Source organism: Clostridium mediterraneense (assembly GCF_900091705.1).
Taxonomy (GTDB): domain Bacteria; phylum Bacillota; class Clostridia; order Clostridiales; family Clostridiaceae; genus Sarcina; species Sarcina mediterraneense.
The window spans coordinates 1,097,286-1,558,658 of the sequence record NZ_LT594785.1 but is presented as its reverse complement, the minus strand read 5'-3'; the positions used below and the strand labels follow the sequence as shown (position 1 = coordinate 1,558,658).

451 protein-coding genes, 3 tRNA genes, 2 pseudogenes and 5 other annotated features (1 of these 461 cut by a window edge) are annotated in these 461,373 nt (G+C 27.6%); of the genes and pseudogenes, 108 read left to right on the top strand and 348 right to left on the bottom strand.

Annotated elements, in window-relative coordinates; translation table 11 throughout:
• The first annotated feature begins 186 nt into the window (after window positions 1-186).
• A complete protein-coding gene (locus BN8917_RS09550) occupies window positions 187-945 on the top strand; it encodes a ribonuclease H-like domain-containing protein (protein ID WP_066873833.1) in 759 nt (252 codons plus the stop codon).
• Window positions 946-959: 14 nt separating this feature from the next.
• Here the strand turns inward: BN8917_RS09550 and BN8917_RS09545 are convergent, their stop codons facing one another.
• Complete coding sequence (locus tag BN8917_RS09545; RefSeq protein WP_066873830.1) at window positions 960-1,799, bottom strand: ComEC/Rec2 family competence protein; 840 nt, start codon at window positions 1,797-1,799, stop codon at window positions 960-962.
• 115 nt (window positions 1,800-1,914) lie between these two features.
• Between BN8917_RS09545 and BN8917_RS09540 the strand changes: the two genes are divergently transcribed.
• Window positions 1,915-2,655, top strand: coding sequence for a lysophospholipid acyltransferase family protein (locus BN8917_RS09540; RefSeq protein ID WP_084748570.1), 741 nt, complete (start codon window positions 1,915-1,917; stop codon window positions 2,653-2,655).
• A gap of 346 nt (window positions 2,656-3,001) precedes the next feature.
• Window positions 3,002-4,744 (top strand): phosphoenolpyruvate carboxykinase, encoded by a 1,743-nt coding sequence (locus BN8917_RS09535; RefSeq protein WP_066873829.1) that lies wholly within the window; start codon window positions 3,002-3,004, stop codon window positions 4,742-4,744.
• Window positions 4,745-4,854: 110 nt separating this feature from the next.
• Here the strand turns inward: BN8917_RS09535 and BN8917_RS09530 are convergent, their stop codons facing one another.
• Complete coding sequence (locus BN8917_RS09530; protein WP_096030736.1) at window positions 4,855-5,304, bottom strand: Lrp/AsnC ligand binding domain-containing protein; 450 nt, start codon at window positions 5,302-5,304, stop codon at window positions 4,855-4,857.
• A gap of 251 nt (window positions 5,305-5,555) precedes the next feature.
• Between BN8917_RS09530 and BN8917_RS09525 the strand changes: the two genes are divergently transcribed.
• Entirely contained in the window at window positions 5,556-5,900 is a 345-nt protein-coding gene (locus BN8917_RS09525; RefSeq protein WP_235829995.1) for a hypothetical protein, read from the top strand.
• 116 nt (window positions 5,901-6,016) lie between these two features.
• Window positions 6,017-6,817, top strand: coding sequence for a RelA/SpoT domain-containing protein (locus BN8917_RS09520; RefSeq protein ID WP_066873823.1), 801 nt, complete (start codon window positions 6,017-6,019; stop codon window positions 6,815-6,817).
• Between the two features lie 26 nt (window positions 6,818-6,843).
• On the opposite strand, the gene BN8917_RS09515 is transcribed toward BN8917_RS09520, so the two are convergent.
• Window positions 6,844-7,860, bottom strand: coding sequence for a CehA/McbA family metallohydrolase (locus BN8917_RS09515; RefSeq protein ID WP_066873821.1), 1,017 nt, complete (start codon window positions 7,858-7,860; stop codon window positions 6,844-6,846).
• Between the two features lie 205 nt (window positions 7,861-8,065).
• Here BN8917_RS09515 and BN8917_RS09510 point away from each other — a divergent pair, with 205 nt between their 5' ends.
• The 14 genes from BN8917_RS09510 to BN8917_RS09445 all read left to right on the top strand — a co-directional run bounded on the left by BN8917_RS09510 (window position 8,066) and on the right by BN8917_RS09445 (window position 24,320).
• On the top strand, window positions 8,066-8,905 hold the full coding sequence (locus tag BN8917_RS09510) for a CvfB family protein (RefSeq protein WP_066873819.1): 840 nt from the start codon (window positions 8,066-8,068) through the stop codon (window positions 8,903-8,905).
• Between the two features lie 132 nt (window positions 8,906-9,037).
• Window positions 9,038-9,463 carry a YaaR family protein gene (locus BN8917_RS09505; RefSeq protein WP_066873817.1) on the top strand — a complete coding sequence of 142 codons (426 nt, stop codon included), beginning with the start codon at window positions 9,038-9,040 and terminating at the stop codon, window positions 9,461-9,463.
• A gap of 139 nt (window positions 9,464-9,602) precedes the next feature.
• On the top strand, window positions 9,603-10,016 hold the full coding sequence (locus BN8917_RS09500) for an NfeD family protein (protein ID WP_066873816.1): 414 nt from the start codon (window positions 9,603-9,605) through the stop codon (window positions 10,014-10,016).
• Window positions 10,017-10,034: 18 nt separating this feature from the next.
• The gene (locus BN8917_RS09495) at window positions 10,035-10,979 is read left to right on the top strand and encodes an SPFH domain-containing protein (RefSeq protein ID WP_066873814.1); all 945 of its coding nucleotides are present in this window, start codon (window positions 10,035-10,037) and stop codon (window positions 10,977-10,979) included.
• A gap of 162 nt (window positions 10,980-11,141) precedes the next feature.
• The gene (locus BN8917_RS09490) at window positions 11,142-12,188 is read left to right on the top strand and encodes an alanine racemase (protein WP_066873812.1); all 1,047 of its coding nucleotides are present in this window, start codon (window positions 11,142-11,144) and stop codon (window positions 12,186-12,188) included.
• A gap of 147 nt (window positions 12,189-12,335) precedes the next feature.
• Window positions 12,336-16,067, top strand: a complete 3,732-nt coding sequence (locus BN8917_RS09485) for a phosphoribosylformylglycinamidine synthase (RefSeq protein WP_066873810.1) — start codon at window positions 12,336-12,338, stop codon at window positions 16,065-16,067.
• Between the two features lie 46 nt (window positions 16,068-16,113).
• Window positions 16,114-16,593, top strand: a complete 480-nt coding sequence (gene purE, locus BN8917_RS09480) for a 5-(carboxyamino)imidazole ribonucleotide mutase (protein ID WP_066873808.1) — start codon at window positions 16,114-16,116, stop codon at window positions 16,591-16,593.
• Complete coding sequence (gene purC / locus BN8917_RS09475; protein WP_066873806.1) at window positions 16,593-17,300, top strand: phosphoribosylaminoimidazolesuccinocarboxamide synthase; 708 nt, start codon at window positions 16,593-16,595, stop codon at window positions 17,298-17,300. Before purE ends, purC begins: the two co-directional genes overlap by 1 nt.
• A gap of 33 nt (window positions 17,301-17,333) precedes the next feature.
• Window positions 17,334-18,746: an amidophosphoribosyltransferase gene (gene purF, locus BN8917_RS09470; RefSeq protein ID WP_066873804.1), complete on the top strand. Its 1,413-nt coding sequence runs from the start codon at window positions 17,334-17,336 to the stop codon at window positions 18,744-18,746.
• A gap of 22 nt (window positions 18,747-18,768) precedes the next feature.
• Complete coding sequence (gene purM / locus BN8917_RS09465; RefSeq protein ID WP_066873802.1) at window positions 18,769-19,770, top strand: phosphoribosylformylglycinamidine cyclo-ligase; 1,002 nt, start codon at window positions 18,769-18,771, stop codon at window positions 19,768-19,770.
• Window positions 19,758-20,378: a phosphoribosylglycinamide formyltransferase gene (purN, locus tag BN8917_RS09460; protein ID WP_066873801.1), complete on the top strand. Its 621-nt coding sequence runs from the start codon at window positions 19,758-19,760 to the stop codon at window positions 20,376-20,378. Before purM ends, purN begins: the two co-directional genes overlap by 13 nt.
• A complete protein-coding gene (gene purH / locus BN8917_RS09455) occupies window positions 20,375-21,874 on the top strand; it encodes a bifunctional phosphoribosylaminoimidazolecarboxamide formyltransferase/IMP cyclohydrolase (RefSeq protein ID WP_066873799.1) in 1,500 nt (499 codons plus the stop codon). The genes purN and purH overlap by 4 nt, the downstream gene beginning before the upstream one ends.
• Window positions 21,875-21,954: 80 nt before the next feature.
• Window positions 21,955-23,199, top strand: coding sequence for a phosphoribosylamine--glycine ligase (purD, locus tag BN8917_RS09450; protein WP_066873797.1), 1,245 nt, complete (start codon window positions 21,955-21,957; stop codon window positions 23,197-23,199).
• Between the two features lie 263 nt (window positions 23,200-23,462).
• Window positions 23,463-24,320 carry an MBL fold metallo-hydrolase gene (locus BN8917_RS09445; RefSeq protein WP_066873794.1) on the top strand — a complete coding sequence of 286 codons (858 nt, stop codon included), beginning with the start codon at window positions 23,463-23,465 and terminating at the stop codon, window positions 24,318-24,320.
• 60 nt (window positions 24,321-24,380) lie between these two features.
• Here BN8917_RS09445 and BN8917_RS14370 read toward each other — a convergent pair whose 3' ends face one another.
• Both BN8917_RS14370 and BN8917_RS09435 read right to left on the bottom strand, forming a co-directional pair.
• On the bottom strand, window positions 24,381-24,584 hold the full coding sequence (locus BN8917_RS14370; RefSeq protein WP_207644767.1) for a hypothetical protein: 204 nt from the start codon (window positions 24,582-24,584) through the stop codon (window positions 24,381-24,383).
• Between the two features lie 432 nt (window positions 24,585-25,016).
• The gene (locus tag BN8917_RS09435) at window positions 25,017-25,256 is read right to left on the bottom strand and encodes a hypothetical protein (RefSeq protein WP_066873790.1); all 240 of its coding nucleotides are present in this window, start codon (window positions 25,254-25,256) and stop codon (window positions 25,017-25,019) included.
• A gap of 143 nt (window positions 25,257-25,399) precedes the next feature.
• Here BN8917_RS09435 and BN8917_RS09430 point away from each other — a divergent pair, with 143 nt between their 5' ends.
• The 21 genes from BN8917_RS09430 (at window position 25,400) to scpB (ending at window position 42,575) form a co-directional block, all read left to right on the top strand.
• A complete protein-coding gene (locus BN8917_RS09430; protein ID WP_066873787.1) occupies window positions 25,400-26,041 on the top strand; it encodes a carbohydrate-binding family 9-like protein in 642 nt (213 codons plus the stop codon).
• Between the two features lie 232 nt (window positions 26,042-26,273).
• Complete coding sequence (locus BN8917_RS09425) at window positions 26,274-27,452, top strand: coenzyme F420-0:L-glutamate ligase (RefSeq protein ID WP_066873785.1); 1,179 nt, start codon at window positions 26,274-26,276, stop codon at window positions 27,450-27,452.
• Window positions 27,453-27,510: 58 nt separating this feature from the next.
• The gene (truA, locus tag BN8917_RS09420; protein ID WP_066873783.1) at window positions 27,511-28,242 is read left to right on the top strand and encodes a tRNA pseudouridine(38-40) synthase TruA; all 732 of its coding nucleotides are present in this window, start codon (window positions 27,511-27,513) and stop codon (window positions 28,240-28,242) included.
• A 104-nt stretch (window positions 28,243-28,346) separates the two neighbouring features.
• The gene (locus BN8917_RS09415) at window positions 28,347-29,318 is read left to right on the top strand and encodes an aromatic acid exporter family protein (RefSeq protein WP_084748567.1); all 972 of its coding nucleotides are present in this window, start codon (window positions 28,347-28,349) and stop codon (window positions 29,316-29,318) included.
• Window positions 29,319-29,377: 59 nt separating this feature from the next.
• Window positions 29,378-29,872, top strand: a complete 495-nt coding sequence (locus BN8917_RS09410) for a deoxycytidylate deaminase (protein WP_066873778.1) — start codon at window positions 29,378-29,380, stop codon at window positions 29,870-29,872.
• A 264-nt stretch (window positions 29,873-30,136) separates the two neighbouring features.
• Complete coding sequence (locus BN8917_RS09405) at window positions 30,137-30,583, top strand: MarR family winged helix-turn-helix transcriptional regulator (protein WP_066873776.1); 447 nt, start codon at window positions 30,137-30,139, stop codon at window positions 30,581-30,583.
• A gap of 17 nt (window positions 30,584-30,600) precedes the next feature.
• Window positions 30,601-31,596 (top strand): beta-ketoacyl-ACP synthase III, encoded by a 996-nt coding sequence (locus BN8917_RS09400; protein ID WP_066873773.1) that lies wholly within the window; start codon window positions 30,601-30,603, stop codon window positions 31,594-31,596.
• An 18-nt stretch (window positions 31,597-31,614) separates the two neighbouring features.
• Window positions 31,615-31,833 carry an acyl carrier protein gene (gene acpP / locus BN8917_RS09395; protein WP_066873771.1) on the top strand — a complete coding sequence of 73 codons (219 nt, stop codon included), beginning with the start codon at window positions 31,615-31,617 and terminating at the stop codon, window positions 31,831-31,833.
• A gap of 57 nt (window positions 31,834-31,890) precedes the next feature.
• The gene (gene fabD, locus BN8917_RS09390; protein ID WP_066873769.1) at window positions 31,891-32,838 is read left to right on the top strand and encodes an ACP S-malonyltransferase; all 948 of its coding nucleotides are present in this window, start codon (window positions 31,891-31,893) and stop codon (window positions 32,836-32,838) included.
• Complete coding sequence (gene fabG / locus BN8917_RS09385) at window positions 32,838-33,578, top strand: 3-oxoacyl-[acyl-carrier-protein] reductase (RefSeq protein WP_066873767.1); 741 nt, start codon at window positions 32,838-32,840, stop codon at window positions 33,576-33,578. Before fabD ends, fabG begins: the two co-directional genes overlap by 1 nt.
• Before the next feature lie 12 nt (window positions 33,579-33,590).
• Entirely contained in the window at window positions 33,591-34,835 is a 1,245-nt protein-coding gene (gene fabF, locus BN8917_RS09380; RefSeq protein WP_066873765.1) for a beta-ketoacyl-ACP synthase II, read from the top strand.
• Window positions 34,826-35,335: an acetyl-CoA carboxylase biotin carboxyl carrier protein gene (gene accB, locus BN8917_RS09375; RefSeq protein WP_235829994.1), complete on the top strand. Its 510-nt coding sequence runs from the start codon at window positions 34,826-34,828 to the stop codon at window positions 35,333-35,335. The genes fabF and accB overlap by 10 nt, the downstream gene beginning before the upstream one ends.
• A gap of 2 nt (window positions 35,336-35,337) precedes the next feature.
• Window positions 35,338-35,760: a 3-hydroxyacyl-ACP dehydratase FabZ gene (fabZ, locus tag BN8917_RS09370; protein ID WP_066873763.1), complete on the top strand. Its 423-nt coding sequence runs from the start codon at window positions 35,338-35,340 to the stop codon at window positions 35,758-35,760.
• A gap of 9 nt (window positions 35,761-35,769) precedes the next feature.
• Entirely contained in the window at window positions 35,770-37,119 is a 1,350-nt protein-coding gene (locus BN8917_RS09365; protein WP_066873761.1) for an acetyl-CoA carboxylase biotin carboxylase subunit, read from the top strand.
• On the top strand, window positions 37,116-38,000 hold the full coding sequence (gene accD / locus BN8917_RS09360) for an acetyl-CoA carboxylase, carboxyltransferase subunit beta (protein ID WP_066873759.1): 885 nt from the start codon (window positions 37,116-37,118) through the stop codon (window positions 37,998-38,000). Before BN8917_RS09365 ends, accD begins: the two co-directional genes overlap by 4 nt.
• The gene (locus BN8917_RS09355) at window positions 37,981-38,796 is read left to right on the top strand and encodes an acetyl-CoA carboxylase carboxyltransferase subunit alpha (protein WP_066873757.1); all 816 of its coding nucleotides are present in this window, start codon (window positions 37,981-37,983) and stop codon (window positions 38,794-38,796) included. The genes accD and BN8917_RS09355 overlap by 20 nt, the downstream gene beginning before the upstream one ends.
• A 48-nt stretch (window positions 38,797-38,844) precedes the next feature.
• A tRNA-Trp gene (locus BN8917_RS09350) sits at window positions 38,845-38,920 on the top strand.
• A gap of 67 nt (window positions 38,921-38,987) precedes the next feature.
• Complete coding sequence (locus BN8917_RS09345) at window positions 38,988-39,875, top strand: DUF368 domain-containing protein (RefSeq protein ID WP_066873755.1); 888 nt, start codon at window positions 38,988-38,990, stop codon at window positions 39,873-39,875.
• Window positions 39,876-39,997: 122 nt separating this feature from the next.
• Window positions 39,998-41,155 (top strand): D-alanyl-D-alanine carboxypeptidase family protein, encoded by a 1,158-nt coding sequence (locus tag BN8917_RS09340; protein WP_066873753.1) that lies wholly within the window; start codon window positions 39,998-40,000, stop codon window positions 41,153-41,155.
• A gap of 105 nt (window positions 41,156-41,260) precedes the next feature.
• Window positions 41,261-42,010 (top strand): segregation/condensation protein A, encoded by a 750-nt coding sequence (locus BN8917_RS09335; RefSeq protein WP_066873751.1) that lies wholly within the window; start codon window positions 41,261-41,263, stop codon window positions 42,008-42,010.
• Window positions 42,003-42,575, top strand: coding sequence for an SMC-Scp complex subunit ScpB (gene scpB, locus BN8917_RS09330; RefSeq protein WP_066873749.1), 573 nt, complete (start codon window positions 42,003-42,005; stop codon window positions 42,573-42,575). The genes BN8917_RS09335 and scpB overlap by 8 nt, the downstream gene beginning before the upstream one ends.
• A 207-nt stretch (window positions 42,576-42,782) precedes the next feature.
• Here the strand turns inward: scpB and ytfJ are convergent.
• Window positions 42,783-43,190, bottom strand: a pseudogene (gene ytfJ / locus BN8917_RS09325) (GerW family sporulation protein); the annotation flags it as partial.
• Window positions 43,168-43,752 (bottom strand): DUF2953 domain-containing protein, encoded by a 585-nt coding sequence (locus tag BN8917_RS09320; RefSeq protein ID WP_066873745.1) that lies wholly within the window; start codon window positions 43,750-43,752, stop codon window positions 43,168-43,170. The gene BN8917_RS09320 and the pseudogene ytfJ, both read right to left, overlap by 23 nt.
• 123 nt (window positions 43,753-43,875) lie before the next feature.
• Between BN8917_RS09320 and BN8917_RS09315 the strand changes: the two genes are divergently transcribed.
• The 3 genes from BN8917_RS09315 (at window position 43,876) to BN8917_RS09305 (ending at window position 47,051) form a co-directional block, all read left to right on the top strand.
• Window positions 43,876-44,673, top strand: a complete 798-nt coding sequence (locus BN8917_RS09315) for a D-alanyl-D-alanine carboxypeptidase family protein (protein WP_066873743.1) — start codon at window positions 43,876-43,878, stop codon at window positions 44,671-44,673.
• Window positions 44,674-44,784: 111 nt separating this feature from the next.
• On the top strand, window positions 44,785-45,777 hold the full coding sequence (locus BN8917_RS09310) for a sulfide/dihydroorotate dehydrogenase-like FAD/NAD-binding protein (protein ID WP_066873741.1): 993 nt from the start codon (window positions 44,785-44,787) through the stop codon (window positions 45,775-45,777).
• Window positions 45,774-47,051 carry an FAD-dependent oxidoreductase gene (locus tag BN8917_RS09305; RefSeq protein WP_066873738.1) on the top strand — a complete coding sequence of 426 codons (1,278 nt, stop codon included), beginning with the start codon at window positions 45,774-45,776 and terminating at the stop codon, window positions 47,049-47,051. Before BN8917_RS09310 ends, BN8917_RS09305 begins: the two co-directional genes overlap by 4 nt.
• A gap of 45 nt (window positions 47,052-47,096) precedes the next feature.
• On the opposite strand, the gene BN8917_RS09300 is transcribed toward BN8917_RS09305, so the two are convergent.
• Complete coding sequence (locus BN8917_RS09300; protein ID WP_066873736.1) at window positions 47,097-47,486, bottom strand: PadR family transcriptional regulator; 390 nt, start codon at window positions 47,484-47,486, stop codon at window positions 47,097-47,099.
• Window positions 47,487-47,612: 126 nt separating this feature from the next.
• Between BN8917_RS09300 and BN8917_RS09295 the strand changes: the two genes are divergently transcribed.
• The 15 genes from BN8917_RS09295 to BN8917_RS09225 all read left to right on the top strand — a co-directional run bounded on the left by BN8917_RS09295 (window position 47,613) and on the right by BN8917_RS09225 (window position 64,077).
• Window positions 47,613-47,804 carry a hypothetical protein gene (locus BN8917_RS09295; protein ID WP_066873734.1) on the top strand — a complete coding sequence of 64 codons (192 nt, stop codon included), beginning with the start codon at window positions 47,613-47,615 and terminating at the stop codon, window positions 47,802-47,804.
• A 109-nt stretch (window positions 47,805-47,913) separates the two neighbouring features.
• A complete protein-coding gene (locus tag BN8917_RS09290) occupies window positions 47,914-48,624 on the top strand; it encodes a pseudouridine synthase (RefSeq protein ID WP_066873732.1) in 711 nt (236 codons plus the stop codon).
• Window positions 48,625-48,638: 14 nt separating this feature from the next.
• Window positions 48,639-49,193: a tRNA 5-(aminomethyl)-2-thiouridylate-methyltransferase MnmM gene (locus BN8917_RS09285; RefSeq protein ID WP_066873730.1), complete on the top strand. Its 555-nt coding sequence runs from the start codon at window positions 48,639-48,641 to the stop codon at window positions 49,191-49,193.
• 67 nt (window positions 49,194-49,260) lie between these two features.
• A complete protein-coding gene (locus BN8917_RS09280) occupies window positions 49,261-50,139 on the top strand; it encodes a MurR/RpiR family transcriptional regulator (RefSeq protein WP_066873728.1) in 879 nt (292 codons plus the stop codon).
• A gap of 105 nt (window positions 50,140-50,244) precedes the next feature.
• Window positions 50,245-51,471 carry a BaiN/RdsA family NAD(P)/FAD-dependent oxidoreductase gene (locus BN8917_RS09275; RefSeq protein WP_066873726.1) on the top strand — a complete coding sequence of 409 codons (1,227 nt, stop codon included), beginning with the start codon at window positions 50,245-50,247 and terminating at the stop codon, window positions 51,469-51,471.
• Between the two features lie 18 nt (window positions 51,472-51,489).
• Window positions 51,490-52,140 carry a (d)CMP kinase gene (cmk, locus tag BN8917_RS09270; protein ID WP_066873724.1) on the top strand — a complete coding sequence of 217 codons (651 nt, stop codon included), beginning with the start codon at window positions 51,490-51,492 and terminating at the stop codon, window positions 52,138-52,140.
• A 22-nt stretch (window positions 52,141-52,162) separates the two neighbouring features.
• Window positions 52,163-53,008 (top strand): 4-hydroxy-3-methylbut-2-enyl diphosphate reductase, encoded by an 846-nt coding sequence (locus BN8917_RS09265; RefSeq protein ID WP_066873723.1) that lies wholly within the window; start codon window positions 52,163-52,165, stop codon window positions 53,006-53,008.
• A gap of 58 nt (window positions 53,009-53,066) precedes the next feature.
• Entirely contained in the window at window positions 53,067-53,888 is an 822-nt protein-coding gene (locus BN8917_RS09260; RefSeq protein ID WP_066873722.1) for a GNAT family N-acetyltransferase, read from the top strand.
• Between the two features lie 144 nt (window positions 53,889-54,032).
• On the top strand, window positions 54,033-55,406 hold the full coding sequence (gene miaB / locus BN8917_RS09255; RefSeq protein ID WP_066873720.1) for a tRNA (N6-isopentenyl adenosine(37)-C2)-methylthiotransferase MiaB: 1,374 nt from the start codon (window positions 54,033-54,035) through the stop codon (window positions 55,404-55,406).
• Window positions 55,407-55,526: 120 nt separating this feature from the next.
• The gene (gene mutS / locus BN8917_RS09250) at window positions 55,527-58,235 is read left to right on the top strand and encodes a DNA mismatch repair protein MutS (protein ID WP_066873718.1); all 2,709 of its coding nucleotides are present in this window, start codon (window positions 55,527-55,529) and stop codon (window positions 58,233-58,235) included.
• 17 nt (window positions 58,236-58,252) lie between these two features.
• On the top strand, window positions 58,253-60,163 hold the full coding sequence (gene mutL / locus BN8917_RS09245; RefSeq protein ID WP_066873716.1) for a DNA mismatch repair endonuclease MutL: 1,911 nt from the start codon (window positions 58,253-58,255) through the stop codon (window positions 60,161-60,163).
• Between the two features lie 14 nt (window positions 60,164-60,177).
• A complete protein-coding gene (miaA, locus tag BN8917_RS09240) occupies window positions 60,178-61,104 on the top strand; it encodes a tRNA (adenosine(37)-N6)-dimethylallyltransferase MiaA (RefSeq protein ID WP_066873714.1) in 927 nt (308 codons plus the stop codon).
• 101 nt (window positions 61,105-61,205) lie between these two features.
• On the top strand, window positions 61,206-62,489 hold the full coding sequence (locus tag BN8917_RS09235) for a methionine gamma-lyase family protein (RefSeq protein ID WP_066873712.1): 1,284 nt from the start codon (window positions 61,206-61,208) through the stop codon (window positions 62,487-62,489).
• Window positions 62,490-62,525: 36 nt separating this feature from the next.
• Window positions 62,526-62,894 (top strand): YccF domain-containing protein, encoded by a 369-nt coding sequence (locus BN8917_RS09230; protein WP_066873710.1) that lies wholly within the window; start codon window positions 62,526-62,528, stop codon window positions 62,892-62,894.
• A 142-nt stretch (window positions 62,895-63,036) separates the two neighbouring features.
• Window positions 63,037-64,077 (top strand): glycoside hydrolase family 113, encoded by a 1,041-nt coding sequence (locus BN8917_RS09225; RefSeq protein WP_066873708.1) that lies wholly within the window; start codon window positions 63,037-63,039, stop codon window positions 64,075-64,077.
• 79 nt (window positions 64,078-64,156) lie between these two features.
• Here BN8917_RS09225 and lexA read toward each other — a convergent pair whose 3' ends face one another.
• Window positions 64,157-64,765 carry a transcriptional repressor LexA gene (gene lexA, locus BN8917_RS09220; RefSeq protein ID WP_066873706.1) on the bottom strand — a complete coding sequence of 203 codons (609 nt, stop codon included), beginning with the start codon at window positions 64,763-64,765 and terminating at the stop codon, window positions 64,157-64,159.
• Between the two features lie 199 nt (window positions 64,766-64,964).
• Between lexA and BN8917_RS09215 the strand changes: the two genes are divergently transcribed.
• A complete protein-coding gene (locus BN8917_RS09215) occupies window positions 64,965-65,846 on the top strand; it encodes a V-type ATP synthase subunit I domain-containing protein (RefSeq protein ID WP_066873704.1) in 882 nt (293 codons plus the stop codon).
• 67 nt (window positions 65,847-65,913) lie between these two features.
• Window positions 65,914-66,255 carry a hypothetical protein gene (locus BN8917_RS09210; protein ID WP_066873702.1) on the top strand — a complete coding sequence of 114 codons (342 nt, stop codon included), beginning with the start codon at window positions 65,914-65,916 and terminating at the stop codon, window positions 66,253-66,255.
• Between the two features lie 21 nt (window positions 66,256-66,276).
• Here the strand turns inward: BN8917_RS09210 and BN8917_RS09205 are convergent, their stop codons facing one another.
• The 7 genes from BN8917_RS09205 to manA all read right to left on the bottom strand — a co-directional run bounded on the left by BN8917_RS09205 (window position 66,277) and on the right by manA (window position 76,416).
• Window positions 66,277-67,290 (bottom strand): tyrosine recombinase XerC, encoded by a 1,014-nt coding sequence (locus BN8917_RS09205; RefSeq protein WP_235830027.1) that lies wholly within the window; start codon window positions 67,288-67,290, stop codon window positions 66,277-66,279.
• 661 nt (window positions 67,291-67,951) lie between these two features.
• Window positions 67,952-68,866: an exonuclease domain-containing protein gene (locus tag BN8917_RS09200; protein ID WP_066873700.1), complete on the bottom strand. Its 915-nt coding sequence runs from the start codon at window positions 68,864-68,866 to the stop codon at window positions 67,952-67,954.
• Window positions 68,867-68,939: 73 nt separating this feature from the next.
• A complete protein-coding gene (gshAB, locus tag BN8917_RS09195) occupies window positions 68,940-71,204 on the bottom strand; it encodes a bifunctional glutamate--cysteine ligase GshA/glutathione synthetase GshB (protein ID WP_066873698.1) in 2,265 nt (754 codons plus the stop codon).
• A gap of 303 nt (window positions 71,205-71,507) precedes the next feature.
• On the bottom strand, window positions 71,508-72,938 hold the full coding sequence (purB, locus tag BN8917_RS09190) for an adenylosuccinate lyase (RefSeq protein ID WP_066873696.1): 1,431 nt from the start codon (window positions 72,936-72,938) through the stop codon (window positions 71,508-71,510).
• 168 nt (window positions 72,939-73,106) lie between these two features.
• A complete protein-coding gene (locus BN8917_RS09185) occupies window positions 73,107-74,204 on the bottom strand; it encodes a 6-phosphofructokinase (RefSeq protein WP_066873692.1) in 1,098 nt (365 codons plus the stop codon).
• Window positions 74,205-74,388: 184 nt separating this feature from the next.
• Window positions 74,389-75,276: an undecaprenyl-diphosphate phosphatase gene (locus BN8917_RS09180; protein WP_066873690.1), complete on the bottom strand. Its 888-nt coding sequence runs from the start codon at window positions 75,274-75,276 to the stop codon at window positions 74,389-74,391.
• A 162-nt stretch (window positions 75,277-75,438) separates the two neighbouring features.
• Window positions 75,439-76,416 (bottom strand): mannose-6-phosphate isomerase, class I, encoded by a 978-nt coding sequence (gene manA, locus BN8917_RS09175; RefSeq protein WP_066873688.1) that lies wholly within the window; start codon window positions 76,414-76,416, stop codon window positions 75,439-75,441.
• A gap of 187 nt (window positions 76,417-76,603) precedes the next feature.
• On the opposite strand from manA, the gene BN8917_RS09170 reads away from it, so the two are divergent.
• The 4 genes from BN8917_RS09170 (at window position 76,604) to BN8917_RS09150 (ending at window position 79,983) form a co-directional block, all read left to right on the top strand.
• Window positions 76,604-77,968: a Mur ligase family protein gene (locus tag BN8917_RS09170; RefSeq protein ID WP_066873686.1), complete on the top strand. Its 1,365-nt coding sequence runs from the start codon at window positions 76,604-76,606 to the stop codon at window positions 77,966-77,968.
• Between the two features lie 19 nt (window positions 77,969-77,987).
• On the top strand, window positions 77,988-78,719 hold the full coding sequence (locus BN8917_RS09165; protein WP_066873684.1) for a type 1 glutamine amidotransferase: 732 nt from the start codon (window positions 77,988-77,990) through the stop codon (window positions 78,717-78,719).
• Window positions 78,720-79,211: 492 nt separating this feature from the next.
• Window positions 79,212-79,295 (top strand) — tRNA-Leu (locus tag BN8917_RS09155).
• A gap of 133 nt (window positions 79,296-79,428) precedes the next feature.
• Window positions 79,429-79,983 carry a phosphatase PAP2 family protein gene (locus BN8917_RS09150; protein ID WP_066873680.1) on the top strand — a complete coding sequence of 185 codons (555 nt, stop codon included), beginning with the start codon at window positions 79,429-79,431 and terminating at the stop codon, window positions 79,981-79,983.
• Here BN8917_RS09150 and BN8917_RS09145 read toward each other — a convergent pair whose 3' ends face one another.
• The gene (locus BN8917_RS09145; RefSeq protein WP_066873678.1) at window positions 79,984-81,030 is read right to left on the bottom strand and encodes a pyruvate kinase; all 1,047 of its coding nucleotides are present in this window, start codon (window positions 81,028-81,030) and stop codon (window positions 79,984-79,986) included.
• Window positions 81,031-81,179: 149 nt separating this feature from the next.
• Between BN8917_RS09145 and BN8917_RS09140 the strand changes: the two genes are divergently transcribed.
• Both BN8917_RS09140 and BN8917_RS09135 read left to right on the top strand, forming a co-directional pair.
• Entirely contained in the window at window positions 81,180-81,641 is a 462-nt protein-coding gene (locus tag BN8917_RS09140; RefSeq protein ID WP_066873676.1) for a DUF4883 family protein, read from the top strand.
• Between the two features lie 22 nt (window positions 81,642-81,663).
• Entirely contained in the window at window positions 81,664-82,074 is a 411-nt protein-coding gene (locus tag BN8917_RS09135) for a GNAT family N-acetyltransferase (RefSeq protein ID WP_066873674.1), read from the top strand.
• Between the two features lie 78 nt (window positions 82,075-82,152).
• Here the strand turns inward: BN8917_RS09135 and cls are convergent, their stop codons facing one another.
• The 8 genes from cls to BN8917_RS09095 all read right to left on the bottom strand — a co-directional run bounded on the left by cls (window position 82,153) and on the right by BN8917_RS09095 (window position 90,299).
• Complete coding sequence (gene cls / locus BN8917_RS09130) at window positions 82,153-83,688, bottom strand: cardiolipin synthase (protein WP_066873672.1); 1,536 nt, start codon at window positions 83,686-83,688, stop codon at window positions 82,153-82,155.
• Between the two features lie 113 nt (window positions 83,689-83,801).
• Window positions 83,802-85,214, bottom strand: coding sequence for an amino acid permease (locus tag BN8917_RS09125; RefSeq protein ID WP_066873669.1), 1,413 nt, complete (start codon window positions 85,212-85,214; stop codon window positions 83,802-83,804).
• A 205-nt stretch (window positions 85,215-85,419) separates the two neighbouring features.
• A complete protein-coding gene (gene folK / locus BN8917_RS09120) occupies window positions 85,420-86,232 on the bottom strand; it encodes a 2-amino-4-hydroxy-6-hydroxymethyldihydropteridine diphosphokinase (RefSeq protein WP_066873667.1) in 813 nt (270 codons plus the stop codon).
• Between the two features lie 11 nt (window positions 86,233-86,243).
• On the bottom strand, window positions 86,244-87,053 hold the full coding sequence (folP, locus tag BN8917_RS09115; protein ID WP_066873665.1) for a dihydropteroate synthase: 810 nt from the start codon (window positions 87,051-87,053) through the stop codon (window positions 86,244-86,246).
• A gap of 9 nt (window positions 87,054-87,062) precedes the next feature.
• Window positions 87,063-87,617 carry a GTP cyclohydrolase I FolE gene (gene folE, locus BN8917_RS09110; protein WP_066873663.1) on the bottom strand — a complete coding sequence of 185 codons (555 nt, stop codon included), beginning with the start codon at window positions 87,615-87,617 and terminating at the stop codon, window positions 87,063-87,065.
• Window position 87,618: 1 nt separating this feature from the next.
• The gene (locus BN8917_RS09105) at window positions 87,619-88,371 is read right to left on the bottom strand and encodes an aminotransferase class IV (protein WP_066873661.1); all 753 of its coding nucleotides are present in this window, start codon (window positions 88,369-88,371) and stop codon (window positions 87,619-87,621) included.
• The gene (pabB, locus tag BN8917_RS09100; RefSeq protein WP_066873659.1) at window positions 88,371-89,723 is read right to left on the bottom strand and encodes an aminodeoxychorismate synthase component I; all 1,353 of its coding nucleotides are present in this window, start codon (window positions 89,721-89,723) and stop codon (window positions 88,371-88,373) included. The genes BN8917_RS09105 and pabB overlap by 1 nt, the downstream gene beginning before the upstream one ends.
• A complete protein-coding gene (locus BN8917_RS09095) occupies window positions 89,724-90,299 on the bottom strand; it encodes an anthranilate synthase component II (RefSeq protein ID WP_066873657.1) in 576 nt (191 codons plus the stop codon).
• An 80-nt stretch (window positions 90,300-90,379) separates the two neighbouring features.
• Between BN8917_RS09095 and BN8917_RS09090 the strand changes: the two genes are divergently transcribed.
• On the top strand, window positions 90,380-91,213 hold the full coding sequence (locus tag BN8917_RS09090; RefSeq protein ID WP_066873655.1) for a PHP domain-containing protein: 834 nt from the start codon (window positions 90,380-90,382) through the stop codon (window positions 91,211-91,213).
• Between the two features lie 49 nt (window positions 91,214-91,262).
• Here BN8917_RS09090 and BN8917_RS09085 read toward each other — a convergent pair whose 3' ends face one another.
• From BN8917_RS09085 to BN8917_RS14065, 4 genes are all read right to left on the bottom strand, one after another.
• The gene (locus tag BN8917_RS09085) at window positions 91,263-91,640 is read right to left on the bottom strand and encodes a RidA family protein (RefSeq protein ID WP_084748565.1); all 378 of its coding nucleotides are present in this window, start codon (window positions 91,638-91,640) and stop codon (window positions 91,263-91,265) included.
• Between the two features lie 97 nt (window positions 91,641-91,737).
• Window positions 91,738-91,968 carry a holin gene (locus tag BN8917_RS09080; protein ID WP_235829993.1) on the bottom strand — a complete coding sequence of 77 codons (231 nt, stop codon included), beginning with the start codon at window positions 91,966-91,968 and terminating at the stop codon, window positions 91,738-91,740.
• 55 nt (window positions 91,969-92,023) lie between these two features.
• Entirely contained in the window at window positions 92,024-92,932 is a 909-nt protein-coding gene (gene hprK / locus BN8917_RS09075; protein WP_066873650.1) for an HPr(Ser) kinase/phosphatase, read from the bottom strand.
• 28 nt (window positions 92,933-92,960) lie between these two features.
• Complete coding sequence (locus BN8917_RS14065; RefSeq protein WP_084748562.1) at window positions 92,961-93,137, bottom strand: DUF896 domain-containing protein; 177 nt, start codon at window positions 93,135-93,137, stop codon at window positions 92,961-92,963.
• A 270-nt stretch (window positions 93,138-93,407) separates the two neighbouring features.
• Between BN8917_RS14065 and BN8917_RS09070 the strand changes: the two genes are divergently transcribed.
• Complete coding sequence (locus BN8917_RS09070) at window positions 93,408-93,599, top strand: hypothetical protein (protein WP_066873649.1); 192 nt, start codon at window positions 93,408-93,410, stop codon at window positions 93,597-93,599.
• 304 nt (window positions 93,600-93,903) lie between these two features.
• On the opposite strand, the gene BN8917_RS09065 is transcribed toward BN8917_RS09070, so the two are convergent.
• From BN8917_RS09065 to helD, 4 genes are all read right to left on the bottom strand, one after another.
• Window positions 93,904-95,112 carry an NADP-dependent isocitrate dehydrogenase gene (locus BN8917_RS09065; RefSeq protein ID WP_066873647.1) on the bottom strand — a complete coding sequence of 403 codons (1,209 nt, stop codon included), beginning with the start codon at window positions 95,110-95,112 and terminating at the stop codon, window positions 93,904-93,906.
• A gap of 377 nt (window positions 95,113-95,489) precedes the next feature.
• Window positions 95,490-95,831 carry a hypothetical protein gene (locus BN8917_RS09060; protein WP_066873645.1) on the bottom strand — a complete coding sequence of 114 codons (342 nt, stop codon included), beginning with the start codon at window positions 95,829-95,831 and terminating at the stop codon, window positions 95,490-95,492.
• An 11-nt stretch (window positions 95,832-95,842) separates the two neighbouring features.
• Window positions 95,843-96,103 carry a DUF1292 domain-containing protein gene (locus BN8917_RS09055; protein ID WP_066873641.1) on the bottom strand — a complete coding sequence of 87 codons (261 nt, stop codon included), beginning with the start codon at window positions 96,101-96,103 and terminating at the stop codon, window positions 95,843-95,845.
• A 27-nt stretch (window positions 96,104-96,130) separates the two neighbouring features.
• Window positions 96,131-98,419 (bottom strand): RNA polymerase recycling motor HelD, encoded by a 2,289-nt coding sequence (gene helD / locus BN8917_RS09050; RefSeq protein WP_066873638.1) that lies wholly within the window; start codon window positions 98,417-98,419, stop codon window positions 96,131-96,133.
• Window positions 98,420-98,535: 116 nt separating this feature from the next.
• Here helD and BN8917_RS09045 point away from each other — a divergent pair, with 116 nt between their 5' ends.
• Window positions 98,536-99,363 carry a sugar nucleotide-binding protein gene (locus BN8917_RS09045; RefSeq protein ID WP_066873635.1) on the top strand — a complete coding sequence of 276 codons (828 nt, stop codon included), beginning with the start codon at window positions 98,536-98,538 and terminating at the stop codon, window positions 99,361-99,363.
• Window positions 99,364-99,398: 35 nt separating this feature from the next.
• Here the strand turns inward: BN8917_RS09045 and BN8917_RS09040 are convergent, their stop codons facing one another.
• From BN8917_RS09040 to BN8917_RS08950, 19 genes are all read right to left on the bottom strand, one after another.
• Window positions 99,399-100,451: a DNA polymerase IV gene (locus tag BN8917_RS09040; protein WP_066873632.1), complete on the bottom strand. Its 1,053-nt coding sequence runs from the start codon at window positions 100,449-100,451 to the stop codon at window positions 99,399-99,401.
• Between the two features lie 66 nt (window positions 100,452-100,517).
• Window positions 100,518-101,009, bottom strand: a complete 492-nt coding sequence (gene def, locus BN8917_RS09035; RefSeq protein WP_066873629.1) for a peptide deformylase — start codon at window positions 101,007-101,009, stop codon at window positions 100,518-100,520.
• 104 nt (window positions 101,010-101,113) lie between these two features.
• Window positions 101,114-102,283 carry an aspartate aminotransferase family protein gene (locus BN8917_RS09030; protein WP_066873626.1) on the bottom strand — a complete coding sequence of 390 codons (1,170 nt, stop codon included), beginning with the start codon at window positions 102,281-102,283 and terminating at the stop codon, window positions 101,114-101,116.
• Entirely contained in the window at window positions 102,273-103,154 is an 882-nt protein-coding gene (argB, locus tag BN8917_RS09025) for an acetylglutamate kinase (protein WP_066873623.1), read from the bottom strand. Before argB ends, BN8917_RS09030 begins: the two co-directional genes overlap by 11 nt.
• A 44-nt stretch (window positions 103,155-103,198) precedes the next feature.
• A complete protein-coding gene (gene argJ, locus BN8917_RS09020; protein ID WP_066873619.1) occupies window positions 103,199-104,416 on the bottom strand; it encodes a bifunctional ornithine acetyltransferase/N-acetylglutamate synthase in 1,218 nt (405 codons plus the stop codon).
• A gap of 15 nt (window positions 104,417-104,431) precedes the next feature.
• Window positions 104,432-105,469, bottom strand: a complete 1,038-nt coding sequence (gene argC, locus BN8917_RS09015; protein ID WP_066873616.1) for an N-acetyl-gamma-glutamyl-phosphate reductase — start codon at window positions 105,467-105,469, stop codon at window positions 104,432-104,434.
• A 2-nt stretch (window positions 105,470-105,471) separates the two neighbouring features.
• Window positions 105,472-106,866 (bottom strand): argininosuccinate lyase, encoded by a 1,395-nt coding sequence (gene argH, locus BN8917_RS09010; protein ID WP_066873613.1) that lies wholly within the window; start codon window positions 106,864-106,866, stop codon window positions 105,472-105,474.
• A 36-nt stretch (window positions 106,867-106,902) separates the two neighbouring features.
• Window positions 106,903-108,114, bottom strand: coding sequence for an argininosuccinate synthase (locus BN8917_RS09005; protein WP_066873610.1), 1,212 nt, complete (start codon window positions 108,112-108,114; stop codon window positions 106,903-106,905).
• A 229-nt stretch (window positions 108,115-108,343) separates the two neighbouring features.
• Window positions 108,344-108,937 (bottom strand): helix-turn-helix domain-containing protein, encoded by a 594-nt coding sequence (locus BN8917_RS09000; protein ID WP_066873607.1) that lies wholly within the window; start codon window positions 108,935-108,937, stop codon window positions 108,344-108,346.
• A gap of 190 nt (window positions 108,938-109,127) precedes the next feature.
• Window positions 109,128-109,775, bottom strand: coding sequence for a V-type ATP synthase subunit D (locus BN8917_RS08995; protein WP_066873604.1), 648 nt, complete (start codon window positions 109,773-109,775; stop codon window positions 109,128-109,130).
• 3 nt (window positions 109,776-109,778) lie between these two features.
• Window positions 109,779-111,161 (bottom strand): V-type ATP synthase subunit B, encoded by a 1,383-nt coding sequence (locus BN8917_RS08990; protein WP_066873601.1) that lies wholly within the window; start codon window positions 111,159-111,161, stop codon window positions 109,779-109,781.
• The gene (locus BN8917_RS08985; protein ID WP_066875439.1) at window positions 111,154-112,929 is read right to left on the bottom strand and encodes a V-type ATP synthase subunit A; all 1,776 of its coding nucleotides are present in this window, start codon (window positions 112,927-112,929) and stop codon (window positions 111,154-111,156) included. Before BN8917_RS08985 ends, BN8917_RS08990 begins: the two co-directional genes overlap by 8 nt.
• Before the next feature lie 18 nt (window positions 112,930-112,947).
• Complete coding sequence (locus BN8917_RS08980; protein WP_066873598.1) at window positions 112,948-113,265, bottom strand: V-type ATP synthase subunit F; 318 nt, start codon at window positions 113,263-113,265, stop codon at window positions 112,948-112,950.
• Complete coding sequence (locus BN8917_RS08975; protein ID WP_066873595.1) at window positions 113,252-114,253, bottom strand: V-type ATP synthase subunit C; 1,002 nt, start codon at window positions 114,251-114,253, stop codon at window positions 113,252-113,254. The genes BN8917_RS08980 and BN8917_RS08975 overlap by 14 nt, the downstream gene beginning before the upstream one ends.
• Window positions 114,254-114,265: 12 nt before the next feature.
• Window positions 114,266-114,865, bottom strand: a complete 600-nt coding sequence (locus BN8917_RS08970; RefSeq protein ID WP_066873592.1) for a V-type ATP synthase subunit E — start codon at window positions 114,863-114,865, stop codon at window positions 114,266-114,268.
• A 34-nt stretch (window positions 114,866-114,899) separates the two neighbouring features.
• The gene (locus tag BN8917_RS08965; RefSeq protein ID WP_066873589.1) at window positions 114,900-115,388 is read right to left on the bottom strand and encodes a V-type ATP synthase subunit K; all 489 of its coding nucleotides are present in this window, start codon (window positions 115,386-115,388) and stop codon (window positions 114,900-114,902) included.
• Between the two features lie 36 nt (window positions 115,389-115,424).
• Complete coding sequence (locus BN8917_RS08960; RefSeq protein ID WP_066873586.1) at window positions 115,425-117,374, bottom strand: V-type ATP synthase subunit I; 1,950 nt, start codon at window positions 117,372-117,374, stop codon at window positions 115,425-115,427.
• Entirely contained in the window at window positions 117,361-117,687 is a 327-nt protein-coding gene (locus tag BN8917_RS08955; protein ID WP_066873583.1) for a hypothetical protein, read from the bottom strand. Before BN8917_RS08955 ends, BN8917_RS08960 begins: the two co-directional genes overlap by 14 nt.
• 269 nt (window positions 117,688-117,956) lie before the next feature.
• Complete coding sequence (locus BN8917_RS08950; protein ID WP_066873580.1) at window positions 117,957-118,472, bottom strand: hypothetical protein; 516 nt, start codon at window positions 118,470-118,472, stop codon at window positions 117,957-117,959.
• Between the two features lie 232 nt (window positions 118,473-118,704).
• Between BN8917_RS08950 and spoVB the strand changes: the two genes are divergently transcribed.
• A complete protein-coding gene (gene spoVB / locus BN8917_RS08945; protein WP_066873577.1) occupies window positions 118,705-120,222 on the top strand; it encodes a stage V sporulation protein B in 1,518 nt (505 codons plus the stop codon).
• A gap of 25 nt (window positions 120,223-120,247) precedes the next feature.
• On the opposite strand, the gene BN8917_RS08940 is transcribed toward spoVB, so the two are convergent.
• The 3 genes from BN8917_RS08940 to BN8917_RS08930 form a co-directional block, all read right to left on the bottom strand.
• Entirely contained in the window at window positions 120,248-121,858 is a 1,611-nt protein-coding gene (locus tag BN8917_RS08940; RefSeq protein WP_066873574.1) for a putative polysaccharide biosynthesis protein, read from the bottom strand.
• A 49-nt stretch (window positions 121,859-121,907) separates the two neighbouring features.
• On the bottom strand, window positions 121,908-122,888 hold the full coding sequence (locus BN8917_RS08935) for an RluA family pseudouridine synthase (RefSeq protein ID WP_066873572.1): 981 nt from the start codon (window positions 122,886-122,888) through the stop codon (window positions 121,908-121,910).
• 63 nt (window positions 122,889-122,951) lie between these two features.
• Window positions 122,952-124,142 carry a M20 metallopeptidase family protein gene (locus BN8917_RS08930; protein WP_066873569.1) on the bottom strand — a complete coding sequence of 397 codons (1,191 nt, stop codon included), beginning with the start codon at window positions 124,140-124,142 and terminating at the stop codon, window positions 122,952-122,954.
• Window positions 124,143-124,436: 294 nt separating this feature from the next.
• Here BN8917_RS08930 and BN8917_RS08925 point away from each other — a divergent pair, with 294 nt between their 5' ends.
• Window positions 124,437-124,961: a flavodoxin domain-containing protein gene (locus BN8917_RS08925; protein ID WP_066873566.1), complete on the top strand. Its 525-nt coding sequence runs from the start codon at window positions 124,437-124,439 to the stop codon at window positions 124,959-124,961.
• Between the two features lie 55 nt (window positions 124,962-125,016).
• Here BN8917_RS08925 and BN8917_RS08920 read toward each other — a convergent pair whose 3' ends face one another.
• The 4 genes from BN8917_RS08920 to BN8917_RS08910 form a co-directional block, all read right to left on the bottom strand.
• A complete protein-coding gene (locus tag BN8917_RS08920) occupies window positions 125,017-127,002 on the bottom strand; it encodes an ATP-dependent helicase (RefSeq protein ID WP_066873563.1) in 1,986 nt (661 codons plus the stop codon).
• Window positions 127,003-127,116: 114 nt separating this feature from the next.
• Complete coding sequence (locus BN8917_RS14365; protein ID WP_159426734.1) at window positions 127,117-127,281, bottom strand: hypothetical protein; 165 nt, start codon at window positions 127,279-127,281, stop codon at window positions 127,117-127,119.
• Between the two features lie 148 nt (window positions 127,282-127,429).
• Window positions 127,430-128,038 carry an EAL and HDOD domain-containing protein gene (locus BN8917_RS08915; RefSeq protein WP_066873560.1) on the bottom strand — a complete coding sequence of 203 codons (609 nt, stop codon included), beginning with the start codon at window positions 128,036-128,038 and terminating at the stop codon, window positions 127,430-127,432.
• 88 nt (window positions 128,039-128,126) lie between these two features.
• On the bottom strand, window positions 128,127-128,447 hold the full coding sequence (locus BN8917_RS08910) for a hypothetical protein (protein WP_066873557.1): 321 nt from the start codon (window positions 128,445-128,447) through the stop codon (window positions 128,127-128,129).
• 317 nt (window positions 128,448-128,764) lie between these two features.
• On the opposite strand from BN8917_RS08910, the gene BN8917_RS08905 reads away from it, so the two are divergent.
• Window positions 128,765-129,187 carry a transcriptional regulator PerR gene (locus BN8917_RS08905; RefSeq protein ID WP_066873554.1) on the top strand — a complete coding sequence of 141 codons (423 nt, stop codon included), beginning with the start codon at window positions 128,765-128,767 and terminating at the stop codon, window positions 129,185-129,187.
• Window positions 129,188-129,345: 158 nt separating this feature from the next.
• On the opposite strand, the gene BN8917_RS08900 is transcribed toward BN8917_RS08905, so the two are convergent.
• From BN8917_RS08900 to tig, 7 genes are all read right to left on the bottom strand, one after another.
• A complete protein-coding gene (locus BN8917_RS08900) occupies window positions 129,346-129,882 on the bottom strand; it encodes a hypothetical protein (RefSeq protein ID WP_066873551.1) in 537 nt (178 codons plus the stop codon).
• Window positions 129,883-130,111: 229 nt separating this feature from the next.
• Complete coding sequence (locus tag BN8917_RS14060) at window positions 130,112-130,492, bottom strand: hypothetical protein (protein WP_084748557.1); 381 nt, start codon at window positions 130,490-130,492, stop codon at window positions 130,112-130,114.
• A 149-nt stretch (window positions 130,493-130,641) separates the two neighbouring features.
• Window positions 130,642-131,232: a ribosome biogenesis GTP-binding protein YihA/YsxC gene (gene yihA / locus BN8917_RS08895; protein WP_066873548.1), complete on the bottom strand. Its 591-nt coding sequence runs from the start codon at window positions 131,230-131,232 to the stop codon at window positions 130,642-130,644.
• A gap of 10 nt (window positions 131,233-131,242) precedes the next feature.
• The gene (lon, locus tag BN8917_RS08890) at window positions 131,243-133,552 is read right to left on the bottom strand and encodes an endopeptidase La (protein ID WP_066873545.1); all 2,310 of its coding nucleotides are present in this window, start codon (window positions 133,550-133,552) and stop codon (window positions 131,243-131,245) included.
• A gap of 143 nt (window positions 133,553-133,695) precedes the next feature.
• Window positions 133,696-134,985 (bottom strand): ATP-dependent Clp protease ATP-binding subunit ClpX, encoded by a 1,290-nt coding sequence (clpX, locus tag BN8917_RS08885; RefSeq protein WP_066873538.1) that lies wholly within the window; start codon window positions 134,983-134,985, stop codon window positions 133,696-133,698.
• A 30-nt stretch (window positions 134,986-135,015) separates the two neighbouring features.
• On the bottom strand, window positions 135,016-135,609 hold the full coding sequence (clpP, locus tag BN8917_RS08880; protein WP_066873535.1) for an ATP-dependent Clp endopeptidase proteolytic subunit ClpP: 594 nt from the start codon (window positions 135,607-135,609) through the stop codon (window positions 135,016-135,018).
• Between the two features lie 188 nt (window positions 135,610-135,797).
• Complete coding sequence (gene tig, locus BN8917_RS08875; protein ID WP_066873532.1) at window positions 135,798-137,087, bottom strand: trigger factor; 1,290 nt, start codon at window positions 137,085-137,087, stop codon at window positions 135,798-135,800.
• A 770-nt stretch (window positions 137,088-137,857) separates the two neighbouring features.
• Between tig and BN8917_RS08870 the strand changes: the two genes are divergently transcribed.
• Window positions 137,858-139,441 carry a DEAD/DEAH box helicase gene (locus BN8917_RS08870; protein WP_066873530.1) on the top strand — a complete coding sequence of 528 codons (1,584 nt, stop codon included), beginning with the start codon at window positions 137,858-137,860 and terminating at the stop codon, window positions 139,439-139,441.
• A gap of 34 nt (window positions 139,442-139,475) precedes the next feature.
• Here the strand turns inward: BN8917_RS08870 and BN8917_RS08865 are convergent, their stop codons facing one another.
• The 7 genes from BN8917_RS08865 to BN8917_RS08835 all read right to left on the bottom strand — a co-directional run bounded on the left by BN8917_RS08865 (window position 139,476) and on the right by BN8917_RS08835 (window position 144,455).
• Window positions 139,476-139,679: a hypothetical protein gene (locus BN8917_RS08865; protein ID WP_066873527.1), complete on the bottom strand. Its 204-nt coding sequence runs from the start codon at window positions 139,677-139,679 to the stop codon at window positions 139,476-139,478.
• A 69-nt stretch (window positions 139,680-139,748) separates the two neighbouring features.
• A complete protein-coding gene (locus tag BN8917_RS08860; protein ID WP_066873524.1) occupies window positions 139,749-139,937 on the bottom strand; it encodes a hypothetical protein in 189 nt (62 codons plus the stop codon).
• A gap of 183 nt (window positions 139,938-140,120) precedes the next feature.
• The gene (locus BN8917_RS08855) at window positions 140,121-141,461 is read right to left on the bottom strand and encodes a M23 family metallopeptidase (protein WP_066873522.1); all 1,341 of its coding nucleotides are present in this window, start codon (window positions 141,459-141,461) and stop codon (window positions 140,121-140,123) included.
• A gap of 136 nt (window positions 141,462-141,597) precedes the next feature.
• Entirely contained in the window at window positions 141,598-142,122 is a 525-nt protein-coding gene (locus tag BN8917_RS08850) for a hypothetical protein (RefSeq protein WP_066873519.1), read from the bottom strand.
• The gene (locus BN8917_RS08845; RefSeq protein WP_066873516.1) at window positions 142,106-142,633 is read right to left on the bottom strand and encodes a restriction endonuclease; all 528 of its coding nucleotides are present in this window, start codon (window positions 142,631-142,633) and stop codon (window positions 142,106-142,108) included. The genes BN8917_RS08850 and BN8917_RS08845 overlap by 17 nt, the downstream gene beginning before the upstream one ends.
• An 87-nt stretch (window positions 142,634-142,720) precedes the next feature.
• On the bottom strand, window positions 142,721-144,091 hold the full coding sequence (locus tag BN8917_RS08840) for a TcaA 3rd/4th domain-containing protein (protein WP_066873513.1): 1,371 nt from the start codon (window positions 144,089-144,091) through the stop codon (window positions 142,721-142,723).
• Window positions 144,092-144,113: 22 nt separating this feature from the next.
• On the bottom strand, window positions 144,114-144,455 hold the full coding sequence (locus tag BN8917_RS08835; RefSeq protein WP_066873510.1) for a hypothetical protein: 342 nt from the start codon (window positions 144,453-144,455) through the stop codon (window positions 144,114-144,116).
• A gap of 135 nt (window positions 144,456-144,590) precedes the next feature.
• Here BN8917_RS08835 and BN8917_RS08830 point away from each other — a divergent pair, with 135 nt between their 5' ends.
• Window positions 144,591-145,364 (top strand): histidinol-phosphatase HisJ family protein, encoded by a 774-nt coding sequence (locus BN8917_RS08830; RefSeq protein ID WP_066873508.1) that lies wholly within the window; start codon window positions 144,591-144,593, stop codon window positions 145,362-145,364.
• A 35-nt stretch (window positions 145,365-145,399) separates the two neighbouring features.
• Here BN8917_RS08830 and BN8917_RS08825 read toward each other — a convergent pair whose 3' ends face one another.
• The 7 genes from BN8917_RS08825 to BN8917_RS08795 form a co-directional block, all read right to left on the bottom strand.
• Complete coding sequence (locus BN8917_RS08825; protein ID WP_066875437.1) at window positions 145,400-148,321, bottom strand: insulinase family protein; 2,922 nt, start codon at window positions 148,319-148,321, stop codon at window positions 145,400-145,402.
• A gap of 183 nt (window positions 148,322-148,504) precedes the next feature.
• Window positions 148,505-148,702: a hypothetical protein gene (locus tag BN8917_RS08820; RefSeq protein WP_066873505.1), complete on the bottom strand. Its 198-nt coding sequence runs from the start codon at window positions 148,700-148,702 to the stop codon at window positions 148,505-148,507.
• A 94-nt stretch (window positions 148,703-148,796) separates the two neighbouring features.
• Window positions 148,797-149,366, bottom strand: a complete 570-nt coding sequence (locus BN8917_RS08815; protein ID WP_066873502.1) for a TetR/AcrR family transcriptional regulator — start codon at window positions 149,364-149,366, stop codon at window positions 148,797-148,799.
• Window positions 149,367-149,588: 222 nt separating this feature from the next.
• Window positions 149,589-149,864: a hypothetical protein gene (locus BN8917_RS08810; RefSeq protein WP_066873499.1), complete on the bottom strand. Its 276-nt coding sequence runs from the start codon at window positions 149,862-149,864 to the stop codon at window positions 149,589-149,591.
• Window positions 149,865-149,981: 117 nt separating this feature from the next.
• The gene (locus BN8917_RS08805) at window positions 149,982-150,242 is read right to left on the bottom strand and encodes a hypothetical protein (protein ID WP_066873496.1); all 261 of its coding nucleotides are present in this window, start codon (window positions 150,240-150,242) and stop codon (window positions 149,982-149,984) included.
• Window positions 150,243-150,357: 115 nt separating this feature from the next.
• Window positions 150,358-151,668 (bottom strand): DUF1266 domain-containing protein, encoded by a 1,311-nt coding sequence (locus tag BN8917_RS08800; protein WP_066873493.1) that lies wholly within the window; start codon window positions 151,666-151,668, stop codon window positions 150,358-150,360.
• A gap of 79 nt (window positions 151,669-151,747) precedes the next feature.
• A complete protein-coding gene (locus BN8917_RS08795; protein WP_066873490.1) occupies window positions 151,748-152,458 on the bottom strand; it encodes a M48 family metallopeptidase in 711 nt (236 codons plus the stop codon).
• Window positions 152,459-152,584: 126 nt separating this feature from the next.
• On the opposite strand from BN8917_RS08795, the gene BN8917_RS08790 reads away from it, so the two are divergent.
• Window positions 152,585-153,448: a 50S ribosomal protein L11 methyltransferase gene (locus BN8917_RS08790; RefSeq protein ID WP_066873487.1), complete on the top strand. Its 864-nt coding sequence runs from the start codon at window positions 152,585-152,587 to the stop codon at window positions 153,446-153,448.
• Between the two features lie 53 nt (window positions 153,449-153,501).
• On the opposite strand, the gene BN8917_RS08785 is transcribed toward BN8917_RS08790, so the two are convergent.
• Window positions 153,502-154,158 (bottom strand): hypothetical protein, encoded by a 657-nt coding sequence (locus BN8917_RS08785; protein ID WP_066873484.1) that lies wholly within the window; start codon window positions 154,156-154,158, stop codon window positions 153,502-153,504.
• Between the two features lie 642 nt (window positions 154,159-154,800).
• Here BN8917_RS08785 and BN8917_RS08780 point away from each other — a divergent pair.
• Window positions 154,801-157,413 (top strand): cation-translocating P-type ATPase, encoded by a 2,613-nt coding sequence (locus BN8917_RS08780; RefSeq protein ID WP_066873481.1) that lies wholly within the window; start codon window positions 154,801-154,803, stop codon window positions 157,411-157,413.
• A 42-nt stretch (window positions 157,414-157,455) separates the two neighbouring features.
• Here the strand turns inward: BN8917_RS08780 and BN8917_RS08775 are convergent, their stop codons facing one another.
• The 49 genes from BN8917_RS08775 to BN8917_RS08540 form a co-directional block, all read right to left on the bottom strand.
• The gene (locus BN8917_RS08775) at window positions 157,456-158,244 is read right to left on the bottom strand and encodes a TIGR00266 family protein (RefSeq protein ID WP_066873478.1); all 789 of its coding nucleotides are present in this window, start codon (window positions 158,242-158,244) and stop codon (window positions 157,456-157,458) included.
• Window positions 158,245-158,409: 165 nt separating this feature from the next.
• Window positions 158,410-159,678 carry an ArsB/NhaD family transporter gene (locus tag BN8917_RS08770; RefSeq protein ID WP_066873475.1) on the bottom strand — a complete coding sequence of 423 codons (1,269 nt, stop codon included), beginning with the start codon at window positions 159,676-159,678 and terminating at the stop codon, window positions 158,410-158,412.
• 248 nt (window positions 159,679-159,926) lie between these two features.
• A complete protein-coding gene (gene pflA, locus BN8917_RS08765; RefSeq protein ID WP_066873472.1) occupies window positions 159,927-160,634 on the bottom strand; it encodes a pyruvate formate-lyase-activating protein in 708 nt (235 codons plus the stop codon).
• Window positions 160,635-160,711: 77 nt separating this feature from the next.
• Window positions 160,712-162,940 carry a formate C-acetyltransferase gene (pflB, locus tag BN8917_RS08760; protein ID WP_066873469.1) on the bottom strand — a complete coding sequence of 743 codons (2,229 nt, stop codon included), beginning with the start codon at window positions 162,938-162,940 and terminating at the stop codon, window positions 160,712-160,714.
• A 569-nt stretch (window positions 162,941-163,509) separates the two neighbouring features.
• Window positions 163,510-164,685: a tryptophan synthase subunit beta gene (gene trpB / locus BN8917_RS08755; protein WP_066873466.1), complete on the bottom strand. Its 1,176-nt coding sequence runs from the start codon at window positions 164,683-164,685 to the stop codon at window positions 163,510-163,512.
• A 105-nt stretch (window positions 164,686-164,790) separates the two neighbouring features.
• Window positions 164,791-165,061: a binding site (T-box leader), on the bottom strand.
• Between the two features lie 161 nt (window positions 165,062-165,222).
• Window positions 165,223-166,041, bottom strand: a complete 819-nt coding sequence (locus BN8917_RS08750) for a hypothetical protein (protein WP_066873464.1) — start codon at window positions 166,039-166,041, stop codon at window positions 165,223-165,225.
• A 396-nt stretch (window positions 166,042-166,437) separates the two neighbouring features.
• Window positions 166,438-167,004: an orotate phosphoribosyltransferase gene (gene pyrE / locus BN8917_RS08745; protein ID WP_066873461.1), complete on the bottom strand. Its 567-nt coding sequence runs from the start codon at window positions 167,002-167,004 to the stop codon at window positions 166,438-166,440.
• Window positions 167,005-167,044: 40 nt separating this feature from the next.
• Entirely contained in the window at window positions 167,045-167,944 is a 900-nt protein-coding gene (locus BN8917_RS08740; RefSeq protein WP_066873458.1) for a dihydroorotate dehydrogenase, read from the bottom strand.
• A gap of 11 nt (window positions 167,945-167,955) precedes the next feature.
• A complete protein-coding gene (locus BN8917_RS08735) occupies window positions 167,956-168,702 on the bottom strand; it encodes a dihydroorotate dehydrogenase electron transfer subunit (RefSeq protein ID WP_066873455.1) in 747 nt (248 codons plus the stop codon).
• Between the two features lie 22 nt (window positions 168,703-168,724).
• Entirely contained in the window at window positions 168,725-169,594 is an 870-nt protein-coding gene (gene pyrF, locus BN8917_RS08730) for an orotidine-5'-phosphate decarboxylase (RefSeq protein WP_066873452.1), read from the bottom strand.
• Window positions 169,595-169,605: 11 nt separating this feature from the next.
• Complete coding sequence (locus tag BN8917_RS08725; protein WP_066873449.1) at window positions 169,606-170,805, bottom strand: dihydroorotase; 1,200 nt, start codon at window positions 170,803-170,805, stop codon at window positions 169,606-169,608.
• A gap of 26 nt (window positions 170,806-170,831) precedes the next feature.
• Window positions 170,832-170,987 carry a hypothetical protein gene (locus BN8917_RS14055; protein ID WP_084748551.1) on the bottom strand — a complete coding sequence of 52 codons (156 nt, stop codon included), beginning with the start codon at window positions 170,985-170,987 and terminating at the stop codon, window positions 170,832-170,834.
• Window positions 170,988-171,923: an aspartate carbamoyltransferase gene (gene pyrB, locus BN8917_RS08720; protein WP_066873447.1), complete on the bottom strand. Its 936-nt coding sequence runs from the start codon at window positions 171,921-171,923 to the stop codon at window positions 170,988-170,990.
• 257 nt (window positions 171,924-172,180) lie between these two features.
• Window positions 172,181-173,005, bottom strand: a complete 825-nt coding sequence (locus BN8917_RS08715; protein WP_066873444.1) for an MBL fold metallo-hydrolase — start codon at window positions 173,003-173,005, stop codon at window positions 172,181-172,183.
• Window positions 173,006-173,142: 137 nt separating this feature from the next.
• Window positions 173,143-173,922 (bottom strand): serine hydrolase, encoded by a 780-nt coding sequence (locus tag BN8917_RS08710; protein ID WP_066873441.1) that lies wholly within the window; start codon window positions 173,920-173,922, stop codon window positions 173,143-173,145.
• 163 nt (window positions 173,923-174,085) lie between these two features.
• Window positions 174,086-174,346, bottom strand: a complete 261-nt coding sequence (locus BN8917_RS08705; RefSeq protein WP_066873438.1) for an HPr family phosphocarrier protein — start codon at window positions 174,344-174,346, stop codon at window positions 174,086-174,088.
• A 103-nt stretch (window positions 174,347-174,449) separates the two neighbouring features.
• Window positions 174,450-175,634 carry a pyridoxal phosphate-dependent aminotransferase gene (locus BN8917_RS08700; protein WP_066873435.1) on the bottom strand — a complete coding sequence of 395 codons (1,185 nt, stop codon included), beginning with the start codon at window positions 175,632-175,634 and terminating at the stop codon, window positions 174,450-174,452.
• Between the two features lie 149 nt (window positions 175,635-175,783).
• Window positions 175,784-177,316, bottom strand: a complete 1,533-nt coding sequence (gene rny, locus BN8917_RS08695; protein WP_066873432.1) for a ribonuclease Y — start codon at window positions 177,314-177,316, stop codon at window positions 175,784-175,786.
• Window positions 177,317-177,622: 306 nt separating this feature from the next.
• Complete coding sequence (gene pgsA / locus BN8917_RS08690) at window positions 177,623-178,213, bottom strand: CDP-diacylglycerol--glycerol-3-phosphate 3-phosphatidyltransferase (protein WP_066873429.1); 591 nt, start codon at window positions 178,211-178,213, stop codon at window positions 177,623-177,625.
• Window positions 178,197-179,531 (bottom strand): 30S ribosomal protein S12 methylthiotransferase RimO, encoded by a 1,335-nt coding sequence (gene rimO, locus BN8917_RS08685; protein WP_066873427.1) that lies wholly within the window; start codon window positions 179,529-179,531, stop codon window positions 178,197-178,199. The genes pgsA and rimO overlap by 17 nt, the downstream gene beginning before the upstream one ends.
• A gap of 84 nt (window positions 179,532-179,615) precedes the next feature.
• The gene (locus BN8917_RS14755; protein WP_187117207.1) at window positions 179,616-181,925 is read right to left on the bottom strand and encodes a DNA translocase FtsK; all 2,310 of its coding nucleotides are present in this window, start codon (window positions 181,923-181,925) and stop codon (window positions 179,616-179,618) included.
• Between the two features lie 511 nt (window positions 181,926-182,436).
• Window positions 182,437-183,156, bottom strand: a complete 720-nt coding sequence (locus BN8917_RS08675; RefSeq protein WP_066873421.1) for a ClpP family protease — start codon at window positions 183,154-183,156, stop codon at window positions 182,437-182,439.
• Between the two features lie 73 nt (window positions 183,157-183,229).
• A complete protein-coding gene (gene dapG, locus BN8917_RS08670; protein ID WP_066873419.1) occupies window positions 183,230-184,426 on the bottom strand; it encodes an aspartate kinase in 1,197 nt (398 codons plus the stop codon).
• 12 nt (window positions 184,427-184,438) lie between these two features.
• On the bottom strand, window positions 184,439-184,714 hold the full coding sequence (locus BN8917_RS08665) for a YlmC/YmxH family sporulation protein (protein WP_066873416.1): 276 nt from the start codon (window positions 184,712-184,714) through the stop codon (window positions 184,439-184,441).
• Window positions 184,715-184,821: 107 nt separating this feature from the next.
• Window positions 184,822-186,948, bottom strand: coding sequence for a polyribonucleotide nucleotidyltransferase (locus BN8917_RS08660; protein ID WP_066873413.1), 2,127 nt, complete (start codon window positions 186,946-186,948; stop codon window positions 184,822-184,824).
• Window positions 186,949-187,058: 110 nt separating this feature from the next.
• Window positions 187,059-187,322 carry a 30S ribosomal protein S15 gene (gene rpsO / locus BN8917_RS08655; protein ID WP_066873410.1) on the bottom strand — a complete coding sequence of 88 codons (264 nt, stop codon included), beginning with the start codon at window positions 187,320-187,322 and terminating at the stop codon, window positions 187,059-187,061.
• 116 nt (window positions 187,323-187,438) lie between these two features.
• Entirely contained in the window at window positions 187,439-188,368 is a 930-nt protein-coding gene (locus BN8917_RS08650; protein ID WP_066873408.1) for a bifunctional riboflavin kinase/FAD synthetase, read from the bottom strand.
• 6 nt (window positions 188,369-188,374) lie between these two features.
• Entirely contained in the window at window positions 188,375-189,259 is an 885-nt protein-coding gene (truB, locus tag BN8917_RS08645) for a tRNA pseudouridine(55) synthase TruB (protein WP_066873405.1), read from the bottom strand.
• Entirely contained in the window at window positions 189,259-190,215 is a 957-nt protein-coding gene (locus BN8917_RS08640) for a DHH family phosphoesterase (RefSeq protein WP_066873402.1), read from the bottom strand. Before BN8917_RS08640 ends, truB begins: the two co-directional genes overlap by 1 nt.
• Window positions 190,216-190,218: 3 nt before the next feature.
• Entirely contained in the window at window positions 190,219-190,569 is a 351-nt protein-coding gene (rbfA, locus tag BN8917_RS08635; RefSeq protein ID WP_066873400.1) for a 30S ribosome-binding factor RbfA, read from the bottom strand.
• A gap of 16 nt (window positions 190,570-190,585) precedes the next feature.
• Complete coding sequence (gene infB / locus BN8917_RS08630) at window positions 190,586-192,616, bottom strand: translation initiation factor IF-2 (protein WP_066873397.1); 2,031 nt, start codon at window positions 192,614-192,616, stop codon at window positions 190,586-190,588.
• Between the two features lie 33 nt (window positions 192,617-192,649).
• Window positions 192,650-192,949, bottom strand: coding sequence for a ribosomal L7Ae/L30e/S12e/Gadd45 family protein (locus BN8917_RS08625; RefSeq protein ID WP_066873394.1), 300 nt, complete (start codon window positions 192,947-192,949; stop codon window positions 192,650-192,652).
• On the bottom strand, window positions 192,939-193,208 hold the full coding sequence (gene rnpM / locus BN8917_RS08620; protein WP_066873391.1) for an RNase P modulator RnpM: 270 nt from the start codon (window positions 193,206-193,208) through the stop codon (window positions 192,939-192,941). The genes BN8917_RS08625 and rnpM overlap by 11 nt, the downstream gene beginning before the upstream one ends.
• 24 nt (window positions 193,209-193,232) lie before the next feature.
• Complete coding sequence (gene nusA / locus BN8917_RS08615; protein ID WP_066873389.1) at window positions 193,233-194,279, bottom strand: transcription termination factor NusA; 1,047 nt, start codon at window positions 194,277-194,279, stop codon at window positions 193,233-193,235.
• 16 nt (window positions 194,280-194,295) lie between these two features.
• Window positions 194,296-194,763: a ribosome maturation factor RimP gene (gene rimP / locus BN8917_RS08610; RefSeq protein WP_066873388.1), complete on the bottom strand. Its 468-nt coding sequence runs from the start codon at window positions 194,761-194,763 to the stop codon at window positions 194,296-194,298.
• A 211-nt stretch (window positions 194,764-194,974) separates the two neighbouring features.
• The gene (locus BN8917_RS08605; RefSeq protein WP_066873387.1) at window positions 194,975-199,294 is read right to left on the bottom strand and encodes a PolC-type DNA polymerase III; all 4,320 of its coding nucleotides are present in this window, start codon (window positions 199,292-199,294) and stop codon (window positions 194,975-194,977) included.
• Between the two features lie 72 nt (window positions 199,295-199,366).
• On the bottom strand, window positions 199,367-200,413 hold the full coding sequence (gene ispG, locus BN8917_RS08600) for a flavodoxin-dependent (E)-4-hydroxy-3-methylbut-2-enyl-diphosphate synthase (protein WP_066873386.1): 1,047 nt from the start codon (window positions 200,411-200,413) through the stop codon (window positions 199,367-199,369).
• Window positions 200,414-200,424: 11 nt separating this feature from the next.
• A complete protein-coding gene (rseP, locus tag BN8917_RS08595) occupies window positions 200,425-201,447 on the bottom strand; it encodes an RIP metalloprotease RseP (RefSeq protein WP_066873385.1) in 1,023 nt (340 codons plus the stop codon).
• Window positions 201,448-201,465: 18 nt separating this feature from the next.
• Window positions 201,466-202,620 (bottom strand): 1-deoxy-D-xylulose-5-phosphate reductoisomerase, encoded by a 1,155-nt coding sequence (locus BN8917_RS08590; protein ID WP_066873382.1) that lies wholly within the window; start codon window positions 202,618-202,620, stop codon window positions 201,466-201,468.
• 277 nt (window positions 202,621-202,897) lie between these two features.
• Complete coding sequence (locus BN8917_RS08585) at window positions 202,898-203,692, bottom strand: phosphatidate cytidylyltransferase (protein ID WP_066873379.1); 795 nt, start codon at window positions 203,690-203,692, stop codon at window positions 202,898-202,900.
• A 21-nt stretch (window positions 203,693-203,713) separates the two neighbouring features.
• Complete coding sequence (locus BN8917_RS08580) at window positions 203,714-204,406, bottom strand: isoprenyl transferase (protein WP_066875435.1); 693 nt, start codon at window positions 204,404-204,406, stop codon at window positions 203,714-203,716.
• Window positions 204,407-204,550: 144 nt separating this feature from the next.
• Window positions 204,551-205,105, bottom strand: a complete 555-nt coding sequence (frr, locus tag BN8917_RS08575) for a ribosome recycling factor (protein ID WP_066873376.1) — start codon at window positions 205,103-205,105, stop codon at window positions 204,551-204,553.
• Window positions 205,106-205,120: 15 nt separating this feature from the next.
• Window positions 205,121-205,834: a UMP kinase gene (pyrH, locus tag BN8917_RS08570; RefSeq protein WP_066873374.1), complete on the bottom strand. Its 714-nt coding sequence runs from the start codon at window positions 205,832-205,834 to the stop codon at window positions 205,121-205,123.
• 86 nt (window positions 205,835-205,920) lie between these two features.
• Complete coding sequence (gene tsf / locus BN8917_RS08565; RefSeq protein ID WP_066873371.1) at window positions 205,921-206,832, bottom strand: translation elongation factor Ts; 912 nt, start codon at window positions 206,830-206,832, stop codon at window positions 205,921-205,923.
• A gap of 71 nt (window positions 206,833-206,903) precedes the next feature.
• Window positions 206,904-207,605 carry a 30S ribosomal protein S2 gene (gene rpsB / locus BN8917_RS08560; RefSeq protein WP_066873369.1) on the bottom strand — a complete coding sequence of 234 codons (702 nt, stop codon included), beginning with the start codon at window positions 207,603-207,605 and terminating at the stop codon, window positions 206,904-206,906.
• Between the two features lie 203 nt (window positions 207,606-207,808).
• Window positions 207,809-208,582: a GTP-sensing pleiotropic transcriptional regulator CodY gene (gene codY, locus BN8917_RS08555; protein WP_066873367.1), complete on the bottom strand. Its 774-nt coding sequence runs from the start codon at window positions 208,580-208,582 to the stop codon at window positions 207,809-207,811.
• Between the two features lie 144 nt (window positions 208,583-208,726).
• A complete protein-coding gene (gene topA / locus BN8917_RS08550) occupies window positions 208,727-210,820 on the bottom strand; it encodes a type I DNA topoisomerase (RefSeq protein WP_066873364.1) in 2,094 nt (697 codons plus the stop codon).
• 32 nt (window positions 210,821-210,852) lie between these two features.
• On the bottom strand, window positions 210,853-211,920 hold the full coding sequence (gene dprA / locus BN8917_RS08545) for a DNA-processing protein DprA (protein ID WP_066873362.1): 1,068 nt from the start codon (window positions 211,918-211,920) through the stop codon (window positions 210,853-210,855).
• Entirely contained in the window at window positions 211,920-213,440 is a 1,521-nt protein-coding gene (locus BN8917_RS08540) for a YifB family Mg chelatase-like AAA ATPase (protein ID WP_066873358.1), read from the bottom strand. The genes dprA and BN8917_RS08540 overlap by 1 nt, the downstream gene beginning before the upstream one ends.
• A 119-nt stretch (window positions 213,441-213,559) precedes the next feature.
• On the opposite strand from BN8917_RS08540, the gene BN8917_RS08535 reads away from it, so the two are divergent.
• Entirely contained in the window at window positions 213,560-213,931 is a 372-nt protein-coding gene (locus tag BN8917_RS08535) for a YraN family protein (protein WP_066873355.1), read from the top strand.
• Window positions 213,932-213,973: 42 nt separating this feature from the next.
• Here the strand turns inward: BN8917_RS08535 and BN8917_RS08530 are convergent, their stop codons facing one another.
• The 21 genes from BN8917_RS08530 to pta all read right to left on the bottom strand — a co-directional run bounded on the left by BN8917_RS08530 (window position 213,974) and on the right by pta (window position 233,311).
• Window positions 213,974-215,212, bottom strand: a complete 1,239-nt coding sequence (locus BN8917_RS08530; RefSeq protein WP_066875433.1) for a hypothetical protein — start codon at window positions 215,210-215,212, stop codon at window positions 213,974-213,976.
• Between the two features lie 226 nt (window positions 215,213-215,438).
• On the bottom strand, window positions 215,439-216,044 hold the full coding sequence (locus BN8917_RS08525) for a hypothetical protein (RefSeq protein ID WP_066873352.1): 606 nt from the start codon (window positions 216,042-216,044) through the stop codon (window positions 215,439-215,441).
• A 207-nt stretch (window positions 216,045-216,251) separates the two neighbouring features.
• Window positions 216,252-217,070 (bottom strand): ribonuclease HII, encoded by an 819-nt coding sequence (locus tag BN8917_RS08520; RefSeq protein ID WP_066873349.1) that lies wholly within the window; start codon window positions 217,068-217,070, stop codon window positions 216,252-216,254.
• Window positions 217,071-217,082: 12 nt separating this feature from the next.
• Complete coding sequence (gene ylqF / locus BN8917_RS08515; protein WP_066873347.1) at window positions 217,083-217,931, bottom strand: ribosome biogenesis GTPase YlqF; 849 nt, start codon at window positions 217,929-217,931, stop codon at window positions 217,083-217,085.
• A 112-nt stretch (window positions 217,932-218,043) separates the two neighbouring features.
• Window positions 218,044-218,394 carry a 50S ribosomal protein L19 gene (gene rplS / locus BN8917_RS08510; RefSeq protein WP_066873344.1) on the bottom strand — a complete coding sequence of 117 codons (351 nt, stop codon included), beginning with the start codon at window positions 218,392-218,394 and terminating at the stop codon, window positions 218,044-218,046.
• A 119-nt stretch (window positions 218,395-218,513) separates the two neighbouring features.
• Window positions 218,514-219,224, bottom strand: a complete 711-nt coding sequence (gene trmD / locus BN8917_RS08505; protein WP_066873341.1) for a tRNA (guanosine(37)-N1)-methyltransferase TrmD — start codon at window positions 219,222-219,224, stop codon at window positions 218,514-218,516.
• Entirely contained in the window at window positions 219,214-219,717 is a 504-nt protein-coding gene (gene rimM / locus BN8917_RS08500; protein ID WP_066873337.1) for a ribosome maturation factor RimM, read from the bottom strand. Before rimM ends, trmD begins: the two co-directional genes overlap by 11 nt.
• Window positions 219,718-219,775: 58 nt before the next feature.
• Window positions 219,776-220,003, bottom strand: coding sequence for a KH domain-containing protein (locus BN8917_RS08495; RefSeq protein WP_066875431.1), 228 nt, complete (start codon window positions 220,001-220,003; stop codon window positions 219,776-219,778).
• A gap of 43 nt (window positions 220,004-220,046) precedes the next feature.
• Window positions 220,047-220,295, bottom strand: a complete 249-nt coding sequence (gene rpsP / locus BN8917_RS08490) for a 30S ribosomal protein S16 (protein WP_066873335.1) — start codon at window positions 220,293-220,295, stop codon at window positions 220,047-220,049.
• A gap of 37 nt (window positions 220,296-220,332) precedes the next feature.
• Entirely contained in the window at window positions 220,333-221,691 is a 1,359-nt protein-coding gene (gene ffh / locus BN8917_RS08485; protein ID WP_066873332.1) for a signal recognition particle protein, read from the bottom strand.
• 12 nt (window positions 221,692-221,703) lie between these two features.
• On the bottom strand, window positions 221,704-222,042 hold the full coding sequence (locus tag BN8917_RS08480) for a putative DNA-binding protein (RefSeq protein ID WP_066873330.1): 339 nt from the start codon (window positions 222,040-222,042) through the stop codon (window positions 221,704-221,706).
• Window positions 222,043-222,214: 172 nt separating this feature from the next.
• A complete protein-coding gene (ftsY, locus tag BN8917_RS08475; protein WP_066873327.1) occupies window positions 222,215-223,129 on the bottom strand; it encodes a signal recognition particle-docking protein FtsY in 915 nt (304 codons plus the stop codon).
• 15 nt (window positions 223,130-223,144) lie between these two features.
• Window positions 223,145-226,705, bottom strand: a complete 3,561-nt coding sequence (smc, locus tag BN8917_RS08470; RefSeq protein ID WP_066873324.1) for a chromosome segregation protein SMC — start codon at window positions 226,703-226,705, stop codon at window positions 223,145-223,147.
• A gap of 295 nt (window positions 226,706-227,000) precedes the next feature.
• A complete protein-coding gene (locus tag BN8917_RS08465) occupies window positions 227,001-228,086 on the bottom strand; it encodes an elongator complex protein 3 (RefSeq protein ID WP_066873321.1) in 1,086 nt (361 codons plus the stop codon).
• Window positions 228,065-228,778, bottom strand: a complete 714-nt coding sequence (rnc, locus tag BN8917_RS08460) for a ribonuclease III (RefSeq protein WP_066873318.1) — start codon at window positions 228,776-228,778, stop codon at window positions 228,065-228,067. Before rnc ends, BN8917_RS08465 begins: the two co-directional genes overlap by 22 nt.
• A 119-nt stretch (window positions 228,779-228,897) precedes the next feature.
• Window positions 228,898-229,128, bottom strand: coding sequence for an acyl carrier protein (gene acpP, locus BN8917_RS08455; RefSeq protein ID WP_066875429.1), 231 nt, complete (start codon window positions 229,126-229,128; stop codon window positions 228,898-228,900).
• Between the two features lie 90 nt (window positions 229,129-229,218).
• The gene (gene plsX, locus BN8917_RS08450) at window positions 229,219-230,217 is read right to left on the bottom strand and encodes a phosphate acyltransferase PlsX (protein ID WP_066873315.1); all 999 of its coding nucleotides are present in this window, start codon (window positions 230,215-230,217) and stop codon (window positions 229,219-229,221) included.
• 60 nt (window positions 230,218-230,277) lie between these two features.
• On the bottom strand, window positions 230,278-230,463 hold the full coding sequence (gene rpmF, locus BN8917_RS08445) for a 50S ribosomal protein L32 (RefSeq protein ID WP_066873312.1): 186 nt from the start codon (window positions 230,461-230,463) through the stop codon (window positions 230,278-230,280).
• A gap of 15 nt (window positions 230,464-230,478) precedes the next feature.
• Window positions 230,479-230,970, bottom strand: coding sequence for a YceD family protein (locus BN8917_RS08440; RefSeq protein WP_066873309.1), 492 nt, complete (start codon window positions 230,968-230,970; stop codon window positions 230,479-230,481).
• Window positions 230,971-231,092: 122 nt separating this feature from the next.
• Window positions 231,093-232,283 carry an acetate kinase gene (locus BN8917_RS08435; protein WP_066873306.1) on the bottom strand — a complete coding sequence of 397 codons (1,191 nt, stop codon included), beginning with the start codon at window positions 232,281-232,283 and terminating at the stop codon, window positions 231,093-231,095.
• Between the two features lie 26 nt (window positions 232,284-232,309).
• Complete coding sequence (pta, locus tag BN8917_RS08430) at window positions 232,310-233,311, bottom strand: phosphate acetyltransferase (RefSeq protein WP_066873303.1); 1,002 nt, start codon at window positions 233,309-233,311, stop codon at window positions 232,310-232,312.
• A 223-nt stretch (window positions 233,312-233,534) separates the two neighbouring features.
• Between pta and BN8917_RS08425 the strand changes: the two genes are divergently transcribed.
• Entirely contained in the window at window positions 233,535-234,764 is a 1,230-nt protein-coding gene (locus tag BN8917_RS08425) for a nucleotidyltransferase (protein WP_066873300.1), read from the top strand.
• 46 nt (window positions 234,765-234,810) lie between these two features.
• A complete protein-coding gene (gene ylbJ / locus BN8917_RS08420; RefSeq protein WP_066873297.1) occupies window positions 234,811-235,995 on the top strand; it encodes a sporulation integral membrane protein YlbJ in 1,185 nt (394 codons plus the stop codon).
• On the opposite strand, the gene BN8917_RS08415 is transcribed toward ylbJ, so the two are convergent.
• The 6 genes from BN8917_RS08415 to BN8917_RS08390 form a co-directional block, all read right to left on the bottom strand.
• Window positions 235,988-236,536: a hypothetical protein gene (locus BN8917_RS08415; protein ID WP_066873294.1), complete on the bottom strand. Its 549-nt coding sequence runs from the start codon at window positions 236,534-236,536 to the stop codon at window positions 235,988-235,990. The genes ylbJ and BN8917_RS08415 overlap by 8 nt on opposite strands.
• A gap of 13 nt (window positions 236,537-236,549) precedes the next feature.
• The gene (coaD, locus tag BN8917_RS08410; RefSeq protein ID WP_066873291.1) at window positions 236,550-237,032 is read right to left on the bottom strand and encodes a pantetheine-phosphate adenylyltransferase; all 483 of its coding nucleotides are present in this window, start codon (window positions 237,030-237,032) and stop codon (window positions 236,550-236,552) included.
• A gap of 18 nt (window positions 237,033-237,050) precedes the next feature.
• The gene (gene rsmD / locus BN8917_RS08405) at window positions 237,051-237,602 is read right to left on the bottom strand and encodes a 16S rRNA (guanine(966)-N(2))-methyltransferase RsmD (RefSeq protein ID WP_066873288.1); all 552 of its coding nucleotides are present in this window, start codon (window positions 237,600-237,602) and stop codon (window positions 237,051-237,053) included.
• A gap of 67 nt (window positions 237,603-237,669) precedes the next feature.
• On the bottom strand, window positions 237,670-239,703 hold the full coding sequence (gene recG, locus BN8917_RS08400; protein WP_066873285.1) for an ATP-dependent DNA helicase RecG: 2,034 nt from the start codon (window positions 239,701-239,703) through the stop codon (window positions 237,670-237,672).
• Window positions 239,704-239,766: 63 nt separating this feature from the next.
• Entirely contained in the window at window positions 239,767-241,410 is a 1,644-nt protein-coding gene (locus BN8917_RS08395) for a DAK2 domain-containing protein (protein ID WP_066873282.1), read from the bottom strand.
• A 13-nt stretch (window positions 241,411-241,423) separates the two neighbouring features.
• A complete protein-coding gene (locus tag BN8917_RS08390) occupies window positions 241,424-241,771 on the bottom strand; it encodes an Asp23/Gls24 family envelope stress response protein (protein ID WP_066873278.1) in 348 nt (115 codons plus the stop codon).
• A 215-nt stretch (window positions 241,772-241,986) separates the two neighbouring features.
• Here BN8917_RS08390 and rpmB point away from each other — a divergent pair, with 215 nt between their 5' ends.
• Entirely contained in the window at window positions 241,987-242,178 is a 192-nt protein-coding gene (rpmB, locus tag BN8917_RS08385) for a 50S ribosomal protein L28 (RefSeq protein ID WP_066873275.1), read from the top strand.
• Window positions 242,179-242,421: 243 nt separating this feature from the next.
• On the opposite strand, the gene BN8917_RS08380 is transcribed toward rpmB, so the two are convergent.
• The 50 genes from BN8917_RS08380 to BN8917_RS08135 form a co-directional block, all read right to left on the bottom strand.
• The gene (locus tag BN8917_RS08380; protein WP_066873272.1) at window positions 242,422-243,051 is read right to left on the bottom strand and encodes a thiamine diphosphokinase; all 630 of its coding nucleotides are present in this window, start codon (window positions 243,049-243,051) and stop codon (window positions 242,422-242,424) included.
• A complete protein-coding gene (gene rpe, locus BN8917_RS08375; protein ID WP_066873269.1) occupies window positions 243,052-243,705 on the bottom strand; it encodes a ribulose-phosphate 3-epimerase in 654 nt (217 codons plus the stop codon).
• A gap of 1 nt (window position 243,706) precedes the next feature.
• Window positions 243,707-244,570, bottom strand: a complete 864-nt coding sequence (rsgA, locus tag BN8917_RS08370) for a ribosome small subunit-dependent GTPase A (RefSeq protein ID WP_066873266.1) — start codon at window positions 244,568-244,570, stop codon at window positions 243,707-243,709.
• Window positions 244,571-244,725: 155 nt separating this feature from the next.
• The gene (pknB, locus tag BN8917_RS08365) at window positions 244,726-246,843 is read right to left on the bottom strand and encodes a Stk1 family PASTA domain-containing Ser/Thr kinase (protein ID WP_066873263.1); all 2,118 of its coding nucleotides are present in this window, start codon (window positions 246,841-246,843) and stop codon (window positions 244,726-244,728) included.
• 1 nt (window position 246,844) lies between these two features.
• Window positions 246,845-247,564: a Stp1/IreP family PP2C-type Ser/Thr phosphatase gene (locus tag BN8917_RS08360; RefSeq protein ID WP_066873260.1), complete on the bottom strand. Its 720-nt coding sequence runs from the start codon at window positions 247,562-247,564 to the stop codon at window positions 246,845-246,847.
• Between the two features lie 25 nt (window positions 247,565-247,589).
• The gene (gene rlmN, locus BN8917_RS08355; protein ID WP_066873257.1) at window positions 247,590-248,624 is read right to left on the bottom strand and encodes a dual-specificity RNA methyltransferase RlmN; all 1,035 of its coding nucleotides are present in this window, start codon (window positions 248,622-248,624) and stop codon (window positions 247,590-247,592) included.
• A gap of 11 nt (window positions 248,625-248,635) precedes the next feature.
• Window positions 248,636-249,955 carry a 16S rRNA (cytosine(967)-C(5))-methyltransferase RsmB gene (gene rsmB, locus BN8917_RS08350; protein ID WP_066873254.1) on the bottom strand — a complete coding sequence of 440 codons (1,320 nt, stop codon included), beginning with the start codon at window positions 249,953-249,955 and terminating at the stop codon, window positions 248,636-248,638.
• Between the two features lie 14 nt (window positions 249,956-249,969).
• Window positions 249,970-250,656: a zinc metallopeptidase gene (locus BN8917_RS08345; protein WP_066873251.1), complete on the bottom strand. Its 687-nt coding sequence runs from the start codon at window positions 250,654-250,656 to the stop codon at window positions 249,970-249,972.
• Between the two features lie 41 nt (window positions 250,657-250,697).
• Window positions 250,698-251,627 carry a methionyl-tRNA formyltransferase gene (gene fmt / locus BN8917_RS08340; RefSeq protein ID WP_066873244.1) on the bottom strand — a complete coding sequence of 310 codons (930 nt, stop codon included), beginning with the start codon at window positions 251,625-251,627 and terminating at the stop codon, window positions 250,698-250,700.
• Window positions 251,628-251,638: 11 nt separating this feature from the next.
• Window positions 251,639-252,082, bottom strand: coding sequence for a peptide deformylase (gene def, locus BN8917_RS08335; protein WP_066873242.1), 444 nt, complete (start codon window positions 252,080-252,082; stop codon window positions 251,639-251,641).
• 12 nt (window positions 252,083-252,094) lie between these two features.
• Window positions 252,095-254,287, bottom strand: coding sequence for a primosomal protein N' (gene priA / locus BN8917_RS08330; protein WP_066873236.1), 2,193 nt, complete (start codon window positions 254,285-254,287; stop codon window positions 252,095-252,097).
• A gap of 42 nt (window positions 254,288-254,329) precedes the next feature.
• Window positions 254,330-255,511, bottom strand: a complete 1,182-nt coding sequence (gene coaBC, locus BN8917_RS08325; protein WP_066873233.1) for a bifunctional phosphopantothenoylcysteine decarboxylase/phosphopantothenate--cysteine ligase CoaBC — start codon at window positions 255,509-255,511, stop codon at window positions 254,330-254,332.
• A 5-nt stretch (window positions 255,512-255,516) separates the two neighbouring features.
• Entirely contained in the window at window positions 255,517-255,747 is a 231-nt protein-coding gene (gene rpoZ / locus BN8917_RS08320; protein ID WP_066873230.1) for a DNA-directed RNA polymerase subunit omega, read from the bottom strand.
• Entirely contained in the window at window positions 255,728-256,363 is a 636-nt protein-coding gene (gmk, locus tag BN8917_RS08315) for a guanylate kinase (RefSeq protein WP_187117190.1), read from the bottom strand. The genes rpoZ and gmk overlap by 20 nt, the downstream gene beginning before the upstream one ends.
• On the bottom strand, window positions 256,363-256,632 hold the full coding sequence (remA, locus tag BN8917_RS08310; RefSeq protein ID WP_055071020.1) for an extracellular matrix/biofilm regulator RemA: 270 nt from the start codon (window positions 256,630-256,632) through the stop codon (window positions 256,363-256,365). The genes gmk and remA overlap by 1 nt, the downstream gene beginning before the upstream one ends.
• Before the next feature lie 17 nt (window positions 256,633-256,649).
• Window positions 256,650-257,534 (bottom strand): YicC/YloC family endoribonuclease, encoded by an 885-nt coding sequence (locus tag BN8917_RS08305; RefSeq protein ID WP_066873225.1) that lies wholly within the window; start codon window positions 257,532-257,534, stop codon window positions 256,650-256,652.
• A gap of 162 nt (window positions 257,535-257,696) precedes the next feature.
• The gene (locus BN8917_RS08300) at window positions 257,697-259,061 is read right to left on the bottom strand and encodes an NCS2 family permease (protein WP_066873222.1); all 1,365 of its coding nucleotides are present in this window, start codon (window positions 259,059-259,061) and stop codon (window positions 257,697-257,699) included.
• A gap of 156 nt (window positions 259,062-259,217) precedes the next feature.
• Window positions 259,218-260,213: an asparaginase gene (locus tag BN8917_RS08295; protein WP_066873213.1), complete on the bottom strand. Its 996-nt coding sequence runs from the start codon at window positions 260,211-260,213 to the stop codon at window positions 259,218-259,220.
• A 159-nt stretch (window positions 260,214-260,372) separates the two neighbouring features.
• Complete coding sequence (locus BN8917_RS08290; RefSeq protein WP_066873211.1) at window positions 260,373-260,585, bottom strand: hypothetical protein; 213 nt, start codon at window positions 260,583-260,585, stop codon at window positions 260,373-260,375.
• Between the two features lie 93 nt (window positions 260,586-260,678).
• The gene (gene spoIVA, locus BN8917_RS08285; protein ID WP_066873202.1) at window positions 260,679-262,160 is read right to left on the bottom strand and encodes a stage IV sporulation protein A; all 1,482 of its coding nucleotides are present in this window, start codon (window positions 262,158-262,160) and stop codon (window positions 260,679-260,681) included.
• A 118-nt stretch (window positions 262,161-262,278) separates the two neighbouring features.
• Window positions 262,279-263,274, bottom strand: coding sequence for an NAD(P)H-dependent glycerol-3-phosphate dehydrogenase (locus BN8917_RS08280; protein WP_066873201.1), 996 nt, complete (start codon window positions 263,272-263,274; stop codon window positions 262,279-262,281).
• Window positions 263,275-263,281: 7 nt separating this feature from the next.
• Window positions 263,282-264,604 (bottom strand): ribosome biogenesis GTPase Der, encoded by a 1,323-nt coding sequence (gene der, locus BN8917_RS08275; RefSeq protein ID WP_066873198.1) that lies wholly within the window; start codon window positions 264,602-264,604, stop codon window positions 263,282-263,284.
• Window positions 264,605-264,836: 232 nt separating this feature from the next.
• The gene (pnpS, locus tag BN8917_RS08270; protein WP_066873195.1) at window positions 264,837-266,570 is read right to left on the bottom strand and encodes a two-component system histidine kinase PnpS; all 1,734 of its coding nucleotides are present in this window, start codon (window positions 266,568-266,570) and stop codon (window positions 264,837-264,839) included.
• A 26-nt stretch (window positions 266,571-266,596) separates the two neighbouring features.
• Window positions 266,597-267,301: a peptidoglycan editing factor PgeF gene (gene pgeF, locus BN8917_RS08265; protein ID WP_066873192.1), complete on the bottom strand. Its 705-nt coding sequence runs from the start codon at window positions 267,299-267,301 to the stop codon at window positions 266,597-266,599.
• Between the two features lie 53 nt (window positions 267,302-267,354).
• Window positions 267,355-267,807: a transcriptional regulator NrdR gene (gene nrdR / locus BN8917_RS08260; RefSeq protein WP_066873189.1), complete on the bottom strand. Its 453-nt coding sequence runs from the start codon at window positions 267,805-267,807 to the stop codon at window positions 267,355-267,357.
• A gap of 65 nt (window positions 267,808-267,872) precedes the next feature.
• Window positions 267,873-268,133, bottom strand: a complete 261-nt coding sequence (locus BN8917_RS08255; RefSeq protein ID WP_066875427.1) for a YlmC/YmxH family sporulation protein — start codon at window positions 268,131-268,133, stop codon at window positions 267,873-267,875.
• 99 nt (window positions 268,134-268,232) lie between these two features.
• The gene (sigG, locus tag BN8917_RS08250; protein WP_066873184.1) at window positions 268,233-269,006 is read right to left on the bottom strand and encodes an RNA polymerase sporulation sigma factor SigG; all 774 of its coding nucleotides are present in this window, start codon (window positions 269,004-269,006) and stop codon (window positions 268,233-268,235) included.
• Window positions 269,007-269,084: 78 nt separating this feature from the next.
• Entirely contained in the window at window positions 269,085-269,792 is a 708-nt protein-coding gene (gene sigE, locus BN8917_RS08245) for an RNA polymerase sporulation sigma factor SigE (protein WP_066873181.1), read from the bottom strand.
• 9 nt (window positions 269,793-269,801) lie between these two features.
• Window positions 269,802-270,608, bottom strand: coding sequence for a sigma-E processing peptidase SpoIIGA (gene spoIIGA / locus BN8917_RS08240; protein WP_066873179.1), 807 nt, complete (start codon window positions 270,606-270,608; stop codon window positions 269,802-269,804).
• Window positions 270,609-270,924: 316 nt separating this feature from the next.
• Window positions 270,925-272,031, bottom strand: coding sequence for a cell division protein FtsZ (gene ftsZ / locus BN8917_RS08235; protein WP_066873170.1), 1,107 nt, complete (start codon window positions 272,029-272,031; stop codon window positions 270,925-270,927).
• Window positions 272,032-272,044: 13 nt separating this feature from the next.
• Window positions 272,045-273,313 (bottom strand): cell division FtsA domain-containing protein, encoded by a 1,269-nt coding sequence (locus tag BN8917_RS08230; protein WP_066873167.1) that lies wholly within the window; start codon window positions 273,311-273,313, stop codon window positions 272,045-272,047.
• Between the two features lie 81 nt (window positions 273,314-273,394).
• Complete coding sequence (locus tag BN8917_RS08225) at window positions 273,395-274,447, bottom strand: type IV pilus twitching motility protein PilT (protein WP_066873164.1); 1,053 nt, start codon at window positions 274,445-274,447, stop codon at window positions 273,395-273,397.
• Window positions 274,448-274,643: 196 nt separating this feature from the next.
• Window positions 274,644-275,348, bottom strand: coding sequence for an RNA polymerase sporulation sigma factor SigK (gene sigK / locus BN8917_RS08220; RefSeq protein ID WP_066873160.1), 705 nt, complete (start codon window positions 275,346-275,348; stop codon window positions 274,644-274,646).
• Window positions 275,349-275,417: 69 nt separating this feature from the next.
• Entirely contained in the window at window positions 275,418-277,061 is a 1,644-nt protein-coding gene (locus tag BN8917_RS08215; RefSeq protein ID WP_066873157.1) for a penicillin-binding transpeptidase domain-containing protein, read from the bottom strand.
• Between the two features lie 51 nt (window positions 277,062-277,112).
• Window positions 277,113-277,736, bottom strand: coding sequence for a uridine kinase (gene udk / locus BN8917_RS08210; RefSeq protein WP_066873154.1), 624 nt, complete (start codon window positions 277,734-277,736; stop codon window positions 277,113-277,115).
• Window positions 277,729-278,964, bottom strand: a complete 1,236-nt coding sequence (locus tag BN8917_RS08205) for a peptidase U32 family protein (RefSeq protein ID WP_066873151.1) — start codon at window positions 278,962-278,964, stop codon at window positions 277,729-277,731. Before BN8917_RS08205 ends, udk begins: the two co-directional genes overlap by 8 nt.
• A gap of 6 nt (window positions 278,965-278,970) precedes the next feature.
• Complete coding sequence (locus BN8917_RS08200; protein WP_066873149.1) at window positions 278,971-279,615, bottom strand: O-methyltransferase; 645 nt, start codon at window positions 279,613-279,615, stop codon at window positions 278,971-278,973.
• 16 nt (window positions 279,616-279,631) lie between these two features.
• The gene (mltG, locus tag BN8917_RS08195; protein ID WP_066873140.1) at window positions 279,632-280,660 is read right to left on the bottom strand and encodes an endolytic transglycosylase MltG; all 1,029 of its coding nucleotides are present in this window, start codon (window positions 280,658-280,660) and stop codon (window positions 279,632-279,634) included.
• A gap of 85 nt (window positions 280,661-280,745) precedes the next feature.
• On the bottom strand, window positions 280,746-282,563 hold the full coding sequence (gene typA, locus BN8917_RS08190) for a translational GTPase TypA (protein ID WP_066873137.1): 1,818 nt from the start codon (window positions 282,561-282,563) through the stop codon (window positions 280,746-280,748).
• Between the two features lie 176 nt (window positions 282,564-282,739).
• Window positions 282,740-284,407, bottom strand: coding sequence for a ribonuclease J (locus BN8917_RS08185; RefSeq protein ID WP_066873134.1), 1,668 nt, complete (start codon window positions 284,405-284,407; stop codon window positions 282,740-282,742).
• A gap of 52 nt (window positions 284,408-284,459) precedes the next feature.
• Window positions 284,460-284,930 (bottom strand): Fur family transcriptional regulator, encoded by a 471-nt coding sequence (locus BN8917_RS08180; protein WP_066873132.1) that lies wholly within the window; start codon window positions 284,928-284,930, stop codon window positions 284,460-284,462.
• A gap of 21 nt (window positions 284,931-284,951) precedes the next feature.
• Window positions 284,952-285,206, bottom strand: a complete 255-nt coding sequence (locus tag BN8917_RS08175; protein ID WP_066873129.1) for a DUF1292 domain-containing protein — start codon at window positions 285,204-285,206, stop codon at window positions 284,952-284,954.
• Between the two features lie 26 nt (window positions 285,207-285,232).
• The gene (ruvX, locus tag BN8917_RS08170) at window positions 285,233-285,646 is read right to left on the bottom strand and encodes a Holliday junction resolvase RuvX (RefSeq protein ID WP_066873125.1); all 414 of its coding nucleotides are present in this window, start codon (window positions 285,644-285,646) and stop codon (window positions 285,233-285,235) included.
• Window positions 285,647-285,689: 43 nt separating this feature from the next.
• Window positions 285,690-285,947, bottom strand: a complete 258-nt coding sequence (locus tag BN8917_RS08165) for an IreB family regulatory phosphoprotein (protein ID WP_066873121.1) — start codon at window positions 285,945-285,947, stop codon at window positions 285,690-285,692.
• Window positions 285,948-286,093: 146 nt separating this feature from the next.
• Window positions 286,094-288,730 (bottom strand): alanine--tRNA ligase, encoded by a 2,637-nt coding sequence (gene alaS, locus BN8917_RS08160; protein WP_066873118.1) that lies wholly within the window; start codon window positions 288,728-288,730, stop codon window positions 286,094-286,096.
• 54 nt (window positions 288,731-288,784) lie between these two features.
• Window positions 288,785-288,960: a binding site (T-box leader), on the bottom strand.
• Between the two features lie 60 nt (window positions 288,961-289,020).
• The gene (locus BN8917_RS08155) at window positions 289,021-290,046 is read right to left on the bottom strand and encodes an AI-2E family transporter (protein WP_066873116.1); all 1,026 of its coding nucleotides are present in this window, start codon (window positions 290,044-290,046) and stop codon (window positions 289,021-289,023) included.
• A gap of 3 nt (window positions 290,047-290,049) precedes the next feature.
• Window positions 290,050-290,538 carry a PRC-barrel domain-containing protein gene (locus BN8917_RS08150; protein ID WP_235829992.1) on the bottom strand — a complete coding sequence of 163 codons (489 nt, stop codon included), beginning with the start codon at window positions 290,536-290,538 and terminating at the stop codon, window positions 290,050-290,052.
• Between the two features lie 118 nt (window positions 290,539-290,656).
• Window positions 290,657-291,088: a Fe-S cluster assembly scaffold protein NifU gene (gene nifU, locus BN8917_RS08145; RefSeq protein ID WP_066873108.1), complete on the bottom strand. Its 432-nt coding sequence runs from the start codon at window positions 291,086-291,088 to the stop codon at window positions 290,657-290,659.
• 22 nt (window positions 291,089-291,110) lie between these two features.
• Window positions 291,111-292,295 (bottom strand): cysteine desulfurase NifS, encoded by a 1,185-nt coding sequence (gene nifS / locus BN8917_RS08140; RefSeq protein WP_066873105.1) that lies wholly within the window; start codon window positions 292,293-292,295, stop codon window positions 291,111-291,113.
• Between the two features lie 26 nt (window positions 292,296-292,321).
• Complete coding sequence (locus BN8917_RS08135; RefSeq protein WP_066873102.1) at window positions 292,322-292,762, bottom strand: RrF2 family transcriptional regulator; 441 nt, start codon at window positions 292,760-292,762, stop codon at window positions 292,322-292,324.
• A gap of 250 nt (window positions 292,763-293,012) precedes the next feature.
• On the opposite strand from BN8917_RS08135, the gene BN8917_RS08130 reads away from it, so the two are divergent.
• The 4 genes from BN8917_RS08130 to BN8917_RS08115 all read left to right on the top strand — a co-directional run bounded on the left by BN8917_RS08130 (window position 293,013) and on the right by BN8917_RS08115 (window position 296,841).
• On the top strand, window positions 293,013-294,686 hold the full coding sequence (locus BN8917_RS08130) for a hypothetical protein (RefSeq protein ID WP_066873095.1): 1,674 nt from the start codon (window positions 293,013-293,015) through the stop codon (window positions 294,684-294,686).
• 12 nt (window positions 294,687-294,698) lie between these two features.
• On the top strand, window positions 294,699-295,259 hold the full coding sequence (locus BN8917_RS08125; RefSeq protein ID WP_066873093.1) for a hypothetical protein: 561 nt from the start codon (window positions 294,699-294,701) through the stop codon (window positions 295,257-295,259).
• 12 nt (window positions 295,260-295,271) lie between these two features.
• Entirely contained in the window at window positions 295,272-296,081 is an 810-nt protein-coding gene (locus BN8917_RS08120) for a hypothetical protein (RefSeq protein ID WP_066873091.1), read from the top strand.
• Window positions 296,082-296,160: 79 nt separating this feature from the next.
• Window positions 296,161-296,841: a hypothetical protein gene (locus tag BN8917_RS08115; protein WP_066873089.1), complete on the top strand. Its 681-nt coding sequence runs from the start codon at window positions 296,161-296,163 to the stop codon at window positions 296,839-296,841.
• A 76-nt stretch (window positions 296,842-296,917) separates the two neighbouring features.
• Here BN8917_RS08115 and BN8917_RS08110 read toward each other — a convergent pair whose 3' ends face one another.
• The 5 genes from BN8917_RS08110 to BN8917_RS08090 all read right to left on the bottom strand — a co-directional run bounded on the left by BN8917_RS08110 (window position 296,918) and on the right by BN8917_RS08090 (window position 302,055).
• Window positions 296,918-298,165 (bottom strand): replication-associated recombination protein A, encoded by a 1,248-nt coding sequence (locus tag BN8917_RS08110; protein WP_084748544.1) that lies wholly within the window; start codon window positions 298,163-298,165, stop codon window positions 296,918-296,920.
• Between the two features lie 155 nt (window positions 298,166-298,320).
• Window positions 298,321-299,628 carry a pyrimidine-nucleoside phosphorylase gene (locus BN8917_RS08105; RefSeq protein WP_066873085.1) on the bottom strand — a complete coding sequence of 436 codons (1,308 nt, stop codon included), beginning with the start codon at window positions 299,626-299,628 and terminating at the stop codon, window positions 298,321-298,323.
• Between the two features lie 162 nt (window positions 299,629-299,790).
• Entirely contained in the window at window positions 299,791-300,663 is an 873-nt protein-coding gene (locus tag BN8917_RS08100) for a site-specific tyrosine recombinase (RefSeq protein WP_066873082.1), read from the bottom strand.
• Window positions 300,664-300,713: 50 nt separating this feature from the next.
• On the bottom strand, window positions 300,714-301,325 hold the full coding sequence (gene spoIIM, locus BN8917_RS08095) for a stage II sporulation protein M (RefSeq protein ID WP_066875423.1): 612 nt from the start codon (window positions 301,323-301,325) through the stop codon (window positions 300,714-300,716).
• A gap of 226 nt (window positions 301,326-301,551) precedes the next feature.
• Window positions 301,552-302,055: an Rrf2 family transcriptional regulator gene (locus BN8917_RS08090; protein ID WP_066873079.1), complete on the bottom strand. Its 504-nt coding sequence runs from the start codon at window positions 302,053-302,055 to the stop codon at window positions 301,552-301,554.
• Window positions 302,056-302,242: 187 nt separating this feature from the next.
• Here BN8917_RS08090 and BN8917_RS08085 point away from each other — a divergent pair, with 187 nt between their 5' ends.
• Window positions 302,243-302,617: a pyridoxamine 5'-phosphate oxidase family protein gene (locus BN8917_RS08085; protein WP_066873076.1), complete on the top strand. Its 375-nt coding sequence runs from the start codon at window positions 302,243-302,245 to the stop codon at window positions 302,615-302,617.
• A 341-nt stretch (window positions 302,618-302,958) separates the two neighbouring features.
• Here the strand turns inward: BN8917_RS08085 and BN8917_RS08080 are convergent, their stop codons facing one another.
• From BN8917_RS08080 to spoIVB, 3 genes are all read right to left on the bottom strand, one after another.
• Entirely contained in the window at window positions 302,959-303,537 is a 579-nt protein-coding gene (locus BN8917_RS08080; RefSeq protein ID WP_066873074.1) for an Ltp family lipoprotein, read from the bottom strand.
• Window positions 303,538-303,953: 416 nt separating this feature from the next.
• Window positions 303,954-304,772 carry a sporulation transcription factor Spo0A gene (gene spo0A, locus BN8917_RS08075; RefSeq protein WP_066873072.1) on the bottom strand — a complete coding sequence of 273 codons (819 nt, stop codon included), beginning with the start codon at window positions 304,770-304,772 and terminating at the stop codon, window positions 303,954-303,956.
• A 174-nt stretch (window positions 304,773-304,946) separates the two neighbouring features.
• Window positions 304,947-306,065: a SpoIVB peptidase gene (gene spoIVB / locus BN8917_RS08070; protein ID WP_066873070.1), complete on the bottom strand. Its 1,119-nt coding sequence runs from the start codon at window positions 306,063-306,065 to the stop codon at window positions 304,947-304,949.
• 464 nt (window positions 306,066-306,529) lie between these two features.
• Here spoIVB and pnuC point away from each other — a divergent pair, with 464 nt between their 5' ends.
• Window positions 306,530-307,327, top strand: coding sequence for a nicotinamide riboside transporter PnuC (gene pnuC / locus BN8917_RS08065; protein WP_066873067.1), 798 nt, complete (start codon window positions 306,530-306,532; stop codon window positions 307,325-307,327).
• A gap of 86 nt (window positions 307,328-307,413) precedes the next feature.
• On the opposite strand, the gene recN is transcribed toward pnuC, so the two are convergent.
• The 29 genes from recN to dapF all read right to left on the bottom strand — a co-directional run bounded on the left by recN (window position 307,414) and on the right by dapF (window position 329,743).
• Window positions 307,414-309,123, bottom strand: coding sequence for a DNA repair protein RecN (gene recN / locus BN8917_RS08060; RefSeq protein ID WP_066873064.1), 1,710 nt, complete (start codon window positions 309,121-309,123; stop codon window positions 307,414-307,416).
• Window positions 309,124-309,142: 19 nt separating this feature from the next.
• A complete protein-coding gene (locus BN8917_RS08055) occupies window positions 309,143-309,592 on the bottom strand; it encodes an arginine repressor (RefSeq protein WP_066873061.1) in 450 nt (149 codons plus the stop codon).
• Between the two features lie 14 nt (window positions 309,593-309,606).
• Window positions 309,607-310,440 (bottom strand): NAD(+)/NADH kinase, encoded by an 834-nt coding sequence (locus BN8917_RS08050; protein WP_066873058.1) that lies wholly within the window; start codon window positions 310,438-310,440, stop codon window positions 309,607-309,609.
• A gap of 14 nt (window positions 310,441-310,454) precedes the next feature.
• Window positions 310,455-311,264, bottom strand: coding sequence for a TlyA family RNA methyltransferase (locus BN8917_RS08045; protein ID WP_066873056.1), 810 nt, complete (start codon window positions 311,262-311,264; stop codon window positions 310,455-310,457).
• An 82-nt stretch (window positions 311,265-311,346) separates the two neighbouring features.
• Entirely contained in the window at window positions 311,347-313,209 is a 1,863-nt protein-coding gene (gene dxs / locus BN8917_RS08040) for a 1-deoxy-D-xylulose-5-phosphate synthase (protein WP_066873053.1), read from the bottom strand.
• Window positions 313,210-313,230: 21 nt separating this feature from the next.
• Window positions 313,231-314,106: a polyprenyl synthetase family protein gene (locus BN8917_RS08035; protein ID WP_066873051.1), complete on the bottom strand. Its 876-nt coding sequence runs from the start codon at window positions 314,104-314,106 to the stop codon at window positions 313,231-313,233.
• Window positions 314,106-314,324, bottom strand: coding sequence for an exodeoxyribonuclease VII small subunit (locus BN8917_RS08030; RefSeq protein WP_066873048.1), 219 nt, complete (start codon window positions 314,322-314,324; stop codon window positions 314,106-314,108). Before BN8917_RS08030 ends, BN8917_RS08035 begins: the two co-directional genes overlap by 1 nt.
• 11 nt (window positions 314,325-314,335) lie before the next feature.
• Entirely contained in the window at window positions 314,336-315,535 is a 1,200-nt protein-coding gene (gene xseA / locus BN8917_RS08025; RefSeq protein WP_066873045.1) for an exodeoxyribonuclease VII large subunit, read from the bottom strand.
• A 1-nt stretch (window position 315,536) separates the two neighbouring features.
• Window positions 315,537-316,373 carry a tetrahydrofolate dehydrogenase/cyclohydrolase catalytic domain-containing protein gene (locus tag BN8917_RS08020; RefSeq protein WP_066873042.1) on the bottom strand — a complete coding sequence of 279 codons (837 nt, stop codon included), beginning with the start codon at window positions 316,371-316,373 and terminating at the stop codon, window positions 315,537-315,539.
• A 16-nt stretch (window positions 316,374-316,389) separates the two neighbouring features.
• Entirely contained in the window at window positions 316,390-316,800 is a 411-nt protein-coding gene (gene nusB / locus BN8917_RS08015) for a transcription antitermination factor NusB (protein WP_066873038.1), read from the bottom strand.
• Between the two features lie 131 nt (window positions 316,801-316,931).
• Window positions 316,932-317,309 carry an Asp23/Gls24 family envelope stress response protein gene (locus BN8917_RS08010; protein WP_066873035.1) on the bottom strand — a complete coding sequence of 126 codons (378 nt, stop codon included), beginning with the start codon at window positions 317,307-317,309 and terminating at the stop codon, window positions 316,932-316,934.
• A gap of 87 nt (window positions 317,310-317,396) precedes the next feature.
• Window positions 317,397-317,927: a SpoIIIAH-like family protein gene (locus BN8917_RS08005; protein WP_066873032.1), complete on the bottom strand. Its 531-nt coding sequence runs from the start codon at window positions 317,925-317,927 to the stop codon at window positions 317,397-317,399.
• A gap of 25 nt (window positions 317,928-317,952) precedes the next feature.
• The gene (gene spoIIIAG, locus BN8917_RS08000; protein ID WP_066873028.1) at window positions 317,953-318,564 is read right to left on the bottom strand and encodes a stage III sporulation protein AG; all 612 of its coding nucleotides are present in this window, start codon (window positions 318,562-318,564) and stop codon (window positions 317,953-317,955) included.
• Between the two features lie 7 nt (window positions 318,565-318,571).
• Complete coding sequence (gene spoIIIAF / locus BN8917_RS07995) at window positions 318,572-319,135, bottom strand: stage III sporulation protein AF (RefSeq protein ID WP_066873024.1); 564 nt, start codon at window positions 319,133-319,135, stop codon at window positions 318,572-318,574.
• Window positions 319,136-319,138: 3 nt separating this feature from the next.
• Window positions 319,139-320,326, bottom strand: coding sequence for a stage III sporulation protein AE (spoIIIAE, locus tag BN8917_RS07990; protein WP_066873021.1), 1,188 nt, complete (start codon window positions 320,324-320,326; stop codon window positions 319,139-319,141).
• Window positions 320,327-320,336: 10 nt separating this feature from the next.
• On the bottom strand, window positions 320,337-320,720 hold the full coding sequence (spoIIIAD, locus tag BN8917_RS07985) for a stage III sporulation protein AD (RefSeq protein ID WP_066873018.1): 384 nt from the start codon (window positions 320,718-320,720) through the stop codon (window positions 320,337-320,339).
• Between the two features lie 8 nt (window positions 320,721-320,728).
• On the bottom strand, window positions 320,729-320,926 hold the full coding sequence (gene spoIIIAC / locus BN8917_RS07980; RefSeq protein ID WP_066873015.1) for a stage III sporulation protein AC: 198 nt from the start codon (window positions 320,924-320,926) through the stop codon (window positions 320,729-320,731).
• A gap of 27 nt (window positions 320,927-320,953) precedes the next feature.
• Window positions 320,954-321,472, bottom strand: coding sequence for a stage III sporulation protein SpoIIIAB (gene spoIIIAB / locus BN8917_RS07975; RefSeq protein WP_066873012.1), 519 nt, complete (start codon window positions 321,470-321,472; stop codon window positions 320,954-320,956).
• A 12-nt stretch (window positions 321,473-321,484) separates the two neighbouring features.
• On the bottom strand, window positions 321,485-322,369 hold the full coding sequence (gene spoIIIAA, locus BN8917_RS07970; protein WP_066873009.1) for a stage III sporulation protein AA: 885 nt from the start codon (window positions 322,367-322,369) through the stop codon (window positions 321,485-321,487).
• 155 nt (window positions 322,370-322,524) lie between these two features.
• A complete protein-coding gene (locus BN8917_RS07965) occupies window positions 322,525-322,884 on the bottom strand; it encodes a hypothetical protein (RefSeq protein WP_066873006.1) in 360 nt (119 codons plus the stop codon).
• Window positions 322,885-322,951: 67 nt separating this feature from the next.
• On the bottom strand, window positions 322,952-323,509 hold the full coding sequence (gene efp, locus BN8917_RS07960) for an elongation factor P (RefSeq protein WP_066873003.1): 558 nt from the start codon (window positions 323,507-323,509) through the stop codon (window positions 322,952-322,954).
• Window positions 323,510-323,772: 263 nt separating this feature from the next.
• Window positions 323,773-324,186: a hypothetical protein gene (locus tag BN8917_RS07955; RefSeq protein WP_066873000.1), complete on the bottom strand. Its 414-nt coding sequence runs from the start codon at window positions 324,184-324,186 to the stop codon at window positions 323,773-323,775.
• Entirely contained in the window at window positions 324,176-324,649 is a 474-nt protein-coding gene (locus BN8917_RS07950; RefSeq protein ID WP_066872997.1) for a type II secretion system protein, read from the bottom strand. Before BN8917_RS07950 ends, BN8917_RS07955 begins: the two co-directional genes overlap by 11 nt.
• Complete coding sequence (locus BN8917_RS07945) at window positions 324,637-325,041, bottom strand: hypothetical protein (protein WP_066872994.1); 405 nt, start codon at window positions 325,039-325,041, stop codon at window positions 324,637-324,639. The genes BN8917_RS07950 and BN8917_RS07945 overlap by 13 nt, the downstream gene beginning before the upstream one ends.
• Window positions 325,031-325,444 (bottom strand): hypothetical protein, encoded by a 414-nt coding sequence (locus tag BN8917_RS07940; protein ID WP_066872991.1) that lies wholly within the window; start codon window positions 325,442-325,444, stop codon window positions 325,031-325,033. The genes BN8917_RS07945 and BN8917_RS07940 overlap by 11 nt, the downstream gene beginning before the upstream one ends.
• On the bottom strand, window positions 325,437-326,468 hold the full coding sequence (locus BN8917_RS07935) for a type II secretion system F family protein (RefSeq protein ID WP_066872987.1): 1,032 nt from the start codon (window positions 326,466-326,468) through the stop codon (window positions 325,437-325,439). The genes BN8917_RS07940 and BN8917_RS07935 overlap by 8 nt, the downstream gene beginning before the upstream one ends.
• The gene (locus BN8917_RS07930) at window positions 326,461-327,837 is read right to left on the bottom strand and encodes a GspE/PulE family protein (protein WP_084748540.1); all 1,377 of its coding nucleotides are present in this window, start codon (window positions 327,835-327,837) and stop codon (window positions 326,461-326,463) included. Before BN8917_RS07930 ends, BN8917_RS07935 begins: the two co-directional genes overlap by 8 nt.
• Before the next feature lie 72 nt (window positions 327,838-327,909).
• Window positions 327,910-328,923, bottom strand: coding sequence for a hypothetical protein (locus tag BN8917_RS07925; protein WP_066872983.1), 1,014 nt, complete (start codon window positions 328,921-328,923; stop codon window positions 327,910-327,912).
• A gap of 1 nt (window position 328,924) precedes the next feature.
• Entirely contained in the window at window positions 328,925-329,743 is an 819-nt protein-coding gene (dapF, locus tag BN8917_RS07920; RefSeq protein WP_066872981.1) for a diaminopimelate epimerase, read from the bottom strand.
• Between the two features lie 86 nt (window positions 329,744-329,829).
• Here dapF and BN8917_RS07915 point away from each other — a divergent pair, with 86 nt between their 5' ends.
• On the top strand, window positions 329,830-331,566 hold the full coding sequence (locus BN8917_RS07915; protein ID WP_066872978.1) for an Rqc2 family fibronectin-binding protein: 1,737 nt from the start codon (window positions 329,830-329,832) through the stop codon (window positions 331,564-331,566).
• Between the two features lie 20 nt (window positions 331,567-331,586).
• Here BN8917_RS07915 and BN8917_RS07910 read toward each other — a convergent pair whose 3' ends face one another.
• From BN8917_RS07910 to ychF, 20 genes are all read right to left on the bottom strand, one after another.
• Window positions 331,587-332,708 carry a THUMP domain-containing class I SAM-dependent RNA methyltransferase gene (locus BN8917_RS07910; RefSeq protein ID WP_066872975.1) on the bottom strand — a complete coding sequence of 374 codons (1,122 nt, stop codon included), beginning with the start codon at window positions 332,706-332,708 and terminating at the stop codon, window positions 331,587-331,589.
• A 14-nt stretch (window positions 332,709-332,722) separates the two neighbouring features.
• On the bottom strand, window positions 332,723-333,259 hold the full coding sequence (pyrR, locus tag BN8917_RS07905; RefSeq protein ID WP_066872973.1) for a bifunctional pyr operon transcriptional regulator/uracil phosphoribosyltransferase PyrR: 537 nt from the start codon (window positions 333,257-333,259) through the stop codon (window positions 332,723-332,725).
• Window positions 333,249-334,169 carry an RluA family pseudouridine synthase gene (locus BN8917_RS07900; protein WP_066872971.1) on the bottom strand — a complete coding sequence of 307 codons (921 nt, stop codon included), beginning with the start codon at window positions 334,167-334,169 and terminating at the stop codon, window positions 333,249-333,251. Before BN8917_RS07900 ends, pyrR begins: the two co-directional genes overlap by 11 nt.
• Before the next feature lie 81 nt (window positions 334,170-334,250).
• Entirely contained in the window at window positions 334,251-334,877 is a 627-nt protein-coding gene (locus BN8917_RS07895) for a DivIVA domain-containing protein (RefSeq protein ID WP_066872968.1), read from the bottom strand.
• A 14-nt stretch (window positions 334,878-334,891) separates the two neighbouring features.
• Window positions 334,892-335,659 carry a YlmH family RNA-binding protein gene (locus BN8917_RS07890; RefSeq protein WP_066872964.1) on the bottom strand — a complete coding sequence of 256 codons (768 nt, stop codon included), beginning with the start codon at window positions 335,657-335,659 and terminating at the stop codon, window positions 334,892-334,894.
• An 8-nt stretch (window positions 335,660-335,667) separates the two neighbouring features.
• Window positions 335,668-336,126, bottom strand: a complete 459-nt coding sequence (locus BN8917_RS07885; protein WP_066872961.1) for a cell division protein SepF — start codon at window positions 336,124-336,126, stop codon at window positions 335,668-335,670.
• A 12-nt stretch (window positions 336,127-336,138) separates the two neighbouring features.
• Window positions 336,139-336,801 carry a YggS family pyridoxal phosphate-dependent enzyme gene (locus BN8917_RS07880; protein WP_066872958.1) on the bottom strand — a complete coding sequence of 221 codons (663 nt, stop codon included), beginning with the start codon at window positions 336,799-336,801 and terminating at the stop codon, window positions 336,139-336,141.
• Between the two features lie 67 nt (window positions 336,802-336,868).
• A complete protein-coding gene (locus BN8917_RS07875; RefSeq protein WP_066872955.1) occupies window positions 336,869-337,603 on the bottom strand; it encodes a DUF881 domain-containing protein in 735 nt (244 codons plus the stop codon).
• Window positions 337,604-337,945: a small basic family protein gene (locus tag BN8917_RS07870; protein ID WP_066872952.1), complete on the bottom strand. Its 342-nt coding sequence runs from the start codon at window positions 337,943-337,945 to the stop codon at window positions 337,604-337,606.
• Between the two features lie 12 nt (window positions 337,946-337,957).
• Complete coding sequence (locus BN8917_RS07865; protein WP_066872949.1) at window positions 337,958-338,689, bottom strand: DUF881 domain-containing protein; 732 nt, start codon at window positions 338,687-338,689, stop codon at window positions 337,958-337,960.
• Entirely contained in the window at window positions 338,686-339,468 is a 783-nt protein-coding gene (locus BN8917_RS07860; RefSeq protein WP_066872946.1) for a cell division protein FtsQ/DivIB, read from the bottom strand. Before BN8917_RS07860 ends, BN8917_RS07865 begins: the two co-directional genes overlap by 4 nt.
• Before the next feature lie 185 nt (window positions 339,469-339,653).
• The gene (gene ftsW / locus BN8917_RS07855; RefSeq protein WP_066872943.1) at window positions 339,654-340,781 is read right to left on the bottom strand and encodes a putative lipid II flippase FtsW; all 1,128 of its coding nucleotides are present in this window, start codon (window positions 340,779-340,781) and stop codon (window positions 339,654-339,656) included.
• Window positions 340,782-340,804: 23 nt separating this feature from the next.
• The gene (mraY, locus tag BN8917_RS07850) at window positions 340,805-341,788 is read right to left on the bottom strand and encodes a phospho-N-acetylmuramoyl-pentapeptide-transferase (RefSeq protein ID WP_066872938.1); all 984 of its coding nucleotides are present in this window, start codon (window positions 341,786-341,788) and stop codon (window positions 340,805-340,807) included.
• A gap of 51 nt (window positions 341,789-341,839) precedes the next feature.
• A complete protein-coding gene (locus tag BN8917_RS07845) occupies window positions 341,840-343,195 on the bottom strand; it encodes a UDP-N-acetylmuramoyl-tripeptide--D-alanyl-D-alanine ligase (RefSeq protein ID WP_066872935.1) in 1,356 nt (451 codons plus the stop codon).
• 11 nt (window positions 343,196-343,206) lie between these two features.
• Window positions 343,207-344,655: a UDP-N-acetylmuramoyl-L-alanyl-D-glutamate--2,6-diaminopimelate ligase gene (locus BN8917_RS07840; RefSeq protein ID WP_066872932.1), complete on the bottom strand. Its 1,449-nt coding sequence runs from the start codon at window positions 344,653-344,655 to the stop codon at window positions 343,207-343,209.
• Window positions 344,656-344,749: 94 nt separating this feature from the next.
• On the bottom strand, window positions 344,750-346,924 hold the full coding sequence (locus tag BN8917_RS07835; RefSeq protein WP_066872927.1) for a stage V sporulation protein D: 2,175 nt from the start codon (window positions 346,922-346,924) through the stop codon (window positions 344,750-344,752).
• A 97-nt stretch (window positions 346,925-347,021) separates the two neighbouring features.
• Entirely contained in the window at window positions 347,022-349,274 is a 2,253-nt protein-coding gene (locus tag BN8917_RS07830; RefSeq protein ID WP_235829991.1) for a stage V sporulation protein D, read from the bottom strand.
• Between the two features lie 120 nt (window positions 349,275-349,394).
• Window positions 349,395-349,790 carry a septum formation initiator family protein gene (locus BN8917_RS07825; RefSeq protein ID WP_066872925.1) on the bottom strand — a complete coding sequence of 132 codons (396 nt, stop codon included), beginning with the start codon at window positions 349,788-349,790 and terminating at the stop codon, window positions 349,395-349,397.
• 38 nt (window positions 349,791-349,828) lie between these two features.
• Window positions 349,829-350,761 carry a 16S rRNA (cytosine(1402)-N(4))-methyltransferase RsmH gene (rsmH, locus tag BN8917_RS07820; RefSeq protein WP_066872922.1) on the bottom strand — a complete coding sequence of 311 codons (933 nt, stop codon included), beginning with the start codon at window positions 350,759-350,761 and terminating at the stop codon, window positions 349,829-349,831.
• Window positions 350,762-351,344: 583 nt separating this feature from the next.
• Window positions 351,345-352,442 (bottom strand): redox-regulated ATPase YchF, encoded by a 1,098-nt coding sequence (gene ychF / locus BN8917_RS07815; RefSeq protein WP_066872919.1) that lies wholly within the window; start codon window positions 352,440-352,442, stop codon window positions 351,345-351,347.
• A gap of 159 nt (window positions 352,443-352,601) precedes the next feature.
• On the opposite strand from ychF, the gene pdaA reads away from it, so the two are divergent.
• Window positions 352,602-353,402 (top strand): delta-lactam-biosynthetic de-N-acetylase, encoded by an 801-nt coding sequence (pdaA, locus tag BN8917_RS07810; RefSeq protein ID WP_066872916.1) that lies wholly within the window; start codon window positions 352,602-352,604, stop codon window positions 353,400-353,402.
• Window positions 353,403-353,416: 14 nt separating this feature from the next.
• Here the strand turns inward: pdaA and BN8917_RS07805 are convergent, their stop codons facing one another.
• The 19 genes from BN8917_RS07805 to ytxC form a co-directional block, all read right to left on the bottom strand.
• On the bottom strand, window positions 353,417-354,064 hold the full coding sequence (locus BN8917_RS07805) for a cyclodeaminase/cyclohydrolase family protein (protein WP_235829990.1): 648 nt from the start codon (window positions 354,062-354,064) through the stop codon (window positions 353,417-353,419).
• A gap of 17 nt (window positions 354,065-354,081) precedes the next feature.
• Complete coding sequence (locus BN8917_RS07800) at window positions 354,082-355,170, bottom strand: tetratricopeptide repeat protein (RefSeq protein ID WP_066872913.1); 1,089 nt, start codon at window positions 355,168-355,170, stop codon at window positions 354,082-354,084.
• A gap of 60 nt (window positions 355,171-355,230) precedes the next feature.
• The gene (locus BN8917_RS07795) at window positions 355,231-356,961 is read right to left on the bottom strand and encodes a phospho-sugar mutase (protein WP_066872910.1); all 1,731 of its coding nucleotides are present in this window, start codon (window positions 356,959-356,961) and stop codon (window positions 355,231-355,233) included.
• A 185-nt stretch (window positions 356,962-357,146) separates the two neighbouring features.
• The gene (locus BN8917_RS07790; RefSeq protein ID WP_066872907.1) at window positions 357,147-357,755 is read right to left on the bottom strand and encodes a 50S ribosomal protein L25; all 609 of its coding nucleotides are present in this window, start codon (window positions 357,753-357,755) and stop codon (window positions 357,147-357,149) included.
• Window positions 357,756-357,942: 187 nt separating this feature from the next.
• Window positions 357,943-358,674 carry an HAD-IB family hydrolase gene (locus BN8917_RS07785; protein ID WP_066872904.1) on the bottom strand — a complete coding sequence of 244 codons (732 nt, stop codon included), beginning with the start codon at window positions 358,672-358,674 and terminating at the stop codon, window positions 357,943-357,945.
• A 75-nt stretch (window positions 358,675-358,749) separates the two neighbouring features.
• Window positions 358,750-359,190, bottom strand: coding sequence for a 2-thiouracil desulfurase family protein (locus BN8917_RS07780; RefSeq protein ID WP_066872902.1), 441 nt, complete (start codon window positions 359,188-359,190; stop codon window positions 358,750-358,752).
• 87 nt (window positions 359,191-359,277) lie between these two features.
• A complete protein-coding gene (locus BN8917_RS14705) occupies window positions 359,278-359,409 on the bottom strand; it encodes a hypothetical protein (RefSeq protein WP_265327636.1) in 132 nt (43 codons plus the stop codon).
• A gap of 239 nt (window positions 359,410-359,648) precedes the next feature.
• Entirely contained in the window at window positions 359,649-362,009 is a 2,361-nt protein-coding gene (locus BN8917_RS07775; RefSeq protein ID WP_066872900.1) for an endonuclease MutS2, read from the bottom strand.
• A gap of 11 nt (window positions 362,010-362,020) precedes the next feature.
• Window positions 362,021-364,378 (bottom strand): U32 family peptidase, encoded by a 2,358-nt coding sequence (locus tag BN8917_RS07770; RefSeq protein WP_066872895.1) that lies wholly within the window; start codon window positions 364,376-364,378, stop codon window positions 362,021-362,023.
• Between the two features lie 114 nt (window positions 364,379-364,492).
• Window positions 364,493-365,272, bottom strand: coding sequence for a cell division protein ZapA (gene zapA, locus BN8917_RS07765; protein ID WP_066872892.1), 780 nt, complete (start codon window positions 365,270-365,272; stop codon window positions 364,493-364,495).
• A gap of 103 nt (window positions 365,273-365,375) precedes the next feature.
• Window positions 365,376-367,757, bottom strand: a complete 2,382-nt coding sequence (gene pheT, locus BN8917_RS07760; protein ID WP_066872889.1) for a phenylalanine--tRNA ligase subunit beta — start codon at window positions 367,755-367,757, stop codon at window positions 365,376-365,378.
• 12 nt (window positions 367,758-367,769) lie between these two features.
• Window positions 367,770-368,789, bottom strand: coding sequence for a phenylalanine--tRNA ligase subunit alpha (pheS, locus tag BN8917_RS07755; RefSeq protein WP_066872886.1), 1,020 nt, complete (start codon window positions 368,787-368,789; stop codon window positions 367,770-367,772).
• 66 nt (window positions 368,790-368,855) lie between these two features.
• Window positions 368,856-369,075 (bottom strand) — a binding site (T-box leader).
• A gap of 53 nt (window positions 369,076-369,128) precedes the next feature.
• Window positions 369,129-369,902 (bottom strand): TrmH family RNA methyltransferase, encoded by a 774-nt coding sequence (locus tag BN8917_RS07750; protein WP_066872883.1) that lies wholly within the window; start codon window positions 369,900-369,902, stop codon window positions 369,129-369,131.
• A 34-nt stretch (window positions 369,903-369,936) separates the two neighbouring features.
• Window positions 369,937-370,599 (bottom strand): potassium channel family protein, encoded by a 663-nt coding sequence (locus BN8917_RS07745; RefSeq protein WP_066872880.1) that lies wholly within the window; start codon window positions 370,597-370,599, stop codon window positions 369,937-369,939.
• A gap of 19 nt (window positions 370,600-370,618) precedes the next feature.
• Window positions 370,619-371,986, bottom strand: a complete 1,368-nt coding sequence (locus BN8917_RS07740; protein ID WP_066872877.1) for a TrkH family potassium uptake protein — start codon at window positions 371,984-371,986, stop codon at window positions 370,619-370,621.
• Window positions 371,987-372,131: 145 nt separating this feature from the next.
• The gene (gene rplT / locus BN8917_RS07735; RefSeq protein ID WP_066872874.1) at window positions 372,132-372,491 is read right to left on the bottom strand and encodes a 50S ribosomal protein L20; all 360 of its coding nucleotides are present in this window, start codon (window positions 372,489-372,491) and stop codon (window positions 372,132-372,134) included.
• A gap of 27 nt (window positions 372,492-372,518) precedes the next feature.
• A complete protein-coding gene (rpmI, locus tag BN8917_RS07730; protein ID WP_066872871.1) occupies window positions 372,519-372,716 on the bottom strand; it encodes a 50S ribosomal protein L35 in 198 nt (65 codons plus the stop codon).
• A gap of 20 nt (window positions 372,717-372,736) precedes the next feature.
• Entirely contained in the window at window positions 372,737-373,258 is a 522-nt protein-coding gene (gene infC / locus BN8917_RS07725; RefSeq protein ID WP_066872868.1) for a translation initiation factor IF-3, read from the bottom strand.
• A gap of 31 nt (window positions 373,259-373,289) precedes the next feature.
• Window positions 373,290-373,413, bottom strand: a sequence feature (ribosomal protein L20 leader region).
• A gap of 39 nt (window positions 373,414-373,452) precedes the next feature.
• Complete coding sequence (ytxC, locus tag BN8917_RS07720; RefSeq protein WP_066872865.1) at window positions 373,453-374,322, bottom strand: putative sporulation protein YtxC; 870 nt, start codon at window positions 374,320-374,322, stop codon at window positions 373,453-373,455.
• A gap of 141 nt (window positions 374,323-374,463) precedes the next feature.
• On the opposite strand from ytxC, the gene BN8917_RS07715 reads away from it, so the two are divergent.
• Window positions 374,464-375,162: a DUF6873 family GME fold protein gene (locus tag BN8917_RS07715; RefSeq protein ID WP_066872861.1), complete on the top strand. Its 699-nt coding sequence runs from the start codon at window positions 374,464-374,466 to the stop codon at window positions 375,160-375,162.
• A gap of 178 nt (window positions 375,163-375,340) precedes the next feature.
• Here BN8917_RS07715 and BN8917_RS07710 read toward each other — a convergent pair whose 3' ends face one another.
• From BN8917_RS07710 to BN8917_RS07680, 7 genes are all read right to left on the bottom strand, one after another.
• Window positions 375,341-377,320 carry a methyl-accepting chemotaxis protein gene (locus tag BN8917_RS07710; protein ID WP_066872859.1) on the bottom strand — a complete coding sequence of 660 codons (1,980 nt, stop codon included), beginning with the start codon at window positions 377,318-377,320 and terminating at the stop codon, window positions 375,341-375,343.
• Between the two features lie 93 nt (window positions 377,321-377,413).
• The gene (locus BN8917_RS07705; RefSeq protein ID WP_066872856.1) at window positions 377,414-377,968 is read right to left on the bottom strand and encodes an NUDIX hydrolase; all 555 of its coding nucleotides are present in this window, start codon (window positions 377,966-377,968) and stop codon (window positions 377,414-377,416) included.
• 120 nt (window positions 377,969-378,088) lie between these two features.
• Window positions 378,089-381,247, bottom strand: coding sequence for a hypothetical protein (locus BN8917_RS07700; protein ID WP_066872853.1), 3,159 nt, complete (start codon window positions 381,245-381,247; stop codon window positions 378,089-378,091).
• A gap of 149 nt (window positions 381,248-381,396) precedes the next feature.
• Window positions 381,397-381,470: transfer RNA gene (locus BN8917_RS07695), tRNA-Cys, on the bottom strand.
• A gap of 93 nt (window positions 381,471-381,563) precedes the next feature.
• Window positions 381,564-382,454, bottom strand: coding sequence for an Hsp33 family molecular chaperone HslO (gene hslO, locus BN8917_RS07690; protein ID WP_066872850.1), 891 nt, complete (start codon window positions 382,452-382,454; stop codon window positions 381,564-381,566).
• Between the two features lie 14 nt (window positions 382,455-382,468).
• Window positions 382,469-383,206: a class I SAM-dependent DNA methyltransferase gene (locus BN8917_RS07685; protein WP_066872847.1), complete on the bottom strand. Its 738-nt coding sequence runs from the start codon at window positions 383,204-383,206 to the stop codon at window positions 382,469-382,471.
• A gap of 60 nt (window positions 383,207-383,266) precedes the next feature.
• Window positions 383,267-383,536 (bottom strand): alpha/beta-type small acid-soluble spore protein, encoded by a 270-nt coding sequence (locus BN8917_RS07680; RefSeq protein ID WP_066872844.1) that lies wholly within the window; start codon window positions 383,534-383,536, stop codon window positions 383,267-383,269.
• A gap of 201 nt (window positions 383,537-383,737) precedes the next feature.
• Here BN8917_RS07680 and BN8917_RS07675 point away from each other — a divergent pair, with 201 nt between their 5' ends.
• Genes BN8917_RS07675 through dapB form a run of 3 tightly spaced genes read left to right on the top strand, consistent with a single transcriptional unit; the run spans window position 383,738 to window position 386,399 of the window.
• Window positions 383,738-384,721 carry an aspartate-semialdehyde dehydrogenase gene (locus BN8917_RS07675; RefSeq protein ID WP_066872841.1) on the top strand — a complete coding sequence of 328 codons (984 nt, stop codon included), beginning with the start codon at window positions 383,738-383,740 and terminating at the stop codon, window positions 384,719-384,721.
• Between the two features lie 28 nt (window positions 384,722-384,749).
• Window positions 384,750-385,622, top strand: a complete 873-nt coding sequence (dapA, locus tag BN8917_RS07670) for a 4-hydroxy-tetrahydrodipicolinate synthase (RefSeq protein WP_187117206.1) — start codon at window positions 384,750-384,752, stop codon at window positions 385,620-385,622.
• Between the two features lie 12 nt (window positions 385,623-385,634).
• A complete protein-coding gene (gene dapB / locus BN8917_RS07665; RefSeq protein ID WP_066872835.1) occupies window positions 385,635-386,399 on the top strand; it encodes a 4-hydroxy-tetrahydrodipicolinate reductase in 765 nt (254 codons plus the stop codon).
• A 54-nt stretch (window positions 386,400-386,453) separates the two neighbouring features.
• Here the strand turns inward: dapB and BN8917_RS07660 are convergent, their stop codons facing one another.
• Window positions 386,454-386,984 (bottom strand): cob(I)yrinic acid a,c-diamide adenosyltransferase, encoded by a 531-nt coding sequence (locus BN8917_RS07660; protein ID WP_066872832.1) that lies wholly within the window; start codon window positions 386,982-386,984, stop codon window positions 386,454-386,456.
• A 126-nt stretch (window positions 386,985-387,110) separates the two neighbouring features.
• Between BN8917_RS07660 and dapD the strand changes: the two genes are divergently transcribed.
• Window positions 387,111-387,821 carry a 2,3,4,5-tetrahydropyridine-2,6-dicarboxylate N-acetyltransferase gene (dapD, locus tag BN8917_RS07655; protein ID WP_066872830.1) on the top strand — a complete coding sequence of 237 codons (711 nt, stop codon included), beginning with the start codon at window positions 387,111-387,113 and terminating at the stop codon, window positions 387,819-387,821.
• 42 nt (window positions 387,822-387,863) lie between these two features.
• Here dapD and BN8917_RS07650 read toward each other — a convergent pair whose 3' ends face one another.
• Both BN8917_RS07650 and BN8917_RS07645 read right to left on the bottom strand, forming a co-directional pair.
• Window positions 387,864-388,523: a single-stranded DNA-binding protein gene (locus BN8917_RS07650; protein WP_066872827.1), complete on the bottom strand. Its 660-nt coding sequence runs from the start codon at window positions 388,521-388,523 to the stop codon at window positions 387,864-387,866.
• 127 nt (window positions 388,524-388,650) lie between these two features.
• On the bottom strand, window positions 388,651-389,415 hold the full coding sequence (locus tag BN8917_RS07645; RefSeq protein WP_066872824.1) for a polysaccharide deacetylase family protein: 765 nt from the start codon (window positions 389,413-389,415) through the stop codon (window positions 388,651-388,653).
• Window positions 389,416-389,524: 109 nt separating this feature from the next.
• Between BN8917_RS07645 and BN8917_RS07640 the strand changes: the two genes are divergently transcribed.
• Window positions 389,525-390,049 (top strand): DUF4364 family protein, encoded by a 525-nt coding sequence (locus BN8917_RS07640; protein WP_066872821.1) that lies wholly within the window; start codon window positions 389,525-389,527, stop codon window positions 390,047-390,049.
• Window positions 390,050-390,077: 28 nt separating this feature from the next.
• Window positions 390,078-391,187, top strand: a complete 1,110-nt coding sequence (locus tag BN8917_RS07635) for an AI-2E family transporter (RefSeq protein ID WP_066872819.1) — start codon at window positions 390,078-390,080, stop codon at window positions 391,185-391,187.
• Between the two features lie 19 nt (window positions 391,188-391,206).
• Here BN8917_RS07635 and trhA read toward each other — a convergent pair whose 3' ends face one another.
• From trhA to BN8917_RS07620, 3 genes are all read right to left on the bottom strand, one after another.
• Entirely contained in the window at window positions 391,207-391,845 is a 639-nt protein-coding gene (trhA, locus tag BN8917_RS07630) for a PAQR family membrane homeostasis protein TrhA (RefSeq protein ID WP_066872816.1), read from the bottom strand.
• A gap of 87 nt (window positions 391,846-391,932) precedes the next feature.
• Complete coding sequence (locus BN8917_RS07625) at window positions 391,933-393,222, bottom strand: bifunctional folylpolyglutamate synthase/dihydrofolate synthase (protein WP_066872813.1); 1,290 nt, start codon at window positions 393,220-393,222, stop codon at window positions 391,933-391,935.
• A gap of 27 nt (window positions 393,223-393,249) precedes the next feature.
• Window positions 393,250-395,892, bottom strand: coding sequence for a valine--tRNA ligase (locus tag BN8917_RS07620; protein ID WP_066875415.1), 2,643 nt, complete (start codon window positions 395,890-395,892; stop codon window positions 393,250-393,252).
• Between the two features lie 122 nt (window positions 395,893-396,014).
• Window positions 396,015-396,226: a binding site (T-box leader), on the bottom strand.
• A 193-nt stretch (window positions 396,227-396,419) separates the two neighbouring features.
• On the opposite strand from BN8917_RS07620, the gene BN8917_RS07615 reads away from it, so the two are divergent.
• A complete protein-coding gene (locus BN8917_RS07615; protein ID WP_066872809.1) occupies window positions 396,420-396,779 on the top strand; it encodes a tetratricopeptide repeat protein in 360 nt (119 codons plus the stop codon).
• A gap of 40 nt (window positions 396,780-396,819) precedes the next feature.
• On the opposite strand, the gene BN8917_RS07610 is transcribed toward BN8917_RS07615, so the two are convergent.
• From BN8917_RS07610 to BN8917_RS07590, 5 genes are all read right to left on the bottom strand, one after another.
• Window positions 396,820-397,956: a transglutaminase-like domain-containing protein gene (locus BN8917_RS07610; RefSeq protein WP_066872806.1), complete on the bottom strand. Its 1,137-nt coding sequence runs from the start codon at window positions 397,954-397,956 to the stop codon at window positions 396,820-396,822.
• Window positions 397,946-398,599 carry a recombination regulator RecX gene (gene recX, locus BN8917_RS07605; RefSeq protein ID WP_066872803.1) on the bottom strand — a complete coding sequence of 218 codons (654 nt, stop codon included), beginning with the start codon at window positions 398,597-398,599 and terminating at the stop codon, window positions 397,946-397,948. Before recX ends, BN8917_RS07610 begins: the two co-directional genes overlap by 11 nt.
• A gap of 3 nt (window positions 398,600-398,602) precedes the next feature.
• Window positions 398,603-399,799 (bottom strand): M16 family metallopeptidase, encoded by a 1,197-nt coding sequence (locus tag BN8917_RS07600; protein ID WP_066875412.1) that lies wholly within the window; start codon window positions 399,797-399,799, stop codon window positions 398,603-398,605.
• Entirely contained in the window at window positions 399,768-400,220 is a 453-nt protein-coding gene (locus tag BN8917_RS07595; protein WP_066872800.1) for a RecX family transcriptional regulator, read from the bottom strand. Before BN8917_RS07595 ends, BN8917_RS07600 begins: the two co-directional genes overlap by 32 nt.
• Window positions 400,221-400,223: 3 nt before the next feature.
• The gene (locus BN8917_RS07590) at window positions 400,224-401,468 is read right to left on the bottom strand and encodes a M16 family metallopeptidase (protein ID WP_066872797.1); all 1,245 of its coding nucleotides are present in this window, start codon (window positions 401,466-401,468) and stop codon (window positions 400,224-400,226) included.
• A gap of 96 nt (window positions 401,469-401,564) precedes the next feature.
• Here BN8917_RS07590 and BN8917_RS07585 point away from each other — a divergent pair, with 96 nt between their 5' ends.
• Entirely contained in the window at window positions 401,565-402,248 is a 684-nt protein-coding gene (locus tag BN8917_RS07585) for a response regulator transcription factor (RefSeq protein ID WP_066872794.1), read from the top strand.
• Window positions 402,226-403,725, top strand: coding sequence for a HAMP domain-containing sensor histidine kinase (locus BN8917_RS07580; protein WP_235829989.1), 1,500 nt, complete (start codon window positions 402,226-402,228; stop codon window positions 403,723-403,725). The genes BN8917_RS07585 and BN8917_RS07580 overlap by 23 nt, the downstream gene beginning before the upstream one ends.
• A gap of 76 nt (window positions 403,726-403,801) precedes the next feature.
• Here BN8917_RS07580 and BN8917_RS07575 read toward each other — a convergent pair whose 3' ends face one another.
• The 4 genes from BN8917_RS07575 to BN8917_RS07565 form a co-directional block, all read right to left on the bottom strand.
• On the bottom strand, window positions 403,802-405,838 hold the full coding sequence (locus BN8917_RS07575) for a sodium-translocating pyrophosphatase (protein ID WP_066872791.1): 2,037 nt from the start codon (window positions 405,836-405,838) through the stop codon (window positions 403,802-403,804).
• A 117-nt stretch (window positions 405,839-405,955) separates the two neighbouring features.
• Window positions 405,956-406,705: a DUF262 domain-containing protein gene (locus BN8917_RS07570; protein WP_066872788.1), complete on the bottom strand. Its 750-nt coding sequence runs from the start codon at window positions 406,703-406,705 to the stop codon at window positions 405,956-405,958.
• 178 nt (window positions 406,706-406,883) lie between these two features.
• Window positions 406,884-407,027, bottom strand: coding sequence for a hypothetical protein (locus BN8917_RS14360; RefSeq protein WP_159426733.1), 144 nt, complete (start codon window positions 407,025-407,027; stop codon window positions 406,884-406,886).
• 64 nt (window positions 407,028-407,091) lie between these two features.
• Window positions 407,092-407,910: a MerR family transcriptional regulator gene (locus BN8917_RS07565; protein ID WP_066872784.1), complete on the bottom strand. Its 819-nt coding sequence runs from the start codon at window positions 407,908-407,910 to the stop codon at window positions 407,092-407,094.
• Between the two features lie 82 nt (window positions 407,911-407,992).
• Here BN8917_RS07565 and BN8917_RS07560 point away from each other — a divergent pair, with 82 nt between their 5' ends.
• Window positions 407,993-409,330 (top strand): MATE family efflux transporter, encoded by a 1,338-nt coding sequence (locus tag BN8917_RS07560; protein WP_235829987.1) that lies wholly within the window; start codon window positions 407,993-407,995, stop codon window positions 409,328-409,330.
• A gap of 44 nt (window positions 409,331-409,374) precedes the next feature.
• Here BN8917_RS07560 and BN8917_RS07555 read toward each other — a convergent pair whose 3' ends face one another.
• On the bottom strand, window positions 409,375-410,943 hold the full coding sequence (locus tag BN8917_RS07555; protein WP_407641392.1) for a ClC family H(+)/Cl(-) exchange transporter: 1,569 nt from the start codon (window positions 410,941-410,943) through the stop codon (window positions 409,375-409,377).
• Window positions 410,944-411,298: 355 nt separating this feature from the next.
• Between BN8917_RS07555 and BN8917_RS07550 the strand changes: the two genes are divergently transcribed.
• Window positions 411,299-412,249: an L-lactate dehydrogenase gene (locus BN8917_RS07550; RefSeq protein ID WP_066872777.1), complete on the top strand. Its 951-nt coding sequence runs from the start codon at window positions 411,299-411,301 to the stop codon at window positions 412,247-412,249.
• A 98-nt stretch (window positions 412,250-412,347) separates the two neighbouring features.
• Here the strand turns inward: BN8917_RS07550 and BN8917_RS07545 are convergent, their stop codons facing one another.
• The 3 genes from BN8917_RS07545 to BN8917_RS07535 all read right to left on the bottom strand — a co-directional run bounded on the left by BN8917_RS07545 (window position 412,348) and on the right by BN8917_RS07535 (window position 414,189).
• Complete coding sequence (locus BN8917_RS07545) at window positions 412,348-413,106, bottom strand: exodeoxyribonuclease III (protein ID WP_066872774.1); 759 nt, start codon at window positions 413,104-413,106, stop codon at window positions 412,348-412,350.
• Between the two features lie 18 nt (window positions 413,107-413,124).
• Window positions 413,125-413,433: a hypothetical protein gene (locus BN8917_RS07540; protein ID WP_066872771.1), complete on the bottom strand. Its 309-nt coding sequence runs from the start codon at window positions 413,431-413,433 to the stop codon at window positions 413,125-413,127.
• A gap of 102 nt (window positions 413,434-413,535) precedes the next feature.
• Window positions 413,536-414,189, bottom strand: coding sequence for a peptidylprolyl isomerase (locus BN8917_RS07535; RefSeq protein ID WP_066872768.1), 654 nt, complete (start codon window positions 414,187-414,189; stop codon window positions 413,536-413,538).
• A gap of 163 nt (window positions 414,190-414,352) precedes the next feature.
• Here BN8917_RS07535 and BN8917_RS07530 point away from each other — a divergent pair, with 163 nt between their 5' ends.
• Together BN8917_RS07530 and BN8917_RS07525 are read left to right on the top strand one after the other, a co-directional pair.
• The gene (locus BN8917_RS07530; protein ID WP_235829985.1) at window positions 414,353-415,225 is read left to right on the top strand and encodes a S66 peptidase family protein; all 873 of its coding nucleotides are present in this window, start codon (window positions 414,353-414,355) and stop codon (window positions 415,223-415,225) included.
• Between the two features lie 222 nt (window positions 415,226-415,447).
• The gene (locus BN8917_RS07525) at window positions 415,448-418,246 is read left to right on the top strand and encodes an endo-beta-N-acetylglucosaminidase (protein WP_066872764.1); all 2,799 of its coding nucleotides are present in this window, start codon (window positions 415,448-415,450) and stop codon (window positions 418,244-418,246) included.
• A 37-nt stretch (window positions 418,247-418,283) separates the two neighbouring features.
• Here the strand turns inward: BN8917_RS07525 and BN8917_RS07520 are convergent, their stop codons facing one another.
• The 4 genes from BN8917_RS07520 to ybaK form a co-directional block, all read right to left on the bottom strand.
• Complete coding sequence (locus BN8917_RS07520; RefSeq protein WP_066872761.1) at window positions 418,284-418,691, bottom strand: hypothetical protein; 408 nt, start codon at window positions 418,689-418,691, stop codon at window positions 418,284-418,286.
• Window positions 418,692-418,905: 214 nt separating this feature from the next.
• Window positions 418,906-419,643: an elongation factor P 5-aminopentanone reductase gene (gene ymfI, locus BN8917_RS07515; protein ID WP_066872758.1), complete on the bottom strand. Its 738-nt coding sequence runs from the start codon at window positions 419,641-419,643 to the stop codon at window positions 418,906-418,908.
• A gap of 12 nt (window positions 419,644-419,655) precedes the next feature.
• The gene (locus tag BN8917_RS07510; RefSeq protein ID WP_066872756.1) at window positions 419,656-420,609 is read right to left on the bottom strand and encodes a dipeptidase; all 954 of its coding nucleotides are present in this window, start codon (window positions 420,607-420,609) and stop codon (window positions 419,656-419,658) included.
• Window positions 420,610-420,639: 30 nt separating this feature from the next.
• On the bottom strand, window positions 420,640-421,122 hold the full coding sequence (gene ybaK, locus BN8917_RS07505; protein ID WP_066872753.1) for a Cys-tRNA(Pro) deacylase: 483 nt from the start codon (window positions 421,120-421,122) through the stop codon (window positions 420,640-420,642).
• Window positions 421,123-421,401: 279 nt separating this feature from the next.
• Between ybaK and mprF the strand changes: the two genes are divergently transcribed.
• Entirely contained in the window at window positions 421,402-423,960 is a 2,559-nt protein-coding gene (mprF, locus tag BN8917_RS07500) for a bifunctional lysylphosphatidylglycerol flippase/synthetase MprF (RefSeq protein WP_066872750.1), read from the top strand.
• A gap of 24 nt (window positions 423,961-423,984) precedes the next feature.
• Here mprF and glyA read toward each other — a convergent pair whose 3' ends face one another.
• Complete coding sequence (gene glyA, locus BN8917_RS07495) at window positions 423,985-425,217, bottom strand: serine hydroxymethyltransferase (protein ID WP_066872747.1); 1,233 nt, start codon at window positions 425,215-425,217, stop codon at window positions 423,985-423,987.
• Between the two features lie 256 nt (window positions 425,218-425,473).
• Here glyA and BN8917_RS07490 point away from each other — a divergent pair, with 256 nt between their 5' ends.
• Window positions 425,474-426,244 (top strand): threonine/serine exporter family protein, encoded by a 771-nt coding sequence (locus BN8917_RS07490; RefSeq protein WP_066875404.1) that lies wholly within the window; start codon window positions 425,474-425,476, stop codon window positions 426,242-426,244.
• 1 nt (window position 426,245) lies between these two features.
• Window positions 426,246-426,755 carry a threonine/serine exporter family protein gene (locus BN8917_RS07485; RefSeq protein WP_066872743.1) on the top strand — a complete coding sequence of 170 codons (510 nt, stop codon included), beginning with the start codon at window positions 426,246-426,248 and terminating at the stop codon, window positions 426,753-426,755.
• Window positions 426,756-426,782: 27 nt separating this feature from the next.
• On the opposite strand, the gene BN8917_RS07480 is transcribed toward BN8917_RS07485, so the two are convergent.
• The 33 genes and pseudogenes from BN8917_RS07480 to hflX all read right to left on the bottom strand — a co-directional run bounded on the left by BN8917_RS07480 (window position 426,783) and on the right by hflX (window position 458,493).
• Window positions 426,783-427,088: a metal-sensitive transcriptional regulator gene (locus tag BN8917_RS07480; protein WP_235829983.1), complete on the bottom strand. Its 306-nt coding sequence runs from the start codon at window positions 427,086-427,088 to the stop codon at window positions 426,783-426,785.
• A 25-nt stretch (window positions 427,089-427,113) separates the two neighbouring features.
• Window positions 427,114-427,377 (bottom strand): hypothetical protein, encoded by a 264-nt coding sequence (locus BN8917_RS07475; RefSeq protein WP_066872740.1) that lies wholly within the window; start codon window positions 427,375-427,377, stop codon window positions 427,114-427,116.
• Between the two features lie 173 nt (window positions 427,378-427,550).
• Entirely contained in the window at window positions 427,551-429,347 is a 1,797-nt protein-coding gene (aspS, locus tag BN8917_RS07470; protein ID WP_066872737.1) for an aspartate--tRNA ligase, read from the bottom strand.
• Window positions 429,348-429,359: 12 nt separating this feature from the next.
• Entirely contained in the window at window positions 429,360-430,613 is a 1,254-nt protein-coding gene (gene hisS / locus BN8917_RS07465) for a histidine--tRNA ligase (RefSeq protein WP_066872734.1), read from the bottom strand.
• Between the two features lie 20 nt (window positions 430,614-430,633).
• Window positions 430,634-432,073: a coproporphyrinogen III oxidase gene (locus tag BN8917_RS07460; protein WP_066872731.1), complete on the bottom strand. Its 1,440-nt coding sequence runs from the start codon at window positions 432,071-432,073 to the stop codon at window positions 430,634-430,636.
• Entirely contained in the window at window positions 432,063-432,680 is a 618-nt protein-coding gene (locus BN8917_RS07455; protein WP_066872729.1) for an MBL fold metallo-hydrolase, read from the bottom strand. The genes BN8917_RS07460 and BN8917_RS07455 overlap by 11 nt, the downstream gene beginning before the upstream one ends.
• A gap of 13 nt (window positions 432,681-432,693) precedes the next feature.
• A complete protein-coding gene (dtd, locus tag BN8917_RS07450) occupies window positions 432,694-433,143 on the bottom strand; it encodes a D-aminoacyl-tRNA deacylase (protein WP_066872727.1) in 450 nt (149 codons plus the stop codon).
• 16 nt (window positions 433,144-433,159) lie between these two features.
• Window positions 433,160-435,334 (bottom strand): RelA/SpoT family protein, encoded by a 2,175-nt coding sequence (locus tag BN8917_RS07445; protein ID WP_066872720.1) that lies wholly within the window; start codon window positions 435,332-435,334, stop codon window positions 433,160-433,162.
• Between the two features lie 111 nt (window positions 435,335-435,445).
• On the bottom strand, window positions 435,446-435,964 hold the full coding sequence (locus BN8917_RS07440) for an adenine phosphoribosyltransferase (protein WP_066872717.1): 519 nt from the start codon (window positions 435,962-435,964) through the stop codon (window positions 435,446-435,448).
• Between the two features lie 35 nt (window positions 435,965-435,999).
• Complete coding sequence (locus tag BN8917_RS07435) at window positions 436,000-436,857, bottom strand: DHH family phosphoesterase (RefSeq protein WP_066872714.1); 858 nt, start codon at window positions 436,855-436,857, stop codon at window positions 436,000-436,002.
• A gap of 178 nt (window positions 436,858-437,035) precedes the next feature.
• Complete coding sequence (gene secF / locus BN8917_RS07430) at window positions 437,036-437,914, bottom strand: protein translocase subunit SecF (RefSeq protein WP_066872710.1); 879 nt, start codon at window positions 437,912-437,914, stop codon at window positions 437,036-437,038.
• Window positions 437,907-439,190 (bottom strand): protein translocase subunit SecD, encoded by a 1,284-nt coding sequence (secD, locus tag BN8917_RS07425; protein WP_066872706.1) that lies wholly within the window; start codon window positions 439,188-439,190, stop codon window positions 437,907-437,909. Before secD ends, secF begins: the two co-directional genes overlap by 8 nt.
• Before the next feature lie 82 nt (window positions 439,191-439,272).
• Window positions 439,273-440,646: a thioether cross-link-forming SCIFF peptide maturase gene (gene scfB / locus BN8917_RS07420; RefSeq protein WP_066872703.1), complete on the bottom strand. Its 1,374-nt coding sequence runs from the start codon at window positions 440,644-440,646 to the stop codon at window positions 439,273-439,275.
• Between the two features lie 80 nt (window positions 440,647-440,726).
• Window positions 440,727-440,873 carry a six-cysteine ranthipeptide SCIFF gene (gene scfA / locus BN8917_RS07415; RefSeq protein ID WP_066872700.1) on the bottom strand — a complete coding sequence of 49 codons (147 nt, stop codon included), beginning with the start codon at window positions 440,871-440,873 and terminating at the stop codon, window positions 440,727-440,729.
• A gap of 91 nt (window positions 440,874-440,964) precedes the next feature.
• A complete protein-coding gene (yajC, locus tag BN8917_RS07410) occupies window positions 440,965-441,231 on the bottom strand; it encodes a preprotein translocase subunit YajC (protein WP_066872697.1) in 267 nt (88 codons plus the stop codon).
• 29 nt (window positions 441,232-441,260) lie between these two features.
• A complete protein-coding gene (gene tgt, locus BN8917_RS07405; protein ID WP_066872694.1) occupies window positions 441,261-442,397 on the bottom strand; it encodes a tRNA guanosine(34) transglycosylase Tgt in 1,137 nt (378 codons plus the stop codon).
• Between the two features lie 117 nt (window positions 442,398-442,514).
• On the bottom strand, window positions 442,515-443,540 hold the full coding sequence (queA, locus tag BN8917_RS07400) for a tRNA preQ1(34) S-adenosylmethionine ribosyltransferase-isomerase QueA (protein ID WP_066872691.1): 1,026 nt from the start codon (window positions 443,538-443,540) through the stop codon (window positions 442,515-442,517).
• A 12-nt stretch (window positions 443,541-443,552) separates the two neighbouring features.
• Window positions 443,553-444,590, bottom strand: coding sequence for a Holliday junction branch migration DNA helicase RuvB (gene ruvB / locus BN8917_RS07395; RefSeq protein ID WP_066872688.1), 1,038 nt, complete (start codon window positions 444,588-444,590; stop codon window positions 443,553-443,555).
• A gap of 13 nt (window positions 444,591-444,603) precedes the next feature.
• Complete coding sequence (gene ruvA, locus BN8917_RS07390; protein ID WP_066872685.1) at window positions 444,604-445,218, bottom strand: Holliday junction branch migration protein RuvA; 615 nt, start codon at window positions 445,216-445,218, stop codon at window positions 444,604-444,606.
• 124 nt (window positions 445,219-445,342) lie between these two features.
• On the bottom strand, window positions 445,343-445,945 hold the full coding sequence (locus BN8917_RS07385) for a hypothetical protein (RefSeq protein ID WP_066872683.1): 603 nt from the start codon (window positions 445,943-445,945) through the stop codon (window positions 445,343-445,345).
• A 64-nt stretch (window positions 445,946-446,009) separates the two neighbouring features.
• Window positions 446,010-446,588 carry a hypothetical protein gene (locus tag BN8917_RS07380; protein ID WP_066872680.1) on the bottom strand — a complete coding sequence of 193 codons (579 nt, stop codon included), beginning with the start codon at window positions 446,586-446,588 and terminating at the stop codon, window positions 446,010-446,012.
• A 278-nt stretch (window positions 446,589-446,866) separates the two neighbouring features.
• Entirely contained in the window at window positions 446,867-447,748 is an 882-nt protein-coding gene (locus BN8917_RS07375; RefSeq protein WP_066872677.1) for a radical SAM/SPASM domain-containing protein, read from the bottom strand.
• Between the two features lie 118 nt (window positions 447,749-447,866).
• Window positions 447,867-448,754, bottom strand: coding sequence for a nuclease domain-containing protein (locus BN8917_RS07370; protein WP_066872674.1), 888 nt, complete (start codon window positions 448,752-448,754; stop codon window positions 447,867-447,869).
• Between the two features lie 456 nt (window positions 448,755-449,210).
• Complete coding sequence (locus BN8917_RS07365) at window positions 449,211-449,837, bottom strand: TIR domain-containing protein (protein ID WP_066872672.1); 627 nt, start codon at window positions 449,835-449,837, stop codon at window positions 449,211-449,213.
• A 10-nt stretch (window positions 449,838-449,847) separates the two neighbouring features.
• Window positions 449,848-450,261 (bottom strand): hypothetical protein, encoded by a 414-nt coding sequence (locus BN8917_RS07360; RefSeq protein ID WP_141668657.1) that lies wholly within the window; start codon window positions 450,259-450,261, stop codon window positions 449,848-449,850.
• Window positions 450,262-450,707: 446 nt separating this feature from the next.
• A pseudogene (locus tag BN8917_RS14050) lies at window positions 450,708-450,788 on the bottom strand (GMP synthase (glutamine-hydrolyzing)); the annotation flags it as partial.
• 108 nt (window positions 450,789-450,896) lie between these two features.
• Window positions 450,897-451,808, bottom strand: a complete 912-nt coding sequence (locus tag BN8917_RS07355; protein ID WP_066872666.1) for a bacteriophage abortive infection AbiH family protein — start codon at window positions 451,806-451,808, stop codon at window positions 450,897-450,899.
• Window positions 451,809-452,104: 296 nt separating this feature from the next.
• Window positions 452,105-452,842 carry a YebC/PmpR family DNA-binding transcriptional regulator gene (locus tag BN8917_RS07350; protein ID WP_066872663.1) on the bottom strand — a complete coding sequence of 246 codons (738 nt, stop codon included), beginning with the start codon at window positions 452,840-452,842 and terminating at the stop codon, window positions 452,105-452,107.
• A 143-nt stretch (window positions 452,843-452,985) separates the two neighbouring features.
• Complete coding sequence (locus BN8917_RS07345; RefSeq protein WP_066872660.1) at window positions 452,986-453,642, bottom strand: YigZ family protein; 657 nt, start codon at window positions 453,640-453,642, stop codon at window positions 452,986-452,988.
• Window positions 453,642-455,069, bottom strand: a complete 1,428-nt coding sequence (gene pdxR, locus BN8917_RS07340; RefSeq protein ID WP_066872657.1) for a MocR-like pyridoxine biosynthesis transcription factor PdxR — start codon at window positions 455,067-455,069, stop codon at window positions 453,642-453,644. The genes BN8917_RS07345 and pdxR overlap by 1 nt, the downstream gene beginning before the upstream one ends.
• Window positions 455,053-455,955, bottom strand: coding sequence for a nucleotidyltransferase domain-containing protein (locus BN8917_RS07335; RefSeq protein ID WP_066872654.1), 903 nt, complete (start codon window positions 455,953-455,955; stop codon window positions 455,053-455,055). Before BN8917_RS07335 ends, pdxR begins: the two co-directional genes overlap by 17 nt.
• Window positions 455,956-456,029: 74 nt before the next feature.
• Window positions 456,030-456,533: a hypothetical protein gene (locus BN8917_RS07330; protein WP_066872651.1), complete on the bottom strand. Its 504-nt coding sequence runs from the start codon at window positions 456,531-456,533 to the stop codon at window positions 456,030-456,032.
• A gap of 169 nt (window positions 456,534-456,702) precedes the next feature.
• Window positions 456,703-458,493, bottom strand: a complete 1,791-nt coding sequence (gene hflX, locus BN8917_RS07325; protein ID WP_066872648.1) for a GTPase HflX — start codon at window positions 458,491-458,493, stop codon at window positions 456,703-456,705.
• A 155-nt stretch (window positions 458,494-458,648) separates the two neighbouring features.
• Between hflX and hpt the strand changes: the two genes are divergently transcribed.
• Window positions 458,649-459,173, top strand: coding sequence for a hypoxanthine phosphoribosyltransferase (gene hpt / locus BN8917_RS07320; RefSeq protein WP_066872645.1), 525 nt, complete (start codon window positions 458,649-458,651; stop codon window positions 459,171-459,173).
• A 181-nt stretch (window positions 459,174-459,354) separates the two neighbouring features.
• Window positions 459,355-459,720 carry a hypothetical protein gene (locus BN8917_RS07315; RefSeq protein ID WP_207644766.1) on the top strand — a complete coding sequence of 122 codons (366 nt, stop codon included), beginning with the start codon at window positions 459,355-459,357 and terminating at the stop codon, window positions 459,718-459,720.
• A 28-nt stretch (window positions 459,721-459,748) separates the two neighbouring features.
• On the opposite strand, the gene yunB is transcribed toward BN8917_RS07315, so the two are convergent.
• On the bottom strand, window positions 459,749-460,444 hold the full coding sequence (gene yunB, locus BN8917_RS07310; RefSeq protein ID WP_096030716.1) for a sporulation protein YunB: 696 nt from the start codon (window positions 460,442-460,444) through the stop codon (window positions 459,749-459,751).
• Window positions 460,445-460,609: 165 nt separating this feature from the next.
• Here yunB and BN8917_RS07305 point away from each other — a divergent pair, with 165 nt between their 5' ends.
• Window positions 460,610-461,373, top strand: the beginning of a protein-coding gene (locus BN8917_RS07305) for a transglycosylase domain-containing protein (RefSeq protein ID WP_066872636.1). It continues 1,816 nt past the right edge of the window; 764 of the gene's 2,580 nt are visible here — the first part of the coding sequence; it begins with the start codon at window positions 460,610-460,612; its stop codon lies off the right edge, out of view.

The window sequence follows — 461,373 nt, the reverse complement described above, 5'->3', positions numbered from 1 at the left end:
ATTAGAGTTTGAAAAGAAACAAAAATATTAAATAAAATTTAAATTTAGTAAATAAATTGTTAATAATAAGTATAGCTAGCTTTACATTTAAAATTTTATTATAAAAATTAAAGGCGACTATTAAAGAATATAATGTTATAATAGATTATGAATTTTTTTATTTAAAAGTTAGAAAAGAGTGATAAGGTGATTATAAGAGAAAGAGATGTCGAGGTTGGTGAGTTTACTGATGAACTTGCTATAACATTTGGCAAGCATAAAGAAATATATAAACACTCAGTTTATTTTGATTTAGAACATTATGTTTATAAGAAACCAAAGTGTATAGGGGTTTTTGGTGCCTGTTATTATGATGAGGATAGCAATAAAATAAAAGTTACACAGTATATGATAGAAAATAAATCAGAATCAAAAGATATCTTGTATTTAGCTAAAAGATATTTTATTGATGTTTGTGTAAATAAGAAAAAGAAATATATAGTTACTTTTTCAGGCAACAATGATTTTACAGTAATTAATTTTCTTTTTGAAAAATATGGTATTAATTTTAATTTTAATGATTACTTTACTTCTGTAGATATACAAAAAATTTATGAAAATACTTTTAAAAGGGGGATTGGACTTAAAGCTCTTGAAAAGAAATTTGGTATTGTAAGAGAAGGTGAACTTATATCAGGTTCAAATCTTGCAAAGACTTTTCATAAAGTTTTAAAGGATAAAGACTATTTTAAAAGAATGCCAAAGGAAAAGATTGAAAAGATATTAATTTATAATGAACAAGACGTTGTTAATCTTTTTCATATTTTAGTAGAATGGAATAGTATAATTGAAATAGAAGCTGAGGAAGAACTGAATAATAAGCAGCTAGAAACAACCGAGGATTCTAGTGAATTAATTGTAGAAGAAGTAGAGGAAAAGATAAAGAAATTAGAAAATAAGCACTAATGATGAGGTAGTGCTTATTTTTTTATTATTTTATAGCCGTTACTAACTAAAACTATAGTTCCATCTTCATCAGTTCTATAAATTGTACTTTCTATACTTTTAAGTTTATCTAAGGTTTCTTTAGTAGGGTGATTAAATTTATTGTTAATACCACAGGAAATAACTGAGATATTAGGTGATACTTTAGAAAGAAAACTTTCACTTGAAGAAGTGGAGCTACCATGATGTCCTACTTTTAAAACATCACTATCAATATTGTTATCTAAAAGTTCTTGTTCTAGTTCTTCCTCTGCATCTCCTGTAAAAAGAAAAGAAGTATTAATAAAGCTTATTTTTATTAGAGGAGAATAATTGTTTATATTTTCATGATTATTAGATTTAGATGAAAAAATATCTACTTTAATATTTTCTCCAAGATTTATTTTAGATGAGTTATTACTTAGAATGTCTATGTTCATGTTCTTTTCTTTTAAGGCTACAATCATATTTTTAAAATCTTTAGAATCATATATTGTTTTAGGTGCTAAAAAATTTTCAACTTTAAAAGTTTTTAGAATACTATCAATATTACCTATATGATCTTCATGAGGATGAGTAGTTATAAGGTAGTCTAATTTTTTGATTTTATTCTTTTTTAGATAAGATATTAAATCACTTTCTGCTGAATTGGGTCCAGAATCTATTAGGACATTTTTATTATTTACATTTATAAGAGTTGAGTCTCCTTGACCAATATCAATAAAGTGAACAAACATTAAATCATTATTAGCTTTAGAGTTATTACAGGATATAAAAATTAAAAATGGAATTGCTAATAATATAATTATAAATTTTCTTTTCTTTAATATAATAATCCCTCCTATATTTTTATTTTAATATTATGGTAAATTATAGTAAAGTATTAAATTATTGAATTTTAAGGCTTTGATAAAGTATAATATATGTAAATTGAAGAATTAGGAGATAATTATGGATAGGATGTACAAAAAGATTAAATACATAATGCTTATGATCATGTATGGTATTTATATGGTTAGATGGTATATAGAAGCTTTATTCATTCCTATAATAAAGAAAAGGGGAGATGAAGCTCTAGAAGAGTTTAAATATAATTCAATTTTAAAGTGGGCTAGATTTACTTTTAAGATAATAGAAGCAGATTTAAGGTATGAAGGAATAGAAAATATACCAGATGAAGCTTGTTTATTTGTAGGAAATCATCAAAGTATGTTAGATATACCAGCACTTTTGCTAGGAGCTAATAGAGTAGTAGGTTTTGTAGCTAAAAAAGAACTATTAAGTGTTCCTATAATAGGTAAGTGGATAAAAATATGCAATAGTGTTGCTTTAGATAGAGAAGATCCCAGAGATGCTGTTAGAGTTGTTAAAGAAGCGGTTGAAATATTAAAGAGTGGTAAATCAATGGCCATATATCCAGAGGGGACAAGAGCAAAAGATGGTAATATTCAAGAATTTAAAGCTGGAAGTTTAAAGTTAGCAATAAGAGCAAAAGTTCCAATAGTTCCTGTAACAATAGATGGTAGCTATAAAGCTTTTGAGCTTAATAGTAAGTTTGAAAAAGCAACTATAAAAGTTAAATATGGAAAACCAATTTATACAGATAATTTAACTAAAGAAGAACAAAAAGAATTATCTAAATTTATTCATGATCAAATAAAAGATAATTTAGATAAAATGAGAAGTGAATAGGTATATTAAGTTTAAAAAAAGACATTTTGTTTTAAAATGTCTTTTTTTTATTAGATTTTTTATAATAAATTTAATTATATATTTCTTTTATAAGAAAGTAATTAAAAAGACATACAATTAAAATAAAAATATAATAAACCATTAATTGGATGATGAAATATTTGTGGTTTTAAAATATCAAAATTTATAAAAAAATGTTGTTTTATATAAAAATAACTTATTTTTTTTTAGTAAAATGAAAAAAAAGATTTGAAGAATTGCAATATAGTGATATAATATATTTAACAAAGAAGAATGAAAATAAAAAATAATATAAAAATGTTTGTGAATTTAGAGGGGGGTTATTATGAGAAAAGAATTTTCACTAAGTAATGAAAAGGTAACAATAAATTTTACAGCGAAGTATTGTGATAGTTTTGAATCAATTATGGATAGCAAGGGGTTTGTAAGAATAGTAGAATCTTATTTAACTAAGGCTAAAGCTAAAAAAAGTAACAACTTTAGATTTTTAATAAAGTCGTTTGATACAGATGATATTAAATTAATTAGAAAATCTCTTATAGATGCATTTAAGCTTTTATCAATGATGAAAACTAAAGAGGTTATAGCATTTAATTCAAAGTTTGAAACTCTTTTAGAGAGAGAAGAAAATCTCTTATCAGTTATAGAAGATATATATTCATATTGGAGAAAGCTTGAAAGATATACTATTATTCATAATAATAGAATTAAGTCAGGAATAGCTGCAGTTAGCTTTACAGAAGCAAATGAGGAATTTTCAAGATTAATTTTAAGATTTTATAGAAGAGTTACAAAAAATCTTTTAAATGAAACTCAAAATGTTTTTAGACAAGTTCCAGCAGGAGGAAATGCTTGCTTATTACTTAATAATATTTTATGGCCAGTACCATCAGGATATGAAGTATTAGAATATATAAGTTTTATAGATTCTATAGCACTTCAAAGCCCATTTATAACATATCCTAAGAAAAATACTAGAGATGGTATGTTTACTGAAACATTTGAAAATCCAATTAAAACAATGAGCATAAATAAATCTCACTGGTTCTGTTATCCTATTAAAGTTGGGGAATTATTAGCATATATTTATTTCCATAGAGATTTTATGTCACATGGAATAACTTTATGTAATTTATTTGAAACAGCAAAGCCAGCTGATTATAAAGGGAAAAAGCCAGATATTATTTATGTATATGGTGATAAATACGGAGATGAAGTAAGAACTGAATTCTATGATGATAAGAAAAATGATATAATGGTTGGATATATAAATTATAGTGATGAAGTAGATTATTTCGGATATATGAAGAAAATGATTTTAACACTACACAATCTTATAATGATTAAAAGAGGTAATTTACCAATACATGGAGCTATGGTTAATATACATCTTAAATCAGGAAAAGAAGCGAATGTTATCATAATGGGGGATAGTGGAGCAGGTAAATCAGAAAGCTTAGAAGCATTTAGAACTTTAAGTGAAGAATATATAAGTGATATGACTATAATCTTTGATGATATGGGAACTATAAAATTAGAAAATGGCGGGATATATGGTTATGGAACAGAAATAGGTGCTTTTGTAAGATTAGATGATTTAGATCCGGGATATGCATTTAAAGAAATGGATAGAAGTATATTTATGAATCCTGATAAAACAAATGCTAGACTTGTTATGCCAGTTGCAAGATATAATGAAATAATGAAAGGATATAAGGTAGATTTATTCTTATATGCTAACAATTATACAGAAGTTAAAGAGGGCTTAAAGTCAATTAAATATTTTGATAATATAGAAGAAGCTGTAACTACATTTAGAAAAGGTGCAAGAGTTGCAAAAGGAACAACAACAGAAAAAGGTCTTGTTGAATCTTATTTTGCAAATCCATTTGGACCAGCTCAAAAGAGTGAAGAATGTGATATTTTATTAGAAAAATATTTTAAGGGAATGTTTAATCTTGGGGTAAAAGTAGGAGAAATTAATACTTGTTTAGCTATAGAAGGTATGGAAAAAGAAGGGCCAAGAAAAGCAGCTTTAGAATTATTTGATGTAATAAAAGGCTTATAATAGAGAAAAAAGCATCTTGTTTTAATAAACAAGATGCTTTTTTATTTTATAGGATAAGAAAGAGAGATATTTTAAATATCTCTCTTTTTAGTGTTATATTTTAGTTAAAATTAAAGTTGTATATTTCTATCAACTGGTTGTGATAAGGATATAAATGTATCTGTTCTACTTATACCATCTATTATATTTACTTTATTTAATAGTATGTCTTGTAAATCTGAAATACTTTTACATACTAATTTTGCGAATATAGTATAAGCTCCAGTTATTAAGTGAAGTTCTACTATCTCCTTTATTGATGATAATTTATCAAAGATTTCATTGTAAGATGATGTACAATCAACGTAGATGCCTACAAAACAAGTTACATCATAACCTAATTTTGAAAGATTTAATAATATTCTAGTTCCCTTTATTATGCCTAAATCCTCCATTTTCTTCATTCTAACATGAATAGTACCACCAGAAACATGGCATATTCTTGCTATCTCAAGATATGGAGTTCTGCAATCTTTAATCAGTATATCTAAAATTTGTAAATCTAATTCGTCTAAATGCATTGAGTTTGATAAAGACACAAAACCACCTCGTATTTATAATATTTTTCTCGCTGTTACTATTCTATCAAATTTTTTGTCATTTTTAAAGTAAAATTTACAGAAAGCAAAAAAAAATCTATAAATTTGATAAAATACATAAAAAATTTCCTTTTAATTACATAAAAATATGTTGATAAATTTTTATCTTGAAAATAATTATATTTTAATCTAATATTATATTTATAAGTTTATATTGTATAGGAGGGGAAATTTTGTTAAACATATTGTACACTGTCTTAATGACAGTTGGACTTGCTATTTTAATATTTGTTGGTTATTCATTATTAAGTAGATATGTATTTAGTAAAGTAGCTGTTAATAAGTGGATATTACTAGCTATTGCTGTAATAATTTTTATCATTTCATTTATTATCCCAGGTACAGGTTCAACTATAGAGATAACTAAAGTATTAATAACAGGAATTGCTGCTATTTTCTTATTCTGGTTCTTAGACGTTAGTAGAAGTGGAAATCCAAGAATAAAGAAAGCTCAAAAGAAGATAGTTATAAAACCTAAGGCAAAACCTAATAGAGTTAAGAATAAAACTGAAAAATAAATTAAAGTAGTTTCTAATTTTTTTAGAAGCTACTTTTTATTATATCTTATACAATTATTTTTTAAAATATATTTTAATGCTATAATATATATGAATTTAGATTGTAGGAGAGATTTATGAAAGAGTATTTTAACATAGAAAAATTTTTAGATAAGTATCCTAATTTAGAAAAAAATATTCAAGATGATAACATAGATATCTATAAATTAGAACAAATCTATATGGATTATATAAAATATAAAAGTTCTTATGAAACACAAGCAGATTTTATAGCTAATATCTTAAGATATAATTCTGAAGTCCATAGTGTTAAATCAAGAATTAAGGATAATTATGGCCTTATTGAGAAGATAATTAGAAAGACTAAAGATAGAAGAGAAAAATATGGACAAAATTTTGAATTTACAGTAGATAATTATAAAAATGAGATTAATGATTTAATAGGAATAAGGGTAATACATATATTTAAGGATCAATGGGAAGAGATTCATAAGTTCATAAAAAAAACTTGGAAAGTCATTGAAATAACTGCTAATGTTAGGGATGGAGATAATACAAAAAGATTCGAAGAGTTAGATATAGAAGTAAGATCAAGACAATCAGGATATAGATCAGTTCATTATTTAGTAGAATTTTATCCTACAAATCAAAGAGTTATAGCTGAGATACAGGTTAGAACTATATTTGAGGAAGGATATGGTGAAATAGACCATAGACTTAGATATTCACATGATGAAATACCAGAGATATTAAAATCTAATCTACTACTTTTTAATAGAATAATAGGAAGTGCTGATGAAATGGCATCTCTTATAAATAATCTAAATAAAGAGTGGTTAGATAATGAGAAAATGTATAAAAAGATAATTGAAGAGAAGGATAAAGAGATTAATGAATTAAAGGCTAAACTCAGATGAGTTTAGCCTTTATATATTTATAATACTTAAGCAGAATCAAAATTTATAAATATAGGAGAGCTTATAGCTTCACGTTTATCAGATAAAATAACTTTTATAACATACCAAGTTTCATCTTCATTAGCTTTTTGTTGATATATAAATTTAACATTATGAAGATCTATATTGGCAATTTCTTTAACTAGTTTTTTAGTATTACTTATTATATGAATTTTAGAGATTTTTCTATGGGAATCTTCTGCATTTATAAAAAATTTTAATTCATCATTTGGATTGCATGATATAGTAGAGCCCATAAAACTTGAATTAATAGTGAAATAAAGTTTTAAACTTTTAGATTCTGTTGAAAAAGAATGATGGTTTCTTAATGCGTAAATAATATTATCTCTAGTAAGTGCGTTGCAGATAACACAAGTTAAATTTTCTTCTTTTCCTATATTTATTTTATTATCATCTTGTCCATTTATTGCACTAAGCTTCCAACCTCTATCTAAAAGATTGTAATAAATTTTATCATATTTATTATATTTTTTATTATAAGTCCCATTAGCTAATTCAATACTTGTTATACATGAATTAAAGAATGAATTATATTCTAGGTTTTCTATAGATTTAGTTGGATGGTTTAGAGAAATTAATGTATGTGAATCTTTTAATGTCCATATAACTAATGCAGTTATATTGTCCACATCACCTATAAAATAATTTTTAGGATTTATTATATTAAAATGACCAAAGGAAGTACTATTAACTTCAAAGCCTGGAATAGCTAAAAAATTATTGCTTCGTTTATTAAATTTATGAATTAGCTTAATTAAATGTTGCCAGTTTGAATTTTTGCTGTTAAATGATTTTGAAAGTTGATTATTATGCTCTGTAAGGATTATAAAATCTAAGTCATTTTTATAAGCCATCTCTAAATAATCCATTGGAGAAGCTTCGTTACTAGATAAATTTGTATGGGAATGTGGTATTCCATAAAAAAAAGATAATTTATTAATATCTACTTGATTAGTATTTAATACATATTTTTTTTTGCTCAAAAAATCACCTGCTTTAAATAATAATGCGATTTTTAAATATATACACTAGCTTTACATTTATAGCAAATAAGGGTAATATTATTAAGAAACTTATGTGAGCATTAAATTCAAAAGTATTTTAGTTAAAGAATATATTTTAATTTTATTCAATATAGTTTAAGCTTATAACTAGAATATATTTTGTTTGTAATATAGGAGGAAAAAGATGATTAAAATAGGAGACTATAATAAATTTAAAATTGCGAGAAAGGCTGATTTTGGATATTATTTAGATGTAGAGGGTAAAAGAACTTCAGATGATATACTTTTACCAAATGGTAGTACAGTAGATGAAGGATTAGAAATTGGTGATGAGGTAGAAGTATTTGTATATAGAGATTCATGGGATAGAATTATAGCTACTCAAAAGAAGCCTTTTGCTGTTGTGGGTGATTTAGCTGTTTTAGAAGTAAAAACTGTTAATGACATAGGTGCATTTGTTGATTTTGGATTAGAAAGAGATATATTAGTACCACATAAAGAACAACTTTATAAGATGGAAGAAGGAAAATCTTATTTAGTATACATATACATAGATAAAACAGGAAGATTAGCTGCAACTACTGATGTTGATAGATATCTTGATTATATGGAAGAACCAGAGCTTTGGACTGAGGTTACAGGAATAGTTTATGGATATCAAACAAATGGTTCACTTAGTGTTGCTGTAGATAAGCTTTATAAAGCAGCTGTATTAACAAAGGAATATTTTACAGATATTAAGCCAGGAGATGTTATTAAAGGTAAAATTAATAAAATCTATGAAGATGGAATGGTTTCTTTAACTCTTAGAGAGAAGAAATTAGATGAAAAATCAAAATTAGAAGAAAGTATTTTAGACTATTTAAAAAAGAACAATGGAGAAATGAACTTTAATGATAAAAGTGCTTCAGAAGATATAAGAAAACAATTTAATTGTTCTAAAAATTATTTTAAAATGGCACTTGGTGGTTTAATGAAAAAGGGATTAATAGAACAAAATAAAGAGGGAACTAGATTAAAATAATTAATAATATTATAAGGAGTTATCTAAAAGGATAACTCCTTTAATTTTTATAGAAATTTAAATATTAATTAACGTATTTTTATTATCAATAAATTTTAATTAGATATATAATAGAGTAAAAGGAGGAGAATTATGGAAATTAGGAATAGAAATATACCAAGTATTATAAGTAATAAAAATGAAAATAAAACTTTAATAAAGAAAGATTTCTCTCAAAGTTTTAATCATGCTAATGATAAAAAATCTAGTGAAGAACTTAAAAAGATGATGAATAGTATTAAATCAAAAGGTAATAGACTTATTATTACTAAATCATATGCAGATGTTAAAGCATATAAAAAAATGATAAAAGAATATTTAGAAAATGTTTTAGAACATATGTATAAAGTTAAAAAAGATATTAGTTTTTGGCAAACTCAATATTTTATAACTGTTGAGATGGTAGATAGTAAACTTGAGCAGCTTACACAAGAATTACTTAATCAGGAAAAGGAAACTCTTAATATAGCTGCAACAGTTGATGAGATACAAGGTATGATAGTAGATATATATAAATAAAAAATAGTACTTATTTTAAGTTGAAATTTATTTTTATAAAAATGTACTTAAATTTATATGAGAAAATATACATATATTAAATATATAATTTTGGAACTGTATAGAGTAGATGGTGAATAAAATGGAATGAGGTGATTAAATGGAGTGGTTATGGTTAGCAGTTATAGTACTAGCAATTATGATAGATCTTGTTACTTCAGATTTCTTATTTTCAGGATTTTCAATAGGAGCTTTAGTAGCTTTAATATTAGCGATGATAAACACTAGTGTAATAAGTCAAATAATTATTTTTGGTTTAGTTGGAGTTATGTTTATATTTTTGATATATCCTATTATAAGAAAGCATTTAGATATGAACAAAGTAGAAACTAAAACTAGGGAAGAATCTTATATAGGAAAAGAAATTATCTTAGAAGAAGATATTGCTAAGGAAGGTAAATTAAAATTAGATGGAGTATATTGGACATTTAAGAGTGAAGAAAGGATTAAAAAAGGTGAAAAGGTAAAGATAATTTCAATAGAAGGAAATAAAATTATAATAAAAAGAATTTAAGAAATAAGGGGGACAATTATGGTATCTATTATAGTAATTTCTGTTTTAGTTATTTTAGTATTAATTATTTTAGCTTCTAGTATTAAGATTGTTAATACTGGACATGTTTATATTTTAGAAAGGTTTGGGCAATTTAATAAAATATTACAACCAGGGTGGCATATGGTTATACCTTTTGTTGATTTTGTTAGAAAGAAAATTTCTACAAAACAACAGATTTTAGATATACAACCACAGACTGTTATTACAAAGGATAATGTAAATATACAAATTGATAATGTAATATTCTATAAGGTTTTAAATGCTAAAGATGCAGTTTATAATATAGAAGATTATAAGTCAGGAATAGTTTATTCTACAATTACTAATATGAGAAATATAGTTGGTAATATGAGTTTAGATGAAGTATTATCAGGTAGAGATACAATAAACCTAGAGCTATTAAAAATAATAGATGAAATTACAGATGCTTATGGTATAAAGATACTTTCAGTTGAAATAAAAAATATTATGCCACCAAGAGAAATACAAGATGCTATGGAAAAGCAAATGAAAGCTGAAAGAGATAAAAGAGCTCTTGTTCTTCAAGCAGAGGGGATGAAACAAAGTGAGATTGCTAAGGCTGAGGGGGAAAAACAATCTAAGATTTTAAGAGCTGAGGCTGAAAAGGAAGCAAATATAAGAAGAGCTGAAGGTTTAAGGGAATCTCAATTATTAGAAGCAGAGGGTAAGGCTAAGGCGATAGCGGCTATATCACAAGCAGAGGCGAAGGCTATAGAAATAGTAAACCAATCTATAATTAAATCTGGAACAAATGAAACTGTAATAGCTTTAAAACAAGTAGAAGCTCTTAAAGAAATGGCTAATAATCCAGCGAATAAGTTAATTTTACCAAATGAAACTTTATCATCTTTAGGAAGTATTTCTGCTATTGCTGAAATTTTAAAAGGAAATAATAAATAATTAAATAAAATATAGATTTTATAGGCTGTCTTTTAATTAAGACAACCTATTTTTATTATATTAAATATGTTAACTATTTTTGAACGATGAATTTATTTTTCTTATATGTTATAATACGATTAAAAAACATTAAAGAAGATTCGGTTTGAAAGGAAATAGACAATGAAATTTTGGTGTGAGGTTTATTTAAATAAATTAGAGAATAACATAAAAGTAATAAAATCTCTTACCTCTGGTAAAAAAATTATAGGTGTTGTTAAAGGTGATGCCTATGGATTGGGAATAGAAGGAATAAGTAAAGCCATAGAGGATAAAGTAGATATAATAGCAGTTGCTGATATTGAAGAGGCAAATAAAGTAACAAATGATAAAGATGTTTTAATTTTATCACCGTTATGTCAAGAAGACTGCTTTAAAAATAATAGAAAAAATTTAATATTATCTATAGACAATAAAGAAATATTAAATTCAGTTTCAAAATATGATAAATATAGAGTACATATATATGTAGATACAGGCATGAATAGAATGGGAATAAAGCCAAATGAATTAGATGGATTTGTAAAGCTTATAAAGGAAAATTATCCTAATATAAAAATAGAAGGAATTTATACTCATTTACATAAAGCAGCAGATGAAGCATATACATTAAAACAAATAGAATTGTTTAGATCAACAGTAGAAAAATATAAAAATGAAATAGAATATATACATTGTTTAGCATCTAGTGGAATAATAAATGATAAATTAAATTCAGCAGCTAATTTTACTACAGCTGTTAGAGCTGGTAATTTACTATATGGATATATAGGAGCTGGAAAAGGAATTAAGAAAATATTTGATTATTATGCAAAAGCAGTATCAGTATGTGAGGTAAAGGTTGGAGAAACTGTTGGATATGGAGCAAATTATAAGGCTAATAAAGATATGACAGTTGGAATATTACCAGTAGGAAATGTTCAAGGTCTTGGAGTTACAAGAGAAATACATAAAAACATTGTATATGATGTTGTTAGAGCATTTGTAAGATCATTTAAAGAAAGACCTATCGTCTTTAAGGATGGGAATCCTGTTAGCGTATTAGGAAAACCTAATATGAATGTTACAATAATAGATTTTACATCATTCGACAAAGATGATAAGTTTAAGTTAGAAATGTCACCAATTATATCAAATAGTTATGTTGAAAAGGTATATATAAGAGAATAATTTATAGCTTATAATTCGATTTACGAATTATAAGCTGTTTTTTTATATAAAATGTTTGACTTTTTAACCTTTAAATGGTAATCTATATTCATAATACGAATAATAAGTTCTGGTTCTTTTATAAAGTTCGTTATGTGGAGGGTTTGTATGATAAGTGTGTTTTTTGTAGAAAAAAAGAGAGGGTTTGATATAGAAGCCCAAAATTTATTAGATGATTTTAGAAAAAATTTAGGAGTGGAAAGCTTAGAAAATGTAAGAGTTTTAAATAAATATACATTTAAGGGTAAAGACTTAAATGGAATAGAAGGGATTATTAGTGAGCCACCTATTGATAAGATTTATAAAGAAAAGTTTGTTATCTCAGATAAAGAAATAGCTTTTGGTGTAGAATATTTACCAGGTCAATACGATCAAAGAGCTGATGCTGCTAGTGAATGTTTTGCTATATTAAATGAAGGTAGAAGAATTGAAACTAAGACTTCTAAAATCATTATATTAAGGGGTAACTTAAACAAAGAAGAAATAAATAGCATAAAAAATTATTATATAAATTTTGTTGATTCTAAGGAAGTTGCCCCTTTAAGTAAAGAATTTGATTTAAAATATTCAATTCCAGAGAAGGTAGAAATTTTAGAAGGCTTTATGGATTATGATTTAGAGAATCTAAAAGATTTTCATAAAAGAAATTCTTTAGCTATGAGTTTAGATGACCTAAAGCTTGTAAGAGATTATTTTAAATCAGAGGAAAGAAATCCTACAATAACAGAGATAAAAGTAATAGATACTTATTGGTCAGATCATTGTAGACATACTACTTTCCAAACTTCAATAGAAAATATTGAAATAGAAGAAGGAGTATATACAAAAGAATTAGTTAAAACTTTAAAAAGATATAAGGAAAGCAGAAAGTTTGTTTATGAAGATAAAGAGCGTGATATAACACTTATGGATATAGCAGTTATATCTATGAAGGAAATGAGAAAAAGAGGAATCTTAGATGATTTAGATGTATCTGAAGAGATAAATGCTTGCTCAATAAATGTAAAAATAGAAACAGGTAATGGATTTGAAGATTATTTAGTTATGTTTAAAAATGAAACACATAATCATCCAACGGAGATAGAACCTTTTGGAGGAGCTGCAACATGTTTAGGGGGAGCAATAAGAGATCCTCTTTCAGGTAGAACATATGTATATCAAGCTATGAGAATAACAGGAAGTGCAGATCCAACAGTTCCTATATCAGATACTATAGAAGGTAAATTACCACAAAGAACTATAACACTTGGGGCAGCACATGGATATAGTTCGTATGGAAATCAAATTGGACTTGCAACAGGTGAAGTTAGAGAAATATACCATAGTGGATATATGGCAAAAAGAATGGAAGTAGGAGCAGTTATAGGAGCAGCTCCAAAAGAAAATGTAATTAGAGAAACACCAATTGTAGGAGATGTAATTATACTTCTTGGTGGAAAAACTGGTAGAGACGGTTGTGGAGGAGCAACAGGATCATCTAAAGAGCATAATACTGAATCTATAGAATTATGTGGGGCAGAAGTGCAAAAAGGTAATGCTCCAACAGAAAGAAAGATCCAAAGATTATTTAGAAATAAAGAAGTTACAACTCTTATAAAAAGATGTAATGATTTTGGGGCAGGTGGAGTGTCAGTTGCTATTGGAGAACTTTGTGATTCCTTAGATATAAACTTAGATTTAATTCCTAAAAAGTATGCAGGCCTTGATGGAACAGAACTTGCTATATCAGAATCACAAGAAAGAATGGCTGTTGTTGTTAGAGAAAAAGACATAGAAAAATTTAAAGAGTTAGCTGAAAAAGAGAATTTAGAAGCTACTGTTGTTGCTAAGGTTACAGATACAGGATATATGAGTATGAGCTGGAATGGAGAAACAATAGTTAAGTTAAAAAGAGAATTTTTAAATACTAATGGAGCTAAACAAGTTACACAGGTTAAAGTTGTAGAACCTAAAGAAGAGGAAAATTATTTTAAAAAGAAAAATATTAAAAACATAAGAAAAGAAGTAATAAATACTATAAAAGATATAAATGTTAGTTTACAAAAGGGGTTAGTAGAAAGATTCGATGGAACTATAGGAACAGGATCAATATTAATGCCGCTTGGTGGAAAGTATCAACTTACTCCAGCAGAAGGTATGGCTTGTAAAATACCAGTTTTAGATGGATATAGTAAAGACTGTACTCTTATGTCATCAGGCTTTAATCCATATTTATCAACATGGAGTCCATTTCATGGAGCTTACTACAGCATTATAGAATCTGTAACAAAGATAGTAAGTATGGGTGGAGACTTTAATAAAGTTAGATTAACACTACAAGAATATTTTGAAAAGCTTGGAACAGATAAAGAAAGATGGGGAAAACCATTTGCAGCACTTTTAGGAGCTTTTAGAGCCCAAATAGATTTAAATCTTCCAGCTGTAGGTGGAAAGGATTCAATGTCAGGAAGTTTTGGTGAAATAGATGTTCCTCCAACACTTGTTTCATTTGCTGTAGCGGTTGAAAAAAATAAAAATGTTGTTTCTTCAGAATTAAAAGAAAGAAATTCAAAGCTTATTTATTTAAAAACTAATAGAAATGATGAAGAGTTATTAAATATAGAAGAATTTAAAAAGAATATGAATATGATCTATAAATTAAATAAACAAAATATGATTCTATCAATGAATTCAGTTAAATTTGCTGGTATTTGTGAAGCTATAATAAAAATGGCTATTGGAAATAAGATAGGATTTAAATTAAATAATAGTTTAGAAGTTAATGAATTATTTGAATCAAACTATGGATCAGTAATTTTAGAAGTTAGAAATGATTTTGATACATCTATGTTAGATGGACTTAATTATAAAGTTATAGGTGAGACAACAGATGAAAATATCATAAAAATATTTGAAGAAAAATTTGAGATAGATGAGCTTATAGAGTCATTAGAAGAAAAACTACGTAGTGTTTTCAGAGTAAAAACAGAAGATGTAAATCTTGATGTTAAAAATATTGAATTTAGAGATAATAGAGTTAAAAAAGCTAGTTATAAAGTTGAAAAGCCAAGAGTTATAATACCTACATTCCCAGGAACTAACTGTGAGTATGATAGTAAGAAGGCATTTGAAAGAGCTGGAGCTGAGGTCAAGGAATTAATTTTTAGAAATATGACGAAAGAAGCTTTAGAAGAATCAATAGATGAATTAGAAAAAGAAATAAGAAAATCTCAAATAATAATGATTCCAGGTGGATTTTCAGCAGGAGATGAACCAGATGGTTCAGCTAAATTTATAGCTACTGTATTTAGAAATGAAAAAATAAAGAATGCTGTAACTGATTTATTAGAAAATAGAGAAGGGCTTATTTTAGGGATTTGTAATGGCTTCCAAGCACTTATTAAATTAGGACTTGTACCTTATGGAAAGATTATAGATATTAATGAGGAAATGCCAACTTTAACTTATAACAATATAGGAAGACATATGAGTTCTATAATAAATACAAGAATAAGCTCAAATTTATCACCATGGTTTGCAAATGTAAATACTGGAAATATACATCAAATACCTATATCACATGGTGAAGGAAGATTTGTAGCTTCAAAAGAAGTATTAGAAACAATGATAAAAAATGGACAAGTAGCAACTCAATATGTTGATTTAGAAGGTAAGGCCACAATGAATATGCCATTTAATCCAAATGGTTCAATTTTAGCGATAGAAGGAATAACAAGTGTAGATGGAAGAGTTCTTGGAAAAATGGGACATTCAGAAAGAATAGGTGAAGATTTATATAAAAATATTCCAGGAAAATTTGATCAGAAGATCTTTGAAGCTGGTGTTAATTATTTTAAGTAGATTTTAATTTTAATATAAAAAATAAGAGAATTTAAGGAGGGTATTTATGAAGGTTGCAATATTTTTCGGAAGTAAATCAGATACAGAAATTATGAAGGGTGCAGCTAATGCATTAAAGGAGTTTGAAATAGAGTATAAAGCTTTTATCTTATCAGCTCATAGAGTTCCTGAAAAATTAGTTGAAACTATAAAGGATATAGAAGGACAAGGGTGTGAAGTAATTATTGCTGGAGCAGGACTTGCAGCACATCTTCCAGGGGTTATAGCTTCACAAACAACTTTACCTGTAATAGGAGTACCTATAAATGGAGCTATAAATGGATTAGATTCTTTATATTCTATAGTTCAAATGCCTAAGTCTATACCAGTTGCTACAGTTGGTATAAATAATAGTTATAATGCTGGAATGTTAGCTATTCAAATGCTTTCAATAAAATACGAAGATATAAAAGAAAGACTTAATTTATATAGAAAAGAAATGAAAGAAAAATTTATAAAAGATAATGGTGAAGGGATAGAATTATAATGGAAAAAAGAGAGTTATTATATGAAGGAAAAGCAAAGAAGATATATAGAACAGATAGTGAAGATAAGGTAGTTATATATTATAAAGATGATGCAACAGCGTTTAATGGAGAAAAGAAAGCTGAAATAGGAAATAAAGGTGTTCTTAATAATTCTATAACAACAGTAATTTTTGATATGTTAAAAGAAAATGGTGTAAAAACACACTTTATAGAAAAATTAAATGATAGAGAGCAATTATGCGAAAAGGTAGAGATTATTCCATTAGAAGTTATAGTTAGAAATGTTGCGGCTGGAAGTATGGCTAAAAGATTAGGTTTAAAAGAAGGATTTGAGTTAAAAACAACTGTATTTGAACTTTCATATAAAGACGATGAATTAGGAGATCCTTTAATAAATGATTATCATGCTGTAGGAATAGGAGCAACAACTTTTGAAGAACTTGATCAAATTTATAGTATGACAGCTAAGATAAATGAGCTTTTAAAGCAATTTTTTGTTGAAAAGAATGTAAAGTTAATAGATTTTAAAATTGAATTTGGAAGAACTAAGGATGGTAGAGTAGTTCTTGCAGATGAAATATCTCCTGACACATGCAGATTTTGGGATGCTACAACTAATGAAAAATTAGATAAAGATAGATTTAGAAGAGATTTAGGTGATATACAAGGAGCTTATACAGAAATTTTAAATAGAATTAGTAAGTAGTAGTTAATTTTTTATAAAAGGGGATGTTAATTTATGTATGATACTATAAATGATAAGTTACAAGATGAATGTGGGGTATTTGGAATTTTTTCTAAAAATAAAGATATAGATGTTGCTAGTTATGCTTATTATGCGTTATATGCGCTTCAGCATAGAGGACAAGAAAGTGCAGGAATTGCAACTTCAAATGGAGAAGAAATAAGTATTCAAAAAGGACTTGGACTTTTAACAGATACTTTTAAAGAGGGGGACTTAAGTAAATTAGAAGGTTATATAGCTGTTGGTCATGTAAAATATTCATCTGAAAAAGAACCTACAATTGAAAGTGCTCAACCACTTGTAAGTTCAACAAAATTAGGGACTATATCTATAGCTAATAATGGTAGCTTAGTTAATGCAGGTGTTATAAGAGAGTTATTAGAAGATTCAGGATATGTATTCCATACAAATAGTGATACAGAAATTTTAATGAGTCTTATAGCAAGAAGTGCAAAAAAAGGTATAGTAAAAGCTATTTATAGTACAGTACAAGCAGTTAGAGGATCATTTGCATTAGTAATATCAACTAAAGATAAATTAATAGGTGTAAGAGATCCACATGGAATTAGACCTCTTTGTATAGGAAAGATTAATGATAATTATATAATTTGCTCAGAAAGTTGTGCATTAGATGCAATTGGAGCAGAATTTATTAGAGATGTAAGAGCTGGAGAAATGGTTGTAATATCTGAAAATGGGTTAGAAAGTATAACATATTCTGAAAAAACTAAATGTGAAACATGTGCTTTTGAATATATTTATTTTGCTAGACCAGATAGTACTATAGATGGAGTAAATGTTCATAAAGCTAGAGTTAATGCTGGAGCAATGCTTTATAAGCAGAATCCTATTGATGCAGATGTTGTAATAGGTGTACCAGATTCAGGTGTATCTTCAGCAGTAGGATATTCAAAAGCTTCAGGAATACCTTATGATATTGGATTTGTTAAAAATAAATATGTTGGTAGAACATTTATTGCTCCAAAACAAGAAATGAGAGAAAAAGCTGTATCAGTTAAGTTAAATCCTTTAAAGCCAAATGTAGAAGGAAAGAGAGTAATTCTTATAGATGATTCTATTGTAAGAGGAACAACATCTAAACATTTAGTTGAATCTTTAAGAAAAGCTGGAGCTACAGAAGTTCACTTTAGAGTTGCTTCTCCAGTAGTTAAATATCCTTGTTATTTTGGAATAGATACACCATATAGAAAAGATCTTATTGGAGCTAATAATTCATTAGAAGAAATAAGAGATATGATAGGAGTAGATTCACTAGAATATTTAAGTATAGAGAATTTATTAGAAAGTTTAGGGGGATCTGAGGAAAGAGGATTCTGTTTAGGATGTTTAAGCGGAGTTTATCCAGTATCAACACCTATAGAATATGAAGAAGAATGTATATATTAGTAGAAAAAGAGGGGTTTAAATTATGCTAACTTATAAGGAATCAGGAGTAGATATAGAAGAGGGATATAAATCAGTTTCTCTTATAAAAGATTATGCTAAAAAAACTTTAAGTGAATATGTTTTAAGTGGACTTGGAAGTTTTGGAGCATTTGTGGAATTACCAGAAGGTTATAAAAAGCCAGTTTTAGTATCAGGAACTGATGGAGTAGGAACAAAACTTGAAATAGCATTTAAGACTAAAAAATATGATACTGTTGGAATTGACTGTGTAGCAATGTGTGTTAATGATATTTTATGTCATGGTGCAAAACCTTTATTTTTCTTAGATTATATAGCTTGTGGTAAATTAGATGCAAATGTTTCAGCTAGTTTAGTTAAAGGAATCTCAGATGGATGTATTGAAAGCGGATGTTCCTTAGTTGGTGGAGAAACAGCTGAAATGCCTGGATTTTATTCAGATGGTGAATATGATATGGCAGGTTTTGCTGTAGGGGTTGTTGATAAAGATAAAATTATTGATGGTAAAAAGATTGAGGAAGGAAATATCTTAATAGGTATTTCTTCTTCAGGAATACATTCAAATGGATATTCTTTAATAAGAAAGGTATTTCTAGATATAAATGAAGATTTTAATGGTGAGGAAGTTTGGAAAACTTTATTAAAGCCAACAAAGATATATGTAAAACCTATTTTAACTCTTTTAGATAAAATAGAGATTAAGGGAATGGCTCATATAACAGGTGGTGGATTTATAGAAAATATTCCAAGAATGTTTGGAAAAGAAAATCTTACTGCTGTAATAAAGAAAGATTCATATAAATTACCTAAAATATTTGAAAGAGTTATAGAAAAAGGTGTTGATAAGAATCATATGTACAATACATTCAATATGGGGATTGGATTTGTTGTATGTGTTGCAGAAGAAGATAAAGAGAGAGCTCTTAATATACTAAAAGAATGTGGAGAAGAGGCTACTGTAATAGGATATGTTACTTCTGGAGGTGAAAAAATTTGCTTAGAATAGCAGTTTTGATATCAGGTAGTGGAAGTAATTTAGAATCTATAATTAATAGAATAGATGATGGTACGTTAAGTGAAATTGAGATAGTTAAAGTAATAAGTGATAGAGAAGCTTTAGGAATAGAAAAAGCTAAAAAAAGGGGTTTAGATACATTAATATTAGATAGAAAAATATATAAACAGGAGTTAAGTTCTAAGATATTAAGAATATTAGAGGGAAATGTTGATTATATTGTTCTTGCTGGATATTTATCAATTATATCTCAAGAACTTATAGATAAATTTAAAGATAAAATAATAAATATACATCCATCACTTATTCCTAGTTTTTGTGGTAGTGGAATGTATGGTATTAATGTGCATAAAGCTGCAATTAAAAAAGGGGTTAAGTTTTCAGGATGTACAGTTCATTTTGTAAATGAAGAAATAGATGGTGGGGCTATAATAAAACAAGCAGTTGTACCTGTCAATTTTGAAGATACAGCAGAAGAATTACAAAAAAGAATTTTAGTAGAAGAACATAAACTTCTTCCAGAAGTACTAAAAATAATAAGTGAAAATAGATTGGAAGTAGTCAATGGTATAAGTAATATCTTAGGAGGTAAGGAATGATAAAGAGAGCTTTAATAAGTGTTTATGATAAAACGGGAATATTAGAATTAGCAAAAACATTAATAGATAAGGATATAGAGATAATATCATCAGGAGGAACTTATAAATATCTTAAAGGTAATAATATAAAAGTTAAGGAAATAAGTGAAATAACTAAGTCAGATGAAATGTTAGATGGAAGAGTTAAGACACTTCATCCTATAATACATGGAGGTATCTTAGCTATAAGAGATAATGAAGATCATATGAATACTCTTAAAAATAGAGATATCAAAACTATAGATATGGTTATTGTTAATTTATATCCATTTTTTAAAAAGCTTAAAGAGGATTTATCATTTGAGGAAAAAGTTGAATTTATAGATATTGGTGGTCCTACAATGCTAAGGGCAGCAGCTAAGAATTTTAATGATGTAGTTGTTGTAAGTGATATAAAGGATTATAAAGAAGTAATAAATCAAATAAAAGAGGGAGAAGTTTCATTTGATTTTAGAAAGAAACTTGCTGGTAAGGTATTTAATTTAATGAGTGCATATGATGCGGCAATTTCAAACTTTTTACTTGGAGATGAAGAATATCCAGAATATTTATCAGTTTCTTATAAAAAACTTCAAAGTTTAAGATATGGAGAAAATCCACATCAAAAAGCCGTATACTATGGATCTACTGAAATTGAAGGTGCCATGAATAATTTTGAAGTATTAAATGGAAAAGAACTTTCATATAACAATATTAAAGATTTAGATATAGCATGGAAAGTAGTTAATGAGTTTGATGAAATAGCTTGTTGTGCTTTGAAGCATAATACACCTTGTGGAGTTGCTGTAGCTGATACAGTTAGAGAGGCTTATGTAAGAGCTTATAATTGTGATACAGTATCGATTTTTGGGGGGATAGTTGCTCTAAATAGAAAAATTGATAAAGAGACTGCTGAAAAAATGATAGAAATATTTTTAGAAGTTGTTGCAGCTCCAGAGTTTGATGATGATGCTTTAGAAGTTTTAAGAACTAAGAAAAATTTAAGAGTTATTAAATGCAATAGAAAACCTGTAGATAAGAATTTCTTAGTATCTGTTGATGGTGGAATATTAGTTCAAAATGAGGATAATAAACTTATAGAAAGTTTAGATACTGTTACAGAAAGAAAGGCATCAGAAGAAGAAATAGAAAATATGATTTTTGCTATGAAAGTAGTTAAATATGTTAAGTCAAATGCAATTGTAGTTGCAAAGGATAAGATGGCAGTTGGTATAGGGGGTGGACAAGTTAATAGAATTTGGGCTGCTTGTGAAGCTTTAGAAAGAGGTAAAGGTGCTACAGTACTAGCATCTGATGCATTCTTCCCATTTGATGATACAGTTAAGGAAGCAAATAAATATGGGATTAAGGCTATAATACAACCAGGTGGATCAATTAGAGATAAGGATTCAATAGAAGCTTGTAATAAACTAGGGATGACAATGGTTATAACTGGTATAAGACATTTTAAACATTAGTATATAATTTATAATTATTTAATGAAAAGAGGGAGTTAGTACCTCTTTTCATATTATATAAGTGTAGAGAGGTTTTAGTTATGAAGATATTATTAATTGGATCAGGTGGAAGAGAGCATGCTATAGCGAGAAAGTTTGCTCAAAATAATAAGGTACAAAAAATATATTGTGCTCCTGGTAATGGGGGAACAGCATTAGAACAAAAATGTGAAAATATAAATATTATAGGAATGAATGAATTAGTTAAATTTGCTAAAGATAATAAAATATTTTTAACATTTGTAGGTCCTGAAGTGCCTCTTATAGATGGAATAGTAGATTTATTTAATAAAGAAAATTTAAGAATTTTTGGACCTTCTAAAAAAGCAGCTATGTTAGAGGGGAGTAAAAGTTTTTCAAAAGAATTTATGAAAAAATATAATGTAAAAACAGCTAAGTATGAAGTTTTTACAGAGGCTAATGAGGCTTTAAGATATCTTAAAAATCAGGAATTTCCAATTGTAATTAAAGCCGATGGTCTTGCAGCAGGAAAAGGAGTTTATATTTGTGATTCTTTAGAAGAAGCAAATAGTGCTGTTAAGGATATAATGATAGATGATATATTTACAGGTGCTGGTAATAAAATCGTAGTAGAAGAATTTTTAGAAGGTATAGAGGCATCAATTTTATCAATTACAGATGGAGAGGTTATATTACCATTTGTGTCAGCAAAGGATCATAAACAGATATTCGATGGTGGAAAAGGACCAAATACAGGTGGCATGGGAGTTATAGCTCCAAATCCTTATGTAACTGATAAAGTTAAAAAGGAATTTGAATCAGAAATTATGAATCCAACATTACTAGGATTAAGAGAAGAAAATCTTGATTTTAAGGGTATAATATTCTTTGGTATAATGATAACTAAAAAAGGAACATATCTTCTTGAATATAATGTTAGGATGGGAGATCCTGAAACTCAATCAGTTTTGGAACTTATGGATAGTGATTTTCTTGAACTTGTAAATCATTCAATAGATAAGAATTTAAAGAACTTTAATTTAAAATGGAAAGATGAGTATTGTTGTAATGTAGTATTAGCTTCTAAAGGATATCCAGGGAAAATAGAAAAAGGATTTGAAATATTTATAGATAAAGCTGTTAAAAATAATATTATCATTGCTGGAGGAGAGCTTAAGGAAAATAAATTAGTTACTTCAGGAGGAAGAGTTTTATCAGTTATTGAAATTGCTAAAACATTAGAAGAGGCAATTAATAAAACATATCTAAAAGTTGAAGAAGTTAATTTCTATGGGAAATATTATAGAAAAGATATTGGGAGATAAAAAAATATAGCTATATTTTTATAGCTATATTTTTTTATCTAATTTACATCTTAAATAAAATACTCGTAAATGATGATTAAAATGATAAAAAATTTAAAACTACAAAACTTATATAAAATAACACTAAACTTAAAGAAAGAAATTTAAATAGGAATATAAATTTGTTTTACTTCTTAATAAAAAGTATAATAAGAATGTAATAATTAATATTTTAAATAATACTTAAGATTATATTTTGATTAATTGTTTTTGGAGGAATTTATATGTTGAAAAAAATTACAGATAGAGTGTACTATATGGATTATGAGGAAAAAGGTGATAGACCAGTAATTGGATTAGTTATAGGTGATGATTATTGTTTAGTTATTGATGCAGGAAATTCTAAAAATCATGCTGAGAAGTTTTTATCTGAAGTAGAAAAAATGAATATTCCTCCATTAAAATATTTAGCAATTACTCATTCTCATTGGGATCATATATTTGGAGCTAAAACTATGAATCTTATAAATATAGTTAATGATATAACTAATGAGAATTTAAAAGAAATGTCAAGTTATTCTTGGACTGATGAGGCTATTTCTGAAAGAGTTAAAGAAAGGAAAGAAATTAAATTTTCAGAAGAAAATTTAAAAATAGAACTTCCTAATAATGATAGAGAAGTTGAAATAATAAATGCAGATATTATATATGATGAATTCCTTAAAATTAATTTAGGTGGAATAATAGTTGAATTAGAAAGAATACCAACTGATCATTCAAAAGATTGTTCAATTATTCATATTCCTAGTGAAAAGGTGGTATTTTTAGGTGATTCAACATATCTAAATATGCATAACGGAGAATGGAGTTATAGTAAAGAATTCTTAATACCTTTATTAAAGGAATTGCAGTATTATGAGGCAGATTATTATGTACCTTCACATCATGAATTATATAATAATAAAGAGTTTAATGAGTTTTCTGAATCTTTAATTAGTATAAGTAAACTAGTGAAGAATTCAATTAATTTAGATGAAGCAGAATTAAAATGTAAGTCAAAATTAAATCGTGATCTTACTGAATTAGAAAAAGAATATGTTTTATATTTTGTTAGAGGTAATAGAAAAAAAGAAATTAATTAATTTAAGAAAAGGTATGAATTTCATACCTTTTCTTAATAAATTTATTTAAAGAAATTATGACTATTTACAATCACAGTCCCAATCCCAATCGCAATATTTGTCTTCTTTCTTGTCTTCTTTCCAGCACTTGTCTTCATCTTTGTCTTCTTTCCAACACTTGTCTTCATCTTTGTCTTTTTTCCAGCACTTATCTTCTTTCTTGTCTTCTTTTTCGAAGCAGTCATAGAAATCTTCTTTACAGCATTCTTCGAAGCAGCAATCCATTGGCTTACGGCATTTACACTTAGGATCTACTATAGTTTTTGTTCCCTTATCAAATCTTCTATGCTTAACTTCTTTATCACAATGAATTACTTCTGTATTGCAGTAAAAGTCGTTTACATAATAAAAGTCATTGATATATTTATGATGTGTGTGATTGTGGTAATTATTTCTTACATAGTAGTTATTTTCACATTCGTCACTCTTTGTATTTATTTCACGACTACATTTGAAATATCTGTTTTTACAAGGATCTTGACATTTTTCTGGGCGCTTTTCTGAATATTTTTTTGAATTACATTTGTTACTTTTATTATACATAATATAACCCCTCTTATCTTATTTTTTTTATTGTTGTTTTATAGTATATAATATGTAAGTTTAGATTAAAGGTTACATAATTGAAATAAAAAAACTAGTCCTATGGGACTAGTTTTAATAAGCTATACCTGCTTGAGCTACACTTTCAATTTTACTTGAGCTACAAGGTGTAACTCCATATGTCATATTACAATTAGGGCACTTAAATACTAATGTTTCCATTTTAAAATTAGCACCGCATGTACATTCGATTTGTAAATCTCCTAAAGGAGCATTATTTTCAAATCCTTTACTTCTAACTAAATCTACAATTTTTCTACCATTATCTTTAATAGTATTACATCCACATGCCATTAAATATCTCTCCTTTTATAAAAATATGCATATAAATTATATATTATATTTTTATAAAAATCTATAATTTATATATAAAGTATAAAAATAAAGATTGTTTATAGTATAATATTCCTGTAGAGATTTTAGGGGAGGATGATTATATGGATTTTATAAAGCGAATTTTATTAAAAGATTTAAATTCAAATGTATGGGATTTTGTTGAAGGATATGAATTAAAAAATTTCCCTTGGGATAAAATGGGATATAAACCAAAGTCTGTTGTTAAAATGTTTTATACTGAAAAGGATTTGAGAGTGAAATTTACAGCGACAGAAAAAAAAGTTAGGGCTGAAAATACAGAGATTAATAGTAGTGTTTATCAAGATAGTTGTGTTGAATTTTTTATAAATCCAGATTATAAAAATAGTGATGATTATTTGAATTTTGAGGTTAATGCTATATGTACATTACTTAGTCAAGTAGGTAAAAATTCTAGGGAAAGAGAATTTTTATCTAAAGAAGATATTAAAAAATATATTAATATAACTAGTGATGTTAATATTGACAATATTTTAGAATTTGATAATTTTAAACCTTGGAATGTAGAATTAGTAATATCTTTTGATTTGATAAAAAAATACTTTCCTTTATTTAAGACTGATAAAGACAAAATTATAAAATGTAATTTTTATAAATGTGGAGATAAGACAGATATTCCTCATTATGCTTGCCTAGAAAATATAGATTATCATAAACCATCTTTTCATAGACCAGAATTTTTTAAAGAAATTTTATTAAAATAGAATATATTTAAAACATCTAACAAATACTATATTTAAGAAAATATTTTCACGAATTATATGTGTAAATATAACTATCAATATACGTATGTTTTAGATGTTTTTTTATGAAATTTATAAAAATAGTTGAAAATAGAAAACTCTTAATATATAATCTTAAGTGGTCAAAATAAAAATACGAATTATCTTGTAGGAGATAATAAAAAAATCAGTTTAAACTGAGGGGGAATTATCAATGAGAACAATTGGAACAGTAGCAATGGGAGTAAGAGCTCCAATAATAAAAAGTGGAGACGATATAAAAAGCGTAGTAGTAGATTCAATTCTAAAAGCTGTTGAAAATGACAATATCCAATTAAGAGATGGAGATGTTGTAGGTGTAACAGAATCACTTGTTGCTAGAGCTCAAGGAAACTATGTTAAACTAGAACAAATTGCTAAAGATATAAATAGTAAGCTAGAAGGAGATATAGCAGTAGTATTCCCTATATTAAGTAGAAATAGATTTGCTCCAATATTAAAGGCAATATCATTAACAGGTAAGAAAATTCATTTATTCTTAAATTATCCATCAGATGAAGTTGGAAATCATTTAATGAATTTAGATATTATGGATGAAGCAGGAGTTAATCCTTATACAGATCATTTAACAGAAGCTGATTATAGAAGAATATTTGGTGAAGAAGTAGCACATCCATTTACAGGAATTGATTATATAAAGATGTATAAGGAAATTGTTGGAGAAGATAATATAGATGTATATCTAACAAATGATCCAAGAGTAGCTTTAAAATATACTGATGAAGCAATAGTATGTAATATCCACCAAAGATTCAGAACTAAGAGATTAATGGAAAAAGCAGGAGCTAAAAAAGTTCTTACTTTAGATGAAATAGTAAATGAATCAATTGATGGAAGTGGATATAATAATGAATATGGATTATTAGGTTCAAATATGGCAACTGATGATTCAATTAAATTATTCCCAAGAGGATGTAGAGAATTAGTTTATGAAATTCAAGCTGAATTAAAAGAAAAAACATCAAAGAATATAGAAGTTATGGTTTATGGAGATGGTGCTTTCAAAGATCCAGTAGGTAAGATATGGGAACTTGCTGACCCGGTAGTTTCACCTGGATTCACAGATGGTCTTGTTGGAACACCAGATGAAATAAAGATAAAATATATAGCAGATAATACTTTAAATGATGATGCTTCAAGAGAAGAACAAATAATAGAAAAGATTAATGCTAAGAAGAATAGAGAAAAAGTAGGAAATGAAGCTTTAGGAACTACACCAAGACAAATCACAGATTTATTAGGAAGCTTATGTGATTTAGTAAGTGGTAGTGGGGATAAGGGAACTCCTATTATCTTAATTCAAGGATATTTTGATAATTACGCAACAAAATAATACTAAAAACTATCCATTAATTTGGATAGTTTTTTTATAGTTATTAAGGAGAAATAGTATGAATTATAAAATTAAAATACAATATGATGGAACAAGATATTTGGGGTGGCAAAAACAAAAGAATATTGATTCAACTATTCAAGAAAAAATAGAGAATATTTTATATAAAAAATTTAATGAATATATACAAGTTATAGGAGCTGGAAGGACAGATGCAGGTGTTCATGCATTAGATTATACAGCGAATTTTTTAACTTCTAATGAAGTGAATTTAAATGAATTATTTGAGTATTTTAATAGATATTTACCAGAGGATATAAGAATAAAGGAAATAAAAAAAGTAGGGGATAGATTTCATTCAAGATATAATGCTAAATCTAAAACTTATATTTATAATATTGATAACTCACTATATGGGAATGTTTTTGATAGAAAATATTCATGGCATATTCCTGAAATCCTTAATATTGAAAAAATGAAGTTAGCAGCAGAGTTATTAGAAGGTACTCATGATTTTAAATCTTTTACTAATAAATCTAAAAATAAAAATACTGTTAGAACTATAAATTTTATAAATATAGATAAATATAATGAAAAAATATCTATTGAAGTAAATGGAAATAGCTTTCTTTTAAATATGGTTAGAATAATAGTTGGTACCCTAGTCGAAGTTGGATTAGAAAAAAGAACTATTGAATCAATAAAAGAATTATTTATTGATGTAGATAGAAATAAAGCAGGTGAAAGGGCAGTAGCTAAAGGGTTATTTTTAAAAGAGATTATTTATTAATATTTAAAATTAGAGTATAGTTATAGTAAGTATAAATATATTAGATATTATTTGATATATATTTTTGTAGTATAATTTAAAAAATAACTTTTGGGGGACAAGTGATGAAATACATATATAATTTAGCAGTTAAAATGGCTCTTTCAGCTACCATAGCATTAATTATATGTAATTTTCTTAATATACAATATGGTACAGTTTCAGCTGTTATTGCAATTTTAAGTATACAAAGTACGAAGAGGAAAGCACTACTAGTAAGTAAAAATAGAATACTTGCTGGAGTAATTGCTTTAATATTATCTTTTGTATTATATAAATATTTAGGAAATTCACCAGTAATATTCGGAGTATTTTTACTTATATATATTCCTATAACATCTAAATTTAAAATTGAAGAAGGAATGGTACCAGCTGTTGTATTATCAAATCATTTATTAGTTGCTGATAAATTAGATTTAAATTTAATGATAAATGAATTATTGATTATGATAATAGGTGTTTTTGTAGCATTTATAGCAAATTTATTTATGCCTTCATTTGATCAAAAATACGATGAAGATAAGTTATATATAGAAAGTGAATTGAAAACAATAGTTGCTAAAATAGGTAATAACCTACTTACTCAAACAGTAGATATAGATGAGCAAAAGATAATATATAATCTCGAAAAAAGAATTCTAGATTGTGAAAAAACAGCTCATGAAATAGTTAATAATAAACTTTTAAAAAATAATAATTATTATATTGATTATATAAATATGAGAAAGAATCAATTTGAAATAATAAAAAAAATGAGAAAACATTTTGAAAAATTTTATATGTCATATAAGCAAACTAAACTAATATCTGATTTTACACTAAGAGTTTCTGAGAATATAAGTGAATTCAATGATTGTAAAATACTTTTAGAGGAATTAGATGCATTAAATAAAAGTTTTAAAACTATGGAGCTTCCTAAAACAAGAGATGAGTTTGAGAATAGAGCACAATTAATTCACTTTTTAAATGATTTAGAGGAATTTTTACTCTTAAAAAGAAATTTTTCAAAAGTATATAAAGATTATATTGAGAAATAATAATGGAATAATTATGTAGTTTTAATATAAATGTATATTAAGCTGAGGAGGTTTTTTTTATGAAAAGAACAGATTATATTTCATGGGATGAATATTTTATGGGAGTAGCTTTAATAAGTGCTAAAAGAAGTAAAGATCCTAATACTCAAGTAGGAGCTTGTATTGTAGATAATAATAATAAAATAATAGGAATAGGATATAATGGATTTCCAATAGGATGCTCTGATGAAGAATTCCCTTGGGATAATACTGGGGAATTTTTAGATACTAAATATCCTTATACTTGTCATGCTGAGTTAAATGCAATTTTAAATAGTGTAGGAAAGGAGCTAAAAGGTTGCAAAGTTTATGCTACATTATTCCCATGCAATGAATGTGCTAAAGCGATAATTCAATCAGGTATTTCGGAAGTGATATATCTTTCAGATAAATATAAGAATACTGATATAGTAAAAGCATCTAAGAAGATGTTTCAATCTTCAGGAGTTAAGTTTAGATTTTTAGATAGTCAATTAAGCAATATAAATATTTCATTTGATCCTAATGATGTATAGAGAAAAACAATAACCATAATGGTTATTGTTTTTTTATTTTTAAAAGTATATAACTAATTATCATTGTTAATAATTAATGGTAAATTCTAATTTTATTTCTTGAAAAAGAAAAAAATATATTGACAAAATATTTTGCTTATAGTATATTTTGATTATCAAAGTAATTATTTTGATTTTCAAAGTAAATATTAAATATATTTCAAAATCCTTATAATACTGATATTATAATAAAAGTAATAACTATATAATAAGGAGATGACAGAATTGAATAAAAATGAAGAAATATTAAATTCACTTTTTGTAGAAGTTTTTAATGATATTTTACTTATAGAACAAAAAACTTTAAAAGAGGGTATTTTATCAGATTTATCTGTTACAGAAATACATACTATTGAAGCAATTGGATATAATTCATCAAGAACTATGTCAGAAATAGCTAGTGATTTAAATATTACAGTTGGTACATTAACAACAGCTATTAATAAGCTTATAAAAAAAGGGTATGTAGAAAGAATGAGAATTGAAAGTGATAGAAGAGTTGTTCTTGTTAATTTAACTAAAAAAGGTAAGATAGCTTATAGACTGCATGCAAGATTTCATTTAGAAATGATAAAAGAAACTACAAAATCATTAACTAAAGAAGAGGAAGATGTTTTATGTAAGGCTCTGAATAATATGAAAGAGTTCTTTAAAGATAAATACTTAAATTAGTATTAAGGAGAATTATTATGATTAATTCTAAAATTATAGGTACAGGTTCATATGTTCCAGAAAATATAGTTTCTAATATTGATTTAGAAAAAATAGTTGATACTAATGATGAATGGATTGTTTCTAGAACTGGAATAAGAGAAAGAAGAATTTCTAAGGGAGAAGGAACAGCTGATTTAGCTACTAAAGCAGCATTAGATGCTATAAACTTATCAGGCTTATCTGTAAATCAAATTGATTATATAATAGTTGCCACTATTACATCAGATACCTACACACCATCTACAGCAAGTATAGTTCAAAGTAATATAGGAGCAGTAAATGCCTCTGCTCTAGATATAAATGCTGCCTGTACTGGATTTATATATGCTTTAGAAATAGGAGACTCTTTAATAAAGTCTGGTATTGCTAAAAATATATTAATTATAGGTTCTGAGACTATATCTAGGATTATTGATTGGAAGGATAGATCAACTTGTGTTTTATTTGGAGATGGAGCTGGTGCTGTAGTTTTAAGTTTATCTACTAAAGATGAAGGAATAATTTCTACTTTAACTGGTTCTGATGGAACTAGAGGAAATTCCTTAATTGCTAGGAATATTAAATTAGATAATCCTTTTATATTAGATAATCCTTTTATAGATTTATATAGCGATTCTGATAGTAATTATATAAATATGAATGGTGCCGATGTATTTAAATTTGCAACTAAAATAATGGAGGAATCAATTAATAATATTATAGCTAAAGCAAATATTGATTTAAAAGATATAGATTATATAATTCCACATCAAGCAAATTATAGGATATTAGACTATGTAGGGAAAAAATTAAAAATAGATTCATCTAAATTTATTATTAATTTAGATAGGTATGGTAATACTTCTAGTGCAAGTATTCCATTAGCTCTAAATGAAGCTGTTAAATGTGGAAAAATAAAAAAAGGAAATAATATAATTTTAGTTGGTTTTGGTGGGGGACTTACTTGGGGAGCTACTTTAATTAAATATTAAAATATTGGAGGAATAAAAATGTTTGAAAAAATTAGAGAAATAATATGTGAAAAGTTAGAAATTAGTGAAGATAAGGTAAATTTAGAAACTAGTTTTGAGGATTTAGGAGCAGATTCATTAGATTTATTTGAAGTTATTATGGATATTGAAGAAGAATTTGATATAAAGTTAGATGATCCTACAAAAATAAAAACAGTTAATGATGCTGTTAAATATGTTGAAAATATGACTAAATAATTAATAAGAGGCTAATTACTGGCCTCTATAATTTTACTTTAAAGTAGGAGGTTTTTTATGAAAAAAATAGCTTTTTTATTTGCAGGTCAGGGTTCTCAATATAAAGGAATGGGGGAAGACTTTTATGAAAATTTTAAAGAAAGTAGAAATATATATGAAATAGCAAATAAGAAACTGGGCATAAGTATTTCAGATATATGTTTTAAAAATGTAGATAATAAACTAAATAGAACAGAATATACACAACCATGTATTATTACTACAAATATGGCTATATTAAAAGCTTTAAATTCTCTAGGAGTAAAATCAGATATTAGTTGTGGATTAAGTCTTGGAGAGTATTCTGCATTACTTAATGATGAAATGATAGAATTTGCTGATGCTGTTGATATCGTAAGAAAAAGAGGAAGATTTATGCAAAATTCTGTTGAGGAAGGACTTGGGGGGATGGTGGCAGTTTTAAAACTTTCTAAAGAAAAAATAGAAGAAATTATTGATGAATGTAAAGAGAGTGGAATTATTGAAATAGCTAATTTTAACTCACCATCTCAAATTGTTATATCAGGTGAGAATCATGCATTAGATAAAGCTATTAATCTTATAAATAAAAATAATGGAAGAGCTATAAGATTAAATGTATCAGCCCCATTTCATTCATCTATGTTAAAAGATGCAGCAGATAATTTATATAAAGAACTAACAAATATTACTATAAAAAAGCCGCATGGAGTAGTGTTATCTAATACTAAAGGTGATAATTATAATGAGTATGATGATATAAAATATATATTAAAAAATCAAGTTGAAAGTTCGGTATTATTTATGAATAATATTGAATATATAAAGAGTTTAGGTGTAGATATATTTGTAGAAATAGGACCAGGTAGAATTTTAAGTGGATTTGTTAAACAGATTGATAAATCACTTACAGTGCTAAATGTAGAAGATTTGAAAAGTTTAGAAGTTACAATAAATAAATTAAAAGGGTTAGAGGTGATTAGTTAGTGCTTAAGGGTAAAAATATAATTATAACAGGAGCATCAAGGGGGATTGGAAGAGAAATAGCTTTAAAATTAGCTAAAGAAGGAGCTAATATAGTTGTTGGATATAGAAGCTCAGAAGAAGATGCTATTAAATTAAAAAAAGAAATAGAATCATATGGCTCTAAAGCATTAATTGTAAAAGGTGATGTTACAGAGAGTAATTATGCTAAAGAATTAGTTAGCAAATGTAAAGAAGTATTAGGAAGTATTGATGTTTTAATAAATAATGCTGGTATTACTAAAGATGGTTTAATAATGAGAATGAAGGATGAAGATTTTTCTTCAGTAATTGATACAAATTTAAAAGGAACATTTTATTGTTCTAGAGAAGCTTCTATATTTATGATAAAGCAAAGATATGGAAAAATAATAAATATGTCATCAGTTATAGGGATTACAGGTAATGCAGGACAGGTGAATTATTCAGCTTCTAAAGCTGGAGTTATAGGGCTTACTAAATCATTAGCTAAAGAATTAGGGGGAAGAGGAATAACTGTTAATGCTATTGCACCTGGTTTTATTGAAACTGATATGACATCACAACTTTCAAATAATATGAAAGGTTTTATTAAAACTAATTTGCCATTAAAAAGATTAGGCATGGTAGAGGATGTTGCAAATTTAGTAGTATTTCTAGCATCAAATAAATCTGATTATATAACGGGTCAGGTTATAAATGTTGATGGTGGAATGGTAATGTAAGGAGAAGAAAACATGGAACATAGAGTAGTAATAACAGGTATTGGAGCAATAACTCCTATAGGTAATAATATAAATGAATTTTGGACTAATACAAAGCTTGGTAAATGTGGAATAGAGAAAATAGATAAAGATAAATATTTTGATACAAGTGATTATCCAGTTAAGATAGCTGGAACAATTAAGAATTTTGATATAGAAGAATACATAGGGAAGAAGGAAGCAAGAAGAAGTGATAGATTTACACATTTAGCTATAAAGGCAGCAGATGAAGCCGTAAGTGATGCAAAATTAAATATTACAGAACTTAATATAGATAGAATTGGGGTAATAGTAGGAGCAGGAATAGGTGGCTATAACACTATGGAAGAACAAATAGGAACTCTAGTTACTAAAGGTCCTAGAAGAGTATCTCCGTTTTATATACCTAGCTCAATAATAAATAGTGTAGCTGGTACATTGTCAATGAGGTTTGGAGTAAAAGGAATATGTGAATCAGTAGTAACAGCTTGCGCTACTGGAACAAGTGCTATAGGTAATGCATTTAGACAGATAAAGCATGGTTATATGGATATAATTATTGCTGGAGGAACAGAAGCGGCAATAGTTCCTTCTGCTATAGCTGGTTTTAGTAATCTTAAAGCATTAAGTACAAGTGAAGATCCTTTAAGAGCTTCAATACCTTTTGATAAAGATAGAAATGGTTTTGTTTTAGGAGAAGGTGCGGGCATATTAATTCTTGAAAGTTTAGAAAGTGCAAATAAAAGAAATGCTAGAATTTATGCGGAAATAGTAGGATATGGTGCAACAAGTGATGCATACCATATAACAGCTCCACATCCAGAAGGTATAGGAGCAGCTAAAGCTATGGAAAATGCTATAAATGAATATGGAATAGAGAAACCTCAAATTGATTATATTAATGCTCATGGAACAAGTACTTTAATAAATGATCGAACTGAGACCAAGGCTATTAAATTATGTTTTAAGGATCATGCTAAAAATTTGGCTATTTCTTCAACAAAATCAATGACTGGACATTTACTTGGTGCAGCAGGGGCTGTTGAATCAATTGTATGTATAAAAGCATTACAAGAAGGATTTATTCCAGCAACTATAGGATTAAAGAATGATGATGAGGAATGTGATCTTGATTATGTTCCTAATAAAGGAAGAAAATCAGTTATTAATTATGCTATTAGTAATTCTCTTGGATTTGGTGGGCATAATGTATCATTATTATTTAAAAAATGGAATTAGAGGTGTCTAATATGAATTTAAAGGATATTGAACAACTTATAGATAAAGTTAATTTATCTGATATTAGTTTATTTGAAGTTAAAATTGATAATATATATATTAAAATGGATAAATCATTAACTAGAAATTCTTCAGAAAATAACAATAACTATGTAGAAAAAAATAAATTTTCCAATAATGAAGATATACCTGATACTAATATAGAAAATAAATATGATATTGAAGATAAAAATAAAGTTGATAATAAAAATACAGAAGATTTTTATATTGTAAAATCACCAATGGTAGGAACATTTTATTTAGCTCCTGGTGTTGGATTAGAGCAATTTGTAAATGTAGGTGATAAGGTTAAACCTGGAGATACTTTATGTATAATTGAAGCTATGAAACTTATGAATGAAATTGAATGTGAAGTATCAGGTGAGATAGTTGAAATCTTACAGCAAAATGAGCAAATGATTCAATATGGTTCAGAATTATTTAAGATAAGGAGATTATAATTATGATGGGAATAAAAGAAATAAAAGAAATATTACCTCATAGATATCCTTTTTTACTAGTTGATAAGGTTGAAAATATTGAAGTTGGTAAAAAAATAATAGCATATAAGAATGTATCAATAAATGAAGAGTTTTTTAATGGACATTTTCCAAATTATCCAGTTATGCCAGGGGTTCTTATAATAGAAGCATTGGCACAAGCAGGAGCAATTGCAATCTTAACTAAGGATGAATTTAAAGGTAAGATACCTTTATTTGCAGGGATAAATAAGGCAAGATTTAAAAAACAAGTTATTCCAGGTGATATTCTAAAATTAGAAGTCGAAATAATTAAATTAAGAGGACCAATAGGAATAGGAACTGGTATTGCAACTGTAAATGATGAAGTTGTTTGTTCTGGTGAAATCCTATTTGCTATACAGTAGGTGATATTTATGTTTAATAAAATATTAATTGCTAATAGAGGAGAAATAGCAGTAAGAATAATAAGAGCATGTAAAGAGTTAGATATAAAAACTGTTGCTGTTTATTCTGAAATTGATAAGGATTCTTTACATGTTAAATTAGCGGATGAAGCAGTATGTATAGGACCATGGAATTCTCTTGATAGTTATTTAAATATAAAAAATATATTAAGTGCATGTGTGCTGACAGGAGCAGAAGCTATACATCCTGGTTTTGGATTTTTATCTGAGAATTCTAGATTTGCAAAGATGTGTGAAGAATGTAATATAAAATTCATAGGACCTTCCTATAAAACTATAGATCTTATGGGGAATAAAGCTAATGCTAGAATGATAATGAAAAAAACTGGGATACCTGTTATACCTGGCTATGAAGGGAAGATAAAATCTATAGATAGTGCTTTAAGTATCGCTAAGGATATTGGATTTCCTCTAATGATAAAAGCAGCTGCTGGTGGAGGTGGAAAAGGGATTAGGATAGTACGAGAAATAAAAGATTTTGAAGAAAATTATAATCAAGCAAAAGCAGAAGCAAAAGTAAATTTCTCTGATGATACTATGTATATAGAAAAATTCATAGAAAATCCTAAGCATATAGAAATACAAATAGTAGCAGATGAATTTGGAAATTATTTATATTTATTTGAAAGAGATTGTTCAATTCAACGTAAAAATCAAAAAGTTATAGAAGAAGCACCTTCCTTAGTATTAGATGAAGATTTAAGAAGAGAAATGGGGAATATGGCAATAAGTGCTGCTAAAGCCGTTTCTTATAAAAATGTAGGGACTATAGAATTTTTAGTAGATAAGAATAATAATTTTTATTTTATGGAAATGAATACACGTATACAAGTTGAACACCCAATAACAGAAATGATTACAGGCATTGATTTATTAAAAGAACAAATTAAGATTGCTAGTGGGCAAAAACTATCAATTACTCAAGATGAACTAACTATTAATGGGCATTCAATAGAATGTAGAATAAATGCAGAAGATACTGATAGAGGATTTCTACCTTCTCCAGGTACTATAGATAATATACATTTTCCTGGGGGAAATGGAATAAGAATTGATAGTGGTGTTTATTCTGGATATACAATACCTCATTGCTATGATTCAATGATTGCTAAATTAATTGTTCATGGATGTAACAGAACAGAAGCTATACAAAAAATGAAAAGAGCCTTAGAAGAGTTTAATATATGTGGAATAAAAACCAATATAAATTATCAATTAAAAATCTTAAATAATGAGAGGTTTTTAAAGGGTGATTATACTACATCATTTTTAATAAGTGAGTTGGTGGAGAATAAATGATTAAAGGATTTTTAAGTAAAAATAAAAAAAAATTTATAACAGTTAGTACTGTTGAATTAAAAAAAGAAGAGCATAAGCCTAATATTCCTACTGGGATGTGGAGTAAATGTTTAGGATGTAATAATATACTCTATACTGAAGATATAGAAAATAATTTTAACATATGTCCTAAGTGTGGTTATCATTTTAGAATAAATTCTAAAAAAAGAATTGAAATATTGCTTGATAAAGATAGTTTTGAGGAGTTAGATAAAAATTTAATCGGGAGAAATCCTCTTCAGTTTAAAAATTATGATGAAAAGTTAAAGAAGATTAGAGCATGTACTGGTTTAAATGAAGCTGTAGTTAGTGGTATTGGTAAAATTAGAGATAAAAAAATAATTTTATGTATTATGGATTCAGAAGTTATGATGGGAAGTATGGGGACAGCTGTAGGAGAAAAAATAACTAGAGCAATAGAGAAGGCTACAGAAGAAAGGTTACCAGTTATAATTTTTACAGCATCAGGTGGAGCTAGAATGCAGGAAGGTATATATTCATTAATGCAGATGGCTAAAATAAGTGGAGCTATACAAAGACATTCAGAAACAGGAGGCTTATATATATCAGTATTAACAGATCCTACTACAGGAGGAGTTACAGCAAGTTTTGCAATGTCTGGAGATATAATATTAAGTGAACCCAATTGTTTAATTGGATTTGCAGGGAGAAGAGTAATAGAAAAAACTATAAATACTGATTTACCACATAATTTTCAAAAATCTGAATTTTTATTAGAAAAGGGATTTATAGATAAAATAGTTAATAGGAAGGAAATGAAAAATACTATTTATAGAATTTTAAAAATGCATGAGGTGAATTATGAAAAGAGAGTTAATTAGGACTATGAATGCTTGGGAAAAGGTTGAAACGGCTAGAAGAATTGATAGACCAAATGCTGAATTTTATATAAATAATATTTTTGATGATTTTATAGAATTACATGGAGATAGAAATTTTGGTGATGATAAATCTATAATTGGTGGATTAGCTAGAATAGATTCTATTAATTTTACTGTAATAGGAATTTGTAAAGGAAATACTACTAAAGAAAATATAAAAAGAAATTTTGGGATGCCACATCCAGAGGGATATAGAAAGGCTTTACGTCTTATGAAACAAGCAGAAAAGTTTAATAGACCTATTATATGTTTTATTGATACATCTGGTGCATTTTGTGGAGTTGCAGCAGAAGAAAGAGGGCAAGGGCAAGCTATAGCTCAAAATTTAGTAGAAATGATGGGATTAAAAGTTCCTATAATATCAATAGTTATTGGAGAAGGGGGAAGCGGCGGTGCTTTAGCGCTATCAGTAGCTAATAAAATTTTTATGTTAGAACATTCAATTTATTCTATATTATCACCTGAAGGATTTGCAACAATTTTATGGAAGGATGTAACTAAAGCTAAAGATGCAGCAGAAGTAATGAAAATAACAGCTCAAGACCTTAAAAACTTTAATATAATAGATGGTGTTATTAAAGAACCGTGGGGAGGAGCACATAAAAATCCTGTTAGAATGTCATTAATGATAAAAAAGACTATAATAAAAGCTATAAGTGAATTACGAGGGCAAAGTGTAAAAGAATTATTAGAAGATAGATATAATAAATTTAGAAAAATTGAATGTAACATATAAAAATGTTGAATTATATATTTTTATGTATTATAATTATGTATAGTTTATAGGGGTATGGCTCAATTGGTAGAGTAGTGGTCTCCAAAACCATTGGTTGCGGGTTCGAGTCCTGCTGCCCCTGCCAAGGAAGGTTCTGTAATAACAGAACCTTTTTTCTTTAAAAATTTAATAAAAGGGGGAATTTTAAAATTATGTATATAATTAATTTTATACGTGGTTTTATGATGGCTTTAGCTGATAGTGTACCAGGAGTTTCAGGAGGGACAATAGCATTTATATTAGGCTTTTATAATGATTTTATAAGTGCTTTAAATAACTTAACTTCTAGATCAAGTATACAATCTAAGAAAAAATCTATTTTATTTTTAATAAAACTAGGAATAGGATGGGTATTTGGATTTGTAATATCTATTTTATTTATTGGATCTATATTTAATAAAGAAATATATAATATAAGTTCTTTATTTACAGGGTTTATTGTTTGTTCTATACCTATAATTTTAAAAGAGGAAAAGGATGAAATAAAAGGGAGATATACATTTTTAATCTTTACTATTATAGGTATCAGTATAGTATGTTTATTAACATATTTTAATCCTGCAAATAGTACTGGTGATAGTGGAGTTACATTACAAGGATTTTCATTACCATTGGCTATATATTTATTCTTCTCTGGAATGATAGCTATATCAGCAATGGTTTTACCAGGTATATCTGGATCAACAATATTATTAATATTAGGCTTATATGCTCCTATAATAACTGCTGTTAAAGAAGTTTTAACTTTTAATTTTAAATATTTACCTATGACTGTGATATTTGGATTAGGTATTATTGTAGGAGTTGTTACAACTATTAAGTTAATAAAATATTTATTATCTAGATTTAGAGCACAAATGATTTATTTAATTTTAGGATTAATGATTGGTTCTATATATGCTGTATTTATGGGACCAACTACACTAGAGGAATATAAACCAGCTATGAATTTAAGTAGTTTTAGCATTTTATTCTTTATAATTGGAGGAATAATAATAATAGGTCTTCAAAAAATGAAAACATATTTTGAAAGTAAATAATTATTAAAAGAACTATCTGTAAATAGATAGTTCTTTTTTATTATAATTAAACAATTTCTTTATTTTTTAATAAATAAATTATTTTAGGAAAAAATAATTTATATGTAAAGGAGGAGTTTAAAATGAAAAAAATATTTAACAACATAATAGTTATAATAATGAGTATAATAATGAGTTTTTTCATTGTAGTACCAGCATTTGCTGATGAAAGTTTAGAAGTTGAAGCTAATTCAGCATTATTGATTGAAGTTTCTAGTGGGAATGTTCTATATGAAAAAAATTCTAATAAGCAATATGCCCCAGCATCTGTGACTAAAATAATGACTATGTTATTAACTATGGAAGCTATAGATTCAGGTAAAATATCACTAAATGATAAAGTTACTATTAGTGAAACAGCTAAAAAAATGGGGGGAAGTACTATGCTTTTAGATGTTGGTGAAATTAGAACTGTTGAAGATCTTATAAAGGGTGTAGGTATAGCTTCAGGAAATGATGCAGCAGTGGCATTAGCAGAGTATCTAGGAGGAACAGAACAAAACTTTGTATCTATGATGAATAAAAGGGCAAAAGAATTAGGAATGAACAATACTGTATTTAAAAATTGTACAGGATTACCTATAGAAGGACATTTATCAACTGCATATGATATCTCACTTATGTCTAGAGAATTATTAAAGCATGATACTATTTTAAAATATACAAGTATATATATGGAAACTATATCAGAAGGAAGAAAGTCACCTATTGAATTAGTTAATCATAATAAACTTGTAAGATTCTTTAAAGGTTGTGATGGATTAAAAACAGGTTTTACAAATGACGCTAAGTATTGTATTTCTGCAACTGCAACAAGAGAAGGTACAAGAATGTTAACAGTAATCATGGGAGCTCCAACATTTAAAATAAGAAATAGAGATGCAAGTATGCTTATGAATTATGGATTTTCTAAATATGAAACAACAAAAGTTGTTTCAAAAGATGAAGATGTAGAAAAAATTTCTTTAAATAAAAAAGGGGATAAATATATAATTTTAAAAGCTTGTAATGATGTCTTAATAACAACAGAAAAAGGTAAAAAATCAGATATACAAACTAAAATAGAGTTAAATGATATTAAAAATAAAAATATCAAAAAAGGTGATATATTAGGAACATATGATTTTTATCTAAATGATAAGAAGATAGCAAGTGTAGATTTATATTCTGATAGAGAATGTAAGAAGAATGGTTTAATATCTAATACTAAGGATAAAATATTAAATTTAATAGATAAATAATATCAGAGTAGCGATAATTGTATATTATCGCTACTTTTTGTTGCTTTATATATTATTATTTTGATATTATATAGTTTGAGATTAATATGGTAAGGAGTAATAATTATGGGGATGCCTATTATAAAAATATCTAATTTTGATGGCCCATTTGATCTTTTATTACATTTAATTAAAAAAAATGAAATGAGCATAAATGATATTAAAATAGAAGAGATTATAAGTCAATATCTTGAATATATATCTTTAATGCAAGAATTAGATTTAGAAATAACATCTGAATTTATAGTTATGGCGGCAACTTTAATTGAGATAAAATCTAAGACATTACTTCCAGTTGAGAAAAAAGAAGAAGAAGAGGTAGATTCAGAAAGTTTACAGAAAGATCTTATGAATAAACTTCTAGAATATAAGAAATTTAAAAAAGCATCAGAGTATTTTAAGGAAAAAGATCTTATACATGGCGAAGTATTTACTAAAAAAGCTGAGGTTATTGAAATAATAGATAATATAGAAATTGATAAATCATATTTTAAAAATATAACTATGGTAGAATTGTATGAATTATATAAAAAGCTTATTAAAAGTTATAATGAAAAACAAAATACAAATATTATCGAAAAGAAGATTAGTGTTGATAAATATAAAATAAAAGATAAAGTTAATCTTATAAGAGGAAGACTAAAGTTTAATAGTATAATTAGATTTTCAGATTTATCTTATGAATGTGAGTGTAAATTAGAACTAGTTGTTACTTTTCTTGCTATACTTGAAATGATAAAAATCGAAGAAATAAAAGTTTTACAATATGATAATTTTGAAGAAATAATAATAGAAAAGGTGGACAATTATGAATAATATTTCAGAACAATTAGAATTTGAAGAGGCCTCTAATAGAAAAAAGATATTTTCGGTAATAGAATCACTATTATTTGTATCAGGAGAACCACTTTCTTCATCAGATATTTCCAAAATAATAGGATTAAGTACAGATGATACTATAAACTATTTAAAAGAATTAAGTATAAAATATGAAGAAGCAGAAGATAGGGGAATAAAGCTTATTTTATTGAATGGCATGTATCAATTAGTAACTAAGAATGAAAATAGTAATTTTATTCAAAGATTATTGAAGAAAAATGTAAGACAGTCATTATCTCAAGCTTCTCTAGAAAGTCTTGCAATAATTGCATATAAACAGCCAATTACTAGAGTAGAAATTGATGAAATAAGAGGGGTTAAAAGTGATAGCGCGATACAAAGATTAATAGAAAAAAATTTAGTAGAAGAAACAGGTAGATTAGAGGTAGCGGGAAGACCTATTCTATATGGAACTACTGATGAATTTTTAAGACATTTTGCTTTAACAGATATAGATGAGTTACCATCATTAGAATTATATGAAAATTATGAAGAACTATAAAATATGCTCTAGATAACAAAATTATCTAGAGCATATTTTTTAGCTATTTTAAGATTTTTGAGTATTTGAACTATTTTGTGTAGCTGACATCTTAGATTGAGTTTGATTATTTTGAGTACTTTGTGTAGCTTGGGTATTTTGCATATTTGTACTATTTTGAGTGTTTTGCATATTTGTAGCAGTTTGTGTATTTTGTGCTTGATTTCCAGATGTATTTTGTTGTTGAGAATTTTTATCCTTACTTAAAAGATCCTTTAATCTATCCATAACTTGAGGGATAGTATCAATAATTCTATCATATGTATTATTTTGATCAACTTGTAGTAGTCTTACACCACCATTTTGTAGAACTAAAAATGCTACTGGTTTTACTGTTACACCAGAACCAGAACCTCCTCCAAATGGGAATCTTCCATCAGGAGTTGCATTTTCTCTATTTTTAGGGAAATCTGATCCACCAGATGCAAAACCAAATGATACTTTTGATATTGGAATTATATATCCACCATCAGCAGTTTCTATTCCATCACCTATGACTGTATTTACATCTATCATATCTTTTAAATTTTCCATAGTAGTTTTCATTAAATTTTCAATTGGATGTTTGTTTTCCATAATACTCCCTATTAGGGGCACCTCCCTTTTTTTCGATATTTATTAATAATATAAATGCGATATATATAATTTGTGCTAAATTAATATATATTATACTTTCAAACTCGAAATTTAAATTGGAATTATCTGTGAATGATGGTGTTATTGAAATATTACTTTTATTTATTTTTACAAATAACCCCATAACACTTATAAGACTATATACCACAGTATTTATTAATCCATATACTTGTGCCGTTAAGGCACAATCTGATAAAGAATAGTCTGAAATAAGTGTTAAATTTGAAATAGGCTTTATTTTATTATTTCTAAACATCGTTATAAGATTTTCAATATTAAATTTTATATTTATTTTTTTATTTTTCTTTATAGGTGTTTCCTCTTCAATATTTTCTTTATCATATTTTGAATTCAAATTATCATTAACTATATTTTTATCATTTGAATATATCTTAAATTTATATAAGTATATATTCAACTTTTTATTTGAAAAAGTAATCTTCAATCTTATTTTTACTGGTATTATAAATATAAGTATTAATATAATGAGTGCTAGAATCATAGTATATCCCTCCTTTCTTTATTAAGTATGTGCATTTTTAAAAAAATAACTATAAAAAAATTTATACTTATTTATTTAATAGCACAAACTAATGAAAGAGCTTTAAACTAAGGAGGAGAAAAAATGAAAAAATTTATAATATTTTTTTTATTAAGTATACTAATTTTAAATAGTACTTCAGTACTAGCTTTTTCTAAAGATATAACACCAGAAGCTCATTATGCAATAGCTATTGATGGGAAAACAAAAAAGATACTTTATGAGAAGAGGGGCTTTGAAAATGTACCTATGGCAAGTACTACTAAAATGTTAACAGCGTTAATTGCTATAAATTATGGGAATCTAGATGATCAAGTAGAGATATCTAAGAATGCTGCTTCTATTAGAGGATCTAAGGTTGGATATCGAACTGGAGAAAAAATAAGTTTAAGAGAATTAACATGGGGCTTAATGTTTAAATCAGGAAATGACGCTGCAATAGCTATTGCAGAACATTTAGGTGGATCTGTAGAAGGATTTTCTGTTATAATGAATGATTTTGCGAAAATGATAGGTATAATAGATTCTAACTTTCAGTCTCCACATGGACTAGATAGTCAAATGCATTTTTCTTCAGCATATGATTTGGCAGTTCTTGGAGCTAAGGCTATGGAGAATGAAACTTTTAAAGAAATTGTTAGTTCAAAAGAATTACCTAAAAGTACATCAGGATTTTCTAGAGATTATAATAATATAAATAAAATACTTTGGAGAATACCTGGTGCTAATGGTATAAAAACAGGATATACAGGTCAGGCTGGAAAATGTTTAGTTACATCTGTAAATCATAATAATAGAAATATCATTATAGTAGTTTTAAATTGTCCAGAAAGATGGAAAGTAACTGAAAAGATTTATGATTATATAAAAAAAGATTTATAGTTTTTTATAGAGTATCTATATATAGGTACTCTATTTTTTATTAGCTGTTTTTGTAACAAAAAATATATATAAACGATAAGCTATAGTAATAGTATGATTATGGAGAATTTTATGAATTACGAAAATATAGATTGTATAGATTGTGGAACAGAGTTCTGTCCCTGTCATTTAGCGGAAGCAGGGGAATGTATATTATGTTCTCAATTACAAGGAAAATGCTTTTGTGATTGTAAAAATTGGAAGGGTGTTTGTATTTATCAAGAGTTTAAAAATAATAATTTTAAAGCGAAGCCTGGAAGAAAAATCTATGAAGTTAATATAAAAGAAAAAGTTATTCTAGATGAAAATTTATTAAAATTAGTTATTGAATCTCCACATAAACTTGTAATGGACCTTATAGCACCGGGTTCTTTTATATTTATAAGAGGAAATGTAGATAATGAATATTTTGATTTCCCAATATCTATAGAAGAAGCAAATTCTAATGATAATACATTAACTTTATTTATAGAAATACGAGGTATTAAAACAAAGAAAATTGTAAAATTGGGAGTAGGAGATATATTAACTATTAGAGGTCCTTATTTTAATGGTAGCTTTGGAATAAAGAATATAAATGATACTACAAATAGTAAAGCATTAGTTTTAGCTAGAGGGATAGGGATAGCACCAGCTATGCCTGTAATTAATAAATTAATAACATCAAATAATTCTATAAAAGTTATAAATGATATAAAACCATTTAAAGAAGATTATTTAAAAGATAGATTAAGCTCATTGAATATCAGTGCAGAATATCTAAATATTATTAATAAAGGTGAACTTACAGAGGATATAAAAAGCTTAATAAAAAAAGAAATAGATTCAGGGGTAGAGTTAATACATTGTTCGGGAGCGGATATTTTAGCATATAGATTATTAGAATTTTTAGAATCTATAAATAAAATAGATATTAAATTAAGTTGTTCAAATAATTCAAAAATGTGTTGTGGAGAAGGCGTTTGTGGAAGTTGTTCAGCAAGATTTTCAAGTCATAATATAAAGAGATTATGCAAAGTACAATCAGATCCTAAAAATATTTTTGAAGGAAGGAGATTTATATGAAAGTTTTAATTATAGGTGGAGGCTGGGCTGGAGTAGCAGCAGCTATAGAAGCAAAAAAAATAGGAGCAGATGTAGAAATATTTGAAAAAACAGATTTTTTATTAGGACTTGGTAACGTTGGTGGTATAATGAGAAATAACGGAAGATATACTGCGGCAGAAGAGTTGAAAGCAATGGGAGCTGGAGAGTTAATAGATATCTGTGATAAATTAACTAGGCATAAAGACATAGAATTTCCAGGACATAAACATGCTTGGCTTTATGATGCTAATTTAATAGAAGGAGAAGTAGCTAGATATATTAAGGAACTTGGAATAATAGTACATTCTGTGACTAGGATAATAGATATAAAGTTAGAGGATAAAAAAATTATTGGATTAATAGATAGTGAACAAAATTTTTATCCTGGAGATGTATTTATAGAAACAACTGGTTCAACAGGCCCAATGGGAAATTGCTTAAGATATGGTAATGGCTGTGCTATGTGTGTTTTAAGATGTCCATCTTTTGGGCCAAGAATAAGTATTAGCAATAGATGTGGTATAGAAGATATACAAGGTGAAAGAGAAGGAAATGAACTTGGAGCTTTTAGTGGATCTTGTAAATTAGCTAAAGAAACCTTGTCAGAAGAAATACAAAATGAACTAAATACTAAAGGAGTAGTTATATTAAAGATACCTGAAGAGGATATAAATTATGATAAACTTAATAAAAAAGTATGCCAACAATATGCATTAAAAGAATTTGCTGAAAATTTAGTGTTATTAGATACTGGAGATGCTAAACTTATGACAACATATTACCCTTTAGATAAATTAAGAAAAATAAAAGGTCTTGAAAATGCAAAATATATAGATCCTTACGCTGGTGGTAAGGGTAATTCTGTGAGATATTTATCAGTTGCACCAAGAACAAATGATATGAGAGTAAAAGGTGTAGATAATCTTTTTTGTGCTGGAGAAAAATCAGGTTTATTTGTAGGTCATACAGAAGCTATAGTAACCGGTACATTAGCTGGATATAATGCTGTAAGACAAGCGTTAGGTATGCCTCTTCTTATATTACCTTCAGCTATATGTACAGGTGATATAATATCATATGCCAATAGTTTAATGGATTCTAAAGCAGGAAGAATGACTAGATTTACTTTTGCAGGATCAGTCTTTTTTAATAGAATGATTGAAAAAAACTTGTATACAATTGATACTAAAGAAATTGAAAATAGAATTAAGAAATTAAATTTAGAAAATATCTTTTTTACTAAACTTATTTAATCAATAAATAAAAAAATATTCCTCTTTTTAAAAAGAGGAGTATTTTCAATTACTTAGCATTTTTATAAGAATATCTAAAGTAGCTTTATTTTTATGTAGTGCATCTACATAATTTGAAATATGAGTTTTATAATATCTTATTCCTTCATCAGTTATTCTATAAATTTTTTTACTACGCTTATTTACAAACTGATCACCTATCCAATTACTAACTACCAATCCATTTTCCTCTAATGAATAGAGAGTATCATAAATTGTACTTGACGATACTGGAAAAGGTAATGGGGAATTAGCAAATGTTAATTTAAAAGTTTCTAAAACTTTATTCCCGAATATTTCCTGACCTTTAGACAATTCTTTAAGTATATAAAAGCTATATAATTGTTTTGTATTAACTATATTTCTAGGAGCAACCATTCTAGTTCTTGAACTCATAATATCACCTCTTAAATATATTATACATAGTTTATAAAAGTGAGTAAATTAATTTACATAAAAATAAAATGGAACAAAAAAATATATTAAGAATAACATATATTAAGATGTAAAAGAGGTGATATTATGTCAAAGAGAAGAGGATGCTGTTGTCCATGTAATAATTGTTGTAATCCTTGTAATAGAGGCTGTTGTAATCCTTGTGGAGGAAATAACTGCTTTGGAGGAGGATTTGGTTCATCATGTAACCCATTATTATTATTATTTTTATTTGGTGGAATTGGCGGATTCGGAGGAAGATGCGGTAGATTCTTCTAAAAATAGTCTATCTAAAAATAGCAGTAGATATTATCTACTGTTATTTTACTTGAAGAAAAACTTTTAATTAATTACAATTAATATATTAATAATAAATGGAGGAATATAGATGGAAGAGCGACTTCAGAAATATATGGCTAGATGTGGTGTTGCTTCTAGACGTAAATGTGAGGAAATAATAAAAAGTGGAGAAGTTAATGTAAATGGAATAGTTACTACTGAACTTGGTACTAAAATCAATAATAATAATGATATCGTTGAAGTTTATGGTAAAAGAATATATTTAGAAGAAAATAAGATATATATAATGTTAAATAAACCAGAGGGATATATAACTAGTAATAATGATGAAAAAAATAGAAAAACTATTTTAGATTTAGTTAAGGTTAATGAGAGAATTTATTCAATAGGTAGACTTGATTATGATACATCTGGTTTATTATTACTTACTAATGATGGTGATATATATAATAAAGTAATTCATCCTAGAAAAGAAATTGATAAAACATATGTAGCTGTAGTAAAAGGACTATTTACACCAAAAGAAATGGAAAAATTCAAAAATGGAGTTGATATAGGTGGATATATTACAGCTAAAGCTAATATAAGACTATTAGAAAAAAAAGAGAAGGAATGTACTGTAGAAATAAAGATACATGAAGGAAAAAATAGACAAGTTAGAAGGATGTGTTCTGCATTAGGTCATGAAGTTAAAAAGTTAAAGCGTATTTCAATTGGAAATCTAAAATTAAATGATCTAAAAAAGGGACAATGGAGATATCTTACTACAGAAGAAATTATATATTTAAATAACTTATAAGTTAGGAGGTTAATATGTTTAATTATATAAATAGTTTTAATAATATTGTACATAGTATTATAGAAAATAATATTAAAAATAAAAATATAGCAATAGATGCGACACTTGGTAATGGATATGATACAGATTTTTTAAAAGATAGATTTAGTAAAGTGTATAGTTTTGATATACAAGAAAAAGCTGTAAATTCTTATAAAAAGAAGTCTATATATAATGTTGAAGTAATACTAGATAGTCACGAATATTTTAATAAATATATTTCTAATGATATTAAAATAGATTGCATAGTATATAATTTAGGTTATTTACCTGGAAGTGATAAGTCTATAACTACTAAAAGAGAGAGCACTATAAAAAGTATAGAAATTGCTTTAGAATTATTAAATCCAAATGGATTAATTTTAATTGCTATGTATCCTGGACATGAAGAAGGATTAAGGGAGAAAGAAGAAATATTAAAACTTGCAAAAAAATTAAATACTCGTGAATATGGAGTACTATATCAAGAGTTTATAAATAGACCTAATAATCCACCTTGCTTAATTATAATAGAAAAAAATAATTCTTGAAGCTTATGTAAGTAAATGATAGAATTAAAATTAAATAATTCATTTTATTTTAAGGAAGGAAATATTTATGGAAAATAGTCAAGATTTGATGAAGCTAATTCAATTAAAATTCCCTAAACTTAGTAAAGGTCAGAAATTAATAGCAGAGTATATACTTAGTAATTATGATAAAGCGGCATTTATGACAGCAGCTAAGCTAGGAGTAAGTGTTGGAGTAAGTGAATCAACAGTTGTTAGATTTGCTATTGAGCTTGGATTTTCAGGTTATCCTAAATTACAGAAATCATTACAAGAATTAATAAAAAATAAATTAACAACAGTTCAGAGATTAGAGTTATCAAAAGATTTCATAAAAGAAGAAAATCCACTTAAAGGTGTACTTAAAGCTGATATGGAAAACATAAGATCAACACTTGAAAAAATAAACTATGATGATTTTGAGCAGGTAGTAGATGATCTATTTAATGCTAAAAAAATATATATAGTTGGTCTTAGAAGTTCTACATCACTTGCAGAATTTTTAGGATTTTATTTAAGTTTAATTTTAGAAGATGTAAAAGTTGTTTCAAATGGTATGAGCGACTTGTTTGAACAAATGATTAATATTGGTAAAGGAGATGTAGTTATAGGGATAGGTTTTCCAAGATATGCTACAAAGACTATTGATGCTCTAGCTTTTGCTAGAAGTAGAAATGCAAAAGCAATTGCATTAACAGATAGTTTGATTTCTCCATTAGCTACAAATGCGGACTGTACATTAATTGCTCAAAGTAATATGGCTTCATTTGTAGATTCCCTAGTAGCACCTCTTAGTATAATTAATGCTTTAGTTATATCTGTAGGGATGAGAGAAAAAGAAAAGATAACACATACTTTTGAAGATTTAGAAGATATATGGAAAGAATATAATGTATATTCTTACAATAAAAATAATATTGAAAAATAAAGTTAAGCTGTTTATATTATCTATAAGCAGCTTAACTTTATTTGACAAAAATATATTAAGAGTTTATCATAAACTTGTTTTAGATTAATATTAGGAGATGATTATTTGGCTAAAGTAGTAGTGATAGGCGCAGGCCCTGCTGGAATGATGGCAGCAATAAAAGCAGCTGAAAATCATGATGTTATTTTATTAGATAGGAACGATAAAATTGGAAAAAAACTTTATATAACAGGTAAAGGAAGATGTAATATAACAAATTCAAAGGATATAAGTGAATTTTTTGATTATATACCTGGTAATCCACATTTTCTTTATAGTGCTTTATATACATATGATAATAAAATGGTTATAGATTTTTTTGAGGAACTGGGAGTAAAGCTAAAAAGTGAAAGAGGCGGAAGAGTATTCCCTTGTAGTGATAAATCTTCAGATATTATCTCAGCATTTAAAAAAGAATTAAATAAGAAAAAAGTAAAAGTATTACTTAATTCAAAGGTAGTTAATATAATAAAAGATAAAAATAAAGTATATTCTATAGAATTAGAAAATGGCAAAAGCTTAAATGTTGATCATTTAATTGTTTGTACAGGTGGTAAATCTTATCCTAAAACTGGTTCGGATGGCTTTTGCTATTCTTTATTAGAAAATTTAGGTCATAAGATAGTAGATTTAACCCCTTCTTTAGTACCAATAGAAGTGGAAAATGAATATGCAAATATAGTTGTTGGTGTTACACTTAAAAATATTTCTTTTAGTATACTAGATAAAGTAGGGAATAAAGAAAAGGTAATATATCAAAAACAAGGAGAACTTAATTTTACATATTATGGAGTATCAGGGCCTGTTGTATTAAGTGGAAGTAGATATATAGATACAAATAAGAATTTATATATAAATATAGATTTAAAGCCTGCTCTTAATGAGAAAGATTTAGATTTAAGAATCCAAAAAGATTTTAATTTAAATCTCAATTCTGAATTTAAAGATTCTTTAAATAAACTATTTCCGCAAAGATTAATCCCTTTGATAATACAACTATCTGAAATAGATAAAGAGAAGAAAGTTCATTCAATAACAAAAGAAGAAAGAAAAAAATTAGTTGGAATAATAAAAAACTTAAGATTTAAAGTAAAGAAACTTAGAGGAATATCCGAAGCTATTGTAACAGCGGGTGGAGTTTCTACTAAAGAAATAGATCCATCAACAATGAAATCTAAGTTGATAGATAACTTATCATTTGCAGGAGAGGTAATAGATGTTGATGCACTTACAGGAGGCTATAATATACAAATAGCCTTATCAACAGGTTATTTAGCAGGTGAAAATATTTAAAATAGAAAGGGAGTAAATATGAATAATAAAATAAATGTAGCAATAGATGGACCAGCGGGAGCAGGAAAAAGTACAATAGCTAAAATAATAGCTAAAAATTTAGGATTAATGTATATAAATACTGGTGCTATGTATAGAGCAGTAACATTAAAAGCATTAGAATATAAGATATCCTCTTCTGATATTAGTAAGTTAGAGGATTTAATAGATAATATGGAAATACATTTTGATAATGATGATTTAATTCTTAATGGAAAAAATATAAATGATAAACTTACTATGCCAGAAATAACTAAAAATGTTTCAGAATATGCTTCAATTAAGGAAGTTAGAGTTAAATTAGTAGATCTTATGAGAAAGATGTCTAGTAAATTTAATGTTATCATGGATGGTAGAGATATAGGTACTGTTGTATTAAAAGATGCTAAATATAAATTTTTCTTAACAGCTAGTGCGGAAGAAAGAGCTGATAGAAGATATAAGGAACTTTTAGAAAAAGGTTTAAAAGTAGATTATAAAGAAATATTAGATGATATAATAAGAAGAGATGAATATGATTCAACTAGAGAAGTTGATCCTTTAAGAAAGGCAGAGGATGCTTTAGAAATAGATACTACAGGATTAAATATTGAAGAGGTTGTTTTAAAAATTTCATCTTATATAAAATAATAAAATTAAAGGAGTATTTTATATGAAAAGAAAAGTTATTTTAGCCGAAAATGCTGGATTTTGCTTTGGTGTAAAAAGAGCAGTAGATGAAAGTTTAAATGCTAAAAATAAATATAATAAAAAAATTTATACACTTGGTCCATTAATTCATAATAAAGATGTTGTTAAGGACTTAGAAGAGAAAAATATAGAAGCTATAGATTTTGATAATATAGATAAATTAAATAAAGAAGACGTTATTGTAATTCGCTCTCATGGAGTTAAAGAAAATGTAATAGCAACTTTAAATAGTAAAGGGCTCGTTGTTGATAATGCAACATGTCCTTATGTTACTAATATTCATAAAAAGGTTAATGAATATTATAATAAAGGATATCAAATAGTTATTATGGGGGATAAAAATCACCCAGAAGTTATAGGTATTAATGGCTGGTGTAATGATAGTGCTATTATCACAACAGCAGATGATATAGAAAGTGAGTTTCCAAAGAAAGTTTGTCTAGTTTCTCAAACTACTGAAAAAAAAGAGAATTGGAATAAGGTTGTCGCTAGAGTAGCAATGTTTGCTAAAGAACTTGTTGCATTTAATACAATTTGTGCTGCTACAGATGTAAGACAAAGTAGTGCAGAAGAAATCTCAAAGAAAGCAGATATGGTTATTGTTATTGGAGGTAAGAGCAGCTCTAATACAACGAAATTATTTGAAATTTGTAAGAAAAATTGTAAAAACACATATCATATAGAAAATGCTAACGACTTAACAGAAGATATTATAAATTTTGAATGCGAAACTATAGGGGTTACAGCTGGAGCATCAACACCTGATTATATAATAGAAGAAGTAATTAAAATTTTAGAAAATAATTAATTGAATTAGGTCTAGAATTACGGTAAAATTATTCTGTAGTAATCAAAAAAGGAGTATTATGGATATAAAATTACTTACAATTCTAGACTTTTTTTCTTTTAGAAAAGAATTAAAAAAGACTTTAGAAATAGGCATATTGAAGTATATAAAATTACTTATATTAAATAAGTATATTTTTATAGTTACTTATTCTAATGGTTATAATATATTTTGGGAAACTAAAAAAATAAATTCAGGAAAATTTTTAATATATAAGATATATAAGAATAAAAATAAATTAAATAAGACTATAAAGAGTAAAAATTATAGAAAAGATCATTTTATATATATTTGTAATGATAAAGAGTATAACCTAGATAATATAAGTGATTGGGGATTTAAGGAGAGAAATTGTAATTTGTATATGAAAATAAATTTAAAAAATTTTAATATTGATAAGTTAAGTTTTGATGATATTAACTTTGAGAAATTAATACTAGGTTTAAATGATATCGAAAGATGTAATATACAGAATGAAGCATTCTTTAAAGTTAATAGAATCCCTTTAAATTTAAAAGATATAAAATATGAGGTAAGTAGAAATTGTTTCTTAGAGGATTTATCATATTTTATTAAAATGAATGATGAGTATATTGGATATGGTCAGGTTATGGATTTAAATGGAAGATACACTGTAGCTAATTTATGTATTAAAAATAAATTTCAGGGACAAGGATATGGAAAAATTTTATTAAAATATCTATTATTAAAATGTTTTGAGCAAAATATATATGATATTTATATAAAGGTTAGTAGTGATAATACGGTAGCATTATCACTATATAAAAAAATAGGTTTTAAAGTGATTGAGAATCAACATATTTTTGAGATAAAATCTTAGTTATAATACTAAGATTTTATTTTTTTATACAAAGTTATATACAAAAGGTTTCATAAGTTAAAACTTTTTTAAACTTATAATTTGTAAATATATATATTTTATGCTAAATTTTATATATAAGTTGGTTGAAATAGGGGGATTTTAATGTTAAAAAATATTATTGAAGAGAAAACTAATAGAGCTAAAGAAGAAATTAGGATAGAAAAAACTTTTTTTATTGAAACATATGGGTGTCAAATGAATGAAGAGGATTCAGAAAAATTATCAGGTATGTTAAAGGCCATAGATTATATAGAAACAGATAAAAAAGATGATGCTGATATAGTAATACTTAATACTTGTTGTGTAAGAGAAAATGCAGAAAATAAAGTTTTAGGAAACCTAGGAGAGTTAAAAAAGTTAAAGAAAAAAAATCCTAATACTGTTATAGCAATATGTGGATGTATGATGCAACAAAAAGAAATGGCAGATAAGATTTTATTTAAATATCCTTTTGTTGATATTATCTTTGGTACACATAATTCTTATAAGTTTCCTGAATACTTAAATAGAGTTATTCAAGAAAAAATACAAATAAAAGAAATTAAGAATAAAGAAGAAGGTATAATAGAAGGTATACCTATAGATAGAAAAAGTGATATAAAAGCATTTGTTACTATTATGTATGGCTGTAATAATTTTTGTACATATTGTATAGTTCCATATGTAAGAGGAAGAGAACGAAGTAGAAAACCTGAAGAAATAGAGAGAGAAATTATAGATTTAGTTTCAAAAGGTTATAAAGAAATAACGTTACTTGGACAAAATGTTAATTCTTATGGGAAAGGTTTAGATGAGCAAATTAATTTTGCTGAATTACTTAGAAGAATTAATAAGATAGATGGATTAGAAAGAATAAGATTTATGACTTCACATCCTAAAGATATAAGTGATAGCCTTATTAAGGCTATAAAAGAATGTGATAAAGTTTGTGAGCAAATACATTTACCAGTACAAAGTGGATCAAATAAAATTTTAAAGGACATGAATAGACATTATACAAGAGAACAATATTTAGAGATTATAAGAAAAATAAGAAATGAAATACCTGGTGTAAGTATAACAACTGATATAATAGTAGGGTTCCCTGGGGAAAGTGAAAAGGACTTTAATGATACTTTAGAGCTAGTAAAAGAGGTTAAATATGATTCAGCATTTACTTTTATATATTCAAGAAGAAATTATACTCCTGCAGATAGAATGACTAATCAAATAGAGGATAGTATTAAACATAAAAGATTTAATAAACTATTAGAAGTTGTTAATAATAATGCAATTTCAAGTAATTTAACCTATGAAGGACAAATAGTTGAAGTTTTAGTTGAAGGATTAAGTAAAAATAATAATAAAATTTTAAGTGGTAGAATTAGAAATGGTAAACTTATTAACTTTATTGGTGATAAAAGTTTAATAGGAAAGCTTGTAAATATAAAGGTTACAAAAGCAAAAGCTTTTTCTTTATATGGAGAGGTTTTATAATATAATTTTTGGTAGGATAGAAAATATACTCTATCCTATTTTCATATATAAATAGATAAAATTTAATAATTAGTGTAAAATGTATTATTATTATTACTTTTATAAAATGGAGGCGAAAATATGGCGTTAACTCCCATGATGAGACAATATTTAGAAATTAAAGATAGATATAAAGATTGTATATTATTTTTTAGATTAGGAGATTTTTATGAAATGTTCTTTGAAGATGCAAAAACAGCATCTAGAGAATTAGAGCTTGTATTAACAGGTAGAGATTGTGGATTAAAAGAAAGAGCTCCTATGTGTGGGGTACCGTTTCATTCATCTAAAGGATATATATCAAGACTAATAGCCAAAGGATATAAAGTTGCTATATGCGAGCAGGTTGAAGATGTATCAGTAGCTAAAGGAATAGTAAAAAGAGATGTTATAAAAGTTATAACACCTGGTACTTTTGTTGATGAAAATAATGAACAATATATGAATACATATATATCAGTTATAGTTGAAGAAAATGATTTTCTATCAATAGCCTCTTCAGATATATTAACTGGTGAGTTTAAAGTTACTTCATTTAAGAATAATTCATCATTACTTTTAGATGAATTATCTAAAATTTCTCCTAAAGAAATTTTAGTTGATTCTGGTATGTCAGTTGAATTATTAAAAATAATAAAACATAATATACCTGCACTTATAACAACTAGAAATTATGATGAAGATATAGCTACAATAGAGGAGTTGAGAGAAAAATTCACACCACAAGCTATTGAAGAACTAGATACTTACTGTATTAAATCTTCAGGAGTATTATTAAAATATATATTTGATACTCAAAAAATGAATTTATCTAATATAAATGTATTAGAGAGATATTATATAGTTAATTATATGACTATAGATAGTAACTCTAGAAGAAATTTAGAATTAGTAGAAAGTTTAAAGGAAAAGAGTAAAAAAGGAAGTCTTATTTGGGTTATGGATAAGAGTGCTACTTCAATGGGAGGTAGAACATTAAGAAGATGGATAGAAGAGCCTTTAATAGTTAAGACAAAGATAGAGAATAGATTAGAAGCAGTAGAAGAATTAAAAAATAAAGTTTATTTTAATGAAGATTTAAGGGAATTATTAAAAAATATTTATGATATTGAACGTATAGTTGGGAAAATATCTAATCAAAATGTAAATGGTAAAGATTTAAACTCCTTAAAAATATCTTTAGAAAAGGTTCCAGAAATAAAAAAACAATTATCATCTTGCAATTCTAAAATGCTAAAGAATTATTTTGAAAATTTAGATGAATTAGAAGATATTAAGATATTATTAGAAAATTCTATAATAGAAGATCCTGCTCTTACTATAAAAGATGGAAATATAATAAAAAGTGGATATAATGCTGAAGTTGATAGATTAAGAGAAGCTAAATTTAATGGGAAACAATGGATAGCATCTTTAGAAAATAGAGAAAGAGAATTTACTGGGATTAAATCATTAAAGGTTGGTTACAATAAGGTATTTGGATATTATATAGAAATTTCTAAATCTAATTATTCCTCAATACCAGAGGGCCGTTATGTAAGAAAACAGACACTTGCTAATGCTGAAAGATTTATAACTCAAGAATTAAAAAAAATTGAAGAAGAAATTCTTGGTGCAGAGGATAAATTAACTAAATTAGAATATGAATTGTTTATTGATATAAGAAATAAAGTTGAACAAGAAATTTCAAGATTACAAAAGACAGCGAAAATTTTAGGAGAAATAGATGTTTTATCTACATTTGCTTTAATAGCTATAGAAAATAACTATGTTAAGCCTATTATAAATGAAAATGGAGTTATAGATATAAAGGAAGGTAGACATCCAGTTGTAGAAAAAGTGATTGATAAAGGAGAATTTATATCTAATAATACTATAGTTGATGATAAAGATAATCAAATGCTTCTTATAACAGGTCCTAATATGGCTGGTAAGTCAACATATATGAGACAAGTAGCTTTAATAACTATAATGGCTCAACTAGGATCATTTGTTCCAGCTAAAGAGGCTAATATTTCTATATGTGATAAAGTTTTTACAAGAATAGGAGCTTCAGACGATTTAGCAGGTGGTAAATCTACATTTATGGTAGAAATGTGGGAAGTTTCAAATATTCTTAAAAATGCAACTTCTAACAGCTTAGTTCTACTTGATGAAGTAGGAAGAGGAACATCCACATATGATGGACTTAGTATAGCATGGGCAGTTATAGAGTATATTTCTAGTAAAATAAAATGTAAAACTTTATTTGCAACTCACTATCATGAATTAACAAAATTAGAAGGTTTAATAGAAGGAGTTAAAAATTATTCTGTTTCTGTGAAAGAGATAGATGAAAATATAATATTCCTTAGAAAAATAATTAGTGGTGGTGCAGATCAATCATATGGTATTGAGGTTGCTAAACTAGCAGGGGTACCTAATAATGTTATAAATAGAGCTAAAGAGATATTAAGTGGGTTAGAAAATAATTCAGTAGAAATTAAAGTAGAAAAAAAAGAATTAAATAATAATGATATAAAAGAAAAAGTTGAAATGCAAATTGTTCCAAGTGAATTCTCAGAAATAGAAGAGGAAATAGCTATTATTGAAGTAAGTAATTCAAAGAAGGATATTAGTGATCAGGTAAAAGAAAAATCTGATAATTTAGATATTCAATTAGACTTTATGTCCATAGAAAAAGATAATTTAATAAAAGAATTAGCTCAACTAGATATAATGTCTCTTACTCCAATGGATGCTATGAATACATTATATAATTTATGTAAAGATGCAAAAAAAATAAAATAATTTAAGGATGTGGTGTTTTGAATAGAATAAATTTATTAGATCAACACACTTCTAATCAAATAGCAGCAGGAGAGGTAGTAGAGCGTCCCTCTTCTGTTGTTAAAGAATTAGTTGAAAATTCTATTGATGCAGAAAGTAAAAATATAACTATTGAAATTGAAGAAGGAGGTATATCCTTAATAAGAGTTATAGATGATGGAATAGGTATATTAAATGAAGATTTAAAAAAAGCATTTTTACCTCACGCTACATCTAAAATTAATAATATAGAAGATATATATAGAATAAACACATTAGGATTTAGGGGAGAAGCTTTGCCATCTATTTCATCGGTTTCTAAAGTGAATATGAAATCTAAAACATTAGATGAGGATAATGGTTGGGAAATACATATAGAAGGTGGTAAAGTCCTTTATGATGGTGAAATAGGTACTAATCTAGGAACAATAATAGAAGTAAGAGATTTATTTTTTAATATACCAGCAAGAAAGAAATTTTTAAAAACAGCTTCTAGGGAAGCAGCTATGATAAATGATTTAATAGGTAGAATAGCTCTAGCAAATCCCAATATAGCTTTTACACTTTTTAATAATAGAAAGAAAGTTTTACAGACTTATGGTACAGGTAAGCTAATTGACTCTATTAGAAGTATATATAGTAAAAATACAGCAAATGAATTATTATATTTTGAAAATTCAGGTGATACAGTAACTGTCTATGGATATATAGGAAAAGATTCACTTGCTAGAAAATCTAGAAATAATCAAAGTATTTTTGTAAATAAGAGATATATAAAAAATAGAACTCTATCAGTGGCTGTAGAAAATGCATATAAATCTTTTAATACAGGAGATAAGTATCCTTTTTTTGTTTTATTTATAGAAGTTTATCCTGAACTTATAGATGTCAATGTCCATCCAGCTAAATCAGAAATAAAATTTAGAAATGATAAAGAGGTATTTTCTGTTATATTCTCTGCTATACATAAGGTTCTAGGAGATTTTATAAGAAAAGATTTTTCGGGAGATGAGTTTCTAAAAGAAGAGAAAAAACAAGAAGAAGTAACTCAGGTATCTTTTGAAAAAAGATTAGAAGAATTAAATAGATTAGAAGAAAATCTTAAAAATGTTGAAGGGTTATATAAGGAAAGAAAAATAAATATAGATAATATGCCTATAAGTATAGTATCTAATGAAAATTTACAACCCGTAAAGGAAGAATATAAGGACACCCTTAATTATATGGATAATATTAAAGAGAATACTGAATTTGTAAGGGAAGAAAGTAATAAAAATTATGAAACTAGTATTTATGCAGGATATTCAAGAGAAGAAAGTAATATACCTAAATTTCCTATATTAAATATAATAGGACAATATAATAAAACTTATATAATAGCTGAAAAAGAAGCTACGTTATATTTAATAGATCAGCATGCAGCACATGAAAGACTTTTATTTGAGAAATATTTAAAATCTATTGAGGATAATACATTAATAATACAACCTCTTATAGTTCCAATTATTATAGAATTATCTTTAAATGATTATGGATATTATGAAGAAAATAGTGATATTTTCTCTTGTGCAGGATTTAAAGTTGAAAGTTTTGGATTAAGTTCTATAAAACTTAGTGAGGTTCCATATTTCTTAGGTAAACTTGATGCTAAACAATTCTTTTTATCAATTTTAGATAATCTTAAGAATTTAGGAAGTGGTAGGACTGTGGAAGTTAAGTATAATAAAATAGCTAATTTAGCATGTAAGGCAGCTGTAAAAGCAAATGATGAACTTTCAAGAGATGAGATGGAAAAATTATTATACGATTTAAGATATCTAGATGATCCATTTCATTGCCCTCATGGAAGACCTACTATACTAAAGTTTTCTAGTTATGAAATAGATAAAATGTTTAAAAGAATCGTTTAAGGAGAAGAAATTTAATGAATAATAATTTATTAATAATAGCAGGACCAACTGCAGTTGGAAAGACATCCATTTCTATAGAATTAGCAAAAAGATTAAATGGAGAAATAATATCTACTGATTCAATGCAAATTTACAAGTATATGGATATAGGTTCTGCAAAAATTACAAAAGAGGAAATGCAAGGGGTAGTTCATCATCTAATAGATTTTATAGATCCTAAGGATGAATTTAGTGTATCTGAATTTAAAGATTTAGCACTTAAGACTATTGATGATATACAAAGGAGAGGGAAACTTCCTATCTTAGTAGGTGGAACAGGCCTTTATATAAATTCTATAATATGTACTATGAATTTTGCTGAGGGAAATAAAAATGAAGAGTACAGACAAGAACTAATTAAATTAGCTAATGAAAAAGGTAATATATATATACATGGGTTATTGAAAGATATTGATATAGAAAGTTTTAATAATATTCATCCTAATAATCAAAAAAGAGTAATTAGAGCTTTAGAGGTATATAAAGAGACAGGTAGACCATTTAGCTCATTTAAGGAAGAAGAAAGTATATATAAATCTAAATTCAATATTAATTATTATGTTTTAAATTTAGATAGACAAAAACTTTATAATAGGATTAATGATAGAGTAGATATAATGATTGAAAAAGGACTTTTAGATGAAGTTAAATATCTTAAATCACTTGGTTTAAATAGTGATATGCAATCTATGAAAGGCATAGGTTATAAAGAAATTTTAAATTATTTAGATAATAAAATTAGCTTAGAGCAGGCTATAGATGATATAAAACAAGGTAGTAGAAATTATGCTAAACGACAATTAACTTGGTTTAAAAAAGATCCAAGGGCTATATTTATAAATAAAGATGATTTTAAAGATGAAAATGAAATTATCAATATGATAATTAATAATATTAAATAATTACAAAGATAGGCAAATTAATTATGAGATTTGCCTATTTTTGTTTGCTATGCTAATATAATTTATGAAATAGACATAATAAAAGTTACGGGGGTGTTTTTTTGATTAATCAAACAGCTGGTTTATTAAAATCAACTTATAATTTAAAAGATAAAACAATTGATTTATATAATAAAGCTATTAATGATGTTAAAGAAAGCTTTAAAAATTATGATGATATAAGAGAATTTAATCAGTTAAAGGTATTAAAAGCATTTCAAGATGAGAAGGTTTCGGATTCTCATTTTACTAATTCAACAGGATATGGGTATGGAGATATAGGTAGAGATACTTTTGATTTAGTTTACGCTAATATATTTAAATGTGAGAAAGCGTTGGTAAGACCACATTTCGTAAGTGGAACTCATGCTATAGGAGCAGCTTTATTTGGTAACCTTAGACCAGGTAATACAATATTAGCTGCCACGGGAAGTCCGTATGATACATTACATACATTAATAGGAATAAATGAAAATACAAAAAAAGTTGGATCATTAAAAGAATATGGTGTTTCTTATAAACAAGTTGATTTAATAGATGGTAAGATAGATATTGAATCAGTAAAAAAAGCTTTAATTGAAGATAAAAGTATAACTCTAGTACATATGCAAAGATCTACTGGATATGGATGGAGAAATGCGTTTTTAATAGAAGAACTTGAAGAGGCAATAAGAGAAATAAAAGCAGTTAGAAATGATGTAATAGTATTTGTAGATAATTGCTATGGTGAATTTATAGATATTAAAGAGCCTACAGAAGTTGGTGCTGATTTAATGGCAGGATCACTTATCAAAAATATAGGTGGAGGAATTTCACAAACTGGTGGCTATATAGTAGGAAAAGAAGAGTATGTAGATCAAGCGGCATATAGATTAACAGCAGCTGGTATAGGGGCTGAATGTGGTGCAACATTTAATGTAATGAGAGAGTTCTATCAAGGTTTATTCTTAGCTCCTCATATAGCTATGGAAGCTGTTAAAGGAGCAGTTTTATGTTCAAGAATAATGGAATTAGCTGGATTTGAAGTTCTTCCAAAATATAATGATAAAAGAAGTGATATAATTCAAGCTATTAAATTTGGAGATAAAGATAAACTTATACAATTTTGCAAAGGGATACAAAAAGGATCACCTATAGATTCATTTGTAGAATGTGAACCATGGGCAATGCCTGGATATGAAGATGAAGTTATAATGGCTGCTGGTGCATTTATACAAGGATCATCAATAGAATTATCTGCTGATGCTCCAATAAGAGAACCATATATAGCATATCTTCAAGGGGGATTAACTTTTGATCATGCTAAGATAGGTATTTTAATAGCATTAAACAATATAATTGAATAATATAATAAGTGATTAAATTAGGGAGTGACGTTATAGATGAGACTAATAGGAAATATATTATGGTTTATTTTTGGTGGATGTGTTCAAGGATTGCTTTGGGTACTTTTTGGAGTTTTGTGGTCAATTACAATTGTAGGTATTCCAGTTGGAATACAATGTTTTAAATTAGCTAGACTTCAATTTTTCCCATTTGGTAAAGAAGTTGTTACAACTAGTGATAGTTCAGTAAGTTTAATTCTAAATATATTATGGTTTATTTTTGGTGGATTTGGTATGGCTATAACTAATTTAACAACAGCTATTGTTTTAGCAATAACAATAGTAGGTATACCTTTCGCTAAACAATCATTAAAACTTGCAAAACTTTCATTAATGCCATTTGGGAAAGATGTAATATCAAAATAATTTATTTTATAGAGATTATAGTATAAAGTTATAATCTCTATTTTTTGTATAAAAAAGAATATATTATTTTTTAGAAGTTAGATATATTTAGTACACTATATAAGTAATGTAAAATTTAATTAATATTATACGGAGAATTTTTATGAAAAAGAAAATATTTATTATATTAGGGATAATCACTTTAAGTATTATCTTAATAATTTTATATTTATTTTTTAATATAAAAAATAATCATAAAATTATTAAATCAGGAGATTTAGCAACTGATTATAGTGTTAATCAAGCATTAGAGGATATAAAATCTTTAAATTTAAATACTATTAATATACCAATTGTAGTTAATATTCCAGATAAAACATCAAATAATATAACAATTGAAAAATGGAGTTTAGATAGGGCTATAGAGCTTATAAAAAAATTACAAGGAAGTAAAATTAAAATTATTATAGAACCATATCCTTGGATAAAAAATGGTTCTATAAGTGAAACAGAATATAATCCATATAATAAAGAAGAATTTTTTAAAAAATGGAATGATGATATTCTAACACCAATAATAAAGCAAGTTGCTAATCCATATAATGTGTATACTGTTATTGTTGCATCTAATTTTAATTTGCTTGATAAATATGAGGATAATTGGATAAGTACTATACAAAATGTAAGGAAAATTTATAAAGGTAATATTACTTATAAAGTATCGTGGTGGAAAACTGCTATTTGGGATAAAAATGATGATAATAGATTTAAACAAATACTTAATGATAAAGTTTTTAAGTATGTTAATTTTATTAGTATTGCAGCTTATTTTGAGTTAAGTAATAAACAAGTTAATACTGTTAATGAACTAGTTTCTGATTTATATAGTACAACTAGCTATAATAGAAAACAAGATGTTTATAAACAAATTTATCAACTTTATAGAAAATGGAATAAACCTATATATTTTGGTGAACTAGGTTTTCCAAGAAAAGATGGAGCCGCTATGGAACCATGGAATCCGGAGTGTTCTAACATAATAAATGGAGAAGAGCAAGCAAGATGTTTTGAGGCTTATAAAAAGGTATTTGGAAATAAGAGATGGTTTAAGGGATATTCTGTTTTTTCTATCGGTATAAATAATGATACACATCTATTTTACCCATCCCTTGAAAGTAAAAAAGTTATTAAAAATTGGAATTGATTTATTTTTAGAATTCTAATTTTTATAAAAATAAAGTTAATATAAAAAACCTTAGATATTTTATATCTAAGGTTTTTTATTAATATTCTCTATATATACCTACCAATTTACCTAAAATAGAACATTCATTAACTATAATAGGCTCCATTGTTGAATTTTCAGGTTGTAATCTAAAAAAATTCTTTTCCTTATAAAAGGTCTTAATTGTAGCTTCATTATCAATAAGAGCTACTACTATATCACCATTTTGAGCTACATTAGTTTGTTCTATTATTGCTAAATCTCCATCTAATATTCCAGCTTCTATCATACTAGTTCCTAGTACTTTTAATATAAATAAATCTTTATCATGTTTAACATAATTCAATGGTAATTGAAAAGTATCTTCTATATTTTCAGTAGCTAATATAGGTAAACCAGCTGTTACATTTCCTACTATAGGGATATCTAAAATTTCTTTTTTTGAGTTATTTAATTCTAAGATCTCCAATGCTCTTGGTTTAGTTGGATCTCTATAAATAAATCCCTTTTTCTCAAGTCTTTTTAAATGTCCGTGAACTGTTGATGTTGATTTAAGTGAAACAGCAGAACATATTTCTCTTACTGAAGGTGGATATCCTTTTTCAGTAGTATATTTAACTAAAAAATCATAAATTTCTTTTTGCTTTTGACTAATATTTTCAGTCATATTGTACACCTCATATTGTTATTGTGAACATTATAGCATATAATCTACTTTATATCAAACCTGTGTTCGTATACTTAAATAATAGTTTTATTTCTTTATTAATATTTCTTGAATTTAATAAATTAAAATTATATACTAATAATATGTATTACATTACTTAGTATTACTATTTGTAGTACTTTATGAAAGGAGTAGTAGATTGGAAAATAAAGAGTTAAAAGTAAAGTCTTTTAGAGTAGATGAAAATACATTTGCAAAATTTAAAGAAATCGCATCAAAAGAGTTTGGAAATCAATCTCAATGTTTAGAGGCTTTAATTAATATTTACGAAACTGAAGAGGCTAAAACTATATTAATTAATCGTGAATTAGAAATAGAGACTTTCCAGGATTATATAAATAAAATAAATAGATTATTTATAACTTCACTTCAAATGAGTTCTGATGCCGAAGAAAGGGCTAAAGAAGTATTTTTAAAAAAAATAGAAACTAAAGATGGACTTTTAGAAACTTTAAAATCAAAATTAGATGAAAATAAAATAGAAAATAAAAAACTTTTGGAAGAAAATAAAATTTTGATTAATGAAGCTAAAGAACTTAAAACTAAAATTGTAGAATTAGAAGAAAATAAAAACACCTTAACACAATTAGCTAATAGAAACTCAGACTTAGCCGATAGATTAAAGTTGGAATTAGAGGGATTAAAAAAACAATTATCTAAATATAAAGATTTAAAAAAAGAAAATGAGAAATATTTAGATGAATTTAAAGGTTTAAAACAACAAATTGATGGTAAAAATAATATTATAAATGATTTAAAATTAAAAAATGAAAGTTATGAAGAGAGTATAAAAAGTTTAAGAGAAAAGAATGATAATAAAACAAATGAGATAAACTCTTATAAATCTTTATTAGATGGAGTTAGAAGAGAATCTAAAGCCGAAATAGAAGCTATGGAGAGTAAATATAAAGAGGATTATTTAAAGGCTTTAAATGAGCGAGAAATGCTTTTAAAAAGAGAGTATGAATTAGATAAAAAAGAATTAGAATTAAAAATTAGGGAGTTAGAATTAAAAAAATAAAATTTTGAAATTGAATTATAGATTTGATATAATTTAATTCTATTTAATTATAAAGGTGGTTTTGTATATGAGTAGAGATTCGAAAGTGGAAGATTTAAAGGAATATATTGAAGATGAAGAATTAGCAACTAGAGCTATAAATATAGATGCTATCGCAGTTGATGAATTAGAAAGTAACTTTTTATTATCCGAGATAGATACTGATGAAGTTGTTGAAAATGAAAAGATGAATTTTTCTAAATATAATGAATATGAAAAAGAAATTCTAGAATTAGATGAAGAAGAATATTTAGATGCTTTTGAAAATGTAGAGTATTTAGCGGATATAGAAGATTTAGATGAGTTTGATTTAGATGATTCAACGGAAGAATTATTCCCTGGGGTTAGGATATTAAAGAAAAAAGATTAAAAAGCCGTATTAAACGGCTTTTTATTTTATATTAGATAATGGATTTGATTTAACAGCGTCTCTCAAAGTATCATCATCTAAATGTGTATATATTTGAGTTGTAGACACGCTTTCATGGCCTAATATGGCTTGTAAAGTTCTTATATCTACATTACCGTGTTTATACATAAGGGTAGCAGCTGTGTGTCTTAACTTGTGTGGACTATATTTATCATTCATTAGACCTGCATTTCGTATGTGTTTTTTCACTAAATTTTCTACTGTAACTTTATTGATTGCTCTATTTTGTCTAGATATAAATAAGTTATCTCTATCTTCAACAGCTATTTTACTTGAATCTCTGAAGTTAATATAATTTTCTATCGCTTTAATACATGAATCATTTAAATAAATACTTCTTTCTTTATTTCCTTTACCAATTACTTTTAATATATCTCCATTAATTTTACTTATTTTTATACTACAAAGTTCAGAAAGACGTAAACCACAATTTAAAAAGAGGGTTAATATACAATAATCTCTATAATAATTTTTATTGTTTTTATCTAATGAATTCAATAAGTGCTGGCTTTCGTTAAGAGATAAATAAATAGGGTGTCTTTTTTCAATTTTAGGACTCTCTAATTCTGATGCCGGATTCTCGGAAATAACCTTTAACTTTAAGTTTAAAAAATTAAAAAATGATTTTAAAGTTGCTACTTTTCTAGCTTTAGCATGACTATGGTTTAATCTTATATTATCTATATATTTTAAAAATGAATATAAATCTCTTAATTTGATAGTTTTTATAAACTCAATATCTATATCACTGATATCTATTAATTTAATCTCTTTTTCAGGTGATTCTAATCCTTTAAGAATTTTCATAACTCTAAAGAATAATTTGAGATCTGTTTTATAAGCTATTATTGTATTTTTAGATTTACCTTTTATTGTTTCTAAATAATTCAAGAAATCTTCAACAGGTTCTGGGAGTTCATTTTTATATTCCAATATATTAAAGTATGGTTTTTTATTTGTTGATGATTCTTTTATTTTTGTACTTTTCTTTTTTAATCCTAATTCTTTAATCCAAATCTGTATAGAACGTACACTTACTGAATATATCTCAGAAAGTTGTTTTGTACTTAATGAGTTAAGTTCAAAAAGAATAAATAGATCTTCTATAATATCTTCATAAGATTTATTAAGTTTTTTATTTTCATATGCAGTGTATATATCTTTTAATCTCATTTGTTCTTCTTGTGATAAAGTATATTTAAGTAATTTCTTTATATTTGTTGGATATTTTAAATTTGAATATCTATGTTTTTTTTGCACTTTTTAATACCTCTATATATTTCTATATTTCTTTTATTATATCATATAAAAATTTATATTTATCATTTTAAATTATGAAAATGTATGTAAAGTTAGTTATAATGCCGTTTAAATCACTTAAAATTCGTTTAATCTACATTTGTTAAATTGTTATTTAACAAATGTAGATTAAACGAAAAAAATATAAACTTTTCATTTTAAAATCTAATCGATTTTCAGAAATAAATAAGTTTTAAAATTTTATCTTTTGATTTATTTTATTACATAAAGAATTTTAAAATTTATTCCCCTTTCAAATAATACCTCCAAAAAAGATATAAAAATATACAATATTAAGTAATACATATGGTATTACTTAATATTGTATTACGTATTCTTAAAAATTTTTATTATTACATAAATTCAAAAATTCTTCTTCTGATAAAATTTTTATCGATTTTCCAGATTCTAAAATTTCTTTTGTTTTAATTAATTTATTTGTCAAATACTTTGAATTTAAATCTAAATTAGTTATTAATATATCAGTATTGTTAGAAACTCTATTAGATATAAATCCCCCTAAGCATAAAACTTTATTACTAGCCTTAGCCCTAGATAAACTTTTTAAAGGACCTGTAAATACAACAGTTTTTTTTCTAAAAAAATCAGTATCATTTAACTCATCTTTATTTATTAAACTAACTTCTTTAGGAATTATTAAATTAGTCTTTTTTATTTGTGGTTTTATATTTACATTAGAAAGTATTAATCCTGGAGTTATAGACAACTTTTTGCTTATATCTGAAAGTTTATTTATACCCAAATAATTACAAACATCTATAAATATAGATGCAGCTATCATAGAATCATCTCCAGCATTATGGGGTTTAAATTCTATTCCTAGCATTTCAGCTAACGTTATAAGTTTATTATTAGGTAATCCTTTATAAACTATTTTAGAAATATCTACAGTACATAGATATAGACATTTATTAATTTCTAAATCATAATCATTTAAGGTATTAATTAAAACTTCTATATCAAAGTAAGCATTATGAGCTACTATTAGATTATTTTCTAGATATTTTTTTATTATAGGCCATAATTCTTTAAATGTTTTTTCTTTTTCTACATCTTCAGCTGAAATTCCATGTATCCAAATATTCATAGGTTTAAAAATATTTTTTTTAGGTTTAATTAATGTATAAAACTTTTCTACAATTTTATTTCCTCTAACTACTGTAATCCCTAACGAACAAGCGCTATTTCTATTTTCATTAGCGGTTTCAAAATCAATAGCGACAAAATCCATAATATTCTCCTTTGTACTTTAATAATCTATAATAAAAAAGGTATATAGTCATTATAACTATACACCTTTTTTATTATTTATTAAATAATAAGTCTAATACTTTTTCTCCAGCATGTCTATTTATACCTTTGTATGGGAAGCAATGTATATGGATAGCCGGATTAAAATTCATTTCAATAATGGCATGATTTAATTCATTAGCCTCTTCTGATATATTTTGTATCATAATATCTATTCCAGTTATTTTAGCATTAGCTGCTTTAGCTGCTTTAATAGCTACCTCTTTATAAGAATTATGGATTTGATCAGTAAAATCTAAACTATCTCCTCCAGTACTAATATTTGAATTTTCTCTTAAATATATAATTTCATTTTTCTTAGGAATATAATTGAAATCTAAATTTTGTCCATGTAAAAACATTTCTTCTGCTACACCAAGTTTTATTTTTTCAAGAGGTTTTACATACCCTACACCTCTTAAAAAATCTTCGTTCTTTATTTCTACTAATTCTTTAATAGTATTTACTCCATTTCCGGTTACATTAGCTGGAACTCTGTGTAATATTCCTACAATTTCATCATCTATAACTAAAAATCTATATTCCTTACCTGAAATGAATTCTTCTATTAAAATAGAACTATCTTCTGAAAAAGCAATATCTATTCCTTTTTCAAATTCTTCTTTAGTAAATTCATTTTTAAAAATACTTATTCCTAATCCAAAATTGGTTGTTTTAGGTTTTATAACAATAGCTTTATTTTCAAATAATTTAAAATCTAATTTAGCATCTTCAGGTTTTAAATATAATTCACCCTTTGGAACTCTTATATTGTTACTTGAAAGAATTTTCTTAGTAACTTCTTTATTTTCCATAAGTAATGCTGTTATATAAGTATCTTTTGATGTCTTAGTAGCTTGTTTTACATATTCTACTTTATTATCTTTCTTTAAAGAAATAAAGTTTTCATATCTATCAGCTATTTCAAATTTTATCCCTCTTTTAATAGCATCTCTCAAAAGAATTTGAGTTGAAAGTTCCATATCTTCAAATCCTCTTAAACTAAAGATTCTATTATTACTTTCATTTAATGAAAATTTTGCTCTATTAAGATGGAAATCTATAAATGAAGATTTTTTAATCTCACTTATTATTTTATAAGCCTTAGTTTTAGTAGGATCTATAACCTCTTCTTTAGCTTTTTCTAAAATTAATTTTATATCATCATTAAATACTTCAAGATTATCTAACAATGATATAACTTCATTTATCATATCTAAAGATTTAGAAATAAAGTCATTATCTTGACTGAAGTTTGAAACTTCAAATTTTGTATCCATAAATGCCATACTTAGAACAAATGCATGTAGTAACTTAAGTGTATCTAATGAGATTCCAAACTCTGATAAAGGATCTAAATCAAGAATTCTTATTTCTAAATATTCTACTCCATATTTCTTTAAATCTTCAACATTACCTTTACCTGTAATCGCTTTAAGTCTTATAGGACTATAATACTCTTTTTCATTATTTATAGTACCATTATTTATTGCAGTACTTAAATCAGATATATATTCTTCTAAAGAATTATAAGAAACAGAAAAATCTAATGTATTTTTATATCCAAACTTACTATTTCTAAGTGAATTTATATTATTAAAATAATAACCATCTGTTATATTATCTAATTTATCAGCAGAATTAACTAGATCTTTTATATAACTTTCATGAAATACAGGGCTAGCTCCTGTTAAATAAATTAATAACCATTTATATTTAAAGAAATTTTTAGATATATTTAAATAAATTTTATTTTTAAATTCCTTAAAAGTTAATTCTTCTTCAAAATCTTCGTAAAGTTTTTGTAGGAATTCATTCTTAAATGAAAAATTATAATGTATACCGCTTATAAGTTGCTTCTTTCTTCCGTACTTTTCAGCTAGTAATTCCCTGTATTTTTCTTCTACTTCTCCATTAAATTTTGCTATAGGGATAAGTTGTTCTTCTGGTAATATAGGTGGATTACTTTGTGGCCAAAGAACTTCATTTTTTAATTCTGAAGAAACTATATCATTTAAAGCGCCCATAAAATCATATAATTCATTTAAAGTATTACAAGGTGGTGTCACCATTTCTACCTGACTCTCTGAAAAATCTGTTGTTATATAAGGATTATATTTTTTATTACCAAAAACTTCTGGATGATCTGTTAAAGCTAAATTCCCTTGTAAATCAATTCTAAGATTTTCTTTTTCTAAACCAAAGTTACAAAACATTAAAAACTTTTGTAATTTATCATTTTTAATTTTTGTTATTATTTTTTGTTGTAAAGTATTCATTTTATCGACCTCTATATTTTCTATATTAATTTTTCTTAAAAGTATCTATTATTATATAATTATTATTTTTTTAATTTCTTTAAAAATACCACACAAATTTGAATTTCTTTTGAACATTAATATTATTTGGAAACTTTAAATTTAAAAGTAATGAGACTAAACCAACAAGTAGATATAATTTATTATAAATATAAGAAAGTAGATTTATGTATTTAAATAAAATATTTAGGTAATAAAAATAAATTAATTAATTAATTAAGAAAAAAGAAGAGGTTATTTATTTTTTCCTCTTCTTTATAAAATCTAAACTAATACTTCACTTTTCATATTAAGGCATTTTACATTATGTTCTAGTATAGGATTTACATATTCATTTATAAAGTCAATTACTTGGTTTGGTGCTCTACCAATAAACTTTACTGGATCAATAATATTTTGTATTTCTAATTCACTTAATCCAAATCTAGAATCTCCTATTATTCTACTTATTAAATCATTATCTAAACCATCTTTTTTTACTCTTTGAGAAGCTAACATAGAGTGTTCTCTTATAAGTTCATGTAGTTCTTGTCTATCGCCACCTTTTTTTACAGCCTCCATCATAATATTTTCAGTGGCCATAAAAGGAAGTTCAGTTTCTACATGTTTTTTTATTACTTTTTCATATACAACTAAATTTTCAGAGATATTCATATATAAATTTAAAACACCATCTAAAGCTAAGAAGCCTTCGGCGATTGATAATCTTTTATTAGCTGAATCATCTAAAGTTCTTTCAAACCACTGATTAGATGCTGTAATTGCAGGATTTAATGAATCTATAATCACATATCTTGCTAGTGATCCCATTCTTTCGCTCCTCATAGGATTTCTTTTATACGCCATTGCAGAAGAACCTATTTGATGCTTCTCAAAAGGCTCTTCTATTTCTTTAAGATTCTGTAATAATCTTATATCATTAGAAAATTTATAAGCACTTTGAGCTATTTCTGATAATGTATTTAAAATTATAGAATCAACCTTTCTAGAATAAGTTTGTCCTGTTACTGAATAACATTTATCAAATCCCATTTTATTTGCAACTAATTTATCTAACTTCTTCACCTTTTCTTCATCATTATTAAATAAATTCATAAAACTAGCTTGTGTACCAGTTGTCCCCTTCACTCCTCTTAACTTTAATTTTTCTATAACAAAATCTAAGTTTTCAATATCTAAAATCAAGTCTTGCATCCAAAGGCTAGCTCTCTTACCAACTGTTGTTAGTTGAGCTGCTTGATAATGCGTAAATCCCAAAGTAGGCATATCCTTATATTCTAAGGCAAACTTTTTTAAATTATTAATAATAGAAATTAACTTTCCTTTTATTAATAATAATCCTTCTTTCATTAAGATTATATCAGTATTATCACAAACATAACAACTAGTAGCACCAAGGTGTATAATACCTTTAGCTGTTGGACACTGTATACCATAAGCATAAACATGACTCATAACATCATGGCGTACTTCTTTTTCTCTATTAATAGCAATATCGTAATTTATATCATTTATGTATTTTTTTAATTCTTGAATTTGAATATTTGTAATATTTAAGCCTAATTCTTTTTCAGCTTCTGCAAGTGCGACCCATAATTTTCTCCAAGTTGAGAATTTCTTATCTTCAGAAAAAATAAATGACATTTCTTTAGATGAATATCTAGAACTTAATGGATTATCATATAAAACTTTCATTATTAATTACCTCCAGAAAATACAAATTATTGAATTTATTATATCATAATAAGTTTAATAAGTGAACTATTAATAGATAAAAATAATTAATATTCGTATTTATGCGAAAAAATACGAGGGATAAACAAAACTAATTTAAATTTTGTTCGCCATCGTATTTTCTACATATTAATCACCAAAACAAATTCCTATCTGTCTGGCTGCTTTAATTTTCTCATCATTTAAATCAATACGTTTAGTATTTCCTATAACATTTTCTAAGCTAACATACTCTATATTTTGTCCTTTTAAACAAACCATATTTCCAAATAAATTTTCATTAACAAGTTCTGCTGCTTTAACTCCATATCTAGTTGAAAGAATTCTATCATAAGCAGATGTATTTCCACCTCTTTGTAAATGTCCTAATACTGTACTTCTAATTTCATGATTTTTTATTAACTCCTCTAGATCATTTTCAAGCTTACTCGCAATACCTCCAAGTCTGATAGGATCTGGGCTATCTTTTACTATTTTAGATACAATAACTTCACCATCTTTAGGTTTAGCTCCTTCTGCAACTACTATTATAGTAAATTGCTTACCACATTCTTCTCTTTCCTTAACTTTATCTACAATTTTATTAATATCATAAGGTATTTCAGGTATTAAAATCACATCAGCAGAACCTGCTATACCAGAATCAAGAGCTATCCATCCACTATTTCTTCCCATAACTTCAAGTATCATTATTCTATGATGTGATTCAGCAGTTGTGTGTAATCTATCTAATGCTTCACAGGAAATTTCAGTAGCTGTATTAAATCCAAAGGTAGTATCAGTTGCTAATAAATCATTATCTATAGTTTTAGGAACACCTATAACATTTACACCTTTTCTAGAAAAATCCCTTGCAGAAGTTAGTGTTCCATCTCCTCCAATTACTATTAATGCATCAACACCTTCTTTTTTCATATTTTCTATTGCAGTATCAGATACATCTTTTTTAACTAAAGTTCCATTTTCCTCTACTTGATAATCGAATAAATTATCTTTATTAGAACTATGTAAAATAGTTCCTCCTTTATGCAATATTCCAGAAACACTATCGATGTTTAAATTAACATAATCATTATTATATAATCCTCTATATCCAAATTTATATCCTATTACGTCATAATCATATTGTAAAATAGCAGTTCTTGTTACAGCTCTAATTACAGCATTTAATCCTGGACAATCTCCACCACCTGTTAATAAAGCTATTTTCTTTTTTTTATTTAACATAAATAAATCCCCCTTAGCTAATTCATTTAATAAATTAAGAGTATCTTTAACTGTTTTATTTTATTCAAACTATTCCCTGAATATTCTAATAAAGAATCATTTGATATTAAGTTTTTATATTAAATAAAAAAAGCTATTTTACCTAATATATAATATATAAATTAGTAAAACAGCTTTTTAGCTATTAAGATATTATGTTTGTATATAAAAGAACTGTCAATAAAATACCAGCTAATACTCTATAAATAGCAAAAACTTTCATAGGTTTCTTTTTTAAATAAGAAATAAATTTATCTATCACTACTAATGAAACTATAAAAGCAATTATAAATCCTACTATAAGAGAAACCCAATAAGTACTATTCATAATACTATAATCAAACTCTAATAAATCCATAGCTGAAGAGCCTATCATTGCTGGAATTGCTAAGAAAAATGTAAATTCAGTTGCAACAGTTGTTGTAAATCCTGCAACCCAGCCTCCCATTATAGTAGATGCACTTCTTGACATACCTGGCCACATTGCTAAACATTGAAAAATACCAACTATAAATGATTGCTTGTAACTTATATTATCCACACTTTCAATAACTTTTCTTTTATTATTTTTTCTATGCCAACTTTCTATAATTAATAAAAGTAATCCACCTACAATAAAAGCTATACCTACAGCTTTTATATTAAATAAACTCTTTATTTTATCGTAGAATAATAATCCTATTACCATAGCAGGTAAGCTTCCTATAATAACATTAATTCCAAACTTAAATCCAACTTCAGTCTCTTTTTGAACTTTAGTATTTTTAGTCATTAATGCTACCATGTATCTTATAAATTCAACTATTGATGTAAATATTTTTTTTCGATATAACACTACTACAGCTAAAATAGCACCTAGCTGAATAACTACTTCATACATACTAGAAAAATTAAGATTTTGTGATTCTCTAAATCCTATAAGATCTCCAACTAAAATCATATGTCCTGTAGATGATACTGGAACAAATTCTGTTAATCCTTCTACTATGGCAATTATTATAGCTTTTAATACAAATAAAAAATTAATCCCCATATTTTTTTCTCCTCACCATTATATTAAGTTTTGTAACATTTTTATTATACTAAAGAAATATAATATATGTCTATTCGTAATTTATTTGTTAAATAATATTTAATTATTATATAAAAAATAAGAAGAGGATTATATTTAAAAGTATATAACCCTCTTCTTATTTTATTTAACTATATTACTCATAATTTCTTTAGTAACGTTTTCAATATTAGGAACATAACTTTTTAATAATTCTAATTTTCCTTCAATAGTATATGCACCAAGAGTTGCTGGTATCAGAATACTATCTCCCTTATTTATTTCTAATTTATAATTATCTGATGTTATAAAACCATTTCCTTCAACACAAGTAAATACAAAAAATCTTTCTGAATCACTAGTTTCTGTACATTTTGAATTAATATTATATTTTTCTAATGAAAAATACTCACACACATTTATAAAAATTTTTTCAAATCCATCTTTTTTTATTGAAATTCCATTTGAAACTTCACCATTTAAAGAGAAATCTATACAATCCATAGCTTTATCTACATGAATTTCTCTTCCTCTATTATAATCAAAGACTCTATAAGTTGTATCACTATTCTGTTGTATTTCAGCTATAATAACTCCTTCACCAATTGCATGAACTAATCCACTTTTAACAAAAAATACATCACCTTTTTTTACTGGTATTCTATTAAGTAGTTTTTCACAATTCCCATCTATAATTGCTTGTTTAAATTGTTCTTTAGAACATCCATTAGTTCCAACTACTAGGTTTGCACCCTCAAACGCCTCAATAACATACCAAGCTTCTGTCTTACCAAGATCACCTTCTACTTGTATACCATATTCATCATTTGGATGAACTTGTACAGATAATTTATCTTTTGCATTTATTATTTTAACTAATAAAGGAAAGTTATTAGTGTCTATCTTACTTCCTAATAATTCACTTCCATATTTTTTTATTAAATCATTGAATTTTATTCCTTTAAATTCGCCATTTTCAACAATACTCATCCCATTTTTATGACATGCAATATCCCAACTCTCACCTATATTACCATCAGGTAGGTTAGTTCTAAAAGTTTCTAGATCTCTACCTCCCCATATTTTATCAAAGTAAATATTTTTAAATTTAATTGGATACATACTTTTCCCCCTAAAGCTAACTTAAATTTTGATATTTTTTTATTATGTGTATATATTACCAAATTTATACTTATTAGTCTATAGGATTAATATATTGGTAATTTAATATCTTTATGCTATACTATAAATATTGTTTCATTGACTATTTTTATTAGTATTTGTTAATAATTTAAGTAACTCAAATGATATAAGGTGGTGTTTTAAAATAGGTATTAAATCTTTTTTAACAATAATAATAACAAAGTTAACAAAGAGTCTTTCTCAAACTTTGTTTAAAGGTGGAAGTAGTTTTCCTGGAAAGGTTGCTTTAAAATTAGATAAAAATATATTAAAAAAAGTTTCTAAAAATTATAAAGTAATTCTTGTTACAGGTACAAATGGTAAAACAACAACTACCTCAATGATCTATAATATTTTAAAAGAAAATAAATTAAATGTTATTACTAATAATACTGGTGCAAATATGTATACAGGAATTGTTGGAACATTTATTGATAATTATAGATTTTTTGATAATAAACAAAAATATGCAGTTATAGAAGTTGATGAAGCTAATGTTAAATTTATAACTGAACATATAAAGCCAGAGATAATAACAATAACAAATTTATTTAGAGATCAATTAGACAGATATGGTGAAGTTTATACAACTCTTAATAAAATATTAGAGGGAGTACATAAAGTTCCAAATACAACTCTTCTATTAAATGGTGATGAATCATTACTTGGAGATTTAAAAGTAAAAAATCCAGTTAAATACTATGGATTTAATGAATCACCAAATAAAGATAAGAAAATTGATGTTAATGCAGATGCTAAGTTCTGTAAGTTCTGTAAGTCAGCATATGAATATAATTTTATAACTTATAATCATTTAGGAGATTTCTATTGCCCTAATTGTGGATTTAAAAGAGCTCATATTGATTATGCAATGAATGAAATATTAGAGCTTACACCAGAAGGATCTAAAGTGAAATTTAACAATTCAATTTTTACAGTAACTCAATCAGGAGTTTATAATATATATAATGCTCTTTGTGCTTATGGAATTGCAAAAGAATTTAATATAAATGATATTATAATAGAAAATTCATTTACAAAACAAAGCTCAAGTTTTGGACGTCAAGAAACCATTAATATTAATGGAAAAGATGTAAAGATAATTCTTGTTAAAAATCCAGCTGGATATAATCAAGCTTTAGATACTTTATGCTTAAACTCTGGCTCATTTGCAGCTGCATTTCTTGTTAATGATAAATATGCTGATGGAAGAGATGTTTCATGGCTTTGGGATGTTGATTTTGAAAAATTAAGTAAAATGGAAATGAAAGAAATTTTTGTTTCTGGAGTTAGAAGATATGATATGGCTATAAGATTAAAAATAGCTGGTATGGATCCAAAGAAATTTGTTATATCTGAAGAATATGAAAAATTAACCAATGATATTGAAAACTGTAAAGAAAATAAAGTATATGTTCTAGCAACATATACAGCTATGATTGATTTTAGAAAATATCTTCATTCTAAAGGATATATAGAAAAACTTTGGTAGGATAGGAAGGTGTTATTTTATGGAACTTAATATATGTCATCTCTACCCTGATCTATTAAATGTATATGGAGATATGGGGAATATATTAATACTTAAATATAGAGCTGAAGCAAGAGGAATAAATGTTAATATAATAAATGTGTCATTAAATGATAAATTTAATAAAGATGATTATGATATTGTATTCTTTGGTGGTGGACAAGATTACGAACAATCTATAGTTTCAGATGACTTAAAAGCATTAAAAAGAGATTCAATAAAAGATTATATAGAAGAGGAAAAAGTTTTACTTGCTATATGTGGTGGCTATCAATTACTTGGTAATTATTATACTACTCCAGATGGTGAAAAGCTAGAAGGACTTAAAATTTTAGATATCTATACCGAAGCAGGTGATACTCGTTTTATAGGTAATACTGTTATATTTAATGAATATTTAAATCAAATATATGTTGGATTTGAAAATCATTCAGGAAGAACATTCCTAGGAGAAGGATTACAACCACTTGGTAAATGTATTTCAGGTTTCGGGAATAATGGTAAAGATGGATTTGAAGGATGTATCTATAAAAATACTATAGGTACATACTTCCATGGTTCTTTACTTTCTAAGAATCCAGAGCTTGCTGATAGATTACTAACACTTGCTTTAAATAAGAAATATAATAAGGATATAGAATTAGAACCTTTAGATGATACTCTAGAATTAAAAGCTAAAGAATATATAATAAATTTAGCTGAAAAAAAATAAAAAGATAGGTAGATACCTATCTTTTTTTTATTCCTGTAAATTTTATGAAAAAAATTATAATTAGAAATACCAAACAAGTTAAAGCCATATATATAATCCATAAAAATATATCTTTAAAGCTAATACCACTTTTATGAAAAAAGTTATTAATAGTTATATACATATAATGTATTAAAAAAAATACAATTGTTATTCCACCAGAGATTATACAAGCAATAACTCCTTCTTTTATATTTTTTATAATACTAATTATGGAAAGTAATATTAAGGTTACTACAATTACTATATAGATATCAAAAGGCATTTATAAATTACTCCTATTATTAAAAACTAATAATATAATTTTATTTTGTAAATATAATTATTATTACTTTTATATATTAATTTTAAAAAGAGGAATAAATAAATAACTACTAAGTTTTATATAAAATAAGGAAAAAAATATTGATTTAGAATACAAAATATGATAACATATTCTATGTTAGTTATTATGCTGGAGTGGTGGAATGGCAGACACAGTAGACTCAAAATCTACCGAGATTACTCGTACGGGTTCAAGTCCCGTCTTCAGTACCAATAATATTAATACCTTAACGCTTGTAGGAATAATTTCTATAAGCTTTTTTTATTAACAAAAAATACACATAATATAATAAAATACTTAGAAAAGCTATAAGAGCTGCTAAAAACAAATAGTTTAGGGGGAATTATGAACTTTATTGAAAATATTGATTCAAACATAATATTATTTTTCGGATATAAAATACAAAATTCTTTTTTAAATCCTATAATGATATTTTTTACTAAAATAGCAGATATGGGGCTAATATGGATTTTCATTAGCTTTATATTAATTATAAAGAAAAAGTATAGAAAAATAGGAATTACTACGATTACGGCATTAATTATTAATTCTATGCTTGGAGAAGGATTAATAAAAAATATAATTCAAAGACCAAGACCTTTTACTAAGATTAATAATATTAATCTTCTAATACCTGCACCAACTTCTTATTCGTTTCCATCAGGACATACTTCTTCTTCATTTGCATGTGCTATTGTTATAGTATATTATTTAAGGAAATTATTCATCCCTTCAATATCATTAGCTGTAACTATAGCTATTTCTAGATTATATCTTCAAGTGCATTATCCAAGTGATATAATTGGAGGAATACTACTAGGAATAATAAGCGCTACCCTTTCTATTAGATTAATTGATTTTATTTATAATAAGTATATACATAAAAGAACAACTAAATAATTAGTTGTTCTTTTTAATTTTATTATTTACTTTTTTATAATAATCTAATGTTGTTTTTAAAGTTCTAACTACTTCAAAATGATTATTTCCTACCGTAGTTTCACTAGTTAACATAAAACCACTTACATCTTTTTTGACCATATTATATATATCACTAAGTTCATTAACTGTTGGATATAGATCCTTTTTCATTGAATCAAATACATGAGTAGCAATAATTATATCTTTATTTCTTTCTTTTAAGTTATATACTATTTTGTCCTGAATTATCGGTATTGCATACAAAGTACTTTCTGGAACTAGGTCACCTCTAGCAATCACTACTCCATCTAAATTATCTGCTATATCTTTTATATTAATTACAGCCTCTTTTGTTTCAATCTTAGCAAAAAGCTTTGGAATTTTATCTCCCCTTCGTAAAGTTTTAAAAACTTGCTCTTTAAATTTATTACAATCTTCTAATGAAGAACAATATGAATAACATAGAATATCTACTTTTTCATTTAAAGCAAATTGAATATCTTTTTTATCTTTTTCAGTTAGTTCTAAATTTTTTCTAGATATTCCAGGCAAATTACAACCTTTTTCAGCCCTAACCATCCCTTCTTGATTTACAATAGTCTTTATATAATCTTTATCAGAATTTATTACAGTAAATTTCATTGTTCCGTCTTTCATATATATATTTTTAAATTCTGTACTTTTTAATCTTTCGGTTGATATATTAAGAGGAATAAGACTTTTATCTTTTAAAATATTTATATACAAATCCGAATAACTATCCTCTGAACAAAAATATATAATTGATTTTTTCTTGGCATAAAAGGGTTGTTTTAGTTTATCAGAAACTCTTATTTTATGTCCTTGTAAATCCATCAATAAATTAATGTCATGATAATTTTTCCTTATGTATCCTATAACTTTATCTATCTCCTCATAAATTCCATGAGATAAATTAATTCTTATTGTATTTGCTCCGCCTTTTATTATTTTATCTATCGTTTTATTATCACAAGATCTTGGTCCTATAGTTGCAATTAAATACATAGTTACTCCTTATAAACTTACTCTTTTTAACTTATATTATTTTAATCCTATAAATATTACTTCCAAAAGATAATTATAAAATATAAATACGAAATCTTTAGTTCTATAAATAATATACGATTAGTAATTATATAAAGGGGGTGTTTAAAATGAAAAAAATTATATACATTTTTTTATTAACTTTTATAAGTATATTTTTTACTTCTTGTTCAACTTATGAATATATAAATTACTCTAAAAAACCTAATGCAACATATTATCTTGATAAAATGAAGGAGACTAGTGAAAATATAAACTCTATAAGAATAGTAGAAAGTAATTTTTTTAAAGAAATAGAAGTCAATAAAAAAGATTTTAATTTAATTTATGATATGTTAGGAGAGATTAATAAACAAAATATATTGGAAAAATATGAATTAAGTGATAATCCCTTATATAGGATATATATAGACATTTCTACTGATAAGTTTGTTATTGATATTTATGGTGATGATGTAATATCAATATATCCGTGGGATGGAAATTATGCAAAAGAAATATATAGTATTAAAGATTTAGCTTTATCTTTAAAAGCTGAATCTATAGCAAAATATTTATTTGAAAATAAATAATTTATGATTGGAGAAATATAAAATGAATATTAGATTTGCTTGTTTAAATGATTTAGAAAGATGTTTAGAGTTAGATTTACATAAGAAAAAAGAACGAATAAAAAATAAAATAATTAATAATGAAGTTATAGTTTGTAATATAGATAAAGATATAGTAGCCTGTCTTAAAATAGAATATATTTGGACTCATGTACCATTTATAAGTTATATAGTAGTAGATAAAAATTTTAAAAATAAAAATATTTCAAGAAAGTTATTAGATTTTTTAAAAGAATTTTTAAAATCAAGAGGATATAATTATTTGTTAAGCTCTACTATGACAAATGCTATAAGTTCTCAAAATTGGCATATTCATATGGGATTTAAGGAATGTGGTTTTATTTCTTCTGTTAATTCAGGTATTGGCGAGGTTTTTTATATTTTGAAATTTTAATAATCTTTTACGAGGATATTAATTAAGAGTATTAATTGAATAAAAAAGGGAAACAAAATATTTCCCTTTTTTATTTTTTTATAACAATGGTGCAAAAACCCTTAATATTGATCTTATTATTATATTAGACCATTTAATATTTTTACAATCTTCTAGAGTAAATAATTGACTTATTTCTAAAGTATCTAAAAAGTCTTTTTTTATTTCTTTTACAGAATTAGTATTATATAAAAATACACCACATTCAAAATGTAAATATAAACTTCTATAATCCATATTAATTGTTCCAACAGTTCCTATTTTATCATCTGATACAAAGGTTTTTGAATGAATAAATCCATTTGTATATTCATATATCTTAACTCCACCTTCTATTAAATGAGCATAATGTGCTCTTGTCATAGTATGAGCATACCACTTATCTTCAATATGTGGAGTAATTATTCTAACATCTACTCCACTCTTAGCTGCTAATATTAAGGCTGTAACTAATTCATTATCTATTATTAAATAAGGTGTAGTGATATAAATATAATCTTTTGCCTTATTTATCATATTTAAATATACATTTTCTCCAACTGTTTCTCCATCTAAAGGACTATCACCATACGGTTGAACATATCCATCTGACTCAAACTTCTCACTACAATGAATTTTAGGCTTAAATATCTTATAATCTTCTGTTCCAGAATTATTAAAATTCCATGATTGTAAAAACATTAATGTTAAACTCCATACAGCATCTCCTTTTAGATATATTGCTGAATCTTTCCAATGTCCGAATTTAACTATTTTGTTGATATATTCATCTGCAAGATTTATTCCCCCAGTAAATCCAGTATGGCCATCTATAATTGTTATCTTTCTATGATCTCTATTATTCATTCTTAAAGATAATAAAGGGACAAATGGATTAAATACTTCACATTTTATACCTTTAGATTTTAAAAGCTCATTATATTTATATGGTAACTTTTGAAGACATCCAAAATCATCATACATTACCCTTACTTCAACACCTTCCTTTACCTTCTGTTCAAGTACATCTAGTATTGTATTCCACATATATCCTTCATTTATTATAAAGTATTCCATAAATATATAGTGCTCAGCTTTTTTTAATTCTTCAATTAGTTTAGCAAAAAATTCTTCACCTGGAGATAAATATTTTGTTATAGTATTTTTATATACAGGATAAGAAGCATATTCTTCAATATATCTCATCTGATTTGCAACTATCTTATCATCCTTTTCAATCTCTGCAATTAGTGATTCATCAGGCTTAATTAATTTTTCATGCTCTTTATATGCAAATTCTATTTTCTTCTTAAATTTTTTACTAGTTTTATTACCACCAAATATTAAATAAAATAAGCCTCCAAATACAGGTATAATAAGTACCGGTATAGTCCATGCAAGTTTATATGATGGATTATCATTTCTGCTTAATATGTATATTACTACTACTATACTTAATGCTACAAAAAGAATATATAGATACATAAATGATTCACTTAATTCCCAAATAGCAAAAATTAATACACCTAATTGTATTAAAATTAAAATTCCTACAATTACCATTCTACTGAATAAAAATTTTAGTATTTTTCCCATATCTTCTCCTTCGTTATAAACTTATTTATATTATATAGTATACAGCATTTTTAGAATATTTTTAATAAAAAAGGAATTGATTTTAAATTTAAATCAATTCCTTTTAAATATATCTAATTCTCTAATTTAATATCTTTTAATTTAATTACTTTTGTCTTATATTTCACTTTATATCCTAGCCATAATAAAATAAAAATAACTATTCCTGAATACGCTGCTATAAATCCTGATATATTGTCCTGTTGTATATATATGTACCCTTGACCAATTATAACAATTATAAGAGATATGATTGATAAAATAACGCCAAATGGGAATAACTTAGCACGATAAGGTAAATCTTTAATTTTATTTCCTTGAACAACATAAGCTTTTCTAAATCTATAATGACTTAATGATATTCCAAACCAACCAATAAATCCTGATATACTAGATAAAACTATTAACCACATATAAACAGTATCTTCTGCATATATACCTGTTAAAAAACATAACGCAGATATAACTATAGCTAATAAAATTCCATAAATAGGTATACCCTTTTTATTTAATTTTGCAAATATCTTTGGTGCATGCTTATTTTCAGCCATTGAATATAATAGTCTTGATGAAGCATACATATCAGAGTTAGCTGCTGATAATACTGAACTTAATATTATAATATTCATTATAGATGCTGCTCCAGGAATACCTAAATTTTCAAATACTAAAGTAAATATACTTGTATTTACTCCAGCTTGTGAAGGAGGTATTACAGCACCAACTATAAGTATTGTTCCGAGATATAACATATAAATTCTTCTAAATGTCATATTTATAGCTTTAGGAATTTCTTTTTTAGGATTTTCTGATTCACCAGCTGCAACTCCAACTAATTCTGTTCCTACAAAAGATAATCCTGCTATTAAGAAAATATTAAATAAAGATTTAAATCCTCCTATAAATGGTCCTCCATCTAAGAAATAATTTGAAATACCTATTTTTTCTTTTCCTAATATCCCAACTATCATCAATATTCCAATTATTATGAATACAATTACTGTCACAAGTTTTATTGCAGTAAACCAATATTCTGTTATCCCATATAATTTTGAAGATAAAAGATTAAATGCTACTATTAATATTAAAAATATTGCACTTGCAAGTATTGATGATATATGTGGAAACCAAAATTTCATTATCATTGTACCAGCTACCATTTCAGTAGCAATCGCAACTGTTTTATTAAACCAATAATCCCAACTTAGAGCAAATCCTAATGCTGGATCTATAAATCTTGCTCCATAAGAACCAACTGAACCAGAATCAGGTGATAAAGTTGCCATTTCACCTAAACTAGTACATACAAAATAAACTATTATACCCATAAGAGCATAACCTAAGGCAGCATATCCAACACCACCATCTTTTATAGTATTTCCCATAGCTAGAAATATACCGGTACCCATGGCTCCTCCAAGGGCTATCATACTAATTTCTTTTGCCCTTAAACCTTTTTGTAGTTTATCACTACTTTTTCCACTCATGTATATTTCTCCTTTCAAAAATTGTTTTAATTTTGGACTTTAATTTATTAAAAATTAATATTTTATTTATTAATTATAGCATTTTTTAAGTTATATTAAAATTAAACAATAAAAAAATATAAAAAAAGAAAAAAAACAAAAGTTTTTTTTCTTTTTAATTTTTTAAATATATATTTTTTAATATTTTGTTAATAATTCTTTACTATTAAACTAATTCTTCAAGTAACTCAAAGACTCTTTTTTTATAAAGTGGATGTATTTTATATGGTGCAAGTTCGTTCATTGGTTCTAATACAAATCTTCTTAGATGCATTCTTGGATGAGGTAAAATTATTTCTTCATCTTCACTTATAATATCATTATAAAAGATAATATCTAAGTCTAAAGTTCTAGGCCCCCACTTTATTTCTCTTTCTCTTTTTAATTTTTTTTCAATACTCAGTAAAAACCTAATTAATTCTTTTGGAGATAATAATGTTTTTATTTCACATACACCATTTAAAAAATTATCTTGTTCTAAATATCCCCATGGTTCTGTTTCTATTATTTTAGATACCTTTATTATTTCAATATCATCTGAATCATTAATTAATTTAAGTGCTTCATTTATATTTTTTTCTCTGTCTCCAAGATTAGATCCAAATGAAATATAAGATGTATTCCATTGTCTTACTATTTCTATATATACAGTATCTAACGATCTATGAATAGGAGCCCATGGCTTTTTTACTCGTATTAAAACCTTACTTATCAATGAATAAGTTTTTAGGATAAATTCCGCCATCTTTTCTGCTACAGTTTCTATTAAATCATAACTTTCTGATTTAAAATTTTTTTCTAACATATGTACTAATTCACCATAATGAACAGACTTTGTTAAATTACCTGTCTTTCCTGCTTCTCTTACTGAAAGATAAAGCTCTATATCTAAAACAAATTTTTGTCCTAATACTTTTTCTTCATTAAATACGCCATGATTGGCAAAAAGTTCAAAATCCTTTATAACTATTTTATCCATATATCTTCTCCTTATTTTCTTAAAATAGCATCTGTCATAATAGCTGCTCTTTTATTTTCTTTAACATCATGGATTCTAACAAAATCTACACCTTTAGCTATTCCTAAAACTGTTGTTGCTATAGTTCCTTCTAATCTCTCAGTTACTGGTAAATCTAAGGCTAATCCAATCATTGATTTTCTAGATGTTCCTAAAAGTATTGGTAATTTTATCTCTTTTAATTCATCTAGTCTCCTCATAACTTCTAAATTATCTTCATAAGTTTTTGCAAATCCTATACCTGGATCTATCATTATTTTTTCTTTCTTAACTCCTGCATTAATTGCAATATTTATACTTTCATTAATATCATTTATCATCCATTTTATAATATCATCTTCATATACTGGATTTTCTGTATTATGCATTAAACAACAAGCTACATTATACTTTGCTGCAACCTCACTTATATAAGTGCACTTTTTAAATCCCCAAATATCATTTATTAAATCTGCTCCTGCCTTTATAGCTGCTTCAGCTACTTTTCCTTTATATGTATCAATTGATATAGGAATATCAAATCTTGCTTTTATTGCTTTTATTATTGGTACAACTCTTTTAATTTCTTCCTCTTCCTCTACAACTGTATAATTAGGTCTAGTTGATTCTCCACCAATATCTATAATATCTACTCCCTCTGATATCATTTTTTCGACATGACTAAGTGCATTTTCAATAGAATTAAATTTTCCTCCATCGGAAAAAGAATCTGGAGTGAAATTTAAAATCCCCATAATATAAGTTCTTTCACCTATTTTAAACTCTTTATTACCTATAAACATAAAATCCTCCTATATTGATAACATTCTATAAACTTCATTTTTCAATGAATCATTATTCTTAAATACACCTCGATAAGTAGTTGTTACAGTTTTAGTACCAGGTTTTTTAACACCTCTCATAGTCATACACATATGCTCACCTTCTATTACTACCATAACACCTTTTGCATCTAAATATTTGATTATAGCATCAGCTATTTCTTTAGTTAAATTTTCTTGAATTTGAGGTTTTTTAGAATAAATTTCTACAGTTCTAGCTAATTTTGAAAGTCCTGCTACTTTTCCATTAGGTATATATGCTATATGAGCTTTTCCATAGAAAGGTACTAAATGATGTTCACAAACTGAATAATATGTTATATCTTTTTCAAGAACTAAATCATTTGAATCTACAGTAAATGTTTTTGCTAATTCCTCTTCTGCTGTTTTTCCTATACCTGAAAAAATCTCTTCATACATTCTAGCCATTCTATCTGGAGTTTCGATTAACCCTTCTCTTTCTATCTCTTCTCCAATTCCTTCTAATATAAGCCTTACGCCCTCTAATATTTTATTCCTATCCAATTTATAAATCCTCCAATTTTTCTTTATATTTATCTTGTATATTTTTAGTTATATTATTTTTTATATAATTTATATTTTCAATCTCTATAACACTCATTATTCCAATTAAAGAATTAGTTATAAACACTTCATCTGCACTTAGAATTTCTTCTATAGTATAACTACCTTCTTCAACATCAAAATTATTTATTACCCACTCTCTAATTATCCCATTTAAAATTCCATCAGAAATCCTCGGCGTTTTTATAACTCCATCTTTTATAAAGAAAATATTACTCATACTACATTCTGCAATAAAATTTTTTTCATTTAGAAATAAAATTTCATTTTTCCCTATATTTAATGCCTTCTCTCGTTCAATTAAATTCTCTACATATGATATTGATTTAATATAAGATAACATAGATGTAGAATTTCGTCTTACTTTACTTATAGATAATTTAAATCCTTTAATATAATCTTCTTTAGTGTATATTAATTTCCTACTTATTGCTATAGAATTTTTTTCAGTAATTATTATTTTTAATGCACAATTTTTAATATTATTATTTTTTATTAAGGCATTTACTTGATCACAATTAATTTTCTTATCTATATATATTTTTTTTAAAGAATCATTTAATCTTATAATATGTTCTTTTAAAAATACTGCATTATCCTTTATAAGTATTGTTTCAAATACTCCTTTAGAAAACTGTATCCCTGAATCTATGCTTATATATTCATTCTCTAAATCTTTTATATATTTTATCATTATAAAACCCTCATAAGAGCCTTAGCCTTATCTAAGGTCTCTTGATATTCCATTTCTTCATCTGATTCAATTGTTATACCCCCACCTACACCAAAATATGCCTTATCATCTTTTTTTATAATAGTTCGTATAACTATACTAAAATCACAATTCCCCCTAAAATCAAAATATCCTATGCAGCCAGTATACAGTCCCCTTCTTATCTTTTCAAGCTCCTCTATAATTTCCATAGCTCTTATCTTAGGTGTACCTGTAATAGATCCTCCTGGAAAACAATTTTTAATACAATTTACTGCTGTTTCCCCATCATCTAATTCTCCTATTATTGTTGATACTAAATGAAAAACTGTATCATATTCTTCTAATTTAAATAACTCAGTAACCTTAACAGAATTTATCTTACAAACTTTACTTAAGTCATTTCTTTCTAAATCAACAACCATAAGTAGCTCTGATTTATCTTTCTCACTATTTAAAAGTTCAACTTTATTTTTATTATCTTCTATAGCATCTTTTCCTCTAGGTCTTGTTCCTTTTATCGGTCTTGTCTCAACTTTTCTATTTACTATATTTAAAAATCTTTCTGGTGAAGAACTTATTACTTGGATATCCTCTAAATTCATATAACATGAAAAAGGAGCCTTATTTATTTCTCTTAATTTAGAATATATTTTAAATGAATCTTCTTTTGAAATACATTCAAAGCGTTGAGTCATATTTACGATATATATATGTCCTTCTAAAATATAATTTTTTATTTTTCTTAGTGCTTTGATATATTCATCTTTAGTAAAGTTTGGTTTAAATTTATTTAAAGAATCATTATATAGATACTTCTCTTCCTTCTTATTTATAGATTTTATTTTTAATTCTATATTATTTATTGATTTTTCAGGATCATCAAGAATTCCTAAAGCAGTTATATATGTTTTATTCTTCTTAAGATCTTTAATAATTAAATTATCAAAGAATAAAAAATAACTATCTAATATATCGATATCATTTTCTGTATTATTAGGTAAATCCTCTAAAACTCTTCCTATATCATAAGATAAATATCCAATAGCTCCTGATATAAATGGAATATCAACATCAGAATCAAATTTATATTCTTTAATTAATTCATCTAAAATCTTAAAAGGTTCCCCTTCTATTTTTTCATCATCTATAAAACACATATTTCCTAGTGAAGTAAATTTTAAAAACTTATTTATACCTATAAATGAATAATTTGAATACTGACTATCTTCTTTTGAGCTATCTAACAGTATAGTATCCTTTTCATCTTTCCATAATCTATAAATTTCATCTATATTTAAATCGTTGCTTATTTCTTTAATTTTAAAATTCATTTAATTCTCCTTACACATATTTATAAAATTATTTATAATTTCATGTCCAAATTCAGTCATAACAGCTTCAGGATGAAACTGTATAGCCTCTATTTTATATTCTCTATGTCTAACCCCCATTATTACTCCATCTTCAGATAAAGCAGTTATTTCTAACTCTGTAGGTAAAGTATCTTTATCAATTATTAATGAATGGTATCTAGTAACATTAAATTTTTTAGGTATCCCTTTAAATAAGCCCTTTTGATCTGTTTCTACTTTTGATATCTTCCCATGCATTGGAAATTTACATTTAACTATATTGGCTCCAAAATAATATCCTATACATTGATGACCTAAACATACTCCTAATATAGGTATTTTATTTTTAAATGTATTTATTATTTGAATACACTCTAAAGTTTCATTTGGTGATTTAGGACCTGGAGAAATAATAATACCTTCAATATTTTTTTTATCAATTAAATTAAAGTCAATTTTATCTCTACGAACTACTTTAATGTCTTGATTTAATTCCTTAAAATATCTCACTAGATTATACACAAAAGAATCATAATTATCTATCATTAAGAACATCTACACATCTCTCCCTTTAAAATATGTTAAAATAATTATATCAAAAAAAAATAAATATTTAATATATTTAGGGGGTTAATATGCAAATACGTGCAGAATTTCATTGTCATTCTACAGCATCTGATGGAAAAATGTCACCAACAGATGTAATAAGAGCAGCTAAAAGAGAAAATATTAAATCTATAGCTTTAACAGATCATGATACAACAAAAGGCATAGATGAGGCTTATTCTGAAGCTAAAAAATTAGATATTATATTTATTCCTGGTATAGAATTAAGCTGTGATTATAAAGGAGCTACTGTACACCTATTAGGATATTTTAAGGATGATTCTTATAAAAATCCTCAATTTCAAAATTTTTTATTATCTCTAAAAGAAAATAGGATAAATAGAGCTAAAACTATAGTTCTAAACTTAAAAAAATATTTTAATATTAATATAGATTATAAAAAAGTCTTAGATAAAGGTAAGGGCGTTGTAGCTAGACCTCATATAGCACAAACTATAATAGACGCAGGTTATAATTATTCTTGGGATGAAATTTTTGAAAAATTTATAGGTGATGATAGTCCCGCCTATGTTCCTAATCAAAAGTTAGATGTTGGAGATGGTATTAAATTACTGAAAAAATATAATGCTTTAGTAATACTTGCACATCCTAAACTAATAAAAAAAGCTCCTATTAATGAAATCTTAAATTTTGATTTAGATGGTGTAGAAGCTATATATTTTCAAAACACTAAAGAAGAAACTAATTATTATATTTCATACTGTATGAAATATAATCTACTAATTACTTGTGGTTCTGATTGTCATGGCTTATCAAAAGATGATACTAAACATGGATATATTGGTGATATGAATATTTCATCTTATCACTATGAGAAATTTATGGATCTATATAAATCATAAGATAAAAGAATTCATAGTATTACCTATGAATTCTTTTTGTTTTAATTAATTATATATGAGCTATTACTTCAATTTCTATTTTTACATCCTTTGGTAATCTAGAAACTTCTATAGCACTTCTAGCTGGCTTTTCATTAATAAAATATGTCTCATAAATAGAATTCATTTTTTCAAAATCATTCATATTCTTTAAGAACACAGTTGTTTTTATGACATTATTTATATTAGTTCCACCTGCTTCTAATATCTCTTTAATATTCTCAAGAACCTGTTTGGTTTGTTCTTCAATAGACTCTGAAATCTTTCCTGTTTGAGGATTTATTGCGATTTGTCCAGAAGTAAAAATTAAATTTTCTATCCTTACTCCTTGTGAATAAGGTCCAATAGCTCCTGGAGCCTTATCTGTCTTTATTATTTCCTTCATTATATGCCTCCATCTTAGTTAATATTTCATATTCTTATAATTAAATTCTAATATACTGATATCCTAAATACAATATATTTATAAAATGAAGGCTTTATTATTATTTATTAGTATTATCCTTATTGTCTAAATAACCTTTATTACAAATTATACGATTAATTAGTATACCAAGACTAACCAATATTGTTAATATCCTGGTAACTACCCTATCATAATCATCTGGTATTATATTTAACCCTATTCCCTTTAGAACTATTGGTATTAATACAAATATAGAAAACCATACACCATAATTTTTAAATCTAGATAACTCTCTAATCTGTTTATGCACATAAAACCCCCTTATAAAATATAATATTCTATAAGGGGGTTTTTCAATTATATAATTATTCTCTTGATTCAATCATTCTTTTTTCTATAATATCTACTGGATTAGTATTAGACATTAAATTATATCTATAATTAGCAGCAGCTGCTTCTATAATAACTGCAATATTTCTTCCCGGTCTTATAGGTACTCTTAACTTCTTTAATTTAACACCTAATATTTCTTCGTATTCATTGTTGATACCTAATCTATCGTAGTCTCCATCATCTTTCCAATGTTCAAAATGAATCATAATTTTTATATCTTTATATGGTAATATTGAGCTAAGTCCATATAATGCAGATACATCTATTATTCCCATTCCTCTAACCTCTAGCATTCCAAAAGTTATATATGGAGATGTACCTATTAATTCTCCATCAATTTCTTTTATATCTACTGCATCATCAGTGACTAATCTATGTCCTCTTTTTATTAGTTCAAGGGCAGTTTCACTTTTACCTATACCGCTTTCACCTGTTATAAGCATACCTATTCCATAAACATCTACTAAAACCCCATGTAATCTAGTTTCTGGAGCCATCTTATCTGATAAATATAGTGTAAGCTTACTAATAAATTTAGTAGTAATCATATCTGTTCTTACTATCCAAGTTTTATTTTTCTTAGCTGAAGCTAATACATCTTCTTGTATATCTAATCCTCTTGTTATTATAAGACAAGAAATATCAAAAGAGAAAAACTTATTTACTCTTTTTTTTCTTAAGTCTGGAGCCATATCATTTATAAAACTCCATTCTGCTTTTCCTATAACCTGTATTCTTTCAGGAGCAAAATAATTGTAAAATCCAGCAAGTTGAAGTCCAGGTCTATTTATATCTTGGACATCAATAGGAATATTACTATCTCCTTCTTGTATTATCTCTAAATTAAAATCTTTTATAAGTTTTTCTACAGTAACTCCCACTATATATCACCCTTTTAATACTATTTTATTATTTTGAATCTCTTGGCTTTATTTGCTCAAGTTGTATTCTTAAATTATTTTTATATCTATCTATATATTCTCTTCTTAATACTTGTTGTTCTTCTTTTTCTTCATCAGTTAATCCATCAGCTTTACTCTTTTTTGCTAATTCATTTATTCTTGCTGTTAATTTATCTAATTCCATCTTTAATTTCTCCTTTTGTTGTATATTTATAATACCATTCTACCTTATTTTATTACTTATTATCAATATTTAAATATTTTACTATATATTTATTACATTAATTTAAGAGTAAATTCGCTAATATTTTTAAATAAAAAGTATTAAAATATATTTTATTGTAAAAATATGTAATAATTTAAAATAAATAAGTATTTTACAAAAAAATACTGGAGATATATAATATTATTACAGATATATTGACTGATATTTATTTATATAGGGGGATTTTGAATGAATTGCAAAAAATTAAATAATAAAATAAAACATAGAAAGGCTTTATTAAACATTCTTTTACTTTTTTTAAAAAGAACAAATCCTATAGTTATTCTAGTAAGTCAAAATTTAGATTATTTTATCCAATATGAACAAAACTTAAGATTTGCTAAATATTATAAAAATAATAAATCAAATAAAATAGCTTAATTTATATTATAATAGCCATTATATTTATTAATTATAAAAAAGTAAAAATAACTAACTATCTTACTATTTATAAAATAAAAAAACATAATACTTACTAAATATTTAAAGAATTATTCCTAAATAATAACTTTAGAATTATCTTTATCTAAATTAAAAATTAACATATTTATAATAATAAAATAAATACTATGAGCCTAAAAAGGATACTTTTAATATACATTTACTCAAAATTTTCATAAAAATTAATATTATTAATAAAAAGAAGAGCTTTCATTTTTAAATATAAGCTCTTCTCTTTATTATTTTATAATATATCTAAATTATTTTTTATTTCTAAAATAAACTCTTTATAATTTACTATTTTTTTTATTTCACCAATAGCTATACTTGCTAAATCTTTTGTTAAAATACCACATTGAATAGTATTAATTGTTGCCTTTTCTAAATTGTCAGCAAAATTAATAAGTTCATTTAAATTATCAAGCTCTCCCCTTTTTCTTAATGCTCCTGTCCATGCAAAAATTGTAGCTACTGAATTAGTTGATGTTTCTTCACCTTTTAAATATTTATAATAATGTCTTTGGACAGTTCCGTGAGCTGCTTCATATTCATAATATCCTTCTGGAGAGACTAATACTGATTTCATCATTGCTAAAGAGCCAAATGCTGTTGCTATGAAATCTGACATTACATCACCATCATAGTTTTTACATGCCCATATAAAGCCTCCATCTGATCTAACCACCCTAGCTACAGCATCATCTATAAGAGTATAAAAATATTCTATACCAGCTTTATTAAATTTTTTTTTATATTCTTCCTCATATATGTGATTAAATAAGTCTTTAAATCTATGATCATAAACTTTTGAAATAGTATCTTTTGATGAAAACCATAAATCCATTTTCATATTCAAAGCATATTCAAAACAAGATTTAGCAAAACTTTTAATAGAACTATCTGTATTATGCATTCCCATACTAATTCCATCACTATTTTCAAAATTAAATATTTCTATTTCTTTTTTTATATTATTATCATTTTTTATTGTTAAATAAGCTTTATCACCTTTAGTAACTCTAGTTTCTATTCCTTTATAAATATCCCCATAAGCATGTCTAGCAACTATTATAGGCTGCTTCCAATTCACTACTAAAGGTTTTATATTATTAACAATAATCGGCTCTCTAAAGACTGTTCCATCTAATATAGCCCTTATAGTTCCATTAGGACTCCTCCACATATTAGTTAAATTATATTCTTTAACTCTATCCTTATTAGGAGTTATAGTTGCACATTTAACAGCTACTCCATATTTTTTAGTAGCCTCTGCTGCTTCAACTGTTACTTTATCTTTAGTAAGTTCCCTGTTTTCTAAACCTAAATCATAATATACAGATTTATAATCTATATATGGATTTATAAGTTCTTCTTTTATGCAAGACCATAATATTCTAGTCATTTCATCCCCATCCATTTCCACCAATGGATTTAACATCTTTATTTTACTCATCATATCTCCCCCTAAACCTTTTAGGTAAATTATACAATAAATTAATAATATTGGAAATATATATTTATATAAGCAAAAAACCCTTACCTAAAATTAGGTAAGGGTCTGAAATTTCAAACAATTCCCGAAATGCCGTCACACTTATTTATTCATACCTGCGTCTCGCAGGTGGGTTTTATGCAACTTAAACCTGTTATCTTCTTAACAGAAATCAATACTAAGTTGACTCCTATGAAGAGCTCCATCATTAAATATATTATAAATCCCGAATCTTTAATGTAGGTTGAATATATAAGCTTCGCGTACATCTTAGGACATATCTTATGATTTTATTATAACAAAGTTTCTTCAAAAGTCAAGGAAAACATTTACAAACTTTATTTTTTAATGTAGATAATAAAATTTAAACTTCTCCTTACTTCTAATTCTTTATCTATAGGAATTATTTCATTATTTACTGAAGTAAATTCAAATTCCTCTGTAATCTCATCTGATAAATCTATTATATTATCATAAGCTATATCTTGTAAATATGAATTTGCTTCCATAACTTTTTCTTCTAGATCTTCAAATTCTTCTGAATAACTCATTGCAGCATCAATTTCAATTAAATCAAATTTATATTCACCTTTTATAACAATAGTATTATTAATTTCTTCAAATGATTTTATATCTATTTCAAATTCTTCAAAAGTATCTCTTAATTCTTCTTCAAACATAGTTCCCTCTACTAATAAGCTAATTTCTTATAAACTTTTTTTATTTCATTAAATTCCTTATCATCTTCAACTAAATTATATTCTTCACCATTTTCAGTTAAATCTACTCTAAATGCAAACATATCTACTTCTTCTTTATCTTCTAATGGAGAAAGTAATATATATTTTTGTTCTGCTTCTGTATCTTCATTTAAGTATATTTCTGCTACTATTTCAAATTCTACCTTATTTCCTTCTTCATCTCTAAATGCCATTATTTTTCTATCTTCCATTTCTAACTACCTCTCTTTTATTAAATATTAATCTATTAATTTAGATAATTTACCTTTATAAAATATATACTCATAATGTAATGCTCTTGTTAAAACAACATATAGTAATTTTTTATCTAATTCACTTTCAGTATAATTTTTATCATCTAGATTATAAACTATTGAACAATCAAATTCCAATCCTTTTGTTAAATATGATGGAATTACTATTAATTTTAAGTCTAGAGATTTATCATCATTATTTATCATTGTAAAATCATGATTACAGTATTTTTTTAAGTTTTCCTTTAATCTCTTACATTCTTTTAATGTTTTACATATTATTGCAACTGAGCTCTTCCCATCAGAATATACTTTATCAACTATTTTATCTACTTCTAAACAAAATTCTTTTATTTGCTTAAATTCATTTATAGTAGGTATATCCCCATGCCTTAAAACAGGCATTGCTGGCTTTGGATAATTCTCTTGCTTCTTTAAAACTTTATTAGCAAAATCAATAATTTCAACTGTACTTCTATAGCTTTGTGTTAAAGTTTTATATATTGCTTTTTCTTTATATAGATTATCAATTATATCCTCCCAATTACTTATTCCCTTATAAGAATAAATCCCTTGCCCAATATCTCCTACTATAGTTAAGCTTTGTGCTCTACTCATCATAGAAATAACTTCTAGCTGAAGTGGTGAATAATCCTGTGCTTCATCTATAACTATATGTTTAAATATATCCTCTTCTTTTATACCTTCTATTCTGAATTCTAAATATAACATTGCCGCTAAATCATCTGAATCTATTAAGTTATTTTCTTTATTATATTTTAAATTTTCTTTTATATAATCACTTAATTTTTGTGGTATTTTTCTTGAGGTAACCTCATTAAATATCTCCTCATTGATAAAGAATTCATGATATATATTTGTTGTACTTATACCTTTCCAATCCTCAAAATATTTATTAAATTCTTTTTTAGCATTCTTTTTTAATTCAGATTTTTTATTATCTCTTTCATCATATAACTTAATTACTTCTTTTCTTCTCTCAACTTCATCCTCTATCTTCTTTTTTGTTCTTGAAATAGAGTATTCATATTGAAAATCTATTTTATCTAAAACTTCCAATATTTTTTGCCCTAATTTTTTTTCAAAATATCTTTTTATTTCATCTTTTCTTTTATTTATAGGGAAGTTAATTAAATCTTTTAGGAATAGTCTTTTTATTTCTTTTTTATCAAAAAGCTTATATCCATCTACTTCTATATCAGATATATCACTATCATTTCGTTCTAAGATTCTTATATATCTATCTAGTAATAATTTAAATGCAAAAGTCCCTTTTAATTTACTTTCATTCTTTAAATATTTAATTTCTACTTCATCTAAATCTTCAATCATAGAAACTAATTTCTTATCCTTAGTTATTATTTTTCCTTTAATCCCTAATCTTTTTATAGCTAGTTCTTCAAAAGTCATTTGCGGAACCTTATTCACTCCTAGATTAGGTAAAACTTCTGAAATATAATCTAAAAATATCTTATTAGGGGCAACTACTAAAATATCACTTCCGTCTAAAGTATCTTTATATCTATACATTAAATAGGCAAGTCTATGAAGTGCTACTGTAGTTTTTCCTGAACCTGCAGATCCTTGAATAATAATTGGAAAACTTTTATCAGCCCTTATAATATCATTTTGTTCTTTTTGAATAGTAGCAACAACTTCTTTTAATTTATTACCTGTACTTTCTTCTAAATTAAGCTTTAAAAATTCATCTACTAAAGCATTTTCTCCATCATCCTGAGATTTTAAGATAATTTCATTTATTCCTTCATCAAAATATTTTTCTATATTATTTTCTTTATTATATAAAAACTTTCTCTTAAGCTTTAAATCCCCTTCAATTACTCCACCTGGAGCTACATAATATGCATTTCCCTGTGTTCCACTATAATATAAATCTGCTATTGGAGCTCTCCAGTCAATAACTTTTTCTTCTCCTGTTTCAATATTTCCTACACCTATTTTACCTATATAGAAATCTTCTGGATCTTTTCTAAATTCTCTAAAATTTATTTTTGCAAAATAAGGTCTTTCTTTTATTTCTTCATATTCATCTACATTCTTTTTTACTATATTATATAGTTTTCTACTAATCTCTAATTCCTGACTATACGAACCTTTACTTCTCTTTTCTAAGGAAGATATATTTTCTTTTATTTCATTTTCATTTTTTTTGATACGATTTAATTCTAAACCCAACCATTCTTTTGTATCATTTAAATATTGTTTTTCTTCTTCTAAAATTTTAATATCCATAAATACCTCCCTACTACATAAATATTAATTATAATTATTTAAACTTTTTTGTCAATATAATGTAAAACTAGCATATAATCTAAAAGAAGAAATATAAAATTATAGAGGTGATTATATTGAATATAGGTATAAGTAATTCTGAAAATCCTTTAAGTAATTATATATATGATTATTTTAAATTACAAGTAAAACATAATATTTCAATTTTTGATTCAAATATTTATTTAAATAAAGAAAATATAGAAAAGATAATTTTAAGAAATCACTTAGATGCAATTATACATTTAGATCCTATTTTAGATATAGATAAATATGAAAAAAATCCTGATATTATAAAATCAAATATTAAAATTATACAAAACTTAATTAATGCTTGTAAAAATCAAAATATAAAATTTATATATGTATCATCCTTCCATTCATATGGAGAATATAGCAATATCCCTTATGTAGAAAGTGACTCATGTGAACCTATAAATAATTTTGGATTATTTCAATATGAATGTGAAAAAATAATAAAAAAAAATCTAAAAAAATACTTTATCATAAAATCATCATGGATATTTGGTGGTCAAAATTGTTATATAAAGCAAATAATCTCTAATAGTAATACTCCTTTATTTTTTTGTAGTGAACATATAGTAAATCCTACTCATATAAAATTTATATCTAGTACTTTAGGTAACATAATAAATACTAATAAATATGGTGTATACAATTGCGCTTCCCAAAATAGTTGTTCTAAAATGGAACTTAGTAAATTTATTTTTGATTTCATAAATATAAAAAAAGAAATTCTACCTATTCCTAAAGAATTATCTAATAAGCTAACTAGAACAGCTAAAATGGGAGCCATAAATAGCTCTCTTTTAGAAAATACATTTAATATAGAACTCCCTAATTGGAAAGATTCTGTTTGTGATTATATATTGAAAGAACTTTAAATTAAAAAGGGGATATTTAATATATAATCCCCTCTTTATAGCATATTAAATATACTTATCTGCTCTATTTTTCTCTCTTCTATAGAAGAGACAGTAAGTCCTATAAGTCTTATTGGTTTATTTATATTAATTGAATTAAATATATTACATCCTTCAATATATATTTCTTCTGCATTTATAAAAAAATTACTAAAAGTTTTACTTTTAGTATGAGTTTCAAAATTATTATCTCTAATTTTTAAAGTAATAGTTTTTGCCCTTAAATTATTCTTCAAAAGGTCTAATTCTATTTTTTTAGCAAAATCCTTTAAATAACTATTTAATTCTTTTCTATTAAGTGTATCTTCCCTTAACGTTACTTCTCTACCAAATGACTTCCTTTCTCTTACATTTATTACTTCTCTTTCATCAATTCCCCTTATTCTTTTATAAATTTCTTCACCTGCTTTTCCGAAATAATCTTTGAAAAAATGTTTAGGTAAACTATACATATCACCAATAGTATATATCCCTATATTATTTAATTTAATAACAGATTTTTTTCCTAATCCATGTACTTTAGAGATACTTAATGGCGTTAATAATGATACAACATTTTCTTGTGTTATTTCCATAAGTCCATTGGGTTTATTCCAATCTGAAGCTATTTTAGCTAGAAATTTATTATAAGAAATTCCAACTGATATAGTTAATCCAAGTCTATTTTTTATTTCTGATTTAATTAAAAATGCAAATTTTTTAGAGTCTATATTTTTACTAGATATATCTATATACGCTTCATCTATACTAACTTTTTCTATATTATCAGTAAATTCATATAATATAGAAAAAACTTTATTAGAAATTTCTCTATATCTATAAATTCTTACAGGAACAAAAATAGCACTTGGACAAAGTGCTTTAGCTTTATAAGATGGCATAGCAGATCTAACTCCATATTTTCTTGCTTCATACGAACATGTAGTTACAACGCCTCTTTCTGAATCACTTCCTACTATTACAGGCTTACCTTTAAGCTCTGGATTATCAAGTATTTCAATTGATGCAAAAAAAGCATCCATATCAACATGTAATATTTTTCTTTGCATAAATAAAATCCTTTCTTAAAATATTTAAAAATAAAATTAGAGTAAGGATTATCCCTACTCTAATTTTTATTCCTCTTCAAAACTTTCAAAATCTTCTTCTGTTAGTTCAAATAGCTCAGTAGCTAAATCAGTATACATAATACCATTTAAATGATCTATTTCATGTTGAAAACATCTAGCTAAAAGTTCATCTGCTTTATAAACTTTTAATTCTCCATTTTCATTTAAAGCTTGAATTGTAACTTTTTTAGGTCTTTCAACTAAGCCTTCATGCATTACATAACTTAAGCATCCTTCATAATCTACACAAGTCTTCTTTGAGCTTTCTAGTATTTCAGGATTTATTAATACATATTCATTAACCCCATCTTGAAAGTTTATATATATAACTCTTTTATTAACTGCAATTTGTGGAGCTGCAAGACCTATTCCCTCAACTGTTGCTAATGTATCTTTTAAGTCCTTTATTAAGTCTTGAACTTCATCTATATTTTTAACTGGTTCTGATATTTTTCTTAAATGTTCATCACCAAGTTGTACTATTTCTCTAACAGCCATTAAACTTTTCTCCTTCCGAAAGATTATATTAATATACTTATATTAAAACATATTTTAATAAATTTTTCATTATATATTTTTATTATAAATTAAATCTAATATATTTATATTATTTTTTTCAAAATTTCAAGTCCTTTGATTAAATCTTTCTTTTCTATATTTAAAGGAGGTAAAATTCTTAATGTATTATTTCCGGCTGTTAATATTAAAAGACCATTCTCTCTTGCATTAGTAACATATTTATTAATATCTCCCTTTACTTCTATACCAATCATTAAACCTCTTCCACGTATATCTACTATATTATCGCTTTTAAAATTATTTAAATTCTCAAACATAAATTTAGATTTATCATTTATATCTTGTAAAAAACTATCATCAAAAAATTTTTCTAATATTACATTTGCAACATTAGTAACAAATGGATTCCCACCAAAGGTAGATCCATGTTCCCCATAAGATATAACATCCTTTGTCTTCTCGCTACAAAGTATAGCTCCAATAGGAACACCCCCACCTAATCCTTTCGCTAATGTTACTATATCTGGCCTCATATTATAATACTGATAAGCTAAAAAATATCCTGTACGTCCTATCCCAGTTTGAACTTCATCAACAATAAGAAGTATATCCCTCTTTTCACATAAATCTATCAAGTTATTTATAAACTTTTTATCTAAAGGGAAAATTCCACCTTCTCCTTGAATAACTTCAATCATTATTGCACATACAGTATTATCCAAGTTTTCTAAAACACTATTAAAATTATTAGCTTCTGCATATTTAAAACCTTCTGGAAAAGGAAAAAAATATTTATGAAACTTTTCTTGCCCTGTAGCTTTTAAAGTGCTCATAGTTCTTCCATGAAATGACTGTTTTAAAGTAAGAATAGTTCCTCTTTTAGCACCATATTTATCATAACTATATTTTCTAGCTATTTTAATAGCTCCTTCATTACTTTCTGCTCCAGAATTAGAGAAAAAAACTTTATTCATTCCTGATAAATTACATAAATTTTTAGCTGCTAATATAGTATTCTTATTTAAATAATTATTTGAAATATGAAGTAATTTATTTGCTTGCTCACTTATCGCTCGTATAATATCTTTATTTGCATGTCCTAATATATTCACTCCTATTCCTGAAGTAAAATCTAAATATCTATTATTTTTATCATCTATCAGATAAGAGCCTTCCCCTTTTTGGAAAGTTATATCTATAAAATTATACGAATTTATTAAATATTTTTTACTTTCATTAGCATTATAACTCATCTGTATTCCCCTCTTTTTCTATCATAGTCCCAATTCCATTCTCAGAAAAAAGTTCTAATAATATAGTGTGTGGTATCCTTCCATCAATTATATGCGCTTTAATTACACCATTATCTAATGAATCTATACAACATTCTATTTTAGGAATCATACCACCTTTTATAGTTCCGTCTTTTATAAGTTTCTCAAGATTATTTTTATTTATTTTAGATATTATAGTATCATTATCATTTACATCTAATAAAAGTCCTGGAACATCTGTAAGTAATATTATTTTCTCTGCTTTAAGTGCAGATGCTATTTTAGCAGCTGCAATATCTGCATTTACATTATATATTTTCCCATCATTCCCCATAGCAATAGTTGATACTACACTTATATAATTATTCTTCAAAGAATCTTTTATTACTTTTGAATTAATGCTATCAATATCTCCAACATATCCAAGATCAATAGCTGATTCTTTTTTTGAAGTTTTTATCATATTTCCATCTATTCCACATAACCCCACAGCATTACCACCATTATTATTTATAAGAGCTACTAGTTCTTTATTTATTTTGCCAGCTAAAACCATTTGAACAATTTCCATAGTTTCTTCATCAGTATATCTAAGACCATTTATAAATTCTGAGGTTTTTCCTATTTTCTTTAATGCCTTATCTATTTCAGGACCACCACCATGAACTAAAACAACCTTTATACCAACACAACTCATAAGTACAATATCTTTAATTACAGATTCCTTTAAACTTTTATTTTTCATAGCATTTCCGCCATATTTAACTACAATAACTTTATTATTATACTTTTGTATATAAGGTAATGCTTGTATTAGAGTATTTGCTTTATCTAAATTAGTAATTTTCATCTATAGAACCCCTTTCATAAAATTATTTAGAAATAAAAATAATTTTAAGTTCTATAATCTCCATTTATTCTTACATATTCATAACTTAAGTCACAGCCAAAAGCAAAACCTTCTTCCTTACCTTTATTGATATTTATAAGTATACTTATATCATTTTCATCTAAAATTTGTTTTGCCTTATCTTCATCAAAATTTAATGGTAAACCATTTTTAAATACACATATATATCCTTTTGCACTCTCAAAACAAAGTTCAACTTTATTTACATCAAACTCTATTCCACAGTACCCTAATGCACAAAGAATACGTCCCCAATTTGCATCATTACCAAATATAGCTGTTTTAACTAAACTAGAATTAATTACACTTTTTGAGAGTATAACAGCCTCTTCTTCAGTTTTACATCCACTTATTCTACATTCAATTAATTTCGTAGCTCCTTCACCATCTCTTGCAACAAGTTTTGCAAGCTCAACCAATACATAAGTAAGTGAATCTAGAAAATCATAATAATATTTATCTTTTTCAAGTATAGCATCATTTTTTGCTAATCCATTTGCAAGAATTATTACAGTATCATTTGTACTTTGATCTCCATCAACACTTATTCTATTAAAACTTTTATTAACAGCTATATTTAAAGCTTCTTTTAATAAACTTTTATCTATATTTATATCAGTTGTTATAAATCCTAAAGTTGTTGCCATATTAGGATTTATCATTCCAGAACCTTTAGCCATTCCTCCTATAGTCACAGTTTTATCATCTATTTTAAAAGATACTGCGACTTCTTTTTTTATTAAATCAGTTGTCATTATAGCTTCTCTAGCATAAATATTACCTTTTTTAGATAAATTATTAATAAGATTATCAATATTTGATTCTATATATTCAATCTTTAAAGGAACTCCTATAACACCAGTAGATGCAACTAAAACATTATTTTTATCAATATTATATTTTTCCGCTACAAGTTCACTCATATAATAAGCTCTCTTAAGTCCCTCTTCTCCGGTACAAGTATTAGCATTACCACTGTTTATAATAATTGCTTGTGCACTCCCATCACTTAAATGATCCTTACAAACTAATATTGGATTTCCCTTAACTATATTCTGTGTATATACTGCTGCCCCATTTGCTAGTACCTCAGAATATATAAGTGCTAAATCTAACTTTTCTTTTCTTTTTTTTAATCCACAATGTATACCAGAGGCTAAAAATCCTTTAGCTTCTGTAATGCCCCCTTTTAATATCTTCATTACTTATCCTCCCCATTAAAAATTTGAAGATATGAAATCTAGTCCTTCTGACTCATCTATACCAAGTCTAATATTCATATTTTGTATTGCTTGTCCCGCTGCTCCTTTTATCATATTATCAATAACAGAACAAATAATAACTCTATTACATCTATCATCTTTATGAAGTGAAATATGACAATAATTTGTATGAGTAACTGACTTTATTTTAGCAACATTCCCCGCAGTTAATATCTTTACAAACTTTTCATTAATATAAAAATCTGAATAAATATTAAATAATTCTTTCGTACTTATATTCTTACTTAAGTCAAAGTATATTGTAGATAATATCCCTCTATTAATAGGTAGTAGATGTGGAGTAAAACTAACCTTTATATTATCTCCTACTAATTCACTTAACACCTGTTCTATCTCTGGAATATGCCTATGACCTCCCCCAATAGAGTATGCATTAAAATTTTCATTACGCTCTATATAATGAGTTACTTCATTACAATTCTTCCCAGCCCCTGTAATTCCAGATTTTGAATCTATTATTATAGAATCCTTTTTCACCAAATCATTTTTAAGTGCTGGTGCTAAACCTAAAGCTATACTAGTTGGATAACATCCTGGATTGGCTATTATATTAGAATATTTTAATTTAGATCTTCCAAGCTCTGGAATGCAATAAGTAGATTCTTTATGAAGCTTCTTATCCTTAAAATACTTGCCATAGAACTGTTTATAATCTAATTCATCAGCTAATCTAAAGTCTGCTCCTAAATCAATTAATATTTTATTTTTATTTCTAACCTTTAAAGCAATATCTTCACTTAAACCATATGGTAATGCTAAAAATATAATTTCTGATTTATTTATAACTTCTTCTTCGGATTCAAAAACTAAATCTATAACTCCAAAAAAATTCTCATATATTTCAGAAATAATTTTTCCTTCAAAGCTTCTAGAACTAATAGAAGTCAGTTCAACTAATTTATGTCTTGTAAGTAAAGATATAAGTTCTGATCCTACATATCCTGAAGCCCCTATTATACCTACCTTATACAATACTATTCCTCCAATAAATTTTCCTTAATATATATATATTTATTTAATTCCTCCAATCTTTCTTTTGTTTGTATTGAACTAGGTCCACCAATAACTTTTCTATTTTCTACACATAATTCAATATCTATATATTCATAAACATCATTTTGAAAGGATTGTGAAAATTTTCTCATCTCTTCTATGGTAAGTTCTTCTAAAATTTTATTATTTTCTATACAAAAATAAACTAATTCTCCAGTTATTTTATGTGCATCCCTAAAAGCCACACCTTTTTTAACTAAATAATCTGCCAAGTCTGTTGCATTTATAAAACCATCTTTACAAGCATTTTTCATATTTTCTTTTTTTACTTTTAATGTATCTACCATTCCTGAAAATATAGATATACATATTTTTAAAGTATCAATAGAATCAAAAATTAACTCCTTATCTTCTTGCATATCTTTATTGTAAGCTAAAGGTAATGATTTCATCATACTAAGAAGTCCTACTAAATTCCCATAAACTCTTCCACATTTGCCTCTAACAAGCTCCGCAACATCTGGATTCTTTTTTTGTGGCATAATAGATGATCCTGTTGAATATGCATCATCTAATTCGATAAATGAAAATTCAGAAGAACACCATAAAATAACCTCTTCACTAAATCTAGATAGATGCATCATTATTATACTAATATTACTAGCTAGCTCTAAAATAAAATCTCTATCAGATACAGCATCAATACTATTAGTACTTAATCTATTAAACTTCAATAACTCCTTAACCATGACTCTATTTATTGGATAGGTTGTTGTTGCAAGTGCTCCGCTCCCAAGTGGCATAGTATTTACTCTTTTATAACAATCTTCTAATCTTTCATAATCTCTTTTAAACATTTCTGAATATGCTAACAAATGATGTGCAAAAGTTATAGGTTGAGCCCTTTGCATATGAGTATATCCTGGCATAATTGTATTTATATTTTCTTTAATCTTCTTTGATAATACTTTCTGAAATTCAAGTATTAACTTATTAATTTCTAATATTTGTTTCTTTATATACATTCTTGTATCTAATGCTACTTGATCATTTCTACTTCTAGCGGTATGAAGCTTTTTACCTATCTCCCCTATTTCTTGTATCAAAAGAGTCTCTATATTCATGTGTATGTCTTCTTGATTTTTAGAAAAATTAATTTCATTATTCTCTATCTTTTTTAATATATTTTGAAGTCCTTCTACTATAAGATCTCCTTCATCTCCTGATATAATTCCACAATTACTTATCATAATAACATGTGCTATACTACCTTCTATATCTTCTTTATACATTCTAGAATCTATATGAGTTGAGGAATTAAAATCATTTAACTCTTCATTAGTTTCCTTTTGAAATCTACCTGACCACAATTTCACTATTATTCCTCCCTTATTTTCATATCTTAAAATTTATTAAAAATAATTTTTTCTTTTTTTAGAAATAACCTTAGATGGTAAGCCAAATAAATTTATAAATCCTTCTGAATCCTTTTGATTATAAACATTATCTTCATCAAAAGTAGCTATTTCTTCATCATATAATGAATATTCTGAACTTATACCTGCTGTTATTATATTTCCCTTATATAGTTTTAAATTAACTTCACCTGTTACAAATTCTTGAGTCTTATCTATAAAGGCCATTAATGCTTCTCTAAGAGGTGTATACCACTTTCCAAAGTAAACGAGTTCACCTAATTTTTGGCCAACTAAATCTTTATAATGCATAGTATCTCTATCTATAGTTATACTTTCAAGTTCCCTATGTGCATAATAAAGAATTGTTCCTCCTGGTGTTTCATAAACTCCTCTTGACTTCATCCCAACAAGTCTATTTTCAACCAAATCTATAATTCCGATTCCATTTTCTCCTCCAATCTTATTTAATTCTTTAATTAACTCTACAGAAGTATACTCTACATCATTTATTTTTACTGGAATCCCTTTATTAAATGAAATTTTTAGATATATTGGTTTATCTGGAGCTTTTTCAGGAGTAACACCAAGTTCTAAAATATTATCATAATCTGGTTGATTCATAGGATTTTCTAAATCTAATCCTTCATGGCTCAGATGCCATAAGTTTTTATCTTTGCTATAATTAGTTTCACGAGTTACAGGTAAATCTATATTTCTAGCTTTAGCATATTCAATCTCATCATCTCTAGATTTTATATCCCATATTCTCCAAGGAGCTATAATTTTCATATCAGGTGCAAAAGCTTTTATTGCCATTTCAAATCTAACTTGATCATTTCCTTTTCCAGTACAACCGTGAACAATAGCCTCTGCTCCCTCTTTTTTAGCTATTTCAACTAATCTTTTCCCTATTAATGGTCTAGCAAATGCAGTACCTAAAAGATATTTATTTTCATATAAGGCATTAGCTTTAAGACAAGGAAAAATAAATTCTTCTACAAGTTCTTTTTTTAAGTCTTCTATATAAAGTTTACTTGCTCCTGTCTTTATAGCCTTTTTATTTAATGGCTCTAATTCTTTCCCTTGTCCAACATCCCCTGCAACAGCTATAACTTCACAATTATAATTCTCCTTTAACCATGGTATTATTATTGATGTATCCAATCCTCCAGAATATGCTAAAACTACTTTTTTTAAATTATTCATCCTATCACCATCTTCCAAAATTTGTTAATTAAAATTATATTACTAAATTAATAAAAATGCAAGTTTTTTTATTAAAAATGTATATTTTTTTATTTTTATGCATTTTAATAAATATTTATATAATATATATGCATACATATTAATCTATAAATATTTATTAAAATAAAAAAAAGCATCTAATAGATGCTCTTTTTTATGTAAAATATGATATAATCAACAATATTTTTTATTATTTTATAGGTGTTTCTTTATCATTACCTTGATTTAAACAGACTGAAAATATATGACAATGATTATTTCCCCTATTCTGCTTAGGTATACTTTCATACTTTTTTACTAATTCTCTAAGTTCTATATCAAATTGCTTAAATAAGTCTTCATCTATATTCATATCTCTAGATATAATTGATATAGCATTATTTTTACTATTTAAGTTAACTTTTTTCATCAGAGTATCTATTGATTTTTCTTTTGATTTATCATAATACTCATTTACTATATTTAAAATTTGAGATTTATAAATCTTTCTAGTTTGATTTTTTATGTCTTCACCTTCTATTTGGAAATTTTCTGCTGTTAAATAATAATATTTAGCTACTATCCCCTTAACTTCTTTAGTTCTAACAATTTCTACTATCCCAACCTTTTCTAATTTCTTTATATGATAATGAACTTTAGCTGGTACCTCTCCTAAATAATCTGCTATCTCTTTTACAGTAGAAGCTTCTCGTCTATTTCTTAAAAAAGTTAAAATTCTTAGTCTATATGGATCTGAATATGCTTTAATTTGTTCAACAGTTACTAAATTTACAACATCTTTCACTTAAAATCCCCCCAAATAAAATTAGTTATCATTAACTTTATCCAAATTATACCACATTGAAATACTATTTAATATATTCATAATATTAAAATTAAGAATTATTTTTATCTTTTAATATATCAGTACTTTCTTCCAATAACTACTTAGGATTTAAATATAAAAGAACTGCCTCTTTTGAGACAGTTCTTTATTAAGCTCTTTGCTCGATCATAGTCTTAACTTTCATAAGTCTTGTTAAAGCAGATCTCTCATTTTCATCAAGTTTCATTCTTATAAACCTAATAGTTTCTTTTAACTGAGGAATAGTCATATATTCTAAAGCATTAACTCTTCTTCTAGTCTTCTCTATTTCATCAGCCATCAATTGACAGGATTTTTCTACTTCTGCTAATTCTAAAAGCCTTGGTAAAATACTATATAACTTTCCAATGGCATCATCAAGTTCTGCTGATGTATTAGCAAATCCATAAGGATAAATACTCCCCTCATCTCCTTCAAGTTCTCTCTTAAAGTCCATCATAGGAACATTAACACTCATTATATTTTTTCTGCCAACTTCAACTTTAATATTATCTTTAGGATATGATATAGCTTCTTCTAAAAACTCTGAACTCATTCCTGCTCTAGCCATAACAAAATCCTTCAAAGAACTCCCTAGTTCTTCTTCAACTTCTTTTCTTAATTTATTATTAAATTTAACAAGATCTATAAATTGTCTAACAAGTTCATCTTGTTTATCTTTTAATAACTTATGCCCTCTAGTAGCTGTAGATAATCTCTTTTTTAACTTTGAAAGCTCCATTCTAGTAGGATTAACATTTAATCTTTGTGCAGCCATATACTACTCATCCTCTCCTACAGGCATATACTTTTCAAGATATTCATCTCTGATTCTCTTAAGTTCTGTCTTAGGTAATATTTTAAGAAGTTTCCATCCTAGTTCTAATGTATCTTCAATTGATCTATTTGTTGTAAATCCTTGTGATACATATTCTTTTTCAAATGCTTCAGCAAATTTAGCATATGCTTTATCAGCATCTGATAAAGCTGATTCTCCAAGTATAGCAGCAAGTTCTTTAGCTTGTTTACCTTGTGCATATGATGAGAATAATTGGTTCATTGTATCAGCGTGATCCTCTCTTGTCTTTCCTTTACCAATTCCTTTATCTTTAAGTCTTGAAAGTGATGGTAAAACATCAATTGGAGGCATAATACCTTTAGTATAAAGTTCTCTTGATAAAATTATTTGTCCTTCTGTAATATATCCTGTTAAGTCAGGAATTGGATGAGTCTTATCTTCTTCTGGCATTGTAAGTATTGGAATTTGAGTAATTGACCCTTCCTTACCAAGTATTCTTCCTGCTCTTTCATATAATGTTGAAAGGTCAGTATATAGATATCCAGGATATCCTCTTCTTCCAGGAACTTCTTTTCTAGCTGCTGAAACTTCTCTTAAAGCTTCACAGTAATTTGTTATATCAGTCATAATAACAAGTACATGCATTCCCTTTTCATAAGCTAAGAATTCTGCAGCTGTTAAAGCCATTCTTGGTGTTGCTATTCTTTCAATAGCAGGGTCTGAAGCTAAGTTCATAAATAGTACAGAATTATCTATAGCACCTGTTCTTTCAAACTCTTCCACGAAGAATTCTGCTTCTTCAAATGTAATACCAATCGCTGCAAATACAACTGCAAATTTAGTATCTGAATTTAAAACTTGTGCTTGTCTAGCTATTTGAGCAGCTAATTGAGCATGAGGAAGTCCTGCCGCTGAGAAAACAGGTAATTTTTGTCCTCTAACAAGTGTATTTAATCCATCAATAGCAGAAATTCCTGTTTGAATAAATTCTGATGGGAAGTTTCTTGCTACTGGGTTAATAGCTTCACCATTTATATCTAATCTTTGCTCTGGTATAAGTTTTGGACCATTATCTTTAGGTCTACCCATACCATCAAATACTCTTCCTAACATATCTTCTGATACGCCAAGTTCTAAAGGTTTTCCTAAAAATCTAGCTTTAGTTCCCTTAATATTTATTCCTGAAGATCCTTCAAAAATTTGCACCATAGCTTTATCTCCATTTACTTCAAGAACCTTACCTCTTCTCATTTCACCTGTTTGTAATTCTATTTCAACTAACTCATCGTATTTAACACCTTCAACACCTTCAACAGCCATTAAAGGTCCTACAACTTCAGTTACTGTTCTATATTCCTTAAGCATCTAGAACCCCTCCTTCGCTGATTAGCTTATCTACAGCCTCTTTTAATTCGACTAGTGTATTATCTATTTTGTTAATTTCCTCTTCTGGAACATATTTACTTCTAGCTATTCTATCTCTAACTTCAAGTTTTAATATATCTTCTAAATAAACTCCTGCTTCTAAAGCTCTATTTGCTTCATCTTGGAATGCAAGAACTACTTTTAACATCTTATATTGCTTATCAAGTGATGCATAAGTATCAACTTCATGGAAAGCATTTTGTTGTAAATAATCTTCTCTTATTGATTTAGCAACTTCAAGTTTTAATCTATCTGCTTCTGATAAAGCATCTATACCAACAAGTCTAACTATTTCTTGTAAGTTTGCTTCTTCTTGTAATAAAGCCATAGCTTCTGTTCTGATTTTTGACCAATCATCTGCTACATTTTCATCCATCCAATTCCCCATTTTATCTAGGTATAATGAATATGATGATAACCAGTTGATTGAAGGGAAATGTCTCTTATAAGCTAATTGAGCATCAAGTCCCCAGAAAACCTTAACTATTCTAAGTGTTGATTGTGTAACTGGTTCTGATATATCTCCACCTGGAGGTGATACAGCTCCAATAGCAGTTACAGCACCTTCTCTTCCATCTTTACCAAGTGCAATTACTTTTCCAGCTCTTTCATAATAATCAGCAAGTCTTGATCCTAAATATGCTGGATAACCTTCATCACCTGGCATTTCTTCAAGTCTTCCTGACATTTCTCTTAAAGCCTCAGCCCAACGAGAAGTTGAATCAGCCATTATTGAAACTGAATATCCCATATCTCTGAAATATTCTGCTATTGTAATCCCTGTATATATTGAAGCTTCTCTAGCTGCAACTGGCATATTTGATGTGTTAGCTATAAGAACAGTTCTTTTCATAAGACTTTGTCCTGTTTTAGGATCCTTAAGCTCTGGAAATTCATTAAGAACATCTGTCATTTCATTACCACGTTCCCCACATCCAACATAAACAACTATTTCAGCATCTCCCCATTTAGCAATTTGGTGCTGAACAACTGTCTTACCTGCTCCAAAAGGTCCTGGTACTGCAGCAGCTCCACCTTTAGCTACTGGGAAAAATGTATCTACAACTCTTTGTCCTGTTGTCATTGGCTCAATAGGATTTAACTTTTTAGCATATGGTCTTCCTTTTCTTACTGGCCACTTTTGCATTAATTTAACTTCTTTATCTCCATTTGAAGTTTCAATTATTGCAACTACTTCTTCAACAGTAAAGTCTCCTGTTTTAATTTCTTTAACTTTTCCTTCTATTCCATAAGGAACCATTATTTTATGATTTACTACTGGAGTTTCTTGTACAAATCCAACAATATCTCCTGCAGCAACTTCTTCTCCAACTTTAGCAGTTGCTTCAAAAGTCCACTTTTTCTCTCTATTTAATGATTTAACTTCTACACCTCTTGATAAGAAATTACTTCCTGCTGCCTTAAGAAAAGCATCAAGTGGTCTTTGTATTCCATCAAACATTGATTCTATAAGTCCTGGACCTAATTCAACTGAAAGAGGTTCTCCAGTTGTTACAACTGGATCTCCAGGTCCTATTCCTGAAGTTTCTTCATATACCTGTATTGAAGCCTTATCGCCTCTCATTTCAATAATCTCACCGATAAGACCTTTTTCTCCAACTTTTACAACGTCAAATATATTAGCTTCGTCCATTCCCTCAGCTACAACAAGAGGTCCTGCAACTTTTACAATTCTTCCGATTTTCAAGTTATCCAACCTACCTTCCTATAAAATATTAACACCAACTGCTTTTTCTACATTTTCTGAAATTCTTTTTGATCCTATATTTAAAGTTCCTTGATTACTTGGAATTAATATAATCGCAGGAAGTAACTTTTTATTATATCTTTCTATAGTTTCTTCTATATCTTTAGCAACGTGTTCTGTCATAAATATAACTGCATAATCTGTCATTGCAAGTTTATCTACTGTTTTTCTAGCTTCTTCAACTTCAGCTACTGGAAAAACATCTACTCCTAATGCTTTAAAAGCTAGAACTGAGTCTTTATCCCCTACAACTCCAATTTTCTTATACATATGCATCACGCAGCCTTTCTCTTATTACTTCTCCTGCAATATTATTAAGCTTTCCAACCATTATAGTTCTTATTTGCTTAATTTCATTTTCCTTTGCATAGATATAAGCTATAACTGGCATAGCTCCTGATGTTATAAATTTAGCATCTTTCATAATACTCATAATATAGTTATCAATTAATTTTTCAAAAATACTAACTGATCCTGTATTTACATATTCTGAAATTCCTTCTTTAAGGATATTTTCATAATTTGTATGAGCAAGTTTTGTTGAAATATTTTCATTTGCTTCATTTAATAATGATATTAATTTATCTTTATCTATGCTTCCTCCCTGAACTAATACATCCACAAAGAAATCTTTATTTTTTTTCTGTTTTTTAACTCTAAGTAGAGTTTTGATATTTGTTAAATCCGCAAGTGTAGTTGTATATTTTTCAATACCTTTATGATTTATTTCTTTTGTTAAAGATAAAATATACTCAAATTGATATTTATCAATTATAATATCAACTTTTTGAGGATCCTTATTAATTTCAAAATCATTTAATGTTTCTTCAAGACATTTCCTTGTAATCTTATCTAAATCTCTATAATAATTATTTTCTACTGCATATTTAAGCTTAATTAAATCAATAGTTCCTACCGGTATTAGCATGTGGGAAAAATCTTTATTTAAGATTTTTCCCTTTACTAAAACTTTAAGATTATGGTAGTCATATTTAATAGCCATTATATCAATAATTTCTTTTACAGGACACATAGAATATAAAGCTTTATATATATTAATAAGTTCTTTAGATAATACTTCTTCATATAACTCTGCTTTATTTAGATCTGTAAAATGTACACTGTAATCTGTCTCTTGTAACACTTTTAAAGCATCAAGAGGTGATTTACTATCAATCATTCTATCTATTTTAGATTTATCAAGGAGTCTGGTTTCTAATACCCTTAGTCTTGGAAGAACTTGAGTAAATTGCATTTCATTCATCCATTATCCTCCTTAATTGAACATTACCCTCGCAATTTCAAATTCCATTTCTTCTCTTAGAGAATTTACTAAAGAATCAAAAGTATTATTTATTTCTATACCGTTCTTTTCTATTATAAATCCTCCATTGAAGTTTCCTTCTACTTCTGAAAGCTTAAGTTCACCTTTCTTATTTAATGATTTAAGATTTGAATTTAAATCATTAATAAATTCACTATCTAATATCTCTTTTCTCTTTGAGTCAACAATTATATTTTCATCACCAGCAATATCTAAAGTTAAAACCTTACTTTTAATAAACTTTTTAAATTCATCTGCTGACATATCATTTAATTTTTCTTTTGCTGTAATAAAAACTTTTTCTATTACTTCCTGCTTAGCTGAAAGTTTATCATTTCTAACTTTTAGCTGTGCATTAGATAAAATTCTATTTTTTCTTACAATTGATTCTATTTTACTTTTTTCTATTATATCAGCAGCGTCTTTCTTAGCTGATACTATTTTTTTATCAATTATTTTTTTAGATTCTTCATTAGCTTTAGCTAATATAGCATCTCTTTGCACTTCTGAATCTTGCTTGATTTTAGAAGTTATGTGCTGTAAATTTGACATCCCCTTCACTTCTCCAATCTTAAATTAGTTTGTATTATGCTAATGAACTTACACCATTTATTAATAAGAATGATATAACGAATCCTAATAATGCATAAGTTTCAACCATAGCTGCAAAGATAATACCTTTTGTATTATGTTCTGGCTTTTTAGCTAATATTTGAATACCAGCAGCTGCTGCTTTACCTTGAGCAATTCCTGACCAAAGACCTGATATAGCTATTGGTAAACATGCAAATAATAAGTATAAACCTTGTGATAAATTAACACCTGATTGCATTGCATTGAATGCTAAGAATCCTATAACGAAACCATATAAACCTTGTGTACCTGGTAGTAGTTCAAGAACTAAAGCTTTACCAAACTTTTCTGGCTCTTCTGTAACAAGACCTGCTGCAGCTTCTCCTACTATTCCAACACCTTTAGCTGATCCTATTCCTGAAAGACCTACTGCCATAGCTATACCTAAAGCTCCAAATATCATTCCACCATGTTCTGTAAAAAACGTAATCCAATTTGCCATAATTTTAATCCTCCTAAAATTGTCCTTAAATTTATTTTATTTTTCTTTTCTTAAATTTATAAAGTTATCAATTGTTTTAAATGGAGTAAATGCTCGTCCACCACCATCATAGAATTTTGAGAAGAACTCAACATACTGTAATCTAGCTGTATGAACATATGCTCCTAATAATGATAATCCCATATTAAAAACATGAGCTAATATAAATATTAAAGGTGCTGCTATAATAAAGGCTATTCCTTTTGGCAACATTCCTATTATAAGATTTAAAGCTGCTGCTATTGATCCCCCTGCAACTCCTAAAGCCATAAGTCTTGTATATGAAACTAAGTCCCCAACATAACTTGTAACTCCGTAAAGAGCATATGCACCTTGTCCAAGTTTTGCTCCAGTTGTTTTCTCATCTCTTCCTTGAGTAGCAACTATTAATATTGACCCTGTAACTGCTAGAACAATTCCTATTGTTTTTATAACTCCTCCAGCCACTAACATTGCTAAACCTGAAAGTAACATAAGCCATGATCCAACATCATAGAAAGCAAATAAGTATTGCTTATTTCTTATTAACATATACGCCTTTGTTCCAAGCCCAAATAAAATTTGAACTACTCCAAATCCTACTGATATTATAAGTAATTTAGTAGTATCTTGGCTTGGATTTATAAATCCAATTCCTAAATCAAATCCAAAAGCAGTTCCAAATACAAGTCCTGCTATTGCTGTAGACATACTTAACCACATAAAGAACTTAACAAAAGATTTTTTAGACTCATCTAATTTAAATAATTTAAGTGCAAGTAGACATCCTAATAGTAGAATCATACCATAACCAAAATCAGCAACCATCATTCCAAAGAACACCATATAAAATGGAGTTAATATTAGTGTTGGATCAATTTCATCATATTTAGGTAAACTATACATTTCTGTTATTGAACCAAAAACTGCTGCTGGGCCTTTATTTTCAATCTTTATAGGAACATCATCAATTTCTTTTTCTGTAACTTCATCAAAACTTAAATAATAAGTTTCTCCTGCAAGTTCTTTTATAGAATTTTCAATATTTTTATTTTCTACTTTTGGAGCCCAACCTTGAATAATAGATACATTATCAGTGTTTAAGAAATTTTTATTAGCTTGTTTTCTTATTAACATATTTTCATAATACTCATAAGCTAATTCTAAATCTCTTTTCTCACTCACATAAGTAGATAACTCTTCTCTAATTCCATTTTTTTTAGATTCAATTTCCTTAATTTCTTTTTCAAATAAATCTATCAGATTATTTGGAATTTCTTTATACTTTGTCTGGAATGGTGAGTAACCAAATGATTTTAAAAGTTCATCTATTTTTTCACTTTTCTCATTAAGTCCAACTATAAATAAGAATATATCTTGATTATCTTCTGATATTATTTCAATATAAGAATGAATAGATATTCTTTCAACCTCTAATTTAATAGTTTCTTTATACTGTTTAGATATACTTCCTAAAAATGCCTTAGTCATTTTTAATTTATTCAATTCACCTAATGGAGCATCAAATTTTTGCCATGGCTTAAGAACTTCTATTTCGCTCTCAAGTCTAGTTTTTTCATTATCTAGCTTAGCCAATTCAAGCTCCATATCCCTAACCTTTGAATAAACATCTTCCCAGTTACTATTAGTAACTTTTTCTTCTAATTCATTTAAAGTTAAGCTCTCTTTCCCTTCTTTTAAAGCCTTTAATCCTTTAACTTCAGCAACATACTCCTTTAGAAAATTAATAGCTGACCTTGTTTTTGAAACATTTTCTTCAATTATTGAAGTTTCTGTATCAACATCACATTTTTTAAGACTTTCAAAGATTTCATTTTGCTCAAGTACTTTTTCATCTTGTAAGTTAATAAACTCAACTTCTGAATTTCCTTGTAATTTTTCAAGAAGCTTTTCTTTATCAGATTCAAAGGCAAGCAAGGTAAATTTATTCATTTTAACTATTGCCATGAATATTCACAATCCTCTCAATTACTAATTTACTAGCTTCATCAATTTTATCTTTTGATGGAGCTTTTATAGCTTTGCATTGTTCTTCACCTTGCTTAAATAAATCTTCTGCTTCTTTATTACCTTCTGCAATAGATTTATTTATTATCTCTTGTGCTTCTTTCTTCGCTTTCTCTACAATTTGATTATATTCTTCATTACCTTGCAAAGTAGCTTTTGATATTAAATTCTTACTGTCTTTATTAGCTTGTTGCAAAATGTCTTTAGCATTTTGTTCAGCCTTTTGAATTTCACTAATAACTTCTACCGCCAAAATTTCACCACCTTTATCCAGTAAATTTATAATATATAATTTAATACTTAATGTAGTATTAATTAACACATAATCTAATTATTATTATACACAAAATGAATTTTAATTCAATAACTTTTTTGGATATCTATACGCTTTCACCCAATTATTAACACATTGTTTTCTTTTCAGAAACTTTTAATTAATAAATACATATAATTAAGTTACATAATCTTACATTTGTTTCAACTTAACTAATTTACTTATAAATTATTATAAAAATAAATTTACTATAATATATTTAAATTATTTCTTTTTATGGCTTTTATATATATTACTTTATCCCAAATAATTTTTTCTTCTATCTTAAAATATTTATTAAGTAAACTTTGACACTTATCTATATTAAACTCATAAAATGGGTTTAAATTCATAACATTAAAATATTTTTCTTTCCCATTAGGCATTTTAGCTACAACATTATCATGAACAATATCCCCTTTTGCTTTTATTCTATCCCAAATATAAATTTCTCCATCCTCTTTAACGGACTTATATACATCTTTTATAAGTTCTTGAGATTCTAATTTACCTAAAGATCCCAGGGTGAAAAATATAGCAGCACTATCATATAAATGTTGATTATTATCAGAAAAATAATCAACATTTATATTTTTTTTTTCTAAATTATTTGATTTTATTAAGCTATATATAATTCCAGAATTATCACTACTTATATCTAAAACATCACCTTTTAAATTTGCATATTTTAAATTCACTATCAATCTTTTTGGACTAATTCTCATAATATCAACTCCATTTATATGTTAAATTAAGTTTACATATTATAGAATAAAAAATCAAGTATTCCATTAATGGTAAATAAACTTAAATGTACATTTAAAATATATGAAGCTACTAAAATTATTATTAATTATTTTTATTTAATACTTAATTACATAAGATTACTAAATAAAGAATATTTTCTTGTTATGTAGAATACTCTTTATTATTAAGCTTTTCATAAGGTGGTGAATTATGAACAAAGATAATTTTTATAGAAACTCCTTTTTACTTACAGCATCTAATCTTACAACTGGAGTTCTAGGATTTATATTTTCAATATATTTATCTAAACTTCTTGGACCTGAGGGGATGGGCTTATATGGTCTTGTCATGCCAATATATAATTTATTTATATCTTTAATGACTGCAGGGATAGTAGCTTCAATCTCAAAAATAACCGCTGTATATACTACCAAAAATGAATTAAATAATATTTTTAAGACAATGAGAACTGTTGCAAGTTTTAATTTCGTGTGGGCATTTTTAATAGGAATATTAGTATTTATTTTATCTCCTAGTATAGGTGAATTATGGGTTAAGGATGTTAGAACAATAAAAGCTATTATGGTTACTTGTCCTGCAATGGTTTGTATAGCATTATCTAACATATTAAAGGGATTCTTTTATGGTACTTCAAGAATAAAGATACCAGCTTTAATAGATATTTTAGAAAAAGGATTAAGAATTATTATTCTTGTAGTATTGGTATTTATGTTTAAGGCAACAACTTTAGAAACTTTAGTAATGCTAGCTTATATAGCTATATGTATAGGTGAATTCCAAAGTTTAATCCTTCTATATGGATACTTTAAATTTGCAACTAAAGGAATTCCAAGATCTAATTTAAATACTAAACCAAAAAAAGAATTACTTAAAGATATCCTTATAACATCTATCCCACTATGTCTTAATGGTTTCTTAGTAAGTACATTTGGGACAATAGCAACATTAATAGTTCCACAGCGATTAATGTTGGCAGGTTTTCAATATTCTGAAGCATTAGCTTTAATAGGTAAATACTCAGGTATGGCTCTATCTATAGTAACTTTTCCACTTATAATAATAGGTTCACTTAATACTCTATTAATTCCTGATTTATCTCAAAGTGTAAGTAGAAGTGATTATGGATCTGCCTCTAGGAGAATTAAAAATGTCCTTAAACTATCCTTCATTATAGGAATTTGTACAACTTTATTATGTCAAAGTATCCCTAACTCATTAGGAGTATTATTTTTTGGTAGGGATGATTTAGCACTTTATATAAAAGTAGCTTCTATATCAATGCCAATTCTCTTTGCAGCTAACACAATGTTTGGTATATTAAATGGACTTGATAAACCTAAAATAATTCTTAAAAATACTATAATAACTGAGGTAATAGAAATTACTTGTCTCTTCTTTTTGACTGCTATACCTAAGATAAATATTTTAGGCTTTGCAATTACCATGGGTATTGTATCTATTCTAACATTAATATTAAATATGTATGAGGTATATAAGGTTATAAATATAGATATCTCACTAATAAATTTAAGTATATATATTTTAGCTGGAATTTTTGCTTTCTACTTATTTAAAATAGTTGTTCTTAGTACTTCTTGGATGGATTATAGGATTCAAAGTTTAATAATAGCTTTATTAACTATTACATTATTCTTTCTACTTATATCCTCTACTCGCCAAAAAAGAATTATTATAAGAAAAAAATAGGCTGTATATTATATACAGCCTATTTTTATTTCATATATCTTTTTATTCTATTAGGTATCTTATTGTATATCTTTGGAGATAAGGATTGAATATCCTCCTTATTTACAGCTCCCATATAAAGCAACGCTTGAATATAAAGTGCTCCTCCAAATACAACTAAAAGTAAAGTATATAAAATACCTACGAATAGTTCAAGATTTTGTGTTTTTATAAATATATTAATAATCCATCTTAATGCAATTATACCTATACTCATATAGATTGAAGCTATTAAAGGTTTAGAAATTAAACTCATATGTTTAATTTTTATTTTTGTAACTTTTCTAACTTCTGAATTGTTTAAAATAAATACTAAACCAAAATATAATATAAATCCAAAAACAGCCCCATAAATATTTATATTTTTATTTCCTACTAATATGTAGTTAGCAAAATATTTAACAACTAATCCTATAACTAAGGTAGCAACTACAAAATAAAATTTATTAAGAGCTTGTAATATAATATTTTGTACAAAAACTACTGCCATTAAGACTATTGTTATAGAACCTACTACCATCATTAAATACCCTTCTGGACTTCCATATAAATAATTGTATACTTCCTTAGCTAAAACAGCTAAGCCAAACGCTGAAGGAATTGAAAGAAAATAAGTAACTCTTAATGAGAAGTTTATCTTATTCTCCATTTCTTTCCTATCATTTAATACTCTTGCTTTAGATAATGTAGGTAATATTGCAATACATAGAGAAGTTATAAAGACCATTGGTATATTTATAAGTGTTCTCCATTTACCTAATAATCCATAAAGTTCAGTTGCTCTTTCTTGAGTAAATCCTGCAAATATTAACCTAGAATTAACATTTGCCATATCAATTACGTTACCAAAATTCTGTAACCCTGAACTTAAAGTTATAGGTAATCCATAAGTTATCAATACCTTTATTATTTTTTTACCAGATACTCTTTTTACAGAAGCATCTTGTTTCATATCAGCTTCTTTTTCAGGTTTAAATACATAGTAAATATATAAAAGATATATAACAGCTATAACTGCACCAACAGATGTTCCTATTGTTCCACCAGCACTCCCAAGTTGTTCACCATATTTTATTAATATAGCAGCAAATACTAAACTAACGACAACATTTGCAAATTGTTCTAAAACACTTGCTATTGCAACTGGTTGCATTCTATTCCTTCCTTGGAAATAACCTTTATACGTCGCGAGTATAGATGTTGTTAAAATAGCAGGAGATAAAAATGCTAATCCATATGCTATATCAGGGTTACCTGTAAATTTAGCAATTGACGTTGCACCAAACATCATAATTAATGTAAATACAGTTCCTACAACTAATAAAACTGCTCGTGATATTTTAAATGTTCTAACAGCATCTTTATAATTTCCTAATGCAGAAAGTTCAGCAACATATTTAGAAATGGCTGTTTGCATACCAACATTAGTAACTGCATATATAAAAACAAAGATATCATAAACCTTAAAATACATTCCCATTCCTTCATCACCAATTATTCTAGTAAGAATGGGTACATATAAAAGAGATAATAATTTAGCTGCTATACCAGCTAAAGATAAAATAGCAAAACTTTTAGTAGTTGATTGTTCTTGCATAATTTAAATCCCCCCAAAAATAACTAAATTAAAATAAATTTATCAATACTTAAATTACAAATTTAAATACATCTCTTTTAATCTTTTTAAATATTGGAGGTAATGCCTCAGCTATAGTTTTATTTTTTATATACATAAACTTTTCAGGTACATCTTTAAAAATAACTTTATAAGCATATAAGAATTGATAATTTAAACCAAACTTATTTTCAAAAAAAGAATTTAAATCTTTAGCACCATATTTAGGATCTCCTATTATAGGATTTCCAAGGAAAGCTAAATGAGCTCTTAATTGATGACTTCTTCCTGTTATAAGCTCTATTTCTATTAAAGAGAATGCTCCATTACTTTCTAAAGTTTTAATATCCATGGATATCTTTTTAGTATTTTTTCTACTTTCTAAAAATACCTTTGCTTTATTATTACCTTCATCTTTTGTTATAAAAGCTTCATATTTACCATCCTTTATTCTTCCCTTAACTAAAGCACAGTAATATTTTTTAACCTTTCTCTCTCTTATCATTTCATTTAATAATTTAAGAGATTCAAAATTTTTACCAAAGAATACTATTCCAGAAGTATTTCTATCTAATCTATTACAAGGTGCAGGTGTAAATGTAACTTCATTTTCTGGTACATAATCACCTTTCTTAAATAAATATGATAAAACATAATCATTTAAAGTAACAGGACCATCTTTTTCATCTGCATGAACAAGAACTCCTGGCCACTTTTCTACTAAAACCATATTATCATCTTCATATACTATTCTAAGACTTGAAGAATCAACTTGTTTAAATCTTTCTTGTTTTGCCTTTTGCTCTTTCTTGGTATTACTTTGTATATATTTTATAGTTACAATATCCCCTTCTTCTAACGAATATTTTTCTTTTTGTTTACTTCCATTTACTCTTATGTCCCCTTTTCTAAGTCCTTTAAAAATAGCACTTAAAGGTACATCTTTTAAAAGCTTTCTTAAAAACTTATCTAGCCTTTGACCAGCCTCGTTTGAACCAATTTCTATATTCATTTTTTCAACTCCTAATGTTCATTTTAAATAAATTTATCCAGCTTATAGACTAAACTTAATTATTCATTTTGTCAAATAGTTAAATGCATTTAGACATTGTATAGCAATACCTATAGGTATTGCATCTTCATTTATATTAAATCTTGAACTATGTGCAGCATAAGTAGTTTTTTCATCTTTACTTTTTACTCCTAAAAAATAAAATGCTGCTCTTCTTTCCATAGCAAAGTATGCAAAACTTTCTACTCCCATTTTAGGATTCTCTTGTTCTATGACATTACTTTTTCCGATAATCTCTGCTGCTGAATCTCTAACTAATTTACTAACATCATTATCGTTATAAAGAGAAGGGTAGCTCTCTTCAATATCAACCTTACAACTTCCTCCCATTAAAGTAGATACAGTTGTTGCTATGTCATAAACTCTCTTTACAACATATGCCCTATCTTCTTTTGTCATAGTTCGTATAATACCTGTTAATATAACTTCATCTGGTATTACATTTGCAGCTTCACCAGCCTTTATACTTCCAACAGTTATAACAGCTGGATTTATAGGCTTAATTTCTCTACTTACTATTGTTTGTAAATTAGATATTATCTTAGCAGCTATAACTATAGGATCAACACACATATGAGGATATGCACCATGACCTCCTTTTCCATAAACCTTTATAGAAAAAGGATTTGATGCAGCATTAACAACTGAATTTTTAATCATTATTTTACCTACATCTAAAGTTTCCTCAACATGGAGTCCTATAACTATATCAACATTTGGATTATCCAAAACACCTTCTTTTATCATAAATTTTGCTCCACCTACAGTTTCTTCTGCTGGCTCAAAGAGTAATTTAACTATTCCTGAAAATTTATCCTTATATTTATTTAAGATTTTAGCCGTTCCAAGTAAAATTGCTATATGTGCATCATGTCCACAAGCATGCATTTTTCCATTTACCTGTGATTTATATATAATATCATTTTTTTCCAAGATAGGCAAAGCATCTATATCTGCTCTTAATGCAACTACCTTTTTTTTTGATAGTTTATCATCTAAATTTCCTTGTATAATCCCGCATACACCAGTACCTGCTACAGAAGTATATTTTATTCCTTCATCTTCAAGAAATTTTTTTATTAAAGATGAAGTTCTATATTCCTCAAACCCCAATTCCGGATTTTTATGAATATCTCTTCTTATATTAATAATCTCTGCACTTATTTCTTCTGCTTCTTTTTTAAAATTAATCATAATTACCTCTAAATAAATTAATACATTTATAATTATATTAATTTTAGTTTTTAAATAATACTTTAAAGATATATAAATTATTTTTTCTATTTCTTTATATTCTATCCGTTATTTTATTATTTTTTAAATTGATTGTTGTATTTTATATTTTTTAATTTTTATTATTATTTACGAGCATTTTATTTAAGATGTAAAATTAAATAAAAATAATGCTATTTGTTACTTTTTTGATATAAATTATGTTTTAAGCTTTCTTATACTAAAATAAACTATATATTATAAGAGGTAATTGAAATGAAGAAAGATTCATTGGTCATTTATAAATCAAAATATGGAACTACTAAGCAATATGCTTTATGGATTGCTCAAGAACTAGATGCAAATGCAAAAAATTGTGATAATATTACCATAAAAGATTTAGAAGGCTATGATAAAATAATATTTATGGGTTCATTAAACAACATGCATGTTCGTGGTATAACTTTTATAACAGATTATTTAAACGAAATTAAAGCTAAAGAAATATTTATTATTGGAGTAGGTGTTTGTGATTGTAATAAAGATGATATTAAATCTATAATCGAAAAAACACTTAACAAAAATAATAAGAATAAACTAAAATATTTATATCTTAAAGGAGCATTAGATCCTTCAAACTTACATCTAAAGGATAAAACATTAATGTACTTCTATAAGAAAACTATAGAAGCTAAAAAACATCCTAAAAAAAATGAAATAGAATTTTTAGATTGTATAAAAGATCCCAAAAATTGGGTATCTAAAGAAAATATTATTCCCCTTTTAGATGAACTTAGATAAATTTATACTCTAAAAATAAAAATTGACTTTATCATAAAATGATAAAGTCAATTTTTTAATCTATTATAGATATAAGACCTGCCTTACTAACTGTTTTTATATCAAATCTTTTCATAATATTAGTACCAAATATTATAGTTACAACTCCTCTATCAACCTCTTCTACTGTTCCTTCACCATTAACTTTAGATAAAACTCTTTGCCCAACCTTAAATCCACCATCATATTCCAATTTATTACTTACTAAATTCCCATTTAAAATAAATTGTGATACATCTCTAAAAGTACCTTTTAATGATTTAGGAGAATATATTGTTAAATTTTCTATGGCTCTTGTAACTCCTACGTAGAATAATCTTCTTTCCTCTTCTATATTATCAGAGTTTTTATGTGGAAAAATTTCATCAACCGCATTAATTATAAATACATTCTTATACTCAGCACCTTTCACTCCATGAACAGTGCTTAAAATTACTGCATCTATTTCCCTATTCTTAAATTCTTTAAGATTATTTTCAACCTCCTCTATATGTGCTAAGAAGTTTATAATCTTATTAAAATCTTTAGCAGCTACTTTAAATTCCTCTACTATATCTAAAAGCTCTTCAATCTCTTGATTATATTTATCTGCATAATCCTTTAAATGATCTAAATAATCTAAATCACTTAATATAAAATCAATAGCTGCTCTTAAAGTCATTCTATTTAAGTTTAAAATATCTTTATTTAAATCCTCTATTTTTTTCACCTGAAATGGATGAATATCTCCACAACTTAATAATAAATCAAAGCAATTCATAGATTTATTAGATTTTCTAAAATTAACTAAAGCTCCTTTTGAAACATATCTAAAAGGCTTATTAATTATTCTAATAAATGATTCTCTATCTGATGGGTCTATAGATAATTTTAAATATGCTAATATATCTTCACAAATAAAATGTTTAAAGAAATTAAAATCTTTATCTAATAGCTTAAAAGGTATCTTTTCCCTAATAAATCTATCTATAATACTTCTTGATTCCATATTAGTTCTATATATAACTGCGGTTTCCTGATACTTTTGCCCCTTATTTTTATATTCCTTAATCTTCTGTGCTATCTTTTTACTCTGCTCTGCTTCATCATAAGGTACATAAAAATCTATCTTCCCTTCTTCTTTATCAAAAGCTTCTATATCTTTTTTATGTCTATTTATATTTTCATTTATTATAACTTTAGATAAATCTACTATATTCTTTTTACTTCTATAATTAAATTTTAAGTATATCTTATCTCCCCTAGGAAATTCCTCTTCAAAATTAACCATCACTTCTGGATTAGATCCTCTAAATGAATAAATGCACTGATCCTCATCTCCTACACAAAATATATTTTCATTTATAATCTTTAGAAATTCTATTTGTATATCATCACAATCTTGAAACTCATCAACTAAAATATATTTAAATAAAGATCTATAACTTCTTAAAATATTTTTATTATATTCTAATAATTCTATAGTTTTTAATTGCAAATCATCAAAGTCCCATAATCTTTTTTTATCCTTATATTCTTCATATACTCTATAACAGTCTTCAAATATTGTTTTACTTAAGCTTGGTTGAAAGTTAGTATCATACCTTTGTGTAGTTTTTTTCAATGATATATTATTTAAAACTTCTCTTACTTTATCATCACTAACATCTTCTGTTATCTGAGCTAATTGTTTTTTTATAAGCATATACGCTTCAGAAGTACTTATTATTGATACTTCCCCATAATATCTAACTAAAATTTTATAAAACAATCCATGAAAAGTTCCAAAAAAAGGTGTAGTAATATTATTACAGATAGATTTAAATCTACTTCTCATATTTTCAGCAGCTGCTTTTGTAAATGTTAATACTATTATATTCTTAGGATCTACTCCATTATCTATTAAATGTTTAACTCTATTAATTATTACAGTTGTTTTTCCACTTCCAGGTGGCGCAACAACTAAAGTATCTTTACTTAAACATTTTACTGCCTGACTTTGAAACTTATCTAAATTATACATATTCTTCTCCTATCTATATAAATATTCTATAATAAAATTTACTAATAATATTTATATCTACTATTATATAAAAAAGAAAAAAAAAATAAAGAACCAGTTAATATAACCAGTACTTTATTTATTTCGAGAAAATCGCTTAACATCCTCTTTTTCTTCACAATTCTCTTCATCCCCATAATATAATTGAAAAACACATCCCTCTTCCAATTTAGCCATAGGGCATTCTCTATCACATAATTCTATAATCTTCTCTGTAGACCAAAATGGACACTTCTCCATATATATATACCCCCATACCACTTAAAAGTATTTGTTTACATTATATTGTAAAATAATACAAAAATAAAGTCTTTATTCTATATAAGGTAAATTTTTAATAATAATTACACAATTTATGTAATTATTATTATTCTATCAACTCTAAATACTATTTATTTCGTAAATTTTCTCTATGTTCTTCTACAATATTAGGTTTACTGAAAAGAAATCCCTGAAAATAATTATATCCATTTATAAAAGCTTCTTTATATTCCTCAATAGTTTCTACCTTTTCTGCTAAAAGTAATTTACCTAAATTTTTATATTTCTTAACTATTTTTTCTCTATCTGTTTTACTATTCAAAATAAAATCCACTTTAATTATATCTATATAATCTATAACTTTACTTATATCCTTTTCCAAAATAAAATCATCTATCGCTATTATATATCCTCTCTTTTTTAAAGATTTACAAATGTTAACTATTTCTTTATCAAATTCAACATCTTCTAATATTTCTATTATAAATTTTTCCTTATCCAATAAATCTACAATATTATCTAATAAATTTTCTCTTGTAAAATTTATAAAAGCTCTTTTATTATTCAATAAAATATCTAGACCTATATTATTTGAATTATATATTACCTGTTTTGTATAATCGCAATTATCTTCTAACTGAAATATATTCTTTGAATTATTTCTAAATAATAATTCATATGCATATATATTCATTTCTCTATCAAATATAGCTTGTTTTGCTATATAAATATCCATATTTACTCCTTACTAGTCACCTTAAATTTCTTATATATAAATTATATTTATTATATCACTATAAAAAGACTGAGAATATCTCAGTCTATTATCTAGAATTTTTTAGAACTGTTAAATCAATTAGTTCATTTTGGAATGCCTTTAATAAAGCTTTTTCTAAGACTTTTTGTTTATCAAAATTTTCTATATCATTACAAATAGCAAATACTTTATTTTCTTCACCCTTTACATTTTTATAAGTTAAAGTAACATTAGGCTTATCATACTCAACTTTTATTATTTTTATTCCCCAACTTATATTTGCATACTCATCCTCTATAGTTAATTTGCTCATAGCCTTTAATTTTTGCTCTTCCTTAATAGGATCATTAATTATTAGAAGTTCATCTCCTACCCTATATTTAGACATAATTTCGCTGCTTAAATTATTTGAATTTATAGCAACTTCCCCCCTTTTGTTTATATAAATATATTTATAAAAGAAATCGCGTCCTTTTTACTTTATTTTACCATATTATAAATTTTATAACAATTATTTTTTTACAAATAATACTGTAATTATTTTGTTTATTATTTTATTTGATTTTGATATAATTTATAATGAATTATAATTGTTAATAGTTTTTTAATTTATTAATAGTAATTATCATATAATTTTTTTTATTATTTGACATTAATTCTTTAAAGATATAAAATATAATTAATAAACTAAGAAAGGAGATTAGTATGGATAATATAACTAAGGTTTTTAAGGAAAAGAAACTAAAATTAACTCCTCAAAGAATAGCTGTATATAAATTTCTACAAAGTACTTGTGAACACCCTTCTGCTGAGTCAGTTTATAAAGCTTTACAAGCAGATTATCCAACTATGAGTCTTGCTACTGTATATAAAGCATTAAAAACTCTAGTTGAAGTTGGTCTTATTGAAGAAATTAATGTTGGTGAAGGCAACTTCAGATATGATGCTAATATATCTGAACATTCACATATTCAATGTATAAATTGTTCAAAAGTTGAAGATTTAATGGGAATAGACTTTCAATCTATAGATACTCAAGCAGAAAGCTTATCAAAATATAAAATACTAAACCGTAGAGTTTATTTCTATGGATTATGTGAAGATTGTTCAAACAAAACAAACGAATAAAAAAAGCCATATATCCATATATGGCTTTTTTTACATTAAAAATTATTGCTTATCAACTATTCTCTTATTTTTAAAATTATATATTAAGAACTAAATATCATTTAGGAATGTATTTTTTTACTTCTAACTTGGAGATAAAGTGCCTACACCTTTTATCTTTAATATTTTATTTCTCCATTTTTATACATCTCTATAACCTTATCTATAAATTTTGCTTTTTGAGGATTTACAACACTCTTAATACTTAATAACATTTCTATATTTTCATCAACATTAGCTTTACTTTGCATATTATTCATATTATTTGAATGCATATTATTCTGATGCATATTATTTGGATTCATGTTATTTGGGTTCATATTATTTTGATACATACCATTTTGATTATTATTCATAAAACCTCTATTATTTCTATTCATATTTTGCATCATAGACGCTAAGCCAGCCATACCTGGTGGCATATTTCCCATATTAGGAAAACCGCCTTGAAGTCCTCCTCCCATATTTCCTCCTGATAAAAGTGAACTTAAATTATTTATATTAAATCCATCTTTATTCATAGCTGACATCATTTCTGAAAACTTTGAAACATCTATATTATTTGCTTTTAACATATCCATCATTTGGGGATTTAACCCCATATTATTTTGCATATCTTCATCATTTCTTCTATCTCTATGTCTTTTTTTTGACACCTTACTCCCCCCTATAATATTTATGTATATTATATATTTATTTTTTTGGAGGGCTATACGCCCTCCATCCTTACTTTGTAACACTACTTCAGTTACATATACACAAAGTAATAAGATTATCAAATAGCAACAGTTAATTACTTCTCAGAGTCTCAATATAACTCTTAACACTTATAGTAACAACATTATTGCTTCTCACTGCATTAACTTTGGATTATAATTCTTCTAATTAACAGAAGCCTCTATTATTATTGAAGCCATTTCCACATCCACAACAGCAAATTATAATTATCCACCAAATCCACCAGCAGTTATTGTTTCCGCAGTTATCATTTGATCCACAGCAACAGCAATCGCAGCATTCACAACGACGGCGTTTTCTTGACTTACAGCAGCATCTACAGCATGAATTTCCCCAGTTGCTTCCGCCTCCAAAGAATCCGCCTCCATTTCCGCCTCCGCAGCAAGCTAATAATATTAATATTAGCCACCAACAATTGTTGCTTCCATTTCCGCAACCACAGTTTCCAAAGCCACCACAGTTATTAAATCCATTGAATCCACAATTTCCTTCGTTATTTGCTCCATTAAGAATTTCATTTAATTCCATGAGATTTATCCTCCTAGTTTGTATTTTGTTTTTATAGTATATATTATTCTATCTCTATCTTTTTGCTACTATATTTTGTAATATTTTCTTTTCCCTAAAAATATAATAAAAAAATAGAGTGAATCTAAAATTCACTCTATTTTTACTTATTAAATTTCATTCAAATCACTAAATAACTCATCAATCAATTCATCTTTTCCTTTTTTATTTAAAGATGAGAAGAATAATAATTTTTCTTCCTTTGACATTCCTAAAGTTTCTCTTATTAACTTTTCAGCTTTGGCAACTTCATTATTAGATATCTTATCTCTTTTAGTTGATACAACTCTACAATCATATCCATAATGCTTTATCCATTCATACATTAAGATATCATCTGCATTTGGCTTACGTCTACAATCAACTAATAAAACAACTCTTTTAAGTGGGGCTCTATCTACTAAATAATTTTCAATTGTTTGTCCCCAACTTTCTTTTTCTTTCTTTGATACCTTAGCATATCCATACCCTGGAAGGTCAACTAAATAAAACTCATTATTTAAAATAAAGAAATTAATTAATTTAGTTTTACCTGGTGTTTGGCTGACTTTTGCAAGTCCTCTTCTGTTAGTTAATGCATTAATTATTGATGATTTACCGACATTTGATCTACCTACAAAAGCAATTTCAGCTAATCCTGTCTCTGGATATTGATTTTTTCTAACTGCTGATGTAACAAATTCTGAAGTATTAATTTTCATATTTACTCTCCTATATTAGTGCATTTTCTAGCACTGTTTCTATTTCTTTTGCACTTATTATATTAAGACCTGATTTAATATTACTTGGAATATCCTTAAGGTCTTTTTCATTAGCATAAGGTATTATTATTGTCTTTATCCCTACTCTACTTGCTGCTAAACATTTTTCTTTAAGTCCTCCTATAGGTAGTACCTTTCCTGTAAGAGTAATTTCACCTGTCATAGCAACATTATGTTTAACTAATCTACCTGATAGAACTGATACAAGTGCTGTAGTCATTGTGACTCCAGCTGATGGACCGTCTTTTGGTACTGCTCCTTCTGGAACATGTATGTGTATATCTTTATTCTTATAAAAATCTTTATCTTTTATACCAAATTTATCATAATTTGATCTTACAAGAGAATATGCAGCTTTTGCTGATTCTTTCATCACATCACCTAATTTACCTGTAAGCTCAAGCTTTCCTTTTCCATCCATTATGCTAACTTCAACTGGTAATGTATCTCCACCATAAGCAGTCCACGCCATTCCCATAACTACTCCAACTTTATCTTCTCCAAGCTCATCATATGAATAAACTCTAGGCCCTAAATACTTACTTATCATTTTAGTACTTATATTAAGTCTTTCTCTATCTGTTTCTACTAATTGTCTTATAGCTTTTCTTATTAATTTAGCTAATACTCTATTTAAGGATCTTACTCCTGATTCTCTTGTATAATAATTTACTATTTCTTTTATACTTGAATCTGATATTTTTAATTTTTTATCTGATAGATTATGTTCTTTAAATAATTTAGGAATTAAATATTTCTTAGCTATATTAAATTTCTCTTCATATGTATAACCTGAAACTTCTATTATTTCCATTCTATCTAAAAGTGGTGTAGGTATACTATCTAATGAATTAGCTGTTGCTACAAAAGTAACTTCTGATAAATCTAGATTTAATTCTAAATAATGATCTCTAAAGCTTGAATTTTGTTCTGGGTCTAAAACTTCTAAAAGTGCTGAGGCCGGATCTCCTTTATATTCACTAGCCATCTTATCAAGTTCATCTAATAAAAATACTGGATTCATTGTTCCAGCAGTTTTAATAGCTTCTACTACTCTTCCTGGCATAGCTCCAACATATGTTTTTCTATGACCTCTAATTTCAGCCTCATCTTTTATTCCACCAAGTGACATCCTTACAAAATCCTTATTTAAAGAATTTGCTATACTCTTTGCTATAGATGTTTTACCAACTCCAGGTGGGCCAACCAAGCAAATTATTGGACTCTTAAGGTTTTTACTTAGTTTTTTAACTGCAAGATAATCTAAAACTCTTTCCTTAACATCTAATAATCCATAATGTTCTGAATTTAATATCTCTTTAGCTCTTTTTATATCAATTAATTCATTTTTATATTTTCCCCAAGGTAAATCAAATAAAGTATCTAAATATGTTCTAATTACACTACTTTCTTGTCCACTTCCTGAAGCTGCTATTAATCTAGATATTTCATATTTAGCTTTTTCCTTTACATATAAAGGAATTTTCTTATTCTTTAATTTCTTTTGATATTCCTCTACAGCTCTTTTATCTTCATCATCTTCACCAAGTTCTTCTTGTATAATTTTTAATTGCTCTCTTAAATAATACTCTTTTTGGCTCTTATCAGTATTTTTACTTACTTTAGCCTTTATTTTTTTTTCTAAAACAACTATTTCTTTTTCATTTTTTATATGTAAAAGTACTTTTTCTAATCTTTCTTTTACATCTAGAATCTCTAATATTTCTTTTTTATCTTGTTCATCTATAAGAATATATGAACAAACCATATCTACTAGCTTATCTGGATTAGAAGTTTCATTAAAACTACCTATCATCTCTCTTAAAGGTCCTGCAGTTAATTTTAAAAATAATCCAAACTCATCTTTTATCTCTCTTATAAGTGCTACTATTTCTAAATCATCTAAATTTTCTTCTATTACATCCTCGATTTCACCAGAAATAAATTCTTCATTTATATCAAAACTTATAAGTTTAGCTCTTCTAATTCCTTCTACTAGAACTCTCTTTGTTCCATCTGGAAGATTAACTATTTGTTTTATTTCACAAACTGTACCTATAGAAATTAAATCCTCTATTTTAGGTTCTTCTACATCATCATCTTTTTGAGGAATAAGGAAAATATAACTTCCTTTATTCATAGCTTCATTGACTGCTCCAGCTGATAATTTTCTTCCTATATCAAAGTAAGTTATCATACTTGGAAACACAGTCATACCTCTTAGAGGTATCAGAGGTAACTTTATTTTTATGTTTTCCATTTCTCTGCCTCCAACCTATTTTATTTTCTAGTCTTTTACAAGTATACACATAATAATGTCTTTTTTCAACTTTTTAAAATTTGTATGTATAATATCAAAATTAATAAAGAGACTTAGAATTAGATCTAAGCCTCTTTTTAAAATTAAGCAGTTTCTATTGTATTTTTAGTTTTCTTTTCAACTAAAACAGGTCTTTCTTCACCATCTGCAACGACTTCTATTTCAGGTTCTTTTTTTTCTTTTATTGTTTCTTCAGTTATCTTAACCTTTATAATATCTGTTCTTGAAGGAATATCAAACATTATATCAGTCATAACTTCTTCAATAATAGCTCTTAGACCTCTAGCCCCTGTATTTCTCTTAATCGCTTCATTAGCTATAGCAACTAAAGCTTCATCAGTAAATTCAAGAGTTACATTATCAAGTTCAAATAACTTCTTATATTGTTTTACTAATGAATTTTTAGGTTCTTTTAAGATTCTTACTAAAGCATCATTATCTAAAGCTTCAAGAGTTACTATAATAGGAAGTCTTCCTACAAATTCAGGAATAAGTCCAAATTTTAATAAATCTCCTGGCATTAAGTTTTTAAGAAGTTTACCTAAATCTTTTTCTTTCTTAGATTGTATTTCTGCTCCAAATCCCATAGAACTCTTTCTTGTTCTATTTTCTATTGCCTTATCAATACCATCAAAAGCTCCACCACAAATAAATAAAATATTTGAAGTATCAAGTTGTATTAGTTCTTGATGTGGATGTTTTCTTCCTCCTTGAGGTGGTACAGATGCTACAGTACCTTCAAGTATTTTAAGAAGTGCTTGTTGAACACCCTCTCCTGAAACATCTCTTGTTATTGATGGATTTTCAGATTTTCTAGCAACCTTATCTATTTCATCTATATAAATAATTCCCTTTTGAGCTCTTTCAACATCATAATCCGCATTTTGTATAAGTTTTAATAAGATATTTTCAACATCTTCACCTACATATCCAGCTTCTGTTAATGTTGTTGCATCAGCTATTGCAAAAGGAACATTTAAGAATTTTGCAAGAGTTTGGGCAAGTAAAGTTTTACCTGATCCTGTAGGCCCTAAAAGTAGTATATTACTCTTTTGAAGCTCAACATCATCATTTGAGATATTTACGTTTATTCTTTTATAGTGATTATAAACAGCAACTGCTAATGATCTCTTAGCATCATCTTGCCCAACAACATATTGATCTAAATGTTTCTTTATATCTGCTGGCTTTGGTAAATCTTTATTTTCTACTTCTGTTTTTCCATCAAACTCATCTTCTATTATTTCTGAACATAATTCTATACATTCATCACAAATATAGGCTCCTGGTCCTGCAATAAGTCTCTTAACTTGTTCTTGATTCTTACCACAAAAAGAACATTTAAGTTGCTTCTTATCATCATACTTCGCCATTTTTATTCACCCCTATCTTCAAGTCCACTACTATTTTCCTATTTGACTTCTGTCTATAACTTTATCAACTAATCCATATTCTGCTGCTTCTTTAGCATCCATGAAATAGTCTCTTTCAACATCAACTTTTATTTTTTCTAAATCTTTTCCTGTATTTTCACTTAAAATCTTATTTAAGTTTTCTTTTATCTTTAAAATTCTCTTAGCATGTATATCTATATCTGTTGCTTGACCTTGGAATCCACCTAAAGGTTGGTGAATCATTATTTCACTATTTGGAAGAGCAAATCTCTTACCTTTTTGACCAGAAGATAATAAAAATGCTCCCATTGAAGCAGCCATTCCTATACATATAGTTGAAACATCTGGTTTAATATATTGCATTGTATCATAAATTGCCATTCCTGATGTTATTGATCCACCAGGTGAATTTATGTAAAGATATATATCTTTATCTGGATCTTCACTTTCTAAAAATAATAACTGAGCAACAACTAAATTTGCACTTACATCATTTACTTCTCCGCTTAACATTATTATTCTATCTTTTAACAGTCTTGAAAAAATATCATAACTTCTTTCTCCCCTGCTAGTTTGCTCAACAACCATTGGAACTAAACTCATAAAATTCCCTCCTATTTCAAAATTCTAAAATAAATAATTTTAGACTTATAATTATAATATTGCCACACTTAGGGTAATATCATACCTTTTTATTTAATTATATAAAACTTTTAGTAATTTGTTAATCTAAATTATTAAAATAATTGCCAGAAAATATATTCTGGCAATTTTTTATAACTATTAAATTACTATTTTGTTACCTTAGCAGCCTTTACTAATAGATCAACTGTCTTAGTTCTTAATACATCAGCTTCTAAAGCAGCTCTTTGTGTTTGTAATAACATTTCTGCTATTTTATCAGCTTCAGCAGCATACATCTTTGCAACTTCTGTTGCTTTTTCTTTTAATTCTTCTTCTGAAACTTCTACATTTTCAGCCTTAGTAACTTCTGATAATACTAAATCTGTCTTAACTTTTCTTTCAGCATTTTCTTTCATGTAAGATTTCATCTTATCTTCGCTGCTTCCTGTTAATTCATAATATTGATCTAATCCTAAACCTTGGTATGATAATCTTTGTTCAAGACTCTTTATCATATTATCAGTTTCTTTATCTATCATAACTTCTGGTATTTCTACTGTAGCATTATCTACTACTGCATTTATTACAGCTTCTCTTAATTCAGCTTCAGCTCTTGAAGCGCTTGCTTCTTCTGCTTTCTTTGTAAGATCAGCTTTTAATTCTTCAATTGTTTCAAATTCTGAAACTTCTGAAGCAAAATCATTATCTAATTCTGGAAGTTCTCTAACATCTATTCTATTAACAGTAACTTCGAACTTAGCTTCTTTTCCGTTTAATTCTTCTTTTCCATATTGTTCTGGGAATGTAACGATAACGTCTTTACTTTCACCTTTAGCAAGACCTATTAATTGTTCTTCAAAGTTATCTATGAAGCTTCCTGAACCAATTTCTAAAGGATAATCTTTTCCTTCTCCACCTTCGAATGCTTCATCACCTATGAATCCTTTGAAGTCTATAACAGCTAAGTCTCCATTCTCAACTTTTCCATCTTTCTTTTCTTCTACTCTAGCATTCTTTTGTTGTAAAGTTTTAAGTTCCTTTTCAACCATTGTAGCTACATCTTCTGCTTCTGCTTCTTTAACTTCTACACCTTTGTAGTCACCTAATTTAACTTCAGGCATGACTGTTACCTTAGCTTTATAGATGAAATCCTTTCCTTCTCCAACTTCAACTACTTCAATTTCTGGGAAAGCTACTGGGTTTATTGAATTTTCATCAATAGCCTTTTCATAACTTTCTCCTACACATGTTTCTATTGCATCGTTATATAAAACTTCTGCTCCATAGAATTTCTTTACCATTTGTAAAGTAACTTTTCCTTTTCTAAATCCTGGTATGTTGAAATTCTTAGCATTTTTTCTGAATGCCTTTTGAATAGCTTCATCAAATTTTTTAGCTTCTACTTTTATTTCTAACTCAACTAAGTTAGTATCTACTTTTTGCATTTTAACTTCCATTATATATTCCTCCTAATTAGATAGTGGTTATTATCATATTTATTTTTAAAAATAACTAGTAACTTAGATATTATAACATATTATGTCTTTTTTTTTCAAATATTTATTTTCTATTCCTTCTTTATATCAAATATTATTAAAACTAGTTATATTTTTTTGTAATTTATAAAATATTTCTATGTAATAAAATAATACTTTTCTTTATTTTAACATATTTAATAGAATATTTTAACTATATTTATTAATTAAATATATATTTACCATTAACGTTCTCTTATCCTGTTTAGAATTTAACTTTATTCTTTTAAATTATTAAATTATTTTAATTAACTTATATAACTAAATAACTCTATATTATTTTCCAAATATATCCTGATTCAGTATAAAATTTATTTATATATTTTAATTTCCTTTATTATATTAATTCTATCAGAAAAATTACCTTTATTTACGTTATCTATTTTCTAAAATATTTTTATTCCTATATAACAAATAATTTCAAGTATAAATAAACTTCTAGAAAAGAAAAATATAAAATATAATAATATCTTATTTTTCGTAATATTACATATTAAAATATCTAATTTTATTATAATAAAATTTTCTTTTATAAAATTAAACTCATGCATTATATATATAAATTTAGTAACAATTTCTCATTTTTTTATATTAATGACTATTTGATTATATATTGATACTATGTTATGATTAGCTTTGTTTAAAAATTAATACGCGATAAATAAAATTTAATATAAGAAAGAGGAAAAAGAATGATCAACATAAAATTTAAAGATTTAGGCTTAAAGGAAACTTTATTAAAGTCAATAACAGATATGGGGTTTGAAACACCTTCTCAAATCCAAGCCGAAAGTATTCCAATAGCCTTAGAAGGCCATGATATAATTGGTCAAGCACAAACTGGAACTGGTAAAACAGCTGCATTTGGTTGTGCTTTAATAAACAACTTAAAAATAGATAAGAAAAATAAAAATCCTAAAGCCTTAATATTAGCACCTACTAGAGAACTTGCTATACAAGTAAATGATGAACTTGTTAAGCTTGGGAAATATGATAAATTAACTGTACTTCCTATATACGGTGGTCAACCAATAGATAGACAACTAAGAGCCTTAAGACAAGGAGTTGACGTTGTTGTTGGAACACCTGGTAGAGTACTCGACCATATAAGAAGAAAATCATTAGTTCTTTCAGATATAGATTTCTTAGTTCTTGATGAAGCTGATGAAATGTTAAATATGGGATTCATAGATGATCTTGAGGAAATTGTTAAGTCTCTAAAAACAGACAGACAAACTCTTTTATTCTCTGCTACAATGCCATCACAAATAAAAAATCTTGCTAAAAGATATATGAAACCTGATACAAAACATGTTACTATTAAGAAAACTTCATTAACAGTTTCTAAAATCTCTCAAAAATATTTCAAAATAAAACACAGAGACAGATTCGAAACATTATGCAGAGTCATAGATTTTGATATGCCTACTGCTGCTATAATCTTCTGTAAAACAAAAAAAGGTGTTGATGAAGTTGTAGATTCAATGCAATCAAGAGGATACAGCGTTGAAGGAATGCACGGAGATATGACACAAAAACATAGATCATTAACTCTTAAAAAGTTCAAAGAAGGTAATCTTGATTTCTTAGTTGCTACTGATGTTGCTGCTAGAGGAATAGACGTTGAAAGAGTAAGTCACGTATTTAACTATGATTTACCTCAAGATATCGAAAGTTATGTTCATAGAATAGGTAGAACAGGAAGAGCTAACAGAGAAGGTACTGCTTATTCACTTGTTACACCAAAAGAATTATCATTCTTAAAACAAATTCAAAAACATACTAAGAGTGTTATTGATATACAAGAAGTACCTACAGCTCAACAAATATTTGAATCTAAATTTAAGAGTATAGTTGCAGATGTAAAAGAAGAAATTGAAAATAAAGATTTCGAAAAGTTCTCTCCAATAGTTTCAGAACTTGCTACTGAATTTGACTTAGCTGACATAGCTGCTGCTCTTATGAAGATGGCATTCCATAAAGAAAGTAAAGTTGACTATTCAACAGATAAATTAGAATCACCACAGGATGAAGCTCAAACAAGATTATTTATCTCAGTTGGTAAGAGAGATGGTTTAACTCCTAAGCTTCTAGTTAACTTCTTAAAAGATACTGCTAGAATTTCAGCAAAACAAGTTGGAGATATAAACATAATGGATAATTTCTGTTTTGCTAATGTAGATTCTGAAGTTGTTAAATCTCTTATGGATAAATGTATCGGAAAGAAACTTAACAGAAGAAGAGTCAATATAGAAGTCGCTAAAAAGAGAAAATAAACTAAAAAAAGAGAAGCAAAACATTGCTTCTTTTTTATTTATCTATATCTAGCATTTTATCTAAACCATTAGAAATAATATCTCTTAAAACTTCCCCATTATCGTTATATCCCTTTTCCTCTTGTAGAATATCAAATATTCTTTTTATTCTGCCTTCTAAAACCAAAGTTAATCCCTCAACTTCTTTATTATCTGAAGTTTTAAATATTTCTCTAATAATTTTAATTGAATTCTTCAAACATAGCCCTCCTAAAATATCTTAATTTTATAAGTTCTATGTAATAAATATAAAATCCTTTATTTATCTCTATCTTCTTTTCTTACCACAGCAACTTCCACTCCCATTATGCTTTGGACATTCTGAAGCTTTTGTACCACAACATGTTTTAATTAATCCTAATTCTTCTTTTTCATCTATAGTTAAAACTGCTACATTAGTATCATAATCTTCATATTCTACTTCATCAAGCAATTCTTTTTTCTTTATTTCTATCATGAAATACCTCCTAAAAACTATTATTTTAATAAAAGATATTATAAACTCAACTATATTTATAAAATTATTCTATCTATCTTATTATAACATGAATAAAATATAATATTTATCTACATGTAAAAGAAAAAGAAGTTTCCAATAATAATTACTGGAAAACTCCCTTATTTTATGAATATTAAAAATTTATCTTATATAATTCATTGGATTTACATAAGAACCATTATATCTCATTTCTAAATGAAGATGTGGGCCTGTACTATTTCCTGTTGAACCAACAAATGATACAGTTTGTCCTTGACTTACTCTTTGACCTGCACTAACATTTAAACTGCTTGCATGAGCATATAAGCTAGTATAACCATTTCCATGATCAATTATTACCATGTTACCAAATGAACTATTATATCCAGCAGTAGTTACTACTCCTCCAGCTATAGCTTTTATAGGAGTACCTGAACTTGCACCAAAATCTGTTCCTCTATGGAAACTTTGTTTACCTGTGATTGGATGTATTCTTGATCCATAATTAGAAGTGATTACAGCATTAACTGGTTTTATAAACTGTACTGAAGTACTTCCTGAGCTACCTGAGCCTGAATTAGAACTTGATTGATTATTACTACTTGAAGAATTATTACTTCCAGTATTATTATTTGTTACTGGAGGTGTGATTATATTCTTATAATATTCTTCTAAGTTTACATTATCATGTTCATATTTACTTATTTCATCTTGTATAGCTTTTTCTCTATCACTTAAAGCATTATATTCTCTAGTTCTTTCATCCTCTAGAGCCTTTAGCTTTGAAGCTTCTTGTGCATATTCTTGTTCAAGCTTTTCCACTTCTTTTTTTGATTCTTTTACTTTAGCCTGAGATGATTCAATCCCTGCTCTTGTGTTAGTTAAATCTTTTTCTTTATCTTCAAGCTCTTTCTTTTTAGATTCAATTATAGATTTATCGTTTTCAATCTCAGCTATTAGCTCTTGGTCTGTTTTTATTATTATATTTATGTTAGCTATATTACTTAATAAATCACCAATATTTTTAGATTCTATAAGCATATATATCATTTTATCTCCAACATTATTCATATATGTACTTCTAAGTCTTTTATCTAAAATCTCTTGTTTTTTCGCTAATTCTTTTTCTTTTTTTTCTATCTCTTTTTTTACTTGGTCTATTTCCTTTTCTACATCTTTTATTTTATTTGTAAGAGTATCTATTTCACCTTGTAACTTATTTATTTCACTTTCAAACCCTAAAACTTTTTGTCTAGTTTCTGTTAAAAGCTTATTTTGTTCATTAAATTTATTTTTAGCTTCTTCAAGTTTCTTTGCACTTTCTGATTTTTCATCTTTAAGGTCGCTTTTCTTATCTTGTAATTCATCTATTTTATTATTGTTTGATTCAATTTTACCCTTAATTGATTCTTTTGAATCCGCTTTAGCTAATACTGGATTCCCTAATACAGTTGAAGATAATACAGCACTAAGCGTCAGTGCTATAATCTGTTTCTTTTTCATATGTATTCCCCCATTTTATTCTCTATTTTGCTATTATTGTACTATATTTTTCCTAACTTCTTATGTATAATCTGTTAACATTTCAATTGTTCTTCTTTTTTTTACATTTTATTTAAACTTCCTTAATTCTTTAATGCTACATTTCTAAAGAATATTCCTCTTCTATAAATTCTCTATAACTTTTATTAAACTCATTTTTATCAAAAATAATATATCCTATATCACTTTCATCTAAAATACTATAAAAACTTCTATCTATATTAGATATACTAACAACAATTAAATTACTACATTCTTTAAATATACAATAACCAATATAGTACTTTGCTTCACTACTTTCTAGAATAAATTCATCGTTACTAAATACAACTAAATATTTTTCACTATCCTTATAGGCAATACTTATATTTTCACCTATCCTTTGAAAGTTATTAAATCCCTTTTTAAATAAATACTCTTCTGACCAATCTAAGAATTCAACATCTGATAAAGTCTTTAAATTATCTAAGATACTCAAATCTCTATTTATATAATTATAATTATCTATTATTTTATAAAGCTTTATTCCACTTGAAATCAGATTAATACATATAATGATAAGCAATAAAATTTTTAAATTCATAAATATATCCACTTTTCCTATATCATATAAAAGATTCATTAACATCCCCCTCAAATAATATTCTTTCTTTTACTTTTCTAATTTCTTTAATAAAATTTTCCCCTTCTATATACTCTATTTTAAAGTTATGTAAGCTAAAGTCTAATTCATTTTTTGCAGCTTTATCTATTTTCCCATTAGTTAATACAACACCCTTATCAACATTTTTTTTACTCATTTCATAAATAAATGAAATCAAACTTTGCTTATCCATATCATCACTATATTCTTTAGCTTGTTTATAATAAAATAATATTTCCTTTTGATTTTTAACTGTTAATATAAATTCATCAGTTTGAGTAATTACCTCATAATTATTTATTAATAAATATTCTTGTATTAAATCTCTAAATTCATCATAAGTATATAAACTTACAGTATTAAGAACAGGCATACCTATTTTTCTTTTGCTTTTTTCTCTTATCTTTAAAGATCTTTTTAAAAATATATTAAGTATCTTACTTACTAGAATAGAAAATACAAATAAATATATAATATTTTTAAAACTCATAATAACACCTCCTAGCCAAATTATTGTCATCTATCATAGTTTATATACAAAAAAGAACTCTAGGTATACCCTAAAGTTCTTTTTATTTTATTCTATATTTTTAAGATTGAATCCCTCAACATCATCAACTATCCAAGTTCCATCTTCATATCTCATTTTTGTAAAGAAATTCTCATTATAATTTTGACTTTTTAATGGAACTCCAAATATTTCTTTTTTAACATTATAATCTAAGTTAACAACTATATTTGCAATATATTTATTATTTTCATAGCTTATTACACTCTTATCAAAATCTATATTTACTTTATTCACTTTATAGTTATTTTTAAATAAAAATGCATTTTGTTTTATAGTTCCATATATCTTATTTTTCACTTCATCTGTAGCCATAGATATCTTATTTTTATCATCCGCTTCTAAAGCTTCAAATACTGTTTTATAGAATTTATCCATAACTGAATTTATACTTGCTTCAATAGCTGAATTTTTTAAATCTAAGTTTAAATTAATATCTGGAATATCAGTTATTTTAACAATATTACTCGCTATTTCTCCCCAAGGTGTTTTATACTTAATAGCTAAATTATAGCTACCATCAGTAGGAAATGGTCCTACATTTTTAAAATCTTTAACTAGTACACCAGTATCTTTTTCATTTATATATACCTTAGCATCATTAAAATTACTATTTACATTTATATAAGCCCCCTTTAAAGGTATATCAAGCTTAGTTTCTTTAGTTAAATTAATATCTTTTTGCTGCTTTAAAGTAGCGTATTTATCTGTCTTTTCTAATTCTATAGTATACTTTCCTGGAGATATTAAATTAAATTTAGCAGTTTTATTTTTTGATAAAGTTCCTTTCTCTTCTCCATTAATTAATATCTTTGCACCTGCAACATTTGAGCTTAAATCTAACTGTTTAAATTGAACTCCTATATAATATTTTTCTCCTATAAACTTTTTCTCAGCTATAAGCTTAGTTGAATATAAAGTTTTATTATCTTTTAAAGCTGTTTTTATACTATCTATTCTTCCCTTATCTTCAGAATAGAAACTTATGAGAGGTTTTACATCTTCCTGTGTTAATTCCTTATTATTATAATTGACAACCTTTAAAATCTTCGTAAGCTCTTTTGCATTTCCTTTTTCTAAAGCTACACTAAAATCATTTATTATTTTATTCTTATTTGTATTACCACTACCTATTACAAATCCTACAATCATCATAATCGCAATGATTAAGACAAGTGGCACAAATTTAAGATATTTATGTTTTCTTAACATATCAATTTTTCCTTTAGTTTTATGTAAAAACTTTATACTCTTTAAAAACATCTTAAATTTATTAAATTTATTTTTAAACGTAAACTTATATTTAGTATTTTTCCTTTTTTCTTTTAACACTAATTTTGCCTTATTGTATTCTTCTAAAAATTTTTCCTTAAAGGTCACAACTTCTCCCCCTAAATATTTATTATTCTAAAATGTTTATCATCCACTTGTTACATTCCTTACATTTGTAAACTTGTATTCCAAATGGATCAAGAACTGTCCCTTCATATTCTTCTCTTCTACTTCTAACTTCTTCTAAAGTTAAAAAATCATCATCCTCTGTTAAAACCCCTATAATTTCAGCAAATTTATTTTCCTTAGTCTTATTACAACAATCATTTAATTCTGCACATTCTATATCTTCTAATTTTAAATCCTCTTCAAATTCTTTTACTATATCTACCACATCCATATAATCATTTAAATTATCTTGAAATTCTTCTTTTGTAAAACTAACTCCATCTATATTAAATAATTCTTTCATCTTTTTCCTCCTATTATACTTAATAATCTAATTATACTATTATAATATTACATAGTTTTTTATTTAATGTAAATTTATTTGTTCAAATTAATACATATGTTATAATTTAAATAAATTTTATTTGGAGGATTTTAAATGATTTTTGATACACATATGCACAGTGAATTTTCATTTGATTCTGAAATGACTGTAGATGAAATATTAGAAAAGAAAAATAAACTTAATATAGGTATAAGTCTAAGTGAACATATTGACCTTGATTGTCCAAACTTACCTTTAATAGATGTAGATAAGTATTTAGAATTTTATAAACCTTATAGAAATGATAGTTTTCTTGTTGGTATAGAGCTTGGAATGTCTGAATTTTGTATTGAAGAAAATAAATTATTCTTACAAAAGCATCAAGATAAATTTGATATAATAATAGGCTCTATACATACATTAAATAAAAAAGATATCTATAACTTTATAGGACAAGCAGGACTTATAAAAGAAGAGGTTTATAAAAATTATCTAGAAGCTATGCTATTTTCGGTAAAGAAATTTAATTTTTATGATACTTTAGCCCATATAGACTATATCTGTAGATATGCTCAATTTAATGATAAAGAACTTTACTTAGGAGAATATTCAGAGATTATAGATAGTATTTTTAAAGTCTTAATAGAAAAAGATAAATGTCTTGAATTAAATACTAGGAGACTAGATGATCCTAAAGCATTTAACAACATGCTTTCTATATATACTAGATATAAGAATCTTGGTGGAAAATATGTAACATTAGCTTCTGATTCTCATAATAAAGATGATATAGCTAAAAACTTTAAATTTGCTATAGATATATTAAATAAGACTGGATTAAAACCTGCTTATTTTAAAAATAGAAAAAGAATTATATATGATATCTAAAAAAGGAAGGAGATTGTACTCTCCTTCCTTTTTTATTATTTAATAACTTTAACTAATTGATCAAAGATATCTTTATTTTCTTTAAGCTTAGCTTCATTTCCTAAAGCACATATATAATTTTGGTTCATAACGTTCTTGAAAAGTCCTGAGAAGTTCTTTATTGTATCAACATTTGCTGAAAGTATTTCTTCTCTCTCTTTTTTTCTTTGTTCATAACTTATACCACTAAGATATAATGTTGTTGCTACTTCACCTTTTGAACTATTTCCTATAGGTGTATCAAGTTTTCTTACTGTTCCTATTATATACTTTTGCATTTCTCTATTAGACACATCAAAATTATCTAAATAATTTGAAACACCATCATAAGTATCTAGAGTCTCTTTAACCTTAGGATCTCTATAAGATACTATATAACAAGCTCCATCTCTTCTAAAGCTTGAGAATACTCCATAAGCTCCACCTTTAACTCTAACATTATTCCATAAATAATCAAAACCTAAAATAGTTTCAAGTAATGTCATAGCTCCATTATATTTATATCCAGCTTCAATATAGTTTCCACCTTTCCCTACATATTGAACATCACCTTGCATTAATAAAGCTTCATTTTTTACTTTTACTTCAAAATTATAATTATTATAAGTTAATTTATCATCATATAATGAATCTATAAATGGTTTAACAGCTTTTTCAAACTCTTTATATTCATCATCTGTACCTGAAAAACTTATAAGTAAATTATTCTTATTAAATATTAATTTAGATATTTCTTTTAATTCTTTTTCTATTTTAGCAATATCAAAGTTTTCTGAAATATCAACTAGATAGTTATAATATTCAAGACCTGCTAATGATTCTTCATAAGCTCCTTTTGATGAAATATATGATAATATCTTTTTAGATACTATTCTATGTCCTGAATCAAACAGTGAACTTTCTATTCTAGATTTCTTTTCTCCTAAAATTTCTTTTATTCTCTTTTCATCCTTAAGATTTGTATTTAGAAGAACCTCTTTTAAAATTTCAAATACTACTTGTAATTTAGATTCTAAACATTTTAAAGAAACTTCAACATATGGTTTATATTCATTTTGTTTATTTGCATTCGCAATACTACATGGTGAATAAGATATTCCACCAGTATTAATATTTATAAGGTTTGCTAACTTTTCATATGAATAATTTTTGGTTGAACATCTTCCTAAAATATTACTTAAAAATGTAATTCTATTAATAAGCTCCTTATCTACAGCTCTTGAATCAAAATACATATTTACATATGATATTTTATTTGTATGGAAATTATGATGTAAAACCTTAACTCCATCTATTTCTTTTTCAGTAAGAGGTAATTTTTCTGGTTCCTTACTTATATCAGAAAGTTCAATAACTGGTATAGCTTCTAATGCTTTGATATCATCTGGAGTTTCTTGTCTCTTTTTAAGAACCTTACAACTCTCTATTAATTCATCTATTTGCTTATCTGTAAAACTATCTTTTATTTTCTTAAGCTTATCTTCAAGATATTTTTGCTTTTCTTCATTTAATCCTTTTTTAGGATGTAAGCTAACAAGTGAACTATGATTATTATTTAATAAATATTTTTCTATTAAATCTTCAAAATAGTTAGTTGTTAAAGCAGTCTTTATTTTTTCTAAAGCTTTTTCATATTGAATATGAACAAATGGATCTCCTTCATATAACCAACTATCCATCATTTTTAAATAATAGATAAGTCCTTTTGGATATGAACCAAAATCTCCTTCTCTAAGTTCAAACTCTACTCTATTTATTGAAGCTTCAATAAGTTCTTTATCTATTCCATTTTTAACAAGATCATTTAATGTATTCATAACAACATTTTTAAATTCTTGTTCTTGATTCTTCTTAGCATTTTTAACAAATATAGTGAAGCATGGTTGTTTAACTCCATTATCATATTCACCACTTACAGCCTTACCTATTCCTGCTTCTAATAAAGCTTTTTTAATAGGCGCTGCTGTTGTTCTAAGTAAAAGATAAGCAAGAACTTCAAAAGCTAAATACATTTCTCCATCTATAGCATTACCTACTGAGAAGTTTAAACTATAAAGACTCTTATCATCTTCATCCTCTTCTTCACTAATTCCATAGAATAATTCTACTTCTTTCATAGTATCAAATGGAACTTCCACACCTATTTGTGAATTTATTTCTTTTCTTTCAAAATTACTTAAATATTCATCATTTATAAAACTTAATTCTTTCTGAATATCACCATTTCCATATAAGAAGATATATGAATTTGAAGGATGATAATAAGTTCTATGGAAATCTAAAAATTCTTCATATGTTAAATTAGGAATTTCTGCTGGATCTCCTCCTGAAGATACTGCATAAGTAGTAGTTGGATATAAACTTCCAGGTATATTTCTAAATAATAAAGAATCTGGTGAAGAGTATGCTCCCTTCATTTCATTATAAACAACACCATTATACTTTAAATCATCATTTTTATCTTCTATACTATAGTGCCATCCCTCTTGCATAAATATTTCTTTATGTTTATATATATTAGGATATAAGACAGCATCTAAATAAACATCCATTAAATTAAAGAAATCTTTATCATTTCTTGATGCAACAGGATAAACTGTTTTATCTGGATATGTCATAGCATTTAAAAATGTATTAAGAGAACCCTTTAATAATTCAACAAAAGGTTCCTTCATATCAAATTTTCTTGATCCGCATAATACTGAATGTTCTAATATATGTGCAACACCTGTACTATTCTTAGGTGGTGTTCTAAATCCTATTGAGAAAACTTTATTATCATCGTCTGTAAGAACCTTTATAAGTCTAGCTCCTGTTTTTTCATGCTCAAAAAGCACAGCATCAGAATCTATTTCTTTTAACGTTCTTCTTTCTATAAGCTTAAAGCCATTATATATATTTCCAATTTCAAGATTCATTTTCTCAGCTCCTTCTTTTATATAATTTATTTTTCTATAATATATTATATAATATTCTACCATATATAATCATTTATATCCAAACAAGGATTTTTATCTATAAATTTCTTTAAAAAATTCACCTAAATAATAAGGAGGTGCCTTTCTTTAAGACCCCTCCTTAATTAATTATATTAAATATTTTTATTTTTTAGGTGGTTCATAGTAATTATCCATTGTAGATTTTACACTACTTAGAGCATTTTCTACCGCTTGAAGTGAATTTTCTATATTTTTTCTATTCACATCTTTTTCAACTGTTGATAATGCTTTTGTTAAATGTTCTTTTGAATATTCTAAGTCTTCTATACAACATTTTACATTTTCTTTTGCATTTTTCATTTTTCTTCCTCCCGTCTATTGAGATTACAATTATATTATTAGTCTAAGAAACTTTTTAATACATTGTAATTTTAATCACGGAAAGCATTTTATTCTAATTTTGTAATTCAAAATAATTTTTAATTGTTGAATATAAAAACTCCATATTTTGCTCTTTTTTATTTGAAAAATCTGTGGTTAAAGAAAACTGTCCACTAAACCATATAGATAATATCCGAGTAAGAATATCTTCTGTATTTCTAAATTCTTCTTTTAATTTAAATCTACTAATAGTTATATTTATAATATTACTAAATAACTCTTTAGCAATACTGTCAAAATCTTTATCTCCTTTTTTAGAAAGTATTTTTACATCATTTCCAAGTCCATTTCTTGCTTCAGTATCTTCATAAAAAACTCTAACAAATTCTTTTAATATTTCTTTATCTTTTCCCTCTTTTGCTGAAACTTTCTTTAATTTATTAATAGTATTATTCCAACTTTTTAGAAAGACGTCCATATATAGACTTTTCTTATTAGGATAATAGTTATATAAAGTCCCCACCGCTATTCCACATGCTTTAGCTATTGCTTTCATATCTGTACCATGATAACCTTTTTGTGAAAATATATAAGTAGCTTCTACAAATATTTTATTTTCTATATCTCTGATTATCTTTGGCATAGAGCATCTCCTCCTTAAAAATATTTAATTATCTTAGTCTAAATGAAATTACTTTCATTTAAAAATTGCAATTCATTCCAGTAATCATTAATTCAATTATACCTTATAAAATAGGCTATACATTCAGTTTCTTACTTTATTATCATTTTCTTAATATAAAATTTATTTTTAAAATAAAAACAACTTTCAAATATAAATATCTGAAAGTTGCATATCCTTACTTTATAAAATTCCAAAATATCTTGCTACTACATATAAAGTTATAATAATAGCAGCCATAAAACTTAATTTAGTATTTGATTTATTTTTAGCTACCTTATATTCAAAAACTCCCCTTATTAAAAATGCTAATCCAAGTGCTAACCCTAACCATTGATTAACCTCATACCAATTACTTCCTGTCTGAATATAACTATAAAAATAACATAAAATTAATGGAAATATAAAACATCCCATTATACTTCTTATAAATCTAACTTTCCCTTTAATAAGCCTCATACACTAACTCCTTATCATATGTTATTTATATATATATTAACAGAAAAATACTATATAATCAAAATTTTATATAAAAAAATATCTTAATATTTTTATATTAAGACATTTTTCTTTATCCTAAAGTAAAACTTTAGGAACAAAATATAAAAGAATTCCTATTAAAGGTATAGCTATAATATAAAATATAGCTGGTTTTAATCTCACATAATTAACTAACCATGTTAAACTTAAAGCAATTACAAATCCCCATGATACTAATGCTTCACTTTGAACTACTATACCTAAACAACTTAGTATTACTAGGAATAATATAAATTCTACAAAATAGTTTAAGCCTACAGCACAATTAATTAATAAATCTTTTCCTTTGCTTCTCAAAATCTTATTACCACCTTATCAATCTCTTAGTTCCTTATTATATCAAGATTTTATGTTTTTATTGTTACAAAATATTAATATTAAAAACTTACTAAAGTTATTTTTTAATTTAATATTAAGATTCAAACTTTAATTTAAAAATAAACTCTCTAAAATAAAATTGTAAAATACCTATATCTGTCTTATTCTTAGCGAAATCTTCAAATATCATTTTATCATCATAATATAAATCTTTAGACTTCATTTGTATTTTTTGAATATTCATATCTTCTATTCTAAACTCTATATTATCAATATCTTTCTTAGATTTATTGAATATAATCATTCTTTTATTTGTTATAAAGATACTATTATATTTACTTAGCTTAAACTTTCTATCCTCAAACATTTTTCTAGGATATGCAAATAATAAATATTCTTCATCTTCAAACTCTAAAACTTCATTTTGCTTTAAAACTTCTACAATTTCTTTAACTTTAATTTTTTTAAAACTAAGACTTTCTTCTTCAATAAAAACAGACATCTTTTTATTTATAATATCAATTTCTTCATTTATGTCCATGTTATAAATCAATCTTAGAAGCTCATCTATCTCTTCTCTTGGATTCTCTCTAAACTTAATATATTTACATGGAGTAATATCCATATCTAGAGCTAAATCTATTCTTCTAATTTTTTCATCAAACTCTTCTGATAAATATTCTAAATCTGGATTTTTTACAAAGTCCTCTAAAATAAATCCTAAAATTAAACTTTTATAAAAATCTCTCCAACAAGTAAATTCTTTAACTAAAACTGATCCAAATCCTTCTATATACTCCATTACAAGGTCATAAGTTAAATATGAACATATATACCCCTTTTTAGCTATATCTACAGCTTTGCAAATATCTAGAGCTAATACACCATTTTTATTTAAAAGATATCTATATTTAAAAATTAACTTAAAAGATTTTTTATAATATTCTTTTAAATATTCTATATCTCCATCATTCTCCATTTCAGTATCACTTAATCTATAATAATCTAGAAGCGCTTCTGAAAATGTTTTATAATTTTTATTAGTCTTTTCAAAAAAATTATATACATCTAAGACTCTATATAACTTTTCTGACTCTTGTCCTGACATAGATTTATCTAAGTAATTAACTAAAGTTTGTCTACCTTTTATTCCATACTGTTTTTTCAGATTAGTTTTACATTCATCTATATAATTTGTTTTTTTTCTAAATTTCTTTTCCAAGAAATTTCTATCTACACTATAAAAACAATCTAATATTCTTTCTATTCTTTTTTCTTCATTATCTTTTAACTTAAACTTTGTATCAATAGCTATTTCCGTATCTACAGAATATAAGGCATCTGCTATCATTCCTACTCTAAGCTCATACGGATCTAACATTAAAGATTTTTCATATCCCAACATAAGTCTTACCTCACTTCCACAGATAATTATTATACTACCTAAAAATATTTTTTTCTATAAAATATGACATTTATATAATCTATAATTCTAATTTAAATCCATTTTCTTTAAGCCATTGTCTTCTTTCTTTATAATCTGGTAGAATTTCTCTTACCTTATTCCAAAAATCTTTAGAATGATTCTTAAATATAATATGACTCATTTCATGTACAACAAGATAATCAACAATGTCTCTATTGGCCATCATAATCTTCCAATTAAATAAAAGCTTATCATCATAAGTACAACTCCCCCATCTTCTTTTAGCAGATTTAATTGTTATACTTTTATATTGAACACCTAAAATTTCTTTATAATATTCTACTCTACTACTTATATAAATTTTAGCTTCTTTTTTATATAATAATTCTATTTGTTTTTTAATTAATTCTTTATCATAGTTATCTACACCCACTACTATTTTTCTATTATCAAAATCTAGATATGATTTTAATTTTTTATCACATATAACTTCTAAAATATACTTATCAGCTAAGTAATAAAATATTTCTCCTGATTTAAATTCCCTTGTTATAACTAAATTATTTTTTTCTTTAATATATAAAACTTTTTCTAAAATCCAGTCCTTTTTACCTTCTAATAATTCTAAGATTCTTTCTTTTTTAAATCTTTTACTAGATCTAACTATAAATGTTCCTCTTGAAGTAATTTCTATAGATATATTCTTTTTTTCTAAATATATAATTTCTCCTTCAATTTTATTTCCTTCATAATTTAAAACAATTTTCATCCTTATTCCTTCTTTATTCAACATTTTACATAGTTATTACATTTTATCATAATATGTAAGCCTATATAAAATAATATTGTCTTTATGCTATAATATTTACTTGTAGATTAACTAAGGAGTGGTTTTATGTTCATAATTACATTTAAAGCTAAAGGGAACAATATAGATAAAAAAATAGAAGATTTGCAAATAAACGATATATTTAATGTTTACTATGAATCTGCTCTTAATATTTTAAAAGATAATTGGGGCTATGGATATGAAGAAAAACAAGAAGAAATATTAGATTTAAACATAGTTTATGATGATGATAAAAATCTTTTAGATAATTTTATTCAAAAACTAACTAATATATTAGATGATGATAATTATACAGTAAGAGAAGAAAATTATGATTATACTGAAGTAGAATTCCCAGCAGTCGAAATTGATGATACTTGGGTTCTTGCAAATCCTAATGAAGAATTTGAAGGAAAGAAAAAAATAAACTTTATTTCTCAAGGAGCCTTTGGTACTGGTCTTCATGAGACAACAAAAGATTTACTAAAATTAATATTAAGTAGAGACTTTACTAATAAAAAGGTTATGGATATAGGTACTGGCTCTGGAATTCTTGCCATAGCTACAGCTATAAAAGGTGCTCAGAAGGTAACAGCAATTGATATAAGAGATGTTAGAGATGAAGTTGAACTCAATTCTTCTTTAAATAATTTAGATACAATAGAAGTAAAAGTAGGTAATGCTCTTAATAATGAATTTGAAGTAGACCCTTTATATGATTGGATATACATAAATATAGGTGGAGAAGAAACTCAAATGTTCTTAGATTACATAAATCTTCACTTAAAAAAAGATGGTAAACTTTTAGTATCAGGTCTTGTTGAATGGAGCTTTGACTTTGTTAAATCTGAAGTTGAAAAAGCAGGTTATAAAATGATTGAAAAGCTTCAAACTAATGAATGGTGCACAGCTATATTTGATAGAATTTAATAAAAATTCAGAAAATTAAAAGCTTGGATTTAATTTATCCAAGCCTTTCTTTATTAGTTTATTAATTTTTCACCTAATAGACAATCTTTATTTAATATTGATTCTACCTTATTCATAAGTATCTCATTATTAATATTATTTTTTAAAAACTCTCTTAAAAATTCTCTCTCCATAAAAAATATATTTTTAAGTTCCTTATAGATATGTTCATTTTCATCTTCTAAAAAAATACTATCTATTAAATTTTTTAATCCACAATAATATTTAATTTCACAACTACTATCCGTATCATCCTTAAAATAATTATTAAATTTAATTCTAAGTTCATCAAAATTATTCTCTAAAACATTTAAAGATTGATATTCAAACTCCTCTAAAGAATTATAAAAAAAAGAATATTTTCTTATCAATTCTTTACTTGAAGGTATATTATTACTTACAAAGAAATTTAATATTTCCTTATAATCCTGAGCCTTTATAATAACTTCATCATAACTATTTATACCTATTTTAATATAAATAAAGGATGGTAAAATCACATATTTTACAAATCTTATTAATTGAAGCTTATTTGTAAAGAAAAAATATTTTGATATAATTTCATTACTTATATTATTTTTTATATTAAATTTTAAAATACAATCGTTTTCTCTTATGTTCCCAAGTTTCTTTTTATTAATATAATCATTCCAGTAATGTATTTCCCCCATAATACACTTCCTTTCAAAATATATAGTTAATTATTTCCATAATATCATAGAAAAACTTTAAAATTATGACATAATAATTAATATTTATTTTATGGATATTTATATACATTAAACAGTATATGTTTTCATATTTAATATATATAATAATTTTTTCAAATATTTTTTATTTAACTGTATAAATTTTATTTTTACTGTTAATACTTTAAGTGTAACAAAAAAATCCATAATGTTCCAAAATCCAGTACTGTAATAAAAAAAATACACACACTACATTTTTAATCCCCTTTTCAGGTTACGGTACTTCTTAATATATTATTATTAAGACACACACTATTAAAATAGCAAGAATAAAAATTTATTCTTGCTATATTTTTATATAAATTTATAATTTATTAATATTATTTACAGTAATTTTATTGAAATTAAAGCAATTTTAGTTTACTATTAATTTAAACATATAAATCCTTTAATTAAGAGGGAGTAGTCGTAAATATAACATCAACATACTCGGCTAAAAGCCTGGTGTTATATACCATGTATAGGTGACAAGACTTTTAATATACATTTAGAAATTTCTAATATTCTAAATATATATTAAAGGTCTTGTTTTTTTATTATAAATTTATGAAAGGGGTTTTTCATATGAAAAATACTTATAATGAATCAAAAGACAATATAATCAATATCTTAAAAAGTTCTAATAAAACTGGACTCTCAAATTCTGAAGTACTTAAAAGGAGGAAAGAATTTGGATTAAATGAACTTGTAGAAGTAAACAAGAAAAGTTTATTCTATGTATTTTTAGAACAATTTAAAGATTTACTAGTTATTATTTTAATAATTGCAGCTATAATATCATTTTTTACAGGTAATCATGAAAGTACTTTTGTAATATTCTTTGTTATTATACTAAATGCAATACTTGGAACTATTCAACATTCAAAAGCTGATCAATCTCTTAATAGTCTTAAAGCACTCTCCTCTCCTAAAACAAAAGTTTTAAGAGATAGTGAAAAGATAGAAATTGATTCTAATCAAATAGTTCCTGGAGATATTATATTTTTAGAAGCTGGTGATTTTATCCCTGCTGATAGTAGACTTATTGAGAATTTCAGTCTTCAAGTTAATGAAAGTTCCCTTACTGGTGAATCAGAAAGTATAATAAAAAATACTGAAATAATTGAAGGAAATAATATACCAATAGGTGATAGAAAAAATATGGTTTTCTCTGGTAGTCTAGTTACTTATGGTAGAGCTACAGCCATAGTTACTGATACTGGAATGAATACTGAACTTGGAAAAGTTGCAAAACTTCTTAAGGATACAAAGGCCAAAAAGACTCCTCTTCAAGTTAATCTTGATAACTTTAGTAAAAAACTTTCAATTATTATTTTAATAGTTTGTGTACTTGTTTTCTCTTTAAGTGTTTATAGAAATGAACCTATAGTTGACTCATTTATGTTTGCTATTGCTTTAGCTGTTGCTGCTATTCCAGAAGCTCTTAGCTCAATAGTAACTATTGTTCTTTCATTTGGAACACAAAAAATGGCTAAAGAAAATGCTATTATTAGAAAGTTACAAGCTGTTGAAGCCCTTGGAAGTGTTTCTATTATATGTTCTGATAAGACAGGAACTCTTACTCAAAATAAGATGACAACAAAAAAGATATTTGTTGATAATAAAATTTTAAATTCAGAAGACCTTAATCTTAATAAAGAGTTAGAAAATAAGCTTTTAAATATGGCTATTCTTTGTAATGATGCTACTAGCTCAACTGGTTCAGAAATTGGAGACCCTACTGAAGTTGCTTTAGTTAACTTAGGTATAAAACATGGATTTAATGAAATTGATCTAAGAAAAAATAATCCTAGAATATCAGAGATTCCATTTGATTCAGATAGAAAACTTATGAGTACAGTTTATAAAATAAATAATGAAAATACTATAATAACTAAAGGAGCTGTAGATGTTCTTTTAAAAAGAGCAACTCATATAGAGACAAGTAATGGTATAGAAGTTTTCACTGAAGAATTAAAAAATAAAATTGAAAAAGTGAATAAAGACTTCTCCTCTAATGGGCTTCGTGTTCTTAGCTTTGCATACAAAAATATAAATAAAACAACTATTGATTTAAATGATGAAGATAATTTAATCTTTGTTGGCCTTATATCAATGATGGATCCACCTAGAGAAGAATCAGCTATGGCAGTTAAAGAATGTATAGAAGCTGGTATAAAACCTATAATGATTACAGGAGATCATAAAATTACTGCTGCTGCAATAGCTAAAGAAATTGGAATACTTAAAAATATAGATGAAGCTATTGAGGGATCTTATATAGATAATCTAAGTGATGAAGAACTTAAAAAGCTTGTTCCTAATATATCTGTTTATGCTAGAGTTTCTCCAGAGCATAAAATAAGAATAGTTAAAGCTTGGCAAGATCTTGGAAACATAGTAGCTATGACAGGAGATGGAGTTAATGATGCCCCTGCTTTAAAGCAAGCTGATATAGGTGTCGCTATGGGTATAACTGGTTCTGAAGTAGCTAAAGATGCAGCTGCTATGGTTTTAACTGATGATAATTTTAGTACAATTGTAAAAGCTATAGATAATGGAAGAAATATTTATGCTAATATAAAAAAATCTCTTAAATTCTTATTATCTGGTAATACTGCAGCTATTTTATGTGTACTTTATGCTTCTATTTTTGCACTACCAATACCATTTGCAGCAGTTCATCTACTATTTATAAATCTATTAACAGATAGTTTACCAGCTATTGCACTTGGATTTGAGGCTAATGACGAAAATATTATGAAAGAAAAGCCTAGGGATATGCATGAATCTATCCTAACTAAGAAATTTTCATTTGATATTTTAATAGAAGGATCTATAATTGCTTTAGCTACAATGATTGCATTCCATATTGGACTTAATACTGGAAATACTGTAATTGCTAGTACAATGGCCTTTGCTTGTCTTTGTCTTTCAAGATTAGTTCATGGATTTACAAGTAAATCTGAAAATCATGTATTAAATTATAAAACTCTTATTTCTAACAGATTCCTTTGGCTTGCATTTGGTATAGGATTTATACTTCTAAACCTAGTTCTTCTTGTAAGACCTATATTTAATATATTTGAAGTTACTTTTATTGGATATAATAATTTATTTATTATATATGGACTAGCTATAGCACAATTTTCAGTAATTCAACTTTATAAAGTAGTAAGAAATATAATAATGAAATAAATAAAAAAGCCTCAAAATTACTTTGAGGCTTTTTTTATTATATTAATCTTGGAATAAGTCTCCTAATCTTCCTAGAATACTACCTTCACCAACGCTTTCTCCACCTGCTTGTGGTGCTGCTGAAAATACTCTAGCTGCAAGTCTACTAAATGGTAAACTTTGTACCCAAACGTCTCCAGGACCTGTAAGAGTTGCAAAGAAGATTCCTTCACCACCAAATAAAGAATTCTTTATTCCACCAACAAATTGTATATCATAATTTATATCTTTTGTCATAGCAACAAGACATCCTGTATCAATCTTAAGTGTTTGACCTGGCATAAGTGTTCTTCTAACTATTGTTCCACCTGCATGAATAAAGGCCATTCCATCTCCTTCTAACTTTTGAAGTATAAATCCTTCTCCACCAAAGAATCCTGCCCCAAGTTTTCTTCTAAAATCTATACCTACACTTACGCCTTTTGCTGCACATAAAAATGCATCCTTTTGACAAATTATTTTTCCACCAAAATATCTTAAATCTATAGGAATTATTTTACCTGGATATGGTGATGCAAAAGATACAGTTTCTTTATATGAACCATAATTAGTAAAGGCTGTCATAAATAATCCTTCACCTGTTATTACTCTCTTTGCTGCTCCACCAAGCTTTCCAAAGAAACCACCTGATTTTTGACTTCCATCTCCAAATATAGTTTGCATTTGTATTTCATTATCCATCATCATCATAGAACCTGATTCTGCAATAACAGTTTCCCCTGGATCTAATTCTATTTCAACAAATTGCATATCATCCCCATAAAGCTTATAGTCTATTTCATCATTATACATAACACCCATCTCCTTTTTAACACATTAAATTCATTAATAGTATAGTAATATTATTAATAATAATACTACTATATTTACTAAAAGTATATATTTCCACCCTATATTTTTTATGAACTTTTATAAAAAAGACTAGAACCTATATTATAAGTTCTAGTCTTTATATAATTAAGCATATAAAATTAAAAGATATATTGTAGATATAATTATTGAAAGTATCATAAGAGGAAATCCTATCTTAAAATAATCTACAAAAGTAATCTTATATCCATTTTTATTTGATATTCCTGAAAGAACTACATTTGCAGAAGCACCTATAAGTGTTCCATTTCCTCCAAGACATGCTCCAAGTGATATAGCCCACCAAAGTGGTAATACATCTACTCCTTGATGTTTCATAACAAGAACTAAAGGAATTAATGTAGCAACAAAAGGTATATTATCTAAAAATGCTGAAACTAATGCAGATCCCCAAAGCATTATTAATATAAGTACTATAGGATCACTCTTACCATATTTTATAATTAGCTCTGCTAGCATATTGATTACTCCTGTTTCAACTAAACCACCAACCATTATAAATAGCCCTATAAAGAATAAAATTGAACCCCATTCTACATCATTAATTATCTCTGATATACTTGATTTAGAAATTAAAAGTAAAACACAAGCACCTATCATTGCTACAGCACCAGCATTTAATCCTAAAAAGTCACTAAATATAAATCCTAATAAAACAAAAACTATTACTATGAGTCCTTTTATAAGAAGAGCTTTATCTTTTATTTCATCTTTAGGATTAAGAGCTAATATAACTTGCCTATCTTCTTCACTTACCTTCATTTTCTTTCTATTTAAGACATAAATAATTAGAATAGAAATAATTAGTATAACAGAAGTTATAGGGAATAATCTTACTATAAAGTCTGTAAAATTAAGTCCTGCAGCACTACCTATCATAATATTAGGTGGATCACCTATTAAAGTACTTGTTCCTCCAATATTAGATGCAAAAATTTCAGTAATTACAAATGGTATAGGATTTATTTTTAGCATTTTTGTAATTAGAAATGTAACAGGTCCCATAAGTAAAACAGTAGTTACATTATCTAAAACAGCTGAAAATATTGCTGTTAAAATCCCAAGTGCCAAAAGAATATTAAAACTTTTACCTTTACATATCTTTGCTGTAAACATAGCTATGTACTCAAAAAATCCTGTTTGTTTAAATACTGCTACAGTAAGCATCATACCTATAAGTACGGCAATAGTATCAAAATCTACATATCCCATTACTTTTGATAAAGGTATAATTTTAAATGCAACCATAGCTACTGCACCTGTTAAGGCTAATACAGTAATATCAAACATTTCAATAATAATTCCAGCTAAAATAACTAAAAATATTATTATAGCTATAATTTGTTTAGTATCCATAGTTTTTTAAAGTCATATTTTATGACATTTCCTCCTTTGTTATTAACTTATATATTATTATTTTTATATAAATATCTTTATTTAAAATATATAAAATTAACTAACCTAGCTTTATAGAAAATAATAACACTTTTTCTTATAGATTTCAAAAACATTAAATTCACTATTTTTAGTTTACACTTTTTAAATATATTTAATTAATATATTTAAAAATTAAAAAGGATATTCTAAACAGAATATCCCTTTTTTTATTTAAAAATTTCTTTTTTCATTTCATTAAGTAAATCTTTATCCATAGGTTTAACACCTTCTAATTTATACTTAATTCCCATAGTCTCATATTTATTAACCCCTAATACATGATATGGTAAAAGTTCTACTTTTTCAACATTTTTCAAAGTATCAACAAATTCCTTAACTTTTTGTATATTTTCTCTTGAATCTGTTATACCTGGTACAACTACATGCCTTATCCACATCTTAACACCAGATTCTTGACACTCATTTAAAAATTCAAGAGACTTATCTATCTTTTTCCCAACTAGCTTTTCATATTCATCTTTATTTAAATGCTTAATATCAAACATAACAAGATCAGTATATTTAAGAATTTCCTTATAATTTCCAAATCCAACTCCTGCAGTATCTAAAGTTGTATGTATTCCTTCTTCCTTACATAATTTTAATGTTTCTAATAAAAACTCAGGTTGAAGAAGAGGTTCTCCTCCTGAAAATGTTACTCCACCACCAGATGAATTAAAATATGGTTTATATCTTTTTATTTTATCTACAAGTTCTCTCGGAGTATATTCTTGTCCACCTTCTGTAGTCCATGTATCTGGATTATGACAATATGCACATCTTATAGCACACCCTTGCATAAAAGCAACAAATCTAATTCCTGGCCCATCTACAAGTCCCATTGTTTCTATTGAGTGTATTTTTCCTTTTACCATAATAAAAACTCTCCTATCTATATTAAAAAGGAAGGGTATATATACACCCCTCCTTTTTTACTTTAATTAATTTAAACTTATATAGCTTCGTGGAATGTTCTACTTAAAACTTCTTGTTGTTGTTCTCTTGTAAGTCTTGTAAAGTTAACAGCATATCCTGAAACTCTTATTGTTAATGTTGGATACTTTTCTGGATTTTCCATAGCATCAAGTAATGTAGCTCTATTAAATACATTAACATTTAAGTGGTGAGCTCCTTGTGTAAAGTATCCATCTAATAATCCTACTAAGTTTAGTACTCTTGAATCCATATCTTTTCCTAAAGCATCTGGAACTATTGAGAATGTGTTTGATACTCCATCTTCACATACTTCTTGATATGGTATCTTAGCTACTGAGTTTAAGCTTGCTAAAGCTCCATTAGCATCTCTTCCATGCATTGGGTTAGCTCCTGGTGCAAATGCTTCTCCAGCTTTTCTTCCATCTGGTGTTGAACCAGTCTTCTTACCATAAACAACGTTTGATGTTATTGTTAAGATTGAAAGTGTGTGTTTAGCATTTCTGTATAATGGATGCTTCTTAAGATCAGCACTAAATGTTTTAACAAGTTCTACTGCTAAATCATCAACTCTATCATCATCATTTCCATACTTAGGGAAATCTCCTTCGATTTCAAAATCAACAGCTATTCCATTTTCATTTCTTATTGGTTTAACCTTAGCATACTTTATAGCACTTAATGAATCAGCTGCAACTGAAAGTCCAGCTATTCCAAATGCCATTAATCTTTCAACTTCTGTATCATGTAATGCCATTTGTCCAGCTTCATATGCATATTTATCATGCATGTAGTGAATTACATTCATTGTATCTACATATAATTTTGCTACTGAATCTAAAACATTCTTATATGCCTTTTTAACCTTTTCGAAGTCTAATACTTCATCAGTCATTGGCTCTAATCCTTCTATAACAGTCTTACCTGTTTTTTCATCTACTCCACCATTAATTGTGTAAAGTAATGCCTTAGCAAGGTTTGCTCTTGCTCCAAAGAATTGCATTTGCTTACCAATTCTCATAGCTGATACACAACAAGCTATTGAATAGTCATCTCCATATAAAGGTCTCATAACTTCATCATTTTCATATTGAATTGAATCAGTTTTTATTGATATTTCAGCACAGAATTTCTTAAATCCTTCTGGTAATCTATCTGACCATAAAACTGTTAAGTTTGGTTCTGGAGCTGGTCCAAGATTTATTAAAGTATGAAGATATCTAAATGAGTTCTTAGTAACAAGTGATTTACCATTTACCCCCATACCAGCAATTCCTTCTGTTACCCATGTTGGATCTCCTGCAAATAAATCATTATATTCAGGTGTTCTAAGATGTCTTACAAGTCTTAACTTGATTATTAATTGATCTATAAGTTCTTGAGCTTCTGCTTCTGTTAATGTTCCGTTCTTTAAATCTCTTTCTATAAAGATATCTAAGAATGTTGAAGTTCTACCTATTGACATAGCTGCTCCATTATTTTCTTTGATAGCTGCTAAGTATCCAAAGTAAAGAGCTTGTACAGCTTCTCTTGCTGTTGTAGCTGGTTGTGAGATATCAACACCATATTTAGCTGCCATAGCTTTAATTTCACCTAAAGCTCTAATTTGCATGTTAACTTCTTCTCTTTTTCTGATTAATTCATCTAACATATCGCCTTTAAGAGCATCTAAATCTTTCTTCTTTTCTTCTACTAAGAAATCTATTCCGTAAAGAGCAACTCTTCTATAGTCACCAATTATTCTTCCTCTACCATAAGCATCTGGAAGTCCTGTTAAAAGACCTGCTGATCTTGCAGCTCTTGTTTCCTTTGTATAAGCGTCAAATACACCTTGGTTATGAGTTTTTCTATATTCATTGAAATGTTCTTTTATTTCTTCTTTTAATTCAAATCCATATTCTTTTAATGAGTTTTCTACCATTCTCATTCCACCATAAGGGTTAACTATTCTCTTAAGTGGAGCATCTGTTTGAAGTCCAACTACAACTTCATTATCTTTATCGATATATCCAGCTTCATAATTATTTATTCCTGATACTCTATCAGTAGCAACATCAATTATTCCTTTTTGGATTTCTTCAATAATTAAAGCTTTAGCTTTTGCCCATACTGCATCTGTCTTTTCTGTAGTACCTACTAAAAACTCTTTGTCACCTTTATATTCTGTATAGTTTTTTTGTATAAAGTTTCTTACATCTATACTTTCTGTCCATATACCTTGATTGAATCCTTCCCATTGTTTAAACATAACTAAAAAGACCTCCTTAATGTTTTATTATATTGTTAAAAATATAACTACTATATAATCTGGTTATATTCATCTTTACACTAATATTTACATTTATACTATATGTATAGTTTGTAATCTTAAGTGTGAAAATGATAACTTCTCTTTAGCCTTTGTTTCTTAAATCAGATGATATTTTATATAATCTGTTTTCTTCTCTTAGTTAGTTAAATTTCAATAAAATTCAAACTTTATTTACTATAAATGTCAAATTTTACTTTCAAAGCAATTATAACATATCTTTCTTTAATTTAACAAGACAAAATGATATGTAACTATTTACATTAACATTTTTTTCACTAAGTTGCATAGAAAGTAATTTTTATTAGCTTTGATTACATTATATCATAACTTTTTCTTAAACTAAATTAACTGAATATTTTATATTTAAAAACTTTTTGTTTCTAATATGAAATAAAAAAAGAAAAAGATTGCTTTATAAGTAATCTTTTTCTTTTATGAGGAAAACTATTTTATTCATCTCAAAACATTCTTTTAAATATACAGTACCTCTTCTAACAACTTAATTTTTAATGATTATTAAGCTCAAAATTTCTTATCTGTTCAATATCCTTATCTCCTCTTCCAGAAATATTTATAATTACTACCTCCTCTTTCTTAGTATCTGGAATATACTTTATTCCTTGTGCAATAGCATGTGAGCTTTCTATTGCTGGTATTATCCCTTCAAGGCTTGTTAATAACTTAAAAGCATCTATTGCCTCTTTATCTGTTATTGGATAATATTTTGCTCTACCCGTTTTACAAAGATATGAATGTTCTGGTCCAACCCCTGGGTAATCAAGTCCTGCTGATATTGAATAAGCTTCCTTAATCTCATTCTTTTCATTAACAAGACAAAGTGTATTCATTCCATGAACTATAGTTTCAACTCCTTTTGTCATTGTTGCTGCATGTTTTTCTGTCTCTATTCCTTCTCCAGCTGCTTCTACTCCTATAAGTTCAACATTTTTATTTTCTATAAATGCTGCAAAAGCTCCTATTGCATTACTGCCTCCTCCAACACAAGCTATTATCGCTTTAGGTAATTTACCTTCCATCTTTAATATTTGTTCTTTTGCTTCCTCACTTATTATTTTTTGAAATTCCTTTACCATTGTAGGATAAGGATGTGGACCTACTGCTGATCCTAATACATAAAATGAATTATCAACTTCTTGTACATAAGCTTTTAATGCAGCATCTACTGCTTCCTTTAATGTTTTACTTCCATCTATGACAGGAATAACCTTTGCACCTAAAAGCTCCATTTTAAAAACATTAAGTTCTTGTCTTTTTACATCAACCGCTCCCATATAAACTTCACATTCCATTCCCATAAGTGCTGCAACTGTTGCTGTTGCTACACCATGTTGGCCTGCTCCTGTTTCTGCTATTACTTTCTTTTTTCCTAATCTTTTTGCTATAAGCATTTGTCCTATAACATTATTTATTTTATGAGCACCAGTATGATTTAAATCTTCTCTTTTTAAATAAACCTTAGCTCCTCCTAAATACTCAGTTAATCTTTTCGCATAATATAGAGGTGATGGTCTCCCAACATAATTATTTAAATAATACATATATTCACTTTTAAATTCTTCATCATCTTTGTATTTGTAAAATCCCTCTTCTACTTCCTTTAATGCATTCTTAATTTCATCTGATACATATTGTCCACCAAAATTCCCGTAATATCCTTCCATAATTTTAAATCCTCCATTTTAAATTTAGTTAAAATCTTTTGAAGAATAAGTCCATTGGTAGCAAATTTAAAAGATTATTGATATAAAAAAAACACCATCTCCCTTACTTGGGACGATAGTGTCGTGGTGCCACCCAAATTCAACCTCTATAGATATGTAAAATAACTATAGCTGTTCTTCTTCACTCAAATACAGAGCTAATTACTCGATATTCTACCCCTATAACCTGAGGACAGGGCTTAGGCTACTACATTAAAGTTTCACCTTCGCATCTCATGAACCCATTTCACTATAAGAGTTACACTGTGCATCCCACCAAACCACAGCTCGCTAAGCTAACCTACTTATAGATACTTTTTTCAATCAAAGATTTTACTATTTATTTTATTATATTACCATTTAATTACTTTTGCTATATTTAAAATTATTTTTTCATTATATTTTTTATTAATATTTATCCTATTTAATAATTAAATTACATCATAAAATTTTATTTACTAATCAACTTATAAGACATAAATTTTATACGAAATATATCTATTTCTCAAATTTATAAAGTGGCTTTTCTGGTGTATTTAGTAAAGCAAATACATGCCCATCTAATATATAAGGATAATTGAAAATAAGTCCTCCATCCTCACCTAGATATTCCTTACGCTTTCCTTTAGGATATGCAACTATAAAATATATAGGTGAATAAGGTGTTTTAGGAATTCCTATCTCACTATTACTCTTATGATTATAATTATTATTTAACCCCTCATAAGCTCCCATCTGTGCATTAGCAAAAACATCACATTCATCAATTGGAACAATTTTATAAGCTGGATTTTTTATAGTTACCCCATTAAATGAAAATTCTTCCGGTGTCATAATTAATTTATTCTCATTTAACTGTTTTTCTGTTGGAATAATATTTTGATTATATACACTATTCCATTGCACCTCAGTAACAGGATTCCACACACCCATATAATCTGAAATATTTATTGAACTACTAGTTTTATTTTCATTATTTGAATTTATTTGACTTGTACTAGAACTAGAATCATTACTATTTACCTGACTTGAAATATTATCATGGCTTTCTTGATTCACACTAGAAAATTTTTTTGTACTATCTATACTTTGATTATATGTATTATTTATATTTTTAATAGAATTATTATGGCTTTCACTATTATTGTCATAATTACCATTACTATTATTATTAACTACAGCACTATTAGTATTATTAGAATTTTGCTTATCAACATTTATATTAGTATTTAACTTTCCCTTTTCTATAGAATATCCACCAGCTATTACAATACCACCTAAAGCTATAATGGCGACTATTATTGCTAACTTTTTCATTTTTTCATCCTTTGCTCTTTTAATAATTTTATATTTATTAGTATTATTGTAACTTAATACAATTTCCTAAAGTTTACAAAATAGTTAATCACCTTATTGAAATATTAACTAAAAAATACTTTTTAAATTATTCTACACTTTTCAACTATTTATTTACACACACAAATAGTTTGGTAATTATTAAAATATTGCTAAGCAATAACCAATTTTTCTTACATAGTATTTTTTAATACCTTATTATAAAAAATATATATTAAAAACTTATACTATAAAAAGGCTCTGTCCCTTAATAGAACTATTTGAGAGAAACTTAGATAATATTTATACTATTTAAAAATAAAAAGACTATCTCTAAAGGAAATTTTTATTCCACAATGAGATAGTCTTTTTTTATTTCTATTTTATTTTTCTACTTCCTGGTTTAACATATGGTATATTCTCTTTACATAAAGGACAATCTTCAACTTCATATGTTTCAATATCTAACTTTACTGAGCTAAACATAGGATAATCTGTTACCTTAGTTGATGTTCTATCGACTATGCATATTACTGCAACAACTTCTCCACCATGTTCTTCTATAACTTTTGCAGCTTCTTTAAAACTCTTTCCTGTTGTAACAACATCTTCTGTAATTATAACTTTTTGACCTTTTTTTATTTCAAAGCCTCTTCTTAAAGTCATTTCTCCATTTTCTCTTTCAGTAAATATAGCTGGTTTACCAAGTTGTCTTCCTAATTCATAAGCAACTACTACTCCTCCCATTGCTGGTCCTACAACTAAATCACATTCTATATTGCTATCTCTTAATTGATCTGCAACAACTTTTAAAACTTTCTCTGCCTTTTCTGGATGTTGTAATAGTCTAGCACATTGGCAATATCTATTTGAATGCTTTCCTGATGATAATAAAAAGTGTCCTTCTAATAATGCTCCTACTTCCTTTAATGTTTCAATAACCATAATTAAATCCTCCTATTAATTCACTCAATCTATTTTAAAATTATTTTATAATTCCTACTATTTCATTTATATTTTTAATACCTTCTTCTTTACAGAACTTTTCCATACCTTCAATTATCTCAATTCCTGCTGTTGGATTTATAAAACTTACTGTACCTATTTGAATAGCATTTGCCCCAGCCATCATAAATTCTATTGCATCTTCAGCTGTAGATATGCCTCCTAGTCCTATAACTGGTATACTTACAGCATTTGATACTTCATGCACCATTCTAAGAGCAATTGGTTTTACTGCTGGACCTGAAAGTCCTGCAAATTTATTATTAAATATTGGCTTTCTTTTCTTTATATCTATTGCCATTCCTTTTACTGTATTTATAAGTGATATTGAGTCTGCTCCTGCCATTTCACATTGAACTGCCATTTCAACTATATCCTCTGCATTTGGAGATAACTTAACCATAAGAGGTTTTCTTGTTAAAGCCCTTACCTTTGATACAACATCTCTTGCTACATCACTTTTTATTCCAAATGCCATTCCACCTGACTTAACATTAGGACAAGAAATATTTAATTCAATCATATCAATATCTGTTTCATCTAGTATTGATATAGCCTTTTCATAATCTTCTATACATCCTCCACCAACATTAGCTATTATATTAGTATCAAGCTTTCTCATTTTAGGAAGTTCATTTCTTATAAACCCTTCTACTCCTGGATTTTGAAGACCTACTGAATTCATTATTCCTTCTGCAGTTTCATAAATTCTAATTCCATCATTACCAGCTCTTTCATTAAGTGTAAGACCCTTAGAAGATATTCCTCCCAGTTTTGATACATCATAGAAGTTATTGTACTCTTCTCCAAAACCAAATGTACCTGATGCAGCTATTACTGGATTTTTAAAATCTACTCCATTTATATTAACCTTTAACATAAGACTTCCTCCTAAAATTCAATGTCAAGTCCATTAAATACAGGACCATCTTTACATGTTCTCTTATTTCCATCTTTAGTTTTACAAGTACACACTAGACATGCTCCTACTCCACAAGCCATATGTTTTTCCATTGATACATAAATATCTATATTATTTTCTTTTGCTATTTCTACAACTTTTTGCATCATAATTTCTGGTCCGCAACAAAGAATAGTATCATATTTTTTTATATTTTCTACTAATGGTTGAGTAACAAATCCTTTAACCCCATATTTACCTGAATTCGTGCTTATTATGACATCATCAACATATTTTTTTATATCTTCTACTAAATATATTTCATCCCTGAAACCACCATAAAAATCTAAACTTTTAGTACTATTATTAATTTTTAAATTTTTAGCAAGTTCTAATAGAGGGGCTACACCTATTCCTCCACCTACTAAAGCTGTATTACCATACTCTTTTTCGATATCAAAACCATTTCCTAAAGGTCCTATAAGCTTTAAAGCTTCACCTTCTCTAAGAGATTTAAGTTCTTCTGTCCCTTTTCCTACAACAGCATAAACAAATCTTAAAACATCATTTTCAACTTCACAAACACTTATAGGTCTTCCAAGGAAAGCTTTCTCAGATTTAAGCATATAAAATTGACCTGCTTTTACACCTTTTTTATGCTTAAGTTTCATAGAATAAATCCCTGTAGATATTTCTATATTTTCTAAAATAACTGACTTAACATACTCCATTGCCATAGAACTCACACCTCTATCTTTATTATCTAATACTATTTACAGCTTGTCTTATTTCATCTCTCATTTTTATGGCTTCTCTTCTAGCACAAAGTGCAAAGTTTTCTTCATCATTTTGCTCTTTATATGCAAGAAGTATTTTTCTTGATGAATTAACTACTCCGCCATTTCCATTATTAAGATATTTAGCTACATCTTCAGCTTTTCCGCCTTGTGCTCCATAACCTGGTATTAAGAAAAACATCTTTTTAAGATCTTCTCTTATTTTGTTAGCTTCTTTTGTATGTGTACATCCTATTACTGCTCCAATTGCACTATATCCTGATTCTCCAAGTAATGGATCTCCAATATTAGATAACTTTTCGCCTACTATATCATAAATTCTTTTTCCATCTTTACTTTCTATAAACTCTATATCTTCCGCACCTTTATTTGAAGTTCTTACTAATACAAAAGCTCCTTTTTCCCCACTTTCGAAATATGGAATATATGGTTCTATACTATCCATTCCCATATAAGGGCTAAGAGTTATAAAATCTGATTCAAAATCTCCTTCAAAATGAGCTTTAGCATACATTTTAGCTGTTGCAGCTATATCTCCTCTTTTTATATCTGCAATACTTATAGCTTCTTTTTCTCTTAAATATTCTAAGGTTCTCTTATAAGCTAAAAGTCCTTCTATTCCTAAAGCCTCATAATAAGCTATTTGTACTTTATAACAAGCAACTACATCTAAAGTTTCATCTATAATACTTTTATTAAAATTAAATAAAATATCACTTATATTATCAAATTTATCCTTAAATCCTTGTGGTATATAGTCTAGACTTGTATCAAGCCCTAAGCAAACTACTCCATTTTCTTCTACTTTTTTATATAATTTATCTATAATCATGATAATCCCCCTTAAAACTCACCTTTATAAACTATTTTTCCTTCTTTTACAGTTAAAACTACATCTCCATAAAGTTTAACTCCATCAAATGGTGTATTTTTACTTTTAGATACAAGCTTCTTTCTATCAACTATAAATTCTTTATTTAAATCAAGAAGGACAATATCACCATCAAATCCTACTTGTATTTTTCCTTTATTTACTCCAAGCAATTCTCCTGCTCTACCACTCATAAGTGAACTAAGCTTATTAAGACTTATTCCCTCTTCTTTTACAAGCTTTGTATAACATACTGAAAATGCAAGTTCTATACCTGTAAGTCCTGGTGCACCTTTTAGTTTTTCTTCATCTGTATGTGGAGCATGATCTGTTCCTATACAATCCACATAGTTCATTTTAATTCCATGAATTAATGACTTTACATCTTCCTCTTCTCTTATTGGTGGATTAACTCTATAATTATTTATTTTATTATTAAAGAATATATGATGTGGAGTTACCTCACAACTTACTTTAGCTCCTGATTCTTTTCCTTCTCTTATATAATCAATAGCTTCTTTTGTACTAACATGTGACATATGAAGTCTTGCACCTGTAAATTTTGCAAGTTCTACATCTCTCCAAGTCATCATATTTTCTGCAAGTCTCATTGATATTTTTGAAACCTCATGATTTTCAGCATGTGACATAACAATCCAGTTATTTCTCTTTGCCATAAGCATAGCATCATGCATAATCTTTGAATCACAAACTCCTTTTCCATCATCAGTTATAGCTTTTAATGACTTGTCCCCTTCAAAAGCTTCTAAATGACTAAGTGTCTTTCCATCTAAATCTTTAGTTATAGTAATACATTGATATGCATCTACAAGACCTATTTCTCTTGCCTTGTCTTCTACCATATCCTTAATTTCTTTTGTACTAGAAATTGGATTTGTATTACCCATAAGAGTTACAGCTGTATAACCACCTCTTACTGCTGCTTTAGAACCAGTTTCAATATCTTCTTTATAAGTAAATCCTGGATCTCTAAAATGAGCATGAGTATCTATAAATGCTGGCATAAGCACTAATCCTTTACCATCTATAACTTTACAATCTTTAATTATATTATCTGATAACTCTTTAATCTTTCCATTTTCTATATATAAATCACCTTTGAAATTATGACTTTCATCTACTATATTTACATTCTTAATTAATAAATTCATAAACATCCCTCAACCTTCAAAAATTTTTAAAATTTATTTTCTCTCTCACAATAATCACATAGGTACATATCTTTCTTACCTGTCATCTTTGTAAAACTTAATTTTAGATACTTTTCATAATGAGTTATACATTTTGAGTTTGAACAAATTTTTATTTTATTTTCTTTTTGTTGATTTTCCATTTATGCTACCCCCAATAATTTAGCTATTAAAGCCATTCTTACATACATTCCATATCTTGCTTGCTCAAAATATTTAGCTCTACTATCCTCATCTACTTCATAGCTTATCTCATTTACTCTTGGAAGAGGATGCATAACTATCATATCTCTTTTAGCTAATTCCATTTTTTCTTTATTAAGAATATAGACATCCTTCAATCTTTCATATTCATCTTTATCAGCAAATCTTTCTCTTTGAACTCTTGTCATATAAAGAATATCTGCCTTTTTAATGCCTTCTTCTAAATTATTGATTTCTATATATTCAATATTATTTTTTTCTAAAACTTCTGATTTTATATATTCGGGTATTTTTAATTCTTCTGGTGATATTAGTATGAATTTATTATCACTATATCTTGATAAAGCTTTTATTAATGAGTGAACTGTTCTTCCATACTTTAAATCTCCACATAAAGCTATGGTATTTCCACTTAAACTTTCTTTTAGCTTTTTTATAGTTAATAAATCTGTTAAGGTTTGTGTTGGATGCTGATGCCCTCCATCTCCAGCATTAATTACTGGTATATCTGAATACATTGCTGCTACTTTTGCTGCACCTTCTAAAGGATGCCTCATAGCAATTACATCTGCATAGCAACCTACTGTTTGAATTGTATCTCTTAGTGACTCTCCTTTTGAAACTGAACTAGATTGTGAATCAGAAAATCCTATTACTCGACCTCCTAGTCTTAGCATAGCTGATTCAAAAGAAAGTCTAGTTCTTGTACTAGGCTCGTAAAAAAGAGTTCCTAAAATCTTCCCTTTGCATATATCTGCATATTCTTTTGGATTTGAAATTATTTGACTTGCAAGCTCAAAGATTTCATCTAATTGTTTAACTGAAAAATCTTTAGGCTCTATTAAATGTTTTCCTATTAAGCTTTCATTAGGCATTTTACATCACTCCTTTTTAACATCTCTGTGTTAAATTTAAAGAAGATAAGTTATTATTATATGCTATAAAAAAAGGCCTTCCTGGAAAAGGAAGGCTTTACTTACGCACTAAATTTAGATAAAATTTAATATTATCTTAAAATAACTTCCTTATCGACCTCTCTGGATCAAATTAAAGGTTTCTTAAATTGAATTAATTTTATCAGTTTATATAAATTTTGTCAATAATAGATTTTTTATATATTTACATAATATTTTTATAGATTTATAATTTCTCCACTTGATAAATACTCTATTTTATCTTCTAAATTATTTTTTAATCTCTTAAAGGCCATATTCCCAGTACAATGACATGTATAAAATTTTGTTCTTTGAGTAGATAAGTTCATACTAAGCTTATCTATAAATGCATTACTCTCTCTCTTTTTAGAAACTGGGTTATATAAATGAAATCCACTAATAACAAAGTCTAAATCTTTTCCTACTATTTCTTTTGCTTTATCTATAATATTTATTATTCCATTATGAGCACAACCTGCAATTAAAATATACTTGTTATCTTCCTTTAAAATAAGATTTTGTTCGTGTTTAAATAAATCTTGTTTATACTGTCCTTTATCTTTTATAAAAAGTACTTTATTTGACGATGGTATTAAATATTGCTTATTAATATCTGAAAATATACGTATATTATCATCTACAGAGAAATCCTTTCCAGTAAAAATAATCCTATTATTATTTTTTAGCTTTCTATTAAGTCCTACATAATATTTAATAGGACCTATTATCTTAGTATAATATTCATTAAAAGCATTTTTATTAATATATATCTTTGCTTTTTTATTATATTTTAAAAATTCTCTAAGTCCCCCACCATGATCTTTATGACCATGAGATATAATTACAATATCAACATCAGATATATCTATTCCTAGTTTATTTGCATTTTTTATAAATGTTTCATCTGGCCCTAAGTCAAATAAAATATTATAATCCTTAACTTTAATATGTAAACATAAACCATGTCTATTCTTATACTCTTTAGATATAGTATTATTTTCAACTAAAACTGTTACTATCAATTTTATATCCTCCTAACAACTAATATAGAGAAAATACATCTTTTAATTATATAATTCTATTTAGTCTCATATTCTACCTCTAAAATAAAAAAAATAATGAGATGAAGCTACTTTATAGTTTCATCTCATTTTAAACATTAATGCCAATTATTTATTATATTATCCCACATCATCTTACCAGATTTAGCAAGAGTAACTGTTCCATAAACTGAATTCGGAATATTATTTGACATTACAGTGAAAGAAAAAGTTCCTTTATTTAATTTAATAAGCTCTGTATCATTTTCTACACCTTTTTTATCTCCTGTTTTACTAGATATATCGAGCTTAAAATCGTCCTGAAGATATAAGGCAAGCTTATTTTTTTTCTGTTGTCTTGTTAATATATCAATAAGCATAGTTGAATTATTCTCATTTAAGTATGTTGAATTATTTAATATTTTCCATAGTTGACCTAAGTCATATGCAGTTGTTATGTTTTCTATATCATCGTCTTTATTTCTTTCATCAGTTACTTTTCTATTAAGCACTGTATTTTTTAATCCAAGTAATTTAATAGTTTCATTTATTTTATCGATTCCAAGAATATCAATAATTTTATTAGCTGCAGTGTTATCACTTTGTATAAGCATAGCTACTAAGAGTTCAAATATCGTATATTCTCTTTCATTAAATTCATGTATAATCCCTGTACCATAAACTTTATCCTCTTTTTCAATTTTAACCTTATCAAGAAAGCTTAATTCACCATCTTCTTCTTTTTTTATAAGCGCTATAGCTATAGGTAGTTTCATACATCCTGCTGCTGTCATCTTAACGTTTTCATTATAACCGAAAACATATCCACTTCTTAAATCTTCAAAGAAAAAACTATAATTCCCCATTCTGGATCTTAAATAATCTTGTATTTCTTTCATATCAACATCAACTTCCTTTTAATCTATATACTATTGCTTTAAAAACAACTTAGCTTACTATAAATATATTCACTATTTTTTAAAGCTATACTACATTATTAAAATCTATTTTATTAATATATAAAAAAAGACCTATAGATTTCTCTATAGGTCTTAAAAAAAATTAGTCTTCTAAGTTAGCTATTAAGTTAGCTATTTCTTCAGCAGCTAAAGCTTCGTCATCTCCGTTAGCTATAACTGTTACCTTAGCGTCTTTTCCAACAGCTAATGATAAAACACCTATTAAACTCTTAACATTCGCTTTTTTACCATTGAATTCTAAACTTACGTCTGATTTGAATGATGATGCTTTCTTTACTAATAATGTTGCAGGTCTAGCGTGTAAACCTGTTGCATTTTTAACTAAAACCTCTTTAGTTATCATTACACACACCTCTTTACTTCTTATTTGTTATATAAATCTAAGAATTTATATTAATCTATTTAATTATAATAATATTTAGTAAAAATTTCAACCTAAATCGTGATTATACTAAACTGTTTACAAAATTTTTTATTCGTTCAATTCCTGTTATTATATTTTCCTCTGAAGTGGCATAGGATAGTCTAATATAATTATCTTTTCCAAAAGCTACTCCAGGTATAACAACTACATTTTCCTTTTCTAAAAGTTTAGTTGCAAAATCCATTGAGTTTTTTATATTACCCTGGAAATATTTTGAAACATCTATAAAGCAATAAAAAGCTCCTTCCGGATTTATAAAATCAAAGCCTTCTATTCCCTCTATAAGACTTACCATAAGATTTCTTCTTTCTGAAAATATATTTATCATATTCTCAAGTTCTTTTTGCTCTCCAGCTAAAGCTTCTACAGCAGCATATTGAGCTATACTATTAACATTTGAAGTAGTATGACTTTGTATTGTTGTCATAAGTTTTATAACTTCTGAGTTACCTGCTGCATATCCAATTCTCCATCCTGTCATTGCATAAGCCTTTGAAAAGCCATTAATAACAATTGTTCTATTTAATGCATCCTCACTAAGACTAGCAATACTTATATGTTCTTTTTTATCCTTAACATAATTAAGTTTTTCATAAATCTCATCCGAAATTATAAATAAATCATATTTCTTAGCAAATTCTAATATATCTTCAAGTTCTGCTTTACTATATATTGCACCTGTAGGATTATTAGGGCTATTTAATACTATAGCCTTTGTTTTTTTAGTTATACTTTTTTCTAACTCTTCCTTTGTAAACTTAAAAGAATTCTCTTTTTTAGTTTCTACAAATACAGGTTTACCATCTGCTAAACTTATAAGTTCTGGATAACTAACCCAATAAGGTGAAGCTATTATTACTTCATCTCCTGGATTTAAAATAGCTAAAAATACATTGCTAAGGCATTGTTTAGCACCAGTAGACACTATTATATTATTTTCTTCATAATTTAAATTATTATCCTCTTTAAATTTTTTACAAATAAGGCTTCTTAACTCTTTTATACCAGCAGTAGCAGTATATTTACTTTTCCCCTCTTCCATAGCTCTAGCAGCTGCTTGTCTCACATTCTCTGGAGTATTAAAATCTGGTTCTCCTGCTGAAAAACTAATAATATCTAACCCCTTGCTTCTAAGTTCTGTCGCCTTAGCTGTTAAAGCTAATGTAAGTGATGTTGACATGTTTAATGCTTTTTTTGATAACTCCATGTTGTACGCCCCCTTTTAACTTTAAATATACTAAAAATATAGCATTTATAAGTTTAAAAGTAAATATATACTTATATAAAGCAAAAATACATTTTGTATAAAACAAAATGTATTTTCTACTCTAACTCTAACTCTTTAATTCTAATATATTATTTTGCGTAGTCAACTGCACGAGTTTCCCTAATAACATTGACTTTAATTTGTCCTGGATATTCAAGTTGTTCTTCTATATCCTTAACAATATTTCTTGTAAGTTCAATTGCCCCTGCATCATCAACTATATCTGGTCTAACCATTATTCTAATTTCTCTACCTGCTTGAATAGCATATGATTTTTCTACACCTTCATATGAATCTGCTATTTCTTCTAGCTTTTGTAATCTCTTAATATACGCTTCTAAAGTTTCTCTTCTTGCACCAGGTCTAGCTGCTGATATTGCATCTGCAGCTTGAACAAGTATAGCCTCTATGCTTTCCATTTCAACATCACCATGATGTGCTGCTATCGCATTTACTACTATACTAGATTCACCATATTTCTTAGCAAGATCTCCACCTATTACAGCGTGTGGACCTTCATATTCTTGGTCAACAGCCTTACCTATATCATGTAATAAACCAGCTCTCTTAGCAATAGTTGGGTCAAGACCAAGCTCTGAAGCCATGAGACCAGCTAAATATGAAACTTCTATAGAATGCTTAAGAACATTTTGTCCATAACTTGTTCTATATTTAAGTCTACCTAGTAATTTTATGATTTCTGGATGTAAGCCATGTACTCCTGTTTCAAATGTAGCTTGTTCTCCCTCTTCTTTTATGTCATTTTCAACATCTTTAATAGATCTTTCAACCATTTCTTCGATTCTTGCTGGATGTATTCTACCATCTACTATTAATTTTTCTAATGTCATTCTAGCAACTTCTCTTCTTACAGGGTCAAAACTAGAAAGTATTACTGCTTCTGGTGTATCATCAATTATTAAATCAACTCCAGTAAGTGTTTCCAGTGTTCTTATGTTTCTACCTTCTCTACCTATAATTCTACCCTTCATTTCATCATTTGGTAATGCGACTACATGAACGGTTGTTTCTGAAACATGATCTGCTGCACATCTTTGAATAGCAGTTGTGATTATTTCTCTAGATCTCTTATCAGCTTCTTCCTTAGCTTTATTCTCTATTTCCTTAACCATCATAGCTGTTTCATGTTTTATCTCTTTTCTTACTTCTTCAAGTAAGATTTCTCTTGCTACATCAGTTGAAAGATTTGCCACTCTTTCAAGCTCTTCTCTTTGTTTTGTATATAATTGCTGTACACTTTCTTCTAGTTCTTGAACTTCTTGTATCTTCTTATTAAGATTTTCATCTTTTTTCTCTAAAGCTTCACTCTTCTTATCTAAAGATTCTTCTCTTTGAAGAACTCTTCTTTCTAATCTCTGAACTTCATTTCTTCTTTCACGAGATTCCTTTTCAAAATCAGTTCTTAATTTGTGTACTTCTTCTTTAGCTTCTAATATTGCTTCTTTCTTTGTAGCTTCAGCTTCTCTTTTAGCATCTTCTAACTTTAATTTTGCTTCTTTTTCTAGAGACTCAACTTTAGTTTTAGTTGCCTTTTGTATAATTATATATTCTGCAAAGCCCCCCACTACTAAAAGAAGTATCGCTATTATTATCATTTCCATAATTACAAACACCTCCTTGCGTAGGCATATCTATAAAGCAAATTAAGCCATTAAATAAGGTTCATGTTTGTTTATTATTTCACTACTATATTTTTCCACTAAAAAAAATATAGTATTTAATATTATTTTATAGTATTGAAATTCTTATGTCAAGTTAAGCTATTTATTTATATTATACTATTTATATGCTTAATTATATTAAATTTATACATCATATTTATAAAATACTATATAAATATTATATCCTATCTTATTTATTGTAAACAAAAAGGATATCTTATTTAAATAAGATATCCTTTAAACTCACTATTTATCACTATTTATCACAGATCTATTTTTAACAAAATAATCTATACCTGAAATTATTGTTATTATCACTGCTATATATAATGTTATATTTGGTACATAAGCAAAGAAATTCACTAAAAATGTACTTGAATTTATTAAATCTGCAACCCATGGTGTTGTTGCTACATTAGCAACTATTAATAACAGTATTAAAGCAATCATTTGGAATACTGTCTTAAGCTTTCCCCAGTTACTTGCTGCTATAACACGTCCTTCTGAGGCAGCGACAGCTCTAAGTCCTGATACAGCAAATTCTCTTGCTATAATAATTACTGAAATCCAAGCTGGAATTATTCTCATACCTGTTAAAGTAACAAGTGCAGCAGTTACTAATAATTTATCCGCTAGAGGATCCATAAACTTGCCAAAAGTAGTTATTTGATTTCTTGATCTTGCAATATATCCATCAAGCTTATCTGTTATAGATGCAACTACAAATATAATTGTAGCTATTAGTACCCCATATGGCACAATATCTCTAATCATACATATTAAGAATAATGGAACTAATATAATTCTTAATAATGTTAATTTATTTGCTAAATTCATCCTTTACAACTCCCACTAAATCGTAATCTAGTGCTTCTACAATTTCTACATTATAGAAACAACCTATTTTTAGGTTATCCCCATTAACAATTACCTCTCCATCAATCTCAGGGGCCATTTCAAAACTTCTTCCAATATAATAATCATCTTCTTTATGTTCAATAACTACTTTATATTGCTTTCCAATCTTTGAAGCTAAAATTCCTTTTGACACCTCTAACTGCTCAAGCATTATCACTTCTTCTCTTTGCAGTTTTAGCTCTTCTGAAATTTGGTTATCCATAATAGCTGCTGGGGTTCCCTCTTCTTGTGAGTATCTAAACACTCCAACTTTATCTAATTTTATATCCCTTATGAAGTCTTTTAATTCTTTAAAGTCTTCATCTGTTTCTCCTGGAAATCCTACTATTAGTGAAGTTCTTAAAGTTATATTACTTACATTGCTTCTTAATTTTTCAATCTTATCTATTATTTCTTCCTTAGTAGTTTTTCTTCCCATTCTCTTAAGAACATTATTACTAATATGTTGAATTGGTAAATCTAAATACTTACATACTTTATCATTTACTTTTATTTCTTCTATAAGTTTATCATAAATAGCTTCTGGATAACAATATAATATTCTAATCCATTCAATTCCATCTATTTCACTTAATTCTCTTAATAATAAATGTAATGTCTTTTCTCCATATATATCAATTCCATAATTCGTTGTATCTTGTGCAATTAATATTAGTTCTTTTGTTCCTGATTTAGCAAGTCTCCTTGCTTCATGTAATATATTTTCCTTTTTTCTACTTCTAAACTTACCTCTTATCTTTGGAATTATGCAATATGTACAAAAATTATTGCATCCCTCTGCTATTCTAAGATAAGCTGTTGTTTGTTTTGTAGTAATAAGTCTTAAACCTTCATTTATTTTTTCATCTGTATAATTTACTCTTAGTATTTTTTTTGGGTCTTTAATAAATTGTTCTATTAATTCATTTATTTTTTGATAATCATTTACACCTAACATTATATCTATCTCTGGCATAATATCCATAAGTTCTTTTCCATATCTTTGTGTTAAACAACCTGTGGCTATTAACAATTTACAATTATGTTCATCCTTATATTTTGCCATTTCTAATATAGTATTTATTGATTCTTCTTTAGCTTTCTCTATAAATCCACAAGTATTAACAATTATAATATCAGCTTCTTCTGGATTATCAGTTAAATCATATCCTGTCTTAATTCTTCCTAACATGATTTCTGAATCCACCCTATTCTTATCGCATCCTAAACTTATAAGCCCAACTTTGTACTTTTCCAAAATGAATTCCTCCTGAATGTTTAATAAATCATTATATGTTATTAATTTTAAATCGATTTACTAAAATTAACAAGTATTTTTTTGTTAAATATTTTCTAATTCTTCCTTAGTTATTAATACTTGACGAGGTTTACTTCCATCTCTTGGAGAAATAACACCAATGTCCTCTAATTGTTCTATTATTCTAGCAGCTCTATTAAAGCCTATTCTAAGTCTTCTTTGTATAAATGATGCTGATGCCTGTCCTGTTTCAACCACTATTCTTGTAGCCTCATCTAAAAGTTCATCTCTATCATCATCTCCTGAATCTATTTTATCAGAAGCAGCTGAATTCATATGTTGTACTAATTCTTCTTCATAATTATTTTCTACAGTTTGTTTTATATCCTTAACATGATCTACAACCTGTTCTACTTCTTCTTCTGAAATAAATGCTCCTTGAACTCTAAGATTACTTGATTTACCAATCGGATGGAATAGCATATCTCCTCTTCCAAGAAGCTTCTCAGCTCCAGCAGAATCTAATATGGTTCTTGAATCAATTTGGCTTGAAACAGCAAATGAAATTCTTGAAGGTATATTAGCTTTAATAACACCAGTAATAACATCAACAGAAGGTCTTTGAGTTGCTATTACTAAATGCATTCCAGCAGCCCTTGCTTTTTGAGCAAGTCTACATATTGATTCTTCAACATCTCCAGGACAAACCATCATAAGGTCTGCAAGCTCATCAACAATCATTACTATATAAGGAAGCTTATCTTTTACTATTCCTTTATCAGCCATCTTATTATATGAAGCTATATTTCTAGCCCCATTTTCTGCAAACAGATTATATCTTCTATCCATTTCTTTAACCGCCCAATGAAGAGCTCCTGCAGCTTTTTTAGGCTCTGTTACTACTGGAATTAGAAGATGTGGTATTCCATTATAAACACTAAGTTCAACAACTTTTGGATCGACCATAAGAAGTTTAACTTCATCAGGAGAATATTTATATAAAAGACTTACTATAAGAGTATTTATACATACACTTTTACCAGAACCTGTTGCACCAGCTATTAATAAGTGAGGCATAGAACTTATATCTGTTACAACTGGTTTTCCTGATATATCTTTACCAAGAGCACAAACTATAGGTGCCGTACTATTTTTAAATTCATCAGATTCAATTATCTCTCTGAAATATACAGGTGTTTGCTTTTTATTAGGAACTTCTATTCCTATAGCAGCCTTACCCGGAATAGGTGCTTCCATTCTTATTCCACCTGCTGCAAGACCTAAAGCAATGTCATCTGAAAGATTTACTATTTTACTTACTTTTATACCTGCCTTTGGCTGTATTTCAAATCTAGTAACTGATGGACCTTTAGTAACTTCTAAAATATCAGCTTGTACACCAAAACTTAATAAAGTTTCTTCTAACTTGTTTGCATTTCTAATAAGCTCTTTTTTATCTTCACTATTCATTTCTGAATGAGTATTTATATTTAAAAGTTCTGCAGTTGGATAAGAATAACTAGGTTTTTCTTCTTCTTTTTCATCAGAAATTACAGTACTAATTTCCTTATCAACTTCTTCTTTTATATTATCTTCAAGCTTTTTATTTTTCTTTTGAGTTTGATTTATCTCTTCCTCCGCAATAACTGTTATCTCTTTTTCAATAGATTCTACTTTAGGAGTAGGAGTTGGAATATTGATTTTAGGTTCTGGCTTAATTTCTTCTTCCTCTTTAATATTCTCTATATTTTCATCAAACTTTAAGGCCTTTTCAAAAAATGTCTCTTTAGCTCGATTTCTATTAGAATTTATTGTTTGCTCATTATTATAATTACTTCTTCTTTCTTCCTTAGGTTTATAATTAAATCTCGTTTCTTTTTCTTGATTATAATTATTTACTCCTTCAACTTCATTTTCATCATCTAAATCTGCAACAATTTCTAATTCCTCGAAATCATCTTCATCTTCTAACTTTGAGTTATTCATAAAATCTAAGATTTTTAATCTACTCCTAATTTCATCTTTAAAACTATTATCAGGAGTATCTGAAAATGTATCTTCTATACTTGTAGATTGAGTTCTTATAGCTTGTCTTCTTACTTTATTTCTGTTAGCTGAAGTTTTATTAGCTAATTTCCTTCCCTTTGTATGCACTCTACCTACAACACCTTTAATATTATAATTAAATATAAGTATAGAACATATAATGTAAGAAGCTAATATTATTATGTAAAGTCCTATTGTTCCTATAAATTTATATACAGGTAAAACAAGTGCAAAACTAATTATACCACCTTGCATATAATTATCTGATTCTATAATTTTACGAACTGCATCCCCAATATTATTATTTGTATAAATTTCGCTCATATTAATAGTTTGTAAAAATACCATAGTAGTTAATATTATTCCTGTTACACCCCAATATTTTCTTGATAAACTTATCTTTTCTTTTAGAAAATAATGTTTTATAGCAATATAAATAATATATATTGGAATTATAAAGGCTGCTATTCCAAATAACGATACAAATATCTTTTTAGAAGCAATACTTAAATACCCTAATTTATTACTATATAAACTAAACATAAAAATTAATGAACAAGCAACAACTATAATTCCATAAATCTCACTATGTTCATTTTGTTTCTGCTGAGGTTTAGCCTGCCTCTTTCTAGTATTAGTATTAGCATTTGACTTATTAGTACTTCTAGGTTTTCTATTATCTTTTGCAGTTGCCATCCTGCTAAATCACCTCTCTTTTATTCCAAAGTTTCTAAACTCTCTTTTTATCTTCCTATATATTGTAACCTTAAAATGTATGACTATCAAATATTAAAGCTTAAATTAACTTAAAATTCAATATATAGAAAAAAACCATAGTTCTATCCTATGGTTTTTCTTATTAATTTGATTTACTTTTACTATCTATTAATTCATTAAGCTTCTTTAGAGCATCACTTATTCCTCCTGTTGAATTTATAAGTCCACACTCTACAGCTTCACTTCCTATTAATATAGAACCCATATCATTTAATAAATCATTTGTTTTTAACATAAGACTTGTTAATTCTTCTTTTTTTATCTTAGATGTTTTAACAATAAAATCATTTATGCGCTCCTGCATTTTCTCAAAATATCTAAAAGTTTGAGAAACTCCTATAACAAGTCCTGTCATTCTTATAGGATGTATTATCATAGTTGCAGAAGGTGATATAAATGAATAATCAGCTGCTGTTGCAAGTGGAACACCTATTGAATGACCTCCACCTATAACTATCGATACAGTTGGCTTACTAAGACTTCTTATAATTTCAGCAATTGCAAGACCTGCTTCTACATCTCCACCTACTGTATTTAAAACAAATAAAACTCCTTTTATCTTAGAACTTTGCTCAATTTCTATAAGCTGAGGAATCATATGTTCATATTTAGTAGTTTTAGTTTGTGAAGATGCCTCTGCATGACCTTCTATAAGCCCTATTATACTTACAACTTGTATTCTTTCTTCTTCTTCTGTTTTTTCATTTTCATCTTCTGTTTTATCTACAAGACCAACTTCTTTTATTTCTTCTATTTCTTCATTAGTATCATTATCTTTATTTTTATCAAGTTCTTTAGTCATAATTCACCCCTCCTATACTCTCTAAATAGTTTCTACAGGAGTAGCATTATTTATACTTATTTAATTAATAATTTTAAAGAAAAACTTTGTGTAAAGATTTTATAGCTTCTAGAACCTTATCAGTTTCAACAAGACACCATATAGTCATATGTGAATCTGCACTTTGTAATACTTCTATACCTTTAGCATCTAAAGCTGATACCACTTTTGCCATAACCCCTGGTATACCTTTCATCTTAGATCCAACTATAGCTATCTTACTTAAGTTCTCTATTATATTATAATTTATATTATGTTCAGCCATTATACTCTTGAATAAATCTTTTTTATTCTCAGATATTGTAAATACTTTTTCTCTTGGGAAAATATTTATAAGATCTAAACTTATATGTTCTTTTGCAAGTATTTCTAATACAGTCTTGTAAATTTCCTTATTATCTAAGTTTTCATCAAGTTTAATAGATACTTGTATTCTATCTGTTTGATGAGTAATACCTGCTATGACTTTTTCACTTTCCATATCTCCTAAGTTATCAATTGTTGTTCCCTTACATTCTGACATTGTATTTTTAATTACAAGAGGAATATTTCCCTTCATAGCAGCTTCTACAGCTCTTGGGTGTATTACCTTTGCTCCTTGGTCTGCTAATTGGAATACTTCATTATAACTTATCTTGTCTAGAAGTTTTGCATCATTAACTATTCTTGGGTCAGCAGTCATCATACCATCTACATCAGTAAATATTTGAACTTCCTTAGCATCTAAAGCTGCTCCAAGTACTGCTGCTGTTGTATCACTTCCACCTCTTCCAAGGGTAGTAAAGAATCCATCTCTATTCATTCCTTGGAATCCAGCTACAACTGGAACTTTCCCATCACTTATTATCTCTAATATTTTCTTTGCATCAACATCAATTATATCTGCTGATGAGAAATTACTATCTGTTAATATGCCAGCTTGTCCTCCTGTTAGGGGAACTGCTTCTATTCCAGCATTTTTAAGTTCATTACTCATTACTACTGTACTTAAAATTTCTCCACAACACATTAAAATATCTGTTGCCATTTTATTATATTCTTTGAAACCTTCTCCTACTAAAGAAAGTAGAGTATCTGTTGCATATGGATCTCCCTTTCTACCCATTGCTGAAACAACAACAACTGGAGATTCACCATTTTTTATTGCTTCTTTAATTTTACAAACAACCATCTTTCTTCTTTCACTAGTTGAAACTGATGTGCCTCCAAATTTCTGAACTACAATTTCCATTAAATCACGCCCCTATAAGTTTGCTTTTCTTATCATTTCTTGCTCCACATCTAATATAATTGTTTTAGCCCCTATTTTTCTAACATATTCCCAATCAATCTCATAATACTCACCTGAAGAAAAGAACCCAAATTTACCTCCACCTACATTAAGTAAAAGTAATTTTAACTCTCCATTTTCATCAACTATTATATCATTGCTAGCAAGGATGTCATATTTCTCACCATCATTTACATTTATTATTTCATATTTTTCTATTTCACTAAGATATTTTATATTTTCATTCATAATATATCCCTCCTCATTATATTAGATTATGAGGACATATTAAAGTATATGAGTGAAATTTTTTATTTTTCTGTAAAATAAAAAGGCAATTATTCATTGCCCTTTTACTACTTTTCTTCTTTCTTTGATTCAGAGTTTTGAGATTCTTCTTGTAAAACATCTTTTCTTGAAAGATTTACTCTTCCTTGAGCATCAATTTCAGTTACTTTAACTAAAATTTCATCTCCTACTGAAACTACATCTTCAACTTTATTTACTCTTTCAATAGCAAGTTTTGAAATATGAACTAATCCTTCTTTATTTGGTAACACTTCTACAAATGCTCCAAATGCAGCTATCTTAGTAACTTTTCCAAGATATATTTCTCCAACCTTAACTTCCTTAGTTAAACCTTCTATTATTCTTAAAGCTTCCTTAACTCCCTTTGAATCTTCTGAAGATACAAATACTAATCCATCTTCCTTGATATCAATCTTAACACCTGTATCAGCTATAATCTTATTTATAACCTTTCCTCCTGTTCCTATGACATCTCTAATTTTTTCTGGATCTATTTGAAGTGTTGAAGTCTTAGGTGCAAATTCTGAAACTTCTTCTCTTGGTCCTGGAATACATTCATTTATCTTATCAATTATCATTAATCTTGCTTTTCTAGCGTCATCAATTGCTTTTCTGATTATAGTTTTTGATAATCCTGCGATTTTTGTATCAACTTGAATTGATGTTATTCCCTTTACAGTTCCTGCAACCTTAAAGTCCATATCTCCAAAGAAATCTTCTATTCCTTGAATATCTGTTAAAACTTCTTCTTCTGTTAAGTCTTCTGAAGTTATAAGTCCCATTGCAATGCCTGCTGCTGGTCTCTTTATAGGAACCCCTGCATCTAAAAGAGCAAGTGTACTACCACAAACTGATGCTTGTGATGTTGATCCATTTGAACTTAATACTTCTGAAACAAGTCTTATTGTATATGGGAACTCATCTTCTGAAGGAATTAATGGTTCTAAGGCTCTTTCTGCTAAAGCTCCATGACCAATTTCTCTTCTTCCTGGTCCTCTTACAGGTCTTGTTTCTCCAACACTGTATGCTGGGAAGTTATAATGGTGCATATATCTCTTTGATTCAATTTCACCAATACCATCTAATGTTTGAGCTTCTCCAACTCCACCAAGAGTAGCTACAGTCATAACTTGTGTTAATCCTCTTGTAAATAATCCTGTACCATGAGTTCTTGGTAATATGTTAACATCACAACCGATTTCTCTAACTTCATCAAAAGCTCTACCATCTGGTCTTATATGTTCTTTTAATAGCATATTTCTTACAACTTTCTTTTGAAGGTTATAAACTGCTTCTGCTATATCTTCTAGATTATCTTCATATTTTTCATTAAACTCTTCAGCTATTTTTTCCTTAGCTAAATCAACTGCTTCATTTCTCTTATCTTTATCTGTGATATGCATAGCTTCATTTATCATATCAAAAGCAAAATCTCTAACAGCTGCTTCTACTTCTTCATTTATAGTATGAAGTTCTGGAACTATTTTTTCTTTTCCAAACTCTTTCATTACATGTTCTTGGAATTTAACTATATCTTGACAAGCATCAAATCCAAACATTATAGCATCATACATAACATCTTCAGGTATTTCATTTCCACCTGCTTCAATCATCATAACTCTTTCACTTGTAGCACAAACTGTTAATTCCATTTCACTAATAGCTCTTTGTTCTAATGTTGGGTTTATAATAAATTCTCCATCTATTAATCCAACTTGAACAGCTGCAACTGGAGTAGTAAAAGGTATACTTGATAAGCATAATGCTGTTGAAGCCGCATTTATTGCTAATATTTCTGGTAAATTATCTTTTTCTACTGATACTACTGTACAAACTATTTGAACATCATTTCTATATCCACTTGGGAATAATGGTCTTATTGGTCTGTCTATAGCTCTACCATGTAATATAGATTGATCTGAAGGTTTTCCTTCTCTCTTAATAAATCCACCTGGTATTTTTCCAACTGAATATAATCTTTCTTCATAATCTACACTTAATGGGAAGAAGTCTATTCCCTCTCTTGGTTTTGCTGATGCATTTGCATTAGTTAAAATTACAGTATCTCCATAACTCATAAAAATAGCAGCATCTGAAAGCATACCAATCTTTCCAAATTCTACTTTAAATGGTCTTCCGGCCACTTGAATTTCATATGTTTTAGTTTTATTCATACTGAATACCTCCTTTCGGTAATCAACTGGTAAAAATTTATAATTTTAATGTTTTTAAAATAATAGAGCGGAATAAACCCGCTCTACTAAATTTATCTTATATCTTTGAATTATCTTCTTAAACCTAATTCCTTAACTATAGCTCTGTATCTTTCGATATCTTGCTTTGTTAAGTAGTTTAATAAACCTCTTCTTTGTCCAACCATCATTAAAAGACCTCTTCTTGAGTGGTGATCTTTCTTATGTGTTCTTAAGTGATCTGTTAATGAGTTTATTCTTTCTGTTAAAAGTGCGATTTGAACTTCAGCTGATCCTGTGTCACCTTCATGTCTTCCGTACTTTTTGATTAATTCTTCTTTTCTTGCTTTATCCATTGATAAACACCTCCAAAATATTATCCCCAAGTTCCAAGAAAATGGCGTTACCCTAAAATCTTAGGACCAGGTTCTATATGATTATATCAAAACTATATTTTATTGTAAACAAAGTTTTATAAATTTATTTTTATTTTTCTTTCAATTGCAAACTGTTTATCTTTTTCTAATTGAGCCTTTAATTCATCTAAAGAATTAAACTTAACTTGCTCTCTCATCTTTTCTAAAAAATATAATTTTATACTTTTTCCATAAATATCTTCAGAAAAATCTAGTATATAAGTTTCTATAGTTGTATTTTGCCCATTTACAGTGGGATTATTCCCAACTGATGTTATTCCCTTATATATTTTCCCATTATACTCTACATTTGTATAATAAACAGCTTTTTCAGGTATAATCATATCTTCATTTACTTCCAAATTAGCTGTAGGGAATCCTATAGTTCTACCTAACTTTTTACCATCGACTATTTTCCCATTAAGCACAAATTCTCTTCCTAATAATTCATTTGCCATCTCTAATTCTCCATCTTTTATCAGCCTTCTTATCCTACTAGAGCTTACCACATCACTTTCCTCCTGATAAGCCTTCATAACATATAGCTCAAAATTATATTTTTTCTTAAGTTTCTCTAACATAGCTAAATCACCTTTATTTTTGTGACCAAATCTATAATTAAACCCAACAACCAAACCTCTTACATTAAATCTTTCAATAAGTTCCTTTATAAAATCCTCAGGCTCTAAAAGCATCATCTTTTTATCAAAGGTTTCAAGACAAAGAATATCTATTCCTAGATTTTCAATAATTTCTTGTTTCTTTTTATTATTTATAAGAAGCTTAGGAGCAATTGTATTATTAACTACAGTCATAGGATGATTTTTAAAGGTATATACCATACTTAATGCTTTTTTTTCTTTACTAATACTAATAACCTTATTCATAAGAGTTAAATGTCCCTTATGTATCCCATCAAAACTTCCTAATGCTACATACGTACCTTGTTCAAAATTACCTTTAAAAGTTTCATCTATTAAAATCATATATTATTACCCCTCTAATAATAACTTTTCTATTTTAAATCCATTTTTACTTCTTTCCCCAAGTCCTAATAAAATTCCTTCTTCATCATAAACTTTATATAATTTATTCTCTACAACACTTTGTCCGTTATAGATTTTTTTATCCATAACAGACACTCCATTAACTAAAAGCTTTTTAAATTTATTAGCAACAATAAACTTTGAAAAGTCATTTAAAGCCTCATCTATTGATATTAAATAGTCTTTTATATTATCTTCATTTAAATCATCTATATTTACTGACTTTTCTATTGTAAAAGGTCCGTTAGCAATTCTTCTAAGAGCAGTCATAACAGCTCCTACACCAAGCTTTTCCCCTATATCAAAACAAAGACTTCTTATGTAAGTTCCTTTTGAACAGCAAACATCCATTGTTACTTCACCACTATTAATAATTATATTACTTATTGAATATATAGTAATTTTTCTAGCTTCTCTTTCAACTTCAATTCCTTTTCTTGCAAGTTCATAAAGTCTTACCCCATTTTTCTTAAGAGCGGAATACATAGGAGGGACTTGCATTATATCTCCTTTAAAACTATCTATTACTTCTAAGATTTGTTCTGCCTTTATATTACTTGCATCTTTCTGACTTATAACTTTTCCTTCAAGATCATAAGTATCAGTAATTATTCCTAATTTAAAAGTAACTCTATAAGTCTTTTTATTTTCCATTATATAGTCTATTATTTTAGTAGCTTTACCTATACATACAGGTAAAACACCTGAAGCTTCTGGATCAAGTGTTCCTGTATGTCCTACCTTTTTTATCTTACTCATTTTTCTAACTTTCGCAACAACATCAAATGAGCTTTGTCCTGTATTTTTACAAATATTTATTACACCGTTCATTAAACCAACTCTTTTTCTAATTCTTTTATTATAATCTCTCTTGCCTTTTCAACAGTAACACCTTTTATTAATGCCCCTGCAGCTTTAGTGTGGCCACCACCACCAAAACTTTCAGCAATCTTTCTTACATCTAAAGTATCCTTAGATCTAAAGCTAACCTTAACTCCATCTAAACTTTCTTTTAATAATATGCAACCTTCAACACCTTCAACCTTATTTCCAAATGAAACAATATCTCCTGTGTCTTCTTTTTCCATATCTAAAGCTTTTAACATATCAATGGTAATTGTCATAATTACTATTTTATCATTACATACAAGTTCCATATTCTCAAGAACAACACCTGTAAACTTTAATTTATTAAAAGATTTATTATCAAATAATTCTCTGTGAATTGAATCATGAACTATATCCTTATCTAATAAATCGGCAGCCATTTTATGTGTTTTGTCTGTAGTATTAGAATATCTAAATGATCCTGTATCTGTCACTATTCCTGTGTATAAAGTTCTTGCAATATTTTTATCTATATCTATATTCATAAGATTTAATAATTCATAGATAATTTCACAAGTTCCAGCAGCCATAGTATCAACATAGTTTATATCACCATACTTATCATTTGATAAATGGTGATCTATATTGATAACTTTTCCTTTAAAATCTTCTATATCTCCTGCTATTCTTTCATAGTTACCACAATCTAAAACTATAACACAATCTGTTCCTTCAGTTGGTTTTATATTTTCACCTGTTATTTCCTCAATATATGGAAGGAAGCTTAAATTACTTCCAGGTATATCCTTTGAAATAATGTAAGCTTCTTTACCATATTTTCTTAGGCCTTGAAGAAGTGACAAAGCACTTCCTGTGGCATCACCATCTGGAGAAACATGAAATGTTATAGCAAATTTATCAACTGAATTAATAAAATTTATAATTTCATGTAAACTCATTTTTTACTTCTCCTTTATCTTAGCTAATAAAGAATCTATATACATACCCTTTTCAATAGAACTATCTCTTTCTATTAAAATTTCTGGTGTATGTCTTAATTTAACTCTATGTCCTAGTTCTTTTCTAATAAAGCCTGCTGACTTTTTAATAATTTCAAAAGTTTCTTCTTGCTCTTCATTAGATTTACCAAATACACTTAGATATACTTTTGCATATCTAAGGTCTTTAGTAACACTTACTTCAGTAACACTAACCATAGCTGTAATTCTAGGATCCTTTATATCATCTCTGATGATTTTGCTGACTTCTTTTTTTACTTCTTCGTTAATTCTTCCGCCTCTGTAATTTGCCATATTTAATCACCTCGTCTTAAAGTTCTTTTCTTACTATAGCCTCCATAGTATAAGCTTCAATTATATCGCCTTCTTTAATATCATTGTAGTTTTCTATACTTAAACCACATTCATATCCAGCTTTAACTTCTTTAGCATCATCTTTAAATCTCTTAAGTGATGCAAGCTTACCTTCTTTAATAACTATACCGTCTCTAATAATTCTAATATCAGCATTTCTTGTTATCTTACCATCTAAAACATAACATCCTGCTATTGTTCCTATTGCTGAAATTTTGTAAGTTTGTCTGATTTCAACATTTCCAAGAATGACTTCTTTATATATAGGGTCAAGCATACCTATCATTGCTGATTTAACATCTTCAATTGCTTCGTATATTATGCTATATGTTTTAATTGAAACTTCTTCTTTATCTGCTATAGCTACAGCATTTATTGTTGGTCTTACATTAAATCCAATTATTAATGCATTAGATGCAGCTGCTAATGTTACATCTGTTTCTGTTATTGCTCCAACTCCACCATGGATAACTCTTACCTTAACATCTTCAGTACTTAATTTTTCTAATGATGTCTTTATAGCTTCAACTGATCCTTGTACATCAGCTTTAACTATAGCTGATAATTCCTTAACTTTTCCTTCCTTGATTTGACTATATAAGTCTTCAAGTGAAACTCTATTTGAACTATTGAAGTTTTCTTGTCTTTGTTTTGAAACTCTGCTTTCAGCCATTTGTCTAGCAGTCTTTTCATCTTTAACCACTATGAATCTATCACCAGCTGCTGGAACTTCTGAAAGACCTAAAACTTCTACAGGTATTGATGGACCTGCTGATTTTATTTTCTTTCCTTCATCATCAAACATAGCTCTGATTCTTCCATAAGTATTACCAACAAGAATTGAATCTCCTGAATTTAATGTACCATCTTGAACTAAAAGTGAAGCAACTGCTCCTCTTCCTTTGTCAAGTTTAGCTTCAATAACTGTTCCCTTAGCTTTTCTTTGAGGATTTGCAACAAGTTCTTGCATTTCTGATGTTAACACTACCATTTCTAATAATGTTTCCATACCTTCACCTGTTTTAGCTGATACAGGAACTGCTATTATATCTCCGCCCCAATCTTCTACAACTAATCCGTATTCTGTTAACTCTTGTTTAACTCTATCTACATTAGCTCCTTCTCTATCAATTTTATTGATAGCAACTACCATTGGAACTTTAGCCGCTTTACAGTGACTTATAGCTTCTGCTGTTTGTGGCATTATTCCATCATCAGCAGCAACAACTAAAATAACTACATCTGTTACTTGAGCTCCTCTAGCTCTCATAGCTGTGAAAGCTTCGTGACCTGGTGTATCAAGGAATGTTAGCTTTTGATTATTAAAATCTACTGTATAAGCACCTATATGTTGAGTGATACCACCTGCTTCTCCTGAAGCAACCTTTGCTTTTCTGATAGCATCAAGAATTGATGTCTTACCATGGTCAACGTGTCCCATAACTGTTATTATTGGAGGTCTCTTTTCTAATGCCTCTGTATCAATTTCTTCTTCTTCAAATTCTTCAAGAATTTCTTCTTCTTCTTTTTTGTAAGCTTCTACTTCAAACTTTTCAGCAACTTTTGAAGCTATTTCAAAGTTAATTTCTTGGTTAACTCCAGCCATAACACCTTCAAACATTAAAGTTTTTATAACTTCTGCATTAGGTTTGTTAAGTTTTTCTGCTAATTCCTTAACTGTTATTGTTTCTCCGATTTCTATAACTTCAACTTCTAATTCTTCTTCTTCTTGCTCTGCTTTTTTATTCTTTTTCTTTTTCTTTTTCTTAACGTTATTAACTTCTTCTGCTAATTGATCTTCATATTCATCAACTATAGTTTTATCATTTCCTGATAATAACTCTTTTATAAGTTCAGCATCTTCATCTTCAATAACACTCATGTGATTTTTAACTTCTACACTGAACTCCTCCATTAATATTCTTATTAATTCTTTACTTGAAACTTTTAATTCCTTTGCCAATTCATATACTCTGATTTTTGACATATATTCACCCCCGAAAGTATTTATAGTCTTGATTTATATCTCATAAGATAAAAGCTTTTCTGCCATATTCTTATCTATAATCCCTACTATATTTATCTCTTTTTTTCCTATGCTAAATCCTAGTTCTTCTTTAGAAAAACCATCAATGTAAGGTATTTGATACTTCTCACAAAGTTTTACAAACTTAGATTTAGATCTTTCAGATAATTCATTTGAAAATATAATTAAATATATTTTCTTTTTACCTATTACTTCTTCGCATTTATTATATCCATCTAAGATATTACCTGCTCGCTTAGCTAGACCTAAAAAATTTAAAAACTTACTTCTCATTTGTAATCTCTTTTCTTAATCTATCTTGTATTTCTTCGCTTATATTACTAGATAAATTTCTATTTAATCTTCTTGCTTTAAAAGCAGCTTCAAGGCAATTTATATCTTTACAAATATAAGCTCCTCTTCCTGCCATTTTGCCTGTTAAATCTACTGAAATATTATTCTCCTTATCTTTAACAACTCTTATAAGTTCTTTTTTTGGTTTCATTTCTAAGCAACCATTACACATTCTCATTGGAATTTTTTTATTTACCATAAGTATCACCCCTTTAGAGTAATATTATTGTGCTATTTCTTCTGATTGTGACTGACTTTTAATATCTATCTTCCAACCAGTTAATTTAGCTGCTAATCTAACATTTTGACCTTCTTTACCTATTGCTAATGATAATTGTGAATCATCAACAACAACTTTAGCTGCTTTTGCTTCTTCATCAATATCAACATTTATAACCTTAGCTGGGCTTAAAGCATTAGCTATATATTCTTCTGGTTCTTTACTCCATTTTATTATATCAATTTTTTCATTTTTTAGTTCATTTACTATATTTTGAACTCTAACTCCTTTAGGTCCAACACAAGCTCCCATTGGGTCTACTGTTTCATCATTTGAGAATACAGCAATTTTTGTTCTTGAACCAGCTTCTCTTGCTATACTCTTAATTTCAACTATTCCTTCAAATATTTCAGGAACTTCTAATTCAAATAATCTCTTAACAAGACCTGGATGTGTTCTTGATACTAAAACTTGAGGTCCTTTTGTACTATCTCTAACTTCAACTATATAAAGTTTTAACATTTCGTTGAAATCATAGTGTTCTCCTGGCATTTGTTCATTTGGTCCTAAAATAGCTTCTATTTTTCCAAGATCCACAAAAGCATTTACCTTATCTTTTCTTAAAACAATTCCTGTTATAATGTCATGTTCTTTTTCAGCAAACTCATTATATATTATGCTTCTTTCTGATTCTTTAATCTTTTGAATTACCATTTGTTTTGCAAGTTGTGCTGCAACTCTTCCAAAGTTCTTTGGAGTAACTTCAACATCAACAACATCATCAAGTTGTAATATAGGATTTATTTCTTTTGCTTCTTCTAAGCTAATTTCTGTTGAATCATCATAAACTTCTTCTACAATTTCTTTTTGAGCAAAAACTTTTATTGCACCCTTTTTGTCTCTTCTTATTTTTACATTTTGCGCCTGGCTTGAATAATTTTTCTTATACGCTGCTACTATAGCCTCATCTAAAACTTCTAGTAACTCTTCCTCACTAATCCCTTTTTCTTTTACTATCTCAGTTAATGCTCCTAGAAATTCATTGTTCATTTCTATTCCCTCCTAATTATAATTCACTTTCTAGATTAGCTGATTTTATCTTTTCTTTTGGAACCTCTATGTTATTCCCTTCGACCTCAACTATTATCATATCTTCTTTAACTTCTTTTAATATTCCTTCTAACTTTTTAGCCTTTTCTATAGGACTCTTTAGAATTACTTTGATTTTTTTATCTAATACTCTAGTAAAATGATCATCATTATGTAGACTTCTATAAACTCCTGGTGAAGAAACTTCTAAATAATCAACATCAATTTTCTTTTCCATTTCTTTTTCATCAAATATTTCATTTACTCTTCTACTTATTACTTCGCAGTCCTTAAAGTCAACTTTTCCTTCTGGCTTATCTATATACACCCTTAGATAATTGTCTCCATTTTCATTAACATACTCTAAGTAATATAATTCATAATTTAATTCATCAAATACAGGGTTAAAAAGATCAGTAAGTTCTTCTAGTACTTTCTCCTTCATGATATTCTTCCCTCCTTATTCAGTTTTTCAATATTAGTATTCCTAATAAAAGTTGCATTTAAACATATACAAAAACGCAACTTCTTAAAGTTGCGTTTAAACAGAAAGAGCGGGAATTTTGTCCCACTCCTTTCATTCAAGCTATTAGTAAAATACTTCTTTTTTTATAGTATCATATTGTGAATTTTTTTACAAGTTTATTTTTACCTTATTAGAAAAGACTAAGCTGATTTGTTTCTTGAAGACCTTCAAGACAACCATGTAAACTTAAGGTTTCTATAACTGTTTTTGATACTTTAGATCTTATTCTAAGGTCTTCCTTTGAAATAAATTCTCCATCTTTTCTTGCTTCAACAATAGCCTTTGCAGCATTATCTCCAACACCTTGAAGAGCATTTATTGGTGGTCTTATTCCACCATCATCTTCAATTTTAAATTTAACTGCATCTGATTTATAAACATCAACTTTATAAAATTTTAACCCTCTTTTATACATTTCATAAGAAATTTCTAAAATTGTTAACAATCCTTTTTCTTTTTGACTGGCTGAATTTCCAAGAGCATTTATTTCTTTCATTTTTGCTTCTATAACAGCTTCTCCCTTACAAATTAGATCAGCATCAAAATCATCGGCTCTAACCGTAAAGTAAGTTGTATAATAAGCTGCTGGATGATAAACCTTAAAATATGCAATTCTTACTGCCATCATAACATAAGCAACAGCATGGCCTTTAGGGAACATGTATTTTATTCTTTTACATGATTCTATATACCATTCTGGTACTTGATTTTCTTTCATTATAGCTTCATCATCTTCTGAAAGACCTTTACCTTTTCTTACTTTCTCCATTATTGTAAAAGCAGTTTTAGGAGGTAATCCTTTATACATAAGATATACCATAATATCATCTCTTGTTGATATACAATCTTTCAGAGTTGTATACCCTTCTTTTATAAAGTACTGAGCATTATTAAGCCAAACATCTGTACCATGAGAAAGTCCTGATATTCTAACTAAATCAGCAAAACTTCTTGGTTGTGTATCAACAAGCATCTGTCTAACAAACTTAGTCCCAAACTCAGGTAATCCATAACTTCCAACCTCACAACCAAGCTCTTCTTTAGTAACTCCAAGAGCATCAGTTGAAGTAAATAAACTTATAACCTTAGGATCATTAAGTGGTATAGTTTTAGGGTCTAGCCCTGTTAAATCCTGAAGCATTCTAAGAACTGTAGGGTCGTCATGTCCAAGAATATCAAGTTTTAAAAGTCTACCACTTATTGAATGGTAATCAAAATGTGTTGTAATAATATCAGTATTTACATCATCAGCTGGATGTTGTATTGGGCAGAAATTATATATTTCATTATCTCTTGGCACAACCATAATTCCACCTGGGTGCTGTCCTGAAGTTCTTTTTACACCAGTACAACCTATAGTAAGTCTTTCAACTTCTGCCTGTGAAACAATAATCCCTCTTTCATCAAGATATTTTTTAACATATCCATAAGCTGTTTTTTCAGCTACTGTACCTATAGTACCAGCTTTAAAAACAAAACCTTCTCCAAATAAAACTTCTGTATATTTATGAACTACAGCTTGATACTCCCCAGAGAAGTTAAGGTCTATATCTGGTTCTTTATCACCTTCAAATCCTAAGAAAGTTTCAAATGGTATATCATGGCCATCTTTTTTATATTTAATTCCACAATCTGGACAATCTTTATCTGGTAAATCAGCTCCAGAACTTACTGAACCATCCATAAAGAACTCTGATTTTTTACATTTACTACATACATAATGAGGTGGTAATCCATTAACTTCAGTAATATCAGTCATTGTTGCAACAAATGAAGATCCAACAGATCCTCTTGATCCAACAAGATAACCATCTTCTAGAGATTTAGCAACAAGCTTTTGAGCAATAAGATATAAAACTGCATATCCATTATTAATAATAGAATTTAATTCTTTATCTACTCTTTTTTGTACTACCTCTGGTAAAACATCTCCATATATTGAGTGAACTTTATTAAGAGTCATATTTTTAATATCCTCTTCTGCTCCATCAATTTTAGGCGGGAATGTTTCATCAGGTATAGGCTTTATATTTTCAATTTCATCTGCTATTTTATTTGTATTTTCTATAACAACTTCTCTAGCTATTTTTTCACCAAGATATGAGAATTCTTTTAACATCTCTTCTGTTGTTCTATAATATAAAGGTGGCTGATTATCACAATCTCCTCCAAAACCTTGACCTGCCTGTATAATCCTTCTAAATGCTTCATCCTCTGGATTTAAAAAGTGGACATCTCCTGTCGCAACTACAGATTTTCCCATCTCTTTTCCTAAAAGATATATTCTTCTATTTATATCTCTAAGTTCTTCTTCATCTTTTACATTACCTTTTCTTATAAGGTGAGCATTATTTGCTATTGGTTGAATTTCTAAATAATCATAGAATTCGGCTATTTCCTTTAATTCATCTGTTGTCTTACCTTCAAGAACAGCTTTATAAACTTCACCTGCTTCACAAGCTGAACCAATTATTAGCCCTTCTCTCATATCACTTAAAAGTGTTTTAGGTATTCTAGGCTTTCTAAAGAAATATTCTAAATGAGCTTTTGAAACTATTTTATATAGATTTTTAAGTCCTGCTTGAGTTTTAGCTAAAATAATTACATGGCTCATTGGTTGCTTCTTAATATCAACATTAGCTAAAAACTCTTTATTAAGGGTTTTTAAATCAAATATTTCTAGTTCTTCTTTAATCTTTTTAAAGCAGACCATTAATATATCTGCTGTAGCCTTAGCATCATCTACGGCTCTATGGTGATTTTCAAGACTTACTCCTAAATGCTTAGCAACAATATTAAGCTTAACTCTTTTTAATTCTGGATATAAAAATCTAGCAAGTGGAACTGTATCCATTACTTGATTTGGAAGCTCTTTTCCTAAATCTCTTAGATTCTTTTTAATAAATCCAATATCAAAAGCTGCATTATGTGCTACAAGAGTTGCATCTCCAACAAACTCCATAAATTCTGGTAGTACGTCTTCTATTAATTTTTCATTTTTAACCATTTCATCAGTAATACCTGTAAGCTCTATAATAACAGCAGGAATAGTTCTCTCTGGATTTATAAATCTACTAAATCTATCTACTACTTCTCCATCTTTAAGCTTTACAGCACCAATTTCTATAATCTTATCATTTTTATTGGAAAATCCTGTAGTTTCAATATCAAATACTACAAATTCTCCATCTAAATCTCCTTCATCACCATTACTAACTATAGGAGTACCATTATCAACTAAATATCCTTCAACTCCATAAAGTATTTTTACACCACTTTTCTTTCCTGCACTTTGTGCATCTGGAAAGGCCTGAACTACTCCATGGTCAGTTATTGCAACAGCTTTATGACCAAACTGTGCTGCCTTAGAAACAATACTATTTGCTGAACATACTGCATCCATAGCACTCATAGTAGTATGCAGATGAAGTTCAACTCTTTTCTCTTCACTATTATCCATTCTTTCAATTTTCTTCATTTTACATATATCTTTCCCCATAATAACTACTTCTTTTAAGTAGCTATCCATAACTGCTTCACCTCTTACCTTACAATGAAGTCCTTTTTTAATATTTTCAAGAACTGTCTCTGTATCTTTAGGTTTTAAGAAGCACTTAACTGCAATGGAACTTGTATAATCTGTTATGTAGAATGTTAATATTACCTTACCTGCTCTTGTCTCAAATATTTCTGTTTTAAATACATCTCCTGTAATTGCTACATATCCTGATGTTTCATCAATTTCTATAATTGGAGTAGATTCTTGCTTAATATCCCTTCCAAGTATAGTATTTTCATTTTTAGGAGCAGTATCTTTTTTATCATAATAAGATTTAACTTCACGTGTTTTAGCTGCTTCAGGAGCTTTTTTAGTCTTATCACTTTGTCTACTCTTTATTTCATTTAACATAGCTTTTTCAGCCTTAGCCTGCTCTTCTATATAACTATTATCAATAAGTTCTTCATTATAAACAAACTTAAGTTCACAATCCAATCCAAAGACATTTCTAATTATATTAATTATTTGTTTATCTATATCTTTTTTCTTTGCATACTCAATTAAATAATCATATGCTGATTCAAGAACTAAAGAACTTTCATTTAATACCCTATTTGAATTTAAAATCATAGGCTTTAACATTGGATAATTTTTTATTACTTCTCCAACTACTTCAATCCAATAATTTTTAATAAGCTCATCAAGAGTTATATTTGATAAATCAACAAATATGACAAGTTCTATTTTTATATCAAACCCTATTGCTTTTTTTATATACTTTTTTATAAGTTCTTCATGTTCATTACTAATTTTAACTTTACTTTTTATTATAGTCTTAAGTAAATTTCTATTCTTTATAAGTTGAAACTTTTCTATTACAAACTCTAAATCTTCTAGATTTTCATCCTTTTTAAGTGTCGCATTAATTTTTTTTATAAATTCAGCACTCAAAAATAAGCATCTCCTTTTCTAATATCCATAAAACAAAGAGGAGACTCTACTTGAGATCCCCTCTTTATTTTTTTATAACTCTTCTATTAATTTCAGTAGCTCATCAACTAAATCTTTTTCTTTAACCCTCTTAACTACTTTACCTTTTCTAAAGATAATTCCTTCACCTTTACCACCAGCTATTCCTATATCAGCATCTCTTGCTTCTCCTGGTCCGTTAACTATACATCCCATTACAGCAACTTTTATATCTTTTTTATTTCCTTCAAGTCTTGACTCTACTTCATTTGCTATTGATATAAGATCTATTTCTGTTCTTCCACATGTTGGGCAAGATACAAATTTCATTCCTGGTAATAATCCAAAATTCTTTAAAATTTCTTTTCCTACTTTAACCTCTTCAACTGGATCTCCTGTTAAAGATATTCTCATAGTATCACCAATACCTTCTGCAAGTAAAGTACCTATTCCTATAGAAGATTTTATAGTTCCTCTCCATAATGTACCTGCTTCTGTAACTCCTAAATGAAGTGGGTAATCAACTTTTTCTGATGCTAGTCTATAACTATCTATCATTGTTCTTATATCTGAAGATTTTAAAGAAATTACTATATCTCTAAAATCAAGTTCTTCTAAAATTTTAACATGCTCTAAAGCACTTTCAACTAAAGCTTCTGGACAAACTCTTCCATACTTATCTAAAAGTTCTTTTGATAATGATCCTGAGTTAACACCTATTCTTATAGGAATATTCTTTTCTTTACAAGCCTTTACTACAGCTTCAACTCTTTCTCTTTTTCCTATATTACCTGGATTAATTCTTATAGCAGAAATTCCATTTTCTACAGCTTTTAATGCTAATCTGTAATCAAAATGAATATCTGCAACTAATGGTATATTTATTTTTTCTACTATACCTTTTATAGCTTCTGCTGCTTCCATATCTGGAACTGCAACTCTTACTATTTCACATCCAGCTGCTTTTAACTCATTAATTTGAGCAACTGTTGCTTCTACATCTCTAGTATCAGTATTTGTCATAGACTGAATTGTTATCTTTGAGTCTCCTCCAATATATAAATTCCCTACTTTTACTTTTCTAGTTTTCTTTCTTTCCATTATATCCACCTCTATAATTTAACTGGGAAGATTATATCCTTAAGTAAAACTACCGCCATTAAAATCATAAGTAAAGCGAATCCTACTGTATTTATTGCATTCACATATTTTGCTGGTATTTTATTTCTTGTTATTGTTTCTATAAGCAAGATAAATATATGACCACCATCAAGTGCAGGAAATGGTAAAAGATTAAATACTGCAAGCTGAACACTTAAGAATGCTGTTAAATTTACAAGATTCCATACTCCAACTTTAGCCGCTTCTCCTGCCATTCTTATAATAGTTACAGGACCTCCAACATCAGTTTTAAAATCTACATTTCCTGTAAACATCATCTTAAGACTTATAAATGTTTGCTTAACCATAGATATAAGTTCTTTAAACGAATTTTTAAACGAATCTATTATTGATGGATTTTTTATATGTTCACTATAAATACCAACTCTATACACTCCATCCTCTTCAATAGGCTTTATACTCTTTGTTTCTATCTTCCCATTACTTTCAAACTCTATTTCAACTGGATTACCTTTTGCAAGTGCTATTCCCATTATAAGATCATCACCTGTTAAAATCCTATTTCCATCTATCTTAATTAATTTGTCTCCAGATTTAAGTCCAGCTACTGCAGCTGGTGAATTATCTACAACTGACGAAACTACATTTGTTTTAAATCCAAAGTTCATTGCAACGATTGTAAATATTATTAATGCTAAAAGTAAATTCATAAATGCCCCTGCTGCAAAAACTATTATTCTTACTAAAGGCGATTTATTTGAGAGCGCCCTTTTATCTCTAGTGCTTACTTCATCATCATCTGTACTTTCACCATACATCTGTACAAAGCCACCTATAGGTAAGGCTCTTAAACTATAATCAGTTTCACCTATTGCTACAGAAAATATTTGTGGTCCCATCCCTATAGCAAACTCTTCAACCTTTACACCATTAATCTTAGCAGCTATAAAATGTCCAAGTTCATGAACTAATATAAGTAGCCCAAAAGCTACTATAGCAAAAATAATATACACTAATTTTACCCCTCCTAATTACTTATACTTTTCGTATAAATAATTTCTCACTTCATTATCTATATTAATAATATTATCAAGAGTTAATTCTTTATCAGATTTAAATTTATCCATACACTCTTTTATTATTAATTCGATATCTAAATATTTTATTTTTTTATTTAAAAATAAATCAACTGCCACTTCATTAGCACCATTTAAAATAGTTGGCATAAGTCCACCTATTCTCCCTGCTTCATATGCTAAAGCTAAGCATGAAAATACACTCATATCAGGAACTTCAAAGTTTAAAGTACTTATAGTCCTAAAATCAAGTCTTCCCCCTATATTTTCACATCTTGTTGGATAGTTTAAAGCATATTGAATTGGAAGTTTCATATCTGGTACTCCAAGCTGAGCTATAACTGCTCCATCAGTATATTCAACCATTGAATGTATTATTGATTCTGGATGAACAACAACTTCTATATTATCATAATCACAATTAAATAAGTGATGTGCTTCTATTACTTCTAGCCCTTTATTCATAAGAGTTGAAGAATCTATAGATATCTTCTTTCCCATATTCCACTTAGGATGTTTTAAAGCTTTTTCAACAGTTACATCTTTTAACTGATCTTTAGTATATCCTCTAAAAGGACCTCCAGATGCAGTTAAAAGTATTTTATCTAACTTATTATGCTCATTACCTTGTAAGCATTGAAAAATTGCACTATGCTCTGAATCTACTGGTAAGATTTTTACATTATGTTCTTTAGCAAGATTCATAACAATATCACCAGCCACAACTAAAGTCTCTTTATTAGCAAGTGCTATATGCTTTCCTGCCTTTATAGCCTCAATAGTTGGTTTAAGTCCTATCATTCCTACAACTGAAGTAAGAACTATTTCTATCCCTTCTAAAGTGGCAACTTCTATAAGACCTTCCATACCATATACTATTTTGCAGTCTATTTTTTCTTTATATAAAATATCTTTTAATTTTTCATAGGCATCTTTATCAGTAATAGCTATAAGTCCTACATTAAATTCTTTTATAATTTCTAAAGCTAATTTTATATTAGTATGTGCAGAAATAGCCTTTAATTTAAAATCCTCTTTGTGAAATCTTAAAACATCTAAAGTTTGAGTCCCTATAGAACCTGTAACACCTAGTATAGATATTCCTCTCAAATGTAATCCCCCTTTTTGTGTTCAAATTCTATTATTTAAATAAATTTATATTATTTAAATATAAACTATATTTTAAATCATTAAATGATTAAATACAACTTTTGTTGAAATTTATTCATATTCTATTATATATATTTAACAAAATAATTTAAAGAACTAAATAAAATATAAGGCTATTTAGATATTTTATTTATATTATATGTAAAATTTTCAATTAATATTTCTGATTTAAAAATATAAATAAAAAAACACTCCAATATTTGAAGTGTTTTAATATTTATATTTTTAAAACAAGTGTTAAATAGAAATATACTACTACTCCTGAGAATAATATACTATCAAATCTATCTAATATACCACCATGTCCTGGTATTAACTTACTATAGTCTTTTATTCCTGCATATCTTTTTATTGATGAAGCAACTAAGTCACCAAACTGACAAAAGACACCACAAATAAGACCTATAATTATATAATCATATAATGCTATACCTGTAACTTTATCTGATATAAAGTATCCAAATATTCCACAAGCCACAGCAGCCCCTATAATTCCACCTATAGATCCTTCTATAGTTTTCTTTGGACTTACTTTTGGACATAACTTATGTCTACCTAAAGTTTTTCCCGCATAATAGGCTGCTGTATCACAAAACCATGAAGCTAAGAATATTAGCCATACAAGATATTCTCCACCTGCTTTTTTATTTACTAAATATATAAAACTAAATAATACTCCTACATAAATAAATCCAAGCATAGTAATTGAAGCATCTATAAATGTATATTTCACATTTATTATTGGAATACATAAAAGTATACATGTTCCTAAAACTATTATATAGGATAAGGTAGTAAAATTATTATCTGTAAAGTAATATATAGCTAAAAATATATATCCAACGAATATAACTGGAATAATCTTTTTAACCTTAACAGTTTTGTAAAATTCATACATACCAAGAATTGATAATACTATAACTAAGCCTTTTAGGTATAGTCCTCCTAAAAATATAAATATAATGAACGGAGCCATTATAGCTGCTCCTAAATATCTATTGTCTGAATTCATAAATTCACCTCTTAGCTTTGTTTAAACCCCACCAAATCTTCTATCTCTATTTTGATAATCATAAATCGCTGTTCTTAAATCTTCTGCTGTAAAATCTGGCCAATTTATATTTGAATACCAGAATTCAGAATATGCACATTGCCATAAAAGATAATTACTTAATCTTTGTTCTCCACTAGGTCTTATTATTATATCAGGATCTGGCATAGAACAAGTATCTAAGTATTGCGCAAATTTTTCTTCAGTTAAATCTTCTATTTTTAAGCTTTCATCTACTAAACATTTCTTAACAGCTCTTACAATTTCATCTCTTCCACCATAATTAAAAGCTACATTCAGTACAGTTCCAGTATTATCTTTAGTCAATTCTTTCGCACTAGCTATTTCTACTTGACAAAATTCAGGAATTCTAGTTAAATCTCCTATTGTTGTTATTTTAACATTATTTTCATGTAATTCTTTAATTTCTTTTCTTAAAAACTCAACTAAAAGTTTCATTATAGCATTTACTTCTTCTTTTGGTCTCTTCCAATTTTCAGTTGAAAATGCATATAATGTTAGATATTTTACTCCTAAACTATCACATTCCTTAAGAACTTTTCTTATAGTTTCTGCTCCGGCTTTGTGCCCCATAGTTCTTGGAAGACCTCTTTTTTTAGCCCATCTTCCATTACCATCCATAATTACAGCTATATGCTTTGGAATTCTGTCCATATCGAGAGCTAATTCTTCGGTAATATTACCATCTCTTTTACCTTTAAATATACTTATCACTTAGCTACCTCCTCCAAATGTTATAAATACTGTATACTTAATTTAAAATATAAGAAAAACCTGCAAAGAAAGCAGGTTTTAAATTTATATACTCATGATTTCTTTTTCTTTAGCTGCAATCATTTTATCTATTTCTTTTACAAACTTATCTGTTATCTTTTGAACATCATCTTCACCTGATTTTGCATCATCTTCTGTAATTTCATTGTTCTTCTTCATAGCTTTAATCTTATCATTAGCATCTCTTCTTATTGATCTTATAGCTACTTTTGAATCCTCTCCAATTTTCTTAACCTTTTTAACAAGATCTTTTCTTGTTTCTTCTGTTAATTCAGGAATTATTAATCTTATTACTGAACCATCATTTGAAGGGTTCATTCCTAGATCTGATTTTAATATAGCTTTTTCTATATCTTTAAGTGTTGATTTATCCCAAGGTGTGATTGCTATTACTCTTGGTTCTGGTATTGAAACATTTGCAACTTGTGATACTGGACACATGCTTCCATAACATTCAACTTCTACTCTATCAAGCATTTTAGGATTAGCTCTTCCTGCTCTAAGAGTTCCTAAATCTGATTCTAAAACTGAAATTGTCTTAGTCATTTTTTCTTCCATTAACTTAATTACTGATTTCATTCTAAAATAAACCTCCTATTTTTTTGAAACTATTGTTCCTATATTTTCTCCCATTATAGCCTTCTTAATATTTCCACCTTCATCAAGAGCAAAAACTAAAATAGGAATTTCATTATCCATACATAAAGATGTAGCTGTTGAATCCATAACTTGTAGTCCTTGATCTAGAACTTCAATATATGATAATTCATCATATTTCTTAGCATCTTTAAATTTATGTGGATCTTTATCATATACACCATCAACTTTTTTAGCTAAAAGTATAACTTCTGCTTCTATTTCTGCTGCTCTAAGAGCTGCTGTTGTATCTGTTGAGAAATATGGATTTCCTGTTCCTGCTCCAAATATTACAACTCTACCTTTTTCTAAATGTCTCATAGCTCTTCTTCTTATAAAAGGTTCAGCTATTTCTTTCATTTCGATAGCTGTTTGTACTCTTGTATCAACTCCTAATGATTCTAATGAATCTTGAAGTGCTAAAGCATTTATTGAAGTAGCAAGCATTCCCATGTAATCAGCAGTAGTTCTATCCATACCTTCACCGCTTCTACCTCTCCAGATATTTCCGCCTCCAACAACTGCTCCAACTTCAACACCCATATCTACAAGTTCTTTTATTTCTTTAGCAATTCTTAATGCTACATTGAAATCTATTCCAAATCCATTTTCGCCTGCTAAAGCTTCACCTGATAACTTTAACATTACTCTTTTATATTTACAAGCTTCCATTCTAAATTCCTCCAACCGATAAAAATCCTAGTATTAGTTTTTAAAAAAAGAGAACACCAAAGTGTCCTCTTATTGCTTTTTATTTCTTATTTTGCTCCCATTTTAGCAACTTCATCTGCAAAGTTTTCTTCTACCTTTTCGATACCTTCTCCTCTTTCGAATCTAGCGTATCTAACTATTGATATTGGAGCTCCAACTTCTTTTGACTTTTCTTCTAATAACTTAGAAATTGACATGTCTCCATCTTTAACCCATGCTTGATCTAAAAGACATACTTCTTTTAAGTATTTCTTTATTCTTCCTTCAACCATCTTTTCAACTATCTTTTCTGGCTTACCTTCGTTAAGAGCTTGAGCTCTGTAAACTTCTCTTTCAGTTTCTAATGATTTTTGGTCAACATCAGCTTCTGATAAGAATAATGGGTTAGCAGCAGCTACTTGCATACAGATGTCTTTTGCAAGAACGTCTAATACTTCTGATTCTTTTTCACAAGCAAGTTCTAACATAACACCGATTCTTCCAGCTCCGTGGATGTAGTCTTTAACTATTCCATTTTCAACTGAGAACTTTTCAAATCTTCTAAGGCTCATGTTTTCACCGATCTTAGCGATTAATTCTGTTAAAGCTTCTTGTATTGTCTTATCTCCTTCGAAGTTTGCAGCAAGTACTTCTTCAACTGTTGTGAAGTTTCCTTCAGCAACTATCTTAGTTACTTTTTCAGCAAATCCTACGAAGTCTTCATTTATAGCAACGAAATCTGTTTCACAGTTTAATTCGATCATTGCACCGTTCTTCTTATCTTCTGAGATATAAGTTTTGATTATACCTTCAGCAGCAACTCTTCCTGATTTCTTAGCTGCAGCAGCAAGACCTTTTTCTCTTAAAACTTCGATAGCTCTTTCCATATCTCCGTTTGTTTCACTTAGAGCTTTCTTACAGTCCATCATTCCAGCTCCAGTTTTTTCTCTTAATTCTTTAACCATTTTTGCTGTTATCATTAATAAAATCCTCCTAACATTTTAAGGTAAAGGGTACATGGAGCTTGCTCCATCTACCCTAATAAAATATATTATTCAGCTGATGATTCGCCTTGTCTTCCTTCAAGGATACCGTCTGCCATTTTAGCTGCGATTAATTTAACAGCTCTGATAGCATCATCATTTCCTGGGATTACGTAATCAACTTCTTCTGGATCACAGTTTGTATCAACTATAGCTACAACTGGGATTCCTAATATTTTAGCTTCTGATATAGCATTCTTTTCTTTTCTTGTATCAACTACGAACATAGCTCCTATGTTTGAAACGTCAAGGTTTTTGATTCCGCCTAAGTTTCTTTCTAATTTTTCCATTTCAGCCTTTAATTGAATTACTTCTTTCTTAGGTAAAACGTCAAATGTTCCATCTTCTTCCATTTTGTGTAAGTTATCTAATCTAGCAATTCTTGTCTTGATTGTCTTGAAGTTAGTTAACATTCCACCTAACCATCTGTGGTTAACGAAGTGCATGTTTGATCTTATAGCTTCTTCTTTTATAACATCTTGAGCTTGCTTCTTAGTACCAACGAAAAGAATATCTTTTCCTTCTAATGATACTTCCTTTATGAAGTCATAAGCTTCTTCTACTTTTTTCACAGTCTTTTGTAAATCTATTATGTAGATACCATTTCTTTCTGTGAATATATATGGAGCCATTTTAGGGTTCCATCTTCTTGTTTGGTGTCCAAAGTGAACTCCAGCTTCTAATAATTGTTTCATTGAAATTACTGACATTAATTTCTTCCTCCTTGTATGGTTAATCCTCCACTATTCAAATTTTCAAAAAGTTCTTTATTTACATAAAGCACCACTTCTTAAATTGAATAATGTGTGTATTTTATTACCTAAGATAGTATAGCATAGGTAACACAAACTAGCAATAATAAAATAAATTAAATTTTAAAAAAAGATAAAGGATGAAACCTTTATCTTTAAATTTATTTTATCTTCTTTAATTCTGTTAATAATTTTTCATTAAGAACCTTTATATGAGTACCCTTCATACCAAGACTTCTTGACTCTATAACTCCTGCACTTTCAAATTTTCTAAGTGCATTAACTATTACTGATCTTGTTATTCCAACTTTATCTGCTATTTTAGATGCAACAAGTAAACCTTCTGTTCCATTTAATTCTTCAAATATATGCTCTATAGCTTCAAGCTCTGAATAAGATAGAGTCCCAATAGCAAGTTGTACAACTGCCTTTTTTCTAGCTTCTTCTTCAAATTCAATTCTTTCAGCTCTAAGCAGTTCCATTCCTACAACTGTAGCACTATATTCGGATAATACTAAATCATCATTAGTAAATTCTTTTCCAAATCTAGCTAAAAGTAAAGTTCCAAGTCTATCTCCACTTCCTATTATAGGAACTATAGTGGAAATTTTATTTTCCATAGGACATGTACCATATCCTTCAAAAACACATTCCCCATTATTAGGTAAATTAGCTACAGTATCGTGTATTTTAAGTAATGTTTCATTATAAGCGTTTGGAAATCTTTTATCTCTTACTACTTTATCTTTCATTACATTACATTCAAAACTTTTTGAAAAGGTATATCCTAGTATCTTACCTTGTTTATCAACTAGATATACATTACATTCTAATACTTCACTTAATAACTTACAAATATCATCAAATGAAACCATTTCGCTTCCTGATCTTTGTAATATCTTATTCAACATTCTAGTTTTATTAAGTAGCGTCATCTCAAAACTCCTCCTCACACAATACACATAAACACTATTTAATCTTTAACTGTTCAAATATTCTAAAAATAACCAATATTAAATATATCATAGTGTATAAGCGTTTTCAAGCAAGTAAAAAAGAGTTTTTAGAGTGTTCATATTTTATTCTTCTGCTTTATTTTCTTCTTTTATCTCAACTTTTTCTTTACATTCTTTATTACTACATTCTAAGTATTGACCTTTAGCCTTTGAATATTTCTTTAACATATATTCTCCACACTTTGGACACTTAGTATTAGTAGGCTCATTCCAACTTACAAAATTACAGTCTGGATAATTAGAGCATCCGTAGAATTTAGTTCCCTTTTTACTTCTCTTAACTACTACTTCTCCACCACATAAAGGACAATTTGCATCTACCTTTTCTACTATAGGCTTAGTGTTTTGACATTCTGGATATCCAGGACATGCAAGAAAGTCTCCAAATCTTCCATGTTTTATAACCATCATTCTTCCACATTTATCACATGGAACATCACTTACCTTATCTTCAATAACTATTTTAGATATTTCATTTTCAGCTATTTTAATATCTTCTGCAAGAGGAGTAAAGAATTCATCAACAACATCTGTCCATTTAAGAGTTCCTTCTTCAACTGCATCTAGTTTACTTTCCATAGAAGCTGTAAAATCTACATCGACTATTCTCTTAAAATATTCTGACATTATATCATTTACTATTATTCCAAGCTCTGTAGGTGATAAAACTTTCTTTTCTCTATCTACATATTTTCTACCAACTAAAGTTCCTATAGTTGGTACATATGTACTTGGTCTACCTATTCCCTTTTCTTCTAATAGCTTAACGAATGAAGCTTCAGTATATCTACTTGGTGCTTGAGTAAAATGTTGCTTACCTTCAACTGAATCTGCTGGTAACTCTTCATTTTCTTCAAGTACTGGTAACATAACATCTTCTTCATCATCTGAAGTTACATATTCATATATTTTCATAAATCCATCAAAATTAATGTTTGATCCACTTGCCCTTAAAACATAATCACCATTATGAATTTCTATACTATTAGTATTTAATAAACAGTTTTCCATTTGGCTAGCAATGAATCTCTTCCAAATAAGAGTATATAATTTATATTGGTCTCTTGATAAATTTTCCTTTGCTATTTCTGGTGTTATTTCTACATAAGTTGGTCTAATAGCTTCGTGAGCATCTTGTATATTTTTCTTTCCTTTAAATACTCTTTGCTCTTTAGGAACATATTCTTCTCCATAAGTTGAAACTATAAACTCTTTTGCCTTTTGAGCTGCTTCTGCTGATATTCTTACAGAGTCTGTTCTCATATAAGTTATAAGCCCAACTGTACCAAATTTCTTAACTTCAACCCCTTCATAAAGTTGTTGAGCTACTGACATAGTTTTCTTTGTCATAAAATTAAGCTTTTTACTAGCATCTTGTTGAAGTGTACTTGTTGTAAATGGTGCTAAAGGTTTTTTAGCTCTTGTACCCTTCTTAACCTTATCAATAATGTAAGGATTTTCTTTTAATTCTTCTATAATTTTATTGGCATCATTTTCATTTGATATTACAACTTTCTTTTTATTCTTAGTTGCTAACTTAACTGGAAAACTTTTTTTATCCTTTTTAAGCTTTATATCAACTGTCCAATATTCTTCTGGAACAAATTTATTTATTTCTTCTTCTCTATCACAAATCATTTTAAGTGCAGCTGATTGAACCCTTCCTGCACTAAGACCCCATTTAACATTTCTCCATAAAAGAGGGCTTATTTCATATCCAACAAGTCTATCAACAATTCTTCTAGCTTGTTGAGCATCAACTAAATCTTCGTTTATAGCTCTAGGTTTTTTTATAGATTCTTTGACAGCAGTCTTTGTAATTTCATTAAATTCTATTCTACATTTTTCACCTTCAGCAATCTTAAGTACATTTGCTAAATGCCATGAAATTGCTTCCCCTTCTCTATCAGGGTCGGTTGCTAAATAAATTTTATCACTTTTTTTAGCAAGCTTTCTAAGCTTTGTTAAAAGCTCACCTTTTCCTCTAATAGTTATGTATTTTGGTACATAACCTTCTTCTATATTAACTCCTAATTGACTTTTAGGTAGATCTCTTACATGTCCCATTGATGCTTCAACTACATAATTTTTTCCTAGATATTTTTCAATAGTTTTAGCCTTTGCTGGAGACTCAACAATTACTAATTTTTGACCCATAGTAACCTCCGAATTTCGGAGTTTCACCCCCTCTAAGTATTTCGCAATATTTTCTTATAATTATTTCCTGTTAATCCAACTATCTCATTATTGAATTGCATTTCAAATAATAACTCATTAATGATACAACTGTCAACTTTAGTTTGCCTTATTATTTCATCAATATGTCTTGGCTTTTCATCTAAAAGCTTTAAAATTTTTAATTTTAATGAATAATTATTTTCTTTTTTTACTAATTTATACTTCAAATTCAAATTAAAAAATATATTTTCAATATTATTATATATAAGTGCTCCATCATTTATTAAAGCATTACAACCTTTACTTGTTTCAGAAAATATATTTCCTGGTACAGCAAATACAGGTTTGCTTTGACAACAAGCATGATATGCAGTATTAGTTGCTCCACTTTTTAATCCAGCCTCACAAACAATAACTCCTTTAGAAATACCACTTATTATTCTATTTCTTCTCGGAAAATTATATGGTCTTGGACTTTCTCCTGGAAGAAACTCACTAATTATTACTCCATTATTTAACACATTTTTAAACAACACTTTATTAACCTTAGGATATTCAATATCTATTCCACAGCCTAAAACTACTATATTAAAAATATTATTTTCAATAGCCGCTCTATGTGCTATTGAATCTATGCCTATTGCACCACCACTAATTACACCTATATTCTCTTGTCCTCTTAAATCTGAAACTATTTCCTTAGTTGCAAGTTCTCCATAATTACTAGCTTTTCTTGACCCAACTATGGCTATAAAGTTAAGCTTATTTATCATTTTTATATTTCCTTTATAAAAAATACTAAATGGTGGATCATCTATCATTTTTAAATTGATTGGATATCTTTCATCCTCATAAGTTATAAAAGAAAATTCATTATTTTTTAAGCTCTTCTCTATTTCATTGATTTTATCATTATTTAAATTTATTGCAAGTATTTTTTTATAAGCCTTAAGTTTTGAAAATATTTTTTCTCTTAAATTAAATATTTCCTCATAAGTTTTACCAAGCTTCATTATCTCTATTTTTATCTTTGATTCTAATGGTAATACTGTAAACCAAATCTTATATTTATCTATCATTATATAACCTCTCCTCTTATATTTTTTCTATATCCTAATGCCTCATAAATATGGATTTTTTGTATTTCATCTTTATCATCAAGATCTGCAAGAGTCCTAGCAATTTTTATTATCTTATGAAGAACTCTACTACTTACTCCAAAGCTTTTATAAATATTTTCTAAAGTATTATGACATTCTATGTCTAATTTTATATATTTATTTATCTGTTTATAATTAAGCTGTGAATTTCTTCTTATATCTAAATCCTTATATCTTTCTTCCTGTCTTTTTATAGCCTTATTTATTCTTTCTTCAATATTTTTAAAGTAATCACTTTCTATTCTTTTATTGAGATTTTCATAAGAAGTATAATTCACAAAACAAAATAAATCTATTCTATCTTTCATAGCCTTTGATAATTTATTTTCATAACTTTTTATTGCTGCTTCAGAACAACTACACTTTCTTTCCCCCACCTCACTCATATAATTTCCACAAGGACAAGGATTAAAAGCAGCTACTAAAGTAAAATTAGCTGGGTATTGTACACTTCCTATATTTCTTGATATATTTATTTTCCCGACTTCTAATGGCTCTCTAAGACTTTCCACTACTGACTTATCAAACTCTAATAACTCATCTAAAAAAAGAATACCATTATGAGCCATAGATATTTCTCCAAGCTTTAACTCTCTTCCACCACCTATAAGGGCTGTTTTAGTTATTGTATGATGAGGTGTCCTAAAAGGTCTCCTCTCTAATATTCCATTTTCAAGCTCACCTTTTATACTGTATATCTTAGTAATTTCTAATGCTTCTTCAAAAGTTAAACTAGGAAGTAATTCTATTAATGATTTTGCAAGTAATGTTTTTCCTGAACCAGGAGGCCCTTCTAACACTATATTATGTCCACCTGCTGCTGCGACAGCTAAGGCCTTTTTCGCTCCCTCTTGTCCTGCTATACTATGAAAATCACTTGATTTTTCTATATTTGATTTAAATTTTCTTATTTTTTCTGGCTTTAAATGCTTATAATTTAAAAATTCAACAACTTCTTTTAAATTATTTACCGCATAAATATTTATTCCATCTATAATATTACATTCTTCTAGATTATCTCTAGGTATTATTACATTTTTATATCCACTTTCTTTTGCCTTAATTACAGACGATAAAACTCCTTTTACAGATTTTATTTCTCCATTTAAAGATAATTCTCCTAAATATAAAAATTCATCTTTTTCTGAATTGTAAATTTGGTTACTTTCCATAAGAATTGCAAGTGCTATAGCTAAATCAAATCCTGAACCTTTTTTCCTTATATTAGCTGGTGCAAGATTTACAGTAACTCTTCCAAGTGGAAAATTATAAGATGAATTACTTATAGCAGCTCTAACTCTCTCCTTTGATTCCTTTACTGATGTGTCTGCAAGACCAACTATATTAAATGAAGGAAGTCCTTTTGAAATATCTACTTCTATTCTAATAAGAACTCCTTCTATTCCTTCATATGTAGAACTAATTAAAGTAACAGCCATTTTTACTCCTCCTAAATTTTATTCTCTTAAAAATTACTATCCTTTTTACATAAATTTTAAACATTTAAAGTTTAAATAATTTAATTAAAGATAATAATTTAATTAAGATAGGTGATTTAATGAAAAAATATAATAAATTAATAGGAGATTTTGGAGAAGATTTAGCCACAAAATATTTAAAATTGAAAAATTATACTATATTAGATTGTAAATTCAATTCTAACTCAGGTGAAATTGATATAATTGCAAAAGATAAGGATATCTTGGTATTTATAGAAGTTAAAACTCGTTTTTACACTAAATTTGGCTTACCTGTGGAAGCAGTAAATTATATAAAATCTAAAAGAATTATAAATACTGCTAAATATTATCTTTATAAAAATAATATTTATGATTGTTTTATTAGATTTGATATTATAGAAATAATTCTTAGCTCTAATAATTTCTCTGATGCTAAAATTAATCATATCGAAGATGCATTCAGAACATAATAAAAAAGATGATTCTTGCCTAGAATCATCTTTTTACTCTCTTTATTTAATTCTTCCTATACTAGTATTATCAACTTTTTTATTATTTAATTCTTCTATTGGATGACTACCTTCTTGGAACCTATAATCTTCTCCATTTTTAGCTATATAATCTTTAATAACTTTATGGCTAGCAACCTCATCTAAATTAGAATTAATCTTTGATTGATATCTATAAAAATCTGAATCTTTACCTAGATTTGATACATCTGTATAGCTTTCTCTTTTTGCTGTAACATTAGCAGTTTTTATAACTTCTCTTATATATTCCTTATTAGATTTTAATTCAAGTATTTTAGGGAATGTTCCATTTGGTATAACTTGTTGCCAATCTTTATTTTCATATTTTTTAAGAAGCTCTGCAGCCTTATGTAAATGAGCTATTTCTTGAATTAAATTGTGCTCCCAAACTTTTTTTACATTTTCATTTACTTCTGTTTTATAACAAGAATAATATAGATAACATTCTGTATACTCATGCATAAGTAATTCTTCTAACCAAGTACATGTAGTATCTTTTAAGCTAGCATATTGAGAAACATGGTCCTCTTCAACCATACCTATTTCTAAATAGAGCTTTCTTCCTATATCATTTTTATAAAAAGCACCTACATTCATATAATAATTCATAGTTTGCTGCTCAGCAGCTGTTATTATACCTATATTTAATTTTGTTAATAAATCTGTCTTCTTAGAATCTGTATAATTTCTCATTGAATCAAATGGATGTCTATGGTGTGCAATAGTAGGACGAGCTGGCATTATTTCAGTATAATGTCCAACAAGATTTTCTGCTTTAATCCCCTGATCCATTTCTAATAAATCTGCATATCTATAAAGATGGTCAAAATCTTCTAATAACGCAAAATCTAAAGCTGCTCTAACATCTACATCTTTTTCATTTTTAGCAAGAACTGCTGTTAAATCTACAGCTAATTGCTCATAGCTTATTGTTGTCTCAAGAATTGTTTCATCTAAAGGCTTTAAATTACTTATCTTCTTTTGTTGTTGTTGCTCAATTCTTCTTAAACGAGCTATTTCTCTTCTAAGCTCATTGTTAGTACAATGTCTTGAAAATTGATGTGAAAACGCATTTGCTTCAAACTCTGTACCATTCATAAGAATTATACGTGTTTTTGTATAAGGATCTACTTCTTCCTTATTATATTGCTTTGGATAAAGTTCTCCCCAACTTTCAAAAGTTGATTCTAAATCAACTGGTTTTTCCTCAAAGGGATTCATTGTCATATATAACACTCCTTATTTTAAAAATTAAAATGATTATAAACTTAAGTAAATCTATAATGATTTATTTAATTGAAGAACATTTTTTAAGTTAAATCACTTCTAATTAAAACCAATTTAAATCTAGTATTATCCAAATTAAAAAAATTATTCTTTTAAAATAAAAAAGAGCTATTTAAAAATAGCTCTTATATGATAAATTTAACTTTAAAGTGACTATATTTTAGTCGCCACCTCCACCATGACCACCATGTCCTGAAGATTCACCTTCTCCTTCATCTCCTGAACCTACTCCAAAGAATCGTCCGAAACCTCTTGAACCACCGTTAAATCTTGTATTTTCATCATCTGATGCACCATATCTTGATCTACCAATACCTACACTTACTCCTACTCCAGCTTCATTATAATTATTATAATTATTATCATAATTTTCTTGATTTGAAGGATTCACTGAATTATAATATTTAATTAAATTATCTATACTTACATAATAATCATTATACATATTATCTCCAGTTATATATGAATTGTATAAATTTATATACTTATTAAAATTTCTATTAAAGCTATCTCTATCTCTACTATACTCATATAACATCTTAGTATATAAATTTATATCATTCATTTCTATAATAGACATATCATTATCTATCTCTTCTTGTGTAGGATTTCCCTTTATATCTTGTAGCTTTGATACTTGTCCACCCTCTATAGAAACTAATAAAGGTTCAAAAACTTCTGTCTTAGGTCCTTCATTAATTAAATATGCAGTTCCTACACCAACTATAAGTGCTATTAAAACAGCAATTATACCTTTCCTTTTCACAAAATCACCTACTTTTTCTAAAATATATAAATAAGACCTCTATCTATTCTAACTTTTACTTATTAAGTATTCAACATCTAAACATTACAATAAAACAAATTACATCGTTTTCTTACAATACAATGGTCCATATTTTTATATATTTTAAAATTATACTATTATTTATAAATAAAAAGGAGACCCCTATAATTAGAAATCCCCTTTATCTTATATTAAATTTCTTATAAAACTCTTTCTATGAATTTCACAAGGTCCCTTTTCCTTTAAAGCTTCTAAATGATTTTTAGTTCCATAACCTACATTTTTAGCAAAGTCATATCCACTAAACTCTTTATCATATTCTTTCATCAAATTATCTCTATAAACTTTAGCAATTATTGAGGCACAGGCTATTGATGCACTTTTTCTATCACCTTTAATAACTGATTTATTATTCCCTTCAAAATTCTTAATTAAATAACCATCTGAAAGAACCATATATGGTTTTTGCGATAAACCTTCACAGCTATCTATAAATATTTGATTATTACAATATGATATTCCCTTATTATCTATATCATCATGAGTTTTTTCTGCAATACAATAAGAAATAGCTCTTTTCTTAATTTCAGCAGCAAGTCTTTCTCTTTTTTCTTCAGATAATAATTTAGAATCATTTATTTCTAAAATAATATCATCCATATTATCTAAATCTAAAATAACTGCAGCAGCAACAATAGGTCCTGCAAGAGGTCCTCTTCCTACTTCATCGACTCCAGCAACTATCTTGCCCTCACCAAGAGCTTTATCAAACTCATACATTGCTTTAACTCTTTCTATTTCAGCAATATACTTATCTAACTTCTTTTCAAGTCTTTCTCCTAATGAATATACATTCTTTCTTTTATCAAGCTTTAAAATTTCTATTATCTTTTCTAAAGTATTTTTAGTTTCTTTTGATACTTCTATATCTTTTACTTTTTCATTTATAATTTTATATGAATAGTTAGATAAATTTTCTTCTAAATCATGGGCTAAAATATCCATAAAACTCTACTCCTACTTTTCTGGTCTTTCTAGAGAAATCTTCCCTATTGTTCCAGCTCTAAATTCATCTAAGATAATAGCTGATATTCTATTATAATCAATTCTTCCACCTGACATAATACATCCTCTTTTTCTAGCTATATTATCTAGATTTTCAAGAGGATCTTCTGATAATTCAGTAAGCTTATATCTTTCCATAAGATTCTTTGGAGCAACAAGTCCTAGCCTTTCAACTAATTTATATGCAAGCTCTTCTGTATCCATAATTTCATCTTTTATAGCTCCCGTAAATGCAAGGTTGTATCCTACTTCTTCATCTTCAAACTTTGGCCATAAAACTCCTGGTGTATCTAAAAGATCTATATCAATTTTTGTTTTAATCCATTGATTATTCTTAGTTACTCCTGGTCTATCTCCTGTTTTAGCTATAGTATTTCTAGCCATTTTATTTATAAATGTTGACTTACCAACATTAGGTATACCAACAACCATAACTCTAGTTACTATTTTTACAACACCTTTAGATCTTAATCTATCATGCTTTTCTTTTAAAAGCTTATCTAAAGCAGGCTTTATAGCCTTAATTCCTGCTCCTGTTAAGCAGTTTACTTCTAAAACTGTAGTTGTATCATTACTTAAGCTTTCTTTCCATTCTTTTGTTATTTGAGAATTACAAAGATCACTCTTATTAAGTAATATAAGTCTTGGCTTATTACCACATATTTTATCTATTTCTGGATTTTTTGATGACCTAACTATTCTAGCATCTCTAATTTCTATAACAGCGTCAACAAGCTTTAAATTTTCTTGTATCTTTCTTCTAGTTTTGGCCATATGCCCTGGAAACCATTGAATTGTCAATATAAACAACTCCCTTCAAATTAATTTTCCAAATATATATTATCATCTTTTATATAAAATAAAAAACGGGACTATTACTAGCCCCAGTTTTCTATATAATAATTAAATTTAATTATCTAAGCTTTAATTCCTTAACCTTAGCAGCCTTACCTACTCTATCTCTTAAGTAGAATAATCTAGCTCTTCTTACTTTACCTCTTCTTACAACTTCTAACTTTTCAATGATAGGAGCGTTGATTGGGAAAGTTCTTTCAACTCCAACACCTGAAGCTAATCTTCTAACTGTGAAAGTTTCTCTGATTCCACCGTTTTGTCTCTTTATAACTGTTCCTTCGAACATTTGTACTCTGCTCTTGTCACCTTCTGTGATTCTAACATATACTCTAACAGTGTCCCCTATGTGGAATTCTGCTAAATCTGTTCTGATTTGTTCTTGTTCTATTGACTTAATTAATTCGTTCATTGTGCATTCCCTCCTTGATTTCGATAATTGACGCTCTTAAACAAACTTCTTGCCAGAGGAACGCCCGTACTAGCACAAAATTTATTCTATCATATGTTTTATAGCTACGCAACAATTTTCTATTTTTCTTTTAATAGTTTGTAGTCTTCTTTAGATAATTGTAATTTTTTAAATAAATCTGGTCTTCTTTCTTTTGTTATAAGTAGCGATTGCTTTCTTCTCCATTTTCTAATATTCTCATGATGACCTGATATTAAAACATCAGGAACTCTATCACCTTCGAACTCTACAGGTCTTGTATATTGAGGATATTCAAGTGTTCCATCATAAAAAGATTCTTCTTGAAAGCTCTCTTCTTTTCCTAAAACACCAGGTATAAGTCTACATATACTATCTATAACAGGTATGGCAGCCATTTCTCCACCAGTTAAAACAAAATCTCCTAAAGATATCTCCATATCAAAATATTTATAAACTCTTTCATCAATACCTTCATAATGACCACAAACAAAAATTAATTCTTTTTCTTTTGCTAACTCTCCAGCGAGCTTCTGATTAAAAGTTTTACCTCTAGGTCCTAAAAATATAACCTTACCTTTATTATTTTCTTTTACAGCTTTTAAAGCATCTACTACAGGTTGTGGAGCTATAACCATTCCTGCACCTCCACCATATGGTGCATCATCAACTTTTTTATGTTTATTTAAAGTATAATCTCTAATATCTATAGCTTTAATATCTAAAATATTATTCTCCATAGCTCTTCCCATTATACTATGTGAAAATATGTTAAACATATCTGGGAAAAGAGTTAAAATATTAATTTTCATCTTGCCATTCCTCTGAAGGTCTTATAACTACTAATTTATCTTCAACATTTATTTCAAGGACAAATTCCTTAATTACAGGTACTAAAATTTCTTTTTGACCTTTTACCCAATAAACATCATTACTTCCTGTATGTATAACTTCAGCTATTTCACCATACTCAAAATCATTAGTATCTTTTACTTTACATCCAATTAAATCTGCTATAAAGTAAGTATCTTCTGGTAATTCTACTGCATTTTCTCTTGAAACTTCTAAGTAAGGTCTTTTAAATTTATACTTTTCTGCTTCATTCATAGAGTCTATACCTTCAAGTTTTAATATAACTTTGTCTTTTACAAACTTTACATTTTCAACTTTAACTAATTTTTTATTTAAATAAACTTCTTTAAGTTTTTTAAATCTATTTATATCATCAGTAAGTGGCATAACTTTAACGTCCCCTCTTACTCCATGAGTGTTTATTATTTGACCTATTCTTAAAAACTCTTTCATTGTATTCACCTCTTACTCCTTGAATGTATAAAAAGAGCTAGGTCTCCCTAACTCTTATCTATATAATATCTACTTCAACTCTTTTGTTTTCTTTGATTGCAGCTGCTTTAACTACAGTTCTAATTGCCTTGGCAACTTTGCCTTGTTTTCCTATGATCTTTCCAGTATCATTTTCTGATACTTTCAACTTTAGTATGATTGATTGCTCTCCAAATTCTTCAGTTACAAAAACTTCAGATGGAGAATCAACTAATGACTTTGCAATTGTTTCAACTAATTCTTTAATATTCATAGTCTGCTAAGAACTTAGCAGCTCACCTCCTAAGAAATTACTTGTTGATTCCAGCCTTAACAAAAAGTCTCTTAACAACGTCTGTTGGTTGAGCACCGTTTGATAACCACTTTTCAGCCTTTTCAGCATCTATTTTAACTTCAGCTTGTGGCTTAGCGATTGGGTTGTAGTATCCAATTTCTTCGATGAACTTACCATCTCTTGGAGCTCTTGAGTCAGCTACAACTACTCTGTAGAAAGGAGCTTTGTGAGCACCCATTCTTCTTAATCTTATCTTTACTGCCATTTCAAATTCACCTCCTTCAAAAAATATTATTTATATATTACTTCATAAAAGGTATCTTTCCAAATAAGCCCTTTTTACCGCCACCTTTTGTAAGTGACTTAAATTGCTTCATTTGTTTTTTCATCATACCATGACCTTTTATAAGTTTGTTAACATCTGGGATTGATGTTCCTGAACCCTTAGCTACTCTTCTCTTTCTTGAAATAGAGTTCTTTAAGATATCAGGATTTTTTCTTTCTTTATCAGACATAGAGTATATAATGGCTTTAACTTTTTCCATTTCCTTTTCACCTTGTGAAAGGTCTAGTCCTTCTAAATCTTTACTGTTTACTCCTGGTATCATTTCGAATAACTTAGTTATTGGTCCAAGCTTTTTCATTTGCTCCATTGCTTTCAGATAATCATCAAAATTAAATTCTTGATTAGTCATCTTTTTAGCAAGATCTTGAGCTTCTTTTTCATCTATTGCTTCTTGGGCTTTTTCAATAAGAGATAATACATCTCCCATCCCAAGAATTCTTGAGGCCATTCTATCTGGGTGGAATACTTCGATATCATTCATCTTTTCTCCAACCCCTGCGAACTTGATAGGTTTTTCAGTTACTTTTCTTATTGAAAGTGCTGCCCCACCTCTTGTATCACCATCAAGCTTTGTTAAAACTACTCCAGTTACATCAAGACTAGCATTAAATGTTTCTGCTACATTAACAGCATCTTGCCCTGTCATTGAGTCAACAACTAAAAGTATTTCGCTTGGTTTCGCAATCTCTTTAACATCTTTTAATTCTTGCATTAATTCTTCATCAATATGAAGTCTACCTGCTGTATCTATAATTACTACATTATTTCCATTTTCTTTTGCATGAGCTATACCAGCTTTAGCAATATCAACTGCCTTTACCTTATCTCCCATTGAAAAGACTGGAATATCTATTTGCTTTCCAACAACCTCTAATTGTTTAATCGCAGCTGGTCTATAAATATCACAAGCTACTAATAAAGGTTTTTTATTTTGTTTTCTTAGGTATAATGCTAACTTACCAGTCATAGTAGTCTTACCTGCACCTTGTAGCCCAACCATCATTATTACTGTTGTTCCACTTGGTGAATAGTTAAGTTTACTTTCTGATACTCCCATAAGATTAGTTAGCTCTTCATTTACTATCTTTATTACTTGTTGTGCTGGAGTTAAGCTTTCTAATACTTCTTCTCCTACACATTTTTCACTAACAGTTTTAACAAACTCTTTTACAACTTTGAAATTAACGTCAGCTTCTAATAAAGCAAGCTTTACTTCTCTCATGGCTTCTTTTATATCTTTTTCAGTTAGCTTTCCTTTTCCTCTTAATTTCTTAAAAGCATCTTGAAGCTTAGATGACAAATTATCAAAAGCCATGTTCTCACCCTCCTATGCGTTTATAATCTCATCTATATCACTACCTATATTTGCTAAATCTTCATCAGATAAAGCTTTTATCTTAGATAGTTTTTTAAATATTTCTTCTTTTAATTTTACTCTTTGTCTATATTTATCTAATAGTTTGAGTTTTTCCTCATAAGCTGATAATTGCTTTGAACATCTCTTTATCAAATCAAAAGTCGCCTGTCTACTAGTTTCATTTAGCTCTGCTATTTCAGCTAGTGACAAATCTTCATTGTAATAAAGATTCATTATGTTAAGCTGCTTCTCAGTTAGTAAGGAACTATAATAGTCTAATAACATTGATATTTCAAATCTATCTTCCATATAACCACCTTACTCACAAAAAGTATAATATCAAATTTAAAGATAAGTGTCAAGTATTTTTACTTAACACTTATAAATAAAATAAAAATCCCCTAACCCTTTTATTTAAGCCATTTATAAATACTCCTAAAATAAATCATTAAAAAATATTTATAAAATTTCTTTTTATTTTTTATAATAAAGCATCTGCAAAATCTTTCGCATTAAATTCTTGTAAATCTTCAACAGCTTCTCCTACACCAATATATCTTACTGGTATATTTAAAGTTGTCTTAATTGATATTACAACTCCACCTTTAGCTGTTCCATCAAGCTTTGTTAAAATTATTCCATCAATAGGACATGCCTCCATAAATTGTTTTGCTTGTATAACTGCATTTTGACCTGTTGTTGAATCTAAAACAAGTAAAGTTTCTTTCTTGATATCTCCAAGTTCTCTATCTATAATTCTATTTATTTTTGCAAGCTCATCCATAAGATTTTTCTTATTATGAAGTCTTCCTGCTGTATCTACCATTAAAATATCTGTATTTCTAGCTTTAGCAGCTTGAACTGCATCAAAAACTACAGCAGCTGGATCTGAACCCTCTCCTTGTTTAATTAAATCAACACCTGCTCTTTTACTCCAAACATCTAATTGATCTATAGCTGCTGCTCTAAATGTATCAGCTGCTGCAAGCAATACTTTTTTACCTTCAGCCTTATATTTTGCTGAAAGTTTACCTATTGAAGTTGTTTTCCCAACTCCATTAACCCCTATAATAAGCATTACCTTTTTCTCTGATTTATCTGATTCTTCATCTTCTGTTCCTTCTAATAGCATAGCTTCTACTACTTCTTTTAATGCTGGCTTAACCATAGCTACATCATTTATCTTTTCTTTTCTAATCTTAGCTCTTAAATTTTCTATAATTTTCATAGTTGTTTCCATACCAACATCTGAAGTTATAAGAGCTTCTTCTAACTCTTCATATAAATCCTCATCTATTGTTATTGCAAGTTTTAAAGTTTCATTAATCTTATCTGTAAGATTGTCTCTTGTTTTTGTTAATCCTTCTTTTAATTTATTAAATAGTCCTCCAAGCATGGTAAAACTCCTTTTCTATTTTTTATTTAAATCTACTGATACTATCTTAGATATTCCCTTTTCCTCCATAGTAACTCCATACATTATATCAGAAACCTCCATAGTTCCTTTTCTGTGAGTTATAACTATAAATTGTATATTTTCTGAGAATTGTCTTAGAAAATCTGCATATCTTGATACATTTGCATCATCAAGAGCAGCTTCTATTTCATCTAAGATACAGAATGGTGTAGGTTTCATCTTAAGTATACTAAATAATAGGGCTATGGCTGATAAAACTTTTTCTCCACCAGACATAAGATTTATATTTTGTATCTTCTTTCCAGGTGGTTGAACTTTTATTTCTATATCTCCATTTAATTCATCTGAATCATCAAGAATCAGCTTAGCTGTTCCACCTTTAAATAATTCCTTAAAGGTTTCATCAAAATTCTTATTAAGAATATTAAAGTTCTGTCTAAATATAACTCTCATCTTTGAAGTCATTTCTTCTATAATGTTTTCAAGTTCTTCTTTAGCATTTTCAAGATCAGATTTTTCAGTAGTTATAAATCTATACTTATCTGAAAGCTCTCTAAATTCTTCTACTGCATTTACATTTACTGTTCCTAATGAATTTATCTTTGTTTTTAAAGAATATATCTCTGCCTTATGCTTATCAATATCTATAATTTCAGTGAAATTATTCATAGCCTCTCTAACATCTATATTATATTCTTCGTCAAGTTTTGATGATGAATTCTTCTTTTCACTATCTTGTTTTGTATAAAGAATTTCCTGTCTATGAATTTCTTCTTCTTTTTTAGCTATAGATAAAGTCAACTCTTCTACTAAGCTTTCTATTTTTACTAACTTTTCCTTAAGCTTTGCTCTATAAATATCAAAGTCCTTAGTTTTTTCTTCTATCTTTACTAGCTTTTCCTCTTCTATATTTATAAAACTCTTAGCTGAAAGAATATCATCCTTATTTTGAGCTATTGAATTTTCAGCATCTTCATTATAAGAAATAAGCTTTTTAATAGCTACTTCTAATTCACTAAGCTCAGACTTTAATCTTAAAATACTCTTTGATTTATTATCTAAATTTTCTTTAATACTTGCATTAGAAATCTTCATCTTAGTATTTTTTTCTTCAATCTTTGATTTTTTTGAAAGTAATTCTTCTATTTCCTTAGTTAAAATTTCAACTTCAGCCTTATTACTTTCTCCTCTTTCTCTTATCTCTAAAGCTTTTTTCTTTACCTTTTCATATTCTAAACTTAAACTTTCATTATTTGCTTTTTCATTTATAAGTTCTAAGTCTAAGTTTTTAAGAGATGTCTTTATATTAAGTACTTCATCTGAAACCCTACTTACTTCATTCTTTAAATTAATAGATTCAAGTTCATTTTTACGAATATCCGCCTCTATACTTTCTAAATCTGAAATATTTTTTTCTAATTTAGAATTTAATTTTTCTTTTTTAGATTTTAGAGTACTAAGTCCTTCATTTTCTTTAACTATCTCTTTTTCTATATTTTCAAGTTCATTTTTTCTTGAGATAATACCCATATTTTTTTGATAAACACTACCCCCTGTCAAAGCTCCTCCAGCATTAACTACTTCTCCAGCAAGAGTAACAAGTTTATATCTATAAGAACTCTTCTTTGCAAAATTTAAAGCTGAATCTATATCCTTGCAAATAATAGTTCTACCTAAAATATAGTTAATTACATTCTCATACTTATTTTCATATTCAACAAGTTCTGATGCTATTCCAAGATATCCATCTAAATTTTTTAAATTATCTTCTAATACTATCTTCTTTCCCTTAATAATTGATAAAGGTAAAAATGTAGCTCTACCAAGTTTATTATCCTTAAGATAAGAAATCATCTTTTTAGCTATAAACTCATCCTTAGTTATAATATTAGATATAGCTGCCCCAAGACTTATTTCAATAGCAGTTTCATATCCCTTATTTGTACTTAAAATTTCTCCTAAAACTACAGAATCATTTTTATTAATATCAAGTAAACCTTTATCCATATGAGACATTATTTTTTTAACAGATACATTGTATCCCTCATATTGATTTTCAAGTTTATTTAACATTTCCTTATTAGCTTCTAATCTATTTATAATAGAAATATTTTTATTAATATCCTTATCAATAAGTGAAATATCATTTTTAAAATTAGAAATATTAGCTAGATTACTATTTTTAAGCTCTAATAAATTATCTCTTTTATCAGAAATAACTTTTAGATTCCTTTCCATATTATCTCTAGTTATTATGTTAACCTTTAAAGATGCTCTTAATCCTTCAAGTTTAGAATTTATATTTTTAATTTTTTCTACTATATCAGATAGCTTACTTTCAAGTAAAACTTCTCTATTACTATAATTTGAAGACTCTTTTAAAGCTTCAATATCTTTATTCTTAAGCTTTTCTCTAGTTTTTTCTTTATTCTTAATATCTAGATTTATATTTCTTAAGCTTTCTTCAACATCTTTTTGCTTTAATCTTATATCTTCTATTTCTTGCTTCTTAAGTTCAAATTCTTTTTCTGCATTTTTATATTCATTAGTTATCTTTTCTAATTTCTTTTTATTTAGCTTTATATCTTCCCTAGATTTTTTAATACTTTCAGTATAGTTTTTTATTCTTTCTTCTAGTAAACCTATTTCTGCTTTTTTACTTGAAATTTGTTCTTTTTTCTCTAGATAAATTTCTTTTTTATCATTATTATCTTTTTCAATCTTTTCAAGTTCAAATTTTAGATTTTTTAAATTTTCTCTAGCATTTCTTTGCTTTTCTTTTTCTATTTCATTTTCTTTTTCAAGAGCTTTTATATTTATTTCTCTTTTTTCTATTTCATTATTTATATGAATTAAATTATTAACAAGTAAATTAATATCTTTTTCCTTTAATTCATTAGCAAGAACTAAATATTTTTCTGCCTTTTTCTTTTCTTCTTCTAAAGGCCCTAATCGTTCTTCATATGTATAAATAATATCATTTATTCTAGTTAAGTTATCATTAGTATTTTTTAATTTTCTTTCTGCATCACTTTTTCTAGATTTATACTTAACAATTCCAGCAGCTTCTTCTAAAAGTGCTCTTCTATCTTCAGCTTTACCACTTAAGATAGCTTCTATTTTTCCTTGCCCTATAAGTGAATAACCTTCTTTACCTATACCAGTATCCATAAATAAGGTAACTATATCTTTTAATCTGCATGGTGAATTATTTATTAAATACTCACTTTCTCCAGATCTAAATATTCTTCTTGTAACCTTAACTTCATTATATTCTATTGGTAAACTTTTATCACTATTATCTAAAGTAAGAGATACTTGAGCAAGACCTATAGGTTTTCTATACTCTGTTCCTGTAAAAATGATATCTTCCATTTTAGAACCTCTAAGTGTTTTTGCACTTTGTTCTCCAAGAACCCATCTTACAGCATCAGAAACATTACTCTTTCCACTCCCATTTGGACCTACTACTGCAGTTATTCCTTTAGTAAATTTAAGCTCAGTCTTATCTGCAAACGACTTAAATCCTCTTATTTCAAGAGATTTTAAAAACATATACACCAGCTAATCCTAGATTTGCAAACCCAAGTTTAGCTCCTCCTTCCCATTTCATAATTCATAAAAATTAAAATACAACTGGTAATAACATTAATAACATTATTATTGCCATAAAAATAGCCATCCCCTTAGCCATTTTTTCTCTAGTAGCTTTTCTCATTTAATTCACTCCTTACAACTCTATAGAAATATATTATCATAAGTATTTATCTAAATCTATCAAATATATTCCATATAAAATCATAAAAAATCCTAGAGAAAATTTTCCCTAGGATTTCTATAGAATATAGAATTAAATTATATTAATCTTATATTCTTTATCTTCATTCTTTATAAGAACTATCTTCTTATCTAAATTATTATTTATCTTTACAGATAATCTATTCTCATTTAGCTTTTCTCTTATATCTTTAAAGTATCTTTTTTTATTAGCATAAAGCTTAGAAATAGCTCTTTCATTTATTTCTATACTAATATCCTTAGAAAGATTTTTATTATTAATAAGTTCATATATAGAATCATTTAATAAACTACTTTCCACATGCTCTCTAAATGTTGGGTGGAAAGGTCCTGCTACTATATCTTCACCTTCTGCTATATTATCAGTTGCTTGAAGACCTACTCTTATTATATTAACATTATTTTCATGATATATTTTATAAACTTCTTTAGCTATATCTATACATTCATCTAATTCATATGGTTTATATGTTCCTTTTTTATACATATATTCCATAGGAGTATCCTTTATTGTAAGAGCTGGATATATTCTACATATATTTGGTCCCATAGAAACTGATTTTTGTGCTGTTTTTATATCTTTTTCTTTACTATCTCCTGGGAGTCCTAACATAACTTGGTGTCCTAAAGTAAATCCATATTCTTTAATAAGTTTAGAAGCATCTTCCACATGCTTTATAGTATGCCCCCTACTAGATTTTATTAAGACTTCTCCATCTAATGATTGAACTCCAAGTTCTATTATATCAACAGAAAAACTTTTTAGATGATCTAAAATATTTTTATTTATATAATCAGGTCTTGTAGATAATCTTATATATTTTATTTGTCCTTTATCTTTGTACTCTTTAGCTACAGCAAGTAATTCTTGTTGTTTCTTTTTATTTATTGCTGTAAATGTTCCTCCAAAGAAAGATAATTCAATTATAGTATCTTCTTCTTTTTTGATGGTTTCTAGATATTCTTCAACAGTATTTCTAACAAAATCACTGTCAACATTATTCTCCATCTTAAATTTAGGTCCAATTACTTCCTCTGTCTCTTCTCCTGTAATCCTAGCTTGATTACAAAAAGCACAATCATGAGGACATCCTTCATGTGGTACAAAAATAGGAATTATATAATGTTTTTTTCCCATTTATTATCCTCCACTTTAGTTAAAGCTTCTTTTGCTGCATTTTGCTCTGCTTCCTTTTTACTAAATCCTTCTCCTACACCCATAACAACTTTATTAATGTTAACTTGAGTAAAGAACTTTCTTCTATGAGGAGGTCCTTCATGTCTTATAAGCTCATAATTTATGTCTACCTCACCATTTCTTTGAAGAACTTCTTGTAATCTAGTTTTAAAGTCTAATATTATTTCTTCATTTATTGCTTTTCTAATAATATCTCCAAAATGCTTTAGAATAAATTTTTTAGCAAATTCTATACCTTTATCAAGATATATAGCTGCTATAACTGCTTCAACGCAGTCAGCTTGTATAGATATTCTATCTCTTCCACCTGTCAGCTCTTCACCTTTACTCATTCTAATAATCTTACCAAGTTTTAATTTTTTTGCTATCTCATAAAGTGAATTTTCGCATACAATTAAGGCTCTTATTTTAGTAAGTTCTCCTTCTGACTTGTCTTTATAATTATTATATAAGTGTTCAGTTACTGTAAGCTGTAATACAGAATCTCCTAAAAACTCTAGTCTCTCATTGTACTTAACATCCTTATATTGATTAGCAAATGAACTATGAGTCAATGCTGTTATCAATAATCCTTTATTTATGAACTCGACTCCAACAGTCTCTTCAAGTTCCTTAATATTAAATTCTTTCAATTAAACCCTCACTCCTTAAGGTTTATTCTTCAATTTGCTAATGAGTAAATTCAAGAATAAACCTAATACAATTTTATATATACATATATATAACAAAATCCCGCTATTGCGGGACTTAATTATGCTTCGCTATGTGACTTAATGTATTCAACTACATCTGAAACTGTTATAAATTCAGCAGCATCTTCATCTGGAATTTCCATTTCTAATTCTTCTTCTAATGACATAATTAATTCAACTACATCTAGAGAATCTGCTCCTAAATCTTCAACGAAAGTTGATTCCATAGTAATACTTTCTTCGTCTACTGATAATTTATCCGCTATAATTTCTTTTACTTTATCAAATATCATAAATTCACCTCCAAGATCGACCTATATAAATATTATTATATATAATTTAATTCGTCAATATTACAACTCAATATAAATTTAATTAAATTAAATAGAAACTTCTATTTCTTCTTTTATCTTTTCTATCAATTTATTATTGTAAAAAGTTCTTGCTTGTCTAATAGCATTTTTAAAAGCTACCCCATCTGAGCTACCATGTGCTTTTATACAAATACCATCTACTCCAAGAAATGGTGCTCCACCGTATTCTTTATAGTCCATTTTTTTCTTTAAAGATTTAAATGTCCCTGCTAAAAATACTGCCCCAATTTTTGAAATAGTAGAGCTCATAATTTCGTCTTTTATCATTGTTAATATTGTTTTTGCAGTTCCTTCATACATTTTTAATACTGTATTCCCTACAAATCCATCACAAACTAAAACTTCAACATCTCCTGCTGAAACATCTCTTGGTTCTACATTACCTGTGAAATTGATATTTTTTTCTTCTTTAAGAAGTTTATAAGCTTCTTTTGTAAGTTCATTTCCCTTTTCTTCTTCTGCACCTATATTAATAAGTCCAACCTTTGGTTTTTCTACTTTCATTACAGTTTTAAAATATACTTCTCCCATTTTAGCAAACTGTGTTAAATAAGCTGCTTTTGAATCTACATTAGCTCCAGCATCTATTATCATAAATGCTCCATTTTTTCCTGGCATAACAGGTGCTAATGCTGGTCTTTGTATACCTTTGATTCTTCCTACAATTAAAGTTGAACCTGCTAAAAATGCCCCTGTACTTCCTGCTGATAAAACAGCATCACATTCTTTATCTTTAACAAGTTTTAAAGCTTTAACAAGACTTGAATCCTTTTTCTTTTTAAGAGCCATAACTGGTTGTTCATTAGGTGAAATTACTTCAGTAGCATTTATTATTTGTACTCTACTTTTATCGTAATCATATTTTGAGAACTCAGCATTTAGTTCTTCTTCTTTACCTGTTATAACTATTTCTATATCTGAAAATTCTTTTAAGGCATCGACACATCCTTTAACCTCTGCTCTTGGAGAATCATCAGATCCCATTCCATCGATAGCTATTCTCATTAATGCCCCTCCTATTATTTAAAAGAATATAAAGAAAAGAAAGTCCAAAGACTTTCTTTATTATTCTGCATCTGTTGAAACTACTTCTTTACCTTTGTAATATCCACAGCTCTTACATACTCTGTGTGCCATCTTCATTTCATGACATTGTGGGCATTCTACGATTCCAGGTGTCCCTAACTTAAAAGTTTGAGCTCTTCTTGAATCTCTCTTTGCTTTTGACATCTTTCTTGCTGGATTTCCCATTGTTACACCTCCTTATTAATTGAACAAATCTTTTAGCTTTTCAAATCTAATATCTATATTTGAATCATCGCAACGGCACTTCTCTATATTTAAATCAGCACCACATTGTTGACATAAGCCTTTACACTGTTCAACACAAAGTCTTTTTATAGGTAAGGTTGAAATTACGTTACTTACTATTGCATCAGCAACATCTAAAATGTCACCTTCTATTAAAGCAATAGAATCATCTTCTTTATAATTATTTGAAAACTTTTCATCTATATCTGTATTAACATCTATTGAAAAGTTTTTTAAGCATCTTGAACATTCAAGTTCTAGCTTAGTAGTTATATTACCATAAAGAGATACTACATCATCTACCATTTTTAGTTCGCCATCGAACTTTATTGGTTCTAAAATCTTAATTTCTTCCCCTGGAAGTTCAATAATCTCTTGTTCTACTATAAGATCTAACTTTTTACTTCTTTCTTTTTTTGAAGTTAATTCTGAAAATTTAAATTCCATAATTTGCAGCAAACCTTTGTTGCCTGTTCACTCTCCTAAACCTTAATAGTAATTTTGTAAATAACACAAGTATTATTATATAAACTTGCTTTTTAAAAGTCAAGTTATTTTGAAATTATTTATTAAACAAGTTCTAAAGTATCCTTTGCTATCATAAGTTCTTCATTAGTTGCTATAACTAATGCTTCTACTCTTGAATCTTCTGAGCTAATAGTCATTATTTCGCCTCTTGTAGCATTTCTTTCTTGATCAATTTCAATTCCAAGGAATTCAAGTCCATCACATATACTTCTTCTAGCCTCCACTGAATTCTCACCAACTCCAGCTGTAAATACTATAACATCTAATCCAGCCATAGCTACTGCTGCTGTTGCTATTGCTTGCTTAACTTTATAATAGAATATATCTAAAGCAAGTCTTGCTCTATGATTTCCTTTCTCTGCTTCAGCCTCAACATCTCTAAAATCACTGCTTACTCCTGAGATTCCAAGAACTCCAGACTTCTTATTCATAAGATTATTAACTTCATCAGTTGAATAACCAAGCTCACTTATTAAATAAGTTACTATAGCTGGATCTATACTTCCACATCTTGTTCCCATAACTAGACCTTCAAGAGGTGTAAATCCCATTGTAGTTTCTACGCATCTTCCTCTATCTACCGCTGCAATACTAGCTCCATTCCCTAAATGACATGTTACAATTCTTAAATCCTCTATATTTTTACCTAAAGCTTCTGCTGCTTTAGCTGAAACATATTTATGTGATGTTCCATGGAAACCATATTTTCTTATATGATTTTCTTCATATAATTCATAAGGTAATGCATATACATAAGCCTTTTCTGGCATTGTTTGATGGAAAGCAGTATCAAATACAGCTACCATAGGAGTTTTTGGCATTAAAGTTTTACATGCTTCTATTCCAACTATGTTAGGTGGATTATGAAGAGGTGCTAATTTAGCAAACTCTTCTAAATCTTTCATTACTTCATCATTTATAACTACTGAACTAGCATATTTTTCACCACCATGAACAACTCTATGTCCAACAGCATATATCTCATCTAATTCTTTTATAACTCCATAATTTTCATCAACTAATGACGCTAAAACAAGTCTAATAGCTTCTTTATGATTTCTCATCTCTTTTTTTATTACATACTTTTCTTTAGTATCAGCTTTTTGTGTAAGAACAGACCCCTCAATTCCTATTCTTTCAACTAATCCTGAAGCTAATACACTTTCATCTCTCATATCTATTAATTGATATTTTAACGATGAGCTACCACAATTTACTACTAATATATTCATTCAATTTCCTCCTAATTTAATTCTATTTATTTTTTAGCTTGTGCTTGAACTGCTGTTAATGCAACTACACTTACTATATCTTCTGAACTACATCCCCTTGATAAATCATTTATTGGTTTAGCAAACCCTTGACATACAGGCCCTATTGCTTCTGCCTTTGCAAATCTTTGAACTAATTTATATCCTATATTACCTGATTGTAAATCTGGGAATACAAGTACATTAGCCTTTCCTGCAACTTTACTATTTGGAGCTTTTTGACTAGCAACTGACGGAACTATTGCTGCATCTAATTGAAGTTCTCCATCTATATCAAGATCTGGTCTTAATTCTTTTGCAATTTCTGTAGCTTCTCTAACTTTTGATACAAGTTCATGATCAGCACTTCCCATTGTTGAGAATGAAAGCATTGCAACTTTTGGTTCTACATTACAAACAGTCTTAGCTGTATCAGCTGTTGCTATTGCTATTGATGCTAATTGCTCTGCTGTTGGATTCGGATTAACTGCACAATCAGCAAATAATAACATTCCTGAATCCCCATATACTGAGTTTGGTACCATCATTATAAAGAAACTTGAAACTACTGATACTCCTGGTGCTGTCTTTATTATTTGAAGACCTGGTCTTAATAAATCACCAGTTGTATGAACTGCTCCTGATACCATACCATCAGCATTATCTAATTTAACCATCATTGTTGCAAAATATAAAGGATCTCTAACAATTAAATCTGCCTTTTCCATTGTCATTCCCTTATTTTTTCTTAATTCATAAAAAGCTTCTACATATCTTGATAAATCTTCTGATTTATTTGGATCTACTATTTCTATTCCTGTTAAATTAACATTTAATTTTTCTGCTTTATCTCTTATAACTTTTTCATCACCTATCAATATAAGATGAGCTAAATTTTCTTTTTTAATTTTTTCTGAAGCCACAAGTGTTCTTTCTTCATCACCTTCTGGCAAAACAATTCTTTTTATGTCAGCTCTTGCTGCTTCCCATACTTGATTCATAAGTTCCATTTTAAAATCTCCTCTCGTTATATAAACGATTTTCTATTATATTCTAAATTTATTTTTTACACACTTTTATACTCTTATAATATCATATCTTTCCATATAATATAAATAAATAAGTAAATTAAAAATTGTCTGAATATTCAACAATATGTCGACTTTGACATTATTACTCATTTGTAGTAAGGTAAAAACAAAAATTAATTATTTATTAATAAGGGTGATAACAATGAATATAACAGGAATTATTACAGAATATAATCCTTTTCATTTAGGACATGAGTTTCATTTAGAAAATTGTAGAAAAGATACGAAATGTGATGCAGTGATTTGTATAATGAGTGGTAACTTTGTTCAAAGAGGTCTTCCTGCAATTACAGATAAGTGGTCAAGAACAAAAATGGCCTTAGAAGCAGGAATTGATTTAGTTATTGAATTACCAACTATTTATGCAGTATCTTCTGCTGAATATTTTGCTTTTGGTGCTATATCCTTACTCAATTCTCTATCTGTAGTAGATAATATATACTTCGGTTCCGAAGCTGGAGATACTAAACTTATAAAACTCATAGCAAATATTCTAAATGATGAACCAAAAGAATTTAAAATATTTTTAAAAGAAAGTCTTTCTCTTGGTAATCCATACCCTAAGGCGCGAGCTTATAGTCTAAAAAAATATATTTCAGAAGTCTTAAAATTAAATATTAATTTAGAAAATATATCTGAATTTCTAAATAGCTCTAATAATATACTAGGAATAGAATACTGTAAAAGTCTTTTAAAACTTAATAGTCCTATAAAAACATTTACACTCAAACGAGAAGGTTCTAATTATAATAGTAAAGAAATAAATAAAAATAAATTTGCTTCTGCTACTGCAATTAGAGAAAGTATTTATACTAATAACTCTATTAAAGCTACAAAAGAATTTTTGCCTGGTTTTACATATAATATACTGAATTCTAAAAATTCATTTTCAAGCTTAGAATCTATGTTTAATTATATTAAGTATATATTAACATTAGACCCAAGTAAATTAAGCCTAATATCAGATGCATCAGAAGGTTTAGATAATAAAATTTTAAATGAGTTAAAAAATTCTAATAGCTTTGAAGAATTAATATCTAGATGTAAAAGTAAGAGATATACCTACACCAGAATTTCTAGAGTTCTTTGCCAATTATTCTTAGGTTTTGATGAAAACTTAAATAAGCTAAAAAAATCAGAACCTTCTTATATAAGAGTACTTGGGCTTTCTGAAACAGGAGCAAAGATATTAAAAGAGATTAAAAATAATTCTAATATTAATATTATTACTAAAGTCCCTAAAAAAATATCAGATTCTATTTTAGAACTGGATATAAAAGCAACTAATCTTTATTCTCTCTTAAATCCGGATATAAAAATAAATAGTGATTATTTAATTAGTCCTATTATAAAAAAAGATAATAATATGTAAACGCATATAATATAAATACTATATAAGCTAAAAAGGGGGACTTAGCATGTATAGTATTTTTATTTTGATTATACTACTTAGTTTACTTATATTTTTATTATTTAAAGTTTTTAAATTATTACATATAAGAGCAAATGCTTTTATATCTATAATACTTACATTAATTATTATCTATCTTATATTATCTCCTGAAAAATGCATAGAAGCTGCATTAAGTGGTTCTAAACTAATTGTAAATTCTATAATTCCTACCATGTTTCCTTTTATGGTAGTATGTAACTTATTAGTTTATATAGATGGAATTTCTCTTTATTCTAAATTTTTTGGTCCAATTATCTGTAAACCACTAGGACTTAATAAATCTAGTAGTTTTGCAATTATAGCAAGTTATTTATCTGGCTATCCACTTGGAGCTAAATATTCCACTAATATTTACGAAAAAGGATATATTAGTAAAAATGAATTTTCTAGACTTATAAGTATAGCTTCTAATGTTGGACCTTTATTTTTAATAGGTGCTGTTGGTACTAGCCTTCTTGGTAATACAAAACTTGGTTATATTTTATTAATTCCATCATATCTATCAAGCATATTTATAGCACTTATAACTAGAAAAAAAGAAGACTCTAAAGCTCCTAAAACAACTTTAAAATCTTCTAATCAAGTTTTAAATATAGGAGAAGCTATCAGAAAGTCTATAGAAGATGCTTGTCTAACTTTATTAGTGCTTTCTGGTTATATAATTATCTTCTCAGTTATAATATCTATATTTAAAAACTCTAAAATAATAGAATATCTTATTAATTATCTATCAAATATACTTGGAATATCTTCTGTATTCATTGAAAGCTTATTTCTTGGTAGTATAGAATTAACTAATGGATCTAATATAATTAGCAATAGTACTCTTAATTTATCTACTAAACTATCACTAATTTCTTTTTTATGTTCTTTTGGTGGTCTTTCTATAATAGCTCAAACATATTCATTTTTTTATAAATGTAATGTTTCTTTTAAAAGATATTTTTTCTATAAATTTCTTCAAGGAATTATATCTTTTATAATAATGTATACTATAAGCCTATTTCTTCCTGATAGTATAACCACCTTTGCTACTGTTCAAAATAACCATATGTATTCAAACTTAATTCCAGTAATAATATTTATAATTTTAACTGTAATAAGTTTAATTCTTTCTATAATAACAAAAAAAGAATCAAATTTTATTTAGAATTTAAAGGGGCTCTTAGCTCCTTTATATTTTCCCTAATAACTGCTGTTGTTTTATCCATATTCTTTGTAAGTTCTATAGCAAAAGCTTCCATATCCTCTTTCATATGATTTAATAATCTTGAAGTAGTATTTTGAATTTCTTTTTCAACTTCACTAAGAAGTTCATCAGCATATTGTCTAGCATATATCTTTAATTTTCTTGCTTCCTCTTCTGCTGCTGACTCTATCTCATTTGCTATAAGTTTAGCCTTTTGAACTATATCATTGTTATTAACTTGATTTTCTATTATTTCGATACTTTTGCTATTAGCTTCATTTATTCTTTCTTGTGCATAGCTAAGCATCTCATCTTTTCTTTTAGTTATCCATTGTGCTGTTCTGATATCTTTAGGATATTTATTTATAATTTCATCTAAAATTCCTAAGACCTCTTCTCTATCAACCATAACCTTCCCACTTATAGGAACTTTACTTGATTTTTTTATAATTTCATATACAAGTTCTATAAGCTCTAAAGTCTCAATTTTTTCATCTGTCATTTCAGTTTCCCCCTTATACCATAACAATTTTCTCCATTAACTTCTCTTTAACTTCTATAGGAACAAATTTATCAACACTTCCACCAAATTGAGCTATCTGCTTCACAACTGATGAACTAATAGCTGAATATTTTGTTGATGCAACTAAAAATAAAGACTCAAGCTCATTATCTAAAGTCCTATTTATTATAGCCATTTGCATCTCATACTCAAAATCCTTAACAGTTCTTAACCCCTTTAAAATAACAGGATTCTCTTCTTCTTTTGCAAAATCCACTAATAATCCAGTAAAGCTTTTTACCTCAACATTTTTATATTCTTTAGTGGCTTCCTTTATAAGTTCAACTCTTTCTTCTATAGAAAATAAGCCTTTTTTATCTACATTAATAAGTACTGCTACTACAAGCTTATCAAACATCTTTGAACCTCTTTTAATTATGTCAAGATGACCATTAGTAATAGGGTCAAAGCTACCTGGATATATGGCTGTTCGCATTCTCAATTCAAGCCCCCTCTATTTTAATCTATATAGATTTACTATAGTATTACCATACTTTTTAGTTCTAAATAACTCTATATTTTCTGTACCCTCAAATATTTCTTCTGTCGCATCTATTTTAGTAACAATTATTCCATCTTCATGAAGAATCTTCTTATCATCAACTATTTGCATAGCTTCAGGAATTAAATTTTTTAAATATGGTGGATCTATAAATATTAAATCAAATACTTTTCCCTTTGCTGCTAATGACTTTAAAGCCATATATGCATCCATATTTAAAGCTGTACATGTATCTTCAAATTGTAAGTTTTCTATATTTTTCTTTAATATAGGAAAAGTTACTGGACTCTTATCTACTAAATAACATTCCTTTGCGCCTCTACTTGCTGCTTCTAATCCTAAACTACCTGTTCCTGCAAATACATCTACTGCAACAGCATCTGGAATATATCCTTGTATTATATTAAAAATAGCTTCTTTAATTCTATCTAATGTTGGTCTTGTTTCCATTGTTTCAGGTGATAGAATTTTTCTTCCTCTTGCTTTTCCAGAAATTATTCTCATCTATTTCCCTCCTTAGTTTTCTTAAATTATATTTTACCATAACAGTTATGTCCATACAATTGTAAACTTAGTTAAAGCATATATAACTAGTACTTCTCTCTAAATTCTTTGAAATTTCCATACATATCTTTCTGTTAATCTCATTTTCAGTTTTAACTATTTCTTTAGCCTCTTTATTAGCACATTTTAATATATCTATATCTTCAGCTATATCAGATAAAATAAATGCTTCTTCTCCATGCTGTCTCATTCCAAACATTTGTCCTGCACCCCTAAGTTTTAAATCTTCTTCTGAAATATAGAAACCATCATTACTTTCTGTCATTATTTCCATTCTTCTTCTAGTAACATCATTTTTAGTATTTGCAACAAGTATACAATATGATTTATATTCTCCTCTTCCAACTCTACCTCTTAATTGATGAAGTTGTGCTAGCCCAAATCTCTCAGCATTTTCTATAATCATCATACTAGCATTAGGAACATTTACTCCAACTTCTATAACAGTAGTAGATATTATTACTTTCGTTTCATTTGCCTTAAATCTTGATATAATCTCATCTTTTTCTTTTGGCTTCATCTTTCCATGTAGTATTTCAATTTTTATACCTGAAAATACATCATTACTAAGTTCATCATAAAGCTTTTCAACAGAATTTAAATCAAGTTTTTCATTTTCTTCTATAAGAGGTGAAACTATATAAACCTGTCTTCCTTTTTTAATCTCTTCAAGAGCAAGATTATATCCCTTAATTCTTTCCTTATCATCCAAAAGAATAGTATCAACTTTTTTTCTTCCTGGTGGAAGCTCATCTATTATAGAAATATCCAAATCACTATATAAATATAATGAAAGAGTTCTAGGAATAGGTGTAGCTGTCATAACTAAAACATCAGCTCTTTTATTCTTATTAATAAGCTTGCTTCTTTGCTCAACACCAAATCTATGTTGTTCATCTGTTACCATAAATCCTAAATTAGCAAATTCTACATCTTCTTGTATAAGAGCATGTGTTCCAATAACAAGAAGAGGTTCCCCACTTGCTATTCGTTCTTTTATTCTCTTTTTCTCCTTAGCTGTTGTACTTCCAGTTAAAAGTTCTATATTAACGTCAAAATCTTTAAATATTTTTTCTGCTTCTAATTTATGTTGATTTGCAAGTATTTCAGTTGGAGCCATAAGAGCTGTTTGATATCCATTTTTATATACATTAAATAAAGCTATAAGTGCAACTAATGTTTTCCCACTTCCAACATCTCCTTGAACTAACCTATTCATAGGACTTTCTCTCTTTTGATCTAAAAGTATTTCTCTTATTGCCCTAGACTGAGCAGAAGTTAAAGTAAAAGGTAAACTTTCCTTTAAAGCACTGAGCTGTTCTGACATTTTAAAAACTATACCATTAGATTTTTCTTTAATCTGTTTTCTCATCATCACTATTTTCATTGAATATGTAAATAATTCTTGATATTTAAGTCTTGTTATAGCTTCTCTTAAATTTTCTCTGCTATTTGGAAAATGTATATTTCTTATAGCCTTATCTAAAGAACATAATTTATATCTTTTTATCATTTCTTCTGGTAAATTATCTTTAATATCTACTACACTAAGAATATTATTTATAAGCTTTACAAGAACTTTATTATTTATATCACCCTTTAATGGATATATAGGAACTATCTCACTTGTTTTAGCTTCAACACAAGCAACTATCGGATTTATAACCTCCATCCTATCTCCCTTTTTCTTAAAAGTTCCCATAAGGCTATACTCTTCCCCAATAGTAAAATTCTTAATAATATAAGGTTGATTAAACCACTTAGCAACAAGCTTTATATTTTCATGTCTAAATTGAATAGTAGTTAAAGTTTTTCCTGTTTTAGTTCTTATAGTACCTTCACGAGCTACGGCCCTACAATTTATAACTGCTTTTTCTTTATCAAAGTCTGTACTTAAGTCAAGCTCACTATGAACAAAATCATAGTCTCTAGGAAAATATAATAGTAAATCTAAAATAGTAAATATTCCACATCTATTAAGTTTTTCTTTTAATTTTATGCCTACTCCTTTAATAGTAGAAACTTCACTATAAATATCCAAAACTCTACCTCCTAATAATTAAATATAAGAAAAAAGAAGCGATTAAAATCGCTTCTAAAAGAATTATTCTACAGCTATTATAAAGTAGTATAAAGGTTGATCTCCTTTATAGCATTGAATATCAAAATCTTCATACTTTTCTTCTAACTTAGCCGCTAGTTCTTCAACTTTTGCCTCGTCACAATCTGCACCATAGAATATAGTTATAAGTTCTGAATCTTCATCAGTCATTTCATCTATTAATGTTTCTGCAACAGTGTAAGCAGAATCACCAACTTCTTTTATTTTACCTTCTAAAAGACCTAGGATGTTTCCTTCTTTTATTTTGATTCCATCCATTTCAGTATCTCTTACAGCATAAGTAACTGATGCTGATTTAACAATACTCATAGCTTCTTTTAATTCATTTTCATTTTCTTCTACATCTGCTTCTGGATTAAACATTGTTATACATGTAATTCCTTGAGGAACTGTTGTTGTAGGTATAACTCTTATATCCTTTTCTGAAATTTCCGCCGCTTGGTTAGCTGCCATAATAATATTCTTATTATTTGGAAGTATAAAGATATGCTCTGCATTGATCTTATTTATAGCATCTACCATATCTTGAGTACTTGGATTCATAGTTTGACCACCTTCAATTACGTAATCAACTCCAAGATCCTTGAATATATCTGACATCCCTTTACCCATAGCTACTGAAATAAATCCATATTTCTTAGCTTCTGCTTCTACTTCAGTAACAGCTTCTGCTTCAGAATTTAGAGCAAGTATTTCTCTATGCTCTTCTTTCATATTATCTATCTTTATCTTTGATAATTCACCTAATTGTACTGCCATTGATAAAACTTTACCTGGATCATTTGTATGGATATGTGTCTTTATAACATCATCATATCCAACAACAATCATAGAATCTCCCATTGATTCTATACTTCTCTTAAATTCTTCTGCTCTTGAAGCGTCTCCAAGAATTATGAATTCAGTACAATATGCAAATTTTATGTCATCTTCATTAATTGATTCTTGAGCTGAACTTGCATGTGCTTCTGAAGTTCTTGCTACAAAACTTGTATTTACTGCTTCTACTTTAAGGTCATTTCTTAAAGCTTCTAAAATACCTTCTAATATTATTAAAAGACCCATTCCACCTGAGTCTACAACTCCAGCCTTCTTTAAAGCTGGTAACATTTCTGGTGTTTTATCAAGCATTATCTTACATTCTCTAGCTACATCTTCCATTAAAGCTTGTAAGTCTTGTGCACTTGATTTTCTTGCAGTTTCACCTGCTGTTCTAACTATTGTAAGAATTGTTCCTTCTGTAGGTCTCATTACAGCTTTATAAGCTGATGCAGCCCCTTCTTCTAATGCTCTACAAAAATCTGAAACACTAGCTTCCTCTATTCCATCAAAACCTCTTGACATTCCTCTTAAGATTTGTGAAAGAATAACACCTGAATTACCTCTAGCTCCCATTAATGCACCTTTAGCAAGTGTTTTTGAAACTTCTCCAATGTTAGCATTTTTTAATCCTGCTATTTCCTTTACTGCAGCTTTAAATGTCATTGACATATTAGTTCCTGTATCTCCATCAGGTACTGGGAATACATTTAGTGAGTTAACATATTCACTTTGAGCTTCTAATTTATTAGCAGCATTTTGCATCATTGCATAAAAATGTTCCCCACTTATTTTTGTATATTTCATTCTGTTTTACCTCCTAGACTCTTACAGCCTGAACATTCACTGTTATAGCTGATACCTTTAAGCCTGTATAATTTTCAACATTATACTTTACTTTTTGAATTATATTATTAGCTATTACTGATATCTTTGTACCATATTCAACCATAATAAAAAGTTCTATAGCTAGTTTATCATCTTTATGAGTTATCTTAACACCCTTAGATAGATTTTCTACTTTCATTAGTTCCCAAAAGCCTTCTGTCGCACTTTTTGAAACCATACCAACAACTCCATAACATTCCATTGTTGATAATCCTACTATCTTTGATAATACATCATCTGCATAGGCAATATTTCCTTGTTCATTTGAATATCCAATCATGATGATTCCTCCTCAACTATTCCATATAATATATTCTATATTAAATGTTAATATTATTCAAGAATATTATTCACTTATTAAGTTTACCTATATTTTAACATAAAGCAAGTTTTTTTATATTAATTTTATATTTTACTTGCAAAAATCATAATCGCTATGATAGAATATTATTTGTCCTATTGAAGATTTATCTTCAAATAAAGGAGGTGTTTTTAATGTCAAGAAGATGCGAAATATGTGATAAAGGTGTTATCTCAGGAGTACAATACAGTCACTCACATAGACAATCAAAGAGAAAATGGGCTCCAAACGTAAAGAAAATAAAAGCAATCGTTAAGGGAACACCAAGAACTGTAAGTGTATGTACTAGATGTTTAAGATCTGGTAAGGTTCAAAGAGCTATATAGTTTTTTGATAAAAATGCAATTGTGAATAGCAATTGCATTTTTTTGCTTTAAAATAACAAAAGCAAGGATATTTATTAAAATATCCTTGCTTTTTAGCTATGTATTTAGCTTTTTTTCTTATTCTTAAACATCTTTAATATCTTCCCTATAAATTTAGGAAGTTTTATAACAGTTATTTTCACTACCCATCACCCTTCATATATATACTTATTATATATTATGCAACAAGTAGCAAAAATGTTCCTAATCTCTTGAATATATAACTAATAATTTTCCAGAATCAAATGAAACATGCATGTCTCCTAATAAAAATTCATTAGAATTGCATAAGCCTTCAAAAGGATCTAAATCATAACTTTCTAGTTCATACTTTGCATTTTTAATATTAAGATTCCTTACAACAGAGCTATATGCATAAAAAGAAACTATATCCCCTTTATTACCTTCAAGAGAAAAGCTCTTGTCGTTTAAAAATATTTTATTTAAATCATCTATTATATATGCCTTAACCCCTTTTCTTAAACTTATATCAAGAAGTCCTAAATTTCCAAGCATATGATCTATTCTTTTTCCTGTCATACCTAACATTATTATTTCATCTGCATCAAGTCTAAAAGCTCTATTTAATGCAATTTCTGAATCAGTATAATCTTTTTCTTTTGGAAACTTCACAATATTAAAGCTATTTATTTTATCCTTATATTTTTCATTTACAGAATCAAAATCTCCAACAACATAATCAGGAATTACATTATTATCTATAAAAACTTCTACACCTTTATCTATTGCGATAGTCTTATCACAGTACTCTATATATTTTCTAAATAATGTATCACTTGGCCTTTCTCCAGCCGCAACCATAACAACTCTCATTTATAAAGCATCTCTTAACATCTTTATATTTTCTTCTATCTTATCATCTTTAAATACAGCTGATCCTGCAACTATCACATTCGCTCCTGCCTCTACTACATCTTTAATATTTGAAGCACCTATTCCTCCATCAACTTGAATAAGTATATTTTCATTTCCTGCTTCTATGGCCATTTGCTTAACTTGTCTTATCTTTTCTAAAGAATAATCAATAAAACTTTGTCCTCCAAATCCTGGATTAACAGACATAATAAGAACCATATCTAAATTTTTAATTACATGCTTTAATACATCTACTGGAGTTGCTGGATTAACTGCTACTCCAGCAAGTATTCCTTTACTCTTTATATAATTAATAGCCCTATCTAAATGTCTTTCTGCTTCATAATGAATAGTTATTAAATCTGCTCCTGCTTTTACAAATTCATCTATATATCTTGAAGGTTCCTCTATCATAAGATGTACATCAAAAACCATCTTAGTCTCATTTCTTAATGCATTCATAACTGGAAATGCAAAACTTATATTAGGAACAAATCTCCCATCCATAACATCAATATGTAAAAATTCAGCTCCAGCATTTTCTACTCTTTTTACATTATCACCTAAAACCCTAAAATCTGCTGATAAAATTGACGGTGCTATCTTTACCATATTATTTCACTCTCCTATTTAATATCTCTTCTAATCTTTTTATATAAAATTCATATCTTAATTTATTAATATTTCCACTTTCAACATTTTCTTTTACAGCACAAGATGGCTCTTTATAATGATTACATCCTCTAAATTTACATTCATCTTGATACTTATTAAACTCTGGGAAACAATATTTTAATTCATCCTTCTCCATAAAGTTTAAATCTAGAGTTGAGAAACCAGGAGTATCAACAAGATATCCATTTTCTATTTCTATAAGCTCACTATGTCTTGTAGTATGCTTTCCTCTTCCTATTTTTTCACTTACTTCACCTGTTTCCATATGGTCAGTTTTTATAAGTGCATTAAGAAGAGTTGACTTACCAGCTCCTGAAGGCCCACAAAGAACTGTTATATTATTTTCTAATCTTTTTTCTAAATCTTCTAAGCCTCTTTTTTCCTTTGCGTTAATAAATAGAACCTCATAGCCTATTTCTTTAATTGCTTCTTCTATTTCCTTCTTTTCTTCCTCTGAACATAAGTCCTCTTTATTAAGACAAACTATAGCTTCTATGTCATTATACTCACAAAGAACTAAAAATCTATTTAAAAGTTCAAATTGTATATCTGGATTTTTAATTGCAAATACAACAAAAGCTCTAGTTACATTTGATACTGTTGGTCTTATAAGCTCTGAAGTTCTTTCATATATTTTCTCTATTACACCTTTTCCATTCTCTACTATTATATCAACCTTATCTCCAACCATAGGCTTTAAAGAATTATATCTAAACTTTCCTCTAGCTTTACATTCTATTATTCCATCATCTGTTTTTATATAATAAAAACCACCAATGCCTTTTATTATTCTTCCTTCCATACTACCTCCACATTTAAATTATAGAATAGTTTAATTTAAACTTAACTATTTTCTCTACTCTTATAATAAACAGATTTTATAGTATAATGCAAGAAATCCAAGAATATATTCTTGGATTTCTTAAATATCTTATTAAATTTTATTTACAAAATTAATTATTTTTTTGTATTAACTATTCCAAAAGTAGCAGATGACTTATCTGCTATTTTATTTTTATGACTATCTGAAGTTTTAGCTACTGCCTTATCTACATGACTTGTTACATCTGGTTTATCAGTATTAGTATTATCATCTGGCTTAGATTGCTCTCCTTGATTATTACTATCACCAGGAGTAGTAGCATTATTGTCACCGCCAACATTTCCAGAATTATTACCACCATTATTTCCAGAGTTATCAGTATTGCCTGAGTTATTATTACCTTGGTTATTATTATTACCAGCATTATTTACTGGTGGAGCAACATAATCTCCATAATAAGTAATTGTTATTGTTGTACCTTGTGAAACTGTATAACTTCCTGGATTTTGTTCATAAACCACTCCATTCTTATCAGCACTTGGTGCAGCATTACCTTTAACAGCATTGATTTTTAATCCAGCTGCTTGTAATTTAGCTGTTGCATCTGAAACTGATAATCCTGTAACATTTGGAATAGATACCATCTTAACTTCTGGTCCTTGACTTACTATAATATTAACATTTGTTCCTGGAGTAAGTTCTGTACCTGCAGTTGGATTAGTACCTATTATTTCTCCACTTGGTACACTATCACTATATTGCTGTTGTACATCTCCAACATTTAAACCTATATCTGCTAAAGTTTCTTTAGCAACATCTACTGACATTCCTGCAATATTAGGAATTTTAACTTTTTGTTCTCCACCACTTATATAAACTTTAATAACTGTTCCTTTAGGAACTACTTCATTAGCACTTGGTTCTGTTTTAAAAATAGTTCCCTTTGGTGCAGAATTATTTTCTATAAGTTCTTCATATGCTAGATTTGATTCCTTAAGCTTTTCAATACCATTATTCATATTCATTGATACTATATTCGGAACTGCTACCTTTGCATTTGCATTTCCTGCATTTCTATTTGCAAGGAAGACTCCTGCAAAAGCTCCAATAACTACTACTAATATAGCTACAATAACATAAGCAATACTTTTTCCAACTTTTTTTGTAGGTTTGGAACTAGTTATTTCTTGAGTTGAATCATGTCTTTCTTCATACTCATCTTCATCTTCATCCTCATCATAATCATAAGGCTCATAAAGTGTTTGATTTAAATTATTACTATCTATCGCTTCATTAAAGCCTTCAGGCTTTTGAAGTATAGTTGTTTCATCTGCATTTACAGGTTTTTGAAGTATAGTTGTTTCATCCATATTTATAGGAGGAATAATTTTTGTATAATCATCTTCTACTGAATTATTTCCTATCACTACATTTGGATTTTCTCTTATTTTATCTAAATCAGCAGTTAGCTCCTTAACTGTTTGATATCTTTTTATAGGATCCTTTTCTAAACATTTTAGAATTACATTATTTATATTATCAGGTATACTTGGATTTATTTCTTTAGGACTTACTACTTTTTCTTGTATATGTTTTAAAGCTACAGTAACTGGTGAATCCCCTTCAAAAGGAACCTTTCCTACTAACATTTCATACATAACAATTCCTAAAGAATAAATATCCGTTCTATAATCTATATAACCACCTTTAGCTTGCTCAGGAGAAAAATAATGAGCAGATCCCATTATAGTATTAGTATGGGCTATAGTTGATGAATCCATAGACTTTGCTATTCCAAAATCTGTGACTTTAACAGTTCCATCAGCAGTAACTAATATATTATGTGGTTTTATATCTCTATGAATAATGTTATTTTTATGAGCACATTCAAGAGCTGTGCTCACCTTTAGGGCTATTCTAACAGCAACTTCTACTGGCATATTACCCTTTTCTACAATTATTTCTTTTAAAGTTTTTCCTTCAATAAACTCCATAACTATATAGTTAATGCTATCTTGTGTTCCTACATCTAGTACATTTACTATATTAGCATTTGAAAGATTAGCTAACGCCATAGCTTCTCTCTTAAATTTTCCTATTATCTCATCATTTTCTTTAAACGAGTCTTTAAGAATTTTAACAGCTACGGATCTATTAAGCTTAAGGTCTGTTGCTTTATAAACAACAGCCATTCCACCTTCACCAACTTTATTAAGGAGCTTATATCTTTCACCTAATACTTTATACTCCATTTTAATTCTCTCCTCCAAAAACAAGAACTGTTATATTATCTCTACCTCCAGCATTTTTAGCCATATTAACAAGTCTACTACTAGATTCTTGTAAATTATCTGACCATCTTATTTCATTGAATATTTCTTCTGCACTTACTTCATTACTTAGTCCATCTGTACATAAAACAAAATATTCATAGGCATTTAGTGGAACTGTAAATTGATCTACTTCTACTCTTATATTAGTTCCAATAGCTCTTGTTATTATATTTTTTCTTGGATGATTTTTCGCTTCTTCTTCTGAAATACTTCCAGCATCTAAAAGCTCTTGAACAAGTGAATGATCTTTTGTTATTTTATCAATAGCTTCATCTTCTATTCCATAACATAAGCTATCCCCTACATTAACAACTCTTATACATTCATTTGTAACAAGTGCTGCTGTTATTGTAGTTCCCATTCCTGATAAGTTACTTTTTTCTAATGAGTGTTTGTAAATTTTATAATTCACTTCTGCTATAGCCTCTATTAGTATTTCATTATCAGGAATTTCTCCATAATTTTCTTTGATAAAGTTCATTATACCTTCGACAGCCATTTTGCTTGCTACTTCACCTGCATTATGGCCACCCATTCCATCAGCTACAATATATAATTTATAATCTTCACCTGTATAATAATCTCCGTAATCTTCATTGATTTGTCTTACGTTTCCTATATCGCTCACATATCCTATCATAAACAAACCATTCTCCTTTTTACGCCTATTTATTTTTTAATTGTAAATAACTTCTTCTTAATTGTCCACAGGCAGCATCAATATCTGTTCCTTTTTCTTGTCTTACAGTTGCTTCAATACCAAAATCAGCTAAAGTCTTTTTAAAGTTTTCAATATCTTTAGGAGTTGATCTTTTAAATGAATTTTCTTTAATTTCATTTACAGGTATTAAATTGACATGACATAACATTCCTTTAAGAAGTTTACCTAAACTTTTAGCATCTTCAATACTATCATTTACACCACTTACTAAAGCATACTCAAAAGTAACTCTTCTATTTGTTTTTTCTATATAGTAATTACAACTGTCCAAGATTTCTTTTATTGAATACTTATTAGCTATTGGCATAATAGTCTTTCTCTTTTCATCTGATACAGCATGTAATGATATAGCAAGAGTTACTTGCATTTCTTTATCTGCCATTTCATAAATCTTAGGAACTAAACCACAAGTAGATAAAGTTATATGTCTCTTACCTATGTTTAATCCATAATCAGCTGAAACAAGCTCTAAAAATTTCATAACTTCATCATAATTATCAAGTGGTTCACCACTTCCCATTAAAACTATATTAGAAATTCTTTCACCTAACATTTTATGTGAAACTATAACTTCAGATAAAATTTCTCCAGCAGTTAAATTTCTAACTCTTCCTTCAAGAGTAGATGCACAGAATTTACATCCCATTCTACACCCTACTTGAGTAGAAACACAAATAGTATTTCCATGCTTATGTTTCATTATTACACATTCTATTATATTACCATCTTCTAATGCAAGCAAAAATTTTCTTGTTCCATCTATATTTGATTCTAAATTTCCTAATACTTTAGGATAATTTAGCTTAAAATTTTCTTTTAACTTTTGCTTTAAAGATGCAGGTAGATTCTTCATTGAATCAAAATCTTGTGCATCTTTATATATCCAGTCAAAAACTTGCTTTGCTCTAAATTTACTTTCTCCATTTTCAAGCATCCATTCTTGAAGTTCAGAAAGATTAAAGTCTAAAATATTTTTCATTTTCTCCTCCATTAATTTTTCTTAAGTTTTACCATGAAGAATCCATCCATATGTTCATTAGGTAATATTGTAATACTTCCATTGCCATTATATATAATATTATCATTTTTACCTATAAATGAATTTTCTACACTACAATCATTATGTTTTTCTAAGAATGAATCTATTACCTCTTCATTCTCTCTTTTATTTAAAGTACAAGTTGAATAAACAATTTCTCCACCTTTTTTAAGGTAATTCCATGCATTTTCTAAAATTTCTCTTTGAATTTTAACTATATTTTGAAGTTCCCTTGAATTTTTAGTCCATTTAATTTCTGGCTTCTTTCTTATTATCCCAAGACCTGAACAAGGAACATCTAAAAGGATTTTATCTGCAAATTCTACATATTTCCCTTCTAATCTTGTTGCATCCATTATATTTGTTTCAACATTAGTAATTCCAAGTCTCTTAACACTTTCTTCAATAAGAGCTAGTTTATGCTCATGAATATCAAATGCATAAACTTTACCTGTATTCATAAGTATTTCGCTTAGATGAGTTGTCTTACCACCTGGAGCACTACAAAGATCCATTACTGTTTCTCCTTCTGCTGGATTTAAAAGTGGAGCTACAAGCATAGCACTTTCATCTTGAACAGTAATTAATCCTTCTTCATGTAACAAATTCTTTTCTATTGAACTTCCCTTTTTAATGATAATAGCCTCTGGGCAAATATATCCTTCTTCTACATCATAACCATCTGCTTCTAGTTTTTCTAAAACTTCATCATAATCTGCTTTTAAGCTATTTACTCTAACTGTCATTGATGGAGTAGTATTTAGACCTTTTAGGATTTTTTCTGCTACTTCTTCTCCATATTGTCTTATAAATAAATCTACCATCCATTTTTCAAATGAATATTCATAAGCAAGTTTTTCACTACCTCTAAGATTTCCACCAAATTTTCTATCCTTATTTCTTAAGTAATTTCTTAGAACTCCATTTACAAATTTGCTAAGTCCTACTGAAACAGATTTAGAAAGATTAACAGCCTCATTTACTACAGCATAATCAGGAACTCTGTCTAAATATTTCATTTGATAAATTGAACTTCTTAATATATTTAAAACACCTTCATCAATTTTATCAATACTCTTTACGAAATTTTCTAAGATAACATCAATAGTTTTTCTATGCTTTATAGTTCCATAAACTACTTCTGTTATAAGTCCTTTATCTTTAGAATCTATTTTAGGATTACTTAATTTCTTATTTAATTCTATATTTGAATAAGCTCCCCTAAAGAAAACCTCATCTAATATATCAACAATTATTTTTCTTGTATTCATCTTTTACCTCTATTCTAATCATCTCGGTTACTTATAGCTATTAGTCTTAATAATTGAGAAATAGCCATTAGAGTTGCTGCTACATATGTAAGTGCAGCTGCTCCTAAAACTTGTTTTGTTCCTTCAACTTCATCTTCATAAAGTATTCCCATACTTCTTAAATCTTTTATAGCTCTATTTGAAGCATTAAATTCAACTGGTAAAGTAACTAATTGAAATATTACTACTACTACAAATAATAATATACCTATCTTTACAAGAGCAGGGATACTAAATATAATTCCTACAAAAAATAATATCCATGAAATACTACTTGAGAAATTTACTGCTGGAAATATTGAATGTCTAAATCTTAAAGCAGCATAACCTTCATGATCTTGTTGTACATGTCCAAGTTCATGGGCTGCAACTCCTAAAGCTGAAAGTGAAGTTCCATAATAAACATCTTGTGATAATCTAACTACTTTAGCTACTGGATCATAGTGATCACTAAGATTACCTCCCACTACCTCTATTTTCACATCATAAATTCCCGCTTTAGATAAAATCATACTAGCAACTTGTGCTCCTGTATATCCAGATCTACTTGCTACTGTTTTATATCTATTAAAAGTTGAACTCACTTTAAATTGTGCATAAATAGATAATAAAATTGCAGGTATTAATATAATATATGTTGGATCAAAAATTGGAAAAAACATATTAAAACACCTCTCATATTTATTATAGAATTTTTAATTTATTATATAAGTCTCTTACCTTCTTCTATATTATTACCATTTAAGAAATCTTGAACCATTAGAGGCTTTCCATTTGGAAATTGTAATTTCTTTATAATAAGTACTCCATTAGATGTAGCTACTTTTATTCCCTTTTTATTTACTTCTACTATAGTACCTACTTCTTTATCTGATTTACCCTCTTCAAAATCACTTTCATAAATCTTCATAGTTTTATCTTCATATTGTGTTGTAGCTACTGGCCAAGGATTAAGTCCTCTTATATGATTGTGTATAACTTCTGCTGACTTATTCCAATCAATTTTTGCCATTTCCTTATTAAGCATTGGAGCATAACAAGATTCTTCATCATTTTGCTTTATAGGAGTTATTTCTCCCTTTTGCATTTTCTTAATAGTCTCTACTAATAAATTAGCTCCTCTATTCTTTAATTTTTCATATAACTCTCCAGATGTCATATATCTTGTTATTTCAACTTCATCCTTAAGAAGCATATCTCCTGTATCAAGTCCTACATCCATAAGCATAGTTGTATTACCTGCTATTTTTTCTCCATTTATAACACTCCATTGTATTGGAGCTGCACCTCTATACTTTGGAAGAAGTGATCCATGTAAATTAATACATGCATACTTTGGTATATCTAAAACTTCTTTTGGAAGTATTTGTCCAAATGCAACAACTATTATAAAGTCTGGTTCTAAAGATTTTAATGCTTCTACAGCTTCTGGTTCTTTTCTTAAACTATTTGGTTGGAATACTGTTATATTGTTTTCTACAGCTACTTCCTTAACTGGTGACATTGCAAGTTTTTTCCCTCTTCCTTTTGGTCTATCAGGTTGAGTATAAACCGCTTTAACACCAAATTCATCTATTAATGCTTTTAATGATGGTACTGCAAAATCTGGAGTACCCATAAATACTATATTCATTATTTATCCTCCTATTTTAAGTAATCTGTAAATAAAACTCCATTTAAATGATCATTTTCATGTTGAATTGCTCTAGCAAGGAATCCTTCTGCTTCAAGAGTAAATTCTTCTCCATCTTCATTTAAAGCTTTAACTATTATACTGTGAGCTCTTTCAACTTCACCTGTAACTCCTGGTAGGCTTAAACATCCTTCTGCTCCCATTTCTTTTCCCTTTTTTTCTGTTATTTCTGGGTTTATAAAAACTCTAGGTCCAAATCCATCTTGTATATCTACTACAAAAATTCTCTTTAATATTCCCACTTGAGGAGCTGCAAGACCTACACCATTTTCATGATACATAGTTTCTATCATATCTTTTATTATAGTTTTAACTCTTCCTGTTATTTCTTTAACCACTTTACTTTCTTTTCTTAAGATAGGATCCTTATCTAATCTAATTGTTCTTAATGCCATTTCTTCTACCTCCTACATTAAATTATTTGGGTTAATATCCATAGTTACTCTAATTTTATTATATACACCACTAGTTAACTTATAAACCCTATTTTTTATTAAATCTGAATTATAATCATTTATATTACCCTTTATAAGTATTTGCCACCTATAGGTATCTTTTATTTTAGATATTACTGATTGAGTTGCTTCATAAACTATAGTATCTGTTTCATCTTTTAATTCTTCTTTAATTGCAATACATAATTTTTTAGAAAAAGTAATAAGTTCATTTTCAAATTTACTACTTAAATTAATTAACATAAGTTTTGAGAATGGTGGATAATCCATAGCTTTTCTAATCATTATCTCTTCTTTAAAGAATTTATCATAATCTCCTGTTTTAGCATAATTTAAAGAATAATTTTCAGGGCTATATGTCTGTATTATAACTTCCCCTTCTTTATCAGCTCTTCCTGCTCTCCCACTAACCTGAGTTAAAATTTGAAAGCTTCTTTCTGAAGCTCTATAATCAGGAAAATTTATACCAAGATCAGCTGCAAGCACTCCAACTAAAGTTACATTTTCAAAATCAAGCCCTTTAGCTATCATCTGAGTACCTACAAGTATATCTGCCTCTCCATTTTTAAAACTATTATATAATTCTTCATGAGAATTCTTTTTTCTTGTAGTATCTACATCCATTCTTAAAACTCTAGCTTCTGGGAAATAATGCTTGACTGCCATTTCAACTTTTTCTGTTCCTGTACCAAAATGCTTTAAATATTTACTTTTACATTTAGGACAAACTCTATCTATCTTTTTAGTTTTACCACAATAATGACATATTAAAAATCCATTATGATGATATGTCATAGATATATCACAGCTTTCACAACTATAAACAAATCCACAACTTCTACATGAAACAAAACTTGAATATCCTCTTCTATTTAAAAATAAAATAATCTGTTCTTTCTTCGAAAGTTTTTCTTTTATCTTTTTATAAAGAGCTCTACTAAGCATTGCTTTATTACCATCTCTTAATTCTTCCCTCATATCTACAATATCTACCTTAGGAAGATGTTTTCCTCCTATTCGTGTAGTTAGCTCAACTAAATCATAATCTTTTTTTAAAGCTTTATAATAACTATCTAAACTTGGAGTTGCAGAACCTAAAACTACTTTACAATCTTTAAGTCCTTTTATAAACTCACAAACTTCTATTGTATTATATCTTGGACTCATTTCTGATTTATAAGAGCTTTCATGCTCTTCATCAACTATTATAAGCCCTAAGTCCCTAAATGGTAAAAATAAAGCTGACCTTGCTCCTATAACAAGCTTTGCCTCACCATTTCTAACTCTATACCACTCATCATATCTTTCTCCATCAGATAATCTACTATGAAATACTGCTACATCTTTACCAAATCTACCTTTAAATCTTTCTATCATTTGTGGAGTTAAAGATATTTCAGGAACTAGCATTAATGATGTTTTATCTTCAAAAAGCATAGCACTTACAAGATTCATATAAACTTCAGTTTTCCCACTTCCTGTTACACCCTTTAATAAACATACCTTACTAGATTTTAAAATTTTATAATAAGCATTTTCTTGTTCTTCTGTTAATTTCTTTGCTGGATATTTTTCAAATTCTCTATAATTACTTCTATCTACTTTTTGTTCCTTAACAATAGCCGCTCCACTATCTATAAGTTTTTTTATAGTATATGTACTTAATCCAATTTCTTTAGTAAGCTCAGCCCTACTAAAAATACCATCATTTTCTCTTATTTTTTCTAAAGCTTGAATTTGCTTATCAGTCATTCCTTCTACAAATTTATTAAAGAATATAACTTGTTTTACCTTTTCTTTATTTCCACTCATTATTTTAGGTGGAATCATTACTCTTATAGCATCTATATACTTACATAAATATTTTCTTCTTAGAAATTCTACTAAAATAAGACTCTCTCTATTTAAAAGAGGTTCTGGATCACAAACATCTACTATGTATTTATATCTTATATTATCATCTTTCTCTTCCTCGTAAATATTAAAAACAAAACCTTCAATAGTTTTATTACCATTACCAAAAGGAATACGAACTCTATGCCCTAGCTTTAAAATATCTCGGAGATTTTCTCTCACTTTATAGCTAAAGGGTTTATCTATAGTAATAGCATCACTATTTACAACTATATCCGCATATAAATCCATCTTTTATCACCTTTTATACTATTATAACAAAAAGACGCAAAATTAGCGTCTTTTTATTATATCAAAAATATTTTTAGCTACTTCTCGCTTGCTCATTTCTTCAAGATTATAGGTTTCATTTTTTCCAATAATAATAACTTTATTATTATCAGATGCAAAACCAGTCCCTTTCTCTGTGATATCATTAGCAACGATGTAATCTAAATTTTTACTTTCTAATTTTCTACTAGCATTCTCTAGTAAATCATTACTTTCTGCTGCAAAACCAACTAAAATTTGCTCTTTTTTTAGAGTTCCAAGAGTTTTAAGTATATCTCTATCTCTTTCAAGTAATATAGACATATCTCCATCTTGTTTTTTAATTTTAGTAGTACTATATTCCTTTGGTTTATAATCTGCTACAGCAGCTGCTTTGATAACTATATCAGCATTATCAAAATTTGCTAAAACTGCATTGTACATTTCTTCATTTGTATTTATTTTAATGAAGTTTACTCCAAATGGTCTTTTTAAAGAATCTGTTCCAGAGACTAAAGTAACATTTGCCCCTCTATCTCTTGCTTCTTTTGCAATTTCATATCCCATTTTACCAGTAGATTTATTTGTTATAAATCTTACAGGATCAATTTCTGCTCTTGTAGGTCCCGCAGTAACAAGTACATTTTTACCTACTAAATCCTTAGTTTCATAAAGTTTTGATAAAACTTCTTCTACTATTATTTCAGTATCTTGAAGTTTTCCTGCTCCTATATCTCCACATGCCAGTCTACCACTCGCTGGATCTATAAATTCATAGCCATAACTTTTTAGCTTTGAAATATTATCTTGAACTATTCTATTTTCATACATATTTGTATTCATAGCTGGAGCAAAAACAACCTTAGCCTTTGTAGCCATTATAGTTGTAGATAACATATCATCTGCTATACCATTTGCAACTTTTCCAATTATATTAGCAGTTGCAGGTACTATTAACATAAGATCTGCTCTTTGAGCAAGTGATATATGTTGTATTTCCCAAGCTTTTGGCTCTTCAAACATATCTGTAACAACCATATTTTGACTTAGAGATTGAAATGATAATGGAGTCACAAATTCTGTTGCAGATTTTGTCATTATTACTCTCACATCAATATCAACTTTTCTTAATCTACTAATAACATCTAAAGCTTTATAAACTGCAATACCACCTGAAACACCTACTACAACACACTTATTTTTCATGTATCTTATCCTCTATATTCAGGTTCTTCACATTCAACCTTCTCATATGTTACAAAGCCATCATTGATTTCTCTTATAGCTATACTTAAAGGTTTATTTGATTCTACCTCTGCAAACTTTTCTGAACCGTCAATTATTTGTCTTGCTCTTTTTGAACTTGTTATTACTAATGAGTATCTGTTGTCTACTTTCTTTAATAGGTCCACGATTGATGGACTAATCATAGAGTTGTTCATGGATTAAATCCTCCTTTGAATCTAATATTGTTTCTTTTAATCTATCCACTCTGCACTTTTCTGCTAATAAGATAGCTTCTATCTTTTCAACAGCTTTATCTACAGTGTCATTAACTACTGCATAATTATATTTTGATACATAGTTAATTTCTTTATATGCTGACTTAAATCTAGTCATTAAGCTTTCAGGAGTTTCACTACCTCTATTAATAATTCTTTGTTTTAATTCTTCCATTGATGGAGGTAATATAAATATAAATACTCCTTCTTTTGATTTTTCTTTAACTTTTAATGCACCTTGTATATCTATTTCTAATATTACATCTGTTCCAGACTCTAATATTTTTTCAACATTTGATTTTGGAGTACCGTAATAATTTCCATATACTTCTGCATATTCTAAGAAATCATCAGCTTCTACTCTTGCTAAGAAATCTTCTTTCTTTAAGAAATGATAATTTACACCATCAACTTCTCCACATCTAGGATTTCTTGTTGTTGCTGATACTGAAAGAGAAATTTCTTTATGTTTTTCAAGAAGGGCTTTGCAAATAGTGCCTTTGCCTGCTCCTGATGGCCCTGATATAACTATTAAGACACCTCTATTTTTTTCCATTATTCATCAACCTCTTCTACTACTTCTTCTTTAGTTGATAATCTGTGTGCAACAGTTTCAGGTTGAACTGCTGATAAGATAACATGATCTGAATCTGTTATTATAACAGCTCTAGTTCTTCTACCATAAGTAGCATCTATAAGCATTCCTCTATCTCTTGCTTCTTGGATAATTCTTTTTATAGGTGCTGATTCTGGACTTACTATAGCTACTAATCTATTAGCAGATACAATGTTTCCAAAACCTATGTTTATTAATTTTATGCCCATATTATTCCTCCTAAATTTTATTCAATATTTTGAACTTGTTCTCTTATTTTTTCTAAAGTATTTTTTATATCTATAACATTATTAGTTATATCCAAATCAGTTGATTTTGAAGCAATTGTATTTGCTTCTCTATTCATTTCTTGCATTATGAAGTCTAGCTTTCTCCCTATTGGTTCTGAGAGTTCTAAGGTTTCTCTTAAATGTTTAATATGACTCTTAAGTCTTATTATTTCTTCATCAATAGCAGCTTTATCTGCAAATATTGCTACTTCCATAGCTAATCTATTTTCATCCACTTCGATTTTGCCTAAAATATCAGTTAATCTCTCTTCAAGTTTTGATTTATAATTTTCAACTATAAGTGTTGATTTTTCTTCTATCTTACTAACTAGATTTTCAATTTCATTTGATTTTAAGATAATATCTTCTTTTAGCTTATCCCCTTCAAATTCTCTCATTTCTAGCATAGCTTTTAAACTTATATCTAATAAATTACTGATTTCTTCCCAAATCTCATCTAAGCTTTCTTCTTTTTCTTCAATGCTTATAACTTCTGGATGTCTTGAAACTAAAGATAGACTTAAATCATCCTTTAAATCTGAAAACTCATTTTTTAAAACTTTAAGAGCTTCAACATATGTCTTTGCAAAATCTAAATTAAGAGTAGCTACTGAATCACTTTTTCCGTAGTTTTTATAATTTATAAATAAATCAACTTTTCCTCTATTTAAGTATTCTTTGATTTTTCTTCTAATCTTTTCTTCTAAAGGAATCATTGCTTTTGGCATTCTAGTATTTATATCTAAATATCTATGATTAACACTTTTTATTTCTACTGAAAAAACTTTATCTCTTCCTTCTTCACTAGCTGCTCTACCAAAACCTGTCATACTCTTTACCATAACTAAACCTCCTTTATACAATCTTACTCTATTCTACTTTACATTTCTTACAGAGGTCAAGTATTTGTTAACAAAAATTTAACATTTAAAATTAAGTAATTTATTCTAATAAAAAAAGAGATGTCTTAGTTTAAAACATCTCTTTCTTTATTTTTTTATATATTAAAATCCTACTATACTCTCAATAAGTGGCATTGCAAGTTTAAATATAAATACTATTGCAAGCACTATCATTGCTTTAGATATCTTTTTCTTTTTCTCACTAAATATATTATTTAATATATTTAATACAACATATACTAATACACCTACTGTTAATCCATCACCTATGCTATATGTAAGTGGCATTAAAGCTATAACTAAGAATGCTGGAAGACCTTCTGTTATTTCTGAAAAATCTATCTTTAAAACATTTCCAAGCATTAAATATCCTACATATATAAGAGCTGGTGCTGTAGCACAAGATGGTATTGCAACAAATATTGGTGAGAAGAACATAGCTATAAGGAAGAACATTCCTATAAACACTGAAGTTAGACCAGTTCTCCCCCCTTCTTCAACTCCTGTTGCACTTTCTACAAATGCTGTTACAGTTGATGTTCCAAGTAAAGCCCCCGCTGTTGTAGCTATAGCATCTGCCATTAAAGCTTTGCCTGCTCCTGGTAAATTCCCATCCTTATCAAGCATCTTAGCTCTTGAAGATACACCAATTAAAGTTCCAAGAGTATCAAAGAAATCAACGAATAAGAAAGTAATTACTATAATTGCAAAGTTTAAAATATTTTCAACACCTGAAATAAATGAAAAATCTAATTTACCAGCAATAGGAGCTATTGATTCAAATTTAAATATTCCATTTGGTAAATATATACCTAAAGCTGCTGCTCCTTCTCTATTAAATAAAGCATATCCCCAAGCTATTAATGTTGAAATTACTATTCCCCATAATATAGATCCCTTAATCTTTTTCTTCTCAAATATAGCTATTACAATTAGTCCAACTACTGCCACTAATACTGTAGGTGAGAAAAAGTTACCAAGTTCTACAAATGTAGACTTATTAGCTTTTACAAGACCTGCTCCACTAAAACCTATAAATGCTATAAATAATCCTATTCCAACAGTAACTGCATATTTAAGATTAAGTGGTATTGAATTTATTGCAGCTTCACGAATTTTAAATAATGATAAAAGAATAAAAATTATACCTTCAATAAATACTGCTGTAAGAGCTACTTGCCAAGGTATATTCTTAGCTATAACTACTGAATATGCAAAGAATGCATTAAGTCCCATACCTGCTGCAAGTCCAAAAGGCAAGTTAGCATATAGCCCCATAACAAGACATCCTACTGCTGCTGACAAACAAGTAGCTGTTACTAAAGCACCTTGATTCATTCCAGTTTCTCCAAGTATAGATGGGTTAACAGCTATGATATATGCCATTGCTAGAAAACTTGTCATTCCAGCTACAAATTCTCTCTTTACATTAACATTTTCTCCAAAACGACTTAAAAATTTATCCATTGATACCCTCCTAAATAAGTCCCCCTTTAAATCTAAACAAAAAAATAATATTCGTGTTTAAGATTTAAAGTTTTACTCTTTAATTCTCTTCACGAATATTATTATATAACCCAAATATTTTTCAGTCAATAATAACGAATATTATTAACATTTAATTCACTTTTCATCTGTGTATAAATCTTTTTCAAAACTATTTTCTATTTCTTTTAAGTTTTTGTTCGCATTTAATAATAACAATAATTTTATTCTTGCTTTTTGACTTGGCATAGAATCTCCAAATATAACCCCTATATTTTTTAATTGCTTTCCTCCACCTGTATAACCATATGAACCAAAAACTCTTCCTTCAAAACATCTTGATGTTAATATTACTGCGATTCCCTTATTTATTGCTCTTTCGACACCTTCAACCATCATTGGAGGTATATTCCCTCTACCAAGAGCTTCAAGAACTATTCCCTTATATCCTTTTTCTATAGCAAAATCTATAAATTCACTATCTGTACTTGCTGCACATTTTATTATTGCTACTTTTTCTTTTATTTCATTAACCTCTATGTATTCGCTATCTTCCACATTTCTATAAAAAATTACTCTATTATTATCTACTATCCCTATTGGTCCAAAATTAGGAGTTCTAAATGCATTTAAAGCCATAGCATTTGCTTTTGTTACTTCTGCTGCACTATTTAATTCACCATTAAAGCAAATAAGTACGCCTCTCCCTTTAGCCTCCTCTGATGCTGCTGTACATATTGAAGCTGCTAAATTAGCTGGTCCATCATATCCAAGTTCTGAAGAACTTCTCATAGCTCCTGTAAATACTATAGGTTTATCTGTATTTGTTGTTAAATCTACTAAAAATGAAGTTTCCTCTAAAGTATCTGTACCATGAGTAACTACAACTCCATCTATATCTTCTCTTTCCACAAGTTCTGTTATTTTCTTTGATAATTCTAGCATAAAATCAACTGTCACATGAGGACTTGGTAATGATGAAAAATTATGTGATTCAATTTCTGCATAACTCTCTATCCCTGTAACCTTAGCCATTATTTCTTCTCCAGTTAATGTTGGAACTGCTGCTTTTATTTTTTCATCAAGTTTCATAGAAATTGTTCCACCATTAAAAACTACTGCTATTTTCTTCATTTTGTTTACCCTCCGAATATATATATTAAATTTTCAATATTATTTCGTATTTCTATTAAACATTATACTTTATTATTATATTTTTTTCTAGAATCTCCCCTCTTTTAAAATTTATCAAAATAAAAGGATTCATCTAAAAAGATGAATCCTCTCCTAGTTTTATTTAATTACTTTAACATTTATACTTATAGGTTCTTCTACTACTTTTAAAGTCTTTTTATTCTTATCAATAACTTCCTTTATAGCATCTACTCCCTTAAAAACAATAATACTAAATATAGATGCATAAATAACTCCACCTTCAAAAGCACCAAAGCCAAAAGCACTTCCAAGACTATGGCACTCGCTATATATATTATTAAGTATATCCATAAAAATCCCCCTATATATTAATAAAAAAATGGTGTGGAAGTTTTTATCAATCCACAACCATTTAATTGTCTAATAAATAAATCTAACTAAAAACTAGTAAATGAAACAAATTAAGTTTCCATCACCTTCATTAATGATTTTTTGTAATGTTTTTTGCATTTTAACCTGTATTTTTTCAGGCATTTTATATAGTTTATTTTGAAGTCCATCTTTAACAAGAGTTTCAAGAGACTTACCAAAAACATTACTTTGCCATAGCTTTTCTGGATCATTTTCAAATTGTTCGAGTAAAGTCTTAAACACTTCTTGAGTTTCTTTTTCTTTACCCATAATTGGTGAAATTTCTGTTTCAATATCAGCCTTTATCATATGAAGACTTGGTGCACTTGCTTTTAGTTTTATAACATATTCTGAACCTTGTCTATCTATATCAGGCTTTTCAAATTTAATTTCTGAAAGTTGTGGTGAAACAAGTCCATAACCTGTGTTTTTAACATCATTAATAGCATCAGAAACCTTATCATATTCTACTTTAGCTCTATATAAATCCTCAATTAAAGCAAGTAAATCACTTTCATTAGTAAGTTCTGAATCACAAACCTCACTAATTATTTTATAGAATATTCCACTCTTAGGATTCATCTTAACTCTAGCTTCCCCATTACCAAGATTCATTTCACTAATTTCTGTTGCCCCTAAAGCCTCATCATCAGCATATCTATCAAGACATTCCTTGATATCTCTAACTTTATATATGCTTTCACACATATCTCTAACTATGTTCATAAAACTACTCTTTAACCAATGAGTAGAATCTAATTTTTCTATCCATTCTGGCATATCTATATTTATTTCTGTTACATTAAATTCTTTTAGGACTTTATTAAATATAATATTTATATCACTTTCATCCATTCTTGATATATCCATAACTTGAACTGGAACTTTATAATTTTCCTCCATTTGTTTTTTGAGAGCCTTTGTTGATTCTGCTTTTGGTTTTGATGTATTAAGTATTATTATAAATGGCTTATTTATAAGTTTAAGTTCATTTACAACTCTTTCTTCAGCATCAACATAATCCTCTCTATCTATTCCTGTTATACTTCCATCTGTTGTAATCATAAGTCCTATTGTTGAATGGTCTGTAATTACTTTTCTTGTACCAAGCTCTGCTGCATCTTCAAAAGGTATTTCATCTTCAAACCAAGATGTTGTTACCATCTTTGATTCACCATCTTCAAGATATCCAAGAGCTTCCTTGACTATGTATCCAACACAATCCACCATCCTAACATTAAACTTAATTCCTTCCTCTAAATTAATTTCTACTGCACCTTCACTTGGAATAAATTTGGGTTCTGTTGTATGAATAGTTTTTCCTGATCCACTTTGTGGTAACTCATCTTTTAACCTTTCTTTTTTATAAGCATTATCAACATTAGGCAATACCATAAGATCCATAAATCTTTTTATAAAAGTTGACTTTCCAGTTCTTACAGGACCAACAACTCCTACATAGATATCTCCCTGTGTTCTCTCTGCTATATCTTTATATATACTAAATCCTTCCAAAAGTATACCCTCCTATATTTAATTATTATCAATATATATATATTATAAATATCAGAAAAGTATACTATTTTTAAAAATAAAAAAGTAGATATCTTTTAAAGACATCTACTTTTTAAAATTATATAAGCTCACTCTTTTTATCTCTTTGCATTAAAGATGTAACTACTTCCTTAGCTGAAACTCCTTCAAATAAAATCTTATAAAGTGCCTCTGTTATAGGCATTTCTATATCAACTGATTTTTGTAGTTCATGAAAAGCTCTACAAGCCTTAACACCTTCAACTACCATTCCAATTTCCTCTATAGCTTCATCTAAAGTTTTTCCTTGGCCTATTAAGATACCAGCTCTTCTATTTCTTGAATGCATACTAGTACAAGTAACTATTAAATCTCCCATACCAGTTAGTCCATAAAATGTTTCCATTTTACCTCCAAGAGCTATACCTGCCTTTGCTATTTCATACATTCCTCTAGTCATAAGAGCAGCTTTTGAATTATCTCCATAACCTATTCCATCACTAATTCCTGCTGCAAGAGCAATTATATTTTTAACTGCTCCACCTATTTCAACACCAATTAAATCATCATTAGTATATATTCTAAAGTTTTTATCCATGAATAAATCTTGAACCTTTTTTGCATAACTCATATCTCTAGAGCTTGCAACTAAAGTTGTAGGAATTGCTCTTGATACTTCTTCAGCATGACTAGGACCTGATAAAACTACTACTGGATTTAAAGGTAATTCTTCTTCTATTACTTGTGATAATCTAAGATTTGTTCCTTCTTCAATTCCTTTAGCAATACTAATAATAACAACATCATTATCAATCTTATCCTTAAGATTTCTAGCTGCTATTCTTATAATATGTGAAGGAATTGCAAGAACAACATATTTACTTCCTTTTACAGCATCTTCTATATTTTCATAAGCTTTAACTGTCTCTGGAATCTCTAAATCTTTTATATATTTATCATTTTTTTTATTCTCATTAATATCATTAACTACTTCAATATCTCTATCCCAAAGAGAAACTTCGTATCCTTTGTTTCCTAATAATATCGCTAAAGATGTACCAAAACTCCCTGCGCCTATAAAGGTTGTTTTATTCATAAACTATCTACTCCTTTTTTTGTCTATACTCAATCTTAATACCTGTACCTGTAAAATCAAATGCTTCTCTTAATTGATTTTCTAAATATCTTCCATATGAGAAGTGTACACAATTATAATCATTTATAAAGAACACAAATGTTGGAGCTTTTGTAGCTACTTGTGTTGCATAGTAAATTTTTAGTCTCTTAATCCCTACTACTGGTGGTTCCTTCATAAGTACAGCTCTATTTATAACTTCATTAAGAACTCCTGTTCCTATTCTCTTTGAATAGTTGTCATAACACATTTTAGCCATTTCTAAAACTTTATGAACTCTTTGTCCTGTTAGAGCTGATATAAATAGGAATGGTGAATATGATAAGAATTTAAGTTTTGATTTTAAATCAAGCTCATAATTTTTCATTGTCTTATCATCTTTTTCTATAAGATCCCATTTATTAACTATAACAAAAATAGCTTTATGCATTTCATGTGCATATCCTACTATCTTTTCATCTTGTTCAGTTATACCTTCATTAGCATCTATCATAAGAATACATACATCTGCTCTTTCTATCGCTGCATATGTTCTAATAACTGAATATCTTTCTATTTCTTCTTTAACCTTGCTCTTTCTTCTAAGTCCAGCTGTATCTATAAGATTAAACTTTCCTTGTTCTGTTTCAAGGAAACTATCTATCGAATCTCTAGTTGTTCCTGGAACATTACTTACTATAACTCTTTCTTCACCTAAAAGCTTGTTTATTAATGAAGATTTACCTACATTAGGCTTACCTATAAGAGCTATATTAACAATTTCATCATCTTCTTCATCAGCTTCTACTTGATCAAAGTGTTTTACAACTTCATCAAGCATATCTCCAAGTCCAAGTCCTTGTGATGCTGATATTGTTATAGGATCACCAATTCCTAAATTATAGAATTCATACATATTATCTTCATCTTTAAGATTATCTATCTTATTAACAGCAAGAACTACAGGCTTTTTACTCTTTCTAAGCATTCCAGCAACTTCTGAATCAGCAGCTGTCATTCCTTCCTTACCATCAACTATAAATAAGATAACATCAGCCATTTCTATAGCAAGTTGTGCCTGTCTTCTCATTTGCTTTACAATAATATCACTACTTTCAGGTTCTATTCCCCCTGTATCTATCATTGTAAATGGTTTATTAACCCATTCTGACTCTGCATAAACTCTATCTCTTGTAACTCCTGGTGTATCTTCTACTATTGATATTCTTTTTCCAGCTAACTTATTAAATAACGTAGATTTTCCTACATTAGGTCTTCCTACTATCGCAACTATTGGTTTTGCTTTTCCCATATTTACGCCTCCTTATATTGTTCACTTTCATTTTACTCTTTCGTCTAAAAAACATTATGTATCTTTTAATATTTTAAATTAAAATTCCTCTACAAATCCTCTAAAATTCTTTATAAAAAACATAATTATATTTTTTACCATCATTATGTTATATTACATTAATTATAAACTCTAGTCAACTAAATAGACCAATCAAAAGATTTTAAACAATAAAAAAATGTAGTGAAAATCACTACATTTCTTTTAAAACTTTTGGAATTATTATTGTAAACTTAGATCCTTTACCTACTTCACTCCTTAAAGTAATATTCCCTTCAAATGAATTAACTATATGTTTAACTATTGCAAGACCTAATCCTGTTCCACCTGTTTCCCTTGATCTTGCCTTATCTATTCTATAAAATCTTTCAAACACTCTAGTTAAATGCTCCTTAGACATTCCAATACCGTTATCTTCTACTTCTATAACTAAATTATCCTCTTCTTCAAAAAGTCTTAGCCATACAGTAGAATTATCTCCTGAATACTTAACAGCATTATCTACAAGATTTAAAACCATTTGTTTAAATCTATCCTTATTTCCAACTAAAACACAATTTGAATTATTCTCTATATTTACTTCTACATTTCTCTTTTCTGCTTCATTTTCTACTAATATATAAACACTATCTACTATACTATTGACTTCAAATTTTTCTTCTACTTTAACTTCTTTTCTTTCTATATCATATAAAGATAAGATATCTTGTATAAGTCTAGTTAATCTATCTGATTCTTCATCAATTATATCAAGGAATTTATTTCTAGTTTCATCATCTTCAACATATTTTAATGTTTCTGCAAATCCTTTTATAGAAGTTACTGGTGTTTTTAACTCATGAGATACATTTGCAACAAACTCACTCCTCATATTTTCTAGTCTTCTATAATCAGTTATATCTTCTATAACTGCTACAACTCCCATAGCATCAGTTCCTTCTAAAAGTTCAGAAGTTCTTATTCGTATATGTTTTTCTAAAGGTTTATCTATCTTTATCTCAATCTTATCAGCTTTTTCTGCAATTGCCTTAATAACTCTATCATCTTCAATGAGGGTTTCTATCTTTTTACCTTTTATATCATCCTCTTCACCTTCAATTTTAAATATCCTTTTTACATATGGATTTAACATAATAACTCTATGATATTTATCTACAGCTACAACTCCACTTCCCATACTTTTAAGAATAGCAGTAAGCCTACTTTGATTATTAATAAGTTCTTTCATATTTTCTTCAAGCTGATCTGCCATATGATTAAATGATTCACCAAGACTTCCAAGTTCATCATTAGTCATTATTCTAACTCTTTTATGAAAATCACCATGAGCTATTCTTGAAGCTATAAACTGTAAGTCTTTTATTGGATTTATAATACTATTAGTTATTTTAATAGCTATTATAATTCCAAGAATTAATGAAATAATCAAAGCAATTGTATAATATTTTATATCTGTATTTTTAAGTAGTGATCTACCATCAATTATTTCTGAAGTTCTTACTACTGATCCATTTTTTAATAAAGTAGAATAATATATAGTTTCCTCCCCTAGAGTTGTACTAAACCTAACTGACTCACCAAAACCATTTTTCTTTGCAGCTATAAACTCTTCCCTATTAGCATGATTCTCCATACTACTTTCTTTTCCATATGAATCAAATAATACTTTTCCATCACTAGCTATATAAGTTATTCTAAGATTATCCGCCTCAGCAACAGATGATATTTTTGCAAGTCCTTTTATATCTTTAGTTGCATTATCAGAATTATTTTCTAAGAAATAAGTTATAATTTGATTATATTGCTTTAACATTTTCTTTGAATGCTCTATATACCTATAATTAGATATTAAAATATAAAAACTAGTCATTATAATTAAAGAAAACACTATAACAGCTATTGTAGACGTTAATATCTTCTTCTTCATTAGCTCTCCCCCTTATTATTCTTTAATTATTTTGTATATGCAAATGAGAATAATCTTCCTGAACTTTCTTGCTTTCTTCTATAAGAATGTAAATCTATATCTGTAGAGCAATTAGTACATAAATTTAAATCTAAGATATCTTCACTCTTTACAAAATCTTTTAATTGAATTTTTATAGCTTCTTTTAAATCCAACATTCTTAAATCTGCTACAGTTCCACCATACTTATTTACAAACTTCTCTGCAAGTTCTTCACTTACTTCATAGCAACATTTTCCTACACAAGGACCTATTACAACTTTAATATTTTCACAAGAATATTTCTTTCTCATTAGCTCACAAGCTTTTTTACTTATATCAGCAATAGTTCCCTTCCATCCACTATGCACAGCAGCTATAACTTCCTTATCTTTATCATAGATTATCACTGGAACACAATCAGCAGTAAATACTCCTACTATTTCGTTTTTTCTAGATAATATAAGTCCATCAGCCTCACTATCTATACTTTCCTCTTCATCTAAATTAATTAATATATCACTATGAATTTGTTTTGTATAATTAACTTTATTTACTAAAAATATCTTCTTTAACTCATCTAAATTTTTTTGTGTATTTTCTTCTCCGAGCTTATAAGAAATATTATTATATGCTGTTGAAAATACTATATTTATATTTCCATCCTCTATCTTTAAAAATTCTCTTCCATTCTCTATAAATTTATTATACATATTTTTCCCTCCATAATTTAAATAAAAGCATTCATAACTCTATGAATGCTTTTCTATTCTTTCATTAAACTTTTTATTTCTTCCATAAATGTATTTATATCTTTAAACTGCCTATATACAGAAGCAAATCTAACGTAAGATACCTCATCTATTTCTTTTAATCTTTCCATGATTAATTCACCTATGTAATCTGACTTAACTTCTGTTAGCATTTTATTACTTATTTCTTTTTCTATACTTTCTGTAATATCTTCTATTTGTTGTCTAGATATAGGTCTTTTTTGACAAGCTTTTATTAAGCCATTAACTATCTTTTCTTTATTAAAACTTTCTCTAGTTAAATCTTTCTTTATAACTAATATAGGAATATCTTCTATCTTTTCATAAGTTGTATATCTCTTAGAACATTTAAGACATTCTCTTCTTCTTCTAATAGCAGTGTAATCTTCTGCCGATCTAGAATCTACAACTTTGCTTTCTTCATAAAAGCAATATGGACATTTCATTGCTAATCCACACCTTTCTATATATATAGATGTAAATTAATTATACCTTCTTTTTACTATAAATTCTATATATCTCTTAATATTTTTTCCTTTACATCTACAAGAATGCAATCTACGCCAACCTTAACTACATCTTTCCATTCAATTTCAATAACTTCTTGCTTTGCAAACCATGAATTTTTTTCAACTGGTAACAATATAGATAATATCTTATAATTATCACAATCTACTTTAACATCTAAAATAAATCCAAGTTTTTTTCCCTCATTTATATCTATAACTTCTAAATTTCTTAAATCCTTCAAAGAAAATAATCTTTCAGACATAACATTTGTTTCCATAAAAATCCCCCTCTTTTATTAATTAAAATAAAATAGCTCAACATAGAACTATTTTAAATTTTATTCTACATTAAGCTATTTTTTCTATACGTACTTTTTCATATGTTTTAATGCTATTTTCTCAAGTCTTGAAACTTGAGCTTGTGATATTCCGATTTCCTCAGCAACTTCCATTTGAGTTCTACCATTAAAAAATCTCAAAGTTAAAATAAGTTTTTCTCTATCATTAAGCTTTTTCATAGCCTCCTTAATAGAAATATTCTCAAGCCAATTTTTATCTTGACTTTTTGTATCGCTGATTTGATCTACAACATATATGGCATCCCCACCATCATGATATATTGGTTCAAATAATGATACTGGATCTTGAATAGCATCAAGAGCAAATACTACATCTTCTTTTGGAATATCTAATTCCTTAGCAATCTCAGAAACTGTTGGTTCTTTATTATTATCGTTTACTAGTCTATCTCTAACTACCAAAGCTTTATACGCAATATCTCTTAAAGATCTGCTTACCCTTATTGCATTATTATCTCTTAAATACCTTCTTATCTCACCTATTATCATAGGAACAGCATATGTAGAAAACTTGACATTTTGACTTAAATCAAAATTATCTATCGCTTTCATAAGACCAATACATCCAACTTGAAATAAGTCATCAACATTTTCTCCTCTATTATTAAATCTTTGTATAACACTTAATACTAATCTTAAATTTCCTTTTATAAACTTTTCTCTTGATCCATAATCTCCACTATTCATTTTTAAAAGGAGTTCCTTCATTTCTTTTTCTTTAAGTACTGGTAATTTGGATGTATTCACACCACATATTTCTACCTTATTTATCATCATAGTTAAAAATCAACCCCTTCGAAGTAATTACCTAGTGCATTTTAATTATTTCCAAAGAGATCAAAATTTATACAAATCTTAAACCATTTTATTTATTTCTTTTTGTAATCTTTTAATAATTTTCTTCTCAAGCCTTGATATATAAGACTGTGAGATACCTAACATATCTGCAACTTCTTTTTGAGTTTTTTCTTTTGTTCCATAAAGTCCAAACCTAAGTTTTACAATTTCTTTTTCTCTTTCACTCAAGTTTTCCATAGCAACCATTAAAAGTTCCCTATCGACTTCATCCTCTATAAGATTATAAACAATATCATTTTCTGTTCCTAATATATCTGAAAGTAAAAGTTCATTTCCATCCCAATCTATATTAAGAGGTTCATAAAAAGATATCTCTGCTTTAATTTTACTATTTCTTCTTAAATACATAAGTATTTCATTTTCAATACATCTTGATGCATATGTTGCAAGTTTTATATTTTTCTCTGGATTAAATGTATTAACAGCCTTAATAAGACCTATTGTTCCTACAGATATTAAATCTTCTACTCCAACACCTGTATTTTCAAACTTTCTTGCAATATAAACAACTAATCTTAAATTTCTTTCAATCAATACACTTCTTATACTTTCTTCTCCAGAAGCAAGATTACTAACAAGCTTTGCCTCTTCTTCTTTTGTTAGTGGTGGAGGAAGTACATCATTGCCTCCTACATAATAAACTCTTTTAAAGAACACCTTAAGCTTACTAAGTATTCTATTTAATAAACGTTGTATCTTTTCCATATTAACCTCCTATATTACTCCCCTAGATAATAAAGCATTAAAATCTCCATTAGCACTTAGCTTAGTATTACAACAAGCTATTATTGCATCTCTAGTAAATCTCCTTCCCTTTTCATTATTTAAACTTATGTTCTCTACTTTTATTCCCTTCATCTTGCTAGACATTCCATCAACAGTTTTATAAGGTATATAAAAACATTTTGAATCATCTATAAAATATTTATCTATTATATGCTTTTCTAAAATTATTACAGGAAGCATGGTTGCAGGCTCCATTAATTCATTACCTGTATCTAAAAAAGCTTTAGCAGTTATAGTTTGTCCATTTAAATTAAACTCTAAATCATAAATAAAATTACTTACAAATGCTTTATCCTTTAAATATAAATAAATTCTGTAACTCACAATATAAAATATAATCATCGCAAACAATAAATACTTAGTAGAGTAATTATTTATTGTAAAAACTCCAGTTATATTATAAGGATTTTCTGCCATTGCAAATAAAAAACAAAATCCAGAAAAACCTATAGATACTGCAAAAAAGACTGCTACTAATTTAAACATAGCTAAAATCTTGGTTTTACCAGTAACTATATATATCATGATTATTACAACTAAAACTTTTATAAATAAATTAGTAAAAAACTCTAATTCCTTAAAAAGTATTGTTAAAGTATATAAACTTCCCAATATACTAGCTAGTACTATCCTTCTATACTTAAACCTTATCCTACTTAATTGCATAGATATAAGTATTAAAAAAAAGTTTATTAAAAAATTTTCTAATAAAACAACATCTAAGTATACAACCATAGTACCAACTCCTTGTTAACATTATAAAACTTAAATACTTAAAAGTTTGTCGCAATAACTCTTATTAATATAATTTTATTTTTACTTTTTTCTTTTTTTTAGATTATAATACGATATAAAAATATTATTTTTTTATATCAATCTACATATATCTAGATTATTTAATAAATAAAAAGAAACATTATAATACAAAGATGTTGTTTAATGTTCCTTTTTATCTTTTCTTGCTTAATATTAATATTTGAAAACTTTATCTAAAAAAAATAAAACCATCTTATAAAAATAAGATGGTTTTTCATACAATGAATATATTATGTTATCTTCTTGAACCTCTTCTTAAGAAGGCTGGAATACTTAAATCATCTTCTTCCTTAACTTCTTCTTTAGCAGCTGCAACTTCTTCTTTAGCTACAACAGGTTCTTTTTCTATTACTACTTTTTCTTCACTCTTTAACATATTTCTTTGAGTTTCTTTATCAAAGCCAGTAGCAATAACAGTTATTCTTATTTGGTCTTTTAATGATTCATCAATAGCTGTACCAAATATTATGTTAGCATCTGGATCTGCTGATTCTTGAACTATTTCTGAAGCTTCATTTATTTCAAATAAGCTAAGATCAGCTCCACCTGTAATATTTATAAGGACACCAGTTGCTCCTGTTATTGATGTTTCTAATAAAGGTGAACAAATAGCTTCTTCTGCTGCATCTTTCGCTCTTGTATCTCCTGAACCTTTACCAATTCCCATATGAGCTAGTCCTTTATCAACCATAACTGATCTAACGTCAGCAAAATCAAGGTTAATAAGACCTGGGTTAGTAATAAGGTCTGATATACCTTGTACACCTTGTCTTAACACATCATCAGCTTTCTTAAATGAATCTAATAATGTAGTCTTTTTATCAACCATTGATAAAAGTCTTTCATTTGGTATAGTTACTAGAGTATCAACCTTAGCTTTAAGATTTTCAATACCCATTTCTGCATGCTTCATTCTTCTTCTACCTTCGAATGGGAATGGCTTAGTTACAATACCAACTGTTAATATTCCCATTGTCTTAGCAACTTCTGCAACAACTGGAGCAGCACCTGTACCAGTTCCTCCACCCATTCCAGCAGTAATGAAGACCATATCAGCACCCTTTATTGATTCTGTTATTTCTTCTATACTTTCTTCAGCAGCTTTTTTTCCTATTTCAGGATCAGCACCCGCTCCAAGTCCTTTAGTTAATTTATCACCAATTTGAATCTTATGTGTAGCATGTGAAAGCATTAATGCTTGTTTATCAGTATTAATTGCTATAAATTCTACATCCTTAAGACCTTCCATAATCATTCTATTAACGGCATTACTTCCACCGCCACCGCAACCTATTACTTTTATATTAGTGAAATCTTGCATATCCACGTCAAAATCTAACAAAATAATTCCTCCTTTAGAAAATATCCCCTAAAAATCCAAATACTTTAGACAATCCCTTTTTCTTTTCCTTTTTAATTACTTCAGTTTTCTTTTCATCTTCAATCTCATTATTTTTTATATTATTATTATATTCCATAAAAAGTTTTTCTGAAAAATTTTCTTCTTTATATAATAATTTTAACCTATCATATACCTCTTTAACAATAGCAATTGAGACTAATGTTGAAGAATTTTCGAGATTTAACTCATCTTTTGTATATATTGTTATATTTTTTTCCAATATACTTTCAATATAAGCTTGTATATCTTCAAAACAAGTTATTCCATCACCAAAGATTATTATATCCTCTATTTTATCATAAATCCCTGATAATTCTAACTCTTTTTTTACATAGTTTAAAATTTCTTCTATTCTAGCATTTACAACATCATAAAAGAAATCTGCTTCTATTATATTACCATCTGCATCAATCTTTGAAAAATCTCTTCTTAAAGTTATATATGATGAGCTATACTCACATTTAAGTTTTTCAGCTATTTCTTTATCTCTTTCTATTGCAATAGATAAATCATTTGTTATATTTCTTCCACCAAGTGGAACATATCCTAAAGACTTTAATCTATTTTTTGAGAAATAAGCTATTTCTGTCTTATCTGCTCCAACTTCAACTATAACAAGATTTTTGCTAACTGTCTTCTCATCTAAGAAAATTTTTTTTAATGAAGCTATACCTAAAAGAAACCCTTTAATTTCATATCCTAAACCTGAAAAAACTTCTTTTATATCTTCAATTATTTCTTTCTCAGAAACTACAATATCTAAATCGACTTCTAAAGATGATGATTTAATTCTTAATGGATTTTCTACATATCCTTCTTGTTCTGTATAAAACTCATTTATTATCGCATCTGCTATGTACTCATCTTCATTTATTTTTACATTCTTACCATTTAAATAAGCTTTTGATATCTCTTTTGAAGTTATACCTAAATCACTATTTCCTGATAAATGAATTCCTTTATTAGAAATAATTCTTGAACTTTTTGTTCCTAATGATATATATACTGATTTAATACTTTTACCAGTTTTTTCAGAAAGTTTCTTTAAAGCTTCCTTAATACATTCAGCTGCTAATTCTTTATCTTTAATAATACCATTCTCTATACCTTTAGAAAGAACCTCTACACTATCTAAAATTTCAAATTCTGCACTATTATCTCCAGATATAGCAGCAGTTATCTTATTACTGCCTAAATTTAAGGCAACTAAATTACTAAACATATTGTTACCTCCTCTAATCTAAAGTCAAAATTGTATTAACAATGAGATAGGCTGACTAAAATAATTTAGCCAGCTCAATAATTAATATAATATCATTCTACTTAGCATATCTCTATCAACTGAGAAACTTAAGGCTGTATCTGAAGTTATACTCCTATTTTTATAAAGTTCTGCTAAGGCCATATCCATAGTTTTCATTCCATATTTACTTCCAGTTTGTACAGATGACTCTATTTGATGAGTTTTTCCTTCTCTAATTAAATTTTGTATAGCAGGAGTTGATACCATTATCTCAAGTGCTGCTGTTCTACCACCTTCAGTAGTTGGAACTAACTGTTGTGATATAATTCCTTGAAGTACTGTTGATAATTGTACTTTTATCTGCTGTTGTTGATGAGGTGGAAAAACATCTATTATTCTATCTATTGTCTTAGAAGCGCCAATTGTATGAAGTGTTGAGAATACTAAGTGACCCGTTTCAGCTGCTGTAATAGCAATTGATATAGTTTCAAGGTCTCTCATCTCTCCAACTAGAATAACATCTGGATCTTCTCTTAACACAGATTTTAAAGCTCTCTCATAACTTGCAGTATCTTTTCCAACTTCTCTTTGATTTACAATACATTTATTATGTTTATGTAAATATTCTATAGGATCTTCTAATGTAACTATGTGCGCATCCCTTGTCTTATTAATTTCATTTATCATCGCTGCTAGGGTTGTACTTTTACCACTTCCTGTAGGTCCTGTCACTAAAACAAGTCCTCTTTTCTTTTTAGTTAAATCATTTAATATCTGAGGATGTCTTAAATCCTCTAAAGTAGGTATATTAAGACTTATAACTCTTATTGCAAGTGCTGTACTACCTCTTTGTCTAAAAATATTAACCCTAAATCTTCCTGTTCCTAAAATTGAGTATGATGTATCAAATTCACCTGATTCTTGATACTGCTTATAGCTCTCTTCTAAAATTTGTTGTGCAAAACCCTCTGTATCACTTTGAGTGATATACTCATCACCAATTCTTTTTAAGCTACCATTTACTCTTATTGCTGGTTGCATACCCACGGTGAGATGTAAATCAGAGGCTTTTTCTTCGATTGTTATTTTTAACAATTCATCTAAACTAAACATCTACTCCTCCCAATTCTCTTTTTCCCCTATTTATACCCAATACTTTTAGATAAGCAAAATGCTTATCCCATAATCATAGAATAAGCACTTGAAAAGTCTATATGAAATTCATTTGGCTTATTTATAGATATGATTATTCTACATTAGATTATAAACCAAAATTTGATTAAATGCTAGGATTTTAGCTAATTAATAATTAAGATTTATTTTTAGCATTAAACTCCTTAAACAATTTTTTTAAAGCTTTCTTCTCTATTCTAGATACATATGATCTGGAAATCCCTAGAATAAGAGCTATTTCTCTTTGTGTCTTTATCTCTCCATCTAAAAGCCCATATCTCATTTCTATAATTTCTTTCTCTCTTTTATTTAGAGCTTGTTTCATTTTTTTATACAAGGCTTTTACTTGTAAATTATTTTCAACAACTTCAACAACTGGATCTTCTTCACTACTTAAAACATCTATAAGACAAATCTCATTTCCTTCTTTATCAACTCCTATAGGATCTTGAAGATAGACCTCTCCTTTAGTTTTCTTATTATTTCTAAAAAGCATTAATATTTCATTTTCAATACATCTAGCTGCATAAGTAGCAAGTCTTGTCCCTTTTCCCATATTAAAAGAATCTATAGCTTTTATTAGGCCTACTGTTCCTATTGATATTAAATCATCTACTTCTTTATTCGGAAATGAATATTTTTTTACTATATGTGCAACAAGTCTTAGATTTCTTTCTATCAGTATTGCTTTAGCCTCTTCATCACCATCTTTTAATTTTTTGAGATAAAATTCCTCCTCTTTCTCATTGAGTGGCTTTGGGAATGTTGTATTTCCTGTAACATATCCTGTGAAAAAAATATTGCTACTAATCATACTAGCTATATGTTGTAATATAAACACAAGATAATCCTCCTAATAGTGCTTATTAATATAGTATGATTAATAGCTTTTAATTTTGCCTAATTTTCTCTATTTTTTTATAAGTTCTGAAACTATATCACCAAATATAGGAGCTGCTGTATTTCCACCTCCCATTTCTTGACCTTCTTCATTTTTGCCTTTAATATTTGGAACAAATACAACCATATTATAATATTCACCATTTAAATTAAAATAACCTACAAACCAACCATGTGAGCTATCATTGTTTGATTCTGTCGTTCCTGTTTTTCCACCTATCTCTACACCTTCAACGCCAGCTCTTCTACCCGTTCCATCTAATACTGATTCTCTTAATGTATATTTAATTGAATCTGCTTGATGTTTAGATATAGTATCAACAGATTTAGATGAAAAACTTTTTATATTTTTTCCATCCTGACTTTCAACACCTGAAAGTATATATGGTTTTATATATTTACCATCATTAACTATAGTAGACATCATACCAACAACTTGTAAAGGAGTAGCAAGACTTCCTTGCCCTATAGCAGTTATACCTTTTGATCCAGCGCTAGCAGGTACTCCTATACTTTCCATACCAGTTTCTCTATCTAAATTTAGAACACTCTTATAATATCCTTGTGTTTCAGCAAATTTTAATAATTTATCATAACCTACATCTCCGCCAAGTTTTGCAAAAATATTATTGCATGATACTTCCATAGCCCTTTTAACTGATATCTTTCCATGTCTATTACTCTCTTTACATAAAGTTCCTTCACAAACATACTCATCTAAAGGAGTAACATTATTATATTTCATAGCTGCTTCTAAAGTTATTATCTTAAATGTTGAACCTGGTTCAAACCCACTTATTGAACCTGCTCCAGTAACTATATTAGCTTGTTTTTCATCCTTTTGAGCTAAAGCCAAAACTTCTCCAGTACTTCCTTTAACTATAGCAACACCTACATTTTCATAATCCTTATATTCCTCTTTAGATAAAACTCTTCTTACAGCATCTTGATAATCGCTATCTAAAGTTAATCTTATATTTTTATTATTTTTATCTATTTCATATTGTCCTTCTTCATATATACCATCTATATCTTTTTCAAATACTATTTGCGTACTCTTATTATCCTTAGTATATTTAACTATCTGTCCCTCTAAAGAATTTTCATTTTTATCATAATTATCAATATTTTTATAGCCATTAAATCCTTTTTCTTTCATAAGCATATTTTCTATGCTCCAAATGTCCTGATCCTCTTTTTCATCATATTCATATATATATATTCCTTTTAATCCCTCAAGAGATTTAATTCTATTATAAGATTCTTCTGAAACATCATAACTGTACTTACCATATAAATTAATAATCTCTTCAACATTAAAATCTTCCACTTCTTCACTCATAATATAATTAAAGCTTATAAAATTTTCAAGATTTTGATTCATACTATTTAACATAAATGTTCTAGAATCTATCGCTACTTTATATTTTTTTCTATACTCATTTAAATCTTTTCCATTCCTATCTAAAAGTAAATAATTATAGTCTCCTATTTCCTCTTTTTCTATACTATTATTAACTTCTGAACCTGAAACTACAGGATTATATTTATTTTGAACATAAGATAATCTTATTATAAGTACTATTAAAACACCTAATAATACTATTGTTATAATCTTTAATCTCTTTTTTAAAATATATACTTTATTAAACAAAAAAACACCCCTTTCAGCTAAATACTAGCCATCTAAGGGATGTTTTATTCACTATTTAGTTGTTAATACTTGTTTTATCTTTGTAACCATTAAATCAATAGCAACCTTATTTCTTCCACCTTCAGGAATTATAATATCAGCATATTTCTTTGTTGGTTCTGTAAATTGATTATGCATTGGTTTAACAACATTTAAATATTGACTTATAACTGATTCAATAGTTCTTCCTCGTTCATTTATATCTCTTACAAGTCTTCTTATTATTCTAACATCTGCATCTGTATCAACATAGATTTTTATATCTAAAAGCTCTCTTATTCTTGGGTCTTCTAATACTAATATACCTTCTACAATTATAATATCTTTAGGCTCTACTATAACCTTTTTATCACTTCTATTATGAATAGTAAAATCATAAACCGGTTTTTCAATAGCTTTACCAGCTAATAAACTTTGTAAGTTTTCAAGTAAAAGATCATTATCAAACGCATTTGGATGATCATAGTTTGTTTTAGATCTTTCCTCTGGTGATAAATGACTTTGATCCTTATAGTAAGAATCTTGTTCCATCATAGCAATGCATTCTTCTGTGAACTTTGCATATATTTCTTTAGCTATTGTACTTTTTCCTGAACCAGTTCCCCCTGTTATTCCTATTAGTATTGGTCTACTCATTAGCTTTTGCCTCCTTGCTTTTAATAAGCATATCTTTTGCTTCTAATTTCTTTTCACTCTTTATCTTAAAGATCATTTTAGCTTTATTAGCTACATCAATCTTTTCATCATTTTCATCATGCATATCATCTAATTTAACAGTGAAGAAATCACCTTTAGCTCTTAATACTTCTACTTCATCACCTTCAAAGACTCTATTTCTTTGTTCAATGACCGCAATCTTAGTTTCTTCATCGTAAGATAATACTGTACCTATAATATCATAATCTCTAACATAAGCTGATGTTTCATATACTTGAGATTCTGATTTTCCAAAATAGAATCCTGTATGATATTTTCTATGACTTATTTTAAGTAAGATTTCCATCCATTTTGGATTAAACTTATATTCTGCTGGATTTTCCCAATAAGCATCTAAAGCTTCTCTATAAGCTTTAACTATTGAAGCAACATAGAATTCACTCTTCATTCTTCCTTCAATTTTAAGAGAATATATTCCACTTTCAACTATTTCAGGTATATATTCTATCATACATAAATCTTTAGAATTCATGATATATGTTCCATTTTCATCTTCAACTACAGGATAATATTCTCCAGGTCTCTTTTCTTCAACTAAATGATACTTATATCTGCAAGCTTGTGAACAAGCTCCTCTATTAGCATCTCTTCCTGTCATATAGTTTGATATAAGACATCTTCCTGAATATGCCATACACATTGAACCATGAACAAAAGCTTCTAAATCACATTCTTCAGGTAAATTTTCTTTTATTGACTTGATTTCCCTAAAGCTAAGTTCCCTAGCTAAAACTATTCTCTTAACTCCTTGATCATACCAGAACTTTGCAGCTCTCCAATTGACATTATTAGCTTGTGTACTTAAATGTATTTCTAATTCTGGTGCTACTTGTTTTGCAGTAACTATTATTGACGGATCAGCTACAATAATTGCATCAACATTTAATTTAGCTAATCCTTCTATATATTCTTCTAATCCATGTAAGTCTGCATTATGAGGAAATACATTCATAGTTACATAAACTTTTCTTCCTCTTTCATGTGCATATTTTACACCTTCTGCAATTTGTTCATTTGTAAAATTATCAGCAAAAGCTCTAAGGTTAAGTTTGCTTCCACCTATATATACTGCATCTGCACCAAAATCTATAGCTGTTTTAAGTTTTGTTAAATTTCCACCTGGTGCAAGAATTTCTGGTTTTCTCATTTTAGTCTACCTCCTCTTAGTTATAGCAATGCCATCTCCCATTGGTATAACCGTAGTTATAAGATTTTCATCTTTGGATACAAGCTCTAAGTATTCTCTCATTCTCTTGACAATTGTTATTTTTCTTCTTTTAACCAACTCATCTGAAGCTACCATCCCTCTAAATAAAACATTATCTGCTATTATAATACCTTTATCATCTAATAATCTTAAACAATGAGGTAAGAAATGATTATAATGGCCTTTACCAGCATCCATAAAAATAACATCAAATTTTTCATCTAAAGTTTCTAGAATTTCTAAACAATCGCCTTCAAGGATTTCTATCTTATCTTCTAGACCATTCTTTTTTATATTCTGCTTTGCAAACTCAACCATTTGTTCATTTCTTTCAATAGTCTTAATATAGCAATCTCCATTTGCTGCTTTATTCATAAGAATTGCTGAATAACCTATAGCTGTTCCAAGTTCTAAAATTTTCTTTGGTTGTTTTAATGAAATCATAAACTCTAAGAACTTTGCTCCCTCTTTTTGAATTATAGGAACTGAGTTTTTTTCTGCAAAATCCTCTAGTTCCTTAAATTCATTTTTACTTTCTGGGATAAGAGCTCTTAAATATTCTTCCATATATTCAAAGCTTACTCCACTCATTCAAATTAAACTCCTTTTAATTATAGCCTAAATCTTTTTTAGCTTTTAAGAAATCTTCATAATTATTAGTAAAGTAATGTTTATTACCTTCACCTAAAATATAATATAAATAATCTGTCTTAGCTGGCTTTAATGCTGCCTCTATTGACTCTATTCCTGGATTACTTATAGCTCCTACAGGAAGACCTTTTACTACATAAGTGTTGTAAGGTGAATCTACTTTTAAATTCTTAAAGTAAACTTTATCTTGATGATGTCCCATAGCATATAAGACAGTTGCATCTAATTGTAAAGGCATTCCTTTTGCTAATCTATTATATATTACAGAAGAAACTAAATATCTATCCTCTTGAGTATTTGCTTCTTCTTCAATCATTGAAGCTATAGTTATATATTTTTGATAATCTTGTTCAGGTACATTTACTCCTGTTGCCTTTTCAGCTTGTTTCATAACCTCTTGGAATTTATTTAACATCATAGAAATTATGTCATTAGCTGTAGCTGTTTTAGGAATATAGTATGTATCTGGATATAAGAATCCTTCTAGATTATATCTTCTTTCAGGATTTGGTGTTATATAACTTGGAAGCGGATAATTCTTAACTGCATCTAAAAATACATCTTTTTGAACTATTCCATCCTTAGCTAAAGTATCTGCCATTTGTTCTATAGTATACCCTTCTGGGAAAGTTACTTTATAAGAAGCCACAGATCCTTTTACTAACATATCAATAAAACTCTTTAAATCCATATTAGATTCTACTTGATAATTTCCTGGTTTAATATTCTCACTTGAAGAATGAAGTTTTAAATATATCTTAGTAAAAAATGGGCTGCTTAAAAGATTCTTACTTTTCAATTCATCTAACACTGTATTTAATGATTCGCCCTGTTGAACTTTTAAGTCAAATATTTTTTCAGTTGTGTTAAAAGGTTTATTTTCTGTAGAATTATATTTAAAAGCACAAACTCCTAACACTGCTGTACCTATTATAACTACAATAAGTAAGGCAATCATCTTTTTTGACTTCCATACCCCGTTCATGGAATACCTCCTATTATATAGTATAAATAGCCAAAAAATTTTTGGCTATCTACTATATTATAATATTTTTCTACAAATTAATAAACTACTTTCTTGAAGCTCTCTTTCTTTCGTTAGAATCTAAAATTCTCTTTCTCATTCTAACACTTACAGGTGTAACTTCTACAAGTTCATCATGAGCAATGAATTCTAAACATTGTTCTAATGACATTTCTCTATGTGGAACAAGCTTTAAAGCATCATCTGAACCTGAGGCTCTTGTATTTGTAAGTTGTTTTTTCTTACAGATATTAACTTCTAAGTCTTCTGCTCTTGAACATTCTCCAACTACCATACCAGCATAAACTTCTGTTCCTGCTCCTATGAATAATGTACCTCTATCTTGAGCATTGAATAATCCATAAGCTACAGCTGTACCTGATTCAAAAGCAATTATTGAACCTCTACTTCTAGCTGGCATATCACCTTTAACTTTTTCATATCCATCAAATACATGGTTCATGATACCATTTCCCTTTGTATCTGTCATGAATTCATTTCTAAATCCTATTAATCCTCTTGCAGGTATTTTGAACTCAAGTCTTGAGTATCCATTTACTGCAGAAGTCATGTTAACCATTTCTCCCTTTCTTGGTCCTAACTTTTCCATAACAGGTCCCATGAATTCTTCAGGAACATCTATTGTTAAGTGTTCCATTGGTTCAACCTTAACTCCATCAATTTCTTTGAAGATAACATTTGGTTTAGAAACTTGTAATTCAAATCCTTCTCTTCTCATTGTTTCTATAAGTATTGATAAGTGAAGTTCTCCTCTACCACTTACTTCGAAACATTCAGGTGTTATTTCTACAACCTTTAAACTTACGTTAGTTTCAAGTTCCTTCATTAATCTATCTCTTAAATGTCTTGATGTAATGAATTCTCCTTCTTTTCCTGCGAATGGTGAATTATTAACCATAAAGTTCATGCTTAATGTAGGCTCGTCTATTTTAACAAATGGAAGTGCTTCTGGATTAGCAGCATCTGTTATAGTTTCACCTATGTTAACATCTTCTATACCACTGATAGCAACGATATCACCTATTGTAGCTTCTTCAACTTCTTCTCTCTTAAGTCCGTTATATGTATATATGCTTGAAATCTTGAATTTAGTTATATCTCCATTTTCTCTAACTATAGCAGCTTGTTGATTTCTCTTAGCTACCCCTCTTTCAATTCTTCCGATAGCAATCTTTCCTACATATTCACTTGAATCAAGAGTTGTTACAAGCATTTGTAATCCTGCTTCTTTATCTCCAACTGGTGCTGGTACATGTGAAATTATTAATTCAAATAAATCTTTCATGTTATCTTTAGGATTTTCTAAATCTACTGTAGCAATTCCTTCTCTAGCTGATGCATAAGCTATTGGGAAATCTAATTGTTCGTCTGTAGCTCCAAGTTCTAAGAATAATTCAAAAACTTCATCTATAACTTCTTCTGGTCTAGCATCTGGTTTATCTATCTTATTTATAACAACTATAGGTTTTAATCCAAGTTCTAAAGCTTTTCTTAAAACGAATTTAGTTTGAGGCATTGGTCCTTCATATGAATCAACTACTAAAATAACGCTATCTACCATCTTAAGTACACGTTCAACTTCTCCACCGAAATCTGCGTGTCCTGGTGTATCTATAATGTTAATCTTCTTATCACCATAATGAACTGCTGTGTTCTTTGAAAGTATTGTTATTCCTCTTTCTTTTTCAAGATCATTAGAGTCCATAACTCTTTCTTGAACCTTTTCATTTGTTCTAAATATATTACTTTGCTTTAATAGTGCGTCAACTAAAGTAGTCTTACCATGGTCAACGTGAGCAATAATAGCTATATTTCTTATATCTTCTCTTACAAAATTACTCATTGTATTTCCTCCAATTTTTCATTTGCATTTTACTGCATAAAAAATTGGATACTTTTTACAGTACCCAATTTCACTTCTTATTATAAAATTTTAAACTTTTAAAATTAAATTGTCAATATTAAAATATTTTATTAGTAAAAATGCAAATATTTAAACATTAAAATTTCATCTTAAAATTATATTTCCATAATAATAGGTAATATCATAGGTCTTCTCTTTGTCTTTTCATATAAGTATGCTCTTAAAGTATCTCTTATACTTGACTTAATAGTTGCCCAATCTTTAATATTTTTATCTTCACAATCAGCTAAAGCATCCTTAACAGAATTTTTAGCTTCTCCCATAAGATCTTCAGATTCTCTTACATATACAAATCCTCTTGATATAATATCTGGACCTGATGCAATATATCCACTAGCTTTATCTATAGTTACAACAACTATCACTATACCATCTTGTGATAAATGTCTTCTATCTCTTAAAACTATATTTCCAACATCACCAACACCTAATCCATCAACAAATACTTGGCCTGCACTTACAGTTCCATTTTTCTTAATAGAATCTCTTGTAAGTTCTACAACATCACCATTTTCAACGATGATAGTATTTTCTTTTGGCATACCAAGTTCTTGTGCAAGCTCAGCATGTTTCTTTAGATGTCTATATTCTCCGTGAACTGGCACAAAGAATTTAGGATTTACTAGACATTGCATTAATTTTAATTCTTCTTGACATGCATGCCCTGATACGTGAATTCCTTCTGAATGATGATGTATAACTTCAGCACCCTTCTTAGATAATTGATTTATAACTTTTGATACAAGTTTTTCATTACCTGGAATAGGTGTAGCTGAAATTATAACAGTATCTCCTGGTAAAATATTTAACTTTCTGTGTTCTGAAGCAGCCATTCTAGCTAAAGCTGACATTGGCTCTCCTTGGCTTCCAGTTGTTATAATAGCCATTTGATCTGCTGGATACTTATTAATATTATCAATATTAACTAAAGTTCCTTTTTGAATTTGTAAATATCCAAGTTCAACTGCAACTTGAATTATATTTTCCATACTTCTTCCTGAAACAGCAATCTTTCTTCCGTATAATTCTGCTGCTTCAACAATTTGTTGAATTCTATGAATATTTGATGCAAATGTAGCTGTTATAACTCTACCTTTTGCCTTTCCAAATATTCTATTAAGCTTTTCTCCAACTGTTTTTTCTGAAAGAGTATATCCTGGTTTTTCTACATTTGTTGAATCTGATAAAAGTGCAAGAACACCTTTCTTACCAAGTTCTGCAAATCTACCGAAATCCATTCTTTGCCCATCAATAGGTGTATATTCTACCTTAAAGTCTCCAGTATGAAGTATAACCCCCATTGGTGTATGAACAGCTATAGCAACTGAATCTGCTATACTGTGATTTGTTTTTATAAACTCTACTGATACTGAGTTTAATTTGACTATATCTCTTGACTTAACTGTAATTAATTCAGTTGAAGCTAATAGTCCATGTTCTCTTAATTTTGTTTCAAGAATACCTAAAGTTAACTTAGTACCATATACTGGAACATTTAATTGTTTTAATATATATGGTATTGCACCTATGTGGTCTTCATGCCCGTGAGTAATGAAAAGTCCTCTTACTTTACTTGCATTTTTAATTAAATAGGAGATATCAGGTATAACTATGTCAATTCCGTACATATCATCATCTGGAAACTTAAGTCCACAATCCACAACAACTATATCGTCTTTAAATTCAATAGCTGTTATATTTTTTCCTATTTCATTAATTCCACCTAAAGGTATTATTCTTGCCTTTAGTTTTTCGCGTTTCATAATTCCCCTCCTTTGAAAATTTTATATATATGTTTAAAATAAAGGGTTAATATTATTTTTCTTCATTTATCCCTTCATCTTTACATTCTCTACATACTCCGAAAAATTTAACTGAATGATCTTCTATCTTAAATCCGTATTTTACTTCTACTTCATTTTCTAATTCCTCTAAAAGATCATCTTCAACTTCTGAAACCTTACCACATTTATTACAAACTAAGTGGTGGTGTCTATGAGTTTCATTTTCATTAGCAAGCTCATATCTGCTGCATCCATCATTTAAATCTAACTTATATATTACTCCCATTTCTTCTAAAAGTAAAATAGTTCTATATACAGTTGCTAAACCTATTTCAGGACAACCAACTTTAACTAAATCATAGATTTCTTCAGCAGTTAAATGTTTTCTTTCACTTTCAACTATTATATCTACAATAGCTCTTCTTTGTGGAGTAAGTTTATATCCTTTACTCTTAAATTGCTCTTTAAGTACAGTATAATCCTTAGCAGTTAAATGTGTCATCTTATTTCACCGCCTCCTTGATTATTCTTCACTCATTATTGTTGCATATGCTTCTTCTATCATATCTATTTCTGCTTCATTTTCAACAGCTTCTAAACCAAGATTTCCATCTTCGTCTTCAACAACTTTCATAGCTACAACAATATCTTCTTCTTCATCTTCTGGTTGTAATATGAAGTATTCATTTTCTTCTATTTCAAGCTTTGTTATAACTCTAAATGGAACTTCTACTCCATTTTCATCGCTTAAAACAATAGTTTCTAAATTATTTTCCATATTTATCTCTCCTTTTAATATATTTTTTATTTTGATATTCTATCTAAATAGCCTTGTAATATATATGTAGCCGCTATTTTATCAACTATCTTCTTTCTCTTAGCTCTTGATAAATCTGCTTCTAACATGGCTTTATGTGCTGCTACTGTAGTAAGTCTTTCATCCCAAAACTTAATTTCCGGTTCAAAATTTTCTTTTAATTTTTCACAAAATTCGTAAACCATTTCTCCTGATGGTCCTATAGTTCCATTCATATTTTTAGGAAGTCCAGCAACTATAGTATCAACATTATATTCATCATAATATTTTTTAACTTCCGCAACATCTGCTGTAAAATTTTTTCTCTTTATAGTTGTTATTCCTTGAGCAGTCCAACCTAGTGGATCACTTATAGCTACTCCAATTGTTCTACTTCCTATATCGAGTCCTAAAATTCTCATATATAACTCCTTATAATTAAAGAGCGCCCAGAGGGGCACTCTTTTATTTTATTTCAAGATAGGTTTTCATAACCTCTTCAAGAATCTCATCTCTCTCTAGTTTTCTTACTAAAGCTCTTGCCCCGTTGTAATTAGTAATGTAAGTAGGGTCTCCTGATATCAAGTATCCAACTAACTGATTAACCGGGTTGTATCCTTTTTCTTTTAAAGAATTATATACATCTGTTAAAATTGCCTTTGTTAAATTCTCATTATCATTGCTAAAATTAAATTGCATAGTATTTTCCAAATTGTTTCCCATAGTTTCGCTACTAAGTAGCTTCACCCCCTTACAATAAATATAATACTAATATTCTTTTTTAGTATTGACCTTATTTTTTATTTTATTCATTTATATAATAATCTATTTGTTATTCTTATTATAAACTATATTTATGGAATTGTATACTATTTTACTATGTTTTCTAAAACCTCTTTTGCCTTTTCTAAAGCTTTTTCTATATTAGCAGGGTTTTTACCACCGGCTTGAGCCATATCTGGTCTTCCACCACCGCCGCCTCCAACTACTGCAGCTGCTTCTTTAATTATATTTCCACAGTGAACTCCATTTGCAATAGAATTCTTTGTAGCCATAGCAATAAGATTTACTTTTCCATCAATTTCACTTGCAAGAACTACAACTCCAAGGTCTAATTTATTTCTAACCTTATCAGCAAGTTCTCTTAATGAATTTCCATCTATATCTTTAAGTGAAGCTCTTACAAGTTTAACTCCATTAATATCAACAGCATTATTTAATATATCATCTTCTGCTCCTTGAACAAGCTTAGATTTTAATTCATTTATTTCTTTTTCTTTTTCTTTTAATTCTGAAACTTGAGCTTCTATTTTTGAAACTAAGTCTTTTTCATTACATTTTAATATCTTTGAAGCATTCTTTATAAGTTCTGTCTTAGCTTCTACAAATTTTAAAGCTTCTACTCCTGTAACAGCTTCTACTCTTCTGATTCCTGCTGCTATACCTGATTCTGAAACTATTTTAAATAATCCTATTTCTCCAGCATTACTTACATGAGTTCCACCACAAAGTTCTTTTGAGAAGTCTCCTGCTGAAACAACTCTTACTTTATCAGCATACTTTTCATCGAATAATGACATAGCTCCATCTTTTTTAGCTTCATCAAGACTCATTTCTTTAGTAATAACAGTATCAGCCATCATTATTTGTCTATTTACAAGCATTTCAATTTCACGAATTTCTTCTTCTGTTAATCCTGAGAAATGTGTAAAGTCAAATCTTAATTTTTCATTATCAACAAGTGAACCCGCTTGGTGTACATGTTCTCCTAAAACTTTTCTTAAAGCTGCATGTAAGATATGAGTAGCTGTATGGTTTTTACCTATAGCTTTTCTTCTTTCTTTATCAACTTTTAATGTAGCAGTTTCATTTAAAGTAATAATTCCTTCTTCTACTTTAACATAGTGAACAAATTTTCCTCCAACATTTTTCTTACAGTCTACTACTAAAGCTTTACCAGAAGCTGTTTCAATTATTCCTGTATCTCCTACTTGACCACCCATTTCAGCATAGAAAGGTGTTACTTCTGTAACTATGAATCCTTCTGTTCCTTCAGCAAGTTCATCTCTAAAATCTTCATTATCTCCAAGAACTATTATCTTTGATTCAATTTCAAGTTTATCATATCCATCAAAAGCAGTTTCTATTTTAGCATCAATAGTATTTACTGGCCCTTCACTACCCATGTAGCTACTTTCTCCTCTTGCACTTCTAGCTCTTTGTCTTTGAGCTTCCATTTCTTTATTGAAACCTTCTTTATCTATTGAAAGATTTTTTTCTTCGACTATTTCTTCTGTAAGTTCTAGAGGGAATCCATAAGTATCATATAACTTAAATGCTCTTTCTCCTGAAAGTACTTTACTTCCTTCTTTTTCAGTTTCTTCGATATAAGATTTTAAAATATCCATTCCAGCATCTATTGTTTGGTTAAATCTTTCTTCTTCAAGACTTATAACTTTCTTAATATTTTCTTTATTAACCTTAAGATCTGTATAAGCATCTCCATAGTTATCAACTATAGTATCAACTATTTTATCTAAGAATAATCCTTTAACACCTAAAGTTCTTCCATGTCTTGCAGCTCTTCTTAAAAGTCTTCTTAAAACATATCCTCTACCTTCATTACTTGGTCTTACTCCATCAGAAATAAGCATTGTTACACTCTTTACGTGGTCTGTAATAATTCTAAGTGATATATCAGCATTTGCATCTTTTCCGTATTCTGAATTTGTAAGTTCACAAACCTTAGCTAATATAGCCTTAACAACATCAATTTCAAAGATATTATCTACGCCTTGCATTATTGTTGCTATTCTTTCAAGCCCCATTCCTGTATCAATATTCTTTTGATCTAATTCATTATAATTTCCATCTTCGTCTTTATTAAATTGAGTAAATACAAGATTCCAGAATTCAACTATTCTATCATTATCAGCTTCTCTTAAGAATTCTTCTACTGTTTCAACCTTTCCTTCACCTCTATCAAAGTGAATTTCTGTACATGGTCCACAAGGTCCTACTCCAATTTCCCAGAAGTTATCTTCTTTACCAAGTCTGAAAATTCTGCTTGGATCCACATCTGTTGATTTTGTCCAAATATCAAAAGCTTCATCATCTTCATGATATATTGTTACATATAATTTATCCTTTGGTATTTCTAATTCTTTTGTGATAAACTCCCAAGCCCATGGAATTATTTCTTTTTTAAAGTAATCTCCAAATGAGAAGTTTCCAAGCATTTCAAAGAAAGTACCATGTCTTGATGTCTTCCCTACATTTTCAATATCACCTGTTCTAATACACTTTTGACAAGTTGTTATTCTATTTTTAGGAGCTTTTTCAAGTCCTGTGAAATATGGCTTTAATGGTGCCATACCTGCATTTATAAGTAATAAACTATTATCATTTTTTGGTACTAATGAAAATGAGTTTAATCTTAAATGGTCTTTTCCTTCAAAGAAACTTAAATATTTTTCTCTTAATTCATTTGTTCCTGTAAATTTCATAATTGAATCCCTCCATATTTTGTCTATATAAATATAAAAAAGCCTCCATCCCTAGCAAGGGACGAAAGCTGTATTTCCGCGGTACCACCCTAATTATGTATATTACTATACATCACTTAATTGTTAGATTGCTCCAAGGTAGCTTCAATAATTTTTCTAAGAAGTTTTCACCAACCACTTCCTCTCTTAATAGAAAAGATTTATTTACTCATCCTCTTCATTGCTCTCTGTATTCATATTTATAAAAAAATTATAAAAAACTTTTTTATTTATGTCAATAATAAGTACAGCTAAAATAAATAGTAATTAACATCTTCATATATTATTTTTATTACAACACCAAGTGGAACTACTAATATCATACCTATAAGCCCAAATAATTTTTCTCCTATAAGCAAAAGTATTATTACCATAAGAGGATGCATCTTTATACTATTTGCAGTTATTTTAGGTGCTATAACATTTCCCTCTAATTGTTGTATTATAATAAACATAATAAGAACGTATAACATTTTTATAGGCTCATCTAGTAAAGCAATTATCATTGCAGGTATTGCTCCAATAGCTGCTCCAAAGTATGGTACTATATTTAAAATTCCATTAAGCAATGATAATATCAAAATAAATTTTATATCAATTATCATAAGACCAGCAAAAGTCATAAGACCTACTATAACACATAAAAATAATTGTCCTACTATATATTTACCTAATACTTTATCTATATCCCTAGCAATTTTTTTTATTAGAATTCTTTTATCTGAAGAAAAAAGTAAAAGTAATTTATTAGCTATTAAATCTCCATCAGCTAAGAAATAATATGCTATTATAGGTACTATTGCTAAGGCTAAAATATTTTCACTAAATTCTATAACCCAGTTAAATATTCTATCTGTAAACCCAGCAATAATAATATTTATCCTTTCACCAAACTGCTCATTAATAATAGCGTAAAGTTCTTCTTTTCTAATATTTATTTTACTTGTTATAGTAGATACTATCTCCTCAAGTCCCGCTATCAATGATTCAAGGCTTATACTCTCCGTTAAAAGTCCTGGTATAAAAATAGCAATACTCCCCATAAAAAGCAAAATAACTCCAATTATCAATAGGAATGCTAAAAGTCTTTTATTTATATCTACTTTAGATAATATTTTTCTATATATAGGTTTAATTGAATATGCTAGAATAAATGAACTAAGCAGTACAATTAAAGTTTCTCTTATTATGGTACTTTTATAAATTAAAAATATTATAATTACAACAGCTAAAATTATACAAAGATTTTTGATAAGATTTTTTTTATTTTTTATCATAGTCTAACCCCTCCATAAATTATGAGGAATTGAATTAAAATCTATATTATCATTTCCAAAGAAAAGTATATTTTGCTCTCCAAGTATAGTTTCTTTAGGCAAAATAAAATGTTTACCCTTAATAAACTTCTCAAAAAAACCTTTAGATGTTATAAGTGCTTTTATATTAAAGGTATTATCTATAACAATGTCTTCAAGCACTCCTATCATTTCTCCTTTTTTATTTAATATATCGAGATTCTTAATATCCTCATAACTTATACCATCATAATTTTCTAATTCATTTATAACTATCTTTTCTCCAAAACTAATTATATTTTCTATATCTATAAAATTTTTCTTTTTAAAAAGAGTTTTAGGTATCAAAAAACCTATTACTTTTGCTTCAAAATAATCTATAGCAATATCCTCAACTTCTCCAAGTTTTTTCCCCCTTGAATTAAAAACTTCTAAAAATTTTAAATCTTTAACTCTAAACAATAACCTCACCATCTTTCTAGTTGTTAGTATTTGCCTATAATATTTTTTTAATTCAAAGTTTCTTATAAATATTAAAAAATTTTATAATAAAAAAAGTTGTCCTTTTTAAAGACAACTTTTTAATATATTTCTATTTACCATGAACTTCTTCATGAATATAATCTGAATGTTTTCTAACATCCCATGGTTCTAATCCTTGACTTACTCTATAGTCATTTATTGCTTTATGTATAGCTTCTTCTGCTAAAACAGAACAATGCATTTTTACTGGAGGAAGTCCGTCTAAAGCTTCTGCTACTGCTTTATTAGTAAGTTTCCATGCTTCTTCAATTGTTTTTCCCTTAATTAATTCTGTAGCCATACTTGATGAAGCTATTGCTGAACCACATCCATATGTTTCAAAGCTAACATCTTTTATTATATTATCCTCTACATTAAGATAAATTTTCATTATATCGCCACATTTTGCATTTCCAACTTCTCCAATACCATTAGCATTTTCAAGCTCTCCTGTATTTCTTGGATTTCTAAAATGGTCCATAACCTTATCACTATATATCATAACTTTACCCCTAATCTATTTTTTATTTTTCTAAACTTCTTAAATGATCCTTCCAAAGTGGTGAGATATTTCTTAATCTACTTATAATTGCAGGTATTTTTTCTAAAACATAATCTATCTCTTCTTCAGTTGTTCCATCACCAATTGTAAGTCTTAAAGAACCATGAGCAATTTCATGTGGTCTTCCAATAGCTAAAAGTACATGTGATGGTTCTAATGAACCTGATGTACAAGCACTTCCACTTGATGCACAGATTCCTTCAAAATCTAATGATAAAAGAATGCCTTCTCCTTCAATAAATTCAAAACAAACATTGGCATTACCTGGAAGTCTCTTATCTCCCATAGGCCCATTTACTATTGTATTTGGAATTTGCATAAGTCCATCTATAAGCTTATCTCTAAGCTTTGTTAACTTTTGCTTATGTTCTTCTAGATTTTCTGTAGCAAGTTCAACTGCTTTTCCAAGTCCAACTATACCTGGTATATTTTCAGTTCCTGCTCTTCTTGCTCTTTCTTGTGAACCACCATGAACAAGATTTTCTATTCTAACACCTCTTCTTATATATAAGGCTCCTACTCCCTTAGGTCCATAAATTTTATGTCCTGCTAAAGATAATAAATCTATATTCATATCTTTAACATCAATTTCAACATTACCTAAAGCTTGAACAGCATCTGTATGGAATATTACTTTTTTCTCTCTACAGATTGCTCCTATTTCTTTAATTGGTTCAATAGTACCTATTTCATTATTTGCAAACATAACTGATACTAAAATTGTATTTTCCTTAATAGCATCTTTTAACTCATCTATATTTACAAATCCTTCTTTATCTACATCTAAATAAGTTACTTCAAAACCATTCTTTTCTAGATATTCACAAGTATTAAGAATAGCATGGTGCTCTATTTTAGTTGTAATTATGTGATTACCTTTTTTCTTATTTGCCATAGCTACACCTTTTATAGCCCAGTTATCACTTTCAGAACCACCATTTGTGAAGTATATTTCACTTCTTTCAGCATTTATTCCTTTTGCTACCTTTCCTCTTGCTTCATCAATAGCTTTTTGTGTATCTCTTGATATTCCATAAAAAGATGAAGGATTTCCAAACTTTTCTGTAAAATATGGTATCATTTCTTCTAAAACTTCTGGTTTTACATATGTAGTAGCAGCGTGATCCATATAAACTACTTTATCCATATTACTTCACTCCTATATATTTAAGTCTATTTTAATTTTATAGATTGATTTTTAACTTTCATATTATTATAATCATTGACTATATCTTGAAGAGTTACTGAACCTAATACATCATCTATACTAGTTTTTATTTTTTTCCATAAAACTCTAGTAGCACAGGCATCTATATTATTACATGCTGTATTCTCTATACATTCAGCAATTTCAATTGGTCCTTCTAATACATTCATTATATCAGCAACAGTTATATCTTTCGGATCCCTATTTAGTACATATCCTCCTTGAGCCCCTCTTATACTTCTTATAAGTTTAGCCTTTCTAAGTGAACTAAAAAGTTGCTCTAAATAATAATCAGATATATTCTGTCTCTGAGATATAACCTTTATTGATACAGGTTTATCATCATAATGTATTGCTAAATCAACCATAGCCTTAACTCCGTATCTACCTTTTGTTGATAGTTTCATTATTATTTCCCCCAATACCTAGTAATTTACTAAACTTTACACAATAATAATATCAAAGCCTATTATATTAGTCAATTATAAATATCCATTTTTTATCTTATTATGATTTATATTCCTAAAAATGATTTTATAAAAGATACCCCCATATCCCTACTTTCTTTAATATAAAACTTTAAATAATTTCTATAACATAATAATACTTAAACTAATATTATATAGAGTAAATAAAAATATAGGAGGAGTATAAAAAATGGATATATCCCTTAAAATTATAAAGATTTGCCTTTGTAATTATACTAAATTACTAATAGTCTTTAATAAAAATATAAATTATAATCTAGCAAAAAGTAAAATTTTAAATCCTAATAATTATTCTTTAATAAGCAAACATAGTTCACTCCCCCTTAGTTCATTAATAAGTTCTATTTACTGTTACAATAACAATTTTATCTCTTTTAATCTAAAAGATAATTCATATAAAATATTAAAAGAATACAATAAGATTAAATTTGAATCCTCTTATTTAGAAAATAATTCTATACTCCGAATAAATAAACTTTCAATAATCTCCTTTATAGAAAAAGAAAATATCGAAAGTTTATTTGATAATTGTGAAAGTTTTATAGAAGAAAGCTATTCCTTAAAAATAATAAATAATACTATTATTCCCTACTATAGAGTTTATAAAGATGACTTTTATGTATTAGTTAATGAAAATAAATTTTATCCATCAGAAATATTCCATGAAGACGAAAACACTTTACAAATAAATTTTAATAATAAAATTATAAGTAGTCCTTTAGATAAGGTTGTACTATTTACTAAAATGAAGTGTAGATCTATAAATGCTTTAGGTTCTAAATTAAAAGCAAGTGATTCAATAGAAGTAAATAACTTATTAGAAACTACAATTAAAAATATTAGTGTAAATTCTTATATAAATAATACTTTAACTTTAGCTGTAGAATTTACCTCAAAGATACTAAGATATGATTCAAAAGATTTTATAGTCCATATAAATAATAAATTTTATCCATGTACTGGACATTCTTCATTTACTGATAATTTAATAAAACTTACTATAGATAATGTTTTTAATTTAGATTTTCAAAATGATCTTATAACTTTAAAGGTTATAGAAACTTCTTATATATATACTCTTGACTCAAGATATTTACCTATTTCTGATAGTAATTATAAAAAAGCTAAATATTTTTTAGCTTTAAATGGTGAGCTTATCTCTATTCCTGTATTAAATTTATTAAAGCTAAATGTATTCTTTAATAAGAAAATTAAAAATATTACTAAAACTCAAAGCTTTGGATATTTAAATATATCAGATAATAAAGAAATATTGACTTTTTCCATAACTGACATTGGTAAATTACAAATCTATGGAACTGATTTAAATATTTCTAATTCTAATATAGAATACAAGCTTTCAATAAATTCACAATATAATACATTAGAATTTTCTATTGATACTACTAATTTTAATTTTATAGATGAAAATAAAGATAAGATAAAATATATTGACTTTTCACCTTCTGAATATTTATCTAGTGCTGATTCTACTTTAGCTTTAATCAGCTTTGAAGCTCCCATTACTTTTTATACCGAAGATTTTATAAGCTCATCTCCAGATAATTATAATGATTCTTGGACTCTTCTTGGAAAAACCTTAGATAAACGAAGCATTATATTTGTGGATAGCTCATCTCCTACAAGAGATTATGGAAATTTAATTACTCACACTACTTTTTTAAAAGATTTATATATAAAATACACTGATTCAAATGCTAATTATAATTCAATAGATATTAACTTAATAAATATTAAAGCTGATATTGTATATATAAATCTTCCCGATAATTTTAATCTAAATTTATATCATTGTGATTTTAATAATCTAAAATTACTATAGGGGGTACTACACATGAAAAATCTTATAAATATAAAAAATCTATATTCTGATAGAAATAAAATAAGCTTTTCTATCAGTCCTAATATAAATATCAATAAAGCTGATCTGTATTTATATAATAAAAGCTATAAATTTTCTAATGATGATTTTAAGCTTGAAACTGAAAATAATATATATACCATTACTCCCATTTCAGAAATTGAAGACTTCTCTGTAATATCTTTTTTTATAAAAAATGAGAGTATTTTCTCAAATATTATTTATATCTACTACTCTTTATTTGCTGTAAATGATAAATCAATCTGTATAAATCCATTTACTATCTTAAATGCTTATATACCAAAAGAAATTACAAGTAGTTCTTATAATTTAAGCAGCTTAAATTTTAATAATATAAATCTCTATTCTAATTTTGAAAATCTAAATATCTGTAATGAAATAGATAGCTATGCTTCTTTTATAGAACTTATTTCTAGTAATTGTAGTGAAGATATTTATAAATTAAACTTGTATGATAAATTTTTAAATGAAGTACCAGATGGCAAATATACTGTTAAATTATATTTAGAATAAAAAGGTGACGATATGAAAAATTTAATAATAAATAATAGTAAAATAAACAATATAGAAAACTATTCTAAGATACCAGTAAAAATTTCAAATGTAGATTCTATTATAGATAAAATTAATATATATGATACAACTACAATAATTACTGGGCATTACTCATCTGAATTTAATTTTATAAATTCCTGTAATATTTATTTAGTTGATGATTTTATATTAGAAAATAATCAATTAAACCTATTAAACTACAATAATGAAAAAAATCTATTAAATCTATTTGGGATTATAAATTCTTTAGATACTGATTTAATTATAAATTTAGACTCTAATATAATTCCCTCAATTTTTATTAACGCTCCTAATAGTAATAGAACTATAAATTTAAATTGTATTAGTTTAAATTTATCTTCTAAAGAATTTTTTATAAATCATTTTAACACTAAACTTACAGAAAGCTTTTCAAATGAAATTCCACTTAATATTTTAGCTCCAATAAGAGGAAATCTAACAATAGATTCTAATATAAATTTTATAGACTTTATAAATAGTGAAATGATTTCTTTATTTATAGAAGCTGATTCTAAAATTAATTGTTTTAATAATATAAAAAATTCAAGTTTTAAAAGTATTTCTACTGATATAAATAACTTAAAAAAATTATGTAAGTCTACATGTTTCTCACTTCCAATAAAAGCTTTAGTTTATAAAACTAATATTAAAAATAGTATAGGAATAATTAATATACCTAAATGCTTTGATATTTCTAAAATTAAAGGAGCTTCAATAGTTTTAAATAATACTGAATATAATATCTCTAATCATAAATAATCTCTTTGTAGCAAATTATTTTACTTAACATAATATATTGTAGGATTTAATTTAGTTAATCCTATAAGGAGATGTTTATATGTTATTAAAAATAATAGACTCAAATTTAACTAATCTAGCTACTTCTACTTTAACAGTAGTATTAACAGAAAATGATGGAACTACTCCCATTAATGTAACAGGTCAAACTATTCTTCCAACTTGGTTTAAACTTCAAAATTATACAACTGCAACACCTGTTACAGTAACTATTGATTCTGCTGCTATAGGTACAAATCCTACAGCTGGTGAAATTATTTTAACTTTTGATGGTACTGCTTCAGTAGTTCTTGGAGATGTATTAGTTCTTTCTTCTACTAATGTTATACCAACTACTCCTTTTGGTAGAATCTTAAATACAGCTTCTATAGACACAGGTCTTGGAACAATTGATGTTGATGGTACAGACCAATATACTGTAACACCAATAACAAATTCTACAAAGAATAAAAACTATAATTTAAGATTAGATTTTTTAACTGAAGATGGCACACAAATTAATCCTATAGTTATTCCTCTTGCAACTCCTATAACAGTTAATGGATTAACTATCGGTAGTATTGTATTTACAAACCTTAGTGGAACTAATACCTTTAACGCTGATGAACAATTCCAATTTAATACAACTTTCTATTCAAGTAATGATGGAACTGGAGAACCTGTAATCTTTGAAGGCGCTCTTGATGATATACTTTCAGTATCATTTATGCCTGTACCTTAAATTAAATATTTTTACCTTTACTAAATTAGTTAATAAAAAATGAGCTATCTTATATAAGATAGCTCTCCTCTATAAATTAATTTGATTTTACTTTTTTCCAATATGTATTTATAGAACTTTCATATTTATTATTTTGAGGTTTATAATAAACAGTACCTTTTAATTCTTTTGGTAAATATTCTTGCTTTACATAATTATTTTCATAATCATGTGGATACTTATAGCCTCCAACTCCAAGAGATTTTGCCCCATCATAATGAGCATCCCTAATATGCTGCGGCACATCACCCACTCTAATATTTTCTAAATCATTTAAAGCTTTATTTATAGCAAGATAAGAGCTATTTGATTTTGGAAGAGTTGCTAAATATACAACAAGCTCTGATAAAATTATATTGGCTTCTGGAAAACCTACCTTAAGACATAAATCTATTCCACTATTTATAACTGTTAAAGCATTAGGATGAGCCATTCCTATATCTTCTGCTGCAATAACTGCAAGTCTTCTTATTATAGCTTCAAGATTTCCACCTTTAATAAGTCTAGCTAAATAATGAATTGCTGCATCAGGATCACTTCCTCTTATACTTTTCTGAAGTGCACTTAAAAGATTATAATATTCATCTCCTGAAACATCACTTTTTATACTTGATTGATTTAAAGCTTCTACATCCTTTTTATCTATATTAATTTCATCAGCTAATGAACTTTTTATTGCAAGCTCTAAAATAGTATAGGCCTTTCTAACATCACCATTAGATATATCAGAAATATAATCAAGTGTATCTTTAGAAATATTTATTTTATATGACTCATTATTTAATTTATTTACTCCCCTTAAAAGAGCCTTACTTATATCTTCCCTGCTTAAAGAATTAAATTGAAAAATCATACTTCTACTAAGTATAGCCTTATGTATAGAGAAATATGGATTTTCTGTAGTACTCGCAAGAAGTATTATTCTACCATCTTCTATAAATTCAAGTAATGACTGTTGTTGTTTCTTATTAAAATGTTGTATTTCATCAACATAAAGAACAACTCCATTATAATTAATTAAATTATCAAGATTGTTTACAATCTCCTGTATATCCTTTATTGATGCAGTAGTAGCATTTATTTTATAAAATTTCTTCTTAGTATACTTAGACATTATCTGAGCTAAACTAGTCTTTCCTGTTCCTGGTGGACCATAAAATATAGAATTTATAATATTTCCTGATTTCAATAAATTTCTTATAACCTTTCCTTCTGAAAGTATATGTTCTTGTCCTATCATTTCATCTATATCACTAGGTCTCATAGTTTCAGCAAGTGGCTTCAATTCTATCCCTCCTCACTTTAATCTAATATCTATTTTACTATTTAATTAATTTATTTCATAGAAAAATATACTAATCAAAATAAAAAAATAAAGTACACAATTTTATAAAAAATTATGTACTCTATATTTAAAACTTTATTTATAAACTTAAAATTTTATTGTCCTTTTACAATTCCGTATATTAGAGGAATGCTTGGAGCTGTTTCTGATATTTCATAGTTTTCTAATATCTTACTTACTGCCTTTTCTGCTTTTTCCATATCATTTGCATGAACATAAGCAATAACATCTCCTACTTTAACTTCATCTTCTCTCTTCTTAGTTAAAATAATTCCAACAGCTAAATCTATTACGCTATCCTTAGTAGCTCTACCAGCTCCAAGTTCCATAGCAATAAGACCTATGTTTTCTGCATGTATTTTGCTTACTTTACCAGCTCTATCAGCTTTAACTTCAACTACATATTTAGCCTTTGGAAGTTTATCAGTATCATCTATAACTGTTTCATCTCCACCTTGTGCTTTAACAAATTGTTTTAATTTTTCAAGAGCTTTACCTGAACTTATAGTTTCAAGAAGCATTTCTCTTGCTTGTTCTGCTGTTTCCGCCTTTTTAGCAAGAACAACCATATTACTTCCAAGTGTAAGACATAATTCAAATAAATCTTTTGGACCATTTCCTTTTAATGTTTCTATGGCCTCCTTAACTTCTAAAGCATTACCTACTGCATATCCAAGAGGTTGATCCATATCTGAGATTATAGCTATTGTATTTCTACCAACATTAGTACCTATATCAACCATTTCTGTTGCTAAAAGCTTTGCATCTTCAGCATTTTTCATAAATGCTCCATCTCCAACTTTAACATCTAAAACTATAGCATCAGCTCCTGCTGCTATTTTCTTACTCATTATACTTGATGCTATTAAAGACACATTATCAACAGTTGCAGTAACATCTCTTAAAGCATATAACTTTTTATCTGCTGGAGCTAAATCTCCTGTTTGTCCTCCAACTGCAATCTTTAAGCTATTTACATTATCTATAAATTCTCTATTTGTCATTTCAACTGAGAATCCTTTAAAGCTTTCTAATTTATCTATTGTTCCACCTGTATGTCCAAGACCTCTTCCTGACATCTTAGCAACTGGTATATCAAGTGCTGCAACCATTGGTGCTAAAACTAAAGTTGTTGTATCACCTACCCCACCAGTTGAATGTTTATCTACTTTAATACCTTCAATTTCTGATAAATCTAATACATCTCCTGAATTAACCATAGCCATAGTTAAATCTGCTGTTTCTCTTTTATTCATTTTATTGAAAAAAATAGCCATCATTAAAGCTGAAACTTGATAATCAGGGATATTTCCATCTGTATAATTCTTAATGAAATAATCTATCTCCTCTTTAGTTAGCTCTAATCCTTGTCTTTTCTTTAGAATTAAGTCGTACATTCTCATAGCATTTCCTCCAAATTCTGTATGATAACATTTTCATATTTATCTTAATCTTAACAAAAATAATATTATTATTCAAGTTAATATTTTAACATTCAAAATTTGTTAACGATAAAATTTTTCAAATAAAAAAAAGGCTAGATAGCCTTTTTTTATTTTTTATACTTATGCTCTTGGATGTGCCTTTTTATATATACTGTTTATTTTTTCATTATTAATAATTTCATAATACATATCAATATATGTCATTACCTGATTACCAAGTAATTCTTGAACAACTTTTGCATTTGCTCCATTTTGAAGTAAATGAACTGCAAAAGAATGTCTAAATGTATTTAAATTAATATCTTTATTAATATTAGCTAAAACAGAATATTCTTTAACTATTCTCCAAACTCCCTGTCTTGTAATAGGATCTCCGCTCATATTCAAAAATAATTTAGTATTTATTTTTGAAGAGTCTTCTCTTAGTGCTATATACTTCTTTATTGAATCTTTTGCTTCTCTTCCTATAGGTATAAGTCTTTCATATCCCCTATTATCCTTACACTTAACAAAAGACAAATCTAAATTAACATCATCAACTTCTAAAGATATAAGTTCAGATACTTTCATTCCTGTTGCATACATAAGTTCTAAAAGAGCTTTGTCTCTAACACCTTTTTCTGTACTTATGTTAGTACTGTTCATAATTTTGTTTATTTCATCAATACTTAGTACAACAGGTTTCTTTTTTTGAACTCTTTCTCTTTTGATGCTTGTTTCTGGAACATGCTTTAATTTTCCCTCAGCAACTAAAAAGTTATAAAAATTTCTTAAAGATATGATAGTTCTCTGAATAGAAGATGGTGATTTCCCTTTATCGCTAAGATTCTGAATATAAGACATAAGCGGATATCCATCCTCACTAACGACTAAACTTTTTTCTTCAATAAAATCTAAATACATAGATACATCAGTAATATAAGCACTTACAGTATTTTTTCTTTTTCCTATTGATTGTAAGTATACTTCATACTTTTTCACCAAATCTCTCATGCTAACTCCTAACTAAAAATGTTATTACATAATTATTTATATTACAAATATCATACATTAATTACTAATCTTGATAAATTTGGAGAAATATATGTTTCTATTAATATTCCAAAGAAAATTAACACCATTAAAAAGCTTTGAACCATAAAATATTCTTTACCATTTATCTCATTTCTTGCTGAATCTTTTCTTAAACTCTTAAACTTTATAAAAGAACTTTTTATTGATAAAATACTCATCAAAATTAACACAGGAATATAAATTATATTCTGTAATACTAAAGTTGTAAACAATACACCTATTCCCTTTGTACCAAGCACTGTGATAACTAAAGCTAAAGTAAATCCAAGAACATAACCCTTGATAAGATTAATAGCTAAAACAAAAGGAAAGCCTATTAATGTATATCCAAAAACTATAATTAATACACAAGCAGGTATAATAGACTTTATACTACTTAATAAAACAGATACATAATTTATTTCATTTCCCTTAATAAATTTTAAAAAGTTGCTAAAATATCCACCAATCTCAATTTTCCCTACATCACTCATATAATAAACTGTATATGATCCTAGAACTATCCCTATTAAAAAGAATAATAATACCCATAAAAATATTATTCTATTTTCTGATATTATAGATTTAATCTTTTTTAACATCTCCTTCAAAATACCCACTCCCCTTTTGTATATAATATTATTTACATAATAAAATTATTACTACCTCACTAAAATTATGTAAATTAAATAAAAAAATACCCAAGATTTAAATACTAAGTATCTTTAAATCTTGAGTATAACTATATTTATTAACTTCTCTATTCTTTAATTTTAATTTAATAAATAACTTTTATTATTAGTATATATAAACAAAAAAATATATTGTCTACTTCACTTTATCACTAAACCATTCAATTGTTGCTTCTTTAATATCCTTTGAAAGTGTTTTATTATATACTTCATCATATAACCATGCTAATGTTTTTTTACTTAAATATTTTTTCATTTCATTTTCTGCTTCCAACATTACAACTTTTATTAGACAAGGACATTTGGTATCTATTTTAGGTACTTTCTCTTTACTTAATAATATATTATTTTGTCTAATTTCTGCACATTGAAAAAATGATTCATTTCCCTCTACGGCTTCAACTATATCCCAAAATGTTATTTCATCTGCTTTTCTTGCTAATGTATATCCACCTTTTACACCTGGAGCAGATTTTATAATTCCATTTTTACTTAATTTTGCATATACTTTTGATAAATAAGTTTCTGAAATACCTTGAAACTTAGCTAATTCTCTTATTCCTACAGATTTACTTTCTTCTAAATTTACCATATATAATAAACAATGTAGTGCATATTCTACACCTACTGAAAATTTCATTTCTAATACTCCTTTTTATAAAGTCTTCTATGTAATGATATCCCATTATTTACTTGCATTCAAGAGAATCATATTAAATAAGATATATCTATTGACAAAAGGCAAAAAAGATTCTATTCTTAATTATAGACAGTATTTATCCAGGATATAATTTATCTTTAATTAAAATCGAAAGAAGGAATATAAAATGCTTACAGAAAAATTTTATGAAGTATTAAAAAACGAAGGAGTGGTTTCAATAACCTCTTGGGGAATAGATGAACCACATGTAACTAATACTTGGAATTCATATTTAGTTGTAACAGATGATGAAAGAATCTTAATTCCAGCTGCTGGCTTTAATAGTACAGAAGTAGATGTAAATGTAAATAATAGAGTTAAAGTAACTCTTGGTAGTAAAGAAGTCGAAGGATTTAATAATTATCAAGGAACTGGTTTCTTAATTGAAGGAACTGCTAACTTTATTAAATCAGGTAAAGATTTCAATCTTATGAAAGATAAATTCCCATTCTTAACTAGAGTGTTAGAAATAACAGTTACATCATTAAAACAAAGAATTTAACATTAAATAGATTATAATAAACTTAAGCACACTCTCTTGTCCTATAATTAAAGCTATTTATAAGAAAAGATAATATATATTTAACATTAATACTAAATATATTATCTTTTCTTTCTATTCTAAATTTATTTAACTCTTTTAGGCATAAAAAATCACCTCCAAATTTAATTAATTAGAGGTGATTTTTTACTATTTCATTTATTAATAAAGTACATATTATTTACTATAAGATTCTTAATTTTAATTAATCTATATTATTATCTGTTATTTATTTAAATAATAAAAGCATCTAGTTTCTACACTAGATGCTTAAGTTAACTTTTTATATTTATAAAATAATATTACTCTAGATTATCTATAGCATATTGTGCTTCTTCCGCTGTAAATTTTTCACCATGTTGTGATACTAATTGATCATAAATCGCACTTGGAGACATTGCCATAGTTCCTTGATATGTTTTTGCTTTTTTTAATGCATTTGCTTTCCAATCTGCGTTTACATTATCTACAGCATATTGTGCTGCTTCTGCTGAGAATTTTTCTCCATACTCTGATGTTAACTGTTCATATAATCCAGCCTTAGACATTGCCATAGTATTACTATATGTTTTTGCTTTTCTTAATGCAGACTTATATTCAGTTGGAATTTTCTCTTCTACGTCATCTTCTACTAGAATATTACTTTCTGTTTTATTACTTGGGTTAATTTCTTGTTCAATTTTACTTGTTCCACTACTTGCTGTCTTAGAGTCGCTACTACTTGAGTCACCTATTGCTGCAAGTATTATAAAGACTACTATTACTATAAACCAAGGTCTCTTATATATTGCTTTCTTATTCTTTGCTCCACATCCTGGGCAAGATTTAGCATTTGCTGCTATTTCCTTAGAACAGGTTTTACATTGTATCATTTTTGCCATTTTTGAATCCCCTTTTCAGCTGTCACTAATTTATAATTACCAAGGGATATTGTACCATATTAAATACCGTATTTTATAATTATAGATATTTTTTTTCATTACTTTAATTATATCTATACTAATTTAATATTTTTAACATTTTAACTTGATATTTCTTTAAATAAAAAATATTATAAGTAGAAAAAATACCCATATAAATATATCCTCACAACTTAGTAAAAACTTTTATCAAGGTTATTTCTAAGCTAGTAAAAGTAAAATTTACTTTCTTATTTCTTGATATAAAAAGAACACCCCATTAATTTTCATTTAATTAATTGAAGTGTATCTTTATATTTATATTTATATATAATTTATTAGTTTATGTGTATAAATAGCCTCAATTACCATAACTCACAAGCCTAGTAGTTTTCTTATTAGCTTACCTTATTTTTAAGTCTTAATTTATCAGCAACCATAGCTATAAATTCTGAGTTTGTTGGCTTACCCTTATCATTGTGAATTGTATAACCAAATAATTTATTTATAGCTTCTATTTGACCTCTGCCCCATGCAACTTCTATAGCATGTCTTATAGCACGTTCAACTCTACTAGCTGTTGTATTATACTTCTTAGCTATTGAAGGATATAATTCCTTTGTTATCGCTGATAAAAGTTCCATATCATTAACAACCATAGTAATTGCTTCTCTTAGATACATGTATCCCTTAATGTGAGCAGGAACCCCTATTTCATGAATAATATTTGTTATTTCTGATTCTAAATCCATAGGTTGTCTTCTATTACTAACTGGAGCTTCTGTCATCTCAAGTAAAGTTGATTGTCTTGTATTGCTCTCCTCTGATGAAATTGTATTATTAAACATTTGTCTAATTCTCTTTATGAAAACATCCATATCAAATGGTTTAACAACATAATAATCAGCTCCAAGTGTAATAGCTCTTTGAGTTATCTTATCTTGTCCAACTGCTGATAAAACAATTACTCTTGGTATCTTATCTAATTTTGAAGAATTTAATTTTTCTAATACACCAAGTCCATCTAAATGTGGCATAATAATATCTAAAACAACTAAATCTGGTTTCTTTTCTTCTATTAATTCTAAAGCTTCTAAGCCATCATTTGCAATTCCAACAACAACTATATCCCTTTGATTTAATAAATAATCATTTAATATACTACAGAATTCCTTATTATCATCTGCAATTAAAACTGAAATTTTTGAATCATTCATTTATTTTCTCCCCTTACTATATAATCTGCTCATTATTCCATTTATTTACATTATTAACTTCGACAAAAACTATTCAAATCCTTTAATTATTCAAAAAAAAATAAAAAAATATACTAAAAAATATTTTTATAATATTCTTTAGTATATTATAACACATTTTATTCTTTTACTCACTTATTTTAACAAATTTGCATCTTTTAACATCCATTCTATATAAATTCCATATCCAGTATTAGGTTTATTTATCAAAACATGTGTCACAGCTCCTACAATTTTATCATTTTGTATTATAGGACTTCCACTCATACCTTGAACAATACCACCTGTCTTTTCAAGAAGTTCTGGATCTGTTACTTTAATAACCATACTCTTAGGTCCTGGTTTTGATTGCTCTATAACCTTTTCTATATTAATTGTAAAATATCTAGGTCCTTTTTCATCAATTGTTGTTATTATTTGAGCTTCTCCAACCTTAACCTCTTCTTTAGATGCTACTTCATAAGATTTATTTTTTCTTAAAGAACTTCTTTTTTGAACTTCTTCTTTATTCAGAACTCCAAAAATACCACAAATAGTGTTCTTTCCTACTGTTCCTATCTCTTTCTTTTCATTCATAAATAAACCTTTTAACTCACCTGGAGAACCCACTTCTCCTTTTCTAACATTTACAACAGTTGAATTTAAAAGACTTCCACCTTCAACTGTAAGAATCTTATCAGTTTCATTATCAGTGATAGGATGACCTAAAGCACCATAAATACCTGTATTCTCTTCATAGAATGTCATAGTTCCTATACCTGCTGTAGAGTCTCTAACCCAAAGTCCTAATTTACAATTACCTTTACTATCTTTAATTACCTTAACTTTTTTATTTATAAGCTTTCCCTTTCTTTCAATTAAAAGGTCTATCTCATTATTTTCATTTTCTGAAATTCTACTCTTAAGGTCTTTAGAATTATTTATATCCTTATTATTTATTTTTAAAATTATATCCCCAATCTCTACTCCAGATGCTTCAGCAGGACTCTTCAATACTTTCTTATCAGCATCCTCTATATCCGAGAACGCTACGGCTAAGATTCCCTTTGTAGATATTTTAATTCCTACATTCTGACCTCCAGCATATACTTTCATTTTATCTTTTTTACTAAAATATTTGCTTTCACTAGCTGAAACTAGTTCAACATTATCCTTATTAAGGAGAAAATTACCTAAAGCGAATACAGAAGATAAAAGTAAACACATTAAAACAAATTTTTTTATAAAATTTTTCTTTTCGTTCTCTTTTTTCATCTTATCTCCTCCTTTACAATAGTAATTTACCCTTTTTAATTCTTTATATGTTAGAGTAACGTTGTTAGTATATCCAACTTATCTTAAATTATGAGAAAATTTATCATAAAATTAATTTTTTTATTTAATAATATGCATATATACATTAAGCAGATATAAGTATAAAAACAAAAAAGACTGTATCAGAAGCCAATTTAACTTAACTTTTGATAACAGTCTCTTTTTATACTCAATAAAAAAAACATATTTATTAATAGAAATAAAATCTTTAATTTATTTTTAATATCTATCTAGAAAAAACTAATGAATTATCTATATTTATAAAAACTTATATTTCGTATTAAAAAGAATTTTCAAATATAAACTTGACATTTTAATCTATATACTCTAACATTAATACTATATTAACGAATTATTTAAAAATATTTAACATTAATATTCGTATAACAAAGGATGTGTACTAAATGAATTTCTACAATAGCTTTACTAAATTCCAAAAAGTATTTTTTATATTCTTTACTGCTGCTAGTATTATTACTTTCTTACTTCCTTTATCTTTAGGAAGAGATAATTTTTCTAGTGTATTTTCCCCTTTAGGAATAACAGGATTACTATGTACTATTTCAGGAATATTAGTTTCTATATATACATCTAACGCTAATATATATGGCTATATTTGGTGGATTATAAATACTATAACTTTATCAATTATTGCTTTAGTAGGTAGCTTATATGGTCAATTTATCGAAAACTTTTTTATAGTATTACCTCTTATAATCTATGGTTTTATATCATGGAAATCTCATATGTCAAAAGAATCGACAAATAAGATAATAATAAAAACTCTTACAAAAAAACAATGGCTATACTCTATACTAATTTCAATAATATGCTTTATTGTTTATGCTATATTTTTAGATAAATTACCTTTTATTTTATATAAATTATTTAATATCAGAATTTCAGCAGATCCTCAAATATTACTAGATTCTATAACTGCAACTTTAACTATAATGGCTGTATTCTTTACAGGAAAAAGATATGTAGCTCAATGGAATTTCTGGATTGTATCTAATAGCTTAGGATTTATAATGTTTGTAATTCAAACCATACATACTGGAATTATTAATCCATCAATTTTTGTAGGTGATTTATCAAATACTTTATCACTTCTTCAGTATTTAGTTGGATCAATATATGGATATATTATGTGGAAGAGAATGCACAATGAATATAAACATGAATTAGAATTAGCTTATTAAGACTATTCATTTTAAAATTTAATAAAAAATAAAGGGTATCTCTATATTAAAATAAAATTTATCTTAGAGAGCCCTTTTTAATTAAATTATTTATTCTTTTTATTTCTTATTTCTTGTTTTTTAACCTCATTAAGATTAATCATATCTCTTGCATTTAAAAGTGTTCCTTCTGTAAGTTCTACCCCACCTAACATTTTAGCAATCTCAATAACTTTTTCTTCCTCATTAATTTGTCTAACACTTGAAAAAGTTGTATTATCCCTAACTTCCTTAGAAACAAAATAATGATTATCTGACATACTAACAATTTGAGGTAAGTGACTTATGCAAAATACTTGATGTTTTAAAGATATTTCATACATCTTTTCAGCAACACTTTGCCCTATTTGTCCACTTATACCTGTATCTATTTCATCAAATATAACAGTTGGTATATTATCCTTATCTATAAACACAGCTTTCATAGCAAGCATTATTCTTGAAAGCTCACCACCTGAAACTATCTTTTCCATAGGTTTCATTGGCTGACCTGGATTTGTTGATATTAAGAATTGAACTCTATCTTGACCTCTTTGATTGAACTCTTCTGTTAAAACAACTTCAACATCAAACTCACATTTCTCAAGGCCTACATATGAAAGTTCATCCTTAACTCTTGAAGTTAAATACTCTGCAAAAGATTTTCTAATATTATGAAGCTCTAAACTTATTTCTTTTAGAACTTCAATAATTGCAAGTTTTTCTTTATTTAGTTCTTCTATTATTCTTTCTGAATCAAGCATTTCTTCAAGCTGTCTTTCCAAATCTTTTGCATAATTTAATACTGCTTCTTCAGATTCTCCATACTTTCTTTGTATAGTTGAAATCTGATAAATTCTACTATTTATAGATTCTAACTCATTTTCATCATAAACAACACTTGAGTTTTCATCATATATATCTCTAGCAATTTCTTGTAATTCATAATAAACACTGCTAACTCTTGAGTTTATATCTTCTATCTTCTTTGAATGAGCTTCTATAGATGCAAGATCTCTATTAATATCACCAATATAATCTATTATAGATTGTCCATTTAATATAGACTCATTTAGCTTACAATAAGAATTATTTAATGCTAAACTAATTTTTTCAGAATTTGATAGTATATTATATCTCTCAGTAAGTTCTTCTTCTTCACCAACTCGAATATTTGCTGATTTTATTTCTTTTAATTGGAATTCTATGTAATCTATAAGTTTTTGGTTTTTACCTTCTTGGCTTAAATCTGATATTTTCTTTTCTATCTCTTTAAGCTTAGTATACTGCTCTTCATATTTTAATAAATTTTCAGAAAATTTTTCATCACAAAATGAATCTAAATAAAAAATATGATTTTCTCTATTTAATAAATTTTGATTATTATGTTGACCATGTATATCTATAAGCCTACTAGTAATTCTTCTTAAATTATTTAGAACAACTGACTTCCCATTAACTTTACTTATATTTTTTCCATTACTAAAGCTTTCCCTGGATATTATTAAGATATCATCTGCTTCAATATCCATTTCATCTAAAATTTCTTTAACTCTTGTATTATTTTCTATAGAAAATACACCCTCAACAAAAGTCTTATCCTTACCTATTCTTATAAGTTCTTTACTAAACTTACTTCCGAGAACATAATTTATAGAATCTATAAGAATAGATTTACCTGCCCCAGTTTCCCCTGAAAGGATATTAAAGCCTTCTTTAAAATCTAAACTTATACTTTCTATTAAAGCAAAATTTTCTATTGATATTTGTAGAAGCATTTTGCACCTCCAAACTCCATTAATCTACCATTTCTTTTATACGTTTAACAATTTCTATAGCCTTATCATTATCTCTTAATAAAATAAATATAGTATTATCTCCTGCTATAGTCCCAGCTATTTCTCCTAAGTTTAAAGCATCTATGGCCTCAGCTGCTGCACTTGCTGAACCAGTTAATGTTTTTACAACAACCATATTATTTACTGATTCTACGCCTTCAACAGTACTTTTTAAAATATTAGTTAACTTCTCAACAATATTACTGCTTTCATTTTTTATAACTGAATATCTATATCTACCAGTTACATCTTGAGTTTTAATAAGCTTTAATGACTTTATATCTCTTGATACTGTTGCTTGAGTTACATCAAATCCTGAAGCTCTTAACTCTTCTGCAAGTTCATCTTGAGTTTCAATAGCTTTCTTATTTATTATCTCTATGATTTTACAATGCCTCTTTGATTTCATCTAAATACCCCCTTTTATATTTCCGTTCTACAAAAGATTTTTTTTCTTAAAACTTTAAAATATTTTTTTTCTTTGAAAGATATAACTTTAAATTTAACTTCTGATTTTTCTACTGTTATTCTATCATCTTTTTTAAGCTTAATAGATATTTGCCCATCCATAGTTAAATAGATTTCTTCTTCAATAGTTGGTATAATAGTTATTAAACTATTTTCATTTACTATTAAAGGTTTAGAATTTAAATTATGTGAACAAATAGGAACTATAGAAATAATATTAATATCTGGACTAACAAGCGGACCTCCAGCTGATAATGAATAAGCAGTTGATCCAACTGGTGTTGAAACTATTATTCCATCACCATTAAAAGATGTATATTTTTCTTCATTAACATACACATCATATTTAGTCATTCTTGATAAAGTTCCTCTTGCAATAACAACATCATTTAAAGCTCTATTACCTTTAAATTCTTTACCATTAATCTTACATTTAATCATTATTCTTTCTTCAATATTATATTCGCCTTTATTTATATCTTCTAAAGCTTCATCAAGCTCTGAAAATTCTACACTTGATATAAAACCTAAATTTCCTATATTAATCCCTAATATAGGACAATGTATTTTATGAGCATAGTTTCTTGCTGTTCCAAGAAGAGTACCATCTCCTCCAAGAACCATAAGTAAATCAAAAGAATCAAAGTCTTCCTTATTATTTATATCTAAGTGATCCATTACAGAAATTTCATCTGGTCTCAAATACTTGTTGGTCTTTTCAATAACTAATTTTTCAATTTCACCCGTGATATCTTTGCTTTTATTTATTAAAATTCCAACCTTTTTCATATAACCTCTCTTTTCTATAAATCACTATGTGAATTATTAACTACTTCATCTATGATTTCAAAATTAAAATCATCTTGTTTTTCATTTGATTTTCTTAAATAAATTAAATATTCTATATTTCCTTCTGGTCCCTTTATTGGTGAGAAGTCTATATTTAAAATATTTAAATTATTTGAAAGAGCATAATTTACTATTTTCTCTATTACTTCTTTATGAATTTCTGGCTCTCTAACGACACCTTTTTTACCAACCTTGCCTTTTCCAGCTTCAAATTGTGGTTTTATTAAAGCCATAACTTCTCCATCTTCTTTTAAAAGATTCATTACTGCTGGCATTATAGTTGTAAGTGATATAAATGATACATCTATTGATGCAAAATCACATTTATCAGGTACTTGCTCATCTGTTACATATCTAACATTAGTTCTTTCAAGACATACAACTCTAGGATCAGTTCTAAGCTTCCATGCAAATTGACCATATCCAACATCTATTGAATAAACCTTACTTGCTCCATTTTGTAGCATACAATCTGTAAAGCCACCTGTTGAAGCTCCTATATCCATACATATTGAACCATTTATATCAATTCCAAATGAATTTATAGCTTTTTCAAGTTTAAATCCACCTCTACTAACATAAGGTTGCTTTGAACCCTTAAACTCTATATTGGCTTCTATGTCTATTTTTTCACCTGCTTTGTCAACTCTCTTATCATCAACAAATATTTCTCCTGCCATTATGCTTCTTTTAGCTTGCTCTCTAGATTCAAAAAATCCTTTATCAACTAAAATAACATCTAGTCTTTCTTTTTTCTTTGCCACTTTTTATTTTGCTACTTTAAAAATTTAAATTTTTTAAAGTAGCTCCTCCTTTTTCTTTATTCCATTTAAAAATAAGTAAAACTTATAACATCTCTAAAACCTTATTTTTAATTGATTCAGAATCTAAACCATTTTCTCTATATAATATATCAACTTTTCCATGTTCTATAAATTTATCATCATAACCTATATTATCTACTTTTCCATTATAATTATTTCTAATTAAATATGCAGATATACTTTCTCCAAGTCCACCTCTAACTATACCATCCTCTATAGTTAATATCTTTACATTTTTAGAAATTAACTCATCAAGCATAGAATAATCTAATGGTTTTACAAAAGTAGCACTTATAAGTCCTATATTTTTATTATGGCTTAATTTTAATTTATTTATAGCTATTTTTGCATGTTGAACCATTTTACCTGTTGCAATAATAAATAATTCATCATTATCTATTATTTTTTCCCATTTTCCAAGGCTTATATTATTTAAAGGCTCAAGTCCTGTTTCTTCATAATCTCCACCTCTTGGATATCTTAAAGCTACTGGCTTTTTATAGTCTAAAGCCCACTTAAGCATTGGTTTCACTTCACTCATAAGTTTTGGAGATAAAATAGTTATATTAGGAATTAAGTTTAAATATGATATATCAAACATTCCTTGGTGAGTTTCACCATCTTCTCCAACTATTCCAGCTCTATCTATGGCTAATATTACAGGTAACTCTTGTATACATACATCATGTATAAGCTGATCATAAGCTCTTTGAAGAAAAGTTGAATAAACTGCAAAAACAGGTTTTAAGCCTGCTGCTGCCATTCCTGCTGCCATAGTCATAGCATGTTGTTCTGCTATACCTACATCAAACATTCTCTTTGGAAACTTCTTAGAAAAAGCTTTAAGACCTGTCCCATCTGGCATAGCAGCAGTTATTGCTACTATATCTTTATCCTCAGCTGCTAAATCTATCATTGCCTCTCCAAATACTTGTGAATAATTTTGACTTGATAATTTTAGCATTTCACCACTTGAATAGTTAAATGGTCCTACTCCATGGAATTTATTAGGATTTTCTTCTGCAAAATTATATCCTTTTCCTTTTTGTGTTACTGTATGGATAACTACTGGTCCATCTATTTCTTTTGCTACCTTTAAAATTTCATCCACGCTTTTAAAATCATGTCCATCAATTGGTCCAAAATATTTTAGTCCCATATCTTCAAATAACATGCTTGGAACTACAAGTTGTTTTATACTTCCTTTTATCTTTTCTAAAGAATGGGCTACATTTTTACCAAAATCACTTGAATTTAAGCTAGCATTTATACCAGCTTTTAATTTATTATAAGCTTTATCAGATCTTAATTTATTTAAATGAACTGATAATCCACCAACATTCTTTGATATTGACATTTGATTATCATTTAATATAACAATCATCTTAGTTTTATTATATCCTATATCATTTAAAGCTTCTAAAGCCATTCCTCCTGTTAAGGCTCCATCACCTATAACAGCTATTATATTTTCTTTACCACCATGTAAATCTCTAGCTCTTGCCATTCCTATAGCAGCTGATATTGATGTACTACTATGTCCTGTGTCAAAGAAATCATATTTACTCTCTATTCTTTTTGGGAATCCACTAAGCCCCTTATATTGTCTTAAAGTTGAAAACTGATTTTTTCTGTCAGTTAATAATTTATGGACATAACATTGATGCCCTACATCCCAAATGATTTTATCTTCGTCAAAATTAAAATTCTTAAATAGTGCTAAGGTAAGTTCAACAACACCTAAATTTGATGCTAAATGCCCACCTGTTTTAGATATACTATCTATTAAAAATTCCCTAATTTCCTTCGCTAGCTGATTAATTTCTTTATCATTTAAATTTTTTATCTTATATTTCCCTTCAGAATCGTCTAGCATATCTATCATAAAATATCAAATCCTTTTCGCTTAATTTTTTCGTTCAAGTAAAGTTAAAGCTAACTGTTTTAGACTTATGATATTTCCATCTATATTATCTAACAACTCCATACATTCATCTGTCAATTGTTTGCAAAGTTCTTTGCACTTTTCTAAACCATATATTGATATATAATTAGTCTTATGGTTTTCTATATCACTATTAGCAGTTTTTCCAAGTATCTCTGTTGTTTGTGTAACGTCTAATATATCATCTTTTATTTGGAATACAAGCCCTAACTTATCTCCAAACTCACTAAGTTTTTCTAAATCTTTATCACTAGCCCCTGCAATAGTAGCTCCTGCTAATATTGAAACTTTTATTAATTCACCAGTTTTATTTTTATGCATATAATTAAGTTCTTCTAAAGATAGGCTCTTTCCTCTGCCCTCTGCTCTTATATCTACCACTTGACCACCTATCATTCCATCAGCTCCAGCTGCTTCGCTAATAAGTTTTGAAGCTCTTAAGGCATTAGTTCCATTCTTTAGTGAGAAATTCATTAAAATAATCATTGCTTCATTAAGTAATGCATCTCCAGCAAGTATTGCTAAAGCCTCACCATATACAACATGATTAGTAGGTTTCCCCCTTCTTAAAACATCATTATCCATTGCGGGGAGATCATCATGTATAAGTGAATATGTATGTATCATCTCTATTGCCATGGCTACATCTAAAATATCATCTACATTTTCATTATATATTGCATATGAAAGTAGTGTAAGTATAGGTCTTATTCTTTTACCACCTATATTTACACTGTAAGACATAGATTCATATAATTCTTTATTATAACTACCTTTATCTTTAAAGTATCTATCTAATGATACATCTATTTTATCTTTGAGACCTAGTATATCCATTATTCTTCTCCTTCAAAGTTTTGTTCTACTCCATTATTAACTATTTTAATTTTACCTTCAACAGAATTCAACTTTTTATATAATTTATTTAGAAGTTTTACTCCTTCTTCATAATTTTTAATGGATTCATCTAGACTTAATTCGCCTCTTTCCATATGAGTTATGATTTCTTCTAATTTCTCATAAGTTTCTTCATAAGTTTCCACTTTTCTAGCCATATAAATCACCTCTATTTTAAAAATTCAAATTTACCCTTAGCTTTCCCATCTCTCATACCAATTTCTATATTTTTAGTTTCTTTTAAATTTTCTATACTTGTTAAGAGATTACCCTTTTCATCACTTACTACAGAAAATCCTCTATCTAAAACATTTAATGGATTCATACTATTTAATATTTTATTCATAGAGCTTATTTTATCTTTTTCTTTATCTATCCTTTGACTAATAATATCCTCTAAATTCTTAGATAAAATACCTAATTTCTCTTTTTCACGCTCAACAATTATTGATGGTGAATTATTACTTAAAATTTTAGATATATATTCAAGATTTTTATTCTCTCTTTCTATTACTCTATTAATATCTCTTATTAAAATACTCTCCAAATTTTTTAAATGTATTCTTTCTTCTTTTAAAACAGGTACACTAATTTCAGCAGCTGCTGATGGAGTTGCTGCCCTTACATCACTAACAAAATCACAAATAGTAAAATCAGTTTCATGACCTACTGCTGAGATTACAGGTATCTTACTATTAAATATTTCATAAGCAAGTTCTCTACTATTAAAAGCCCATAGCTCTTCTATAGAGCCTCCACCTCTACCTATTATTATAGTTTCAACATTATTTTTATTATTAAAATATCTTATTCCATTTATAAGTGTTTCTTCTGCTAAATTCCCTTGAACTTTTGCTGGATACACAACTATATCTACTAAATTATTCCTTCTTCTAATAACTCTTATAATATCTTTTACAGCTGCTCCTGTAGCAGATGTTATAACACCTACTCTTTTCGGGAATTTAACTATTTTCCTTTTATAAAAATCACTAAATAGGCCTTCTGCCTCTAGTTCTTTTTTCATTTGCTCATATTTTTCAAAAAGCTTTCCAATTCCTACATTATCAATTTCTCTACAATATAACTGATAATTACCTTCTTTCATATAGATTGAAAGTCTTGCCTTAACACTAACTTCCATTCCATTCTCTAAAAGAAAATCTAAATTAACTGCGTCACTTTTAAACATAACGCAGTTAATCTTACTTTCACCATCTTTTAAAGAAAAATATATATGTCCACTTGAATGAAATTTTAAGTTTGAAACTTCACCTTTCACAGATAAATTGTTCATAATAAAATCATTATCTACTACCCTTTTTAAATAATTATTTACTTCTGAAACTGTTAAAGTTTTTAGCTTCATATTATTTCATTCCTTCACAAAGATTTTTAAATAATAACGTCGTGGTTAAAGCTCCAACTCCACCTGGTACAGGTGTTATAAGACTAGCTTTTTCATATACCTCATCATAATTAACATCACCTGTTATCTTACCTTCAAAACGAGTTGTACCTACATCTATGACTACTGCACCTTCTTTTATATATGATCCATCAATAAATTTAGGTTTTCCTATAGCAGCTACAACTATATCTGCTCTTTTAGTTATGTCTCTTAAGTTTTTAGTTCTAGAATGGCATATAGTCACTGTTGCATTTTCATTTAAAAACATTTGAACAAGTGGTTTCCCAACAATATTACTTCTACCTATTATAACAACATTTGCTCCTTCAAGCTCTACATTATAACTCTTTAAAAGAGTTATTACACTATATGGTGTACAAGGTTTATATGTTTCTTCACCCTTATAAAATTTACCAACTGTTTTTTCTGATAAACAATCTAAATCTTTTTCACTACTAATTAAATTAGTAATTTCAGCTTCATTTATATGTTTAGGAAGAGGTAATAAAATCATTATTCCATCAACCTCTTCATTTTTATTTAAGTCTTTAATAATATCTTTTAAAACCGATTCTTCTATATCGCTAGAAAGCTTTAATTTATTAAATTCCACACCAAGACTTTCTGCTATCTTCTCTTGAAAATTTTGATAATAGATTGAGCCTCCATCTTCACCCACTAATATAGATACGATCTTAGGAAGAGTTTTATTATTTTCTTTTCTATCTTTTATAAATACCCTTATTTCTTCTTTTATACCCTCTGCTACTGCTTTTCCATCTATAATCTTCCCCATAAATTCTACTCCTAACTTAGTTTAATGATTTTTTATATATCTTATCTAAAACTCCATTAACAAATGAAACTGACTTTTCATCAGAGAATTCTTTACATAATTCAATAGCTTCGTTTATAGCAACTTTTGCTGGGATATCTTCTTTGTATATTAGTTCATAAACTGCTACTCTAAGTATTGAAAGATTTACCTTAGATATTCTATTTATTTTCCAATTTACTAGATTTTCTGATATTTTTGCATCTAATATATCTTTATTAGTCATGATTCCTATAAGACAGCTCTTTATGTATGTTAAATCTATACCATCTTTTGATATTTCTTCATTTTCCATAAAGCTATCATATACTTCTCCAGCACTTTCCTTGCTAATTTGCATTTGATAAACTAATTGCATTAAATATTCTCTTGATTTTTTTCTATTCATATTCTCCTCCTAGGTTCCATCATTACTCTTATTCATCTTTTTTATTTTATCTTAGTTATTTATATATTATCTTACCCTATTTTGTCAACAAGCAAACACCCTCTGTTTATAGCAGAGGGTGACTTTTATTTTTATTTTATTTCGATTTCTTCTTCGTTCTTTGAAATAATTATATTCTGAACTATAACATTAACAGATTTTACATTTAACCCTGTAATTGCTTCTACTGTTTTCTTAACATTTTCTTGAACTTGCTTAACTATCTCAGGAATATTAACTCCATAAGATACTGCTATTCCAATTTCTATAACTGCGGCATCTGTATCCATACTTACCTTTACAGATTTACCTATATGTTTTTTACCTTTAAGTTTATGTGTTAAACCTTTTGCATCAAAATCTACTACTCCTTCTATTTCAGAAGCTGCAATTGCAGATATAACACCTATTACCTCATCAGAAATTTTAACTATTCCTAAGTTAGTATTCTCTTTATTTATTTGATCCATAAAAGTGAACCCTCCTACTTAGTTTTACCACTAAAACTTGTTAATTATAGATTCATTATATCAAATATAGGTTTACAATACAATTAATTATTTAGCCTCTATTTGTATGTCATATACCTTTGCAACATCTTTAACTATATCTTGAATTTCTAAAGTTTGTTCTTCTTTTAACTTATCTTTTTGGCTTATAATAACTCTTGCCTTATCATCATCTAAAAAGCAAATTACATCTTTATATCCTTTACTCTTTACATTAAGTTCAATTCTATTTTCTAAATTTCTATTATTAGTTTTACTTGTTAATTTTTCTGTAGCATTTTCTTTTTGATCTTTAGAAGTATTATCATCAGCAATTATAGCTTTTAAAGTTTCAACTTCTTTTTGGTCACCTTGTTCTCTAATACTTCTTGTTTCATAAAAATAATCTGATGATGTTTTTGAATCATCTGCTTTCTTTTCTTCATTTTGTTTTCCCGCTTCCTTCATTGCAAGAGCAAAATCTCCATCACTACTATAATTTTTATTTACATTATGAGCTAGTACTCCTACACATAATATACCAATCATAAGAGTAACTAATATCATTGCTTGTTTTGAATTTATACCTTTATTATTCATAATTTATAACCCCTCCAAATTATTTTTAATTCTCTCCTCTAGGAAATACATTTACATCATCTAAACTTATGTCATATAAGCTAGCTACTGCTTTTGTTATTTCATACTTTATCTTACTGTTTTCTGCCCCTTCTGCTACTACTATAACTCCTGTAACCTTTGGTTTCTTAGTTTCTAAAATAAATGGAGAATTTCCTTCATCATCATTTTTCATAACAATTTTCTCTCCACCTGTTGTTTGATCATTAATTCTTTTGCCACCTTCAGTATCTGTTTCTTCTGTTTTACTTTCCTGAGTATTAACATCTGTAGCTGGAATCTTTACTTCACTGCCACCAAATCTTAGCTTAACATCTACTTTACCGACTCCATTTATTTTAGATAAAATACTCCCTAGATCCTTCTCTTGTTTTTCTTCATATTCTACATCTGTAATTTGTGTTTCAGAACCACTATCATCAGTAGCAGTTACATTAACACTATTTTTCTTTTCACTTCTAGTTATATTATTTACATCATTTAAATATGACAAGCAAAGACTTATCAAAATAAGTACAAGAACTGTTCCTAGAAGTATAGTAACTCTTTTATTTTTACCTATCTTTTTTATGAATCCCTCAATTTTCTCGTTATCCATAAACCCTCTACTCCTTTATAACCTTAATATTATCCTCACTAATTTTTACTTCCTTCGCAATAAGCTCCTTTATCTCCTTTACTATAGGTAAATTTTCTTCTTCTTCACCTTCATCACCAATTACTACTTTTTCAACCTTATCTACCTTTTTAGTAGATTTATATTTTATAACCACTTTACTTACTTTAATATCATAAGTATCTAAATCTACCTTTGCATCTAAATCTACTTTAAATTTATAATCCTTAAATTCACTTGCTAGGAGTAATCTAAGATTTTCTTCTAATCTATTTATTATAAAAGACTTACTAGAATCATCTTCATAAATACTATCCTTTTTAGGCTCTTTAACTGATCCTGAAAAATCAAAAACTGTTTCTATTTCCTTTGCTATATCACTGCCACTATTAAAAATTTTAATAATTGGACTTATCATTACAGCAAGCATTATTAATGAAAGTACAAAATTCTGATATTTTTTAAAGCTATTATTAGGTAATACAAGTTCTACTGCTACTATAAAAATTGTTATTGTTGTCAGAGTAAAAACAAACTCCTTTAAATAAACCATCTATTACCCTCCTACTACAAATTTTCCTGCTGATGACATTATAGCTATTAATATAAAAAATATAATACTTATCACTAATACACTTGAAAATAACATGGTCATAGCATCACCTACAGAGCTTATTGCATCTACCATTCTTTTATCAGCTACAGGTTGTATAACTGCTGCTGTTATCCTATAGGAAAACAACATCATTAACATTTTTATAAGTGGATAAACTATTATAGCTATAACAACTATTAGCCCTACAGAACTTATTGCACTTTTTAAAAGTAAAGAATATCCTGCAACAGTACTTATAGCATCTGAAAATGATTTGCCTACAATAGGTATAAAATTATCTACTGCAAATTTAGCAGTTTTAAGAGTAACAGCATCTATTGTACTAGCACTTATTCCTCTTATAGCCATTATCCCTACAAAAACAGTTAACACAAATCCCTGAGCCCACATAGCAATTTGCTTTACAAGTTTGCATATATTACTAATCTTATGTTCAGTAGTTAAGTTATTTACAAATTGAAGGACAAAGAACATAAGTATTAAAGGAAATATAAAATCTATATATATCTTAGGAGTAATAGAAACTACAGCTAAAACTACTGGATCTATAGTTAGTGCTGATGTTATTCCTCCAGCAGTAGATAATAAAAATACTAATACTGGCATTAGAACTGCCATAAAATCAACTAAACTTTGTAATACTGATTTTGCTATATTAAGTCCAAGTAAAAAACTTGATGTAAGCAACATTATTGTTATTGCATAAAAAGCAAAAAATGCTATATTACTTATTGCATCAGAATTAAATGCACTTTGTAGATTTTTAAGAAGAGCACTTAAAAGAGCTATAACTAATACTGATAATAAAAATTTTACAACTAGTCCAACTTCTTTAAACATATAAGAAACTAGACCTTGTACTACTGTAGAAATATTAATAGGTGACTTACCTGTTTCTATAAACTTTTCTACATACTCCTTTACATCCATCCCTTCTATTATTTCACTTTCTAAATTAAGTTCATTTACATATTTATAGAACTTTTTGATACTTTCATCTGACTCTAAACTTTCTTTTGTATCTTCAAAGCTTTGTATCTTATCATTATTTTCTGCTAAAGCTACAACATTGAAACTCATTATTATAATTAAAAAACTAAAGATAACTTTTATTATTTTTTTCCCCATAGAGATTCACCTACATTATCTTTAAAATAGAATTTAAAACTGCTACTAATATTGGTATAGCCAAAACTAATATCATTATTTTAGCTGAAAATTCAACTTTAGATGCTAGTGTTCCAGAACCAGCATCTTTACAAAGCTCTGAGCAGAAAGAAGCTACATATGAAATTCCTAAAATTTTCATTACAACTTCAATGTATACTATATCTACACCTGCTTCATTTGCCATTTCCCTTATAAAAATTAAAACCTGTGAAAGCTGAGGTAACATAAATAAAAATATTCCTATACCAGCAGCTAAAATAATCCCAAATGATACTGAGCTTTTAAACTCTTTTAATACTAAGTAAAAGAATAAAGCAACTAATGCAAAGCTCACAATCTTTAAAATTTCCATAGAATCACCTATAAAGTAAACATAGTTTTTACTGAATTAAATAAATTACTTATTAAAACTACGACCATAGTAAGTATAATAACTATACCTGTTAAATTTATTAGTGTTGCTATTTCACTTTTTCCACTTGCTGATAAAACCTTATCTAAAATAACTAATATTATGCCGATACCTCCAAGCTTAAAAATTAAATCTAAATCCACCATAAAATCCTCCTATCTCCAAAATAATATTTAGACTAAAAAAATAGCTATCATAAATCCAATACCAACACCTAGAGTTTTATAAACCTTACAATTTTTTTTATAATCTAGCTCTGCTTCTTGAATTCTGCGTGATATCTTTTCTTTTGCCAATTTAAATATTTGACCTTGTCCAATTACATCAGTTTCTCCAAGAGATTTTGAGAGATCCAAAAGTATATCTAAATCCTCTTTTTTAACAGATAATTTATCCTTATACTTTTTCATAGAAATATCAAATGCTGAATTAACATCATCTATTTCACCTCTTAATAGCATTTCTGCAACTTCTGTAAACATATCACTAACAGCACCATCAGATTTATTTGCAATATCAGCAATTAATTCTGGTAGAGTCTGATAACTATAAACAATTTCATTCTCCATATCAATAAGATTAACCATTATTTGATTTAGTTCTAAATACCTTTTTCTAAATTCCTCTCCATATAAATATCCAATAGTAGTACATAATATTACTATAAAAACTAATAAAATTATTTTTATCATAAACTCCTCCAATCAAACATTATAAACAGACTCAATAGTACCTATTCCCTTTTTATTGCTTAAAACTATTATCTTTTTTATAAGCTTATTTTGTAATATATCTCTAAAAACAGTTCTACTATAAACATCCTCTACATTATTTCCATGCAGTGTACAGATTATATTTACTCCTGAATTAAAAGCCATAGTAAGCCCTTCTATATCTTTCTTAGTTCCTATCTCATCACAAATAATTAAATCTGGAGCCATAGTCCTTATAGCCATTAAAATACCTTCATCTTTAATGCAGTTATCATATACATCTGTCCTAATTCCAATATTCATTTGTGGAATCCCTCTATATGAAGATGCTATTTCACTTCTTTCATCAATGACAGCTACTCTTTTTCCTTTAAAATTTAAATTAGAATATCCATTAGATATATTTCTAGTAATATCTCTTAATAAAGTTGTCTTACCACACTTAGGTGGAGATACTATTAAGGTATTATTTATGTTCCCTCCATCTAAAATATATTTCATTATCTTATTAGAACAACCTACAATTTCTCTAGCTACTCTTATATTAAGTGAACTTATATATTTTATTGTTTTGACTTTATTGTTCTCTATAATACATTGACCTGATATTCCAACTCTATGCCCACCTTCAATTGTTATGTAGCCCTGTCTTATCTCATCTTCAAAAGCATATAATGAGTAATTACTTATCTTTTGAACTATACTCTTTATATTCTCAGTAGTTACTTTATATGAGCTAATCATTTCTTCTCCTCTAGCAATTATAATCAATGGTTTAAAAGCACTAATTCTTATTTCTTCTATATAATTAGATACAGCTAAACTATTAATTTCATCTACTAATGCTTTAGGTAAAAGCTTTAATATTCTTTCCACTTAACACTCTCCTTTCACCTCTTTAAATTAATACTACTTTACATAAGAAATTATTACTGAAAATAAAAAAAACTCTATATTTTATAGAGTGTTTTTATTAATTAAATAAATAAAAAGGTAGCTATCTATTTTAGATAACTACCTTTATTTTTAACTTACTTTATTTTATTTTCACAATATGGACAGTTTATTCCTTCTTCACTTTTTAGAACTGATTTTTCAACGAATATAGGTTTATCACAATTTGAGCATCTAACTTCAACATACTCATCTTCATATTCTTCTAATTCTTCAAAGCTAAGTTCTTCAAAAACTTCTTCTTGAACTTCTGATAGATCATCATTTATTAATGATAAATCTTCAGCAACACTTTCAAGATTTACTTGAGTTTCTTCTAAATTATTATATAATCCATTTACTATCTCTAGAAGTTTTCTATTAAATACATTATCCATATCTTTATTTTCTTCTAAAATAAGCTTTAATTCATCTAAATTTTTACGAATATTCTCCATCCTATACACTTCCTTATAGTAAATATGCTAAGCTTAATATAAGCTTAGCATAATTTTAGAAATTAAACTATATTCTTTCCATATATTCGTTTGTTCTTGTATCTACTCTGATTGTATCTCCTTGTTCAACAAACATAGGTACTTGAACTACCGCACCTGTTTCAAGAGTTGCTGGTCTTAAAGCATTTGTTGCTGTATTACCTTTAACTGCAGGTTCACATTCAGTAATTAATAATTCAACGAAGTTAGGTGCTTCAACTGAGAAAGCATCTCCTTTGTAGAATTTGATTATTGCTGACATGTTTTCTTTTAAGTACTTTATTGCATTTTCAACTTTTTCATAGTTTAATGGGATTTGTTCATATGTTTCATTATCCATGAAGTAGTATAATTCTCCATCTGAATAAAGGTATTGCATTTCTTTTCTTTCTATAACAGCTTCTTGTAACTTATCTGTTGGGTTGAAAGTTCTATCTACTGCTCCACCTGCTATAACATTTCTAAGTTTTGTTCTTACGAATGCAGCTCCCTTTCCTGGCTTAACGTGTAAAAAGTCTATTACTGTAAACACTTGTCCATCAAGCTCAAAAGTTGTTCCTTTTCTTATATCACCTGCTGATATCATTTAATATCCCTCCAAAATTCAATAATTCATTTATAGTATAACCTGTTAAAATATAATTAATTCAATTAGTTTATATGTAATAAGTTATACTATAAATAATTCTCTGACAATTCCTGTCTTGCATAAAAGCGACAATGTAATTTTATCAAATACTATATCTAAATGCAATTATTTTAACAAACATTATTATACATTTATATTATATAATATTTATTTTTATATGTGACATAATATTTGCTATAAAAATAAATATATATAAATTCCTATATTCTTAAAAAAATAATCTCATTTTCCTCTAATTTATATTTATAATACACTGGGACTTCAATTGCTTTTCCATAATTAAAAGTCTCAATAACAAATACTTCTTTTAATAAATCATATTTTATATTAAACTCTCTATTTTCTATTCTTAATTTATATCTATTAGATTTAACAAAATCATCTGTTAAAGTCTCATTTCCTTCACTTAAGGATTTATCCTTCAGATAATTTTTATAATTCAATAAGAATTCCTCTTGTGGATAATAACTTTTATATTTAGTCAATAAAGTAATTTTAGTACTTAAAATTTTATTTCTTTGAATTTCTTTATTTAAAATAAATAAGGCTATAAACGAAATAAAAGCTAACCATACTAATACTTCTAAAATTACAAATCCTTTTTTACTTTTCATAAACACCTATTCTTTCATATCCATTATTAAATTTAAATTTTATATAAATAAGATTTCCATTTTCCTTTATTTCTATCTCCTTAATTTTATTAGCTAAGATCATCTCTCCAGTATAAGCACTATCCTTAAATCTTTTAAAATATACTACTAGCTTTTGCTCAGATACATTCATTTTTTCTACGCTTATACCATCACTAAGTATACTTTCAATTATTAATGTATCTTTATATTCATAATTTTTATCATCATAATAAGCAGTTACGCCTTCTCTATTTAACTTATCACTTAAAAAATTATCTAATTCAATAAAATTAAGCTCATTTTGAAGATCTATATCATAATTTTTATATGCCTTAATAAAGGATAATCCCATATTCATAACTCCTATTAGTAAAACACCTGCTAAAGCTATATAAATAACTAATTCTAATAATAGATATCCTTTCTTTTTTACCCTATGCATTTATACTTCCTAAAAACTAATTTATCATTAGAATTTTTTGACCTACTATTTCCTATAAAAACATCTAAAGATTCTTCAGTAACATTATCAACTTCAAAATACATATCATCTAATTCTTCTATATCTATAAAATTCTCTAAAGTATTTAACTCTAAAACATCTTTTACTTCATATCTTTTATCTTCATTAAAATTGACCATATCACTATATAAAATATTTTTATCAAATTCTTTAGCTAAAATATAAAATACCTCTGCCTTTTTCATCTCAACACTCGCCTCTCTTTTAATTTTGCTAGCAGTATTTACACAAGATAATGCTACTAAAAGTAAAATACCTGCTATAGCAAAGCCAATTGATACTTCTAAAAGTAAATTCCCCTTATTTTTCAATATAAACTACCCCACTTCTCCAATAGCTTCTTACTTTATAAGTATTTTTATCTTTATCTTTTAAAAGTAAAGTAAAACTATTTACTACTTTCCCATTAGAATTAATATTAATTACTAAATCAGATGTATTGCTTATATTAACAAAATCTAATCTATTTTTCTTATTCCCCTCTAAACTTATATAATTATCTCTAACAATTAAATTTTTAGGAACCTTTTCGTTTTGTGCATCCATTTTATTTTTAACTATAAAAGATTTTATTTCTAACAGTTCTTCATCAATACTAATTTCCTCTTTTTGTTTTTTAAAATTATTACCTGTAAAAAATATAAGAGATATAACTCCAAGAAGAGATAAATATAAAACTAATTCAACTAAAGTAGTTCCTTTTTTTCTATACATAATTCATATACTCATACATAGGGATAAATACTATTAAACTAAGCCCTAAAACTAATATTCCTAAAGCACAAAGAGTTATAGGCTCAATTTTACTAACATAAGACTTTAGGTTATTGTTAAAATTATTCTCTAAAATATTTACAAGATTAGTTGTTGAATTATCTAATTTACCACTTTTCTCTCCACTTAAAATAAAACTTCTTGTTACAGGAGATATAATATCTATACCTGAAATTGAATCTAATATAGATTCACCTCTTCTAAGCTCATTTGTCATTTTTTCTATATAATTTCTAGTACTTCTATCTTCAACTGAATGAATAAGTCTTTCTAAAGCTGAAATTAACGGAACTCCACTAGTTAAAATTAAGTTTAATATATAAATAAAATTTACTTCCTTATAATTTTTTCTTAACTTAAACCTCGCAAAGACATCTTTATCTTTTAAAACTTTTTTTAAGCTTATATAGATTAAAAAGCCTATTAAAATAGATCCTAAAAATAAGATATATACATTTTTGTCTTCAAAAAACTTATTCATACTTATTATAGTTCTAGTTAAAAAGCTTGATTTTACTTGTAATCCTTCGTACATTGAAGCTATTGTTGGTAATATAGTATCTAAGAAAAGTAAAATTACTCCTAGCATTGCAAGACCTATAAACTTGGGATAAAGAAGAGCTGAATTTACTTGCTTTTTTAATTTAGCTTTTTTCTTAAAATGGATAGTCATATTTTTAAGTACATTTTCCATTTGTCCACTTTCTTCTCCTATAAAAAGCATATCTATAAACATACTTGTATATAAATCTCCCTCATCTGAGAATGCTAAGGCTATACTTTCACCTTCCTTTATTCTCTTAACCACTCTTTCTATAGATTCTCTATACGCTTTATTATTTAACCCTATTTCTATAAGCTCCATTGATTTTACAAATTGTAAGCCTGCTGAAATATAACTTTCCATGCTAGTACATACATATAAAATACTTTCATAATCTACTTTTTTTCTTAAATTAATCAATAAGTAACTCTCCATTCTTAAATAGTAAATAATCTTCTATAGATATTTTTCCATCCTTCAAAAGTTCATTTATTGATTCATACATTTCTTTTCCCCATTTATAATTATCAATAAATGTTTTATCTTTATTGACTAAGTCAACAACCTCAGCAACTATAGTTCTGCCCTTATAACCTGTATAATTACATTTTTCACAACCCTTATGTCTATAAAGCTCTTTTATTCCATAAAGATTTAATTTTTTAAACTCTCTTTTATCTATTTTTTCTTTACAATCATCACATAAAACTTTTATAAGTCTTTGTGTTATAACTCCAACTAATGCATCATCTATTAAATATTGATCTACCCCCATATTAAGTAGTCTGTAATAAACTTCTCTACCTGTAGAGGTATGAATAGTTGAAAACACTTTATGTCCAGTTACAGCTGCTCTTATTGCCATTTTAGCTGTTTCTTCATCTCTAACTTCTCCAACCAAAATAACATCTGGATCCTGCCTTAAAATATATTTAAGAGCCTTTGAAAAGCTAAAACCTATCTTTTCATTAACATTACTTTGTATAACCATAGGAATTTCAAACTCAACTGGATCTTCTACTGTACTAATATTTAACTTTTGCTTATCTAAAGAATTAAGACAAGCATATAAAGTAGTGGATTTACCACTACCAGTAGGTCCATTTATAATTATTATTCCTCTTTTTAAGCCTATAAGCTTTTCAAGAGTTTTTCTTTGTTTATCACTAAAATTTAGCTTCTCTATATTATTTAAATTAACATCTTTATAAAGAACTCTTAAAACTAGTTTTTCTCCATTAGTTGTAGGAATACTAGAAACTCTAACATCATAATTATTTTCATCTAAACAAACTGTCATCTTTCCATCTTGTGGCTCTAACTTATTTGCTATATCCATTGCTGAAAGTACTTTTATCCTATTTACAAGTGACAAATAATCTGATATTGAAATTCTTTCTATTAAAATAAGTTCTCCATTAATCCTAAATCTAATATTTGCAAAATCTCTATAGGGTTCTATATGAATATCACTACTTGAACTTTTTACTGCATCCTCTAAAATTTTATCTAATCGCTTTTCAATAAAGTTTCCGTTAAGTAAATCAACTTGTCTATTATCGTAATAAGTTTTTATCATAGAAAGTATTGCTTTTCTTTCACCTTTTTTAAACTTAATTTCCCTAGCAAAAATAAAATTTAAATATAATTGTTTATCATTATTTATCTTGTCAGTATAAGCAACTATTCTATCATCTTCATCTCGTATCATAACTAAATTAAATTTTACAGCCATAGTCTTTGGAATTCTCTTCATAGCTGCTGAATCAATAACTGCTTCTAAATTCATATAATCACCCCTTCAGGATAAATTATTGACAAGCTTATTTAATTCTAAACATAAAAAAGCAAATAAGTTTCCTTATTTGCTCTTTATTAAATATATACCACTTTTATTATCCATAATACTTGTAGATTTCTCTATAGTATCATATTTATAAATCTTCCCATTTACATCAGAGAAATATATTTCTCCATTCTCCTCTATAAGTGAACTTGTTCTTGCAAGACTTTTAGGAAAATCAAAAGTTAATCTTTTTAGCTCTTTAGATTTTAAATCTAAACTATATAAGTTTAAATTTTCATCCTGGGTAGCACTTAAGTAAAGTTTATCTTTATATAAAATACTATCTTCTATATATTTAAATTTACTTGTTAAAATTTCTGCTTTTTTATTACTTACATTAAAACTAATAAGCTTAGATTCTTCATCTATACCTTCAACATAAACAACATTATCTTTATCTAAAACTTCTAAATAACTAATAACTCCACCCATAATCTTCTTTTTAAGAGTATAGGTATCATTTTCTATATTATAAACATATAGCCCACTTTCTTTTTTCTTTATATCAACACCATAAAAAATTATATTTTCATTATCTAAAAATTTAATCATTTCTCCAGAAATTAATATATCATCTCTTAATTTCTTTTTCTCAAAAGTTTTATTATTAATGATATAGTAATCAACACTTATTCCATTTAAACTTGTTTTATATAAAGTATAAGATCCATTACTACTTATTAAAACCATATCTAAATAGCCTTCTACATCTATTGTCTTTTTATTTCCTTTAGATACAATATCCATCTCTTTTTTATTATCTTCAGTAATTCTTGAGAAAATCAAAATATCTTTTGACTCATTAAAAGCTTGTAGATTATCTTTACTTTTAATATCCAAATCAACAAGCTTACCATTATCTAATGTCTTATATTTAATTTCATTATCTTCTATATCTAAAACTAAATTACTTGAAACATCTATATTATCAATATCTTCTACATTTTTTTGTTCTTTACTACATCCATTTAAGGACATCAATCCTAAAGAAATAATAAATAATAATACTATCTTATAACTTTTTTTCATTTTACCTCTCACCTAAATATATTCCTTCGCAAATAAAATTTGCATTTCCCACCATAAATATTATATCATCTCTTAGCTCTGTTTTTATCATTCCTCCTAACAACTTAATATTTATGTCAGAATTAACATAGCCTTTTTTATAAGCCACTAAAGCGGCTGCACAACTTCCTGTTCCACAAGCTAATGTTTCGCCAGCACCTCTTTCATAAGTTCTAAGTTCTATATTCTCTCTATCTATAACTCTACAGAAATTAACATTAGTTCCTTCTAAAAATAATTTGTGTTTTTCTATATATTGTGCTTTCTCTAAATCAAAGTTATCAAATATAACAGTATGGGGTACTCCAAGTAGCAAACTTGTTATTCTAACATTATCATTTCCTATTTTTAAAATATTATCTATTATTGGCTTATCTGAATTTACTGGAATACTCTTTGGATCAAAATCTCCTGCTCCCATATTAACTTTAATTTCTTTTATATTATTATTTACAATTTCTAGTTTAACTGGCTTTACCCCATCACCTGTTAAAATTTTCATTTTATCTTTTCTTACTATTCTTTTTTCATAAACATATTTAGCAAAACATCTAATTCCATTACCGCACATTTTAGCATATGAGCCATCTTTATTTATAATGCACATTTCTATATCTGCTTTATCAGTATCTCTAACAAATAAAACACCATCTGCTCCAATTCCAAAATGTCTATCACAAATTTTTTTACTAAAACTAGATTCATCCCCCTTAAATTTATTATTAAAATCCTCTATAACTATAAAATCATTTCCTACTGCTTCTAATTTAGCAAACTTCATAATATCTCACTCCATTATATTGCCCATAGTTTAGGCAAAGTGTTATACTTATTCTATGCTATTAATGCTAAGAAAGGGATGATTTTATGGCTTTAGATGGTATTTATTTAAATAGTCTAGTATCTGAATTAAGAGAAAATCTTATAGATTCTAAAATAGACAAAATTAATCAACCTGAAAAAGATGAAATAATTTTAACTATAAGAGGTAAGGGCAATAAGAAATTACTTATTTCTTCAAGCTCTACATACCCAAGAATTCATTTTACTAACATAAGCAAAGTAAACCCTTTAAAAGCGCCTACATTTTGTATGGTTCTTAGAAAATATCTTTGCGGTGGTAAAATATTAGATATATATCAAGAAGATTTAGATAGAATAGTAACATTTAAAATAGAAACTAAAGATGAACTCGGATTTGAGAGCATTTATAATTTAATAGTAGAAATAATGGGTAGACATAGTAATATCTCTCTTGTAAGAGAAAGAGATAATAAGATAGTTGAATCTATAAAGCACTTAACTGCTAATAAAAATAGTTATAGAGTTTTATATCCTGGAGTAGATTATGTATATCCTCCTAAATCAACTAAGCTAAACTTATTTAATTTAGATTTTGATAGTTTAAAGAACTTTTTTAAAGATAATCCTATTGAATTTAATGAAAGCTTTTTCTCTAGAATTTTAACAGGGGTTGGTAAAAGCTACTCTGCTGAATTATATAATAAATATTTAAATGAAGTTGATTCAGAAATAGTTTTAGATAAACTATTTAACTTCTTAGAAAATATAAAAGCTACATTATTTGATAATACTAGCTATACTATGTTTTCAAAGGATGGAAGATTATTTGACTTCTACTTTAAAGATTTAGAAATATATAATTCATGTGAAAAAGAAAGCTTAGAAACTAATAGTGAACTTTTAGAAACATTTTATTCTGAAAAAGATAAGCAGGATAGACTTCACGCTAAGAGTGTTGATATTCACAGACTTCTAACAACTAATATAGATCGTTGTCTTAAGAAAATAAAAATCTTAAATGCAACTCTAGAAGATTGTGCTAAAAAAGAAATATATAAAGTAAAAGGAGAGTTATTAACTTCTTATATTTATAGCTTTAAAAAAGGTGATAAATCAGTTAATGTTTTAAATTATTATAATTCAGAAGAAGAAGAATATTTAGATATTGCTCTTGATATTAATAAAACTCCTTCTGAAAATGTTCAGCACTACTTCAAAAGATATAATAAGCTTAAAACTGCTGAAATAGAAGCTTTAAAACAATTAGAGCTTACAAATTCAGAATTAGATTATTTATATTCTGTTGCTACAAACCTTGAAAATGCTGATAACTATGAAGAAATTGAAGATATAAAGAAAGAACTTATAGAATCATCTTATATAAGATTTAGAAGAACTGGTAAACAAAAGAAAGAAAAAATCTCTAAACCACTACATTTTAAATCTTCTGAAGGAATAGATATATATGTAGGTAAAAATAATATTCAAAATGATACACTTACATTAAAGACTTCTGATAAAAGATATACTTGGCTTCATACAAAAGATATTCCTGGTTCTCATGTTGTAATAGCTTCATTTGAATTTTCAGAGCAAACACTTTTAGAAGCTGCAACTCTTGCTGCCTTTTATAGTAAGGCTAAGGACGGAAATAAAGTTCCTGTAGATTATACTTTAATTAAAAATGTTAAAAAACCTTCTGGAGCGAAACCTGGAATGGTTATTTACTCAACAAATAAAACTATCTTAATAGATTCACCGAAATCTATTGATGATATTAATGTAAAAAAAGTGAGCTAGATTAGCTCACTTTTTCTATATTATTTATTGTCTCCAAAATATTGATAATCATAGCATAAAAGTCTACCATTATAAAGCTTTCTATTTTTATCTGCCTTAGCTCCCATAAACTTTTCAAATGCTGGATATGCTGTTAAAACATTAATTTCCCAGCTGCTAAGATCTCTTCTAACTTTACCCATACGTCTATTTATAGCTTCAACTTCTTCTTTTTCACCTAGACGTTCTCCATAAGGTGGGTTAGTAATAATTACTCCATGTTTCTTAGGAGATGAGAAATCTGCAAAATCTCTTCTTTGAAGTTCTATATATTCTTCTACTCCAGCTTTCTTTGTATTATTTCTAGCTGTTCTTAAAACTCTTCCATCTATATCATAACCTATAAGTTTTATAGGGTTTTTCTTTATTGCATTTCTTGCCCCTTCTCTTACTTGATCCCAAAGCTCTTTATCTATGTTTGGCCAAGTTTCACTTACAAATTTTCTATTAAGTCCTGGTGCTATATTATTAGCTATCATAGCAGCTTCTATTAAAATAGTTGCTGAACCACACATTGGATCTATAAGTGGCATTTTTCTATCCCATCTTGATAAAAGAACAAGTGATGCTGCAAGAGTTTCTTTAAGTGGAGCTCCACCTGAATTTTCTCTATATCCTCTTTTATGAAGCCCTTCTCCTGAAGTATCAATAGTTAATGTTACTATATCTTTTAAGATTGCAACTTCTATTTTATAAACTGGACCATCTTCTGGAAACCATTCTGTGTTATAACTTCTTTGCATGCTTTTAACTACAGCTTTTTTAACTATTGATTGACAATCTGGAACACTATATAATTTTGATTTAACTGATTTTCCTACTATATGCATCATTCCATCTTGTGGAACATATTGTGACCAATCTATTTCTGTTGTTCTTTGGAATAATTCCTCAAAACTTTCCGCCTTAAATTCTGCTACCTTAATTAAGACTCTATCTGCTGTTCTAAGCCACATATTAGCTATAGCTATATCCATTTCATCTCCTTCAAAATGAACCTTACCATTTTCAAGTTTTAAATCTTCATATCCTAAAGCTTTTAATTCTTTAGCAGCTATAGATTCTATTCCAAATGTTGTTGTTGCTATTAAATTATAATCCACTATTTCATCTCCTCTTATTGCTCGTAAATCTTAACAGAATCGCTTCCGTCTATTTCTTCTATTTCTACTTTAACTATTTCTTCTTTTGCTGTTGGGATATTCTTTCCAACAAAATCTGCTCTTATAGGTAATTCTTTATGTCCCCTATCAACAAGAACTGCAAGTTGTATAACATTAGGTCTACCATTATCCATAATAGCATCTATAGCAGCTCTTACTGTTCTACAAGTAAATAGAACATCATCAACTATAATTACTTTTTTATTTACAATATCCATACTTAACTTAGTTTCTTTAACTTCTGGAAGATCAGTGACCTTACTTAAATCATCTCTATATAAAGTTATATCTAAACATTCTACAGGAACTTTTTTACCCTCTATTTTTTCTATAAGCTTACTTAATCTTTCTGCTAAAGGATATCCTCTTCTTTTTATTCCAACAAGAACTATATCTTCTATTCCCTTATTTTTCTCAACTATTTCATGAGACATTCTTACAAGGGTTCTTCTTATAGCATTTTCATCTAAAATTGTTGCCTTAATCTTCATAACTTCCTCCAAACTTTCTTATGAGCTCCTTAAAGTATACAGGTAACTCTGAATTAAATTCAACATATTTCTTAGTAGTAGGATGTATAAAACCTAAATTTTTTGCATGTAGTGCTTGACCTGTCTTTAATATTTTTTGTCTCTTTAAGCCATAAACCTCATCACCTAAAAGAGGATGACTTATAAATGACATATGAACTCTTATTTGATGAGTCCTTCCTGTTTCAAGATTACATTTAACAAGAGAACATGAATTATACACTTCTAAAGTTTCATAATGTGTAACTGCTCTTTTTCCATCTTTAACAACAGTAAACTTTAATCTATCTTTAGCATGTCTTCCTATAGGTGCATCTATAGTTCCTCTTTCTTTACCCATTTTACCTTCAACTATAGCAAAATATTCTCTTTTAATGCTATGATCTTTAAATTGCTTTGCTAGCTCTTTATGTGCAAAGTCATTTTTTGCAACAACTAAAACCCCTGATGTATCTTTATCAATTCTATGAACTATTCCAGGTCTTGCAACACCATTAATCCCTGATAAATCATCACAATGGTATAATAATGCATTTACAAGTGTTCCTGTATAATTTCCCACAGCTGGATGTACAACCATTCCTTTTGGCTTATTAACTACAATAATATCCTTATCTTCATAAATAATATCTAAAGGAATATCTTCAGCTTCAACTTTTAATTCTTCAATTTCAGGAATAGATATATTTATCCTATCTCCTTCTTTTAACTTTAACTTTCCTTTTTCATTTTTATCATTTATTAGTACATTTCCATTTTCAAATAAATCTTTGATAAAACTTCTTGATAAGCCTTCTAATTTATCTGATAAATATTTATCAGCTCTTATGCCTTCTCCTTCTTTATCAACTATTATTTCTTTTTCTTCCATTTTTATTACTCCTACTAACAATAAATTTTATAAATAAAAAATCTCACTTCTTATTTTCTAGAAGTGAGATTTCTGTTGAAACTAATTTTCTGCAAAATAGCTTTTGATTTCTCTCATATCATCATCCATCATCATTGTATCATCATTAATGTCTTTGATATTAATTTCTTGAGTTTCTTGTTCTAAAACTCCTACTTCTATACCTTGTATTTCTTGTTCATCAAGATCTTCTGGTTTAGTTACGTTAAAGTTTTTAACGAAGTCTCTTTCTAAATCATCAAAAGTTTCTAATTGGAAATTCATAAAGTTTCTAAACTTTGATCTAAATCTTATAAACTCTTGTTTTATTATATCATAATCATCATTAATTTGAAGTACATCATTATGAGCTTTATCAAGAATCTTTTGAGCTGTATCATTAGCTTTTCTAATAATTCTATCTGCTTCTTCTTGTGCTGTTTTCTTTGATTGCTCTGCTGTTTCTTGAGCAAGTATTAATGTATTTTGTATAGTACTTTCCATTTGACTATGATGATCAAGCTTTTCCTTTATTGTTTCAATTTTTTCTTTTAATCTAGTATTTTCTTTGTATAGAGCTTCATATTCTTCAACTACTCTATCTAAAAACTCATCTACTTCTTCAGGTGCATACCCTCTAAGAGCTTTTTTAAACTCTTTATTATTTATTTCCATTGGTGTTAAATTCATAGTTAACAACCCCCCTAAGCATACTTTAATACTGTAATTTTTAATCTTCCACTTTTAGTAGTTCCAAAAGTCTCTTTTATTCTAAATTTTCCTACTTTTCTTATCGTTATTCTCGAATTATCATCAACTTCATAACTTTTATCTGTCACTTCAATATAATCAACTAAAACAAGTCCTTTAGAAATTAACTCACTTGATTTACTTCTTGAGATATTAGCTAATGCTGCAACTACAGAATCTAATCTTTTAGATGCGGCATTTATAATTTCTTCTTTAAAATCAATTTTTGGAATTTCTAGGGGATAATCTATAACTTTACATTCACAGCTTAATTTTTTTATTTTATGTAGATTATCAACTATAAAAGTTGCTAATTTATCAAAAGTTGCTAAATAGCATATTCCATCTTCTTTTAATATAAGGTCTCCTATTTTATCTCTTTTAATTCCAAGAGCCATAATAGCACCAAGAAAATCTTTATGTTCTACAGTTGAAAACTTAGTATTACATTTAATTTCAACTAATTTTATAGGATACTCATCCCATTCAAACTTATTAAAAGCTATTATTCTCCTATCACAATCCTCAAAAATCCCATATGATTCAATAGATAAATTTTTAGTGGCTAATTTCTCTAAACTTTTCCAAACAGAAGGTGGATAGAACTCTTCTGAATATAAGCCTATCCCCCTACTAGATGATTTTTCATAAAGATTATATAACTTCAAAATTTCTAGATCTGCTTGTTTAGAAAATAAAGCTAAAAATTGCTCTTTATTCATTACTCAAATTATTTCCAGTTGAAAATACCTTTTGAGCTTAATTCTGTTTTTAATTCATTTGTTACGTTAACATTTGATGGTGATAAAATGTAAACTCTATTTTCTATATCATCTAAGTTTCCATCTAAAGCATATGATGCTCCACTAACAAAATCTAATAATCTTCTAGCTACTTTAGTTTCTAAAGCACTTGTATTTATAATAACGATATTTCTATTTCTTAATGAATTACAAATTTCTAATGAATCATCATATGATGTTGGTTTTGTTATAACAACCTTTGCTGATGAAGCTGTATGTATACTTACTACTTTGTTTGAATTGTTAACTGAACTTTGTAAAGGTGTTTTAACAACTGGTTCATAATCTTCTTCAAAATCATCTTCTGCTTCTAAGAATTCATCTTCATATTCTTCCTCTGCTTCAAATCCTAAAAATTCCTTCATTTTTCCTATCATTTTTGGCATAATAAAACCCTCCTAATTTATATAATTTCTTTTTCCAAAAATACCTTCGCCAACCCTAATCAAATTACTTCCTTCATCTATAGCTTCTTCATAATCATGAGTCATTCCCATAGATAAAATCTCCATTGATATATTGTTAAACTCTTGATTTTTTAAAATTTCAAATATCTCTTTTGTTTTTTTAAAATATTTTATATTTTCTTCTTTACTACCTTTAGGGATAATAACCATTAAACCCTTGACTAGTATATTATTACATTTTTCTATCTCTTTAATTATATCATAAATATCTTCTTCTAAAACCCCATATTTTTGACTTTCTCTACCTATATTTAATTGAATTAGAGTATTTGCAACAATATTTTCTTTACTAAATCGTTTTTCTAATTCTTTTACTAGGGAAATACTATCTAAAGAATGAATTAGATGTACTTTACCAACAATATATTTAACTTTATTTTTCTGTAAATGACCAATTAAATGCCATCTTACATCTTTATGAAAGTTTTCATATTTGTCACAAAGTTCCTGAACCTTATTTTCTCCAAAATCTCTAATTCCACATTTATAAGCTTCTTCCAAATCTTTTAAGGGTTTAGTTTTAGATACAGCAATTAGATTCACATAATCAGGTATATAATCCAATAAATTTCTTATATTATCCTTTATATTCATCTTCTTTCACTTCCCTCCTTTTTATTTTATACTATTTCTTAAAAAATTCAATTTTTATTTAAAATTTTTAATCATTTTTAATAATTTTAATATTATTATAATTTATATTTTTTATATAGGAAAATATTTTTAGATTTTTTTCTTCCTCAATACTTACTTGTATTCCTCTAGTCTTCATTTTTGCTAAAACTCCATCACTAGCTAATAATCTATTCTTAATAGTTTCTATATCACCTATCATCTTAATTCTAAAAGGAGCAGGAGTCTTTACTCCATTTATAATTAAAAATTGACCCCCACAATATACAGAACTATTAAATATAACTCTATGATCATTTATCGAAATAGCTTCTGCTCCTGCATATTTTATATCATTTAAAACTTCCGTCATATCATTATCATGTATAGTTCTTTGCATTTGTATAAAACTATCAACCACCTCAGACTCAAAAGCTTTCTTTCCATCTTCTAAAGTTACTATAAGACCTTCTCCCTGTACATCATTTACTCCTAAAATATTGTTATTAGCCTCTAGTTCATCTATTAAACTATCTACTTCAAGTTCATTTTCAGTATTACTTTTTATATTCTTATCTTTTTTTTCTAATAAACTTTCTTTTTCCTTTTTTAAAGCTATTAAATCTGACTGTAATCTAGCTCTTTCCTCATATGCATCTTGATACTCTTTTACACTTAATACAACTTTCTTTGGAAACTTAGTTATATTTATATTAAGTGAAATTAATAACCCCAACATAATTGCAGCAATAAATATAAAAAAATTAGCTTCTGTATTTCTCATCTAATCTTCCACTCTTGCTTTTTCTAAAAGAACTATTCTTATAATTGCAAAATTTTCAAATATTCTTACACCAAAAAATATAACTGCAGCAAAATGTAAAGGCATTCCAAGCTTCTCCCCTATATAAACTAATATTGCTGCAAGAATAGCATTACCAAAAAATCCTGAAATAAATATATCTGTTTTAAAATTTTTTGATAATATAGCTCTTACAGCTCCAAAAACTGAACATAATGAAGCAAGTATAGCTATAGATATATATGGTGAGAACTTATCTGGTATATTACCAGGCCATACAATTCCTAAAACTATACCAACTAAAAGACCTATAAAAACAATCATTTTTTCCCCCTATTACTTTTCACTTACTTTTTCACTCACTTTTTCTAAATACTTATTACTTATAGTATAAGTACTCTTCTCTATTTTTAACTCTTGTTTTTCCTCAATTTTATAATCATAATTTATTAAAGAACCAAATTCCATCTCCCTTGGAAAGGTAATTCCCTTCTTTAAATTTTCAATATTTCCTATAGCTCTTATCTCTATAGATTTAGATGGAGATATCCTAGCATCATCACCAATCCATATAAAATCACTTGCATTTTTAATTCCAGTTTGAGGAGTTATCCTATATCCATTTATAGAAATAGCTTCTGCTCCTGAAAAATTTAATAAGTTTACTAAATGAGTAAGTTCATACTCTCTTATATAATTTACATTTTGACCTATAACTAATGGTGATTTCAAATTAATATAAAGAATAATTCCTGGTCCCTTTACATCCTCTTGTCCTAAAAGCATTCTAGATTTATCTAAATCTTCTTTTGTTTTAACTTCAAGCTCTCCTTCGGCAACAGCTTTTTCCTCTATATTTTTAAGTTCCTCAGATAATAACTTATTTTCTTTTAGAAGATCCTTTTTCTGTTTTTTTAAGCCATCTATTTCTTGTATAATATCTTCTTTATCATATCCATCTAAAGTTGCTTTTTCTTTATCCTGCATAAGCTTTAATTGACTTGTTAACATAAATCCTAAAAGTGTACATACTACTGCAAGAGTTAACTGAGAAGATAATTTTCTCATTCTTTATCCCCCTCTAACAAATCCTTTTTTATATTTCCTTTTATTACTGGTTGATCTATAAAACTAACATCAATATACCCATCTTTTAAATCTATATCCTTATCATTTATTATCTTATAAGCTTTTTCATATTTTTTTTGCAAGTCTTTATCATTTCCCATTATTATTTTTATCTTATCTTTATGTAAAACTATATTATTTGTAGAACTTAAATCTAAACTTGTGAATGTATTTTTATTTTTTTCTGATATAAATTCACTTCCTATTTTATCTGCTAATGCTATTACAGCCTTATTATTAGTTATCGCTTGTCCTACTGTTCTATTTTGTATTTTAACGCCCTTAAGGTCAATAAGAGACATTCCATCTGGATTATTTGATATAGCCATAATTATTAAATCTTTATTTAAGATATAACTTTTATTATTGTCTTTTACTCTATATATCATTTTTCTTTCTTCTATTACGACTTCTAATTCATTAGGTAAAATCCTTTTAATATCTACTGATTTTATATATGGATTTTTTAAAATATCCTCTTGTAACTTATTCTTATCTAGTAAAAATATATTACTTCCTAAAACACTTTTACTTTGAAGTACCTTATTATCCTTAAGTATTTTATTTCCTTTAATATTTATCTTACTAATATTCAAAAAAGGAGCCTTAACAAAAATTAATGTAACTATACAAATAAAACTTATACTACCTAAAATAATTTTCCTTATTTTTTTCTTACGTTCTTTTCTTGCAACATATGCCTGTATTTTTTTATTCATTATAATCCCCTTAATTGTAAAAATTTGATAATGTATAAAATAATAATATCATTTCATTTACATTTTTTCATTAGTTTTTTGTTAAAAATTGTATTAAAGCTTATAAGTTATAATAATTTTAACAATTTATATAAATTTACAATAAAAAAAGAGCTATCTTTTTATCTAAAGATAACTCTTTTTTATTATATTGTTTTTTTACTTTGTCTTGATATATTTAATAAAATACCCATTGCAGAAAGATTTATAACTAAAGATGTTCCTCCATAACTTATAAACGGAAGTGGTACACCTGTTACTGGCATAGATCCACTTACAACTGCTATATTTATAATAGCTTGGAATGCTATTATGGCAGTTATTCCTACTGCAAGAAGTGTTCCATAAACATCTTTTGCAGCTATGGATATTTTAATCCCCCTATATATAAACAATATAAATAATGCAATTATAAAAGTGCAACCTATAAGTCCTAATTCTTCTCCTATTATAGAAAAGATAAAATCATTATGAGGTTCTGGCATATACATAGTCTTTTGTCTTGACTTACCAAGACCAAGCCCTACAACTCCACCTGCACCTAAAGAATAGAATGATTGAATTAATTGATATCCATCCCCAGCAGCATCTTTCCATGGATTTATAAAATTCATAAGTCTTGCTACTCTATATGGTTGAATAAATATACCTAAAACCCCTGCACAAAATCCTGCTAGTCCTAACATTCCCATATGAGTGAGCTTAGCTCCAGCTACAAAAATCATTGATATAGTTACAAACATGATTACTGAAGCTATACTAAGATTATTATGAGCAAGAACAAGTCCAGCAAATAAAACTGCTACTAAAAGTGGACCACCAAATCCTTTAACAGTTTTAATTTTTTCTCCCTTAGTTGAAAGAGCTGATGCAAGATATAAAACTATAGCATACTTTGCAATTTCAGATGGCTGAAATGTCATTGGTCCAAGCTTTATCCATCTTGTAGCACCATTAGCTGAGTGCAAAATTGCTTTAGGTCCAATTAATAATAAAAGTAAGAAAATTATAGCTACAACAAGTGCAGGTATAACCCATTTTTTCCAAATACCATAATCTATTCTAGATAATATAAACATAGCAACGCAGCCAACTATACCAAATGCTAATTGTCTTGTAAAATAATACATTCCATTATTTTCTTTAATCATAGCTTGGTAAAAGCTAGCACTATAAACCATTATGATCCCAATAGTAAGAAGTACTATAATTGTTGAAAACAAAATATAGTCAAAGTTGTCTGTACCATTTTTCTTTAATGATTTCAACCCCATTAAATATTCCTCCTAATTTAAATTTAAATAGATAGGAAACCTATAAAGCAAAGTACAACTGTGATAATTGAGAATATTGATACTATCTTTGTTTCTGTCCAACCTTCTTGTTCAAAGTGATGATGAAGTGGAGCCATTTTAAAGATTCTCTTCTTTCTCAATTTAAATGATCCTACCTGTAATATAACTGATAGTGTTTCTACTACATAGATACCTCCAATAATTACTAATATTATTGGCATCTTTAAGAATAATGCTACAGTAGCTATTGCTCCACCTAAAGCAAGTGATCCTGTATCTCCCATAAATACTCTCGCTGGGAAAGCATTAAATCTTAAGAATCCTAGTAATGAACCTGAAAGAGCAACACAGAATATAGCTAAGCTCATATGGTTTGTCTTATAACTTACTATTGCAAGGAATGTTGAAACTAAAACAGTTATTGATGTTGCAAGTCCATCAAGTCCATCTGTTAAGTTAACAGCATTTGTTACTCCAGCAAAGTAAATTACAACAAGAGGAATATATAAATATCCAAGATTTAAGTTAATACTTGTAAATGGTATATCAATAGTTGTTCCTATATACTCATTAGCATAGTAAGCAAGTCCACCTGAAACTATTAATAATAGAATCATCTTTTGCCAAGCCCTAAGTCCTAAATTATTCTTATGTATAATCTTTAGAATATCATCTAGGAATCCTACAAAACCAAAACCTATAAATGCTAACATTGTTACTATAGCCTCTGATGAATTTTTATTATCAGAGAATAAAACCATTGCTAAACATACAATACTTGCTGATATTATAAATATTAATCCTCCAATTGTTGGAGTTCCAGCTTTCTTTAAGTGACTCTGTGGTCCATCTTCTCTTATATTTTGTCCAAATTTAAGTTTATGTAACATTGGTATAATAATAGGTCCTATTATTGCTGCTACTATAAACCCAAGTATAAGAGTCGTGACTATTTCTGGATTTATTAAATTTTTAATTGTTTCCATTTCTGTTTGCTACTTTTTATTATAAGTAGCTCCACCTCCTTAATATGTGCTTTAAATTATGGCTTTTGTTATTTCTTCAAACTTTAATCCTCTTGAAGCCTTTACTAAAACTATATCATCCTTTTGTATATATGCTTTTAAATCCTCTATTAAAGCTGCTTTACTTTCGTACACTGCACAAGCATCACCAAAACCGTTTTTTATATTTTCTGAAAAGCTTCCAAATACAAATAATTTATCTAGACCTTTTTCTTTAGCATATCTTCCTATTTCATTATGAGCATTAATAGATTCATCACCAAGTTCTCTCATAGTTCCAAGAACTCCTATTTTTCTATTCCCCTTTAATGACATAAGAACATCTATAGCAGATTTTACTGAATCTGGACTAGAATTATAACAGTCATCTAAGATTTTATATCCATTTGCATCTTTTAAATCTAATCTCATTGATGTAACTTCTATATTTTCTATTCCTTTTTGCATATCTTCTACTGAAAGATTTAATTCCTTAGCAATTGCATAAGATAACATAAAGTTTTGAATATTATGCTTTCCTGGCATTGGTAAAGAGAAACTATATTTTTGATTTCCATCTATTATATCAAATTTAGAGCTTAAATTATCTAAGTTAATATTTTCTGCTCTTAAAATTAACTCTTTGTCTATACCTGTCTTAATTAGTTTATATTTTTTATTGTTAACTGTAGATAACATTTTATCATCACCATTAACAACTAAAACATTATCTTTATTAAAGAAATCTGCAATTTCCATTTTAGCTTTTAAAATATTATCTTGTGTTTTTAAATTTTCTATATGTGATAATCCTATATTAGTTATAACAGCCATTTCTGGTCTAGCAATATTAGCAAGGAAGTTTATTTCCTTTAAATTGCTCATTCCCATTTCTAATATAGCAACATCATAGCTACTATCTAACTCTAATATCATTAAAGGTAAACCTATATGATTATTGAAGTTTCCTTTTGTTTTAAATACCTTTAACTTTGAACTTAAAACAGCTGACATTATATCTTTTGTTGAAGTCTTACCTGTTGATCCAGTGACACCAATTACTTTTATTCCAAGCTTATTTCTATAAAAACTAGCTAGATTTGCAAGTGCTTTTTCACCATTTTCAACTTTTATTATTCCTACATTTTCATCTAAATCTTTAATGTCAAATAATACTTCTTCTAAAATAACTAAACTAGCACCTTTATCTATAGCATCTTTAACATATTGATTAGCATCAAAATTTTCACCTTTTAAAGTTATAAATATACTATCTTTTTCAATCTTTCTAGTATCTGTTGAAACCTTTTTTCCTGTATAAACCTTAGGAACTTTTATTGCTTCACCATTTACAGCACTCAATATTTCATCAAAGTTTAATTCTAACATATAGAACACTCCTATTTATCTAATATTTCATATACTACTTTTCTTTCATCAAAATCTATAGTTTCATCTTTTAGTATTTGATATGTTTCATGACCTTTTCCTGCTATAAGAACAACATCACCAGACTCTGCCATATTCATAGCTTTTTCTATAGCATTATATCTATTTACCTCAACTTCATAATTTTTATTATCAAGTGGCTTTATTATGTCCTCAATAATACTCATAGGGTCTTCTGATCTTGGGTTATCTGAAGTTATTATAGCTATTTCTGATAAATCACAAGCTATTTTACCCATTTGAGGTCTCTTGACCTTATCTCTATCTCCACCACAACCTACAACTGTAATTATTCTATTTTTAACAAATCCTCTTACAGTTTTTAAGATATTTTCAAGTCCATCTGGAGTATGTGCATAGTCAATTATTATGCTATAGTCAAGATTTCTATCTTTAGCTACCATTTCACATCTTCCTGGAATAACTATATCACTAATTCCTTCTTTAATAGCTTTAATATCTATTCCTAAATTATAAGTTGATAAAATAGCTCCTAAAGCATTGTGAATATTATATTCTCCTGGGATATTAATATTGAATTCTTCAACATTTCCATCTATCTCTAACTTAAATTCTGAACCATTTTGACTCATTTTAATCTCAAAAGCCTTAAATTCTGAATCTTTTTCTATTGAAAATGCTACTTTTTTAGAATCCATCTTAGCTAAATCTTCTAATACTCTTTGACCATAGTCATCATCTACATTAATTATTGAAGTTTTTGATCTTTCGAAAAGCTTAAATTTAGCATGGTAATAGTTTTCAAAAGTTTTATGGAAATCTAAATGATCTCTTGTTAAATTTGTGAATATACCTGATTCAAATTTTACTCCATAAACTCTATCTAGATCTAAAGAGTGTGATGAAACTTCCATTACACAATATTCTACACCTTCATTAACCATCTTACTAAATAATTCTTGAAGTTCAAATGATTCTGGTGTTGTTCTTTCAGTATCTATTTTTTGACTTCCTATATAGTTAGCTATAGTACCTATAAGTCCAACCTTTTTACCTGCCTTCTCTAAAATAGACTTAATAATAAACGCAGATGTAGTTTTTCCATTTGTTCCTGTTATACCTACTATCTTTAATTTATCTTGTGGTCTTCCAAAGAAGTTTGATGATATCTCTGCAAGTGCCTTTCTAGTATCTTTAACTTTTATAAAAGTTACACCATCTATAAGTTCTACATCATCTTGCACAACTATAGCTGTCGCTCCTTTAGATACTGCGTCTTTTATAAAACTATGTCCATCAACCTTAAATCCTTTTACGCAAACAAATAAGTCTCCCTTATTTACTTTTCTATTGTCATAGCGTACTTTTTCTATGATTATGTTATCATTTCCTTGTATAAGCTCAAAGCTTATGTCTTTTAATAAATCTTTTAAAAGCATACTTTCACTCCTTAAATACTATGCTTAAATTTACAAATTAATTCATAAAAATATTAGCATGCGAATAGCATTCACATGCTAATTTATATAAAAATTAATCTGTCTTTAAATTTAATTGAATGGTCTGTCCCTTTTTAATAACCTCTCCCTCTTTAATGCTTTGCTTAGTAACCAGTCCTTCACCTTCAAAAGTTAGTGTAAGTCCTATTTTCTCAGCAATACTCTCACTCATTTCTTTAGAAAGACCTATAAAATTTGGAACTATAATATCTTTATTATAATTTGAACTACCTCCTGTGTAAAGTTTTATCTCTGAATCCTCATTTACCATATATCCCGCTTTAGGTAACATATCGCTTATATACTCTTCATCACCTTCAATTTTGTACTTTAAGCCTGCTTCCTTTAATATTTCTTTTGCTTCTTTAACTTCAAGTCCTCTAACTTCTGGAACTATTAAATCATTAGTTTTAAGATTAGCATCAAAATATTCTGGTCCTAAATAATTAAATATATCTTCATATACCATTTTTGCAACTGGTGTTGCTATAACTCCACCATAATAAGCTGAACCCTTAGGGTCATCTATTGACACAAATAATGTTATCTTAGGATTGTCTGTTGGAACCATTGATATAAATGAAGCTACATATCCTCCACCATATCCTCCAGTTGCCTTAACTTTTTGTGCAGTACCAGTTTTTCCTCCAATTTGATAACCTTCTACTTGAGATTTTTTTGCTCCCCCTTCAATTACAACTGTTTCTAATATTCTTCTCATTTCTTTTGCAGTTTCTTCACTTATAACTGATTTTTTAGTTTTTGGCTCAAATTTTTTATCTACTATTGTTTCACCACTTTCATTTACATGAGTTACTTCCTTCATTACATGAGGCTGTATAAGTGTTCCACCATTTGCAACTGCATTAAAAGCAGTAAGATATTGAATCATATTTACAGTATTAGTTTGTCCAAAAGATATGGTAGCTAAATCAGTATCTGTAATTTTTTCAGCTTTCTTTACTATTCCTGGTGCTTCCCCTGGTAAATCAACACCTGATTTTGTTCCTAAACCAAATGCCTTTATATATTCAGTTAATTTTTCAGCTCCTAATCTTTGTCCTAAAGTCATAAATCCAACATTACATGAATTCTGAACTATACCTTCAAATGTTAATGGACCATGTCCTGATCTTTTCCAACATCTTATATTTCTATCCCCAACTCTTAGACTACCACCACAATTATAAGTCTCTCCTTTATTAGCTAAACCTTCTTCCATAGCTGCAACAGCTGTTACAACCTTAAATATAGAACCTGGTTCAAAAGTATCTGATACAGTTCTATTTCTCCACATTTTTTGTATTTTTTCATTATCTGTTGCACCTTCGAAGCCTTCAAATCCTTCATATGGGCTATTAAGATCAAATCCTGGTGAATTAACCATTCCAAGTATTTCGCCATTATTAGGATCCATAGCTATAATACTAACTGTAGTAGCTTTATTTTTTTCAAGAGTTTTTTCTGCTGCCTTTTCTAAAAATGATTGTATTTGTGAATCTATAGTTAAAACTACATCCTTACCATCTACTGGTGGAGTAAAGCTAGAAATTATATCTGTTATTGCTGAGCCTTCCTTAGCTATTTCTGTTATTCTAACACCTGGAACTCCTGATAAATCACTATCATACATAAGTTCCACCCCTGTTAGTCCTTTACCATCTGAATTAGTATTACCTATAACATGAGATAAAAAAGATCCTTCTGGATAATATCTTTTTGTATCTGCTGATACCATGACTCCATCTATATTTAATTCCTTAACTTTATCTGCTCTTTCTTTATCAACTCTTCTAGCAACTATAGAACTTTGGGCAGGAGCTCCTGATGGAAGTCTATAATTTAATTTTTTAAGTGCAGTTTCTTTATCCATCTCTAATGCTTCTGAAAGTCTTATTGCTAAATCCTCATTTGTAGTATTATGTTCTTTATTATATTTAGCTACTGTTTTTAAGTCTAAATCTACCCTATATACATTACCACTTATGGCTAGCTCCTTACCGTTTCTATCTAATATTTTTCCACGCTTTGCAGCTATTTTTACATCACTTGTCCATTGTTCAACAGCCATTTTTGAATATTGACCACTTTTAAAAATCATTATATATCCAACACGTACAAGAAGTGCTAAAAGTATACATATAAGTACTGATACTCCTACCATAATTCTTCGTTTTACAGTAGCATTATCATTAAAACTTCTTTTCATAACTTTACCTCCATAATAAAAATAGGGATATACCTAAATTGATATATCCCTAAATAATATGTTAAACACTCTTATTAAATTACTTTAAGTTGAAATTTTATTCTTGAAGTATAAATTTAATTGTATCTCCATTTTTAATAATAGTATCTTTATTAATACTTTGCTTATTAATTACACCCTTATCTTTATCAAATTCACCTTTTAGTCCAATTTTTTTAAGCATCTCTTCAGCCATTTGTTTTGTAAAACCTATCATATTAGGAACCATAATATCTTTATCTATTCTAGAACCTTGTGTAAGCTTTAAAACTATATTTGAATCACTTTTAACCATTGAACCTGGAATAATATCCATCTTTGATACAATATCCCCTTTTCCTTCAAATTTAACATTTATCCCTAATTCCTTTAAAGTTTCTTCAGCTTTAGATTTAGTCATTCCTCTAACTTCTGGAATTATAAATGATTTATTTTTATTATTATCAAAATTAAGAGCTTCTGCTGATTTATTATTAAATATTTTTTCTAATACTTTTTTAACTACTGGACCTCCCATTGCACCTCCTGATGCGGCAGAAGACTTTGGATTCTCAATTTTAACTAATATACTGACCTTTGGATTATTAGCTGGTGCAGTTGCTATAAATGAAGCAATTCTACCTTTTCCATACCCCCCATTAATACTATCAACCATTTGTGCAGTACCAGTTTTCCCACCTACTCTATATTCTTCAAGATAAGCAGATTTTCCTGTACCATGAGTTACTACATTTTCAACCATTGTTCTAATTTGCTTAGATGTTTCTTCACTTATAACTCTTTTTTTAGTAGGTTTAAATACATCATCTATAACATCTGCCCCTTCATCTGTAGTATGAGATATTTCTTTCATGACATGTGGCTCTACTAATAATCCACCATTTACAGTTGCATTAAATGCTGATAATAATTGTAGCATATTAGCTGTATTAGCTTGTCCAAAGGATACTGTAGCTAAATCTACATCTGACATATTTTCAGGATTCATTACAATCCCTTTACTTTCTCCTGGTAAATCAATTCCTGTAAGTTCTCCAAATCCAAACTCTTTAATATACTTATATAATTCATCTTTTCCAAGCTTAAAAGCTACTTCCATAAGTCCAACATTACAAGAATTCTCTAAAATTTGACTAAATGTTTGTGGCCCATGTCCAGCACCATTCCAACAATTTATTCTAGTTCCTAAGATAACTTTATATCCATTACAATAATAAGTTTCACCTTTACCAGCAACTCCTTCTTCAATTGCAGCTGCTAATGTCATAACTTTAAAAGTTGAACCTGGTTCATATGTGTCTGATACTATTCTATCTCTCCACATTTGTTGTATTTTTTCATCATCTGTTTTACCACTAAATTTTTCAAATCCTTCATAAGGTTTATTAGGATCATAATCTGGAGTTGTAGCTGCTGCTAATATTTCACCAGTATTAGGCTCCATAACTAATATATTTACAGATTCAGCTTTATACTCATCCATAGTTTCCTTTGCTATTTTTTCAACAAAATATTGAATTTGCTCATCTATTGTTAAAACTACATTTTTTCCATCTATAGCTGGTGTAAATTCTGATTCTTTAAGTGGTAAGGGATCCTGTCCTTTACTAACTTCAGCTATTCTTACCCCAGGTACTCCTGATAATATTGAATCATATGTAAGTTCTACACCATTAAGTCCCTTAATATCTGAATTAACATTTCCTAATATATATGATGAGAAGTTTCCATTTGGGTAATATCTCTTTGTATCGCTTGAAATTATTATTCCATAATACTTTAAGTCTTTTATTTTATCAGCTACTTCTTTATCAATTCTTCTAGCTAAAATCGCACTAGTTGCTGGATTTCCAGATGGTAATTTAGCATTAAGTTTTGCTAAAACTTCTTTTTTATCTATCTTTAATATACTTGCAAGCTGACTAGCAAGCTTATTTTTTTCCTTCTCTTTCTTTTCTTTTTCACTTAAATCACTATTATCTTTTCTAGCATTTTTTTCATAAGTTTTATTAAGAGTTGTAAGATCTAAATCTACTCTATATACATCTCCACTTATAGCTAGCTCATTTCCATTTCTATCTAAAATTTTTCCTCTTTTAGCTTCTATTCTTATTTCATTTACCCATTGCTCTTCAGCCATTTTGCTATATTTATCAGCTTTAAATACCATTGTATATGTAAGTTTTAAAAAAATAAGTAAAGTAGGTATGCTAAGAATTATTAAAAGCCATCTACATCTATTTGAAATAGCTACCTTTTGTTTTGCAGTATATTTTTCTTTTATTCTATTTTTACTAGCTTTTCTTTTCACACTGTACCCCCATAAAACATTAATTTTAAAATATAAAATTAGGATGCACCTATATAAAGTACACCCACTCATCAAATATTATCTGACTAATTAGATTCCCCTTAAAATTTAGCCATTGTTTTATTTAACTATTTGTAACATATCTTCCTTTTCTGGAAATACCATTCCTAACTTCTCTTTAGCTACTTTTTCTATATTTTCTAATGAAGAATGTTCTAATAGCTTTATTCTTAAATCTTCATTATTTTCTTTCATAATTCTAATATCATTTTTAATTTTAGTTATTTCTTGTTGCTTCTTATAGATTTGACAATCTGTAATTAGAATAATCATTCCGAACACAGCAATAAGTCCTGCTGTTAAAACAGATAACCTTCTTATTTTTTTATCTTTTTCTTGTTTTAATTTAAATTGCTTTTTTCTATATTCTTCTCTTCTTTTGCTTCTATCAATTTTTTTTCTCTTTGGTTGAAGTGTTTGTTTCTCTCTCTCATAATTAGTTTTTTCTACAACCATACCACTTCATCCCCTACTAAAATTAATTCTTCATACCCTTATAATTTCTCTATAACTCTAAGTTTTGCACTTCTACTTCTTGGGTTGTACTCAAGCTCTTCCTCACTAGCTTCTATTGGTTTTCTAGTAATAATCTTTACTATTGGTTTATTATTACATACACATACTGGTAAGCTACTTGGACATGTACATGGATTTGTTAAATCCTTATATGTTTTCTTAACTATTCTGTCTTCTAATGAATGGAAAGTAATTATTGCCATTCTTCCACCCTTATTTAATTTTTCTACCCCATCTTTAATTGTATTTGAAATTATAGCAAGCTCTCTATTAACTTCTATTCTTATAGCTTGGAAAGTTCTCTTTGCAGGATGAGGTCCTTCTCTTCTTGCTTTTGCAGGTATTGCTGATTTTATTATCTCAACTAATTCAAATGTTGTTTCTATCGGTTTTTCTTCTCTAGCTTTAACAATAAAATCTGCTATTCTTTTTGCAAACTTTTCTTCTCCATATTCTTTAATTATTCTAAATAATTGTTCTGCTGTATAAGTATTTATTACTTCATAAGCTGAAAATTCTTCTTCTCTATTCATTCTCATATCAAGTGGAGCATCTTGCATATAGCTAAATCCTCTTTCAGCATTATCAAGTTGATAAGATGAAACTCCAAGGTCTATTAAAATACCATCAACTCCATCTATTTCTAAATTATCTAAAACATTTTTTAAATTTTCAAAATTACTATGAACTAAAGTTGCATTATTAAAATCTTTTAATCTTTCTCCCGCTGCTTTTAAAGCATCCTTATCTTGATCTATTCCTATAAGTCTTCCATTTTCACCCAAGTGTTGTAAAATAACTGATGAATGTCCTGCACCACCCAAAGTACAGTCAACATAAATCCCATCATTTTTTATCTTTAGTCCCTCAATACATTCATTCAAAAGAACTGATATGTGTTTAAAATCCATATTGTTTCTCCTTATATTTAAAATTAAATAGTTTAATATTCTTTATTTTAAATAGAATCTTTAATTCTACTCTATTTTTATCTTTATATACTAAAATATTTTTATAAAAAATTATAAATTTAATTATTTATAACATATATACACTTATTTTTCATATATTAGTAAATTAAGGTTATTAATTGAATTATTTCTTTAATTATAATTTACACTATTTTATACTAACTTTGCAACCATTTTACATAAGTTTACAGCTATTTTACTAAATTTTTATACGATAAATATTAATTTCATTATACAATTAAACAATTAATATACCAATTAACGATTTTTATTTAGTATATTTATGTAAATATCTACGATTTATTTTATTTTTTTGCCACTAACTATCATCTTCTATAAAATAAAGTAAATTTAAGAAGTTATATATCGATAGATAGTATTTAATGTCTTTATACTATGTAGAAAAAATATATATTATAAAATATAAAAATAGAATTTATAATATTTTAATATATTGCATTTTATATACAAAATAAAAAAGACTGTCTTTATAAGACAGTCTCTTTTATTGTAGTAATTTAAATTAAACATTAAATCTAAATTGAACTACATCTCCATCTTTCATTACATAGTCTTTTCCTTCTAATCTGTAAAGACCTTTTTCTTTAGCTGCAGCTTCTGAACCACATGCAACTAAATCATCATATGCTACAACTTCAGCTCTAATAAATCCTCTTTCAATATCTGAGTGAATCTTACTTGCTGCTGCAGGAGCTTTTGTTCCTTCTTTTATTGTCCAAGCTCTAACTTCTTGAACTCCAGCTGTAAGGTAACTTATTAATCCAAGTAATTTATAACTTGCTTGAATTAACTTATCAAGACCTGATTCTTCTAATCCGTACTCTGATAGCATTTCTGCTTTTTCTTCATCTTCAAGCCCTGATAATTCTTCTTCTAATTTAGCTGAAACTATTGTAATTCCTGAATTTTCTGCCTCTGCATACTCTTTAACTTTTTTAACCATGTCATTTTCAAGGTTTCCTGCCATCATATCATCTTCTGATATATTACATGCATAAAGAACTGGTTTTGATGTAATTAAGAAGAATCCTTTTAATAACTTAGCTTCATCTTCATCAACTTCTAATGTTCTAGCTGGTTTATTAAGTTCTAAGTGAGCTTTAACTTTTTCCATTAATGCATATTCAGCCTTAGCTACTTTATCCCCTGATTTAACTGACTTAAGAGTTCTTTCCATTCTTCTTTCAATAACATCTATATCAGCAAAAATAAGTTCAAGGTTTATTGTTTCAATATCTCTTATAGGATCTACTGAACCTTCAACGTGAACAACATTTTCATCATTAAAACATCTAACAACGTGAACTATTGATGATACTTCTCTTATATGTGATAAGAACTTATTTCCAAGTCCTTCACCTTTACTTGCACCTTTAACAAGACCTGCAATATCATAAAATTCAATTGCTGTATATACTTTTCTTTTTGTTCCATACATTTTTTCTAAAACATCTAATCTTTTATCTGGTACACTAACCACTCCAACATTTGGTTCTATAGTACAGAATGGATAGTTTGCTGATTCAGCACCTGCTTTTGTTATAGCATTAAATAATGTACTTTTCCCTACGTTTGGTAAACCAACTATTCCTAACTTCATCTATGTACATTCCTTTCATTTTTAACTTATTCATATACCATAAAATTATACTCTAGCTTCTATTATATTTCAAGCCATGTATATTCTTGGCTATTATGGCATGAATATTTTATATACTCTTAAAGCTTAAAAGCCATACTAATTATTGAGGTGATGTTCATGAAAAAATTTCTTTCACTAATAATGGGCTTATCATTGCTTTTTTCTCCAATAAAGGTTTTGGCTAATGAAAATAAAATAACTAATAATGAATTTAGTTGGTATTATTCATTTGACAAAAATTTAAATAAACTTATGGCACCTAAGGAAACTCCTTATGTAACTGATGATTTAGCTATCTATAAAGGTGATGAAACTCAAAAAGTTTTATATCTAACATTTGATGAAGGTTATGAAAATGGATTTACGCCTAAAATCTTAGAAGTATTGAATAATAATAATGTTCCAGCAGCCTTTTTTGTTACTAAACCTTATATAACTGGTAATCCAGATATAATAAAGAGTATGGTAGATGGTGGACATCTTGTTTGTAATCATACTTCTCGTCATAAATCTATGCCAACACTTGCAAATAAACCTGAATTTAAAGATGAATTTACAAATGTTGAAATAGCCTATAAAGAAGTAACAGGTAAAGATATGCCTAAATATTTTAGACCTCCTATGGGAAGATATAGCCACAAAGCTTTAGTTGAAACTAAAAACTTAGGATATATATCTGTATTTTGGAGCTTTGCTTATAAAGACTGGTTAGTAGATAAGCAACCAAGTAGAGAATATGCAATAAATAAAATAACTTCAAATATACATAATGGTCAAATTTTACTTTTACATGCCTGCTCAAAAACTAATACTGAGATATTAGATGAGGTATTAAAAAAATTAAAAAATGATGGTTATGAATTTAAATCATTAGATCATTTAATGGAAAATAGAAAAACAGGAGAAGCCTTAAACTAAGGCTCTCTTGTTTTTTATAGATAGTTATCAATAACTTTAAATGTTTCTATCTTTAAAATATTATTATTCTCCTCTATAATTCTCATTTTTTTCATAGCTCCAGCCTTAACTTCTTCATCTTTAATAAACTTAAGGTTTGCTTTAACATTTATTAAAGCTGATTCAATTGCTGAATGTAGCATTACTGCTGAAATAGCAGCATCAGAAACTAGATTCTTATTCCCCTTTTCTGCTGCAAATTTTATATTCTCATAGAAATGTAAACTTTCTTCTGCCAGACTAAGAGGTACTACTAAACATTTTAAAGTTCTTTTTTCTATTACATTAGCTCTTTTTCTTTTTTGCTCTTCTGTCTCTTTTGGAAGCTTATATGCATCCATAAGAGCATTAAATGCTTTCTTATCTTTATCTGCAAATTTTAAAGCCTCATTTGCAAATCCTTTTGCCTCTTCTATATTTTGTCCTAAAACTATTTTATCTTCTTCTGAAAGCTCATCAAATATCTTTTTTCCAACTGTCAAACTATAAACCATTGATGATAAAGCTCCTGAAAGAGCTGCTGACATAGCTGCAACTGCTCCACCACCTGGTGCTGGCTTATCTGAAGCTAAGTCATTAATAAAAGTCTTTATATTTATGTCTGCCATTTTTAAATCTTCCATACTTCCCCTCCTAAATATTAAAGATCTTTGAAATATTTCTTTATTTCTTTAACTATTTCATCATCTTTATTTATAGCTTCTGCTAATGCTAAATGCTTTTTAGCATTTTCTATATCATTATTGTGAACATAACTCATTATAAGATTAGTACATATTTCAATATCTTTAGTAGCTTCAAATGCTTTTCTAAAATATTTTATTGCATTATCGTAATCTCCAAGTGATGCATAATTTATTCCTAGCTCATTAACTACTTCAACTATATTATTATCAAGAGCCATACTTTCATTTAAGTAATATATAGCCTTTTCAAAATTACCAAGTCTTCTATAACATGTTCCTATATAGAATCTTATAATAGCATCCTCTTCAAATTTATCTGCAAGAGGTAAAAGTTTTGTTAATGCAACTGTTGGTTCTTCAACTAAAGCCTCTTTACCTTCTTCATATTTTAATGCATCTTCAATTTCTTCATTTAAAGCAGCTATCTCACTAGTTTTTTCTCCACCTTTCGCTACATATTCATTTATATCTATTAGGGCCTTACTTAAATCTTCCTTATCTTTATAAGCTAAACTTGCATATAAATGTGGAAAGGCTTCTAAACTCCAAAGTTCTTTTGCTTTATCTGCAATTTCTAATTGTAAGTCATTATATTCTTTATTATTTTCTCTTAAAGCTTCACATACAAGTAAAGTTTTTTCAAATATATCTTTATCCTCTTTATATTCACATAGCCCTAGTAATAACATAAGAGCTTCTTCAAGTTCTCCTGCTTTAGTCTTTTCAGCTATTATACTTTTTACGCAAAATTCTGCATCATGTATAAGAGGAAGTATTTTCTTATAATCATTATTAAATCTTAAGTTCTTATCTCCTCCTAAAGCAAAAAACATCCCTTCAACAAAATAGTTTATTGGAAGTTTATCTAGCTTATATCCCTTTTTTACATCTTGATTTAGGTATTTAGGATCTATTGGTACATATAACTCTTTTAAATTTAATTCCTTATTATCTGCTCCTAAAGCCTTAAGAAAACCATCTGGATTTAATTCCACAAAAAGTAGAACTGATAATTTATCTTTTGAAAATTGATTAAAATTCAATATTAATTACACTCCTCTTCTAAAAACATAGGTTGCCCCTTAGAGGACAACCTATAATTATTAATTTAATTTTTCATTTATTATTGCCATTACATTCTTTTCAAAGTCTGCACTCTTATTTTCTGCATCTTCTAAACTTCTACCCTTAACTGCTAAGTAAACTTTCATTTTAGGTTCTGTTCCTGAAGGTCTAACAGCAAACCATGAATCATCTTCTAGAACATATTTTAACACATTTGATTTTGGAAGGTCTATAGTTTTTTCTTCCTTTGTAATATTATTAAGCTCTTTGCTTAATTTATAATCTAAAGCTAGATTAACTTTTATTCCATTTACTTCTTCAAGCTTAGTATTTCTAAGAGCTTCTATACAACTTGCTATTTTTTCTTGTCCCTCTTTTCCTTCAAGAGTTACTGAAACTAAACTTTCTTTAAAATATCCATACTTTTCATATAAGTCAATTAAAGCATCATATAAAGTTTTTCCTTGTTCTTTATAATAAAGAGTCATCTCTGCAATCATTTGAGCTGCAACAACAGCATCCTTATCTCTTGCATGAGTTCCTATTAAATAACCATAACTTTCTTCAAATCCAAGAAGATATTTATATTCTAAGCTCTTTTCAAACTCAGTCATCATTTCTCCTATATATTTAAATCCTGTTAATAAATCAAATAACTTAACTCCATAATCATCTGTAATCTTTCTAACAGCTTCTGTTGTAACTATAGTTTTAATTACTGCACCATTCTCTGGTAACTTATTTAATTCTTTTAATGATGAAAGAACATAATGAGTTAATAGTATTCCTGTCTGATTTCCTGTTAATACTTTATATTCTCCATTATTATCTTTAACAACTACACCAATTCTATCACAATCTGGATCTGTTCCAAAAATAACATCTGCTCCTACTTTTTCTGATAATTCTAAAGCAAGCTTAAATACTTTTGGATTCTCTGGATTAGGATATGGTGCTGTTGGGAAATTACCATCTGGTAATTCTTGCTCCTTAACAACATATACATTTTCATAACCAAGTTCTTTTAATACTGTTCTTACTGGTATATTACCTGATCCATGTATAGGTGTATAAACTATCTTTAAATCTTTAGCTTTATTCTTAACTAATTCTTCTCTTATTGTTACCTCTTTTAAATTTTCTATAAATGCTTCATCTACATTTTCAGCTATATAAACTAATAGGCCTTCTTCTATAGCCTTACTTTCATTCATAGTTTTAATCTTTGAATAATCTTCAATTTCATTAACATAATCGATAACTCTTTTTGCAGGTTCATCTGTTAACTGACATCCATTTTCATCATAAGCTTTATATCCATTATATATCTTAGGATTGTGTGATGCTGTAAGTACTATTCCACCTTTACATCCTAAATATCTAACAGCAAATGATAATACTGGTGTAGGTCTTAAACTCTTAAATAAAAATGTTTTTATCCCATTAGCAGCTAAATTAAGTGCAGCTGCTTTTGCAAATACATCAGACATATTTCTTGAATCATAAGCTATTGCTACTGATTTATTTTCTCCATATTCATCATTTAAGAAATTTGAAAAACCTTGTGTAGCTTTTCCAACTGTAATAACATTTAGTCTATTTGTACCTGCTCCTATAATTCCTCTTAGGCCACCTGTACCAAAATCTAATTCTTTATAAAATCTTTCCTCTATCTCTTTTTCATTGTCTTTTATATCTAAAAGCTCTGTTTTTAAATCTTCTGATACTATATCAGAATTTAGCCACTGGTTATATTTCTCTCTATACATTTCCTAATCCTCCCATTCTTTACTATACATAATTATATTATATAAGATTTAAATATAATACCATTTTAAAATTTTATCTTTTTAAGTTTACCATATTTATGAATTATAAAAAGATTAAGATTAAATATTTACCATATCTTAACAAAAAATTAAGCATCTCAAATATGAGATGCTTAAACTCTTTATTAATCTTTTTGCATTTCTAAAGTTCTTTGTTGACCTTCTTCAATAGTTTCTAAAGTTTTTACTTTTTGCTCAAATGTCACACTAGCCATAACAGAATCTAAACTATCCATTATTGAAATTTCTTGACCAAATTCTACATCTGATATCTTAAAATTATCTCCTACTTTAGCTTTTGCAACATCTATTGTTACTGCTTTTGGAATATTCTCAGCTTCACACTTAACTTTTATAGAATCTTTTTGCTTTTGAAGAACAATTCCATTTCTAACAAGATTATCTTCTCCAACAAAATTAACTGGAACATTAGCTGTAACAATTTTACCTTCTTCAACTTGTTGTAAATCAAGATGTATTATCTTTCTATTTATAGGATCTCTTTGTACTTCCTTTATCATAGCTTTATGATTTTCTCCGTTAATATCTACATCTATAAGAGAGTTACATCCTTCTTCAACTATATATCTATCTAACTCTATAGCCCCTATTTCAAAAAGCATATTTTTTATAGCCTTTCCATATAAGATACCTGGAACTTTACCTTCTCTTCTAGTTTTTCTTGCCTCATGATGAGTCTTTTTTTCTCTTATTAAAATATTCAATTTTTCCATAATCAATCCCTCCTGTAATTTATTATTAACAAGAAGGGACCTTTTTATTCATTCTATAAAAGAAAGTTCTTTGATATTATTCAAAGAACTTTCTTTAACTAATAAATTTTATATTTACTTACTAAACATAACTTAAAAATATTTTTTATAATTTTATAAACCTAATAAACTTAATTTTAAGTCTTATTTATATTAATTCTATAGCATCTGGATTTAATTTATAAGTAACATCTTTTCTTTCAACTATTAATTTTATTTTTTCTTTCATTTCTTCACAATCCATAACTTTTCCTAAAAGTTCTCTAGTTGGATTTATAGCATATGGATTTCCTACATTCTTAAACATTGTAAAATCTCCTGATGTATCCCCATAAGCAAAACTTTTTTCAAGATCTATATTATATTTCTCTTCAAGTTCTTTCATTGCCTTTTCTTTACTTCTAGAATCCCACATAGGTACTATTTCTCCGCTATATGTATCATCTTCATTTAATTTATAAAGAGTCCCTCTATAATCATCCATTTGATATTTATTTGCCATCTCTTTAACAAGTTCTATAGGAGAACCTGATATAGCTATAACTATATGACCTTGTTCTTTATGCCATTTAATTCTTTCTCTTGTAAATGTATAAACTCTATCTCCTTTTTGATTTATAACATTACGAGCAATATAATCTACATGATGCTTTTTAAGCCCTTTTATAGTATCAATATAAATATCAACCATCTTTGAAAGATATTCATCATAATCTCCTTGTCTTTGATCCCATCTTATAAAAGCAGGCTTAACTTCGTGATTCCACTTTTCTTCATCAACTAATTCATATTTAACTATTTTCTTAAATACCTCTGTTATAAGTCCTTCTCTATAGATTGTTCCATCTATATCAAAAAATGCTGCTATCTTCTTTTCCATGTTCATTCCTCCTTTGTCTCTATGTTTTTCGATAATTTTTATATATTATACCACTATTCTTAAAAAATTTACAACTTATAAATTTTCTTCACTTATTACCATTATTCCATTATCCTCAAATAACTGTGCTGTAATACCATTTCCTGAAACTAATTTACCACTAAAGCTCCCATCATATACATTACCTTTTCCACAAGAAGGGCTTTTTGCTTTTAAAATTGCTTTTTTTGCCCCTACTTTCTTAGCAAGCTCTAAACTTTTATAAGCACCATCTACAAATTCCTTAGTTACATCCTTTCCACTAATAGAAATAATCCTAGCATTTCCATAAAGAACTTCTTTAGCATTTCCCTGCATTTCGGAAGGCTCCCTAGGTGTACTAAGTCCTCCTAGTTCTTCTGGGCATATAAAATAAGTTTCTTTATCACTTATAAAGTCTAATACCTTATCATTTTTATTATTTCCACCATTATATTTACAATTCTCACCACATAAACAGGCACTAACAATTATCATCTTATCCCTCCTTAAAAAATTATTTTATTATCTAGTATAGGGCTACATTTTTATGAGTTATAACCCTAGTGAACTCTCTCTTATTTCTTAATAATATAATAATGGTGCTATTACTGTAGATAACATTCCACCTAAAGCTAAAATTCCTATTACCACCATTATAGTTTTATGCATTTTCTTTTTCTTCGCTACTCTTTCTTTAAACTCATTTGAATACATATCATTAAAAACATAATAACTCTATTTATAAATAAGGTTATTTGTTTTTATTCACCTCCTTAATCATTAGTTTACTTGTAAAATTCCCTTTTAAAATACATTTTAACATACTTATTTTACAAAATATATACAATTAAAAATCAATAACTTTTCTATTCTTATATAAATTTCTTATTTTTCTTATAAAATATAAATAAAAAGAGCTATCTTTTTACAAGATAAACTCTTTTTAAACTAAATTATTTTAATTCTACTATTGTTACTCCATTTCCACCTTCACCATAAACTCCAAGTCTATGCTTTTTAACATGTGGATGTTTTCTTAACATATCAGCTATAGCACTTCTAAGAACTCCTGTACCTTTACCATGAACTAAAGTCACTTCTCCAAGTCCTGCAATAGCTGCATCATCAAGATATTTATCTGCTACCATAGTAGCTTCTATTGAATCCATTCCTCTTAAATCTACTGATGAACTAACTTGTTTTAGATTTAATTTAGCTTCTCTTTTTCTAATTTTCTTTTCTTGCTTAGTTTCTTTTACTTTTCTAAGTTCCTTAAGCTTTACATTTATCTTCATAATACCTGCTTCAACTTGAACTTCACCTTTATTATCTGGCTCAGATAAAATTATAACCTTTTGATTAATTTTTGGGAGCATTGCTTCCATTCCTGGATAAACTTCTGTAAGTTCTTCCCCCTTATTATCTTCAAGATTTTTTTGAAGACTTTGCTCTGCAGTAGAAATCTTATCTCTAAGTTTTCCTCTTTCTTTTTCTAAAGCTCTTCTAGCTTCACTTGAAACACCAAGTCTTTCAAGCTCTCTCATATTCTTAAGAATATTATCAGCCTCTTCTTTAGCATCATCTAAAATAGCCTTTGATTCTCTTCTCGCTTCTGCATAAGCATTTTCTCTAACCTCTTCTATTCTAGCAAGCTTTTCTTCATATTTTTCTTTCATCATCTTAGCTTGAATTTTATACTTTTCTGCATCTCTAGCATATTCTTCTGCCTTTATACTTTTATCTTGAAGACTTTGTATTAAATCTTCAAATTCTAATGAATCACTATCAATAAGTTTCTTAGATTCAGAAATTAAATCATCTGATAATCCAAGTCTTCTAGAAATTTCAAAAGCATTTGATTTACCAGGAACTCCAATTAAAAGTCTATAAGTTGGTCTTAAAGTTTCTACATTAAATTCAACTGAAGCATTTTCTACCCCTATAGTTCTAAGAGCATAAGCCTTTAGTTCACTATAATGAGTTGTAGCAAGTATTCTTGCCCCTCTATTTCTTAAATTTTCAAGAATTGCTATTGCAAGAGCTGCTCCTTCTGTTGGATCTGTTCCTGCTCCAAGCTCATCAAATAATACAAAACTATCTTTATCAGCTTGTTCCATAATCTTAACTATATTAGTCATATGAGCTGAGAAAGTTGATAAACTTTGTTCTATGCTTTGTTCTTCACCTATATCAGCAAATATTTCTTTAAAGAAAGCAATACTTGAATTTTCTTTAGCTGGAATTAATAATCCTGAAAGCCCCATAAGTTCTATAAGTCCAGTTGCTTTAATTGTAACTGTCTTACCTCCTGTATTAGGTCCTGTTATAACAAGGCTAGTAAATTCTCCACCTAGATAAATATTAGATGCAACAACTTTTTTTCTATCTATAAGTGGATGTCTTGCTTCTATTAAATCTATTCTTCCTTCAGTATTAACACTTGGAAGAATACCATCCATAGAACTTCCATACTTAGCTTTTGCAAATATAAAATCAAGATCTACAATTATATCAAAATTAGTCTTAATTGTAGATATAAATCCATATACAAGAGAAGTAAGTTCTTCAAGAATTCTTTGAATTTCAGCTCTCTCTTGAAGCATAAGTTCTTTAATCTCATTATTTAAATTAACAAGATTCATAGGCTCTATAAATAAAGTTGCTCCTGTTGAACTTTGATCATGTACAAGACCTGGAACAAGTGATTTATACTCTGCCTTAACAGGAATAACATATCTATCTCCCCTCATTGTAAATAATGAATCTTGTAAATATTGAGCATTACTTCTTACTATTGAATTAACCTTATCTCTTATAGATGAATTCTTTTCTTTTAAACTCTTTCTTATTGAATAAAGTTTTTCACTAGCTCTATCGGATATTTCTTCTTCTCCGATTATAGCTCTAAATATAGCATCCTCCACATTTTTGTAAGGAGTAATTCCCATTGCTATATCTTCTAAAATTCTATATCCTTCTTCTTCATCCTTTGTACTTATAAATTCTGAAAATCTTCTTGCAGCTCTAAGCATATTAGCTATTTTTAATAATGCTCCTGCTCCAAGCCCTCCACCTTTTTGAACTCTAACAAGTTCTTCTTTTACATCATAAAGTCCTTCAAATGGTGGATTTCCTTTTTTAATTAAAAGATCTAGAGCTTCTTTTGTTTCTTCTAAATGCTCTATAACATCAAAATGTGAACCATATGGTTCTAACTCTCTTATTTTTTCTTTAGCTGAAGCTGTTATAGCATACTTTTCTATTAACTTTTTAATTTTATCGAATTCTAAAGATACAATAACTTTATTATTCATGCTTCACTCTCCTATTCTACTCCTCTTCTATAATGTCCTTTTGTGAACTTATCTATTTTAAGAGTTTCTCTATTCATTACTGCTAACATTACATTTTTAACTTCATTATAAGATTCATCTACAAAATCTACCCTAAATGATTTTATACCTAAACTTTCTATATCCTTAATTTCTGAAGTTATATTAACAGGAACTGGATTATAAATATGAGCCCTACAGAATATATCTGTTCTAATTATAAACTCTTCATTTATTCTATCCTTTAATCTAAAGTTACTTTCAATACATTGATCATCACAAGTTCTATTAGTAGTTTTCCCCCCAAAAGTACTTCCTATAGGACAATATTCATTTACCATAACTTCAGGTTTTCCATATATAAAGAATTGAGTTCCCTTATTTTCTTTATCTAACATAGATTTAATTTCTTTTCTATTAAGCTCAAGACTTAAGCAAACTCCATCTATATTCTTATTATAGAACTTTAATGATTCTGAGTTAAATATATTTATTTTATACCCCCCTAGAATCTCCATTTCATCTTTATATCTTCTTATAATACCTATATTTCCTGTAGAAAGTCCTGCAATCTTATCTTTAAGTGAATCTATAACTTTACATATAACTTCAAATTCTTCTTTTACTATATTAGGAATTTCTAAATATACTTTACCTTTAAAATCTTCTAAAGTCTTAAATACAGATTTATTTAATGTAGTCTTATTTTTCCCAAATATATCAATAATTATATTTTCAGCACCTAAATCCATTAAAGCTTGTAATTGATCAGCTGTTGATACTCTTGCATAAATTCCTTCTATATTTCTATTTCTATCTGTTTGAACCTCTAGGTTATTTAAAGGTTTTACTGTTTTCTTAAATCTATTTACTTCATAATCTAAAATTTCTTCTAAAATTTCTCTTCTTAGATTATTGATAGCTCCAATAGATAAGAATCCATCCTCAAAATCTTCAAATATTATTTTTTCAATTTTATAAGGTACTTCCCCTGATTTCTTAATATTCTTTTCTACTTTAGTTATATCTAGTGGACTATTAACTGCTTTTTCTACAATATCCCCAGACTTTACATATTTCTTTCCATTATATTCTACACTTATCTCAAATGGCATTCCAACTTTAAATCTAACATTTGCCTCTAATTCTATTTTTCTACCATATCTTTTTTCATATGCTTTCTTTAAAGTTGCTAATAACTTAGTATCTGACATCTTATAGCATTTATCACCTATTCTATACTTTTTAGGATATAATACTACCTTGTCACCTTTTTTAGCAGATTCAACTTCCTTACCATTTAAAGTTATCTTAGTTAAGATAAATCCATTATCTTCTGCTCTTATTCCATCCTTTAAAGATATATCTTCTTCTAATATAGTTTCACAATTCTTGCCTATTTTACCTATATAAACCCCTGTATTTTTAGGATTATTATATGCCATCATATCTTTTCCTGTATTTTTATATAAATAAGCGTTAGAGAATCCTTCTCTATTAAATAATTTTAATAATGTTTTCTTTCTATCATTATTATCTTCTTTCTTTTTAACTCCTAATACTTCATCTATAGCATCTCTATAACTTTGTATTACTCCAGCAACATACTCAGGTTTCTTCATTCTACCTTCTACTTTTAAAGAACTTGTTCCTGTTTTTATTAAGTCTGCAATATTATCTATAGTACACATATCTTTAGGACTTAAAAGATATCCCTTTGTCTCTTTTCTATCAGATTCTCTAATTAAAGTATAAGGTAATCTACAACTTTGAGCACAACGTCCACGATTTCCACTTCTCCCACCTATCATACTACTCATAAGACATTGCCCTGAATATGATACACATAAAGCACCATGAACAAACATTTCTGTTTCTATACCTAAATCCTTTGAAATATATTCTATTTCATTTAATGAAAGTTCTCTTGATAAAACTATTCTTTGGAATCCATTTTCTCTAAAGAATAATGCTCCTTCTGCATTATGTATACTCATTTGTGTTGAAGCATGTAATTCAAGTTCTGGATAAATTCTCTTAGCCTTATTTAAAATCCCAGTATCTTGTATTATTAAAGCATCTACACCTATTCTATATAAAAATCCTACATAATCTATCGCTTCATTAAATTCATTTTCTTTTATTAATGTATTTAAAGTTACATACACCTTAACACCATAACTATGCGCATAGTCTACAGCTTCTTCCATGGTTTTTCTATCAAAATTTGATGCATAAGCTCTAGCTGAAAATTTATCTCCACCTAAATAAATTGCATCTGCACCTTTATTTATTGCAGCGATTAAACTTTCCATTGATCCTGCTGGTGCTAATAATTCTATCTTTTCCATAAAGTTTCACTTCTCCTAATAAAGTTTAAATATTTCTAAAATAACATAATCAATATTTAATTATACACAAACAAAGCCTATAATTCTATATTATAGACTTTGTTTATAATTCTCTTATTTATCCTTTTGAGCTTGCTTATTATTTTTATTGCTTTTTTTATTATTAGCTTTAGCTAATACTGGACTTTTTTTAGCTCTTTCCTTTGCTACTGTTATTTGACTTTCTACTAATTTATTTTCAAGATCTATCATTCTATATTTACAAGATTGCACTTCAAATTTCATCTCTTTATGTGAATCTTTTAATTTTTTATTAGCTGATATAAGTTCTTGTTTTTCTTTTTCCATAATACTTAATTGTTCTTTTAATTTTTTAATTTCTTCCTTTAAAGGTTCTGAATTATCCTTCTTTAATAGAGTTCTAAGCTTAGCTCTTTCTATTTCTAGACTACTTTTTTGTGATAATAATACAGTTTTTGCTTTTTCTAATTCTTTCTTTTCTAATTCTATAATCTTCTTCGCTTCTATAGACTTCTTTAGTTCCGCTTTAATTCCTTCTATTAATTTAGAATTTTTAGCATCTTTACTTGTAATAATATCATTATACTCTATTTTTACATCTTCTAATTCTTGTTTTAAACTTTTATTAACTATTTCTAAATTTTCATAGTTATTTAAAATATCATTTAATTCTTTTTTTGCCTTAAAAGATTCATCCGCTAAGTTTATGGCAGTCAATACAGAAGCTGCTGAAACACTAAGTTTAGTATTCTTTGTAAGGATTTCTTGTAACTTGTCCTCAACATGACCAGCAATACTTTTTAAGTATGCCTCATCTTCTTTTCCTTTCAGCTTATAGTCCATACCATTTATTCTTACAGTGACTGTTGCCATACTACACCTCTTCAAACTAATATAATTTAATATGTACCATATACTTACATAATAAAATTGTTATGTATATTTTAACATATACATAACAATTTTTAAACATTGATTATCTAAGTTGAGCACCTAACTTATGTTCTAAAGCTCTTAATATTTTATCATGAACTTTATTTACAGCTTTATCATCAAGAGTCTTCTTAGGATCTCTATAAACTATTGCATAAGCTATACTCTTCTTACCTTCTGGTATTTGTTCACCTTTATAAACATCGAATAATTCGATTGATTCAACAAGAGGTAATCCAGCTTTCTTTATAGTTTCTTCTATTTCTGCTACTAAAATAGCATCATCAACAAGTAAAGCTATATCTCTTGTAACAGCTGGGAACTTAGCTATTGGTGTATATACCTTTTCTACATTTGCATATTCATATAGTTTATCTAAATCAAGTTCAGCTGTATAGCATAATGTATCAACACCATAATTTTCTGTTACATCTGGATGAACTTCTCCTAAAACTCCAACTTCTACATTTTTTCCAACTGTAAGCATTGCAGTTTTTCCTGGATGGTAACTTGGATTTTCTGATTCTCTCTTAAATGCAAACTTATTAATTCCAAGTGCTTCTAAAAGATTTTCAACTACTCCTTTTAAGTGGAAGTAATCTACATCTCCATAAATTCCGATTGTTAAAATATTTCTTTCCATTGGAAGTTCATTTTCATCTTCATTTGGAAGGTATATTTTTCCCATTTCAAATAATCTAGCATAATTATTACTTCTTGTATAATTTCTTGCTAATGATTCCATCATTGAAGGAAGTATTGATGTTCTCATAACACTAAAATCTTCTCCAAGTGGATTTTTAATTCTAACAACATTTCTAAGCTTTGAATCTTCTGGAAGATTTATAAGATCAAATGCCTTTGTACTTCCGAATGAGTAACTTATTGATTGGTTAAGTCCTGATGCAATCATAGTATTTACTACTAAATCATCAAGTTTTTGCTTAGCATTTTTAGCTTCCTTATTTGTATTTGTTGTGATTATAGTTGTTGGAATATTATTATATCCATATATTCTAGCAACTTCTTCAGCTATATCTTCTTTAATAGCAATATCTATTCTAAATGTAGGAACTGTTATATCTAAGTTTTCTCCATTTATAGTTGTATTTAAATCTAAACTATCAAGACATTTCTTCATTTCTGTAGCTGATAAACTTGTTCCAAGGAATTTATTTATCCAATCTATTTCAACAGACATTTTTCCTTCTTCTTTTTTAGAATTATATATATCTATTGTTCCTTGCATTACTTCACCACAAGCTAATTCTTCTACTAATGCACAAGCTCTATCTATAGCAAGTTGTGCTAAGTTAGGATCAATATCTTTTTCAAATCTTGATGAACTTTCTGTTCTAAGACCAAGTTTCTTTGAATTTACTCTAATATTTGTTCCTTCAAAGTTTGCTGATTCAAAAATAACTTCTGTTGTATCATCTTTTATTCCTGAATTTGCTCCACCCATTATTCCTGCTAAAGCAACAACTTCTGAGCCATCTTTTATAGCAAGTACTGATGAATCTAAAATTCTTTCTTCTTCATCTAAAGTAATGAACTTTTCTCCATCATTTGCTCTTTCTACTACTATATTAGAAGTTTTAAGTTCTCTTCTATCAAATGCATGCATTGGCTGCCCAAGCTCTAACATAACAAAGTTTGTAATATCAACTATATTATTTATAGGTCTAACCCCTGCATCTAGAAGTCTTTCTTGCATCCATGATGGTGATGGAGCTACTTTAACATTTTTAACTCCTCTTGACATATATCTTCTACAAAGTTCATCTTTAACATCAACTTTAATTATATCTTCAATATTTTCAGTATTCTTAGCCTCAAACTTCATGTTTGGCATTCTATAAGTTGTTCCTATTGTAGCAGCTGTTTCTCTAGCCATACCAACAACACTTAAACAATCTGGTCTATTTGATGTTATTTCTAAATCAATTATAGCCTTATTAAGTCCTAAAGCTTCTTTTATATCCATACCTGGAACTGAATCTTGTGGTAATATCATAAGTCCATGTACTGGTTCATCTCCTGCTATTCCTAGCTCTTCTTCTGAACAGAACATACCATTTGATACTATTCCTCTTAATTTACCTTTTTTAATCTTTGTTCCATCTGCAAGAACTGAACCATGTAATGCTACTGGTACAAAATCATTTTCTTTCATATTATCAGCTGCTGTTACTATTTGAAGTAATTCTTCTTCTCCAATATTACATTGACACACTTTTAATTTTTCTGCATCTGGGTGTCCTTCTATTTTTTCTATTTTACATACAACAACATTTTGAATATTGTCTCCTGCTTTAACAACTTCCTCAACCTTTGATCCTGATAATGTTAAAGCATCACCAAGTTCATCAGCTGATATATTTATATCAACATAATCCTTTAGCCAATTAAATGGTACTTTCATATTTTATCCCTCCTAGAATTGATTTAAGAATCTCATATCACTTTCATATAATAATCTGATATCATCTATGCCATATTTAAGCATAACCATTCTATCAACACCAAATCCAAATGCAAATCCACTATAAACTTCTGGATCTATTCCACAATTTCTTAGAACGTCTGGGTGAACCATTCCACAACCTAAAAGTTCTATCCAACCTTCACCCTTACATACTTTACATCCTTCACCTTTACATACAAAGCATGTTGCATCCATTTCTGCTGATGGTTCTGTAAATGGGAAATGGTGTGGTCTAAACTTAGTTTGAACCTTATCTCCAAACATTTTTTGAGCAAATAACTCTAAAGTTCCCTTTAAATCAGCAAAAGTTATATTTTTATCTATAACAAGACCTTCCATTTGGTAGAATATTGGTGAATGAGTTGCATCAACTGCATCTGATCTAAACACCTTTCCTGGAGAAATCATTTTTATAGGTGGAGCTTGTTTTTCCATAACTCTAACTTGAACTGGTGAAGTTTGAGTTCTTAAAACTAAGCTATCATTTATATAGAAAGTATCTTGTTCACTTCTAGCTGGGTGATCCTTTGGTATATTTAAAGCTTCAAAGTTATAATAATCTTTTTCTACTTCTGGACCTTCTTCTACTGAGAATCCCATTGATATAAATATTTCTTTCATATGATCAAGAGTTAATTCAAGTGGATGTTTCTTACCTATTAAGTTCTTCTTACCAGGCATTGAAATATCAATAACTTCACTATTTAATCTATCATTTTTTTCTTTATTTTTGATTTCTGTTAAAACTAAATCAAGTTCTTTTTCTATTTTTTCTCTTACTTCATTTGCAAGTTTACCTACAACAGGTCTTTCTTCCTTTGATAAATCTTTCATTCCTCTTAGTATAGCTGTAAGCTCACCTTTTTTTCCAAGGTATTTAACTCTTATAGCTTCAATAGCTGTGCTATCTTTAGCTGCTTTTAATTCTTCTAAAGCAATATTTTCAATTGCTTGTAATTTTTCTTGCATACTTATTCTCCTTTCAACTATCAGAATTAATTTAATATGTCAAAAAATATAAAAAACCCCATCCCAGAAAGGGACGGGGTATATATTCCGCGGTACCACCCTAATTAGCATAAAAAATGCTCACTTAAGAAAAATAACGGCTTTTTACCGCTAATCGCTACTACTATTTCACAATTAGGACTCCAGAGCGAACTTCCATATACATTCTTTAGAAAGACTTCCAGTCTCGATCTTTCCTCCCTAAAAAGAAATTCCTATATGTACTCTTCTCTTTCACAGTCTATTCAAATTATTCTATTTACTTCACAATTATACATATAAGTTATAAAATATTCAATACTATTTTATTAGATTTTGTCTTATTTTTTCATAAAGCATAACTGAAGTGGCTACTGCTACATTTAATGATTCAGCATTTCCTGGCATTGGTATTTTCACTTTCACATCAGAAATTTCATAAACTTCATCTGAAATACCATTTCCCTCATTTCCAACTGCTATAATAATATTCCCTCTTAAATCTTCTTCAAAAAAGTTATTTTCTCCTTGTAATGAGCTAACAACAAGTTTAAATCCTCTTTCTTTTAAACTCAAAATATTTTCAAAATTTGAATCTTCTATTATAGGTAAATAAAAAATAGAACCCATTGTTGATCTAAGTGTCTTATCATTATATATATCTACAGTTCCTTTTGTAGTTATAATTCCTGCAGCTCCTACTGCATGAGCAGTTCTTATAATTGTTCCCATATTTCCTGGGTCCTGAACTTTATCTGCAAGAATAACTATATCTCCATCACCAAGATTTCTATTTTTCATAGAAACAACTGCCATAACTCCTTGAGGAGTTCCTGTAAAGGAAAGCTCCTTTAAAAGATTGTTTGAAAGAATTATTTGATTTATTTTTTCTTTTCCTTCTAAAAATTCAGAATGTTTTTCCCTAAATTCATCTGTGAAAATTAAATATTTAATCTCTACATCACTTTTAAAAGCTTCATCAACAAATCTAAGTCCTTCTATTAAATAACTTGCAGTTTGCATTCTATATTTTTTTTCTTTTAACTTTTTTAAATCTTTAAATAAAGAGTTATTTTTACTTTCTATAACTACCAAAATAAATTACTCTCCTTTGTTTATTTATATATCTTTATTTTGATATCTTAAGCTCTAATTTATTTAAATCCTCTGATGAACCAATGGCTACTACAATATCACCTTTTTCAATTATATCTTCTGCATATGGAGAAACATTAACATCATCGCCTCTCTTAATAGCAACTACGTTTATTCCATATTCAGCTCTAAGTTTTAATTCAGCAATATTTTTATCCCACCATTCCTCTGGGCTTTCAATTTCTACTATACTGTAATCTGGTGAAAGTTCTATATAATCAAGTATATTAGATGATACAAGGTTATGAGCTACTCTAATTCCCATATCCTTTTCAGGAAGAATTACTCTATCTGCTCCTATTTTATATAAAACTTTAGCATGTAAATCACTATTTCCTTTAGCTATTATATATTTTACACCTTGTTCCTTAACAAGAAGTGTAGCCATAACGCTAGATTGTATATTATCTCCTATTGTAACAACTGCAACATCAAAGTTTCTTATTCCAAGTGTTCTAAGAGATGCTTCATCTGTAGCATCCATTTGAACAGCATGTGTTACATCATCAGCTATCTCTTGAACTATATCTTCATTTTTATCTATAGCTAGAACATCATTACCTAAAGCATAAAGTGTTTTAGCTACTGATGAACCAAATCTTCCAAGACCTATAATAACAAATTGTTTACTAGACATTTAATCTCTCTCCTTTAATTTAACCTATTAATATCTTATCTTCTGGATACTTAATTCCTGATTTTTTATTTTTCTGCGCTTTACTTGTAAGAGCAAGTAAAACAGTCATAGGCCCCACTCTACCAAGATACATAGTTATCATTATTATAATTTTACCTATAGTATTTAAATGTTGTGTTAAACCAAGTGTTAAACCAACAGTTCCATATGCTGATGTTGCCTCATAAAGCATCCACATAAATGGTTCTCCTGGTTGAGTTATAGCCAGTAACATTGTAACTGTTATAACAAGAATAAGTGATAAGAAAAATATGGCGAAAGCTTTATACACAGTTTCTTTTGATATTCTCTTCTTAAATATCTCTACATCTTCTCTACCTTTTATTATAGAAATTAAAGTAACTACAAGTATACCTAATGTAGCTGTTTTTAATCCACCAGCTGTTGATCCAGGTGAACCACCAACAAACATAAGTAATATTGTTAAAAATTTACCTGCTACTGTCATACTATCTGTTGAAATAGTATTCATACCTGCTGTTCTTGGAGTTACTGCTGCAAAGAATGCATTATTTATTTTTTCTCCAAGTGTCATAGGTCCAAGTGTTGCTGGATTATTATATTCAAATAAGAACATAAGTATTGTTCCACCAAATATAAGAACAGCTGTAACAACAAGAACTACTTTTGTATGTAGTGATAATTTTTTTCTTTCTTTATAATTATAAAATTCACTCCATATCATAAATCCAAGTCCACCTATAATTATAAGACCTGAAATTGTATAGATTATAACTGGATTATCTTGATATGATACTAAACTTGAAAATTTACCAGATATAGTTCCCATTAAATCAAATCCCGCATTACAGAATGCTGATATAGATGTCCATATACTATAATAAATACCTTCTCCAAGTCCGAGCTGTGGTATAAATTGTGTTGAAAGAAGTAATGCACCAAGCCCCTCCACTGAAAAAGTAAAAACTAAAATATATCTTAAAAGTTTTATCAATCCTTGAATATCGAATGTATTAAGAGCTTCTTGTAAAAGTAATCTCTCTTTTAAAGTAATCTTTTTTCCTAATAATATTGCAAATAATGTTGTAAAGGACATAAATCCTAAACCACCTATTTGTATCAAAATAATTATTACAGTTCTACCAAAATAATTCCAATGCGTTGCAGTATCTACTGTTATAAGTCCTGTAACACAAACTGCTGATGTAGCTGTAAAAAGTGAATCAACCAAATCTGTACTTTTCCCACTATTTGATGATATGGGTAAACTTAGTATTAATCCCCCAATAAGTATAAGACTAAAAAAACCTAAAGCAAGAATCTGTCCAGGTTTTAGCTTAAACTTTCCTACTATTTTAACATACATATTTACACCTCCAAAAGTTTAATACTAAAAACTCATCACTTTCAGTTTATGTAATTATTATTTTTTATAGCAATTATTTTTGATAGAACTTTCTACCAAAAATAATTGCTATAAAAAAAATGCGACAAAAGTCGCATTCTAATTATTAAGCGTTTAAGTGCTTTTTAGCTAATTCAACTAAATCAGCAAATGCTTTAGGATCATTTATAGCGATTTCTGAAAGCATCTTTCTGTTTATGTCAACTCCAGCTAATTTAATTCCATTCATGAATTTTGAGTATGAAAGATCATTCATTCTTGTAGCAGCATTTATTCTTGCTATCCATAATCTTCTGTAATCTCTCTTCTTTAATCTTCTACCTACGTAAGCATTTCTTAATGCTCTGATAACTGATTCGTTAGCTGTCTTAAATAACTTGCTCTTTCCTGCATAGTAACCTTTTGCAAGCTTTAAAACTTTTTTGTGATTCTTACGAGCATTAACCGCTCTCTTAACTCTTGCCATTTAGCAAACCTCCTACTCTGTTTCTTCTTATAGATATGGTAATAATTTCTTCATGTTCTTTTCTTGTGCAACTGAAACATATCCAGTTTTTCTAAGATTTCTCTTTCTCTTTGAGCTCTTCTTTGTTAAGATATGGCTTCTGAAAGCTTTTCCTCTTTTTAACTTACCTGTTCCTGTTATTTTGAATCTCTTTGCTGCACCTCTATGAGTTTTCATTTTTGGCATAGTATAATCCTCCTCTCAAGTTATGCTTTTTTTGGAGCTAAAATTAAAATCATGTTTCTACCTTCTAATTTAGCAGGTTTTTCGATAACACAAACTTCTTCTAGCTTAGATACAAAATTATCAAGTATCTTATTACCTATAAATGAATGTTCTGCTTCTCTTCCTCTAAATCTAACAGTAATTTTAACTTTATCTCCAGCTGTTAAGAATTTCATAGCATTTTTAGCTTTTATACATATGTCATTCTCTTCGATAGTTGGGCTAACTCTTATCTCTTTAACATTAACAACTTTTTGCTTTTTCTTTGCTTCTTTTTCTTTCTTAGTTTGTTCGTATAAGAACTTTCCATAGTCCATTATTTTGCAAACTGGTGGAACAGCATTTGGTGATATCATCACTAAATCTAATTCCTTTTCTTCAGCCATTCTTAATGCATCTTTTGAAGACATTAATCCTAACTGATCTCCTGTTTCTGAAATAACTCTTATTTCTTTTTCTCTTATACCTTCATTCATTGCGAATTTCTTACTAATTTTTTTCACCTCCGACAGATTTTAGCCAACATAATATATAAATAATAAAAAAGGACGGCGTTAAACGCCGTCCTATTATTATCTCAATTCAATGATGTAATAATCTCACATAACCTTACTAAGCTTAGCCGTAAGGCGAGAAACGGCTGTTTCTTCTTGACATTAGTTATTCTAACATCATAAATTTATATTGTCAACTAATTTTATAAAATATTTATTGTTTTTTCAAAGCTAACCCTTTCCCCAAAAACATTAGATATAGTATTTAAAAATTCTCTATTAGAACAACTTTCCCTATTATATATATTTATATGCTTTGGAGAATTAGTTATGAGACCACTAATTATTATATCTTCAGGATTTATAGCTTTATCTTCTTTATTTTCAACTAAATCATTAATAAACTCCTTAAATATATCATTACCACTTTTATCCTTGATAATATATGCTCCATCATTTTTTATAAATATGTTTACCTCTTCTATTTTGCTATCTTGTATATCAACAAAATATTTTAAAAGATTTATAAACTCATTATATTCTTTTTCCACTAAATAAGATTCAACTACTTTTTCTATTATTTGCTCTATATATGGAAGCATAGTCCTTAATCTAAATCTTATAAATCCATCTATATTTATAAAGTAATCTTCTTGTATAAAATCATTTATCATTGATTGCATAGCACTAATTCTATTAACACAATAAATGCTATCTTCATTTAATATTCTTTCTTGTTGTTTTAAAACTCTATTTACTTTTCTATCTATCTCTAACATTTCACTATGCTTTAAAAAGAAGTAATTTTCAGTAAGGTATTCTAAAAGCTCCTTTTTTCTAAAATTATCTATTATAATATCATATAAAACATTACTAATATATAATATAACCTTTGATTTTACTTCTTCTGAATATTGTGAATCATCACAAAACACTTTAATGAAGTGAGTGTCATTTTCTATAAATTCTGACATACCTATTTTTATATCTTTGTTTTTTAGGATATCCTTAATTCCTTGTATATCTCTTATAAAGTTATGCTCCTCTTTATATGCTATTTTGACTAAAAGCAAATCTCTCACTCCTTCCTTCATATTTAGTATGCTTTAAAATAATTCACCTATACGAAAAAGATATAGTTAATAATCGACAAAATCCTCAAGTTTTAGTAAGATAAATTTATAAAAAATTTATAAAAATAAGGAGGTTTACTAATGAAAACTTGTTTTGTAGACAGTCGTATAAGCGAAGAAGAATTAGACACACTATCTAAAGAAATTTCAAATATAATTAAAGTTCCTAAGTCTCCTTATTTATATGATTCCATTTCTGCACATCCAGATATACAAGTAAATATTATTTCAAATACCAAAATTATCATAGCTTCTAATTCACAGCTTGATATATCATCAAATTCTTTAAATAATATTTCTATATTAAAATCAGAAAAATTACTTAAAGATAAATATCCTGAAAATATATTTTTAAATGCTGTAAATCTTAAAGATTTCTTTATACACAACCTAAAATATACTGATAAGGTACTTTTAGATGAGATAAAAACTAAAAACTTAATAAACATAAAGCAAGGATATGCTAAATGTTCAACAGCAATTGTAAATGATAACGCTCTTATAACATCTGATGTAGGAATATATAAAAGTTTAAAACCTTATCCTATTGACGTACTTTTAATATCATCTGGTGATATAAATCTCCCAGGCCTTCCATATGGTTTTATAGGTGGAAGCTGTGGACTTATAGCTGAAGATAAACTTGCTTTCTTTGGTAATCTAAAGTTTCATAACTACAAAGATGAGATTGAAAAATTCTTATATAAACATAATGTAGAGCCAATATATTTATCAAATTCAAGCCTTATAGATAGAGGTAGTATTTTAAGTATTTACTAATTTAATTAATATATTTTACGTCTTTATAGGTATAAATGTTAATAAAAAAGCATATTAATGTTTTTTCAATCATAAATAAAAAAATCACCTTTTTATAATAATTGCTTATAATAAAGGTAATTTATTAAATAACAAAAAAGAGTTATCTTAAATAAAAGATAACTCTTTTTTTATTATTTTATATTAATTTTTTCGTTGTTTCTACTAATTTAAAACTTTCTTCTTTTATAGTATCTGCACTAGCTGTTAATTCTTCCTGTGCTGCTAACTGACTTTCTAAAAGCTCTGATACTGCTACTATTTCACTTAATATATCCTGAGAATTCTTAGTATTAGTCTTTGAAATATCAGAAATTCTTTCTGTTCTTTCAGTAGAACTATTAATCTTATCTATTATTACATCTGTATCATTAATAGATTCTATTACTTGTGTTGCAAGAATTTCAAAATTATTTTGGGTTAATTCAATATTAGAAATTCCTTCATCAACCATCCCTTTAGTCTCATCAACCTTACTTAATAAAATTTTAAGCTCATTTTCATTTTCTAATAAAATATTACTAGTTTTTATAACTGAGTCTTTACAACTAGAAGCAAGTTTTTTGATTTCATTTGCTACTATCGCAAATCCTTTTCCTGCTTCTCCTGCTCTTGCTGCTTCAATACTAGCATTTAAAGATAATAAATTAGTTCTTTCAGCTATAAATGTTATATCATCTAAAATATCTCTAATCTTTATAAAACTTTCTTGTAAAGATCCAATACAATTAGATACTTCAAGAGTTCTATCACTTATTTCATTTATAGTTATAATAGTATCATCCATGTTTTTACCACCAATCTCTATTCCTTGAGATGTAGCTTTTCCATTTTCCTTAAGCTTATTAGCATTTCTTCTTATCTCATTCATATTACTGTTAAGTTCTATTATAGCTTTATTAAGAATATCCATATTTTCATTTCCATCCTTAACTTTATTACTAACATGATGAGCTATCTTAGTTATATCTTCAGCATTTTTAGTATTACTATCTATAGTATCTTTTAAAATTCCTAAACTATTTACAGTTTCCCCTGTATTACTCTCTATACCTTCAACTATTTCTTTAAGACTCTTAGCCATATCAAGAAAACTATTTTCAAGTTTTCCAAGTTCATCTTTTCTATCTGAATTTTTAAATACTATCTCATTGAATTTACCTTTAGATAGCTTACTACTATCATCCATAATTTTATTTATCACCTTTAATATACTAGCAACCATCATATATATAACGATTGTAATTAAAATAGTTGAAATTACTCCTAAAATAATTACCATTATTCCAATACTATTTAGAGGCTTAAAAAACTCTTGTTCTGTAGCATATAAAACTGCTACTAAATTAGTTCCCTCAATCTTAGCTGCTGAATATAAGTGATGGAATCCATTTATCTCAAACTTAATAAGCATATTATCTGCTTTTAAGATATCTTTTGAAAGATTTTCAAGAACTCCACCATCTACAGTTTTTATATTTTCATTTATATCTCTACCTGGGTGTATTGCATAATTTCCATCAGAATCTAAAATAAACCCATGTCCTGTTTCTGATATTCTAATACTTTCTGATATTTTTTTTAAGTTATCTAAATTAAGTACTGCACCAATATAACCATTATCTATTTTCATAACTGATACTATCCCAGCAGTCTTATTACGCATTCTATAGACATTAGATATTGACTTTTGCATATTTTCTTTATTCTTTATTTCTTTATACCAAGTCTCATTTTTATAATTTATATTTTCACCATATAATTTACTGTTATTATCTATAAAAAAGATTTCTGATATATAGCCATTTTCTTTATAAAACTTTTTCGTATTCTGTATACTTTCATCTATTTCTTCAATTGACTTTCCATAAATATCTCTATAATATGCCTTTTCTAATTCATTATTACTTCTATCTATAAAATTTGCCATTTGATTTTTATAATCAGATAAAACATACTGTACTTCTTTTTTTATATCATCTTCTATAATACTTTTTGAGAAAATATAATTTGCACCACCTATACATATCATGCTTAAGATAGATACAAATAATATATTTACTAATACCCTTACCTTTAAGAACCTTTGATAACGTTTAAATATATTTACTCTATTCAAATGTCTTCCCCCTTATTGTATTTTAAATTACTTCCTTTTTAAATATCGACATTTTTCTAGATATATTTATAGAGTTATCAAATTTTTATATAATTAAATACTAAGAATCATTAAAGCAGTCTTTATAGAAACATTATTTTCTTTAATAAACTCTTTTATTTCACTCTCTTTTATCTTTAATACTTCTATTTCTTCATCATCCTCAGTATTATCTGTAGATATCTCACCTTCTACTAAAGCTTTTACTACTGCAATTGTTTCATCACTCATACCAACTGATGTATAACTTGGCTTTAATAAAATTTCTAGCTCAACAGCATTAAGCCCTGTTTCCTCAAATAATTCTCTTTTAGCTGCTTTTAATATATCCTCACCTTGATCAATAAGCCCTGCTGGAAATTCATAAATAAAATCATTTATAGCTGGTCTAAATTGTTTTAATAAAATAAACTCTCTTTCTTTTGTTATCGGTACTATCATAACTGCATCTGCCTTATTATGATTACGAGTCTTACATGCTAAATCTTTTTCCTCTCTTCTACTCGCAACTAAATATTCCTTTGGATTATTCTTTCTATTAATTAAATTTAATTTATACATTTTTAAAAATTTATAATCTACTAATTTATTTACTGATACTAATTTCATAAAACTCACCTCTTCTTTATCTATAATCTATATTATATAATTCTTAAGCAAAATTAGAAAGATTTTCAAATAAAATTAAGTAAGGAGTCCATCTTAAACAAGATAAACTCCTTACTAATTTTATAATTCTTTAAATGTATAAGATAAGAATTCTAATAGATTTCTTAACTCTTGTCTTTGAACTTCTGGGATTGTTGAAATAGTTGTCTGCTTATCATTAAAAATAATATATTCATTTTCAATCTTTATAAACTTCATATCTTTATGTTTCACAACCCAAGGGTTTCCAAACTTATTCTTACAATAAACAGCTTTACTTGTTAATAAGAATCCTTCTTTTCCTGATTTAAATAAAGTACTATCAAATGCTACTAAAGGAACTTCATTAGATTCAATAGGTGCATATGCTGCTATTGCATTTTTTATTTTAGAATCAATTTTTGATTTTACATCTTGAATCTTAATTAACTTCTTAAGTTCTGTACTAACTTCCCTATTAATAAAGTTAGATATATCTTCTAAACTTCTTCTACTTCCAGTAAACTTTTCAATTAATATGTTACCCTCTAACATCTCTTCAACTGAAAGAGTTCCCTCTTCTATACTTACCTTTTCATAGACGCAACGTTCTTTACCTAAAAGTAACTTATAGGTATTTATAAAATCAATTAAGAACTTGATAAATACATCTATTTGTCTAAATCCAACAAAATCAAATTTAACTTCTTCTAAATCAGTAACTAAGAATATATATGGTCTAAAATATCTTTGACCATTTTTTAAATTACTCTTCTCTCTCCAAATTACCTTATTAATATCTTTTAATAAAATTGCATTTGTCCAATTTGAATGATAAATCGCTTTTGAAGTTAATAAGAATCCTTCTCTATTATTTCTTTTTCTTAAAAGGAATAAATCTTCATCTCTAAGCTTGTCCCTTACTCTACTAAATGTTTTTATAAATACTCCACAAAGAAAATCTTCATCATTTTTACTTAAAAGTTTTTCTTCAAGCATTATACTAGGATACTTTTCAAAAAGCTCCATTGATTTTTCAATAAATTCAATTTCAATTGAATCTTCATTATTTAAAGCCATTTCTGTATTTCCTATTTTACTTTGAATTGCATAGAACTTATTTGTACTAAGCCCACTTTCTTCTTTAAGTTGATTTAATAATATATTTTTCTTTTCTTCTGTTAAATTTAAAATCATAATAGTCTTAGATAACTTAATAATAAAACCTTCTAAATCTTCCTCTTCTATATCACTTAAATCAAGTTCTCCAAACCATCTACCAAATTTAGATATTTCAAGATTCATAGCATATTTAGTATCTATTCTATATTTTTCTTTATATTCAATTATCTTATCTTCTAATAATTGTTGATCTCTTTCATATTCAAGCTCTTCTACCTTTTTCTTAAACATATCTTTTCTTATACCATACTCAACTTTTAGAAAATCCACATCTGAGAAAATCATACCAAAATTATTCATTTCAAGCTCTATAACAATTTCATCCTCAACTATCTTATAAGTATCTCTAAGATTTCTAGCACATTTACTTTTTTCTTCTATACTAAAATCCCTTTCTCTTAAGGCAGCTAAATCTTTTTTGTATAATTGCAATCTTATATCTTCACTAACTTCAGAATAATCAATAGCACTAATTACTTGTCCAAAACTACTTAATTCACATTTTACTATTGTATTAACATCATTAATTTTAAAACGTTTCTTAAGATTATCACAAATTTGTCTAATCTCTATAAATTCTGTATTTTCCTTATCTATTGATTCTAAAGATGATTTATATAATTCAAAATTTAAACTTATAAGCTTATCACTTATTTCTAAACAAGTTTCACCAGCAGAAACTATAAAATTATAAGCCACATCTAAAAGTACTCTATCCTCATTAATATTTGAACTTAAAATTTCAAGCATTCTAAGATGTGCTTCTTCATAATAAGGATACTCTCTTAATGAATCTATTATAAGACTTAAATATCTCTCATATTCTTTTGACTGATTAACAACCTTTGCTGCATTTATATAATTTATTGCTTTTTCTTTTCCATCTATAACACTCTCTAATGTCTGAATATTTTCTTGTATATTAGAATCTATAAAATTCTTAATATTTGATAATGCAAAATTAGTTAAGTTAGTTATAAGTTGAACTAAAATAGCATCTATAGTTTTAAATCCTTTTGATGATTCTTCATTCTTAAAAATTCTCTCTGGCTTACATTCATTAATAACTCTAAATATATAATTAGCAGTCTTTCTTCCTATTATTGTATTTGCCTTTATTGATTCATATTGAACAGCAGCTTTTGGCATCCACTCAAATTCATCTACTAATCCCATATTTAACTCTTCGTTAATTTGATTTATAAAACCAAGATAGTTCTTTATATTTTTAGAACAAAATAAATCATCTAAATTATATTCTGGAATTTTATCTAAATCTATAAATCCATCTTCTTTTATATAAATCATAAATTGTTCTAAGAAATCAGCATAACAATCATAGAAAATTTGTTTTAACCTTTCTTCTGTTATTTCTTCTCTATTAGTTATAGCAAAGATTTCGTTTTCATAAGATATAGAATAAGATAAAAGTAAATTTAAAAATCTTATTTGAACTCGTTCTAAATCATTTCTTTTAGCCCTAGTTAGAATAGTTCTATATTCATTTAATATAGAATCCTTATTATTAAAATCGATATTTACTCTTACTAAATCCTTTTCTTTATTTACTACAGATATTTCCTTATATACATTCTCTCTAGCTTCACTACTTTTTATTACTTCTAAAGGTTTATCTTTAAGTGCAACTACTGATTGTACTGTATTAGACTCCTGATATCTTACTGTCTTACTTTCAACATCTAAAAGATTATTCTTTTGCTCAACATTTGTTGATTTATTGATATATTCTGATATAGCATGCTCTAAACAACGTTTACCATCTTCATCAGTTAAATTCATATCTCTCCAAAACTCTTCAATTTCTTCTTTATCAAATTCATCTAAAACTAGACTCTCATTACTCCCATCATAATTTAAATCTAGGAAATCATTTATGTAATCCAGAACTGCTGTTAATCCCTTATATAGTTCTTGACTAGCATTATTTACCTCTTGTTCAGATAATTCTAAACTTATTCTTTTCTTTTCTAAAAGATTTTTACTTTTTGGATTATGAATTTCGCCCTTAAAATAAAGTCGTTTATAGCTTTCAAGATATTTTTGTAACTTTTTATCCATCTAACTATCACCCTTTTAATATAATTTACAACAATTATTTTACCATATTTTATATACTTTTCATATTAATTTCACTTTTTTTATTTTTATGTAATATTAAGATATTTTTATAAATAAAAAAGCAAGTTAGATTTATCTAACTTGCTTTCTGGAGGCGCCACCCAGATTTGAACTGGGGATAAAGGTTTTGCAGACCTCTGCCTTACCACTTGGCTATAGCGCCTTATATAGTGTGAAATTTAAAAATATCTTTTATTTCCTTCACACTATATACTATGATAATTATAAAAAAATATTACTACTTTTTTTATAAAACTTAATTATTTTTTTCTTCTAATAAAGCACCTATTTCTTCATGTGTAAATTTATAAGATTTATTACAGAAATGACATTTTAATTCTTCTTCTTTTCCATCGTCATAGATTTCTTGTAAATCTTTCTTTCCTATACTTAATAAAGCTCTTTCAACTCTTTCTCTTGAGCAATCACAGCTAAACTTAGGTTCAACACCCTCATCATAAATCTTAAGGTCCATTCCTTCAAAGATATATTCGATTATTTCATTTATAGTTTTACCTTCTGATAACATTGTTGTTACAGGTGGTATTTCTTCTAATCTATATGTTAATAAATCTCCTAAAAGTTCATCTGCACCTGGTAACATTTGAATTATAAATCCACCTGCTGCCTTAATACTTAAATCTCTATCAACTAATACTCCTAAAGCTACTGCTGAAGGTATTTGTTCTGATACTGTATAGTAATAAGCTACGTCCTCAGCTATTTCTCCACTATATATTGGCACTTGTCCTACATATGGATCTTTTAACCCTTGATCCTTTATAACTGTTAATGAACCATTTTTTCCTATAGCTTCTCCAACATTTAATTTTCCATTAGCTACGTTTAAAGGTAGATTAACATTAGGATTTCCTATAAATCCTTTAACTCTACAATCTTCATATGCAGTAACTGTTACTCCTTTTGCATCTCCACCACCATTTATTTGAAGTGTAACAACTTCTTTTTCTGACTTTAAAGTTGATCCCATTAAAACTCCTGCTGTAAGCATTCTACCAAGAGCTGCTGCTGCTGTTGGTGTACATCCATGTACTTTTGTTGCTTCATTAACTAAATTAGTTGTTTGTGCACCTATAATTCTAATCATTCCATCTTTAGCTGTTGCTTTTATTAATTTATCTTTCATCTTAATCCCTCCATCTATTTCTTTAGTATGTATAGTATTCTTTCTGTTTTTTCTTCTACTTCTTTATCACTATATCCATCATTTTTAGATATCATCTTAAATCCAACTTCTTTAAATATACTTTCAATTAACTCTTCAGTATATGCCCTCTCTTCATGAATTTCATTAAATCTTTCATAAACAGTGCCTTCTCTTACAAAGAAAGTTAAATCCATTTCTACTATTTCATCTTCAAATATATTTTCCCACGCATAAAATATATCTTCACTATTATAAGTATATATATTGTTTCCAAGAATTTCTGATAATTTATAATAAGAATTTATATCAAATACAAATACACCATTATCATTTAAATGATTATATACTGATTTAAAATAATCTTTTAAATCTTCATCATCAAGGATATAATTTGTTGAATCTAATACACAACTTATTAAATCAAAGCTTTTATTTAAATTAAGCTCGCACATATCCTGACATATAATCTTTCCTTTTACTTTATTTTCTCTAAGTTTAACTTCTGCTTCTGATAGCATATCAACTGAAAGATCAACAAAATAATTATCCTTAAATTCTTTAGCCACATGAATACCTACATTTCCAGTACCACAAGCTAAATCTAGATAATTATTAAATTCTACATTCTCCCTTTTTGCTATCTTTAAAAGAAAATCAGCTATATCCTTATAGTTTATATCTTCATTTATTAGCTCATCATATACTTTCGCCATTTTATTATAACTACTCATTTCTGATTCCCCCGTTCTTAATGACAAAATAACATTATTATATACATATTATATATTTTTTTATTTTTCGTCAACAATCTTCTTTCTACCTAAGATTTCATCATTGCTAGGTATTCTTCTCTCTTTCTTTCTCTTAGTCATAATCCCCCCTATTCGCCCTGTTTCCTCTGCTGTTAAAGACGCCCAACCATATTCATCTACTTTATCTCTAAGCCCAAGCTCTTCAGCTATTTCATATTTCATTTTTTCCCTTAAAACTTCGGCTGCATTTAATTCTTTATTGCTTTTAATCTTTCCTTTTATAATTTTCTTTAAAGGTGTTTTACTCATAATAAAATCACTCCATTATATATATTCTTTTAATTAATATATATTTTCTCCATTCCAATTTACTATTATTCAAATCATTTAATTTAAAATTTTTATTTTTTTATCAATTAAACTTGATAATGTACTGCACTTTGAACTATATTTAATATATATAATTTAATATATATAATTAAATATATATATTTTTTAGGAGGAGATATTTTGTATAATGTTGCAATAGTCGGCTGTACTGGAAATGTTGGAAGAAAGTTTTTAGAAATTCTTGCTGAAAGAAATTTCCCTATTAAAAATTTATTCCTATATGCATCAAAAAGATCAGCTGGAAAAACAATGAATTTTAAAAATACTGACTATATCGTTGAAGAACTTTGTGAAGATAATATAAAAAATAAAAAAATAGATTTTGCTCTATTTTCAGCAGGTGGAAGTGCAAGCCTTGAATTCTCTCCTGTATTCGTAAAATATGGAGCTACAGTAATAGATAATAGTAGTGCTTGGAGAATGGATCCTAAGGTTCCTCTTGTTGTTCCAGAAGTTAATCCAGAAGATGTAAAATGGAATTCTGGAATAATAGCAAATCCTAACTGTTCTACTATTCAAGCTGTAGTTGCCTTAAAACCATTAAAGGACAAGTTCGGTATAAAAAGAATAGTTTATTCAACTTATCAAGCTGTTTCTGGAGCTGGAATGCAAGGAATACTTGATTTAACAGAAGGACTTAAAGGGGAAGCACCAAAGAAATTCCCTTATCCTATAGCAGGTAATGTTTTACCACATATAGATGTATTTTTAGATAACGGTTATACTAAAGAAGAAATTAAAATGATTGAAGAAACTAAGAAAATTCTTCATGATGATAATTTAAAGATAACAGCTACAACTGTTAGAGTTCCAGTTCTTAATTCACATAGTGAAAGTATAAATATTGAACTAAATTCTGAATTTGAAATTTCAGAAATTGTTGATTCTTTAAGTAATTTTAATGGCTTAACAGTATATGATGATATTAAGAACAATATATATCCTACTGCTCTTGAATGTGATAGCAAAGATAATGTCTTTGTTGGAAGAATAAGAAGAGACTTTAGTGTCGATAATGGAGTTAACCTTTGGGTTGTTGCTGACAATATAAGAAAAGGTGCTGCTCTTAACACAATTCAAATAGCAGAATTACTAATAAAATAATAAATTTTTTGGAGGTATCTTTATGTCAATTTTTAGAGGATCCTGTGTAGCATTAATCACACCATTTACAGAAACAGGAGTTGACTTTGATAAATTAAAACAATTAATAGAATGGCATATCAGTGAAGGAACAGACGCTATATTAGTTTGTGGAACAACTGGTGAAGCTACTACTATGACTCTTGAAGAAAAGAAACAAACAATAGAATTTGTTGTTAAAACAGTTAATAAGAGAGTTCATGTTATGGCTGGTACTGGTTCTAATAACACAAAGGACTCAATAGACATGAGTGTTTGGGCTGAAAGCATAGGAGTTGATTCACTTCTTGTTATTACACCTTACTACAATAAAACATCAAGCAAAGGATTATTTGCTCACTTTGAGGCTGTAAATAATGCTGTTAAAACACCAATAGTTCTTTATAATGTTCCATCAAGAACAAATATGAATATAAGCCCTGAAATGCTTTTAAAACTTTCAAAGCTTAACAATATAGTTGCTATTAAGGAAGCTAGTGGAGATTTCTCACAAATAGTTCAAATGAAAGCTCTTTGCCCTGACATAGATATCTACTCAGGTAATGATGATCAAATAGTTCCATTACTTTCATTAGGTGGATCTGGTGTTATATCAGTACTTGCTAATGTAATACCAAAAGAAACTCATGAAATTTGCCAATTATTCTTTGATGGTAAAGTAAAAGAATCATTAGATATGCAAATTAAATACCTAGATCTTTGTAATAAACTATTTATAGAAACAAACCCTATTCCAGTTAAAACAGCTGTGAACTTAATGGGTATGGAATGTGGACCTTTAAGATTACCACTTTGTGAAATGGAAGATAGTAATCTTGAAAAACTTAAGGCTACATTACAAAATCATAATTTAATAAAATAGGAGATAATTATTATGGTTAAAGTATTACTAAGTGGTTGCCGTGGTAAAATGGGAACTACTATAACAAATATAGCTAAAACAAAATTCGATAATGTTGAAATAGTTGCTGGATTTGATAGAATTGATAGTACAGATGGAGAATTCCCTGTATTCAGTGATATCAATAAATGTGATGTAGATTTTGATGTTATCATCGACTTTTCAAGAGCTGATGCTCTTAAAACTTTAGTAGATTTCGCTACTGCTAAAAATAAACCTCTAATTCTTTGTTCAACAGGATATACAAAAGAAGATTTAGAGCTTATAGATGAAACATCAAAGAAAATTCCTTTATTTAGATCAGCTAATATGAGTATAGGAATAAATGTAGTTAATAATCTTTTAAAGAAGATTGCTCCACTTCTATATGAAAACTTTGATATAGAAATAATAGAAAAGCATCATAACCAAAAAGTAGATGCTCCTAGTGGAACTGCTCTACTTCTTGCTCACAGTATACAAGATTCAATAGAATCAAATACTGAACTTATCTATGGAAGAGAAGGAACTCATAAAAGAGAAAAGGAAGAAATATGCGTTCATACTGTAAGAGGTGGTGGAATCATAGGAGACCACGATGTTATATTTGCAGGTGATGGAGAAGTTATAGAAATTAATCACAAGGCTATTTCAAGAGATGTATTTGCTATTGGAGCTTTAAAAGCTGGAGAATTTATGGCAAACATCACAAAGGCTGGCTTATATAATATGGATGATGTTTTAAATATTCAATTCTAAAACTTTTTCATAATAAAAGGAGTTATCTAAAAATAGATAACTCCTTTTACTTTATTAAAATTCTATACCCTTTCTTTGATTAACACCCTTTTCATAATAATGTTTTACCATCTTCATTTCAGTAACTAAATCTGCTCTTTCAATAAGTTCATCTGAAGCATTTCTTCCTGTAATTACAAGCTCCATATCACTTTTTTTATTATCTATAAGTCTTAGTATATCTTTTGTAGTTAGAAACCCTTCATTTCTAGATACTAAAATTTCATCAAGTATAAGAAGATCATATTTTCTTTCTTTTATCATTTTCATAGCAAAATTATAAGCTTCTCTTGTTTCATCTATATATATTTTTCTTTCTTCTTCATTTAATTCCCATGTAAATTTAGTTGACTTTTGAAATCTAAATGTTTCTATATTATCAAGCTTTTCTATTGAAAATATTTCACCTGTTGGCCTAGCTTTTAAAAATTGAATAATACCGACCCTTAACCCCTCTCCTACTGCTCTTATAGCTAAACCCATAGCAGCTGTTGTCTTTCCTTTTCCATCACCTGTGTAAACCTGTACATATCCTTCCTTTAACATAAATGCTCCTCCAAACTTATATAATATAAATATATTCTTAAAATTATTATCAATTATTTATCTAACTAATATAATAACATATAAAAAATTCTAAATTATATTAAGTTATAATGGAGGGATACTTTAATGAGTTGTAACTTTGATGACCCTTATCAGTTAGCTAAATTTATAAAAGAGGCTAAAAAAACTACTCCAGTAAAAGTATATATAAAAGGAAATCTTAATGAGGAAGACTTTGGTGAAATAGAATGGTATGGTAACAATCATTTTTTTGTAATATTTGGTGAAAGTGAAATAATTTCAAACTTTCTTCTTATAAACCGTTCTAAAATTAATCATTTTGCAATGGAAGTAGATAGAAAAAATTCTGCAATTCCGACTTTAAATCTATTAAATATAGATGCCCGAATAGAACCTGGCGCAATAATTAGAGATACAGTAACTATTGGAAAAGATTCAGTAATTATGATGGGTGCTGTAGTAAATATCGGTGCTCAAATAGGTGGAGAAACTATGATTGATATGAATTCTGTCATAGGTGCTAGAGCAAAAATAGGTAATAGAGTTCATATTGGGGCTGGTGCTGTTATTGCTGGAGTTTTAGAACCTCCTAGTAAAATTCCTTGTGTAATTGACGATGATGTATTAGTAGGTGCAAATGCTGTTATTTTAGAAGGTGTTCATATTGGAAAAGGTTCTGTTGTTGCAGCTGGCTCTGTTGTTGCGTCGGATATTCCTGAATATGTAGTTGCTGCTGGTTCTCCTGCTAAAATAGTAAAAAAAGTAGATTTAAAAACTAAAGAAAAAACTCAAATCTTAAATGATTTAAGAAAATGATTTAATAAAAAAAGGGATACCTTATAGGAATCCCTTCTAAAATTACATTATTTCTTGATCATTACTTTCTACTAAAGCATCTTCTTCACTTACTCTTTCCATTTTAGATATAGATACTTCATATGCTATCTTCTTGATTACTTCTGTATCAGAAACTTTCTTTTGATATTCTCTACTTTGAAGTCTTCCCCAGATTCTTATATTATCTCCTACTTCAAGAGTTTTACAGAATCTTGAGTTTCTTCCCCATGCAATTGTAGGAATATAATCTGATTTATTATAAGCTCTATTTACAGCTAATAATACATCAGCAATTTCTCTTCCAAAAGGAGTTGTTCTATATACAGGATCCTTACAGATAAATCCATCTAAGAAAATTTCATTTGGATTTTTACTTCTTTCTAAGCAATCTTCAATATTTCTAGCAAATACCGTTAATATAAGTTTATTACTTCCATTAACAAATTTATTATAACTTCTTAGTTGTCCTTCAACTAAAATATCTTTTCCTATTTCTAATCCAATTTCAGTTATTAATCTTTCTGAAACTGTTATATTTAACATATCCTTAGAATCACTAAGTCTCATAACTTCTAAATCAAAAGTATAAAATTTTTCTCCATACATTTCGTGACTATATTCTAATTCTGATGCCACTGTTCCCTCTAAGTAAATCTTGTTATTTAACATTAAGTTATCCATGTTAATCTTAACCCCTCTCCCCATTAGTATTTAATATCATTTTATTATTATATATTGGAATTTATTTGTAAACTACCTTGTATTTCCATTATAATACAAATAAAGGTAAACATTCAATAGATTAATGTTAATTTATTTTAAATTGTTTACCGTTTTCATTCACAAAGAAATCGTTTTTATATACTAATTCACCTATTGTCACAAATTTATAACCTTCTGCTTGAAGCTTAGGTATTATTCTTTGTAAATTCGTAGCTGTATATTTTCCATTATTGTGAAATAGGATTATATCACCTGCTTGTATATTCTTCATTACTCTATTATATTCAAAGTCAGCTGAAGTATTTTTCCAGTCTAAACTATCTTTGCTCCATTGGATGGCTTTTAAATTATTTTCATTAACTATTTTGACACCTTCACTTGTAAAGCCTCCACCAGGAAATCTAAAGTAATCACTTCGCTTTCCGGTTATATCATATATTATTTTTTCCGTATTTACAATTTCTTTTTCAATTTGTTTTCTATTTATTTGCAAAAAGTTTGGATGTTGATAACTATGGTTACCAATTTCATGCCCTCTTTTTACAACTTCTAAAAATTTCACCTTATTCCCTTCAGGAAAATTAATCCACTTACCCATTACAAAAAAAGTACTTTTTACATTATATTTATCTAATACATCTAATATGGGATAAAGATAATCTTCTTCACACCAATTCAAGTCAAAAGTTAAAGCAATTTTCTTTTCTTCAGTATCTACACAGAAAATAGGAATCTTATCTGAGTTATCTTTAGGATTTGCAAATACATCTACTTTGCAAATAAAAATACTAAGAAAAATCATTAAATATATTAGATTTTTCTTAATTGAAAAATATTTATTTATTTTCATAATAATGCCTCCACATATCTTTTTGTTTAATATTAAAATTCTTCTTATACTATAAATTATGTGTTATAATTGATTTAAATATTGCATCAAATTTATGGAGGAAAAAGAAATGTATGATAACACTGTAGAACTTGCAGAAAATAAGCTCTTACTTTTATATATAATAAAATCTATAAAGTATAATATATCTAACTCTCAGCTTACAGATATAGTACTAGAGCACAGTTTTATTAATTACTTTACTCTTCAACAATACATAGCTGAATTAGAGAAATCTAATTTTATTAAACTTGAAGAAAAAGATAATAAAGAGTTTGTTCTGCTAACAAGAAAGGGGGATACAGTTCTTTCTTTATTTAAAGACAGATTATCAGAAAGTAAAACTAAATCTATAGATGACTACCTTTTAGATCAATTAGATGAAATAAAAAAAGAGCTTAACATATTTAGTGATTATACGCCTGATAATAATGATTCGTTTTTAGTTAATTTAAAGGCTGTTGAAGGAAATTGTACTCTTTTAGAACTAAATGTTAATGTTGCTTCAAAAGATCAAGCAAAAGAGCTATGTGCTAAGTGGAAAAATAATTCTTCAGAAATTTATAATAAAATTATGGAAGCTTTAATAGAATAATTTTTCCAAAAACAAGGGGGATAAATTTTTGTTTAAAAAAATAAAGTTACATTTGAATTTAATACCTATAATATTAATTACTATAGTATTATTAAAACTCATATTTAGTATAGAAATAATATATAAAGGTTTCTTTAGTAATATTCTTTCTATACTAGCACCATTCTTCTGGGCCTTTGGTATAGCTTACTTACTTAACCCACTAATGTTACTATTCGAAAGAAAATTAAAGCTAAAAAGATCTTTAAGTATATTACTAACTTATTTAATTACAATTTTAGTTATTATATTTTTACTAATTGTAATTATACCTACTATAATACAAAGTCTCACAGATTTAGTTAAAAACCTTTCAACATATATGACCGGTGCTGAAGATTTTATAGGTGATTCTTTAAGTAAGTTTCATGCTTCTTCTCCCGAAGTTGCTCAGCAGGTTGAAAATCATTTAATTCAACTATTTAAAGATTTATCAGAAGCTCTTGCATCATTTGCAGGAACTATAATTGGGCAAACAATAGAATTTACATCATCATTTATTAAATTTGTATTTGGATTTATAATCTCAATATATATGCTTATTGAAAAAGATTCTTTAATTCAATATGTTAAAAAAATTCTTAATGCCTTATTACCATCAGATAAATCAGAATTTGCTATTAAATTTTTAGATGAATCAAATCATGTATTTTCTAAATTTATAGTAGGAAAATTTATAGATTCAGCTATAATAGGTGTATTATGCTATATTGGATTAGCTCTTATGAATGTACCATTTGCTGTTTTAATTTCACTAATAGTAGGAATTACTAATATGATTCCTTACTTCGGGCCTTTTATAGGGATGATTCCAGCATTTATATTAACTCTATTAACAAAACCTAACATGTGTATATGGGTATTAGTATTTATTTTCTTACTTCAACAATTTGATGGTTGGTATCTAGGACCTAAAATTCTTGGAGATAAGGTAGGAGTTTCTCCTTTACTAATTATATTTGCAGTAACTATAGGTGGTGGAATTGGTGGAATTCTTGGAATGTTCTTAAGTGTTCCTTTATTTGCACTAATACGTAACTATGTAAATAGATATCTTGATTATAGATTAAAACAAAAAGAAAAAAGTACTAAGAATTAATTCTTAGTACTTTTTTCTTTTATATTATCTGCATTATAGCAAAATACTGAAATATACTACCAGCCATCACAAATAAATGCCATATAGCATGATTAAACTTCCAATCATCTTTAGCAAAGAATATACACCCAAGTGTATATGAAAGTCCACCTGCTACTAATAATACTATAGTAGAAACTTCTAAATTTGAAATAACATTTTTTATATCTATCACAATAGTCCATCCCATAAGTATATATAACCATGTTGAAAGCTTTGATAATTTATCCATACAAACTGCTTTAAATACTATTCCAATTATAGCTATAAGCCAAATAGCACCCAATATATACCACCCTATTCCTTGTCTTAAAACTATTAATGTGAATGGTGTATATGAACCTGCTATTAATAAAAATATAGTTGAATGATCTATTATTCTAAAAACCTTTTTAGCAGTCCTACCTGGAATACTATGATACAATGTAGAACCTAAATAAAGCATTATTAATGTAAATCCATAAATACTTACACTTACTATTTTATATGGATCTTTTGTAAAAGCTGCCATAACTATAAGAACTACTGTCCCAGCAATAGCTAATAAAAGTCCAAGTCCATGAGTTATCGCATTAGCTATTTCTTCTCCTAGTGTATAAAAATTAAAATTATCATTCATAGTAATTAACTCCTCATATCTCATATAAAATTTACATTTTATCTATATTTAAAATTCTACCACTACCAAAATATTACTACAAGATTTTTATTTTTTATTTATAGTCTTTCTCATATCTCCAATCATATATAAAGAACCACAAATAAGAATTAGATCATTTTCTCCAGCAATAGTAAGTGCTCGCTTATACGCTTCTTCATAATCTAAAATCTTTTCATAAGGTTTACCTATCTCTTCTAGGTATTCTCCCATAACATCTAAGCTTTCTGCTCTTTCACTATGTGGTTCAGTTAAAATTACTACTTTAGCATCTTCTGAAATATCTGTAGTCATCTTTTTAACTTCTTTATCCCCTAAGATACCTAATACTAAAATCATATTTTCATAATCAAAATATTTTGAGATAGAAGCTTTTAAGTTTTTAATTCCATCTACATTATGAGCTCCATCTAATAAAACTGTAGGTTCTTTTCTTAAAACTTCCATTCTCCCTATCCATTTAGTACTGAAAATACCTGCTCTTAATATCTCAGTATCTATCTTTTTATAAATCTTTGAAAATTCATTTATAACATTTACTGCAACTAAAGTATTTTTTACTTGATGTTCTCCAAGGAGTGGTGTAATTATATCAATAACTTCACCTTCAACATCAATACTTATTCTTTGGAAATTATTAACCTTATCAACAATAACATCTTTAATATCATTTACATCAGTCTTTATAAGCTTAACATTCTTTTCATTGCATGTATCTTCTATAACTTTCATAGCTTCATCTACTTGAGGATATGAAATAACAGGAGCATTTTTTATTATTCCACATTTCTCATATGCAATCTCTGCAATTGTTGAACCTAAAATATTCATATGATCAAAACTTATTGAAGTAATAACTGTTAGAACTGGGTCTATTACATTAGTTGCATCAAGTCTTCCTCCAAGTCCAACTTCAATAACTGCAAAATCAACATTTTCTTCTGCAAAATATAAAAACATAAGAGCTGTAATAATTTCAAATTGTGTTGGATTATCAAATCCAGCTTCTATTACATCATCTGTTACCTTTTGTATTTTTGTTATAAGATTTGCTAGCTTTTCCTTTGGTATATTAACTCCATTGATTTGCATTCTTTCTTCAAATTCTTCTAAATAAGGAGAAGTATACATTCCTACTGTATACCCCTCCTCTTTTAGAACTGAAGCAATCATAGCTGTTGTTGAACCTTTTCCGTTAGTTCCAGCAATATGAATACATTTTAATTTTTTTTGTGGATTGCCAAGAAGTTCAAGCATTTTCTCTACTCTTTCAAGGCCGAAGTTCATACCAAATCGTGAAGTGCTAGCTATATATTCCATAGCTTCATTATACTCCATGATTTATTCCTCCAAATTTTATCTTTATTAATTTAATGCTTCTATTCTTTCAAGAACTGCTTCAAGCATTTCTTTATATTTTTCACCCTTAGCTCTTTCTTCTGCAACAACTGCTTCTGGTGCTTTACTTACAAACTTTTCATTAGAAAGTTTCTTTTCAACTCTTAAAATTTCACCTTCTAATTTTTTCTTTTCTCCTGCAAGTCTTTCAAGTTCTTTTTCTCTATCAACAAGGTCTAGAAGTGGTAAAAATAATTCTCCACCCTTAACAACAACTGATACTAAGTTATTTGCTAAATTGTCCTTATTATCTAAGAATTCAACTTCTGAAGCTGATGCAAGTTTTTCAAGATATGCAGCTCCATTTTTGAAAGCATCTTTTGCTTCTTCTGAAGCATAAGCAAATACCTTAGCTTTTCTTGAAGGAGCAACATTCATTCCTGCTCTTAAGTTTCTAAGTGATTTAATAGCTTCCATTACAAAGTCCATATCTTTTTCAGCTTTATCATTTATCATAGCTTCATCACAAACTGGCCATTCTGAAATTACTATTGATTCAGTTTCTTGACTAAGATGTGTGTATATTTCTTCTGTGATAAATGGCATTACTGGGTGTAAAAGCTTAAGTCCTGTATTTAAAACAGTGTAAAGAACATTAAATACTCTTCCCTTATCTGCTTCATTATCTGAATATAATACAGGTTTTACAAGTTCAATATAGTAATCACAGAATTCTGTCCATAAGAAATCATGAACCTTTTGAAGTGCTATTCCAAGTTCATATTTTTCCATATTTTCAGTTACTTCTTTAACTATACTGTTCATTCTTGATAATATCCACTTATCAGCAAGGCTGTAGTCTTTATTATCTTTATATTTATTCATTAATTCTCTATCAAGATTCATCATAACAAATCTTGAAGCATTCCAAATCTTATTTGCGAAGTTTCTTGCTGCTTCAACTCTACCAGGTATATATCTTATATCACTTCCTGGAGCATTTCCTGTTACAAGCATAAATCTTAAAGCATCTGCACCATATTCATCTATAACTTCTAATGGATCTACACCATTTCCAAGAGACTTACTCATCTTTCTACCTTGTTCATCTCTTATAATTCCGTGAATTAAAACTGTTTCAAATGGTGATTCTCCCATATTATGAATTCCTGAGAATATCATTCTAGCAACCCAGAAGAAAATAATGTCATATCCTGTAACAAGAGTTGATGTTGGATAGAAGTATTCTAAATCTTCTGTCTTATTTGGCCATCCAAGTGTTGAGAAAGGCCATAGAGCTGAACTGAACCATGTATCTAAAACATCTTTATCTTGTTCTATATTTGTTGATTCACAGTGTTTACAGCATTTTGGTGTTTCTGTAGCAACTGTTAATTCTCTACAATCATTGCAGTACCATACTGGTATTCTATGACCCCACCATAATTGTCTTGAAATACACCAGTCTTGGATATTTTCCATCCAGTTGAAATATGTCTTTTCAAATCTTTCTGGAACAAATTTTGTTTTCTTTTCTTTAACCACTTCAATAGCTGGTTTTGCAAGTGATTCCATCTTTACATACCATTGCTTTGATATAATTGGTTCAATAACTGTTCCACATCTATCATGTGTTCCAACATTATGTGTATGAGGTTTAACTTTAACAAGTAATCCTTCACTATCTAAATCAGCTACCATAGCTTTTCTAGCTTCATATCTTTCAAGTCCTTGATATTTTCCACCAAGTTCATTAATAACTCCACTATCATCCATAATTCTAATTTGAGGTAATTTATGTCTAAGTCCAACTTCAAAATCGTTAGGGTCGTGTGCTGGTGTTATTTTAACAGCTCCTGTACCAAATTCTAAATCAACATAATCATCAGCAACTACTGGAATTTCTCTATCTGTTAAAGGAAGCTTTAACATTTTTCCTACTAAATGCTTATATCTTTCATCATTTGGATTAACTGCAACTGCTGTATCTCCAAGTAATGTTTCAGGTCTTGTTGTCGCAATTTCAAGGAATTCATCTGATCCAACTACTGGATATTTAATATGCCAGAAGCTACCTTCTTTTTCTTCATATTCAATTTCTGCATCTGAAAGAGCTGTTTGACATTTAGGACACCAGTTAGTAATTCTATTTCCTTGGTATATAAGCCCTTCATTATAAAGCTTAACAAAAACTTCTCTTACAGCAGCACTTAGATTTTCATCCATAGTAAATGCTTCTCTTGAGAAATCTGCTGAGCAACCCATTTTCTTAAGTTGACCTCTTATTGTTTCTCTATATTCTTCTGTCCATTCCCAAACTTTTTCTAAGAATGCTTCTCTTCCCATTTCTTTTTTATAAAGACCTTGCTTTATAAGTTCATTTTCAACTTTAACTTCTGTTGCAATACTTGCATGGTCTTCACCTGGTAACCATAAAGCTTCAAAACCTTGCATTCTCTTAAATCTTATAAGCATATCTTGTAATGTATTATCAAGAGCATGACCTAAGTGAAGCTTACCTGTTATATTTGGTGGTGGCATTATTATTGTATAAGGTTTCTTTGTTTTATCTACTTTAGGAGTAAAGTATTTTTTTTCTTGCCAAGTTCTATAAAGTCTTTCTTCAAATTCTTTAGGATTATAAGTTGTTGAAATATTTTTTTGATCCATATTATCCATTATAGAATTCCTCCCTACTATCAAAATTTATTTACTTAGACTTTTTACAGCCTAGTTATTTACCTATTTTTAGTTAATACCTATAAAATAGCGAAAAAAAATACCTCCATCCATAAAAGGACGAAAGTTTCGCGGTACCACCTTTTTTCCCTCAAAATAAGGGCTCTCTAAACTAACGACTGAAATTGCCGTCTTTAGTTACTTAATTTCACTAAAGAAACTCAAAAGCTACCTTCAAGATATCAAATTTAGAAAATCTTACAGCCTAGGATTTTCCTCTCTAAAAATTCTTCCTATCTCTACTCCTCTTTATCACTGTTTTATAAATATTAATTTCTATATCCTATAATACTATTTAAATATATAAGATGTCAATAAATTTAATAATTAATTCAAAGCCTATTTTAATAGCTTAATTAATATTATTTTAAACTCGACATATTATTATTTTATATAAAGTATATTATAAAGATACATTGTTAATAATATAGGTAATTAATACTATTAGGAGGAATAAAATGAATTATTTTTCAAAGGCTAATGAATTTTATAACAATCAAAACTATTCAATAGCTTTAGATTATTATAATAAAGCTATTGAAAATAATCAGTATGAAGCTCACTCATATTATAATGCCGGTGTTTGTTATATAAAATTGAAAGAATTTGATAAAGCAATTGAAATGATAAAAGAAGCTATAAAATACTGTAAGGAATCAAAATATTTTTTCAATTTAGCATACTGTTACTCAATGCAAAAAGATAATCAAAGCGCTTTAAGATTTTTTAATCTAGCATGGGCTTTAGATAATAATGATAAAGATTGTGAAAAAGCTATAAGGCTAATAACTAAAAAATTAAACAAAGAAATGTTATAAAAATAAGGAGCATGCTATTTTCTAGCATACTCCTTACTTTTTACCATTGTCCTATAACTTTGGCATCTCTATGTGTTTGATCAAAATCTGCATTGTCAAAATAATCTCCTGAACTTGCAAAAGTAGGATCTACTGGTATCCACTTTTTCTCACTTGGTATATAAACTTCATTCCAAGCATGTGGTCCCCATTCTGTTCCTGTATAACCTTCTCCAGAAACTATTCTTACCTGAAGGCCTACTGCTCTTGCCATCGCTACATAAAGGCTAGCAAAATCAAAACAAACTCCTGATTTATTATTAAATGCTTCTATTGCACCTGATTTCATACCTTTTCCATCATTTTCAGTTATCTCATCTGCTTTATTATTATCATAAGATATATTAGCTTCTATCCAGTTGTATATATCTCTAGCTTTTTCTAAATCATTCTTAGCACCTTTAGTAACTTCTCTTGCTGTAGCATTAATCTGTGAATCACTCTTAACAGCTTGTGGTAATGTAACACCATTATAATAAACTATTACATTTTGTTTATTATTTGATCCTGATTCACCATTTTCTGTTACTACTCCATAATCATTAACTTTATTTTTAGTTAAACTAAATGGACTTACAGTATCATCACCTTGTACAAAACTCTCTAAACTCTTAGGAACAAATATAGATTGTCCTTCAATATTAATAATCTTTTGTGAACTAAGTATAACAGCTATTATTAATATAATACTAGCATATGCAAAGGCCGCAGTTATATTTAGAATAATGCCTGTTACACCTGAAATTTTGCTACCATTCATAGACTTATGAGCTTCTACTCTAGAAATCCATGAATCTATAAAAATTCTTCTAAATCCACCTAAGAATGAATTTAAAATTTGATATATTATATAACTAAAGATTGCATAATATGCAACAGTTACTATATATGTAGTTACTACAGGTGAAACTATATATCTCTCAAGTTCTGAGATTAAAATAGATATTCCTTTTTCAATAATTTGTATATTTCTAGCTAAATAATATGTTATATAAATTGATACAAATGAAAGAATAACTCTAGCTCCAAACATAAAGTCTAATACTAAAGCATTCTTATTAAACTTTTTAAAATACGCAATAACAAGAGTTATTAAGAAAATAGCTATTACTAAAATATCTAAATAACTAGCCTTCATAATATCCCTCCTCAAAATCATCATTAGTTACTTTTCTTACTACATCACTAACAAGCTCAAAATTATATCCTTTTCCAACAAGGAATCTATATAGCTTTTGTGATAATTTATATTTATCTGTTTCTCTCTTTTTTAATACTTCATATCTTTTAATAGCTAAATTCATAGCTACTTCACTCTCAATATCCTCTTCCATTTCATTAAAAGCATCTTTTATTAAATTTTCATTTATGCCTTTTCTAATAAGGTCATACTTTATTTTATTAGCTCCTTGAGTTCTTAATCTATCTTTTATATACATTTTTGCATATCTTGCATCATCTAAATAATTGTAATTTTTTAAAAACTCTAAAGCAATATATATAACCTCTTGATCATAACCTTTTTCTAAAAGCTTATCATAAACTTCTTTTTCTGATTTATAATTTCTCTCTATAATTCTAAGAGCTGTTGATTTACATTTTTTTATTTCATCTTCTATAAGAATCCTTTTTATTTTTTCTATATCTATTATCTGATTTGTTTTTAATTTTTCTTTATAAACAAATTCAGCATCACAAGCAAATGTAAATTCACCATCTATATAAATATTAACTCTATCCTTATTTCTTTTTTGTACTTCTATATCTGTAATCTTATTCATAAATTACTCCTCTGACTTTAATATATGAACTGTAGGATTTACTAAATATTTATTAGCAACTCTTGTTATATCCTCCTTCCTTAAAGATTTTAGTTTATCCATATCATTTATAAACTCATCTATAGAAAGTCCCTCTAAACTCTGATTTAAAACATAACTGCAAAGTTCTGAAGAATCTTCTAATGTAGATAATACTGCTGTCTTATGAATCTTTTTCATAAGTTCTAAAGTTTTATCATCGAAACTAATAATATCATTTTTTATATCATATATAGCTTCATCTATAGCTATTTTTGTTTCATCTACTGATTCTTCACTTACTGCTGTGAAAATATTCATCACTCTTATATTACTACTTAAATCTAAACATGTATATACATCATAAGCAAGTCCCCTATTTTCTCTTAGTTCTCTAAATAAAATAGAATTTGAACTTTCACCAAGCTTATGACTTAAAATCTTAAGAGCCATTTCATCATTTTCTTCTATATCACTTAAAGAATATAAATAAGTTATTGTACTTTGCTCTATTTGTTTTTTATAAGTTGTAAATACACCGGGATTATTTTTTTCTTTAATTAAATCAATTTTTTCTGCTGTTTTTCCATTCCAATCTTTAAATGATTCATTTAATATATTAAAAGCTTCTTCATGTTCTAATGGACTTACAATAACAGCAGTTGAATTATCAGGTCTGTAATATTTATTATAAAAATCCAATAAATCTTCGCTAGTAAAACCTGCAACAGTTTCTTCAAGCCCTAAAACATCATATCTTAAAGCTGAGTTTGAAAAAGAAAATTCATTAAGTCTTCTAAAACTTAAATCTTCTACACTATCTTTACTACTTCTTATTTCAGCTAATATAACTCCTTTTTCCTTTTCTAATTCCTTTTCATCCATAGTAGAATTCATAAGCATATCTGCTAGTAACTCTACACCATTTTTAATTTCTTCTACTAAACAGCTAATACTATAAACAGTAGTTGAATTATCTGTATATGCATTATATTCTCCACCTAAATTTTCTAGCTGCTCATTTAATTTTTCATTATCTCTATTTTTAGTTCCTTTGAACATCATATGTTCTAAAAAATGTGATATCCCTTTTTTGGTGATATCTTCAAAAAGTGAACCTATATTAACACCAATATTTACAGCTGCGATATTAGTTTTTCTTTTTATTGTAATTATTTTCATACNCATTTATGCCTTTTCTAATAAGGTCATACTTTATTTTATTAGCTCCTTGAGTTCTTAATCTATCTTTTATATACATTTTTGCATATCTTGCATCATCTAAATAATTGTAATTTTTTAAAAACTCTAAAGCAATATATATAACCTCTTGATCATAACCTTTTTCTAAAAGCTTATCATAAACTTCTTTTTCTGATTTATAATTTCTCTCTATAATTCTAAGAGCTGTTGATTTACATTTTTTTATTTCATCTTCTATAAGAATCCTTTTTATTTTTTCTATATCTATTATCTGATTTGTTTTTAATTTTTCTTTATAAACAAATTCAGCATCACAAGCAAATGTAAATTCACCATCTATATAAATATTAACTCTATCCTTATTTCTTTTTTGTACTTCTATATCTGTAATCTTATTCATAAATTACTCCTCTGACTTTAATATATGAACTGTAGGATTTACTAAATATTTATTAGCAACTCTTGTTATATCCTCCTTCCTTAAAGATTTTAGTTTATCCATATCATTTATAAACTCATCTATAGAAAGTCCCTCTAAACTCTGATTTAAAACATAACTGCAAAGTTCTGAAGAATCTTCTAATGTAGATAATACTGCTGTCTTATGAATCTTTTTCATAAGTTCTAAAGTTTTATCATCGAAACTAATAATATCATTTTTTATATCATATATAGCTTCATCTATAGCTATTTTTGTTTCATCTACTGATTCTTCACTTACTGCTGTGAAAATATTCATCACTCTTATATTACTACTTAAATCTAAACATGTATATACATCATAAGCAAGTCCCCTATTTTCTCTTAGTTCTCTAAATAAAATAGAATTTGAACTTTCACCAAGCTTATGACTTAAAATCTTAAGAGCCATTTCATCATTTTCTTCTATATCACTTAAAGAATATAAATAAGTTATTGTACTTTGCTCTATTTGTTTTTTATAAGTTGTAAATACACCGGGATTATTTTTTTCTTTAATTAAATCAATTTTTTCTGCTGTTTTTCCATTCCAATCTTTAAATGATTCATTTAATATATTAAAAGCTTCTTCATGTTCTAATGGACTTACAATAACAGCAGTTGAATTATCAGGTCTGTAATATTTATTATAAAAATCCAATAAATCTTCGCTAGTAAAACCTGCAACAGTTTCTTCAAGCCCTAAAACATCATATCTTAAAGCTGAGTTTGAAAAAGAAAATTCATTAAGTCTTCTAAAACTTAAATCTTCTACACTATCTTTACTACTTCTTATTTCAGCTAATATAACTCCTTTTTCCTTTTCTAATTCCTTTTCATCCATAGTAGAATTCATAAGCATATCTGCTAGTAACTCTACACCATTTTTAATTTCTTCTACTAAACAGCTAATACTATAAACAGTAGTTGAATTATCTGTATATGCATTATATTCTCCACCTAAATTTTCTAGCTGCTCATTTAATTTTTCATTATCTCTATTTTTAGTTCCTTTGAACATCATATGTTCTAAAAAATGTGATATCCCTTTTTTGGTGATATCTTCAAAAAGTGAACCTATATTAACACCAATATTTACAGCTGCGATATTAGTTTTTCTTTTTATTGTAATTATTTTCATACCATTGTCTAATATATGCTCTTTATTATCAAAATTCCATCTATCCATTAAAACTTCTCCCAATTTCTAATTACTAAATTTCAATTTTCATTGTATAATATTAAATGAGATAAAAGCAATACAATTTTGTGGTGATTATTTAAAATGAGCAAAAATATACTAATCGTTGAAGATGAACTTAGAATAAGAATTCTTTTAAGAGATTACTTTAGGAGAGATGGCTTTAATATAATAGAAGCTGGAGATGGAGAAGAAGCCCTAAAAAATTTTTCTGAAACTAATATAGACTTAGTAGTTTTAGATATAATGATGCCTAAAATAGATGGTTTTGAAGTTTGCAAAACTATACGTTCTGTTTCAAATATACCTATAATTCTTCTAACGGCAAGAGAAGAAGAAGAAGATAAACTATATGGATATGAACTAGGTGCAGATGATTATGTTACTAAACCATTTAGTCCTAAGGTACTTATAGCAAAAGTTAATGCTATTTTAAAAAGAACAGAAAATGACATAATAAATAAGAACATCTCTAATTTTAATGGGTTGAAAATAAACAAATTATCTCATGAAGTTATATTAGATGGTGAAGAGCTTTCATTATCACCAAAAGAATATGATCTACTTCTATATCTAACTTCTAATAAAGGGATTGCATTATCAAGAGATAAAATTTTAGATAATGTTTGGGGATATGATTATTTTGGAGATATAAGAACAGTAGATACAAATATAAAAAGACTTAGAGAAAAACTTTTGCATAAATCTTCATATATAACAACAGTTAGAGGAAGTGGATATAAATTTGAAGTTAAAGATAAAAAATAGTATTTCAAGTAAACTTATACTTATAATATTTGGATTAATGTCTTCCTTAATAATAGGATTTATGATTTTCCAAAGTTTTTTCTTCCAAATGTATTACATAGATAAAAAGAGTGATGATTTACAAAATGCTCTTTTAAAATTTAGATCATTATACCAATACTCAGCTAATACTGATCAAGCACAACTTAATACAGGAATGGCTATATTTGATGCAGAAAACACTGCTAAAATAGCCATTTACTCTACAGATGGAAGAATGAAATATGTTGTTGGACAAGATCATAATCAACAACTTAATGAAAAATTAAATATAATATTTAATAAGCTATATTATGACAAAAGATATACAGATACACTTTTAAATTCTAATAAAGTTATAACAACTGTACTTAAGGATGATTCCACTGAAAATATAGTTTCTATGGCACCATTCTCTTTTCATAGTAAAAGTGATTCAATTCTTATAGCTATTTCTCCACTTAAGCCAATTGAGGAAGCTAGTGCTATAATTAATGACTTTTATAAGGCTATTTTATTAGTACTTATTTTACTTTGCCTTTTACTTTCTTACATATTCTCAAACTTTATTTCTAAACCACTCTTAAAGCTCAATCAAACAGCAAAAAAAATGAGTAGTATGGACTTTTCTGAAAAATGTGAAGTAAAAAGAGATGATGAAATAGGTAATCTAGCTAATACTTTAAATTTCTTATCAAGTAATCTTTCCACTGCTCTTGAAGACTTAAAAATAAAAAATGAATCTTTAGAAAAAGAAATTGAAAAAGAAAGAGAACTTGAAAAATTTAGAAAGAATTTTATAGCTGGTGTTTCCCATGAGCTTAAAACTCCTATTGGAATAATTTCAGGATATGCAGAAGGTCTTAAAGATGGAATTGTAGATGATGAAGCTAAAGATATGTATTTAGATGTAATAATGGATGAAGCTAATAAAATGAATAAACTTGTTTTAGATATGTTAAACTTAACTAAATTAGAATCTGGTAAAACAGAACTTATTATATCTAAATTTTCATTAAAAGATTTAACAGATAATATTTTATATAAGCATGGCTCAAGCTTTGCTGATAAAAATTTAAAATTAAATTATAAGTTTGATGAAAATAATCATTACAATGTGAAAGGTGATTCATTTAAGATTGAACAAGTACTTACTAACTTTGTTACAAATGCTATTAAATATAGTCCAAATGGTGAAAACCTAAATATAAAATTAGAAAATAAAGAAGATAAAATATATTTCTATATAGAAAATACAGGTGTAACTTTATCTGAAGATGATTTAATAAAAATATGGACTCAATTTTATAAGATAGATAATTCTAGAACTAGAGATTCTGGTAGTTCTGGACTTGGACTATCTATTACTAAAAATATCTTAGAACTTCATAAAAGTGATTTTGCTTCAGTAAATACTGATAATGGAGTTATGTTCTATTTCTCTTTAGATAAAGCTTAATTAAATAAATTATTTTATAAAATGCACAATTTAATAATTAAAATTGTGCATTTATTTTTTATAAATATTAATTACTCTATTTAAATAAATTAACTATTATTCCTCCATACTCTGCTATTACACTAGCAAATACTACTGATACAATAGTCATAAGTTTTATAAGAATATTCATAGAAGGTCCTGAAGTATCTTTAAATGGATCACCTACAGTATCTCCCACTACAGATGCTTTATGAGCATCACTACCTTTTCCTCCATGATTTCCTCTTTCAATATATTTTTTAGCATTATCCCAAGCTCCACCAGCATTTGACATAAAAATAGCAACAAGAACTCCTGTACCTACGCCACCTGCTATAGTTCCTGCAAGTGCTTCAGCTCCAAATAAAAATCCCATTCCAAGAGGTATTACTATTGCAAGCACTCCTGGAAGTATCATTTCTTTTAATGATGCCTCTGTTGAAATAGAAACACATTTAGCGTAATCTGGCTTTTCTTTTCCTTCCATAATACCTGGTTTTTCTTTAAATTGTCTTCTTACTTCTTCAACCATTTGTGTAGCAGCTTTTCCAACAGCCTGCATAGTTAATGCTCCAAACAAAAAAGGAAGCATACATCCAACTAATAATCCAACTAAAGTCAAAGGATTAAGTAAATTAATAGAATCTATATTAACAGCACTGGCATATGAAGCAAAAAGAGCAAGAGCTGTAAGAGCTGCTGAACCTATTGCAAATCCTTTTCCTATTGCAGCTGTTGTATTTCCTACTGAATCTAATTTATCAGTTATTTCTCTTACCTCATCTGGGAGTCCAGCCATTTCAGCTATTCCACCTGCATTATCTGCTATTGGACCATAAGCATCTACTGAAATTATAGTTCCAGATGTTGCAAGCATACCTACTGCTGATAAAGATATACCATAAAGTCCCATAGTAGCACTATCAAAGCCGCCCATACTCATATAAGAAATAATAACTGCAATTCCTATAATAATTATAGGGAAAACTGTAGATTTCATTCCAACAGCCAAACCTTGTATTATATTTGTTGCTGCCCCAGTTTCAGATTTATCTGCAATTGATTTAACTGATTTATATTCATCAGAAGTATAAATTTCAGTTATTTTACCTATAATTGCTCCTGTAACTATTCCTATCATTACAGCAATAAAAGCTTTAAAATTACCTAGAAGACTATTACTTAAAATAGCAGATAAAATTATCATTATTCCAAATGCCATATACATTCCAGTATTTAAAATCTTCTGTGGATTATTTCCTTTAGAAAGTTTCACATAAAATATTCCTATTATAGAAGCAACTATTCCGGCAGTTGCTATAAGTATTGGAAATATTAAAGCATTTTTATAATCTACATTAGCACTAACAGCTACTCCAAGAGTAATAGCTGAAATAATTGAACCAACATATGATTCAAAAAGATCTGCTCCCATCCCTGCAATATCACCAACATTATCACCAACATTATCAGCTATAACAGCTGGGTTTCTAGGATCATCTTCTGGTATTCCCACTTCAACTTTCCCAACTATATCAGCTCCAACATCAGCTGCCTTTGTATAAATTCCACCACCAACTCTAGCAAACAAAGCTATTGAAGAAGCACCTAGACCAAATCCTGTTATGTTTTCTATACCTAATTTATCAAGTCCAAATACCATAGCAAGTACTCCAAGGCCTAAAGTTCCAAGTCCTACAACAGCAAGTCCCATAACTGCTCCACCTGAAAAAGCTACTGATAAAGCATCATTTTGACTTTTTCTTGCTCCTTCAGCTGTTCTAACATTTGCCTTAACCCCTATTCTCATTCCTGCATAACCTGCTACAATAGAAAAAACAGCTCCAACCACAAAACTAACTGCTGTTTCCCAAGTTAAGAATATAAATATTATTATAGCTACTAAAACTATGAAGAAAGCTAAATACTTATACTCTCTATTTAAAAATGCCATAGCTCCATTTGATATATTAGTTGATATTTCTTTCATCTCTTCATTTCCAGCATCTTTTTTTAGAATTCCTTTCCCTATAAAAAATGCTATAAGTAAAGTTATAAAAGAAATAACTACTACTGTTACTAAATAAGTCATAATTACCTCCTGCTTAAATCTCTATTAATCATTACACTTTAGGATATGATTATTTATAGATAAAATTTACAAATAAAAAAAGCACTCTAATTTATAGAGAGCTTTTCGAACTTTCCATTATTCTAAAACCATCATAAGTTCATCTTTTTTCACTAATCCATCTGATAAATTTGATTTACTTACAATTTCGCAAATATCCTCATTAGTATAAAGTCCATTATGTTCTACATTATCTAAAATGTTATAACATATAGCTTTTTTATTTACAAAGCAATTTATAAGCTGATCTAAATTATCATCAATAATTGTCTTAATTTCTTCTGTCATCTCTTCATTAATTTTTCTTTTTATTTCAGAAATTACATGTCTTCTAGTAACATTACCTCTACAATCTGAATTCACTACATCCTTAACTTTTACCCAATAAGCATCTGCTTCTCTTTCTTTTATAAATTTAAATTTATATTTAATTCCATCTTTATTAGTTTCTCTTCCACTTAATACATCAAAATAAAGTTCTTTTCCATTATAACTTCCATTTAAAGCTATAAATAAACTTTGAAATCTTTGTTGCCCATCTAAAATTAAAAGCTTTTGAGTATCAGTTATAGGTTCTGCACTACTAATAGTATTTACCCCTTCACTATAAGTACTAACAAATCTTCTATACTTCACTTGTTTCTTTGTCTTTAAAATTAAAAAAAGACCTATAGGATACTCTTTCATAATTAAATTAAAAAATTTCTCTATTTGTTCTTCCTTCCATATAAATTCTCTTTGTACATTTGGTATCCAAAACCCACCTTGCTCAATTGGGTTATTTAAATATGTTAAAGCTTTTTTTATTGATATACTTTTATACCCCATATTTGCCTCCCTTATCTGAATAATACTTAATTATATTCTATGTAATAATATGCCCATATTATGTTATTTTTAGACAAAATAAAGACAAAATTTAAAAATAATTATTTATTTTATATAATTATTTAAGCAAATAAAAAAGAGCTATTTATATTAAATAGCTCTTTTCTATTATATTAACTTATAGGAATCTATTATTTACAGTTACCTTATTTTCTTCAAAAGTATTTTTATTATTTAAATTTTGCTTAAATTGATTACTATCATCTTTTTTAAAACCTTTTAGATTATCTAACTTACTATTTTTCTTACTATTCTTAGGCATAATTAATCACTCCTTTAATTATATCATTTGAATTAATATAATTTTTTATAATAGAAGTTTATACCTAAAACTTTTCTACCTCAATTTGGATCTCTGTTATAAATTCATCTTTTATAGCTGTCTCGTGTATATCAATTTTATATATCTCAATAGGATCATTCTTTATAACTAGATTATTCAAAGCTATATATTCAAATAACTTTGCAAAAATCTCTCTTTTCTTAAAATAATCTCCCTTATAAGAATAGCAAATATAACAACCTTTATCTAAAATCATATTACAGAATTCTTTATCTTCATCATTATCTAAAAAACAAAATACTGATTTATAATAATCATAATCTCCTTCTCTTATTTTATCTAAGGAAAAAATAGAACCTATATTATTATTTCCAAGAATATTAAACTTCCCTTCAAATTTCTCATGTAATTTTTTTATAAGGAAATCTGCCTCTTCATCTTTTCTTATATCTCCATTTAAACGAATAGCTTCTCTTTGTTCTATATATTTAAGTTCAATCTTATCAAAATTAGATTCTAAAATATCAGAATCAATTATCTTAAGCCTATTATTTATCTCATTCTTTCTTCTATTAAAACTTTCTATCTTTTTATCTATAAGCTTAATTTCCTCTGAAAGTATATTTCTAGTAGTTTCTATACTTCTATTATCTATATAATCCTTAATTTTCTTCATTGAAAAATTTAATTCTCTAAGTTCTTTAATAAGATTAAGCTTCCATATATCTGAGATACTATATAGTCTATAAGAATTTTTATCTCTTATAGGATTAAGAATTCCTAGCTTTTCGTAATATATAAGCGAATCCTTCCCTATATTATATATCTTTGATATTTCACCAATTTTATAATATTCCTTCATCTTTCAATCACTCCAAAAATTAAAATTATATTTGACCCTAGTATTATACTATAGTTTAAACTATAACTAAGGATGTGATATTTTGTCTAGTTTAAGTTATAAAAAAACTTTAAGAAAAAAATTTATCAATTATTTATTACCATCAGTGGTAGCTATGTGGGTATTCTCACTTTACACAATAATAGATGGTATATTCGTTGGTAAAGGTGTTGGACCTACAGCACTTGCTGCTGTTAATTTATCCATGCCATTTATAAATTTTATATTTGCAATATCTATATTACTTTCAATAGGAAGTTCTACAGTTATAGCAATATATCTAGGGGAAGAAAAAAAAGAAAAAGCTAATAATATTTTCTCTTTAATAATCAGCTTTTTAGTTTTACTATCTGTTGTAATATTAGTTTTAAGTTATTTAAATCTAAATAACATAGCATTATTTTTAGGTGCAGATATTACTACAATTACTTATGTTAAACAATATCTTGGAATTATAATATTCTTTAATGGCTTTTTCATGGTAGCTTATTATTTAGAAGTTCTATCAAAAACTGATGGATTCCCTTATTTATCTATAATTGGAGTTGCAGTTGCAGCTTTAACTAATATAATTCTGGATTATATTTTTGTAATTAAATTAAATATGGGAATTAGAGGTGCTGCTTTTGCTACTGGGCTCTCTCAAGCATTATCAAGTATTATATTTATCGCTCACTTTTTAAGCAGTAGAGCTAATATAAAATTTACAAAATTTAAAATTGATTTAACCGAAATTAAAAGGATAATCCTTATAGGTTTTCCTGATTTCTTAACAGAGCTTGCTACAGGAATAGTAATCTTACTATTTAATCAAATAATATTAACTAATATAGGTGAAAATGGTGTTGTTGCTTATAGTGTTATAAGTTATGTAAGTACCTTTATTATAATGACAATGATAGGTATAACCCAAGGTATGCAACCATTAACTAGTTTTTATTATGGAAAGAAAGAAAAGAATTCAGTAAACTATATATTAAAATTAAGCCTTATAACTATTTTCATTATTTCAATTATTTCATTCTTAATATCTTATTTATTTACTGGAAGTATAGTCTCAGTATTTATAGATAAAACTAATACTAGCCTATTTACTTTTGCGTGTTCTGTATTTAAAATTTATTCATTCTCATTTATTATTCTTGGATTTAATATTATTATTTCTGGTTTCTGTGCATCTATAGAAAAACCTTTATTTGCAACTATAATATCAATTTCAAGATCTGTTATTACAATAATTATGCTTATACTATTAACTAATTTATTTGGTAGTTCATTTATCTGGATTTCAACTACCTTAGCAGAGTTTATTTGTCTTTTAATATCATTATTAATATTAAAAAAATTATTCTCATATAAATTAGTTTTAAATACTAACTAAAAAAGCTATCTTTACAAGATAGCTTTTTTTAATATTAATTTATTTTATTCTGCAACTGATATATGTTCTAATATATCAATCATCTCTGGAGCTTTATCTTCTCCTGACATAATCACAATATAATCTCCAGCCATAATTTTTGTATTTCCTCTAGGAATAATTTCTTTTTCTCCTCTTCTAATAGATACAATTAAACAACAATCTGGAAGATGTATATCCTTAACTAATTTTCCTTCAATTTCTGAACCTACTTCTACAGGTGTTTCAATTAAAGTTTTATTAGTTGATAATACTTCTGATTTTTTGTATCCTATTTTATCAAGAAGTTTTTCAAGTAAAGTTTCATATATAGGTTCCATCTTTAAAATACCTGATGTTATATAAGAAACTATAACTACAACTGCTAAAGCAAGTAAATGTTCAAATGAACCTGTCATTTCCATTATTAAAACCATACCTGTTATTGGTGCTTTAACTGATGAAGCGAAATTTCCAGCCATAGCAAGTATTATAAAGTTTAAAATAAATATATGTGGAAGTCCCATTACTTGACAGAATATTATTCCAAATATATCACCTACTATTCCCCCAAGAACTAATAATGGTAAGAATATTCCTCCTGGGACTCCTGATCCAAAACAAACTATAGTAAATAAAAACTTAAATACTAATAATACTAATAAGAATAATATAGTATAATGACCATTGGGTAAGCTCATTATAAGTGAATGACCTCCACCTAATAATTCTGGTAATGTTAAAGCTACTATCCCTGTGCAAACAAATGGAATAATTGTTTTTATATAAGTAGGAACTTTCACCATTTTATTATACATAGCTTGCATAATAACTATTCCCTTAGAAAATATAGCTCCACCTATCCCTATAACAATACCAAGTAAAATTAATGCCCAATAGTATTTTAAATCTAATGTAGGCATTGATACTCCAAAATCTAATGATAAACCTGGATTTAATATAGCTTTAAGTACAAAATCAGCAACAAGTGAAGATGTCATCGCTGACATTAATACAAGTGGTGAGAAATTTTTATGAACTTCTTCTAAAGCGAATATAGCTCCAGATAATGGTGCATTAAATGCTGAACTAAGCCCAGCTGATGCACCGGCTGTAATTAAAAACTTTTCCTCAATATTTATTCTCTTGAAAAGTTTACTAAAACCTTGTCCAACAGATGCTCCCATTTGAACTGATGGTCCTTCGCTACCTGCTGATAATCCTGATCCAATAACTATAATTCCGCCTAAAAATTTATAAATAAGAATTTTAAACCAATTCATTTTAAGATTTCTACTTAAAATACCTTCAACCTGAGGAATACCACTTCCTGCTATCATAGGTTCTCTTTTCACCATTTTACCAACAATAAATCCTAAAATTATTAAAATAGCAAAAACAGATACTATACGCCATACATTATTTCCGGCCCAGGAATATATTTCTTTTGCTCTAGAAAAAATCAATTCTGTTAATAGTCTATATAAAACCATAACAAATCCTGCTATTAATCCAATAATAGCACCCTCAAGTATTAATTTATACTTAAGATTTTCTCTACGAGACAACATATTCTGAATCTGTCCATCTTTCAATCCATATCATCTCCTATTTAATTTTTATTCATATTTTATTCCTATTATATTATATTGCTAAATTCATTTAGTCTCAAAAACAAATTTGACCATTTTAGCTTAAATTTAGAGTTTTTCTTATCCTTAAATACTTTTATAAGCTTTTTTTATATTTAATACTTAGTATATTTGTTAACAAACTTAGTATATTTGTTAACAATCTTTTAATTGTTTAAAATGCATTGATTATGCTCTTTTTATGGTATATAATTAATTTATAGTGTTTTACTAGGGATTAAAAATTCTAAAAGTTTGTGTTATTTATAACACCTTTTTATCCCAAATTTACTTAAGAAAAGATTTAGGAGTGATTTGTATGTTAAATAAAAAAACAAATAAAATATCTATAATAGGAGCTGGATTTGTTGGATCAGCATCTGCTTATGCATTAATGATTCAATCATTAGCTTCAGAAATAGTAATTGTTGATATAGATAAGAACAAAGCTGAAGGAGAAGCAATGGATCTTGCTCATGGAGCATCATTCGTTAAATCAGTAAATGTAATTTCAGGAGATTATGAAGATACAAAGGATTCAGATATAGTTGTTATAACAGCAGGAATTGGACAAAAACCAGGAGAAACAAGACTTGATATAATTAATAAAAACCTTAAGGTATTTAATCAAATAATACCTGAGATAGTAAAATATAGTCCAAACTCTATTTTACTTGTTGTATCAAATCCAGTTGATATATTAACTCATATAACTTATAAACTTTCAGGATTCCCTAAAAACAGAGTTATCGGATCAGGTACAGTTCTTGATACATCAAGACTTAAATATATGCTTGGAGACCACTTCAATCTTGATGCAAAGAGCATTAACACATATATCATAGGAGAACATGGAGATTCAGAAATAACAGCTTGGAGCTTAACAGATATAGCTGGAATGCCTATCTCACAATATTGTTCAGATGTATGTGGAGAATGTGATACTGAATTAAAACAAGAAATCCCAGAAAAAGTTAAGAACGCTGCTTATGAAATCATAAATAGAAAAGGATATACAAACTATGCTATCGGATTATCAGTAGCAAGAATAGTTGAAGCTATCTTAAGAGATGAAAATTCAATACTTCCAGTATCATCATTATTCGAAGGACAATATGGAATAAGCGATATCCATTTAGCTATCCCAACAATAATAAATAGAGATGGTGCTAAGAAAGTTCTTGAAATGCCTCTTAATGAAGAAGAAGTTAAGAAACTTAAGGAATCAGCTGATATCTTAAAGACTCACTTAGCTAATTCAGCATTATAATATAAAGTAATTAAAGGTTGTCTCAATAGAGACAACCTCTTTTTATATAAAAAGCTAGTCTACAAAATATTAGACTAGCTTTTTTATTTATTAAAATATTAATCCATATATAAAACAACTGGACAATGATCTGATCCCATTACATCATGATGTATATCAGCATCTTTTATTCTTTCCTTTAATTTTTCTGAAACTAAGAAATAATCAATTCTCCATCCTGAATTATTAGCTCTAGCATTAGCTCTATATGACCACCATGAATATCTTCCTGTTACTTCTGGATAGAAATATCTAAAACTATCTACAAATCCTGAACCTAAAAGAATAGTCATCTTTTCTCTTTCTTCATCTGAAAATCCTGGATTTCCTCTATTAGTTTTAAAATTTTTAAGATCTATTTCTTTATGAGCAACATTTAAATCACCACAAACAACAACTGGTTTTATTTTATCAAGTTTCATAAGATATAATCTAAATTCATCTTCCCAACTCATTCTATACTCAAGTCTCTTAAGTTCTTGTTGCGCATTAGGTGTATAAACTGTCACCATATAAAAATCTTCAAATTCAAGAGTTATAACTCTTCCTTCTTTATCATGTTCTTCTATTCCAATTCCATAACTTACACTTAAAGGTTCTTTCTTTGAAAAAATAGCTGTTCCTGAATAACCTTTTTTCTCTGCATAATTCCAATAATCATGATAACCTTCTAACATTTCTGATAAATCTATTTGACCTTCTTGAAGCTTACTTTCTTGTATACAGAATATATCAGCATCTTGCTCTTTAAAATATTCTATAAACCCTTTTTTAACACAAGCTCTTAAGCCATTTACATTCCATGAAATTAATTTCATTTTATCACCACCTATATATTAACTTATTTTATAACCATATTGATAAAGAATTTTTCTACTCTGCTCTTTTATTTCCTCATTAAATAAAGATTTATATTTATCTTTTAATACTAGTGCTTCAATACTAAGATCTAATTTTCCGTTACTCCAAAGTATTGTAAATACTTTTCTGCCACCATTTTTCTTTAATAACTTTGCTACATAATTTATTAATTCTTCCTCATTCTTAAACTCAGTGAATTCTACATCTAAATCTAAAGCAAAATTACCTATTTCTTTCTTTGAGTTAAGCATATCATAGTAAAATTCTTTATATAAACTTTCCATATTACCTCTCCTAATAATCAAATTATTAATTTAATTATACACTTCTTTTGTTATTTTAAAAATCAAAATATTAAATATTATTAAAATTTAATATGTAAACCATTATATTTTTTCGACTTTTCCTACCTTATTTCCATTCATCTCTATTCTAATACTCTCAATATATATTTTATCCTTTGGTATATCTCTTCCCATTGTCTTTGCATTCTTATCAGTTTCATCTAATATTTGTATTTTATTTATTTTATCTAATACTTCCATACCTGAAACAAGCTTTCCAAATGCTGAATAATTCCCATCTAAAGTATTATTATCGTCTAACATAATAAAAAATTGACTTCCAACTGAATCATTCTCTAGTCCTCTAGCCATGGATAAAACACCTTTTTCATGCTTTATATCATTTATATTAAATCCATTAGCTTTAAACTCACCTTTTATAGAATATCCTGGATCTCCTGTTCCATCACCATTAGGACATCCTCCTTGTAAAACAAAATCTCTAACGACCCTATGTATAGTTAAACCATCATAAAATTTATTATTTGCAAGTTCTATGAAATTATTAACTGTATTAGGAGCCTTATGTGGATATAAGTCAACTTTCAGCTCTCCATACCCCTTTATTTTTATAATAGCCATAGGTAATTTTTCTGGCTTCTCTATTTCAGCTACCTTTCCATTATATCCACTACACGAAATAAAGATTAACATAGAACTTAAAATTAAACTTAAAATTGTAAACTTCTTTTTCATTTTATCCCCCTAAAATAATCTCCACTTGAATTATATACCATTAATAGGAATTATTAAATATAATTTCATCTAATCTCTGATAAAGTTTAATTTTAAATTTATAAATACATATTTTTGAATTATAATTATATATATATATCTAACTAGAATGGAGAGGATAAATTTGTCAACTTTATTAAAAGCAAATGATTTAGTAGCATTTTTTACTTCATCAAATGCTATTTCTAAATTTTCTAAACAAAATATAGAAGCCTTAAGAGAAATCCTAAATAGTTTTGGAATAAATGTTATATATAAAGATAATCTATTTGCAGAGAAAACAGGAAATCCTTTTAATTTTCCCGCAAAAGAAAAAGCTGAATATCTAAATGAACTTTTTGCTAACAAGCAAGTAAAAGCAATTTTTGATTTATCTGGTGGAGATCTATCAAATTCAATTTTAGATTATTTAGATTTTGATATTATAAAATCTAATCCTAAGCTTTTCTTCGGATATAGTGACGTATCTCCAATACTAAATGTAATAAATAATAAATGTGGCTTCCCTACTTTCCACTACCAATTAAGACATTTAATAAATGGTGATTTTAAAGAAAAACAAATTGAAGATTTCAAAAAATCAATAATAGGAAATGATTCTGAATTATTTAATTTTGATTATGAATTTATAAAAGGAGAATCTTTATCTGGAAAAGTTGTTGGTGGAAATATCAGATGTCTTTTAAAACTTGCTGGTACTCCTTATTTACCTGATTTTAAAGATAAAGTACTTTTCCTAGAAAGTTATAGTGGAAATGCTGCTAAAATTTATACTTACCTAACTCAATATAAGCAAATGGGTATTCTAAATGATGTAAAAGGAATTATTCTTGGAACATTTACTGAAATGGATCTTAATAATATTAACCCTACTGTTGAAGAAATGCTTATAGATATACTTGGTGAAGATTCACAAATTCCTATAATAAAAACTAATAACCTAGGTCATGGTTCTGATGCTAAATGTCTTATAATTGGTAAGAACTATAGATTTTAAATAAAAAAAAGACAAACTATTGTTGAAATTAAATTTAGTTTGTCTTTTTTTTACTTTTCAAGTGATAAATTTTAATTAAAAAGTCTATTTTTAGAATTTGTCCACCTTTTTAAGGATTTTTACACTTATTCAGAAAATGTTTTCATGCTATCTTTTAATTAAACGTTTTCTTGGAAATTTTTTCTTATAAAGAATTAAAGACTTAATTTAAGGGGGATTCATATGCCAAATAAAATTTCGCACAAATCAAAAAAAACAATATCATTACTTTTAGCTACATCACTTGGACTAACATTAATCTCATGTTCTTCTGAAGGACTTTCTAAAACTAATTACAAAATTACAGAAGAAGGTAGTGAAGTTTTAATGTTAAATAGTCCTACTTCAAATCATTGGTTCCCATCCGAACTATTATCATGGAATGCAGAGAAAGATCCTAATCTAAAATATAATAAAAGTGTTATTCCTCTTGCTGATAGAGTTGATAAATCAAAGTTAAATACTATTAATAAAACACAAGATAAAGATATGAAGGTTGTAGCAATTTCAATAATGAATGAATCTACAAGTGGAAATCCTTCACGTGGTTCTACTAAGTTTTCATCAAATACATTCTCTTATTGGCAATATATAGATAAACTAGTTTACTGGGGAGGTTCTTCAGGAGAAGGACTTATAGTTCCACCTACTCCAGATGTTATTGACTCAGCTCATAAAAATGGAGTTCCTGTTCTTGGAACAGTATTTTTCCCAATGACAGCTCATGGTGGAAAATTAGAATGGTTAGATGAATTTTTAACTAAAGATAAAAATGGTAACTTCCCAATGGTAGATAAATTAATAGAAGTTGCTAAAACATATGGATTTGATGGTTGGTTTATAAACCAAGAAACAGAAGGAATAGATGAAGCTCCTTTAACTGAAAAACACGCTTCATTAATGCAAGAATTTATAAAAGAATTCAAATCTAAGGCTAAAGATTCATTTGAAATTATGTGGTATGATTCTATGACTAAAGATGGTGAAATGGACTGGCAAAATGGTCTAACAGAAAAAAATGAATATTTCTTAATAGATGGTGATAAAAAGTCTGTTGCAGATAGTATGTTCTTAAATTTCTGGTGGACTAATAAAGAGCTTATAGAAAAAGAACTTCTTAAAAATTCAGATAAAAATGCATCAAAACTTGGTATAGATCCTTATAACTTATATGCAGGTATTGATACTCAAGCAAATGGTACAACAACTCCAGTAAGATGGGACTTACTAGAAAAATCTCCTGGTAAGACATTTACTTCACTTGGATTATATTGTCCAAGCTGGACTTATTTCTCATCAGATTCTGTAGACTCTTTCCAAGATAAAGAAAACAAGTACTGGGTTAATGAACTTGGAAATCCTGCACTTGCAACAACTGCTACTGGTACAAGTTGGAGAGGTATTTCAACATATGCAGTAGAAAAAACTGTTGTGAATAGTTTACCATTCAATACAAACTTCAATATTGGTAATGGATATAATTTCTTTATAGATGGAGAAAAAGTTTCTGAACTTGATTGGAATAATAGAAGTATGGCAGATGTTATGCCAACTTATAGATGGGTATTAGATCAAGAAGGTAATAATTCTCTTACTCCTTCACTTGATTTTGCAAACGCTTACTATGGAGGTAACTCAATAAAGCTTTATGGTAATCTTGAAGCTAATAAAGCATCAACTATTAAACTTTATAGTTCTGATCTTAAATTAACTAAATCAACTAACTTCACTACTACAGCTAAATCAAGCTTAGAATCTAACTTAGATTTAGTATTAGAATTTGAAGATGGAACAAAAGAAGTTATAGAAGCTGATTCTTCTGTAGGAACAGAATGGACTACTCTTTCTTACAAAGTATCTAAATTTGCTGGAAACACAGTTAAATCTATTTCTTATAAAATGTCTTCTAAAGAAAATGCTGATGGTATCATGATAAATCTTGGTAATATAAATATCAGTGATTCAAAAACTAAATTTAAGAAAGCTGATGTTACTAAGGTAAATGTTGAGGATACTAAATTTGAAGAAGATGATACTCTTGCTGGAATAAAGTTAACATGGGAAGCTAATAATGTAGATGATATTAGTCATTATGAAATTTATAGAATAAATGATGATAAATCTAAATCATTCCTTGGTGCTACTCCATCAACTAACTTCTTTATAAATGCTCTTCAAAGAGATGAAGTATCTGATATTACTAATATCGAGGTTGTTGCAGTAAATACTGCTAGTGAGCGTGGTAAGGCAGCTACTACAAGTGTAGAATGGCCAGATAATGATATTCCTAGAGCAAACTTTAGTGTTTCTAAAACTTTAATAGCTCCTGGTGAATCTGTAAAATTTGAAAGTTTAAGTTCTGATGTTACAAAAGAAGTTTCTTGGAGTTTCCCTGGTGCTAAAACTGAAACAAGCACTGAAAAAGCTCCTACTGTAACTTATGATAAAGAAGGAACTTACACTGTTACTTTAACAGCTAAAAATGAAAAAGGCGAAGATGTTAAGACAATGGAAAAGATAATAACAGTTAGCAAAAATGTTACTGGAGAACTTACAAATGTTGCTTTAAATAAATCTACAACTGCTTCATCATTCGTTAATGCTAATGAAGCTCCTGAGTTTGCTGTAGATGGTAAAACAGATACTAAATGGTGTGCTACTGGTAAGGCTCCTCATAGCATAACTATTGATTTAGGTGACATTAAAACTATAAGTGAAATTATAATGTCAAATGCTGAAGCTGGTGGAGAGGCTGAAAATATGAATACAGGTAGCTTCTCTGTTGAAACAAGTTTAGATGGAAAAACTTTTGATACTGTTCTTACAGTAGAAGAAAATACTGCTTCTGTTTCTAAACATGCATTTAAGGCTACTGAAGCTAAATTTGTAAAAGTTAATATTTTAAAACCATCTCAAGGTTCTGATTCTGCTGCAAGAATATATGAAATTGAGCTTAATGGTATAGATGGTAAAATAAAATAAAAATAAAGATGGTGCAATATCTGCACCATCTTATTTTTTATACAAATTTCTTATATAATTCAACTAATGTATAACAAATATTTATAGCACAAAGACTTTGTAATTCTTCTACTACAGCCTTTGAGTATTCAACTAATTTATCATAATCATCTACATCTAAAACTTCTAAATTGAATTCTGCCTTTATAGCATCATTTAAAGCAATTGTTAAATAGTTTATATATACTCTATTTGTTTCATCTTCATAACCATACATAACTTCTGCTGTTCTACATAAAGATTTAATACTAAATCCTAATAAATTATAATCCCCTGTTATTGGAACTGGCTTATATAATTTTTGATACTTATCACTCTTTGAGTTAACAGTTTTCTTAAGCCATCTATTTATTTCTTCTCTGTCTATAATGACATTTTCATTAATCCATTTTGTTGCTTCGTTCATAATTTCACCTCTGTATTATCTTTTGTTAAAAATGAAATTACTTTTATTTTTTATTAAATATTAAAAGTAATTTTTAAACTATTTTACTAAGTTATTTTAATATAGATTAAAACATTTAGCAAATACTTGTAAAACAAAAAATAAATTTTTATTTTACAATTTATCTATCTCTTTTATAAACTACTCACTATAATAAAGTATTTGCAATAAATAACTATAACATTCCTCCATCAACTGTAATTATTTGTCCTGTTACATATGAAGCCTTTTCTGAGCATAAGAAGCTAACAACACTTGCAATCTCTTCTGTATTACCAAATCTATTTAGAGGTATTTCCTCTTCTAAAGCTTCTCTTTCACTTTGATCCATCCATGAATTCATCTCAGTATTTATAACACCAGGAGCTACTGCATTAACTCTTATTCCTGACATAGCCATTTCTTTTGCAAGTGATTTTGTAAATAAATTTATAGCTCCTTTAGTAGTTGAATATAAAACTTCACAAGATGCTCCAACATTACCCCATATAGAAGAAATATTAACTATAGCTCCCCTACTTTCTATTAAATGAGTCATAGCAATCTTACTACAATTTAATACTCCTTTTAAATTTATATCTAAAATATTATTAAGCCCTTCATCAGTAACATCCATAAATAAGCCTACCTCAGATATAGCTGCATTATTTATAAGAAAATCAATTTTTCCAAAGCTTTCTATAGCAGTATTTATAATAGTTTCACAACCTTTTAATTCTCCAACACTAGCTTTAACTAATAATGCATATCCACCTTTTTCTTTAATCTCATTTAAAGTTTTTTCAGCTTCAAAATCATTATTTGTATAATTTAAAACTACATTTGCTCCATTTCTAACCATCTCTAAAGCTATAGCTTTTCCAATCCCTCTAGTTCCACCAGTGATTACAGCAACTTTACCTTTAAAGTCCATTTTCATTCTCCTTTATCTTAAAACATCCTTTATAATTCTTCTTGCATTACCATTGAATATTTTTTCTATTTCAGTAATTGTAAATCCTTCTTTATCTAATGCTTCTGCTAATTTATACATTTGACTAGCATCTTTAATTTCAACTGGATTCTCTATTCCATCAAAATCTGAGCCAAGTCCTATAACATCTATTCCTCCAATATTTCTTATATGCTTTATATGTCTTACCATATCTGATATCATAGCTATTTCATCTTCGCTTTTAGGTTCATTTTCTGCTAAGAATGCACTACAGAAATTAATACCTGTAATTCCACCTTTATCAGCAAGAAGCTTAATCATATCATCAGTTAGATTTCTACTATGCCCTGTTTTTTCTCTAGCATTAGAATGTGAAGCAACTATAGGATATTTAGAATATTTTATACAATCATAAAAACCACCATCAGATAAATGTGAAGTATCTATAATCATTCCTAAATTATTCATCTCTTCTACTACTTCTATTCCCCTAGCTTTTAAGCCTCTATCCTTATAGGTTAACTCATAATTTGGATATCCTAAATCATTTTCAAAGTTCCAAGTTAATGTAATAAGAGAAATTCCTTCTTTTTTAAACTCACGAAGCTTATCTAAATCACCTTTAATTGCATCGCCCTCTTCAATAGTTAAAAATGCTCCTATTTTATTTTCAGACTCTGCTCTTTTTAAATCATCGTAATTTCTACAAAGACTGATTGTATTTTTATTAATTTCTAATTGCTTTTTAAAATTACTAAGCATTTCTTTACAATAAATATAAGAATCATCTACGCAATCTTTTTCTATAAACATAGCAAAAAATTGTGCTAGAGCCTTTCCCTTTTGAAGCTTTTCTATATCTATACATATATCATTCTTATAAAGTTCTGTTCCCTTAGCAAGCATATGCATAGCTGTATCACAATGTAAATCTATAAATTTCATCTCTCTTCACTCCTTTTATATTTAATCTTATTATGCTTTTGTTATATCAGAAAAATCTGCCTTAGACACATTAGCAAGGTCTACTGGTGAAATATCTATTTGTAATCCTATTTTACCAGCTGATACTGTCATTACTTCTAAATCATTTGCAGACATATCAATAACTGTTTTATAGTCCTTCTTCATTCCAACTGGAGAACAACCACCTCTTATATATCCAGTTACCTTATTTATATCTTTAACATGAATCATCTCTACATTTTTTTCCCCAACTGATTTAGCAGCTTTTTTCATATCTAACTCTTCTTCAACTGGTATAACAAAAACATAATAATCCCTACTATGTCCAACACAAACAAGTGTCTTAAAAACTGTTTTTGGATCCTTTCCAACTTTATGTGCTACTGCTACTCCATCTATCTTATTATCACTTGTATCATACTCTCTAACCTCATAATTCACCTTAAATTTATCAAGTATTCTCATAGCATTTGTTTTACCTTTTACCTTCATAATATTCATCCTCCGATTTCTGTGCAATATTTCCCTATAACTATCTTAACTAATTTATTTAAATTTTAATAGCTCTTTCTTTTTTTATCTTGAATAATTAAATACTTAAAATCCAAAACTATTTAAATACTAAATCAAAAATCTCTACCATAATATCAAATTGAAATAAATTTGATATATATCTATATTATACTTATTAAGTATGTCTAAAAATAATATTTTATTATTTATTGTGAAATATTCATATTGATATTAAGTTTTAAATTAGAGGGTGAATAAATGGAAATAAAAAATAATAGACCACTTATAAATGCAGCTAAGATATTTGGTGGTTTAGTAATAGTATTTCTATTAATATTAGGAATACGTGAATTTATGGGTAATTTTAGTCTATCACTTCTTATAGATGGATTTAATAGGCTCTCTATCTATAAAATGATGCTTATTTTTCTTCTTGGAATTATAGCATTCTTTCCTATGTGTTTTTATGATGTACTTATTAAAAGAAAATTAAATCTTAATATATCAAATATAGATATATTAAAGTATGGCTGGATAATTAATGCCATTACTATCATTGCAGGACTTGGTGATACAGCTGGAATAACTCTTAGAAGTTATTTTTATAAAGATGGGGTAAAAGATAAAAAAGTTCTTTTAAAAGAAGTTTCTAGAATATCAATTCTTACTCCTTCTGGATTATCTGTTCTTTGTATTGGATATTTAATTTTTTATGCTGATACTATTACTAGTTTTGGGATAAAGGAAATTGCAACAATTATACTAGCTTTATATATTCCAGCAATATTTATATATGGATTATATAAAAAGAAAAAAACACAAACTAATACTGAGCATATGCATATTTTAGGAGTAGTTTTAATTTCATTTTTAGATTGGGTATTATCAACATTACTCTTCTTCTTTACTTTAAGATTACTAGGCGTTCATATAACATTTGGAGCCTTCTTCCCTATTTATACAAGTGCTATGGTCTTAGGTATGGTAAGTATGCTTCCTGGAGCTGTAGGAGCATTTGATTTAACAATATTAATTGGATTATCTTCAATAGGTATCTCTAAAGAAATAGCATTATTATCAATACTATTATATAGACTTGCATATTATATAATCCCATTAATAATAGCTGCCATTATATTCTCAACAACACTATGGAAAAACCTAAATAAAAGACTTACTGGTCTTCCTAGTATTATACTTAGAAAAACCTCATTCTTTAGCTTAAGAACTCTTGTATATATTTCAGGTGGAGCTTTATTATTATCTACAGCTTTTCCAACTGTATTTTATAAAATACAAGAAATACATTTCTTAAGCGCAGCTACAGAATTACATTTTTCTAAAACTTTAATTATTGTTGTTGGATTCCTTTTAATAATTATGGCAGGTCTATTAAAACATAGAGCTAAGAGTATCTATTATATAACTATAGGTTTTCTAATAGTAGGAAGTATTCTTACTATAATTAAATCATTTAATTATATAGCTACAGGATATCTAATAATAGTTGCTCTTATACTTATACTTAGTAGAAAAGAATTCTATAAAGTAGGATTTGTAATCAGTTGGGAAGATATGATTTTTAACATAGTTTCTATTAGTGTATTCTGGATTATTTACTTAATAGTAGGTTATCTAAATCTTCCTATTGAAAAAGTTACAGTAAAAAGAATATTTATAAATCTTATTCACAATTATAAAAACTTAATAAGTTTAAGTACAATGGGATTTATACTTTCATTAATGTTCCTATTATTGATTTATCTAGTAGGAAAACTACATAATAAACTTCCAGTAGTAACACTCGATGAATGTGAAGATGAAGTTGCAGAGTTCCTTAAACATAATAATGGAACATCATTAACTCATTTAATCTACTTGAAAGATAAATATGTATTTTTCTCCAAAGAAAATAAGGGACTTATTCAATATTCTATATACTCTAATAAATTAATGGTTCTTGGAAATCCTTTAGGAAAAAAAGAACATATAAAAGATCTTATACAAGAATTCTATGATTTTGCAGATTTATATGGATATATACCTATATTCTTTGAAGTAAGTGGTTCAATGCTTGAAATACTACATGAATATGGTTATGAATTTATGAAGCTTGGAGAGGCAGCAATAGTTCACCTAGAAGACTTCACTATAGCTGGGCAAAAAATGCAAAAAGTTAGAACTTGCTGCAATAAAATCACTAAGGCTGGATATAACTTTGATGTAGTTGAAGGACCTTTAAGTCCTGAACTTATAAATGATATGAAAAGAGTATCAGATCAATGGCTTGCTGGAAAAGATGAAATGGGATATTCTATGGGATTCTTTGATGAAGAATATATAAATAGAGCTCCACTTGGATTAGTAAGAGATGATAAGGGAACTTTACAGGCTTTTGTTACAACAATGCCTACATACGGAATAAACAATACTTTCTGTTCTGACCTTATGAGATATTCAAGAGATACTCCAAGAGGAGTTATGGATTATATGTTTGCAAATCTTCTTTTATGGGGAAAAGAAAATGGATATAAATATTTCAACTTTGGAGTTTCTCCATTAGCTAATGTTGGATCATCAAAATATTCATTTTTAAGTGAAAGATTTGCAAGTCAAATTTACTATCATGGAAAAATATTTTATTCATTCCAAGGTCTAAAGAACTTTAAAGGTAAGTATGCACATAGTTGGGAACCTAAATTTTTAGCATATAAAAATAAATTTAGCTTACCTGTTACGATGTTACAAACTACTTTAATAGTTTCAAATTCAAAAAAGAAAACTATAAAAAATAAAAAAATGAGAACATCAAATTAAGATGTTCTCATTTTTATTTATAAATTAATATAAAGGATATTTATCACATAAAGCTTTTACTCTAGCTTTAACATTATCTAAATTACCTTCTCTATTTTCTATAGCTTCATTTATGATTGCAGCAAGCTCTCTCATATCTTCTTCTTGTAAACCTCTAGTTGTAGCTGCTGGTGTTCCAATTCTTACTCCACTAGTAACAAAAGGACTTCTTTGCTCATTTGGAACTGTATTTTTATTTAAAGTAATTCCTACTGAATCTAAAAGATTTTCTACTTCTTTTCCTGTAACATCTTTGTTAGTTAAATCAACTAAAATAAGATGATTATCTGTTCCATTTGAAACTATTTTAAATCCATATTCCTTTAATGAATCACTTAAAACTTTAGCATTATTTATAACCCTTTGTTGATAGTCCTTAAAACTTGGTTGTAGTGCTTCTTTAAAACAAACAGCCTTTCCTGCTATTACATGCATTAATGGACCGCCTTGAATTCCTGGAAATATAGTTTTGTCTAAATCTTTAGCATACTTTTCTTTACAAAGTATTAATCCACCTCTAGGACCTCTTAAAGTTTTATGAGTTGTACTTGTAACAAAATCACAATAAGGAACTGGTGATGGATGTAATCCAGCTGCAACAAGTCCAGCTATATGAGCCATATCAACCATTAAATAAGCTCCTATTTCATCTGCTATCTCTCTAAACTTTTTAAAATCTATAGTTCTTGAATAAGCACTAGCTCCTGCAACTATTAATTTAGGTTTATGCTTAATAGCAAGATTTCTTACATTATCATAATCAATCATTTCTGTTTCACTATCTATTCCATATGAAATGAAGTTATATAACTTTCCTGAAAAGTTAACTGCTGCTCCATGTGTTAAATGTCCCCCTTCACTAAGACTCATTCCTAAAACAGTATCTCCAGGATTAAGTATGGTTAAATAAACTCCCATATTCGCTTGTGAACCTGAATGTGGTTGTACATTTGCATGTTCTGCACCAAAAAGTTCTTTAGCCCTCTCTCTCGCAAGTTCTTCAACCTCATCTACTATATAACAGCCCCCATAGTATCTTTTATTTGGATATCCTTCAGCATATTTATTTGTAAGATATGAACCCATTGCCTCCATAACCGCTTCACTTGTAAAGTTTTCAGAAGCTATTAGTTCTATACCATTTCTTTGTCTTTCTAATTCTTTTGTAACAAGCTCTGCTATTTGTGGATCCGTTTCTTGTAAATTAATAAAATTCATTTAATCACCCCAACTATGTATTTTTACTTTAATATTATTATAATTATATTACTAAACTATTTCAATAATTATTAAACTGCAAATATATATGTATTTTTTTGATTTTTATGATATTATATAATTAATTACTAAATAAAATAACAATTTATTACATAATATTCCTTTTATCGACTATTACCTTAAAAGAAAGATTATGTTTTTTATTATATATATATACTTTTGCAAATGAGAGGTGACCTTAAATATGGATATGGATATCGATACAAATAAAATTTTACGTGTTTCTACTCATGCAGGAAAAATTATTCTTGAAAGTGGTGGAGAAATATATAGAGTTGAAGAAACTATAATTAGAATCTGTAAATCTTTTGACGTTGAATTTGCTGAAAGTTATGTTACTCCAACTGGAATAATGGTTTCGGTATATGATAAAAATAAAGATGCTAAAACATTAATAACTAGAATAAAAGCTAGAAGTAATAATCTTCAAAGAATACATTTAGTTAATGACCTCTCTCGAAGTGTATGTTGCCATAAGTACACACTTGATGAGGTAGAAGAAAAATTAAAAGAAATAGATAATAGCCCTGTCTATTCAGATAAAGCAGTAATTTTCTTCTCTGGACTTGCAGCATCATCACTTACTGTTCTATTTGGTGGTAGTCTTAAAGATTGTATAGCTTCATTTATAATAGGAATATTAATTAGATTATTTATAATAACTGGTGAAAGATTATTATTAAATGGATTTTTTATAAATGCAATTGGAGGAGCTCTTGCAGCCTCTATGGCAATCTTATTTCATAAATTGGGATTTGGAGTTAATATAAATCACGTTATTATAGGCTCTATAATGCTTCTTGTACCTGGTCTTATAATAACTAATGCTATTAGAGATACAATAGCTGGTGATTTAGTCTCAGGTCTCACAAGAGCTGCTGAAGCTACCTTTATCGCTATATCAATAGCTGTTGGTACTGGAGCAGTTATGAGTATATGGGTTAATTATATAGGAGGTACTTTATGATATGGAACAAATACTTATAGAATCTTTTGCTTCTTTTATAGCAGTTTTTGCCTTTGCTTTTATATTCAATATAAGAGGTAAATTTATAACTTGGGCTGCTATCGGAGGTTTCTTAAGCTGGTTTTTCTATAAAGTTGCTCTATTATGGTGTAAAGATGTCAATTTAGCAATGTTTATTTCAGCAATTATATTTAGCTCATATTCAGAACTTCTAGCTAGAAAACTAAAAACTCCTGTTACAGTTTTAGTAGTATGTGGTCTTATGCCTTTAGTACCTGGAAGTGGTATGTATTATACAATGTCTAGTGCTGTTCATGGAGAAACTCTTAATACTTGGAACTTAGCAGTTTCTACTTTATCATCTGCTGGTTCTTTAGCACTTGGAGTTATCTTCGTATCAACAATAACAAGACTTATTCTAAATTTTAAAAATAATACTTATTCAAGGGTTAAAGCTAAATTTGGTCCTAGAACTAAAATTAAAACTAAAAATAATAAAAAAGAAAGCTAAGAATTTTTCTTAGCTTTTCTTATATAATTATTTAATGAAACTATTTAAAGTTTTTATGAGTTCTTGTAATCCTTCATAATTTTCATCTTCTTTATTAATTCCCATACAATTTCTTGCATAGTTTTCTACTATAAGAATTCCTACTTTATTTATAGCTGATCTTATAGCTGATATTTGAGTTAAAACATCCTTTTGACAGACATTCTTCTCCATCATTCCTTGTATACCTTTAACTTGGCCTTCTATACGTCTTAACCTAACTAGTATATCCTTTTTAGCAATTTCTTGCTCTATCTCTTCCTGAGTTAGATCTTGTTCCTTTTCTCCGTTCAAAATTTCACCTCTTTAAATTAATAAATTAATTATTTTTTTCTTTAAGTTTTCTTCTTTCCTTTTTACTCATCCTATTTCTACTATTAGGTGTACCTATTGTAGCTGTTTTCACTTTTTTATTTTTTCTATTCTTCATATAAGATGAAGTGTATTTTTCATAATATTCTTTTCTACCCTCTTCTGTTTCTCTCATCTTTTTGCCCTTTTTATCTAACATATATAGATACAAACAAATGATTCCTAGTATAATTAATATTATAACCCAAGTAAAGCCCTGTGGTAACTCCATAAAATCTCCCCCTTAATACAGATAATATCAATTATACCAAACTAATTTACATAAAATTCAATTTTTTATTAATTTAACAGAAATATAAAAAATAACTTAAATTTCTATATACATTTTAACTTTAAAAGGCTTAAGGCAAGAATTATTTCTTGCAATAAGCCTTCTATCTTATATTAGTTTTCTTCTTTTTTATCTTCTTTAACAAGTGCTATTCCAAGATCTCTAAGTTGATTTTCATCTACTATATTAGGAGCTTCTGTTAAATAACAGAATGCATTTTGGTTTTTAGGGAATGCTATAACATCCTTAATATTTTCTGTTCCTGCTAAGAACATTATCATTCTATCAAGACCAAATGCTAATCCACAGTGTGGAGGTGGCCCAAATTTAAATGCTTCTAATAGGAATCCAAATCTTTCCCATGCTTTTTCCTTAGTGAATCCAAGTACTTCAAACATTCTTTCTTGAAGCTTTGTATCATGAATTCTTATTGAACCTCCACCAAGTTCTTCTCCATTAAGAACAAGGTCATAAGCTTTAGCTCTAACTCTTGCTGGATCTGATTCTAAGTATTGTATATCTTCATCCATTGGCATTGTGAATGGGTGGTGAGCTGCTGTATATCTTCCTTCTTCTTCATCATATTCAAGAAGATCAAATTCTGTAATCCATGTAAAGTTAAACTCATTCTTATCTTTAACAAGATTATATTTTCTTGAAAGTTCTAATCTTAATTCTCCAAGACTCTTAAGAACTACTGAATTTTTATCAGCAACTATTAAGATTATATCTCCTGTTTCAGCATTCATAGCATTAATTACAGCATCCATTTGTTCTTCTGATAAGAACTTAGCTATTGGTGACTTTATTCCTTCTTCTTTTAATTGAATATATGCAAGTCCCTTAGCTTTGAATCCTTTAATAAATTCACCAAGTCTATCAATATCTTTTCTTCCCATTGAAGCTCCACCCTTTAAGCAAAGAGCTCTTACTGAACCTCCAATTTCAAGAGCTGATTTAAATACCATGAAATCAACATCTTTTACAACTTCACTAAGATCTGTAATTTCCATTCCAAATCTTAAATCTGGCTTATCTGAACCATATTTATTCATTGCATCTCTAAATGTCATTCTCTTAATAGGAAGCTCTATATCTATTCCTTTAACTTCTTTAAATACATGCTTTATTAAGCCTTCATTTAAAGCCATTATATCTTCTTGGTCTGCAAATGACATTTCAAGGTCAACTTGAGTAAATTCTGGTTGTCTATTTGCTCTTAAATCTTCATCTCTGAAACATTTAACTATTTGGAAGTATTTATCAAAACCTGACACCATTAATAATTGCTTAAATAATTGAGGTGATTGAGGTAATGCATAAAACATTCCTGGATAATTTCTTGATGGAACAAGATAATCTCTAGCACCTTCTGGTGTTGATTTTGTAAGCATAGGTGTTTCTACTTCTAAGAAACCTTCTTTATCAAGATAATCTCTTATAGCTTTTGTTGTTCTATGTCTTATCTTGAATATTTCTTGCATATCAGGTCTTCTAAGGTCTAAATATCTATGTTTAAGTCTTATTTGTTCTGAAGCATCAAGATTTTCTTTAATGTATATTGGTGGAGTTTCTGATTCTGATAATATTCTTAAATCATCAGCTATTACTTCTACCATACCTGTTGGAATATTATTATTTACTGATTCTCTCTTAACTATTTCTCCAGTAACAGCTACACAGTATTCTGATCTAACTGATTTAGCTTTTGCAAGTAATTCTTCTGTTAATGTATCTTTAAATACAACTTGCACTATTCCTTCTCTATCTCTAAGGTCCATAAATTGAAGACCTCCAAGATTTCTATTTCTTTGTACCCATCCCATTAGAGTAACTTTTTGACCTATGTGGCTTTCTCTTACTTCACCACACATCATTGAACGTTTAAGTCCTTGTAATGTTTCAGCCATTTTAACTTCCTCCTAATTAGCTTTTATTATTCTTAATATTTCCTCTGTATCAGATAGCTTTACATCAAATTTTTCACCATCATCCATTTTCTTAAGCTGTAACTTATCTTCTTCAATTTCTGAGTCACCAATAATAGCAGTAAATCTTGCTCCTACTTTATTAGCATATTTCATTTGAGCCTTAACTCTCTTTCCAAGGTGATCTATTTCAACCTTTAAGCCCATCTTTCTAAGATCATTTGAAAGCTTTATAGCTCTAATTTTTGCTTCTTCACTCATATCTCCTATGAATAAATCAAATCTAGTTGGTTCTTCAATTTCAATTCCTTCTTCTTCAAGTAATAAAAGAAGTCTTTCAAGTCCCATAGCAAATCCAACAGCTGGAGTTTCAGGTCCATCAATTTCTTCAACTAGATGATCATATCTTCCACCACCGCAAACAGTTAATCCATCCTTTATAACTTCAAATACTGTTTTAGTGTAATAGTCAAGTCCTCTAACAATTTGAGAGTCTACTTTGTAATCTACTTCCATAACATCTAGGTATTTCTTTAATGATTCAAAGTGATTTGAACACTCTTCACAAATAAAATCTAAAATTACTGGAGCTGCCTTAACTATTTCTTTACATGTTTCTACTTTACAATCAAGTATTCTTAAAGGATTCTTCTCAAATCTTGTTTGGCAAGTGCTACAAAGATTATCATAATTTTCTTTAAGATAAGCTTTTAATGCTTCATTATACTTTGGTCTACAGTTAGGACACCCTAAACTATTTATGTTAAGAGATAAGCCCTTAACTCCAAAACTATTTAAAGCATTCATAACAAGTGATATAACTTCTGCATCTACTGTTGGCTCTTGTGAACCTAAAACTTCTATTCCATATTGGTGGAATTGTCTTAATCTTCCCTTTTGCATTTTTTCATATCTAAAACAAGGTGTAAAATAAAACATTTTTGTTGGTTGTGCATCAGCATATAAACTATTTTCTACAAAAGCTCTAACAGCTGGTGATGTTCCTTCTGGTTTTAATGTTATACTTCTATGACCTTTATCTTCAAAAGTATACATTTCTTTTTGAACAACATCTGTTGTTTCTCCAACACCTCTATTGAAAAGTTCTGTAGCTTCAAACATTGGAGTTCTTATTTCTCTAATTCCATATTCAGCTGATATTTTTCTTAACTTTTCTTCAATATACTGCCACTTATATGCATCTTGTGGCAACATATCTTTTGTTCCTTTTTGCGCTTTAATCGCCATGGCTTATACCTCCTACATTTTTAATATAAGGTATCTAAAAGAGCTATTTTTCCTTCTATCATTTCATCTGCTCTATTAATATACTCTCTAATATTTTTTAAGTTTGCAAATCTTTCAATACGTCCTTTGCCTTCATCTAGATAAACAACCTTAGAAACAGCATCTGCTCCAAGCGCTATAATTGTTTGAGTGTCTTCTATCATTTGTATATTATAATAGCATTCTTTATCATTTCTTGAATATCCGACATTCTCCATATTTCCAACCATATTTTTTTGTCTATACATATAGTAAGGATTCATATCTAATTCCTCTGCAAGCATTTTGCTTCTCTTATACATCTTATTTAATTCATCTTGCTCTGCTATCGTAATAGTTTGCTTTAAAACTAAATTTTCATATAATCTTGAAGCTCTTTTTATAGATAAACCATGTACTGTTAAACTATCAGGATTTAATTCCTTTATAAGTTTTGCAGTATGTTCTACCTCCTTTATACCTTCATTTGGTAGACCTATGATTATATCCATATTTATGTTATCAAATTCTAGCTTTCTTGCCAAATTAAATTTATCTATTACATCTTGTGAAAGATGACCTCTTCCTATTGATATTAAACTTCTATCATTCATACTTTGAGGATTTATAGAAATTCTAGTAACATCATACTTTTTCATAGTTAAAAGTTTTTCTTCTGTTATAGAATCTGGTCTTCCACATTCAACTGTAAATTCTCTTAAATTCTTTCCAGCTACAAAACTTTTATGAATTTCCTTCATTAGGCTTTCAAATTGCTCATTATTTACTGAAGTTGGTGTTCCACCTCCAAAATAAACATTATCAACAATTAAACCTTTTTTAGCTACATATTCTTCAATAGCCTTTATTTCTTTCTTTAAAGCTACTAGATAATCTTCAACTTCATTATTCTTAGCTTTTCCTATTGGATCTGCTGCAAATGAACAATATAAGCATCTAGTAGGACAGAAAGGCATTCCTACGTATATAGCAATGCTTTTTTGATCTTTGTTTATGTAAGAATTCTCTCTCTTTGCAATCTCTATGCAAAGTTCTGCCTTATCTTTATTTGCTAAATATGCTTCATTAAAATGATTTATTATTTCATCCTCAGTAGCACCCTTCTTTAGCATATCAAGAGCTATTTTACTTGGTCTAATACCAACAAGTGTACCCCATGGATATTCTCTATTAAGAATATTAGAAAGGAATTTAAAAATTCCCCTCTTTAATTCTTGTACTAAATTATCTGTAACAAAATTAAATGTTTCAGATTTTTCATTATTACTAATTTTAAATTCTTTTGACTCATCTATATAAACTTCATAGTCAAAATGATTTTCATTATTTATCTTTATTTCATCAAAAGTATAAAATATATTAAATATTTGATATACATGATATCTATATTTTTCATCATTTAGTTTTATATTAATATACATAATTATCTCCTAGTATATATGGGTTCTGTCTTTTTTCTAATCCTATTGTTGTTGATGGACCATGTCCTGGATAAACTTTAATATCTTCTGGAAGAGTTGCAAGTTTTCTTCTAACTGATGAAACTAATGTTTCAAAACTTCCACCAACAAAATCTGTTCTTCCTATAGTTCCATTAAATAAAGTATCTCCTGTAAATAAACTTTTATCTACTAAAAAACATACACCACCTGGAGTATGTCCTGGTGTTTCAATTACTCTTATAGTCTTATCTGCAAATTTAAAAGTATCTCCTTCTTTTAAGTATCCATCTGGATTTGGAGTACTTCCATAGGTATCTTGGCCTGATTGAATCATATCATTATCATTTGTACTTATATAAAATGGTATATTAAATTTATCCTTAAGTTCAACTACTGCACCAACATGATCCCAATGACCATGTGTAAGTAAAATAAACTTTGGTTTCATTTTCATATTTTCTACTGCATTTGCAAGAATCTGTGCATCTGCACCAGGATCTACTAAAAATCCTTCATTTGTATTTTCATCCATTACAATATAGCAATTTTCTTCAATCATTCCTGTTGGAATTGTTTTTATTATCATATTACTCAACCCCTTAAAACTCTTTTTTACTATCTAGCATAAGTGTTACTGGACCATCATTTTCTATAAAAACTTTCATATCTGCACCAAAAATTCCTGTTTCAACTTTAAGTCCTTCTTCTTTGCACATGTTAACAAAGATATCATATAGCTCTTTTGCTTCCTCTCCTCCAAGAGCTGCCATAAAATTAGGTCTTCTACCCTTTCTACAATCTCCGTAAAGAGTAAATTGTGATACTAATAAAAGCTCTCCTTCTACATCTTTTAATGATAGATTGAGTTTATCATCCTCATCTTCAAAAACTCTAAGATTTAGTATCTTATCTTTAATATATTTAATATCTTCTATAGTATCTTCCTTGCTAATTCCTATAAGAACATTAAAGCCCTTATTTATAGCTCCAACTATTTCACCATCAACTTCAACTCTTGATGATAAAACTCTTTGTACTACAGCTCTCATAAAAATCACATCCTATTTATTTCTTTACTCTATAAACATCATTAGTTCCTTTTATTCTTCTTAGCTTTTTCATAAGCTCTTTTAATTTTTCTAATGAATCTATTTTAACTTTTATAGTAACATTAACTCTAGAATCTTTAGATGTCTTAGCATTTAAAGCAACAAGATTTACTTTGACCTCTGTTATAGCTATCATAACATCTGATAAATATCCCGTTCTATCTTCTGCTATAATTTCAATTTCAGCTTCATATGAACTTCCTTCTGATTTAGTCCAGCTTACATCTACAACTTTTTCATTTCTTACACTTATTATATGCTGGAAGTTACTACAATCCTCTCTATGAACAGAAATGCCTCTTCCCTTAGTTACATAACCTACTATCTTATCTCCTGGAACTGGATTACAGCACTTTGCAAATCTAACCATAAGATTATCAAGTCCTATAACTGTTACTCCTGAATTATTATTAGATTTTCTTTTTTGTTTTTGGCTTTTAGCAATTTGTTCTTCTATCTCACTTTGTGTTTTTTCATGAGTTATTGGCTCTACTTCTTCATCTTTAAGTTTTGAAAGTATAGAATAAGGAGATACTACACCTGTTCCAACTGAACTATATATATCATCTATTCCATTAAAGTTATATTTTTTTAATAACTTATCATATTTTTCCCCTTTAGCAAGATCCATAAAGTTAAGACTTTGCTTCTTACTTTCTTTTTCTATAAGCTCTTTTCCCTTTTCGATATTTTCTTCTCTCTTTATCTTCTTATACCATTGTTTAATTTTACTTCTTGCCTGATTACTCTTAGCAAAATTAATCCATGACATATTAGGACCTTTTGTATTTGCTGAAGTTAAAATTTCAACTATTTCACCTGTTTTTAACTTATAATCGAGAGTTACCATCTTACCATTAACTTTTGCCCCTACACATTTGTTTCCTATATCAGTATGTATTCTATAAGCAAAATCTATTGGTGTTGCTCCTGCTGGAAGATTTATAACCACACCTTTTGGTGTAAATACAAATATTTCATCAGAAAATAAATCAAGTTTAAAACCTTCCATAAACTCTTCTGCATCTGAAGTTTCATTTTGCCATTCAAGTATTTCTCTAAGCCATCCAAGTTTATTTTCAAAAGAAGTCTCTTTAGTTGTTTCTCCTTCTTTATACTTCCAATGAGCAGCAATACCGTATTCAGCAGTTTTATGCATTTCAAATGTTCTTATTTGTATTTCAAAAGTCTTTCCTGAGCTTCCTATTACAGTAGTATGAAGTGATTGGTACATATTAGGCTTAGGCATAGCTATATAATCTTTAAATCTTCCTGGAATAGGTTTATAAATTGTATGAACTATCCCTAAAACTGCATAGCAATCCTTAACTGTATTAACTAATATTCTTATAGCTGTAAGGTCAAATATTTGCTCTATGCTTTTATTTTGAGTAACCATTTTTCTATAAATACTATAAAAATGTTTTGGTCTACCTTCTATATCACATTCAATTCCTGCTTTATCTAAATTACTTTGAATATCTGAAACAATCTCTGAAATATAATTTTCCCTAACAACTCTCTTTTCAGCTATATCTTTTACTAGATTATAATACTCCTCTGGATGTAAATATCTTAAAGATAAATCTTCAAGTTCCCATTTAATTTTAGATATACCAAGTCTATGTGCAAGTGGAGCATATATATCTAATGTTTCTTGTGCCTTAGACTTTTGTTTTTCAGGCTTCATATGCTTTAATGTTCTCATATTATGAAGTCTATCTGCAAGTTTAATAATAATAACTCTTATATCTTTCGCCATTGCTAAAAGCATTTTTCTTACATTATCTGCTTGTTGCTCTTCCTTAGTCTTATACTTAATCTTACCAAGCTTTGTCACACCATCTACTAAATTTGCAACTTCTTCATTAAAATCTAACTTAATATCTTCATAAGTTACTTCAGTATCTTCAATTACATCATGAAGAAGTCCTGCAACTATAGTATTAGTATCCATTCCCATTCCTACTAAAATCATAGCAACATTAACTGGATGCATAATATATGGTTCCCCAGATTCTCTCTTTTGCTCTATATGCGCATTAAAGGCGTAGTCATATGCTTTTGTTATTAAATCTATATCAGCATCTTTACAGCTTTCTTTTACTTTATTAATTAATTGTTCTAGCATTGACATCATCTCCTTTTATCTACTAATTTCACTTAAAACAAAAGCTGGTTAGTTAAACCAGCCCTAATATGATTATAATTATATTATATTTCTATTTGCTTTTCAATAAAATTAAAATTCATAACTAACTAGTGAATTTATCTCGTAGTTACCTACTTTTTCTCTTCCATTCAATCCTGTAAGTTCAACAGCAAATATCATACTTACTACTTCTCCACCAAGGCTTTCAACAAGTTTAGCAACAGCACCTATTGTACCTCCAGTTGCAAGTAAGTCATCAACAAATGCAACTTTTGTTCCTGGTTTAATTAAATCTTTATGGATTTCTAAAGTATCTTTTCCATATTCAAGATCATAATCTATTTTCGCTGTTTCTCCTGGTAATTTTCCTGGCTTTCTAACTGGAATAAATCCTGCTCCTATAGCATATGCTACTGGAACTCCAAATATAAATCCTCTAGCTTCTGGTCCAACAATAAAATCAACTTCTTTATCTTTTAAAAATTCAGCCATTTTATCTATTGATAATTTGAAAGCTTCTTTATCGCCTATTAAAGTTGTAATATCTTTAAAACTTACGCCTTCTTTTGGAAAATTCTCAATAACTCTTATTTTTTCTTTAAAATCCATTTTAATACCCCCGAAACAAAATTTATTTTGAGTTTTTATAATCTTATTTTTTCGTTATGCAAATACTTTGTTATTTGCTCTGCTCTATCATAATCATTAGTCGTTAAAAGTTCAACTATTATCTTGGCATTATCTTTTTCAGAAATTGCTCTATTTCTAGGAGTTAAAGTACTAATTATCTTTTCAATATTCTCTCCATTTAACTCTTTTATATTGTGAAATTTCTTTATAGCAGAAAGTCCCACATTATTAGTCTTATCTAAATAAGATACTCCTTCTTTTAATATTATTCTATTCTCGCCAACATATCCAATTTCCTTTGTTAGCCCACCTATTAATATTAAATCTAAGTATCTATTAATACTTTTCATGTTATAATATATTGCTATCGCTTGCATAAGTTTAAAGATAACTCCACTTTGACTTATATCTTTATATCTATAAAGACTTTTTTCTTCACTCGGATTTATATATATGGAATCGTAATTAGATTTCTTCTTTTTATTTTCTGTTATTATTAAATCAATATCTTTTTTTCTACAAAGTGATTCTACTTCTTTATTCTTTAATCCACAACCAACTGTTATTAAAAGCTTTGTACCTAAAAAAGCAACATCATTATTTAATGCTTCTTCTTCTAAATCATAGCTATTATCTTCTTTTATATTAGCTATGCAGTACTCAACATCTGCATTTAAATATTTGAGAACCAAAAGAAGAGCTGATATGCCAGAGATACAATCAACATCATAACCACCATAAATAAGAATTTTTTCTCTATTATTTATAGCTGCTACCAATCTTTCAATAGCCTTATTCATATTTTTAACATTAAAAGGGTTGTAGCCCGAGATATAATTCGGGGAATATATACTTTCCCAAAACTTATGCATAATTTAACTCCTCCATATTTTTAAAAGAAAACACATTCTATTATAATTTAAAATCCCTTATTTGACAAATAATTTTAGAGAAAAAAAGGGCTTATTTAAAAATAATACAATCAATATAACAATTTTAAAAAAATTTGAAAAAATAAGGAGATATCTTTGACGAGATATCTCCTTAAAATTATGCTATTTCATTCTTAGCCTTTTTTGATTTAGTCTTTCTATTTCTTAATGCACACCATATTGGACTTGCTATAAAGATTGAAGAATAAGCTCCACAAACTATACCCACTATTAATGGGAAAGCAAAATCTCTAACAGTTGGTACAAAGAAGTAAACTGCAACAATTGATACAAGAGTTGTAAGTGTTGTATTTATTGATCTTGTCATTGTTTGTTTTATGCTAGTATTAGCAATCTCTGCTGGAGTTGCTGCTCTCATTTTCTTAGAATTACTTCTTATTCTATCAAAGATAACTATTGTATCATTTATTGAATACCCAACTATTGTTAAAACAGCTGCTATAAATGGTGTATTAACAGTTATTCTAAAGATAGCATATACGCTCACTGTCATTAATACGTCATGTAAAAGAGCTAATATAGCTGCTATACCAAAATCTGCTTCAAATCTGATTATTACGTAAATCAGAACTGCTATTACAGCTACTGCTAAAGCAATTATAGAATCTCTAGTTAATTCTTGACCAACTGAAGCTCCTATTTCATTTTGTGATACTAAAGCATTTGGCTTTAATTTAAATTGTGCCTCAAGAGCCTTAACAATTTCATCAACCTTAGCTGTATCTAAATTACTTGCTTTAATTTCATATTCAGTTGTATTTACAGTATTTGTTATAGCATTGCTTGCATATTTATGAACTATAGTGTCTGCCTCTGCTTTATTAAAGTTTCCACCCATATTTACTACAACTTGAGTTCCACCTTTAAAATCTATCCCAAAGTTTAATCCTTTAGTAAACATAAATCCTAATCCTACAACTATAAGTAATAAGGAAATACTAAACCATATCTTACTTCTTTCAATTATCTTAAGCATTTGGTTTACCTCCTTCAACTTTTACTCCAAATATACGTGGACTTTTTAAAATTCCCATATCGAATAATAAGTTTAAGAAGAACTTTGTTACAAATATTGCTGTAAATAAACTTATTAATATACCTATCATTAAAGTTAGAGCAAATCCTTTTACTGGACCTGATCCAAAGAAGTATAAAACTAATCCTGCTATCATTGTAGTAGTATTTGAATCTAGTATTGATGACATAGCATTACTAAATCCTGATTTTATAGCTGCTTTTATAGATCTACCAAGTTTTAATTCTTCTTTAATTCTTTCAAAAATAAGTACATTAGCGTCAACTGCCATACCTATTGTTAATAAGAATGCTGCTATACCTGGAAGTGTTAATGTTACCTTTACTCCAATATATGTATATAATACTAATAGTATATAAACACTTAGAGCTAAACTTGCTGCAAGTCCTGGCCCTCTATAATAGATAAGTAAGAATAGGAATATTATTATAACTCCCACTGCTCCAGCTTTCATAGCATCTGGTAATGCTGAAGCTCCAAGTTGTGCTCCTACTGTTTGTACTGATACTTCTTTTACTGGAACTGGTAAAGCTCCTGCATTTATTACGCCTGCAACTCTTTGAGCATCTTGTAATGATGAACTTCCTGTTATAGTAGCTTCACCATTTGTTATAGGTTGTTGTACTACTGGACTTGTTAATGTTTGACCGTCCATTTCAATTTTTATGCTTTGACCTACATATTTAGTTGTAGCTTCTGCAAATGCCTTTTTACCAGCATCATTAAATTGAAGTCCTATTATAGGTTTACCAGTCTGGCTATCTATATAAGCAGTTGCTTTAGCAACATCCTTACCTGTTAAAATAACATTTCCATCTGGTCCTAAAAACTCTAGATTTCCTGTTTGTGTAAGAGATTGCACTATACTGTTTGAATCATATTTGCCTGGAATATCAATTCTAACTTTATTAGTCCCTTCTGTTGTTACAACAGTTCCTGCCACTCCTACTTTATCAACTCTTAAAGTTAATAAATCCTTTACTCTTTGTAATTCACTTGGAGTTACGTCATTTTTCTGAATTTCCATTAATACAGAAACTCCACCTTGCAGGTCAAGTCCCTTAGTAATTACCTGTGTAAATGGTTTTACTTGATAATCACCTAATGTAAGGCCTTTAAATCCTGCAAAGGCAAAAATTCCTATTGCTAGAATGGAAACCACAAAAATAACCCAACTTGAAGCTTTATTACCACCTGTTGGTTTAGTTTTTTTCATGGTCTTCCCCCTCTGTAAATTTCTTTATAGATAGAATTATAACCTGTTCAACTTAATTGAGCAAATTTTGGGCAAAATTATATTATTTTACATCTTGATCTGTTCTAGCTTTTAAGGCAATTGCACATTCAATTCTCTTCTTTTGCATTTCACATCCAATTTCATAAGGGCTATGAATATCATCATTGAAATGGAAGTTATTAGCTTGACATCCACCACTACAATAGAATCTTGCCCAACATTTTCTACACTTAGGCTTGTTGTAGATATGTGCTGTTTTAAATTCATTACTCATTTCAGGTTTTTTAATCCCTTCATCTAGTGTACCTAAAATAAAGTCTTTATCTCCTACAAATTGGTGACAAGGATAAATTTCTTCATCTGGAGTAATAGCTACATATTCATGTCCAGCTCCACAACCTGATATTCTCTTATAAACACATGGTCCTCCATTTAAGTCAATATTAAAGTGATAGAATTTAAATGGATTATCCTTTTCTATTCTTCTTCTTAATAATTCTTCATAGATTTTGTCATATTGTTCAAATATAGTTGGAAGATCTTCTCTTCTTATTGATAATGGATGTTCATCTGGTAAAACAACTGGTTCGATTGATACTTCATCAAATCCTTCATTAACTAAGTGCATAACATCATTGTAGAAATCTGTATTTTCTCTTGTAAATGTTCCTCTTGCATAGTAACGTTTATCTTTATCTCTTCTTGCTACCATAGCTTTTATGTTAGGTAAGATTCTCTTATAACTTCCTGAACCATCTATTCTTATTCTTACTTTATCATTTACTTCTGGTCTACCATCTATTGATAATATTATATTACCCATATTTTTATTTAAAAATTCCATTTTTTCTTCATCTAGAAGAGTTGCATTAGTAGTCATTGTAAATCTGATATTTTTTCCTGTCTTAGCTGATAATTCATTTCCATATTCAACAATCTCTTTAACTGTTTTGTATACCATCATTGGTTCTCCACCAAATAAGTCTACTTCTATATTCTTTCTATTTCCTGAATTTTCAACTACGAAGTTTAAAGCTTTTTTAGCTACATCAAGTGACATAGGTTTTCTACATCCCTTATATTCTCCTTCATCAGCAAAGCAATATTTACATCTTAAGTTACAGTCATGTACTATATTAAGACATACAGCTTTTATAAATGATTCTGAATCATCATTCATAGCTATTTCTTCATATAAATCTTCTGAATATAAATCTCCTTCTTTAACTAAGTATTCTAAATCTTCATAAGCTTCTGCTAAATCTTCTTTTGAATACTTGTCCCCTAAACGAGCAATAATTGAATCTAAGCTGTCTAATCTTTCTGTATTTTGAACCATATCATATATTAGCTCGTCTACTTCGTGGAAACTTCCTGAGTTAACATCTACTATATAATTGTATCCACCTTGTCTAAATTTATGAATTAATGCCATAATTGTTCCTCCTATTAGTTCATATAATTATGGCAGCAACCTAATAAGATTACTGCCACATTTATTTTCGTTATTATTAATTATTTTTCCTCGTATTCACAAGCTAAGTTAGCAACTGTAGCTGATGTCTTACAAGCTGATTGGCATGAGTTTGAGCATTCCTTACATCCTGGTTTTGCTAAACTCTTCTTTAAGTTTGATTTATTGATTGTTTTTATATGTTTCATTATCCAATTCCTCCATCCATAAACAATTCATTGATTATTTTACCATACTTTTTAATTAATTTAAAGAATTAAAATAAATCAATTTATCGACTTATTTTTCTATCTTTGAACTAATACCATCTCTTGTTATTTTGAATCTTGTTGTTTCTGATTCTATAATAACATCTTCTGTATTTAACTTTATTATTTTTCCTATTATTCCACCTCTAGTTAATACTCTATCATTAACCTTTAGATCATCTAGCATTTGCTTATATTTCTTTTGTCTTTTCTTTTCTGGTACTACCATTAGTAAGTAGAATACTACAAACATTAATATGATAGGTCCAAACATAACTAACATACTTTGTAAATCCATTACAACCACATCTCCTTATTTTTTTAATTTTATTCTACTCCCCAGCTTTTAAGCTTATTAGCTTTAAATTCTGCAAAGCAGTCATTATCTATAGCTTCTCTTATTTCTTCCATAAGTTTATTATAGAAGTATAAGTTATGAAGAACACATAATCTCATAGCAAGCATTTCTTTAGCCTTAAATAAATGTCTTATATAAGACTTAGTATAATTCTTACATGCTGGACATTGACAATTTTCATCTATAGGTGTTGCATCAAGTTCATACTTTTTGCTCATAACCTTTATAGGTCCATTACTTGTAAATACTTGACCATGTCTACCATTTCTAGCTGGAAGAACGCAATCAAAGAAGTCTACTCCTCTTTCAACAGCTTCTAATATATTAACTGGAGTACCAACACCCATTAAATATATTGGCTTATCTTGTGGAAGATGTGGAACTACAGCATCTATAACTCTATACATATCTTCATGGCTTTCACCAACAGCAAGACCTCCAATAGCATAACCATCTAAATCCATCTTAGCAATTTCTTTAGCATGTTCTATTCTGATATCTTCATATGTTCCACCTTGATTTATACCAAAAAGCATTTGATTTTTATTTATAGTGCTATCTAAAGAATTAAGTCTATCCATTTCAGTCTTACATCTTTTTAACCATCTTGTAGTTCTTGCTACTGATTGTTTTACATATTCTCTAGTAGCAGGATTTTCTATACATTCATCAAAAGCCATAGCTATAGTTGATGCAAGATTACTTTGTATTTGCATACTTTCTTCTGGTCCCATAAATATTTTTTTACCATCTATATGAGAACTAAAGTAAACTCCTTCTTCTTTAATTTTTCTAAGACCTGCTAGAGAAAATACCTGGAATCCACCTGAATCAGTTAAAATTGGTCTATCCCAATTCATAAACTTATGTAATCCTCCCATATCTCTTACTACTGTATCACCAGGTCTTAAATGTAAATGATATGTATTAGATAATTCAACTTGACATTCAATGTCTTTTAAGTCCATTGATGAAACTGCACCTTTAATTGCTGCAAGAGTTCCAACATTCATAAAAACAGGTGTTTGAATAGTTCCATGAACTGTTCTAAACTCTCCTCTTCTTGCATTTCCATCTTTTTTTAATAAAGTATAATTTTCTGACACTTGATTTTCACATCCTTAACTAAATCTTGTTTATACTATCCTAAGATTCCCTCTTATACTTATAACATTTTCCATACAACTAATAAAGCATAATTTTTATTAATAATGAAATTCTTATTATTCTATAAACATAGAATCTCCAAATGAGAAGAATCTATATTTTTCTTCAACAGCTTTATTGTAAGCTCCCATAATAAGATCTTTATTTGCTAAAGCTGAAACTAACATTATAAGAGTTGATTCTGGTAAATGGAAGTTTGTTATAAGAGCATCTACTACTTTAAACTTATATCCTGGATAAATAAATATTGAAGTCCATCCACTAGCTTCTCTTACTCTTCCATTTTCATCTCCAATAGTTTCTAAAGTTCTTGTTGAAGTTGTTCCAACTGGAATTACTCTTCCACCTTGTTCTTTAGTTCTATTTATTAAATCAGCATCTTCTTTACTTAAGTGATAATATTCTGAATGCATAACGTGATTATTAACATCTTCAACCTTAACTGGTCTAAATGTTCCAAGACCAACATGTAAAGTTACATAAGCAATATTAACACCTTTTTCTTTAATCTTTTCTAAAAGTTCAGTTGTAAAATGTAATCCTGCTGTTGGTGCTGCTGCTGATCCTTTTTCTTTTGAATAAACTGTTTGATATCTTTCTTTATCTTCAAGTTTTTCATGAATATATGGAGGAAGTGGCATTTGTCCAAGCTCATCTAAAACTTGTTCAAATATTCCATCATATTTAAATTCTATTATTCTATTTCCTTCTTCTAAGATATCTACTACTACAGCTTTTAGCTTTCCATCTCCAAAAGTGAATTCTGCCCCAATTCTAGCTCTCTTTCCTGGCTTTGCAAGACATTCCCACTTATCTCCTTCAATTCTTTTTAAAAGAAGAAACTCTATTTTTCCACCTGTTTCTGATTTTTCTCCAATTAATCTTGCTGGTAAAACTCTAGTATTATTTAAAACTAAAGTATCACCTTTTCTTAAGTAATCAATAATATCACTAAAATGTTTATGCTCAATTTCCTCATTTTTTCTGTGAACTACCATAAGTCTTGAAGAATCCCTTTTTTCAAGTGGATATTGTGCTATAAGCTCTTCTGGTAAATCAAAATAGAAATCATTAACTTTCATATCTACACCTCTTTAAAATAAAGTACATTGAGCAGCATTTGCCACTCTTTTATTTTTACTTGCATCTCTGCCTAAATGTTTATAAGCTTTTTCTGTTGCCATTCTTCCTCTAGGAGTTCTGACTATAAATCCTTTTTGTAAAAGATATGGCTCATATACATCTTCTATAGTATCAAGCTCTTCTCCTACAAAATAAGAAAGTGTCTCTATTCCTACAGGACCTCCTTTAAAATTATCTATAATGGCTGTTAAAATATTATTATCTACTCTATCAAAACCTTCTTTATCAACATCTAATAGCTCTAAAGCAGTTTTAGCAGCCTGTTCATCTATCATACTATTACATTTAACTTCAGCATAATCTCTAACTCTCTTTAAAAGTCTATTAGCTATTCTTGGAGTTCCTCTTGATCTTCTTGCTATTTCCATAGCTCCTGATTCTGTTATATGACATCCTAATATATCAGCACTTCTTACTATAATTTCTTTTAATTGTTCATTAGTATAATACTCCATTGAACAAAGAACACCGAATCTATCTCTAAGAGGAGCACTAAGCATACCTATTCTAGTAGTAGCCCCTATAAGAGTAAATTTAGGTAAATCAAGTCTTATTGACTTACTAGCTGCTCCTTTACCAATAATAATATCTAAAACATAGTCTTCCATTGCAGGATATAATATTTCTTCAACACTTCTGTTTAATCTATGAATTTCATCAATAAATAAAACATCATTACTATTTAAAGTAGTTAAAATAGCTGCAAGATCTCCTGCCCTTTCAATTGCAGGACCTGAAGTTATTTTTAAATTACCACCAATCTCATTTGCAATAATACTTGCTAAAGTAGTTTTACCTAGTCCTGGTGGACCATATAAAATAACATGATCTAAAGCTTCTCCTCTTCTTTTAGCAGCTTCTACAAATATATTAAGTCTTTCTTTAACTTTATCCTGACCTATATATTCTCCTATTTTTTCTGGTCTTAAACTGTATTCATTATTGGAATCTAATTCAATTTCTCTTGAAGTAACTATTCTTTCATCCAAATTGAAACACCCCTTAACTCATTAAAAGCTTTAAGCTTTCTTTTATTATATTCTCAATAGTGTCTTTTCTATCTACTTTTTCTAATACTTTCTTAGCTTCCTTGTCTGTATATCCAAGAGCAATTAATGCTTCCATAGCTTCTTCTATATTCGCTTCATAGCCTGCTATAACTTCAAGCATTCCCATATCCATTTCTTCACTGCTTGATATAGAACTCATATCTTCTTTCTTAAGTTTATCCTTAAGTTCTAATATAATTCTTTGAGCAGTTTTCTTACCTATACCAGGAGCTCTAGTGATATGTTTTTCATCACCCACAATAATTGCATACTTTAAATTTAGAACTGTACTTATTGATAATAAAGATAAAGCTGCTTTTGCTCCTACTCCATTAATTGAAAGTAAAAGATTAAACATCCTTAATTCATCTTTAGTTCCAAAACCATATAATCCTATAAAGTCTTGTCTAACTATTTGTTCTAAATAAAGTTTTACTTCTTCAGATACTTTTGGCATACTTGCGATAGTATTTCCTGAAGTAAATATTTTATATCCTATGCCATTATTTTCTATAATTACATAATCCTTGTTAATCCCTATAAATTCACCTTTTATATACTCATACATTTTTTAATTCACTCCTAAATTTTAAGGTCTACATAATACTTTAACACGAACAAAAAATATTATCAATAATTCAAAAAAGCAAGAAGCATTCAAAGTCAATACCCTTTAAATACTTCTTGCTTCTTTAACTTACATAAGCTGATAACTCTTCTTCACATTCTTCTCTAGTATCAAATTGTCTACCAAAACTCTTTATTATGTCGCTATCCATTTTAGGTAATGAATATAACTTTTTAACTGATACATCTGATGGTTTTTCTATAAATGCCTTTCCATTTTCATCAGTTTTAAAAATAGCAATATTTCCATCTTTATCTCCTAAATAATATTTATTAGGAGTTAATCCTGTCCCCTCTTCTTTTGTAAATATTATTTTATTATCTTCTGACTTAACTTTACTATAGCCCTTTTCTTTTAACATAGTTTCTAACTCTTTTTCACTTACCTTATCAAGTTTTAATCTTTCCTTAAGTTCACTTACTGTTACTTGATAATATATCTCTTCTATATTTTGTTGATTTTTCTTCATAAACATAATAACAATATCATCTTTTAAAACATTAGTATTTTCTGCATTTGTTTGTTCAACATTTGCATTTACCTTAGCTATTTTGCCAAGATTATAATAATAGCTACCAAGATATACTCCTGAAAATACTATCACAGCTAAAATAATTCCTAGAACTGGTTTAAATTTATTGTCTTTTATTAATTTCTTAAATTCCATATAATCACCTCTTTATTGGTGATTATGGTCATATTAATTACATTTTATACATTAAAAGTAAATTTTAATAACTACATTCAACTATAACTAAATATTTATCTTTATCAGCTTTCTTAATAAGCCTTTTACAATGAATCTTAAACCATTCTTCTCTATCTACATAATCTTCAACACTATACCATTTTCCATCAGAAATTATTGCATAAGTACCAAAGTTCTCTTTTCTATCAGGAAATATAATATCTTTTATTTTTGCATAATTACATTTTTTCTTAATTCCAAAACTCCCCTTAACATTTAAATAAGAATCAAATTTTCCACCTATAGTAAAACATATCATCTTTCCATTTTCATTAGTATAATAACCTATATCACTTTTATCTTCATTATAATAATAACCATATTTAACATCTGCAAATCTCTCTATATTTTTAAATTTTTCTTTTTCTTCCTCACATAATATATTCCAACTATTTTCTATCTCTCTACTAAATTTATTAAACTTTAAATTCTTTTTCTCATCTTTATTTATCTCAAAATATTCTTTAGGATAATAACCTATAAACTCTTTATGAAATGGATAAACTAAGTCATTTACTTCATCTAAATTATCACAAATTACCCCCAAACTAAAACAAGCCATGATATCTCCCCCAAATAATAAACTATATATTAATTATAATTTTACATATTTTGGAAATCAATATCATATACGTATTTTGTTTGTTATTTATACACACTTTTTTCATACTTTTTTCTTCTTTTAACGATAAAAAATTCTTTTTTAGACTTTTTTAGAACAAATTTATATAAAAACATACAAGTTTATATATTTTTTAGCTATTTTAAAAAGTTACTCTTATCTAAGTTGATTTATAAATAAAAGGGAACTACCTAAGTAATTCCCTTTTTTAAATATATTTATTTTTTACTAAAAGCTACTTCACTATAACCACATCTTTTACATAATTCCTCAACTCTTTTTCTAGCTGAGAAACCATCATATATATTTCTTGCACGCTCACTATTTAAAATAGCTTCAATTCCTTCTTCATATATATTACCAAGTGGAATATTACCTTCACCATCTAAGCAGCAAGGAACAACTGTACCATCAACTAAAATTCCAAAATGATCTCTAAGCCCATGGCAGAATCCCCTATCTCCAAGTGGTTTAATATTCATAGCTGGCCATTGGAACTTTTCTGCTCCATTTAAATAAAGCCTATCTCTAAGCTTAACACTTTTATTAGTATCAAGAGCTTCTTTTAAATCTCCTTGAAAATCAAACTGATCCTTTATTTTCTTTACAATCTCTTTATTTAACTTATTATCTCCTTTTAAGCTATAACTATCAAGATTCCATAATCTCATTGAACAAATAATTTCTGTTTTCTTATTTGCTTCTTCAATAAAAGATAAACAATTATCAAAATACTGATCAAATCCTAAGCCATTATCATTAGCTTCAAAACTATGAAGTGAGATATTTATTTGTCTTAAAGCTTTAGCATTTAATAAAACTTCTTTTACCTTAGGTATTAAAGTACCATTTGTAGTTATGTTAACCTTAAATCTATTCTCATAAGCAAGCTCTAAAAATCTTTCTAAATTAGGATTTAAAAGTGGCTCACCCATTAAATGAAAATAAATGAACTTAGTATATGGCTTTATCTCTTCTAATACCTTTTTAAATTCTTCCTCACCTAAAAACTTTTTCTTTCTCTTAGTTTCAGGACAAAAACTACAACTAAGATTACATACATTAGTTATTTCTATATAAACTCTTTTAAACTTATTCATAAAATTACTCCTAAATTCCTATTATGTCTATGGAGTATTATACAGTTCTTCTTATAAAAAATAAACTTTTTAAGATTTAATATAAAAAATAGTTTAATAAGCTTTCTAAATTATTTTATTATCTACTTATAAACTCCTCATATTCAATCTCTAACCTTTTAATTTCATTATTAATTTTATCCTTTAATAGTTCTAAATTTTTGTTGGGTTTAAAATTTATAAACTTTAAGCAATAATCCTCAACTTCATGAATTTCATTTTTATTATAAGTTGATTCTGGACACAATACAAAAACATTATTTACTGGTGTCAGTCTCCTAGAAAAGATATTACTTGATTCACATTCGCTAGAAAAAATATAACTTGATTTACATCCACTCGCATAATCTAATAATTGGGGTGTTATACAATTATTAGATTTGCTGCTATAATTCCATAAATATTTTCTATCCCTATACTTAAACTCAAATATTATACTTCCTATATAAACTTTATTTTTATAAATGTCTAATCTTCCATCAGTTCTATTACTATTTCTAATTGAATATAAAGGATCTTTAAATTTACTTGTTTCTGAATCAGAACGTGGTATAGGAAAATCATAAGTTAAATTCATAATTATATCATTATTTTTAAAAGCAATCCTAGTATTAGATTTTAATTCTGATACTATTAACTTTTTATTATTTATTTCTTGTTCAAAAATCCATCCATCAATAATTTCAAAGTTTAATTCTTCCTTTAAAATTCTACATATTTTTATATAACACCATATCTCGTATAATTTATCGGTTCTCTTCATTTGAAAAGCATATTTGCTATCTAACTCAACACTAAATTTATCCTTTTTAAGTTCTAAATATACTTTATAAATGATACTATATCTAGAATCTTGAAACATTACATATGGTATATCGAAATCATTTTTTTCTGATAAAGAATTATACCATCCTGTTATTTTCAATATATTTATAGAATTTTTCATTTTTTTTGCAATATCATTCATATCACGTAAATATATTATAGCTCTTTCTTCTAAATTTATCTCATTAACTACATTAGAATAACTTCTATACTCTTCTTTTTCTCTAATCTTTTCTCTCTAAAATTAATCTTTCAATTACTTTAATGAATTTAATCAATTCTCCATTTATATAATCTAATATTTTTTTAACGCTTCTCTAAAACATATACAAAACGCTTTTTAACCTTTTATTTTATGATAAAATTTGAAGAACTAAATTAAAAAAGCCTATTTTATAAGTTATTAATTAAAATAAACGCTATAAAACAGGCTTTATTACTTAAACTAATATTCTAGTTATTATTCCCCCTCTTCATTTTTTCCTAATATAATTTAGCGAGGAGGAACAGCTAATTGATTGCTCAATTCTCTTAATACTTTCTTGGTAAGATAGCTTTTATTATCCAGAAATACTCCACCATTATTTCATGAACTCACCTATGGTTTCATTCGTTTTACTAAATCAAATTGAACTGTCCTATTTCGCTTTTCAAGTGCTGAATCAATATAATACTTAGGATTTCTCATAAATTTATCGAAATCTACTAGAGAAATATAACTATCTTTAGCAGAGTCCCATCTTCCTTCTGTGGGACAATATTTATATGCTTTTTTGACATTTAACATATTTTTTCGAACTAAATTTTCAAAATCAGCAATAGTCGTAACATCGTCATCTTCAGCAGAAATAACATAACGTTTAGCTTCTGGTGTATAAAGTGCAATTACTCCATTACTACGATTCCCAGCACGGTCTTCTAATGAATATCGCAATTCATCATAAAGCCAATCATCATAAACATTTTTACTAGACCATGTTTCAAAATCAAAAACTTGCTTTGTATTGTAATTGATTGCATTTGGTGTTAACACAACAATCGTCAGTGAGCAACTTTCAAGTTTTTTATAAAGATATTTTTGAATAGTATCTTCACTCATATTCGAGCGGTCTTCATCTTCAGACCTATTAATTGTGTAGTTTAGCTCGTCCATTTTTTTAACAAGCTTATTTTTATAATATAATCCATCAGAAAATCTAAAGGACACAAACACATTACTAGCCATAAAAACCTCCTTAGTGCTTTAAAATAAAAAGTAAAACTATTGTAATTAATATGACAATCCCATAAGACCATCTAAGAATAGGTCTCATGGCAATACAAATTACTTTTTCTTTAAAAATAGGTGTCATTCCAAAATCAATTTTGTCATCATCTTTTTTTCGCACTTCATCATATAAATTCCTAAACCCACGCTCCAAATACAAATAATAAGCGTCATGGAACCAGAACAAAAGTACAACACCCAAAATTAAAACTAAAATCAGGTAATCTCTTTTAGCAAGCCAATAAGCATACATTGCACCGATTGCAGTAATCGACCATCCTTTGATGATAAATGAGTTAGAACCCATACGAGTGATAACCCCCTGAATCATTTCCAAATGTTTATGTTTATTCTCGTTACCCATCAATCCACATCCTTCCATCTTTCCTCACTAAAGGTAAATTAATTTTTACCAACTCCGTACTCATAAATCTGTTTATTCATCATACACCCTACCAAATAAGTAATCTTTACCACTATTATACTATAATTTGCTATATTTAAAATTAGTAATTAGAAAAAACATAAAAAACAGCGTCCCAAATGTATTGTGATTATTTCCTATTCAATAATATTCTCTAAATTCCCATAATCTTTTTATTCCATATTTTTTAACTTCTTTTCTAATTTTCACATTTTGTTATTTTATAAAAGATAAAAAATACCCCCTGTCAATTTTAACAGGGGCTAAGCTTTCATGCTCCACCAGATTTTTAATGGGGATTTTGACGAAGAACTAATTGGCTTTAACTAAATTTAACCTTTCTATAACTCAGAAATCCCAATTACATCAGTGTAAAAACTTCATTTTTATTTTATGGTTTATTCCTACTCAATAATCGCTGGTGGCTTAGAAATTATATCATACATGATTCTATTAACTCCCTTAACCTCATTAACTATTCTTCTATCCGTTCATTTATCACATTTTATTAACTTATACTTTCTAATTATTTATAAACCAGGTATAAATTCTCTATATAGTATAATTTAGAAATACTTTATTTTTGGTCAATCTTAATCAAAAAAATTAATTGAGTTGTCCATTTTTATCTGTTCTTTTTTAATACCATATTTTATTAAATTATCATACATTTGTTCTTTTTTATTTTCATCATAATAATATACATTCCATATTACTTTACTCCCAATTAATATATTAATCATTTGAAAGTAAGGCATATCAACATCTGCTAAAGAATGTCCAATAACAATTATTTCATCTATATTTTTTTGTTTTAAATCTAATAGTTTAATCATATAACGTTTTACATCTTTATATGTACTTCTATAATAGTTTTCAATGACTTTACTTATACTAACTTCTTTTTCATTAAATATCTCACACGCTTTTTCATATCTTCTTTTTATATCTTGGATTTTTTTATCATTTCCATGACCTATTTTGGGCTCCCCATGATGTTCCCTTAAAGAACCATGTATATGTATAATTTTATCTTCTCTTATTTTATATACATTTTCTAAAACACTTGTATAATTAAAAGTTAAATACATATCATCATTTTCACAATTAATAAATTTAGTTTTTGGTATTACATCACGTATTCTAATACTTCTCACCCAAAGTTTAAGATAATGTGGTAATTTATTTATATATTCAAACTGCTCTGAAAAATAATCCCTTAACGTATCTTCAATTCCAATATCTCCACTTTCTAATCCCATATCTATTGATACTGCATTTTCTATAATAATATCTTCATCTATATTAGCTAAATTCATTTCAAAATCATTCCATAGCATTTCTTTCTTTTCAGCTTCCATAAAATTCGGATAGATATTATAATTACTCTCAAACTCATATAAAAATTCTGGGTAACACACTTCTAAAAAAGTTCTAAAATCCCAATAACTAGTTTTTAAATTATGTCCTATATCAAATCCATTCCCTATAATAAATAATTTCATAACATCCCCCTTTTAAATATTACATTTATCTCGATATTATAAATAAAATTTAACTTCACAACCCCCATACACTATTATACATATTTTAAAACTTAATCCAATGCTTATATATTAATATAATTTCTAATCTTTATATTATACTCAAATTCTTTAAGCATATCATCTAATTTCAACCAAAAACACACCTCCAATCCCCATATAACATGATTATGTATATCGACATTAAAAGTGTGTTATCTTACTTTTGTATATTACAATTGATTATTTCTTCGATTTTTAAAAGTACTTAAAACTTCCTATTCATCCCATCCTTCTGGGAATGCTGCATTGTGGTAAACTTCTTGAACATCATCATCATCTTCAAGAGTATCTAACATCTTTTGGAACTTAGTTGCATCATCTCCATCAATAGCTGTTTCAACATCAGCTATCATAGTTACTGCTGCTTCTAAGAATGAAAGTCCTTCTTTTTCTAAAGCTTCTCTTACTGTTGAGAAATCTTCTGGTGCAGTTGTTACTGTGAATACTTCTTCTTCAGCTGAGAAATCTTCTGCTCCTGCTTCTATAGCAATCATCATTATTTCTTCTTCATCAAGATCTGCTCTTTCAATTATAAGTTGACCTTTCTTTTGGAACATGAATGAAACACAACCTGATGTTCCCATGTTTCCACCACTCTTTGTGAAAGCACTTCTTACATTAGCAACTGATCTGTTTTTATTATCTGTTAATGTTTCAACTATTACTGCAACTCCAGCTGGTCCGTATCCTTCGTAGATTATTGTTTCATAGTTATTTCCTGTACCTTCTCCTGCTGCCTTTTTGATAGCTCTTGTAATGTTATCATTTGGCATATTAGCTGCTTTAGCCTTAGCAACAACGTCTCTAAGTCTTGAGTTTGCTTCAAGGTTTGGTCCACCTTCTTTAGTTGCAACAGCAAGTTCTTTACCTAACTTTGTAAAGATTTTTCCTCTCTTAGCGTCCATTTTACCTTTCTTGGCCGCAATATTTTTCCATTTTGAATGTCCTGCCATTTTAAAATCCTCCTAACGACTATATAAAGAATACTCTATGTAAATTTTTCATTAAATTCTTTAAAATACTACAATATTATATCATAGTCCATTTTCATCTTCAACATAGGTAAATCCCCAAATCTTTAATTAAAATATCCATTTTATTCATCTATATCAAGAAATAATCTAAATCCTTCTTTAAAATATATATCTTCCATATCTTTAGTTATAATTGCTTTTCCATTAGTTGCTTCTGTAACTTCTTTTTCTATATTTTCAATATTAGATTCTTCTGTAAGAATAAACACTTTAACTCCTGTTCCAAATTCTGAATCTTCTATATGCCAATTATTTTGACCACATAAATATTGAATCTTACCATAAAGATCATAATCTATTTCAATAGAAAGTCTAGCACCATTAACCTTTTCTACTATTCCACCAGCTTCTATAGCTATAGCTGCACCTTTTGTATAAGCTCTAGTAAGTCCACCAGCTCCAAGTAAAATTCCACCAAAATATCTTGTAACAACAACTGCACAATCTGTTAATCCATTTTTCTTTATAACTTCAAGTATTGGAATACCTGCTGTCCCCTGAGGCTCTCCATCATCTGAATATCTTTGAATCCCCATATTTTGTCCAACTATATAAGCATAACAATTATGTCTAGCAGTTTTATGCATAGATTTTATTTCACTAACAAATTCTTTTGCTTCCTCTTCTGTTGTAACTCTTTTTACATAACCTATAAATTCTGATTTCTTTTCTTCAAAACTATCTTCTGCTCTATTTTTAATGGTTATATATTTATTCATCATCTCATCCCTTCACTAAGCACTTCATATATATTGTCTATTCCTTGCTTAATCTTATTATAATCAATCTCTGAAAATCCTATCTTAAAACTTTTCTTACCATCTATAGGATTATGATAATACATAATTCCAGGAGTTATTATTGTATTTCTCTCTATTAATTTATAATAAAGCTCCTTTGCTGTAATATCTATATTATCATTAATATTTAAAAATAAATTTAGTCCCCCTTTAGGTTCTACAAAACTAACATAATGTCCAAGTTTTTCTTTTATTAAATCAATTATATATTTATATCTTTTAGAATACTCAAAATTAAGTCTATCTATATGTTCTTTCCAATATCCTTTTTGTATATATAATTCCAAGGCTCTTTGCATAAGACTTGAAGTTGAAATATCACTGCTAGCCTTTGAACTCTCTAAAACATCAGAAAATTCATCAGGAGTTATAAGGTATCCAACTCTTACTCCTGGAAGAAATATTTTTGAAAAACTCTTTATATAAATAACCTTATCTTTATTAAGACTTCTATATGGTATATGCTTTATTTCACTATCATATATAAGCTCTGACATATAGTCATCTTCTAAAATATAAAAATTATATTTCTTAGCAAGTTCTATAATTCTTTTTTTCTTTTCAAGACTACAACTAATCCCTGTAGGATTTTGAAAATAACTCATTGTATATAAACATTTTATCTTATGTTTTTTTAATATTCTTTCAAGGGCATCAACATCAATTCCATCCTCTTGCATATTAACTTCAAAAATATTAGCTTTTCTTAATTTAAAAACAGTTAAAGCTCCTGAATAAGTAGGTTTTTCAACAACTACTCCATCATTAACATTTATTAAAGCCTTTGAAACAATATCTATACCTTGTTGAGCTCCTGATGTTATAAGCATATTATTAAGTAAATTCTCTGAATTCCAAAACTTATTATTTATAGTCTCCCTTAATTTTTTATAACCTTGTGGATCATTATAACTAAGTGCTAAAACTCCATCTCTTGTTAGAACATCATTAAATATCTCCTTTAACTTGTCCACTTCAAAAAAATTAGCACTAGTTATCTCAGAAGTTAAATCTATATAATCTGAAATTCCACCAGAAGTTAAACTTTGAAATATCTCATTATATTCTTTTCTAAAATTTTTTAAAGACTCTCTCTTTTTAACATAGCTTCCACTACCTTGACTCTGATATAAATATCCTTCTTGTGAAAGCTTTTTATATGCTGAGATTATAGTATCCTTATTAACAGATAAAAAATCTGCAAGTGCCCTTATAGTTGGCATCTTTTCTCCATCTTTCATTTCATCATTTATAATAAGTGATTTTATATGCTCAGCAATATCTAAATATTTATGACTATCTTCCTTGAAGCTTAAACAAAATTTTTCATCAATTTGTTTTGTCATATCTATATACTAACTCCTCTGTAAGCTTATCTCCACTTTCTGTTGTACAAACTCTAGTCTTCTTACTTATTCTATCTCGCTCATTTAATTCCTTTAATATTTTATCCATATCTAATGGCATATTTTTAAATTCTTCTTTGCTTTCTATTTCAGTAATACTTAAGAAATTCTTTTCTTCTTTTAGAACTCTAAATAAATATTTAGCAGCCTCATCTATATTATTTTTTAAAAATTCTTCACAATAATCTACCAAATCATTTATAGCTTCAGTTGAGTTTTCCTCAAAAAGTCTATCCATACATTCTTTAAAACTATCATTAAGATTTATAGCCATAGATAAAGTATCACTACTTACTAAATATCCATTAGAATTTAAATATAGTTTTGAAAAGCTTTCTCCAAGCTTCATAGCATTATACATAGCATTATATTTTTTACTATTTTTTATTGCCTTTTCACAAAGACCTATTGATTTTATTAAATCTCCTAAATAAACAAGATTCCACTTTTCTCTATCTATATCACTTAAAAACTTACAAAAATTATATTTATCTATTATATCTGAATCTTTACCAATAACAAGTTTAGAGGATATAAGCTTTCTATGTATTCTACTTCCCCCACCAAAGTTTTCTCTAAAATTTAGGAATTGCTCTTTTGAAAGCAATCTCATATGAACTTCTATACCATGTTTTTCCCCAAATACATCCTTCATATCATCATCTTTTTTATCAAGGATAACAAACATGTCCATATCAGAATTTTTCCAAATATCTCCTGTTATTATACTTCCAAAAACAGTAACTCCCAAAACATTATCATTTTGTTTTAAATCTTCTATCAAAGCATTATAAGCTAATTGATATTCCTTTATAGTTTTTCCCATTTTGCCCCCTCCTATTTAAAATCTATTCTTTCTTATTATAAATATTTTTTTATTTTGTAACAACTTTATTCTATCTAAATAAATCTATCACAATCTGGCATACCACTTTCTTTTAAAAGTCCTCTTAATTCCCAATCAAATAATGCAAGGCCAACCTCAAGTTCATCAAGCATATGATCAGTTATCTTTAAAGCTCTTTTTACATCTTTTTTATTAGCATATATATTTCTATTATAAATATCAGCTACTTCAACAGTACTCCTAGCTGAAGTAGATATAAGAGTAACAATATCTAATGCTGGTTTTACATTTCTCTCATAAAAGTTTTTAAAATTTTCACTTATACCTATAGATTGTATACTTCCTTGTATATTATTTAATCTATCTAAATTACAATTAAGCTGCCTTAACCTTCTATCAAACTCTGTAAATTTATGTTTATATATATTATCATAATCATCACAATCATCGTCGTAATCATCATCTGTGTATGGATCATCATAAATATTATCTTTACTATTTTTATTAAAATTAGTCTTAAGATTAGCATTATTATCTGAACCATTAATTATACACATAGTTTATTCCCCTTTATCTAAAGCTTTAATATAAGTTTATGTTATCTCTCAATAAAAAATCCAAAATTAATTATTAAAGCCTAAATAATTCTTCTCTATTTAATTTAAACTCATAAAATCTATTTAAAAATATATAAAAGGATTGCCTATTTAGACAATCCTTTATAAATTAATTTAATTCAAATTTACTGCACTTATTTTTAACCTCATCATCAACTTGAGCTTTAATATAAGTACCTTCTTCTCTATAATCCTCTTCTAAAATATTTGAAGCTCTATGAAGGTATGCTACTACTTGTTGTTCTGTATATGGAATAATATATTCCTTCTCAACTAAAGTATATGGTAATTTTTCTTCTACTTTATCTAAAAGTTCATCTAGATTTATTCTTTCAAAAGCTGAAATACAAACTATTTCATATCTTTCTTTATATTTCTCCTTTAATTCTTCTAATCTTTCTTCTGAAATAAGATCAATTTTATTTAGAACTAAAAGTGTAGGTTTATCTGTTGCTCCAAGTTCTTCTAAAACATTTTCTACAGCCTCAATTTGATTTTCACATTTATCTGATGAAGCATCAACAACATGACAAAGTAAATCTGAGTAAATAACTTCTTCTAAAGTTGATTTAAAGGCTTCAACAAGTTCATGAGGTAACTTTTGAACAAATCCAACTGTATCTGTAAGAGTTATCCCTCTATTACTTGGAAGAGTTATAGCTCTTGTTGTTGTATCAAGAGTTGCAAATAACATATTTGCCTCAAATACTTTTTCTTTAGCTTGATTATCTCTAGCTGCTGCAATATCACAAAGAGTATTTCTAAGAGTTGATTTACCTGCATTAGTATACCCAACTAATGAAACTTGAGGTATGTTTTGTTTATTTCTTCTTTCTCTTTGAACTTCTCTTGTCTTTCTAATCTTTTTAAGTTCTTTTTGAAGTTCTAATATTTCTTCTCTAATTTTTCTTCTATCTATTTCAAGCTTCTTTTCCCCTGGTCCTTTAGTACCAATTCCTCCACCTGTTCTTGAAAGAACTGTTCCAAGTCCCATAAGTCTTGCTGATCTATATTTAAGCTGTGCAAGTTCTACTTGAATTCTAGCTTCTTTTGTTTTTGCTCTTCTAGCAAATATCTCAAGAATTAAAGTAGTCCTATCTATAACCTTAACTCCTGTTGCACTTTCTAGATTTCTAACTTGTGAACCTGATAGTTCATCATCAAAAATTATAAGGTTTGCTCTTTTTTCTTGTCTTAAGTTTGCGATTTCAAAAACTTTACCCTTTCCTATATAAAAGGCAGTATCAACCTTATTTCTCTTTTGAAATACAGTATCAAGTACTGGTATATCACAAGCATCAGCAAGTTCTTTTAATTCTTTTAAACTTTCTTCTGTATCTGAACCTACTAAAATAGCCTTTTCTGTATCATCTTCTTCTACATCACTAGTTTTTATAATTTCTTCTACATAATTTATCTTATCTAAAACATTAAAGTTTAATGTTTGATCTATTGATAAATGAGGGTATTCTTCACATAAAAGAATATCATTTTGTACAGTACAAAAACCAAGTGAAGCATCTTTTATCTCACCTTCATCTATAGCTATTGCAGCAATTGCATCTAATTTTAACTTAAGTAAAGCTGATGCATCTAAAGCTGAAAGTCTACATATTCCATTTGGATGAGTATGAATAACTCTAACTCCTGAAAGTTTTCTTTCATTAATATCTATTAAAGGAACTTCTACACTAGTTGAATCCCCTATAGCTACATTAATTACTTTTCCTTTTCTACTAATAGCTACGCTTACTTCTTTTTCAATTTCAGCAGTTACTCTTGAGATTATTTGTATTATTTCCTCAGTACAAACACTATACTTTGGAACATTAATATCATATATTTTTTCAAGTTCGTTTAAGATACTATTTCTAATACCTTCTGTTTTTCCATATATCATGCTAAATCACTCCTTTGTGCGCTTTAAAGCCTCTAGATATATTCTTGACAATATTCTATTAATTTTATAATATAAATAACATATTGTAAATAGATTTGCTAACTAAGTAATTCTATCTATTTTAAAATACCAGATAAAATGTGGAGGATTTCATGATGGATAATAAAGAAAGAAATATTCTTCTTACAGAAGAACAAATTCAAAAACAAATAAAAATAGTAGGTGAAAAAATAGCTAATGACTATAAAGATAAACCTATATATGTTTTATCACTATTAAGAGGAAGCTTTATATTCACTGCTGACCTTGTAAGAGCAATTGATGGAAAAACTCAAATAGGATTTATGACTACTTCAAGTTATGGAGATGAAGAAGAAAGTTCAGGTCTTGTTAAAGTAGTTAATGATATTCCTGATAATATAGAAGGTCTTGATGTTCTTATAGTTGACGATATCATAGACACAGGAATTACTATGGACTTTGTTATAGAACATGTAAAAAAACTTGGTGCTAAAACAGTAAAGACTTGTACACTCCTAGATAAACCTTCAAGAAGAAAGAGAGATCTTGCTCCAGACTACTGTTGTTTTGAAATAGAAGATTTATTTGTAGTAGGTTACGGATTAAACTATGGAAAATACTACAGAAACGTTCCTTACATATTTAACTGGGAAAAATAAATTCTGTAAAAAAGAAAGATACTAATTTAAATTTGTATCTTTCTTTTTTTATCTATTATATATGTTAGAATAATATATATATACTTTAGAAAGGATGGTAAATTACTTGGTCTTTTCATATAAAATTATTTTTTCATCTATAATTTCATTATTAGTTTTAAATATAGTTATAATAAATTTTATGAGCAACAGTAAAAACTTTCTCTTTTCTAAAACATTAGTATACCTTGGTTCTCTAATTTATATAGTAGGACTTTGCATTAGCAATAAGATTGTCTTTATCGCAGGACAAACAACTATACTTATAGGTATATCCTTTGGAATTTATGGTTTGTATAGATATATGGTTTCTAATTTACCAGTTATCTTATTTTCTATTACATTTATTATAAGTGAAATTATAGCCCATATTTTTAATATACGTATAATAATGTTTTCTCACAGATTAAGTGGTTTTGATTTTTCAGCAATAGTAAGCCTAGTAATTCCATTAATTATAGGATTTATAAGCAATTATATAATAACTAAAAATAATTTTAAAAAGTAACAATCTTTATTTTAAGGTGGTTACTTTTTTATTTTTCAATATTACTTACTGAATCTTTTACAGGATCATTCCCTATATTAACTCTAGGTATCTCACCTACAATAGTAATATCAGATACTGGTATTTGATGCTTTACTTCTATATCTTTACTATTAAGTGGTAATACTAATTTGAGCTTAGCATTCATATTGATATAAATTATATGTCTAGTTTGATTTATTCCTGCACTTTCAAAAGTAGATTCATAGCTAGTTTCAATTCTTCCTACTGGTTCCATTTTCACTTTTACTTTAGGTCCTATATACGATAAAATATTACTTTTTGTTATATATCCAATTGGCACTTCTACCCCAACTTCTCCTAGCTCTTTCATATCTTTTTGACACTTAGCAGCAAGGCTTGTTGCAAGAGAATTCAACTTTATACTATCAGCCTTAACTAAATTTATTTTTCCATCCTCATCTCTATCAATACTCATTATTTCATCATATGAAAATCCATTTACATAAACATCATTTATATTATTATTTATAATCTCTACAGTTTTTGCTTTCATTTCTGCATCTGCTAACATAAGAACAGTTGGAGCTATAAGCTTATCAAAAGAATAAATAAAAACTCCAAATAATATGATTATTGAAAATAATAGCAAAGTAAGATAAAACCTAAATTTATACTGAATTATATATCTACTTTTTCTCCCCTTTAGATACAATTTGTTCACCTACTTTTCTTTTAGTGTTTATATTCACTATTACCATTAATATGCTATAATAATAAGGAATATTTAGTTTTATTTAAACTGGGGGAAAATTTAATATCAAAAAAAAATGGGGGATTTTAGTTAAAGATTCCATACATTTAACTTAAATTAAATTAGGAGGAAATTATGACTGAAAAAAAAGATACAAATCTAAAAAGAAAACGTCGTAATAAGAAAGTTTCCAAAGGTAGAAAAGGCCTTAAAATATTTTCTATTATAATGCTTTTCCTAGTACTTACAGCCATAGTTACTGCAGCAGGTTACACTTTTGCAATAATCAAAAGTACCGACAATATAAACTTAGCTGAAATACAAAACTTAGCAGAACCAGCTCAATTCTACGGTACGGATGGTCAAAAGATAGATACACTACTTACAGATAAACAACGTTTTAAATTAACATCTGACCAGATACCACAACATTTAAAAGATGCTTATGTTTCAATAGAAGATGAAAGATTTTATTCACATCCAGGTATTGATATAAGAAGAATTGGTGGAGCTATAATTCACGATATTGAATATTTTATAACAAAAAAAGGTGGACTTCATGGTGCATCAACACTTACTCAACAGTTAATAAAAAATACTGTTTTAAATGATGAAGTCAAAATTGAAAGAAAGGTTAAAGAAATTTACTTATCTCTTCAATTAGAAAAACAACTTAGTAAAGATGAAATTTTAACAGCTTATCTTAATACTATTCCTCTTGGAAGCGTAGTATATGGTGTTGAAGCTGCATCTCTTAGATTCTTTAATAAAGGAGCTGATGAATTAAATCTTATTGAATCAGCATATCTTGCAGGAATAACTCAAGCACCTAGCTCATATGATGCTTTTTCAGAAAAAAATCAAAAAGATCCTAGCAGTTATCTTAACAGAACAAAAAC

Excerpts from the sequence above, each read along its gene's own strand:
- BN8917_RS09540 (WP_084748570.1), top strand. The coding sequence starts at position 1,915 with ATGGATAGGATGTACAAAAAGATTAAATACATAATGCTTATGATCATG.
- BN8917_RS09535 (WP_066873829.1), top strand. The coding sequence starts at position 3,002 with ATGAGAAAAGAATTTTCACTAAGTAATGAAAAGGTAACAATAAATTTT.
- BN8917_RS09530 (WP_096030736.1), bottom strand. The coding sequence starts at position 5,304 with ATGCATTTAGACGAATTAGATTTACAAATTTTAGATATACTGATTAAA.
- BN8917_RS09520 (WP_066873823.1), top strand. The coding sequence starts at position 6,017 with ATGAAAGAGTATTTTAACATAGAAAAATTTTTAGATAAGTATCCTAAT.
- BN8917_RS09510 (WP_066873819.1), top strand. The coding sequence starts at position 8,066 with ATGATTAAAATAGGAGACTATAATAAATTTAAAATTGCGAGAAAGGCT.
- BN8917_RS09505 (WP_066873817.1), top strand. The coding sequence starts at position 9,038 with ATGGAAATTAGGAATAGAAATATACCAAGTATTATAAGTAATAAAAAT.
- BN8917_RS09500 (WP_066873816.1), top strand. The coding sequence starts at position 9,603 with ATGGAGTGGTTATGGTTAGCAGTTATAGTACTAGCAATTATGATAGAT.
- BN8917_RS09495 (WP_066873814.1), top strand. The coding sequence starts at position 10,035 with ATGGTATCTATTATAGTAATTTCTGTTTTAGTTATTTTAGTATTAATT.
- BN8917_RS09490 (WP_066873812.1), top strand. The coding sequence starts at position 11,142 with ATGAAATTTTGGTGTGAGGTTTATTTAAATAAATTAGAGAATAACATA.
- BN8917_RS09485 (WP_066873810.1), top strand. The coding sequence starts at position 12,336 with ATGATAAGTGTGTTTTTTGTAGAAAAAAAGAGAGGGTTTGATATAGAA.
- purE (WP_066873808.1), top strand. The coding sequence starts at position 16,114 with ATGAAGGTTGCAATATTTTTCGGAAGTAAATCAGATACAGAAATTATG.
- purC (WP_066873806.1), top strand. The coding sequence starts at position 16,593 with ATGGAAAAAAGAGAGTTATTATATGAAGGAAAAGCAAAGAAGATATAT.
- purF (WP_066873804.1), top strand. The coding sequence starts at position 17,334 with ATGTATGATACTATAAATGATAAGTTACAAGATGAATGTGGGGTATTT.
- purM (WP_066873802.1), top strand. The coding sequence starts at position 18,769 with ATGCTAACTTATAAGGAATCAGGAGTAGATATAGAAGAGGGATATAAA.
- purH (WP_066873799.1), top strand. The coding sequence starts at position 20,375 with ATGATAAAGAGAGCTTTAATAAGTGTTTATGATAAAACGGGAATATTA.
- purD (WP_066873797.1), top strand. The coding sequence starts at position 21,955 with ATGAAGATATTATTAATTGGATCAGGTGGAAGAGAGCATGCTATAGCG.
- BN8917_RS09445 (WP_066873794.1), top strand. The coding sequence starts at position 23,463 with ATGTTGAAAAAAATTACAGATAGAGTGTACTATATGGATTATGAGGAA.
- BN8917_RS14370 (WP_207644767.1), bottom strand. The coding sequence starts at position 24,584 with ATGGATTGCTGCTTCGAAGAATGCTGTAAAGAAGATTTCTATGACTGC.
- BN8917_RS09435 (WP_066873790.1), bottom strand. The coding sequence starts at position 25,256 with ATGGCATGTGGATGTAATACTATTAAAGATAATGGTAGAAAAATTGTA.
- BN8917_RS09430 (WP_066873787.1), top strand. The coding sequence starts at position 25,400 with ATGGATTTTATAAAGCGAATTTTATTAAAAGATTTAAATTCAAATGTA.
- BN8917_RS09425 (WP_066873785.1), top strand. The coding sequence starts at position 26,274 with ATGAGAACAATTGGAACAGTAGCAATGGGAGTAAGAGCTCCAATAATA.
- truA (WP_066873783.1), top strand. The coding sequence starts at position 27,511 with ATGAATTATAAAATTAAAATACAATATGATGGAACAAGATATTTGGGG.
- BN8917_RS09415 (WP_084748567.1), top strand. The coding sequence starts at position 28,347 with ATGAAATACATATATAATTTAGCAGTTAAAATGGCTCTTTCAGCTACC.
- BN8917_RS09410 (WP_066873778.1), top strand. The coding sequence starts at position 29,378 with ATGAAAAGAACAGATTATATTTCATGGGATGAATATTTTATGGGAGTA.
- BN8917_RS09400 (WP_066873773.1), top strand. The coding sequence starts at position 30,601 with ATGATTAATTCTAAAATTATAGGTACAGGTTCATATGTTCCAGAAAAT.
- acpP (WP_066873771.1), top strand. The coding sequence starts at position 31,615 with ATGTTTGAAAAAATTAGAGAAATAATATGTGAAAAGTTAGAAATTAGT.
- fabD (WP_066873769.1), top strand. The coding sequence starts at position 31,891 with ATGAAAAAAATAGCTTTTTTATTTGCAGGTCAGGGTTCTCAATATAAA.
- fabF (WP_066873765.1), top strand. The coding sequence starts at position 33,591 with ATGGAACATAGAGTAGTAATAACAGGTATTGGAGCAATAACTCCTATA.
- accB (WP_235829994.1), top strand. The coding sequence starts at position 34,826 with ATGGAATTAGAGGTGTCTAATATGAATTTAAAGGATATTGAACAACTT.
- fabZ (WP_066873763.1), top strand. The coding sequence starts at position 35,338 with ATGATGGGAATAAAAGAAATAAAAGAAATATTACCTCATAGATATCCT.
- BN8917_RS09365 (WP_066873761.1), top strand. The coding sequence starts at position 35,770 with ATGTTTAATAAAATATTAATTGCTAATAGAGGAGAAATAGCAGTAAGA.
- accD (WP_066873759.1), top strand. The coding sequence starts at position 37,116 with ATGATTAAAGGATTTTTAAGTAAAAATAAAAAAAAATTTATAACAGTT.
- BN8917_RS09355 (WP_066873757.1), top strand. The coding sequence starts at position 37,981 with ATGAAAAGAGAGTTAATTAGGACTATGAATGCTTGGGAAAAGGTTGAA.
- BN8917_RS09345 (WP_066873755.1), top strand. The coding sequence starts at position 38,988 with ATGTATATAATTAATTTTATACGTGGTTTTATGATGGCTTTAGCTGAT.
- BN8917_RS09340 (WP_066873753.1), top strand. The coding sequence starts at position 39,998 with ATGAAAAAAATATTTAACAACATAATAGTTATAATAATGAGTATAATA.
- BN8917_RS09335 (WP_066873751.1), top strand. The coding sequence starts at position 41,261 with ATGGGGATGCCTATTATAAAAATATCTAATTTTGATGGCCCATTTGAT.
- scpB (WP_066873749.1), top strand. The coding sequence starts at position 42,003 with ATGAATAATATTTCAGAACAATTAGAATTTGAAGAGGCCTCTAATAGA.
- BN8917_RS09320 (WP_066873745.1), bottom strand. The coding sequence starts at position 43,752 with ATGATTCTAGCACTCATTATATTAATACTTATATTTATAATACCAGTA.
- BN8917_RS09315 (WP_066873743.1), top strand. The coding sequence starts at position 43,876 with ATGAAAAAATTTATAATATTTTTTTTATTAAGTATACTAATTTTAAAT.
- BN8917_RS09310 (WP_066873741.1), top strand. The coding sequence starts at position 44,785 with ATGAATTACGAAAATATAGATTGTATAGATTGTGGAACAGAGTTCTGT.
- BN8917_RS09305 (WP_066873738.1), top strand. The coding sequence starts at position 45,774 with ATGAAAGTTTTAATTATAGGTGGAGGCTGGGCTGGAGTAGCAGCAGCT.
- BN8917_RS09300 (WP_066873736.1), bottom strand. The coding sequence starts at position 47,486 with ATGAGTTCAAGAACTAGAATGGTTGCTCCTAGAAATATAGTTAATACA.
- BN8917_RS09295 (WP_066873734.1), top strand. The coding sequence starts at position 47,613 with ATGTCAAAGAGAAGAGGATGCTGTTGTCCATGTAATAATTGTTGTAAT.
- BN8917_RS09290 (WP_066873732.1), top strand. The coding sequence starts at position 47,914 with ATGGAAGAGCGACTTCAGAAATATATGGCTAGATGTGGTGTTGCTTCT.
- BN8917_RS09285 (WP_066873730.1), top strand. The coding sequence starts at position 48,639 with ATGTTTAATTATATAAATAGTTTTAATAATATTGTACATAGTATTATA.
- BN8917_RS09280 (WP_066873728.1), top strand. The coding sequence starts at position 49,261 with ATGGAAAATAGTCAAGATTTGATGAAGCTAATTCAATTAAAATTCCCT.
- cmk (WP_066873724.1), top strand. The coding sequence starts at position 51,490 with ATGAATAATAAAATAAATGTAGCAATAGATGGACCAGCGGGAGCAGGA.
- BN8917_RS09265 (WP_066873723.1), top strand. The coding sequence starts at position 52,163 with ATGAAAAGAAAAGTTATTTTAGCCGAAAATGCTGGATTTTGCTTTGGT.
- BN8917_RS09260 (WP_066873722.1), top strand. The coding sequence starts at position 53,067 with ATGGATATAAAATTACTTACAATTCTAGACTTTTTTTCTTTTAGAAAA.
- miaB (WP_066873720.1), top strand. The coding sequence starts at position 54,033 with ATGTTAAAAAATATTATTGAAGAGAAAACTAATAGAGCTAAAGAAGAA.
- mutS (WP_066873718.1), top strand. The coding sequence starts at position 55,527 with ATGGCGTTAACTCCCATGATGAGACAATATTTAGAAATTAAAGATAGA.
- miaA (WP_066873714.1), top strand. The coding sequence starts at position 60,178 with ATGAATAATAATTTATTAATAATAGCAGGACCAACTGCAGTTGGAAAG.
- BN8917_RS09230 (WP_066873710.1), top strand. The coding sequence starts at position 62,526 with ATGAGACTAATAGGAAATATATTATGGTTTATTTTTGGTGGATGTGTT.
- BN8917_RS09225 (WP_066873708.1), top strand. The coding sequence starts at position 63,037 with ATGAAAAAGAAAATATTTATTATATTAGGGATAATCACTTTAAGTATT.
- lexA (WP_066873706.1), bottom strand. The coding sequence starts at position 64,765 with ATGACTGAAAATATTAGTCAAAAGCAAAAAGAAATTTATGATTTTTTA.
- BN8917_RS09210 (WP_066873702.1), top strand. The coding sequence starts at position 65,914 with ATGAGTAGAGATTCGAAAGTGGAAGATTTAAAGGAATATATTGAAGAT.
- BN8917_RS09200 (WP_066873700.1), bottom strand. The coding sequence starts at position 68,866 with ATGGATTTTGTCGCTATTGATTTTGAAACCGCTAATGAAAATAGAAAT.
- gshAB (WP_066873698.1), bottom strand. The coding sequence starts at position 71,204 with ATGAATACTTTACAACAAAAAATAATAACAAAAATTAAAAATGATAAA.
- purB (WP_066873696.1), bottom strand. The coding sequence starts at position 72,938 with ATGAAAGTTTTATATGATAATCCATTAAGTTCTAGATATTCATCTAAA.
- BN8917_RS09185 (WP_066873692.1), bottom strand. The coding sequence starts at position 74,204 with ATGTTAAATAAAAAAAAGAAAATAGCTTTATTAACAGGTGGTGGAGAT.
- BN8917_RS09180 (WP_066873690.1), bottom strand. The coding sequence starts at position 75,276 with ATGGGGATTAATTTTTTATTTGTATTAAAAGCTATAATAATTGCCATA.
- manA (WP_066873688.1), bottom strand. The coding sequence starts at position 76,416 with ATGTATCCAATTAAATTTAAAAATATTTACTTTGATAAAATATGGGGA.
- BN8917_RS09165 (WP_066873684.1), top strand. The coding sequence starts at position 77,988 with ATGGAACTTAATATATGTCATCTCTACCCTGATCTATTAAATGTATAT.
- BN8917_RS09150 (WP_066873680.1), top strand. The coding sequence starts at position 79,429 with ATGAACTTTATTGAAAATATTGATTCAAACATAATATTATTTTTCGGA.
- BN8917_RS09145 (WP_066873678.1), bottom strand. The coding sequence starts at position 81,030 with ATGTATTTAATTGCAACTATAGGACCAAGATCTTGTGATAATAAAACG.
- BN8917_RS09140 (WP_066873676.1), top strand. The coding sequence starts at position 81,180 with ATGAAAAAAATTATATACATTTTTTTATTAACTTTTATAAGTATATTT.
- BN8917_RS09135 (WP_066873674.1), top strand. The coding sequence starts at position 81,664 with ATGAATATTAGATTTGCTTGTTTAAATGATTTAGAAAGATGTTTAGAG.
- cls (WP_066873672.1), bottom strand. The coding sequence starts at position 83,688 with ATGGGAAAAATACTAAAATTTTTATTCAGTAGAATGGTAATTGTAGGA.
- BN8917_RS09125 (WP_066873669.1), bottom strand. The coding sequence starts at position 85,214 with ATGAGTGGAAAAAGTAGTGATAAACTACAAAAAGGTTTAAGGGCAAAA.
- folK (WP_066873667.1), bottom strand. The coding sequence starts at position 86,232 with ATGGATAAAATAGTTATAAAGGATTTTGAACTTTTTGCCAATCATGGC.
- folP (WP_066873665.1), bottom strand. The coding sequence starts at position 87,053 with ATGTTTATAGGTAATAAAGAGTTTAAAATAGGTGAAAGAACTTATATT.
- BN8917_RS09105 (WP_066873661.1), bottom strand. The coding sequence starts at position 88,371 with ATGATAAAATATATAAAAGATTTAGAGAATGAATATATAAGCATAGAT.
- pabB (WP_066873659.1), bottom strand. The coding sequence starts at position 89,723 with ATGAATTTTAAAATTAAAGAAATAAGCAACGATTTAAATATAGATGAA.
- BN8917_RS09095 (WP_066873657.1), bottom strand. The coding sequence starts at position 90,299 with ATGTTCTTAATGATAGATAATTATGATTCTTTTGTGTATAATCTAGTG.
- BN8917_RS09090 (WP_066873655.1), top strand. The coding sequence starts at position 90,380 with ATGCAAATACGTGCAGAATTTCATTGTCATTCTACAGCATCTGATGGA.
- BN8917_RS14065 (WP_084748562.1), bottom strand. The coding sequence starts at position 93,137 with ATGGAATTAGATAAATTAACAGCAAGAATAAATGAATTAGCAAAAAAG.
- BN8917_RS09070 (WP_066873649.1), top strand. The coding sequence starts at position 93,408 with ATGAATTGCAAAAAATTAAATAATAAAATAAAACATAGAAAGGCTTTA.
- BN8917_RS09065 (WP_066873647.1), bottom strand. The coding sequence starts at position 95,112 with ATGAGTAAAATAAAGATGTTAAATCCATTGGTGGAAATGGATGGGGAT.
- BN8917_RS09060 (WP_066873645.1), bottom strand. The coding sequence starts at position 95,831 with ATGTTTGAAGAAGAATTAAGAGATACTTTTGAAGAATTTGAAATAGAT.
- BN8917_RS09055 (WP_066873641.1), bottom strand. The coding sequence starts at position 96,103 with ATGGAAGATAGAAAAATAATGGCATTTAGAGATGAAGAAGGAAATAAG.
- helD (WP_066873638.1), bottom strand. The coding sequence starts at position 98,419 with ATGGATATTAAAATTTTAGAAGAAGAAAAACAATATTTAAATGATACA.
- BN8917_RS09040 (WP_066873632.1), bottom strand. The coding sequence starts at position 100,451 with ATGCAAAGAAAAATATTACATGTTGATATGGATGCTTTTTTTGCATCA.
- def (WP_066873629.1), bottom strand. The coding sequence starts at position 101,009 with ATGGCTGTTAGAGAAATAGTACAACTTGGTGATGAACATTTAAGAAAA.
- BN8917_RS09030 (WP_066873626.1), bottom strand. The coding sequence starts at position 102,283 with ATGAGTTATAATGCTAATGAAAGTAAAAAATATTTAATAAATTCGTAT.
- argB (WP_066873623.1), bottom strand. The coding sequence starts at position 103,154 with ATGAAAATTACTAATTTAGATAAAGCAAATACTCTAATACAAGCATTA.
- argJ (WP_066873619.1), bottom strand. The coding sequence starts at position 104,416 with ATGAAGATATTAAAAGGGGGCATTACAGAAGCTAAAGGATTTTTAGCC.
- BN8917_RS09005 (WP_066873610.1), bottom strand. The coding sequence starts at position 108,114 with ATGAATAATTTAAAAAAAGTAGTTTTAGCATATTCTGGAGGATTGGAT.
- BN8917_RS08995 (WP_066873604.1), bottom strand. The coding sequence starts at position 109,775 with ATGGCTGCACAAAGATTAAATGTTAATCCTACTAGAATGGAGCTTTCA.
- BN8917_RS08990 (WP_066873601.1), bottom strand. The coding sequence starts at position 111,161 with ATGCTTAAGGAATATAGAACAGTAACTGAAGTTGTAGGACCTTTAATG.
- BN8917_RS08980 (WP_066873598.1), bottom strand. The coding sequence starts at position 113,265 with ATGCATATGTATAAGAAAATTGGAGTTGTAGGGGATAAAGACTCAGTT.
- BN8917_RS08975 (WP_066873595.1), bottom strand. The coding sequence starts at position 114,253 with ATGAATGAAATGCAATTTACTCAAGTTCTTCCAAGACTAAGGGTATTA.
- BN8917_RS08970 (WP_066873592.1), bottom strand. The coding sequence starts at position 114,865 with ATGTCAAATTTACAGCACATAACTTCTAAAATCAAGCAAGATTCAGAA.
- BN8917_RS08965 (WP_066873589.1), bottom strand. The coding sequence starts at position 115,388 with ATGGCAAATTGGATTACGTTTTTTACAGAACATGGTGGAATGATATTT.
- BN8917_RS08960 (WP_066873586.1), bottom strand. The coding sequence starts at position 117,374 with ATGGCAATAGTTAAAATGAATAAATTTACCTTGCTTGCCTTTGAATCT.
- BN8917_RS08950 (WP_066873580.1), bottom strand. The coding sequence starts at position 118,472 with ATGAGAATTAGTCCAAAAAGATTGATAGTGAATTTAAAATATGCAAAT.
- spoVB (WP_066873577.1), top strand. The coding sequence starts at position 118,705 with ATGAACAAAGATAATTTTTATAGAAACTCCTTTTTACTTACAGCATCT.
- BN8917_RS08940 (WP_066873574.1), bottom strand. The coding sequence starts at position 121,858 with ATGCAAGAACAATCAACTACTAAAAGTTTTGCTATTTTATCTTTAGCT.
- BN8917_RS08935 (WP_066873572.1), bottom strand. The coding sequence starts at position 122,888 with ATGAATATAGAAATTGGTTCAAACGAGGCTGGTCAAAGGCTAGATAAG.
- BN8917_RS08930 (WP_066873569.1), bottom strand. The coding sequence starts at position 124,142 with ATGATTAATTTTAAAAAAGAAGCAGAAGAAATAAGTGCAGAGATTATT.
- BN8917_RS08925 (WP_066873566.1), top strand. The coding sequence starts at position 124,437 with ATGAAGAAAGATTCATTGGTCATTTATAAATCAAAATATGGAACTACT.
- BN8917_RS08920 (WP_066873563.1), bottom strand. The coding sequence starts at position 127,002 with ATGTATAATTTAGATAAGTTTCAAAGTCAGGCAGTAAAATGTTTAAGT.
- BN8917_RS14365 (WP_159426734.1), bottom strand. The coding sequence starts at position 127,281 with ATGGAGAAGTGTCCATTTTGGTCTACAGAGAAGATTATAGAATTATGT.
- BN8917_RS08915 (WP_066873560.1), bottom strand. The coding sequence starts at position 128,038 with ATGGATATTTATATAGCAAAACAAGCTATATTTGATAGAGAAATGAAT.
- BN8917_RS08910 (WP_066873557.1), bottom strand. The coding sequence starts at position 128,447 with ATGTCTAAATATAGGGTAGGAGATGAACTTCTAATAATTAATGATCCT.
- BN8917_RS08905 (WP_066873554.1), top strand. The coding sequence starts at position 128,765 with ATGGATAATATAACTAAGGTTTTTAAGGAAAAGAAACTAAAATTAACT.
- BN8917_RS14060 (WP_084748557.1), bottom strand. The coding sequence starts at position 130,492 with ATGGAATTAAATGAAATTCTTAATGGAGCAAATAACGAAGGAAATTGT.
- yihA (WP_066873548.1), bottom strand. The coding sequence starts at position 131,232 with ATGAAAATTAATACTTCAGAATTTGTTACATCAGCAGTTAGAAAAAAT.
- lon (WP_066873545.1), bottom strand. The coding sequence starts at position 133,552 with ATGGAAAACATAAAAATAAAGTTACCTCTGATACCTCTAAGAGGTATG.
- clpX (WP_066873538.1), bottom strand. The coding sequence starts at position 134,985 with ATGGCGAAGTATGATGATAAGAAGCAACTTAAATGTTCTTTTTGTGGT.
- clpP (WP_066873535.1), bottom strand. The coding sequence starts at position 135,609 with ATGAGTTTAGTTCCAATGGTTGTTGAGCAAACTAGCAGGGGAGAAAGA.
- tig (WP_066873532.1), bottom strand. The coding sequence starts at position 137,087 with ATGGAAGTTAAAATGCAAAAAGTAGATACTAACTTAGTTGAGTTAGAA.
- BN8917_RS08870 (WP_066873530.1), top strand. The coding sequence starts at position 137,858 with ATGATCAACATAAAATTTAAAGATTTAGGCTTAAAGGAAACTTTATTA.
- BN8917_RS08860 (WP_066873524.1), bottom strand. The coding sequence starts at position 139,937 with ATGATAGAAATAAAGAAAAAAGAATTGCTTGATGAAGTAGAATATGAA.
- BN8917_RS08855 (WP_066873522.1), bottom strand. The coding sequence starts at position 141,461 with ATGAAAAAGAAACAGATTATAGCACTGACGCTTAGTGCTGTATTATCT.
- BN8917_RS08850 (WP_066873519.1), bottom strand. The coding sequence starts at position 142,122 with ATGAATCTTTTATATGATATAGGAAAAGTGGATATATTTATGAATTTA.
- BN8917_RS08845 (WP_066873516.1), bottom strand. The coding sequence starts at position 142,633 with ATGAGTTTTAAAAATATTATATATTTATTTGTATTTTCTATTCTAGTA.
- BN8917_RS08835 (WP_066873510.1), bottom strand. The coding sequence starts at position 144,455 with ATGAAAGAATTATTTAATATAGATGGAGTTAGTTTTACAAAAGAAGAA.
- BN8917_RS08830 (WP_066873508.1), top strand. The coding sequence starts at position 144,591 with ATGATTTTTGATACACATATGCACAGTGAATTTTCATTTGATTCTGAA.
- BN8917_RS08825 (WP_066875437.1), bottom strand. The coding sequence starts at position 148,321 with ATGAATCTTGAAATTGGAAATATATATAATGGCTTTAAGCTTATAGAA.
- BN8917_RS08820 (WP_066873505.1), bottom strand. The coding sequence starts at position 148,702 with ATGAAAAATGCAAAAGAAAATGTAAAATGTTGTATAGAAGACTTAGAA.
- BN8917_RS08815 (WP_066873502.1), bottom strand. The coding sequence starts at position 149,366 with ATGCCAAAGATAATCAGAGATATAGAAAATAAAATATTTGTAGAAGCT.
- BN8917_RS08810 (WP_066873499.1), bottom strand. The coding sequence starts at position 149,864 with ATGAGGCTTATTAAAGGGAAAGTTAGATTTATAAGAAGTATAATGGGA.
- BN8917_RS08800 (WP_066873493.1), bottom strand. The coding sequence starts at position 151,668 with ATGTTGGGATATGAAAAATCTTTAATGTTAGATCCGTATGAGCTTAGA.
- BN8917_RS08795 (WP_066873490.1), bottom strand. The coding sequence starts at position 152,458 with ATGAAAATTGTTTTAAATTATGAAGGAAATAAAATTGAAGGAGAAATT.
- BN8917_RS08790 (WP_066873487.1), top strand. The coding sequence starts at position 152,585 with ATGTTCATAATTACATTTAAAGCTAAAGGGAACAATATAGATAAAAAA.
- BN8917_RS08785 (WP_066873484.1), bottom strand. The coding sequence starts at position 154,158 with ATGGGGGAAATACATTACTGGAATGATTATATTAATAAAAAGAAACTT.
- BN8917_RS08780 (WP_066873481.1), top strand. The coding sequence starts at position 154,801 with ATGAAAAATACTTATAATGAATCAAAAGACAATATAATCAATATCTTA.
- BN8917_RS08775 (WP_066873478.1), bottom strand. The coding sequence starts at position 158,244 with ATGTATAATGATGAAATAGACTATAAGCTTTATGGGGATGATATGCAA.
- BN8917_RS08770 (WP_066873475.1), bottom strand. The coding sequence starts at position 159,678 with ATGGATACTAAACAAATTATAGCTATAATAATATTTTTAGTTATTTTA.
- pflA (WP_066873472.1), bottom strand. The coding sequence starts at position 160,634 with ATGGTAAAAGGAAAAATACACTCAATAGAAACAATGGGACTTGTAGAT.
- pflB (WP_066873469.1), bottom strand. The coding sequence starts at position 162,940 with ATGTTTAAACAATGGGAAGGATTCAATCAAGGTATATGGACAGAAAGT.
- trpB (WP_066873466.1), bottom strand. The coding sequence starts at position 164,685 with ATGGAAGGATATTACGGGAATTTTGGTGGACAATATGTATCAGATGAA.
- BN8917_RS08750 (WP_066873464.1), bottom strand. The coding sequence starts at position 166,041 with ATGAAAAAGTTAGCAATAATAGTCGCCATTATAGCTTTAGGTGGTATT.
- pyrE (WP_066873461.1), bottom strand. The coding sequence starts at position 167,004 with ATGGTTATTGAAACATTAAAGGAAGTAGGAGCATTATTAGAAGGACAC.
- BN8917_RS08740 (WP_066873458.1), bottom strand. The coding sequence starts at position 167,944 with ATGTTAAAGGTTAATATAAATGGAGTAGATTTTAAAAATCCAGTAATA.
- BN8917_RS08735 (WP_066873455.1), bottom strand. The coding sequence starts at position 168,702 with ATGGCAATGGAGTATGTTAAGTCAGTTATTTTAGAAAATATAGAAATA.
- pyrF (WP_066873452.1), bottom strand. The coding sequence starts at position 169,594 with ATGATTATAGATAAATTATATAAAAAAGTAGAAGAAAATGGAGTAGTT.
- BN8917_RS08725 (WP_066873449.1), bottom strand. The coding sequence starts at position 170,805 with ATGAATTTATTAATTAAGAATGTAAATATAGTAGATGAAAGTCATAAT.
- BN8917_RS14055 (WP_084748551.1), bottom strand. The coding sequence starts at position 170,987 with ATGGAAAATCAACAAAAAGAAAATAAAATAAAAATTTGTTCAAACTCA.
- pyrB (WP_066873447.1), bottom strand. The coding sequence starts at position 171,923 with ATGCCTAATGAAAGCTTAATAGGAAAACATTTAATAGAGCCTAAAGAT.
- BN8917_RS08710 (WP_066873441.1), bottom strand. The coding sequence starts at position 173,922 with ATGAAAGAAATACAAGATTATTTAAGATCCAGAATGGGGAATTATAGT.
- BN8917_RS08705 (WP_066873438.1), bottom strand. The coding sequence starts at position 174,346 with ATGATAACTAAAGAGGTTTTAGTTAAAAATGCAACAGGTTTACACGCT.
- BN8917_RS08700 (WP_066873435.1), bottom strand. The coding sequence starts at position 175,634 with ATGGAGTTATCAAAAAAAGCATTAAACATGTCAACATCACTTACATTA.
- rny (WP_066873432.1), bottom strand. The coding sequence starts at position 177,316 with ATGGAAATGATAATAATAGCGATACTTCTTTTAGTAGTGGGGGGCTTT.
- pgsA (WP_066873429.1), bottom strand. The coding sequence starts at position 178,213 with ATGAATTTAGCAAATAAATTAACATTATTAAGAATTATATTAGTTCCA.
- BN8917_RS14755 (WP_187117207.1), bottom strand. The coding sequence starts at position 181,925 with ATGGTATTTTTACAAACTATTAATATGAGCGAAATTTATACAAATAAT.
- BN8917_RS08675 (WP_066873421.1), bottom strand. The coding sequence starts at position 183,156 with ATGACTAAAGAACTTGATAAAAATAAAGATAATGATACTAATGAAGAA.
- dapG (WP_066873419.1), bottom strand. The coding sequence starts at position 184,426 with ATGGAAATTGTAGTTCAGAAATTTGGAGGCACATCAGTTTCAACTAGT.
- BN8917_RS08665 (WP_066873416.1), bottom strand. The coding sequence starts at position 184,714 with ATGAATGAAAATATAAAATATCTTAGTGAAATAGAAAAATATGAAATA.
- BN8917_RS08660 (WP_066873413.1), bottom strand. The coding sequence starts at position 186,948 with ATGAATAAAACTAAAACATATGAAATTCAAGTGGCCGGAAGACCATTT.
- rpsO (WP_066873410.1), bottom strand. The coding sequence starts at position 187,322 with ATGGATAAAGCAAGAAAAGAAGAATTAATCAAAAAGTACGGAAGACAT.
- BN8917_RS08650 (WP_066873408.1), bottom strand. The coding sequence starts at position 188,368 with ATGATTTTAATAGATGAAACTTTTAAAGGTAATTTTGAACAAGGTACG.
- truB (WP_066873405.1), bottom strand. The coding sequence starts at position 189,259 with ATGAACGGTGTAATAAATATTTGTAAAAATACAGGACAAAGCTCATTT.
- BN8917_RS08640 (WP_066873402.1), bottom strand. The coding sequence starts at position 190,215 with ATGAGTTTACATGAAATTATAAATTTTATTAATTCAGTTGATAAATTT.
- rbfA (WP_066873400.1), bottom strand. The coding sequence starts at position 190,569 with ATGGCAAATTACAGAGGCGGAAGAATTAACGAAGAAGTAAAAAAAGAA.
- infB (WP_066873397.1), bottom strand. The coding sequence starts at position 192,616 with ATGTCAAAAATCAGAGTATATGAATTGGCAAAGGAATTAAAAGTTTCA.
- BN8917_RS08625 (WP_066873394.1), bottom strand. The coding sequence starts at position 192,949 with ATGAGAAGTAAGTTTTTAAATTTTTTAGGTCTAGCTAAGCGAGCAGGT.
- rnpM (WP_066873391.1), bottom strand. The coding sequence starts at position 193,208 with ATGGTAAATAAAAAAATTCCAATGAGAATGTGTAATGGTTGCTTAGAA.
- nusA (WP_066873389.1), bottom strand. The coding sequence starts at position 194,279 with ATGAACAATGAATTTCTAGGAGCATTAACTGAGATAGTAAAAGAAAAA.
- rimP (WP_066873388.1), bottom strand. The coding sequence starts at position 194,763 with ATGAAGGAGAAAGTACTAGAAGAACTTACTGATCTTTTTAACCCTGTA.
- ispG (WP_066873386.1), bottom strand. The coding sequence starts at position 200,413 with ATGGAAAGAAAGAAAACTAGAAAAGTAAAAGTAGGGAATTTATATATT.
- BN8917_RS08585 (WP_066873379.1), bottom strand. The coding sequence starts at position 203,692 with ATGAATTCAGACAATAGATATTTAGGAGCAGCTATAATGGCTCCGTTC.
- BN8917_RS08580 (WP_066875435.1), bottom strand. The coding sequence starts at position 204,406 with ATGGACAGAATTCCAAAGCATATAGCTGTAATTATGGATGGTAATGGA.
- frr (WP_066873376.1), bottom strand. The coding sequence starts at position 205,105 with ATGAAATCAGTAATTAAGTTAATGGAAGAAAAAATGACTAAGACAATT.
- pyrH (WP_066873374.1), bottom strand. The coding sequence starts at position 205,834 with ATGGAAGCTTGTAAATATAAAAGAGTAATGTTAAAGTTATCAGGTGAA.
- tsf (WP_066873371.1), bottom strand. The coding sequence starts at position 206,832 with ATGATAACAGCAAAAATGGTTAAAGAATTAAGAGAAAAAACTGGAGCT.
- rpsB (WP_066873369.1), bottom strand. The coding sequence starts at position 207,605 with ATGTCAGTAATTTCAATGAAACAATTATTAGAAGCTGGAGTTCACTTT.
- codY (WP_066873367.1), bottom strand. The coding sequence starts at position 208,582 with ATGACGCTACTTAATAAAACTAGAATGTTGAATAAGATATTACAAAGA.
- topA (WP_066873364.1), bottom strand. The coding sequence starts at position 210,820 with ATGGGTCAAAAATTAGTAATTGTTGAGTCTCCAGCAAAGGCTAAAACT.
- dprA (WP_066873362.1), bottom strand. The coding sequence starts at position 211,920 with ATGATAGATAAATATAAGATTTGGTTTACAGTATTACCATTAGAATCA.
- BN8917_RS08540 (WP_066873358.1), bottom strand. The coding sequence starts at position 213,440 with ATGGCTGTTACTTTAATTAGTTCTACATATGAAGGAATAGAAGGAGTT.
- BN8917_RS08535 (WP_066873355.1), top strand. The coding sequence starts at position 213,560 with ATGAAAAAATATAATAAATTAATAGGAGATTTTGGAGAAGATTTAGCC.
- BN8917_RS08530 (WP_066875433.1), bottom strand. The coding sequence starts at position 215,212 with ATGAATCCCTTTGAGGAAAAACCAGTTGATTTAGAATCAACTTTTGAA.
- BN8917_RS08520 (WP_066873349.1), bottom strand. The coding sequence starts at position 217,070 with ATGGATATTTTAGCCCATGATTTAGAAGAAAATTTATCTAACTATTCA.
- rplS (WP_066873344.1), bottom strand. The coding sequence starts at position 218,394 with ATGAACGAATTAATTAAGTCAATAGAACAAGAACAAATCAGAACAGAT.
- trmD (WP_066873341.1), bottom strand. The coding sequence starts at position 219,224 with ATGAAAATTAATATTTTAACTCTTTTCCCAGATATGTTTAACATATTT.
- rimM (WP_066873337.1), bottom strand. The coding sequence starts at position 219,717 with ATGAAAGAGTTTTTAAGAATAGGTCAAATAATAAACACTCATGGAGTA.
- rpsP (WP_066873335.1), bottom strand. The coding sequence starts at position 220,295 with ATGGCAGTAAAGATAAGATTAAGAAGAATGGGTGCTCACAAAGCTCCT.
- ffh (WP_066873332.1), bottom strand. The coding sequence starts at position 221,691 with ATGGCTTTTGATAATTTGTCATCTAAGCTTCAAGATGCTTTTAAGAAA.
- BN8917_RS08480 (WP_066873330.1), bottom strand. The coding sequence starts at position 222,042 with ATGGAAGATAGATTTGAAATATCAATGTTATTAGACTATTATAGTTCC.
- ftsY (WP_066873327.1), bottom strand. The coding sequence starts at position 223,129 with ATGCTTGGAGGACTATTTAATAAATTAAAAGAAGGATTAACAAAAACA.
- smc (WP_066873324.1), bottom strand. The coding sequence starts at position 226,705 with ATGTTTTTAAAATCTCTTGAAATAAGAGGATTTAAGTCGTTTGCAGAT.
- BN8917_RS08465 (WP_066873321.1), bottom strand. The coding sequence starts at position 228,086 with ATGGGAAAAAAACATTATATAATTCCTATTTTTGTACCACATGAAGGA.
- plsX (WP_066873315.1), bottom strand. The coding sequence starts at position 230,217 with ATGAGAATAGCTATCGATGGAATGGGATCTGATGATTCTCCAAGAGCA.
- rpmF (WP_066873312.1), bottom strand. The coding sequence starts at position 230,463 with ATGGGAAATCCAGCAAGAAAGATGTCAAAAGCAAAGAGAGATTCAAGA.
- BN8917_RS08440 (WP_066873309.1), bottom strand. The coding sequence starts at position 230,970 with ATGGAATTTAAATTTTCAGAATTAACTTCAAAAAAAGAAAGAAGTAAA.
- BN8917_RS08435 (WP_066873306.1), bottom strand. The coding sequence starts at position 232,283 with ATGAATATATTAGTAGTAAATTGTGGTAGCTCATCGTTAAAATATCAA.
- pta (WP_066873303.1), bottom strand. The coding sequence starts at position 233,311 with ATGGAACTTATGAATCAAGTATGGGAAGCAGCAAGAGCTGACATAAAA.
- BN8917_RS08425 (WP_066873300.1), top strand. The coding sequence starts at position 233,535 with ATGAATATAACAGGAATTATTACAGAATATAATCCTTTTCATTTAGGA.
- ylbJ (WP_066873297.1), top strand. The coding sequence starts at position 234,811 with ATGTATAGTATTTTTATTTTGATTATACTACTTAGTTTACTTATATTT.
- BN8917_RS08415 (WP_066873294.1), bottom strand. The coding sequence starts at position 236,536 with ATGACAGATGAAAAAATTGAGACTTTAGAGCTTATAGAACTTGTATAT.
- coaD (WP_066873291.1), bottom strand. The coding sequence starts at position 237,032 with ATGCGAACAGCCATATATCCAGGTAGCTTTGACCCTATTACTAATGGT.
- rsmD (WP_066873288.1), bottom strand. The coding sequence starts at position 237,602 with ATGAGAATAATTTCTGGAAAAGCAAGAGGAAGAAAAATTCTATCACCT.
- BN8917_RS08395 (WP_066873282.1), bottom strand. The coding sequence starts at position 241,410 with ATGAAATATACAAAAATAAGTGGGGAACATTTTTATGCAATGATGCAA.
- BN8917_RS08390 (WP_066873278.1), bottom strand. The coding sequence starts at position 241,771 with ATGATTGGATATTCAAATGAACAAGGAAATATTGCCTATGCAGATGAT.
- rpmB (WP_066873275.1), top strand. The coding sequence starts at position 241,987 with ATGTCAAGAAGATGCGAAATATGTGATAAAGGTGTTATCTCAGGAGTA.
- BN8917_RS08380 (WP_066873272.1), bottom strand. The coding sequence starts at position 243,051 with ATGAGAGTTGTTATGGTTGCGGCTGGAGAAAGGCCAAGTGATACATTA.
- rpe (WP_066873269.1), bottom strand. The coding sequence starts at position 243,705 with ATGGTAAAGATAGCACCGTCAATTTTATCAGCAGATTTTAGGGTTTTA.
- rsgA (WP_066873266.1), bottom strand. The coding sequence starts at position 244,570 with ATGGAAGGAAGAATAATAAAAGGCATTGGTGGTTTTTATTATATAAAA.
- pknB (WP_066873263.1), bottom strand. The coding sequence starts at position 246,843 with ATGGAGTATAAAGTATTAGGTGAAAGATATAAGCTCCTTAATAAAGTT.
- BN8917_RS08360 (WP_066873260.1), bottom strand. The coding sequence starts at position 247,564 with ATGATAGGATATGTGAGCGATATAGGAAACGTAAGACAAATCAATGAA.
- rlmN (WP_066873257.1), bottom strand. The coding sequence starts at position 248,624 with ATGAAAAATATTTTAGACTTTAATCTTTCTGAACTTCAAGAATGGATG.
- rsmB (WP_066873254.1), bottom strand. The coding sequence starts at position 249,955 with ATGAATACAAGAAAAATAATTGTTGATATATTAGATGAGGTTTTCTTT.
- BN8917_RS08345 (WP_066873251.1), bottom strand. The coding sequence starts at position 250,656 with ATGTTTTTTCCAATTTTTGATCCAACATATATTATATTAATACCTGCA.
- fmt (WP_066873244.1), bottom strand. The coding sequence starts at position 251,627 with ATGAATATAGTATTTATGGGTACTCCAGATTTTGCAGTACCATCATTA.
- def (WP_066873242.1), bottom strand. The coding sequence starts at position 252,082 with ATGGCATTAAGAACAATTAGATTAGATAAGGATCCTATCTTAAGAAAA.
- priA (WP_066873236.1), bottom strand. The coding sequence starts at position 254,287 with ATGGATTTATATGCGGATATAGTTGTAAATAGTGATGCTATTACTATA.
- coaBC (WP_066873233.1), bottom strand. The coding sequence starts at position 255,511 with ATGAAAAATAAGTGTGTTGTAGTAGGTGTTTCAGGTGGTATTGCAGTT.
- rpoZ (WP_066873230.1), bottom strand. The coding sequence starts at position 255,747 with ATGAACAACTCTATGATTAGTCCATCAATCGTGGACCTATTAAAGAAA.
- gmk (WP_187117190.1), bottom strand. The coding sequence starts at position 256,363 with ATGGAAAAAAATAGAGGTGTCTTAATAGTTATATCAGGGCCATCAGGA.
- remA (WP_055071020.1), bottom strand. The coding sequence starts at position 256,632 with ATGGGCATAAAATTAATAAACATAGGTTTTGGAAACATTGTATCTGCT.
- BN8917_RS08305 (WP_066873225.1), bottom strand. The coding sequence starts at position 257,534 with ATGGTAAAGAGTATGACAGGTTTTGGTAGAGCAGCTAGTGAAGAAGGA.
- BN8917_RS08300 (WP_066873222.1), bottom strand. The coding sequence starts at position 259,061 with ATGGATAAATTTTTAAGTCGTTTTGGAGAAAATGTTAATGTAAAGAGA.
- BN8917_RS08295 (WP_066873213.1), bottom strand. The coding sequence starts at position 260,213 with ATGAAGAAAATAGCAGTAGTTTTTAATGGTGGAACAATTTCTATGAAA.
- BN8917_RS08290 (WP_066873211.1), bottom strand. The coding sequence starts at position 260,585 with ATGGATATACTTAATAATATATATAGCGAGTGCCATAGTCTTGGAAGT.
- BN8917_RS08280 (WP_066873201.1), bottom strand. The coding sequence starts at position 263,274 with ATGAATAAAACAACCTTTATAGGCGCAGGGAGTTTTGGTACATCTTTA.
- der (WP_066873198.1), bottom strand. The coding sequence starts at position 264,604 with ATGGGAAAAGCAAAACCAATAGTTGCGATAGTAGGAAGACCTAATGTA.
- pnpS (WP_066873195.1), bottom strand. The coding sequence starts at position 266,570 with ATGAAGAAGAAGATATTAACGTCTACAATAGCTGTTATAGTGTTTTCT.
- pgeF (WP_066873192.1), bottom strand. The coding sequence starts at position 267,301 with ATGTATAATAAATTTATAGAGAATGGAAGAGAATTTTTAAAGATAGAG.
- nrdR (WP_066873189.1), bottom strand. The coding sequence starts at position 267,807 with ATGAAATGTCCATATTGCTTTTATGAAGAAAGCAAAGTTGTAGATTCT.
- BN8917_RS08255 (WP_066875427.1), bottom strand. The coding sequence starts at position 268,133 with ATGTCTGAAAGATTATTTTCTTTGAAGGATTTAAGAAATTTAGAAGTT.
- sigG (WP_066873184.1), bottom strand. The coding sequence starts at position 269,006 with ATGATGATAAATAAGGTAGAAATATGTGGTGTGAATACATCCAAATTA.
- sigE (WP_066873181.1), bottom strand. The coding sequence starts at position 269,792 with ATGGAAAAGATACAACGTTTATTAAATAGAATACTTAGTAAGCTTAAG.
- spoIIGA (WP_066873179.1), bottom strand. The coding sequence starts at position 270,608 with ATGGTTGTATACTTAGATGTTGTTTTATTAGAAAATTTTTTAATAAAC.
- BN8917_RS08230 (WP_066873167.1), bottom strand. The coding sequence starts at position 273,313 with ATGTTTAGTAATTTAGTTGCCTTAAATTTAGGCAGTAATAAGATAACT.
- BN8917_RS08225 (WP_066873164.1), bottom strand. The coding sequence starts at position 274,447 with ATGTTTAGTTTAGATGAATTGTTAAAAATAACAATCGAAGAAAAAGCC.
- udk (WP_066873154.1), bottom strand. The coding sequence starts at position 277,736 with ATGAGTAGACCAATACTAATAGGAATAACAGGGGGAACTGGTTCAGGA.
- BN8917_RS08205 (WP_066873151.1), bottom strand. The coding sequence starts at position 278,964 with ATGAGAAAACCAGAAATTCTTGCACCAGGTGGAAATTTAACAAAACTT.
- BN8917_RS08200 (WP_066873149.1), bottom strand. The coding sequence starts at position 279,615 with ATGAGTGGAGTAAGCTTTGAATATATGGAAGAATATTTAAGAGCTCTT.
- mltG (WP_066873140.1), bottom strand. The coding sequence starts at position 280,660 with ATGAACGGGGTATGGAAGTCAAAAAAGATGATTGCCTTACTTATTGTA.
- typA (WP_066873137.1), bottom strand. The coding sequence starts at position 282,563 with ATGAGTAATTTTGTAAGAGAAGATATAAGAAATATAGCTATTATTGCT.
- BN8917_RS08185 (WP_066873134.1), bottom strand. The coding sequence starts at position 284,407 with ATGAAACGCGAAAAACTAAAGGCAAGAATAATACCTTTAGGTGGAATT.
- BN8917_RS08180 (WP_066873132.1), bottom strand. The coding sequence starts at position 284,930 with ATGACACATTTAACTGCTAAGGATTATACTGTACTTAAAGAGCAATTT.
- BN8917_RS08175 (WP_066873129.1), bottom strand. The coding sequence starts at position 285,206 with ATGGAAAATAATTTAGAAACTATTGTTTTAAGCGATGAAAATGGAGTA.
- ruvX (WP_066873125.1), bottom strand. The coding sequence starts at position 285,646 with ATGAGAATTTTAGGACTCGATATAGGAAGTAGAACAATTGGAGTAGCT.
- BN8917_RS08165 (WP_066873121.1), bottom strand. The coding sequence starts at position 285,947 with ATGGGAAACAATTTGGAAAATACTATGCAATTTAATTTTAGCAATGAT.
- alaS (WP_066873118.1), bottom strand. The coding sequence starts at position 288,730 with ATGAAATTTACAGGAACAAATGAATTAAGAGAAAAATATTTAAGTTTC.
- BN8917_RS08155 (WP_066873116.1), bottom strand. The coding sequence starts at position 290,046 with ATGATAAAAAATAAAAAAAATCTTATCAAAAATCTTTGTATAATTTTA.
- BN8917_RS08150 (WP_235829992.1), bottom strand. The coding sequence starts at position 290,538 with ATGGTGAGGTTATTGTTTAGAGTTAAAGATTTAAAATTTTTAGAAGTT.
- nifU (WP_066873108.1), bottom strand. The coding sequence starts at position 291,088 with ATGATATATAGTGATAAGGTTATGGACCATTTTAGAAATCCAAGAAAT.
- nifS (WP_066873105.1), bottom strand. The coding sequence starts at position 292,295 with ATGGATAAAGTAGTTTATATGGATCACGCTGCTACTACATATGTAAAA.
- BN8917_RS08135 (WP_066873102.1), bottom strand. The coding sequence starts at position 292,762 with ATGAAACTATCAACAAAAGGTAGATACGGAGTTAAGGCTATGGTTGAT.
- BN8917_RS08130 (WP_066873095.1), top strand. The coding sequence starts at position 293,013 with ATGGATATATCCCTTAAAATTATAAAGATTTGCCTTTGTAATTATACT.
- BN8917_RS08125 (WP_066873093.1), top strand. The coding sequence starts at position 294,699 with ATGAAAAATCTTATAAATATAAAAAATCTATATTCTGATAGAAATAAA.
- BN8917_RS08120 (WP_066873091.1), top strand. The coding sequence starts at position 295,272 with ATGAAAAATTTAATAATAAATAATAGTAAAATAAACAATATAGAAAAC.
- BN8917_RS08115 (WP_066873089.1), top strand. The coding sequence starts at position 296,161 with ATGTTATTAAAAATAATAGACTCAAATTTAACTAATCTAGCTACTTCT.
- BN8917_RS08105 (WP_066873085.1), bottom strand. The coding sequence starts at position 299,628 with ATGAGAATGTACGACTTAATTCTAAAGAAAAGACAAGGATTAGAGCTA.
- BN8917_RS08100 (WP_066873082.1), bottom strand. The coding sequence starts at position 300,663 with ATGAGAGATTTGGTGAAAAAGTATGAAGTATACTTACAATCAATAGGA.
- spoIIM (WP_066875423.1), bottom strand. The coding sequence starts at position 301,325 with ATGTTAAAAAAGATTAAATCTATAATATCAGAAAATAGAATAATATTT.
- BN8917_RS08090 (WP_066873079.1), bottom strand. The coding sequence starts at position 302,055 with ATGAAATTTTCAGTAGGTGTAGAATATGCACTACATTGTTTATTATAT.
- BN8917_RS08085 (WP_066873076.1), top strand. The coding sequence starts at position 302,243 with ATGCTTACAGAAAAATTTTATGAAGTATTAAAAAACGAAGGAGTGGTT.
- BN8917_RS08080 (WP_066873074.1), bottom strand. The coding sequence starts at position 303,537 with ATGGCAAAAATGATACAATGTAAAACCTGTTCTAAGGAAATAGCAGCA.
- spo0A (WP_066873072.1), bottom strand. The coding sequence starts at position 304,772 with ATGAATGATTCAAAAATTTCAGTTTTAATTGCAGATGATAATAAGGAA.
- spoIVB (WP_066873070.1), bottom strand. The coding sequence starts at position 306,065 with ATGAAAAAAGAGAACGAAAAGAAAAATTTTATAAAAAAATTTGTTTTA.
- pnuC (WP_066873067.1), top strand. The coding sequence starts at position 306,530 with ATGAATTTCTACAATAGCTTTACTAAATTCCAAAAAGTATTTTTTATA.
- recN (WP_066873064.1), bottom strand. The coding sequence starts at position 309,123 with ATGCTTCTACAAATATCAATAGAAAATTTTGCTTTAATAGAAAGTATA.
- BN8917_RS08055 (WP_066873061.1), bottom strand. The coding sequence starts at position 309,592 with ATGAAATCAAAGAGGCATTGTAAAATCATAGAGATAATAAATAAGAAA.
- BN8917_RS08050 (WP_066873058.1), bottom strand. The coding sequence starts at position 310,440 with ATGAAAAAGGTTGGAATTTTAATAAATAAAAGCAAAGATATCACGGGT.
- dxs (WP_066873053.1), bottom strand. The coding sequence starts at position 313,209 with ATGATAGATATGCTAGACGATTCTGAAGGGAAATATAAGATAAAAAAT.
- BN8917_RS08035 (WP_066873051.1), bottom strand. The coding sequence starts at position 314,106 with ATGGATATACTAGGTCTCAAAGATAAAATAGATGTATCATTAGATAGA.
- BN8917_RS08030 (WP_066873048.1), bottom strand. The coding sequence starts at position 314,324 with ATGGCTAGAAAAGTGGAAACTTATGAAGAAACTTATGAGAAATTAGAA.
- xseA (WP_066873045.1), bottom strand. The coding sequence starts at position 315,535 with ATGAAGCTAAAAACTTTAACAGTTTCAGAAGTAAATAATTATTTAAAA.
- BN8917_RS08020 (WP_066873042.1), bottom strand. The coding sequence starts at position 316,373 with ATGGGGAAGATTATAGATGGAAAAGCAGTAGCAGAGGGTATAAAAGAA.
- nusB (WP_066873038.1), bottom strand. The coding sequence starts at position 316,800 with ATGAATAGAAAAAAATCAAGAGAATATTTAATGCAATTAGTTTATCAA.
- BN8917_RS08010 (WP_066873035.1), bottom strand. The coding sequence starts at position 317,309 with ATGGATCAAATAAATAAAGAGAATACTAACTTAGGAATAGTTAAAATT.
- BN8917_RS08005 (WP_066873032.1), bottom strand. The coding sequence starts at position 317,927 with ATGAATAATAAAGGTATAAATTCAAAACAAGCAATGATATTAGTTACT.
- spoIIIAG (WP_066873028.1), bottom strand. The coding sequence starts at position 318,564 with ATGGATAACGAGAAAATTGAGGGATTCATAAAAAAGATAGGTAAAAAT.
- spoIIIAF (WP_066873024.1), bottom strand. The coding sequence starts at position 319,135 with ATGGTTTATTTAAAGGAGTTTGTTTTTACTCTGACAACAATAACAATT.
- spoIIIAE (WP_066873021.1), bottom strand. The coding sequence starts at position 320,326 with ATGGGGAAAAAAATAATAAAAGTTATCTTTAGTTTTTTAATTATAATA.
- spoIIIAD (WP_066873018.1), bottom strand. The coding sequence starts at position 320,720 with ATGGAAATTTTAAAGATTGTGAGCTTTGCATTAGTTGCTTTATTCTTT.
- spoIIIAC (WP_066873015.1), bottom strand. The coding sequence starts at position 320,926 with ATGGTGGATTTAGATTTAATTTTTAAGCTTGGAGGTATCGGCATAATA.
- spoIIIAB (WP_066873012.1), bottom strand. The coding sequence starts at position 321,472 with ATGATAAAAATAATTTTATTAGTTTTTATAGTAATATTATGTACTACT.
- BN8917_RS07965 (WP_066873006.1), bottom strand. The coding sequence starts at position 322,884 with ATGGAGAATATTCGTAAAAATTTAGATGAATTAAAGCTTATTTTAGAA.
- efp (WP_066873003.1), bottom strand. The coding sequence starts at position 323,509 with ATGATATCAGCAGGTGATATAAGAAAAGGAACAACTTTTGAGCTTGAT.
- BN8917_RS07955 (WP_066873000.1), bottom strand. The coding sequence starts at position 324,186 with ATGAAAAGTAAAAAAGGATTTGTAATTTTAGAAGTATTAGTATGGTTA.
- BN8917_RS07950 (WP_066872997.1), bottom strand. The coding sequence starts at position 324,649 with ATGCATAGGGTAAAAAAGAAAGGATATCTATTATTAGAATTAGTTATT.
- BN8917_RS07940 (WP_066872991.1), bottom strand. The coding sequence starts at position 325,444 with ATGTATAGAAAAAAAGGAACTACTTTAGTTGAATTAGTTTTATATTTA.
- BN8917_RS07930 (WP_084748540.1), bottom strand. The coding sequence starts at position 327,837 with ATGAATTTAGAAGCAGTTATTGATTCAGCAGCTATGAAGAGAATTCCA.
- BN8917_RS07925 (WP_066872983.1), bottom strand. The coding sequence starts at position 328,923 with ATGAAAAAAAGTTATAAGATAGTATTATTATTTATTATTTCTTTAGGA.
- dapF (WP_066872981.1), bottom strand. The coding sequence starts at position 329,743 with ATGAAGTTTGCTAAATTAGAAGCAGTAGGAAATGATTTTATAGTTATA.
- BN8917_RS07915 (WP_066872978.1), top strand. The coding sequence starts at position 329,830 with ATGGCTTTAGATGGTATTTATTTAAATAGTCTAGTATCTGAATTAAGA.
- pyrR (WP_066872973.1), bottom strand. The coding sequence starts at position 333,259 with ATGAAGATTAAGGCAACAATTTTAGATGAAAATGCTATAAGAAGAACC.
- BN8917_RS07900 (WP_066872971.1), bottom strand. The coding sequence starts at position 334,169 with ATGGAAGAAAAAGAAATAATAGTTGATAAAGAAGGAGAAGGCATAAGA.
- BN8917_RS07895 (WP_066872968.1), bottom strand. The coding sequence starts at position 334,877 with ATGAATTTAACACCAATGGAAATAAATAATAAAGAGTTTAAAAAAGCT.
- BN8917_RS07890 (WP_066872964.1), bottom strand. The coding sequence starts at position 335,659 with ATGAATAAAGAGCAATTTTTAGCTTTATTTTCTAAACAAGCAGATCTA.
- BN8917_RS07885 (WP_066872961.1), bottom strand. The coding sequence starts at position 336,126 with ATGCCAAAAATGATAGGAAAAATGAAGGAATTTTTAGGATTTGAAGCA.
- BN8917_RS07880 (WP_066872958.1), bottom strand. The coding sequence starts at position 336,801 with ATGAATATAAAGGATAATATAAGAAATTTATTGGATTATATACCTGAT.
- BN8917_RS07875 (WP_066872955.1), bottom strand. The coding sequence starts at position 337,603 with ATGAGAAATACAGAAGCTAATTTTTTTATATTTATTGCTGCAATTATG.
- BN8917_RS07870 (WP_066872952.1), bottom strand. The coding sequence starts at position 337,945 with ATGATTGTTTTTATAGGTCTTTTAGTTGGTATAGTTTTAGGAATTGTA.
- BN8917_RS07865 (WP_066872949.1), bottom strand. The coding sequence starts at position 338,689 with ATGAGAAAATTATCTTCTCAGTTAACTCTTGCAGTAGTATGTACACTT.
- BN8917_RS07860 (WP_066872946.1), bottom strand. The coding sequence starts at position 339,468 with ATGAATAAAAAAATACAGGCATATGTTGCAAGAAAAGAACGTAAGAAA.
- ftsW (WP_066872943.1), bottom strand. The coding sequence starts at position 340,781 with ATGGGGTTGAAATCATTAAAGAAAAATGGTACAGACAACTTTGACTAT.
- mraY (WP_066872938.1), bottom strand. The coding sequence starts at position 341,788 with ATGGAAACAATTAAAAATTTAATAAATCCAGAAATAGTCACGACTCTT.
- BN8917_RS07845 (WP_066872935.1), bottom strand. The coding sequence starts at position 343,195 with ATGTTAGAATTAAACTTTGATGAAATATTGAGTGCTGTAAATGGTGAA.
- BN8917_RS07840 (WP_066872932.1), bottom strand. The coding sequence starts at position 344,655 with ATGCTTTTAAAAGATTTATTAAAAGACATAAGCTTTGAGCTTATACAA.
- BN8917_RS07835 (WP_066872927.1), bottom strand. The coding sequence starts at position 346,924 with ATGAAAAGAAGTTTTAATGATAATGCTACTGTAAAACGAAGAATTATG.
- BN8917_RS07825 (WP_066872925.1), bottom strand. The coding sequence starts at position 349,790 with ATGGTTGTAGAAAAAACTAATTATGAGAGAGAGAAACAAACACTTCAA.
- rsmH (WP_066872922.1), bottom strand. The coding sequence starts at position 350,761 with ATGGATTTTAAACACATATCAGTTCTTTTGAATGAATGTATTGAGGGA.
- ychF (WP_066872919.1), bottom strand. The coding sequence starts at position 352,442 with ATGAAGTTAGGAATAGTTGGTTTACCAAACGTAGGGAAAAGTACATTA.
- pdaA (WP_066872916.1), top strand. The coding sequence starts at position 352,602 with ATGAAAAAATTTCTTTCACTAATAATGGGCTTATCATTGCTTTTTTCT.
- BN8917_RS07805 (WP_235829990.1), bottom strand. The coding sequence starts at position 354,064 with ATGGAAGATTTAAAAATGGCAGACATAAATATAAAGACTTTTATTAAT.
- BN8917_RS07795 (WP_066872910.1), bottom strand. The coding sequence starts at position 356,961 with ATGTATAGAGAGAAATATAACCAGTGGCTAAATTCTGATATAGTATCA.
- BN8917_RS07790 (WP_066872907.1), bottom strand. The coding sequence starts at position 357,755 with ATGGAAAAATTGAATATTTTAATAAGAGAAAAAAAGACTCATCATGAG.
- BN8917_RS07785 (WP_066872904.1), bottom strand. The coding sequence starts at position 358,674 with ATGGAAAAGAAGATAGCAGCATTTTTTGATATAGATGGAACAATCTAT.
- BN8917_RS07780 (WP_066872902.1), bottom strand. The coding sequence starts at position 359,190 with ATGATAATTGTTAGTGCCTGTTTATGTGGTGAGAATTGTAAATATAAT.
- BN8917_RS14705 (WP_265327636.1), bottom strand. The coding sequence starts at position 359,409 with ATGTATTCAAATGAGTTTAAAGAAAGAGTAGCGAAGAAAAAGAAAATG.
- BN8917_RS07775 (WP_066872900.1), bottom strand. The coding sequence starts at position 362,009 with ATGAATAATAAAGTTATTGTATCTTTAGAATTCGATAAAATTAAAAAG.
- BN8917_RS07770 (WP_066872895.1), bottom strand. The coding sequence starts at position 364,378 with ATGGAAAAGATAGAATTATTAGCACCAGCAGGATCAATGGAAAGTTTA.
- zapA (WP_066872892.1), bottom strand. The coding sequence starts at position 365,272 with ATGGCAACAGTCACTGTAAGAATAAATGGTATGGACTATAAGCTGAAA.
- pheT (WP_066872889.1), bottom strand. The coding sequence starts at position 367,757 with ATGAAAGTACCATTTAATTGGCTAAAGGATTATGTTGATATAAATATA.
- pheS (WP_066872886.1), bottom strand. The coding sequence starts at position 368,789 with ATGCAAGAAAAATTACAAGCAATTGAAAATATTGCTTTAGAAGAATTA.
- BN8917_RS07745 (WP_066872880.1), bottom strand. The coding sequence starts at position 370,599 with ATGTCTAGTAAACAATTTGTTATTATAGGTCTTGGAAGATTTGGTTCA.
- BN8917_RS07740 (WP_066872877.1), bottom strand. The coding sequence starts at position 371,986 with ATGTATGTTAAAATAGTAGGAAAGTTTAAGCTAAAACCTGGACAGATT.
- rplT (WP_066872874.1), bottom strand. The coding sequence starts at position 372,491 with ATGGCAAGAGTTAAGAGAGCGGTTAATGCTCGTAAGAATCACAAAAAA.
- rpmI (WP_066872871.1), bottom strand. The coding sequence starts at position 372,716 with ATGCCAAAAATGAAAACTCATAGAGGTGCAGCAAAGAGATTCAAAATA.
- BN8917_RS07715 (WP_066872861.1), top strand. The coding sequence starts at position 374,464 with ATGAAAACTTGTTTTGTAGACAGTCGTATAAGCGAAGAAGAATTAGAC.
- BN8917_RS07705 (WP_066872856.1), bottom strand. The coding sequence starts at position 377,968 with ATGAAATTAGTATCAGTAAATAAATTAGTAGATTATAAATTTTTAAAA.
- BN8917_RS07700 (WP_066872853.1), bottom strand. The coding sequence starts at position 381,247 with ATGGATAAAAAGTTACAAAAATATCTTGAAAGCTATAAACGACTTTAT.
- hslO (WP_066872850.1), bottom strand. The coding sequence starts at position 382,454 with ATGAAAGATAAATTAATAAAAGCAACAGCTAAAGATGGAATGATTAGA.
- BN8917_RS07685 (WP_066872847.1), bottom strand. The coding sequence starts at position 383,206 with ATGAGTAGTTATAATAAAATGGCGAAAGTATATGATGAGCTAATAAAT.
- BN8917_RS07680 (WP_066872844.1), bottom strand. The coding sequence starts at position 383,536 with ATGAGTAAAACACCTTTAAAGAAAATTATAAAAGGAAAGATTAAAAGC.
- dapB (WP_066872835.1), top strand. The coding sequence starts at position 385,635 with ATGGTTAAAGTATTACTAAGTGGTTGCCGTGGTAAAATGGGAACTACT.
- BN8917_RS07660 (WP_066872832.1), bottom strand. The coding sequence starts at position 386,984 with ATGTTAAAGGAAGGATATGTACAGGTTTACACAGGTGATGGAAAAGGA.
- dapD (WP_066872830.1), top strand. The coding sequence starts at position 387,111 with ATGAGTTGTAACTTTGATGACCCTTATCAGTTAGCTAAATTTATAAAA.
- BN8917_RS07650 (WP_066872827.1), bottom strand. The coding sequence starts at position 388,523 with ATGGATAACTTAATGTTAAATAACAAGATTTACTTAGAGGGAACAGTG.
- BN8917_RS07645 (WP_066872824.1), bottom strand. The coding sequence starts at position 389,415 with ATGAAAATAAATAAATATTTTTCAATTAAGAAAAATCTAATATATTTA.
- BN8917_RS07640 (WP_066872821.1), top strand. The coding sequence starts at position 389,525 with ATGTATGATAACACTGTAGAACTTGCAGAAAATAAGCTCTTACTTTTA.
- trhA (WP_066872816.1), bottom strand. The coding sequence starts at position 391,845 with ATGAATGATAATTTTAATTTTTATACACTAGGAGAAGAAATAGCTAAT.
- BN8917_RS07625 (WP_066872813.1), bottom strand. The coding sequence starts at position 393,222 with ATGGAGTATAATGAAGCTATGGAATATATAGCTAGCACTTCACGATTT.
- BN8917_RS07620 (WP_066875415.1), bottom strand. The coding sequence starts at position 395,892 with ATGGATCAAAAAAATATTTCAACAACTTATAATCCTAAAGAATTTGAA.
- BN8917_RS07615 (WP_066872809.1), top strand. The coding sequence starts at position 396,420 with ATGAATTATTTTTCAAAGGCTAATGAATTTTATAACAATCAAAACTAT.
- BN8917_RS07610 (WP_066872806.1), bottom strand. The coding sequence starts at position 397,956 with ATGAAGGCTAGTTATTTAGATATTTTAGTAATAGCTATTTTCTTAATA.
- recX (WP_066872803.1), bottom strand. The coding sequence starts at position 398,599 with ATGAATAAGATTACAGATATAGAAGTACAAAAAAGAAATAAGGATAGA.
- BN8917_RS07600 (WP_066875412.1), bottom strand. The coding sequence starts at position 399,799 with ATGAAAATAATTACAATAAAAAGAAAAACTAATATCGCAGCTGTAAAT.
- BN8917_RS07590 (WP_066872797.1), bottom strand. The coding sequence starts at position 401,468 with ATGGATAGATGGAATTTTGATAATAAAGAGCATATATTAGACAATGGT.
- BN8917_RS07585 (WP_066872794.1), top strand. The coding sequence starts at position 401,565 with ATGAGCAAAAATATACTAATCGTTGAAGATGAACTTAGAATAAGAATT.
- BN8917_RS07575 (WP_066872791.1), bottom strand. The coding sequence starts at position 405,838 with ATGACTTATTTAGTAACAGTAGTAGTTATTTCTTTTATAACTTTACTT.
- BN8917_RS07570 (WP_066872788.1), bottom strand. The coding sequence starts at position 406,705 with ATGGGGTATAAAAGTATATCAATAAAAAAAGCTTTAACATATTTAAAT.
- BN8917_RS14360 (WP_159426733.1), bottom strand. The coding sequence starts at position 407,027 with ATGCCTAAGAATAGTAAGAAAAATAGTAAGTTAGATAATCTAAAAGGT.
- BN8917_RS07565 (WP_066872784.1), bottom strand. The coding sequence starts at position 407,910 with ATGAAGGAATATTATAAAATTGGTGAAATATCAAAGATATATAATATA.
- BN8917_RS07550 (WP_066872777.1), top strand. The coding sequence starts at position 411,299 with ATGTTAAATAAAAAAACAAATAAAATATCTATAATAGGAGCTGGATTT.
- BN8917_RS07545 (WP_066872774.1), bottom strand. The coding sequence starts at position 413,106 with ATGAAATTAATTTCATGGAATGTAAATGGCTTAAGAGCTTGTGTTAAA.
- BN8917_RS07540 (WP_066872771.1), bottom strand. The coding sequence starts at position 413,433 with ATGGAAAGTTTATATAAAGAATTTTACTATGATATGCTTAACTCAAAG.
- BN8917_RS07535 (WP_066872768.1), bottom strand. The coding sequence starts at position 414,189 with ATGAAAAAGAAGTTTACAATTTTAAGTTTAATTTTAAGTTCTATGTTA.
- BN8917_RS07525 (WP_066872764.1), top strand. The coding sequence starts at position 415,448 with ATGCCAAATAAAATTTCGCACAAATCAAAAAAAACAATATCATTACTT.
- BN8917_RS07520 (WP_066872761.1), bottom strand. The coding sequence starts at position 418,691 with ATGAACGAAGCAACAAAATGGATTAATGAAAATGTCATTATAGACAGA.
- ymfI (WP_066872758.1), bottom strand. The coding sequence starts at position 419,643 with ATGGACTTTAAAGGTAAAGTTGCTGTAATCACTGGTGGAACTAGAGGG.
- BN8917_RS07510 (WP_066872756.1), bottom strand. The coding sequence starts at position 420,609 with ATGAAATTTATAGATTTACATTGTGATACAGCTATGCATATGCTTGCT.
- ybaK (WP_066872753.1), bottom strand. The coding sequence starts at position 421,122 with ATGAAGGTAAAAGGTAAAACAAATGCTATGAGAATACTTGATAAATTT.
- mprF (WP_066872750.1), top strand. The coding sequence starts at position 421,402 with ATGGAAATAAAAAATAATAGACCACTTATAAATGCAGCTAAGATATTT.
- glyA (WP_066872747.1), bottom strand. The coding sequence starts at position 425,217 with ATGAATTTTATTAATTTACAAGAAACGGATCCACAAATAGCAGAGCTT.
- BN8917_RS07485 (WP_066872743.1), top strand. The coding sequence starts at position 426,246 with ATGGAACAAATACTTATAGAATCTTTTGCTTCTTTTATAGCAGTTTTT.
- BN8917_RS07475 (WP_066872740.1), bottom strand. The coding sequence starts at position 427,377 with ATGGAGTTACCACAGGGCTTTACTTGGGTTATAATATTAATTATACTA.
- aspS (WP_066872737.1), bottom strand. The coding sequence starts at position 429,347 with ATGGCTGAAACATTACAAGGACTTAAACGTTCAATGATGTGTGGTGAA.
- hisS (WP_066872734.1), bottom strand. The coding sequence starts at position 430,613 with ATGGCGATTAAAGCGCAAAAAGGAACAAAAGATATGTTGCCACAAGAT.
- BN8917_RS07460 (WP_066872731.1), bottom strand. The coding sequence starts at position 432,073 with ATGTATATTAATATAAAACTAAATGATGAAAAATATAGATATCATGTA.
- BN8917_RS07455 (WP_066872729.1), bottom strand. The coding sequence starts at position 432,680 with ATGATAATAAAAACAATTCCAACAGGAATGATTGAAGAAAATTGCTAT.
- dtd (WP_066872727.1), bottom strand. The coding sequence starts at position 433,143 with ATGAGAGCTGTAGTACAAAGAGTTTTATCATCAAGAGTTGAAGTTGAT.
- BN8917_RS07445 (WP_066872720.1), bottom strand. The coding sequence starts at position 435,334 with ATGCTAGAACAATTAATTAATAAAGTAAAAGAAAGCTGTAAAGATGCT.
- BN8917_RS07440 (WP_066872717.1), bottom strand. The coding sequence starts at position 435,964 with ATGGATTTTAAAGAAAAAATAAGAGTTATTGAGAATTTTCCAAAAGAA.
- BN8917_RS07435 (WP_066872714.1), bottom strand. The coding sequence starts at position 436,857 with ATGCATAAGTTTTGGGAAAGTATATATTCCCCGAATTATATCTCGGGC.
- secF (WP_066872710.1), bottom strand. The coding sequence starts at position 437,914 with ATGCTTAAGATAATTGAAAGAAGTAAGATATGGTTTAGTATTTCCTTA.
- secD (WP_066872706.1), bottom strand. The coding sequence starts at position 439,190 with ATGAAAAAAACTAAACCAACAGGTGGTAATAAAGCTTCAAGTTGGGTT.
- scfB (WP_066872703.1), bottom strand. The coding sequence starts at position 440,646 with ATGGCATTAATTCATAAATTTAGACAAGGTGGATACAATTATATAGTA.
- scfA (WP_066872700.1), bottom strand. The coding sequence starts at position 440,873 with ATGAAACATATAAAAACAATCAATAAATCAAACTTAAAGAAGAGTTTA.
- yajC (WP_066872697.1), bottom strand. The coding sequence starts at position 441,231 with ATGGATTTACAAAGTATGTTAGTTATGTTTGGACCTATCATATTAATG.
- queA (WP_066872691.1), bottom strand. The coding sequence starts at position 443,540 with ATGAAAGTTAATGATTTCTATTTTGATTTACCAGAAGAGCTTATAGCA.
- ruvA (WP_066872685.1), bottom strand. The coding sequence starts at position 445,218 with ATGTATGAGTATATAAAAGGTGAATTTATAGGGATTAACAAGGATTAT.
- BN8917_RS07385 (WP_066872683.1), bottom strand. The coding sequence starts at position 445,945 with ATGGAATTTAAGAAATTAATAAAAGACAATAAATTTAAACCAGTTCTA.
- BN8917_RS07380 (WP_066872680.1), bottom strand. The coding sequence starts at position 446,588 with ATGGCTTGTTTTAGTTTGGGGGTAATTTGTGATAATTTAGATGAAGTA.
- BN8917_RS07375 (WP_066872677.1), bottom strand. The coding sequence starts at position 447,748 with ATGAATAAGTTTAAAAGAGTTTATATAGAAATAACTAATGTATGTAAT.
- BN8917_RS07370 (WP_066872674.1), bottom strand. The coding sequence starts at position 448,754 with ATGAATGATATTGCAAAAAAAATGAAAAATTCTATAAATATATTGAAA.
- BN8917_RS07365 (WP_066872672.1), bottom strand. The coding sequence starts at position 449,837 with ATGGCTAGTAATGTGTTTGTGTCCTTTAGATTTTCTGATGGATTATAT.
- BN8917_RS07360 (WP_141668657.1), bottom strand. The coding sequence starts at position 450,261 with ATGGAAGGATGTGGATTGATGGGTAACGAGAATAAACATAAACATTTG.
- BN8917_RS07355 (WP_066872666.1), bottom strand. The coding sequence starts at position 451,808 with ATGAAATTATTTATTATAGGGAATGGATTTGATATAGGACATAATTTA.
- BN8917_RS07350 (WP_066872663.1), bottom strand. The coding sequence starts at position 452,842 with ATGGCAGGACATTCAAAATGGAAAAATATTGCGGCCAAGAAAGGTAAA.
- BN8917_RS07345 (WP_066872660.1), bottom strand. The coding sequence starts at position 453,642 with ATGAATAAATATATAACCATTAAAAATAGAGCAGAAGATAGTTTTGAA.
- pdxR (WP_066872657.1), bottom strand. The coding sequence starts at position 455,069 with ATGACAAAACAAATTGATGAAAAATTTTGTTTAAGCTTCAAGGAAGAT.
- BN8917_RS07335 (WP_066872654.1), bottom strand. The coding sequence starts at position 455,955 with ATGGGAAAAACTATAAAGGAATATCAATTAGCTTATAATGCTTTGATA.
- BN8917_RS07330 (WP_066872651.1), bottom strand. The coding sequence starts at position 456,533 with ATGTGTATAATTAATGGTTCAGATAATAATGCTAATCTTAAGACTAAT.
- hflX (WP_066872648.1), bottom strand. The coding sequence starts at position 458,493 with ATGATATATGGAAAAACAGAAGGTATTAGAAATAGTATCTTAAACGAA.
- hpt (WP_066872645.1), top strand. The coding sequence starts at position 458,649 with ATGGATAATAAAGAAAGAAATATTCTTCTTACAGAAGAACAAATTCAA.
- BN8917_RS07315 (WP_207644766.1), top strand. The coding sequence starts at position 459,355 with ATGAGCAACAGTAAAAACTTTCTCTTTTCTAAAACATTAGTATACCTT.